Source organism: Pseudomonas sp. MYb327 (genome assembly GCF_040438925.1).
Lineage (GTDB): Bacteria > Pseudomonadota > Gammaproteobacteria > Pseudomonadales > Pseudomonadaceae > Aquipseudomonas.
On sequence record NZ_CP159258.1, the window covers coordinates 3,308,954 to 3,770,326 of the forward strand.

428 protein-coding genes, 6 tRNA genes, 1 pseudogene and 1 riboswitch (2 of these 436 only partly in view) are annotated in these 461,373 nt (G+C 58.0%); of the genes and pseudogenes, 161 read left to right on the top strand and 274 right to left on the bottom strand.

Translation table 11 applies throughout. The features are described from left to right. Positions 1-583: the 5' portion of a methylisocitrate lyase gene (prpB, locus tag ABVN21_RS14840; RefSeq protein ID WP_053157387.1), read on the bottom strand. 308 nt of this gene lie to the left of the window's left edge; 583 of the gene's 891 nt are visible here — the first part of the coding sequence; the start codon lies at positions 581-583; the stop codon falls past the left edge of the window. Further along, positions 580-1,296 carry a GntR family transcriptional regulator gene (locus tag ABVN21_RS14845; RefSeq protein ID WP_339552914.1) on the bottom strand — a complete coding sequence of 239 codons (717 nt, stop codon included), beginning with the start codon at positions 1,294-1,296 and terminating at the stop codon, positions 580-582. Before ABVN21_RS14845 ends, prpB begins: the two co-directional genes overlap by 4 nt. A 395-nt stretch (positions 1,297-1,691) precedes the next feature. Between ABVN21_RS14845 and ABVN21_RS14850 the strand changes: the two genes are divergently transcribed. The 4 genes from ABVN21_RS14850 to pabB all read left to right on the top strand — a co-directional run bounded on the left by ABVN21_RS14850 (position 1,692) and on the right by pabB (position 6,293). Next, positions 1,692-2,228, top strand: coding sequence for an ATP-dependent zinc protease (locus ABVN21_RS14850; RefSeq protein WP_339552893.1), 537 nt, complete (start codon positions 1,692-1,694; stop codon positions 2,226-2,228). A gap of 5 nt (positions 2,229-2,233) precedes the next feature. Next, positions 2,234-3,769: an inactive transglutaminase family protein gene (locus tag ABVN21_RS14855; protein WP_339552892.1), complete on the top strand. Its 1,536-nt coding sequence runs from the start codon at positions 2,234-2,236 to the stop codon at positions 3,767-3,769. Next, positions 3,769-4,755 carry an alpha-L-glutamate ligase-like protein gene (locus ABVN21_RS14860; RefSeq protein WP_339552891.1) on the top strand — a complete coding sequence of 329 codons (987 nt, stop codon included), beginning with the start codon at positions 3,769-3,771 and terminating at the stop codon, positions 4,753-4,755. Before ABVN21_RS14855 ends, ABVN21_RS14860 begins: the two co-directional genes overlap by 1 nt. Before the next feature lie 200 nt (positions 4,756-4,955). Next, entirely contained in the window at positions 4,956-6,293 is a 1,338-nt protein-coding gene (gene pabB / locus ABVN21_RS14865; protein WP_339552890.1) for an aminodeoxychorismate synthase component I, read from the top strand. Between the two features lie 43 nt (positions 6,294-6,336). Here the strand turns inward: pabB and thrH are convergent, their stop codons facing one another. Continuing rightward, on the bottom strand, positions 6,337-6,954 hold the full coding sequence (gene thrH, locus ABVN21_RS14870) for a bifunctional phosphoserine phosphatase/homoserine phosphotransferase ThrH (RefSeq protein ID WP_339552889.1): 618 nt from the start codon (positions 6,952-6,954) through the stop codon (positions 6,337-6,339). A gap of 163 nt (positions 6,955-7,117) precedes the next feature. Between thrH and ABVN21_RS14875 the strand changes: the two genes are divergently transcribed. Beyond that, complete coding sequence (locus ABVN21_RS14875) at positions 7,118-7,858, top strand: phosphoadenylyl-sulfate reductase (protein WP_339552888.1); 741 nt, start codon at positions 7,118-7,120, stop codon at positions 7,856-7,858. A gap of 189 nt (positions 7,859-8,047) precedes the next feature. Here ABVN21_RS14875 and ABVN21_RS14880 read toward each other — a convergent pair whose 3' ends face one another. From ABVN21_RS14880 to ABVN21_RS14890, 3 genes and pseudogenes are all read right to left on the bottom strand, one after another. After that, the gene (locus ABVN21_RS14880; protein ID WP_339552887.1) at positions 8,048-8,971 is read right to left on the bottom strand and encodes a LysR family transcriptional regulator; all 924 of its coding nucleotides are present in this window, start codon (positions 8,969-8,971) and stop codon (positions 8,048-8,050) included. 725 nt (positions 8,972-9,696) lie between these two features. Beyond that, the gene (panC, locus tag ABVN21_RS14885; RefSeq protein WP_339552885.1) at positions 9,697-10,554 is read right to left on the bottom strand and encodes a pantoate--beta-alanine ligase; all 858 of its coding nucleotides are present in this window, start codon (positions 10,552-10,554) and stop codon (positions 9,697-9,699) included. An 11-nt stretch (positions 10,555-10,565) separates the two neighbouring features. After that, positions 10,566-11,542: pseudogene (locus ABVN21_RS14890) on the bottom strand (NADPH:quinone oxidoreductase family protein). An 84-nt stretch (positions 11,543-11,626) separates the two neighbouring features. Between ABVN21_RS14890 and ABVN21_RS14895 the strand changes: the two are divergent. From ABVN21_RS14895 to ABVN21_RS14910, 4 genes are all read left to right on the top strand, one after another. Further along, a complete protein-coding gene (locus ABVN21_RS14895) occupies positions 11,627-12,403 on the top strand; it encodes an enoyl-CoA hydratase-related protein (RefSeq protein WP_339552883.1) in 777 nt (258 codons plus the stop codon). Between the two features lie 255 nt (positions 12,404-12,658). After that, positions 12,659-12,826 carry a rubredoxin gene (locus tag ABVN21_RS14900; protein ID WP_353637247.1) on the top strand — a complete coding sequence of 56 codons (168 nt, stop codon included), beginning with the start codon at positions 12,659-12,661 and terminating at the stop codon, positions 12,824-12,826. 110 nt (positions 12,827-12,936) lie between these two features. Continuing rightward, a complete protein-coding gene (locus ABVN21_RS14905; protein WP_339552880.1) occupies positions 12,937-14,586 on the top strand; it encodes a GMC family oxidoreductase N-terminal domain-containing protein in 1,650 nt (549 codons plus the stop codon). Positions 14,587-14,631: 45 nt separating this feature from the next. Beyond that, entirely contained in the window at positions 14,632-16,122 is a 1,491-nt protein-coding gene (locus tag ABVN21_RS14910; RefSeq protein WP_339552879.1) for an aldehyde dehydrogenase family protein, read from the top strand. A gap of 65 nt (positions 16,123-16,187) precedes the next feature. Here the strand turns inward: ABVN21_RS14910 and ABVN21_RS14915 are convergent, their stop codons facing one another. The 3 genes from ABVN21_RS14915 to ABVN21_RS14925 all read right to left on the bottom strand — a co-directional run bounded on the left by ABVN21_RS14915 (position 16,188) and on the right by ABVN21_RS14925 (position 18,865). After that, complete coding sequence (locus tag ABVN21_RS14915) at positions 16,188-17,387, bottom strand: CoA transferase (protein WP_339552877.1); 1,200 nt, start codon at positions 17,385-17,387, stop codon at positions 16,188-16,190. 72 nt (positions 17,388-17,459) lie between these two features. Next, positions 17,460-18,071 carry a TetR/AcrR family transcriptional regulator gene (locus ABVN21_RS14920; RefSeq protein WP_339552876.1) on the bottom strand — a complete coding sequence of 204 codons (612 nt, stop codon included), beginning with the start codon at positions 18,069-18,071 and terminating at the stop codon, positions 17,460-17,462. Between the two features lie 95 nt (positions 18,072-18,166). Beyond that, positions 18,167-18,865: an SDR family NAD(P)-dependent oxidoreductase gene (locus ABVN21_RS14925; RefSeq protein ID WP_339552874.1), complete on the bottom strand. Its 699-nt coding sequence runs from the start codon at positions 18,863-18,865 to the stop codon at positions 18,167-18,169. 253 nt (positions 18,866-19,118) lie between these two features. Between ABVN21_RS14925 and ABVN21_RS14930 the strand changes: the two genes are divergently transcribed. The 6 genes from ABVN21_RS14930 to ABVN21_RS14955 all read left to right on the top strand — a co-directional run bounded on the left by ABVN21_RS14930 (position 19,119) and on the right by ABVN21_RS14955 (position 25,406). Then, positions 19,119-19,526: an OB-fold domain-containing protein gene (locus ABVN21_RS14930; RefSeq protein ID WP_339552873.1), complete on the top strand. Its 408-nt coding sequence runs from the start codon at positions 19,119-19,121 to the stop codon at positions 19,524-19,526. Positions 19,527-19,536: 10 nt separating this feature from the next. Continuing rightward, positions 19,537-20,634 carry an acyl-CoA dehydrogenase family protein gene (locus ABVN21_RS14935; RefSeq protein ID WP_339552872.1) on the top strand — a complete coding sequence of 366 codons (1,098 nt, stop codon included), beginning with the start codon at positions 19,537-19,539 and terminating at the stop codon, positions 20,632-20,634. Positions 20,635-20,647: 13 nt separating this feature from the next. Continuing rightward, complete coding sequence (locus ABVN21_RS14940) at positions 20,648-21,847, top strand: acyl-CoA dehydrogenase family protein (RefSeq protein WP_339552871.1); 1,200 nt, start codon at positions 20,648-20,650, stop codon at positions 21,845-21,847. A gap of 45 nt (positions 21,848-21,892) precedes the next feature. Then, positions 21,893-23,092, top strand: a complete 1,200-nt coding sequence (locus ABVN21_RS14945; protein WP_339552870.1) for an acyl-CoA dehydrogenase family protein — start codon at positions 21,893-21,895, stop codon at positions 23,090-23,092. Between the two features lie 2 nt (positions 23,093-23,094). Then, positions 23,095-24,231 carry an acyl-CoA dehydrogenase family protein gene (locus tag ABVN21_RS14950; protein WP_339552869.1) on the top strand — a complete coding sequence of 379 codons (1,137 nt, stop codon included), beginning with the start codon at positions 23,095-23,097 and terminating at the stop codon, positions 24,229-24,231. A gap of 140 nt (positions 24,232-24,371) precedes the next feature. Next, complete coding sequence (locus ABVN21_RS14955) at positions 24,372-25,406, top strand: Rieske 2Fe-2S domain-containing protein (RefSeq protein ID WP_339552868.1); 1,035 nt, start codon at positions 24,372-24,374, stop codon at positions 25,404-25,406. Positions 25,407-25,441: 35 nt separating this feature from the next. Here the strand turns inward: ABVN21_RS14955 and ABVN21_RS14960 are convergent, their stop codons facing one another. The 3 genes from ABVN21_RS14960 to ABVN21_RS14970 all read right to left on the bottom strand — a co-directional run bounded on the left by ABVN21_RS14960 (position 25,442) and on the right by ABVN21_RS14970 (position 29,569). Beyond that, complete coding sequence (locus ABVN21_RS14960; RefSeq protein WP_339552867.1) at positions 25,442-25,897, bottom strand: hypothetical protein; 456 nt, start codon at positions 25,895-25,897, stop codon at positions 25,442-25,444. Positions 25,898-26,020: 123 nt separating this feature from the next. After that, entirely contained in the window at positions 26,021-27,208 is a 1,188-nt protein-coding gene (locus tag ABVN21_RS14965) for an acetyl-CoA C-acyltransferase (RefSeq protein WP_339552866.1), read from the bottom strand. A 33-nt stretch (positions 27,209-27,241) separates the two neighbouring features. Continuing rightward, positions 27,242-29,569 (bottom strand): acyl-CoA dehydrogenase, encoded by a 2,328-nt coding sequence (locus tag ABVN21_RS14970; protein WP_339552865.1) that lies wholly within the window; start codon positions 29,567-29,569, stop codon positions 27,242-27,244. A gap of 121 nt (positions 29,570-29,690) precedes the next feature. Between ABVN21_RS14970 and ABVN21_RS14975 the strand changes: the two genes are divergently transcribed. Next, positions 29,691-30,329, top strand: a complete 639-nt coding sequence (locus ABVN21_RS14975) for an isochorismatase family cysteine hydrolase (protein WP_339552864.1) — start codon at positions 29,691-29,693, stop codon at positions 30,327-30,329. Here the strand turns inward: ABVN21_RS14975 and ABVN21_RS14980 are convergent. The 6 genes from ABVN21_RS14980 to ABVN21_RS15005 all read right to left on the bottom strand — a co-directional run bounded on the left by ABVN21_RS14980 (position 30,295) and on the right by ABVN21_RS15005 (position 39,482). Further along, on the bottom strand, positions 30,295-31,830 hold the full coding sequence (locus ABVN21_RS14980; RefSeq protein ID WP_339552863.1) for an AMP-binding protein: 1,536 nt from the start codon (positions 31,828-31,830) through the stop codon (positions 30,295-30,297). The genes ABVN21_RS14975 and ABVN21_RS14980 overlap by 35 nt on opposite strands. Positions 31,831-31,850: 20 nt before the next feature. Next, positions 31,851-32,645, bottom strand: coding sequence for an SDR family oxidoreductase (locus ABVN21_RS14985; RefSeq protein ID WP_339552862.1), 795 nt, complete (start codon positions 32,643-32,645; stop codon positions 31,851-31,853). 84 nt (positions 32,646-32,729) lie between these two features. Continuing rightward, positions 32,730-35,234 (bottom strand): MMPL family transporter, encoded by a 2,505-nt coding sequence (locus tag ABVN21_RS14990; protein WP_339552861.1) that lies wholly within the window; start codon positions 35,232-35,234, stop codon positions 32,730-32,732. 33 nt (positions 35,235-35,267) lie between these two features. Continuing rightward, entirely contained in the window at positions 35,268-36,317 is a 1,050-nt protein-coding gene (locus ABVN21_RS14995; protein WP_353637206.1) for a YCF48-related protein, read from the bottom strand. A 91-nt stretch (positions 36,318-36,408) separates the two neighbouring features. Then, positions 36,409-37,788 carry a DUF1329 domain-containing protein gene (locus ABVN21_RS15000; RefSeq protein ID WP_339552859.1) on the bottom strand — a complete coding sequence of 460 codons (1,380 nt, stop codon included), beginning with the start codon at positions 37,786-37,788 and terminating at the stop codon, positions 36,409-36,411. 38 nt (positions 37,789-37,826) lie between these two features. After that, positions 37,827-39,482: a DUF1302 domain-containing protein gene (locus ABVN21_RS15005; protein ID WP_339552858.1), complete on the bottom strand. Its 1,656-nt coding sequence runs from the start codon at positions 39,480-39,482 to the stop codon at positions 37,827-37,829. Positions 39,483-40,107: 625 nt separating this feature from the next. On the opposite strand from ABVN21_RS15005, the gene ABVN21_RS15010 reads away from it, so the two are divergent. From ABVN21_RS15010 to ABVN21_RS15035, 6 genes are read left to right on the top strand one after another with little or no spacing between them, the layout of a single operon-like run. After that, positions 40,108-42,126 (top strand): FAD-dependent oxidoreductase, encoded by a 2,019-nt coding sequence (locus tag ABVN21_RS15010; protein WP_339552857.1) that lies wholly within the window; start codon positions 40,108-40,110, stop codon positions 42,124-42,126. A gap of 37 nt (positions 42,127-42,163) precedes the next feature. Beyond that, positions 42,164-43,366 carry an acyl-CoA dehydrogenase family protein gene (locus ABVN21_RS15015; RefSeq protein WP_339552856.1) on the top strand — a complete coding sequence of 401 codons (1,203 nt, stop codon included), beginning with the start codon at positions 42,164-42,166 and terminating at the stop codon, positions 43,364-43,366. Between the two features lie 2 nt (positions 43,367-43,368). Further along, positions 43,369-44,523 (top strand): acyl-CoA dehydrogenase, encoded by a 1,155-nt coding sequence (locus tag ABVN21_RS15020; RefSeq protein WP_339552855.1) that lies wholly within the window; start codon positions 43,369-43,371, stop codon positions 44,521-44,523. Beyond that, positions 44,516-46,072, top strand: a complete 1,557-nt coding sequence (locus ABVN21_RS15025; protein WP_339552854.1) for an AMP-binding protein — start codon at positions 44,516-44,518, stop codon at positions 46,070-46,072. Before ABVN21_RS15020 ends, ABVN21_RS15025 begins: the two co-directional genes overlap by 8 nt. Positions 46,073-46,089: 17 nt before the next feature. Beyond that, positions 46,090-48,309 carry an acyl-CoA dehydrogenase gene (locus ABVN21_RS15030; RefSeq protein ID WP_339552853.1) on the top strand — a complete coding sequence of 740 codons (2,220 nt, stop codon included), beginning with the start codon at positions 46,090-46,092 and terminating at the stop codon, positions 48,307-48,309. A 10-nt stretch (positions 48,310-48,319) separates the two neighbouring features. Further along, positions 48,320-48,778 (top strand): thioesterase family protein, encoded by a 459-nt coding sequence (locus ABVN21_RS15035; RefSeq protein WP_339552852.1) that lies wholly within the window; start codon positions 48,320-48,322, stop codon positions 48,776-48,778. A gap of 38 nt (positions 48,779-48,816) precedes the next feature. On the opposite strand, the gene ABVN21_RS15040 is transcribed toward ABVN21_RS15035, so the two are convergent. Genes ABVN21_RS15040 through ABVN21_RS15050 form a run of 3 tightly spaced genes read right to left on the bottom strand, consistent with a single transcriptional unit; the run spans position 48,817 to position 51,304 of the window. Continuing rightward, entirely contained in the window at positions 48,817-49,596 is a 780-nt protein-coding gene (locus tag ABVN21_RS15040; protein ID WP_339552851.1) for an enoyl-CoA hydratase-related protein, read from the bottom strand. After that, a complete protein-coding gene (locus ABVN21_RS15045; RefSeq protein ID WP_339552850.1) occupies positions 49,589-50,503 on the bottom strand; it encodes an alpha/beta hydrolase in 915 nt (304 codons plus the stop codon). Before ABVN21_RS15045 ends, ABVN21_RS15040 begins: the two co-directional genes overlap by 8 nt. A 6-nt stretch (positions 50,504-50,509) precedes the next feature. Then, complete coding sequence (locus ABVN21_RS15050; RefSeq protein WP_339552849.1) at positions 50,510-51,304, bottom strand: enoyl-CoA hydratase-related protein; 795 nt, start codon at positions 51,302-51,304, stop codon at positions 50,510-50,512. 158 nt (positions 51,305-51,462) lie between these two features. On the opposite strand from ABVN21_RS15050, the gene ABVN21_RS15055 reads away from it, so the two are divergent. After that, a complete protein-coding gene (locus ABVN21_RS15055; protein WP_339552848.1) occupies positions 51,463-52,539 on the top strand; it encodes a glycerol dehydrogenase in 1,077 nt (358 codons plus the stop codon). Positions 52,540-52,616: 77 nt separating this feature from the next. Here the strand turns inward: ABVN21_RS15055 and ABVN21_RS15060 are convergent, their stop codons facing one another. The 4 genes from ABVN21_RS15060 to ABVN21_RS15075 all read right to left on the bottom strand — a co-directional run bounded on the left by ABVN21_RS15060 (position 52,617) and on the right by ABVN21_RS15075 (position 56,699). After that, positions 52,617-53,423, bottom strand: coding sequence for a metal-dependent hydrolase (locus tag ABVN21_RS15060; protein ID WP_339552847.1), 807 nt, complete (start codon positions 53,421-53,423; stop codon positions 52,617-52,619). Positions 53,424-53,558: 135 nt separating this feature from the next. After that, entirely contained in the window at positions 53,559-54,707 is a 1,149-nt protein-coding gene (locus ABVN21_RS15065; protein ID WP_339552846.1) for an epoxide hydrolase family protein, read from the bottom strand. Between the two features lies 1 nt (position 54,708). Beyond that, positions 54,709-55,527 carry an enoyl-CoA hydratase-related protein gene (locus ABVN21_RS15070; RefSeq protein WP_339552845.1) on the bottom strand — a complete coding sequence of 273 codons (819 nt, stop codon included), beginning with the start codon at positions 55,525-55,527 and terminating at the stop codon, positions 54,709-54,711. A gap of 20 nt (positions 55,528-55,547) precedes the next feature. Continuing rightward, positions 55,548-56,699: a thiolase gene (locus tag ABVN21_RS15075; RefSeq protein ID WP_339552844.1), complete on the bottom strand. Its 1,152-nt coding sequence runs from the start codon at positions 56,697-56,699 to the stop codon at positions 55,548-55,550. 162 nt (positions 56,700-56,861) lie between these two features. On the opposite strand from ABVN21_RS15075, the gene ABVN21_RS15080 reads away from it, so the two are divergent. Genes ABVN21_RS15080 through ABVN21_RS15090 form a run of 3 tightly spaced genes read left to right on the top strand, consistent with a single transcriptional unit; the run spans position 56,862 to position 59,494 of the window. Next, positions 56,862-57,749, top strand: a complete 888-nt coding sequence (locus ABVN21_RS15080; RefSeq protein WP_339552843.1) for an alpha/beta hydrolase — start codon at positions 56,862-56,864, stop codon at positions 57,747-57,749. 33 nt (positions 57,750-57,782) lie between these two features. Beyond that, complete coding sequence (locus ABVN21_RS15085) at positions 57,783-58,643, top strand: MaoC/PaaZ C-terminal domain-containing protein (protein WP_339552842.1); 861 nt, start codon at positions 57,783-57,785, stop codon at positions 58,641-58,643. 26 nt (positions 58,644-58,669) lie between these two features. Further along, positions 58,670-59,494, top strand: coding sequence for an SDR family oxidoreductase (locus tag ABVN21_RS15090; protein WP_339552841.1), 825 nt, complete (start codon positions 58,670-58,672; stop codon positions 59,492-59,494). Positions 59,495-59,544: 50 nt separating this feature from the next. Here the strand turns inward: ABVN21_RS15090 and ABVN21_RS15095 are convergent, their stop codons facing one another. After that, on the bottom strand, positions 59,545-60,726 hold the full coding sequence (locus ABVN21_RS15095) for a thiolase family protein (RefSeq protein WP_339552840.1): 1,182 nt from the start codon (positions 60,724-60,726) through the stop codon (positions 59,545-59,547). 254 nt (positions 60,727-60,980) lie between these two features. Between ABVN21_RS15095 and ABVN21_RS15100 the strand changes: the two genes are divergently transcribed. Together ABVN21_RS15100 and ABVN21_RS15105 are read left to right on the top strand one after the other, a co-directional pair. After that, complete coding sequence (locus tag ABVN21_RS15100) at positions 60,981-62,606, top strand: AMP-binding protein (protein ID WP_339552839.1); 1,626 nt, start codon at positions 60,981-60,983, stop codon at positions 62,604-62,606. Positions 62,607-62,630: 24 nt separating this feature from the next. Continuing rightward, entirely contained in the window at positions 62,631-63,482 is an 852-nt protein-coding gene (locus ABVN21_RS15105) for an alpha/beta hydrolase (protein ID WP_339552838.1), read from the top strand. 52 nt (positions 63,483-63,534) lie between these two features. On the opposite strand, the gene ABVN21_RS15110 is transcribed toward ABVN21_RS15105, so the two are convergent. From ABVN21_RS15110 to ABVN21_RS15165, 12 genes are all read right to left on the bottom strand, one after another. Next, entirely contained in the window at positions 63,535-64,626 is a 1,092-nt protein-coding gene (locus ABVN21_RS15110; RefSeq protein WP_339552837.1) for a dihydrodipicolinate reductase, read from the bottom strand. A gap of 19 nt (positions 64,627-64,645) precedes the next feature. Continuing rightward, positions 64,646-65,518 (bottom strand): acyl-CoA thioesterase domain-containing protein, encoded by an 873-nt coding sequence (locus ABVN21_RS15115; RefSeq protein WP_339552836.1) that lies wholly within the window; start codon positions 65,516-65,518, stop codon positions 64,646-64,648. Between the two features lie 21 nt (positions 65,519-65,539). Next, complete coding sequence (locus tag ABVN21_RS15120) at positions 65,540-65,977, bottom strand: PaaI family thioesterase (protein ID WP_339552835.1); 438 nt, start codon at positions 65,975-65,977, stop codon at positions 65,540-65,542. A 15-nt stretch (positions 65,978-65,992) separates the two neighbouring features. Next, positions 65,993-67,330, bottom strand: a complete 1,338-nt coding sequence (locus ABVN21_RS15125; protein WP_339552834.1) for an MFS transporter — start codon at positions 67,328-67,330, stop codon at positions 65,993-65,995. Between the two features lie 145 nt (positions 67,331-67,475). Then, positions 67,476-69,128, bottom strand: a complete 1,653-nt coding sequence (locus tag ABVN21_RS15130) for an AMP-binding protein (protein ID WP_339552833.1) — start codon at positions 69,126-69,128, stop codon at positions 67,476-67,478. Next, positions 69,125-69,964, bottom strand: a complete 840-nt coding sequence (locus tag ABVN21_RS15135; RefSeq protein ID WP_339552832.1) for an SDR family NAD(P)-dependent oxidoreductase — start codon at positions 69,962-69,964, stop codon at positions 69,125-69,127. The genes ABVN21_RS15130 and ABVN21_RS15135 overlap by 4 nt, the downstream gene beginning before the upstream one ends. Positions 69,965-69,991: 27 nt before the next feature. Next, a complete protein-coding gene (locus ABVN21_RS15140; RefSeq protein ID WP_339552831.1) occupies positions 69,992-70,765 on the bottom strand; it encodes an SDR family NAD(P)-dependent oxidoreductase in 774 nt (257 codons plus the stop codon). Between the two features lie 53 nt (positions 70,766-70,818). Further along, the gene (locus ABVN21_RS15145) at positions 70,819-71,577 is read right to left on the bottom strand and encodes an SDR family oxidoreductase (RefSeq protein WP_096511924.1); all 759 of its coding nucleotides are present in this window, start codon (positions 71,575-71,577) and stop codon (positions 70,819-70,821) included. A gap of 15 nt (positions 71,578-71,592) precedes the next feature. Further along, positions 71,593-72,891: an acyl-CoA dehydrogenase family protein gene (locus tag ABVN21_RS15150; protein WP_339552830.1), complete on the bottom strand. Its 1,299-nt coding sequence runs from the start codon at positions 72,889-72,891 to the stop codon at positions 71,593-71,595. Positions 72,892-72,924: 33 nt separating this feature from the next. Next, on the bottom strand, positions 72,925-73,992 hold the full coding sequence (locus tag ABVN21_RS15155) for a phosphotransferase family protein (protein ID WP_339552829.1): 1,068 nt from the start codon (positions 73,990-73,992) through the stop codon (positions 72,925-72,927). A 104-nt stretch (positions 73,993-74,096) separates the two neighbouring features. Further along, a complete protein-coding gene (locus ABVN21_RS15160) occupies positions 74,097-74,618 on the bottom strand; it encodes a helix-turn-helix domain-containing protein (protein ID WP_339552828.1) in 522 nt (173 codons plus the stop codon). A gap of 151 nt (positions 74,619-74,769) precedes the next feature. After that, a complete protein-coding gene (locus tag ABVN21_RS15165; RefSeq protein ID WP_339552827.1) occupies positions 74,770-75,504 on the bottom strand; it encodes an SDR family oxidoreductase in 735 nt (244 codons plus the stop codon). 234 nt (positions 75,505-75,738) lie between these two features. On the opposite strand from ABVN21_RS15165, the gene ABVN21_RS15170 reads away from it, so the two are divergent. Next, a complete protein-coding gene (locus ABVN21_RS15170) occupies positions 75,739-76,929 on the top strand; it encodes an amidohydrolase family protein (protein ID WP_339552826.1) in 1,191 nt (396 codons plus the stop codon). A gap of 310 nt (positions 76,930-77,239) precedes the next feature. Here ABVN21_RS15170 and ABVN21_RS15175 read toward each other — a convergent pair whose 3' ends face one another. From ABVN21_RS15175 to ABVN21_RS15190, 4 genes are all read right to left on the bottom strand, one after another. Then, positions 77,240-78,397, bottom strand: coding sequence for a UvrD-helicase domain-containing protein (locus ABVN21_RS15175; RefSeq protein ID WP_339552825.1), 1,158 nt, complete (start codon positions 78,395-78,397; stop codon positions 77,240-77,242). Next, on the bottom strand, positions 78,390-80,051 hold the full coding sequence (locus ABVN21_RS15180; protein ID WP_339552824.1) for an AAA family ATPase: 1,662 nt from the start codon (positions 80,049-80,051) through the stop codon (positions 78,390-78,392). The genes ABVN21_RS15175 and ABVN21_RS15180 overlap by 8 nt, the downstream gene beginning before the upstream one ends. Before the next feature lie 223 nt (positions 80,052-80,274). Next, on the bottom strand, positions 80,275-82,287 hold the full coding sequence (locus ABVN21_RS15185; RefSeq protein ID WP_339552823.1) for a methyl-accepting chemotaxis protein: 2,013 nt from the start codon (positions 82,285-82,287) through the stop codon (positions 80,275-80,277). 32 nt (positions 82,288-82,319) lie between these two features. After that, positions 82,320-83,903, bottom strand: coding sequence for an MFS transporter (locus tag ABVN21_RS15190; RefSeq protein WP_339552822.1), 1,584 nt, complete (start codon positions 83,901-83,903; stop codon positions 82,320-82,322). Between the two features lie 181 nt (positions 83,904-84,084). Between ABVN21_RS15190 and ABVN21_RS15195 the strand changes: the two genes are divergently transcribed. From ABVN21_RS15195 to ABVN21_RS15215, 5 genes are read left to right on the top strand one after another with little or no spacing between them, the layout of a single operon-like run. Beyond that, positions 84,085-84,456: an OB-fold domain-containing protein gene (locus ABVN21_RS15195; protein WP_339552821.1), complete on the top strand. Its 372-nt coding sequence runs from the start codon at positions 84,085-84,087 to the stop codon at positions 84,454-84,456. A 10-nt stretch (positions 84,457-84,466) separates the two neighbouring features. Then, a complete protein-coding gene (locus tag ABVN21_RS15200; RefSeq protein ID WP_339552820.1) occupies positions 84,467-85,240 on the top strand; it encodes an SDR family NAD(P)-dependent oxidoreductase in 774 nt (257 codons plus the stop codon). Continuing rightward, positions 85,237-86,478 (top strand): CaiB/BaiF CoA-transferase family protein, encoded by a 1,242-nt coding sequence (locus tag ABVN21_RS15205; protein ID WP_339552819.1) that lies wholly within the window; start codon positions 85,237-85,239, stop codon positions 86,476-86,478. Before ABVN21_RS15200 ends, ABVN21_RS15205 begins: the two co-directional genes overlap by 4 nt. A 10-nt stretch (positions 86,479-86,488) precedes the next feature. Continuing rightward, on the top strand, positions 86,489-87,649 hold the full coding sequence (locus ABVN21_RS15210; protein ID WP_339552818.1) for an acyl-CoA dehydrogenase family protein: 1,161 nt from the start codon (positions 86,489-86,491) through the stop codon (positions 87,647-87,649). Positions 87,650-87,657: 8 nt separating this feature from the next. Then, the gene (locus ABVN21_RS15215; RefSeq protein WP_339552817.1) at positions 87,658-88,707 is read left to right on the top strand and encodes an acyl-CoA dehydrogenase; all 1,050 of its coding nucleotides are present in this window, start codon (positions 87,658-87,660) and stop codon (positions 88,705-88,707) included. Between the two features lie 56 nt (positions 88,708-88,763). Here the strand turns inward: ABVN21_RS15215 and folE are convergent, their stop codons facing one another. The 3 genes from folE to ABVN21_RS15230 form a co-directional block, all read right to left on the bottom strand. Further along, positions 88,764-89,324, bottom strand: a complete 561-nt coding sequence (gene folE / locus ABVN21_RS15220) for a GTP cyclohydrolase I FolE (protein WP_339552816.1) — start codon at positions 89,322-89,324, stop codon at positions 88,764-88,766. A 113-nt stretch (positions 89,325-89,437) separates the two neighbouring features. Then, positions 89,438-90,625: a lipid-transfer protein gene (locus ABVN21_RS15225; protein WP_096511937.1), complete on the bottom strand. Its 1,188-nt coding sequence runs from the start codon at positions 90,623-90,625 to the stop codon at positions 89,438-89,440. A gap of 51 nt (positions 90,626-90,676) precedes the next feature. Next, positions 90,677-91,540 (bottom strand): SDR family NAD(P)-dependent oxidoreductase, encoded by an 864-nt coding sequence (locus ABVN21_RS15230; protein ID WP_339552815.1) that lies wholly within the window; start codon positions 91,538-91,540, stop codon positions 90,677-90,679. A 193-nt stretch (positions 91,541-91,733) separates the two neighbouring features. On the opposite strand from ABVN21_RS15230, the gene ABVN21_RS15235 reads away from it, so the two are divergent. Genes ABVN21_RS15235 through ABVN21_RS15245 form a run of 3 tightly spaced genes read left to right on the top strand, consistent with a single transcriptional unit; the run spans position 91,734 to position 94,334 of the window. Further along, entirely contained in the window at positions 91,734-92,603 is an 870-nt protein-coding gene (locus ABVN21_RS15235; RefSeq protein WP_339552814.1) for a MaoC/PaaZ C-terminal domain-containing protein, read from the top strand. Between the two features lie 20 nt (positions 92,604-92,623). After that, positions 92,624-93,424 carry an enoyl-CoA hydratase gene (locus ABVN21_RS15240; protein WP_339552813.1) on the top strand — a complete coding sequence of 267 codons (801 nt, stop codon included), beginning with the start codon at positions 92,624-92,626 and terminating at the stop codon, positions 93,422-93,424. A 58-nt stretch (positions 93,425-93,482) separates the two neighbouring features. Further along, positions 93,483-94,334, top strand: coding sequence for a hypothetical protein (locus ABVN21_RS15245; RefSeq protein WP_339552812.1), 852 nt, complete (start codon positions 93,483-93,485; stop codon positions 94,332-94,334). Positions 94,335-94,336: 2 nt separating this feature from the next. On the opposite strand, the gene ABVN21_RS15250 is transcribed toward ABVN21_RS15245, so the two are convergent. Beyond that, the gene (locus tag ABVN21_RS15250; RefSeq protein WP_339552811.1) at positions 94,337-95,083 is read right to left on the bottom strand and encodes a TetR/AcrR family transcriptional regulator; all 747 of its coding nucleotides are present in this window, start codon (positions 95,081-95,083) and stop codon (positions 94,337-94,339) included. A gap of 313 nt (positions 95,084-95,396) precedes the next feature. Between ABVN21_RS15250 and ABVN21_RS15255 the strand changes: the two genes are divergently transcribed. From ABVN21_RS15255 to ABVN21_RS15275, 5 genes are read left to right on the top strand one after another with little or no spacing between them, the layout of a single operon-like run. Continuing rightward, positions 95,397-96,299, top strand: a complete 903-nt coding sequence (locus ABVN21_RS15255; RefSeq protein WP_339552810.1) for an SDR family NAD(P)-dependent oxidoreductase — start codon at positions 95,397-95,399, stop codon at positions 96,297-96,299. A gap of 41 nt (positions 96,300-96,340) precedes the next feature. Further along, positions 96,341-96,817: a MaoC family dehydratase gene (locus tag ABVN21_RS15260; protein ID WP_339552809.1), complete on the top strand. Its 477-nt coding sequence runs from the start codon at positions 96,341-96,343 to the stop codon at positions 96,815-96,817. 22 nt (positions 96,818-96,839) lie between these two features. Beyond that, positions 96,840-97,859, top strand: coding sequence for a zinc-binding dehydrogenase (locus ABVN21_RS15265; protein ID WP_339552808.1), 1,020 nt, complete (start codon positions 96,840-96,842; stop codon positions 97,857-97,859). Between the two features lie 52 nt (positions 97,860-97,911). Further along, a complete protein-coding gene (locus tag ABVN21_RS15270; protein WP_339552807.1) occupies positions 97,912-98,079 on the top strand; it encodes a rubredoxin in 168 nt (55 codons plus the stop codon). A gap of 26 nt (positions 98,080-98,105) precedes the next feature. Beyond that, positions 98,106-99,368 (top strand): FAD-dependent oxidoreductase, encoded by a 1,263-nt coding sequence (locus ABVN21_RS15275; RefSeq protein ID WP_339552806.1) that lies wholly within the window; start codon positions 98,106-98,108, stop codon positions 99,366-99,368. A gap of 47 nt (positions 99,369-99,415) precedes the next feature. On the opposite strand, the gene ABVN21_RS15280 is transcribed toward ABVN21_RS15275, so the two are convergent. Next, positions 99,416-100,222 carry a cache domain-containing protein gene (locus tag ABVN21_RS15280; RefSeq protein ID WP_339552805.1) on the bottom strand — a complete coding sequence of 269 codons (807 nt, stop codon included), beginning with the start codon at positions 100,220-100,222 and terminating at the stop codon, positions 99,416-99,418. 301 nt (positions 100,223-100,523) lie between these two features. Between ABVN21_RS15280 and ABVN21_RS15285 the strand changes: the two genes are divergently transcribed. Beyond that, the gene (locus tag ABVN21_RS15285) at positions 100,524-101,849 is read left to right on the top strand and encodes an amidohydrolase family protein (protein ID WP_339552804.1); all 1,326 of its coding nucleotides are present in this window, start codon (positions 100,524-100,526) and stop codon (positions 101,847-101,849) included. 44 nt (positions 101,850-101,893) lie between these two features. Here the strand turns inward: ABVN21_RS15285 and ABVN21_RS15290 are convergent, their stop codons facing one another. From ABVN21_RS15290 to ABVN21_RS15300, 3 genes are read right to left on the bottom strand one after another with little or no spacing between them, the layout of a single operon-like run. Next, complete coding sequence (locus ABVN21_RS15290) at positions 101,894-102,922, bottom strand: aldo/keto reductase (RefSeq protein ID WP_339552803.1); 1,029 nt, start codon at positions 102,920-102,922, stop codon at positions 101,894-101,896. Between the two features lie 57 nt (positions 102,923-102,979). After that, positions 102,980-103,909 carry an FAD-binding protein gene (locus ABVN21_RS15295; RefSeq protein WP_339552802.1) on the bottom strand — a complete coding sequence of 310 codons (930 nt, stop codon included), beginning with the start codon at positions 103,907-103,909 and terminating at the stop codon, positions 102,980-102,982. Then, a complete protein-coding gene (locus ABVN21_RS15300; protein ID WP_339552801.1) occupies positions 103,910-104,659 on the bottom strand; it encodes an electron transfer flavoprotein subunit beta/FixA family protein in 750 nt (249 codons plus the stop codon). It lies immediately after the preceding gene. 182 nt (positions 104,660-104,841) lie between these two features. Here ABVN21_RS15300 and ABVN21_RS15305 point away from each other — a divergent pair, with 182 nt between their 5' ends. The 7 genes from ABVN21_RS15305 to ABVN21_RS15335 are packed head-to-tail and all read left to right on the top strand — an operon-like array spanning position 104,842 to position 111,981. Continuing rightward, positions 104,842-105,141 carry a hypothetical protein gene (locus ABVN21_RS15305; RefSeq protein WP_339552800.1) on the top strand — a complete coding sequence of 100 codons (300 nt, stop codon included), beginning with the start codon at positions 104,842-104,844 and terminating at the stop codon, positions 105,139-105,141. An 11-nt stretch (positions 105,142-105,152) separates the two neighbouring features. After that, complete coding sequence (locus tag ABVN21_RS15310) at positions 105,153-105,605, top strand: MaoC/PaaZ C-terminal domain-containing protein (RefSeq protein ID WP_339552799.1); 453 nt, start codon at positions 105,153-105,155, stop codon at positions 105,603-105,605. Next, on the top strand, positions 105,602-107,101 hold the full coding sequence (gene glcD, locus ABVN21_RS15315; RefSeq protein WP_339552798.1) for a glycolate oxidase subunit GlcD: 1,500 nt from the start codon (positions 105,602-105,604) through the stop codon (positions 107,099-107,101). Before ABVN21_RS15310 ends, glcD begins: the two co-directional genes overlap by 4 nt. Next, a complete protein-coding gene (glcE, locus tag ABVN21_RS15320; protein ID WP_339552797.1) occupies positions 107,101-108,159 on the top strand; it encodes a glycolate oxidase subunit GlcE in 1,059 nt (352 codons plus the stop codon). The genes glcD and glcE overlap by 1 nt, the downstream gene beginning before the upstream one ends. Positions 108,160-108,161: 2 nt before the next feature. Further along, positions 108,162-109,394, top strand: a complete 1,233-nt coding sequence (glcF, locus tag ABVN21_RS15325; protein ID WP_339552796.1) for a glycolate oxidase subunit GlcF — start codon at positions 108,162-108,164, stop codon at positions 109,392-109,394. Then, a complete protein-coding gene (locus ABVN21_RS15330; protein WP_339552795.1) occupies positions 109,391-109,792 on the top strand; it encodes a heme-binding protein in 402 nt (133 codons plus the stop codon). Before glcF ends, ABVN21_RS15330 begins: the two co-directional genes overlap by 4 nt. 11 nt (positions 109,793-109,803) lie before the next feature. Further along, positions 109,804-111,981, top strand: coding sequence for a malate synthase G (locus tag ABVN21_RS15335; protein ID WP_339552794.1), 2,178 nt, complete (start codon positions 109,804-109,806; stop codon positions 111,979-111,981). Positions 111,982-112,239: 258 nt separating this feature from the next. On the opposite strand, the gene ABVN21_RS15340 is transcribed toward ABVN21_RS15335, so the two are convergent. The 3 genes from ABVN21_RS15340 to ABVN21_RS15350 form a co-directional block, all read right to left on the bottom strand. Then, entirely contained in the window at positions 112,240-112,458 is a 219-nt protein-coding gene (locus tag ABVN21_RS15340) for a BPSL0761 family protein (protein WP_339561658.1), read from the bottom strand. 334 nt (positions 112,459-112,792) lie between these two features. Then, the gene (locus tag ABVN21_RS15345; protein WP_339552793.1) at positions 112,793-113,236 is read right to left on the bottom strand and encodes a tyrosine-type recombinase/integrase; all 444 of its coding nucleotides are present in this window, start codon (positions 113,234-113,236) and stop codon (positions 112,793-112,795) included. 193 nt (positions 113,237-113,429) lie between these two features. Next, positions 113,430-114,335: a site-specific integrase gene (locus ABVN21_RS15350; protein ID WP_339552792.1), complete on the bottom strand. Its 906-nt coding sequence runs from the start codon at positions 114,333-114,335 to the stop codon at positions 113,430-113,432. Positions 114,336-114,631: 296 nt separating this feature from the next. On the opposite strand from ABVN21_RS15350, the gene ABVN21_RS15355 reads away from it, so the two are divergent. Next, complete coding sequence (locus tag ABVN21_RS15355) at positions 114,632-115,579, top strand: DNA-binding protein (RefSeq protein WP_339552791.1); 948 nt, start codon at positions 114,632-114,634, stop codon at positions 115,577-115,579. Positions 115,580-115,668: 89 nt separating this feature from the next. On the opposite strand, the gene ABVN21_RS15360 is transcribed toward ABVN21_RS15355, so the two are convergent. Then, positions 115,669-116,526 (bottom strand): hypothetical protein, encoded by an 858-nt coding sequence (locus ABVN21_RS15360; RefSeq protein WP_339552790.1) that lies wholly within the window; start codon positions 116,524-116,526, stop codon positions 115,669-115,671. A gap of 591 nt (positions 116,527-117,117) precedes the next feature. Here ABVN21_RS15360 and ABVN21_RS15365 point away from each other — a divergent pair. The 5 genes from ABVN21_RS15365 (at position 117,118) to ABVN21_RS15385 (ending at position 123,090) form a co-directional block, all read left to right on the top strand. Further along, positions 117,118-117,780: a TnsA endonuclease N-terminal domain-containing protein gene (locus ABVN21_RS15365; RefSeq protein WP_339552789.1), complete on the top strand. Its 663-nt coding sequence runs from the start codon at positions 117,118-117,120 to the stop codon at positions 117,778-117,780. Beyond that, entirely contained in the window at positions 117,773-119,662 is a 1,890-nt protein-coding gene (locus ABVN21_RS15370; RefSeq protein WP_339552788.1) for a hypothetical protein, read from the top strand. The genes ABVN21_RS15365 and ABVN21_RS15370 overlap by 8 nt, the downstream gene beginning before the upstream one ends. Beyond that, positions 119,659-120,633: a TniB family NTP-binding protein gene (locus ABVN21_RS15375; protein WP_339552787.1), complete on the top strand. Its 975-nt coding sequence runs from the start codon at positions 119,659-119,661 to the stop codon at positions 120,631-120,633. The genes ABVN21_RS15370 and ABVN21_RS15375 overlap by 4 nt, the downstream gene beginning before the upstream one ends. Beyond that, the gene (locus ABVN21_RS15380; RefSeq protein WP_339552786.1) at positions 120,630-121,649 is read left to right on the top strand and encodes a hypothetical protein; all 1,020 of its coding nucleotides are present in this window, start codon (positions 120,630-120,632) and stop codon (positions 121,647-121,649) included. Before ABVN21_RS15375 ends, ABVN21_RS15380 begins: the two co-directional genes overlap by 4 nt. Before the next feature lie 694 nt (positions 121,650-122,343). Continuing rightward, positions 122,344-123,090 carry a 3-oxoacyl-ACP reductase family protein gene (locus tag ABVN21_RS15385; RefSeq protein ID WP_339552785.1) on the top strand — a complete coding sequence of 249 codons (747 nt, stop codon included), beginning with the start codon at positions 122,344-122,346 and terminating at the stop codon, positions 123,088-123,090. A 48-nt stretch (positions 123,091-123,138) separates the two neighbouring features. Here the strand turns inward: ABVN21_RS15385 and ABVN21_RS15390 are convergent, their stop codons facing one another. Further along, entirely contained in the window at positions 123,139-123,834 is a 696-nt protein-coding gene (locus ABVN21_RS15390) for an HAD-IA family hydrolase (RefSeq protein ID WP_339552784.1), read from the bottom strand. Positions 123,835-124,069: 235 nt separating this feature from the next. On the opposite strand from ABVN21_RS15390, the gene ABVN21_RS15395 reads away from it, so the two are divergent. Continuing rightward, entirely contained in the window at positions 124,070-128,938 is a 4,869-nt protein-coding gene (locus ABVN21_RS15395; protein WP_353637207.1) for an RHS repeat-associated core domain-containing protein, read from the top strand. Between the two features lie 848 nt (positions 128,939-129,786). Here ABVN21_RS15395 and ABVN21_RS15400 read toward each other — a convergent pair. The 7 genes from ABVN21_RS15400 to ABVN21_RS15430 all read right to left on the bottom strand — a co-directional run bounded on the left by ABVN21_RS15400 (position 129,787) and on the right by ABVN21_RS15430 (position 132,909). Beyond that, complete coding sequence (locus ABVN21_RS15400) at positions 129,787-130,005, bottom strand: hypothetical protein (RefSeq protein ID WP_339552912.1); 219 nt, start codon at positions 130,003-130,005, stop codon at positions 129,787-129,789. 107 nt (positions 130,006-130,112) lie between these two features. Further along, entirely contained in the window at positions 130,113-130,295 is a 183-nt protein-coding gene (locus ABVN21_RS15405) for a hypothetical protein (RefSeq protein ID WP_339552782.1), read from the bottom strand. Between the two features lie 127 nt (positions 130,296-130,422). Then, complete coding sequence (locus ABVN21_RS15410; RefSeq protein WP_339552781.1) at positions 130,423-130,884, bottom strand: glycine zipper domain-containing protein; 462 nt, start codon at positions 130,882-130,884, stop codon at positions 130,423-130,425. Positions 130,885-130,997: 113 nt separating this feature from the next. Beyond that, a complete protein-coding gene (locus ABVN21_RS15415; RefSeq protein ID WP_339552780.1) occupies positions 130,998-131,366 on the bottom strand; it encodes a bacteriocin in 369 nt (122 codons plus the stop codon). 312 nt (positions 131,367-131,678) lie between these two features. Further along, a complete protein-coding gene (locus ABVN21_RS15420; RefSeq protein WP_339552779.1) occupies positions 131,679-131,867 on the bottom strand; it encodes a hypothetical protein in 189 nt (62 codons plus the stop codon). A gap of 145 nt (positions 131,868-132,012) precedes the next feature. Continuing rightward, a complete protein-coding gene (locus ABVN21_RS15425; RefSeq protein WP_339552778.1) occupies positions 132,013-132,333 on the bottom strand; it encodes a YbjQ family protein in 321 nt (106 codons plus the stop codon). Positions 132,334-132,819: 486 nt separating this feature from the next. After that, positions 132,820-132,909: transfer RNA gene (locus tag ABVN21_RS15430), tRNA-Ser, on the bottom strand. 307 nt (positions 132,910-133,216) lie between these two features. Here ABVN21_RS15430 and ABVN21_RS15435 point away from each other — a divergent pair. The 3 genes from ABVN21_RS15435 (at position 133,217) to ABVN21_RS15445 (ending at position 135,975) form a co-directional block, all read left to right on the top strand. Then, the gene (locus ABVN21_RS15435; RefSeq protein ID WP_339552777.1) at positions 133,217-133,906 is read left to right on the top strand and encodes a crotonase/enoyl-CoA hydratase family protein; all 690 of its coding nucleotides are present in this window, start codon (positions 133,217-133,219) and stop codon (positions 133,904-133,906) included. A 214-nt stretch (positions 133,907-134,120) separates the two neighbouring features. Continuing rightward, positions 134,121-134,843 carry a 1-acylglycerol-3-phosphate O-acyltransferase gene (locus tag ABVN21_RS15440; RefSeq protein WP_339552776.1) on the top strand — a complete coding sequence of 241 codons (723 nt, stop codon included), beginning with the start codon at positions 134,121-134,123 and terminating at the stop codon, positions 134,841-134,843. A 160-nt stretch (positions 134,844-135,003) separates the two neighbouring features. Beyond that, positions 135,004-135,975 (top strand): magnesium and cobalt transport protein CorA, encoded by a 972-nt coding sequence (locus tag ABVN21_RS15445; RefSeq protein ID WP_339552775.1) that lies wholly within the window; start codon positions 135,004-135,006, stop codon positions 135,973-135,975. 115 nt (positions 135,976-136,090) lie between these two features. Here ABVN21_RS15445 and ABVN21_RS15450 read toward each other — a convergent pair whose 3' ends face one another. From ABVN21_RS15450 to ABVN21_RS15460, 3 genes are all read right to left on the bottom strand, one after another. Continuing rightward, the gene (locus tag ABVN21_RS15450) at positions 136,091-136,819 is read right to left on the bottom strand and encodes an amidotransferase (protein WP_339552774.1); all 729 of its coding nucleotides are present in this window, start codon (positions 136,817-136,819) and stop codon (positions 136,091-136,093) included. A 94-nt stretch (positions 136,820-136,913) separates the two neighbouring features. Then, positions 136,914-139,058: a 3-hydroxyacyl-CoA dehydrogenase NAD-binding domain-containing protein gene (locus ABVN21_RS15455; RefSeq protein ID WP_339552773.1), complete on the bottom strand. Its 2,145-nt coding sequence runs from the start codon at positions 139,056-139,058 to the stop codon at positions 136,914-136,916. A gap of 24 nt (positions 139,059-139,082) precedes the next feature. Further along, positions 139,083-140,288, bottom strand: a complete 1,206-nt coding sequence (locus ABVN21_RS15460) for an acetyl-CoA C-acetyltransferase (RefSeq protein ID WP_339552772.1) — start codon at positions 140,286-140,288, stop codon at positions 139,083-139,085. A gap of 608 nt (positions 140,289-140,896) precedes the next feature. Here ABVN21_RS15460 and ABVN21_RS15465 point away from each other — a divergent pair. Next, entirely contained in the window at positions 140,897-141,718 is an 822-nt protein-coding gene (locus ABVN21_RS15465; protein WP_339552771.1) for a cytochrome c, read from the top strand. A 123-nt stretch (positions 141,719-141,841) separates the two neighbouring features. On the opposite strand, the gene ABVN21_RS15470 is transcribed toward ABVN21_RS15465, so the two are convergent. From ABVN21_RS15470 to ABVN21_RS15485, 4 genes are all read right to left on the bottom strand, one after another. Then, positions 141,842-142,651 (bottom strand): transglutaminase family protein, encoded by an 810-nt coding sequence (locus ABVN21_RS15470; RefSeq protein ID WP_339552770.1) that lies wholly within the window; start codon positions 142,649-142,651, stop codon positions 141,842-141,844. Next, entirely contained in the window at positions 142,648-143,598 is a 951-nt protein-coding gene (locus ABVN21_RS15475) for an alpha-E domain-containing protein (RefSeq protein WP_034150148.1), read from the bottom strand. The genes ABVN21_RS15470 and ABVN21_RS15475 overlap by 4 nt, the downstream gene beginning before the upstream one ends. Positions 143,599-143,610: 12 nt before the next feature. Then, a complete protein-coding gene (locus ABVN21_RS15480) occupies positions 143,611-145,020 on the bottom strand; it encodes a circularly permuted type 2 ATP-grasp protein (protein ID WP_339552769.1) in 1,410 nt (469 codons plus the stop codon). A 399-nt stretch (positions 145,021-145,419) separates the two neighbouring features. Further along, positions 145,420-147,093, bottom strand: coding sequence for a DEAD/DEAH box helicase (locus tag ABVN21_RS15485; RefSeq protein WP_034150150.1), 1,674 nt, complete (start codon positions 147,091-147,093; stop codon positions 145,420-145,422). A gap of 420 nt (positions 147,094-147,513) precedes the next feature. Here ABVN21_RS15485 and ABVN21_RS15490 point away from each other — a divergent pair, with 420 nt between their 5' ends. Next, positions 147,514-148,305, top strand: a complete 792-nt coding sequence (locus ABVN21_RS15490; RefSeq protein ID WP_339552768.1) for a crotonase/enoyl-CoA hydratase family protein — start codon at positions 147,514-147,516, stop codon at positions 148,303-148,305. Between the two features lie 110 nt (positions 148,306-148,415). Here the strand turns inward: ABVN21_RS15490 and ABVN21_RS15495 are convergent, their stop codons facing one another. After that, entirely contained in the window at positions 148,416-149,171 is a 756-nt protein-coding gene (locus tag ABVN21_RS15495; protein WP_339552767.1) for a spermidine synthase, read from the bottom strand. Positions 149,172-149,332: 161 nt separating this feature from the next. Between ABVN21_RS15495 and ABVN21_RS15500 the strand changes: the two genes are divergently transcribed. Next, positions 149,333-150,679 (top strand): class II 3-deoxy-7-phosphoheptulonate synthase, encoded by a 1,347-nt coding sequence (locus ABVN21_RS15500; protein WP_339552766.1) that lies wholly within the window; start codon positions 149,333-149,335, stop codon positions 150,677-150,679. Positions 150,680-150,791: 112 nt separating this feature from the next. Here ABVN21_RS15500 and ABVN21_RS15505 read toward each other — a convergent pair whose 3' ends face one another. Together ABVN21_RS15505 and ABVN21_RS15510 are read right to left on the bottom strand one after the other, a co-directional pair. Further along, the gene (locus tag ABVN21_RS15505; RefSeq protein ID WP_339552765.1) at positions 150,792-152,021 is read right to left on the bottom strand and encodes a winged helix-turn-helix domain-containing protein; all 1,230 of its coding nucleotides are present in this window, start codon (positions 152,019-152,021) and stop codon (positions 150,792-150,794) included. 64 nt (positions 152,022-152,085) lie between these two features. Continuing rightward, positions 152,086-152,301: a DUF1127 domain-containing protein gene (locus ABVN21_RS15510; protein ID WP_339552764.1), complete on the bottom strand. Its 216-nt coding sequence runs from the start codon at positions 152,299-152,301 to the stop codon at positions 152,086-152,088. Positions 152,302-152,396: 95 nt separating this feature from the next. On the opposite strand from ABVN21_RS15510, the gene ABVN21_RS15515 reads away from it, so the two are divergent. Then, positions 152,397-153,251, top strand: a complete 855-nt coding sequence (locus ABVN21_RS15515) for a LysR substrate-binding domain-containing protein (RefSeq protein ID WP_339552763.1) — start codon at positions 152,397-152,399, stop codon at positions 153,249-153,251. Here ABVN21_RS15515 and ABVN21_RS15520 read toward each other — a convergent pair. Then, on the bottom strand, positions 153,241-153,990 hold the full coding sequence (locus ABVN21_RS15520) for a sulfite exporter TauE/SafE family protein (RefSeq protein ID WP_339552762.1): 750 nt from the start codon (positions 153,988-153,990) through the stop codon (positions 153,241-153,243). The two genes, ABVN21_RS15515 and ABVN21_RS15520, sit on opposite strands and share 11 nt — an antisense overlap. Positions 153,991-154,100: 110 nt before the next feature. Here ABVN21_RS15520 and ABVN21_RS15525 point away from each other — a divergent pair, with 110 nt between their 5' ends. From ABVN21_RS15525 to ABVN21_RS15540, 4 genes are all read left to right on the top strand, one after another. Further along, on the top strand, positions 154,101-155,057 hold the full coding sequence (locus tag ABVN21_RS15525) for a LysR family transcriptional regulator (RefSeq protein ID WP_339552761.1): 957 nt from the start codon (positions 154,101-154,103) through the stop codon (positions 155,055-155,057). Positions 155,058-155,125: 68 nt separating this feature from the next. Then, positions 155,126-155,587: a MarR family transcriptional regulator gene (locus ABVN21_RS15530; protein WP_339552760.1), complete on the top strand. Its 462-nt coding sequence runs from the start codon at positions 155,126-155,128 to the stop codon at positions 155,585-155,587. 350 nt (positions 155,588-155,937) lie between these two features. After that, positions 155,938-156,357 (top strand): organic hydroperoxide resistance protein, encoded by a 420-nt coding sequence (locus tag ABVN21_RS15535; RefSeq protein WP_339552759.1) that lies wholly within the window; start codon positions 155,938-155,940, stop codon positions 156,355-156,357. A gap of 33 nt (positions 156,358-156,390) precedes the next feature. Then, a complete protein-coding gene (locus tag ABVN21_RS15540; RefSeq protein ID WP_339552758.1) occupies positions 156,391-157,404 on the top strand; it encodes an alpha/beta hydrolase in 1,014 nt (337 codons plus the stop codon). Positions 157,405-157,580: 176 nt separating this feature from the next. Here the strand turns inward: ABVN21_RS15540 and ABVN21_RS15545 are convergent, their stop codons facing one another. Both ABVN21_RS15545 and earP read right to left on the bottom strand, forming a co-directional pair. Beyond that, on the bottom strand, positions 157,581-158,150 hold the full coding sequence (locus ABVN21_RS15545; protein WP_007943632.1) for an elongation factor P: 570 nt from the start codon (positions 158,148-158,150) through the stop codon (positions 157,581-157,583). A 48-nt stretch (positions 158,151-158,198) separates the two neighbouring features. After that, complete coding sequence (earP, locus tag ABVN21_RS15550) at positions 158,199-159,341, bottom strand: elongation factor P maturation arginine rhamnosyltransferase EarP (RefSeq protein ID WP_339552757.1); 1,143 nt, start codon at positions 159,339-159,341, stop codon at positions 158,199-158,201. Positions 159,342-159,466: 125 nt separating this feature from the next. Here earP and ABVN21_RS15555 point away from each other — a divergent pair, with 125 nt between their 5' ends. Next, complete coding sequence (locus ABVN21_RS15555; RefSeq protein ID WP_339552756.1) at positions 159,467-159,877, top strand: hypothetical protein; 411 nt, start codon at positions 159,467-159,469, stop codon at positions 159,875-159,877. Positions 159,878-159,879: 2 nt separating this feature from the next. Next, positions 159,880-160,362: a transcription elongation factor GreAB gene (locus ABVN21_RS15560; RefSeq protein ID WP_339552755.1), complete on the top strand. Its 483-nt coding sequence runs from the start codon at positions 159,880-159,882 to the stop codon at positions 160,360-160,362. Between the two features lie 6 nt (positions 160,363-160,368). Here ABVN21_RS15560 and cysB read toward each other — a convergent pair whose 3' ends face one another. From cysB to ABVN21_RS15585, 5 genes are all read right to left on the bottom strand, one after another. After that, complete coding sequence (gene cysB / locus ABVN21_RS15565; protein ID WP_007899921.1) at positions 160,369-161,343, bottom strand: HTH-type transcriptional regulator CysB; 975 nt, start codon at positions 161,341-161,343, stop codon at positions 160,369-160,371. Positions 161,344-161,456: 113 nt separating this feature from the next. Beyond that, complete coding sequence (locus ABVN21_RS15570; RefSeq protein WP_339552754.1) at positions 161,457-161,960, bottom strand: universal stress protein; 504 nt, start codon at positions 161,958-161,960, stop codon at positions 161,457-161,459. 94 nt (positions 161,961-162,054) lie between these two features. Then, on the bottom strand, positions 162,055-162,960 hold the full coding sequence (locus ABVN21_RS15575) for a 5'-nucleotidase (protein WP_339552753.1): 906 nt from the start codon (positions 162,958-162,960) through the stop codon (positions 162,055-162,057). Between the two features lie 25 nt (positions 162,961-162,985). Further along, on the bottom strand, positions 162,986-163,939 hold the full coding sequence (locus ABVN21_RS15580) for a putative 2-dehydropantoate 2-reductase (protein ID WP_339552752.1): 954 nt from the start codon (positions 163,937-163,939) through the stop codon (positions 162,986-162,988). Then, a complete protein-coding gene (locus ABVN21_RS15585) occupies positions 163,936-164,322 on the bottom strand; it encodes a thioredoxin family protein (protein ID WP_339552751.1) in 387 nt (128 codons plus the stop codon). The genes ABVN21_RS15580 and ABVN21_RS15585 overlap by 4 nt, the downstream gene beginning before the upstream one ends. Here ABVN21_RS15585 and ABVN21_RS15590 point away from each other — a divergent pair. Next, positions 164,321-164,764, top strand: coding sequence for a PilZ domain-containing protein (locus ABVN21_RS15590; RefSeq protein ID WP_339552750.1), 444 nt, complete (start codon positions 164,321-164,323; stop codon positions 164,762-164,764). The two genes, ABVN21_RS15585 and ABVN21_RS15590, sit on opposite strands and share 2 nt — an antisense overlap. A gap of 128 nt (positions 164,765-164,892) precedes the next feature. Next, positions 164,893-165,969, top strand: coding sequence for a 3-deoxy-7-phosphoheptulonate synthase (locus tag ABVN21_RS15595; RefSeq protein WP_339552749.1), 1,077 nt, complete (start codon positions 164,893-164,895; stop codon positions 165,967-165,969). Between the two features lie 72 nt (positions 165,970-166,041). Here the strand turns inward: ABVN21_RS15595 and ABVN21_RS15600 are convergent, their stop codons facing one another. Further along, positions 166,042-166,329, bottom strand: a complete 288-nt coding sequence (locus tag ABVN21_RS15600) for a GNAT family N-acetyltransferase (protein WP_020800382.1) — start codon at positions 166,327-166,329, stop codon at positions 166,042-166,044. 639 nt (positions 166,330-166,968) lie between these two features. Here ABVN21_RS15600 and oprI point away from each other — a divergent pair. Beyond that, entirely contained in the window at positions 166,969-167,220 is a 252-nt protein-coding gene (gene oprI / locus ABVN21_RS15605; protein WP_003199355.1) for an outer membrane lipoprotei OprI, read from the top strand. Positions 167,221-167,344: 124 nt separating this feature from the next. Here oprI and ABVN21_RS15610 read toward each other — a convergent pair whose 3' ends face one another. The 3 genes from ABVN21_RS15610 to ABVN21_RS15620 all read right to left on the bottom strand — a co-directional run bounded on the left by ABVN21_RS15610 (position 167,345) and on the right by ABVN21_RS15620 (position 169,374). Beyond that, complete coding sequence (locus tag ABVN21_RS15610; RefSeq protein WP_339552748.1) at positions 167,345-168,316, bottom strand: L,D-transpeptidase family protein; 972 nt, start codon at positions 168,314-168,316, stop codon at positions 167,345-167,347. Positions 168,317-168,418: 102 nt separating this feature from the next. Next, positions 168,419-168,712 (bottom strand): hypothetical protein, encoded by a 294-nt coding sequence (locus ABVN21_RS15615; protein WP_003226812.1) that lies wholly within the window; start codon positions 168,710-168,712, stop codon positions 168,419-168,421. Positions 168,713-168,768: 56 nt separating this feature from the next. Further along, positions 168,769-169,374 carry an arylesterase gene (locus tag ABVN21_RS15620; RefSeq protein ID WP_339552747.1) on the bottom strand — a complete coding sequence of 202 codons (606 nt, stop codon included), beginning with the start codon at positions 169,372-169,374 and terminating at the stop codon, positions 168,769-168,771. A gap of 10 nt (positions 169,375-169,384) precedes the next feature. On the opposite strand from ABVN21_RS15620, the gene ABVN21_RS15625 reads away from it, so the two are divergent. The 3 genes from ABVN21_RS15625 to greB are packed head-to-tail and all read left to right on the top strand — an operon-like array spanning position 169,385 to position 173,104. After that, positions 169,385-170,068 (top strand): ABC transporter ATP-binding protein, encoded by a 684-nt coding sequence (locus ABVN21_RS15625; protein ID WP_201117894.1) that lies wholly within the window; start codon positions 169,385-169,387, stop codon positions 170,066-170,068. Then, the gene (locus tag ABVN21_RS15630; RefSeq protein WP_339552746.1) at positions 170,068-172,572 is read left to right on the top strand and encodes an ABC transporter permease; all 2,505 of its coding nucleotides are present in this window, start codon (positions 170,068-170,070) and stop codon (positions 172,570-172,572) included. Before ABVN21_RS15625 ends, ABVN21_RS15630 begins: the two co-directional genes overlap by 1 nt. A gap of 34 nt (positions 172,573-172,606) precedes the next feature. Further along, positions 172,607-173,104, top strand: coding sequence for a transcription elongation factor GreB (gene greB / locus ABVN21_RS15635; RefSeq protein WP_008031876.1), 498 nt, complete (start codon positions 172,607-172,609; stop codon positions 173,102-173,104). 3 nt (positions 173,105-173,107) lie between these two features. Here greB and ABVN21_RS15640 read toward each other — a convergent pair whose 3' ends face one another. From ABVN21_RS15640 to ABVN21_RS15650, 3 genes are all read right to left on the bottom strand, one after another. Next, positions 173,108-173,416 (bottom strand): class I SAM-dependent methyltransferase, encoded by a 309-nt coding sequence (locus ABVN21_RS15640; RefSeq protein ID WP_339552745.1) that lies wholly within the window; start codon positions 173,414-173,416, stop codon positions 173,108-173,110. Positions 173,417-173,665: 249 nt separating this feature from the next. Next, the gene (locus tag ABVN21_RS15645) at positions 173,666-174,100 is read right to left on the bottom strand and encodes a DoxX family protein (RefSeq protein ID WP_339552744.1); all 435 of its coding nucleotides are present in this window, start codon (positions 174,098-174,100) and stop codon (positions 173,666-173,668) included. A 105-nt stretch (positions 174,101-174,205) separates the two neighbouring features. Beyond that, positions 174,206-175,627: a transglycosylase SLT domain-containing protein gene (locus ABVN21_RS15650; protein ID WP_339552743.1), complete on the bottom strand. Its 1,422-nt coding sequence runs from the start codon at positions 175,625-175,627 to the stop codon at positions 174,206-174,208. A gap of 237 nt (positions 175,628-175,864) precedes the next feature. Between ABVN21_RS15650 and ABVN21_RS15655 the strand changes: the two genes are divergently transcribed. Next, entirely contained in the window at positions 175,865-176,674 is an 810-nt protein-coding gene (locus tag ABVN21_RS15655) for a TatD family hydrolase (RefSeq protein WP_339552742.1), read from the top strand. A 149-nt stretch (positions 176,675-176,823) separates the two neighbouring features. Continuing rightward, complete coding sequence (locus tag ABVN21_RS15660; RefSeq protein WP_339552741.1) at positions 176,824-177,189, top strand: terminase; 366 nt, start codon at positions 176,824-176,826, stop codon at positions 177,187-177,189. Here the strand turns inward: ABVN21_RS15660 and ABVN21_RS15665 are convergent, their stop codons facing one another. The 3 genes from ABVN21_RS15665 to ABVN21_RS15675 all read right to left on the bottom strand — a co-directional run bounded on the left by ABVN21_RS15665 (position 177,190) and on the right by ABVN21_RS15675 (position 179,244). Beyond that, a complete protein-coding gene (locus tag ABVN21_RS15665) occupies positions 177,190-177,987 on the bottom strand; it encodes a thioesterase family protein (RefSeq protein WP_339552740.1) in 798 nt (265 codons plus the stop codon). Positions 177,988-178,151: 164 nt separating this feature from the next. Further along, positions 178,152-178,919, bottom strand: a complete 768-nt coding sequence (locus ABVN21_RS15670) for a CHAD domain-containing protein (RefSeq protein WP_339552739.1) — start codon at positions 178,917-178,919, stop codon at positions 178,152-178,154. 46 nt (positions 178,920-178,965) lie between these two features. Further along, positions 178,966-179,244, bottom strand: a complete 279-nt coding sequence (locus tag ABVN21_RS15675; RefSeq protein WP_339552738.1) for a hypothetical protein — start codon at positions 179,242-179,244, stop codon at positions 178,966-178,968. 221 nt (positions 179,245-179,465) lie between these two features. On the opposite strand from ABVN21_RS15675, the gene ABVN21_RS15680 reads away from it, so the two are divergent. Beyond that, positions 179,466-180,506 carry a patatin-like phospholipase family protein gene (locus ABVN21_RS15680; RefSeq protein WP_339552737.1) on the top strand — a complete coding sequence of 347 codons (1,041 nt, stop codon included), beginning with the start codon at positions 179,466-179,468 and terminating at the stop codon, positions 180,504-180,506. A 131-nt stretch (positions 180,507-180,637) separates the two neighbouring features. Here the strand turns inward: ABVN21_RS15680 and ABVN21_RS15685 are convergent, their stop codons facing one another. The 6 genes from ABVN21_RS15685 to kdpF all read right to left on the bottom strand — a co-directional run bounded on the left by ABVN21_RS15685 (position 180,638) and on the right by kdpF (position 188,879). Further along, on the bottom strand, positions 180,638-181,336 hold the full coding sequence (locus ABVN21_RS15685) for a response regulator (RefSeq protein ID WP_339552911.1): 699 nt from the start codon (positions 181,334-181,336) through the stop codon (positions 180,638-180,640). A 191-nt stretch (positions 181,337-181,527) separates the two neighbouring features. Then, positions 181,528-184,173: a sensor histidine kinase KdpD gene (locus ABVN21_RS15690; RefSeq protein ID WP_339552736.1), complete on the bottom strand. Its 2,646-nt coding sequence runs from the start codon at positions 184,171-184,173 to the stop codon at positions 181,528-181,530. Between the two features lie 131 nt (positions 184,174-184,304). After that, positions 184,305-184,850 carry a potassium-transporting ATPase subunit KdpC gene (gene kdpC, locus ABVN21_RS15695; protein ID WP_339552735.1) on the bottom strand — a complete coding sequence of 182 codons (546 nt, stop codon included), beginning with the start codon at positions 184,848-184,850 and terminating at the stop codon, positions 184,305-184,307. 168 nt (positions 184,851-185,018) lie between these two features. Next, positions 185,019-187,076: a potassium-transporting ATPase subunit KdpB gene (gene kdpB, locus ABVN21_RS15700; RefSeq protein WP_339552734.1), complete on the bottom strand. Its 2,058-nt coding sequence runs from the start codon at positions 187,074-187,076 to the stop codon at positions 185,019-185,021. 10 nt (positions 187,077-187,086) lie between these two features. After that, on the bottom strand, positions 187,087-188,781 hold the full coding sequence (gene kdpA / locus ABVN21_RS15705) for a potassium-transporting ATPase subunit KdpA (RefSeq protein ID WP_339552733.1): 1,695 nt from the start codon (positions 188,779-188,781) through the stop codon (positions 187,087-187,089). Between the two features lie 8 nt (positions 188,782-188,789). Beyond that, entirely contained in the window at positions 188,790-188,879 is a 90-nt protein-coding gene (kdpF, locus tag ABVN21_RS15710) for a K(+)-transporting ATPase subunit F (protein WP_007899818.1), read from the bottom strand. A 415-nt stretch (positions 188,880-189,294) separates the two neighbouring features. On the opposite strand from kdpF, the gene eat reads away from it, so the two are divergent. From eat to ABVN21_RS15725, 3 genes are all read left to right on the top strand, one after another. Further along, positions 189,295-190,659, top strand: coding sequence for an ethanolamine permease (gene eat, locus ABVN21_RS15715; RefSeq protein ID WP_339552732.1), 1,365 nt, complete (start codon positions 189,295-189,297; stop codon positions 190,657-190,659). A 123-nt stretch (positions 190,660-190,782) separates the two neighbouring features. Then, positions 190,783-190,950 carry a DUF2897 family protein gene (locus ABVN21_RS15720; protein ID WP_080758146.1) on the top strand — a complete coding sequence of 56 codons (168 nt, stop codon included), beginning with the start codon at positions 190,783-190,785 and terminating at the stop codon, positions 190,948-190,950. A 257-nt stretch (positions 190,951-191,207) separates the two neighbouring features. Continuing rightward, positions 191,208-191,765 carry a TetR/AcrR family transcriptional regulator gene (locus tag ABVN21_RS15725; protein ID WP_339552731.1) on the top strand — a complete coding sequence of 186 codons (558 nt, stop codon included), beginning with the start codon at positions 191,208-191,210 and terminating at the stop codon, positions 191,763-191,765. Here the strand turns inward: ABVN21_RS15725 and fabF (ABVN21_RS15730) are convergent. The 5 genes from fabF (ABVN21_RS15730) to ABVN21_RS15750 form a co-directional block, all read right to left on the bottom strand. Further along, a complete protein-coding gene (gene fabF / locus ABVN21_RS15730) occupies positions 191,762-193,036 on the bottom strand; it encodes a beta-ketoacyl-ACP synthase II (protein WP_339552730.1) in 1,275 nt (424 codons plus the stop codon). The two genes, ABVN21_RS15725 and fabF (ABVN21_RS15730), sit on opposite strands and share 4 nt — an antisense overlap. Before the next feature lie 32 nt (positions 193,037-193,068). Then, positions 193,069-193,863, bottom strand: a complete 795-nt coding sequence (locus ABVN21_RS15735) for an SDR family oxidoreductase (protein WP_339552729.1) — start codon at positions 193,861-193,863, stop codon at positions 193,069-193,071. 201 nt (positions 193,864-194,064) lie between these two features. Continuing rightward, positions 194,065-194,400, bottom strand: a complete 336-nt coding sequence (locus ABVN21_RS15740; protein ID WP_339552728.1) for a helix-hairpin-helix domain-containing protein — start codon at positions 194,398-194,400, stop codon at positions 194,065-194,067. Positions 194,401-194,512: 112 nt separating this feature from the next. Continuing rightward, positions 194,513-196,507, bottom strand: a complete 1,995-nt coding sequence (locus ABVN21_RS15745) for a nucleoside-diphosphate sugar epimerase/dehydratase (RefSeq protein WP_339552910.1) — start codon at positions 196,505-196,507, stop codon at positions 194,513-194,515. Between the two features lie 108 nt (positions 196,508-196,615). Beyond that, positions 196,616-197,644 (bottom strand): glycosyltransferase family 4 protein, encoded by a 1,029-nt coding sequence (locus ABVN21_RS15750; protein WP_339552727.1) that lies wholly within the window; start codon positions 197,642-197,644, stop codon positions 196,616-196,618. Between the two features lie 722 nt (positions 197,645-198,366). Here ABVN21_RS15750 and ABVN21_RS15755 point away from each other — a divergent pair. Both ABVN21_RS15755 and ABVN21_RS15760 read left to right on the top strand, forming a co-directional pair. Further along, entirely contained in the window at positions 198,367-200,247 is a 1,881-nt protein-coding gene (locus tag ABVN21_RS15755) for an acyltransferase family protein (RefSeq protein ID WP_339552726.1), read from the top strand. A gap of 363 nt (positions 200,248-200,610) precedes the next feature. Then, positions 200,611-201,792 carry an acyltransferase gene (locus ABVN21_RS15760; RefSeq protein ID WP_339552725.1) on the top strand — a complete coding sequence of 394 codons (1,182 nt, stop codon included), beginning with the start codon at positions 200,611-200,613 and terminating at the stop codon, positions 201,790-201,792. Positions 201,793-201,920: 128 nt separating this feature from the next. On the opposite strand, the gene ABVN21_RS15765 is transcribed toward ABVN21_RS15760, so the two are convergent. The 14 genes from ABVN21_RS15765 to ABVN21_RS15830 form a co-directional block, all read right to left on the bottom strand. Beyond that, positions 201,921-203,030, bottom strand: a complete 1,110-nt coding sequence (locus ABVN21_RS15765; RefSeq protein WP_339552724.1) for a glycosyltransferase family 4 protein — start codon at positions 203,028-203,030, stop codon at positions 201,921-201,923. A gap of 13 nt (positions 203,031-203,043) precedes the next feature. After that, the gene (locus ABVN21_RS15770; RefSeq protein WP_339552723.1) at positions 203,044-203,787 is read right to left on the bottom strand and encodes a glycosyltransferase family 2 protein; all 744 of its coding nucleotides are present in this window, start codon (positions 203,785-203,787) and stop codon (positions 203,044-203,046) included. Then, positions 203,787-204,722, bottom strand: coding sequence for a GDP-L-fucose synthase (locus tag ABVN21_RS15775; protein ID WP_339552722.1), 936 nt, complete (start codon positions 204,720-204,722; stop codon positions 203,787-203,789). Before ABVN21_RS15775 ends, ABVN21_RS15770 begins: the two co-directional genes overlap by 1 nt. A 7-nt stretch (positions 204,723-204,729) precedes the next feature. Further along, complete coding sequence (gmd, locus tag ABVN21_RS15780) at positions 204,730-205,815, bottom strand: GDP-mannose 4,6-dehydratase (protein ID WP_339552721.1); 1,086 nt, start codon at positions 205,813-205,815, stop codon at positions 204,730-204,732. A 285-nt stretch (positions 205,816-206,100) separates the two neighbouring features. Further along, positions 206,101-208,575 (bottom strand): hypothetical protein, encoded by a 2,475-nt coding sequence (locus ABVN21_RS15785; protein ID WP_339552720.1) that lies wholly within the window; start codon positions 208,573-208,575, stop codon positions 206,101-206,103. Next, positions 208,572-208,985, bottom strand: a complete 414-nt coding sequence (locus tag ABVN21_RS15790) for a GtrA family protein (RefSeq protein ID WP_339552719.1) — start codon at positions 208,983-208,985, stop codon at positions 208,572-208,574. Before ABVN21_RS15790 ends, ABVN21_RS15785 begins: the two co-directional genes overlap by 4 nt. Then, positions 208,982-209,710 (bottom strand): class I SAM-dependent methyltransferase, encoded by a 729-nt coding sequence (locus ABVN21_RS15795; RefSeq protein WP_339552718.1) that lies wholly within the window; start codon positions 209,708-209,710, stop codon positions 208,982-208,984. The genes ABVN21_RS15790 and ABVN21_RS15795 overlap by 4 nt, the downstream gene beginning before the upstream one ends. Further along, positions 209,707-210,684 carry a glycosyltransferase family 2 protein gene (locus tag ABVN21_RS15800; RefSeq protein WP_339552717.1) on the bottom strand — a complete coding sequence of 326 codons (978 nt, stop codon included), beginning with the start codon at positions 210,682-210,684 and terminating at the stop codon, positions 209,707-209,709. Before ABVN21_RS15800 ends, ABVN21_RS15795 begins: the two co-directional genes overlap by 4 nt. Before the next feature lie 34 nt (positions 210,685-210,718). Continuing rightward, a complete protein-coding gene (gene galE, locus ABVN21_RS15805) occupies positions 210,719-211,645 on the bottom strand; it encodes a UDP-glucose 4-epimerase GalE (protein WP_353637248.1) in 927 nt (308 codons plus the stop codon). A gap of 118 nt (positions 211,646-211,763) precedes the next feature. Next, on the bottom strand, positions 211,764-212,771 hold the full coding sequence (locus ABVN21_RS15810) for an FkbM family methyltransferase (RefSeq protein ID WP_339552715.1): 1,008 nt from the start codon (positions 212,769-212,771) through the stop codon (positions 211,764-211,766). After that, positions 212,764-214,107 carry an ABC transporter ATP-binding protein gene (locus tag ABVN21_RS15815; RefSeq protein WP_339552714.1) on the bottom strand — a complete coding sequence of 448 codons (1,344 nt, stop codon included), beginning with the start codon at positions 214,105-214,107 and terminating at the stop codon, positions 212,764-212,766. The genes ABVN21_RS15810 and ABVN21_RS15815 overlap by 8 nt, the downstream gene beginning before the upstream one ends. Continuing rightward, on the bottom strand, positions 214,097-214,933 hold the full coding sequence (locus ABVN21_RS15820) for an ABC transporter permease (protein WP_339552713.1): 837 nt from the start codon (positions 214,931-214,933) through the stop codon (positions 214,097-214,099). Before ABVN21_RS15820 ends, ABVN21_RS15815 begins: the two co-directional genes overlap by 11 nt. After that, a complete protein-coding gene (locus ABVN21_RS15825; RefSeq protein WP_339552712.1) occupies positions 214,930-216,882 on the bottom strand; it encodes a glycosyltransferase family 1 protein in 1,953 nt (650 codons plus the stop codon). Before ABVN21_RS15825 ends, ABVN21_RS15820 begins: the two co-directional genes overlap by 4 nt. Before the next feature lie 78 nt (positions 216,883-216,960). After that, positions 216,961-217,962, bottom strand: a complete 1,002-nt coding sequence (locus ABVN21_RS15830) for a GDP-L-fucose synthase (RefSeq protein ID WP_339552711.1) — start codon at positions 217,960-217,962, stop codon at positions 216,961-216,963. Between the two features lie 643 nt (positions 217,963-218,605). Between ABVN21_RS15830 and ABVN21_RS15835 the strand changes: the two genes are divergently transcribed. After that, positions 218,606-219,580, top strand: coding sequence for an SDR family oxidoreductase (locus ABVN21_RS15835; RefSeq protein WP_339552710.1), 975 nt, complete (start codon positions 218,606-218,608; stop codon positions 219,578-219,580). Positions 219,581-219,696: 116 nt separating this feature from the next. Here the strand turns inward: ABVN21_RS15835 and ABVN21_RS15840 are convergent, their stop codons facing one another. The 15 genes from ABVN21_RS15840 to mtnA form a co-directional block, all read right to left on the bottom strand. After that, positions 219,697-221,139: a mannose-1-phosphate guanylyltransferase/mannose-6-phosphate isomerase gene (locus ABVN21_RS15840; protein ID WP_353637208.1), complete on the bottom strand. Its 1,443-nt coding sequence runs from the start codon at positions 221,137-221,139 to the stop codon at positions 219,697-219,699. 433 nt (positions 221,140-221,572) lie between these two features. Then, positions 221,573-222,463, bottom strand: coding sequence for a glucose-1-phosphate thymidylyltransferase RfbA (gene rfbA / locus ABVN21_RS15845; protein ID WP_339552708.1), 891 nt, complete (start codon positions 222,461-222,463; stop codon positions 221,573-221,575). Next, entirely contained in the window at positions 222,460-223,353 is an 894-nt protein-coding gene (rfbD, locus tag ABVN21_RS15850; RefSeq protein ID WP_339552707.1) for a dTDP-4-dehydrorhamnose reductase, read from the bottom strand. The genes rfbA and rfbD overlap by 4 nt, the downstream gene beginning before the upstream one ends. Further along, complete coding sequence (gene rfbB / locus ABVN21_RS15855; protein ID WP_339552706.1) at positions 223,350-224,426, bottom strand: dTDP-glucose 4,6-dehydratase; 1,077 nt, start codon at positions 224,424-224,426, stop codon at positions 223,350-223,352. The genes rfbD and rfbB overlap by 4 nt, the downstream gene beginning before the upstream one ends. A 209-nt stretch (positions 224,427-224,635) precedes the next feature. Further along, a complete protein-coding gene (locus ABVN21_RS15860) occupies positions 224,636-224,875 on the bottom strand; it encodes a lipopolysaccharide assembly protein LapA domain-containing protein (protein WP_339552705.1) in 240 nt (79 codons plus the stop codon). A 27-nt stretch (positions 224,876-224,902) separates the two neighbouring features. Beyond that, entirely contained in the window at positions 224,903-225,199 is a 297-nt protein-coding gene (gene ihfB / locus ABVN21_RS15865; protein WP_003369729.1) for an integration host factor subunit beta, read from the bottom strand. 152 nt (positions 225,200-225,351) lie between these two features. Beyond that, positions 225,352-225,630 carry a hypothetical protein gene (locus tag ABVN21_RS15870; protein ID WP_339552704.1) on the bottom strand — a complete coding sequence of 93 codons (279 nt, stop codon included), beginning with the start codon at positions 225,628-225,630 and terminating at the stop codon, positions 225,352-225,354. A 217-nt stretch (positions 225,631-225,847) separates the two neighbouring features. Continuing rightward, on the bottom strand, positions 225,848-227,539 hold the full coding sequence (gene rpsA / locus ABVN21_RS15875; RefSeq protein WP_034151020.1) for a 30S ribosomal protein S1: 1,692 nt from the start codon (positions 227,537-227,539) through the stop codon (positions 225,848-225,850). A gap of 119 nt (positions 227,540-227,658) precedes the next feature. Further along, a complete protein-coding gene (gene cmk / locus ABVN21_RS15880) occupies positions 227,659-228,348 on the bottom strand; it encodes a (d)CMP kinase (RefSeq protein ID WP_339552703.1) in 690 nt (229 codons plus the stop codon). Then, a complete protein-coding gene (locus ABVN21_RS15885; RefSeq protein WP_339552909.1) occupies positions 228,345-230,552 on the bottom strand; it encodes a bifunctional prephenate dehydrogenase/3-phosphoshikimate 1-carboxyvinyltransferase in 2,208 nt (735 codons plus the stop codon). The genes cmk and ABVN21_RS15885 overlap by 4 nt, the downstream gene beginning before the upstream one ends. A gap of 28 nt (positions 230,553-230,580) precedes the next feature. Beyond that, positions 230,581-231,693, bottom strand: coding sequence for a histidinol-phosphate transaminase (gene hisC, locus ABVN21_RS15890; RefSeq protein WP_339552702.1), 1,113 nt, complete (start codon positions 231,691-231,693; stop codon positions 230,581-230,583). A 12-nt stretch (positions 231,694-231,705) separates the two neighbouring features. Beyond that, entirely contained in the window at positions 231,706-232,800 is a 1,095-nt protein-coding gene (gene pheA, locus ABVN21_RS15895) for a prephenate dehydratase (protein WP_027620100.1), read from the bottom strand. Next, positions 232,800-233,885 carry a 3-phosphoserine/phosphohydroxythreonine transaminase gene (serC, locus tag ABVN21_RS15900; RefSeq protein WP_339552701.1) on the bottom strand — a complete coding sequence of 362 codons (1,086 nt, stop codon included), beginning with the start codon at positions 233,883-233,885 and terminating at the stop codon, positions 232,800-232,802. The genes pheA and serC overlap by 1 nt, the downstream gene beginning before the upstream one ends. Positions 233,886-234,134: 249 nt before the next feature. Beyond that, the gene (gene gyrA, locus ABVN21_RS15905; RefSeq protein WP_339552700.1) at positions 234,135-236,789 is read right to left on the bottom strand and encodes a DNA gyrase subunit A; all 2,655 of its coding nucleotides are present in this window, start codon (positions 236,787-236,789) and stop codon (positions 234,135-234,137) included. 426 nt (positions 236,790-237,215) lie between these two features. Continuing rightward, complete coding sequence (gene mtnA / locus ABVN21_RS15910) at positions 237,216-238,292, bottom strand: S-methyl-5-thioribose-1-phosphate isomerase (protein WP_034151025.1); 1,077 nt, start codon at positions 238,290-238,292, stop codon at positions 237,216-237,218. Between the two features lie 108 nt (positions 238,293-238,400). Here mtnA and ABVN21_RS15915 point away from each other — a divergent pair, with 108 nt between their 5' ends. The 5 genes from ABVN21_RS15915 (at position 238,401) to ABVN21_RS15935 (ending at position 243,381) form a co-directional block, all read left to right on the top strand. After that, the gene (locus tag ABVN21_RS15915; protein WP_339552699.1) at positions 238,401-239,732 is read left to right on the top strand and encodes a TRZ/ATZ family hydrolase; all 1,332 of its coding nucleotides are present in this window, start codon (positions 238,401-238,403) and stop codon (positions 239,730-239,732) included. Between the two features lie 59 nt (positions 239,733-239,791). Further along, positions 239,792-240,490 carry a bifunctional 2-polyprenyl-6-hydroxyphenol methylase/3-demethylubiquinol 3-O-methyltransferase UbiG gene (gene ubiG / locus ABVN21_RS15920; protein WP_034151027.1) on the top strand — a complete coding sequence of 233 codons (699 nt, stop codon included), beginning with the start codon at positions 239,792-239,794 and terminating at the stop codon, positions 240,488-240,490. A 4-nt stretch (positions 240,491-240,494) separates the two neighbouring features. After that, positions 240,495-241,166: an N-acetylmuramic acid 6-phosphate phosphatase MupP gene (gene mupP / locus ABVN21_RS15925; RefSeq protein ID WP_339552698.1), complete on the top strand. Its 672-nt coding sequence runs from the start codon at positions 240,495-240,497 to the stop codon at positions 241,164-241,166. A 186-nt stretch (positions 241,167-241,352) separates the two neighbouring features. Further along, positions 241,353-242,093, top strand: coding sequence for a YciK family oxidoreductase (locus ABVN21_RS15930; RefSeq protein ID WP_339552697.1), 741 nt, complete (start codon positions 241,353-241,355; stop codon positions 242,091-242,093). A gap of 361 nt (positions 242,094-242,454) precedes the next feature. Further along, the gene (locus ABVN21_RS15935; RefSeq protein ID WP_339552696.1) at positions 242,455-243,381 is read left to right on the top strand and encodes a GGDEF domain-containing protein; all 927 of its coding nucleotides are present in this window, start codon (positions 242,455-242,457) and stop codon (positions 243,379-243,381) included. Positions 243,382-243,515: 134 nt separating this feature from the next. Here ABVN21_RS15935 and ABVN21_RS15940 read toward each other — a convergent pair whose 3' ends face one another. The 7 genes from ABVN21_RS15940 to ABVN21_RS15970 form a co-directional block, all read right to left on the bottom strand. Next, a complete protein-coding gene (locus tag ABVN21_RS15940; protein ID WP_339552695.1) occupies positions 243,516-244,310 on the bottom strand; it encodes an iron-containing redox enzyme family protein in 795 nt (264 codons plus the stop codon). Between the two features lie 46 nt (positions 244,311-244,356). After that, a complete protein-coding gene (locus ABVN21_RS15945) occupies positions 244,357-246,816 on the bottom strand; it encodes an EAL domain-containing protein (RefSeq protein ID WP_339552694.1) in 2,460 nt (819 codons plus the stop codon). 150 nt (positions 246,817-246,966) lie between these two features. After that, positions 246,967-248,784, bottom strand: coding sequence for an ABC transporter ATP-binding protein (locus tag ABVN21_RS15950; protein WP_339552693.1), 1,818 nt, complete (start codon positions 248,782-248,784; stop codon positions 246,967-246,969). Further along, positions 248,777-249,415, bottom strand: coding sequence for a DsbA family protein (locus ABVN21_RS15955; protein WP_339552692.1), 639 nt, complete (start codon positions 249,413-249,415; stop codon positions 248,777-248,779). Before ABVN21_RS15955 ends, ABVN21_RS15950 begins: the two co-directional genes overlap by 8 nt. Before the next feature lie 3 nt (positions 249,416-249,418). Further along, on the bottom strand, positions 249,419-250,360 hold the full coding sequence (locus tag ABVN21_RS15960; RefSeq protein WP_339552691.1) for a rhodanese-related sulfurtransferase: 942 nt from the start codon (positions 250,358-250,360) through the stop codon (positions 249,419-249,421). Positions 250,361-250,563: 203 nt separating this feature from the next. Continuing rightward, positions 250,564-250,863: a BolA family protein gene (locus ABVN21_RS15965; RefSeq protein WP_339555680.1), complete on the bottom strand. Its 300-nt coding sequence runs from the start codon at positions 250,861-250,863 to the stop codon at positions 250,564-250,566. Positions 250,864-250,875: 12 nt separating this feature from the next. Further along, positions 250,876-251,400 (bottom strand): DUF2059 domain-containing protein, encoded by a 525-nt coding sequence (locus ABVN21_RS15970; RefSeq protein ID WP_339555679.1) that lies wholly within the window; start codon positions 251,398-251,400, stop codon positions 250,876-250,878. A gap of 192 nt (positions 251,401-251,592) precedes the next feature. Here ABVN21_RS15970 and ABVN21_RS15975 point away from each other — a divergent pair, with 192 nt between their 5' ends. Continuing rightward, complete coding sequence (locus ABVN21_RS15975; RefSeq protein WP_339555678.1) at positions 251,593-252,987, top strand: class II fumarate hydratase; 1,395 nt, start codon at positions 251,593-251,595, stop codon at positions 252,985-252,987. A 110-nt stretch (positions 252,988-253,097) separates the two neighbouring features. Here ABVN21_RS15975 and ABVN21_RS15980 read toward each other — a convergent pair whose 3' ends face one another. After that, on the bottom strand, positions 253,098-254,057 hold the full coding sequence (locus ABVN21_RS15980; RefSeq protein ID WP_339555677.1) for a DMT family transporter: 960 nt from the start codon (positions 254,055-254,057) through the stop codon (positions 253,098-253,100). Positions 254,058-254,268: 211 nt separating this feature from the next. Between ABVN21_RS15980 and ABVN21_RS15985 the strand changes: the two genes are divergently transcribed. Beyond that, positions 254,269-254,463: a DUF6316 family protein gene (locus ABVN21_RS15985; protein ID WP_339555676.1), complete on the top strand. Its 195-nt coding sequence runs from the start codon at positions 254,269-254,271 to the stop codon at positions 254,461-254,463. A gap of 138 nt (positions 254,464-254,601) precedes the next feature. On the opposite strand, the gene ABVN21_RS15990 is transcribed toward ABVN21_RS15985, so the two are convergent. Both ABVN21_RS15990 and pap read right to left on the bottom strand, forming a co-directional pair. Continuing rightward, positions 254,602-255,786, bottom strand: coding sequence for a thiolase family protein (locus ABVN21_RS15990; protein ID WP_339555675.1), 1,185 nt, complete (start codon positions 255,784-255,786; stop codon positions 254,602-254,604). A gap of 102 nt (positions 255,787-255,888) precedes the next feature. Further along, on the bottom strand, positions 255,889-257,403 hold the full coding sequence (gene pap, locus ABVN21_RS15995; protein WP_339555674.1) for a polyphosphate:AMP phosphotransferase: 1,515 nt from the start codon (positions 257,401-257,403) through the stop codon (positions 255,889-255,891). Between the two features lie 249 nt (positions 257,404-257,652). On the opposite strand from pap, the gene mnmC reads away from it, so the two are divergent. The 5 genes from mnmC (at position 257,653) to ABVN21_RS16020 (ending at position 265,218) form a co-directional block, all read left to right on the top strand. Continuing rightward, positions 257,653-259,638 (top strand): bifunctional tRNA (5-methylaminomethyl-2-thiouridine)(34)-methyltransferase MnmD/FAD-dependent 5-carboxymethylaminomethyl-2-thiouridine(34) oxidoreductase MnmC, encoded by a 1,986-nt coding sequence (mnmC, locus tag ABVN21_RS16000; protein ID WP_339555673.1) that lies wholly within the window; start codon positions 257,653-257,655, stop codon positions 259,636-259,638. Positions 259,639-259,909: 271 nt separating this feature from the next. Then, complete coding sequence (locus ABVN21_RS16005; RefSeq protein WP_339555672.1) at positions 259,910-261,682, top strand: N-acetylglutaminylglutamine amidotransferase; 1,773 nt, start codon at positions 259,910-259,912, stop codon at positions 261,680-261,682. A gap of 3 nt (positions 261,683-261,685) precedes the next feature. Continuing rightward, positions 261,686-263,434: an N-acetylglutaminylglutamine synthetase gene (ngg, locus tag ABVN21_RS16010; RefSeq protein ID WP_339555671.1), complete on the top strand. Its 1,749-nt coding sequence runs from the start codon at positions 261,686-261,688 to the stop codon at positions 263,432-263,434. Positions 263,435-263,592: 158 nt separating this feature from the next. Then, on the top strand, positions 263,593-264,783 hold the full coding sequence (locus ABVN21_RS16015) for an osmoprotectant NAGGN system M42 family peptidase (protein WP_339555670.1): 1,191 nt from the start codon (positions 263,593-263,595) through the stop codon (positions 264,781-264,783). A 207-nt stretch (positions 264,784-264,990) separates the two neighbouring features. Further along, a complete protein-coding gene (locus tag ABVN21_RS16020) occupies positions 264,991-265,218 on the top strand; it encodes a YheU family protein (RefSeq protein WP_003199186.1) in 228 nt (75 codons plus the stop codon). On the opposite strand, the gene csrA is transcribed toward ABVN21_RS16020, so the two are convergent. From csrA to ABVN21_RS16035, 3 genes are all read right to left on the bottom strand, one after another. After that, the gene (gene csrA / locus ABVN21_RS16025) at positions 265,207-265,398 is read right to left on the bottom strand and encodes a carbon storage regulator CsrA (protein ID WP_339555669.1); all 192 of its coding nucleotides are present in this window, start codon (positions 265,396-265,398) and stop codon (positions 265,207-265,209) included. The two genes, ABVN21_RS16020 and csrA, sit on opposite strands and share 12 nt — an antisense overlap. Positions 265,399-265,533: 135 nt before the next feature. Continuing rightward, entirely contained in the window at positions 265,534-265,866 is a 333-nt protein-coding gene (locus tag ABVN21_RS16030; protein WP_339555668.1) for a YnfA family protein, read from the bottom strand. Positions 265,867-265,930: 64 nt separating this feature from the next. Continuing rightward, the gene (locus ABVN21_RS16035; protein ID WP_339555667.1) at positions 265,931-266,746 is read right to left on the bottom strand and encodes an SDR family oxidoreductase; all 816 of its coding nucleotides are present in this window, start codon (positions 266,744-266,746) and stop codon (positions 265,931-265,933) included. Positions 266,747-267,026: 280 nt separating this feature from the next. On the opposite strand from ABVN21_RS16035, the gene ABVN21_RS16040 reads away from it, so the two are divergent. Beyond that, on the top strand, positions 267,027-267,185 hold the full coding sequence (locus ABVN21_RS16040; protein WP_170948722.1) for a DUF3309 family protein: 159 nt from the start codon (positions 267,027-267,029) through the stop codon (positions 267,183-267,185). Positions 267,186-267,260: 75 nt separating this feature from the next. On the opposite strand, the gene ABVN21_RS16045 is transcribed toward ABVN21_RS16040, so the two are convergent. From ABVN21_RS16045 to ABVN21_RS16090, 10 genes are all read right to left on the bottom strand, one after another. Next, the gene (locus ABVN21_RS16045) at positions 267,261-269,360 is read right to left on the bottom strand and encodes an LTA synthase family protein (RefSeq protein WP_339555666.1); all 2,100 of its coding nucleotides are present in this window, start codon (positions 269,358-269,360) and stop codon (positions 267,261-267,263) included. Positions 269,361-269,697: 337 nt separating this feature from the next. Further along, positions 269,698-270,303, bottom strand: a complete 606-nt coding sequence (locus ABVN21_RS16050) for an START domain-containing protein (protein ID WP_339555665.1) — start codon at positions 270,301-270,303, stop codon at positions 269,698-269,700. Positions 270,304-270,405: 102 nt separating this feature from the next. Then, complete coding sequence (locus tag ABVN21_RS16055) at positions 270,406-270,660, bottom strand: YkgJ family cysteine cluster protein (protein ID WP_339555664.1); 255 nt, start codon at positions 270,658-270,660, stop codon at positions 270,406-270,408. Positions 270,661-270,825: 165 nt separating this feature from the next. Further along, positions 270,826-271,296 (bottom strand): translation initiation factor 2, encoded by a 471-nt coding sequence (locus ABVN21_RS16060; RefSeq protein ID WP_339555681.1) that lies wholly within the window; start codon positions 271,294-271,296, stop codon positions 270,826-270,828. A 100-nt stretch (positions 271,297-271,396) separates the two neighbouring features. Further along, positions 271,397-272,836, bottom strand: a complete 1,440-nt coding sequence (locus tag ABVN21_RS16065) for a PLP-dependent aminotransferase family protein (protein WP_339555663.1) — start codon at positions 272,834-272,836, stop codon at positions 271,397-271,399. 202 nt (positions 272,837-273,038) lie between these two features. Further along, on the bottom strand, positions 273,039-273,851 hold the full coding sequence (locus ABVN21_RS16070; protein ID WP_339555662.1) for an OmpA family protein: 813 nt from the start codon (positions 273,849-273,851) through the stop codon (positions 273,039-273,041). Continuing rightward, positions 273,848-274,204, bottom strand: coding sequence for a DUF4398 domain-containing protein (locus ABVN21_RS16075; RefSeq protein WP_339555661.1), 357 nt, complete (start codon positions 274,202-274,204; stop codon positions 273,848-273,850). The genes ABVN21_RS16070 and ABVN21_RS16075 overlap by 4 nt, the downstream gene beginning before the upstream one ends. Before the next feature lie 9 nt (positions 274,205-274,213). Further along, a complete protein-coding gene (locus ABVN21_RS16080) occupies positions 274,214-275,038 on the bottom strand; it encodes a transporter substrate-binding domain-containing protein (protein WP_339555660.1) in 825 nt (274 codons plus the stop codon). Positions 275,039-275,167: 129 nt separating this feature from the next. Next, a complete protein-coding gene (locus ABVN21_RS16085) occupies positions 275,168-276,097 on the bottom strand; it encodes an FAD-binding protein (RefSeq protein ID WP_339555659.1) in 930 nt (309 codons plus the stop codon). Beyond that, positions 276,098-276,847: an electron transfer flavoprotein subunit beta/FixA family protein gene (locus ABVN21_RS16090; RefSeq protein WP_008017740.1), complete on the bottom strand. Its 750-nt coding sequence runs from the start codon at positions 276,845-276,847 to the stop codon at positions 276,098-276,100. Positions 276,848-277,395: 548 nt separating this feature from the next. Here ABVN21_RS16090 and ABVN21_RS16095 point away from each other — a divergent pair. Then, complete coding sequence (locus ABVN21_RS16095) at positions 277,396-279,060, top strand: electron transfer flavoprotein-ubiquinone oxidoreductase (RefSeq protein ID WP_339555658.1); 1,665 nt, start codon at positions 277,396-277,398, stop codon at positions 279,058-279,060. A gap of 169 nt (positions 279,061-279,229) precedes the next feature. On the opposite strand, the gene ABVN21_RS16100 is transcribed toward ABVN21_RS16095, so the two are convergent. From ABVN21_RS16100 to ABVN21_RS16125, 6 genes are all read right to left on the bottom strand, one after another. After that, positions 279,230-280,033, bottom strand: coding sequence for an IclR family transcriptional regulator (locus tag ABVN21_RS16100; protein ID WP_339555657.1), 804 nt, complete (start codon positions 280,031-280,033; stop codon positions 279,230-279,232). Between the two features lie 60 nt (positions 280,034-280,093). After that, positions 280,094-281,404 carry an MFS transporter gene (locus tag ABVN21_RS16105; protein ID WP_339555656.1) on the bottom strand — a complete coding sequence of 437 codons (1,311 nt, stop codon included), beginning with the start codon at positions 281,402-281,404 and terminating at the stop codon, positions 280,094-280,096. A gap of 170 nt (positions 281,405-281,574) precedes the next feature. Beyond that, positions 281,575-282,723 (bottom strand): galactonate dehydratase, encoded by a 1,149-nt coding sequence (dgoD, locus tag ABVN21_RS16110; protein WP_008085519.1) that lies wholly within the window; start codon positions 282,721-282,723, stop codon positions 281,575-281,577. 48 nt (positions 282,724-282,771) lie between these two features. Next, entirely contained in the window at positions 282,772-283,392 is a 621-nt protein-coding gene (locus ABVN21_RS16115) for a 2-dehydro-3-deoxy-6-phosphogalactonate aldolase (RefSeq protein ID WP_339555655.1), read from the bottom strand. A 19-nt stretch (positions 283,393-283,411) separates the two neighbouring features. Continuing rightward, positions 283,412-284,404, bottom strand: coding sequence for a 2-dehydro-3-deoxygalactonokinase (locus ABVN21_RS16120; RefSeq protein ID WP_339555654.1), 993 nt, complete (start codon positions 284,402-284,404; stop codon positions 283,412-283,414). 269 nt (positions 284,405-284,673) lie between these two features. Further along, complete coding sequence (locus ABVN21_RS16125; protein ID WP_150732357.1) at positions 284,674-285,156, bottom strand: GNAT family N-acetyltransferase; 483 nt, start codon at positions 285,154-285,156, stop codon at positions 284,674-284,676. A gap of 243 nt (positions 285,157-285,399) precedes the next feature. On the opposite strand from ABVN21_RS16125, the gene ABVN21_RS16130 reads away from it, so the two are divergent. From ABVN21_RS16130 to ABVN21_RS16140, 3 genes are all read left to right on the top strand, one after another. Next, complete coding sequence (locus tag ABVN21_RS16130) at positions 285,400-286,602, top strand: MFS transporter (RefSeq protein WP_339555653.1); 1,203 nt, start codon at positions 285,400-285,402, stop codon at positions 286,600-286,602. 84 nt (positions 286,603-286,686) lie between these two features. After that, positions 286,687-287,025 (top strand): hypothetical protein, encoded by a 339-nt coding sequence (locus ABVN21_RS16135; RefSeq protein ID WP_339555652.1) that lies wholly within the window; start codon positions 286,687-286,689, stop codon positions 287,023-287,025. 39 nt (positions 287,026-287,064) lie between these two features. Then, a complete protein-coding gene (locus ABVN21_RS16140) occupies positions 287,065-287,319 on the top strand; it encodes a hypothetical protein (RefSeq protein ID WP_339555651.1) in 255 nt (84 codons plus the stop codon). A 139-nt stretch (positions 287,320-287,458) separates the two neighbouring features. On the opposite strand, the gene ABVN21_RS16145 is transcribed toward ABVN21_RS16140, so the two are convergent. The 27 genes from ABVN21_RS16145 to ABVN21_RS16275 form a co-directional block, all read right to left on the bottom strand. Next, a complete protein-coding gene (locus tag ABVN21_RS16145; RefSeq protein ID WP_339555650.1) occupies positions 287,459-288,388 on the bottom strand; it encodes a PfkB family carbohydrate kinase in 930 nt (309 codons plus the stop codon). Further along, positions 288,381-289,847: a cytosine permease gene (locus ABVN21_RS16150; RefSeq protein ID WP_339555649.1), complete on the bottom strand. Its 1,467-nt coding sequence runs from the start codon at positions 289,845-289,847 to the stop codon at positions 288,381-288,383. Before ABVN21_RS16150 ends, ABVN21_RS16145 begins: the two co-directional genes overlap by 8 nt. A 197-nt stretch (positions 289,848-290,044) precedes the next feature. After that, entirely contained in the window at positions 290,045-291,052 is a 1,008-nt protein-coding gene (locus ABVN21_RS16155; protein ID WP_339555648.1) for an ADP-ribosylglycohydrolase family protein, read from the bottom strand. Next, complete coding sequence (locus tag ABVN21_RS16160; RefSeq protein WP_339555647.1) at positions 291,049-291,762, bottom strand: GntR family transcriptional regulator; 714 nt, start codon at positions 291,760-291,762, stop codon at positions 291,049-291,051. The genes ABVN21_RS16155 and ABVN21_RS16160 overlap by 4 nt, the downstream gene beginning before the upstream one ends. Before the next feature lie 186 nt (positions 291,763-291,948). Continuing rightward, positions 291,949-292,917, bottom strand: coding sequence for an L-arabinose ABC transporter permease AraH (gene araH / locus ABVN21_RS16165; RefSeq protein ID WP_339555646.1), 969 nt, complete (start codon positions 292,915-292,917; stop codon positions 291,949-291,951). A 12-nt stretch (positions 292,918-292,929) separates the two neighbouring features. Next, complete coding sequence (araG, locus tag ABVN21_RS16170; RefSeq protein ID WP_339555645.1) at positions 292,930-294,474, bottom strand: L-arabinose ABC transporter ATP-binding protein AraG; 1,545 nt, start codon at positions 294,472-294,474, stop codon at positions 292,930-292,932. A 64-nt stretch (positions 294,475-294,538) separates the two neighbouring features. Further along, the gene (locus ABVN21_RS16175; RefSeq protein ID WP_339555644.1) at positions 294,539-295,543 is read right to left on the bottom strand and encodes a substrate-binding domain-containing protein; all 1,005 of its coding nucleotides are present in this window, start codon (positions 295,541-295,543) and stop codon (positions 294,539-294,541) included. A 121-nt stretch (positions 295,544-295,664) separates the two neighbouring features. Then, positions 295,665-296,483: an SDR family oxidoreductase gene (locus tag ABVN21_RS16180; RefSeq protein WP_339555643.1), complete on the bottom strand. Its 819-nt coding sequence runs from the start codon at positions 296,481-296,483 to the stop codon at positions 295,665-295,667. 279 nt (positions 296,484-296,762) lie between these two features. Next, positions 296,763-297,638, bottom strand: a complete 876-nt coding sequence (locus tag ABVN21_RS16185) for an SMP-30/gluconolactonase/LRE family protein (RefSeq protein ID WP_339555642.1) — start codon at positions 297,636-297,638, stop codon at positions 296,763-296,765. A 70-nt stretch (positions 297,639-297,708) separates the two neighbouring features. Continuing rightward, positions 297,709-298,425: a FadR/GntR family transcriptional regulator gene (locus tag ABVN21_RS16190; protein WP_339555641.1), complete on the bottom strand. Its 717-nt coding sequence runs from the start codon at positions 298,423-298,425 to the stop codon at positions 297,709-297,711. A 140-nt stretch (positions 298,426-298,565) separates the two neighbouring features. Continuing rightward, a complete protein-coding gene (locus ABVN21_RS16195; RefSeq protein ID WP_339555640.1) occupies positions 298,566-299,126 on the bottom strand; it encodes a DUF1285 domain-containing protein in 561 nt (186 codons plus the stop codon). A gap of 18 nt (positions 299,127-299,144) precedes the next feature. Further along, entirely contained in the window at positions 299,145-299,750 is a 606-nt protein-coding gene (locus ABVN21_RS16200) for a DUF4823 domain-containing protein (RefSeq protein ID WP_339555639.1), read from the bottom strand. 233 nt (positions 299,751-299,983) lie between these two features. Beyond that, positions 299,984-300,952, bottom strand: a complete 969-nt coding sequence (locus tag ABVN21_RS16205) for a radical SAM protein (protein WP_339555638.1) — start codon at positions 300,950-300,952, stop codon at positions 299,984-299,986. Positions 300,953-301,090: 138 nt separating this feature from the next. Continuing rightward, positions 301,091-301,729, bottom strand: a complete 639-nt coding sequence (locus ABVN21_RS16210) for a TetR/AcrR family transcriptional regulator (RefSeq protein ID WP_175376089.1) — start codon at positions 301,727-301,729, stop codon at positions 301,091-301,093. Between the two features lie 342 nt (positions 301,730-302,071). Further along, positions 302,072-302,857 carry a TatD family hydrolase gene (locus ABVN21_RS16215; RefSeq protein WP_339555637.1) on the bottom strand — a complete coding sequence of 262 codons (786 nt, stop codon included), beginning with the start codon at positions 302,855-302,857 and terminating at the stop codon, positions 302,072-302,074. Positions 302,858-302,872: 15 nt separating this feature from the next. Beyond that, positions 302,873-303,229, bottom strand: coding sequence for a PilZ domain-containing protein (locus tag ABVN21_RS16220; RefSeq protein WP_339555636.1), 357 nt, complete (start codon positions 303,227-303,229; stop codon positions 302,873-302,875). A 41-nt stretch (positions 303,230-303,270) separates the two neighbouring features. Beyond that, positions 303,271-304,257, bottom strand: a complete 987-nt coding sequence (locus ABVN21_RS16225; RefSeq protein WP_339555635.1) for a DNA polymerase III subunit delta' — start codon at positions 304,255-304,257, stop codon at positions 303,271-303,273. Next, entirely contained in the window at positions 304,250-304,882 is a 633-nt protein-coding gene (tmk, locus tag ABVN21_RS16230; protein WP_339555634.1) for a dTMP kinase, read from the bottom strand. The genes ABVN21_RS16225 and tmk overlap by 8 nt, the downstream gene beginning before the upstream one ends. 19 nt (positions 304,883-304,901) lie before the next feature. Next, complete coding sequence (gene mltG, locus ABVN21_RS16235; protein ID WP_339555633.1) at positions 304,902-306,143, bottom strand: endolytic transglycosylase MltG; 1,242 nt, start codon at positions 306,141-306,143, stop codon at positions 304,902-304,904. Positions 306,144-306,146: 3 nt separating this feature from the next. Then, positions 306,147-306,962 carry an aminodeoxychorismate lyase gene (gene pabC / locus ABVN21_RS16240; RefSeq protein ID WP_339555632.1) on the bottom strand — a complete coding sequence of 272 codons (816 nt, stop codon included), beginning with the start codon at positions 306,960-306,962 and terminating at the stop codon, positions 306,147-306,149. Then, entirely contained in the window at positions 306,962-308,206 is a 1,245-nt protein-coding gene (gene fabF, locus ABVN21_RS16245) for a beta-ketoacyl-ACP synthase II (RefSeq protein ID WP_034149956.1), read from the bottom strand. Before fabF (ABVN21_RS16245) ends, pabC begins: the two co-directional genes overlap by 1 nt. Before the next feature lie 109 nt (positions 308,207-308,315). After that, positions 308,316-308,552 (bottom strand): acyl carrier protein, encoded by a 237-nt coding sequence (gene acpP, locus ABVN21_RS16250; RefSeq protein ID WP_077047035.1) that lies wholly within the window; start codon positions 308,550-308,552, stop codon positions 308,316-308,318. Between the two features lie 196 nt (positions 308,553-308,748). Further along, positions 308,749-309,489, bottom strand: coding sequence for a 3-oxoacyl-ACP reductase FabG (gene fabG, locus ABVN21_RS16255; protein WP_339555631.1), 741 nt, complete (start codon positions 309,487-309,489; stop codon positions 308,749-308,751). 16 nt (positions 309,490-309,505) lie between these two features. Next, positions 309,506-310,444 carry an ACP S-malonyltransferase gene (gene fabD, locus ABVN21_RS16260; protein WP_339555630.1) on the bottom strand — a complete coding sequence of 313 codons (939 nt, stop codon included), beginning with the start codon at positions 310,442-310,444 and terminating at the stop codon, positions 309,506-309,508. Between the two features lie 126 nt (positions 310,445-310,570). Further along, entirely contained in the window at positions 310,571-311,581 is a 1,011-nt protein-coding gene (gene plsX / locus ABVN21_RS16265) for a phosphate acyltransferase PlsX (RefSeq protein WP_339555629.1), read from the bottom strand. A 4-nt stretch (positions 311,582-311,585) separates the two neighbouring features. Next, positions 311,586-311,768, bottom strand: coding sequence for a 50S ribosomal protein L32 (gene rpmF / locus ABVN21_RS16270; protein ID WP_003179396.1), 183 nt, complete (start codon positions 311,766-311,768; stop codon positions 311,586-311,588). A 13-nt stretch (positions 311,769-311,781) separates the two neighbouring features. Beyond that, positions 311,782-312,309, bottom strand: coding sequence for a YceD family protein (locus ABVN21_RS16275; protein WP_007942001.1), 528 nt, complete (start codon positions 312,307-312,309; stop codon positions 311,782-311,784). A gap of 105 nt (positions 312,310-312,414) precedes the next feature. Between ABVN21_RS16275 and ABVN21_RS16280 the strand changes: the two genes are divergently transcribed. Continuing rightward, positions 312,415-312,993 carry a nucleoside triphosphate pyrophosphatase gene (locus ABVN21_RS16280; RefSeq protein ID WP_339555628.1) on the top strand — a complete coding sequence of 193 codons (579 nt, stop codon included), beginning with the start codon at positions 312,415-312,417 and terminating at the stop codon, positions 312,991-312,993. A 132-nt stretch (positions 312,994-313,125) separates the two neighbouring features. Here the strand turns inward: ABVN21_RS16280 and ABVN21_RS16285 are convergent, their stop codons facing one another. The 3 genes from ABVN21_RS16285 to rluC are packed head-to-tail and all read right to left on the bottom strand — an operon-like array spanning position 313,126 to position 315,751. Beyond that, positions 313,126-314,115: a S49 family peptidase gene (locus ABVN21_RS16285; RefSeq protein ID WP_339555627.1), complete on the bottom strand. Its 990-nt coding sequence runs from the start codon at positions 314,113-314,115 to the stop codon at positions 313,126-313,128. Positions 314,116-314,139: 24 nt separating this feature from the next. Next, entirely contained in the window at positions 314,140-314,802 is a 663-nt protein-coding gene (locus ABVN21_RS16290; RefSeq protein ID WP_339555626.1) for an HAD-IA family hydrolase, read from the bottom strand. Further along, positions 314,789-315,751 (bottom strand): 23S rRNA pseudouridine(955/2504/2580) synthase RluC, encoded by a 963-nt coding sequence (gene rluC, locus ABVN21_RS16295; RefSeq protein WP_150732332.1) that lies wholly within the window; start codon positions 315,749-315,751, stop codon positions 314,789-314,791. The genes ABVN21_RS16290 and rluC overlap by 14 nt, the downstream gene beginning before the upstream one ends. 702 nt (positions 315,752-316,453) lie before the next feature. Between rluC and rne the strand changes: the two genes are divergently transcribed. Then, on the top strand, positions 316,454-319,678 hold the full coding sequence (rne, locus tag ABVN21_RS16300) for a ribonuclease E (RefSeq protein WP_339555625.1): 3,225 nt from the start codon (positions 316,454-316,456) through the stop codon (positions 319,676-319,678). A 189-nt stretch (positions 319,679-319,867) separates the two neighbouring features. Here rne and ABVN21_RS16305 read toward each other — a convergent pair whose 3' ends face one another. From ABVN21_RS16305 to ABVN21_RS16360, 12 genes are all read right to left on the bottom strand, one after another. Further along, positions 319,868-320,458: a nucleotidyltransferase family protein gene (locus tag ABVN21_RS16305; RefSeq protein WP_339555624.1), complete on the bottom strand. Its 591-nt coding sequence runs from the start codon at positions 320,456-320,458 to the stop codon at positions 319,868-319,870. After that, on the bottom strand, positions 320,455-321,438 hold the full coding sequence (locus ABVN21_RS16310) for an XdhC family protein (RefSeq protein ID WP_339555623.1): 984 nt from the start codon (positions 321,436-321,438) through the stop codon (positions 320,455-320,457). Before ABVN21_RS16310 ends, ABVN21_RS16305 begins: the two co-directional genes overlap by 4 nt. After that, complete coding sequence (locus ABVN21_RS16315; protein ID WP_339555622.1) at positions 321,438-323,759, bottom strand: xanthine dehydrogenase family protein molybdopterin-binding subunit; 2,322 nt, start codon at positions 323,757-323,759, stop codon at positions 321,438-321,440. Before ABVN21_RS16315 ends, ABVN21_RS16310 begins: the two co-directional genes overlap by 1 nt. After that, positions 323,756-324,226 carry a (2Fe-2S)-binding protein gene (locus ABVN21_RS16320; protein WP_034149969.1) on the bottom strand — a complete coding sequence of 157 codons (471 nt, stop codon included), beginning with the start codon at positions 324,224-324,226 and terminating at the stop codon, positions 323,756-323,758. Before ABVN21_RS16320 ends, ABVN21_RS16315 begins: the two co-directional genes overlap by 4 nt. Before the next feature lie 248 nt (positions 324,227-324,474). Next, positions 324,475-325,494, bottom strand: coding sequence for a UDP-N-acetylmuramate dehydrogenase (gene murB / locus ABVN21_RS16325; protein WP_339555621.1), 1,020 nt, complete (start codon positions 325,492-325,494; stop codon positions 324,475-324,477). Continuing rightward, positions 325,491-325,955 (bottom strand): low molecular weight protein-tyrosine-phosphatase, encoded by a 465-nt coding sequence (locus ABVN21_RS16330; protein ID WP_339555620.1) that lies wholly within the window; start codon positions 325,953-325,955, stop codon positions 325,491-325,493. Before ABVN21_RS16330 ends, murB begins: the two co-directional genes overlap by 4 nt. Further along, positions 325,955-326,719, bottom strand: a complete 765-nt coding sequence (gene kdsB / locus ABVN21_RS16335; protein ID WP_339555619.1) for a 3-deoxy-manno-octulosonate cytidylyltransferase — start codon at positions 326,717-326,719, stop codon at positions 325,955-325,957. Before kdsB ends, ABVN21_RS16330 begins: the two co-directional genes overlap by 1 nt. Further along, positions 326,716-326,901, bottom strand: coding sequence for a Trm112 family protein (locus tag ABVN21_RS16340; protein ID WP_007945752.1), 186 nt, complete (start codon positions 326,899-326,901; stop codon positions 326,716-326,718). The genes kdsB and ABVN21_RS16340 overlap by 4 nt, the downstream gene beginning before the upstream one ends. Positions 326,902-326,926: 25 nt before the next feature. After that, entirely contained in the window at positions 326,927-327,937 is a 1,011-nt protein-coding gene (lpxK, locus tag ABVN21_RS16345) for a tetraacyldisaccharide 4'-kinase (RefSeq protein WP_339555618.1), read from the bottom strand. Further along, complete coding sequence (locus tag ABVN21_RS16350; RefSeq protein ID WP_339555617.1) at positions 327,937-328,365, bottom strand: biopolymer transporter ExbD; 429 nt, start codon at positions 328,363-328,365, stop codon at positions 327,937-327,939. The genes lpxK and ABVN21_RS16350 overlap by 1 nt, the downstream gene beginning before the upstream one ends. Continuing rightward, positions 328,362-328,997: a MotA/TolQ/ExbB proton channel family protein gene (locus ABVN21_RS16355; RefSeq protein ID WP_034149975.1), complete on the bottom strand. Its 636-nt coding sequence runs from the start codon at positions 328,995-328,997 to the stop codon at positions 328,362-328,364. The genes ABVN21_RS16350 and ABVN21_RS16355 overlap by 4 nt, the downstream gene beginning before the upstream one ends. A 98-nt stretch (positions 328,998-329,095) precedes the next feature. Continuing rightward, on the bottom strand, positions 329,096-331,330 hold the full coding sequence (locus ABVN21_RS16360; RefSeq protein WP_339555616.1) for a DNA internalization-related competence protein ComEC/Rec2: 2,235 nt from the start codon (positions 331,328-331,330) through the stop codon (positions 329,096-329,098). A 136-nt stretch (positions 331,331-331,466) separates the two neighbouring features. Here ABVN21_RS16360 and ABVN21_RS16365 point away from each other — a divergent pair, with 136 nt between their 5' ends. Beyond that, positions 331,467-331,982 (top strand): DUF2062 domain-containing protein, encoded by a 516-nt coding sequence (locus ABVN21_RS16365; RefSeq protein WP_339555615.1) that lies wholly within the window; start codon positions 331,467-331,469, stop codon positions 331,980-331,982. A gap of 223 nt (positions 331,983-332,205) precedes the next feature. Here the strand turns inward: ABVN21_RS16365 and ABVN21_RS16370 are convergent, their stop codons facing one another. The 4 genes from ABVN21_RS16370 to ABVN21_RS16385 all read right to left on the bottom strand — a co-directional run bounded on the left by ABVN21_RS16370 (position 332,206) and on the right by ABVN21_RS16385 (position 335,374). Then, positions 332,206-332,985, bottom strand: coding sequence for an ABC transporter permease (locus ABVN21_RS16370; protein ID WP_103406458.1), 780 nt, complete (start codon positions 332,983-332,985; stop codon positions 332,206-332,208). Beyond that, the gene (locus ABVN21_RS16375) at positions 332,982-333,914 is read right to left on the bottom strand and encodes an ABC transporter ATP-binding protein (RefSeq protein WP_339555614.1); all 933 of its coding nucleotides are present in this window, start codon (positions 333,912-333,914) and stop codon (positions 332,982-332,984) included. Before ABVN21_RS16375 ends, ABVN21_RS16370 begins: the two co-directional genes overlap by 4 nt. A 133-nt stretch (positions 333,915-334,047) precedes the next feature. Next, on the bottom strand, positions 334,048-334,671 hold the full coding sequence (locus ABVN21_RS16380; protein ID WP_339555613.1) for a glutathione S-transferase: 624 nt from the start codon (positions 334,669-334,671) through the stop codon (positions 334,048-334,050). Positions 334,672-334,714: 43 nt separating this feature from the next. After that, positions 334,715-335,374 (bottom strand): transglutaminase family protein, encoded by a 660-nt coding sequence (locus tag ABVN21_RS16385; RefSeq protein ID WP_339555612.1) that lies wholly within the window; start codon positions 335,372-335,374, stop codon positions 334,715-334,717. 263 nt (positions 335,375-335,637) lie between these two features. Here ABVN21_RS16385 and ABVN21_RS16390 point away from each other — a divergent pair, with 263 nt between their 5' ends. Next, positions 335,638-338,085, top strand: coding sequence for an acyl-CoA dehydrogenase (locus ABVN21_RS16390; protein WP_339555611.1), 2,448 nt, complete (start codon positions 335,638-335,640; stop codon positions 338,083-338,085). An 82-nt stretch (positions 338,086-338,167) separates the two neighbouring features. Beyond that, positions 338,168-338,575, top strand: coding sequence for a PA2817 family protein (locus ABVN21_RS16395; protein WP_056727242.1), 408 nt, complete (start codon positions 338,168-338,170; stop codon positions 338,573-338,575). Between the two features lie 153 nt (positions 338,576-338,728). Here the strand turns inward: ABVN21_RS16395 and ABVN21_RS16400 are convergent, their stop codons facing one another. Beyond that, positions 338,729-339,727, bottom strand: coding sequence for a LysR family transcriptional regulator (locus ABVN21_RS16400; protein WP_339555610.1), 999 nt, complete (start codon positions 339,725-339,727; stop codon positions 338,729-338,731). 91 nt (positions 339,728-339,818) lie between these two features. Here ABVN21_RS16400 and ABVN21_RS16405 point away from each other — a divergent pair, with 91 nt between their 5' ends. Next, positions 339,819-340,445, top strand: coding sequence for an alanyl-tRNA editing protein (locus ABVN21_RS16405; protein WP_339555609.1), 627 nt, complete (start codon positions 339,819-339,821; stop codon positions 340,443-340,445). Between the two features lie 90 nt (positions 340,446-340,535). Then, positions 340,536-341,174: a LysE family transporter gene (locus ABVN21_RS16410; RefSeq protein ID WP_339555608.1), complete on the top strand. Its 639-nt coding sequence runs from the start codon at positions 340,536-340,538 to the stop codon at positions 341,172-341,174. 225 nt (positions 341,175-341,399) lie between these two features. On the opposite strand, the gene ABVN21_RS16415 is transcribed toward ABVN21_RS16410, so the two are convergent. The 4 genes from ABVN21_RS16415 to ABVN21_RS16430 form a co-directional block, all read right to left on the bottom strand. Beyond that, positions 341,400-341,475: transfer RNA gene (locus tag ABVN21_RS16415), tRNA-Gly, on the bottom strand. A gap of 3 nt (positions 341,476-341,478) precedes the next feature. Beyond that, positions 341,479-341,554, bottom strand: a tRNA-Glu gene (locus ABVN21_RS16420). A gap of 104 nt (positions 341,555-341,658) precedes the next feature. Next, positions 341,659-341,734: transfer RNA gene (locus tag ABVN21_RS16425), tRNA-Gly, on the bottom strand. Positions 341,735-341,736: 2 nt separating this feature from the next. After that, positions 341,737-341,812: transfer RNA gene (locus tag ABVN21_RS16430), tRNA-Glu, on the bottom strand. A 385-nt stretch (positions 341,813-342,197) separates the two neighbouring features. Here ABVN21_RS16430 and ABVN21_RS16435 point away from each other — a divergent pair. Then, complete coding sequence (locus ABVN21_RS16435; protein ID WP_339555607.1) at positions 342,198-342,956, top strand: hypothetical protein; 759 nt, start codon at positions 342,198-342,200, stop codon at positions 342,954-342,956. Between the two features lie 198 nt (positions 342,957-343,154). On the opposite strand, the gene ABVN21_RS16440 is transcribed toward ABVN21_RS16435, so the two are convergent. The 3 genes from ABVN21_RS16440 to ABVN21_RS16450 all read right to left on the bottom strand — a co-directional run bounded on the left by ABVN21_RS16440 (position 343,155) and on the right by ABVN21_RS16450 (position 347,539). Continuing rightward, entirely contained in the window at positions 343,155-345,119 is a 1,965-nt protein-coding gene (locus tag ABVN21_RS16440; protein ID WP_339555606.1) for a methyl-accepting chemotaxis protein, read from the bottom strand. Positions 345,120-345,227: 108 nt separating this feature from the next. Continuing rightward, positions 345,228-346,610, bottom strand: coding sequence for a PLP-dependent aminotransferase family protein (locus ABVN21_RS16445; RefSeq protein ID WP_339555605.1), 1,383 nt, complete (start codon positions 346,608-346,610; stop codon positions 345,228-345,230). A gap of 167 nt (positions 346,611-346,777) precedes the next feature. Next, a complete protein-coding gene (locus ABVN21_RS16450; protein WP_339555604.1) occupies positions 346,778-347,539 on the bottom strand; it encodes an SDR family oxidoreductase in 762 nt (253 codons plus the stop codon). Between the two features lie 237 nt (positions 347,540-347,776). On the opposite strand from ABVN21_RS16450, the gene ABVN21_RS16455 reads away from it, so the two are divergent. Then, positions 347,777-348,781: an NADP-dependent oxidoreductase gene (locus tag ABVN21_RS16455; protein WP_339555603.1), complete on the top strand. Its 1,005-nt coding sequence runs from the start codon at positions 347,777-347,779 to the stop codon at positions 348,779-348,781. 102 nt (positions 348,782-348,883) lie between these two features. Here ABVN21_RS16455 and pyrF read toward each other — a convergent pair whose 3' ends face one another. Then, entirely contained in the window at positions 348,884-349,582 is a 699-nt protein-coding gene (gene pyrF, locus ABVN21_RS16460) for an orotidine-5'-phosphate decarboxylase (protein ID WP_172668695.1), read from the bottom strand. A gap of 293 nt (positions 349,583-349,875) precedes the next feature. Between pyrF and ABVN21_RS16465 the strand changes: the two genes are divergently transcribed. The 3 genes from ABVN21_RS16465 (at position 349,876) to xopAW (ending at position 352,483) form a co-directional block, all read left to right on the top strand. Continuing rightward, positions 349,876-350,634, top strand: a complete 759-nt coding sequence (locus tag ABVN21_RS16465) for a response regulator (protein WP_339555602.1) — start codon at positions 349,876-349,878, stop codon at positions 350,632-350,634. Then, positions 350,634-351,683, top strand: a complete 1,050-nt coding sequence (locus tag ABVN21_RS16470; RefSeq protein ID WP_339555601.1) for a HAMP domain-containing sensor histidine kinase — start codon at positions 350,634-350,636, stop codon at positions 351,681-351,683. Before ABVN21_RS16465 ends, ABVN21_RS16470 begins: the two co-directional genes overlap by 1 nt. Before the next feature lie 173 nt (positions 351,684-351,856). Continuing rightward, a complete protein-coding gene (xopAW, locus tag ABVN21_RS16475) occupies positions 351,857-352,483 on the top strand; it encodes a XopAW family type III secretion system calcium-binding effector (RefSeq protein WP_339555600.1) in 627 nt (208 codons plus the stop codon). 126 nt (positions 352,484-352,609) lie between these two features. Here the strand turns inward: xopAW and ABVN21_RS16480 are convergent, their stop codons facing one another. The 3 genes from ABVN21_RS16480 to aceK all read right to left on the bottom strand — a co-directional run bounded on the left by ABVN21_RS16480 (position 352,610) and on the right by aceK (position 359,858). Continuing rightward, entirely contained in the window at positions 352,610-353,731 is a 1,122-nt protein-coding gene (locus tag ABVN21_RS16480; RefSeq protein ID WP_339555599.1) for a beta-ketoacyl-ACP synthase III, read from the bottom strand. A gap of 321 nt (positions 353,732-354,052) precedes the next feature. Next, positions 354,053-357,964 carry an ATP-dependent RNA helicase HrpA gene (hrpA, locus tag ABVN21_RS16485; protein WP_339554207.1) on the bottom strand — a complete coding sequence of 1,304 codons (3,912 nt, stop codon included), beginning with the start codon at positions 357,962-357,964 and terminating at the stop codon, positions 354,053-354,055. A gap of 175 nt (positions 357,965-358,139) precedes the next feature. Next, positions 358,140-359,858, bottom strand: a complete 1,719-nt coding sequence (gene aceK / locus ABVN21_RS16490; RefSeq protein WP_339554206.1) for a bifunctional isocitrate dehydrogenase kinase/phosphatase — start codon at positions 359,856-359,858, stop codon at positions 358,140-358,142. 157 nt (positions 359,859-360,015) lie between these two features. On the opposite strand from aceK, the gene ABVN21_RS16495 reads away from it, so the two are divergent. After that, entirely contained in the window at positions 360,016-360,924 is a 909-nt protein-coding gene (locus ABVN21_RS16495) for a DMT family transporter (protein WP_339554205.1), read from the top strand. Positions 360,925-361,061: 137 nt separating this feature from the next. On the opposite strand, the gene ABVN21_RS16500 is transcribed toward ABVN21_RS16495, so the two are convergent. The 5 genes from ABVN21_RS16500 to ABVN21_RS16520 all read right to left on the bottom strand — a co-directional run bounded on the left by ABVN21_RS16500 (position 361,062) and on the right by ABVN21_RS16520 (position 367,264). Then, positions 361,062-362,642 (bottom strand): aldehyde dehydrogenase (NADP(+)), encoded by a 1,581-nt coding sequence (locus ABVN21_RS16500; protein ID WP_339554204.1) that lies wholly within the window; start codon positions 362,640-362,642, stop codon positions 361,062-361,064. Between the two features lie 126 nt (positions 362,643-362,768). Then, the gene (gene araD1 / locus ABVN21_RS16505) at positions 362,769-363,764 is read right to left on the bottom strand and encodes an AraD1 family protein (protein WP_339554203.1); all 996 of its coding nucleotides are present in this window, start codon (positions 363,762-363,764) and stop codon (positions 362,769-362,771) included. Positions 363,765-363,816: 52 nt separating this feature from the next. Then, the gene (locus ABVN21_RS16510; RefSeq protein ID WP_033045585.1) at positions 363,817-364,992 is read right to left on the bottom strand and encodes an L-rhamnonate dehydratase; all 1,176 of its coding nucleotides are present in this window, start codon (positions 364,990-364,992) and stop codon (positions 363,817-363,819) included. Between the two features lie 314 nt (positions 364,993-365,306). Continuing rightward, on the bottom strand, positions 365,307-366,311 hold the full coding sequence (locus ABVN21_RS16515; protein ID WP_339554202.1) for a 4-hydroxythreonine-4-phosphate dehydrogenase PdxA: 1,005 nt from the start codon (positions 366,309-366,311) through the stop codon (positions 365,307-365,309). Continuing rightward, positions 366,308-367,264: an amidohydrolase gene (locus ABVN21_RS16520; protein ID WP_339554201.1), complete on the bottom strand. Its 957-nt coding sequence runs from the start codon at positions 367,262-367,264 to the stop codon at positions 366,308-366,310. The genes ABVN21_RS16515 and ABVN21_RS16520 overlap by 4 nt, the downstream gene beginning before the upstream one ends. Before the next feature lie 475 nt (positions 367,265-367,739). Between ABVN21_RS16520 and ABVN21_RS16525 the strand changes: the two genes are divergently transcribed. From ABVN21_RS16525 to ABVN21_RS16540, 4 genes are all read left to right on the top strand, one after another. Further along, the gene (locus tag ABVN21_RS16525; protein ID WP_339554200.1) at positions 367,740-368,756 is read left to right on the top strand and encodes a tripartite tricarboxylate transporter substrate binding protein; all 1,017 of its coding nucleotides are present in this window, start codon (positions 367,740-367,742) and stop codon (positions 368,754-368,756) included. 53 nt (positions 368,757-368,809) lie between these two features. Beyond that, a complete protein-coding gene (locus ABVN21_RS16530; RefSeq protein WP_339554199.1) occupies positions 368,810-369,343 on the top strand; it encodes a tripartite tricarboxylate transporter TctB family protein in 534 nt (177 codons plus the stop codon). Then, positions 369,340-370,869, top strand: coding sequence for a tripartite tricarboxylate transporter permease (locus ABVN21_RS16535; protein ID WP_339554198.1), 1,530 nt, complete (start codon positions 369,340-369,342; stop codon positions 370,867-370,869). Before ABVN21_RS16530 ends, ABVN21_RS16535 begins: the two co-directional genes overlap by 4 nt. A gap of 69 nt (positions 370,870-370,938) precedes the next feature. Further along, entirely contained in the window at positions 370,939-371,880 is a 942-nt protein-coding gene (locus ABVN21_RS16540) for a LysR family transcriptional regulator (protein WP_339554197.1), read from the top strand. A 125-nt stretch (positions 371,881-372,005) separates the two neighbouring features. Here ABVN21_RS16540 and ABVN21_RS16545 read toward each other — a convergent pair whose 3' ends face one another. Further along, on the bottom strand, positions 372,006-372,944 hold the full coding sequence (locus tag ABVN21_RS16545; protein ID WP_339554196.1) for an aspartyl/asparaginyl beta-hydroxylase domain-containing protein: 939 nt from the start codon (positions 372,942-372,944) through the stop codon (positions 372,006-372,008). A gap of 231 nt (positions 372,945-373,175) precedes the next feature. Beyond that, positions 373,176-374,150 (bottom strand): cysteine synthase A, encoded by a 975-nt coding sequence (cysK, locus tag ABVN21_RS16550; protein ID WP_339554195.1) that lies wholly within the window; start codon positions 374,148-374,150, stop codon positions 373,176-373,178. 127 nt (positions 374,151-374,277) lie between these two features. Here cysK and ABVN21_RS16555 point away from each other — a divergent pair, with 127 nt between their 5' ends. Continuing rightward, positions 374,278-375,354: a DUF748 domain-containing protein gene (locus ABVN21_RS16555; RefSeq protein WP_339554194.1), complete on the top strand. Its 1,077-nt coding sequence runs from the start codon at positions 374,278-374,280 to the stop codon at positions 375,352-375,354. On the opposite strand, the gene ABVN21_RS16560 is transcribed toward ABVN21_RS16555, so the two are convergent. Together ABVN21_RS16560 and ABVN21_RS16565 are read right to left on the bottom strand one after the other, a co-directional pair. Continuing rightward, positions 375,351-375,851, bottom strand: a complete 501-nt coding sequence (locus ABVN21_RS16560; protein WP_339554193.1) for a DUF2442 domain-containing protein — start codon at positions 375,849-375,851, stop codon at positions 375,351-375,353. The genes ABVN21_RS16555 and ABVN21_RS16560 overlap by 4 nt on opposite strands. Further along, complete coding sequence (locus ABVN21_RS16565; protein WP_339554192.1) at positions 375,839-376,069, bottom strand: DUF4160 domain-containing protein; 231 nt, start codon at positions 376,067-376,069, stop codon at positions 375,839-375,841. Before ABVN21_RS16565 ends, ABVN21_RS16560 begins: the two co-directional genes overlap by 13 nt. Before the next feature lie 202 nt (positions 376,070-376,271). Between ABVN21_RS16565 and ABVN21_RS16570 the strand changes: the two genes are divergently transcribed. Both ABVN21_RS16570 and ABVN21_RS16575 read left to right on the top strand, forming a co-directional pair. Beyond that, a complete protein-coding gene (locus ABVN21_RS16570) occupies positions 376,272-377,117 on the top strand; it encodes a MoxR family ATPase (RefSeq protein WP_339554191.1) in 846 nt (281 codons plus the stop codon). 12 nt (positions 377,118-377,129) lie between these two features. Beyond that, the gene (locus ABVN21_RS16575) at positions 377,130-378,308 is read left to right on the top strand and encodes a VWA domain-containing protein (RefSeq protein WP_027925858.1); all 1,179 of its coding nucleotides are present in this window, start codon (positions 377,130-377,132) and stop codon (positions 378,306-378,308) included. A 120-nt stretch (positions 378,309-378,428) separates the two neighbouring features. Here ABVN21_RS16575 and ABVN21_RS16580 read toward each other — a convergent pair whose 3' ends face one another. From ABVN21_RS16580 to ABVN21_RS16595, 4 genes are all read right to left on the bottom strand, one after another. Continuing rightward, the gene (locus ABVN21_RS16580) at positions 378,429-379,355 is read right to left on the bottom strand and encodes a biotin-dependent carboxyltransferase family protein (RefSeq protein WP_339554190.1); all 927 of its coding nucleotides are present in this window, start codon (positions 379,353-379,355) and stop codon (positions 378,429-378,431) included. Then, positions 379,352-380,056, bottom strand: a complete 705-nt coding sequence (pxpB, locus tag ABVN21_RS16585) for a 5-oxoprolinase subunit PxpB (protein WP_339554189.1) — start codon at positions 380,054-380,056, stop codon at positions 379,352-379,354. Before pxpB ends, ABVN21_RS16580 begins: the two co-directional genes overlap by 4 nt. Further along, the gene (locus ABVN21_RS16590) at positions 380,053-380,805 is read right to left on the bottom strand and encodes a 5-oxoprolinase subunit PxpA (protein WP_339554188.1); all 753 of its coding nucleotides are present in this window, start codon (positions 380,803-380,805) and stop codon (positions 380,053-380,055) included. Before ABVN21_RS16590 ends, pxpB begins: the two co-directional genes overlap by 4 nt. 72 nt (positions 380,806-380,877) lie before the next feature. Further along, positions 380,878-382,164, bottom strand: coding sequence for an MFS transporter (locus ABVN21_RS16595; protein WP_339554187.1), 1,287 nt, complete (start codon positions 382,162-382,164; stop codon positions 380,878-380,880). Positions 382,165-382,310: 146 nt separating this feature from the next. On the opposite strand from ABVN21_RS16595, the gene ABVN21_RS16600 reads away from it, so the two are divergent. Beyond that, positions 382,311-383,225, top strand: a complete 915-nt coding sequence (locus ABVN21_RS16600) for a LysR family transcriptional regulator (protein ID WP_339554186.1) — start codon at positions 382,311-382,313, stop codon at positions 383,223-383,225. Positions 383,226-383,321: 96 nt separating this feature from the next. Here ABVN21_RS16600 and ABVN21_RS16605 read toward each other — a convergent pair whose 3' ends face one another. From ABVN21_RS16605 to ABVN21_RS16615, 3 genes are read right to left on the bottom strand one after another with little or no spacing between them, the layout of a single operon-like run. Next, positions 383,322-383,864, bottom strand: a complete 543-nt coding sequence (locus tag ABVN21_RS16605; protein ID WP_339554185.1) for a DUF2937 family protein — start codon at positions 383,862-383,864, stop codon at positions 383,322-383,324. Between the two features lie 12 nt (positions 383,865-383,876). After that, complete coding sequence (locus tag ABVN21_RS16610; protein ID WP_034150022.1) at positions 383,877-384,653, bottom strand: class II glutamine amidotransferase; 777 nt, start codon at positions 384,651-384,653, stop codon at positions 383,877-383,879. A 32-nt stretch (positions 384,654-384,685) separates the two neighbouring features. After that, on the bottom strand, positions 384,686-385,186 hold the full coding sequence (locus ABVN21_RS16615; protein ID WP_339554184.1) for an MFS transporter: 501 nt from the start codon (positions 385,184-385,186) through the stop codon (positions 384,686-384,688). Positions 385,187-385,355: 169 nt separating this feature from the next. Here ABVN21_RS16615 and ABVN21_RS16620 point away from each other — a divergent pair, with 169 nt between their 5' ends. Continuing rightward, complete coding sequence (locus tag ABVN21_RS16620; protein WP_339554183.1) at positions 385,356-387,410, top strand: S9 family peptidase; 2,055 nt, start codon at positions 385,356-385,358, stop codon at positions 387,408-387,410. A 121-nt stretch (positions 387,411-387,531) separates the two neighbouring features. Then, positions 387,532-388,005: a cyclic nucleotide-binding domain-containing protein gene (locus ABVN21_RS16625; protein WP_339554182.1), complete on the top strand. Its 474-nt coding sequence runs from the start codon at positions 387,532-387,534 to the stop codon at positions 388,003-388,005. Here the strand turns inward: ABVN21_RS16625 and ABVN21_RS16630 are convergent. After that, positions 388,002-388,292, bottom strand: coding sequence for a hypothetical protein (locus ABVN21_RS16630; protein ID WP_339554181.1), 291 nt, complete (start codon positions 388,290-388,292; stop codon positions 388,002-388,004). The two genes, ABVN21_RS16625 and ABVN21_RS16630, sit on opposite strands and share 4 nt — an antisense overlap. Positions 388,293-388,388: 96 nt before the next feature. Here ABVN21_RS16630 and ABVN21_RS16635 point away from each other — a divergent pair, with 96 nt between their 5' ends. The 5 genes from ABVN21_RS16635 (at position 388,389) to ABVN21_RS16655 (ending at position 391,706) form a co-directional block, all read left to right on the top strand. Further along, positions 388,389-389,075: a hypothetical protein gene (locus ABVN21_RS16635; RefSeq protein WP_339554180.1), complete on the top strand. Its 687-nt coding sequence runs from the start codon at positions 388,389-388,391 to the stop codon at positions 389,073-389,075. A gap of 49 nt (positions 389,076-389,124) precedes the next feature. Further along, positions 389,125-389,496: a YajD family HNH nuclease gene (locus ABVN21_RS16640; protein WP_007944009.1), complete on the top strand. Its 372-nt coding sequence runs from the start codon at positions 389,125-389,127 to the stop codon at positions 389,494-389,496. A gap of 339 nt (positions 389,497-389,835) precedes the next feature. After that, positions 389,836-390,693 (top strand): hypothetical protein, encoded by an 858-nt coding sequence (locus ABVN21_RS16645; RefSeq protein WP_339554179.1) that lies wholly within the window; start codon positions 389,836-389,838, stop codon positions 390,691-390,693. Between the two features lie 73 nt (positions 390,694-390,766). Beyond that, positions 390,767-391,237 carry an RNA methyltransferase gene (locus ABVN21_RS16650; protein ID WP_046816778.1) on the top strand — a complete coding sequence of 157 codons (471 nt, stop codon included), beginning with the start codon at positions 390,767-390,769 and terminating at the stop codon, positions 391,235-391,237. A gap of 91 nt (positions 391,238-391,328) precedes the next feature. After that, on the top strand, positions 391,329-391,706 hold the full coding sequence (locus ABVN21_RS16655) for a DUF2892 domain-containing protein (protein ID WP_339554178.1): 378 nt from the start codon (positions 391,329-391,331) through the stop codon (positions 391,704-391,706). 127 nt (positions 391,707-391,833) lie between these two features. On the opposite strand, the gene ABVN21_RS16660 is transcribed toward ABVN21_RS16655, so the two are convergent. Both ABVN21_RS16660 and ABVN21_RS16665 read right to left on the bottom strand, forming a co-directional pair. Next, entirely contained in the window at positions 391,834-393,063 is a 1,230-nt protein-coding gene (locus ABVN21_RS16660; RefSeq protein ID WP_339554177.1) for a hypothetical protein, read from the bottom strand. A gap of 144 nt (positions 393,064-393,207) precedes the next feature. Continuing rightward, the gene (locus tag ABVN21_RS16665; RefSeq protein ID WP_034150030.1) at positions 393,208-393,657 is read right to left on the bottom strand and encodes a YcgN family cysteine cluster protein; all 450 of its coding nucleotides are present in this window, start codon (positions 393,655-393,657) and stop codon (positions 393,208-393,210) included. 280 nt (positions 393,658-393,937) lie between these two features. Here ABVN21_RS16665 and ABVN21_RS16670 point away from each other — a divergent pair, with 280 nt between their 5' ends. Continuing rightward, on the top strand, positions 393,938-394,531 hold the full coding sequence (locus tag ABVN21_RS16670) for a nitroreductase family protein (protein ID WP_339554176.1): 594 nt from the start codon (positions 393,938-393,940) through the stop codon (positions 394,529-394,531). Between the two features lie 125 nt (positions 394,532-394,656). Here ABVN21_RS16670 and ABVN21_RS16675 read toward each other — a convergent pair whose 3' ends face one another. From ABVN21_RS16675 to dapA, 13 genes are all read right to left on the bottom strand, one after another. Then, entirely contained in the window at positions 394,657-395,589 is a 933-nt protein-coding gene (locus ABVN21_RS16675) for a D-2-hydroxyacid dehydrogenase (protein ID WP_339554175.1), read from the bottom strand. Positions 395,590-395,710: 121 nt separating this feature from the next. After that, positions 395,711-396,004, bottom strand: a complete 294-nt coding sequence (locus ABVN21_RS16680) for a YcgL domain-containing protein (protein ID WP_339554174.1) — start codon at positions 396,002-396,004, stop codon at positions 395,711-395,713. Next, entirely contained in the window at positions 396,001-397,134 is a 1,134-nt protein-coding gene (gene rnd, locus ABVN21_RS16685) for a ribonuclease D (RefSeq protein ID WP_339554173.1), read from the bottom strand. Before rnd ends, ABVN21_RS16680 begins: the two co-directional genes overlap by 4 nt. Before the next feature lie 123 nt (positions 397,135-397,257). After that, positions 397,258-397,920: a class I SAM-dependent methyltransferase gene (locus ABVN21_RS16690; protein ID WP_339554172.1), complete on the bottom strand. Its 663-nt coding sequence runs from the start codon at positions 397,918-397,920 to the stop codon at positions 397,258-397,260. Further along, entirely contained in the window at positions 397,917-399,566 is a 1,650-nt protein-coding gene (locus tag ABVN21_RS16695; protein WP_339554209.1) for a phosphoethanolamine--lipid A transferase, read from the bottom strand. Before ABVN21_RS16695 ends, ABVN21_RS16690 begins: the two co-directional genes overlap by 4 nt. Positions 399,567-399,788: 222 nt before the next feature. Beyond that, entirely contained in the window at positions 399,789-400,154 is a 366-nt protein-coding gene (locus tag ABVN21_RS16700; protein ID WP_339554171.1) for a 5-carboxymethyl-2-hydroxymuconate Delta-isomerase, read from the bottom strand. 40 nt (positions 400,155-400,194) lie between these two features. Continuing rightward, positions 400,195-401,121, bottom strand: coding sequence for a LysR substrate-binding domain-containing protein (locus ABVN21_RS16705; RefSeq protein ID WP_339554170.1), 927 nt, complete (start codon positions 401,119-401,121; stop codon positions 400,195-400,197). 148 nt (positions 401,122-401,269) lie between these two features. After that, entirely contained in the window at positions 401,270-401,461 is a 192-nt protein-coding gene (locus ABVN21_RS16710) for a DUF1508 domain-containing protein (protein WP_034150041.1), read from the bottom strand. Positions 401,462-401,759: 298 nt separating this feature from the next. Continuing rightward, a tRNA-Ser gene (locus ABVN21_RS16715) sits at positions 401,760-401,849 on the bottom strand. Between the two features lie 83 nt (positions 401,850-401,932). Then, a complete protein-coding gene (gene purC / locus ABVN21_RS16720) occupies positions 401,933-402,646 on the bottom strand; it encodes a phosphoribosylaminoimidazolesuccinocarboxamide synthase (RefSeq protein WP_034150052.1) in 714 nt (237 codons plus the stop codon). Positions 402,647-402,674: 28 nt separating this feature from the next. Then, positions 402,675-403,433, bottom strand: coding sequence for an MBL fold metallo-hydrolase (locus tag ABVN21_RS16725; protein WP_339554169.1), 759 nt, complete (start codon positions 403,431-403,433; stop codon positions 402,675-402,677). A gap of 4 nt (positions 403,434-403,437) precedes the next feature. Beyond that, positions 403,438-404,553 (bottom strand): outer membrane protein assembly factor BamC, encoded by a 1,116-nt coding sequence (gene bamC / locus ABVN21_RS16730; RefSeq protein WP_339554168.1) that lies wholly within the window; start codon positions 404,551-404,553, stop codon positions 403,438-403,440. A 17-nt stretch (positions 404,554-404,570) separates the two neighbouring features. Further along, a complete protein-coding gene (gene dapA, locus ABVN21_RS16735; RefSeq protein WP_339554167.1) occupies positions 404,571-405,449 on the bottom strand; it encodes a 4-hydroxy-tetrahydrodipicolinate synthase in 879 nt (292 codons plus the stop codon). 328 nt (positions 405,450-405,777) lie between these two features. Here dapA and ABVN21_RS16740 point away from each other — a divergent pair, with 328 nt between their 5' ends. Next, on the top strand, positions 405,778-406,338 hold the full coding sequence (locus ABVN21_RS16740) for a glycine cleavage system protein R (RefSeq protein ID WP_007979776.1): 561 nt from the start codon (positions 405,778-405,780) through the stop codon (positions 406,336-406,338). Positions 406,339-406,348: 10 nt separating this feature from the next. Then, entirely contained in the window at positions 406,349-406,822 is a 474-nt protein-coding gene (locus tag ABVN21_RS16745) for a peroxiredoxin (protein ID WP_339554166.1), read from the top strand. Between the two features lie 85 nt (positions 406,823-406,907). On the opposite strand, the gene ABVN21_RS16750 is transcribed toward ABVN21_RS16745, so the two are convergent. After that, positions 406,908-407,978: an AI-2E family transporter gene (locus ABVN21_RS16750; RefSeq protein WP_339554165.1), complete on the bottom strand. Its 1,071-nt coding sequence runs from the start codon at positions 407,976-407,978 to the stop codon at positions 406,908-406,910. Positions 407,979-408,009: 31 nt separating this feature from the next. After that, the gene (locus tag ABVN21_RS16755) at positions 408,010-408,249 is read right to left on the bottom strand and encodes a sulfurtransferase TusA family protein (RefSeq protein ID WP_339554164.1); all 240 of its coding nucleotides are present in this window, start codon (positions 408,247-408,249) and stop codon (positions 408,010-408,012) included. 98 nt (positions 408,250-408,347) lie between these two features. Between ABVN21_RS16755 and ABVN21_RS16760 the strand changes: the two genes are divergently transcribed. Next, on the top strand, positions 408,348-409,781 hold the full coding sequence (locus ABVN21_RS16760) for a M48 family metalloprotease (RefSeq protein WP_339554163.1): 1,434 nt from the start codon (positions 408,348-408,350) through the stop codon (positions 409,779-409,781). A 75-nt stretch (positions 409,782-409,856) separates the two neighbouring features. Here the strand turns inward: ABVN21_RS16760 and ABVN21_RS16765 are convergent, their stop codons facing one another. From ABVN21_RS16765 to rpoE, 4 genes are all read right to left on the bottom strand, one after another. Further along, positions 409,857-411,284: a DegQ family serine endoprotease gene (locus ABVN21_RS16765; protein WP_339554162.1), complete on the bottom strand. Its 1,428-nt coding sequence runs from the start codon at positions 411,282-411,284 to the stop codon at positions 409,857-409,859. 178 nt (positions 411,285-411,462) lie between these two features. Then, the gene (locus ABVN21_RS16770) at positions 411,463-412,422 is read right to left on the bottom strand and encodes a MucB/RseB C-terminal domain-containing protein (RefSeq protein WP_339554161.1); all 960 of its coding nucleotides are present in this window, start codon (positions 412,420-412,422) and stop codon (positions 411,463-411,465) included. 8 nt (positions 412,423-412,430) lie between these two features. Further along, positions 412,431-413,018 carry an RseA family anti-sigma factor gene (locus ABVN21_RS16775; protein WP_034150062.1) on the bottom strand — a complete coding sequence of 196 codons (588 nt, stop codon included), beginning with the start codon at positions 413,016-413,018 and terminating at the stop codon, positions 412,431-412,433. Between the two features lie 31 nt (positions 413,019-413,049). Then, a complete protein-coding gene (rpoE, locus tag ABVN21_RS16780; protein WP_003172477.1) occupies positions 413,050-413,631 on the bottom strand; it encodes an RNA polymerase sigma factor RpoE in 582 nt (193 codons plus the stop codon). A gap of 557 nt (positions 413,632-414,188) precedes the next feature. On the opposite strand from rpoE, the gene nadB reads away from it, so the two are divergent. Then, complete coding sequence (nadB, locus tag ABVN21_RS16785) at positions 414,189-415,805, top strand: L-aspartate oxidase (protein WP_339554160.1); 1,617 nt, start codon at positions 414,189-414,191, stop codon at positions 415,803-415,805. On the opposite strand, the gene ABVN21_RS16790 is transcribed toward nadB, so the two are convergent. Further along, positions 415,774-416,226 carry a protein YgfX gene (locus ABVN21_RS16790; protein ID WP_339554159.1) on the bottom strand — a complete coding sequence of 151 codons (453 nt, stop codon included), beginning with the start codon at positions 416,224-416,226 and terminating at the stop codon, positions 415,774-415,776. The two genes, nadB and ABVN21_RS16790, sit on opposite strands and share 32 nt — an antisense overlap. Then, positions 416,210-416,464, bottom strand: a complete 255-nt coding sequence (locus ABVN21_RS16795) for a succinate dehydrogenase assembly factor 2 (protein WP_007898624.1) — start codon at positions 416,462-416,464, stop codon at positions 416,210-416,212. Before ABVN21_RS16795 ends, ABVN21_RS16790 begins: the two co-directional genes overlap by 17 nt. Before the next feature lie 149 nt (positions 416,465-416,613). On the opposite strand from ABVN21_RS16795, the gene ABVN21_RS16800 reads away from it, so the two are divergent. Both ABVN21_RS16800 and ABVN21_RS16805 read left to right on the top strand, forming a co-directional pair. Further along, entirely contained in the window at positions 416,614-417,555 is a 942-nt protein-coding gene (locus ABVN21_RS16800; RefSeq protein WP_339554158.1) for a folate-binding protein YgfZ, read from the top strand. A gap of 37 nt (positions 417,556-417,592) precedes the next feature. Next, positions 417,593-418,414 carry an HDOD domain-containing protein gene (locus tag ABVN21_RS16805; RefSeq protein WP_339554157.1) on the top strand — a complete coding sequence of 274 codons (822 nt, stop codon included), beginning with the start codon at positions 417,593-417,595 and terminating at the stop codon, positions 418,412-418,414. A 170-nt stretch (positions 418,415-418,584) separates the two neighbouring features. Here ABVN21_RS16805 and ABVN21_RS16810 read toward each other — a convergent pair whose 3' ends face one another. Beyond that, positions 418,585-419,973, bottom strand: coding sequence for a sensor histidine kinase N-terminal domain-containing protein (locus tag ABVN21_RS16810; RefSeq protein ID WP_339554156.1), 1,389 nt, complete (start codon positions 419,971-419,973; stop codon positions 418,585-418,587). Then, positions 419,966-420,637 (bottom strand): response regulator, encoded by a 672-nt coding sequence (locus ABVN21_RS16815; protein WP_339554155.1) that lies wholly within the window; start codon positions 420,635-420,637, stop codon positions 419,966-419,968. The genes ABVN21_RS16810 and ABVN21_RS16815 overlap by 8 nt, the downstream gene beginning before the upstream one ends. Before the next feature lie 432 nt (positions 420,638-421,069). On the opposite strand from ABVN21_RS16815, the gene ABVN21_RS16820 reads away from it, so the two are divergent. From ABVN21_RS16820 to ABVN21_RS16835, 4 genes are read left to right on the top strand one after another with little or no spacing between them, the layout of a single operon-like run. Further along, positions 421,070-422,005: a tripartite tricarboxylate transporter substrate binding protein gene (locus ABVN21_RS16820; RefSeq protein ID WP_339554208.1), complete on the top strand. Its 936-nt coding sequence runs from the start codon at positions 421,070-421,072 to the stop codon at positions 422,003-422,005. Positions 422,006-422,063: 58 nt separating this feature from the next. Then, positions 422,064-422,522 (top strand): tripartite tricarboxylate transporter TctB family protein, encoded by a 459-nt coding sequence (locus ABVN21_RS16825; RefSeq protein ID WP_339554154.1) that lies wholly within the window; start codon positions 422,064-422,066, stop codon positions 422,520-422,522. A gap of 1 nt (position 422,523) precedes the next feature. Beyond that, complete coding sequence (locus ABVN21_RS16830; RefSeq protein WP_339554153.1) at positions 422,524-424,038, top strand: tripartite tricarboxylate transporter permease; 1,515 nt, start codon at positions 422,524-422,526, stop codon at positions 424,036-424,038. After that, positions 424,031-425,071 carry an AbrB family transcriptional regulator gene (locus tag ABVN21_RS16835; protein ID WP_339554152.1) on the top strand — a complete coding sequence of 347 codons (1,041 nt, stop codon included), beginning with the start codon at positions 424,031-424,033 and terminating at the stop codon, positions 425,069-425,071. Before ABVN21_RS16830 ends, ABVN21_RS16835 begins: the two co-directional genes overlap by 8 nt. A gap of 59 nt (positions 425,072-425,130) precedes the next feature. On the opposite strand, the gene ung is transcribed toward ABVN21_RS16835, so the two are convergent. Continuing rightward, the gene (gene ung / locus ABVN21_RS16840) at positions 425,131-425,823 is read right to left on the bottom strand and encodes a uracil-DNA glycosylase (RefSeq protein WP_339554151.1); all 693 of its coding nucleotides are present in this window, start codon (positions 425,821-425,823) and stop codon (positions 425,131-425,133) included. Between the two features lie 132 nt (positions 425,824-425,955). Here ung and ABVN21_RS16845 point away from each other — a divergent pair, with 132 nt between their 5' ends. Then, positions 425,956-427,068, top strand: coding sequence for an enoyl-CoA hydratase/isomerase family protein (locus ABVN21_RS16845; protein ID WP_339554150.1), 1,113 nt, complete (start codon positions 425,956-425,958; stop codon positions 427,066-427,068). 49 nt (positions 427,069-427,117) lie between these two features. On the opposite strand, the gene ABVN21_RS16850 is transcribed toward ABVN21_RS16845, so the two are convergent. Continuing rightward, positions 427,118-427,564: a hypothetical protein gene (locus ABVN21_RS16850; RefSeq protein ID WP_339554149.1), complete on the bottom strand. Its 447-nt coding sequence runs from the start codon at positions 427,562-427,564 to the stop codon at positions 427,118-427,120. 338 nt (positions 427,565-427,902) lie between these two features. Further along, a riboswitch (guanidine-I (ykkC/yxkD leader) is annotated at positions 427,903-428,002 on the top strand. Between the two features lie 61 nt (positions 428,003-428,063). Here ABVN21_RS16850 and ABVN21_RS16855 point away from each other — a divergent pair. The 9 genes from ABVN21_RS16855 to ABVN21_RS16895 all read left to right on the top strand — a co-directional run bounded on the left by ABVN21_RS16855 (position 428,064) and on the right by ABVN21_RS16895 (position 439,416). Then, positions 428,064-429,131 (top strand): putative urea ABC transporter substrate-binding protein, encoded by a 1,068-nt coding sequence (locus tag ABVN21_RS16855; RefSeq protein ID WP_339554148.1) that lies wholly within the window; start codon positions 428,064-428,066, stop codon positions 429,129-429,131. Positions 429,132-429,146: 15 nt separating this feature from the next. Next, the gene (locus tag ABVN21_RS16860) at positions 429,147-429,962 is read left to right on the top strand and encodes an ABC transporter permease (protein ID WP_218437287.1); all 816 of its coding nucleotides are present in this window, start codon (positions 429,147-429,149) and stop codon (positions 429,960-429,962) included. Continuing rightward, the gene (locus ABVN21_RS16865) at positions 429,959-430,747 is read left to right on the top strand and encodes an ABC transporter ATP-binding protein (RefSeq protein ID WP_339554147.1); all 789 of its coding nucleotides are present in this window, start codon (positions 429,959-429,961) and stop codon (positions 430,745-430,747) included. Before ABVN21_RS16860 ends, ABVN21_RS16865 begins: the two co-directional genes overlap by 4 nt. A 13-nt stretch (positions 430,748-430,760) precedes the next feature. Further along, entirely contained in the window at positions 430,761-431,486 is a 726-nt protein-coding gene (locus ABVN21_RS16870; RefSeq protein WP_339554146.1) for an urea amidolyase associated protein UAAP1, read from the top strand. An 11-nt stretch (positions 431,487-431,497) separates the two neighbouring features. Next, a complete protein-coding gene (locus tag ABVN21_RS16875) occupies positions 431,498-432,139 on the top strand; it encodes an urea amidolyase associated protein UAAP2 (protein ID WP_339554145.1) in 642 nt (213 codons plus the stop codon). Between the two features lie 273 nt (positions 432,140-432,412). After that, positions 432,413-436,027, top strand: coding sequence for an urea carboxylase (uca, locus tag ABVN21_RS16880; protein ID WP_339554144.1), 3,615 nt, complete (start codon positions 432,413-432,415; stop codon positions 436,025-436,027). A 25-nt stretch (positions 436,028-436,052) separates the two neighbouring features. Then, positions 436,053-437,831: an allophanate hydrolase gene (gene atzF, locus ABVN21_RS16885; RefSeq protein WP_339554143.1), complete on the top strand. Its 1,779-nt coding sequence runs from the start codon at positions 436,053-436,055 to the stop codon at positions 437,829-437,831. A gap of 267 nt (positions 437,832-438,098) precedes the next feature. Further along, positions 438,099-438,536 carry a GNAT family N-acetyltransferase gene (locus ABVN21_RS16890; protein ID WP_339554142.1) on the top strand — a complete coding sequence of 146 codons (438 nt, stop codon included), beginning with the start codon at positions 438,099-438,101 and terminating at the stop codon, positions 438,534-438,536. 61 nt (positions 438,537-438,597) lie between these two features. After that, on the top strand, positions 438,598-439,416 hold the full coding sequence (locus ABVN21_RS16895) for a methyltransferase (RefSeq protein ID WP_339554141.1): 819 nt from the start codon (positions 438,598-438,600) through the stop codon (positions 439,414-439,416). 24 nt (positions 439,417-439,440) lie between these two features. On the opposite strand, the gene def is transcribed toward ABVN21_RS16895, so the two are convergent. The 3 genes from def to ABVN21_RS16910 form a co-directional block, all read right to left on the bottom strand. Beyond that, positions 439,441-439,980, bottom strand: a complete 540-nt coding sequence (def, locus tag ABVN21_RS16900) for a peptide deformylase (protein WP_339554140.1) — start codon at positions 439,978-439,980, stop codon at positions 439,441-439,443. After that, complete coding sequence (locus ABVN21_RS16905; protein WP_339554139.1) at positions 439,977-440,939, bottom strand: YihY/virulence factor BrkB family protein; 963 nt, start codon at positions 440,937-440,939, stop codon at positions 439,977-439,979. The genes def and ABVN21_RS16905 overlap by 4 nt, the downstream gene beginning before the upstream one ends. A 176-nt stretch (positions 440,940-441,115) precedes the next feature. Further along, a complete protein-coding gene (locus ABVN21_RS16910) occupies positions 441,116-441,307 on the bottom strand; it encodes a CsbD family protein (protein ID WP_339554138.1) in 192 nt (63 codons plus the stop codon). A 199-nt stretch (positions 441,308-441,506) separates the two neighbouring features. Here ABVN21_RS16910 and ABVN21_RS16915 point away from each other — a divergent pair, with 199 nt between their 5' ends. Beyond that, on the top strand, positions 441,507-441,884 hold the full coding sequence (locus tag ABVN21_RS16915) for a hypothetical protein (protein ID WP_007990351.1): 378 nt from the start codon (positions 441,507-441,509) through the stop codon (positions 441,882-441,884). 205 nt (positions 441,885-442,089) lie between these two features. Here the strand turns inward: ABVN21_RS16915 and fadD1 are convergent, their stop codons facing one another. Continuing rightward, positions 442,090-443,787 carry a long-chain-fatty-acid--CoA ligase FadD1 gene (gene fadD1 / locus ABVN21_RS16920; protein WP_339554137.1) on the bottom strand — a complete coding sequence of 566 codons (1,698 nt, stop codon included), beginning with the start codon at positions 443,785-443,787 and terminating at the stop codon, positions 442,090-442,092. A 352-nt stretch (positions 443,788-444,139) separates the two neighbouring features. Then, complete coding sequence (gene fadD2 / locus ABVN21_RS16925) at positions 444,140-445,828, bottom strand: long-chain-fatty-acid--CoA ligase FadD2 (protein WP_339554136.1); 1,689 nt, start codon at positions 445,826-445,828, stop codon at positions 444,140-444,142. A 239-nt stretch (positions 445,829-446,067) separates the two neighbouring features. Between fadD2 and ABVN21_RS16930 the strand changes: the two genes are divergently transcribed. Further along, entirely contained in the window at positions 446,068-447,012 is a 945-nt protein-coding gene (locus ABVN21_RS16930) for an alpha/beta hydrolase (RefSeq protein WP_339554135.1), read from the top strand. 41 nt (positions 447,013-447,053) lie between these two features. Further along, positions 447,054-447,524 carry a MaoC family dehydratase gene (locus tag ABVN21_RS16935; RefSeq protein WP_034150092.1) on the top strand — a complete coding sequence of 157 codons (471 nt, stop codon included), beginning with the start codon at positions 447,054-447,056 and terminating at the stop codon, positions 447,522-447,524. Between the two features lie 112 nt (positions 447,525-447,636). Here the strand turns inward: ABVN21_RS16935 and ABVN21_RS16940 are convergent, their stop codons facing one another. The 4 genes from ABVN21_RS16940 to ABVN21_RS16955 form a co-directional block, all read right to left on the bottom strand. Further along, positions 447,637-448,497: an HlyD family secretion protein gene (locus tag ABVN21_RS16940; RefSeq protein ID WP_339554134.1), complete on the bottom strand. Its 861-nt coding sequence runs from the start codon at positions 448,495-448,497 to the stop codon at positions 447,637-447,639. A gap of 11 nt (positions 448,498-448,508) precedes the next feature. Then, positions 448,509-448,715: a DUF1656 domain-containing protein gene (locus ABVN21_RS16945; protein ID WP_020797026.1), complete on the bottom strand. Its 207-nt coding sequence runs from the start codon at positions 448,713-448,715 to the stop codon at positions 448,509-448,511. Continuing rightward, positions 448,702-450,690, bottom strand: coding sequence for an FUSC family protein (locus tag ABVN21_RS16950; protein WP_339554133.1), 1,989 nt, complete (start codon positions 450,688-450,690; stop codon positions 448,702-448,704). Before ABVN21_RS16950 ends, ABVN21_RS16945 begins: the two co-directional genes overlap by 14 nt. A gap of 157 nt (positions 450,691-450,847) precedes the next feature. Then, complete coding sequence (locus tag ABVN21_RS16955) at positions 450,848-451,315, bottom strand: PA2169 family four-helix-bundle protein (RefSeq protein ID WP_339554132.1); 468 nt, start codon at positions 451,313-451,315, stop codon at positions 450,848-450,850. A 204-nt stretch (positions 451,316-451,519) separates the two neighbouring features. On the opposite strand from ABVN21_RS16955, the gene ABVN21_RS16960 reads away from it, so the two are divergent. Together ABVN21_RS16960 and ABVN21_RS16965 are read left to right on the top strand one after the other, a co-directional pair. Then, a complete protein-coding gene (locus ABVN21_RS16960; RefSeq protein WP_008056784.1) occupies positions 451,520-451,756 on the top strand; it encodes a DUF3820 family protein in 237 nt (78 codons plus the stop codon). A gap of 24 nt (positions 451,757-451,780) precedes the next feature. Next, positions 451,781-452,962: an aminotransferase class V-fold PLP-dependent enzyme gene (locus ABVN21_RS16965; RefSeq protein WP_339554131.1), complete on the top strand. Its 1,182-nt coding sequence runs from the start codon at positions 451,781-451,783 to the stop codon at positions 452,960-452,962. A gap of 2 nt (positions 452,963-452,964) precedes the next feature. Here the strand turns inward: ABVN21_RS16965 and ABVN21_RS16970 are convergent, their stop codons facing one another. From ABVN21_RS16970 to zwf, 4 genes are all read right to left on the bottom strand, one after another. After that, on the bottom strand, positions 452,965-453,681 hold the full coding sequence (locus ABVN21_RS16970) for an intradiol ring-cleavage dioxygenase (RefSeq protein ID WP_339554130.1): 717 nt from the start codon (positions 453,679-453,681) through the stop codon (positions 452,965-452,967). A 272-nt stretch (positions 453,682-453,953) separates the two neighbouring features. Continuing rightward, positions 453,954-454,619 carry a bifunctional 4-hydroxy-2-oxoglutarate aldolase/2-dehydro-3-deoxy-phosphogluconate aldolase gene (locus tag ABVN21_RS16975; RefSeq protein ID WP_218439524.1) on the bottom strand — a complete coding sequence of 222 codons (666 nt, stop codon included), beginning with the start codon at positions 454,617-454,619 and terminating at the stop codon, positions 453,954-453,956. 17 nt (positions 454,620-454,636) lie between these two features. Further along, positions 454,637-455,350 (bottom strand): 6-phosphogluconolactonase, encoded by a 714-nt coding sequence (gene pgl, locus ABVN21_RS16980; protein ID WP_339554129.1) that lies wholly within the window; start codon positions 455,348-455,350, stop codon positions 454,637-454,639. Continuing rightward, the gene (gene zwf / locus ABVN21_RS16985) at positions 455,337-456,806 is read right to left on the bottom strand and encodes a glucose-6-phosphate dehydrogenase (protein WP_339554128.1); all 1,470 of its coding nucleotides are present in this window, start codon (positions 456,804-456,806) and stop codon (positions 455,337-455,339) included. The genes pgl and zwf overlap by 14 nt, the downstream gene beginning before the upstream one ends. Positions 456,807-457,034: 228 nt before the next feature. On the opposite strand from zwf, the gene ABVN21_RS16990 reads away from it, so the two are divergent. The 5 genes from ABVN21_RS16990 to ABVN21_RS17010 all read left to right on the top strand — a co-directional run. Continuing rightward, positions 457,035-457,895 (top strand): MurR/RpiR family transcriptional regulator, encoded by an 861-nt coding sequence (locus ABVN21_RS16990; RefSeq protein WP_170948639.1) that lies wholly within the window; start codon positions 457,035-457,037, stop codon positions 457,893-457,895. A gap of 122 nt (positions 457,896-458,017) precedes the next feature. Further along, complete coding sequence (locus ABVN21_RS16995) at positions 458,018-459,511, top strand: diguanylate cyclase (RefSeq protein ID WP_339554127.1); 1,494 nt, start codon at positions 458,018-458,020, stop codon at positions 459,509-459,511. Further along, on the top strand, positions 459,498-459,716 hold the full coding sequence (locus ABVN21_RS17000; RefSeq protein WP_339554126.1) for a cysteine-rich CWC family protein: 219 nt from the start codon (positions 459,498-459,500) through the stop codon (positions 459,714-459,716). The genes ABVN21_RS16995 and ABVN21_RS17000 overlap by 14 nt, the downstream gene beginning before the upstream one ends. Positions 459,717-459,750: 34 nt before the next feature. Continuing rightward, complete coding sequence (locus ABVN21_RS17005; RefSeq protein WP_339554125.1) at positions 459,751-460,443, top strand: pseudouridine synthase; 693 nt, start codon at positions 459,751-459,753, stop codon at positions 460,441-460,443. 310 nt (positions 460,444-460,753) lie between these two features. Further along, positions 460,754-461,373: the 5' portion of an alpha/beta hydrolase gene (locus ABVN21_RS17010; RefSeq protein WP_034150104.1), read on the top strand. The gene runs 265 nt beyond the window's last position; only the first 620 of its 885 coding nucleotides appear in the window; the start codon lies at positions 460,754-460,756; the stop codon falls past the right edge of the window.

Consider the following 461,373-nt stretch of genomic DNA (forward strand, 5'->3'; position numbering starts at 1 on the left):
GTTCAGTGATGGCTTCAGGGAAGATCATGTCGGCACCAGCCTCGATGCACGCTGCTGCGCGATCCAGGGCAGACTCCAGACCTTCCACCGCCAGGGCGTCGGTACGGGCCATGATGACGAAGCTGTCATCGGTGCGGGCATCGACTGCAGCCTTGATGCGGTCGACCATTTCCTGCTGGGTCACGATTTCCTTGTTAGGACGGTGACCGCAACGCTTGGCGCCGACCTGGTCTTCGATGTGAATCGCCGCCGCGCCGAACTTGATCATCGACTTTACGGTACGGGCCACGTTAAAGGCCGACGAACCGAAACCGGTGTCCACGTCCACCAGCAGCGGCAGGTCGCACACGTCGGTGATGCGGCGCACGTCGGTCAGCACGTCATCCAGGCCGGTGATGCCCAGGTCCGGCAGGCCGAGGGAGCCGGCAGCTACTCCGCCACCCGACAGGTAGATCGCCTTGAAACCGGCGCGCTTGGCCAGCAGCGCGTGGTTGGCATTGATCGCGCCAACCACTTGCAATGGATGCTCGCTGGCGACCGCATCGCGGAAACGCTGGCCTGGAGTGCTCTTGTTCAAACTCATGACTCACCTCGTTTGGCTGTCGGGTTGGCGCCGTCCTGGTAATGACGGGCGATATTGCGTTTGGAAGCGCCGATGTGGCGGCGCATCAACAACTCGGCCAGTTCACCGTCACGGTCGGCGATGGCATCGAGAATTCGGTGGTGCTCTGCGAACGCCTGGTGGGGGCGATTGGGCGTGCTGGCGAATTTCATCCGGTACATGCGCACCAATTGATACAACTCGCCGCAGAGCATTTGGGTCAGCGTACGGTTGCCGCTGCCCTGGATGATTCGGTAATGGAAGTCGAAATCGCCTTCCTGCTGGTAATAGCCTCGGCCGGCCTGGAACGCTTCATCGCGCTCGTGGGTTTCAAGGACGCGGCGCAGTTCATCGATCTCTTCGACGGTCATGCGCTCGGCAGCCAGACGACAGGCCATGCCTTCAAGGGATTCGCGGATTTCGTAGAGCTCGATCAACTCGGCATGGTCGAGCGACACCACCCGCGCCCCGACGTGCGGCACGCGCACCAGCAGGCGCTGGCCTTCCAGACGGTGGATGGCTTCGCGCAGCGGTCCACGGCTGATGCCGTAGGTCCGGGCCAGCTCCGGCTCGGAGATTTTGCTGCCGGGGGCGATATCACCCTTGACGATGGCCGCCTGAATGCGTCGGAAGACGTTTTCGGAAAGTGTTTCCGAGTCATCCTGAACGAGGAGTGGGGGATCCAATTGATCCAACATATTGTCGACACCTTGAAAGCTAGTGCGGCAAAAACTAACCAAAACCGCCGCATGAGTCAAAGGATAATTAGATATTGTCGACAATCGTCTAATAACCATAATCTTTGTAGGAGCCGGCTTGCTGGCGATGGCGCAGGGTCAGTCAATGAATTGGGCGGCTGGGTAGACGCTATCGCCAGCGAGCCGGCTCCGACGGAGACCTATCTGCCTCAGGCGCTCCTCATAGCAGCCGGCCAGCGCTGGCGCCATAAAACCACCGTGCTAGAATGCCGCCCGCATTTGTTTGTCACATCTGCACGGCTTGTCATAAATAACTGATAGGCCTACGAGGGAGCTTGCGCAGCGATGCCAGGGCCTTGAACCGAAATACGCACCGCTGCGCACCAGGATTTATGAGACTCAAGCCCTTCCCCACACTCCTTTCTTGTCTTTGCCTGCCCGTTTTTGCAGTGGCGGGGGAAAAGACCGTGTACGGCCTCAATGAGTACGCATCCCTGGGCGGCATCGATCTGGAAGTGGCCGCCAAACTCGACACCGGCGCCAAAACCGCATCCCTGAGCGCCCGTGACATCAAGCGCTTCAAACGCAATGGCGAATCCTGGGTACGTTTCTACCTGGCCATCGACGCCGCCCATTCGCATCCGATCGATCGACCGCTGGCCCGCGTCAGCAAGATCAAGCGCCGGGCCGGTGACTACGATCCGGAAGAGGGCAAGAAGTACACCGCCCGTCCGGTGATCGAACTGGATATCTGCATGGGTTCGGCTTTACGCAGCATCGAAGTGAACCTGACCGACCGAAGCGCGTTCCAATATCCGCTTTTGATCGGCTCCGAAGCGCTCAAGCGCTTCGATGCGCTGGTCGACCCCAGTCTTAAATACGCTGCCGGCAAACCCGCCTGCGCCACCGACGCTCATACCGCAGAGTAATTTCAATGCGCTCTCTTACCCTTCATCTGAAAATGCTGATCGCCATCCTCGTGGTGCTGGGCATTTCAGTCACGGCCTATCAGATTTTCGTGCTGGGCATTCCCGTGACCGAGGACGCCACCGACGACTTGTGGAACATCGACGCCAAAGTCGAGTTCGTCGCCAGTGCCAAAGACCCGGTCAAGATCCAGATGTTCGTGCCACCGCTGAGCCGAGACTACGTCAGCCTCAACGAAAGCTTCATTTCCAACAATTACGGCGTAGCGGTGAACCGGGTAGACGGCAACCGCAAGGTCACCTGGTCGGCACGTCGGGCCAAGGGCAACCAGACACTTTATTACCGCCTGGTGCTGACCAAGCGCTACAGCGCGGAAAAAGCCAAGGTCAAAGGCCCGACCTTCCGTGACAGTATCGCCATCGAAGGCCCGGAGAAAATCGCCGCCGAAGCTTTGCTCGCGCCAATCCGCCAGCATTCGGCCGACGTCGAGACCTTCATTGGCGAAGCGATCAAACGTGTCAACAATCTCAACGATGACAACGTGAAACTGCTGCTCGCGGGTGATCCGTCCACCGTGCAGAAAGCCAGGATTGTCGAACTGGTACTGGCCATCGCCCACGTACCGGTGGAAAAAGTCCACACCATCCGCCTGGTGGCCGATCAGCCGCAAACTCCTGAACTCTGGCTGCGCAGCTTCAACGGCACGGACTGGCTGTACTTCAACCCGGAAACCGGCGAACAGGGCCTGCCGACCGACCGCCTGCTGTGGTGGACCGGCGACGAAAACCTGATCACCGTCGATGGCGGCAAGAAAGCCACTGTCACTTTCAGCATGAATAACAGCGAAATGAACGCCATTCGCCTGGCCAAGCTGACCGACGAAAACACCGACGCCAACTTCCTCGAATACTCGCTGTACGGTTTACCGCTGCAAACCCAGCAGACCTTCATGATCATGGTGATGATCCCGATCGGCGTGCTGGTGATCCTGATCCTGCGCAACCTGATCGGCCTGCAGACCCTGGGTACCTTTACCCCGGTGCTGATCGCCCTGGCCTTCCGCGAAACCCAGCTCGGCTTCGGCATCGTGTTGTTTACGATCATCACAGCATTGGGGCTGTCGTTGCGCTCCTACCTTGAACACTTGAAGTTGCAAATGCTGCCGAGGTTGTCGGTGGTGCTGACCTTCGTGGTGGTATTGATCGCGGCCATTAGCCTGTTCAGCCACAAGCTCGGCCTGGAGCGCGGGTTGTCGGTGGCGCTGTTCCCGATGGTCATCCTGACCATGACCATCGAACGCCTGTCGATCACCTGGGAAGAACGCGGCGCCAGCCACGCCATGAAAGTAGCGATCGGTACCTTGTTTGCCGCTTCCCTGGCGCACCTGATCATGAGCGTGCCGGAACTGGTTTACTTCGTATTCACCTTCCCGGCGATCCTGCTGATCCTGGTGGGCTTCATGCTGGCGATGGGGCGCTATCGCGGTTATCGCCTGACCGAACTGGTGCGTTTCAAGGCTTTCCTGAAAAAGGCTGACGCTTGATGTTCGGCTTCTGGAAGACCTGGAAGGCCCTGGAAGCCCGGGGCATCATGGGGATCAATCGGCGCAACGCGGACTACGTGCTCAAGTACAACAAGCGCAGCCTGTACCCGATCGTTGATGACAAGATCCTCACCAAGGAGCGCGCCATCGCCGCCGGCATTCATGTGCCGGAACTGTATGGGGTGATTTCCACGGAGAAGGAAATCGACAAGCTCGACGAGATTATCGGCGGGCGCAACGACTTCGTGATCAAACCGGCACAGGGCGCCGGGGGCGACGGCATTATTGTCGTGGCCGACCGCTTCGAGGGTCGCTATCGCACGGTGTCCGGCAAAATCATCGCCCACGAAGAGATCGAGCATCATATTTCCAGCATCCTCACCGGCCTGTATTCGCTCGGCGGACACCGCGACCGCGCGCTGATCGAATATCGCGTGATCCCCGACCAGATCTTCAAGAGCATCAGCTACGAAGGCGTGCCGGACATCCGCATCATCGTACTGATGGGCTACCCGGTGATGGCCATGCTGCGCCTGCCGACGCGTCAGTCCGGCGGCAAGGCCAACCTGCACCAGGGCGCCATCGGCGTCGGTGTCGACCTCGCCACCGGCCTGACCCTGCGCGGCACCTGGCTGAACAACATCATCACCAAGCACCCGGACACCACCAACGCGGTGGACGGCGTGCAACTGCCCTACTGGGATGGTTTCATGAAACTCGCCGCCGGCTGCTATGAGCTGTGCGGGCTGGGTTACATCGGTGTCGACATGGTGCTGGACCAGGAAAAAGGCCCGTTGATTCTGGAGCTCAATGCCCGGCCGGGGTTGAATATCCAGATCGCCAACGATTGCGGGCTGACACTGCGCACCCATGCGGTCGAGGCGCGCCTGGAAGAATTGAAGGCGCGCGGCGTGACCGAAACCGTCGAAGAGCGTGTGGCGTTTGTTCAGGAGATGTTTGGGCATATTCCGCCGGTTGAGGGTTGATCCGAGACCAAGGTGCTGCCATCGCTGGCAAGCCAGCTCCTACAGGATATGCACAATTTTGCAGGAGCTGGCTTGCCAGCGATGGCGTTCTCATTGCCACCGAAGCCCCCAACCTGCCAATCCCCGACTTCCCCTCTAGGACCAAATCCCGCAGGGGACTACAATCGCCACCCCGCCTCGATGGCTGATCCAACCCGCCCATGCTGACCTGTTCCGTACACCCGCTACCCTATCGCGCCAACCCTGCCGAGTACTTCGCGGCCATTCGTCATGCCCCCGGCGCCGTGCTGCTCGACAGTGGCCGCCCCAGCGCCCAGCGCGGGCGGTTTGATCTGCTCAGCGCCTGGCCGCTGGAACAACTGACGGTTGCGCCTGACGAAAGTGGCGGCGATTTCCTGCAACGCCTTCGCGATAACCTGACGCGACTCGGTGAAGCGACTGTTCCCGTTGAGCTGCCGTTTGCCGGCGGTTTGATCGGCTATCTGAGCTACGACTTCGGCCGTCACCTGGAAAAACTGCCGAGTCAGGCGCAAGACGACTTGCAATTGCCGGACGCACGTTTCGGCCTGTACGACTGGGCACTGATCAGCGATCACCACCAGGCCACCAGCCAATTGGTGTTTCACCCGACGCTGATCGACAGCGAGCGTCAGCGCCTGATCCAATTGTTTAGCCAGCCTGCACTGGAAACGGTCGAGCCTTTCAAACTGCAAGCGCCGATGGCTGCTGACCTGAGTGCTGACGAGTATCGCCACGCGATCAAGTGCATTCAGCAATACATCCAGGCCGGTGACTGCTATCAGGTCAACTTTGCCCAGCGTTTCCGCGCTGAGTGCAAAGGTGATCCGTGGACCGCCTACATCGCGTTGCGAGCCGCATGCCCGACACCGTTTTCCGGGTTCCAGAGTTTGCCCGATGGCGACGCGGTGCTGAGTTTGTCGCCGGAACGCTTCATCAAAGTCAGCGAACGGCATGTGGAAACCCGGCCGATCAAAGGCACTCGCCCCCGTGGTTTGAGCACCGCCGAAGATGCCGCCAACGCCGCCGAACTGCTGGCCAGTCCCAAGGATCGTGCGGAAAACCTGATGATTGTCGACCTGCTGCGCAACGACCTTGGTCGCACTTGCCGCACCGGTTCGGTTCGGGTGCCGGAGCTGTTCAGCCTGGAAAGTTATCCGAACGTGCATCACCTGGTGAGCAGCGTGACCGGCGAACTGGCGGATAATCGGGATGCACTGGACCTGATCGCCGGCAGCTTTCCGGGCGGCTCGATTACCGGCGCGCCGAAGATTCGCGCGATGCAGATCATCGATGAACTGGAGCCGACCCGACGCGGGTTGTATTGCGGCTCGTTGTTATATCTGGACGTGCGCGGTGAGATGGACAGCTCCATCGCCATTCGAAGCTTGCTGGTCAAGGATGGACAGGTGTGTTGCTGGGGTGGCGGCGGAATCGTCGCGGATTCCGAGTGGCAGGCCGAGTATCAGGAATCGATCACCAAGGTGAAGGTGCTTCTCGATACTTTGCAGAGCCTTTAGCCTTTAGTGGCGAGGGAGCAAGCTCCCTCGCCACAGATCGGATTTACAAACTCAAAGCCCGATTCGAAGCCTTGATGAACTCCTGCTTCAGCGCTTCAAACGTGTGCACCGCCGGGAATTGCGGGAATTCGCGGATCACGTTGTCCGGCGCGTGGAACAGAATCCCCGCATCCGCCTCGCCCAGCATCGTGGTGTCGTTGTAGGAATCCCCCGCCGCAATCACCCGGTAGTAGAGGCTCTTGAAGGCCAATACCGACTGACGCTTGGGATCTTTCTGACGCAATTGATAGCTCGTCACCCGCCCGGCATCGTCGGTAATCAGACGATGGCAAAGCAAGGTTGGGAAGCCCAGCTGACGCATCAGTGGCTGGGAAAACTCATAGAAGGTGTCCGACAGAATCACCACCTGGAAGCGCTCACGCAGCCAGTTGACGAACTCGATGGCACCGTCCAGCGGCTTGAGCGTGGCAATCACTTCCTGGATATCGGCGAGTTTCAGGCCATGCTCGTCGAGGATTCGCAGGCGCTGCTTCATCAACACGTCGTAGTCGGGAATGTCCCGGGTGGTGGCCCTGAGGGATTCAATCCCGGTTTTTTCGGCGAAGGCGATCCAGATTTCCGGGACCAGCACACCTTCAAGATCCAGACAGGCAATTTCCACGAGACACTCCCATTGGTATTGTTTATTGAGTCAAGCGAGCCCGAACTCTAGCGACTCCTCCCCCACCGCGCAACGCATCGGACGCCCCGGCCGGCGCAGCTTTTTGTTACCATCAGCCCCATATAGAGCGCCCAGCGCCACCGACCTGTAGGAAGCCGCCCTGATGAGCCCAACGTTCGACGTCGTGGAACTCGCCACGACCTATGCCAAAAAATCCGCCCAAGACATTCTCAAACTCGCCTTTGCCGAGTTCGGCGATGACCTGTGGATCTCTTTCAGCGGCGCCGAGGATGTGGTGCTGGTGGACATGGCCTGGAAGCTGAACAAGAACGTAAAAGTGTTCAGCCTAGACACCGGCCGTTTGCATCCCGAGACCTACCGCTTCATCGATCAGGTGCGCGAGCACTACAAGATCGATATCGAACTGGTGTCGCCGGACTACACCAGGCTCGAACCATTCGTGAAGGAAAAAGGCCTGTTCAGCTTCTATAAGGACGGTCACGGCGAATGCTGCGGCATCCGCAAGATCGAACCACTGCGCCGCAAACTCTCAGGTGTAAAAGCCTGGGCCACCGGCCAGCGCCGCGACCAGAGTCCGGGCACTCGCAGCGCCGTCGCGGTGATGGAAATCGACACCGCGTTTTCGACCCCGGAACGCACCCTTTACAAATTCAACCCGCTGGCACAAATGACCAGCGAAGAGATTTGGGGCTACATCCGTATGCTGGAGCTGCCGTACAACAGCCTGCATGAGCGCGGCTTTATCAGCATCGGCTGCGAACCGTGCACCCGCCCGGTCCTGCCGAACCAGCACGAGCGTGAAGGTCGCTGGTGGTGGGAAGAAGCCACGCAGAAAGAATGCGGGCTGCATGCGGGGAATATCATCAGCAAGTCCAAAGCCTGATTCCACGCCTGGCGATATCCCCTGTTGGTTCCCGCTCGCTGGCGATAGCGATCTTCCTGCCACTAACGTGGGTGACCCGACCATCGCTATCGCCAGCAAGCCGGCTCCTACAAGGGATTTGTGAACGACGTAAATCCCCTGTGGGAGCTAGCCTGCTAGCGATGGCAACACCTCGGTCCCAAGCCAGCGTCAAACCGCACTGAACCGCTGCCCCAATCCCTGCTCCGCAAACTGCCCAATAATAAAATCCACAAACGCCCGGGTCTTGCCCGGCAACAGTTTGTGTTCAGCGTAATAGATAGAAATATTGCCATCGTCGACATACCAGTCCGGCAACACCCGCTGCAACGTCCCCGCCTCCAGGTAATCCACCGCGAACGGCATGCTCACCAAAGCGATGCCCAAGCCCTGCTCCGCCGTAGCACAAGCCGCGTCGGAATCGCTCATGGTCATTCGCGCCTTCAGCGTTAACGGACTGTGTTGCTGAGTGCGACTGGTCAACTGCCAGGAACGCACGCGACCGGTCTGCGGTGAACGGATCAGGATTCCATCGTGAAGCTTGAGATCGTCAGGCTCGGCGATGGCGCCGCGCGTGGCCAGATAATCGGCGGAGGCTACGAGCACCCGATGCGCCGGCGTCAGCTTGCGGGCCACCACGCCTTGAGGCAGGTCGAATCCGCCACCAATCGCCGCATCGAATCCCTGGCCGATCAGATCGACCTGACGATTATCGAAATGCCAGTCCGGACTGATCGCCGGATATCGCCGCAAAAACTCGCCGAGCAACGGCACCACATACAAACGCCCGAATACCGTGCCCATGCTGACCTTCAACGTTCCCGCCGGACGTCCTTCGGCGCTGGCGAGGTTGGCCACGGCATTCTGGATGGTGTGCAAACTGGCACTGACTTCACCAAGAAACAGCTGACCGGCCTCCGTGAGCGCCAGGCTGCGGGTGCTGCGCTGGAACAGCCGTACACCCAAACGTGCTTCGAGTTTGGCCACGCTTTTACCCACCGCCGCCGGGGTCAGGCTCAAGCGCCGCGCTGCTTCAGCAAAACTGCCGACCTCGGCACTGCGCACAAAGCATTCGATACTGCTGAAGGTCTCCATAAGCTCCACTATAAACTTTTGGTTTACACAGACTATCGCAACTACGGTCTACACAGCCTTCAGTGGTCATTAGAAAATAAAATGAAGTCATTAGATCTTAAAATGGAAACTGCCAAAGAGTGGTTACGCGAAATGCTGCATGCCCCTATGTCGAAATAGTTAACTATCTGGGCACTGACTAATTAGGAAGTGGCTTGACTGACCGAGCCGAGGTCAGGTCAAGCCGGTAGAGATAAATGGATGAAGGCAATGAACGACTGTAAAGTACTAGGACTACGATCAGAGTAGATCTACAGCTAGCGATCAGAGAAACGCCCAGGAGATCTTCTCCCCGCCAGTCATCCAAATGGATAAAAGGCGCGCCGTGGCATTCATGATCGAAACTGACAAACTATTGATCAAACTGCGCAGCGCCCCTTGGTAAGCGTCGGCATGTGCTCTGCCAAGAACGCAAACTGACATGAGTTTTCACTACGATTGGAATTCTTTTCATTAAGGATGGAATCAGTCAGCCATCTAATGCAAACGTTAATGGCCTGGATGCGCGCCGTGTGTGAAGGGCTTTATGTCGAGATGTCGGGCCAGCGCTAGAAGACTTTCTGCGGTGCGGCATTGCACAGCCGCACTGCGAGGTGCACCTCCAGCTTAGCGACCCTCTGGGCTCCACCGTTGATGCTCAAGATTAGGGGGCGTTTGCGAGTTGCCGGCAACGGCGCGGCAGTCCGTTACAACTCACTTACGTTGACCACAACATTATCAATAAGCCGAGTCTTCCCTAGACGCGCCGCGACGAGAATTACCAGATGGCCGGACGTTTCCGACGTAAGGCTCAAATCATGCGCGTTCCTTATTTCCAGATACTCCAACTGAAACCCAGAGGAGGTTATGCGCTTACATTGCTCATCCAGCAGTTGTTCAATGTCCGGACTTCCGCGCTGTAAAGACAGGGCAACGTCCTTGAGGCATCGATAAAGGATCGGAGCAGCGGCACGCTCCTGCTCATTGAGGTATCCATTACGGGACGAAAGCGCCAATCCATCAGAGGCCCGGACGGTAGGCGCACCCAAAATTGCGATCGGGATGTTCAAATTTCTAACCATCGCACGGATCACAGCCAACTGCTGATAATCCTTTTCTCCAAAGACGGCTATGTCTGGCTGGACGACGTTGAACATTTTACTGACGATCGTCGCCATTCCATTGAAATGTCCCGGCCGAGCTGCACCACAAAGACCGTCTGATACTCTCGGAACGCTGACAATTGGTTGGGCCTCAAACCCCTCGGGGTACATCTCAGCCACATCGGGTAAAAACAGCAAATCACAGCCAGCGTCCTTTAACTTGGACTGGTCGGCCTCTGGCGTCCGAGGATACTTTTCCAAATCCTCTGAAGGCCCGAATTGAAGAGGATTCACAAAGATAGTCGCCACTACGAAATCGGCATGTTGTTTAGCTACATCTATCAGTGCGATGTGGCCCTCATGCAAGTTGCCCATCGTAGCGACGAGCGCGATTTTTTTGTTTTCGCTCCGTGCGCGGGCCACAATTTTGCGAAGCGCTATAACCGTTTCCACAATAACCATCAGCAACTCCCCTAACGTATCTTAACCACAAGCTTGCCCACCGCCTTGCGCATGCGTAGCGCTTCGAGCGCATCGCCTGCGCTAGCCAATGCGTAGCACTGTGAAACCAATGGACGCAGCTTGCCTTCAGCGTGCCAGGCAAACAGCTTTCGATAGTTGGCCTGGTTTTCTTGCGGCTGGTGCTGGGTGAAAGCCCCCCAGAACACGCCCAGGACCGCCGCGCCCTTGAGCAAAGTGAGGTTGACCGGCAATTGTGGAATGCGCCCGCTGGCAAAACCGATCACTAACAAGCGGCCATTCCAGGCAATAGCTCGTATCGCTTGATCGAACAAATCGCCCCCACCGGATCGAAGATCACATCGGCACCACGGCCTTCGGTCAGCGCATTGACCTGCTCTTTGAGGCTGCCCTTTCCATAACAGATCAGCTCGTGGGCCCCTGCTGTCCGGGTAACTTCAAGTTTCTGCTTACTGCTGGCGGCCGCAATGACATGTGCCCCCATCGCCCAGCCGATCTCCACGGCAGCAAGGCCCACACCACCAGAAGCGCCCAGCACCAACAAAGTTTCGCCCTTTTGCAGCCTGGCACGCTGACACAGGGCATGCATCGACGTGCCATAGGTCACACCGAACCCTGCTGCGCCGGCAAAGTCCATGCTGGCCGGCATTGACATTACCTGTTTTGCCTGTACCACGACCTGCTCGGCGAAACTGCCCCAGCCGGTCAATGCCATGACTTTGTCACCCGGGTGAAGATGACTAACGCCGGCCCCCACCGCGGCCACTACACCAGCTGCCTCGCCTCCCGGGGCAAAGGGAAATGGCGGCTTGATCTGGTACTTGCCTTCAATCAGCAAGGTATCGGGAAAGTTAACGCCGGCCATGTGCACATCTATTAGAACTTCGTCGCTCCCGGGTACAGGGCTCGCGATATCTTCCAGAACCAGGCTGTCGGCGGTGCCGAATGCTTTGCACAGCAGCGCTTTCATAAGTATTCCATGTCGGTGTGGGTACTAGCCAGACAATAACTGTCATACCATCAGTTATACCCACCTACGACACTGGAAGCAATCATGACCGAAGAAGTCATCTATCAGCACCTGAATGGCGGTATTGCGCTGATCACACTCAATCGTCCGAATAAGCGCAATGCTATCAACGTCAGCGCTTCACAAACCCTCGCCCGCTTGGTCGAAGAGACTGAAGCCAACCCTGACATCCGCGTCGTGGTCCTGACAGGTACCGGGCCTCTGGCGTTTTGCGCAGGTGCCGACCTCGACGACATCGCCGCCGGTATCGGCGAACAGATCGCCGTCAACCAATCCGGCATGTGTGGCCTGATTCATGCCGAGCGACGCAAACCCTGGATTGCTGCCGTTCGTGGCGCGGCACTTGGCGGTGGTACTGAGCTGGCGCTGGCCTGTGACCTGATCATTGCGGGCAACAATGCCAACTTCACCTTGCCCGAGGTCAAGCGCGGGTTGATCGCCGGCGCTGGCGGTATCTATCGACTGATCCGGCGCATTGCACCGGCCGTTGCGATGGAGTTGCTATTGACCGGCAATCGACTTGAAGCCGAACGCGCAAAAGCACTCGGCCTGATCAACCAGTCAGTGGACGATGAACTCGTGCTGGAGGCTGCCCTTCAACTGGCACGGCAAATCGCTGCCAATGCACCACTGGCCGTTCAGGAGACTCTGATGGTAGCGCGCCAGGCACTGGCACTCGGAGAGTCGCAATTACGCCTTGATGTCGAAGCCGCGGGTTTGAGGTTACAGGCATCTGAGGATGTGCAGATTGGCGTGCGTGCATTTCATGAAAAACGTACGCCCGAATGGAAAGGCAGATAGTCATCGGTGGCACAGCGGCAAAGGGCTTCCACCACGCAACAACTGACTACATGATAGTTATTCAGAAATCCAGGCCCCTTCGGATTGCCCCGGAGAAATAGCATTGGCGTCATTGGCAACCCATAAAAACCAAAGTTATATTACTCAAAAGTAACGCATGAGAATCATCCCTCCTTTCACTCAAGGTGAAAAACTGACCAACAGTCAATACCACTTGTTCCGGCACGCCCAAAACATAACAAGAGGCTGATGGAAATGAAGAAATGGCAGTGCTTCTTCTGTGGCTTTACCTACGACGAAAACCTGGGCTTACCTGAGGAAGGCATCTTGCCCGGGACGTTCTGGCACGACATCCCCGAGACGTGGGTCTGCCCGGAGTGCGGAGCGGCCAAGCAAGATTTCGCGATGATCGAAGCAAGCTGACCGGCTCATGTCAGCCATAACCCTCACCGATTACCGACCCCGGCACCTGAGCCCGGTGGTCTGCCAGCGCCCAAACAGCAGAACAATAAAACGACCCCTGGGACAGCAAAATGAATGAGCAATACGACTACATCATAGTGGGAGCCGGCTCCGCAGGCTGCGTCTTGGCGAATCGCCTCTCGTCCCGGCACTCCGTGTCCGTACTGCTGATTGAAAGCGGCCCGGATGACACCAACGCATTGATTGCCATGCCCCGCGGCATAGGCAAATTGCTGACTCCGGGTAACCCGCATGTCTGGGATTACAAGGTTTCGCGAGCCCCCCAACAAGCTGAAGACATCTGGCTCAAAGGTCGCGCCATCGGTGGATCGAGCTCCATCAATGGCATGGTCTATGTGCGTGGTGCACCCGAAGACTATGACGCGTGGGAAGCCGCCGGTTGCACCGGTTGGGGCTGGGACAACATGGGACGGCATTTCGTCGAGCTCGAGGACCATGCACTGGGGGCCGCACCAGAGCGAGGTATCGGAGGGCCGCTCAAGATTTCAGTTCAATCTTCAGGCGACCCACTGTGCGAAGCCGTGCTGACTGCGGGCGTGCAAGCGGGAACACCTCGAGTGGATGATATCAACCTGGCCAACACCGCCGGGCCTGGCGGGCTGGGTTACCAAACCCAGAACATCTGGCATGGCCAGCGCTACAGTGCCGCGAAAGCCTTTCTTGATCCAGTGCGCAACCGCCCGAACCTGGACGTCCTGACACTGACCGATGTCCTGTGGATCAACTTTGAAGACAGGCGTGCAACCAGTGTGACTGTGCGTGACAGCCGGGGTGAACGCGCGATAGACGCGGGTAAGGAGATCATCGTCTGCGCCGGTGCCATTCAGTCGCCCAAATTGCTGCAGCTCTCCGGCATAGGGCCTGCCGCGCTGCTCGAGTCCCATGGCATTGCCGTGGTCAAGGATGCTCCCCAAGTGGGTCGTAACTTGCGCGAGCACTTCTTCCTTGCCATGCAGTACCGCGTGAAAAGCCACAGCCTGAATCATCGTTTTTTCGGCTTGGGCCTGCTGCGCTCCGTGTGGCAGTACTACACCGGCAGAAAAGGTCCGCTCACCCATAGCGCACATGAAATTGGCGGTTTCGTCAAAACCCGCCCCGAGCTCGACCGTCCCGACGCACAAATCGGTATTAGCCTGTACTCGCTGACTTACGGAGAAGATGAAGTCGTACCCGAAAAGCAACCCGGACTGACCTTGGGCGGCTATTTCATGCGCCCGCAAAGCCAGGGTGAGGTGTCGATTCGCTCTGCCAACCCCGATGTGCCGCCCTACATCTGCGCCAACTATCTGCAATCGGCAACCGATCGTGCGGCCGCCATTTCCATGTACCGCTGGATCCGCCAGCTTGCCTCACAACCGGCCTTGGCCCCCTATCTCGTCGGCGCGACTACACCGAGTGCCGATGCCCAAAGCGAGGAAGAAATCCTGGAAGCCTTCAAACAGTGGGGAGGCACCGCCTTCCACGTGTCCGGCACCTGCCGCATGGGCAGCGATACCGAATCAGTATTGGACCCAAGCCTGAAGGTTCGTGGGGTATCGGGGCTCAGGGTGGTGGACACATCGATCATGCCAGCATTGATCTCAGGCAATACCAACGCCCCTGCCATGGCTATCGCTTTGCGCGCCGCCGAAATCATCGCCGCGGAACTGGCCAATCCGCAAACCGCGACATCGGGGCACCTTACCGGGGTCGCAAACTGAATACAGCCGCCTTCCATTGCACAACAAATAGAAAGGATGACTGCAATGCCGACGCCCTTCACCGACATAAAAAAATTTTACATCGACGGCCAATGGGTTTCCCCTTCCGAGGGCTATGAAACCATTTGCAATCCAGCGACCGAGGAAATCATTGGCCAAGCCCCTCTAGGCGGCAAACCGGAAGTCGATCTTGCCATTGCGGCTGCCCGCAACGCTTTCGATAACGGCCCCTGGCCTGCCATGCAGATGCCCGAGCGCATTGAGGCCATAAAGCGTTTTCGTGCGTCCATTATCAGCCGTCAGGACCTGATCAAGCAGCTGCTGATCGAAGAAGTCGGGGCCGTGCACATGCTGATGAACAGTGCCCAGTTCAACGGTGCTATCGAAGCCATCGACTACGCGATCGCGCTGGCGCAAAAGATCGAACCTGAACCGATCGCGATAGAGTCAAAGCCCAACCCTTTCGACCCTTCAGCACCTGACTTGCTGGGGGCCGGCGTCACTCTGTTCGAACCTTACGGCGTAGTAGTGGGTATCACCCCGTATAATTACCCTTTTCTGCTCAACATCGTAAAAGCCGTACCGGCGTTGCTCACAGGGAACACGGTGGTGATCAAACCCTCGCAATTCACGCCTTTCTCCGGCTTGCTGCTGGCCGAAATCATCATCGAAGCGCAACTACCCAACGGCGTACTGAGTGTTGTTACCGGCGGCCCCGAAGTCGGGGCGATGCTGACCGAAGATCCGCGCGTTGACCTCATCAGCTTTACCGGCTCCGATACCGTCGGCTCGGTCATTTTGCGTCAGTCGGCCAGCACCCTGAAGAAGGTTCACCTGGAACTGGGCGGTAAATCGGCAATGATCGTCAGACATGACGCCGATGTGGTCAAAGCCGCGAGCCTGGCAGCCTTCAGTATTTCGCTACACGCCGGCCAGGGTTGCGCCCTGCTCACCCGCTTTCTGGTGCACAACTCCATTCGACCGGCATTCGCCGAGACCATGAAAGCGGTTCTAGCCCAGTTGAAGATCGGCGATCCACAAGATCCCAACGTGATCGTCGGTCCACTGATTCGCGAAAGTGCCCGCGCCAAGACCGAATACTATGTACAACTGGGGTTGGAGAGCGGCGCAACCCTGATCGCCGGTGGCAAGCGACCAGCCCATATTGATAAAGGCTTTTTCTACGAGCCGACCGTTTTTGACAACGTGGACAATGCATCTCGACTGGCGCAAGAGGAAGTCTTCGGGCCAATCGGCGTGATCATCGGTTTCGACACCGATGAACAGGCGATACACATAGCTAACGATTCAAAATTTGGTCTCAGTGGTGCCGTGATGTCATCTGATCGCTCTGCTGCGTTTCGCATTGCGCAAAAACTAAGATCAGGCGGAGTTGCCATCAACGGTGGTACCGGAGACCTTTACGTCAAGGCCCCCTTTGGTGGCTACAAACACTCGGGTATCGGACGGGAATTCGGCCCGCACTGGCTCAAAGAGTATCTGCTGGAAAAGGCCATTACCTATCCGATCGGTTAATAGCCCGAATTCGCCTGCCCCCGCACCACGCTTAGCGCGTCGATGCGGGGCATTCACATCGTTCGCTAGCGAATGGCGCCTGAATCGCGCAAAGCCCTCAACTGGGCATCGGTCAAACCGATCTCGCGTAGCACTTCATCGGTGTGTTCACCAAATCCAGGGCCAGCCATGAGTCTTCCAATCGGTTGCTCATCGAATTGCGCCGGCGATACACCCACCTGGTACTGGCTGTGTTCGTCGATATCTACCGAACTGATGAAGCCATTTTCCAACGCCTGTGGATCGGCCAGTACTTCAGCGGGGCTCTGAATCGGGGACCAGACACCTTCCAACGTCTTGAAGCGCTCGCACCACTCTGCGTAATTACGGGTAGCGAACACTTCGTTGAGTTCGCCCACCAGTGCGCGCGAGTTGGCATGCCGTGAAGCCGCATCCTTGAAGCGCGGATCGCTGAGCAGCGCCGGCCGTTCGATATGAGCGACAAAATCCGGCCACCACTTCTCCATCAACAGGCAGATAGTCAACCAGCGGCCGTCGCGTGTGCGGTAATTGTTGGCCAAGGCGAACGAACTGTCTTTCTGCCTCTCGATGGGAATAGTCGGTACGCCAATACTGGTAGCCAGCAGAGACTGTGACATCAAATACGTACCGACCATGTACAGCGCGTTATCGACCACTGCACCCTTGCCGGTGCGCTCGCGGCGAAACAGGGCTGCGGCAATGGCCCCTGCCAGGGTGACGCCCCCGGTAAGGTCGCCGATGGAGCCGGGTTGTTTGGGTGGTGGTTCATCCGGCAACGTCTGGTTGAACGCCGCACCGGCGCGGCACCAAGCCGTGGGGTAGTCGAACCCGCCATCGTTGGCCATGGCACCGTGCAAACCGTAGCCAGTACCGCGTGCGTAGATCAAACGCGGATTGCGCTTGAGCAAATCCTGCGGCTCGATACCCAGCTTTGCCCGCGCATCGGCACGCAAGTTGGTGAGGAACACATCGGCACCCTCGATCAATCGATACAACTGCTCTCGACCCGCCTCCTGGGTCAGGTCCAAGGCGATGCCGCGTTTACCGCGGTTGCCGGTTTCAAAGAATGGATTGACCCGCCCGTCCGCGCCCGGCAGACGCATATGCCGCGAAGCGTCTCCACCCTGAGCGCGCTCAACCTTGATGACATCCGCGCCCCAGTCCGCCAGCACCATCGCTGCAGCTGGCACATAGGTGTGTTCCGCAACTTCGATTACGCGTACACCGTTCATGACATCGTACATAGCCCCTCCCGTTGGTAGCTGACACTCATGATCACGTATGCCCCCCCGGCAGTGCCAAGACGCGGAGGCGATTCACCGCGGACGCGGTGCGTAGCCCGCAAGAAAAAAGCGCACGATTTCTCTTAAGTGAGGTTCCACCTGCTCTTGCGCCAGCTGCACCCCCATTAGTCGTTCATGGGTGCGGCCCGCAAGGGTCAAAAAGATAATCGCGGCGTCGAGTGTGTTCGACATTTGCACCACACCTTTTGCGTTGAGTTGGTCGAGCCAGCCTGTCAACTGCGCCATGAAACCGCTCATGACCTCTTCACGGAAATTGATAATCAGCTGAGGAAATCTGACGCTCTCATGCGCACCTAACCGAGACATGGCCATGACACGCGGGGTACCGAGTTTGTCGTAAAACAGCAGGGCCAACTCGTAGAGCAATTGCGCGACTGGCCGATCAACCAGCAAAAAACTTAAATCGAGTTCGAAATCCCTGGAGATGTGCTCGAGCACAGCCTCAAACAACAACTCCTTGCTGGGAAAACGCCTATACAGTGCCGGCTTTGTTGTCTTCCCGGCCTCCGCGATACGACCGAGATTGGCATCGGTGTAGCCGAACTCCAGAAATTCGTCGGCGGCTGCCTGGAGCAGCGCCTCGTCCAATTCACGACGAGGCCGCCCCTTGGGTTTTACTGACATGAAAGTCCTTCCACCATTTTGCTGTTCACCTACCCGATCAGTACCGGGCAGGTCGTTGTACGGCGCAAGGAAACTTAACATAACAGTCGGCTGTATCAGGACAGGCCTACTACTGGAATGACGGCGCCGTTGAGCGCGCTGGCAGCATCACTGGCCAGGAATTGGAAAACTGCTGCCAACTGCTGCGGCGAGACCCAAAGGCTCGGATCTACATCTGGCATCGCGGCACGGTTCGCAGCGCTGTCGATGATGCTCGGGGCGACGGCATTGACGTTAATGCCATGGCCACGCAGCTCCTGGGCCATGGATTCGGTGATCCGCGCCACGCTGCTTTTTGCTGCGCAATAGGCGCCCATCGAACCCTTGCCTGTGATGGCGGAAGCGGCCGATACGTTGATAATTTTGCCTGCGCCGGCTGCCAGCATTCCCGGCACGGTAGCGCGACAGGTGTTGAGCACGGTCGCGACGTTCAGGTCCATCATTTGCTGCCAAACAGTGCCGTCAGCGTCATGCACGTCACTTCCCATAGCAAATCCACCGGCAATGTTGCACAGCACGCCGGCCGGCCCTTTTTCCTGGAATACCTTGCCCAGCGCTGTCTGAGTCGCTGCGGTGTCGGTCAGGTCGACGACCACGAAATGCTTGTCGCCAGAGACACCCTCATAAACCGCTTGCAGCGCTTGCTCACTGCAATCGACCAACACAACCGGGCGGCCCTGCGCCAGAAAGGTTTGCGCGACAACACGGCCCACTGCACCCGCAGCGCCGGTGACCACTACTAATGCGTCCGACATCTAGACTCTCCTCTTTTCTTGTTAATAACTGACCATGTATCAGCTTATACAACAGAAAAAGCGTGTTCGGCAACATCCTTACGCCACATATCGATGAAGATCAAACATCTTATAGACGGCCTATTGCATCTTTGTTTGAGATGCTCTAAAAATAACAACATGTTAGTTTTGAGCGATAAATGACTAGCGGTGGAAGCACTATGCAGGCTCAAGCATGATGTTCACTTCCTCCCCGTCAACGCTGGAGATTCTTATGAGCACTGCCTACAAACGCGTATTGCCACAGCTGGATGATCTCAACCGGTTTTTCTGGACCAGTGGCGCCGACGGCAAATTGCGCTTTCTGCGCTGCAACGACTGCGACCATTGGCTGCATCCGCCGGGAATCATCTGCCCGCAGTGCCTGAGCCGAAACCTCGCGCCGCAGGCGGTTTCGGGCCTGGGCACTATCGAGGCACTGACGATCAATCATCAGCCGTGGTCGCCTGACCAGCCTGTGCCTTATGCCGTCGCCATCGTTTCACTCGACGACCACAAAAGCCTGCAACTGACGACCAACATCGTCGGCTGCGCGCCCGAATCGTCCTTCATTGGTCAGCGGGTACGTGTGGTCTTCGAAGCTATCGAGGATGTTCACTTACCTCTGTTCACGCCTGTCTGAGAGAGCCCGCATGCAAGAAGAACACGCCGAAAGTCTCGCTTCGATCCGCGAACAGGCCAGGCGCCTGCTAAAGGATCAAGCCACCCCGGAACACTTGAAGTCGCTCCTGGATACACCCGCCAGTTTCGATCGACACTTGTGGAGTCATGCCGTCGACCAGGGCTGGCCAAGTGTCGCGGTAACCGAGCAATCGGGTGGTTTGGGTCTAGGCTGGAGCGGCCTTGGCGTGCTTTGCGAAGAAACCGGGCGCCTGACCACGTCATTACCGCTGATTGGCAACGCCGTGGCTGCTCATGCCCTGCAGTTCGCCAAAGGCAATTGGAGCACCTTGATCGAAGCATTGGCCAACGGAGGCAAGATCGCCTGCCTGGCCTTGGCGGATCCAGAGGACAGTGGCTTGGCGACAAGCCCGTCATTGTTGGCAAGCAACGGCATATTGCAGGGCGAAAAGGCCCTGGCAGCCTTTGCCAGCGTTGCCGACATTGCACTGGTCCAGGCACAAGGCGAACAAGGCAACGGGCTCTATCTGGTCGACCTAGCACACCCCGGTGTCACCCGCCGAACCTTCAATACCCTCGACAACGCCCGTGCCGCTGCTGTCCTGCAGTTCAAGCAGGTCCCGGCCACACCACTGGGCGGTGTCGACTTGATTCTGGATATCGCCAACCTGGCGGCCCTCGCCTGCGCCAGCGAGCAGATCGGCGGCGCCCGGGCCAGCCTGGATCTGGCCTGTGATTATGCCCGCGAGCGTCGTGCCTTCGGTCAACAGATTGGTAGCTTCCAGGGGATCAAGCACAAGCTCGCCGAAGCTTACTGCTTGCTGGAAATCGCCAAGGGTTGCACCAATGACGCGCTCAATGCCTGGGAAAACAGCTTGGTAGAGAGTCGCCAATTGAGCGCAGCAGCACGTATCGCAGCAACCAAAGCCTACGACTACATCGCCCAGGAAGGACTGCATATCCACGGCGGCATGGGTATGACATGGGAAGCCATGCCTCATCACCACTACCGCCGCTCACGCACGCTCGCCCTGGAACTGGGCAGCATCCACTACTGGCGTGAATGTCTGCTGAACGAAATCGGGCTGGAAACGGCGAATCATGGATAACGGCGGACCCATCATGAGCAATACACTCGAACGCTATCGCGAACGCGCCAGATCCTGGCTGGCAGAGCACGCCCCCCTTTACGCTGGACAAGCACGGCGAGGGCTGAGCTTCAAAGAGGACCTGGACCTGGCTCGCGCCTGGCAAGCCCTCAAGGCAGAACACGGCTACGCCTGCATCACCCTGCCAACGGAGTTTGATGGTGCGGGTGGCAGCGAGCTGGAAAAAGTCGTCTTCAGCGAAGAAGAGATGCGTTATGACCTGCCACTGGTCTACTTCAGCATCAGCCTGAACAACCCCCTACCGATTTTCTTGCGCTACGCCCCGTCCTATTGGACCGAGCGCCTGGCCAGGCCCACTGTCCGTGGCGAGTTGATCTGGTGTCAGCTGTTTTCTGAGCCTTCGGCTGGCTCCGACCTGGCGTCACTACGTTTGAAGGCTGTTGCAGTGGAAGGTGGCTGGCGCCTGAGCGGGCAAAAGGTCTGGACCAGCTGGGCACAAATCGCCGATTGGGGTGTGATCGTTGCCCGCACCGATCCGAGTCTGCCCAAGCACGCCGGGCTGACCTACTTCTTTGTCGATATGAAATCCCCTGGTGTGAGTGTTGTGCCGATCCGCCGTCTGGGCGAGGAAAGCGACCTCAACGAAGTGTTCTTCGATGATGTTTTCGTTCCCGACGATCAACGCTTGGGTGAGATCAATGGTGGTTTCAAGGTCGCGGTGGAAACGCTGATGATCGAACGCTATTCGGTCACCGACGAATCCGGCTACGCCCCCAGCCTGGAGAAATTCATCGCATTGGCCGGACAGTCGAAAATCAATGGCAAGCGCGCGCTTGATGACGCTGAGATCCGCGCCAGCATCGTCGATGTATTCGTCCAGCGCCAAGGCCTGCGCGCCATCCATCGCCAAGCCCTGGAGGCATTTGCCAAGGGCCAGGCTCCGGGCCCTGAAGGCGCCATGCGCAAATTGCTGTTGGGTCGCACCCGCCAGTCTTTAAGTCGGATGGCGATGAACATCCAGGGCCCGAACAGCCTGGTCCTGAATGAAGATTCTCAGGCCAAGACCAACTTCACCAGCGCCTGGCTCGACCCCAGTTTGCGTATTGCCGGTGGTACCGACGAGTTACTGCTTAACACCTTGGCCGAGCGTGTGCTTGGCCTGCCGCAGGATTCACGGCCAGACAAGGGCCAGCCTTTTAACGCCAACAAATAAACGCCCCGGGCGGCCTTGGTCGCCCGCCATCGAAGGATCTCGCTCATGCATTTCACTCTCGATCAGGAAGACGAGCGCTTCCGTCAGGAAGTCCGTGCCTTCCTCAAGGCCAAACTGCCCCAGGATCTGGCTGAACGCAATCGCCGGGGTTACCACCCCTTGCGTGAAGACACCCGCCAGTGGACCAAGATCCTTCGCGCCCAGGGCTGGTCCGGCGCCAATTGGCCGACATCCTGGGGCGGCACCGGATGGTCGCCCGTGCGTCAGTTCATTTTCGAAGAGGAAAGCATCCTGGCCGGTGCGCCGGCGGTCGATACCGCTGGATTCAAGATGATCGGCCCGGTAATCATGACCTTCGCCAACGACACCATGAAGGCACAGTACGGCCCACGCATCCTCAGCGGGGATGTCTTTTGGGGCCAGGGTTTTTCCGAACCCAATGCCGGATCGGACTTGGGCTCTTTGACGACGCGTGCCGAACGCGACGGCGATGAATATGTCATCAACGGGCAGAAAATCTGGACCTCGTTCGTTGAAACCGCGGACATGATTTTCATCCTCGCCAAGACCGATCCGCAGGCACGTCAGCGTGGTATTTCGATGATTCTTGTCGACCGCCAGGCGCCGGGCGTGACTATTCGCCCGATTTATGACATCGGTGAAAGTCACAGCCTCAACGAAGTCTTCTTCGATGATGTGCGGGTTCCGGTCAGCAATCTGGTCGGTGAGGAAGGCATGGGTTGGACCTACGCTAAATTCCTGCTGGAAAACGAGCGGGCGTTCAGTGCCGAATGGCCACGCAACAATGCCCACCTCGCCCGCCTACGGACTTTGCTTAATACACCGCAGCACGATGGTCGGCGATTGATCGATCGGCCTGGCTTTGCTAGTCGCCTGGCACAACTCAATACTGACTTGCTGGCATTGCGCTGGCTGAGTCTGCGCGCCCTGCACGAAAAAGCAGGAGGCCATGTCCGTTTGCCGGTGGGCTCGCTGCTGAAAATCCGCGGTTCGGAACTCCTGCAAAAAATTGGCGAGTTGCAAGTCGAAGCCCTCGGCAGCCACGCCAGCTATGTCTACCCCGACCCATTGGGCGACGCCCAACGCCAGCGAACCTGGCCACCGGGCCCAAACACGGCGCCCGGCATCATGGCGGATTATTTCTACCGTCGCGCCACCACTATTTACGGTGGTGCAAATGAAGTTCAACGCACGATTATCGCCCGTTCGTTCCTGGAGCTCTGAGCATGGATTTTCAACTCAATGAAGAGCAAAACATGCTCAAAGACAGCGTTCGCCGGTTCATGGAGGACAATTGCTCCTTCGAACAGCGCGGTGCAACCGTCGATAACGGCGCCTTCGATGGCGGTCATTGGCTTCAGATGGCCGAACTCGGGCTCCTGGCCCTGGGCCTGCCGGAAGATCTGGGGGGAATGAACTGCTCAGCCATCGAAAGTGCCTTGGTGATGGAAGAGCTCGGCCGTGTGCTTTGCGTCGAACCCTATTGGGCCGTGGCCATCCAGGCGGCGCAAACCCTGCTAGCCAGCAACGACCCCAAAGCTCGTGCGGTGCTGCAGGCCATGGGCGAAGGTATGGCACTGCCCGTGCTGGCCCACGAAGAAGCACCGGCGCGTGGAGAGTTGGCATTCGTCCAGACCCGCGCCTTCGAGACAGCGCAGGGTCGCTGGCGCTTGAATGGGGAAAAGGTCGCCGTGGTCGGTGGCAATATCGCCGAGCTGTTCATCGTTTCAGTACGTACCTCCGGTGCGGCCGGGGACCGCGACGGCATCACTCTGTTCTTGCTCGACGCCAAAACGGTTGGCATCGACAAACGCAATGTCCGCCTGATCGATAATCGTTGGGCCAGCCACTTGGTGTTCACTAACGTCGAGGTGACTGAGGCCCAGGTTTTGGGCAAGGTCGGCGACGGCTATGCCGCGCTGAGCCACGCCAACGCCCACGCCATGGTCGGACTGTTCGCCGAAGCCGTGGGTGTCATGGAACAGTCGCTGTGGATCACCCGCGACTACCTGAAGATTCGCAAACAGTTCGGGCAGACTCTCTCCAACTTCCAAAGCCTGCAGCACCGAATGAGCGAAATGCTCATCGAGCTGGAACTCTCGCGCAGCATGCTGCACCTGGCATTGGCCAGCCTCGATCTCGATGCAGCGCAGCGCGACCGGGCACTGTCGGCAGTCAAGGCGCATATCGGCAAAAGCGGACAATTCGTGTGCGGCCAGGCCATTCAGCTGCATGGCGGCATCGGCGTGACCGAGGAGTACGTCATCGGTCACTACTTCAAACGCATGACACTGATCAACGCAGCGCTTGGCACCAGCATGCATCACTACGAGTTGTTGGCAGAAGCAGAGCGCGCGGCCTGAGGGTTTTTTGCCCTTCCCCGTTCGCCATAAAAATCCGGACGCTGCATAAGGCTCCGGATTTTTCAACGCTGCTCCACACGCCCCACGGGGCACCCATGACAACAAACACACCGCTATAACAAAACCAAGAGGACCGTGTGATGTTGAACCTTTCCATGAAACCGACCGGTTGGTTCCAGATCGGCTGGAGCGATGAACTGGCTCCAGGCTCGGTCAAACCAATGAAATACCTTGGGCATGATCTGGTGGCATTCCGTAGCGAAACAGGCGAGCTTGCCGTACTCGATGCCCACTGCCACCACATGGGTGCGCATTTGGGTTATGGCGGCAAAGTGAAAGGCGACTGCATCGCCTGCCCTTACCATGGCTGGCAGTGGAACACCCAGGGTGAAAACGCCCTGATTCCCTATCAGGACCATCCCATTCGCAAGAAGCTACGCAAGTGGGACGTCGTCGAGCAGCACGGCATCATGTTCCTGTGGCACGACCCCGCCGGTGGTCCACCCCGCGATGGCTGGTTGCCCGACGCATTCAATCACCCCGAACACCCGGCAGATCCCGCCGATTATTACCCGTGCTATCCCCATGCTGTGGTCTTTGCGCCTGAGGAGCCCATCCATCCGCAACTGATTACCGAAAACGCTGCCGATACCATGCACTTCCGCTTTGCCCACAATGCCCCGGAAGACCCACTCCTGCTGGCCTTCGATACCAGCACGGCGATCTGGAAGTCGACCATGGGGTTTCGCTCGAAGGTCACCAAGGAAGTCGCGATGCTGTTGCATGCTCGCAATGCCGGGGTCGGTCTGAACTTCTCGATATTCGATCATCCGGTCCTGGCGCGCCGTCTGGTGCTGTCATGCACGCCCATCGACGATGAAAAATCAGACCTGCGAGTAAGCTACTACTTCCGGCGCGATCCAAAGTCTCCTGAGCACATGCCTGAATCCGTTCGACAAATGGCACGACATACCCGCGTTCTTTTCGAAGAGGACGCGGTGATCTGGAGACACCAGAAGTTTGTGCAAAGGCCGATCTATGCCAGACAGGACGTCGCGGGCTATACCGCGCTGCGGACCTGGTGCGAGCAGTTCTATGAGGCGACAGGCAGTACCCAGGGACCGCTAAAAGTCCTGGAAGACACGGGCGAACCGGTCAACTGCAGTCTGCTGTGACATCGCGCAAGGCGTTGCTCTGAGTCCTGGCGAAATCAGTTGTTTCGCCGGGTTCCTTGCGGGATTTCCCCGCAGAAAATATCGACGTTGCCATCGGACGGCGCGGTTCTAACAACGATCGAGTATTCGCCTGAGAGTAGTTCTGACAGGGCGACAGGCACGCTTCTTGAGTAGGTCCAGCCGCGTACTGCGGCACGTTCAGTATTGACCTGATCATTCATCGAGAATGCGATAGGCCCCGGCTGCTGGCAGCTGCCCTTATAGATGAAGGTGTAGAGTCGCAAGGGCAGAGAAACGCCACCTGGAATGCCACTGATGATAAAGCTGAACCCCGTTTGAGTACCGCGGCTTGCCAGTGTCACATTGGCAATCTGACCGGCGTTGCGTTGAGTGGCCAGTAAAGAAACGATCATCACTTGCTCGGTTGATGTGGTGCAAGCACAGAGGGAGGCGGCGATCATGAAGACTGCCAATGGGTTTGTGACGTTCATCATCCACTCCGTCGACCCTATCAATGGTGCCGCTGGCCAATGGTCGCCTTTGAGCCTGGGCAGGACGCAAAAGCCTGGAATCCAGCGCGGGTTCCAGGCTTTCCTTTCAAGTCGCGTTAGGGGTCAAGGGTAGACTTCAAACAGCCCTGCCGCGCCCATACCGCCACCCACGCACATACTCACCACGACGAAGCGTACGCCGCGTCGACGCCCCTCCAGCAAGGCACTGCCCACCAGACGCGAACCGGTCATGCCAAACGGATGACCAAGGCCGATGCCACCGCCATTGACGTTGAATATTTCCGGATCGATACCCAAGTGGTCACGGCAATACAAGGCCTGACAGGCAAATGCTTCATTCAATTCCCAGAGACCGACATCGCCGATGGTCAAACCATGTTTGCCCAGCAGCTTCGGAATCGCTGTTACTGGGCCAATACCCATTTCTTCCGGTGCACAGCCAGTGACGATCAATCCCCGGTAGGCGCCCAGCGGATTCAACCCGCGTTGTTCAGCAACACGCGCTTCCATCAGCAGGCAGGCCGAGGCACCGTCGGACAGCTGACTGGCGTTGCCAGCGGTAATACTGCCACCCTCCATGACTGGCTTGAGTGCCGCCAGACCTTCGGCGGTTGTGCTTGCACGCAGGCACTCGTCTTCGCTGAACAGGAAACGTTTGTAACTGATCTCCCCGCTCTGTTTGTCGACCAGCTTTTGCGAGACCTGCATTGGTGCGATTTCTTCGGCGAAGACACCCCTGGCCTGGGCCGCGACGGCGCGCTGCATGGCCTGCAGGGAAAATTCATCTTGGGTCTGACGCGAAATACCGTACTGCCGAGCGACGTATTCGGCGGTCTCGATCATCGGCATGTAGGCAGAGGGTACCCGCTCCACCAGATCCATATCCTTGTCGCGTATGGCCCACTCAAGGTAGCTGGGAGTCAATGCGCTGACATTCTCTGAGCCGCCGCCAATGACGATGTCCATGCCATCGACCAGGATTTGCTTGGCGGCCATGCCGATAGCCATCAATCCCGAGGCACACTGTCGATCGACGGTGGCGCCGGCGACACCGACGCCAAAGCCGGCCCGCAACGCCGCTGCGCGAGCCAGGTTGCGCCCTGCTGTTCCGGCTCCCATCGCGGCGCCAATGATCACATCCTCGACTTCAGAAGGATCAACAGCGGCACGCAAGGTGCTGTGCAACAAGGCATGCGCTGTCAGGCTCGGCGACTTGATGTCGTTCAGAGCACCTCGATGGGCCTTGCCGATCGGTGTGCGCGCAGTGGAAACAATAACCGCTTCTCTCATGATGTTATCCGGTTGTTCACGGTGGCTCGGGCCTCAGGTGCGAGGAGCACTGGGCAGTTTCAGGACAGCCTTGGCCAGAATGTCGCGCTGGACCTCATTGGCGCCGGCATAGATCGATACGGGCCGCGCCATCATCAACGGCCAGTGCAAGTCGGTCAGCAGCGAGCCGATCCGTACGTCTCCAACGATGCCGCCAAAGTCACCGGCGATTTCCGCGCAAAATTCGGTGATGCGTTGCAACAGCTCCGAGATGTAAACCTTGAGCATCGAAACTTCCGGCCCCGGTTGTTCATCTGCTTCGGCGATGCGATCACAGATTTGTGCGTAGAAAAGTCGGTAGTCATGCAGGTCTGCTTGCAAACAAGCCAGTCGATCGAGCACGCCACGGTCATTGGCCAGGCTCAGTTCCGTCACAAGCCGCCCGGCCAGTTCCAGCGCACTGCCAGCCATTGCCGCGCTGCCCAGCCAGATCCGCTCATGGCCCAACAACGCTTTGGCCAGGCTCCAGCCCTGATGCAGTTCACCCAACAGGTTGCTGGCCGGAACGCGAACGTTGTCGAAGAACACTTCGCAGAACTCGTCTTCGCCTGCAATGTTGGCGATCGGACGGACGCTGACGCCCGGAGCACTCAGGTCGATCAACAGAAAACTGATGCCCTGCTGTTTTTTCTCAAACTTGCCGGTACGCACCAACGCATAGATATGGCTGCACTCAGCGGCGTGAGTGGTCCAGATTTTCTGTCCATTGACGACGAACTCATCGCCGTCAAGATCTGCGCGGGTACGCAGGCTGGCCAGGTCGGAACCCGCGCCTGGCTCGGAGTAGCCCTGACACCACATATCGTCGCAGGCCAGGATCCTTGGCAGGATGCGCGCACGTTGCTCCTCGGTGCCACCTTTGATGATGGTCGGACCGAGTTGGGTTTCACCGTTGTCGATAATCCGCCCGACGCCAGCGCGTTCCATCTCCTCTTGGTAAATCAGCTGCTTACGAAAGGAAATACCCATGCCACCGTATTCACGAGGCCAGGCGGGAGCACGCCAGCCGTGATCGTTGAGCAAGCGTAGCCAGCCGGTCAGGTCATCGCCGCGCAGGCGCAGGAATGGGCGGCGATCGTTCTGCCGCAAATGCTCGGGGTAAAACTCCGTCAGCCAGACACGCAGGCGCGCCCGGAACTCCTCGTCGCTCCACTCACGAGGATCACTGGTGCTCGACGCTTCGAAGGGTTCTAGCGCCGCTACAATAGGGTTTTCGCCAGTGAGCTTCGCAAATTGACGGCGGTGATCCCAGACCGACCCTAACCAGGCCGATCCGAACATCGCCGCCCGCAAGTACAGGCCGATGTCCACTTCCTCGGCAAAACCCATTGCGCCATGCAGTTGCACTGCTTGCTTGCCGGTCAGGATGGCGGCTTGAGCACATCGCGCCTTGGCGGCACTGATAGCGGCCTGACTGGCCTGCGTCAGAGGTGCCTGCTCATGGCAGGTCAGCGCATGCTGCAAACTGGCCTTCGCCAGCGTCTGTTCGATGCTCAGGTCAACGCAGCGATGTTGAATGCTCTGGAAGGTGCCCAGCGGACGCTCGAACTGCACCCGTTGGCTGACGAAATCCAGAGTCTGTTGCAGGCAACCCGCTGCCTGCCCCGCCAATTCCGCCGACAGGGCGATACGCCCGCCTGCCAGGCTGAGTTGCAAGGCATTGAGCCCCGGCTGGCCCCTGAGCAGTGCCTGTTCAAAAAGCACGGGAGCCTGATCGAAGTCGACATGGTACTGAGCCCCGATGCCTGCCGCGAAGGCTTCAACCCGTACGCCTGGCGCATTCGCAGCGACAGCGACGACCACCGGTTGTCCGTGTTCGAGGGCAGATACAAGCAAGACAGACTGATGTTCAGCGCCCAGCACAAAGACTTTGCGCCCGCTGAGCCGGCCTTGATCTACCTTGCACTCGATCAGCTCCGGATCCATCTGCCCGGCCTGTTCTTGCCAGGCCAAGGCCAGCAGGCGTTCGCCGCTGACCTGCCACGCTGCCAATTGCTCGGTGGCGGGGCCATTTTCCGCCTGCGTGAGCAACAACGATGGCATCACGCAACATCCTACAAAGGGTTCGGCGAACAAACGCTCCCCCATCACCTCGCACAGGACTGTCGCCTCACGCAAGCCCAAGCCGCTGCCACCCAATGCTTCCGGAAGCAGCAACCCAGTCCAGCCTAACGCTGCGATGTCGTGCCATAGCGATGATTCCACCGGTCGCGCCTGGCCTATCCAGCCCCGCAAGCGCGATGGGCTGTGCGATCCTGTCAGAAAGTCATCGGCCGATTGGCGCAGCATGGCTGACAGCGATTGATCTGCAATTACTCCCATCAGAGACTCCTGAACGTTTAAATCAATTAACTAACGTTATGTCAGTTTTCATTCTATACTCAGCCGGTGTCAACCACTATTTCAAACTGCCCGTCGTGGCCAATCTGTCAGAGAGAAATTCATGCCTAGAGGATTTGAAGCTGGAAAACGCCCTGCACTGCTCATCAGCGAATGCCAGCGGGGTGTCGTCGACCCGGAACTGTCTGATTTTCCAGGGCTTGCAGAGCAGGTTCAGCAACGCGGCGTGCTGCCGCGCATCGCTCGCTTGGCGGAAGCGTTCAGGGCCGCCGGACTGCCGGTATTGCACCTTCACGTAGCGCATCGTCCGGGTTATGTCGACCTGCCGCGCACCAGCGTGATCATTGCCCGCTCGACCAAGCAAAACCGAATGATTGTTGGTTCAGAGGATGTGAAGTCAGTTCCGGAAGTGGCACCTCACGACACGGACATCGTGCATGCACGCAGCTTCAGCCTGGTGGGTTTCCACGGTACCGACCTGGATTCGATCTTGCGTAACATGGGGGTGACGACCATTGTGCCGGTCGGTGTTTCGACCAACGTGGCTATTTCGGGCCTGTCATTGTGCGGATCAGACTTGGGTTATCAGGTCGTAGTACCCGAGGACTGCATCGCCGGTGCCACACCGCAAAGCCACGACTTTATCGTCAGCAACCTGCTGCCGCTTTACAGCACGTTGAGCGACAGCGAGTCGGTCATTGCGGCGCTCAGTGAGCGTATTGCTCACGCAGGACGTGCTTGAGAATTTTGTTCAAGGTTTGATTGCGCGGCAGTTGCTCAACGATTTCCAGTTGCTCGGGAATCTTCTGCCGCATCACCTGGGCCTGCATGAAGAAATCGACCATCTCCTCGAACTGCAATGCCGGAACGCCCGGTTTCAGTTCGACGACGGCGCAGACTCGCTCGCCCCGCAGCTCATCCGGCAAGCCGATGACCGCTACGGCTGCCACCTTGGGATGGGTGAACAGCAGGTCTTCGATTTCCTTGGCCGAAATGTTCTCGCCCTTGCGAATAATCACATCCTTGAGCCGGCCGGTCAGAACGATACGACCATCGGCCCGGCGCATGCCCAGGTCGCCGGTGCGAAAAAAACCGTCGTCATCGAATGACACCACGTTCAATGCAGGGTCGGTATAGCCCTTGAACACCGCCTTACCGCGCACCCGGACTTCGCCCGACTCCCCCTCCCCTGCCAGGCTGCCGTCAGAGCGGATTATCCGTAATTCGATGTCCTGCATGGGTATGCCGTCGGCATTGGCCAACTGCTCGTCCGTATCGGACTCAAAGCCTGCGCAAATCAACGGGACTTCAGTCATACCGTAGTTATGAATCAGACCGCACCCTATCTCATCACGGACCTGGTAATAGAGTTCTGGCGGTTTGGGAGCGCCCCCACCGCAGAGCACGCGCATCCCGGGCAATAAAGGCGTTTGAGCATTGCGCCTTTGTTCAGCAAGCAATAGCTGGTAATGGGCTGTGCTGCCGCCAGCGAGTGTCACGGCATATCGGCGATAGATTTCAGCAACTTCCTCGGCTTGGAAGCGGTCGAGCAACACAACGCTCATGCCTGAGGCCAGCAGCATAGTGGTGTACATCGCACCGCCAATGTGGGCGTACGGAAAAGCGACGCTGCCGACATCGGCGGCACTGACGCTCATTGATCTCGCCAGGTTCCGCCCGCCGATCATCAAGCTTTCGTCAGTGTGACAAGCGCCCTTGGGTTGCGAGGTAGTACCCGAGGTGTAATAGACCCAGCGCACCGCCTGACCGTCGCTAGGTGGTGGCGGTAAACTTGACGCCCGCCCACGTGGCAATTGATTACCCATGACAATCACCTGCGGCGGCCACTCGAGCTGCTGGCACAGGCGTTCGGCCATCGCCGGAAAATCACGCTCCCCGTTATCGGGAACCAGCAAGAACTCCGAACCATTTCCCTCGAGAACGCCGTGAACCTCGCGCTCACCGTACAACGAGATAATCGGGTTTTGCAGAGCGCCTAGGCGCGCCAGGGCCAAGGCTGTCATCACTGCCGGCAAGCCCGTGGGCAACATCCAGGTGACCTGACTGCCGGCACTGATACCGAGCTCGTAAAAGCCCGCGGCCAAGCGCTCGGCAATATCCAGTGCCTGGACAAAGGTCATGTGCAGGTGTTTGCGGCCATCGATCAGCATGGGGGCTTGCGGCGTCAATTCCGCGCGCCGTTCCAGCAATTGCCACAGGGTCTGGGCGTGCAACAGGGTCATGGGCATTCAACTCCAGCTAATTACCAGGCACTGCGATGGCTGCCGCCATCGACAGGGATAAGGCAACCATTCATGTAACCCGCCCGAGCGGAGCACAAGTACACCGCCAACGAGGCGATCTCTTGAGGATCGCCCGCGCGGCCAACGGGAATGCTCTTGGTCAAGCGCTGGAGCAGCGCGTCGGTGGCCAAACCGCGCTCCTTGGCCATGCGCCCCACTTCTTCGAGCATGGTTGTGGTTGCGATCCAGCCCGTGGCGAGCGTGTTGACGGTGATGCCATCGACGGCGAACTCATCGGCCAGGGATTTGTTCAGCGTGACTACCGCCGCACGTGCGGTGGTTGCAGCCATCAGATTCAAGCCTGGCGCCGGCTCCTTGGCCGCGGCGGTACCGATGGTCAACAGACGCCCCCAGCGCTGCTCGCGCATATGCGGCAGGGTTGCTCGCGCCAGGTGCACTACACTCATTACCAGGTTTTGAAAGGCATTGAGAAACGCATCAGGATCCCCATCAAGAAAATCGCTTGGCTCTCCCCCGTGAACATTGGTGATGACAATGTCTGGCGAGCCAAAGGTCTGCCGTGCTGCTCCCACTGCTCGTTGCACATCGCCAGGCTGGGTCAGGTCAGCAATCACGCCACTGGCAATACCACCGGCATCACGCAACGCTGCCACCGTTAGCTCGATTGCATCACTATTGCGTGCGGCAACCATGACCTTGCATCCTTCAGCGGCAAGCAGTTCAGAGCAGGCGCGTCCTATGCCTTTACTGCCTCCGGAAACAAACGCAACTTTTCCTTCCAGACCAAGATTCATCAGTAGGCTCCAGCTCATCCGCAGGTTGTCAAAAGGTGCACGCGAGCACGGAGCAGATAAATCTGCCCCGTGCATCACTGGGTTTCAGGCTGTGGTGCGGAGTTTAATGGCGAGTTTGTCGGCGCCGTCCGGCGATTCCAGAACCGCCATCGGGTCATCGATCTTTGCGCTTTTTTCTACTTTTTCACGGTCGGTATCGTCCGCCGGTGTACGCAACAGGAAGTAGGACAGTGCCGGGATCAATACCAATGCACCGACCATGTTCCAGAGGAACATGAAGCTGAGCAGAATCCCCATGTCCGCCTGGAACTTGATCGGAGACCAGATCCACGGAATCACCCCGGCGGCCATTGTCAGGCCGACCAGTCCCACGATCCGCCCGACGAAATCCAGCGATCCCTCATACGAGCGCGCGAGTGTCATGCCGTGCCGTTGCAAGCCCAGTTGTACGCTGAGCAGGTACAACGCGTAGTCGACACCGACGCCCACCCCAACCGCGATGACCGGCAAGGTCGCCACCTTGATGCCGATGTTCAGCATCACCATAAGCGCCTCACAGAGGATAGAGGTGATGATCAACGGGATCAGTGCCACAACGACCGCTCGCCAGTTGCGGAAAGTGATGAAACACAGCAATGCCACGGCACCGTAAAGCACCAGGTGCAAGGTCCAGAAACTGCGCTTGACCACAATGTTGGTTGTCGCCTCAATGCCTGCGCTACCCGCTGCCAGCAGAAATGTGCGCGACTCGGTGCTGTACTGGGCGCTGTAGGCTTCCACTTCCTTGACCACACGCTCCAGCGTCGCCGCCTTGTGGTCTGACAGGTAGGCAATCACTGGAGTGATCACGCAGAAGCGATCGACCAACTCCGGGCGGTCGGTGGCAAACATGTTGAACGCCTGTGTGCGGTTACTGGCGTTACGTGGGATGGTCTGCCATTTGGGGTTGCCCTCGAACAGCCCGGAGGTCGTCAGGCGAATACCATCGGCCGGTGAAAACGTGGTCTGCACACCAGGCAACTCGCGCAAGCGGGCGCTCAATCGATCAGCCTCAGTGAGCGATGCAAATTCGGTGCATCCATTCGCCGGAGTTTTCAGCATGACCACGAACTGGTCGGTGGACAGGCCATAATTCTGCGTCACGAAAGCCACATCGCGGTTATAGCGCGACTCGGGACGCAACTCCGGCGCTCCGGGGTTGAGATCACCAAACTGCACATGGTGCCCGATCATCAGCCCTCCCCCCGCCAACACGACCGCTCCCGCAACAGCGAACATGGCGGGACGGCGCTCCGTCAAACGAATCAGACCCGCACGCACTCGTTGCATCGAGCTATGGCCTGACTCCACCTGTTCAGACGTCTGAATACTGCGTTTGGCTGCCTGATCACTGACACCAAAATACGATAGCAACACAGGGATCAGAAACAGTTTGGTGAAAATCAGGATCGCCACGCCCAAACTGGTGGTCAGGGCCATGTCACGAATCACAGGAATGTCGATAATGATCAATACGGCAAAGCCGACGATATTGACCAGCAACGCTGTCAAGCCAGCCATGAACAGCCGACGGAATGTATAGCGGGCAGCCACGTACTTGTGAGTCCCGCGCCCTACATCCTGCATGATGCCGTTCATCTTCTGCGCACCATGGGACAGGCCGATGGCAAAAATCAGGAAGGGTACCAGGATCGAATAAGGGTCCAGCACATAGCCCAGAACGCTGAGCAGCCCCAATAGCCAAACCACGCCAAGCAAGGCGCAAAATACCAGCAACAGAGTGCTGCGCAGGCATCGGGTATAGAAGAGCACCAGAGCGGTAGCAATCAATACCGAGAAACCGAAGTACGCCATGACCGAATACAGCCCGTCGATCAAGTCGCCGACGATCTTGGCGAAACCGATGATGTGAACCTTGATCGTATCGGTTTCCAGGGAGCGCACCTGCGCTTCCAGCTGCCGGGATAACTGCGCGTAATCGAGTGGCTTGCCGGTTTCGGGATTGATGTCGAGCAAGGGCACGAAAATCATCGACGACTTGAGGTTGTTGGCCACATAGCTGCCGACAATACCCGCGCGGTTAATGTTCTCACGCAAGCGGTCCATCGATTTCGGACTGCCGTCCCAGCGGTCGGGAATGACCGGGCCGCCGCGGTAGCCCTCCTCGGTGACTTCAGTCCAGCGCAGGCTGCTGGTCCACAAGCTGCGCATCCAGCCCTGGTCAACCCCCGACATCAGGTAGACGGCGTCGTTGACCTTCTGCAAGGCGAGCAGGTAATCCTTGTCGAAGATATCGCCCTGAGTGTTTTCGACCACAATACGGGTCGCATTGCCCATGCCTCGCAGCGCATCCCGGTGTTCCAGATAATTCTGGATATAGGGGTGGGACTGCGGAATCATTTTTTCGAAACTGGTGTTGACCGGAAGCTTGAGCGCACTCCAGCCAAAGAACAGCGTCAGCAGCCCGCAAAACAGGATCACGCTGATGCGATGATTGAATACGAGCCGTTCGAGCCAATTGCCGCTGTTCTTGTCGAATTCGGCAGGGTCCGCGATGACGGGCATTTGCAGCGCTTTCAAATCAACCATATTTGCCTCTGAAAAGACTGGAGTCGTCGGCACCTATTGCACAGTGACTTCCCGTACCCCGGAAAAACCAACGCTAACGGCTTTGCCATTCTTGAGCCCGGTCAGACTGGTAAACCGTCCGGGACGCGACACCGTCAAGGGTTTGAAGCTGCTCACCGCGATATCACTGATAACGACTTTGCCATCGACCCCGGCCAACAGAAAACGGCCGTCAGGCAGACTCTGCACATCGCTGAGCGCCACATTGATTCCAGTGGGCAAGGGTTGCCACGTGGTGCCGCCATCCATGGATTTGAATGCCGTGCCCCGCAGACCTGCGGCAACGAGCGTTGTCGGTGTCACCTTGATGCTGAAAAAACTGCCTGTGTAGCCGGTTTCCAGACGCTCGAAGCGTTGCGCCCGAGGATCCAGCTTAAAGACGACACCGCGTTCAGAAGCGATAAACAGCTGCTCACCGCTCCCGGAAATCGCCATGTAATGCAGGAACTCGGGATTGTCGGAGCGCTCCATCCAGGACTCCCACGTGTTGCCTCCATCGTGGGTGGCGAGCAAGGTTCCAAATGTCCCAACGACAACGCCGTTGTTCTCGTCGGAGAACCAGATTCCCATCAGCGCCTGTTCCGGACCGTCCTGATAATTGAGCTTGACCCCTTCCTGAAAGCTGACAGCTGATTCGTCACCGGCAGCCGCCAACTTGTCAAAGTGCTCGGTCAACATCTTGCTCGCCGCCACGCCATCGAATTGCTTGACCCAATTACTTCCGCCATCACTGCTATGCAGGATCACGCCATCATGGCCGACTGCCCAGCCTTGCTTTGCCGTTGGAAAATGAACGCTCAACAGATCGCTTGAGACGGGTGAAGAGGCCTGGGTCCAGCTGGCACCGGCATCGTCGGAAACAATGATCAGGCCGCGCGCTCCCACCGCGATCAATCGCTCGCCCGCCGTGGTCACACTATTGAGATGAGCGCCGACCAAATTGCCTACAGACGATGCCGGGCGCTCCAGGGGATCGGTGAAGTCGGTTTGGGCATTCACCGGATTCGACAACCCTGTGACTAGGGCTGCCGCCAGCACGAACATATAACGCACAGTTGCCATTTCATCCTCACAGCACTACTGAGCCAGGTGGGTTCGAAGAGCCAAGCACCAGGTGCTCGACTCTTCCCGGGTTTCAGCGTACGCCGGAGCCGGACAATGCCCCCGATGAGAAGTAGTTGGCTGGGTAAGGATCGACCTTGTAGAAACCGGTCATTTTCGGTGCACCCATCAGCGAGCCGTTGGAGTACACGTTCTTGGTCATGTCATAGAGCACGTACTGACCATTGCGATAACCAGGCTTCTCGTACTGTTGAACCGCAGGCTGGTACATCAAGTGGTGAACTTTGCCGGCCTGATCCTCAGCAACGTAAGTCAGGATGCTCCAGCTGTCTTCGTCCAGATAGAAGCGCTTGACCTTCTGTACATGGCGCTCGCCAGGTTTGAGAGTCGCCTCCACTTCCCACACACGGTGCAGCTCCCAGCGCAGGTAGTCGGGGTTCAAGTGCTTGGGCGTGTTGATCGCTACAGGATCGGCCGCCCAGGTTCTGTAGGCGTTGTACGGTACGTACATCTCGCGCCGGCCCACCAGCTTGAAGTCGAACTTGTCCATCTTGCCGTCGAAGCCGTTGATCTCATCGAACAACAGCACGCCACCGCTGGAAGTACTGACCGTGTCGTACTTGAACTCAGGAGCCAGGCGTACACGACGCTGCCCAGGCACATAGCTCCATGCCATGTTGTCCCGTTCGGAAGTGTTCAGGAAGGCATGACGCATCTGTTTGACGCCCGCAGATGCGGCCGGTGACATGGTACTGGCGATCAATGCCCAGAACGGTTGATTGTCCGGGACCTTGTCGATGGTGTTATCCCAGAAAAGGTTACGGTTCTCGATCTTCTGCACGTTGGTCAGCGTTACGCCACCATTGTTATCGATCAGGTAAGCCGCCTGGGTACCTTCGGAATAGGGCAGCTCAAACTTGACGCTGGCATTCCACATGGCCTCGTAACCGTTCTTGGGAATCGGGAACGGGTACTGGGCATGGGCGTTGATCAAGCCAGGTGCGGAGCCGGCCAGTTGCGGATTCTTCACCCGCGAAATGGTGTTGTCGTAGACCCATTTTGGATAACAGGCCGTTCGATGAGTCGGGTAAATATCCAAGCGGTAGCTGTCTGGATAGCGTTTGAACAGCTCTTGTGTACCCACGTCGAGCTTGTCTTTGTATTGCGCCATGTTGGCTGCCGTGATGCTCAACACCGGCTTTTCATTGGCGAACGGATCGACATACGGCGAGCCGCCCTTGTCACCCATGATCGGCTTGTAGCCGGCGGGGGCCGTGCACAAGCCACCTTCCCAGGAGGGAATGGTGCCATTGGCGTTGCCGGCCTTGACTGCGCCCAGCGGCGTAAGGCTGGTCCCCAGTTGTTTGATCTCTTCATCGGTGGGTGCGGCCAGAACCTGGCCTGCAAACAGAAGGCTTGCCGCCCCCCATACCATCATATTCTTGTAATTCATTGATGAACCCTCACATCAGGCAGGTAAAGGGAAGCCAATCAAAAGGTCGTCTTGTAAGTGAACGACAGCCAGCCATGGTCGTTCTGCACCGCCGCGCCGTTCGTGTAGTCACTGGTGACGTAGCCGCGAGCCGGATTGTTTTTGTAATCGGCATGCGAGTCTATCCATTTGAGGGTGAAGTTGTGCAAGTTCATCCACTTGCCATTGATACCCACAGAGTAGTTGTAGGCACCTTCGCTAGTACCACCCAGCGTCGGGCTATTGCCGTCAATGCCGTAGGCCCAGGTCACCGGCATCGACACGTCCCAGCCCGGGAACAATTGCGGCCACTCAGGAGTGAAGCCAACTTGCGTACCGACCGAGTGGTCATCTGCGCAGTTCTTGCTGTAAGCCGTCACGCAGCCATGGCCACGCCCGTTATAACGCGCCTCATTTTCAGTAATCTTGTCCAGCTTGTTATAGGTCAACTCAGCTTGAAGAGTGCCTCCCTCCCAAAGGGCGGTGCGAGGTAGCAGATAAATACCGTTAATCAATGCATGGAAACTGTCGCCGCGTGCACCCTCGGCCTGGGAGTAGCTGGCGTCCCCCGTGGAAATCACGGTGTAACCCGCCACCGAGTTCAACGCTGTGTTCTTACGGTAAGAAACTTCACCCGCAACGCTGACCGTACCGAGGTTTTTGGTGAGACTCAGGCCGTACAGCTCGGTGTCTCGAGCATAGTTATAGCGAATGGCGTTGGGCACACCGGCGAAGCGGCCAGGCGCCACTTGTACGATACCGACCTGGGTAAAACTCCAAGGCAGTTTCTCACCGAACTTGCGGTAGTAGACCCCGGCCGTACCTTCCAGCCAGTAGGGGCTCCAGCGCAGGTTCACGCCGAAGTCACCGTGGCTGTCCGGCTCGATGTCGTCGCCATTCGGAATTCGGAAGATCGCAGCTGGCGAACCAAGATCGGAGCGAGCTCCGTCAGCATTCGAGAAGTAGGTACCACCTGGAACCAGGCGAAACGGCTTCCAATCCAGCAGGTATTGCGCACCGAACGAAAGTTCGTCAGTAAGCTGGACATCCGTGGATATTTGCTTGAGCGGCAGGAACAACTCTTTGGCTTCCGCACCAGGGCTGGTGGCAGCCTTGATGGTGTCAACCGGACCTTGGGAGTAAGCGATAGAGTTACCGAGGGTAAACAGCGATTCACCCCAGTAGACGTTGTGCTGACCGGCCTTCAGGTTGACGCCTACGCTACCGAGTTGAAACCCGGTGAACGCAAAGGCATCAAGAAATTCACCGGATGGCCCGGCGATGTAGCGATTGGCATAGCCGTTGTAGTGATTGTTGGTGTAGTTGCCACTGCCTACCAGATTCGGATTGGGCTCTGCACTGTCCTGATAAGCATCGTCATACCAGCCAGCAGCACTGACGCGGAAACCATGCTTCTGCTTCCACGCGACATCCAGTTCGGTGATGAGGTCAACACGATTGGTGACCATGTCGCCTTTATCGAACTTGTGTTCCGTATCGTCGTAGAACGGCGAGTTATCAAAATCGTCGTTGCGCCCTTCCATCCGCCAGCCGGCATTGTAGCGAACGGTATTGTCCCAACGAACGCTAACATCAGGGTTGCCCGTTTCGACTTCAAACGCCAACGCTTCGTTGCCAACAGCCGCCCCCAGCAGCAACGCAATTGAACAAGACACATAGACCGGTTTAATGGAACTGACACTTCGACCGCTAACGCTGCGTTTTGTGGTTGTTTTCACTGCCTGCCTCTCCGATTCGAATCGGTTTCTTATTTTCGGCTATGACCCTCTGCAACCGAGGGCCTAGACACTGGGCACGAAGACCAAATGACTGCAGCAAGGACGAGCGCAAATAGAGCATTTGGCCTTGACGCTGTCAATGACGATCCTTCAGAACCGCTAAGTCACAAGCTAACAGATCGTCAGCTATTGGCAAGACGTTTTCTCCTGATTTTTTTTGCTTTCTATTTTTTTACTTATTTATCAATCTGTTAATGAGAAAAAAGACCTCCACCCAAGAACCAGTTCATTACTGAGTGACAGTTAAACACCCGTGCAGCACCGCCTGTCATGTGAGTGAACCGCCACGAAATCGTCCAAACGAACGACTGATTTTTCCCGGATTCACGCGCTCTCCTCCCCCAGAGGTCAGATGCAACACAATAACCACTGGCATTCAAAAAATAACTGATATATCGTCAGCTTTACTGCATAACAATAAACCAGCCGCTTTTTCATGCGACCACGCCAAGCCCCCCTCCGGGCAGGTGTGCGGCAAGCAAAAAAAGCCAGGAGCCAGCTGATGTCCACCGTGCCCTACCCGCATCTTTTCGAACCCATACGCTTGCGTAATCTATACATTCCCAACCGCACGGTGATGGCGCCGATGTCGACTAATCTGGCCGGGCATGACGGCCAGGTAACGCCACAGCAAATCGCCTTCTATCGCGAGCGCGCTGAAGGCGGCACGGGCATGATCGTGGTGGAGTTCTGCTGTGTGGATGCAGCCAGTGGCCGCTCCGAGCACCGCCAGCTGACGCTGGAAACACCGGCGTTTGTTGCCGGTCATCAGCGCCTGGTGGAAGCCATCACCGGCGCCGGTTCCGTGGCGTGCCTGCAATTGCAGCATGGCGGCCAGGGTGCCAAACGCGAGCTGGTGACCGATGGCATGCCTTGGGCACCCAGCAATATCGCCTCGCGATCCGACCCTTCACGCCTGGTCGCCCGCGGCATGACCGAAGAGCAAATCGAACACCTGATCGAATGCTTCGGTCGCAGTGCGGAACTGGGCGTACTGGCCGGCTATCAAGCCTTTGAACTGCACGGCGCCCATGGCTATTTGCTGACGTCGTTCCTCTCGCCTTACAGCAACCACCGCGACGACGGCTGGGGTGGCGATGAAGAGCGTCGCCTGAACTTTCCACGCCGGGTAATCGAACGAGTACGCCAGAGCATCGGCGACCGCCCGTTGATTTATCGACTCTCGGCAGACGAGTTCACCCCCAAGGGCCTCAATATCGATGACATGGTGCGCATAGCACCCAAGCTGGTGGCTGCCGGCGTCGACGCGCTGCATGTGTCAATGGGATTGGGCTGGACGAGTTTTGACAAGGTCATCGAACCCATGTCGACCCCCGAAGGCTGGCGCCTGCCCTATTCGCGGCGCATCCGCGAAGCGGTCAATGTACCGGTCATCAGCGTCGGGCAGATTCGCTGGCCGCAAACGGCGGAAAACGCCATACGTGACGGTGATGCCGACATGATCGCCCTGGGCCGTCCGCTGCTGGCCGATCCCGAGTGGGCCAATAAAGCACAGCGGGATGCTGCTTTGGATATACGCCCCTGCACCTCCTGCAACTATTGCGTCGCCATCAGTTCCGGCGCCCACGGCACTATCGGTTGCGCCGAGAACCCGCGCAGTGGTCATGAACTCGACCGTTTGCCTGACGCTGGCAACCTTCGCGGCCAACGCGCAGTTGTCGTCGGCGGTGGCCCTGGCGGCATGGCCGCGGCATTGATGCTGCAGCAAGCCGGTTTCGCCACCGAGCTCCATGAGAGCCGTGACGAACTCGGCGGCGGCCTGATCGCCTCGGCCGCACCGCCGTTCAAGGACAAGCTGACCTGGTACTTGAATTACCTGATTCGCCAGCTCGATAAAAGCGCCGTGAAGGTACACCTGAACAGTCATGTCGATGCCAGCACCCTGTCCGGACCGGGCGCACCAGCCATCGTGTTGCTGGCAATCGGCGGCAGAGCCTTGCGCCTGCCGATCGAGGGCATCGACTCAAGCCATGTACGCGACGCCTATGAGTTGCTGATGGGACACACGCAAAACTTCCCCGCTGTCGACGAAACCTTGCCATTGCTGGTCTATGGCGGCGGCGAGACGGGGTGCGAAACTGCCGAGCTTCTAAGTGAAAAAGGCTATGCCGTGGTACTGGTCAGCCGTTCGCCGGCCAAACAACTCGCGCGTTCGGCCGAGGTGATCTATCGCGGCGTGCTCAATACCCGTCTGGCCAGCAACCCACGTATCCGCATCATCGATAACAGCAGCATTGTCGCCATTGCCGAAGACGGCCGCGTGCAATTGCAACACAACGACGGTGAACACAGTGAATTGCAAACCCTCGGCGTACTGATTGCCCAGGGACGCAGACCCGATGACACCTTGCTCAATAACTTGCTCGAGGCGGGTCTCGCCGTAGCGACCATCGGCGATGCGCGCAAGGGCGGACGCATCGGCGATGCCGTCCACGATGCCTATCAGACCGTACTCGGGCTGTGCGCCAGCGATGCGCCGCTGCGTCCGCTGGCGTGCTGATGCTCAACCGAACTGGATCTTGCCCAAGGAAACCATCATGCAACTGACGCTCTCCCCCGAGGATCTGGCCTTTCGCGAGTCGGTCCGGGCCTTTCTCAAGGATAAACTGACCGATGACGTCATTCGTCGCAGCCGCACCGGTATGCATCCGCCGAACGAAGATGACCGACGCTGGTGGAACCGGGTGCTCAACGAGCAAGGTTGGGCCGCACCACATTGGCCGGTCGAATACGGTGGAACCGGCTGGAGCCATCTGCAGACGCACATCTTCGAGTACGAATGCAAACTGGCCGGCGCCCCGGAGCTGCGCTGGCAAGGCCTGCGCCTGCTCGCCCCGGTGTTGTACACCTATGGCAGCGAGCAACAAAAGGCTCGCTACCTGCCACCGATTCTCAATGGCGATGAAATGTGGGCGCAGGGCTTCTCCGAGCCCGGTGCCGGGTCTGACCTCGCCGCACTCAAGACCAAGGGCGTGCTTGACGGCGATCACTACGTAGTCAACGGCCAAAAGCTCTGGACCACCGAAGGTCAGTACTGCGAGCAAGGCTTCTTTCTTGTACGTACGGAAAACAGTGATCGCCCGCAAAAGGGAATTTCGATGATGATCATCGACATGAAGTCACCTGGCGTCACGGTGCGGCAGATCCCGATGATCAACGGTGAAGGCTCGACCTGCGAAGTGTTCCTCGACAACGTCCGGGTCCCGAGGGAAAACATTATCGGTGAAGTCAATCAGGCGTGGTCCCAGGCCAAGTTCCTGCTGTCCAACGAGCGCACCTCCAGCGCCGACATCTATAAGGCCCGCGCTGACCTTGAGCGCATCCGCCTGATTGCCGGCGCAGAGCACAAGAATGGCTTGCCGCTGCTTCAGGATTCCGAATTCGTGAGGCGTTTCACCGGTGTGCGCCTGGAGGTTGAAGCGCTGGAATGGTCAGTGCTGCGCGTGCTGCATGAGGCCCCCAGCCACCACCCCATTGCCGCCTGCGCGTCGGTACTGAAAGTGCGCGGTTCATCCCTGCAACAGAAACTCACCGAGCTGATGAGCGACGCGTTGGGTCAGCGCAGCCTGCGGGTCTACAGCCGCGATGAGGCGTTTGCCGACCCGACGGGCGATCCGCTGTGGCCGGACCATGTTCCCGGCGTCACCGCAGACCTCATGTACTTGCGCGCCTGCACCATTTTTGGCGGCGCCATGGAAGTACAAAAGAACATCATTGCCAAACTGGCTTTCGGGTTTTGACCATGAATTTCGAACTCACTGATGAACACAAGCTGCTGGCCGAAAGTGCCGAGCGCTACATGCGCGAACGTTATGTATTCGAAGAGCGTCGCCACACCGTTACCAACGGTGCGCATTTCTCGCGCAAACACTGGCAGCACTTCGCCGAAATGGGCTGGCTGGCGCTGGACATCCCCGAAGCGGACGGTGGCGTGGGCGCCAGCAGTTTCGAGCTGACGCAGTTGATGGAACCCTTGGGACATGGCTTGGTGCTCGAACCTGTGGTCGACACAGCTGTGCTCTGTGCAAGCATCCTGGGCACAAGTGACAATACCGGCGAGCGCCAGCGCCTGCTTGAATCGATTGCCACCGGTGAAACCGTGATGGCCCTCGCCCATCAGGAACAAGACTCTCGCAATGAATACCAGGTGCAACTGCGCAGCAGCGCTCGCCGCGTAGCCGATGGCTGGGCCTTGAATGGCCAAAAGCACCGCGTATTCCATGGCGGTGTAGCGGAAAGCTATCTGGTGAGCGCCATCCTTGAAGACAGCAACGAAGCGGCTCTCTTCGTGGTCGCGCGTGCGGCTGTGGGGATGACGGCCAACACCTACGAGCTGATCGACGGCAGTCGCGCCGCGGATCTGCATTTGCAAGACGTACAGGTCACTGACGCAAACCTGTTATTGCGCGGCGAAGCCGTGCAGCAAGCCATTGAAGCCGGGCTCGACCGCGCCATCCTGGCGTTGTGTGCTGCCAGCGTTGGCTCCATGGAAGCGGTCATGGCCATGACCGCTGACTACCTCAAGACACGCGTGCAATACGGCAAGCCTCTTGCGCAATTCCAGGCCCTGCAACATCGCATGGCGGAGATGTTCGTGGAAACCGACCAGGCCAGGTCCATGTTGTTCAGCGCGATCAATGCGTTTGACTCAGGGGTAGTCGAGACCCAGCGCCAGGCACTGTCCGGCGCCAAGGTATTTATCGCCCGCGCCCACTATTTCGTTGCCAGCCAAGGCATTCAGTTACACGGCGGCATCGGCACCACCGATGAGTATGCGGTCGGCCATCACTACAAGGCAGCCGTACTGTTTGAAAAGCGTTTTGGCGACAGCGATTTCCACCTGACTCGCGCCGCCGGCAACCTGCAACAACCCGTCGGAGGAGCTTTGTATGCGTGATTATCTGCCACTGTCTTTCGCCGATGACCTTGAACAACGCGCACGTTTTTATCGCAATGACCCGGCTTATATTCTGGGTGAGAAACGCATCAGCCACGACGAGCTGCTGTCCAGCGCAAAACTAATCGGCTCGGCCTTGCATAATGCCGGGTTGCAGCATCAGGATCGGGTCGGGATCCTCTCGATGAATTCGATTGAGTTCGGCGAAATCATGGCTGCCACCCAGTGGGCCGGCTATATCCTCGCACCCGTCAATTTCCGGTTAGCCCCGGCCGAGATCGCCAGCATTGTCCGTGATGGCTCGCCTCGGCTGTTCTTTTTCGAAGCGCAGTATTTGCCGATCATGGAGCAATTGCGCCATGAAATGCCTTCAGTGGAGACCTTTGTCTGCATCGATGGCGAGAGCGACTGGGCAATCGGCTATGAAGACTTCATCGCCACTGGCGATCCGCTCGGCCCACCGATCCGCGCCACCGAAGAAGACATCTGCTGCCTGATCTACACCAGCGGTACCACCGGAAAACCCAAAGGCGTGATATGGGGCCACCGCGAGTATCGGCAGTTGGTCCAGGTCGATACCTGGTTGATCGACATGCAGCAACCGGACGTCACCCTGATCGTCATGCCCATGTTCCATTTGGGCGGCATGGTCATCAGTCTGTCCCAGCACGTTCGTGGCGGCGCAGCCTTTCTTCAGCGTCAGTTCGAGCCTCTGGATGTGCTCAGGGCCATCGAAAAGGAGCGCTTGAGCATCCTGCTGCTGGCACCGACCATGGTACAGATGGTGCTCGAGCATCCGTACGTGAGCCAGGCCGACCTCTCAAGCGTACGCACCATCATTTACTCCGCAGCCCCCATGCCGGTGCCGGTACTGAAAAAAGCCATCGATGTGTTCAACGGCTGCAACTTCGTCAACCTGTTCGGCCAGAGTGAAATCTGCATGTTCTCGCTGTCGTCGTCCCAACATCGACCCGATGGCACTGAGCAGGAGCGCAAGCGCCTGGGCTCGGTGGGCAAGCCCTACCCCAACCTGCTGGCCAAGGTGGTCGATGAGGACGGTAACGAATGCCTGCCAAACCAACCGGGGGAAATCCTCGCCAAGAGCAGCGCGATGTTCCGTGGTTACTGGAACAACAATGCCGCCACCCTGCAAACCCTGCGTGATGGCTGGTGCCATACCGGTGACATGGGTCGCTTCGATGACGATGGTTTCCTGTACCTGGTCGATCGCAAGAAAGACATGATCATTACCGGTGGCGAAAACGTCTATTCACGGGAAGTCGAAGAAGCCCTGCTGCAACACGCTGCAGTATCCGAATGTGCCGTGATTGGCATTCCCGATGCCAAATGGGGTGAAAGCGTCTGCGCGGTCATCACCTTCAAACAGGGAGAAAGCACCAGCGAAGACGCCCTTATCGAGCACACGCGGGCACTGATTGCCAGTTACAAGAAACCGAAAAAAATCATTGTGGTCGATGCGCTGCCCAAGCTAGTCACCGGCAAGGTCAACAAGATCGAACTGCGCAAGCTCTACGCACAACCGAACTGAACCCAGGCGAGGTTGCCATGAACTTGAATTTATCCGAAGAGCAGCAAATGTTGCTCAACTCCGTCACCCGCCTTTTCAGCGTTGAGTCCAGCCCTGCACGCGTGCGCGCAGCAGAAGCCCGTGGGTTCGACGCTGACTTGTGGCAGCAACTGGTGGATTTCGGTATCACAACCATGCGCATACCGGCATCCGCCGGTGGTTCAAACTTGGGACTGCTGGAAGCACTGCTGGTTGCCGAGGAAGCGGGACGCCATCTGGTATCGGTGCCCCTGGCCGAATCGCTGCCGGCAGCCCGCCTGCTGGCACAACTCGACAGCCCGGCCGCAACAGCGCTGCTCGATCAAGCCAAACAGGGCGAACTGATCACGCTCGCCCCCCAGCCCTACTGCGCGGGGCGATCAATTGCCCTGCCGGGTGCCGGAGCCGCGGTTGCGGTGCTTGTTCGTCGGGGCGATGCCATTCTGGCCCTGACAGGGCTGGCGGCAAAACCGCCAAGCGCCAATCTTGGCGCCGATAGTGTGCAGATACTGGCCGCCGATGACGACACGGTCGAGAGCCACCTGGTCGCCAGCGGTATTGAGTCCTGCCGCGCATTCGAGCAAGCGGTGGAGGAGTGGAAACTGCTCAAGGCAGCCATGCTGACGGGCCTTGCCCATCAGGCATTGAAGCTAGCCGCTGCTTATTCATGCGAGCGCCAGCAGTTCGGTCGGGCTATCGGTGGTTTTCAGGGTATCGCCCATCCACTGGCCGACGCCCTGACCGAAATCGAGGGCGGCCAACTGCTGGTACGACATGCGGTCTGGAGCATCGCGCGGCAGCAACCCGATGCGGCCGCATTGGTCTCCATGGCCTGGTGGTGGGCAACGCAATCTGCCGGGCGTGCGGTGGCCCGTGCGCTGCATACTTTCGGTGGCTACGGCGTTTCACTGGAATACGATGTGCAACTGTACTACCGCCGGGCAAAAGCCTGGGGGATGCTCAATGGCGACCCGCAGCTTGAGCTGGACAGGCTTGCCGCACGCTTGTGGGGTGACGGCCACGCCGTCGCCCTGCCAGACGTCGGTGAGGTCAATCTGGAATTCGGCTACGGGCCGCAGGCTGCACTGTTCGCCGAAGAGGTTCGCGCGTTTTTCCGCAAACATCTGACCGAAGAATTGAAAGCCCACGCCCATCATTCGGTCGATGGCTACCATGCCGGCTTTAACCGCATGCTGGCCGACGCAGGCCTGCTGTTTCCTCATTGGCCTGCCGAATTCGGCGGACGGGGCAAGAACGCATTTGACATGGCCGCCTTGCAGGAAGTGTTCGAAGCGCACAGCTGGCAACGCATCACCACCCCGATCACCAATCAGGTGGCGCAGATCGTCATGCGTTTCGCCAGCGACGAAGTCAAAACAGAAGCCCTGCCCCGCTTTGCCAGCGGCGAGGCATTGGCTTGCCTGGGCTTCAGTGAGCCCTCGTGCGGCTCCGACGTTTTTGCTGCGAAGACGCGTGCCACGCGCACCTTTGATGGCAACTGGGTCATCAACGGGCAGAAGATGTTCACTACCGCCGCCAACCTTGCGGACTATGTTTTCCTGCTGGTGCGGACCAACCCCGATGTGCCCAAGCATGCTGGCCTGACGCTGTTCCTGGTACCGATGGACTTGCCGGGCATCGAAGTCCACCCGGTGCATACCCTGCAGGATGAGCGCACCAACATCACCTACTTGAGCGAAGTTGTCGTCGCCGATCGCTATCGGATCGGTGAAATCGACGGTGGCACCGCTGTCATGGCCGCAACCCTGGAGCTGGAGCACGGCGGTGATCAGTACCGCATCAGTTTCGAAAACATGTACAAGCATGCGCTGCAATGGGCGCAATCCACTCGGCGCGATGGCCACCCCATGTTGGCAAATGCCGATGTACAACGCCGACTGGCACGTGTGGCAGTACACACGACCATTGCCCGCGACCTGTGCTACCGGACCATTTGGGGAGTACAGGAGCAAGTGCCTGGCCGCGCCGCCTTCGGACCGATGTCGAAACTGTTTTCCACCGAACAGTACCAGCGTGATGCCCTCGACTTGATGGACCTTTGCGCGCCCGACACCTTACTGCAATCAAACACCGGGCTGGGGCATGTGGAGCTTGGCTATCGGCAGTCGATCGGCATGACGATCTACGGCGGTACCAGCGAGATCCATCGCAGCCTTATTGCCGAACAGGCACTCGGCATGCCGCGCTCCAGGACTTGAGGAACCACAGATGCCGCGCTTGCAACTTGAGCTCCCGGAAGAATCTTTCTGCTTCAGCACAACGTTCAGGGTGCGGATGAGCGAAATCAATGCTGGAAATCACCTGGGCAACGACACGCTGATTTCCTTGATTTCGGATGCACGCACGCTGTTCCTGTGCCATTACGGCATGCCACCTGACGATGTCGCCAACAGCCGCAGCAGTACACTGATCACCGACCTGGCAACGCTCTACAAGGCCCCGGCCTTTTTGAATGATCAATTGCTGATAGAAGTGGGGGTGACGGACCTGAATAGGTATGGAGGAGATTTTATCTACCGTATTACCCGTCAATGCGATAACAGCGTGATCGCCCTGGCAAAAAATGGCTTCGTGTTCTTCGATTTTGTCGCATCGAAAGTCGTGGAAATACCTGCTGAGTTCAAAGAACGCTTCAGTGCATCTGCAGAAAGTTGCCTCATCCAATAGCGAAGTCGCCTGCTTTAGGCAGGCGACTTTGTTGTTCTTCAAACGCCTCTGAAATGAGGAGCCCGCTTGGCCATGAACGCCTCGACCGCTTCACGATGATCCTGAGTCAGGTACAACGCTGCCTGGTTATCCATCTCGTAACCCAGCGCCTCGTCCAGAGTACCCATGCCCCGGGACAACGCCGATCGCACCAGCGCTACCGACAGTGGCGCATGGGCGGTGAAGCTGTGTGCCAGGGTGAGTGCCGTCGACAGCAAATCGTCAGCATCAGCGACCAACATATCGATGATGCCCAACCGCAACCCCTCTTCCGCTTCGACAACCGCTGCGCTGTAGAACAACCGTCGTGCCTGAGCGACACCGATACGCTGAGGAAGGCTCCAGAGCAATCCAAGGTCCGGAACCAACCCTACCTTGGCAAAGGATGAAACGAACTTGGCGCTGGGCGCTGCCACGACATAGTCGGCGGCGGCCGCCAATGAAAACCCGGCGCCGGCGGCATAACCTTGCACAGCGGCGATCACCGGTTTGTTTCCAGAAACCATCGCCTTGACCACCCGATGGCCGAGTACCATCCGTCCACGTCCGACGGGTAGTGGACGCTCGGCCGACATGCCAGAAACATCGCCACCGGAACAAAAATGCCCATTGGCACCATTGAGCACAATGGCCCGGCACTCCACATCGTCGTTCAGTGCCTCGAGACAATCTGCGAGAACGGTGAGTAAATCACGGGACAAAGCGTTTCGAGTCTTGGCATTGTTCAACGTCACAACCGCCACGGCACCGTGGCGTTCCAGCAAAACCAGGTCATTCATATTTGGCTCCATTGGCGAGTAGACCGCGTATTAACGCGATCAATGCAAGAGGCTGATCAATCATCATGTGATGGTAGGCGCCCGGTATGCCGAACGGTCCTCGCCCATCAGGCAACCCGGCGACAACGCGTTCGGCCATAGCTCTGGAAACGATGGCGCTGTGCTCGCCGTAGACGAAATCTACCGGTCGCTGGACCCTCGGCAGCAAACTGGCAGCGGTCTCCTCATAGGCAACTCCGGAGGGCAGCATCGGGTCGAACTTCCAACAAAAGCCTTGCTTATGCTCGGCCAGTGAATGCCTGGCGATATGGTCGACGATGAACGGCAGTGCGCCTGGCTGTTCCGGCAACAGGCGATAACGCCCCAAGGCAGCTTCACGGTCCGGGTAATAGCGCCTTGGCGAAGGCTTTACCGGATCGAAGGGTGGAATGTCCTCGGGGTAAACCACCAGGGCATCGAGAATGATCAGCCGCTGGAACAGATCGGGGCGATCGGCACAGGCACGCAGCACCCGCGCTCCCCCGTAGCTGTGGCCTACGGCAATGACCGGCCCCAGACCAGCCTGTTCAATAAAGCCGACGATATCGGCAGCCGCGATCTGAAACGGATAATCCGAACGATGACTGCTGTCACCCATCCCGGACAGATCGAGGGCGACAACCCGGTAGTGTTCGGCGAAGAACGGCGCTATGCAGTCCCACCAATGCGCATGCGCACGCAGGCCATGCACAAACAGCAACACCGGCTTGTCAGAATTGAGTGGCGACCAGCTCAGGTAATGAAGCTCGATACCCTCGACGCTGACGCGATGTGATTGTCCCGCCTGGGCGATAGCCCAGCTAAACCAGCTGGGCACCTCCTGGGCGCGGCGGCCTAAGGCAGCCTGGGCGAAAGAGGCGCTCAGCATGATCGATCAACGCTGATTGAATTTAGGTGCGCGCTTCTCACGGAAGGCCGCGATGGCCTCGACATGATCCTTGCTCGCCGACGAAACGTTTTCGTAAGCCATACCTACGTCCATCATGCTCGCCGCCATCTGGCGCAGCGGTACGTTTATAGTCGATTTGCTCCAACGCAGCGACTGGACCGGCATGGCGCCCAGTTTGTCGGCGTACGCATCGACGTAGGCATCCAATTCAGCAGCCGGTAAGGCGGCGTTGACCATACCAAACTCGACGCCTTGTTTAGCGGTGAACTTCTCGCCAGTGAACAGGTAATGCTTGGCACGGGCGTAGCCCATCAGGTATGGCCACATGATCTGCCCACCGTCGCCGCTGATCAGACCGACGTTGTTGTGAGGATCGCCAAAGCGTGCGGTCTCGGAGGCGAAGACCACATCGCAGAACACCGCGACAGTGGCGCCCAGACCAATCGCATCGCCGTTGACCTTGGCAATGATCGGCTTATCGCACTCAAGCATGCCATTGACGATGCGCTTGGCTTCGCGAACGCAGCGATAAAACTCGGTCGGGTTGTCATGAAGCCATTGCATGTACTCGATATCACCACCGGCACTGAAGGCTCGGCCAGCACCGGAGACAACAATGATGTCGCTTTCCGTATCTTCGACCAAGTCGTAGAACAGCCAGGACAGCTCGGTGTGAGACTGACCGGCAAAGCTGTTGAGCTTCTCTGGCTGGTTGAAAGTCACGTTCAGGACACGGCCACGACGTTCGAAAGCAATCGTCTTATAGTCAGCGAAATTCATCATCACACTCCACGGGGTCTTATTGTTAAACTCACTTGAAAGCTGACATTCGGTCAGTTATGTGTAGAATGTATAGCACCGTAAACGGGGACGCAAGCCAAAAAAAGCCAAAGAAAAAATTACAATAACCAACTGACATTCATTTTTAGGAGCTTCCCATGCGGATATTTGCGGCAACCTCGCGCTATGTTCAGGGCGACGCGGCACTCGATGAATTGGGCCTCCATTGCAAAGTTCTGGGCAGGAGCGCCCTGGTGATCACCGACGCCGACATGGCCCGTCTGCTGGGTGACCGCGTGCTGGCGAGTTTCAAGGCAGCCGACGTTGCCTGTGCACTTGAAGTCTTCCCGGGGGAAATCACCCATGCCGCCATTACCGCTCTGGCTCAGGACAGTTTGCGGTTCGGTGCCGACATGGTGGTGGGTCTGGGTGGCGGTAAGGCGCTGGACACTGCCAAGGGTGTCGCCTTGAAGCTGGGCTTGCGTAGCGTGAGCGTGCCGACCATCGCATCGAACGATGGTCCTGCCAGTGCCGCCATTGCCGTGTACGACGATGAACACATCATGCAGGACATCCTCCATTTGCCACGCAACCCGGACCTGGTGCTGGTCGACACTGGTGTCATTGCCAATGCCCCGGCACGTTTTCTGCGCGCCGGTATTGGCGATGCCATTTCAAAGAAATTCGAAGCCCAGGCTTGCGCCTCCGCCGGTGCCCTTACCCTGCTGGGCACCCCGGCATCGCTTACTGGCCTGATGGCCGCCGATGCCTGCTACAGCATCATTCGCAAACACGCCGCCGCGGCGTTGCGCGCCGTCGAAGCCAAGCAGGTCAACGATGACCTGGAGGCACTGGTCGAAGCCACGGTGCTGCTCAGCACGATCAGTTTCGAAAACGGTGGCTTGTCAGTTTCCCACGCCATTGCTCGCGGCTTCTCTTATTTGCAGCGAGCCAAGGGCACACTGCATGGCGATCACGTTGCCTACGGCTTGCTCGTTCAATTGGTGCTGGAAAATCGCCCACTGGCGTTCATAGAAGAGCTGATCGGTTTCTATCATGAGATTGGACTGCCGACGCTGTTGCAAGACTTTGGCCTGCTGCAGCCAAGCGATAAAGAGATTCGCGAGCTGGCCGAGAAGTCCATGGTCAGTCCGAGTGCCGCGCGATTCTCCCCCCCAGTCGATTCCAATCAATTGGAGGCGGCCATCAAGCGCGTAGAACAACTGGGCGGATAATTCCCTGAGTGCCAGACAGCAGAAAGGGGAGACTGGGCTCCCCTTTCTGCTGCCGAGAACTTTCTGCTGCCTGGAACTCAGGAAAAACGCGCGAGCAATTCAGCCATGCCCGGGGACGGAATCATTTTTGCCGGGTTGTAGAACGGCGACAGCACCTTGACCAAGCGCTTCTTGCTGGCCTTGGAAATTTTTGCCTTCAGCAGCTTCTGGCGCTCGATGGATGCGGAGCGTTGTTCCTCAGTCATGCCTTCGCGATCTTTGTCAGTCAAGTAAGCCGCCACCCGCGCCGTGTGCGAACCGATGTGCTTGACCGCATAACCGAAGGCCCAGACCCGATACAACCAGGCGAACAGGCCGTTGCCATACAGCGCCTTATAGGCCTGGAAGCACACTTCCCGGTGTTCGAACTCTTCTGCCAAGTGCCACTTCCACAAGTCCACCGCTTCTTGGTCGGCGCCTTCGAGGTACTCGCCAAGTTCCTCGAAAAAGACCTGTCCGGCCGACGAACCCATGGCCTCGAAACCTTCGCAATAGGCGACATTGAAGCGCAGCGATTTTGTGTCGAGGAAACGCTGGTAATCCTCCTTGTAAGGTTTCTCCAGGGCCTGCATGCCTTCATAACCAGACTTGTACAGCATCTTGTTGAAAGCCACGTGCTGCTTGCAGTGCTGCACTTCCTGCTTGTTGAAAATCTCGATGCTTTCGCGCAGTTTTGGATGGCTTTCGCCCAGGGCATCCTTGACGCGCATCATGACTTTGACCAGAAACGGCTCGATATGCGCAGGTACCGTGGAAAACGCATTGTAGCTCTGGGCAAATTCATGGACCGGTGCCCAATGGGGTCGAATACTGGAAAAATCGAAGTTGGGTAGACGGACTTTCATCGCCACGGTTCCTCTTATTGTTATTGATCGTGCTCAAGTCGGGCCGCAGGAGCCCAACTGCAAGAATAATAAATGACTGTTTGTCAGTTGTATTCCGATCCAGGCTCCGCGTCAATCGTCACGGAACCCCTCGGACTAACGGCGGGTCACCACGGATGCGCCCCAGCGGCGGATGTCATTAACGAAAAGCTCTGGCACCTCCATCGCCGCAAAATGTCCGCCTTCAGGCAATGACGTCATGTCAGCCAGGTTGTAGACCAACTCGATCCGGCTGCGTGGAGCCACAGGCGTAAGCGCATCACCCGAGTACTCGGCGAACGTCGTCGGGGTTTCACAACGAACACCGGCAGGCAGTAGCGTAAAACCATCCTTGACCACGCCGGGGTAATACCAGAGCGCACTGGTGAAGCTGCCGGTCATCACATACAGCACGATGTTGCTCAGCAGAGTGTCCAGGTCGAAGACCTGTTCGAAGCTGCGCTGGCGCAAATCCGCCCAGTCATGAAAGCGCTCCAGTATCCATGCTGCCTGGCCCATTGGGTTATCCGCTGCAGCCCAGGCAATCGACTGTGGCTTGCTCATCTGTACCGCTGCATAACCGCTGTAGGCCCGCTGGGCGGCTTCGGCCTGGCGCTGCCAATTGAGCTCAGCGTCGTCTCGCGGTGGTGTCAGCGAGCGAAAGCCCAGCATGTTCAAATGAATCGCTTCGACATGCTCGCCATGGTCCAGGCCAAGCCAGGACGTGACGATGGAGCCCCAATCGCCGCCCTGAGCCCAATAGCGCGGGTAGCCAAGTACCTCAGTCATCAACTTGTTCCACAGGATCGCCGTCTGACGCTGGCTGAAGACCCCTGGTGGTTTGCCGCTGAAACCGAAGCCCGGCAAGCTTGGGATGATGAGATCGAAGGCCTGATCGGCACTGCCACCATGGCGTGACGGAAAGGCCAGCGGTTCGATGACGTCCCAAAATTCCAGATGCGAGCCCGGCCAGCCATGGGTCAACAGCAATGGCCGACGACCTTCGGCTTCGCCTTTGACATGGACGAAATGCACCTCCAGGCCGTCGATCTCGGCGATGAATTGCGGGTAACGATTAAGCCGGTCCTGGCAGGCCTGCCAATCGAACGACTCAAGCCAGTGGCGTTGCAGTCGATGCAAAAATTCACTGTCACAGCCCAGTGTCCAACCAGTACCGGCTGGAGCCGGGGGTAACCGACAGTCCTCGACCTTGCGCATCACCCGCGCGATGTCGGCATCGGTCCATTGCACTTCGAAGGCGTTCATATCAGCTCCAGGTCCAGTTCGGATCGCGCTTTTCCATTTGGGCACGCCGCGCTTCAGTCGAATCGTTGTAGCGCGTCACGCGGCCGGTGTAATCCTGTTCGATACGATAACCTTCCTTGAGCCCCAGGTCCTCGACCCGTGTCAGCGATTCCTTGGCCAGGCGCAGGCCGATTGGACTGTTGCGGGCGATACTGGTGGCCAGACCGAGGGCTGCGTCCATCAATTTCTCCGGTGCAACGACCTCCTCGACAGCACCCAATCGATAGAACTCTTGCGCCGGAACCGCCTCGCCCGTGAAAAACATCTTGCGCGTCTTGAAAGGCCCGACCAGCCGCTGCAAGTGGCGAGCACCACCCAGCACACCGACCTTGATTTCCGGAACGGAGAAGGTGGCGTTCTCGGATGCAATTATCAGATCGCAGCACGCCACCAGCACCAGCCCGGCACCAATAGCCTTGCCATTGACTGCCGCGATGACCGGCAGCGGACAATCGAGAATGGACCAGAAGCATTCGCGTACTACCGCACCCGGATCGAGCAGATCGATGGTGGTGTCGCCTTCGGCTGGTGTTCGGGCATGCCGGCGCGCCGAGTCATTGAGGTCGATCCCGGCACAAAACAGCCGGTCGCCGGGTGCAGTCAACACAATCACACTGGCTTCGGTGGACCGTGCCAAGGCATTGAAAGTGGCGGTTATCTCCCGGATGGCTACCGAATCGAGCGCATTGACCGGCGCACGGTCAAGGGTCACGACAGCAACTCGATCGCGAATTTCGGTGTGCACATGCTGCATTGGCGTGCCTGTGACAGTCGTGCTCATGAAGGGCAATCTCCAGTGGATCAAAGAGTTTCAGCTGTGCCGAGGATCAACGTGGCCTGGCTGGAAAGCGTGCCGCCGTTGGCGTGTGCCAGCGCTAAACGGGCATTGGCGACCTGACGCTGGCCAGACTCACCCCGTAGCTGCATGCAGGATTCGACAATGGTGAACAGCCCGTACATGCCGGGATGGCAGCACGACAAACCACCGCCATTGGTGTTGACCGGCAATGAACCACCCGGGGCGATGTTGCCTCCCGACACGAAGTGACCGCCCTCGCCTTTCGGGCAAAACCCGAGGTCTTCGAGAAACAGCAGGGTATTGATGGTGAAGGCGTCATACAGTTGCACAACGTCGATATCCGCCGGGGTGACACCGGCCAGTGCGTAAGCACGCTGGCCAGATTCACGCGCAGCCGTCACGGTAAGGTCCTGCGACTGGTCAACACCCGAATACCAGGTCGCCGCTGCACCACCGAGCAGGTACACCGGACGCGCCTGCAGGTCACGGGCGCGGTCGGAGCGAGTCAGCACAATCGCCGCCGCACCGTCGGTGACCAGGCAGCAGTCACGCACGCTTAACGGATCGGAAACCATCCGCGCTTTCAAGCAGTCTTCGATGGTCAATTCATCCCTGACAAACGCATCCGGGTTGAGTTGGGCCCACTTGCGCGCCGCCACGGCGACCTCGGCCAAATGCTCACGGGTCGTGCCGTACTGGTGCATGTGGCGCGCGGCAGCCAGTGCATAGGACGAAAGTGGGGTCAGCGGCTTGTATGGCTTCTCGTAAGGTGAAGGCAAGCGCATTGAAACGAGCCCGCCAGACGCCGTGCGTTGGTTACTGCCGTAAATGATCAGTGCCGTGTCGCAATAGCCGCTTTCGAGCATCAAGGTGGCCGCGATCACATGGGAGTGAAAGGCCGAGCCCCCGGTGCGGTTGTTTTCTGTAAAGCGAGGCTGAATGCCGAGGTATTCCGCTGCGCTCAAACCTGACAATGCGTCATCTGGTGTACAGACGAACAGTGCATCGACTTCCTGCAGGCTGACGTTGGCATCCTTGAGTGCCAAGACGGCGGCCTTGGCTGCCAGGTCCAGCGATCGCATGCCCGGAGACTCGCCCATGCCGTAGGTGGCAGCGCCGACGATTGCCACCTGCCCTCGAGGAAAACGCTCCATTGCTGCACTCCGTTTCGGTCCGGTCGTTACCGGCGATTGGTCTGGACTTCGAATTAATAACTAACATAGTATCAGCTATGAAGACAAATTAGCCTAAGCAAACGCACGCTGCAATAGCGTCATGGCTAATGCGTAAACAGGCCATAAAAAGGACCGGTACCCATGAGCGAGATCCCAGAGCAAAAAACCGATGAATCCCAGGCGCCCCCCGCCTGGTTCGAATGGGCGCTGGAACACCCTGGTCGTTCGCACTACATCGAAGCCAACGGCAGCCGCCTGCACCTGTTGTCCTGGAACTTCGAGGCACGCGACAAGCCTGTTCTGTTGTTCGTCCACGGCTTCCGCGGACATGCCCATTGGTGGGATTTCATCGCACCGTTCTTCGCCGAGCGGTACCGGGTCATCGCCCTGGACCTGTCGGGGATGGGCGACAGCGCCCAACGTGCCAGTTACGGCCCACATACCCTGGCCGACGATGTCATTGCCGTTGCCGAATGGCTGGACACTCCGCGCTTGATCGCCATCGGCCATAGCTATGGCGGATCCCGAGTACTGCGCGCCTGTGCCGATCGTCCGGAGCTGTTCGAGCGGCTGATCATTATTGACAGCTACGTGGTGTTTTCCGATCAGGAAGCGGTCAGAGAGCCTGCGAAAATTCGCGGTGACCGTGAATACCCGGACATTGAAAGCGCCGTTGCACGATTCCGGCTGCTACCGCAGCAGCCCGACGCAATACCCTGCCTGGTCGAACATGTGGCCAGGCATTCAGTGCGCGCGACGGCCACCGGTGTGCGCTGGAAGTTCGACGTCAATCTGCCGCCCGGTGGTGCACGCGAAGCCGACGGCGAACAACTCCTGGCCAGGATCAAACGCCCCGTCGCGTACGTGTTCGGTGAACGCAGCGTCGTCGTTACCCCAGCCATGGCCCACCGCATCGTCAACCACCTCACGGATGCCCGCGGCCCCATCGCCATACCCGATGGGCACCACCACTTGATGTTCGACCAGCCCATCGCATTGATCAGCACGCTGCGCGCGCTGCTTGCCTAACCCCTGCTTTTTGTCCGCCCGAGGAACCGAACCATGGCCATCGATTACCACAAGCTGCTTGATCTGCAGATCCCCGATACACAGCAGAGTTACACCCACAAGGACAGCATTCTTTACGCCCTGAGCCTGGGCTACGGCAGCGATCCGCTGGACACCCACCAGTTACCCCTGGTGTACGAGGCCGAGTTGCGGGCGGTACCGACCATGGGTGTGGTGCTCGCTCACCCCGGCTATTGGCCGCGCACCCTGGACACAGGCCTTGATTGGGTGCGCATCGTGCATGCCGAGCAAGGTCTGGTCTTGCACAAACCATTGCCCGCCGAAGCCCGGGTTATCGGCAAATCCCGGGTCGTCGACATCATCGACAAGGGTGCGGACAAGGGCGCGCTGATCACCTACGAGCGACGGATTCTGGAGGCCGACGGTGGCGAGCCGCTTTGCACCATCAGCCAGACCATGCTGGCACGCGGCGACGGCGGTTTCGGTGGTCCGCAACGCAGTGCCCCAGCGCCCCTCACCGTGCCCGAACGCGCCCCCGAACACATCATCGATCTGGTGACTGCCGAAAACATGGCGCTGCTCTATCGCTTGAATGGCGACTGGAACCCTTTGCACGCCGATCCGCAGGTGGCTGCCAAAGCCGGTTTTCAAAGGCCGATCTTGCACGGACTGGCGACCTGGGGTCTGGCGGGGCGCGCGATCATGCAAGCAGTGTGTGCATTCGATGGTCGACAGATTGCGTCCATCTTCGGGCGCTTCACCGCCCCGGCCTACCCTGGTGAAACCTTCCGCACGGAGATCTGGGTCGATGGCCCGGTCATCTCTTTCCGGGTTCTCAGTGTTGAACGCGATGTAGTGGTCATCAATAACGGTCGAGCCGAACTCAGAGGCTGAGGCCAATAACAACAAAGGAGCACGTCATGACACCCCAAGACATTCGTCTGGACGGCAAAGTCGCCCTGATTACCGCTGGCGCCAATGGTATCGGCGCCGGCATTGCCCTGAACCTGGCCCGCTTCGGAGCCCGCGTGGCCATCGCCGACATCGACCAGGTCAGCGGCGAACAGTTGGTGCGCACCATCGAGGCAGCAGGCGGCCAGGCGCTGTTCCTGGAAACCGACGTCAACCACACGGAGCAGATCACTGCCACCGTGGCACGGACCGCCGAGCATTTCGGCCGCCTCGATATCCTGGTCAATAACGCCGGAGGCGTGCGCAACGGCAGTTTTCTGGAGCAAAGCGAGCGCAGCTGGCGGCGTCATATCGACTTCAATTTCATCAGCATGCTGACAGCCACCCAGGCAGCCGCGAAGGTGATGGTTGAAGCCGGTCAGGGCGGCACCATCATCAATATCGCGAGTAGCGAAGGCTTGCGCGCGGCGCCGGGCTTTGCCGTGTATGCCGCTTGCAAAGCCGGAATGATCAGTTTCAGCCGTTCGATGGCGCTGGAGCTTTCAGGGCATGGCATTCGCGTGCATGCATTGGCGCCGGACATGATCATGACCGATGGTTTGAGGCCGTATATGGAAGCCGGCGGCGAAGCGGGCAAAGCCGCTCGTGATCGTTATATCCCTCTTGGGCGCACCGGATCGACTGATGAATTGGCTGGCGTTGTGGTGTTTCTGGTGTCGAACATGTCGTCCTATGTCACCGGGTTGACCGTGCCGGTGGATGGCGGTGCCATCGCTTCCAGTGGCTGGACGCGTTCGCCCACCACTGGCGAATGGAACCTCTACCACGCTTGAGCAGCACCCGAAGGCTAGCGGCATTCAATCCGCAAGCCTTCGGGCACCGGTTACTCGCTGGACAGCAGCACGGCTCCGGCCAAAGGGCCGCCGCCATTGCTCGCCACCGCTAGACGCGGCTCACCCGGTACTTGCCGCGCCCCGCCTTCGCCGCGCAGCTGGACCACGGCCTCGTGCACATGACCGAGCCCATGAAGGCGTCCGGCCGACAATTGACCGCCATGAGTGGCCATCGGCAACTGACCGTCCAAGGCAATACGCTGGCCGCCCTCGACGAACGCCGCCGCTTCACCGCGCCCACAGAATCCCAGCCCCTCCAGCCAAAGAAGGCTCAGGAAACTGAAGCCGTCATACAGCGCGGCAACCTTCACATCGGCAGGCTTGTAATCGGTACGCTGCCAAAGTCGCCGGCCTGCCTCTTCGGCGCAATAGCGCGTCAGGTCGCCCATCTGATCCCAGGCGTCGCGACCGGTGAACGGACCGCAGATCGATTCGATGTTGACCGGTCGCGAGCGCAAGTCCGGTGCCGTATCACGGTGAGAAACGATCAGCACCGTCGAACCATCGACCGGCACGTCGCAGTCGTACAAACACAGCGGTGTCGAAATCATCCGCGAATCCAGGTACTGCTCCATGCTCAATGGGTCGCGATAGACAGCCTTGGGGTTGAGCGCAGCATTGCGTCGGGCGTTGATGGCAACTGCCGCCAGTTGCTCTCGGGTCGCACCAAACTCATGGAAATAACGGCTGGCAACCAGTCCCACCCAGTTGGCGGCCGAGGCAGCCTGAAACGGCACCTGGAACTCGCCGAAGCCCGACACACGGCCCTCTCCTCCTACGGAACTTGAGCGTACGCCCGTGGCCAGCGCGCTGGACTCGGTCACTGTACGAAAACAGATGACGTGCCTGGCCTGGCCAGAGGCGACAGCCATACAGGCATTAATCAAGGCGCTCATCTGCGTGGCTTCGTTACCCGCGCTGTACCAACTCAATTCCAGGCCCAGCGATTCCTTGACCTGGCCGATGGACACCGGGGAAAACGCCGGCATATCGGCACGGTAACCAGGCCAGCTGGCAACACCGTCGATTTCCTTCCGATCCAGGCCGGCATCCTCAAGGGCCGCCAAAATGGCCTCCAGCGTCAGGTCCAGGCCACTACGTCCCAGCCTGCGACCCACTGCCGATTGCCCGATACCGGAGATGATCGCTTGGCGCTCTGGAGCCATGGTCATGAAAATTCCTCTTGTTTTTTGATCTGGAGTCGTCGCCTGTCTTCACTTCGGACCGGCATATATGCAATTGCCAGGGTCTTGAGTATTGACCCATCTGCAACACTGCGGCAGACTCTAAAAAATGTCAAACAGTCAGTTATTTGAAATTGCGGGTGTTACGCAGCTCTGGAACTGGCGCTAAGATAGCGGGAAATCTCTGCTCTCGTCCCGAGCGTGGAGAGGCACCTACAAAAACAAAATCGAGGTGAAGATCCATGGCAGCACGTGAACCCGGCTGGAGCACTGACCAGCTAGACACCATCAATGCCGTCTTGCAGCGCGCTACCGAGAAATATGGCGACCGCCAGTTCATGGATTTTCTTGGTGACACCTACAGCTTTGCCGATATCAACCAGGCCGCCTGTCGCCTGGCCAATGGCTTGAGCAAACTGGGGGTCAAGAAAGGCCAGACCGTGGTGACGCTGCTGGATAACTCCGCCGACGCTGTCTTTATCTGGTTTGCCATCAATAAGCTCGGTGCCGTCAGCGTACCGGTCAACACTGCGCTTAAGGGGGAGTTCCTGCGCCATCAGGTGGGCGACGCCGCCGCCGCCGTCGTCATTGCCGAAAGCGATTACGCCGATCGGGTCGCGGCCATTTCCGACAAACTGCCTGAACTGACCACCCTGGTACACCGCGGCGCCGTCCCGACCATCAGCATCAAGCAGACACTGCTGGCCTGGAGTGACCTGCTCAGCGACGACGCCAGCGAGCCGGACGTGCAGGTCATGCCCCATGACCTCGCGATGCTGATCTACACCGGCGGCACTACTGGCCCTTCCAAGGGCTGCATGGTCAGCCACAATTATACTTGCAGCCTGGCGCGGCAAATGCTGGTGATTACCAATCGCCAGGAAGACACCATTACCTGGTCGCCGCTACCACTTTTCCACCTCAATGCGGTGGCCACCACGGTCGTTGCCAACATGATGGTCGGTGCCCGGATCGCCATTTACCCTCGTTTCTCGGTGTCCAATTTCTGGCCGCAGATCGAACGTACCGGCGCCAACGATGTGCAATTGCTCGCTGCGATGATGCCCATGTTGGCGGGCGCACCGGACAACGAATCCAGCCTCCGCTGCCGCGGCCAGGTCAAGGCAGTCTGGGGTGCACCGTTCCCCGAGGCCGTGCAGAAACAGTGGAAAGAACGATTCGGTGTCACCCATACCGTCTGCGGCGGCTTTGGCCTCACTGAGTGCTCGCTGCCGAGCATTCTGCCTTTCGGTACGGTTGGCAAACCGGGCAGTTCCGGCCTGCGCAATACCGAAGACTTCGACGTACGCATCGTCGACGACAACGATGTCGAGCTGCCACCCAACACACCCGGCGAGATCATCGTTCGCCCACGCAAACCCAACGTCATGTTCGATGGCTACTGGAAGCGTCCGGAAGACACGCTCAAAGTTATGCGTAACATGTGGTTCCACACCGGCGATATCGGCAAATTCGACGAGGATGACTTCTTCTATTTCGTCGATCGCAAGAAAGACTATCTGCGTCGTCGCGGCGAGAACATCTCCAGCTTCGAAGTGGAAAGTGCATTCCTTCAGCATGAAACGGTCGACGAGGTGGCCGCTCACGCTGTGCTCTCAGATCTGGGTGAGGATGAACTGAAGGTCACCATTACCCTCAAGCCAGGCAATGCCCTCAGCGAGGAAGATCTGTGCCGCTGGGCCGCCGACCAGATGCCCTACTACGCGGTACCCCGCTACATTGAATACCGCTCGGCGTTGCCGAAAAGCCCGCTGGGACGCATCTACAAGTTCCAGCTGCGCGATGAAGGCGTGACCGCTACCACTTGGGATCGGGAAAAATCCGGCCTGAAACTGGCCAAACGCTGAATGACGACGGCCAAGGAATTTGCCATGAAAAGTACAGCTGTCTGGTTCACTGGCGGTATCGGCAATCGCTTGGCCGCAGATGTTTCTGGCCCGCAGGATGGCCCGCCGGTCTTATTGCTGCACGGTGGTGGTCAAACCCGCCACTCCTGGTCTCGGGCGCACCGGACTCTGGCCGAAGCAGGCTACCGGGTGATATCACTGGACGCTCGGGGCCATGGGGAATCGGACTGGATAGAAAACGGCGATTACGGCCCGCAATCCCAGGTCGAAGATCTGTTGGCCGTTATTGATACTTTGGGAGCGGCGCCTGCATTGGTAGGAGCGTCGATGGGTGGGGTCAACTCATTGCTGGCCTGTGCGGCTGACCCGCGGTTGGCTTCTTGCCTGATTCTGGTCGATGTCACCCCACGCCTGGAGCTTAAGGGCGTGGATCACATTCTCGAGTTCATGACAGGAAATGCCGACGGATTTGCTTCACTTGAGCAGGCAGCCCAGGTCGTCAGTGCTTACAACCCTCACCGCCAGCAAACGACCGATACGCGTGGACTGGAGAAAAACCTCAGGCAACGTGACAACGGACGCTGGTACTGGCACTGGGATCCGCGTTTCATTGCCGGAGATCACCGGCAAAAGGTTGCCCGCATCGCACAACGGATGCAGGACGCTGCTGGCAAGATCGACATTCCGACCTTGCTGGTTCGCGGCAAGCAGAGCGACGTGGTCAGCCCCGAGGGTGCGCAAGAATTGCAGGCGATGATTCCTCATATGACCTTCGTCGACGTGGAAGGCGCCGGTCATATGGTTGCTGGCGACAAGAACGACCTGTTCAATGCCGCCATTATCGAGTTCCTCCAACGCCACTACCCGGCACACTAGAAGAGGGCAACGCGGATCATTTCAAGGGCCGTCGCGGGCCCTTTTTTTTTGATCAGGAAAACGCAAAGTGCGTAGCGTGTGGCGCCGGCAGATCGAGGATGGAACGACAGCCCGGCGACGCGGCCACGACACCCGGTACAAAGTTGACCGCCCGCGCTGCGTTCAGCGCTGCTGCGTGATCCACCCCATCTTCACCCGGTTGCGCCCAAAGCTCACAGCAGATTCGTGGCGAGCCGTCTATCTCGACCCGCCAATTGGGTTCGTCTGCCCGCTGCCGCCAGTCAGGACCGAGTGCCAACCGAGCTGTTTGCTCGTTCACGATCTGAAGAAACGGACGACCGCTGGAATAGGCGGTGAAGGTCCATCGCACGCCAGCCGGGGTTCCGACCGGGATGTGCAGGCCGCTTGCTTCGAGCACCATGTCTTCCGGCGCCAGCGCGTACTCCTTGTTGGTAATTTTCACATCGCCCAACTCCAACCCCAGGCCGTCGGCTACCATGCGAGCGGATTGACGCATGCCCCACAGCCATAGGTTGTCCACCATCGCTCCGCTCGTTTGCTGATGCACCGGAATGCCAAATCCGCAACCCTGGCTCAATTGCACGGCGGACGGATAGTGAGCGTTATAACCGCGTTGCCAGGCCCGGATCGACGTGACCTGGCCGGCATAGCCGGAAACGAACAGAGGCAGCACATCACTGATCAATCCGGGGATATTGCCCCCTGCGACCAGCGTGGCATTGCCCGCCTCGCAGGCCTCTTCCAGTGCCGCAAGTTCCGCCTCCCCCTGCAGATACCAGCCGCCAATGCCGGAATACACGTTGGTGCCGCGGCGCAGGAAGCGCTCCACTATCCCTGCGTTCCACGATGTACCGTGCCACAACGCGCAATCGGCAGGCACGGCGAGCAGCTTTTCCAGATCGCGCGTCGCCGCAATACCCATGGCCCCAATGCCGCTCAGGATGCCTGCATCAACGCCATCCTTCTTTTCGTCATGGACGAGTACACCGGCAAGCTCCATCCCGGGGTGACCATCGAGAAGGCGGATGATTTGGCGGCCCACACCGCCGGTATAACAGACGATAACCCGAAGTTTTTTCACCGCGATACTCTCCAGAGCCGTCAGGCGGAAGGTGACATGCAAGGGGGGTGAACAGCCTGACTCAATCGCGCTCTCCGATCAGGCAATCCTGCGCAATCGACGCCAATAATTGTCGGTGCTGGTCATAGATCCGCACATTGGACAAGGCACGCCCAGATTGGAGGCTGGGGCTGTCACAGACGAACAGCAACCATTGATCAGCACGGCAGGGACGATGAAACCAGAGGGAATGGTTGAGGCTGGCGATAAATAGACGGTCGCGCGCCTCGATCAGGGCGACATGGTGCAGAATCGCCGCGCTGTTGATCCAAAAGTCACTGAGATAGGCCAGGCCAGCGGCTTGCACCGCGTCATCTTCGGGCAAGCGTTCATGCAACTTTACCCAAAAGACGAGATTCGGCTGGCTCGAAGACTCGCATAGATAGCGCTGTGGATCGACGATACGTAACTGCGCGCAGCTTTTCTCGAAACGCCCCCAGTCTGCCCGCCCACCGTGACGTAACTGACTCATTGCAGGCAGCTCTTCAGGGTCTGGCACCGCTGGCGCCGCCTCAACATGAAAGAAACCTTCGATAGGTACCTGAAAGCTGACTTGAGCGTCGAGCACCCGACGTTCTTGCTGCAATCCACTGACATGAAAGCTGGCAAAGCGCTTGCCCTCCTGCAGCGGCGTCACCTGATAGGTAATGGGCAGCGTCGGCAACGCGCCTTGCAAAAACAGGCAATGCAGCGTCGCTGGCTGCTTGTCCGGGCAACAGTGCCGGGCAGCCAGAAAAGCCTGCGCCAACAGTTGCCCACCGAAGACCCGGCCATTGAGATTGGCATCGTGAACATCGCCGGTAAAAACCAACGAATCCTGCGGGATAACGTTCAGCAGTTCAGCCAGTCGCTCCTGGTCCCAGAACCGGGCTTGCGCAGCATCAGAAAGACTCATAACGCATCCCGGGCAAAATCGTCAGAGAACAGAAACCGGACGTTTGATGTATTTGAACGTACCGGAGGCGGTGGCTAGCAACTCACCCGCTTCATTGCGCACCTCAGCATCGCAGAACGCCAGCGAGCGGCTGCTCGAACGCAGAAAGCCCTGCGCATTCAGAACGTCTCCGGCCTGCCCCCCAGGGCGCATGAAACTGCTCTTCATCTCCACGGTGACGCAATGCTGGTCGCGCCCGGAAGCGAAAGTGCTGCAGGCCATGACTACATCCATCAGGGTCATGATCAGCCCACCATGGGCGCTACCACCGCCGTTCATATGGAAATCCTTGAGTCGGACCTGAAGCCGCGCCCCCTCCTCGTACATCTGCGGCGCCCCAAGAATTTCCAGGTGCTGCATCAGGGGATCGATACCCTGGTCCGCCATGAGATTGGCCAGAAAAGCTGCACCGTCTGCCATAGGTTTATCCTGTATTCAAAGCGAGGTTCGAGAAACGGGTTGGCCCATGGCCAATGGTTCGCCTGCAGGTGAGCGCTCCGGCGTCGATGCCCCGTCGAAGCGCGGATAGCGACCTAGCGTCAGCAACAGCACCGAACACAACGGGAAAGCCAGGACGCAATAGGTCAGCATCGAGTCGTAGGTGCCGGTGCGGGCAAACAGAATCGCGAACCCAAAGGGTGCGAGGGTGCTGCCCAGGCCAATGACGCCCATATGCAGGCTATAGACCCTGGCGTAATCGCGCATACCGAAATAACGCGCCATCAGGAAAGCCGCGATGTCCATTTCCGCGCCAGCCCCTAGGCCAACCAGAATCGAACCGAGCATTAGAATGTGCATGTCGCTCTGCGTCATGAAGATCAGACAGCCAAAGGCCGGGGTCAGCAACACCACAAAGGCAACGCCCGGTGCCCAGAGCCGATCAATCAAGTAACCGACCACGACCCGGCCAAGCACCAGGGAAACGCCATAAATACTGAAGACACTGGCTGCTTCCGCCGCCGATAGCCCTTTGTCGCGCAGCATTGGCACGGTATTGATTACCATGCCGATCATGGCCGTTACGGCCAGCAGCAGCGCAAAGTTACAGACCCAGAAGCGTCGTGACCGTGCGGCTTGACGCAAGTCCATACCCGGCAACTTGACCGCTTCGACATCAGCCCCGGCTGCCACAGCTATTTGCTTGACCAGTGGTGCCGCTGTGGACAACCAGAATAATGACAACGGCAAAGTCACCAATAGCGGCAACAGACCCAGCACCCAGTAACCTGCGCGCCAGCCCCATTGCCCGATCGCCCAACTCAACACCGGCGGCAGTACCAATGCAGCGAGCCCAGTGCCGGAGAGAATGATCGCCAAGGCCAGGCCCCGGTTAAGGTCAAACCACAGGTTGACCAACTGCGTCCAGGTCACCTGCATGGTGCCAAGACCAGCAAATGCCAACAGCGCGTAACCTCCGTACAACTGCCAGATGGAGCCGGTGTTGAATGTCATCAGCGCGTAGGCCAGTGCCAACGCCACCAGGGAACACAAGGTCACCAGGCGAATTCCGTAGCGTTTGAACAACCAACCGGTGATCTGGATGGAGATCACCGAGCTTGCAAATAAAAAGGAAATGGCCGGTTGTATCTCGCCTCGGGTCCAGCCAAAGGCTTCCTGTAAGGGCACAATCATGGAGCCGAATGCATAAAGCGGAGCAACGCTGACGGAAGTGCCAATCCCGATCAGAGCGAGGATGAGCACCCTCCACCCCAAGCGAAACTCGGTGAAATTGATGGCCAGGGACGTTCCTGGCTTTTCAGATGAGCGAGACATACAGACACTCCATCAGCTTTTTTCAGTTTTCAGCTAGCAAGCGCTCAAAGATTGAGAAATCGACAGCGAATGTCGCGCTGCCCATTTCAACCACCAAAGCCCAATAACTGACTTATTGTTATTTTTACTGATCATCGCCTTGCCTTCAGCGCTTGTCAAACGTCACGTTCGCCTTGACCCGATCCCATGTCGCAGCAGTGACGCCTTCATCACGCAGTTCATACTTGAGAATCCGCCCAACCGGACTGCGCGGCACCTCGGTGCGAAACTCGATGTAGCGCGGTACCGCATAGTAGGGCACTCGATCGATGGCCCAGCGACATAGCTCCTCCTCGGTCACGTTACTGCCTGGTCGTAATACCGCTGTGACCTTGACTTCATCCTCGGACAGCTCGGAGAACACGGCATGCACCGCGACATCTTCGATCTGCGGATGAGCTGCAAAGGTTTTTTCCATCTCATAACTGGAGATATTTTCCCCGCCACGGCGCATGTAATCCTTCTTGCGGTCGAGGAAAAAGAAGAAGCCTTCCTCGTCGATCATGCCGATGTCGCCAGTGTGGAACCACATGTTGCGCATGACTTTCAAGGTGTCGGCGGGGCGATTCCAGTAACCCTCGAACATCACATGGGGCTTGAGCGGACGCACAATCAGCTCACCTGGTGTGCCATAGGGCAGCTCGACGTCATTGTCGTCCACCACGCGAATATCGAAGGAGTCGCAGCGTTTGCCGGCGCAATTGGGTTTATAAGGGTCGCCGAACGGCAACATGGTCACGATGGCGCATTCGGTCAGGCCAAAACCTGCGCCACCCACGGCATGCCGCACGCCAAAGCGCTCACGCCAGCGTTGCTGCAACTCGGGCGCAAATGGCGCGCCGTAGACCTTGTCCAGTTGCCCGTAGCAACGCTTCATCGCGTCGTTGTCTGGCCCACCTGCCAGTAGCGGCACCATCGAAGCCAGCAGGTTCGCCTCATTGGCGCCGCTGCGCTCGATATCCGGCCAGAAACCCGACACCGAGAAACGCGGATAAACCACTGCACGTGCGCCAATCATCAGGTTGCACAGCACCGTTGTCACGGTGGCATTGAGGTGAAACAGCGGCAACGGCGTCCAAGTGATCGACTCTCGCGTGCGACCAAGGCAGATGATCATCTGCCGCGCTTCGTTGCACGCATAGTTGTGACTGATCATGCAGCCCTTGGACGGCCCGGTGGTCCCCCCGGTGTAGATCAGCATGGTCAGATCGCCCGGTGAGACCTTGACGTCAGGATCGTGATCATCATCACTGCGCAGACATTCCAGGTCGACGATCTCAATATTGCCAAGGCATTCAGTGGGCGCATCACCGCGGTGAATCAGGTAGCACAGGTCTGGCAACTGATCGGCGATCTGGCCGACACGCTCGGCATAAACGGTTTCGGCGATGACCAACGCCGCATTCGCATCAGCAATCTGATGACGAAGAAATTCACCCTTGAACGCGGTGTTCACCGGCACGCTGATGGCACCCAGTTTGTTCAGGGCGAACCACATCAACACCGCATCGCAGTTGTTGTCGAGTATGGTCACGACCGTCTGGCCCTTGACCACGCCCAGCGTAGCCAGGCCATTGGCAAGACGACAGGCCTCACGCTGGATGTCGTTGAAGGTCAGCACCTGCCCCAGAACATCGAGGAACGGTTTGTCACCGAATTCGCGGGCTGCACGACGGACCACATCGTTGACCGTATCGGACTCGCCCGCAGACCACCCTGGCAGTGCTTGCGGATTCTGGATTGAAGGTAAAAGGGTCATGCTTGTGAGCTCCGGTAATGGGGTGAGCAATCGCGTGTCAGCCGCTGCAAGCGCTGGCCGGCAAGCTCGAGAGAGTGTTCGTGGGTCAGCACGTAAAAGCGTTTTTCATGAATGGCGATCAACAATTGCATCGCCACCTGCTCGGCCGTCACTGATGCGCTGTGCACGGCTTTCTGCGCGTGTTCATGAAAGGCTGTCGCTGTTGCGCCGGGAGGCGCTGCCCGGGAATCGACATGGTCACCACCGGGCCCGGTCAATCCCGTGGGCACCAGCCCCGGGCACAGCACTGAAACGGCAATATCGGCACCCAAACTCTTGAGTTCCAGATCCAGGGATTCCGAGAGTGCAACCAGCGCCGCCTTGGCTGCGGCGTAGGGGCTGATGAAAGGCAAGGCCATCAAGCCACCCATGGAAGCGGTATTGACGATATGCCCCTCCCTGCCCTGCTCCAGCATCATCGGCACAAAACTGTGCAATCCGTTGACTACCCCAAGCAAGTTGACGTCCAGCACCCGCCGCCAATTCGCCAGGTCATGTTCCCAACTGCAGCGAGGTAAGTCCCCGGTTATACCTGCGTTATTGCACAGCAGATCAACGCCACCTTCAGCCCTGACCCGCTCAGCCAACTGAGCCATCGATCCCGGATCGCTGACATCGGTGGGCACTGCCGTTACCTGCCCTGCATCGAAGCTTTGAACGGCAGCATCGAGCCTCTCTCCCGGTAAATCCGCGAGTACAACATGCATGCCTTCGGCCACAAATAAACGCGCCATGGCCAAACCCAGGCCACTGGCAGCCCCCGTCACTACGGCCCTTTTGTTAGCAAGTTCCAACATGAAGCTCACTCCATATCGAGCCAGTTCTCAGCGTACGGGCACCGTTCCGCCGTCCACACTCAGGGTTTGCCCCGTGATGAACCGGGCGCCGTCACTGGCGAGAAAAACCATGACAGGTGCCAGATCGCGATCTGCATTTCCCAGCTTGCCGCCCAGCGGAATGATCGACGCCAGATGCCGGTCATGGCTGACCAGCTCTTCGGGCGTCATCTTGGCGCGATGGGCGTCGTACATCGGCGTCCAGATCATCGGCGCCACCGCATTGACCGTGATCCCGTAACGCGCCCACTCCTGCGCCACAGTGCGGGTCCAGGCGAGTACTGCGCCTTTGGAGGCCGCATAGTGAGCCGCCCCAGACATGCCGGTAAGGCCGGCGGCCGAACCAAAGTTGATGATGCGCCCGCCACGCTCGCGCATATGTTCGAAGGCCGACTGGTTGGTGTGGAGGGTGCCGCGCACATTGACGTCGAAGATCAGGTCCCAATGTTCCTGGGCGATATCCTCAGCCGGTGCAGTGCGTTCGACACCGGCAATGTTGGCCATGGCATCGAGCCCACCCATGAGGCCAACGGCAGCCTCGAATACCGCGGCGACCTCGCCGCGATTGGCGATGTCGCAATGATAAAAGGTGACGGCGCCCGGAAATTGCGCATTGACCTCATCGGCGGCTTGCTCGCCTTCGGCGTCCAGTATATCCAGGGACGCGACCTTTGCACCTTGCGCGGCATAGGCGCGCACGACGCTGGCAGCAATGCCCCGCGCGCCACCGGTGACGATGATTTTCTTACCTTGGAGCTGCATGTTCCTGCCTCTTGTTGTTATTCAGGTGTTATGCGCAGTTGCCAGCGGACCGCCTATGGCAGTCCGCCGTCCACCTTGATCAAAGAGCCTGTCGTATAACTGGAGTAAGGGCTTGCCAGGTAAAGCGCCGTGGTGATGATTTCTTCCGGTTTGCCCGGTCGGCCGAGGGCATTGGCGCAGGTTTCGCGCATCTCTTCAGTCCAGGCCTTGGAAATGTCAGTGAGGAACGGTCCCGCCGAAATGGTGTTGACCCGTACCTTGGGACCATATTCCTGCGCCAGCCCTACGGTCATGGCGTTCAGCGCAGCCTTGGCCCCTGCGTAGGGCACTATCTGTGGTGATGGACGCAGTCCACCGGTGCTGCTGACGTTGATGATCGAACCGCCCTTGCCCGCGGCCATACGCTGGGCAACCAATGCACCGAGGCGGAAGGGTCCCTTGAAGTTCAGGCTGACGACCTTGTCGAAAAGCTCCTCGGTGACCTCATGTGAAGGCACGGCCGGCGACATGCCGGCATTGTTGACCAGCACGTCGAGGTAACCGAATTCGGCGTAGGCCACGTCGACCAGGCGCTCGACTTCCTGCCATTTGCCAACATGACAAGCCACCGCCAGCGCGCGCCGGCCCAGCGCCCGCACTTGCTCGGCAACGGCCTCGCAGGCATCGAGCTTGCGACTGGCAATGATCACATCGGCGCCCGCCCTGGCGAAGGCTAGGACCATCTGGTAACCCAGGCCTCGGCTACCACCCGTGACCAGCACGACTTTGCCGGTCAGGTCGAACAACGACTCGTGGTTAGTTGAATCGGTCATTGCAAATTCACCGTTTTAATTGTCCAGGATGTGCGCGTACCGGGCCCGTGCTGCCGCGATCTTCGGCGGCAGATGTTCGCTGGGGAACATGCCTTCAGCGGGTTTGTAGCGACGCAGCAGCTCGCGGGCCACGGTCACCCGGTGGACCTCGGTGGGGCCGTCAGCCAGACCGAATGTCGGCACATTCATCCACATGTAGGCCAGAGGTGTTTCGAAGGTCGCGCCCAAGGAGCCATGCAGGTGCAGCGCGCGCTGCACGATGTCGTGATAGATCTTGGCCATGCCGACCTTGACCATGGCGATGTGAGCGCGGGCCTGACGCGGATCGCCATGGCTGCGATCGATGATCCAGGCGGTCTTCATGACCAGCAGGCGAAACTGCTCAAGCTCGATCTGGCTGTCGGCAATCATCGTCTGCACGGTCCCCATGTCGGCCAACAGCGTGCCTTGGGTACGCCGACTGAGCGCCCGTTCGCACATCATGTCCAAGGCCCGCTGGCACTGCCCGACGATCCGCATGGCGTGATGCACCCGACCACCACCGAGGCGCGCCTGAGCCACTGCAAACCCACCGCCTTGCTCACCCAGCATGTGATCAAGCGGGACACGCACGTTGTTGTAGTGCAGATAGCCCTCAGTCGCCTCGTCCATTTCCAGGCGCTCGCCCATGTACGGCGCATTACGGATGATCTCCAGGCCTGCGGTCTCCCGCGGCACGATGAACATCGACATGCGCTTCTGGATCGGTGCCTCGGGGTCGGTAACCGCCAGCACCAGCACGAATTCGGCATATCGTGCGTTGGAGGAGAACCATTTCTCACCGTTGATGACCCAATGGCCACCCTCACGCACAGCCGTGGTGGTGAACACTCGTGGATCGGCACCACCCTGCGGCTCGGTCATGGAAAAGCAGGAAACGATATCGCCATCGAGCAGCGGTTGCAGGTAGCGTTCCTTTTGCTGCGGGGTACCGAACATGGCAAGAATTTCAGCGTTGCCGGTGTCCGGTGCGGCCGTGCCGAACACGGTTGGCGCCCACAAAGAGCGCCCCAGACGCTCGTTCATCAAGGCCAGAGCGACCTGGCCGTAGCCTTCTCCACCCAACTCCTCACCAAGGTGGCAGGCCCAAAGTTTCTGGCGTTTAACCTCATCCTGGAGCGGCTTGAGGATGGCCCGTGAGGCTTCGTGGCGAGTGTTGTAAACCACACTCACTGATGGAAACAGCACGTCCAGCGGTTCCACTTCCTCGACCAGAAAACGGTCGATCCAGTCCAGCTTTTTTTGGAACTCAGGGTCGGTCGAAAAATCCCACATGGTATTTCCCCAAACAGCGTTGCAATGGACCGCTCAGGCGGCAGAGATGAGTTGCCGAGCCTTGGCCATCAGCCAGGTGGCATAGTTGTGCAGGTATTCGCCCATTTCCTTGGGCGCCTTGCCGACCAGGGAGCGCGCGTAGGTGCCTTCGAGCAGGCAGGCGAGCTTGTAGCAGGCCAACACGAAGAACCACGGCAGGCTGGACAGATCACGTCCGGTCAGTTCGCCATACAGTGCAATCAGTTCACTGCGGGACATGAAACCATCCCAAGGCTCAACCACCGGCTTGCTGCCAGCGCCCGGGATCTGTGGGTCGCCCGGTTCACGCCAGGATGTCAACACCCAGGCAAGATCCAGCAGCGGGTCGCCAAGGGTCGACAGTTCCCAGTCGATCAGGCCGCTGATGCGCGGTGACTCAAGAGAAAACATCACGTTGGGCCACTGATAGTCGCCGTGGATAATGCCGATGCGGCCATCTTCCGGGACGTTGTCAGCGAGCCAGCGTCCAACTGCATCGACGCTGGGCAAGTCACTCTGCTGATAGCCTGGGGTATCGCGATAACCATCCAGCTGCGAGCGCCAGCGATCGACTTGACGACCGTGCCAATTCTCGGGCCGACCGAAGTCTGCAAGCCCCGCTTTTTGGTGATCCACCTGGCTCAACGACGCCGCCGCACGAACGAAAGACTCACCCATCTGTCGGCGCCAACTCGCCTCGGTGGCATAGCGTCCATGTAACTGGCCTGCTGGGGAGAAGCCTTCAAGCGGCTCCATGAGGAAGAAATTCACGCCCATCATCGAACGGTCGGTACACACCGCCAGCAGTGCCGGATGAGGTACTTCGCTGCCTGCCAGCGCCTTGAGCACCCGCGCTTCGCGCAACATGGTTTCATTACTGTTGGCACGCAGATGTCGGGGCGGACGCCTCAGCACCATTTGCCTGGCACCACGATTGAGCATGAACAGGTTGTTTTGCGAACCACCGGTAAGCTGGTGGACTTCGGTGATCGGGCCATCGCCGGGCAGGTCGGCAGCATCGAGCCACGGTTGCAGCACCGACCAATCCAGCAATCCTTCGAAATCGGGAAGTATCGGCTTCATACTTGGCAACCTCCCCCTTTACGGTTCGGTTTAGCCCTGTGCAAACACCGATTGTGTCGGCCCGGCACGCGTATCGAAGTTCCCATAATCCGATTTCCCCATCGTTATTGTTGTTCGGTCCCTCCTTGCACGGAGGCACTCTTGTCCTGCTCAAGGTTGTGGCGCACTTGCCTCAACACTTCCAGCGTCTGGTCCAGGGCTGCAACATCCAGTCCCTGAGAAATACGCTCGGTCCACTCAGCACTTTCCTGGTTCACCTGTGCATACACCTGCCGTCCCAATGCGGTGGCAACCAACTGCTTGGACGTTTTGTGATGCGGGTTGTCCTCGTAACTCACATAGCCTTGCGCAGCTAGAACATCGGCCAGCCGTTGAATCGCCTGACGCGTGTAACCCAGGCTGCGAGCAATTCGCGCTACGGTCGGCGGCTCGGCTGCCAGTACTACCGAGGCCAGCACAAAGGTCTGACCAGGGCCACCCAGCACTGATGGCCGCTTCACGCTCATTACCCGGCCATGCAGACGCAAGACCTCATCCACCAATTCACCGAGACGACCACCTAACTCGCTATGAACTGAATGATCAAAGGTCGGCACCGATCGTTCTTCGGCCTTCTTGCTAGCCATACTGACACCTCACTTCCATATTGACAACATGCTGTCATTTTATTTTATGCGAATTTTCCGGAATGCAGCATCGTTTGTGAGCCGCATCCTCAGTGGGCGACTCTACAGACACAACGAGGGGGAGCAAGCTCCCCCTCGGTAAATCTTAAACTCAGACCCCGCAGGCCGTGTAGCCGCCGTCAATCGGCAGCAACGCTCCACTGATGAACGAAGCAGCTGGCGAACAGAGGAACACAATGCCCTGCGCGATTTCATCTGGCTGTCCCCAACGACCCAAGGGGGTACGCCCCAGTACCCGGGTATTGCGCTCGACATCAGCCGACATGCCACGTGTCATCGGAGTGTCGGTCCAGCCTGGCGCTACCGCATTGACGCGGATGCCTTCCTTGCCCCACGCCACAGCCAGGCTCTTGCTCAACTGCACTACGCCGCCTTTGCTCGAGGCATAGGCGGGTGCCGTCGGGCTACCGAAGGTGCTCATCACAGACCCCAGATTAACAATACAACCAGCATTGGCTGCCAGCAGTTCGCGCGCTGCGTAACAGCAACGCATGGTACCGACAAGATTGATTTCCAGCGTGCGCAGGAAACCCTCCTCGGTGAACTCACTGGCGCCGCGGCCAATGCCCGCGGAGTTCACCAGTATGTCGAGCCGGGACAGCGCGGCGAAATACCCAGTGACAGCTGCGGAGTCGCCCACATCGAGCACGGTGAAATCGACAGCAGCCAACTCGCTGTCATCCTGACAAGACTGCACTTCCGCCAGCGATACACCGGTCGCCTTAACCGCACACCCGACTTCCAGCAATCTGCGAACGGTTGCCAGGCCAATACCGCTGGTACCGCCAACAACCAAGGCCGTTTTATTGCGCAAATCAGTCGTCATAACCTCTCCTACTCAATTTCCCTGGGTATCCCGCTGACACCCTAACAGCCACAAGATGACATAGAGTCAGTTTATTTCGCTATATCCGCATCAACTAAAAATCACAGCGACACCCTAGAAAAACTCTTGGACTGCTTTGATAAAAAGCACTTTTTGAGAGGAGACTTGACGCAGAAAAATAACTGACATATGGTCATCTTTACCAAAACAACACGCCTGCAACCCGAGGTCAGCATGCCAGCCGTCAACTACCCGATCTATGACGTAGACCGTCACTTTTACGAGCCACCGGAAGCATTCCTGCGCCATTTGCCCAAGCAGTTCCGCAAAGAGTTCCAGTACGTGCAGATCAATGGCCGCACCAAGCTGGCGGTTGGCGGTGTATTGAGCGATTACATTCCTAACCCAACGTTCGACGTGGTTGCCGCGCCCGGCTCCCATGAAATGTGGTATCGCGGTGAAAACCCGGAAGGCCTGTCACTGCGTGAGTTCGGTGGTGATCCGGTGCCCTCCCATCCAGCCTTCTTCAACGGAGAAGCGCATCTGAAGGTCATGGATGAGCAGGGAATTCATGCCGGCTTGTTTATTCCGACACTCGGCTCGGTCATTGAAGAACGCCTTTCGCACAAACCGGACGCCATTGCCGCCCTGTTTCATTCGTCTAACCAGTGGCTGGCCGAGGAATGCGGTTTTGCCCGTGATAACCGCTTGTTTCCGGTACCGATGATCAACCTCATCGATGTCGATAAAGCCGTACAGGAACTGGAATTCGTCCTTGCTGCCGGGGCGCGGGTCGTAGGCGTTCGTCCTGCACCTGTCGCCGGTTTGACTGGTGGCCGGTCAATGGGCTTCACCGAGTTCGACCCCTTCTGGGCTCGCGTCAACGAAGCAAAGATTTTTGTCATGCTGCACGTTTCCGACTCCGGCTACGACAAGATCAACAGCTGGTGGACGGCGGGTGGCAAGGGTGAATTCAGGCCGTTCGAGAAAGAGCCATTCGGCGAAGTTTTGGACTGGATGGGTCGTGCCATTTCGGACACCTTGGCGGCACTGATCTGCCATGGCGTCTTCGATCGTTTCCCTGATGTGCGCGTGGCTTCGCTGGAAAACGGCACGTCCTGGCTGGAGCCGCTACTGGGACGCCTGGCACACATCTACAAGAAGATGCCGAAGTCGTTCAAACGCGATCCAGTGGAAACCTTCCGCCGTCATGTGTTCGTTTCACCGTTCTATGAAGATCCAGTGGACAAGCTCATCGATTTGATCGGCGTCGAACGCGTACTGTTCGGCAGCGACTGGCCGCACCCGGAAGGCCTCACCCACCCGCGGGACTTCTTCAAAGACATCGACATGCTTGATGAAGCACAGACCCAACGCGTCATGAGCACCAACCTCAAGGGCCTGCTTGAGGGTGTTCGGGACTGATACCGAATGCGGAAAACAAAAAAGGCATGAGCATCACTCATGCCTTTTTTATTGAGCAGAGGAAGCCTTGGCGACTTTCCCTTTAGCTTTGCCGCAATCTGAAGCCCCACCGGTTGTATCGGTGTTTTCCAGCACGCCTCATCACCATGATTGGTAAAAGCGGGCGGCCAAACGTTCGCTGATGCTTGGGGAAAGTGCAGATGTGATGCCCCCATTCCTCAGATAGTACGTGAGCCCTACCCAAAAATTGAGACATTAATCAGAAACGCTATCAGCTGAAGTCATCACTGCGTGGATTCATTAACTTCCTTCAAACAGGAGCATTCGTCCAGATCGGGAACCGTAAGCCAGCGGCCTTCTTGTCTGGCACGATGAATCCCAGACTGTATCGCGCGCGCGTGATGGCGACGTACAGCTTGTTCTGAGCTGTTTCGTCTTTCGCGGGAAACGGCTTTCGCCCATCCAAGACGAAATGCAACTGGTTTTCTGTGGGGAGCACCAACACCCGATCAAAACCCAGCCCTTTGCTCCCGCCAAAGTTATAGCAGCGCGCCTCGGTGGGAAGAAGCTTCGCTCCTGACGTTACGCTCCAGCGCAGCACCATAGGGTCAAACACCTTGATGTATTCGGTGACGTCCGACTCCCTGACGATGAAGGTGCCGAGGTGGTGAGCAAATTCAGGTGGAACCCTCTTCACCGCCGACTCCGTCGCTTCATATGCACCGTTGTGTACAGCATCGGCGACGTCACAAATCGGTTGAATGCATCGCCGATTTAGCGTCAGTGACTCATCCTCAAAGCCCATGGACTTGAAGGCTGCGAGCTTCTCAGCGGCCGTTTTAGGTGCTTTTTGGCCAAACGTCGTCTCGTATACCGTCTGCCGGAAATCTCCCACGCACGTGATGGGTGTCGGCATCACTTTGTTCAGCCCCTTGAGCACTTCGTAGTCCCACCCAACCAGATCTTGAACCTCATCAAAGAACACCCGGGTATAAATCTCCCCTAGTCGTACTGCAGCAGAGTTTTTCGTGGCCTTCATGATCCGGCTCGCCAGTTTTGCGAGAAAGCCGGTGTGAGCCTTGGTCTTGCATGAAGTCAGAAAATGTTTTGGGTTGTAGCTCTTATCGTCCAACTGCTCCGCGCACCCCGGGAGCATAAACGTTGAATCAGGCTTCATATGAGGATTGCGCTGGTTGAAACAGATGCCATCGATCCGCCGCGGGAACAATGCCTGCTGATACGGCCTCACCATGTCTTCCAGGTAAAATGAGAACAGACCTTTGACCACGAACCGATCACTGTGCGTACCAAAGATCTCCAGAAATCGACGTCTGAGTTCCTGCTGATTACTGGTCGTGTAGGTCACCACCAGAACCTTTCCTCCGCGCTCGATTTCGGCGATTGATTCGGTAATGACCTTGTGAGTCTTGCCTGAGCCGGCACCCGCCATGCAGAGTTTATTAGGCAAAATTCAGCACCTCTGTGAGGAAGGCTGGATATTTGAACGGCTCATCAGTTTCGAAAATTCGAATCGCGGTGTCGACCTTCTTCTTGCCTTTGCCGTCGCCGTCACCGCTTCTGAACCACTCCACGATAAATTCGAGCTTTTCAGCAAAGGTAGGTTTGGCATTGAACAGCTTGATGGTTTTGGTTGAGAGGACAATTTCTGCAAATGCCTGCAACTCTTTTTCCGAATCCGCGTTGGCCAGAATCATCGCTGGCTCTAGCGAAAACTCGTTGTTGTTCGTTGAAGAGACCAGCTTTATGTTTGGGAAATCTGTGTAATCCTTGCGTGCTTCAACGACGTTCTTTTCGTAATTTCCATCGTTATCTCGCAAGACATTAATCGCGGTACCGATTTCTTTGCCGATCGCAATGAACGTCTTGAACCCGACGCCGCGCACCACAATGATATCAATCCCGTCCTGCTCTGGCAGACGCTCCTTGTGGGTGTCTTTGTAGATCTTTTTGAGAATCAACTCATCAGAGGGGCCTTCGACCAACACCACCTTCCTGGAGAGTGCGACACGCAGCGTGTCGTAGCCTGGCAGCCGCTTCAGCGTCTTTACCACCCCCTTGTCCAGGAGATGCAGTCGCTTATATGTGTCATGCAGCAAGCAAATTTTATCAATGCTCAGTTTGTTCAGCACATAAGAACTGTGGGTAGTCAGGAATAGCTGCTTGCCGTCTCGCTGGTCCTCAATGTCTTGCACCAACTTGCTCAGCTCGACATGCGAAAGGTGATTTTCCGGCTCCTCCATCATTACCAGGTCGATGTCTTTTGACTTGTTGTGCAGGGCCAGCTTGATTTGCACCTTGCTCTGCTCTCCTTTGCCGATCATGTGGAACGGCACGGCATTTACTTCAAGTTGCAGACCGTTCTGGATAGCGCCCGCGGGCATAGTGTTGGCGGCGATGGTCAGCTTCTTTTCCGTGATCCTGTTATCGGAATCCAAATCCTTGTTGACGGTGGTGACCTCATCAGTGTTGTTGAAGGATTGAAGGGTCTCACGGTAGTGCAAGCTCAGACGGTACTCTTCGTCCTTTCTGAGGGCGGTACTCAGCACATTCGAGATGTACTGATTTTTGCCGAAGGTGGGATGAATACGAGTGGGGTCGATGTAGAGCGCTCTGAATTGCTTGGTCATCGGCTTGATAACATTCCAAGCAAAATCCATCCATTCGACTTGGTAGAACTCCACTGGGATGCTGGTTATCGCGGCACCGGAAGCTAGGTAATCGTTATAGGCATCAGTAAAATCTGGATCAAAGCTGACTTTGATCTGAACCCCCTGAGCATCTTTCTTCAGGCTGTTGTTCGCACCGCGGTAGTCGGGCACGTTCTTCATATACGCCTCGATCACGAGGATCGGTAAGTCTGCAGGCGATTTTGGCGAGGCGCGAAACGCGGCGACTATCTCTGCGTTGAACAGATCCGGGGAAAACTCGCTATTGAATGGCCGACCGCGATACTGAAAATTGAGCACGATCTCCAAAGCCTCCAGAATCGTACTTTTGCCTGCGTTATTATCACCTACGAAAATATTCACATCTTCGTTGAAGTCAAAAGTCTGATCTTTGAACTTTTTGAAGTTGATCAGGCGTAGCGATTCTATGAGCACGTTTCAAATCCTTATGAAGTAGCGGCGAACGGTGTGGCCTAAGGCCATTGTGGTTCACGCTATAGGGGCGTGGGATCCCTGTCCAGTAAGAAGACAAGCAGCGACGTGGGCTTTGCGGAGATAGAGTAGATGGGCCCCTTCAGCACGTGCAGCTGGAGCTGACACAGACAATTAGTCCTGAGCTTGGGCCTTATCCGATAGCCCCACTACTCACGTTGGCCTCTCATATCCGAAACGCACCAATCTCCTTACGTAAAGCATTCACCAACCCATGTAAATCCTGACTTGCCTGCTCCGCCCGGATGACGCCTTTGGAGGTCTGCTCGCCCACCTGACTGATGTCGACAAGGCTCTTGTCGATCTCCATCGACACCTGGGTCTGTTGCTCCGCCGCAACGGCTATAAGCTGACTCTGCTCAACGATCAGCCCTGTAGCCCGGACGATGTTCTCCAGCGTCTGTTGCACTTCATCAGCCTGGCTAACCGTAGTTCCGGCGGTCTTGTGGCTGTTGCTCATGGCTTTGACTGTCTCGGCTACCCGGCTGTGCAAGTTGCCGATCATCTGTTCGATCTCCAGTGTCGATTGCTGCGTGCGTCGTGCCAGTGTGCGCACTTCGTCGGCGACTACGGCAAACCCCCGGCCCTGCTCACCGGCACGGGCGGCTTCAATGGCCGCATTGAGTGCGAGCAGATTGGTTTGTTCAGCGATATTGCGGATCACCTCCAGGACCCGGCCTATCGCTTCGCTGTCGGCCGCCAATTGATGAATCAAGTGCATCGACCCATCGATTTCTCCCGCCAATCGCTGGATTGCACCGACCTGCTCTCGCACCCTGAGACGACCCTGCTCGGTTTCCCGGTTTACCTCTCGGGCGCTGCTGACCGCACTTTCCGCATTGCGTGCGACTTGGCGTGCAGTCACTGCAAGCTGGTTCATCGCTGTCGCTACGATTTCCAGCTGCTCACGTTGCCCCGTTACCTCACGCGCACTGGAACGAGCAACCGATTGCACCAGATCGGTCTGTTGACCGACCTGCAACACCACGCCATCGACTTGCCTGATCAGATGCTGGATCTGTCCAACCGTACCGTTGAACACTGTACCGAGCGCCGCCAACTCATCCTTGCCCAGCACCTCGAAACTCACGGTCATGTCGCCTTTGGCAACCTTGCCCATCACCCGACTCAAGTCATCCAGGATTCCGCGAGTCGCCAAATAAAAAGCACCGTACAAGTAGGTGATCAACAACAGAATGGCGAGTGACGCCACCAACAACAGGATCATCTCGACGTGGGCCTGCCCAAGCCGCTGTTGCAATGACTGGGTGAGCGATGCCAGCGCCGCTTCGTTCAGCCCTTGAACCTTGTCATTCAAGCCGGTCATCTGATCGAAATAGGCAGGCCACTGCGGCACCGGCTCCGCCGCATTGAGGATTTGCTCATCGAGTAGCTGCTTGCCTCTTTCGATGCTTTGCAACCCGACCTGCAGCGCAGGTGCAAGCGAACGTGCAATGTGCGCGTCAAAGATTTGGAATTTCTGCGCATTGTCAGCACCGACTCGATCCATCCCCACCATCAATTGCTCCAGGGCAACGCTGTCGGCGGCACTTGGGTAGCCTTGGCCCAAGGTAATCGAGCCCAGTGTTCGGGCACTGTTCAGCAGTGCCGATAGCCGTGGCACTTGAACCGCGATCAGGGTACTGAGCTGACGCACTCGCGACTCATCGTTCTGGCTCAGCCCCGCCTGCTCGACAATACTTTCCAGGAGAAGCGCACCTTGCGCCGACAACTGGCCGCTCAACTCCGACCGGGGTGCTGCGCCTTCGGTTTTGCGCAAGGTTTGCAGCCCTTGGATCAACGCCGTGCGCTGCCGCTCAATCGTCTGCGAATCAAGGCCTGAAATGTCCAACCGGCTAATCGTGGAGACGGCAGCTTCTTCAGCCAGTTTGATTCGCTGGCTGATATCACTTTTCTTTTCCACTTGGCTCACCCGTTGCCGGATCAGGGCCAGATCCTTGAGCAGGTCAAGCTGTTGCTGCAACTGCAGAGACTCCCGCACCACCGCCAGGCTGCCGAGTACAGCTGCACTGACCCGCCACTGGTGATAGGCAATGCCGACCAGGTATGTATTGGCCCCCAACAACGGCACGAAGAATAAAACACTGATCAGGCTGAATTTCATGGCGAACCCCAGACGGTTCATTAGCCAGATTCCCGGATAGAACAAAGCCTTCATGACGCACCCCTTCCCTTATTGTTTTTATGAGTTCAACGCACTAGGCGCTCACCGATGAAATGTGAAACCTTCGGCGGGCCATCGCCACAGTGAAACGCTCTGACCTTCGCCTCAGCTTGCTGGTCCGCAAGGGTGGTTCGGGCTTGCTGGCGCAGATAATCCGACCATGAATCGACAATGAATCGCTCAAGGTAGTGATCCGGATGGTCCAGTTCCCGGTAGATCCGCCAAAAGCTGGCGCCGTCGCGGCGACGCTGGGCACCAATACGGTTGATCTGGCGAAGGAATTCTTCGCGACTCTGCGGACTGACCTGATAGGCGATCTGCACCGCCACCGGCCCCTCGCCAGGCTCGAGGCCGGCAAAGTTGAAAGCCGGCAGCTCTGGGCTCGATGGGGTTACTTCGTCGTCGTCACCGAGCCACGCCGGGTAGCGCCACATCACCAGCATCGACAGTGCCACCGCCCCGGCTGCGAGCATCAACGCTGTGCGACTGTCGAAGTGACTGGCCGCAGCCCCCCACAACGCACCGCCGATGGCCAGGGAGCCCTGAAACACCAGCATGTAGATCGCCACTGCGCGAGCGCGAATCCACGGTGCAACTGAAGACTGGATGGCGACTAGGTTGCTGGTACCCACAGCGAGCCAGCCGATGCCAGCGAAAAACAGCGCCACACACTGCACTGCCGTGCTGGACGCCAACGCCACAAACAGACAATTGAGCGCATACAACAATGCTGCCAGCGCCAGCATCAGGTTAAGCGACATTCGGGCGCGAACCATGGGCATCAGAAACGCTCCCACCATGGTGCCCACGCCGAGACTGCCCAACAGCACGCCATAGTTCCCGGCGCCACCCGACTCGCTGGCGACCACTGGCAACAACGCCCACAGGCCACTGGCTGCACCGACAAAGGCAAAGGTGCGCAAGCATTGCTCACGCATGACGGCTGAGTGCCGCACATAGCGCAAAGTGCCGCGCAATCCGGCCCACAGCGTTTCGGGTGGCAGGCTGGTATCACGGGCCGGTACTTTCATGCGGATCACCACCAGCAACGACCCCAGCAGCAACAGCCCACAAATGGCAAACACACTGACCACATTCGACATCGCGACCACGCTGCCAGCCAGCGCTGGGCCAACAGCACGCGCCGAACTGTAGGACAACGACGAAAGCGCCAAAGCCGAGGCCATGAAGGGTCGTGGCACAGACTCCGCTTGTGTGGTGTACCAAGCCGGCCCTTGCAGCGCAAAACCAATACCGAAGCAAAACGTCAGCCCCAGCAACAGCCAGGGCGTGACCAGGCCCAGGGCACTGCAGGTGATCAAGGTGGCAGCCGTGCAAAACATCCCTAGCTGGGTGACCAGCAGATAACGACGTCGATTGAAAATATCGGCGAACACACCACCTGGCAGCCCAAAGAAAAACGCTGGCAGGCTGATTGCCGTCTGCACCAGCGCCACCAACATCGGTGAGCTGGTCAGCGACACCATCAGCCAGGCAGCGCCTACGTTCTGCATCCAGATCGCCAGGTTCATCGCCAACGCGCCCAGCCACAAGGCGCGGAACGAGGCAAATCGCAGCGGCGCCCATAACGAATTCGAACTGTCTGTCATCGAAGCCTCGCCCTTTCTGATGCAGTCCCTGCGCTTGACTGGCGAAAGGAATGACCGCATATTAAAAACTAACTGTTTGACAGTTTTATATCAGATAGGACAATAAGAATCGACAATCCAGTGCCATACACCGTCAATTACTGACACTGTGGCAGTTTAGTGATCATGGAGCAGGCTTTCGATGACGACTATTCGCCCCGACGCCGACTTTCAGGAATTTCTGAAGCAAGGCCAATTCATGCTCCAGCGCAGCCGCTCGAGCCAACGCTGCTTTTTTTATCCTCGGGTGCTTGAACCGCGAACCGGCAATACCGACCTGGAATGGGTGCAAGCCAGCGGGCTTGGCACCGTTTACTCAGCGACGGTCATCCGCCCCAAGCCCCCCGCGCAGCCCTACAACGTGTCTCTGGTCGACCTTGATGAAGGTCCGCGAATGATGACGCGCATTGAAGGCATGCCCGCCGACATGGTCACGATTGGCCTGCGTGTCAAGGCGCGCATAGTCGAGGAAGTTGACCAGTTCTTTGTCGTTTTCGACCCACACCACCACTAGGCGATAGATCATGAAAAATCCGATGTCACTTGCCGGTCGCACAATTGTCGTGACCGGTGCCGGTCAGGGAATCGGCCTGGGCATTGCCCGCCTGGCTATCGAATTGGGTGCCAACGTCGCGGCTGTCGACCTCAACGCCGATGCCCTGCACAGCGCCGCCCATGAGCTGGGCGAACACTACCTGCCACTGGCTGGCAGTGTCAGTAACCAGCCCTTCGTACAGTCGGCCGTGGAAAAGGCAGTCAGTCACTTCGGGGCCGTCCATGGATTGGTCAATAACGCTGGTATTGGTCGGCCGGCCATGATCGAAAAGATGACGCTGGAGCAGTGGCAACAGGTGATCGATGTGCACCTTACCGGCTCGTTTTTCTTCACCCAGGCAGTCGGTCAGCATCTGCTGCAACGTGCCCGGGCAGGCGACAGCGCTCCAGGTTCGATCGTGTTTATCTCGTCCGACGCCGGCCGCCGGGGCAGCCTCGGCCAGATCAACTATTCGGCGGCCAAGTCCGGCATGTTCGGCATGGCCATGACGGCTGCACGTGAATGGGCAAAACACGGCATCCGCGCAAACGCCGTGTGTTTCGGCATGGTGGAAACTGCCATGACCGAGAAGGTGCGTACCGATCCGAAATTTCTCGAAACCTACCTGGCGCAGATTGCGTTGGGTCGCTTCGCCTCTCCTGAAGAAGTTTCAGTCCCTGTCTGCTTCCTGCTGTCCGAAGCGGCTTCCTATATCACCGGCCAGGTCCTTTCGGTCAATGGCGGGTACACCATAGCGGTATGACTATGCACAATATTGCCAAAGAAGCACTTGCAGGCCTGCGCGTACTCGACATGACCCGGGTCATTGCCGGCCCTTATGCCGGGCAGATACTCGCCGACCTCGGCGCCGACGTCCTCAAGGTCGAACGCCAGGGCGAAGGCGATGACATCCGCCGCATCGGCCCGCCATGGATCACAGGGACTGAGAACGAACCCCACCAGGAGTCCACCTACAGCCAATCGGTCAACCGCAACAAGCGCTCGATCAGCGTCAATTTCGCTGAGCCCGAAGGCGCCGAGCTGTTGCGCCAGCTGGCGGCGAAATCGGACATCCTGCTGGAGAATTACCGGACTGGCACCCTGGCCAAGTATGGCCTGAGCTATGAAGAGCTACGCGAGATCAATCCGCGCCTGATCTATTGCTCCATCACCGGTTTCGGCCAGACCGGCCCCTACGCTAACCGCTCAGGTTATGACTACCTGATCCAGGCCATGGCGGGGGTAATGTCCGTGACCGGTCACCGCGACGAACATGCCGGCGATGGTCCAATGCGAGTCGGTGTTCCCGTGGCTGATATCTGTGCCGGCCTTTACGCCGCCATCGGCGTGCTCGCCGCGGTCAATCATCGCCATGAGAGTGGTGAGGGCCAGCACATCGATGTATCACTGTTCGACTCCCAGGTCGCAGCGTTGCTCAACACCTTTTCCGCCTGGTTCAATGGCGGCAAGGAACTGGGACGCACCGGCAACGATCACCCAAGCGCTTCGCCTTATGGCGTTTACGCGGTGGATGACGGATTCATCCTGGTCGCTACCTTCAATGATCGCGAATTCGCCCGGTTGGCCGCCGCCGTCGACCGCGCCGAGTGGATCGAAGACCCTCGCTTTGCCCGCAATGGCGCGCGTGTCGCCAATCGCCAGGAACTGTCGACGCTGCTCACCGAAGCATTACGTGGCCGCAGCAAGGATGAGTGGATCGCCCACCTCAATGCCGCCACCGTATCCTGCGGCCCGATCAACAGCATGGCCGACCTGGAGCGCGACCCACATGCCATCGAGCGCGAAATGATCGTACCGCTGGAACACCCGGTCAATGGCACGATTCGTACTGCGGCAAGCCCAATGCGGTTTTCCTCGACGCCAGTTCAATACAAGTCGGCGCCACCGACCATTGGCGAACACACAAATGAAATTCTCGGTGACTGGTTGGGCATGAACCCAGCGCACATCGCAGAACTGCGTCAACGCAACGTAATCTGAGGGATCTGCCGTGACATCAACCTTCAGCTTCAAACCCTTGCTGCTGCCTGCCGCCCTGGAGCCATTACGCCAGGAAGTCCGGTCTTTCCTTCAAGACAGCGCCAGCCAATGGTCCGGCTGGAAGATCGGGCACTCCTGGACGGGTTTCGACCGCGAATTCAGCCTTGAAGTCGGTCGCCGCGGCTGGATCGGCATGACCTGGCCGAAAGCCTATGGCGGCCACGAGCGCTCCGGCCTCGAACGATACGTAGTCGTCGAGGAAATGCTCGCCGCCGGAGCGCCGCTGGGTGCGCACTGGTTCGGCGACCGACAGAGCGGCCCCCTGCTCTTGCGCCTGGGCAGTGAAGAACAGCGACGCCGCTTTATTCCACTCATCGTCAAAGGCCAGGCTTCGTTTTGCATTGGCCTGAGCGAACCCGACTCGGGCTCCGACCTGGCCTCGCTGCGTTCGCGCGCTACCCGCGTCGATGGTGGCTGGCGACTCAATGGCCGCAAGGTCTGGACTACCAACGCACACCTCTGCGACTTCATGATCGGGCTGTTCCGCACGGGTGCCAGTGCTGACTCGGAGCGCCACAAAGGGCTCTCGCAGTTTTTGATCGACATGCGTTCATCCGGCATCGAAGTACGCCCCATTCACGATCTGACAGGCGAAGCGCACTTCAATGAAGTCGTCTTCGACGATGTATTCGTCCCTGACGATATGCTGGTGGGGCAAGAAGGCGACGGATGGAGCCAGGCCACTGCGGAGCTTGCTTTCGAACGCAGCCAACCGGACCGTTATATGAGCAGCTTTCCTCTGCTGCCCTTGACCATCGAGGCCCTGCATGGCGACCACAAGGCGGACCGCCTGGCGGCGCGCAAACTGGGAGAGGCCTTCGCGGAACTGACGGTGTTGCGCGAAATGTCGCTGTCCATCCTTGGCCAACTTCAGGATGGCCACTCCCCTGCCAAGGAAGCCGCCCTGGTCAAGGATCTGGGCAATACCCATGAACAACGAATCCCGGAGCTCGTGCGCGAATTGCTCGACACGCCATCCACCCTTGTCAGTGGCAACAAGTTGAGTGAATTGCAGGGTTTCCTCGTACAGAACGTGCCGAGCTTCTCCCTGCGCGGCGGAACACGCGAGATTTTGCGCGGCATCATTGCCAAGGGGCTTGGACTGCGATGAATGAAGACATGAACATCAGCGAAATGCTCGCAGAACAAGTGAACCGACTCTTCACTGATCGTATCGATCGCCAGACCTGGGTCGATGCTGAAGATGGCCGCCCGGCGACAGCCCTCTGGGCAGAGATCGAGCAGTTGGGCATCCCACTTGCCATGTGTCAGGAACAGCATGGCGGTGCAGGACTGAGTTGGACCGAGAGCGAACCGATGTTGCGCCTGTGCGGTGCCCATGCGGTTCCTTTACCCGTTGGAGAAACCGCCATCGCGGCGTGGGCGCTTTCCTGTGCCGGGTTGCAAGTGCCTGAAGGCCCCATCACGGTATCCACCAGCTTGTATCAAATGGATGGGCAAGATCGCTTGCAGGGTCGTGACACGCAGTTGAGCTGGTTGCCGCTTGTTGAGCATGTCGTATTGCTCGCTGAGCGCGATGGCGGTTTATACCTCTGCTTAGTTCGCGCCAGCGAAGGTGAGCACCAAATAGTCGAAACGCTCGATCGCCTTCCCTGCGCACAATGGTGCCTGTACGGTGCGCGGCCCGAACAGTTTGCAGCCGCACCGCCATCGCTTGGAACAAGTTCGCTGCAACCGCTGATCGCTGTACTCAGAAGCATTCAGATGGCCGGTGCTCTGGCTAAAGTACTGGAGTTCTGTGTCGACTATGCCAACACCCGTGTGCAGTTCGGTAAACCGATCGGTAAGTTCCAGGCCATTCAGCACATGATTGCCGAGCTCGCCTCCCAGGCAGCCGCCGCCCAGGTTGCCGGCCTCTACGCGGCACGCATGATCGATGCAGGCAACCCGTTTCAGGCGGCGGCCGTGGCTAAAGCATTGGTTGGAAAGGCCGCGGGACGCGCTGCCGCCATGGCCCACCAGGTCTTTGGTGCCATTGGCGTGACCGACGAGCATAGCCTTCACTACTACACCCGACGCCTGTGGCAATGGCGTGCGGATGCCGGCAGCGAACACTACTGGGCAGAACGCTTGGGCCAACAGATTTTGGCCCGCGACGGTGCCGCCTTGTGGAGTATGCTGACCCAACCGATGGAACAGCCCGTCTAGCATCAAGATGCTGTCGGCCTTGATTTCAGGGCCGACAAGCTATCAGTCACTACGTATCACTTCTGGCTTCTGATCAACTGCAAAAACTCTTGGCGAGTGTTCGCACATTCGCGCAATTGTCCGAGCATGACCGAGGTCGTCATCATCGAGTTCTGCTTTTCCACGCCGCGCATCATCATGCAAAGATGCTTGGCTTCAATCACCACGGCGACACCGACGGCATTGGTAACTTGCTGGACCGCATCGGCAATTTGCCGAGTCAGGTTCTCCTGAATCTGCAGACGGCGCGCAAACATATCGACGATGCGGGCAATCTTCGACAAGCCCAATACCTTGCCTGACGGAATGTAGGCCACATGCGCCTTGCCAATGAACGGCAGTAGATGGTGCTCGCACAACGAGTACAGCTCGATATCCTTGACGATCACCATTTCATCGTTGTCCGACTCGAACAGAGCACCGTTGACGAGTTCTTCGATGGTTTTCTGGTAGCCATTACACAAATACTGCATAGCCTTGGCCGCACGTTTTGGGGTGTCCAGCAACCCTTCACGTTCGACATTTTCACCAAGCCCCTGAAGGATGGCCTGATAGTGCTGCGACAATTGCTCGCTCATATCGCCCTCACGAAACCGCGCCGGCTAACACCTGCGCAGACAAATCAATCGACTGGAAGAAAGCGGGCTCGTTTAGCAAAACAAACGAGCCCTTGGGCCTGGAGCGCTGCAGATCAGATCTTTTTCAGAATGGTGACGACGCAGGCGCCACCCAACCCGACGTTGTGCTGCAGCCCCAGTCGTGCGCCAGGTACCTGGCGATCACCCGCCAACCCGCGCAAATGCCAGGACACTTCAGCAATCTGCGCCAGACCAGTCGCCCCCAATGGATGTCCCTTGGACAACAGTCCGCCGGATGGATTGGTAACCACCTTACCGCCATAGGTGTTGTCGCCATCGAGAACGAAACGTTCGCTGCCGCCCTCGGCGCACAAGCCCAAGGCTTCGTAGCTGATGATCTCATTGGATGAGAAGCAGTCATGCAGCTCGACCAGATCTAGGTCCTGCGGACCGACACCCGCTTGCGCATAGGCTTGCTGAGCAGCCCGCGAGGTCATGCCGGCACCAACCACTTGAATCATACTGCCGGACTCGTAGCTTTGCGGTCCGTCGGTGGTCAGGCTCATGCCTGCGATTTCTACGCAATTGGCCAGGCCATGTTTGCGTGCATAGGCTTCGGACACCACCACTGTCGCTGCGGCGCCGCAGGTCGGCGGACAGCACATCAGACGAGTCAAGGGCCCGAAAATAGCCGGGGAGCCCATCACCTGCTCCAGAGTCAGCGGGTCGGTGAACAGAGCGTAGGGATTACGCCCGGCGTGGCTGCGGGCCTTGACCGAAACCCGCCCGAACAGCTCGGCACCGACGTTGTATTTCTCCATGTATTCGGCACCCGCTCCACCGAAGTACTGGGGTCCCGAAGGCGCCAGTTCGTCCCAACCACGGATGCGCCGAGTGGCCTCATCGATACGCACTGTGATTGGCGTGCGGGCAGCCGCATCACTGCCAGCCAGAGCACCGGGATTCATTTGTTCGAAGCCAACGGCCAAGGCTACATCGACAACGCCACTCATGACCGCCTGACGCGCCAGAAACAAGGCCGAAGACCCACTCGCGCAGGCATTGTTTACGTTGATGACCGGAATCTGTGTCAAGCCTGCGTGGTAAAGCGCCGTCTGACCGGAACAGGTGTCACCGGAAACGAAGCCGGCATACGCCTGTTGCACCTGACCATATTCAATACCGGCATCCTTGAGGGCACTGGCAATCGCCTGTGCGCCCATGACGTCATACATTTCACTCTTGCCTGGCTTGGTGAACTTGACCATGCCAACACCGGCGACCAGAACTTTATTGCTCATGCTGTTCTCCATAGGACAATGCGCGTCCGAGATGAGTTGATCGCCGCCTGCTTAGCGGGCGAAATCCATAATGGTCAATGCGGTTTCCGAACGAAAAACCTTGTCCTCCTCAGCAGCCAGTCGCTGAGCACTGAATTGCGGATCGACGCCACCGCCGCGAATACCCTCGGCGGACACCAGCTTGAGCTCCCGCACGCTCTGACCGGAGGCAAACAAGCAATGCCCGGTGCGCTGGCCGGATAGCTCACTGACCATGTACAGCACCACTTGGGCCACATGCTCGGGCGCCAACTGAGCCTTGCTGATTTCGTCCATCAATGGCGCGGTCAGCGCGGAAACCGCGGCCGGTGCAAGAGTCCAGACACGCACGCCGAACTTGGCAGCCTCGATCGCCAGCACATTGGAGAAGCCCCAGGCACCACATTTGGAAGCTGCGTAGTTGGTCTGGCCAAAATTGCCAACCAGCCCGGACGTGGAAGAGGTGTTGACGATGACCCCGCCACCGTTCTCCTTCATCCAGCCAAATACCGGTTGAGTGACGGCGTACATGCTCTTGAGGTTGACCGCGATGACCGCATCCCAATCCGCCTCGCTCAACTTGAGGAACGATTTGTCGCGAAGGATCCCGGCGTTGTTAATCAGGATATCTGCACGACCGAAATGCTCCAGCGCGGTTGCGCATAAGGTCTGACCGCCTTCGACCGTCGAGATGTCCTGGGTGTGGGCAACTGCCTGGCCACCGCTATCGCGAATCCCCTGAGCCACTGACTCGGCAATATAGGCACCGTTTTCGTCGCGACCCAGGTCATTGACCACAATGGCCGCGCCCTCGGCGGCCAGCAACGTTGCATAGGCAGCACCCAGCCCGCGCCCAGCACCGGTGATGATTGCGACTTTCCCACTCAATAAAGCCATTGTCTGTCTCCAAAACGTTCTTGTTATGAGCGAGGCCTCGGACATCCAACTGAACCTCAGTCATTAATTTATGACGACCGGCCTGTTTTTAGCGGCCTCACATGAATACTACACCGCATAACTGACTATTTGACAGTTTTAATGTTAAAGGCAATGCTATGGCTCAGCAACCACCCTGGCCGAGGAATAAAACGTGTCTCTCGATTACCAACGTATAAAAAACTGGCCCATACCAGAGGCCAGGCAAACCTACAGCGAACGCGACACCATCCTTTATGCATTGGGTGTCGGTGCCGCCACCTGCAACCCTCTCGCCGCCGAAGACCTGCAGTACGTCTACGAGCCTGGCTTGAAGGCGTTGCCGACCATGGCCAGCATCCTGGCCGGCGGCGCATCGTGGCTGGCCGACCCGGAAACCGGAATTGACCTGAGCAAGGTCCTGCATGGCGAACAGTTCCTGACCCTGCATCAGCCCCTTCCCGCCTACGGCGAAGTCATCGGCCGTGACCAGGTCGACGAAATTTTCGATAAAGGTGCCGACAAGGGTGCGGTGATGTACATGTCGCGGCGCATCTACTGCGCACGCACCGAAACGCTGCTGGCGACCTCGAAGTGGTCGACCTTCATGCGCGGCAACGGCGGCTTCGGTGGCTCGGCCGAAGGCCAGCCCAAACCACATCCAATCCCTACGGACCGGCCTTGCGATTTGAGCATCGAGCTGGAAAGCCGTCCTGAGCAGGCCGTGATTTATCGCCTGTCTGGAGATTTGAATCCCTTGCACATCGACCCGACCTTTTCCGCCCTCGCCGGATTCGACAAGCCGATCCTGCACGGCATGAGCAGCTACGGAATGGCTGGCAGGGCATTGATCAAGCTGCTTTGCGACAACGACCCCGCTCGACTTCGGGTGCTGAACCTGCGCTTCGCCGCACCCATGTATCCCGGTGAAACGTTGCGTATCGAAGCCTGGCGCGAAGGCCCCGGCCACGCCTCCTTCAGAGTTACCGCTACACAGCGCGACATCACCATCCTCAACAACGGTTACGTTGAGTTCGACGCATGACTGACAACAGGAAAACCATCATGGAATACCAAGACATCAGCTACGAAATCATCGGCCACGTGGCCCGCATCAGTCATAACCGGCCAGGCAACGCCAACGCCGAATCGGAAAACCTGCTCGCCGAACTCGATCATGCACTGGATCTGGCGAAAAAGGACGACAATGTCCGCGTGCTTATCATCGGCGCCATAGGCAAGCACTTTTCGGCCGGGCACGACTTGATGGATGGCATGGAAAAACGTGGCGAATTCTCGCCCGAGCAGCACTGGCTTTGGGAAAGCGAACACTACCTGGGCAACGCTTTGCGCATCTGGGACTTTCCAAAACCAACGATCGCTCAGGTACAAGGTGCCTGCATCGCCGGTGGTTTCATGGTCGCTAACATGTGCGACATCATGATCGCTGCCGAAGACGCCTTCTTCAGCGACCCGGTCGCCCATAGCCTGGCTGCGGCCTCGGTGGAAACACTGGTCCACCCTTGGGTGATGGGCATTCGCAAAGCCAAGGAGTTTCTGTTCACCGGGCAGAGAATCAGCGCAACCGAAGCCAAGGAATGGGGCATGGTCAACCATGTGGTGCCGCGCGCGGAACTTGAGCAATACACCATGAACATGGCCGAGCATATCGCCAAGGCTCCGCCCATTGGCTTGCGCATGCTCAAGCGTTCGATCAATCGCTCGGCTGACATCATGGGTTTCCGCAATTCGATCATGGCGCACTTCGACACTCACATCCTCAGCACCTCGACCAACGAGCACTACGCCGTAGCCGCCGCTGGCATGCGCGCCTCGCTGGAAGCCGCCAAGAAAGCCCAATCCTGAGCCCGAACGGGCAGGCCTGTGGGCCTGCCCATCCGTGTCATCGCCTGGAGCAACCGTAGTGTCCCTTGATTATCAAACGCTAATGAACTGGCCGTTTGCGGCCTCCACTCGCACCTACGGCAGAGCTGACAGCATTCGCTTCGCCAAAGGCTTCGGTGCGGGCGTCGCCCCCAGCTGGCAGCACATTGATAGCCGCTTTATCGATGACAACCCGGCATTGACCGGCCTGCCAATGAGTGCCGTAGCCTTGGCTGATGGTGATTTCTGGCAGCAAGATCCGCGCAGCGGGATCGTCTGGCAGCAGATGGTGCATGCCCAGGAGAGCTTGCGTGTGCATCGCCCCCTGCCGCTAGAAGGAAGCGTGGTACTGACCCAGAAGATCAAAGACGTGTTCGATCGAGGGGACAAAGGTGCCTTGATGGTGCAGGAGCAACTGCTTAGCGATGAGCAGGGTAATCCGCTGGTGAGCATCGAAGTGACCACGGTATTGCGTGGTAACGGCGGTTTTGGCGGCCAGCCGCAACCCTCACAGCGCCCGGAAGCGATTCCTGATCGCAGCCCTGATTGCACGCTGGAAGTCCGCACCCCCGAGGGCGCCGACACCTTGTTCCGGTTATCAGCCGACATAGCGGTCGCCGCGCAGGCGCAAGCGGACACGCAGCAATACATGCTGCGCGGATTGGGCTGTTTTGGTTTGGCCGGGCGAGGTGCTTTGCTAATGGCCTGCGACAATGAACCCGATCGCCTGCGCGCCATTGGCGTGCGCTATGCCGGGCCGATGCTGACAAGTGAAACCATGCGCATCGACTTGTGGCACGTGCGCTCGGGTTTTGCGCTGTTCAAGATGCACGCCTGCGAACGCGATGCGCCGGTGCTGAGCCACGGCTTCATCGAGTTCGACCCAGCCTGAAATCAAGGCTGGGGTTCAGTCTCCTCCGAGGCCGCAGCGTCTTCAGCTGTGGCTTTGGAAGCGCCATTTTTGGGTTTGCTAAGAGCTGCCGCCCTCATGCTGGCACTGTCGGTGGGTTGCCCGATCAGGGTCTGTACGACTATTCGAGCAATGGCCGCATTGACACGCTTGGCACCAAGCCCTCGCTCCATGACCACCGGGTCCAACGCCGCCAAACGCTCCATTGCCGCATGCAATACAGTGGCCTCGGCATATGCGTCGCTTTTTTTGCGTCCGCCCATAGGTGGATTGACCGCAAGGATCAGCTTGGCAAAGCGTTCGATGAACGGGATATAGGTGTTCATACGCAGCTCTTCGAAACGAGGGTCGCCACGGTCGGCTTCCAGGTTTCGATAACGCAACACCTCGCGATGACGGCTCCAGACCATGTTCAATGATTCGATAATACCCAGCGCTTCTTCCTCGTAACGCGCAGGGTTCCAAGGCTTTTCAAGCAAGCGTGCTACTTCAGCCATCTCCTCGCCTGCATCAAGACTCAGCGCATACAGCACATCCTGCACATCATCGAAATACATATAAAAGCTTGCCGATGACGTACTCGCCGCCTTGGCAATGGCCACTGCGGTGATATCCGGCAGCGGGTGCGTATAGAGCAATCGGCGTGTGGCGGACATCAGCCGCTGCCGGGTTTCCAAGCCTTTGCGTCCGAGCGTCTGGCCCTGCTTGTTCATCGTGACGTCGTTTGCCATGGGTTGAGTCTCGCTCCATCAAATCGAAAAAATGCGGGTATCGCTAATCCGAAAACAAAAAAGCTGCACCAACCGGTTCTTGGCTCCAATCGGCTCCAAAAACAACAATCGAACAGCTATTGGTGAAAACTATACAAACTGGCCTGCGCACGCAACTGTTGTTTCCCTATCGATTCTCTAGCTAAGCGGCGAAACGACGGCTTGCCGCATGAAATCGACAACTGACATAATGTCAGTTATTGTGATAGCATCACCAAGCCAAGCAGATACACAACCCAAATCGGAAACCGCACTCAATACGCAGGAGACGGGCATGCCATCCATGGTTCAAGACAAAGTCGTCGTTATCACCGGGGCCGGTAGTGGGATTGGCCGCGAATATGCACTCGCTTTTGCCGCCGAGGGCGCGCGGGTGGTCGTCAATGACCTGGGGCACACACCGGATGGCGGCAGCGCTGCCGAGGCAGTCGCCGAAGAAATACGCCAGGCTGGCGGTGAAGCCGTGGCCAGCATTGAGAGCGTAGCCCAGTGGGACTCCGCGCATCGCATTGTCGAATGCGCACTGGATCAGTTCGGTCGAATCGATACGGTCATCAACAACGCCGGCATTGTGCGTGACCGCTTCTTCTTCAAGATGAGCCTTGAGGAGTGGCAGGCGGTGGTCGACGTGCACCTCAATGGCTCGTTCTACGTAGCCCGTGCCGCCGCCCCCTATTTCAAGGAGCAGGCCAGCGGTAGCTACATCCATATGACCTCCACCAGTGGCCTGATCGGCAACCCCGGACAAGCCAACTACGCCGCAGCCAAAATGGCCGTGGTCGGGCTCTCCAAAAGCATCGCACTGGACATGAAGCGCTACAACGTGCGTTCGAACTGCATCGCCCCTTGGGCATGGACCGCCATGACCGCTTCAGTGCCGACCGACACCCCCGAAGCCGCTGCGCGCATGGAAAAACTCAAACTCATGGAGCCGCGCAAGATTGCCCCGTTGGCCGTGTGCCTGGCGAGCGACGCGGGGGCTGGTGTTTCCGGGCAGATCTTCGGTGTGCGCGCTAACGAGATCTATCTGTTCTCACAATCCCGGGTCATCCGCTCGGTGCATCGCAGCGAGGGCTGGACCGCAGAAACCATCGCCGAACACGCGATACCGGCCATGTTGACCTCCTTTTATGCGAACACGCCATCACCAGAGCTGACTACCTGGGATCCGATCTGATCACTTGTTCCCGACCTTGCAACCAGACACGAGATAACCAGATGAGCGAACTAGAAACCATTGGCATTGGCTTTCCCTGGGAAGACCTCCCGGTAGGGCGCACTTTCAAAACACTCGGGCGTACCGTGACCGAGGCCGACATTATCAACTTCATTTCTGCGACCGGGATGCTCGAAGTGTTGTTCACCAACGTCGAGTTCCTCAAGGAGGCCGGATTCAATGGGCGCCTGGTACCGGGTGGGCAAGTGTTCTGCTTCGCGGAGGGGCTTCTCTTCCAGACCGCCCTGCAAGGCGTTGGCGTGGCTTTTCTGCACACTGAGCTGGATATCAAAGGGCCGACCTTTGCCGGCGACACTCTGCATGTTGAGGTCGAAGTCATTGAATCCCGGGCAAGTAAAGGCAAGCCTGGCATGGGGCTGGTGCGCACCCGCAACCAAGTAGTCAAACAGGACGGCACCGTAGTGATGGTCTATACGCCGCTACGCCTGGTAAAGGGCCGCGCCAATCTGGCCGGCTGAACCCACTCAAGGAGGCCACCCGATGAAACAAGTACGCCTGTATGGCATTCAAGATCTGCGAATCGTCGACGTGCCGATGCCTGAGGCAGGGCCGCTCGATGTGATTGTAAAGGTCGCCATGTTTGGCATCTGCGGCAGCGATCTTGGCTTTGCCCGCGACGGTTACATTGGTCGACCGGGTGGTCAGCCACTACCGTTGGGACATGAGCTGGTTGGCACCATTCACGCTGTGGGCAGTGATGTAAAAAATATCCAGCCAGGCCTGCGAGTGGTGGTAGACCCCATGACGGGCTCGAGCCGCATTGGTACAGGGGACCCTGACCACGGCGGCTTTGCCGAGTACTTGCTGGTGCGAAATGCACGACTGGGCGAAACGCTGTTCCCCTTGACCGACTCGCTGGACTTCCAGCGTGCCGTACTGACCGAACCCATTGCCGTGGGTATGCATGGCCTGAACCAGGCTGGCGTTACCACTCAAGACCGTGCCGTTGTCTTTGGTGCAGGTCCTATCGGCCTGGGTGTGATAGCCGCATTGAAGTACCGCGGAGTTTCCAAAGTGGTTGCCGTGGACTTGACCGACGAGCGACTGGAGCGCGCCCGTCAACTCGGCGCGGACCACGTCATCAACCCCGGACGTGCAGATTTGCAGTCGACACTCCAGGAATACCTGGGCATGCGAACCGCCAAGCTCACCGGGCTACCCGTAGTCGATGCCTCGTTGTACATCGACTGTGCCGGGCATGGTCCGCTGCTGGAGCAAATGGTGGACATGGCCGGGGAAAAATCGCGGATTGTGGTACTGGCGACGCACAAAAAGCCGGTTCAACTGAACATGATCCAAGTGATGATCAAGGAGCTCGTACTGATCGGCTCCCTCTCCTATCCAGATGAGTTTCCGGAAGTCATCGAGATGCTCAGCGATGCGCAACTCGATATCACCCCAATGCTCAGCCACTCGTTTGATTTCGCTCAGTTCGCCGAAGCCTTTGCCATGGCCCAGGTCCCCGAACTGTCCGCCAAAGTTGTAGTAAGGGTGGAATGAAACCTACACGACGACTCACCATTTCCATGCATTAAGAAGGTGCACGACGATCATGAAAAAGTGGCAATGTTTTTTTTGCAGTTACATCTACGACGAAGCACTCGGCGCGCCGGCCGAGGGCATTCCCGCCGGCACGCGCTGGGAGGATGTCTCCGACGAGTGGATTTGCCCGGAATGCGGCGCCACCAAAGAAGACTTCGCCATGCTGGAAATCGCCTGAAAGAGCCAGTCGCCGGGAGACTGTAAATGAGCCAACCTGAATCCAGCTGCACACTGATTGTCGGCAGCGGCCATGCCGGCTGCGAAGCTGCCTTTTCGCTGCGCCAGAACGGTTACACCGGACGCGTCGTACTGATTGGCAATGAAGTCAGCCTGCCCTATCAGCGCCCTCCCCTCTCCAAAGGCTTTCTGGCGGGTACGGTCGATGATCAGGCTTTGCTAATTCGTCCCGCCGATGCGTATGAAAAGGCCAACATCGAGACGCGTCTCGGCGTTCAGGTGGTGGGCCTGGACGCTGCGCGAAAGACCATTGAGTTGTCCGATGGCAGCAGTCTGGGCTACAGCCATTTGATTCTCGCCACCGGCAGCCGGCCGAGACAACTTGCCATCCTGGACTCAGAGCGCCCCCCGGCAAACGTGCATTATTTGCGTACCCTCGCTCAGGCGCGGCAGATGCGCGAGCAAATGCTCGAAGGCAAACGTCTGGTCATAATTGGTGGGGGTTACATTGGCCTGGAAGTCGCTGCCATGGCGCTCAAGCGAGGACTCAAAGTCAGCTTGATAGAAAGCATGGACCGGATTCTGGCACGTGTAACAGCCCCGGATGTCTCCAGTTTCTATCAGCAAGTTCATCAGGCTGAAGGGGCAAAGCTGCATCTCAATGCCCAACTCGATCGTTTCAATCTGGATAGTAAGGGAGAACGGGTTGAATCGCTTCAACTCAGCGATGGCAGTGTGTTCCCGACCGACCTGGTTTTGGTCGGGATCGGTGCCATTGCCAATACCGAGCTGGCGGAGCAAGCGGGGCTTGAAATCGACAATGGCATTGTGGTCGATGAGAACACTCACACCAGCGACCCATTCATTCACGCCATTGGTGATTGTTGCAGTCATCCAAGCGAGCTCTACAGTCGCCGGCTGCGCCTGGAGTCTATTCCCAACGCCATAGAGCAAGCCCGTACGGCGGCACTGGCGATCTGCGCCAAGCCCTTGCCCTATCGTTCCGTACCTTGGTTCTGGTCCGATCAGTACGACCTGAAACTGCAAACTGTCGGCTTGTCACTGGGTCACGACCAGACCTGCCTGCGCGGCTCGCAGACTTTGCGTTCGTTTGTTGTGTTCTACCTGCGCGAAGGCATGGTGATTGCCGCAGACTGCATCAATCGCCAATCGGAATTCGCCTTGATCAAGAAGCTCGTTCAGGGACGACAAAAACCCGACATCCCAAGCCTTGTCGACGATTCAATGTCACTCAAGGACATCCTCGCTCAAATGACTACCCCCGCCTGAGTAATGCAGGCCGCAGCGCCGGTTATCCGGCGCCGCTCTCTCATACCTTACGGCTTGTCCTGGTAGTAACCGACAGCGACCAGATACGAACCTACCCGGCGGAAAAACGCATGCTTGTTCTCGACCCGGTTGGTCAATGGATTTGTCCAAAGGTATTGATACTCTCCTGTCCCCTTGCGCTGAGATATGCGCAGAATGGGTGCCCCTAATGGCTGACCATGGGCGTCCTTGAGGGTACTGAAATCCACGCCCAGCAAACGCTTATTGAGGCCATGAGCAACAAAGCGCCGACTGTTCAGATCAATCACGTAAGGGTACAGATCATCCTGACGAAACGCCGGGTTCGCCTGATTGATGGCATCCAGCGTCGAAGCAGGGTTGGATGCGATGGCATCCGCAACCTTGTCGAGCATCAACCGGGCATTTTCCGCAGACTCCCGTGAAATGAAGTAGCCCACGGCGAAGAGTTTGTCATCGACGCGACGGTAGTAGACGACCTTGTTCTCGTCGCGGTCGCCACTCCAGCTTTTCCAGTGGTATTGAGCCTTCCGCACGCCCTGGCCTGACTCTGTCTTCAGGGCCTCGGAGAAAGCCGTCTTCAATTCTTTTGGCAAGACCTCACCGACGTTCTTCCCGATCAGGTAACTGGAGGGACCGCCACTTGCCAGCATTACGCCACTAGCATTAAGCACCAACACATAACAGTTGTTATCAACAAAATCCCCCTGACGACTGAAAGCCGCCATGGCACTTTCGTGGTGCTCCTGATAATAAAGAACTGCACGCTCAAGCAGAGCCCTTGCCCCCTGACCATCGTCCTGAGGCTCTGCGGCCCCGGCCTGAGCGGTGATCAACAAAAATATCCAGCACGCCACCTGCCTGCCCCTTGAAACAGTTTCATACCCTGCACCGTTAGATAAAGTTACAAATTAACTGACATAGTATCATTTGCCCTGAGCAACCATTCAACTTCCATGCTGCACGGTGGTGCACTCTGTAAGCGAAAAAGCCATTAACTAACAATGTGTCTGTTATTGCTTGCCGAGACACGGCAAAAGCCTTAATGTTCTCCCAGCTAAAAACAAAAACCTGAAGCAGCCCGTGATGCTGGCCCTGCCTGGCCAGCGGCAGCATACGAAATGGAGACAGCAGCCAATGAAAGTCGATGACTTGATCCTGATTAGCGTTGACGACCACATCGTAGAGCCTCCCACCATGTTCGATCAGCACCTGACAGTGGAGCAAAAAGCCTTCGCTCCCAAAGTGCTCAAAGACAAGAATGGTGCGGACTACTGGCTCTTCGAAGGGCGTCGCGCTGGCAATATCGGATTGAATGCCGTGGTCGGGCGCAACCGCGAAGAATATGGCTGCGAGCCCATTTCATTCGAGCAAATGCGCAGAGGCGCATGGGATATCAAGGCGCGCATCGATGACATGAACGCCAACGGCCTGCTGGCTTCGTTGAACTTCCCTAGCGTCGTGACCTTCGATGGCAGTCTGTTCCACCAGTTCGATAACAAGAAAAACGCATTGACCCTGCTCAAGGCCTACAACGACTGGCATATCGACGAATGGTGCGGCAGCTTCCCGGGACGCAACATTCCCAATGCCATTGTTCCGTACTGGGACATCAACGCTACCGTCGAGGAAATCAAGCGCGTGGTTGCCAAGGGCTGCCACGCCATCAGCTTCACCGACAACCCGTCACTCAAAGGCCAGCCGAGCCTGCACGACGCCCACTGGGAGCCGCTGTGGAAGGTCTGCGCGGAAAACAAGGTAGTCATCAACATTCATATCGGTTCCGGCGCCCAGGCCCCGCACGCCTCGATGGACACTCCGATCGACGCATGGATCATCACCATGCCGATTTCCATCGTCAATTCGGCGGCCGACTGGCTCCACCTCAAGGCCTTGCATCGTTATCCAGACCTGAAGATCGCCTTGTCCGAAGGCGGCATTGGCTGGATTCCGTACTTCCTGGAGCGCGCAGACTTCGTGCACGACCACCACCGCGCCTGGACCTATGCCGATTTCGCTGGCAAGAAGCCAAGCGAAGTGTTCCGCGAGCATTTCCTCACATGCTTTATCGATGACAAGTTCGGCCTGAAGAACCTCGAAGACATCGGCGAAGACAACGTTGCCTACGAGTGCGATTACCCGCACTCCGATACCGTCTGGCCAGAGTGTCCCGATCGCCTGATCGAAACAGTCTCCCACCTGCCGGCCAGCACCATCGACAAGATCACCCATGGCAACGCCATGCGTCTCTACAACTTCGATGCGTTCAGCCTGATGGGAGGTCGCAATAATTGCACCGCGGGCGCGCTGCGCGCTCAGGCAACCCACATTGATACCCGCCCGCAATCGTTCGGTGGCCCGGCGCCGCTGGCTGAAGGCGAAACCCGTCGCTGTGTGACCTCGGGCGACATCATCAAGATGTTCACCCAGGTATCCAAGGAAGACGGCAAAATCGAAGCGTGAAGCAAAACCCCTCTCACAGCTGAGCCGTGAGAGGGGCATCCATCTTAACAATCGGCATTGATCTGCGAATGAAAACCTGCGTTGATCAGGTTCTGATACTTGTTCAAATAATCGTAAGGGTAATGGGCAACCGGCTTGCCCAATGCACCCAGTTCGGCCAGACACGCCGAATCCAGATCAAACTCAAGACACCCCATATTGTCCACTAACTGAGCATGGGTCCTCACGCCCAGCAGCGGTATGACTCCCGCCTGCGCACGCAACCAGTTCAAAGCAACTTGCGCAGGAGTCCTGCCAATTTGCTTGGCGACTTTGCCTACTGCGTCAGCCATGACCAGCCCCCGCTCGTCCAGTGATTTCATTGCCGCGACATCCAGGCGCTTTCTCTCACCCCCTGCTACTTCGGTGCTGTACTTGCCGCTCAGGATCCCGCTCGCCAGTGGAGACCAGGCAGCCAGACTCAGCCCTTCGCTGCGGCACATCGGCAACACTTCGTGTTCGATCGAACGCTCGAGCAAGTTGTACTCGGCCTGCAAGGCGATAAAGGGCGTCCAGCCGTTGGCACGCGCCAATGTATTGCATTTGGCCACAACCCAGGCCGGGGTGTTGGAAATGCCGAGGTAAAGCACCTTGCCCTGTCTGACCAGGTCATCCAGAGCTCGCAGCATTTCCTCGATCGGCGTCAATGCGTCCCAAGCGTGAACCCAGAGCAAATCGATATAGTCGGTACCCAGGCGTCGTAAGCTTGCTTCAACCGAGCGGTGCAGGCTTTTACGATGATTGCCGCCGGCGTTGATATCCTTGCCACCAGGAAGTGCCAGGGCGTATTTGGTGGTCACCACCATTTGATCGCGATGGCCCTGCAGCAATCGCCCCAGCATCTCCTCACTGGCACCGCCTGCATAGATTTCATTGGCGGTATCGAGGAAGTTGCCGCCTTGATCGCGATAGTGCGAATAAAGCCTCGCGGCTTCGGCTTCCTCCGTGCCCCATCCTTGGTTGCCGAATGTCATGGTGCCCAGGCACAGCTCCGATACCCGCAGGCCGGATCTTCCCAAAAGCTTGTAACGCATGATGCCTCCTTCGACTGTCAGCAAGGCGAGCTGACGCCCGCCTCGCTGCAAGATGGATCAGAGCAGTTGTTCAAATTCCGGCACAGCTTCGAACAGATCTGCCACCAGGCCGTAATCGGCTACCTGGAAGATCGGCGCTTCTTCGTCCTTGTTGATCGCAACGATCACTTTGGAGTCTTTCATGCCGGCCAGGTGCTGGATCGCGCCGGAGATACCTACGGCGATGTACAGCTGAGGCGCAACGATCTTGCCGGTCTGACCGACCTGCATGTCGTTGGGTACAAAACCTGCGTCGACCGCGGCGCGCGAAGCACCCACGCCAGCGCCCAGCTTGTCGGCCAGGGCGTACAGGTGTTTGAAGTTGTCACCGTTCTGCATGCCACGGCCGCCGGAAACGACGATCTTGGCAGCGGTCAGTTCCGGACGGTCGGACTTGGCCAGCGACTCAAAGACGAAGCTGGAGATGCCAGCGTCGTGAGCAGCGCCAACGGACTCAACCGAAGCGGAACCACCAACAGCTGCAACCGGGTCGAAACCGGTGGCACGCACGGTGATCACTTTCACGGCAGCGTTCGATTGCACGGTAGCGATGGCGTTACCGGCATAAATCGGGCGCTTGAAGGTATCAGCGCTTTCAACCGAGATGATCTCGGAGATCTGGTCAACGTCCAGCTGAGCGGCAACACGCGGCAGGATGTTTTTGCCGTTGGAAGTGGCGGCGGCCAGGATGTGGCTGTAGCCCTTGCCCAATTCAGCAACCAGAGGAGCAACGTTTTCCGGCAGTTGGTGAGCGTAGGCAGCGTTGTCAGCTACCAGGACTTTGCTCACGCCAGCCACTTGCGCTGCAGCTTCAGCCACGGCGCCAGCGCCCTGGCCTGCAACCAGAACGTGGATGTCACCACCGATTTTGGCGGCAGCAGCCACGGTGTTCAGCGTGGCCGGGGCCAGCACTTTGTTGTCGTGTTCAGCAATAACCAAGATAGTCATTTAGATTACCTTCGCTTCGTTTTTCAGTTTCTCGACCAGTTCAGCCACCGACTTGACCTTGATACCCGCGCTGCGTGCAGCAGGCGCTTCGACTTTGACGGTCTTGTTGGTGGAGGCGGTGGAAACGCCCAAAGCGTCCGGAGTCAGCACTTCGAGAGGCTTCTTCTTGGCTTTCATGATGTTTGGCAGGGACGCGTAGCGCGGCTCGTTCAAACGCAGGTCGGTGGTAACGATGGCCGGCAGTTTCAGGGAAACGGTCTGCGCGCCGCCGTCGATTTCGCGGGTTACAGCAACGCTGTCGCCGCTGATTTCGACGTTGGAGGCAAAGGTGCCCTGGCCGTAACCGCTCAAGGCAGCGAGCATCTGGCCAGTCTGGTTGTTGTCGCTGTCGATAGCCTGCTTGCCAAGAATCACCAACCGGGGCTGTTCCTTGTCGACAACAGCTTTCAACAGTTTGGCCACGGCCAGGGAAGTCAGATCTTCGGCGGATTCGACGAGGATGGCGCGGTCGGCACCCAGAGCCAGCGCGGTGCGCAGCTGCTCCTGAGCGGTGGACGGGCCTACGGAAACGACGACGACTTCAGTCGCGACGCCCTTCTCTTTCAGGCGTACGGCTTCTTCCACTGCGATTTCGCAGAATGGGTTCATCGACATCTTGACGTTGGCGAGGTCGACGCCGGAATTGTCCGCCTTGACGCGAACCTTGACGTTGTAATCGACCACCCGTTTGAGAGGGACCAGGATTTTCATGTGCATTCTCTATTTGGCGATAACAGGAAAAAAAGGCCGAAATGACCTGTCACTCCACTCTTGTTCCCGCCTGAAAAAATGTCAACATCTAAGGCACCAATAACTGACATTTTGTTATTTTTTTGATAAAAAGCCAGCTATAGTATGAACGTCACCCTTCGACTGAATCCTGGAGGTACCCCATGCTTTACGCCTATCAACAATATTTGATGGCCTGTGAAAAAGCAGGCATGGCACCGAGATTCCTGAATGCAGAGCAAACAAATGGCCTGATTGAGCTGCTTCAGAACCCACCACCATTTGAAGAGGCTGTTCTGGTAGACCTCTTTACCCATAGTGTTTCGAGTGAAACGAAAGCCATGAAGCTGAAAAAGAGTTATCTCGAGGCAATTATCTCTGGCGAAATCTACTGCCCAATCATTGGAAAGCAACGGGCCAGCGAGATGCTAGAGCAATCGCCGGACGATGCCGAACTCATGTAAGGGATTTTCCAATGCCTCGCTTCAGACAGCGTGCCTCGGAGGCGCTTCAGGCTGGGGACAGCTTCACAGCTTCCCGCCGCTTTAACCTTGAAGACATCCAGATTTTCACGAGAATTTCTCGGGACTATCAACCTGCATTTTTCGATGCGTGTTGTGCCGAGGCCGCTGTTTTTAAAGCACGTGTTTCCCATGAGTTGTTGACGGCCAGCCTGGTCACCGAAATCGGCAGGAAAATTGGCTGGGTAGGTGACAGCATCACCTTCCACTTCACGCAGCCGGCCTATACCGGGGACATGATCACCTGCCACTGGGTCATCAAGACTTTGGGCAATCAAGGCCGTGCAATCGCCAAAATCACGATGACCAACGAAGCGGGAATGACAGTAATGGACGCCGAAGCCTGCGGGGTTGTTTCGTCGTTGGCCGGTCACAACAATAAGAAAGGGTTGTCTGCCCCAATATGAATATCCTTTACGACGAACGCGTTGATGGGGTTCTCCCCGCCACCGATAAACACGCGCTTTTGCAGGCATTGGGTGAGCAAATACCAGACCTGGAAATCCTTCACAGCCGTGAAGAACTCAAACCATACGAGTGCGACGGTTTATCCGCCTATCGCACGACGCCAATGCTGGTGGTGTTGCCCCGCGAAATCGAACAGGTCGAAAAACTGCTGAAGATCTGCCATCAGCAGCGTGTTCCGGTGGTTCCTCGCGGAGCCGGCACAGGCCTGTCGGGCGGTGCACTGCCACTGGAAAAAGGCGTGTTGCTGGTGATGGCGCGCTTCAACAAAATTCTTGAAATCGATCCTGCCGGGCGGTTTGCCCGCGTACAACCGGGAGTGCGCAACCTGGCGATCTCTCAGGCTGCCGCCCCCCATGGTTTGTATTACGCCCCAGACCCCTCCTCGCAAATCGCCTGTTCCATCGGCGGTAACGTCGCGGAAAACGCTGGCGGTGTGCACTGCCTGAAATACGGCCTGACGGTGCACAACCTGCTCAAAGTGGACATGCTCACGGTGGACGGCGAACGCCTGACCCTGGGCAGCGATGCCCTCGACTCGCCAGGTTTTGATCTGCTGGCACTGTTCACCGGCTCCGAAGGCATGCTCGGGGTGATCACCGAGGTGACCGTCAAGCTGCTACCCAAACCACAATCAGCCAAGGTGTTGCTTGCAGCATTTGACTCCGTTGAAAAAGCCGGTCGTGCAGTAGGCGATATCATTGCTGCCGGAATCATCCCCGGTGGCCTTGAGATGATGGACAACCTGGCCATTCGCGCCGCCGAGGACTTCATCCACGCGGGTTATCCAGTCGAAGCCGAAGCCATCCTGCTGTGCGAACTTGACGGCGTCCAAGCCGATGTCGACGACGACTGCGAGCGTGTCCGACGAGTGCTGGAGCAAGCAGGTGCCACCGAAGTGCGCCAGGCCAAAGACGAAGCCGAACGCGTGCGATTTTGGGCCGGACGCAAGAATGCCTTTCCCGCTGTTGGGCGCCTCTCGCCGGATTATTACTGCATGGATGGCACCATCCCACGCCGCGAACTGCCCGGTGTTCTACGAGCAATCGCCGAGTTGTCCGCCGAATACAATTTGCGCGTCGCCAACGTGTTCCACGCCGGCGACGGCAACATGCATCCGCTGATTCTGTTCGATGCCAACACGCCCGGAGAACTGGATCGCGCCGAAGCCCTGGGCGGAAAGATCCTCGAACTGTGCGTGAAGGTCGGTGGCAGCATCACCGGCGAACACGGTGTGGGCCGGGAGAAAATCAACCAGATGTGTGCCCAGTTCAGCAGTGACGAATTGACTCTGTTCCACGCGGTCAAGGCTGCCTTCGACCCCAGCGGCCTGCTCAACCCCGGAAAGAACATTCCCACCCTGCATCGATGCGCCGAGTTCGGCGCCATGCATGTGCACATGGGGCAGTTACCCTTCCCTGAACTGGAGCGTTTCTAATGCCTGGCCAACATTCCAACGACGCTGGCGCAGAGCTTTTGCAACAGGTTGAGTATGCCCTGCGCAGCCATGTTCCATTGCGCATTCAGGGAGGTAACAGCAAGGCTCATCTGGGTCGCGAGGTGCGCGGTCAACTGCTCGATACTCGTGCGCATCGCGGCATTGTTACCTACGACCCTACGGAATTGGTGATCACGGCACGCGCCGGCACGCCGCTGGCCGAATTGAACGCAACGCTGGACGCCGCCGGGCAAATGCTGCCGTGCGAACCACCCCACAGCGATGACGGTGCCACCCTTGGTGGCATGGTAGCGGCCGGCCTGTCGGGGCCACGCAGACCGTGGGCCGGCTCGGTTCGCGACTACGTACTGGGAACCCGCGTCATTACCGGTCATGGCAAGCATCTGCGCTTCGGTGGCGAAGTGATGAAGAACGTGGCGGGCTACGATTTGTCGCGCTTGATGGCAGGCAGTTTTGGCTGCCTGGGGCTGCTGACCGAAGTGTCCCTCAAGGTCCTGCCAAAGCCGCGACACAGCCTCAGTATAGCCCTGGAAATGAGCAGCAAGCAGGCCCTGTTGAAACTGGCGGAGTGGGGGCAACAACCCATCCCTATCAGCGCTGCCAGTCATGACGGACAACGCTTGCATCTGCGCCTGGAGGGCGGCGAAGGCTCGGTAACGGCCGCCCATGATCGTTTGGGTGGCGAACTGCTCGATGCCAGTTACTGGAGTGAGCTGAATGCCCATCGCCTGGCGTTTTTTGCCGATGCTCGCCCGCTCTGGCGCCTGTCACTGCCGACCCACACCGGTCCATTAAGCCTGCCCGGCGAGCAATTGATTGATTGGGGCGGTGCTCAGCGCTGGCTGAAATCCACCGCCGATGCCAAAACCATCCGAACCATCGCCAGGCAATTCAAAGGACATGCCACCTGCCATGCAAATGCCGAGCAGCCATTCCAGCCACTGGCGGCACCGCTGCTGCGCTACCAGCAATCGCTAAAGTCACAACTGGACCCACAAGGGATTTTCAATCCAGGCCGAATGTACGCAGAGATCTGATCATGCAAACCACCTTGAGCGAAAAAGCCCAGCGTCTGGAGCGCGCCGAAGAAGCGGAAAGCATCCTGCGCAGTTGCGTACATTGCGGTTTCTGCAATGCCACCTGCCCGACCTACCAACTGCTGGGTGATGAATTGGATGGCCCGCGCGGGCGCATCTACCTGATCAAGCAAGTGCTGGAAGGCAACGAGGTCACAGCCAAGACGCAACAACATCTGGACCGTTGCCTGTCATGCAGAAACTGCGAAACCACCTGCCCTTCCGGTGTCAATTATCACAACCTGCTGGACATCGGTCGTGCCGTGGTTGATCAGGCGGTGCCGCGCAGCACGGGTCAGCGCATGTTGCGCCAAGGCTTACGGTCCTTGTTGCCCAACCCGATCCTGTTCAAGCCCTTACTGAAAATCGGCAAAAGCTTGCGCCCCTTACTGCCGCAAACCGTACGACTGAAACTGCCGCGGCACATTACCCAAGCGAAGCCCAGGCCGACGCGAAAGCTTGCAAGAAAAATGTTGATGCTCGAAGGCTGCGTGCAGCCAAGCTTGTCCCCGAACACCAATGCTGCCACCGCGAGGGTGCTGGATCGCTTGGGCATCAGTATCACGCCGATCAGCCAAGCTGGATGCTGCGGCGCCGTTGACTACCACCTCGACGCCCAGCAAGCAGGACTGGAGCGAGCCCGGCGCAATATTGACGCCTGGTGGCCGGCCATCGAGAGCGGTGCCGAGGCGATCGTGCAAACCGCCAGTGGCTGTGGTGCTTTCGTCAAGGAATATGGCCACTTGCTCAAGCATGATCCTGCGTACGCCCAGAAGGCTGCCCGGATCAGTGTCATGAGCAAAGATCTGGTCGAGATCCTGCAAGCAGAGCCTTTGGAACAGCTCGGTGCCTGCAGCGAGCAACGCCTGGCGTTCCATTGTCCGTGCACACTGCAACACGCCCTAAAACTCGGCGGCGCAGTCGAGAGCGTGTTGACGCGCTTGGGATTTCATCTCACCACCGTGCCCGACAGCCATCTTTGCTGCGGCTCTGCGGGCACCTACTCAATCACTCAACCCACACTTTCGCGTCAGCTGCGCGACAACAAGATGAAGGCATTGGAGAGCGGCTCACCCGCCGTTATTGCCACCGCCAACATCGGCTGCCAAACCCACCTCGACAGTGCCGCCCGCACCCCGGTACGGCACTGGATCGAAGTGATCGAAGATGCCATTCACTCACAGGAGAACCCATGAACAGCAAAGCCGTATTGAGCCTGAAAGAAGTCGGCCTGATCCTCGCTGCCGCGCGCCGTGAAGCCCAGCTCAATCAATGGAATGTCTGCATTGCAGTGGTGGATGATGGCGGTCATCCGCTGGCCCTTGAGCGCTTGGACGGTTGCGCGCCAATCGGTGCTTATATCGCCACGGAAAAGGCCCGGACTTCGGCCCTCGGTCGACGCGAGTCGAAAGGTTATGAAGATATGGTCAACGGTGGGCGCAGCGCATTCCTTTCGGCGCCGCTGGTGACCTCCCTCGAAGGTGGCGTACCCATTGTTGTCGAGGGTCAGGTAGTGGGCGCGGTCGGAGTTTCCGGCGTCAAGGCCGACCAGGATGCACAGATTGCCGCAGCCGGCGTCCGAGCTTTGGATTGAGAGAAGAACCCATGACTGATTACGCAAAAATTCACGGACTGCAGGTCGCGCCTGTCTTGCAGGCATTTATCGACGAAGAAGTCCTACCCGGTGCCGGCGTCGACGCAGACGCCTTTTGGAGCGGATTCTCCGATCTGGTCCTGGAACTGGCACCGGTCAACCGTGCCTTATTAGCTGAACGCGAGCGTCTGCAGCTGGAATTGGATATCTGGCATAAAGCCAATCCCGGGCCCATTATCGACATGCCCGCTTACCGCGGGTTCCTGGCCTCCATCGGCTACCTGCAACCGCAACCCACTCAGGTTCAGGCGAGCACCACCCGGGTGGATAGCGAAATCAGCGAACAGGCTGGCCCGCAGCTGGTCGTGCCCGCTATCAACGCACGGTACGCCTTGAATGCGGCCAATGCGCGTTGGGGCTCCTTGTATGACGCCCTGTACGGTAGTGACGTGATCAGCAGCGACAACGGTGCCGAATCCGGTATGGGATACAACCCGGTGCGTGGCGCCAAAGTAGTGTCCTTTGCTAAAGCCTTCCTGGATGAAGCCTTACCATTGCAATCAGGTTCACACGCCGACGCCACTTCGTACCGCATCTTAGGTGGTGCGTTGGCTGTCATGCTCAAAGACGATCAGCACACCACGCTACGTCAGCCCGAAAAATTGGTGGGTTACCAAGGTACGGCCACCGCACCGACGGCCATCGTTCTGCGCAACAATGGCTTGCACATCGAGATCCAGATCGATCCGGACAGTCAGATCGGTCGCGGCGACGCCGCTTCGGTGAAAGACCTGCTGATCGAATCTGCATTGTCGACCATCATCGACTGCGAAGACTCCGTCGCGGCCGTCGATGCCGACGACAAGGTACGGGTGTATCGCAATTGGCTGGGCTTGATGAAGGGCGATCTTTCGGAGACGCTGGAGAAGAACGGCAAAACCTTGACCCGTCGGCTCAACATGGACCGTGAATACACTGACATTGATGGCGTCGCATTCAAACTGCATGGCCGCGCCCTGCTGCTCGTGCGCAATGTTGGCCATCTGATGACAAACCCGGCCATACTCTATGGCAATGACCGAGAAATTCCCGAGGGCATCCTTGATGGCATGGTCACCAGCCTAATCGCCTTGCACGATCTAAAACGCCAAGGCAACTCGCGCACCGGCAGCGTCTACATCGTCAAACCGAAAATGCACGGGCCAGCGGAAGTCGCCTTCGCCGAGCGCTTGTTCAGCTGTATCGAAGACGTGCTGCAGATTGAACGCCACACGCTGAAGATGGGCATCATGGACGAGGAGCGCCGCACCAGCGTCAACCTCAAAGCCTGTATCGCCGCGGCGGCGCCACGCGTCGCCTTTATCAATACGGGCTTTCTAGATCGCACTGGCGACGAAATACATACAGCCATGGAAGCTGGCGCAATGCTTCGCAAAGGCGACATGAAAAGCACCGCCTGGATACAAGCCTATGAGCGCAACAATGTACTGGTCGGCTTGAACTGCGGATTACGCGGCCGAGCACAAATCGGCAAAGGCATGTGGGCCATGCCCGACTTGATGGCTGCCATGGTTGAGCAGAAAATCGCGCACCCGAAGGCAGGCGCCAACACCGCTTGGGTGCCATCCCCTACCGCTGCGACTTTGCACGCCTTGCATTACCACAAGGTCGACGTAGCGGCGATTCAACAAGAGCTCGAGGGAATTGACCTGGCAGCAGTTCGCGACGACCTGCTCGATGGCTTGCTGACCGTGCCAGTTGCTGTCGACGCCAAATGGACGGCAGAGCAAATCCGCGAAGAAGTGGAAAACAACGCTCAGGGACTGCTTGGCTACGTCGTACGCTGGGTCGAGCAAGGCGTGGGTTGCTCAAAAGTGCCGGATATTCATGATGTCGGCCTGATGGAAGACCGCGCCACATTGCGGATCTCCAGTCAGCACATCGCCAACTGGCTTCGCCATGGTGTGATCGACCAACAGCAGACGCTGAAAATTCTGCAGCGTATGGCGCATGTGGTGGATCAGCAAAATGCTGGTGACCCGCTGTATCGACCGATGGCTTCCGACTTCGAAGGCTCGGTAGCATTCCAGGCAGCTTGTGCTCTTGTGTTTGAAGGGGGGCACCAACCAAGTGGTTACACTGAGCCGCTACTGCATCGCTTCCGTGCCGTATTTAAACAACAGAATTAAATGTTGATCGAATTCCCTAACCTGGTTTAAGAGAAAAAACAAAGCCCCGGAGGTTCGCGGCTCCAGGGCTTCTATTTTCGCCTCCATCCCTTAATGGTTTGACGAACGTAGCCAAAACATTACCAGCGTCGTTTTGATATTTCACTACGACTTAGGTTAAACGTGTTGGTAAGGAAGCATCGGAGAGAACTGCTTAACCCTTACCTATCAATGGTTCGGGATCAGCGACTCTAGGCCGATCATGGTTAGCCAAGACGGTTAATCGATACTGGAGCTCAGGAAGGGCTCGGTCAGTCGGTCGACCCGTCGCTCTTCGAGCTGCCCTGCCTTTAGTATCTCGTTTGCATGGGGATAATGACGTAACAGCTGGCGGGCCTGACGTCGAATGGACTCTGACAGCGCGGGATCTTGCCCAAGTTCAACCAGAAACTTTTGAGTCTGAATTAGCGCTCGTGTGCGCTCGCTCGGCATCGTCATGTTGTCCTCCTCTCCAGAACCGTGCCCAGTCTAACCGCGCTGAGCTTGATGGCTGCCGACGAAGTTTTTCCACCGTCAATCGTCTCAAGCCTACACCGAAAATCAGATTGCACTGGGGCCGCAATCGCCACGATCGGTCGGGGTCTGTCGTAAATCACGTCCCTCGTCACCTCGGCGTACCGTCGATCGAGCCAATGCCCATCAAAAACAGCCTGGGGTTTGAGAATCTTGCTTTCTCAAACCTGTTAAATCGCTCAGTTCAAGGCTGAATTGGCCTGGTTGTACGGCTGTAATAACGTAGGCCGTAGCGCAGTACGAAATCGGCGCGACGCAGTCATTTTGACTCATCGGGATGACGCCTCCAGTCACCGAACGGCGCGTCGGCCTCCACGTAGCGCATGGCGCTGCGCACATCACGCCAGCCGACATACTCCTTCAAGGCTTTCGGGCTCCATTGGTTACGGCTGGCCCAGGTGGCAAAACCACGGCGCAATGAGTGACCGCTGTAGCGCGAGCCGGCGACGCCGCCGCGCGTCAAGGCTCGGCGCAACACCCGTGCCACGCTGTAGGGGTGAAAGGCGGCTGGGGCGAGATGGGCCCAGCTATCAATACTGCAAAACACCGGCCCCGCCTGCAGTTGACTGAGTGCCAGCCTCTCCTCATACGCTTGCACCGGACACAGCCGTTTCAACGCCGGCACACTGACGCTGCGGCCTTTATGTTCACGGTCGGATTGGCTGCTGGAGAGAAACAGGGTTAGCCCTTCGCCCTTTAGCAACTGGTTGCTTTCAATGCGCAGGATCTACTCTGTTCTTTTCCAAGGAGGATTCGCGATGTCCAACTTGGATTTACTCCGCCCAAGGCAAATTATGAATTTTTGCATAATTGCGCATAAAACCGATTTTCTAGATTTTCTTGCCAGTTAGTACACGCGAATGGAAAAAAAACCTCACTGGGCGCCGTCGGATCGCTCAACGGGCCCAATCGCCAAACGGCACATCCGCCTCGATGTACCGCATCGCCGACTGCACATCGCGCCAACCGACATATTCCATCAACGCCTTACTGCTCCACTTGTTGCGACTGGCCCAGGTAGCAAAACCGCGGCGCAGTGAATGCACGGTGTATTCCTCGCCAGCAACGCCGCTGCGCATGAACGCCAGACGCAAAATACGCGAGAGGCTATTCGGATTGACCCGCTCCTCCCCTAAATGGCCCCAACGGTCGATGGCGCGAAACACTGGCCCGTGGTGGAGGCCACTGACCAAGAGCCACTGCTGGTAGGCGTCCACTGGGCACAATCGCTTCAGTGCCGGGAGCTCCAGGGTACGGCCGCGATGGTCTCGATCGGTCTTGCTGCTGGTGAGGAAAATCTCCAGCGCTTGCCCCTCACGCAACTGGATATGCTCGATACGTAGTCGGCACAACTCGTCACCCCGCAGTGCACGCCAAAAACCCATCAGGATCAACGCCTGGTCCCGCGCCGCACGCAGCCGCACCGCCCCTTGGTCAGAGGTCAACTGCAGGTCCAAGCCCTGAATGCACGCTTCTAGCCTCTGTAACTGCAGCGCTTCGGCCTGCTTGATCAGTTGCGGATGCAGCGCTTGAATGCCACGCAGCACATCACGCACCAGTGACGCCTTGGTCGGGTCATCGAAGCCGTACTGCTGGTGCCATTGGGCCAAGGCCGCCAAATGCGTGCGCAAGGTGTTGCTGGATAACTGGGCACCATAGGCCGCCAGGTAGCGCACGACGCTTTCAATGGATGCAGGCAAAATCCCGCCCCACTCCACTTCAAAGTGTTCAATGGCTTGTGCATAGCGCCGATGCGTACTGTCGCGTCGCGCCGCTTGCAGGTACCGCTCCGAATCGCCCATCTCACCTCCCGCATACCACGATTTCGGGGCCTGACCTCGAAAAAGGCTTGTCACGTTCAGTAAACCACTCCAGTCGGTCTCGTAACGCGCCAAGACCTGGTGGTAGCGCCGCGTCATACTTTCCCGGCTCGCCGCTGCAGTTAGCACTCTACGGTCGTGCTCATATCCATTCCCTTCTCACCAGGCTTATCCGGGGTTGGACCGATCCTTCAGCCGCTCACGGCTTGAGACCAAGCAGGTCATCCGGTATGCGCCATACTGCCTAACTACCGGAAATCCCTACAGGAGCTCCTGCCATGGCCCGTGGCGGTATCAATAAAGCCCTAGTCCGCGCCGCGCGTGACGCCTTGCTGGCCCGTGGGCTGCACCCGAGTATCGACTTGGTGCGGGTCGAGCTGGGTAATACAGGGTCGAAGAGTACGATCCAGCGCTACCTCAAAGAACTAAACGGCACTGCCCTTGACGACACGCAGCCTCTGACTGTCAGTGAAGAGATGTTGTCGCTGGTATCGAGTTTAGCCGAGCGTTTAACCCAACACGCACAGGAGGCGGTAGCCGAAGAGCGCGAGCAACTAGGACAGCAGCAAGCCAACTATGCTTGCGAACGCGCGCAATTGCGTGAACGCCTTGAACAAGCACTGGCCACCATCAGCCACCTGACGGACGATCTGGAACAACAGCGTCAGTGCGAACGGGAACTTCGCGAGCGGTTGCAAGACAGTGAGGGTGAACACCAACGACTGCGACAGCTAGTGTCAGGTCAGCAACAAATGCTGGAAGAACGGGCATGTCAAGTTCAATCATTGGAGGAAAAACATCAACATGCTCGAGAGGGCCTTGAGCATTATCGGCAGGAGCAACTGGCCCAACGCGGGCAGGAATTGCGTCGGCACGACGAGCAAACCAATCAGTTACGTCAAGAATTACGGTCATTACAAAACGCTCAACTGACCAAACAAGAGGAATTGGTCAATGTGTACCGCGAACAGGAACGTTTGCTTAACGAATACCGAGCCCAGCAGGCGAACTCACGTCAACACACCCAGACCCTTATCAAAACTCAGCGCGACTACAACACGTTAAACGCGCAACTGCAAAAGCTGATGACCGAGCACACCCTATTACGTGAGCGAGTCAAACCGTACCTGCTTCAGTACCGCCATGATCGACGGCAGTTGCGCGAGCAGGCCCGTCAAATTGAGGCACTACAAGCCCTACTTCGTCAAATGGCGCCTTCTACATAGCCAACACTGGATCAAAGTTGGTCGCCGCTCGAAAGTAAAATTCGGTTGGTTAGAGCAGCGCTAGAAAATTTTCCAAGCGTCCCACAGTGCTAATCAATTAAGTTGATCAGCGTGTTAGCTTGAGTGGAAAGAGTTGTGTGCACACGCTGCAATATCCCTGGTGGACAGTCATATTCTTCTTGGGCGAATCGCGGCAATAGCAACGGATGGGCTGCCGCCACGCACCATAGCATCGTGACGCTGAAGGTATCCATTTCATGGAACCAATTCATTTTTGCAAGCGTAGCCCACAGTGCCTCCTGCCCCTCCAAGGCAATGAAAAAGGAATGGGGATCCTGCGGCCAGTGATCTACTGCGCCTAATTCGCCAAGCAAATAGAGCGCATTCAAGTGTCGATGGAGTTCTGAGCAACAGGCGCAGAAGGGTACCGTCAGACATACGAGTTCCACGTAGCAGGCAAAGTTCTTTTGCAGCCATAACCGGTGGAAGAGATATTGCGTCGAGCGTGTGCGCAGCAGTGCAACCAGGAAAGCCAATCGTCTCCAGTCGGGACAACCGCACAGGGTCTCCATCACCTTATTACTGAACGGAAGCAGCGGAGCGTCATTGATGCGAACGCGGCGAATGAACCCTATGGCCAAATCAGCCGCGTTACCCTCCCAGTCGAGCACGGTCCACAGCGGATCATCCAGAACTTGTGCCAAGAGGGGAAAATCTTCGATCAATTCAGAAGCGCACGGCTCGCGTGGCCACGCCCCCCTTAACAGGCCGAACCACTTCGCATTGGGTTTGGACCGCTTGGGCGTGTACGGATGACGTGTCAGCCACCAGTGATCGCACCATAGTGCAAAATCGTTTCTCGATTGGAATCCACCTCTGAAAAGAAGGGAATAGCCAAAAACTATCGTTCGAAATTTATGAATTGCGGGATGACGCAAATAGTCCATCGCTGCCTCCAGCCGTGCCTCAGAAAAAAGACGAGATCAGCGGCAAAACGGGAGCTAGAAATCATTTCCCCCTAAATACAGTAAGACTTTTGCAAGCATTGGGAATTTTTTCAAGATACTTAGCATGATTCTAGAGCGCTCTTGAGATTTTTTTAAGGGTTCAAAGCAAAGCCACAAAAAAATTAAAACAAGCTCAATATATTGAACACGCTGCGGCATTAAGTAGGTAATTACTACATCGAAGCAATCCTATAGCCATTCGCTCTACTTCTGTTCAGGGGTAGAGGGAAAACCTGTATATCGAGCGAGCCAGCACCTCTTGGTGGAGAGGCTCCTCGTGCATATCAGAGAGATATTGCATCGGACCGACCCTGCTCAACGTCCGTGTTCGCTTTGCCCCTACCAACACTGTGCAATCTGTTCAAAAAGTGGTTGAAACTCTGTCCGCAACGGCACCATTAAGGTATGGCAGCTCCTGATGAAGCCCGCCCCCCATTAAAGCTATTCCGTGTTCCTCATGCAGTCAGTGTCAAGGTAAGGACAAGCAAACTCTTCGGCAGAACAATCCGTAGCCTGGCAGGAGGGAGCAAAATGATCATCACGTCCAAGAAAATGAACCTCGACGATGGGCCCGCGAGGCAATCCTCGCGGCGGCGCCGTCAAAATTTCATCGTAGACTTTCCCTCCCTAAAAAATGGCCGTTCGATGGTGTGCGACGCGGTGCTGGAGTCCGCATATTGCATCTGGTTGGAGCACGATCCACAGGTCGCGAAGTACTACACACAACCTCATACGTTTACTTGGGTGGACGACGGTCAGCATTATCGCTACACCCCGGATTTCCTGGTGGTACTGGCCCATGGCGCCAGTTACTTCACTGAGGTCAAACAGGATTTCAGCAAACAACGGCCCGAGCGTCTGGCCAAACTCGAAAGCTTCAATGCCCTTTGCATTAGGGAAGGCTGGTCCTTTCGGCGTCGGGACCAGTTGAGCATCACTGGGCCAACCACATACCAGACCTTGAAAGCACTATATAGCCGACTGAGGCCTTATAACGAACAGCAGCAAATGTTCTTTTATCACTACGTGCATCAACGCGAATGGCCCACCACGCTCGGTGATTTGGTGCAAGACAGCAGCGCGCCGAACATTGCAACCATCTGCTACAACTTATTCACGGGACACCTGATGGCTGATTTAAGCCAACGCTTGACGTTAGACCTCTTGGTCAATCGAGCACCGTCTCATGAGTGAGAAACCGGTGAATCCAACGGTAGGAGCCCAATACATCATCAGTAACCGGACGATGGCGGTCATTCACGTCGACGAGGAATTGGTGACGCTGAGGGACCTGGACCGACCACACACCTTATCCCTCACTATCGATGCACTAACTACGGAGGTTGTTCAAAAAACGATAGTGCAATTCGCGCGTTCGCCAGGAGAGGGGTCAAAGGCCCTGGCGTACCTTGACCCAGAATCCCCTCAAGTCATCGCAGCGGAACGTAAATTCAGTTACACATATGCCTTGTACAAGCAATTTGGCGGATCATTGCCAGAGCCAGCGACCACAGCACTCGTTGCCAAACTCGCCATAGAGATGAACGACCCTTCCCCGCCCTGCTACAACTCAGTGTACAAATGGTTGAAAAAATACAAGGAGCATAACTGCGATCGTTTCTGTCTATTGAAGGAGCAAAGTTTTGCCCCGCGAGGTAAACACCTGGATCCAAACGTCGAATCTATTATCCAGGAAATGATTGAGCAAGAGTATTTAAAGACACCTCCCGTTAAAGTCAAAACGATACACAGATTCATTCATGCCCAGATCATCCTGATGAATCGTCGCCGCGAGGGGTACTCAACACTGTTTTTGAAGACCCCATCACTGTCAACTATCCAGCGAAAGATTAGAAAGTTGTGCCACTTGACTAGCGATAAAGTGCGGCAGGGTAAAGGTTATGTAAAAAAACACCATCACTCCAGCAAACTGAGCGACGAACCGCTTGAGTTATTAGATCTCGCTGAGATCGACAACCATCTTCTCGATATCAATATTATTGATGAAAACGGAAACTTGCTGGGAAAAATTCTCTGGTGGACTCTCATTTTAGAGATCAAGACTCGGAGCGTAATCGGTTGGGAGCTTTCCGCTACATACCCCTGTGCAGAAAAAACCATCCGTGCATTAACGAAGGCATTGCAAGCAGTGCCCGGCGAGGAGTGTCGCCGTGGTAAACCCATCCATCTACATAGTGACAATGGTTCCGAATTTTATAATGTAATAATACGCTATTTCCTGGACCGTCTGAATATTCTGTTTGACCGTGGCCCTCCATGCATTCCAAACGCTCGAGCGCGAATAGAGCGTTTTTTCGAAACATTCGAATTGTGGCTCCATGAGCAGCCAGGAACCACGATGTCTAATCCCATCGAATGCCAATACTACGATTCGAAAGGCGAAGCGGCATTTACCGCGGCGAGCATGAAGATGCATGCAGAGTATTGGATAGAAAATATCTACCATCAAAGAAAGCATCGCACATTGAATATGCCGCCAGCTGTTGCGTGGGATCGAGCAATGAGGAATCGATTGCCACCGGAAAAATTTACAGCAAAAGATCTGAGTACACTGTGCAGAGTCGTCACCCAATCAAGCATAAGCGAAGCGGGGCGAGTGCATTTTTTATGTTTAAGCTGGTATGGCCCGGGCCTCAATGAAATGCGATTAAAAATGAGACCCGGGCAAAAAGCGAAATGTTATTACAACCCCCTAGATTTAGGTGAGATTTGGGTTGCTCACCCGGATAACTTACGCCACCCTGAGTCCGCATATGCCACTCGTCCGGAGTATCAAAACGGTCTTACTCTGACGGAGCATAATTTATTACATCAACAGTTTTTGGCAGAAGGTCGAGAGTTTGATGACAGCGAAGCGGATTTAGCCTTATTTCTGCTTCGACAACGCATGAACGAAGAGTACGAAAGCTCTCGACATTTTCACCCGCATGCGAAATCAAAGCATGCAGCCAACTCCCCGCCCCCCAGCCCGAAGAATATAACAATCTCTGTAACACCGGGAGAAGTGCCACAGGGAGACGATGATATTCCTATATTCGAGGTAGAACGGCTATGACTACTTTGGTAAATGCTATCAACGTTCAGCAGGCCCTTGAATCACTGGCCGCCTGTACTGTCTGGTACCCAGGTTACAAAGAAGCCATGAGGCTTGTTAGCAAATGCATCGACACCACGCGTGACCGTAAAGACCCTTCCTCTGCCATGCTGATTGGCCCTACAGGCGTTGGAAAAACCAGACTATGCCAGATGATAGAAAAACAAATGAACCCTATCAACCCCATTCAAAAGAGCGATAAATGTGTGAGACAGATACGTCATTGCGTTTATATCGAACTGCCTGAATCTGCCACCATAAAAAGCTTGTCGTTAGTAATGGCCAAAGCTCTTAACGAGGAGCCGAGAGACTACCAAAGCATAACCACTTTAGAAACCCTAATCATGCAAAGGCTAATTACGATGGAGGTTCAACTGGTGATTTTTGATGACTTCCATCATATCGCCGAGAAAGGCAGAACAAAAACTAAAAGTTCGCTATGCAATTGGTTAATCAAGCTTATGAACAACTCCGGCATACCCTTTGTAGTATCAGGTTCGACTGGAGCGGAAGCCACCATTAATATAGTTCAAGAGTTAAGTGATCGCTTCCCCTATCGTGCTCGTCTAAAGATCTTGCCTTTAGCCGAGGACCATTCTAAACCGGTCCTTCTTGGCATTCTTGCAGGTTTACAACTGGAAATGATCAGATTGGGTGAGTTGAAAAATCATATAAGCCTCACAGAGCCTTATCATTACAAAGCCATATATTTGGCCACCCAGGGAAACTTTAGAAGGCTAAGTATTTTACTGCATGACAGCTTTAAAATCGCCCTCATTCGAGGAGACCACACCTTGACGATATCCGATTTCGCGAATGCCGCTGACGACCTAGAGTTTTGTTGCAGCCCAAACTATTTTCGCATGACCTCCCATCAAGTTAATAATGCATTGAAAGCCAGAGCCAGCAGACTGATAGAGTCTAAAAAATGAAAAAAATCTGCTACGTGGCAAAACCTCAGAACTGGGAGAGCCCTAAAGGCGTTATAATGCGCACAGCACTTCACAATGGCTATGGCAATGTAGCTCTTATGTGTAAATCGCTACAGGTTCCTTGCAGCGGTGATGGACTTGATTTGTTAACCGAGCAATCACCGATTATAAAAATACTGACTATAGCTGCGCCAGAGATAGAGCAACCACTCATCGAAAACACTTATTCGGTGAAAAATATAGAGGCCTCACTCTGGATCATTGATGAGATTTTCGTCTACCGCTCCTTTTTTTCACACCATTTCGTGTACTGTCCAAAATGCTTACGCGATGAGTTAATTACTGTATTCCAAGATATCCGTAGCTTAACTATCTGCCCTTTCCATCAAACGCGAATAATCACCAAATGCCCGAACTGCCATCAAACCGAACATTGGACGACAGCAAATTTACTATTTTGTAAATGCGGATCAGATCGGCGAAAATCCACATATCAAAAAGGTGCACTATTCAATGAAAAAAACATAGAGACATTTGGGCCAAACACTTACATACCCCGACTTTCGCGCTTAACTGATATAGCACTACTATGTGAAAATATTTGGAACTCAAGAATGCCAGCAGAAGAAAAAAAGACGTACTCATTTTTAGATGAAGTTCGAAAATACGCATCAAAAATGATCGCAACACAACTCAAAAAATACCCTGGATTTACGTGCTCAATGCACTTATCACCTTGGGCTTACAGTCGACCTCTGTTAGCAGAAATCGCTCACAGCATGATTGACAAAAAAATTGAATGCAATAAAATTTGCCATATCGGACAATGCTGCACGGAAGTAAACTTTACAATAAATCAAATTATGTACTCCATGAACGACTGGAAAACATGGCAAAAAGAACGATCATTTCTCCATAAAAATTTCCAGATAGTCCCTCACGTTACAGGCATGCGATTTTATCATAGCTACATTCCTATATGCCACCTTATAAGACTTTTACGCGACGCCCTTTAACACAGTAATAAAACAATGTTGAAACCAGTTATAAAATGGACTACTTACAGATATCGAGAAGTTCAAAAACAGGGCAACGAACATCCACCAAACCACCAGCCGACTAATTTTTTATCGTCGCTGGTATTTTTTATATCATCGAAAAAAAGCCGCCTTCGAATAACCCCCCCTAAAATAAAATGATGATCCTGCGAACCATTATAAACCCGCCACTATATTCATATAAAATTATCTGTACCGCTAATATAAATCAAAGAAGACACAACCCCCCCCATACAGCTTTGCGCAACATTCCTGGCCCCAAATAAACCGGCACAACACTTTTCAATTCAACTATTTCAAGTAAAGGGCTCAGCTATTACTCTTAAACACAGCCAAATCAAATAATTGTTCTATGCCGCCCCGTAACATACTGTGAACATCCTTGTTAAAATCTGCTGCACAATTACGTTCGACATTCAATAATCCGACTCGACCATCGCATCGCGATTTTATTTTCTAATGGCTACGTTTTTTCCTCCGGTACAAACTAATGCATTTTTTCTTTACCTTTATATGATTATTTTCTTGTAAACCACTGATCTGAAAGACAGCGATTTTACTTTCTGATGGGTACGGAAGACAGCCTGTAATCCTGATTCAATACTAGTCTCCATCAACCGGGACATTTCGCCTCGGGACTTTGGAGATCGATATGACTACTCAGAACCTCGGCGGCAAAGTGGCTTTGATTCAAGGCGGCTCCCGCGGCATCGGCGCCGCCATCGTCAAACGCCTGGCCGCTGAAGGCGCGGCGGTCGCCTTTACCTACGTCAGCTCCACGGCGAAGGCCGAAGAATTGCAAAACAGCATCACCAGCGCCGGCGGAAAAGCCCTGGCCATCAAGGCTGACAGCGCTGACGCCGAGGCCGTTCGCGGCGCCGTAAACGCTACCGTGGAAGCGTTCGGTCAGCTGGATATCCTGGTCAACAACGCCGGCGTATTGGCCGTTGCACCGCTGGAAGATTTCAAACTGGAAGATTTCGATCAGACCCTGGCCATCAACGTGCGCAGTGTATTCATCGCCACCCAGGCTGCCGCCAAACACATGACCGAAGGCGGCCGCATCATCAACATTGGCAGCACCAACGCTGATCGCATGCCCTTCGCCGGTGGTGGCCCGTACGCCATGAGCAAATCGGCGCTGGTTGGCCTGACCAAGGGTCTGGCCCGCGATCTCGGTCCAAAAGGCATTACCATCAACAACGTACAACCGGGCCCGGTCGACACCGACATGAACCCGGCCAGCGGTGACTTCGCCGACAGCCTGATCCCGTTGATGGCCGTCGGGCGCTACGGCAAGGCAGAAGAAATCGCCAGTTTCGTCGCGTATCTTGTCAGCCCTGAGGCCGGCTACATCACCGGCGCGAGCCTGACTATCGACGGTGGTTTTGGCGCGTGATGGGTTAAATACAAACCGAATGTGGGAGTGAGCTTGCTCCCACATTTTTCAGGTCCACTCAAGCGCTGGCAATCCACAAGCACTCGGCCTGAATGCCTTCAACGTACGAAGAATCCCATCAGCGTGTGCGTATTTTTCATCAGCCATCGCAGCATCCGGAATTGCAATAGCCGTCATTCCCGCCGCTTTCGCCGCCGTCACACCAAAGGGTGAATCCTCGAACACCAAACAATCCTCGGGCGCCACACCCAGCCGACGCGCAGCAGTCAGGAAAATATCCGGCGCTGGCTTGGCCGCGCCGACTTCCGGATCATCAGCAGTGACAATGATGTCGAATAACTCGAACCAGTCGCGGTGCAAGGTGGTTTTCTGGCCGAACGACTGGCTCGAGGAACTGGTGCCCACGGCAATTGGAATGTTGTTGGCCTTCAGATGCCTTACCAGCTCCTGTGCGCCAGGCATTGCCTGCGCTGTAGGAAAACGCTCGCGCATCAAGGGTTCGCGGATCACTAGAAACTCTTCAGCGGTAATTGGCAGATCCAGCGCCTCGACCACGTATCGCGCCAGATCACCCGCACCACGACCAATGATGTTCTGCTTGATGCTCCAGTCGAAGGTGCGCCCGTAACGCCCGGCAATGAGCGACGTGACCTCGGTGTAAATGCCTTCGGTGTCCAGCAGCAAGCCGTCCATATCGAAAATCACGGCCTTGATCGGGCCGAACTCTTTCAGCGGTGCATTCATCGCGTCTGATCCGTTGTTGATGACATCCCAGGCGGCTCAGCAGCGGCCGGATCCGTGATTGATTAAAGGGTTCAGCAGCATAGCGAGCACGGTTGGCATAGAGCAACGGACAAATCCCGATGCGGCCGAGCATTTAGCGATTCGCCCTACATCAAACGCCTCCTTTCCCGACATCTTTCTTCCGTGATCCCCAGCAGAGTTCGCGCTCCCTCTTCACCCGAGTGAAAGACCGCGAATGTTCCATCCTGACAAGCTGCTGGCTCTCAACAACACCATCGGCTTGCTGGTGGTCGCCGCCATGCCCCCCGAGCAGCCGGACGTTGAGGCCCTGGTCGGGGACTTCCGCCTCTGCCTGAACAACTACGAGGCGTGGGCGGAAAACTACTGGACCGGTGGGGCGCTGGAAGTTGAGCAGGTGTTCAAGATCGGTAACGACGTTCGCCTCACAACGCCAAAGAGTTCAACCACCCCAGTCAGTTCTACCGTCGCTATGTGCCCCGCCAGCGGGCCGCTAACCCTGGTACATATGTTTGAAGCCGCGCGCTTCGTGCCGATTGGCAACACACCGGTGATGCTCGAACCGCTGTTATCTGAAGGGCCGAATGGGCCGACGTTCGGCGCACCGATTCACGAAACCATCGGCCCCAGCGGCATCCTCGAAATCCCCGAATGCTGGCGCGGCAACCGTTACCGCATCACCTTCTTTCCCGACGTTTCCACTGCTCACATCAAGGCGCTCTACGACTCCTATCGAGGTGTCATCAGCGAGTTGGAAGGCTGGTTGCGCAACGAATGGACGGCCGAGTTTGAGCCGCAGTGGGCCGGGTTTTCCGAAGCAGGCTTCACCGAACGCTACGGCATGCTGCAACGAGCCGACTGGCGAGGATTTGAGGATTCGCTGCATGGTTTGTGGGATGACGTGAAGCAGCTATTCGCGCTGATTTCCGACCTGCAAACAAACAGCACAAAACTCCTTGAATATCTGAGTCAAGCCGAGCTTGAGGCGCTGCTGGACGCGTCGTCAGAGGCTATCGCCAATGTGTTGCTGGTGTTGAGTGATGAGCCGTTGGTGTTCATTCATCTCGCTGCGTTCACCAGTTGGCTGAGGATGTTGCCGCCGCAGTACATCGCCGAAGTCGTGGCGGAAATTCGTACAGAGCTATTGGTCAGTTTCCTGCTAGTGCGCTTAACCGGGCCTACAGGTCTGAAGCTTGGCATGAGTGCCAAGGTGCTGAACAAGATCAAGTCTGAGCGCACCCGACGCTGGCTCGCAGCGGCGGGTTTACGACTGAGCGAGCTCACCGCCCGCTCTGATCTGACCGCTCATGCAGGCGTGCTCAAGCCGCTGATGGTCAATGCCCGAAACGGGCCGGTGAGACCGACTCCTGCGGTTCCGTTGCAAATCAGCGCGGCGGGGTCGGCGGATGCACTCGTAAACAATCCGCTTGCCATTGCTCGTAACAAGTCGAAAGCCATGACCCGCCTGGGCCGGCAGGAACATCGGGAGGATGTTCCAAGCCAGGCGAAAAACCCCAACGGCGACAGCGCCGATTCGGCGGATCTCACAGCTACCCACGGCTGCCCGGTGTCGATGGTCACCGGCGAGGAACTGCTGACCCTGACCGACGCTGTTCTCGACGGGGTTTTGCCCTTCGAATTCACCCGGCTCTATCGCACCAGTGCCGTAGAACTCGACAGCGGCCTGGGTTTTGGCTGGAGTCATTCGCTGGCCCATCGCCTGGAGCTTTCTGGCGACACGGTCACCTGGGTCGACCATGAGAACCGCCGCACAGCGTTTCCGTTGCCAAGCCTGACCCGCCCGGTCATCCACAACAGCCTGTCGCGGGCGGCGATCTACCTCGGTGATCAGCCCGAAGAGTTGATCGTGGCGCTGGCCGGTGAGTCGGCGCGGTTCTTTCACTTTCTCGATGGGCGTCTGAGCGCGATCAGCGATGCCTATGGCAATCGTCTGACGCTGCAGCGCGATCTCTCCGACCGCGTGCTGCGCCTCGACAACGGCGCAGGTCGTTCCCTGTTGTTGCGTTATGAGCGGCAGCATTTGATCGCCGTCGACTACCAGCGCTTTCACCTCGCCGACGAGCAGGCACCGGCTTGGCGCACCGAGCAGACGCTGGTGAGTTATGCCTACGACGCCCGCGGACGGCTGATCGCCGCAACCAACGCTGCGAATGAAAGTGAGCGCTACGACTATGACGAACAGCACGTCATCTTGCAGCGGCAACTGGCCGGTGGCGCGAGTTTTTACTGGGAGTGGGAACGCTCCGGCAAGACGGCGCGCTGCATCCGCCACTGGGCGTCGTTTGCGCAGATGGACACGCGCTACAGCTGGGAGGACACCGGCGGCGTGCGGCTCAAACACGCCGACGGCAGCGAAGAAGTCTACGTCCACGATGAGCACGCTCGGCTGGTGCACCGGGTCGAGGCCGACGGGGGCGAACGGCGCAAGGCCTATGACGCCGAGGGGCGGCTGATCGCCGAGCAGGACCCGCTCGGCGCGGTGACCGAATACCGCTACGACGAAGTCGGACGGCTGGTGGCGCTGATTCCACCGGAAGATGAGCCGACGTCCTACGAGTACCGCAAAGGTTTCCTGCATGCGCGGTATCGCGGAAACGCCAAGTGGACCTACCGGCGCAATGCCCAGGGCGACATCACCTGGCTGATCGACCCGGACGGCCAGAGCACCTACCACGAGTACGACGCGCAAGGGCGGCTGCGGGCGATCCGCTATCCGGATCACAGTCAGCATCTGTTGAAGTGGAACAGTCTCGGGCAACTGCTGGAAGAAACCCTGCCCGACGGTGGGCGGCGGCAGTTTGCCTACGATGCGCTGGGGCGGCGAACTACGGCGCAGGACGAATTCGGCGGCGTTACCCGTTACCAGTGGGACGCGGTGGGTCGGCTGTTGCAAACCACGTTGCCGAACGGCGCCCGCCGCTGCTTCAGCTACAACGCCTATGGCCGGATCACCGCCGAGCGCGACGAACTGGACCGCGTCACCCGCTATGAATACGCCGACGACCTGCACCTGGTCAGTCGACGGATCAACCCCGACGGCAGCGAGCTGAAGTACCGCTACGAACATGCGCAGCTGTTGCTCACCGAGATTGAAAACGAAGCCGGTGACACCTATCACCTGGACTACACGCCCGGTGGTTTGATCCGACAGGAAACCGGCTTCGACGGTCGCCGCACGGCGTATGCCTACGACCTCAACGGCCAGTTGTTGGAGAAAACCGAGTTTGGCGATGACGGCTCGCAACTCGTCACCGGTTACCAACGCGACAGCGCCGGACGCCTGCTGGTCAAGACCTTGCCCGACGGCAGCAAGGTCGACTACCGCTACGACAGCCTCGGTCGTTTGGTCAGCGTCGACGACGGCCAGGACCATCCGCTGGAGTTCGAATACGACGTTCACGACCGCCTGATCAGCGAACATCAGGGCTGGGGCACCTTGCGCTACGGCTATGACGTCAGTGGTCAACTGCAGCACCTGCGCCTGCCGGACAACAGCCGCCTGCACTACCACCGCGCCGAGGGCGGGGCGCTGACCGCCATCGACCTCAACGGTTCGCGGTTGACCACGCACAGCTTCGTCGGTGGTCGCGAACAAACCCGTCAACAAGGTTTGTTGCTGAGCGACTACGCCTACGACGAACAGGGCCGTTTGCAGGCCCATGCCGTCAGCCAAAACCAGCGTCCGCTGTATCGCCGCGACTATGCCTACGGCGCCAACGGCAACCTCCTGCAAATCAGCGACACCCGCCACGGCCAACGCCGCTACCAGTACGACCCACTCGACCGCCTGACCCACGTGCGCCACGCCCGTGACCAGGACCCGGAACACTTCAGCCACGACCCGGCTGGCAACCTGCTGATCCACGACCGCCCCGGCCCCTGGCACCTCAAGGGCAACCGCCTGCGACGCCACGGCGACCGCCATTACGACTACGACGCCTACGGCAACCTGATCCGCGAACGCCGCGGCCAACACGTCACCGAGTACCGCTACGACAGCCAGCACCGCCTCATCGGCATCAACCTGCCGGACGGTCGCGAAACGTCCTACCGCTACGACGCCTTCGGCCGACGCATCGACAAGACCGTCGACGGCCAGACCACCACCTTCTTCTGGCAAGGCGACCAGCTCGTCGCCGAAAGCAGCCCGACGCACTACCGCAGCTACCTCTACGAACCCGGCAGCTTCCGCCCGTTGGCCCTGCTCGACGGCAAAGGCCCGAAAAAAGCCTGCCCGTTCTACTACCAACTCGACCACCTCGGCACGCCGCAGGAACTCACCGACTACAGCGGCGAGATCGTCTGGTCGGCCAAATACACCGCCTACGGCAAGCTCAGCCACCTAAGCCATGGCGGTGGCGAACAGCTGGACCAACCGCTGCGCTTTCAGGGCCAGTACTTCGATACGGAAAGCGGTTTGCACTACAACCGCCATCGTTATTACCAGCCGGACAGCGGGCGGTATCTGACGCCGGATCCGGTGAAGCTGGCCGGCGGACTCAACCCGTATCGCTATACGCCGAATCCGACGGGGTGGGTGGATCCGTTGGGGTTGAGTGATTGCCCGGGTGGAGATGGCTGTAAGAAGCCGACTATTGCGAAGCGGGATCCGACAGGGACGGTGAAGGTTGATGAGGGGGCACCCATCCTACCGAAACCCAAGCGGGAAGAAGATTACCTATATCGCGGCGATGTAATGGAACCAGATGACGTATTTGAAAATGGATTCAAAAGTAAAGGAAAAAGTAATGACTTATTTCTACATTCGATTGACAGCGACAACCCCCCGAGCAATTTCATTAGTACCTCTACCTCCCGAGATGTAGGAAAACTTTTTGCTACGGGTTTTAATACGAGAATTGGCTATCTCTTCACACTTCAAAAAATTCCGGGACATGATTTGAAGAAAGAGCTTGGTGCGATGTATCAGTTTGGAGAGGAAAAGGAGATTGCCATACGCGGCCGCGTAAGTAACGAAGATGTTCTCGGAGCGACATTAATTATTGATGACGGCCGAGAGTTCGGCTACTCGATACCAAATCCAAACAGGAAAATAAAAAAATGATATCCAATGTTGAAATCATAATTTTTAGCAACGGAATAAAGGAAACAGCTCAATTGATCTGTGATAACAGAGCTATTTCTATAACTTTAGTGCTGAAAAAAAACAATATTAGAAAAACCTATACAGACAGTGACTTCTACCGATGCTTTGGGAGGGTAAGGGAAGATAACACTAACATACAGTTTCTTTGCAAGGGCTCAAAAATCAACGTTCATACATCTAGCATGTCATCGCAGATGTCTCTAGGGTTAAAGGCATACGAACTGACGCTGGGAAAAGCATCATCAACAAACGATGTTATTTATATATTTGACTATGACGAAAACAATCTGACGAACAATCCAAGTGAGCAACGAGATTTTTATATGAAATGGATTAAATCAGAAAAAATTAGGTAACTTATTCCCTGCAAACTAATAGGCCCGGATGATTCCGGGCCTGCAATATTTACTTATCTTTAACTCCCGCCTCCCGCTCCCTCATGACCATTCTTACCACCCGAATTCCCCCCACTTCCCCCAAAACTACCTGCCCCTCCAGACCCGCTCCCAGAACCACTCCCCATAGAATTCCCACCACTCATAGCTCCACTCCCCGTCTCTCGGCTAGTACTACTCCCATTCGCATCACCACCATTCCCTCCACCAATAGTGCCAGGAGGTAGAGCATTTTCCGGCCCGGAACCGGCGTTCATTTCAGTTGAAGGCGGCATCCCGCCCTTATCCACTGGCGCACCGCTGCTGCCGGCAAATGCCGACAATGCACTGAGCGATAACAACATGGTCACTGTCATAGCCGTGAGTTTTGACCTGTTCATGGTCCACTCCTTTTAAAGTTTCTGGACCGCCTCAGCTAGGTTCGCCCGAGCTATCTTGACCAGCTATATCAGGATCATCAGGTAAGGCCTCGACATCAGAGTCCGTACCTTTAACGTCATCGTTGGGAACCTGCTCCACACCCGCATCATCGTCGGGCGGACGCTGATCGCGGCTCAGGGGATCAGTCGGTGAGGGCAATGGATACTCAGGCGTTTCGTCGATACCGGTATCATTCGGATCATTGTTCATCATGCACCTCTCAAAGAGCCTGAAATGCAGGCCCTGAAGTTTCGAGAAGAATGTGTCGCTCGCGTTCGATTCGGGAGACAACCGGTCAACTCAACCGCAAACTCCGATTAATCGACATCTTCGTCCTCATCCTCAAAATCGACGTTACCCACATCACCTGCATCATCGGAATCATTAAGCGGCACTGTTGCATCGTCCATCAATGAGCCCGGATCTTCATTGCCAGGATCGTTAATGAACGGCAGTCCGCTCGGGCCTTTCTCTTCTTTGCCTTCAGTTTCCGGGGTCATCGCAAGCCTCACATTGTTCAGGGGTGTATGAAGTTCGAGGGTTCACCGAAGGCAAATGTTCCTGGGCAAAGCACAGACACGAAAAACCCGGCGCTTGGCCGGGTTTCTGCTGTAAGGGGATGATGAATCAGTGGTGTTTGTTTTTATGCTTATGCTTGTGTTTATGGCCACCACCGGAATGGGAGCTGTCGTTATCGCTCCCCAGATTGTTGCCGACCGCACCACCCGCAGCCCCTCCAAGGCCTGCGCCAATGGTCGAGCCGGTTGAGCCGCCGAGGCTGTTACCAATCACTGAGCCACCCGCCGAGCCCAAGCCACCGCCGACCGCTGCTTCTGTGCGACTGCCTTTAGGGGCGCCGACCGCACTGCCTGCCGCACCACCCACACCCGCACCTATCGCTGCGCCCGTGCTGCCGCCCATTTGGCCACCAACTACGTTGCCAAGCGCGCCGCCAAGGCCACCACCAACGGCAGCAGTGCCGTCACCGGCCGCCATCGCCAAAGGCGTGATTAGCAGTCCAAAAAACAACACAGACAACGTTAAACGTACGGAGCTGTTTACTTCCTTGCCTTTAATAATCGCTGTCATAGCCTGCCTCGTATTCTTCGATGGGCCTATGACTTTGAGCCGCCACCGCAAGAAACGTTCATAAACAAAAAAGCCCGGCATTGAGCCGGGCTTTTTAAGTTGATCGATCAGGATCAGTGACGCTTGTGACCTTTGGCCAGGTTGCTGCCCACGCCGCCGCCCAATGCACCACCCAGGCCTGCGCCGATGGTGGAACCGGTCTTGCCGCCCAGGCTGTTACCGATCACCGAACCACCGGCAGCGCCCACGCCACCGCCGATAGCGGCACTAGTACGGTGGCCTTTTTTGGCGGCAACCGCACTGCCTGCTGCGCCTGCTACACCGGCACCAATGGCTGCGCCAGTGCTGCCGCCCATGCTCTGGCCTACGACGTTACCCAGCGCACCGCCCAAACCGCCACCCACTGCAGCGGTGCCATCGCCAGCCATTGCACCTTGAGCAACCAGAAGACCCAGAACCAGAGCAGGCACAGTAAAACGCATGACGAAACCTCAAAAATAGGGGGGTGAAAAACGAAGGGGCGAGATTGAATGCTTTAGCGCAAATAAAGTCCAGTCATACGCGCGCTCAACCTCGCTGTTAGCGACGGTTGGACAGCTTTTATGGAAAAGGTTTTATGACAGGCAAAAAAAAGCCCGCTGGGGAACGGGCAGGGTGTTGCTTTCTAACGGATGAGTTGAGCCTACGTAGACCCTTGTGAAAACTTTGTGAAAAATACCGAGGTTAAACAATCGTTCACACATTCCTCAGGCACAAAAAACCCCGCTCAAAGACGGGGTCTGCCTGTGGGGCCTTTATTTCCTGACCCGAGCCGCCACCTTAGGGAGAAATTTCCCTTTCTGAACTCGACACGCCCTGTTCTTTATCTTGTCGACCTCAGTCTGGTCTTCGCCGAAGCTGGCAACGTATGCGGTCTGCCCACACTGCACACAGTTATTGATCGGAAACTCTGCACCGTCGTCTTCGATATACGGATCAGCCATCTCTTCACCCCTCTTCAAAAGCGGGATCGACACCGGCAAGCCCTTTTGCCTGAATAAATATCGACCACCAAGGTTTTTGAGACTAGCCGGTCACGACTGGACTTGTAATTCACTTATCAAATGCCCGACGAAAGGCCCTACCTCATCACCTTAATTTGACCGCCGTACCGGTCACAAATACCACCACCATCCCGCCTTTGCCGGCCGGCATACTGATTTCAAAATCGAGCCCCACCACCGCATCAGCCTGGAGTGCCCGCGCCCGCTCCTTGATCTCATCAGTAGCCTGAACACGCGCCTCCTTCAATGCGCGCTCCAACGTCTGGGAGCGGCCACCGAAAACATCGCGCATGCCCGCGAACATATCGCGAATAACGTTGACGCCCTGCACCGACTCGGCGCTGACAATGTCCAGATAAGCAGTAATTTGTCGGCCTTCGATGGTGTGGGTCGTGGTAGTGATCATTGGACTTCCTGCTTGTTCAGAGGGTGAGCCAGCGCCTAACGTCATCTCGAAAATTTCCTCGACGGTTGCGAGGGTTAAACCCACCCAAACCCTTTCGCCACTATCGCGGCCAAACCAACCGTCGCGCTAATCAGCACACTGAAGAGAATACGAAAGTCAGACCGGATTTCATTACGATGCTCCAGAACATCCATACGAATGCCATCAAGGTCACGCCGAATACATTCAACAGGCGTTTCAAGCTTGACTAGTCGCGACTCCATCCCGGGTTCTACTTTTGAGGCTAATAACGTTGTCATTGGCGCAAGCGTACCCCGGCTCAGCTTCAGATGCGTCCCTATCCAAAGTAAGAAACTTCAACCCTCAATGGGCTAGCCTAAAGCGCTGTAGAAAATATGGGGAGCGCTGAACATTCCAAAATCCAACACCAGAAAACACAAAACCCCCGGCTTCTTTCGAAACCGGGGGTTCTGTCTTTATCGAATTTGGCGGTGAAGGAGAGATTCGAACTCTCGATACAGTTTCCTGTATACACACTTTCCAGGCGTGCTCCTTAAGCCACTCGGACACTTCACCGTATCTCTTCAAACATGTTCTGTCTGTCGAGGCGCGCTAATGTAGTCGAAAGCTTTTCTGATGGCAAATATTTTTTTCAGAATTTTCATGTGGTTAACGCGATTAGCCGTTTCTGTGGCTTAAGGGCATGGCAAACCGGCCAATCTTCGGCTTCGCGCTCCCATCTATATAAGGGGCTATTCGCGGCTGGCGTGGCTGGATGCGTTCGACGAGCGGGAAAAGGGTGACTGGCAAGTCAGTCACGGCGCTTTACCTGGCCTGTGGCGGTGGGTAACGTCTGCCCAACTTTACTGAAAGGAATAGCGTCATGAGTGAGTTGATTTCCTACCATCTCGAAGACGGTATCGCGACCCTTACCCTGAGCAACGGCAAGGTCAATGCCATCTCTCCGGACGTGATTACTGCGTTCAACGCTGCGCTGGATCAGGCGGTGACTGATCGTGCGGTGGTGATCATTACCGGTACGCCGGGGATTCTCTCGGGCGGTTACGACTTGAAGGTGATGACGTCCGGCCCTAAAGAAGCCGTGGCGCTGGTGACTGCAGGCTCGACGCTGGCCCGTCGCCTATTGTCGCACCCGTTCCCGGTGATCGTGGCTTGTACTGGGCATGCGGTGGCAAAAGGCGCGTTCCTGCTGCTGTCGGCGGATTACCGCATCGGTGTCGACGGCCCGTTCAGCATTGGCCTGAATGAAGTGCAGATCGGCATGACCATGCACCACGCCGGTATCGAACTGGCCCGTGATCGTCTGCGCAAGTCCGCGTTCCATCGTTCGGTGATCAACGGCGAAATGTTCAATCCGCAGACTGCCGTGGATGCCGGCTTCCTCGATGTCGTGGTGTCAGCCGAGGAATTGCAAGGTGCAGCGCTAGCAGCAGCGCGTCAGTTGAAGAAGATCAATATGACGGCGCACAAGAACACCAAGTTGAAAGTGCGCAAGGCACTGTTGGAAACCCTGGACAATGCAATTATCCAGGACCAGGAACATTTGGTTTAAGCCGAATCCTGTTCCACCGAAAAGCCCGACCATCGTGTCGGGCTTTTTCTTACGCCTGAAGCTAAAAAGCCTACAACCGCTCTAAACCGCGCCTGACCCATAAGTCGGAAACATGCGTACAAACATCGCCTATCTCCTACCTCTATAGCGGCAATTGCCGAAAACAGTGCACATCCGTACACTGCGCCACCTTTTGTCCCGGTGGGGCCTGAAAATGCTGTTTGTTTTACGTATGTCATTGATGGGTCTGCACTTTATTGTGGCGGGTGTGCTGGGTGTCATTCTTGGCCTGTGCCGCCCTTTCAATCCGGACAACAGTCGTTTGTGCGCCCGCCTGTATGCGTGGCCGGCGATGTGTATTTTACGTTTGCGGGTGAAGGCCGAAGTCGGTCCGTTGATGGATAAACCCGACAGCTGCGTCATCGTTGCCAACCACCAGTCAAACTACGATCTGTTTGTATTCGGCAACGTCGTTCCCCGTCGGACCGTGTGCATCGGCAAAAAGAGTCTCAAGTGGGTGCCGTTGTTCGGTCAGTTATTCTGGCTGGCCGGGAATGTATTGATCGACCGCGGTAACGCGCACAAAGCTCGCCAGTCGATGTTGACCACCACCCACACCCTGCAAAACGAGGACACCTCGATTTGGGTGTTCCCCGAGGGCACGCGTAACCTCGGTGAAGAACTACTGCCGTTCAAGAAGGGCGCTTTCCAGATGGCCATCGCTGCCGGGGTGCCGATCGTGCCGGTGTGTGTCAGCAGTTACGTCAAGCACATGCGATTGAACCGCTGGCGCAGTGGGAAAATTCTGATCCGCTCGTTGCCTGCCATTCCTACTGCTGGTTTAAGCCTGGATGACATGCCGATGCTGATTGCCCAATGCCGTGAGCAGATGCGCGAATGCATAGACGCGATGGACCGGCAACTGCAAGCCGCGTGAAAGAAACCCGCCTGATGCGGGTTTTCTTTTGCCTGGAACCTTTTGCCTGCGAACTCAGCAGATTTCACTGACTCTCAAGTAGCAGACAAGGCTAAGCTGGGCACTGCCTGCCACGGCCATCTTTGCTAATAGAAAGCTGCCAACAAGAAGTGAATCAACCATGGGTAGAGTTGTTGCTGCTGCGGTTTATAGCGCTGGTAAGAAAGTCACCAATATCACCCTAGACGAAGGCGCGGCCTGGGCCGCAAAGCCTGGTCACTTCGTCTGGATCGGTCTCGAAGAGCCGAACGAAGAGGAACTGTATAACTTGCAACGTCAGTTCAACCTGCACGAACTGGCCATCGAAGATGCACTGGAGAAGCACAGTCGCCCTAAGTTGGAAACCTTCGGCGATGCGCTGTTCATCGTCACGTATTCCCCGATTATGGAAGACGGCAAACTTCAGTTTATCGAGACGCATATCTTTGCCGGCAATGGCTACATCATTACCGCACGCAACGGCCATTCGGCGTCCTATGCCTATGTCCGACAGCGCTGTGAGGCGCGGCCGCTATTGCTCGAGCACGGGGAAGATTTTGTGCTCTATGCCATCCTCGATTTCGTGATCGAAAACTACCAGCCGATGGGCGAAGCCATTCATGCCCAGATTGATGAGCTGGAACGCAACGTCATGTGTGGCTCGCTGAATGAACGCGACATCCAGAACCTGCACAGTCTGCGTCGCGATGTATTGCGCCTGCGCCGTTACGCGGCGCCGATGGTGGAGATTGGCGAGGAGTTGCAAAAGCTGAACTTCCCGTTCATTGACAAGAACATGCGCCCGTATTTTCGCGATGTGCAGATTCATGTCACACGACAGATGGAAGATCTGACGACGCTGGCGGACATCGCTAGCCAGACCATCGAGGTTGGGGTGTTGCTGGAGGCGTCACGCCAGAGCGTGGTACAGCGCAAATTTGCAGCGTGGGCGGCAATTCTGGCGTTCCCGACGGCCGTGGCCGGGATTTACGGGATGAACTTCCAGAACATGCCGGAGTTGACGTGGCATTACGGGTATTTCGGGGTGCTGGGATTTATTGCGGTGGGATGTGTGGGGTTGTGGGCGAGTTTCAAGAAGTCGGGATGGCTTTGACCCACTGTCGTGGCGAGGGAGCTTGCCCCCGCTGGACTACGTAGCAGACCCGTTTTTTAAGGCCGCTTCGCTGCCCAGCGGGAGCAAGCTCCCTCGCCACAGTGACGCCTCGTCCTTATACCGACTGCGTTTCAGGTCTGTGCGCCACAAACCGCATCATCCACTCGGCAACTGTGGTGCCGTGGTGCTCTTGCTCAAGGCTCGCAATCCCTTTCGAGAAAACCTGTTCGCCCAATGCTTGCTGGCGAATCTCCAATAAGGCACGCGAATAGTCGTGAATGAATTCAGGATGCCCCTGGAAGCACAGCACCTGATCATTGATATGGTACGCGGCAAATGGGCAGAACTCGCTGGAGGCGATTACCGTGGCGTTTTCCGGTAGGGCCGTGACCTGATCCTGGTGACTGATCAACAAGGTCAGCTCTTCCTTCACCGGGCTCATCCACGGCGCCTTGGCCGCAAGTTTGTATTGATGGGTGCCAACGCCCCAGCCTTGCGTCGCACGCTCGCTCTTGCCACCCAACAACAGCGCCAGCAACTGATGGCCGAAGCACACGCCCAATAACTTGTCGCCACGTTCGTAGCGGGTCAGCAGGTAAGTCTTGAGGGTTTCGATCCACGGGTCGGTGCCAAAGGAATCGGCCTTGCTACCGGTCACCAGGTAGGCGTCAAACGTCAGGTCATCGCTGGGATACTCGCCCTGCATCACGTTGTAGACGGTGAACTCGGCGGCGATGGGTTGCTGCGAAAACAGGTGTTTGAACATCTGCCCGTAGCCCTGATATTGGTCAACCAACTCCGGACGCAGGATGTCGGTTTCCAGAATGCAGATGCGTAACGACATAAAAAATACCTGACACGTGATGGGAATAATGCACACCCCAGAGCCTGCCTTGAAACACGCTATCAAGGCAAGTCCCGGAATGTGTCACTGATCCCTAAAACGCCTCCCCTTTGGCCGCTTTCTCCAGCAGCAACGCAGGCGGCGCGAAACGTTCGCCATATTGCCCGGCCAGATACTGGGCGCGGGCGACAAAGTCTTTGATCCCGTATTGATTGATGAACTGCAGCGCACCACCGGTCCACGCGGCAAATCCGATGCCGAAGATCGAACCGACGTTGGCATCGGCCGTCGAGGTCAGCACGCCCTCCTCCACACAACGTACGGTTTCGATGGCTTGCACAAACAATAGGCGATCACGCACATCCTTCGGTGAAATCTGCCCGTCAGCCTTTTCAAAACGGCTCTTCAGTTCCGGCCACAGATGCTTTTGGCCGCCGGCCGGATACTCATAGAAACCACCGCCAGCCGCCTTGCCCGGTCGCTTGTACTCGTTAAGCAGCAAGTCAATCACGGCGAATGCCGGGTGCTCAATCAGCGGTTTCCCTTCTGCCTGAAGGTCTTTGGCTGTTTGTTGGCGGATATGGCTCATGAGGCTGAGAGAAACTTCGTCAGAAATCGCCAGCGGTCCTACAGGCATGCCCGCCTTGCGCGCTTCGGTCTCGATCATCGACGCACTGATGCCTTCGCCGAGCATGGCGATGCCTTCATTGGTAAACGTACCGAACACCCGCGAGGTGAAAAAGCCACGGCTATCGTTGACCACAATCGGGGTTTTCTTGATTTGCAGTACGAAATCGAAACCGCGAGCCAGGGTTTCGTCGCTGGTGTTGGCGCCCTTGATGATTTCCACCAGCGGCATTTTCTCCACGGGGCTGAAGAAATGCAGGCCGATGAATTTGCCTTGATCCGGCACCGCTGTCGCCAGTCCGCTGATCGGCAGGGTTGAGGTGTTGGATGCGATCACTGCGTCCGGACCGACAATACGTTGCGCGGCCAATGACACTTGGGCTTTCAGCTCACGGTCTTCGAACACCGCTTCAATGATCAGATCGCAGCCGGCCAGATCGGCATCGCTTTCTGTCGTTTGAATGCGCGCAAGAACGGCTTCACGCTGTTCGGCATTCATTTGGCCTCGCGCGACCTTCTTGTCCAGCAATGATGCGGAGTGCGCTTTGCCTTTCTCCGCTGCCGCGAGGTTGATGTCCTTGAGCACCACATCGATACCCGCCGATGCGCTGACAAAAGCAATGCCCGCGCCCATCATCCCGGCACCGAGCACACCGACTTTCCGGCTGACGTACGGGGCGAATCCCTGCGGCCTGGAACCACCGGCGTTGATTTCGTTGAGCTGGAACCAGAAGGTGCCGATCAGGTTTTTCGAGACCTGGCCGGTGGTCAGTTCGGTGAAGTAGCGGGTTTCGATCAGGTGCGCGGTTTCGAAATCCACTTGGGCGCCTTCTACGGCCGCGCAGAGGATTTTCTCCGGGGCAGGCATGCAGCCCTGGGTTTTACTGCGCAAAATCGACGGCGCGATGGCCAGCATCTGTGCGACTTTAGGATGCGACGGCGTGCCACCCGGAATCTGATAACCCTTTACGTCCCAGCGCTGCACCGCTGTTGAATTAGCATGAATCCACGCTCGGGCCTTGGCCAGAAGCTCGTCATGATCCGTCGCCAGCTCATCAATCAATCCCGCCTGCAACGCCTGCTGCGGTCGCACCTTTTTGCCTTCGAGCAGGTACGGCAGGGCTTTTTCCAGGCCGAGCATACGCACCATGCGCACTACCCCGCCGCCGCCCGGCAGCAAGCCGAGCGTCACCTCCGGAAGGCCGAGCTGCACCGACGGATTGTCCAGCGCCACGCGGTAATGACATGCCAGGCAGATTTCCCAGCCGCCGCCGAGCGCCGCGCCATTGATCGCCGCCACCACCGGTTTGCCGAGTGTTTCCAGGGTGCGCAGCTGCCTTTTGAGGGTCAGCACCATATCGTAGAAAGCCTTGGCTTCGGGCTTGCCGACTTTTATCAGCTCGTTGAGGTCGCCGCCGGCGAAGAAGGTTTTCTTGGCCGAGGTGATGATGACGCCGGCGATGGCATCCTTGTCGGCCACCAGGCGAGCGATGCACTCTGCCATGGCCTCGCGGTAAACCGAGTTCATGGTGTTGGCGCTTTGGCCCGGCATGTCGATGGTCAGGACGACGATTTGGTCCTGGCCTTTTTCGTAACGTATGGCTTGGGTCATGTCACTTGTCCTTGAATTCGGGGCTCAGAGGCGTTCGATGATGGTGGCGATGCCCATGCCGCCGCCGACACACAGGGTCGCGAGGCCATAGCGAAGGCGCCGGGTTTCCAGTTCATCGAGCAAGGTGCCGAGGATCGCGCAACCGGTCGCACCCAGCGGGTGGCCCATGGCGATGGAGCCGCCGTTGACGTTGACCTTGTCCGGGTCGACCGCCATGTCCTTGATGAACTTCAACACCACCGAGGCAAAGGCCTCGTTGACCTCGAACAGGTCGATGTCCTCGACCCGCAGCCCGGCCTTGGCCAGTGCTTTGCGGGTGGCCGGCGCGGGGCCGGTGAGCATGATGGTCGGATCGGTGCTGGTGACCGCTGTAGCGACAATCCGAGCCCGTGGCTGCAAGCCCAGCACCCGCCCCTTGGCCTCGGAGCCGATCAGCATCAACGCGGCGCCGTCAACGATTCCGGAGCTGTTGCCGGGGGTGTGGACGTGATTGATCCGCTCCACATGGCTGTAGACCCGCAGTGCGGTGGCGTCGAAGCCTATTTGCCCCATCATTTCGAAACTCGGCTTCAGCTGGCCCAGGCCTTCCAGGGTTGTTTCGGCGCGAATGAATTCATCGTGGTCGAGCAGGATGATGCCGTTTTGGTCCTGCACCGGTACCAGCGACTTGTTGAACAAACCATCGGCCCGTGCCCGAGCGGCTTTCTGTTGCGAATGCAGTGCATAGGCATCGACGTCCTGACGACTGAAGCCTTCCAGCGTGGCGATCAAATCGGCTCCCACGCCTTGCGGAGTGAAATGGCTGTGCAGATTGGTTTGCGGATCCAGCGCCCAGGCCCCGCCGTCGCTGCCCATCGGCACCCGCGACATCGACTCGACGCCACCAACCACCACCAGATCCTCGAACCCGGAACGGACTTTCATCGCCCCAAGGTTCACCGCTTCCAGCCCCGAGGCGCAGAAACGATTGATCTGCACTCCAGCCACGCTGACATCCCAATCAGCCACTAGAGCAGCGATTTTTGCGATGTCGGAGCCTTGATCGCCAATGGGCGTCACGCAGCCGAGCACCACGTCATCGACCTGACTGGTATCGAGGGCAGTTCGCTGCTGCAGAGCCGTCAGCAACCCGGCTACCAGGTTCACCGGTTTGACACTGTGCAAGGCACCATCAGCCTTGCCTTTGCCACGGGGCGTGCGCAACGCGTCGAAAATCAAAGCTTGGGTCATGGCTTCCTCGATCTTGTTGTTGTCGATCTTTTGATCTTTTGAAGGAGCCCCCACCATATTCCGAGCCGACAGGGATTCAATGACCGCAACGCTCAGCAACGTTGACGCACACGCTCAGACGGACGGTAGTCGGCTATCGGAAATACCGGGGAATGACTCGCAGGTGTCTAGCAAAAGGCCGCACAAGAAGCTGGCAATAGGCCTCATACCTTTTTAATAGCAAATATTAAGACAACCATACTAAATGGATCTAAACCACGGGTGACGCGGGCTCTAAGGTGAACATGTACGAAGTTGTCGTCGGGTTTTGCCGAGGCGCTCGTCCAACAGGAAGTGCAACGTTTGCCGTCATGGAGATATGTAGGCAAGCATCAGGAAATAACAAAAAGAAGGCGGTCAGCCATGTTCAAACAATCGAAAGTACGTCAAGCCGGACTCATTCTTTTCGCCACCACGCTGTTGTTGATTTTGCCGAACCTGACCAAGGTGATCGGCTAGTCGTTCGTCAAAAAATACGGCGCAAGAGTTATAAATCGCCACTCAAAAATGTGACTGGCTCGCTACCCGGGCCAGCGTGGCTGTGCCACCCTTTGCGGCACTTCCACGACATGGACGGCGATACTTTGAAAACGCTCATTCTGTTCGGGGCCTTGCTGCTCAACACGCCCTTGTATGCCGCACAGCTGAACCTGGAGCTGGGCGCGAGCAGTCGCACCTGGCAGACCGAGGAGCTGCTCAAGCACCCTCAAGTGCAGACCATCACGATCTCCAACGACGTTTCGTACAAGCGGGACATGAACTATCGCGCCGTGCCCGTGGCCGCGTTGCTGACCGGCATCAAACCTGAAGATCACTTACAAGCCGTTGCGCTCGATGGCTTTGCTGCGGAATTGTCAGCAGCGCCACTACTCAAGACCCTGGGCGCACGCGCCTGGCTGGCGATCGAAGACCCGGCCAACCCTTGGCCACCGCTGTCCGAAGGCAAGCACAGTGCCGGGCCGTTTTACCTGGTCTGGACCGACCCGAAGGCGGGCAATATCAGCCCGGAGCAATGGCCATTCGAAGTGGCCAGCATCAAACGCATGGCGCCCGTCGCGGAGCGCTTCCCTGCCCTGCTGCCCGATCCTGCATTGAAGGCGGACGATCCGGTGAACAAGGGCTTTGCGCTGTTTCAGAAGAATTGCCTGGCCTGCCATCGATTGAACGGTGCCGGGGATGCGCAGTTCGGGCCTGACCTGAATATTCCGTACAACCCGACCGAATACTTCGGCGCGGACTTCCTCAAGCGCTACATCCGCGACCCGCAGAGTTTGCGCCAGTGGCCACAGGCGAAGATGCCAGGGTTCTCGGCCGAGGTATTGCCGGATGGGGATCTGGAGATGTTGGTGGGGTATTTGAAGCATATGGCGGGGCGCAAGGTTAAGCCCTGATCGCATCTGACTTGTAGGAGCTGGCTTGCCAGCGAAAACGGTCTCACATTCAACAGTAATGTTTTTTGTGGTGACCTCATCGCTGGCAAGCCAGCTCCTACAAGGGATGCGCGGTGAGTTTGATTACTGTTGCTGGACGGAGATCACCGGTTTCGGCGTCGGAGTTACAAATACCTTCGCATGCATCTGCTCACATCCACCGCCCCGGCGCATCCCGCGCACCGGACAGGCATCCAGGTAATCCAGGCCCACCGCCAATTTAAGGTGACGTTCCGGTCGCGCCAGTTCATTGGTCACGTCGAAGCTGTACCAGGCGTCATCGAGCCAGGCTTCGGCCCAGGCGTGGCTGGCCAAATGCTCGCTGTTTTCGCTGTACAAATAGCCCGAAACGTACCGCGCCGGAATGCCCAGGCTGCGGGTGCAGGCGAGGAACGCGTGAGTGTGGTCCTGACACACGCCCGAACGCCCGGCGAAAGCCTGGGCGGCGCTGGTATCCACTTCGGTGGAACCCGGCGTGTAGGTCATGTGCTGATTCAGACCATGCATCAAGTCAATCAACGCCGTGCGGTCCCGGCGTTGCTTGCATTCCTTTTCGGCAAATGCGCGCAGGGCATGGTCAGCCTCGGTCAGACGGGTGAAACGCAAAAACGGCAGCGCTGACTGGCTCTCGTGTTCGGCTTCGCGCAGTTCGTCGATATCAACCTGGCCACGGGCGCCGATGATGATCGCTTCGTGCGGCTCGTCCATGGTCAGCACATGCAAGATGTTGCCAAACGGATCGAGTTGCGCACGCACCGGCCGCGGCAGGTCGAGCTGCCAACTGAGCACGTGCTGGCGCTCGCTGTCGTGGGGAGTCAGGCGCAAGTACTGGATGCTCGCCCGCACCTGATCTTCGTAGTGATAGGTGGTCTCGTGGCTAATGGACAGTCTCATGCAGCCTCCAGGTAGGAACTGTGAATCGCGTTGCCCAACTGGCGCACCAGCGGGATGAACTCGGTGAGCCAGGCGTGCAAGCCTTCGTCGAGAATTTCGGTGATGCCGGTGTAACGCAGTCGCGCATCGATTTCCGCCGCGAGGCGTTGTGCAGGGCGTCCGTTGGCCCCCGGCAACTGTGCGAGGATCTGGTCGATTTCTTCGGTGCAGGCGCGCAGGGAGCGTGGCACGTCCGCCCGCAGCAATAGCAACTCAGCAACATGCCGGGCACCGGGGGCGTCGCGATAGATCTCGGTGTACGCCTCGAAAGAGGACAAGGCCCGTAGCAAAGCACTCCACTGGTAATACGCGTGGGCCGTGCCATCACTGACGGCTTCGGCCTGATCGCCGGCCATTTCGTAACGGGCGTCGAGCAGGCGTAAAGTGTTGTCGGCCCTTTCGATGAACGTCCCCAGACGAATGAAGCGGAACGCATCGTTACGCATGATCGTGCCGTAGGACGCGCCACGGAACAGGTGAGAACGTTCCTTGATCCACTCGCAGAAACGGCTCATGCCGTATCGGCTAAGGCCTTGCTCGGCAATCCCGCGAATTTCCAGCCAGGTCGCGTTGATGTTTTCCCACATGTCAGCGGTGATTCGCCCACGTACCGCGTGGGCACTGGCGCGCGCCGCGCCGAGGCAGCTGTAGATGCTGGCCGGGTTGGCCGCGTCCAGGGCGAAAAAATGCAGCAGTCGTTCGGCATGCAACTCGCCGTGGCGTTCCAGGTAATCATCCAGGGTGCCGGTGATCAACAATGGCATGGCCAATTCGTGCAGGCCATCACCGCGACCATCCTGTGGCATCAGCGACAGCGAGTAACTGATGTCGAGCATCCGTGCGAGGTTTTCCGCCCGCTCCAGGTAACGCGACATCCAATACAAATCCGAGGCAGTTCTACTTAACATGGCAGGCTTCCTTCAATCCTCGACCACCCAGGTGTCCTTTGTTCCGCCACCCTGGGAGGAATTCACCACCAGGGAACCTTCGCGCAGCGCGACACGGGTCAAACCGCCGGGCACAACCCGGGTTTCGCGGCCAGACAATACAAACGGACGCAGGTCGATGTGGCGTGGCGCGATGCCGTTTTCGACAAAGGTCGGACAGGTCGACAGCGACAGCGTCGGTTGCGCAATGTAGGCATGGGGCTTGGCGATGATTCGCGCGCGGAAGGCTTCGATTTCCGCTGCAGTCGCCGCTGGCCCCACCAGCATTCCGTAACCGCCGGAGCCTTGGGTTTCCTTGACCACCAGTTCTGGAAGATTGGCCAGTACGTGGGAAAGTTCAGAGGGATTACGACACTGCCATGTAGGCACGTTCTTCAGGATCGGCTCTTCATCCAGATAAAAGCGGATCATGTCCGTGACGAACGGATACACCGACTTGTCGTCTGCCACGCCCGTGCCGATGGCATTGGCCAAGACGACATTGCCGGAGCGATAAGACGAAAGCAGCCCTGGCACACCGAGCATCGAATCCGGATTGAACGCCAGCGGGTCGAGGAACGCATCGTCGAGGCGGCGGTAAATCACATCCACCGCTTTTGGCCCGTCGGTGGTGCGCATGAACACCTTGTCATCACGCACGAACAGGTCCGCGCCCTCCACCAGTTCCACGCCCATTTCCCGCGCCAGAAAAGCATGTTCGAAGAACGCACTGTTGAAGCGTCCCGGCGTCAGCACCACCACGCTCGGGTTATCGATAGGGCTGGAGCTTTTCAGGGTATCGAGCAGCAGGTTCGGATAGTGATCAATGGGCGCGATACGTTGCGCCGCGAACAGCTCCGGGAACAACCGCATCATCATCTTGCGGTCTTCGAGCATGTAGCTCACGCCACTCGGTGTACGAAGATTGTCTTCGAGCACGTAGTACGTGCCGTCGCCATCGCGCACCAAATCGACGCCAGAAATGTGCGAATAGATATCCCGGTGCAGATCCAGGCCCTGCATCGCCAACTGATACTGCTCGTTAGCCAGCACTTGCTCGGCCGGAATGATGCCGGCCTTGATGATGCGCTGCTCGTGATAAAGGTCGGCGAGGAACATATTCAACGCCTTGACCCGCTGGATGCAGCCGCGCTCGACCACCCGCCATTCGCTGGCAGGAATGCTGCGAGGAATGGTGTCGAAGGGAATCAAGCGCTCTGTCCCCTGCTCATCCCCGTAGAGCGTGAACGTAATCCCGGCGCGATGAAATAGCAGATCGGCCTCACGTCGCCGTTGTGCCAAAAGCTCGTCAGGCGTTTCGGCCAGCCAACGGGCAAACTCCCGATAATGCGGGCGGACTTGACCGCCGGCGTCGTACATTTCATCAAAATAGGTGCGGATCATGCCGTACTCCTTGTCACCCGGACATCTAGGCATCGCAAGGCCCGTGCCATCGGCAGAAACGCTTTGATATCAATCGGTTGGATAACCAATACGGAAGCACCGCACCAATCCTGTGCAGTAATCGCCCCAAACCGATCGCCCCCGCTTCATTGCAAGGCGCAGTTGTCGCCTATCACCAGCATAGCCAGAGTTGATTTCACTGCCCGTTGGTTGGTGCGGATAATCCGTTTACTCACTGATTCAGTGATCCCTCTTCCCTTTTAGCCGCCTGTTTTGGGCGGTTTTTTTTGTCCTTTGGAAATGTTGTGAAATAAAAGCAGGAATAAAAAATCGCAGGCAAAAAAAATCCCCGAACCAGTCGGGGATTTTTTATGTTCGATCAATCAGCCCGGAGGCGGATCAATCTTCGCGATAGCGACGCAGCTTCAACTGCTTACCGGCAACGCGAGTGTCCTTCAGCTTGGTCAGCAACTTCTCCAGACCATCTTCCGGCAGCTCAACGAGGCTGAAGCTGTCACGCACCTGGATGCGACCGATCGCTTCACGCGCCAGACCACCTTCGTTGAGGATTGCGCCCAACAGGTTCTTGGCAGCGATACCGTCACGCGCGCCCAGCGCGGTACGGCAACGAGCACGGCCTTCGCCCAGTGGCATTGGTGCGCGACGCTCGCGGTCACCACGCTCAGGACGATCACCGGAACGCTCTGGACGATCGCCACGCGGTGCGTTGTTCGGCACCAGTGGACGTTCTTTCTCGATAGCGGCCAGGTTCAGCGCTTGACCGTTGGTAGCTTTGCGCAGCAGGGCTGCGGCCAGGGCACGCGGGCTGCAACCGATGTCGGCGGTCAGGCGATCGAGCAGATCACCGTGGGTCGACTCAGCTTCAGCCACCAGCGGCGACAGGCTGTTGGTCAGTTTTTTGATGCGCGCATCCAGAACAGCTTGAGCGTCTGGCAGACGAACTTCAGCAACCTTCTGACCGGTAACACGCTCGATCACTTGCAGCATGCGGCGCTCACGTGGAGTCACCAGCAGCAGCGCACGACCTTCGCGACCGGCACGGCCGGTACGGCCGATACGGTGAACGTAGGATTCCGGGTCGTACGGCATATCCACGTTGAACACGTGAGTGATGCGCGGAACGTCCAGGCCACGAGCGGCAACGTCGGTCGCAACAACGATGTCCAGACGGCCATCCTTGAGGGAATCGATCACGCGCTCACGCTGGTTCTGGGCAATGTCACCGTTCAGCGCAGCGGCTTTGTAGCCTTTGGCTTCCAGGGCGCTGGCCAGGTCCAGGGTCGCTTGCTTGGTACGCACGAACATGATCAGCGCGTCGAAATCCTCCACTTCCAGCAAGCTGAGAACGGCAGAAGTCTTCTGGTCAGCGTGAACCAACAGGTGAGCCTGTTCGATCGCGGTAACGGTCTGGGTCTTGGTCTGGATCTTCACGTGTTGCGGATCGCGCAGGTGGCGTTCGGCAATGGCACGGATCGACTGCGGCAGGGTGGCCGAGAACAATACGGTCTGACGGGTTGCAGGCAGAGCCTTGAAGATAACTTCCAGGTCGTCCATGAAGCCCAGTTTGAGCATTTCGTCGGCTTCGTCGAGAACCAGGTGGTTCACGGTCGCCAGTACTTTTTCGTCACGACGCAGGTGGTCGCACAGACGGCCCGGAGTGGCGACAACGATTTGTGCGCCATTACGGATTGCTTTCAATTGTGGGCCCATCGGCGCGCCGCCGTAGACAGCCACAACAGTTACGCCCGGCATTTGCTTGGCGTAGGTTTCGAAAGCGGTTGCAACTTGTAGCGCCAACTCACGAGTTGGGGCCAGGATCAGGGCTTGCGGTTCGCGCTTTGCAGGATCGATGCGATGCAGGATCGGCAGGGCGAACGCAGCGGTTTTACCCGTACCGGTTTGCGCCTGACCAATCATGTCGTGACCGGCCATGATGATCGGGATCGATTGCTGCTGAATAGCCGATGGCTCTTCGTAGCCAGTCGCGGTGACGGCTGCAAGAATATTCGGATTAAGATTAAAAGCGGCGAAGCCGCCGGTTTCCTGGGTCATGGGTCTGCCTCTAAGTGCATCCGCAAAGACCCATGCTCCAAAGCTGCGCGTGCCGTGTTGAGACTCAAGAGTCGCCCTGGCAGCTTTGTCGGCGGGGATTTGCGAAAACGAATGAATGAAAAGAATCGTCAAGGGAGAGTCCGCAGTACGGACGTGCAGCCGAAGCTGACTTCGGGGAATTGCTCTACCTAAACGCGGCCCGGCTAAAGGCCGGCGCGCACTATACCGGAATTTGCCGAAAAAGGGAGCTTTTTTTATCGCAAAACTCCTGCGTACGGCGTTCTGTCACAGGCTTTGCGGATAATCGTGCAAGCGTCTATTTTTCAAAGGCCCGGCCCTGCGGGCGAAGGCGCTAAAACGGTTCACCTTCAAGACACAGACCTTTGGTCTGATCGCCCTTTCCCGCCCGAGGAATGCACCATGAAAGAGCTCGACACCTGTCGCGTGAGCCGTGAAAAACGTGGTCATGTGGTGTTGATCGGCCTGGACCGGGTCGCCAAACGCAACGCCTTCGATCTGGACATGCTCAATGAATTGAGCCTGGCATACGGCGATTTCGAAGCCGACAGCGACGCTCGAGTGGCGGTGGTGTTCGGCCACGGCGAACACTTCACTGCCGGGCTGGACCTGGTCAACGCAAGCGCCGCGCTGACCGAAGGTTGGCAGGCGCCGCCCGGCGGCTGCGATCCATGGGGTGTGTTCGTCGGGCCGAGGGTCAGCAAACCGGTGATCGTCGCCGCGCAAGGCTATTGCCTGACCATCGGCATCGAATTGATGCTGGCAGCCGATATCAACCTGTGCGCCAGCAACACTCGATTCGCGCAGATGGAAGTGCAGCGGGGCATCTTTCCCTTCGGTGGCGCCACCCTGCGCCTGCATCAGGTGGCCGGTTGGGGCAACGCCATGCGCTGGATGCTGACCGGAGACGAATTTGATGCGCATGATGCCTTGCACTTGGGCCTGGTGCAGGAAGTCATGGCCAGCGAGGATTTGCTACCTCGGGCGTTAGAACTGGCCGAGCGAATCGCCCGGCAGGCGCCGCTGGGGGTTCAGGCGACGCTGAAGTCTGCGCGACAGGCTCGATATGAAGGGGAAACGGCGGCGGCGCAAGGGTTGCCGGAGCTGGTGAAGAAGTTGCTGACCAGCGAGGATGCGCAGGAGGGTGTGCGGTCGCTGGTGGAGCGGCGGCCCGGAATCTTCAAAGGCATTTGAGATTTGCATCGGATTTGATGGCCTCATCGCGGGCAAGCCCGCTCCCACAGGTTTTGTGAGCACCGCAATTACTGTGGGAGCGGGCTTGCCCGCGATGAGGCCGGAACAGTTTACGTCGCGGGGCGAATTGCCTTGATCAATGTCTGCAACGAATACCCCAACCGCGGCGCCAACGCTTCAGCCCGGGCAATTAGGCCTTCTATATCCAGCTCCTGATCCAGTTCCGAAGGCACGATCAAAATCACATTGCCCTCCTTCACCGGCAACTCCCAGTAATGCCGATGGTAGAGCCCGCGCAGCAACGCGGCGCCCAATGGCTTGCCATCATCGGTAGCCCACTGATTGATCACCAGCCAGCCACCCGGGTTCAGGCGTTTCTGACAGTTTTCCAGGAATGTCCAGGCCAGATGCCCGACACCCGGACCGACGTCGGTATAGAGGTCGACGAAGATCAGGTCTGCGGGTTCGGCGGTATCAAGCAAGTCCAGCGCATCGCCCACGCGGATGTACAGACGCGGATCGTCGTCCAGCCCCAGATACTCGATGGCCAGGCGCGGTACGTCTGGGCGTAGCTCGATGGCTTCGACATCTTCCAGCGGCAGGAACTTGAGGCAGGCCTGCGTCAGCGTGCCGGCGCCGAGGCCAAGGAACAGCGCGCTTTCCGGCTGTTCGTGGCACAACGCGCCGATCAGCATTGCCCGTGTGTAATCGTACTCGAGCCAGCTCGGATCGGCGGTGAATACGCAGCTCTGTTCAATGGCGTCACCGAACTCGAGAAAACGGTAATCAGCCACTTCCAGCACACGAATCACGCCGAACTCGTCCTGCACCTCGGCGAGCAAATGCTCGACGCGCTCCTCAGTCATTTCGTCTCCTGATCGTTGCCGGGCCTTCTTGGGCAAACAGCAACGCGATACACCGCAACATGAAGCGGCAAAGGCGCGATTGTCCGCGAAGCAACGGGAACAGGTCACGCACTAATTTGCTGATAACATGAACGCCCGAGCGTAAAACAACAGAGACCGTGATGAGCCAACCCTGGAGCCCTGACAGCTGGCGCGCCCTGCCGATCCAGCAGCAACCCCAATACCCTGACGCAGCGCATTTGCTGCACGTCGAGCAAACGCTGGCCAGCTATCCGCCGCTGGTGTTTGCCGGTGAAGCCCGGGAATTGCGCCGTCAGTTTGCCGAAGTGACCCAGGGTCGAGCGTTTTTGCTGCAGGGCGGCGACTGCGCCGAAAGCTTCGCCGAGTTCTCCGCCGCGAAGATCCGTGACACCTTCAAAGTGTTGCTGCAAATGGCGATTGTCATGACCTTCGCGGCCGGTTGCCCGGTGGTCAAGGTCGGGCGCATGGCCGGGCAATTCGCCAAGCCGCGCTCGGCCAACGACGAAACCATCGACGGCGTGACCCTGCCGGCCTACCGTGGCGACATCGTCAACGGCATCGGTTTCGACGAAAAAAGCCGCGTGCCGGATCCGGAACGTTTGCTCCAGTCCTACCACCAGTCCACCGCGACCCTTAACCTGCTGCGTGCCTTTGCCCAGGGCGGGTTTGCCGACCTGCATCAAGTGCACAAGTGGAACCTGGACTTCATCGCCAACTCGGCCCTGGCGGAAAAATACAGCCACCTGGCTGACCGCATCGATGAAACCCTGGCCTTCATGCGCGCCTGCGGCATGGACAGTTCGCCACAACTGCGCGAGACCAGTTTCTTCACCGCACACGAAGCGCTGCTGCTGAACTACGAAGAAGCGTTCGTGCGTCGCGACAGCCTGACCAATGACTATTACGACTGTTCGGCGCACATGCTCTGGATCGGCGACCGCACCCGTCAACTGGACGGTGCCCACGTCGAGTTCCTGCGCGGGGTGAACAACCCGATCGGGGTCAAGGTCGGCCCGAGCATGAACACCGATGACCTGATCCGCCTGATCGACATTCTCAACCCTGACAACGATCCGGGTCGCCTGAACCTGATTGCGCGGATGGGCGCAAACAAGGTCGGCGATCACCTGCCGCAACTGATCCGCGCGGTGCAGCGTGAAGGCAAGCAAGTGCTCTGGAGTTCCGACCCGATGCACGGCAACACCATCAAGGCCAGCAGCGGCTACAAGACCCGCGATTTCGCGCAGATTCTGGGTGAGGTGAAGCAGTTCTTCCAGGTTCACGAAGCCGAAGGCACCTATGCCGGCGGTATTCACATCGAGATGACCGGGCAGAATGTGACCGAGTGCATTGGGGGCGCGCGACCGATTACTGAAGATGGTTTATCGGACCGTTATCACACCCATTGTGATCCGCGGATGAATGCCGATCAGTCGCTGGAACTGGCGTTTTTGATTGCTGAAACCTTGAAACAGGTTCGACGTTAAGTTGCGTCGCCTCTATCGCTGGCAAGCCAGCCCCTACAGGATTTACGTTGTGCGGCGCTAGTGCGTACGGCACAACATCCGTAGGAGCTGGCTTGCCAGCGATGGCGTCAGGTCAGTCGATACCGGCTTGGGTGAAGGCCACCCGCAACCGATCCGCACTGGCCCGTTGGCAATTCAACTGAACCTGCGCCAGCCCCAGCCAATCCGCCATCCGCCGCAGATTCACCGCCAACGCCAACATCCCCTCTTCGTCCAGCCCCGGCTCTTCCTCGTGCACCGCATGCACCGCCAACCGCCCCGCTGCCCGCTCGGCTCGCAGATCAACCCGCGCAGCAATCCGCTCATTGTGCAAAAACGGCAAGACGTAATAGCCATAGACCCGCTTGTCCTGTGGCGTGTAAATCTCCAGTCGATAGCGAAAGTCGAACAACCGCTCGGTGCGGCTGCGCTCCCAGATCAGCGAGTCGAAGGGTGAAAGCAATGCGCTGGCTTCGACCTTGCGCGGCACCTTGCACTCAGGCAGGCGATACGCCGGTTGCCGCCAGCCCTGGACTTCGCATGTGAGCAACTGACCCGCCTCGACCAGTTCCGCCAGACGCGGGCGACTGTCGGCCGGGTTCAAGCGAAAATAGTCCCGCAAGTCTTTCTCGGTGGCCAAGCCCAAGGCTGCTGCCGCGTGCAGCAACAGACCACGCTGGGCCTCAGCCTCGCTGAGCAAGGACTGCGTCAGAATGGCCGAGGGAATCACCCGCTCCGGCAAGTCATAGAGCCGTTCAAATCCGCGCCGCCCGGCCACGGTCACTTCACCGGCGGCGAACAACCATTCCAGCGCATGCTTTTCCGCGCTCCAGTCCCACCAAGGCCCCGCCCGTTCCTGGCGGGTAGACAAGCTGCCGGCGCCCAATGCGCCCCGCTCCTCAACCGAAGCCAGCACCTGACGAATGGTGTCCTGCTGCTCTCGGCCAAAACGTGCCAATTGCTGATAGATGTCTTCGCCGCGTGTTGCGCGCTGCATGCGCCAGCGCATCAATGGGTACATGGACAAGGGCAGCAATGAAGCTTCGTGGCCCCAGTATTCAAACAGCGTGCGACGTCGCCCCGAACTCCAGGCAGCCTGGTCGAGCAAGTCAGAAGAATAGGAACCTAATCGGGAAAACAACGGAAGGTAGTGCGAACGCACCAATGCATTGACGGAATCGATCTGCAAAATGCCCAGCCGTTCGATCAGACGGTTGATCTGAACCGGTTTGATCGTCGCTGGCGACTGGCGCCCGTTGAACCCTTGGGCGACCAGTGCCAGACGCCGAGCCTGTTTGAGGGTAAAGGACAACGTTGCGGGCATGGGCATCTCCTTGTCTGCTCGCAACCTACCTCACCGGTAAGTGGTTTGTGTAGCGATGCCATCATCATTTATGCATCGGGTCGTTCCAGAACGGCTTGATCGACTCGTGCTCTACATCCGCACGGCTCATGCCGATGTCTTTCAGTGCTTCATCGCTCAAGCTTGCCAGCAGTTCGCGCTCGCGATGCAGCTCGTACCAGCGGCTGATCTTGTGCAGCAGATCGGATATCAAGTGAACCGAATGGTGCTCTGCGCCGTGAAACTCATGTTGACCTTTCATCTTGTTGCCCTCCGTTTGGATGGCTTCAGTCTCGCCCCAGGTCTAAGATCAATCCAACGAATGTTTCTGATGTTACACATCTCGGAGATTGATGAATGTCTGCCTACCCGAGTATCGACACCGAAGTGCTGCGCACCTTTGTCGCCATCGCCGACCAGGGTGGCTTTACCCGCGCAGGCGAGCAGGTCAATCGAACCCAGTCGGCCGTCAGCATGCAGATGAAGCGTCTGGAAGAGGACGTGCTACAGCGCCAATTGTTCCAGCGTGACGGCCGGCAAGTGAGACTGACCGCGGAAGGCCAGGTGCTGCTGGGTTATGCCCGGCGCATCCTCAAGTTGCACAGCGAAGTGTTCAACACTCTGCGCGAGCCACACATGGTCGGCATGGTGCGCATCGGCACGCCGGATGATTACGTGATGCGGTTTCTGCCAGGGATTTTGCGACGGTTTGCCCAGTCGTATCCGCTGATCCAGATTGAAGTCCACTGCGAATCATCAAAACAATTGCTGTTGCGCCAGGATCTTGACCTGACCATCGTCACCCGCGAACCGGGCAACGAGATTGGTCAGTTGTTGCGCAAAGAGCGATTTGTCTGGGCCGAGGCGCAATGCTTCAACGCCCACGAGCAAACCCCGCTGCCGCTGGCAATGTTCAACAGCGATTGCTTCTGCCGCTTGTGGGCCTGCAACGCCCTCGATGCGATGGGGCGCGATTATCGCGTGGCGTATAACAGCGACAGTCTGTCGGCGATCATGGCGGTGGTCAGTGCCGGCCTGGCGGTGACCGCGCAACTGGAAAGCCTGGTCACTTCGGACATGCGCATTCTGGGTGAAGCCGAAGATCTGCCGGTGTTGCCCGAGGCCAGCATCATGCTGTTGCGCAACCTGCACAATCCGTCGCCGATTACCGAGTGTCTGGCCGAACACATCGTTGAAGGCTTCAAACTTTAAAGGCGAGCATCACCGCGCAGAGCACCAGAAAGCCGCAGAATAACGAACGCAGTAAGTGTTCCGGCATGGCGTGGGCGACTTTCACACCCCAACTGATGCTCATCAGACCGCCAATTGCCAAAGGCACACCGATCATCCAGTCCACTTGATGGTGCACGGCATAAGTGACCAGGGTGACGCCCGTGCTCGGCAACGCCAGCGCCAGCGACAAGCCCTGCGCCACCACTTGAGTGGTGCCAAACACACTGGTCAGCACCGGTGTCGCCACAACCGCCCCGCCCACACCAAACAACCCGCCCATGGTGCCGGATGCCGCGCCCAGCACACCGAGCCACGGCCACGAATAGTTCATCTGCGCAGAAGCGGGCGCACTGGCAAAGAACATTCGCACCAGGTTGTAGGCTGATAGCGCGATCAGGAACGCCACAAATCCTACGCGCATGGTTTGCGCATCAATGCCCACGGCCCAGATTGACCCCAGCCAGGCAAAACAGAATCCCATCGAGGCCAGTGGCAATGCGTGGCGCAACTCGATGCGGACGCGTTGGTGATAGCGCCACAGCGCCAGCATCACATTCGGCACCACCATCACCAGTGCCGTGCCTTGGGCAATCTGCTGGTCAAGACCAAACAGTACACCCAGCAGCGGAATGGCGATCAACCCGCCGCCAATGCCGAAAATGCCCCCAAGGGTTCCCAGCGCCGCACCAAAGACCAGATACAACAAAAACTCAATCACAGCGATTCCCCTACGTTGTAGGCTTTTCATCCTACGCAGATGGTTCTGGCAGGGAAACGCACAGCAACGCACAATGGCTGTGCCAATCTCGCACAAGCGTTGAAGTCCATATGAATCCGAATCAACTGACCGACCAACTGGGCTTGTTTCTGGACGTGCTGGAAACCGGCAGTTTTTCTGCCGCATCGCGCCGTCATCCGCTGACGCCTTCGGCAGTGGCTCGGCGCATCGACAGCCTGGAACATGCCGTGGGCAGCAAGTTGTTCATTCGCAGCACTCACGCCGTGCGCGCAACGCCTGCGGGACAGGCGTTTGCTGAGCGGGCACGACGGATCGTTGCCGAATTGCGCTTGGCCAGAGCGGAGGCCGTATCCCTCAGCAGCGCGCCAGAAGGTTTGATTCGGGTCGATGCACCGGCAGCCTTCGGCCGAAGGCATTTGGCACCCGTGATAGCCGACTTTCTGACGCTCTATCCGGGCCTCGACGTGCAACTGCACCTGATCGACAGTTTTGTCGACATGCAAGGCTTGAACCTGGGCAAGGTCGATCTGGTGCTACGCGCCGGGCAACTGGCCGACACCCGGCTGGTCGCCACGCCTTTGGCAAGCATAGTGCGCATTGCCTGCGCCAGCCCCGATTATTTGCAGAGACGCGGTATACCAACCGATCAGGCGCAGTTGGTAGAACATGACGGACTGGACTGGGACGGTCTCGCCCCGCCCTTCGCCTGGCGCTTCGAACGGGACGGCCAGATGCAGATGCACCGTCCTTCGCGCATCCGCATGAGCGCCAACAATGCCGAGGCACTGGCCTGCGGTGCATTGGCGGGTTTGGGCATCGCGCACCTACCGACCTGGCTGGCCAGCGAATACTTGTTGCGAGGCGAACTGTTGCCCTTGTTCTGCGAAAACGGCCTGCCCAAACCAGAAAGCGCCGGCATCTATGCCCTGCGTCTAGAGCAACAACCTAACTCCCGTAGCCGCTTACTCCTCGAATATTTGAAAACCCGCTTCAGCCCGATCCCGCCGTGGGACCTGGTGCTGCAAACCCATCTGGGCCGCCACTGATCCAGAATTGTCTGGCGCCTTAAAGATTTGCCCGCTAGATTCTGAAGATCACTGATCAAGGCTTCGAAATGACCACCAAGCGCAACCCCCCGGACACCTGCGATGACCTGCTGCTGGACAATCAGGCCTGCTTCGCCCTGCACTCCACTTCGCTGATGATGACCAAGGTCTACAAACCTTTGCTGCAGGCGCTGGGCCTGACCTATCCGCAGTACTTGGCGATGATGGTGCTGTGGGAACAGGATGGCTTGACTGTAGGCGAAATCAGCGCGCGCCTGTTGACCGATCCCGGCTCGCTGACGCCGTTACTCAAACGCCTGGAAGTAGAAGGCTTGCTCAGCCGCACCCGCAGCCGTGAAGACGAGCGCGTGGTAATCGTCGAACTCACCGAACAGGGCCGCGCACTGCGCGACAGAGCACGGGACATTCCCCAATGCATCCTCGGCGCCAGCGGCATGACCCTGGAGCGATTGCAGAAGCTACAGGCGGAGCTGCAAGAGCTGCGTCGTCACCTGCAAGACAACGTCTGATCTTCAATCCACTGAAGATCCCCGTGTGGGAGCGAGCCTGCTCGCGATAGCAGTGTCACATTCGGCATCTGTACTGACTGACACGCCTCCATCGCGATCAGGCTCGCTCCTACATTTGTCCTGCGTTAAAGCACAACACCAGGGTCGCTCCCTCCTGCTGTAAAAAAATCCCTCATCGATAGCTCTAACTCAAGCCTTCCAAGCGAACACCATCATCGCGCTTCTATTTTTTTCAATCTTCTTCAAGAATTTATCTTGCGCACTAAACATTAGCGCGATACATTCATCTCGCACTTACTTAGCGCGCAAACATTTAGCGCAAACAAATCAAATCGAACGAGGCTTTCACCATGCAAACTCTCTACACCGCAGTTGCAACTTCCACCGGTGGCCGTGACGGTCGTGCGATTTCCAGTGACAACATTCTCGACGTCAAACTCGCCACGCCGAAAGAACTCGGCGGTGCTGGCGGCGCGGCAACCAACCCTGAGCAACTGTTCGCCGCCGGCTACTCCGCCTGCTTCATCGGCGCGCTGAAATTCGTCGCGAGCCAGACAAAACGCAACATCCCGGACGACGCCTCGATCACCGCCCATGTCGGCATCGGCCAGATCCCCGGCGGTTTCGGTCTGGACATCGACCTGCACATCAGCCTGCCCGGCCTCGAACAAGCCGACGCACAAAGCCTGGTCGACGCAGCCCACCAAGTCTGCCCGTACTCCAACGCCACCCGTGGCAACGTTGATGTGCGTCTGCACGTTACCGTCTAACCGCTGACTTCCAGGCCCGAACAGGAAATGAACATGCACACTTTCAGCAAAGTCTTGACCGGTACCCTTCTCGCCCTGTCCATCCACAGCGCATTCGCCGGCGACGTTGAATACAACACCCAGGCGTTTCTTGATGTGCTGAATGCCGGCACCGGTAAACCGATGGAGCAAATGACGCCTGCCGATGCGCGCGCCGTGCTGGTGGGCGCGCAGGCCGGGGTCAAGCTGACGCTGCCAAAAGCCGACGTCAGCGAGAAGACCATTCAAGTCGACGGCCAACCGCTGAGCCTGACCATCGTCCGGCCGGCCGGGGTCAAGAGTGAGCTGCCGGTGTTCATGTTCTTCCACGGCGGTGGTTGGGTCCTGGGGGATTTTCCGACCCACGAGCGACTGGTTCGCGACTTAGTAGTGGGTTCAGGTGCGGCGGCGGTTTTCGTCAACTACACCCCATCGCCGGAAGCCCATTACCCGGTGGCGATCAACCAGGCTTACGCCGCGACTAAATGGGTGGCCGAGCACGGCAAAGAGATCAACGTCGATGGCAAACGCCTGGCCGTGGCCGGCAACAGCGTCGGCGGCAACATGGCAGCCGTCGTCGCACTGATGGCAAAAGACAAGGGCACGCCAGCCATCAAGTTCCAGGTTCTGCTGTGGCCGGTGACCGATGCCAACTTTGAAACCGCCTCCTACAACCAGTTTGCCGAGGGCCACTTCCTTACCAAGAACATGATGAAGTGGTTCTGGGACAACTACACCACCGACGCCAAGCAGCGTAACGAGATCTACGCCTCGCCGTTGCGGGCCACCACCGCACAACTCAAGGGCCTGCCACCCGCCCTGGTGCAAACGGCCGGCGCCGATGTGCTGCGAGATGAAGGTGAAGCCTATGCGCGCAAACTCGACGAAGCCGGCGTGCCGGTGACCTCGGTCCGCTACAACGGCATGATCCACGATTATGGGTTGCTGAACGTGGTGAGTCAGGTGCCGGCAGTGCGTTCGGCGATGTTGCAGGCGTCCGAAGAGTTGAAACAACACCTGAAGAAATAACACCCTTGCCTGTAGGAGCCCGGCTTGCCGGCGATGGCGCCCTTGAGACCGCCATCGCCGGTAAGTCGGGCCTACAGGTTTCGCGTTGTGCCGTAGTTAATGTCCGCACCACACATTTAAACAGGTACAAAAAAGCCCGACTCAATGGTCGGGCTTTTTCATTCCTGAAGCAGTGCTTATTTAGCACGGCCTTTGTAGGAACCGCCTTCGCGGGTATCGATCTCGATCATGTCGCCGATTTCGATGAAGTCAGCAACCGACAGTTCGGTACCGTTCTTCAGTTTGGCAGGCTTCATTACCTTGCCGGAAGTGTCGCCGCGAGCGGAACCTTCGGTGTAGTCAACCTGACGCACGATGGTGGTCGGCAGTTCTACGGAAACCAGACGCTCTTCGAAGAAGATCGCTTCGCAAACATCGGTCATGCCTTCTTCAACGAAAGGCAGAACGGCTTCGATGTCTTCAGCGTTCAGCTCGTACATGGTGTAGTCGGTGGTGTCCATGAACGTGTAGGTGTCGCCGCTGATGAAGGACAGGGTCGCTTCTTTGCGGTCGAGGATTACGTCGTCCAGTTTGTCGTCGGCGCTGTAAACGATCTCGGTCTTGTAACCGGTCAGCAGGTTTTTCAGCTTGGTCTTCATGATCGCGCTGTTACGACCCGACTTGGTGAATTCAGCTTTCTGAACCAGCCAAGGATCGTTTTCGAGACGGATCACGGTACCGGGTTTCAGTTCTTTACCAGTTTTCATTGCGAATATCCGAATTTGGATGGGATTTACAAAAATCTAGGCCGCGTATCATATCCAATTTACATAAAACTGTACCAGCGCTGCGGCAAGATCGGCCTGCAAGGCCTGTTCCAGACACCACGAATCAGCGTGTTTTTGCAGCTCTGGCCAGTGTTTGCGGGTCGATTGCCAGTGATCGGACATTTTCTCACCGGCATTCCACGCCCGCCAGAGACCGCTCATCGCCTCGCGAGCCTGAGGGGAAAGCGCTTGCGTATAGATCGCAAGGAAGGCTTCCAGCTTTTCCAGATGGACATCTTCTTCCTGCTGATAGATATGCCAGAGCAACGGCCGGCCGGCCCACTGGGCGCGGACAAATGAATCCTCACCACGCACGGCATTGAAATCGCAGCACCACAGCAAGTGGTCGTACTGGTCCTGTCGGACGAACGGCAGCACTTGCACGGTCAAGCTATCGCGCACGTGCAGCGCACCGGCCGCCAGCCCCTGCAACCCTAGCCAACGCTCGACATCTCCGAGAATCCGCCCTTCCGGCACCAATAGATGAGTGGGCGTCGAATCGCCGGCCAACGTATCCAGCCAACTGGTCAGTCCGGTGTTTTCGTAGGCAAACAGTGAGATCAGTTGCGCGCCTTTGGCGCGATCAATCCCCAAGCTCTGCAGGAAGATTCCTTGCGCCTCGGGATCTTGCTGAAATGCCCTGCGACGCTCGAGCAAGCCGCTTTCACGCAGCAAGCCACCGGTGCCTTTGCAAAACCCCGGGAAGAAAAAGAACTTCTGTACATTCTTGTACTTCACCGACGGCAAGCCATGGCAGCCGACCACCCAGTCCTCGGCACTCAGGTAATCGAGGTTCATCCACAGCGGCGGTTTTTCCCGCTCAGCCATGGCGTCCATATAGGCACTCGGCAGTTGACAGGCAAACGCGGCGATCACCACATCAGCCGCATCGGCAGGCTGCCAGTCGGCCGGCCACTGCCGCACTTCAACACCTTGCTGCCATTGCTGCGATGCGTGGGGATCGATTTCCGGGCAGAGGCGTTCGAACGCGCGCAAATCATCGACCCACAAACGTACCGCCAGCGAATGCTCGGCCACCAGTTGCCGGGCCAGGCGCCAGGTCACGCCGATGTCGCCAAAGTTGTCGACCACAGTGCAAAAAATATCCCAGCGGGTTTTCGTTTCAGGCATTCCAGGCTCCCGTTGGCAAAGGCAACGATTGTCCGCATAAATTACTCCGCGCAGAAGAGCCGACGACGATTAATCTTCGTGCGACAATCGCCCAACGCCCGCGACCCCACCGCCAGGAGGCAGCCATGCCCTACCGCTCAACCCCGCGCCGTTCTTTGCCGATTCAACTCAACGCTCTGCAACTGACCGGCAGCATCGCCCTCGGTTTATGGCTGGGGTTCATCGCAATCGCGCTGACCTGCTGGCTGGCTTCACGCTTTCTGTTCAATGAACAAATGGCCCCCGTGGCCCACGCCATCGAGCATCTGGCCACTCCGCCCGTGGTGGCGCAACCGGTGCCGGATATCCCGCCACAAAGTCCTATTTTTGAACAGTACGAAGAAAACCTGCGCAAGAACGAGCAGGCACAACGACTCGATCAAGCGCGCAGCAGCAACCGCAATCTGTCGAACCCCAAATGCCAGTTCTGGCTGCAACAGGACCAGACGGCACCGAGCGAAAAAAGCCGCGCCAACGTCCTGCAATTCTGCGATTGATCATGAACAAACAAACTGTCCACCAACTGATTCTCGACAAACTGCGGATCGATCTCGACATCGCCGAGCGCGCTGCGCAAACGGCCTACGAGACCGCGACCCACGAAGAAAACATCGCCGAAAACAAGTACGACACGTTGGGACTGGAAGCGTCTTATCTGGCCGCCGGGCAGGCCAAGCGCGTCGAGGAAATTCGCCAGTCATTGGCGCTTTGCCAGAACCTTGCGCTGCGCCCTTACGACAAACAGCGCGGTATTGAAGTCGGCGCGCTGCTTGGCCTGGAAGATGAAAAGGGTCGCGAGCAGTGGCTGTTTCTGGCGCCTGATGCGGCAGGCTTGAAGGTCGATCTGGTGGGGCAGTTGATTACCGTCATCACCCCGCGCTCGCCGCTGGGCAAAAGCCTTCTGGGCAAGTTCGAAGGTGATGAGGTGGAGATTCTGGTGGCGGGTGCTCGGCAACAGTTTGCTGTCACCGAGGTTGTTTAAACGGGCTTAGTGGACAGGCAGTTCAACGCCGTCGAACAGCTCTTCCAGTTCCTGCTTGTTGTGGCACTGGATGGCTTTGGCCATGACTTCGCGAGTCAGGTGCGGGGCAAACTTCTCGATGAAGTCGCACATGAAGCCACGCAAGAAAGTGCCGCGACGGAAACCGATCTTGGTGATGCTGGATTCGAACAACTCGCTGGCATCGAGTACCACCAGGTCGCTGTCAAGTTTGGTGTCGACCGCCATTTTCGCCACGATGCCCACGCCCAGTCCCAGGCGAACATAAGTCTTGATGACGTCGGCGTCGGCTGCGGTGAACACTACTTTCGGCGTCAGGCCGCGATGGCTGAAGGCTTCGTCGAGTTTCGAACGGCCGGTGAAACCGAACACGTAAGTCACGATCGGGTATTCGGCCAGGGCTTCGAGGGTCAGCTTCGACAGCTTGGTCAGCGGGTGACCCTGGGGCACGACCACGCATCGGTTCCAGCGGTAGCACGGCATCATTACCAAATCGCCGAACAACTCCAGCGCTTCGGTGGCAATGGCGAAATCCACGGTGCCGTCAGCGGCCATTTCCGCGATCTGCATCGGCGACCCCTGGTGCATGTGCAGGGCAACGTCCGGGTATTGCTTGATGAAATTGCTGATCACCGGTGGCAACGCATAACGCGCCTGGGTGTGGGTGGTAGCGATCGACAGGGTGCCTTTCTTCTCGTTGGAGAATTCCTGGGCGATCTGCTTGATGCTTTCAACCTTGCGCAGGATCTCGCCAGCGGTGGTGATGATGCGTTCGCCGGCCGGGGTAACGCGAGTCAGGTGCTTGCCGCTGCGGGCGAAGACTTCAACCCCTAACTCGTCTTCCAATAGACGGATCTGCTTGCTGATGCCTGGCTGCGACGTATAGAGGCTTTGGGCTGTAGCGGAAACGTTGAGGTCGTGGTGCGCCACTTCCCAGATGTAGCGCAATTGTTGAAGCTTCATATGAATCCCTCAAAGCAGATAGACGCCACGGGCATCAGCGACGGTATATAACTATATTAATGGTTTGAAGAATAAATCTAGAACTTTTTTAGCAGATTGCCACTATTCGCGTTCTAGCGATCCCCTTGGCGACGACGTTGCACCAGCGGCACGAGGTAAACCGGCACTTTGGACAACTGCAGTACCCGCGCGGCGGTCCTCCCCAAAGGCGTTTCTGCTCCGGCACCATGGCTGTGACTACCTACGATCAGTAAATCCACGGAGAGTTTCTGTGCCTGGTCGAGAATCACCTGCGACGGATCGCCCTGCAGCACGCGTACTGCCTGAATTCGTTCCAGATCATGCTCGCCCTCCTCCCCCAACTCTTCGCGAAAACTGTCGAGCACCCGCTGCTCGATATTGGCGATGACCGTGTTCAGGCCCTGACTGTGAAACTCGTTCAGCGCCTGCTCGTCCAGGTAACTCTGCAACACCGATTCGGCAAACAAACCCATGGGTTCTACTGCGTGTACCACGTACAGGTCAGCATTGAATGTCCGGGCCAGTTCCAGGGCGTGCTGCATCACCACAGGCGCGTACAGGCCGAGGTCAGTGGCATACAGCATCGAACGAATCATATGACCTCCCTTGTGCCGACGTGACGGAGATTTGATTCAGCTTAGCAGTGCCTTGGCGAGTACGACGGCCCGCGTAACGCGTTGAACCGTGGGCTTAAACCTTTAGCTCGTTGCTTATGCCATGGGGCACATGGCCGGTAGCGACAACTTCCCGGGCCAACTCGCAATGACCGGCCTGGTCATCGAAAAACACGTCGGCGGCGAAGGCTTCGAGGAACGCCGACTTGGTCAACCCCCCGAGGAACAGCGATTCATCCAGACGGATGTCCCACTCGCGCAAGGTACGGATTACCCGTTCATGGGCGGGCGCCGAACGCGCCGTCACCAGTGCGGTGCGGATCGGGCAGGCGTCATCCGGGAATTCGCGCTGCAACAGATTGAGCGCGGCGAGGAAGCCCTTGAATGGCCCGCCGCGCAAGGGCTCGCGCGCTGCTTCCCGTTCGCTGGCCTGGAACGCTTCCAGACCACCAGCCTGATAGACGCGCTCCGATTCGTCGGAAAACAGCACCGCATCACCGTCGAAGGCAATGCGCAGTTCATCGCTGGCCGCGCGGCTGGCCCCACCCGAGAGAATGGTCGCGGCAGCGAACCCGGCGTCGAGTGCACTGCGCACGTCTTCGGCATGGGTCGACAGAAACAGGTCGCAACCGAAGGCCTTGAGGTACGGATATGGACTGCGCCCGCCGACAAACGCCGCGCGGGAAATCGCCAGCCCGTAGTGATGGATCGAGTTGAATACCCGCAAACCGGTGTCGGCACTGTTGCGCGACACCAGGACCACCTCGACTCGGGCGCGGCCCAGGCTGGTATTGAGGTTGAGGAGTTTTTGCACTAATGGAAAGGCATCGCCGGGTTCGAGGATTTCATCTTCGTGTTCTATCTGATATTGCCGGTAAGCCTCGACGCCACTCGACAGATACACTTTGTGGCTTTCACTCAAATCGAACAGTGCGCGCGAAGAAATCGCCAGCACCAGCTTGTCGTCGATAGTCTTTGCCATGCCCTTCTCCCTCAGGTAAATCGACCTACCGATTGCGTCGATCGATAAAACTCAAACTGCGATACAACGCCTCGATACGCGGCATTTCACACCCTGCCGCTTTGGCCGCCGCCAGTGGACGGGCGTAAATGGCCGCCAGTTCCAACGGTCGCTTTTGCAGGAAATCGTGGTACATGCTCGGCCAGTAGTCGGGCATTTTTTCGGTCACCATAAACAGGTGTTCGGCATATCCAGCCGGAATCTCGTGACCGCAAGCGATGGCGCCCTGAACCACTTCGGCCATCAGTGCCTTGACCATTTCCCGGCTATCCGCGTCGGCCATCAGCGGCGTGGTGCTTGCCCCCAGTAAAACCGACAGACCGTTATAAGGAATATTCCAGACCAGTTTTTGCCAGCGCGCCTGATGCAGGTTTGCCATGCCCTGGGAGTCGATGCCCGCAGCGCGGAATAGCCCGACGCCCTCTTCGACTATCGCCGTGCGTCCCAAGATATCTGCGGGACCGCTGTGGTAACCGACATGCACCGCGCCGAGTGCCTGATGGGTGATGATGCCGGGGCCTTCACGATGCACGCAGATATAGCAGAGCCCGCCGAGCACATGCAGGGAATCAGGAAGAAACTCGCGCAAGGTGTCTTCTACGTCCAGGCCATTCTGCAACAACAGCACTTTGGCATTCGGCGCGGCAGCTTGGAGAATCGCGGGGGCCAGGTCCGCATTGCTGGTGGTTTTCGCCCCTACCAGCAGCCAGTCGCACGGCGGCATGTCTTCGGCTGCCGAATAGGCCTGGACCGGATTCAATGTCATGGCACCGTGAGGTGCACTGTCGACTTGAAGCCCTCGCTCGGCCACGGCGGAAAACTCACTGCGCAACAGGAAATGCACATCAAAACCGGCACGCGCCAGCATTACCCCGTAAAAACCGCCGATTGCACCGGTCCCGATAATACCGATAGTCGGTTTGGCACCTGCCCCCATCATGGCAACTCCTCTGCTGTTCGACCCAGCGCCTGACGTATCGCCCGATTGAGCTCGGTGGCCGTCAGGCGCGAATGCAATGCCCCGAAGAACTCGCCGTCGCGCACAACAAACAGCGCCGGCAAATGAAAGACCTGATAACGCTCGACCACCCCACCGTTGTTTCCGGCATCGATCCAACACAGTCGATCGACGGCCAGATCGAGCGCCGGCAACCGCTCGCGGGCAAAACGGCAACTGGAACAGCCAACGCTGGTGAAAATCACCAGCGATACACCGCCCATCGTTAGCAGCCGTTGGTCGGCGTCGAAATCGGTCAGTTCCAATTCGACCACTATACTGCGGGAAACAATGTCAGATGGCCGACACAGGGAGTCCGTGTTCATGGGACGTTTTATTCCTCATCCTGACGATGTGCCCGTCGAATTAACGTTGCTGTCACCTGAGTGTATTTCACGGCAACAACTGCACACTACCAGCCTCGGGGGCATGGCTTGCAACTATCACCGCGCCTGGCGCCACGGCACGGCACTCGAAGTGCGCATGCCGACCTTGAATCCCGATTTACGCATCCTGGGCTATGTCGCCTGGTGTCTGCGACGCAAGCATGGCTATCTGGTGGGCATCGCTTTCGTCGATGAGCAGACGCTGTTCAGCGCCCGAATGGGCGAGCAGGTGTGCCAGATCGAGCGCTACTGCCGCCAACATGACGCACATAACGACCTTCAGGAGATTCAGGCCCTGGCGCTTGAATGGGTCCAGGAACATGCCGACGAGTTCTCCCACGACTCGGTCCACAGGCAATTTGCGCAGTCAATGCTGGATTAAAGCGCCGCTTGCCCATTGTCGAGCCACGGTGTAACGCGCTAAGGTTCGGCTCCCCGACGCGCTTAATTTGCTGTGCTCCGCCGCGCGGGTTCGCTGGCGGCCGGCACCCGTGACCTGACGAGTAAACGATGGCTGATTTACCGATCAACGACCTAAACGTCGCCTCCAACGAGACGCTGATCACTCCCGATCAGCTCAAGCGCGATATCCCGCTGAGCGACGCTGCCCTGCGCACCGTCACCAAGGGCCGCGAAGTCATTCGCAACATTCTCGATGGCACCGACCATCGCCTGTTCGTGGTCATCGGGCCTTGCTCGATCCACGACATCAAGGCAGCGCATGAATATGCCGAGCGCCTGAAGGTTCTCGCCGCGGAAGTGTCCGATACCTTGTATCTGGTCATGCGCGTGTATTTTGAAAAACCACGCACCACCGTCGGCTGGAAAGGCTTGATCAACGACCCGTACCTGGACGACTCGTTCAAGATCCAGGACGGTCTGCACATCGGTCGTCAATTGCTGCTGGACCTGGCCGAAATGGGCCTGCCAACCGCCACCGAAGCGCTCGACCCGATTTCTCCGCAATATCTGCAGGACCTGATCAGTTGGTCGGCCATTGGCGCGCGCACCACCGAATCCCAGACTCACCGTGAAATGGCGTCCGGCCTGTCCTCGGCGGTCGGCTTCAAGAACGGCACCGACGGCGGCCTCACCGTCGCGATCAACGCCCTGCAATCGGTTTCCAGCCCGCACCGCTTCCTCGGTATCAACCAGGAAGGTGGCGTGTCGATCGTGACCACCAAGGGCAATGCCTACGGTCACGTCGTGCTGCGCGGCGGCAACGGCAAACCGAACTACGATTCGGTCAGCGTCGCCCTTTGCGAGCAGGCGCTGGACAAAGCGAAGATCAAGCCCAACATCATGGTCGATTGCAGCCACGCCAACTCCAACAAGGACCCGGCCCTGCAACCTCTGGTGATGGAAAACGTCGCCAACCAGATCCTCGAGGGCAACCAGTCGATCATCGGCCTGATGGTTGAAAGTCACCTGAACTGGGGCTGCCAGGCGATCCCGAAAGACCTCGCCGACCTGCAATACGGCGTGTCGATCACCGATGCCTGCATCGACTGGACCGCTACAGAGAACACCTTGCGCAGCATGCATGCCAAGCTCAAGGAAGTGCTGCCGAAACGCGCTCGCACCTGATCGCGCTTTTCGCCAGACAAAAAAACGCCGGGCTCAACCCGGCGTTTTTTTATGCGTTCGTTTTGTTGAAGCTTATTGGCTCAGCTTGGCGGCGTGCCGCTGGTGACGCTCCATGTAGCGCTCGACGTAGGAGCACGATGGAATGACGGTGTAGCCCATTTCCTCGGCGTACTGCAGCGCCTGCTCGGTCAGTGCTGCCGCAATGCCGCGACCACGCAGTGCGTTAGGCACAAACGTGCGATAGATATCCAGGGTCTGTTTTCCCAGATCCATATAAGTCAGGTAGGCACGATGACCGTCCACATTGGTCTCGAACTGATGACCAGCCTGGTCATGGTGGATGGACAACGCCTCGCTCATCACTACTCCTCGCGGGTCTTGGATTCCGACCCCTACCTTACCGATGTTTTTCCGGCGAAGGAACATCTACGCCACCCCGTGCCTGAATCGACACCGAGAAGAGCTGCACCAATCTCGCGCAACCGAGCACGTACAAATAGTAGGCACCATTGGCAAAAATGCTCAAGGTACGCTCGTCATCACGCAGGTTGGCGGGTGCTGCTCCGGGTCACGCAGGAAAGGCTTCGACCAAAGATTCCCCGAGGTCGATAGCCTGAACATTGCCGGATGTTGAGACTTAAGACGAGCGCTCTATCTTAAAGTCACCAGAACATGGAGAAAGATATGAGAGGCATCGCGCAAAATCCGAACAAAAGTGTAGACGAATCCATCTAGACAGACTTTAGCCAAGGCTGGAAAAAAGAGCTTTTAGCGCGGGGAACTTTTCCTTGGCGGCTCGCTCAGATCGGGCCTTGCAGCTGGATATTTTTTAAACAACGCAGTTAAAAGTTGCTCGAAAAAGAATCAACGCCTACAATTTTTTTTGCTTCTTGCTTTACGTCAGTTTACTTACGACAAGTAATGGGTAGTATGTACGCCGGCTAATTCCTCACTCTGAGGAGATAGCTAATTAATGGAAAGTCCTTGAAGGGGAACACGATGAACAACGTTCTGAAATTCTCTGCTCTGGCTCTGGCCGCAGTTCTGGCTACCGGTTGCAGCAGCGCATCGAAAGAAACCGAAGCACGTCTGACCGCTACTGAAGACGCAGCAGCTCGCTCCCAAGCTCGTGCAGACGAAGCTTACCGTAAAGCTGATGAAGCTCTGGCTGCTGCTCAAAAAGCACAACAGACTGCTGACGAAGCTAACGAGCGTGCTCTGCGCATGCTGGACAAAGCTAGCCGCAAGTAATAATCCTTCGGGATTGTTATCAAGCCGACCCATTTTTTGGGTCGGCTTTTTTATTGCCTGGCGCTTTGTCCCGGCAATAAAAAACCCGCCGGGGCGGTCAGCCTCGGCGGGTTCTTTTCAAGCATTACTGCAGCGGGTCGATCGGCGCACTCGTGACCATCGACGTCGAAGTATTCGGCACGGCGATTTCCACCGGCAAGCCGTCTTCAGCAGCGACAACGTCACGCACCACATCCCAGTTCATGCGCAGGTTGTTGGTGATGTCTTCACGCTTGAGCATCGCGTTGATGACGGCGGTGTGCTTGTCGACCACTGACGGGTTGCCATTGTCATCCAGCGGCGTGTGCGCTTCGAGGTAGACCTTGCCACCACTCACCCCGAATTTGTACGGATCGTTGATGATCCGCACCGACGTACCGACCGGCACCATGCTCGCCATTTCCAGCACGTTGTTGTTGAACATACGGAAGCAGCCGTGGCTGGTACGCATGCCAATACCGAACTTCTTGTTCGAGCCGTGAATCAGGTAGCCAGGCGTGCCCAGATTGAATTTGAACGGCCCCAACGGGTTATCCGGGCCAGCCGGCACCACATTCGGCAACGGATCACCATCGGCGAGGTGCTCAGCCTTGATCGACGCTGGAGGCGTCCAGGTCGGGTTAGGCGTTTTTGCAGTAATGGTGGTGTGCGCGATCGGCGAGCCCCAGCCCTCACGACCGATACCCAGCGGGAACGTGTACACCACATTCTTGCCTTTCGGGTAGTAGTAGAGACGGTATTCAGCCAGGTTGATCACGATGCCTTCACGCGGCCCTGGCGGCAGGATGAAACGGGTCGGCAAAATGATTTCGGTACCGGCGCCCGGCAACCAGGCGTCGACGCCCGGGTTGGCCGCGACCATTTCCGTATAGCCCAGATCGTAGGTGGTACCAAGGTCGGCGAAGGTATCTTCGTACTTGGCCTTGACGACTTGCACCTGGCCGACGATGTCTTCACCGGGCGGTGGCAGGGGCAGCTCCAATGCTGCGGCAGGACCTGCTACACAGAGGGCGGCAAGTGTCAGGCAGCGGGTGACGGCAGGAAAGCGCGGCAACATCCGGAAAATCCTTCGCATGATCAACAGAGGGTATAGGCGCCGGATTGTACACCGCCGCTCGTATATTCGGGGAGTTGGCCGATAGCTAGCTATCTTTGACCCTTAAAGCTCGAACCGCAGTTCTGGCCAGATCGGCGATGTGCCGCGCTTTTGCGACTCGAGAATGGCCCGGCACAGGGAGCACAGGCGCTGATCCTGGAACACCCGGCGATCGACGCTCGACCAGCGTGGTTGTGCCGGCAACAGGCTGCCGCACAAGGTCCGGTCGGCCGAGCCGCCCAGTTCCAGCTGACGAGTCACCAGATGTACCCGCACTTCCTGGCAGGCGAACAGATCCAGCTGTTCGTCAGGCTCGATCAGTTGATAGGCAAAAAGTGACCAGGCGGGACGCGGCATCGGGGGCTCCAAATCGGGGGCGCCACCTTAGCCGAAAGCCCGCGCCTAGAAAAGAGTCATAACAGCGGTTTTAAGGTAGGCCAGACATTATCCAGCAACTTGTCCTGAGCCCCGGCTGCCGGGTGTATGCCATCGGCCTGCATCAAGTCCGGATGACCACCCACGCCTTCGAGAAAAAACGGCACCAGCGGGATTTTCTTGTCGCTCGCCAGGTTGCTGTAAACATCAGCGAAGGCCTTGGTGTATCGCGCGCCATAATTAGGCGGCAACTGCATGCCGAGCAGGAGCACTTTGGCGCCACTGGCGCGGGAGCTGTCGATCATCGAAGCAAGATTTTGTTGCAATTGCGTTGGCAGCAGTCCGCGCAGTCCATCGTTGCCACCCAACTCAAGGATAACCAGCTCCGGCTTATGCTCTGCAAGCAGCGCCGGCAGCCGCACCTGGCCTCCGGCACTGGTGTCGCCGCTGATGGACGCATTGACCACCTTATCGTCGAAACCTTCGTGCTTGAGCCGTTGTTCGAGCAACGACACCCACCCCAAGCGGGTATCCAGGCCGAAACCGGCGCTGATACTATCGCCAACGATCAGGACTGTACCCGCCGCTGCGTTCTGGGCCATGCACATCAAGGCCAGGCCAGCACTCAAAAACCACACACGCATCGGATTCTCCATGGGCGCAAGCATTCTCACCGCGAAGAACCTCAGCAAAGTGGTCCCCAGCGCGGAAGGTGAACTGACTATCCTGCACGAACTCAGCCTGGAACTGAACAAGGGCGATAGCCTGGCCATCGTCGGCGCGTCCGGTTCGGGAAAATCCACACTCCTCGGCTTGCTCGCCGGCCTTGACCTGCCGAGCAGCGGCGAAGTCACCCTCGCCGGGCAAGGGCTGAGCAACCTCGACGAAGACCAGCGCGCCCGCATTCGCGCCGAGCATGTGGGTTTCGTCTTTCAATCATTCCAGTTGCTCGACAGTCTCAACGCCCTGGAAAACGTCATGCTGCCGCTGGAACTCGACGGTCGCAAAGACGCTCGCGAGCGTGCCACCGAATTACTGCAACGGGTCGGCCTGGGCCAACGCCTGACCCATTCGCCACGCCAGCTCTCCGGCGGCGAACAGCAGCGTGTGGCGATTGCCCGCGCGTTCGCCGCCGAACCCGACGTACTGTTCGCTGACGAACCCACCGGCAACCTCGACAGCCACACCGGCGAGCGCATCAGTGACCTTCTGTTTGAGCTCAACCAGGAACGCGGCACGACATTGGTGCTGGTGACTCACGACGAACGCCTGGCACATCGCTGCCGGCGCCTGATCCGCCTTGAAGCCGGCCTGCTGGTCGCCCCTCTGGAGCCTTGATGGCACGCCTGCCGCTGTTGCGCCTGTTCAGCCTAGCCATACGCCAACTGCTGCGCGACGCCCGCGCCGGCGAGTTGCGCGTATTGTTTTTCGCCTTGTTGGTCGCCGTGGCCGCGAGTACGGCCATCGGCTACTTCGGTGCTCGACTGAACGGCGCCATGATGCTGCGCGCCACCGAGTTTCTCGGCGCTGACCTGCTGCTTGAAGGCAGTTCGCCGGCGCGTCCCGAACAGATCAAAAGCGGCACGGAGCTCGGCCTCGAACACGCTCAAGTGGTGGAGTTCTCCAGTGTCATCGCCACCGACAACGGCATCCAGCTGTCCAGCATCAAGGCGGCCGATGACGCCTACCCACTGCGTGGCGAACTGAAAAGCGCCCCTGCCGCTTTCGCTACGGAAGTGTCTGGTGGCGGGCCGAAATCCGGCGAAGCCTGGGTGGAAGCACGCTTGCTGACGGCGCTGAACCTGAAGATCGGCGACAGCATCGATGTCGGCATGAAAACCCTGACACTGGCGCGGGTCCTGACCTACGAACCCGATCGCGCCGGCAACTTTTACAGCCTGACGCCACGGGTGCTGATCAACCTCGACGACCTCGCAGCGACTGGCGTGGTGCAACCCGGCAGTCGCGTCAGTTATCGCGAACTCTGGCGCGGCAACGCCGAGGCGCTGGAAACCTATCGCCAGCTGATCAAACCCGGCCTCGCCGCCAACCAGCGCATCCAGGACGCCCGCGATGGCAACCGGCAGATTGGCGGCGCGCTGGGCAAGGCCGAACGCTACTTGAACATGGCCAGTCTGGTGGCGGTGCTACTGGCCGGTGTTGCGGTGGCGCTGTCGGCGACGCGCTTTGCCACTCGTCGCTTCGACGCGAGCGCACTATTGCGCTGCCTGGGTCTGTCCCGCCGGGAAACCCTGGTGCTGTTCAGTTTGCAACTGACCGTGCTCGGCCTGCTCGCCAGCCTCAGCGGCGCCGTCATCGGCTGGTTGGCACAGCTTGGGTTGTTTGCCTTGCTTCACGATTTGCTGCCGACCGATGTTCCACCGGGTGGACTGTTCCCAGCCATCGCCGGGATCGGTACCGGGCTGGTGGCATTGGCCGGTTTTGCCTTGCCGCCACTGGCGGCGCTGGGTCGGGTTCCGCCATTGCGCGTATTGCGCCGCGACATGCTGCCGATTCCGTCCAGTACCTGGGTGGTCTACGGCGCGGCGCTCGGCGCCCTCGGGCTGATCATGTGGCGCCTGAGCCTGGACCTGCTGCTGACCTTCGCCCTGCTCGGTGGCGGCGTGATCGCGGCGCTGGTGCTCGGCGGTTTGCTGTTGCTGCTGTTGAAAAGCCTGCGGCGCATGCTCGCCCGCGCCTCCCTGCCGTGGCGTCTGGGGCTGGGTCAACTGCTGCGCCATCCATTGGCCGCCGCGGGACAATCCCTGGCGTTCGGCCTGATCCTGTTGTCGATGGCGTTGATCGCCCTGCTGCGCGGTGAGTTACTGGACACTTGGCAAAACCAGCTACCGAAGAACGCACCGAACTATTTCGCGCTGAACATCCTTCCGGCGGACAAACAGGCCTTCGCAGATCGCCTGATGGAGCTGTCGGCGCAATCGGCTCCACTGTACCCGGTGGTACCGGGACGGTTGATCAGCATTAACGGCGAGCCGGTGCAGCAAATCGTCACCAAAGAGTCGGCGGGTGATCGGGCAATCCAGCGCGATCTGAGCCTGACCTGGGCAGCGGACCTTCCCGCCGGCAACAAAATCACAGAGGGCAACTGGTGGCCGCAGCAGCCGCCGGATGAAATCCCTGGTGTGTCGGTAGAAGGAAAAGTCGCCGAAAGCCTGAAACTCAAACTGGGCGACCACCTGGTGTTTACCGTCGGCGGAGTCAATCGCGAGGCGAAAGTTACCAGTCTGCGGGAGATCAACTGGGACAACTTCCAGCCGAATTTCTTTATGATTTTCCAGCCCGGCACCCTGAAAGATTTGCCAGCGACTTACCTCACCAGCTTCTATCTGGCGGCGGGCCATGATCAGCAGATCGTCGATCTGTCCCGGTCGTTCCCGGCGGTGACCATTCTGCAAGTCGAGGCATTGCTGGAGCAGCTGCGCAGCATCCTCGCCCAGGTCACCCTGGCGGTGGAGTATGTATTGCTGTTTGTGTTGGCGGCGGGGATGGCGGTGTTGTTCTCCGGCCTGCAATCGACGCTCGATGAGCGCATTCGTCAGGGTGCGCTGCTGCGTGCGTTGGGAGCGGAGCGGCAATTGCTGGTCAAGGCGCGGCGGATCGAGTTCGGTTTGCTTGGCGCGGTCAGTGGTTTGTTGGCGGCGCTGGGCTCGGAGGTGGTGAGTCTGGTGCTCTATCGCTACGCCTTTGACCTGCCTTGGCATCCGCATCCGTGGCTGTTGGTGCTGCCACTGATCGGTGCGGTGCTGATCGGTGGCGCCGGTGTGTTCGGCACCCGTCGTGCATTGAATGCCAGCCCGCTGACAGTGTTGCGCGAGGGTTGATAGACTCAACCCTTCTCAATCCCAAGAAGTTGCCATGAGCCGTTATCGCCCTCCCCGCACCGCCGGTACCGCGCTGATCACCCCCGAAGGTGAAGCGCGGATGCGCGCCGAATTTCACGAGCTCTGGCATGTTCGCCGCCCGCAAGTGACACAGTCGGTTAGCGAAGCGGCAGCTCAGGGTGATCGCTCGGAAAACGCCGAGTACACCTACGGCAAAAAAATGCTGCGCGAGATCGACAGCCGCGTGCGTTTTCTCACCAAACGCCTGGAAGCCCTCAAGGTCGTCAGCGAAAAACCCAGCGATCCGAACAAAGTGTATTTCGGCGCCTGGGTCACCATCGAGGACGAAGACGGCAAAGAGTCGCGCTATCGCATCGTCGGCCCGGATGAACTGGATTTGAAACTGGGCCTGATCAGCATCGATTCACCGCTGGCGCGCGCCTTGATCGGCAAGGCACTGGACGCCGAAGTTCGGGTCCAGACGCCTACCGGCGAGCAATGTGTGTATATCGTGGCAATCGACTACCCGTGAGCCTCAACGGCGGGTAATCAGCCCTTGGCGGGCAACGCGAGTCAGTTGCCTGATCATCTCGGGGGCATCTTCGAAGCTGGGCGATTGAATCACCGCCAGATCGAAACTGTTGCCGGCGAAGCGCGCCAGTGATTCACCATCTTCGACAAACTGGATCAGGAAGGCTGCCGGCCCACCGGTACGACGTGGCCAGCCATCGAGGTAACGCAGGAGCGTCGGCTGGTGTTTGCCACCAAGCAGGATTTTTGGATTGCGCTGGGTGAGATGTGCCGTGATCGGCGCGGGACGTACAACGGGGCTTAGTGCATTCATCGTGTCGTGTCTCTGCCTCAAAAGTCTGCATGGCAGGTGAGAGGCAACACCGAACCAGCGCTTTAGCGGTATTTCGAAGCCTGTAACCAAGCTTCTATCGGCAACTGGATGAGTCACCTGGCGCCCCGCAAGTAGCTGTTTAAATCGGCGCATGGGCAGCATCCTAGAGAAGCTGACCGGACAGTGTCAAGAATGACGCGCAACAAAAAAGGCCCGCGTTATGCGGGCCTTTTCGTTGAGCCAGAGCGGTCAGCCAGCGATGGCGCGGTCGGCCGACAGCTTGCCGGCGCCTTCGATCAGTACCGCGATGCTGCCACCCAGCAGCGCCAGGGCGAATTCATAACCATTGTTGGCCATGAACAAACCGTTACTGATGTGCACCGAGAAAATCGCCACCAGCGAAAGGAAGGTCAGGCCCAATGCCGCGGGACGAACCAGCAAGCCGATGATCAATGCCAGGCCAGCAAAAAACTCGGTGCCGCCCGCCAGCGTCGCCATCAGGTAACCCGGCGCCAGGCCGATGCTTTCCATGTACTGCGCGGTGCCCGCCAGACCGTAGCCACCGAACGCCCCGAAGAGTTTCTGCGAGCCGTGCGCCGCGAATATGATGCCGACGAGGATTCGCAGAACTGTCAGGCCGTAGCCAGCGCGGGTAAACAGAACCTTGTTGATCAGTGAGCTCATGCTGTGTCATCCATTGTGAGAGTGTGTGTGGGTTGGTCGCCATATTAATCAGTAAACATAATATTTAAAGCGCAAAAAACCGCTAGAACACTTCAGTTTATTCGATCATTTCTGCAGGGCAACCTTTTGCCCCTGAGGCTCCAACGACTCTCGCTCCCGATCGAACGCCATGTAATACTTGTTCACGCTATTAACATAGCTGACAGGTCCCATTCCCACCTGCTCCATGGCAATGCGCTCGACCTGAAAAAACCACTGATTGGGATTCAAGCCCCGCCGCCGTGCCTCGGCACGCATGCCCTGAACACGCTCCGGCCCAATGTTGTAGGCCGCCAGTACGAACGCCATGCGCTCGCGCTCGTTGAGCTTGGGGCTGGCGAAGAACTTGCGGCGAATCATCGAAAGGTACTTGGCGCCGGCCTGCACGTTGGCGTCCAGCTCCTGAATGTTGTTGACCCCGACTCGCTGAGCGGCCGATGGGGTGATTTGCATCAGGCCGGTCGGTCCGCCATTACCGCGGGCCGTGGGTTGCAACGCGGATTCCTTGAACGCCAGCGCCGCCAAGTTCAGCCAATCCATACCTTGGGCGTCTGCATGTTTCTGCAGCACCGGCCGAAGCTTTTCCAAGCGCTGCCGGTCAGCCTTGGCCAAGGGATAGTGCACTTGATAGAGGCGCCGGTAGATCCGCAAGAATGCGACGTCCTGATCCGACGGCTTTTTGTAGGTGGTTAGAAACCGGTCAATACTGGCGCGCAACATCGATGCATCGCGGCGCACGAACCAGAATTCCTCGCCCGGGTCACTGATGTGTACCTGCCGATCGATACGCAACTTGGGCAGGATCTTGCCCCAGCGCTCGGCGATCGGTTGTTCGACGATGGTCAGGTGGAAAATCCCACCCTGCACCATCTCCAGCACGTCTTCGACCGCCAGGCTTGGGTCAACCCACTCCACCGTCACGGGCGGCAGTTTGTGCAGCGCGAGTTTTTGATTGATCTGGCTGACGGCATCCCCGGCGGCACTGCCGGTGGGCAGCGCCAGGGTTTTGCCCGACAGCTGTTCGAGACGGGTATAGCGTCGCTCGCCTTTGATGCCCACCAGTACTAGCGGAATGTCGCTGGCGATCGGTTCACTGGTGCTGACGGCGTAGCCCGCTCGAAGATCGAGCAATTCCCCTGGCGCGACCAGATCACCCTCGCCACGTTGCAATGCACCGAGCAATTGGTCCTTGGCTTTGGGAATGATCTTGAGGGTGATTTCCTGACCGCCACGGGCGTGACCGTTGAGGTATTGCTCGAAGGCGCGCAAGCGGTGGTACTCGACACCGATGGCCTGGCCCTGGACTTCGCCGGAACTGTTACGGCTCTGGTTGACCAACACCCGCAGCACGCGACTGCTGCGGATTTCCGTCAGGTCGCGCACCTTGCTCGCCGGCACGGCTTGCAGCGGACCGGGCAGACGTGCAACCGCCGACATCGGCAGCAGCAGCGAACAACACAGCAGTAGCAAAACCGAGGGACGAATCATCCACTCTCCGGAAAGAATTCGGGCCGATCACATCAATTGCCTTGATGAAATCAAACGACAGAAACAGGGCGTGTGAAGCGCCTGCAAAGTGCGAAAGACTGGCACAGTGATGGCACTTTAACCACCCTGCCCTGTCTCGCGGCCTCAAGAGACAGCTATAACTCGTTGTAGTTCTTAGTTTTTCTTATAAATCTACAGCTCTGATATGCTTTCCGGCCTTTGGTCCGAGGTAGCACCATGCAACTCATCGATATCGGCGTCAACCTGACCAACCCCAGTTTTGACGACAAGCACCGGGCGGTACTCGACCGTGCGTACGCTGCCGGAGTCTGCCAATTGGTGCTCACCGGCACGAACGTCGAGAGCAGCGAACAGGCGCTGGAGCTCTGCCAGCAACTGGATGAAAGCGCTCAACGGCTGTTCTCGACTGCCGGTATCCACCCCCACGCGGCCAGCGACTGGGGCGCCGACAGTGCACGACGTCTGCGCGATTTGCTGAAGGAACCGAACGTGGTGGCCGTCGGTGAATGCGGGCTGGATTTCAATCGCGATTTCTCGCCGCGCCCGCAGCAGGAAAAAGTCCTCGAAGAACATTTGGCACTGGCAGTCGAGTTGCAAATGCCAGTGTTCCTGCACGAGCGTGATGCCAGTCAGCGCTTGCTGGAAATCCTCCGTGACTTCCGCGACCAGTTGCCCGCTGCGGTGGTGCACTGCTTCACCGGTGAACAGAAAGCATTGTTCAACTACCTCGACATGGATTTGCACATCGGCATTACCGGCTGGATCTGTGACGAGCGTCGGGGCACCCATTTGCATCCACTGGTCAAAGAGATCAAACGCGGCCGGCTGATGCTGGAAAGCGATGCGCCGTACCTGCTGCCGCGCAGCCTGCGGCCCAAGCCGAAGAATGGTCGTAACGAGCCGGCGTTTTTGACCGAAGTATTGCGCGAAGTGGCGTTGCATCGTGGGGAAAGCGAGGAAGATCTGGCGGCGCACACTACCGCTTGTGCACGGGCGTTTTACAGAATGCCCACAATTCCTCAGTAACCATAAATCCCTGTGGGATGCTTATTGAGGGTCAACATCAATCCTGACCATGACATCTATCACTTCCATAGCCAACCTTGATTCGCCGCCCGCCTCGGCCGGGCCTATTCTTCAGTCAATGTGTTCAACATGGATCGAGGATTAGCATCATGGGTAAACGTCACCCCAACCTTCCCGCCTGGCAATGGCGTGCTTACCCGAACAATCACCAACATCCGACCAATCTGGTGTTGCACCTGATTGCCGTGCCGCTGTTCATCGTGGCGTTTCTGTTGATTGTTACCGGTGTGTTCGGCCTGAAGTTTGCCAGTATCGCCATCGGTGTGATCGGCGTGCTGGCGGCGCTGGGCCTGCAACGGCATGGTCACAGCCTGGAAACGCAAGCTTCGGAACCGTTCAGTGATCGCAAAGACGCGGTATCGCGTTTGCTCGTCGAGCAGTTCCTGACCTTCCCACGGTTCTTTCTCAGCGGCGGCTGGTGGCGTGCCTGGCGTGAACGCCACCGCCGTCATTGATCAGGCGAACACGGTCACCGTCTGCCGGCTCATGGCAATCAGGCGCCCTTGAGCATCCCACAACTTTGCCGCCGCGTGGCCGTAGCCGTCCGCGGCGTGCTCGGTTTCAACGAGGTATTTGCACCAGTCCAGCGTGCTCAGTTCGAGCAACGGCTGGACGAATTCGATGGTCCAGGTCAGCGTACTGCCCATCGCCGGTTTCTTCAGAAACGGCATCAGCGCCGGTGGCCAGGCGTCCACCAATGCCAGGATGTGCGACTCGCTGAGCGTCTCTTCCTTCACATCACCGCGCAAACGCACCCAGCCCCCCATCTGCCGTGATGTGTTGCCGCTGAACGGCAAACCACCGACGCTCCAGCGCATCGCCAGATGCCGCATGAATTCCGGCGTCACCTGTTTGATATAAGGCAATTCCTGGCAGTCGTCCCAGTGCTTCATTTCCGGGGCCGGCTCAGCGGTCACGGCCACTTCCGAAGGACGCGAGGCGCCAAAGCTGCCCTGAATCAACGTCACTACCTGCCCCTTCTGCATCGCCCGGCCCAGCACTTGGCTGACAGCCTTGCCTTCGCGCAACACATCGACTTCAAAACTGACTGGCACTTCAGGCTCGACCGGCCCCACGAAGGTGATCGCCAGCGAGCGCACCGGACGATCCGCCGGCACCTTCGCGCGCATGGCTTCGTACTGCAAGGCGGCCACCAAACCACCAAAACTGGCGCGCCCCTGCGCCCATCCGGCCGGGATAGACAGTTCCAGCGGCTGGCGGCGGACGGCATCGAGCAGATCGGAAAAACGCATGAAGACCTCAAGGGCAACAAAATGGATGAACGGATCTTAACCAGCTCGCAAGGTTGGCACAGTGGTTATTCCGGTCAAATTGACTGACAGATGAGCCGTGTAGAGCTGCGGCGAAGATCAAAAGATCGCAGCCTTCGGCAGCTCCTACACGGATCGCGATGGGTTCAGGATTTGAAGCTGGCCTTGCTGAGTTTGTCGAGAACGCGGTCGGCGCGCTGTTCGGCCTCGGCCATGGTGGTTTTCCAGACGGCGACGCAGGGCTGCAAATCCGCTTCGTGCTCGGCGATGGCCAGCCATTGCCAGCAATCGTGCCAATCGCCCAAAGCGCCTTGGGCTGATTTCAGTCGTGGCAGCGCCGGTTTCGGCAGGCGATCAAGCTCGGGGTAGGCCTCGATGCCGTAGCGCACACGCTTGATCAGCAGGCGTAAACGATGACGGTCATGGGCCGGGTCGTGCAGGGCCTTGTCGAGTTTCTTCCATTGCTTGGCCAGGCGTTTCTCGATTTGCCTGCGCAGGCCCTTGAGCAATCCCTGACGCTGAGCGGCGCGAAGGAAACGCGGAAAGGCGTCGCAGATCAGCAATAACTGCGCAAGCTCGGTGCTCGCCGCCACCGCCGGATAAGCCTCGGCCATCTGCGCCATGCGCCGTTGTGCCGCTTCGGTTTGATTGTGCTGGAGCAAGTACGCCGCCAGCACTTCGCGATCACGCAACGGCGTGGTCAGATCACCGACATGGGACGCCGCCGCTTCCAACTGTTCAACGCCGGGCAAGCCGCGCAATGGCCGTAACAAGCTGCGCATACGGCGAACCGTTGTACGCAGGTCATGCAATGCCTCAGGGTCGGTACGGGCGTTCAAACGCGCCTGACAGGCCAACAGACGTACTTCCAGGCCCAGGATATGAGCCACCAACCGGTCAATCAAGGCAGACATTGCTTTCTCCCTGAAACGGATTACCCCCACCAATTGCCATCATGCCTCAACGGCCGGCGCGAGACTCACGAATATAGAAACGTGCCTTCTCGGCTTTACTGGCGCAGCCTTCGAATCCTTCAAACTGCTGCTGGGTTTTGGCCGCGGTCAACAGCGACAGGGCTTTGGAGTAGCTGACAGTCCCGGCAAAACCTTCCGCCTTGGCCAGATCCAGTTCATGCCACGCGGCGTCCAGGTTGCTGCCGCAGCTGTCACGGTAAGCGGTTTTACCGGCGCAACCGGCAAGTGCCAGGGCAATCAATGACACACAGATCCAGGCTTTCATCACTCACACCTCAAAGATAGGTCAAACATTTGTGCAGGTAGGACGGTCTGGCGCGGGAAAAGTGCCGTCCATCGCCTGCGCAACTATAGCGCCCGCGAGAATATTTCTCTGCCGCCATGGAGTATCGAAAAAACGACGCGACCCACTCGCCGAACGACCTTAGCGATTGAAGCACGCCCCTCGATGGGTGCATTGTTGAATCATTCGATCGAGGGCGATTCATGAATAAGCGTGTCGCACTGGTGCTGGGCTCAGGTGGAGCCCGCGGTTATGCCCATATCGGAGTGATTGAGGAGATCGAGCGGCGTGGCTATGACATCGCCTGCATCGCCGGTTGTTCCATGGGTGCGGTGGTTGGCGGGATCTATGCCGCTGGCAAACTCAACGATTATCGCGACTGGATCGAGAGCCTGGACTATCTCGACGTGTTGCGCCTGGTGGACGTCAGTTTTCGCCTGGGGGCGATTCGCGGGGAAAAAGTCTTCGGGCAGATCCGCAAGATCGTCGGCGAAATCAATATCGAAGACCTGCGCATCCCTTACACGGCGGTTGCCACCGACCTGACAAACCAGCAGGAAATCTGGTTCCAGGAAGGTTGCCTGCATCAGGCCATGCGCGCCTCGGCGGCGATCCCCAGCCTGTTTACCCCGGTGATGCAGGGCAATCGCATGCTGGTAGACGGCGGCATTCTCAACCCGTTGCCGATCGTGCCGGTAGTGTCGAGCCATTGCGATTTGATCATCGCGGTCAACCTCAACTCCACCAACCAGCGTCACTACCAGTTACCGGTGATCCAGCGCCCCGCTGCGTTCAAGAGCCGTTTCAACAGCCTGATCAATTCCCTCGGCTCGAAAATGCCATTCCGGCGCACGCAGGCCGAGCAGTTGCTGCGGATGGAAAAGGAAGCGTTGATGGCGGAAGCCGCCGAGATCAACCCCTGGATCGAATCCGCCGAACCCGAAGCGCAACAACCGGCCGCCGCCCCTGAACGGGAAGGCGCGCCGAAATCTGCCACCGGTTCGTTCATCATCGACAACGTCGGGCCGGCGTCTTTGCTGGACTTGATCAACCAGAGTTTCGAAGTGATGCAGACATCGTTGGCGCAGTACAAGATTGCCGGGTACCCGCCGGACATCCTGATCAACGTGCCGAAGCGGGTGTGCCGCTTTTTCGAGTTCTACAAGGCGCCGGAATTGATCGCGCTGGGACGGGAGATTGCGCGGGATACACTGGACCGGTATGAAAGTGAACGGGATTCCTGAGGTTCTCGGGTGAATCCCAGGGCCTCATCGCTGGCAAGCCAGCTCCTACAAGGGGTTGGCGCCGTCCAGACAATTGCGATCACTGTAGGAGTTGGCTTGCCAGCGATGGCGTCCGAACGGACAACACAAACCTAAACCCCAGCCTCACTCAACAACCGATACCCAACCCCCGCCTCGGTCACGATGAACCGTGGCGCGGTCGGGTCGTCCGCCAGTTTTTGCCGCAAATGCCCGACCACAATCCGCAGGTAATGACTGTCCTCGGTATGCGTCGGTCCCCAAATATCCTTGAGCAATTGCTGTTGGGTGATGACCCGGCCCGGATGCCGTGCCAGCTGTGCCAGCACCGCATATTCCTTGCGGGTCAGCGCGACTTCGGTGTCATCGAGCAACACCCGGCGATAGGCCAGGTCCACGGTCAACGGGCCGAAGGTCAGTGCCGCTTGTTGCGCCTCACCCACCGGTGCCTGACGCAGCAGCGCGCGGATCCGCGCCAGAAACTCCTGAATGCCGAACGGCTTGGTCACATAGTCGTTGGCGCCGCCATCCAGGGCTTCGACTTTCTGCCCTTCCGCGGCGCGTACCGACAGCACCAGCACCGGCACCGTCGACCACTCGCGAAATTCACGCAGCACTTGCTGGCCGTCCATGTCCGGCAAACCGAGGTCGAGCACCAGCAGGTCCGGTTTGTTCAACGCGGCCTGTGCCAGACCTTCAGTGCCGGTGCCAGCCTCCAGCACTTTGTAGCCTTGGGAAGCGAGGCTGATGCGCAGGAATTTGCGGATTTGCGGCTCATCGTCGATGACCAAAATGGTCGCGGTCTGGCTCATGGTTTCCGGTCGCAACAAGGAAAAATCCAAAGGGTATCAGGCTTCACTTTCAACGCTCAATTTTGGTTCGCAAATGGTCCGTAGGAGCCGGCTTGCTGGCGATGGATGCGCCGCGTTTATCCAGACCCTACGCGTCATCGTTAACGGCCATCGCCAGCAAGCCGGCTCCTACATGGGATGTATGGAGAACCTTAATTTTCAAAGGCAGGCTGTTCGTGCAACGGTAGGTGCAAGGTGATACGGGTGCCGCGCCCCTCGATGCCGTCGGCAACGCTGATCCGCCCGCCATGGGCGCCCACCATGCCCTGACAGATCGCCAGCCCCAGGCCGGTGCCCTGCCCGCCACGATCGCCTCGGGCGGCGGTGTAGAACATGTCGAAAATCTTCGCCCGCTCCGTTTCAGGAATTCCCGGCCCTTCGTCACTCACCGAAAAAAACAGTTCTTTGTCATCGGCACCAGCGCGCAACTGTAGACGCCCGTGGGGTGGCGAGAAACGCGCGGCGTTTTCCAGCACGTTGATCAGCGCCTGTTCGATCAGTGCCGCGTGAACGTAAAGCAGCGGCAACTCAGCCGGTACTTCAGTGCTGACTTGCAACGATGACAGCACCGCGCGCAGGCGATTGAGCGCGCTACCGACGATGTCGGCCGGCGATACCCAGTCCCGTGACAGCTTGAGTGCGCCGTGACCGAGGCGAGTCATGTCCAGCAGGTTTTGAATGTAACGGTCGAGGCGCTCGGCTTCATCGCGGGTGCCTTCGAGCAGTTCGCGACGATCCTCCAACGGGATCGCTTCGCCGAGCGCCAGCAGACTGTCGATGCTGCCACGCATCGAGGTCAGCGGTGTGCGCAAATCGTGGGACACCGAGGCCAGCAAGGCGCTGCGCAGTTGTTCGGTTTCGCCGTGCAGGCGTGCTGCTTCCAGGTCATCCGCCAGTTGCGCCCGGGCCAGGGCTTGGGCCAGCGGTTGGCTCAACGCAGTCAACAAACGTCGACGCTGACCACTCAAGGTCTGGCCTTCCTTGGCACACACACCGAGCAACGCCAGCGGCCCGTCCTCCACCGACAACGGCCACCACCACCAGCGCCCGAACGGCAGCGTACCGGTGCCGGCGCCTGCCGGTTGATCGTGTTGCCAGGCCCAAGCGGCGGCGGCACGTTCGGCTTCGGTAAACTCCAGCGGGCCACCGGTTTCTACTTTCCAACCGCCCTGTCCATCGCGGTTGAGCAGGCACAGTTGCAGATCGTTCCAGCCTTCGAGGTGCTGGGCAGCAGCGCTGATCACCGCCTGACGGTCAGTGGCGGCGGTAAGTTTGCGCGACAGGTCGAGCAGTTCAGTGGTTTCTTCCTGGGTGTCGCGCAGCGCCTGCAATTGCCGGCGCTGACGTGCCGCGAGGTTGCCGGTGAGGGTGGCCATCAACAGGAAGAACAACAACGTCAGCACGTCTTCTTCACGCTGGATGCTGAAGGAGAAATTCGGCGGAATGAACAAAAAATCGTAAGTCAGGAAAGACAGCGCGGCACAGGCCAGCGCCGGGCCGATGCTGCTGCGTACCGCCACCAGAAGCACGGCGGCGAGGAACACCAGCGAGATATTCGGTAGCGGCAATACACTTCCCACCGCCTTGGCCAAAACACTGGCCAAAATTGTTGCGACCACCGCGAGCGCGTAGTCGAACCACACCAGTGAATGTGCCGGGCGTTGGCGCGGCTGATGCTGCTCGTGGTCACTGTCGAGGACGTTGATTTCCAGCCCGCGCGCATCCCTTAACAAACGTGACGCCAGGCCGCCGCCGAACAGGCGGCGGCGCAACCGTTGCCGCGACTGGCCGACCAACACCAGGGTGGCGCGTCGTTCGGCTGCGTGCTGGATCAAGGTTTTCGCCACCTCGCCGGCCCGCAGCAGCACCACTTCCCCGCCCAGGCGTTCGGCCAGTTGCTGGGCGCTTTGCAGACGCAGTCGCGACTGCTCGTCGCCCACACTGCCGTTATCGACGTGCACCAGGCTCCACGGCAGGTGCCGACGCTGGGCGACGCGGCTGGCGTGCCGCACCAGACGCTCAGCCTGGGCATCGCCATCGACACCCACCAGTAACCGACCGCGAACCGCTGGCGCGGCCTGACCGAGTTGACGATAACCCTGGGCCAGATCGTTATCGACCTGGGCTGCGGCGGTTTGCATCGCCAGTTCCCGCAGTGCGGTGAGGTTGGTCTGGGTGAAAAACGCATCGATCGCCGCCCGCGCCTGCTCTGGCACATAGACTTTGCCGTCGCGTAGACGCTCGAGCAGTTCGCGCGGTGGCAGGTCGATCAGCAGCAGTTCGTAGGCTTCCTGCAACACCCAGTCCGGCAGGGTTTCGCGCACTTGCACGCCAGTGATGCCGCGCACTTGATCGTTGAGGCTTTCCAGGTGCTGGACGTTGACGGTAGTGAACACGTCAATGCCGGCGGCGAGCAGTTCCTGAATATCTTGCCAGCGTTTGGCGTGGCGACTGCCGGGGGCGTTGCTGTGGGCCAGCTCGTCTACCAGCACCAGTTTCGGTTTGGCGGCGAGCAAGCCGTCGAGGTCCATTTCTTCGAGCATCACGCCACGGTATTCCGAACGCACCAACGGTTGCTGCGGCAAGCCGCCGAGCAGGGCTTCGGTTTCGGCCCGACCGTGGGTCTCGACGACACCGGCGATGACTTTCGCGCCTTGGCGCAGTTGGGTGTGTGCCGCTTGCAGCATGGCGTAGGTCTTGCCGACACCGGGGGCGGCGCCGAGGAAAACCTTGAGCCGGCCACGGCCATCGCGGGGCAGGTCTGCTAATAGCGCGTCGGCGCGGCCGGAATTGCTCATGCTTGGGAATCTCTGTTTTCAGATGTTGATGGAGTGAATGTCATGGCGCCATCGCGAGCAGGCTCGCTCCCACCGGGAAATGCATTTCAACTGTGGGAGCGAGCCTGCTCGCGATTGGGATCGCCACCGATCTACAGCTTTTCGAGTGCCAGATTCAACTCAAGCACATTCACCACCGGCGGCCCCACCAGCGGCTGCTCAACGTGTGCATCCAACAGGTTCTGTAGCGTCGCCACCGGCACATTACGCGCCGCCGCAACACGCGCCAGTTGATAGGCAATCGCGGCCGGTGGCAAGTGTGGATCGAGGCCGCTGCCGGAGGTGGTGATCAATGCCAATGGCACCGGCCCCTGACCGGGCACCAGCAGTTTGTTGGCGTCGTCGATCACCCGAGTTGCCAGCGCCGGGTTGCTCGGTGACAGGTTGCTCGCCCCGCTCGACACCGTGGCAAATGCACCGGCCGATGGCCGTGGATGGAACCAGGCATCACCGACGAAATCCTGGGCAATCAGCGACGAGCCACGGACCTTGCCTTCGGCATCGTGGACCAGGCTGCCATTCGCTTGATCGGGGAACGCAATTTGAGCCACGCCGGTGACCACCAAGGGGTAGGCCACGCCGGTGATCAGGGTCATCAGGAACAACAGGCTCAAGGCCGGACGTATCATTGTGGACATTTCATCATCCTCGAATTCGGTAAAAAACTGCATTCGGTCAGGTAGACCGTGGTGCATTCATCGCGAGCAAGCTTGCTCCTACGGGGCGGTGTCGTTCGCGGGATTCGCGTACACCTCAAACCTTGTAGGAGCCGGCTTGCTGGCGATCGAGTGCGAAGCTCGCCAGGATCAAACCAGATGCAATGCCGTCAACAGCATGTCGATCGCCTTGATACCCACGAACGGCACCAAAATCCCGCCCACCCCATAGATCAACAGGTTGCGTCGCAACAACGCCGCCGCACTCGCCGCTTGCACCCGCACACCGCGCAATGCCAATGGAATCAACACCACGATGATCAAGGCGTTGAACACGATGGCCGAGAGAATCGCGCTCTGCGGACTGCTCAGGTGCATGACGTTCAGCACACCCAACTGCGGATAGATCGCGGCAAACAGCGCCGGCAGAATCGCGAAGTACTTGGCAACGTCGTTGGCGATGGAAAACGTGGTCAGCGCGCCACGGGTCACCAGCAATTCCTTGCCGATCTGCACCACGTCCAGCAATTTGGTCGGGTCGCTGTCGAGGTCGACCATGTTTGCCGCTTCGCGAGCGGCTTGCGTGCCGTCGTTCATCGCCATGCCGACGTCAGCCTGGGCCAGGGCCGGGGCGTCGTTGGCACCGTCGCCGCACATGGCGACCAGGCGACCGTCGTTCTGCTCGTGACGAATGCGCGCCAGTTTTTTCTCCGGCGTGGCTTCGGCCAGCACGTCGTCCACCCCCGCCTCGGCGGCGATCGCCGCTGCGGTCAGCGGGTTGTCGCCGGTGACCATGACCGTGCGAATCCCCAGTTTGCGCAGTTCGGCGAAACGCTCGCGGATGCCGGGCTTGACCACGTCCTTGAGGTGAATCGCACCGAGCAGTTTGCCGTCGGCACAGACCAGCAACGGAGTGCCGCCGCTCTGGGCGATCTTGTCGATTTCACGGGACAGCGCCGCAGCCAGATCAGCCCGTTCGAGGCCAACGAAAGCCAGCAACGAATCCACTGCACCCTTGCGATACACGCGGCCCTGGTAGTCGACTCCGGACAGCCGGGTTTCGGCGCTGAACGGTACGGCTGTCAGCAGTTCAGCGGACGGCTCGGACTGAGGATGAATACCGCGCAGGAACTCAACGATGGACTTGCCTTCAGCGGTTTCGTCGGCCAGGGAGGCGAACAGCGCGCCTTCCGCCAATTCCTTGCTGCTCACACCTGGCGCGGCATACACCGCGGTGCAACGGCGGTTACCGAAAGTGATGGTGCCGGTCTTGTCGAGCAACAGGACGTGCACGTCCCCCGCCGCTTCCACGGCGCGACCGGACTTGGCGATCACGTTCAAGCGCACCAGACGATCCATCCCGGCGATACCGATGGCCGACAACAGGCCACCGATGGTGGTCGGGATCAGCGTGACCAATAACGCCACCAGGAACACCAGCGGCAGGCTGCCGTTGGCGAAGTGGGCGAACGGTTGCAGGGTCACGACCACCAGCAGGAAGATCAAAGTCAGGCCGATCAACAGGATGTCGAGCGCCACTTCGTTCGGGGTTTTCTGGCGCTTGGCGCCTTCGACCAGAGCGATCATGCGATCGAGGGTTGATTCACCAGGGTTGGCGGTGATCTTCACCAGCAGCCAGTCGGACACCAGTCGCGTGTTGCCGGTGACGGCCGAGCGGTCGCCGCCGGATTCGCGGATCACCGGTGCGGACTCACCGGTAATCGCCGCTTCGTTGACTGCCGCGATGCCTTCGATCACCTCGCCGTCGCCAGGAATCATCTCCCCCGCTTCGACGCGCACCACATCGCCCTTGCGCAGGCTGGTGGCCGGTACGACTTGAAAAGTACCGTTGCTGGTTTTGCGCCGGGCACTCAAACCTTCGCTGCCGGCCTTGAGGCTGTCGGCGCGGGCCTTGCCGCGACCTTCGGCCAGTGCTTCGGCGAAGTTGGCGAACAGCACGGTGAACCACAGCCACAGGGCGATTTGCGCGGCAACGAAGGTTGGCACCGTCGTGTCGGGAATGAAGCACAGCACGGTGGTCAGGATTGCGGTCAGCTCGACCACCAGCATCACCGGCGCACGTTGCAATTGCCGTGGGTCGAGCTTGACGAAGGCTTGCACCAACGCCGGGCGCCACAGGGCCGAAATTGCGGTTTTCGGTTGTTCCGGCGCCTTGACGACGGCGGCTTTAGTTGCGGGCATATTCATCATCAGCTCCTTAGAAGCCCAAACTCAGATGTTCAGCAATCGGACCCAGCGCCAGCGTCGGCAGGAAGGTCAAACCGCCCACCAGCAAAATGGTCACGGTCAGCAAGGTCACGAACAGCGGGCCGTGGGTCGGGAAGCTGTTCTGGCCGATCGGTGCGGTTTTCTTCATCGCCAGGCTGCCGGCCAGGGCCAGTACCGGGAGGATGTAGCCGAAGCGACCGATCAACATGCCCAGGCCCAGCATCAGGTTGTGAAACGGCGTATTGGCGCCGAATCCACCGAACGCGGAACCGTTGTTGGCACCGGCCGAGGTGTAGGCGTAAAGCAACTGACTGAATCCGTGGGCGCCGGGGTTGCTCACCGAGGCCACCGGACCTGGCAGGCTCGCGGCAATCGCGCCGAGCACCAGCACACCCACCGGCATCACCAGCAACGTCACCACCAGCAATTGCACTTCCCTGGCCTGTAGTTTTTTGCCGAGGTATTCCGGGGTGCGGCCGATCATCAGGCCGGCGAGGAATACGGCGATCAACACGTTGAGCAACATCCCGTAGAGCCCGGCACCGACGCCGCCGAAAATCACTTCGCCGACCATCATGTTGACCAGCGCGACCATGCCGCTCAGCGGGTTGAGGCTGTCATGCATGCCGTTGACCGAGCCGTTGGACGCCGCCGTGGTGGTCACCGACCACAACACCGTGGCCGTGGTGCCGAAGCGTGCTTCCTTGCCTTCCAGCGGTGCAGTCTGTTCGACGGCGGCGTTGTTCAGGGTCGGGTTCGGTTGGTATTCAGCCCATAGCGACGTAGCACCGCCGATCAGGAACAGCGCCAGCATGCAGGCGATGATCGCGCGGCTCTGACGCAGGTCCTTGACGTAGTGGCCGAAGGTGAACACCAGTGCCACCGGGATCAGGATGATTGACGACACTTCGAACAGATTGCTCCATGCCGTCGGGTTTTCGAACGGGTGCGCCGAATTGACACCAAAGAAGCCCCCACCGTTGGTGCCCAGTTGCTTGATCGCAATCTGGCTGGCGGCCGGGCCGAGCGGGATCACCTGATCGACGCCTTGCAGGGTCACGGCATTCACGTATTGCGCGAAGGTTTGCGGCACGCCCTGCCACACCAGATACAGCGCCAGCAGCAGGCATAGCGGCAGCAGGCCGTAGAGGGTGGCGCGGGTCATGTCGACCCAGAAGTTGCCCAGGGATTGAGTGGACTTGCGACCGATGCCACGGCACAGCGCAACCAGTACAGCGAGGCCGGTGGCGGCGCTGACGAAGTTCTGCACGGTGAGGCCGACCATCTGGCTCAGGTAGCTCAGCGACGCTTCGCCGCTGTAGGCCTGCCAGTTGGTGTTGGTCATGAAACTGATGGCGGTGTTGAACGCCAGTGTCCACTCCTGGCCCGGCAGGTTTTGCGGGTTGAGGGGCAAGTGGTCCTGGAAGAGCAAAATCGCAAACAACAACAAAAAACCCGCGAGGTTAAAGGCGAGCAAAGCCAGGGTGTATTTCTGCCAGCTCTGCTCAGCCTGCGGATCAACGCCGGCCACCCGATAACAGCCTCGCTCCACCGGACCAAGGATCGGCGTCAACCAGGTGCGCTGACCTTCCATGACCTTGTAGTAGAAGCGCCCAAGGAGCGGCGCCGGGACCAATACCAGCGCAAAAAATGCGAGGATCAGCCAATAGTCATAACTGTGCATAGCCGCTCCTAGTTCCGGTCCGCGCGCAACAGCGCAACCAACAGATAAATGAACAGCCCCACTGCCAACAGCAGTGACACCCCGTCCAGAACGCTCATGGAAGTTCTCCGTGTTACGGCGTATTTGCCGCGTGTGCAGCCATTGTCGGGAGGGAGGCTGTAAAGGAACGAGATCGAGGGCTGTGGCGGGGCATAAAGAAAGCGTAAAGAGTGGGTTTATGCGGGCGTTACAGCGGTTTCCGGACGGGCCTCATCGCGGCCAAGCCCGGCTCCCACAAGTTCAGCGGTGGAATCAGATTCTGCGGCTGGCTCAAATCCTGTGGGAGCTGGCTTGCCAGCGATGGCGGCATTGCAGGCGACAACGCTCTCTACTGGTGCGCTAAAAGATAGCCATCACGCTACGAACATCCCCGAAACGACACCATTTCACGCTTTACGACTGCCATCACAACACTGGCACGCCCACTGCACACGCCCTCCCCCGAGCTTTCCAAACCGTTCAGGGAGCAAACGCATGAACACACAACTCAAACCCACGCTGGGCACGCTGCACCTGTGGGGCATTGCGGTCGGACTGGTGATTTCCGGGGAGTACTTCGGCTGGAGTTACGGCTGGGGCGTGGCCGGGACGTTGGGGTTTCTGGTGACCTCGTTCATGGTCGCTACCATGTACACCTGTTTCATTTTCAGTTTTACCGAACTGACCACCGCGATTCCCCATGCCGGCGGTCCCTTCGCCTACAGCCGCCGCGCCTTCGGCGAGAAAGGCGGATTGATCGCCGGACTGGCGACACTGATCGAATTCGTCTTCGCCCCGCCGGCCATTGCCTTGGCCATTGGTGCCTACCTCAACGTGCAATTCCCGGCCCTTGATCCGAAACACGCGGCGGTCGGCGCCTACATCGTGTTCATGGGCTTGAACATCCTCGGCGTGAAACTCGCGGCGACGTTCGAACTGGTGGTCTGCGTGCTGGCCGTGGCGGAATTGCTGGTGTTCATGGGCGTGGTCGCCCCCGCCTTCAGCTTCAGCAACTTCGCCCTTAATGGCTGGGCCGGTTCCGATGTGTTCGGCGCACCGGCGATTGCCGGGATGTTTGCTGCAATTCCTTTCGCCATCTGGTTCTTCCTCGCCATCGAAGGTGCCGCCATGGCGGCTGAAGAAGCCAAGGACCCAAAACGCACGATTCCCAAGGCGTACATCAGCGGTATCCTGACGTTGGTGTTGCTGGCGATGGGCGTGATGTTCTTTGCCGGCGGCGTCGGCGACTGGCGCACCCTGTCGAACATCAACGACCCGCTGCCACAAGCGATGAAAACCGTGGTCGGCGAAAGCTCCGGCTGGTTGCATATGTTGGTGTGGATTGGTCTGTTCGGGCTGGTGGCGAGTTTCCACGGGATCATTCTTGGTTATTCGCGGCAATTTTTCGCCCTGGCACGCGCCGGTTACCTGCCGGCGTCCCTGGCCAAGTTGTCGCGATTCCAGACTCCACACCGGGCGATCATTGCCGGTGGCGTGATCGGCATCGCCGCGATTTACAGCGATGGCTTGATCAACCTCGGCGGCATGACGCTGACAGCGGCGATGATCACCATGGCGGTGTTCGGCGCCATCGTCATGTACATCATGAGCATGCTCAGCCTGTTCAAACTGCGCAAAACCGAACCGAACCTGGAGCGGACCTTCCGCGCGCCGTGCTACCCGCTGGTGCCTTTCATTGCACTAGCGTTGGCGGTGGTGTGCCTGATCGCGATGGCGTGGTTCAACCTGCTGATCGGGCTGATCTTCATCGGCTTCATGGCGGCGGGTTTCGTGTACTTCATGCTCACCGCGCAGTTGCGTGCCGATGCGCCGGCGGATGCGATGCTGACCGGGCTCTAAACAGTCGCGGTGCTGCTGTCATATCAGGCATAGAATGGAACCACTGCGAAAATTAATCGCTCGAAGTGGTATGCACGATCGATTGGCGAATCCGCCAATCGGCCTGCCCTTAAGGAGAGCCCTATGCCCTGGTATGCCTGGTTGATTTTGATCGTTGCGATCGGCTCCATCGTTGGCGGTTTGATGATGCTGCGCGACACTGCCACCAAGGTTGATCTGACCGAGGAACAACGTCGACGCGTAGCCGAGCGCAACGCGGAAGCGGATGCCAAGGATGCGCAGGACCGCTAGTCACACAAGATCAAAAGATCGCAGCCTTCGGCAGCGCCTACGTTGTTGTATTTCGACTCTGTAGGCGCTGCCGAAGGCTGTGATCTTTTAACTGTTACTGCTTTCCAATCCGACTTGTCCATGAGCAAGCCATTCAGCACCAGGCTTTACAGACGTTTCAAACAGGTTCGACGCATCTGCATGCTTTTTAGAAGTAGAAGTACAGTCACCATCCAATTTTCATTGGTTAATATGGCGCATTGATGTGGAGATATCAGATGCGTTACTCGCAGGACCATAAAGCCCAGACCCACCAACGCATTATCAAGGAAGCTTCGGAACGCTTTCGCCGTGACGGTATCGGTGCGACCGGCCTGCAACCTTTGATGAAAGCACTGGGCTTGACTCACGGTGGCTTTTACTCGCACTTCAAGTCCAAGGATGAGCTGGTCGAAAAAGCCTTGCAGGCCGCAGGCGATCAAGTCGCCAGCGTTTGCGCCGAGCTGTTCGCTCAGGATCGCCCACTGGAAGCGTTCATCAATGCCTATTTGTCTGAATGGCATCAGACCTCGCCCCATGAAGGCTGCCCACTGCTGACCATGTCATCGGAACTCGGCATGCGCGGGCAGCCGAGCCCTACCTCTGACGAAGTGCTCAACGCGCGACTTCAACAAATACAAAGTGCACTCGAAGGTGAAAACACTGTGGACCGCAGCATCGTCATCATGTCGACGCTGGTCGGGGCATTGTTGCTTTCACGCAGCGTCGAGAACCCCGAACTGGCCCGGCAGATTCTCGACGTCACGCGCGACCACCTGAACCAGTCTCAGGGCTAGCCCTTCCACCGCTTGAACAGCACGCTGGCATTGACACCACCAAACCCGAAGCCGTTTGACAGTGCGTATTCGATGGCCATCGGTCGAGCCTGGCCGTGAACGATGTCTACGCCTTGGGCAGCAGGGTCCGGGTTTTCGAAGTTGAGGGTCGCCGGGACGATTTGATCCCTGATTGCCAGCAGCGTGAAGATCGCTTCGATCCCACCAGCTGCACCGAGCAAATGCCCGGTCGCGGATTTGGTCGATGTCACCGCAATCTTGTTTTCCGCACCAAACAACGACTTGATCGCCGCCAGCTCCCCCAGGTCACCGACCGGCGTCGAAGTCGCATGCGCATTCAGATGCTGAACCTGTTCCGGCGAGATTCCCGCCTGAGCCAATGCCAGGGACATTGCGCGGCGAGCACCGCTGCCATCCTCCGGCCCTGCGGTGAGGTGATAGGCATCTGCGCTGGTGCCGTAACCGACCAGTTCCGCCAGTGGCTGAGCGCCTCGGGCCAAGGCATGCTCCAGTGACTCGATTACCAGCAGCCCCGACCCCTCGCCCATGACAAAGCCATCACGATCACGGTCGAACGGCCGCGAGGCGCGCTCCGGAGTGTCGTTGTAACCGCTGGACAAAGCACGCGCCGCCGCAAACCCGGCAAGGCTGACCCGATCGATCGCGGCTTCTGCACCACCACACACCGCAATGTCCGCTTCGCCGGAACGAATCAAACGCGCCGCATCGCCAATCGCCTGAACCCCGGCCGCACAGGCTGTCACCGGTGCACCGAGCGGGCCTTTGAAACCGTGCTGGATCGACACATGCCCCGCCGCCAGGTTGACCAGGAACGACGGGATGGTGAACGGCGACAAACGCCGCGGACCACGACTGTCAGTGGTGCGCACCGCATCGGCAATTGCCCCGAATCCACCAACGCCAGATCCGATAATGGTTGCCGTGCGTTCCTGGTCTTCGGCGCTTTGTGCTTGCCAACCGGCTTGCTCCAGCGCCTGGCGCGCCGCTTCCATGGCAAACAGAATGAAGCGATCCATCTTCTTCTGTTCTTTAGGCGGCGTCGCCCGGTCCGGATCGAAACCAGCCTCCGAGTCATCGATTATTGTCGGAACCGCTCCGCCAACCTTGGCCGGTAGATCAGCGACCACTTCCTCCGGCAAATTGCGCAACCCTGAACGCCCGGCCAACAGCCGCGCCCAGACAGCTTCGACCCCGCTACCCAGCGGAGAGACCAGCCCCATACCCGTTACAACCACTCGACGATCACTCATACCGCAACTTCCTCGTTCCGATGCCTGGCGCTTTACTTGTAACGCGCGGCGGCTTTGCTTTTCGAAAGGTTGGGTGCCAGGACATGACGCGCTGCCACGAAGGCATCCCAGTCGGCGGCATCCGGCAACGAAGGAATGGTGATCAACTCACCCTGATCCAGCCCCGACAGCGATGCATCAACCATCTCCCCCGCTTCCATGACCATATCAGCAGGGATCTGTGAAGGGTCGATACCGGATCGCTCCCAGATTTCAGTACGTGTTACACCTGGCAAAACAGCCTGGACCTTGACCCCGGTGCCGTCGAGCTCGGCGTTCATCGATTGGGTCAAGCTCAATACGTAAGCCTTACTGGCGCTGTAGGTTGCATTGAAACGCTCAGGAAACAACGCCACCACCGATGCAATGTTGATGATCGTCCCACGGCCTGCCTTGGCAAAACTGGCCGCTGCAGCAGCTGCCAATCGCGTGACCGCTGTGACGTTCAACTGAATCATTTGCTCCAGCTGATCGGTATCGGCATTGCCTAACAAGCCATCTGCCGCCACACCGGCATTGTTAAGCAACAGGCTGATGCTTGAGTCGCTGCGCAGACGCTGCTCAAGCTTGAGCACATCGTCCTTCTTTGTCAGATCCGCCTTGAGCACTTCGACCTGAACGCCATGCTCAGTGCGCAATTTGCTAGCCGCCTCCTCCAACCGCTGTTGATCGCGGGCAACCAACAACAGATCGAAACCCCGCGCCGCCAGACGCTGCGCGTAAATCGCCCCGATACCGGAGGAAGCTCCGGTAACGAGGGCAGTGCCTTGGGACTTGTGAGAATTCATGGCTGTGCTCCTGAAAGATACGGGGAAATAAACATGCGACTGAGTTTCAAAACGCTGCACGTGAATTTATTATAGGCATAATTTAAACAGCGTATGATAGCCGTAATTTTTAAAAGCCCGACGGAATGCACTACCGCGCGACGTTCGCCGGAATAAAAAAAGGCCGGTCAATGACCGGCCCCTTGGCGTTGAATAATCAGCTTAGTTCACTTCCAGCTTCTCGCGATTGCGATCCAGGATCGCCTTGCCAATCCCCTTCACTTCCAGCAACTCATCCACCGAAGCGAACGGCCCGTTGGTTTCACGATATGCAACAATCGCTTTGGCTTTCGCTTCGCCAATTCCCGACAACTCTTTTTGCAGCGTGGAAGCATCGGCACCGTTGAGATCAACTTTGCCCGATGGCGCAGTCACAGAAGCGTGCTCTGCCACAGTTACATTGCTGGACTCCGACTTAACCGCAGGAGCCGAAACAGCGGCAATTGAGACGCTAGTAAGCAGGGCAAAAACCAGGGAGTTGAAAAAGCCAGTACGCATAAATGACGCTCCATGACATCGATTGAGAAAGCAGCTTTTCCGAAGCTGCCCCCCAAACTTAGGCGATGTCTGGAGCCTGTCAAAAATGTGTCCGTTACAGGATGTGAAACAATCAGGGTTCGAGACGGCGTTGCTGGTAGATCCAGTCAACGATGTCGCCGTCAGGGGTATAGCCACTGACGGTGTCACGCAGTAATTGACGCACGCGAGCGTAATCATCTTGCTCGACGGCAACCAGCAACTCAGATAAACGCCCCTTGAGTACATCCCAGGGCAGGTGATCCTCGCTGGCGCTCATGATCATCGGGTGCTGAGTTGCCGATACGTTATCGCCAATCAATAACTCTTCGTAAAGCTTCTCGCCGGGTCGAAGTCCGGTGAATTCGATGGAAATGTCACCCTGCAGGTTTTTCTCGGAACGAATGCTCAAACCGGACAGATGAATCATCTTCTCTGCCAGTTCAACGATCTTCACCGGCTCGCCCATGTCGAGCACAAACACATCGCCGCCCAGCCCCATGGAACCTGCCTGAATCACCAACTGCGCGGCTTCGGGGATGGTCATGAAATAACGGGTGATTTTCGGGTGCGTTACCGTCAACGGGCCGCCGGACTTGATCTGGCTGTGAAACAGCGGAATGACCGAACCGGAAGAACCCAGTACGTTGCCGAAGCGAACCATAGTGAAGCGCGTCTTGTTGACTCGGGAAACTTTGGCGTTGTCGCCGAACAACACCGGGGCGATCTCTCGACTGAGCGCTTGAAGCGTCAACTCTGCCAAACGCTTGGTACTGCCCATGATATTAGTTGGACGAACCGCCTTGTCGGTGGAGATCAACACAAAGTTGGAAACACCCGATTGCAACGCAGCCTGAGCAGTGTTGAGCGTGCCGATGACGTTGTTGAGCACGCCTTCAGCGATATTGTGCTCAACCATGGGCACGTGTTTATAGGCCGCCGCATGATAGACCGTGTCCACGCCCCAGGTTTTCATGACATCCAGCAGTTTGTCCTGATGCCGAATGGAACCCAGAATTGGAAGCAACCGCACAGGCACCGACATTCGACTTGCGCGCTGCTCAAGCTCCGAAAGAATGCTGTAGAGATTGAATTCACTGTGGTCAAACAGCAAAAGCGTAATTGGGCCAAGCGCGAAAATCTGGCGGCACAGTTCCGAACCAATCGATCCGCCTGCGCCAGTGACCATGACCGTCTTGCCTTTGATACAGCGTTCGAGCAAGTCCGGTTGTGCGGGCACGGAATCACGTCCAAGCAAATCCGCGATATCCACTTCTTGAATGTCATCGACCTTTACCCGGCCGCTGGCAAGGTCGGTGAAATTCGGGACGCTTCGAATGTGTAGAGGGTAACGCTCCAGAAGCGTGAGAATCTCTCTGCGTCGCGCCCGCGTAGATGACGGAAGAGCCAGGAGAATTTCCTGCGCACCTGTTTCATCGATCATCTGTTGAATGTGTTTGGGTTTGTAGACTTGCAGGCCGGCAATCGAACGGTCCGCAATACTCGGATCATCATCCATGAAAGCCACCGGACGCATAACCCGGCCCATCCGCAACGCTGCAACAAGCTGATTACCCGCCACACCCGCGCCGTAGATAGCGACCTTGGTCAACCCGTCATCGCGGCTGGAGAACGGCATATGTGGCGTGCCGTTGAACCAGTCGCCCATAAAATACTGGCGCATACACAGGCGCAGGCCACCGACAATGACGAGGCTAAGCCACCAATAGTTGAAGACGATAGAGCGCGGCACCACTGATTCGTGATTGCTGTACCAGTAGACGACAAGCGCAAGAATAAGCGCCGAGAGGCTAACGGCTTTAATAATGGCAACAAGTGCATCGTTTCCAAAATAGCGCATGACCGCGCGGTACATGCCGAAACGTATGAACAAGGGAATCGCGATAACAGGCGCGCAAATGAAGAGCCAAAGATGGGCCTTCAAGGGGTTATACATATCCTCCAGTCCGAGACGCACAATAAATGCCAGCCACAGAGCGACCCAGACCAACAGGACATCCGTAGTGACCTGAATCAACCTCTTCCGGCGCCGAGGGAGCCCTACCAGGTACCCTCTGATTTTACCCATGGACGCTTCGAACACCTTTTTCCCCTCCTGGTGGCGGCCTGTTCATCGAGATGAACTTTCAAAGACGCCTGGCGATCACTCTAAACCTAATGACACAGTAGTATTTGCTTAGTTCTTTAGCACGGGGACTTCGAGATCTCCGGCCCGGAACTTTATGGCCAGCGCGATCAATGGCGAGTAAGCCAAGACGACACCCAGCGCGCCATCCAGACCGAATTGCGTCACGCACAACGCTATCGGCAGCAACCAGAAGATATTGATCACACCAACCGCAATGGTGACGGGCAAGTGTTTGCCAAATCGACGGGAAGCAAACTGATAGGCGTGGCTACGATGTGCTTCATAGACTTTGTCGCCTCTCAACAGGCGGCGCAACAGCGTGAACGTAGCATCGACGATGAATACTCCTAGCAAAATCAACCAAGCCCAAAGCATGTGGGTACTCGCCCATGCTGCCTGGAGAGAAAGGCCGCCCAGCACGATACCCAGAAAGCCGCTACCGGCATCGCCCATGAAAATTCTCGCGGGGGGAAAGTTCCAGTAAAGAAAACCTGCCACGGAAGCCGCAAGTAACAGAGGGCCCCCGATCAGACTATCTAACCCGGCCAGCCAATAAAGCAGGCAGGCACTCAGGCAAACACAAATCGCTTCGACGCTGGCAATGCCATCGATGCCGTCCATGAAGTTGTAGAGATTGAGTAGCCACACCAGATAGAAAACCCCGAGTAGATACCCGAACCAGGAAAGCTCCAGATTGACACCAAACACCACTATCGTTGGCAAACCTCCCAGCCAGAACAACGCCCAGGCGGCTCCCGAGAAATGCCCAAGCAACCGCCAGCGTGCAGCAATATGACCATGATCATCCATAAAGCCAATAAAAGCGACGAGAGCGCCCGCGCCTGCAATGCCAAAAAAATGCGGAAATGAAAGACTTCCACTAATCCAATGCATCGTCAGGGCCAACAGAAAGGCACCGACTATCGCCACACCACCACCTCGCGGGGTGGAAATGCAGTGGGAACTGCGCTCGTTGGGGATATCCATCAGACTGCGAGACAGCGCGTAGCGGCGAAGCACTGCGGTAAGAAAAAGAGAAACGCCGAAAATAGCCGGTATAAACCACCAGTAACTCATGCTGTGTGATGTTCCAAAAAGTGTTGTGCTGTCGTGCGCAGGGCATCATCCATTTTGACAGGAGGCGTTTAGTCCAACAGTCTGGATTTTCTGCTGATATCTGCCTGAAGTGCTCGAGGTAGGCCTGATGAAGTAAAGCTTCGCCCATCATAACGACCACGCTTTGCAGAGTCCAACCGGGTCCCTGAGCGTTCCGCAATACGACGAAATAATACGAAGATTCGTGGGTGTTCATCCTGCGTAATTCCCACAAGCCGGTTGTATGCTGTGGTTACCACCAAGGAGACAATCATGGCCGTGTCTACCTGCATAAGCTGCGCGAGCACCCAATTTGAAGCTAATACAACCACCGTCCACGGTACGAAATCCAAAGTGATTTTTATCCAGTGCGCACAATGTGGGGGCGTCGTCGGGGTTTTGGATTGCAGCAAATTTGGAGCTGTTGTATCCAGAATCGCGACACTCTTTCGGCAAAAACCTCCAAATGCAGTCGCCCCCACAAAAACCTGAACGCAGCCATATCCGCATCAGCACCAACCCTGGTGTCTTATACAAGCAGTCGGCGGGGCCTATGTCGCGATCTCGGCGATGAATTTGCCAAAAAATCTGGTCCGCGAGAGTGCGACATCAACATGATTTTCTAAGCGAAAAACAGACCCAAAAAATCAGATTCACGGTTAAAATCTCCGCGAATTGAGCACAGACCAGGACCCTTCCATACCATGAAGTACCGTTCAGATATCGATGGACTCCGAGCGATAGCCGTTCTGAGCGTGGTGATCTTTCACTTGAATGTTGGTTTGCTTCCTGGAGGTTTTGTCGGGGTCGACATATTTTTCGTAATCTCCGGTTACCTCATCTCCAAAATTATCTACTCGGAGGTTGCTGATGGATCATTCTCCATCGCTAATTTCTATGTCAGGCGAGCACGCCGTATTCTCCCGGCGTTTCTGTCCATAATAATCGCGACGTCTATTGCCGCGTATTTCTTGCTGTACCCTAGCGAGTTGGCAAACTATGCGAAATCAGCAATTGCCTCAGCACTCTTTTCGGCGAACATCTATTTCTACGCCACACTTAATTATTTTTCGCCTTCCGCTGATGAGATTCCTCTACTGCACCTGTGGTCGCTCGGTATCGAGGAACAGTTCTACATTTTTTTCCCGGTAATCCTCATCGGGTTATCAAAAATATCCAAACGACTGATACCAGCCGCTATCTTCGTCATGCTTGCGGCCTCGTTGTTTTTCTCGCAAAAACTGCTTTCCAGTAATCCGCTCGAGTCATTCTATCTCCTACCGTTCCGTGCATTTGAGCTTCTTATTGGCAGCCTGATCGCATTACCAGCGCTGCACTTTAGGAAAACCAAAGCAGTTTCGGCCGCTGCCTTCCTACTTGGCCTGGCCGCCTTGATCTATCCAATCTGCTTTTACAGCAGCAATACCCCGTTCCCAGGCTTGGCGGCGGCGCTTCCGTGTCTTGGCGCCGCCCTGATCATCATGGCTGGCGAGCAAGGCGGAAAGATGTCGATGCTTCTGGGATCGCGTCCGATGGTGTTCGTGGGGAAAATATCGTACTCGCTGTATCTGGTTCATTGGCCCTTGGTTGTATTCGCCAAACGCGCTTTTCCAGAAACAAATAAAGAAACGGCCGCCCTGATAATTTTTGTCATGGCAATACTTCTTGCATGGGCAAATTACAAGTTTGTAGAGCAAACCTTTCGTTACGCAAGGAAACAATGGCAGCCGGCGCGAATTCTGTCAGCCGCGTCGATGTCACTTTGCTTAGTCGTGGCCGCAGGATGGTACGTTTCGCATAAACACGGCTTTGCTTCCTCGTCGCAGAGTCGAATTGATAAAGTGCTCGCCACGATGTCCTATAACTCATCCAAGGATTATCAGGCAGGGGAATGCTTTTTAGATCCGGACCAAGACCCAACAAAAACAAGCCTGGAGCACTGTATACCTTCCCGAAGCAGCAAAAATGCGCTTCTTTGGGGTGACAGTCATGCAGCGCAACTGTACATGGGTCTCAGCAAAACACTGGATGAACATAACATCTCGCTAGGGCAGATGACCGCCTCTGCATGCCCGCCCATATTAGGCATGGACATACCAGCTCGCCCGTATTGCAAGAATGCAAATGCACTCTTTCTTGAGAAAATCTCGGCTATCAGGCCAGATATTTTAATCATCACCGCTGCCTGGCCAATTACACCTGAATTCATGGCCGCTTTCGATAAGACTCTGGATCAGGTAGACAGACTGCATTTGGACAAAGTTGTTGTTATCGGCGAAGCGCCGGTCTTTAAGCGCCGAGTTCCCTTAATCATTATCGACAGAATGAAAAACAAAATATTCAACTTTGATTCTTCTGAAGATGTTGAGATGGATGCGATGAAAAGGTCTGAGTCATACATCAGTGAGACGGTGTCACGTCACAAAGGGATTACTTACGTATCACTGATACAGGCAATTTGTCCAAAAGGCACTTGTCCAATGGCATCACCAGATGAAAAACCGCTGATCTATGACATCGTCCACCTGACCCCTGAAGGCTCTGCACTCTATGCCAAGGAGATAACCCCTTCGATAGTGAACTAGTGCTTCCATTAGTGGTTAGCGCAAGACCCCGGGGCCCGATCCGACACGTACACAGCTCTGCCCCCACGTGCAGCCGGCCCCTGACCGCGATCCACTCACTCACATTTCAAGATTAGCGCTCCAGTCTTCGCGAACTTTTTTGAATCGAATCTAGGCTCGGCAGTTTTGACCAGCAATTAGGCGTAACTCCCCCCCCTCCATAATCGCGGAAAACGACTTTAGGTGATAATCTCCCCGGCGATTCTAGGAGCAATCCATGAATAGGTCGGACGGTGATCCGGTTTTTACCAATACCCAACACGAAGAGTCCCGGCTCTATGCTTGGGGTTAGATGCTTGCGCCGAAAACAGTGGAACAATAAAAATGACCCGCCACATCAGTGAGACTGGAAAAAGAATCGTTTTTTTAGACTCTTTACGAGCAATCGCTGTTTTGTTAGTCCTTTGGGGGCATGTATTTATGCTCGGAATCAGCGAAGCAAGTACTGTCAGCATCTGGGTTCCAGATGTAAAAGAGATGATTTTCGGTCCAACCACACTAACAGACAACATCCACTGGAAACTAGGGAACTGGATAGGATCAAAGTTTGGGCTAAATCCCGGCTCACTTGGCGTTTCGTTATTCTTCCTGATTAGCGGCTTTGTCATCCTGAGAACGATAGACAGGACTCCGCCATTACAATTTATGATCCAACGGCTTTTCAGGATTATTCCAGTTTGCTTTTTTTGCGTCACGCTTGTAGCTGCCATAACATACGCATATTGCAATAGTAGAGGACTACAGCAACCCAATACTATTACGAGCATTCTTACATCATCAGTAGCCGCCAACTATTTTAATGGAGCTTTCTCTACGGTTCCTGTTCTATGGACACTTGAAATAGAGATGATTTTCTACGTTGTCATGGCGGTCGGCGTAACTGTTTTAGGCCGACTGGATTATAAAGCCCTATGTTTGATATCGCTCCTTTGCCTGACGGTCGTTGCTGGCTATACCCTGCCTTATGCAACCGCCCCCTTCAAACCGGACGTGTACCGTCACTTCAGCACTATATTCGTTTTCATCAGCTATATGCTGATCGGTGCCTTTATCTATCGCGCTTATGAGGACGAGAAAGCATCACGCGGCCTGGTTTTCTCCGCATTATCTGTGACGATATATCTCGTATGCTTCCACCTGCACGGAAAAGCAACTGACTTCCAAAACATCGGAAGTAATCTTCACTCTTCCATAGTTGCGCTGATCATCTTCGTTTTTGGCTTGTTTGCGGGTTTGCGGGGGAAGGTATTTGCACCGTTACGGTGGGTAGCGTCAATTAGCTATCCGTTGTATTTGCTACATGTGCCACTGGCGTGGGGGATGATTTATATACTTGCGTCGATGGGCGTTGGAATGTATTGGAGTGCTACGATTTCTTCAGTGGCGGTGATTGTCCTTGCTTGGGCGACACATTGGCTAATCGAGCTTCCTTCGCAGGCTGCTGGAAAAAAAATCAGTAAGCTTCTCTCGCCACCGACACCAGTTATCAAAAGCGGTATTGCCTGATTGCTAACACTCTGGATCGTGCTCATCTAGTGTTGAGCACGAACAGGTGCTTGTATTTCCTGCAATTTGAGTTTCAACATCCCCCTGATATCAGTTGAAGTCATCCTTCTACAGGGCAAGCTTTGAGATCAGCGAAGCACGTCTCTATAAACGTCCACGTATGCACTAACCATTTTCTCGGACGTGAAGTGCTGCTGAAACCGTTGCTGTGCCTTCAACCCCATCTCACTTGCCCTCATCGGATTTTCCCAAATGAGCCGCATTGCTTTTCGAAGCGCGATAGCGTCATTGGGAGGGACAACCAAACCTGTTTCATCCGCAATATTAATATAGGTAGTGCCCGTACCTATTTCGCATGAGATCAGAGGCTTGCCAAACATCGCACCTTCAAGCAGCGTGATTCCAAATGCTTCTGATCGGAGATGAGAAGGAAATACAACGCAACCAGACAAACTAAGCAGTGCAACTTTATCTTCGTCGGGAAGCGCACCCAGAAAAAAAACATTACTGAGCCCTAAGCGAATGGCCTGCGCTTTAAGCTCAGACTCTTTAGGTCCGCTTCCGACAATGACAATCGGAAAGTTTGTTTGGTGAGCTGCATCCAGCAACGTGTGTAGACCTTTATAATAACGCAACACGCCCACAAAAAGAAAAAAACCTTTTCCGACGATGTTTTTCCAATGTTCAATACGTTCCGCTGCTGGCTCTGGAAAACTTTTTTCATCCAGGCCAATTGGAATGATATCAACCTTGTCTGCAAAGGGGGCTAATACTGTGCTGGACTTAAGGTAATTGGGCGACGATGCGACTATCCGATCCACGCTTTTCAGAAATTTAGATTGGAGTGGTTGATAAAGCTTTAAGAGATTTTGCTGATTCACAATGTCCGAGTGATATGAAACCAACGTCGGTTTTTTTACTTGACAGGCGAAATGCAGCACATCCATGAATGGCCACGGAAAGTGGTAATGGATAATATCAGCATCTTTTGCCAAACGCCTGAACATCGAAATCGCGGAAAATGAAAACCCGGTAGACGCAACTTGAAAATTTAGCTTGGCCTGATAGGCCAAATACCCACCCATTTCAATCGCATTCGGTGCAGGATTAGCTGAAAGTGAAAGTACATCACTAGTAGCTCCATAGTTACTGGAACTGCGCGCTATTTGATGTATGACCTGCTCTACGCCCCCCATTGTTTCGGGAAGCGCAGTTTTGAAGAAGTGAAGTATCCGCATGACGCCCCGCTATTTATGGAAAGATTGATTTAAACCATACGGAGTATGGTTGAAATAACCACCACTTGAGGGGTACTTTTCCATGATACTTACGAACCACCTTCATTGCTTCACTGTAGTGGCGTCGACGCAATGTCTTGGTTTTTGTGGCTTCATGTTCGCGATTGACCGCGACAAACTGATCAACAAATTGCAGCGGAGCAACATTTTTGTATAACCGCCACCACAAGTCATAATCCATGGCCATATGTAAACTGCCATCTACGCCATTGATACACTCCCAAGCAGAGCGTCTAATTAACGTAGCCGGTTGAGAAATGATACAGCGCAAGGCGAGTCGCTTTTCGCTGAATGGCTCTACCCAGATAGGTGCCTTTTTTCCATTCTTTTCGATGATATTCCAGGCCCGACCATAAACAGCGGGAGCATCTGGCGCATTCTCCAGGGCACGAACCAAATTTTTCAGACCGTCAGGAAGAAACCAGTCATCACTGTTCAACCAGCACACATAAGGGGCTGAGCCTTTGGCTATGCCTTCGTTAATGGCAGCTGCCTGACCAGAATCAGGGCCACTTCTCCAACCACTGAGGCGACTTTCCCACTTTTTTATAACATCAACAGATTCGTCAGTTGATCCCCCGTCAAGTACAAACACTTCAACAGGTAGATCTTGTTCAAAAATTGACGTTAGCGCTGCGTCGAGAAACCTGCCTTGATTATACGACGGGACAGCAATAGTTATGAGAGGGGTAGACATTAACGTCGCCCTCCATTAGCAAGAAAATCGCTATAGGTAAGAGTGATACCTTCCAGCAGTGGTGTTTTCGCGCTCCACCCCAGAGATTTCAGCTTATCGATATTTAGCACTTTACGTGGTGTTCCATCCGGCTGCTGAATGTCATTAACGATAACACCCTCAAAACCAACGACATCGATCACCGTTTGTGCCAACTCCTGAATCTGGATATCACTTCCGACGCCAACGTTGTATAGGTTTTCGTCAGGGCGCGCTTCCATGAGGTGAACACAAGCATCTGCCATGTCATCGACGTACAAAAACTCACGCCTCGGTTTACCCGAGCCCCAAACAACAAATTCCTTGTCGCCGTTTATCTTCGCCTCGTGGGCCTTGCGTATCAACGCAGGAAGAACATGGCAACTTTCGAGATTATAATTGTCATTGGGCCCATACAAATTTGTCGGCATGACCGAGGTATAGCGGGTACCGTATTGACGGTTGTAACTCTCGCACAGCTTCACCCCCAAGATCTTCGCCAAGGCGTAGGGTTCATTGGTTTGCTCTAGTGACCCAGTCAGCAAATATTCTTCTCGAATGGGTTGCGGGCAATCGCGCGGATAAATACAACTGGAACCCAGGAACAACAATTCCTGCACCCCCGCCTGCCAAGCGGCGTGAATGACATTGGCTTCGATCATCAGGTTTTGATAGATAAAATCTGCTCGAAACTTGTTATTCGCTTTAATGCCTCCAACTTTTCCCGCTGCCAGGAAAATAAAATCCGGCTTTTCAGTGCACAAATAATGAGTCACATCAGCTTGGCAAGTAAGATCTAACTCATCGTGAGTTTGATAGATCAAGTTGGTGTATCCAGCGGCGATAAGCCGCCGCTGAATAGCCGAGCCGGCCATACCTGAATGGCCGGCAATATAAATTTTGGCGCTTTTATCCACCTAAATATTACTCGTGATAATCGTAAACAGAATAGCCATGAGTCTTTACGAGTTCATCGCGCTGAGCGGACTTAAGGTCCTCACTCATCATTTCTGATACCAATTCTTCAAAGGTAATTTTAGGAGTCCAACCTAGTTTTTGTTTCGCTTTGGTCGGGTCACCCAACAGTGTTTCTACTTCGGTAGGTCGGAAGTAACGCTCATCCACCGCGACAACGCACTTGCCATTGGCGTCGTAGCCTTTTTCGTCAACACCAGTACCTTTCCAAGTGATCTCGATTTCCGCGTGGGCAGCTGCAGCATTTACAAAATCACGAACGCTGTATTGTTTCCCTGTCGCGATAACGAAATCTTCAGGATTTTCTTGCTGCAGCATCAGCCACTGCATTTCCACATAATCTTTCGCGTGACCCCAGTCACGAAGAGCATCGAGATTACCCAGATATAAGCAGTCTTGAAGACCCAACTTGATTCGTGCCAATGCACGTGTAATTTTACGAGTAACAAAGGTCTCACCGCGAACGGGGCTCTCATGGTTGAAGAGAATCCCGTTGCATGCATATATGCCGTACGCTTCGCGATAGTTCACGGTGATCCAGTAAGCGTAGAGTTTGGCTACTGCATACGGAGACCGCGGATAAAAAGGTGTGGTCTCTTTCTGAGGGGTTTCTTGAACCAAACCATAAAGCTCAGAAGTTGAGGCTTGATAGAACCGAGTTTTCTTTTCCAAACCAAGGATGCGGATCGCTTCGAGAATCCGCAACGCGCCGAGCGCATCGGAGTTAGCCGTGTATTCAGGCTCTTCGAAGGACACCGCTACGTGGGATTGTGCTGCCAAATTGTAGATTTCGTCAGGCTGGACTTGTTTGATCACCCGGATGAGACCGGTGGAATCGGTCATGTCGCCATAGTGGAGGACGAGACGACGGTCGGACTCGTGAGGATCCTGATACAGGTGGTCAATTCGATCGGTGTTGAAAGAGGAGGCGCGACGCTTGATGCCATGGACCTCATACCCTTTGTCCAGAAGCAGCTCGGCCAAATAGGATCCGTCTTGACCTGTTACTCCAGTAATAAGCGCAACTTTTTTCATATGCTTCTCTTTCAGTTGTATGTCACCGAGTCGATTGGGTGACCGTGGTAAATATGCACCTGTGAATGATGCCATTATCTGGTGGATGCGGAAAGCACGAAATGCCCCAGTTCCAGCAGTTCCCAGTGGGGCATGCCTACAAAAAAATCTCGTGAAGGCCGCCGTTTTGACAGCCTATTATGGACCGACGAAATCTGACTCTCAGCCACCCAGCTTATTTCGCGAGCGCGTCTTAAAATCAGACCAAAGGCAACAAAAATTGTCGCCTAATACGTCAGGTTCCGATTAATTTTTCACGACGCAGCTGATTTCTGCGAACCAAGCACTACCGTCCTGCACCAAAGCAAATCGAAGATGCTGGTCATTGGTAAGGGGTTTATCACCAGGCATGTGAATCGATTGGAAAGGAACTTTAACTGTCTTGCTTTCACCTGGATTCATATCACCGTTAAGTGACACACGGTAGCCGTTGTCCCATACGACTAATGCGCCATCAGCGGATTCTGTGTGATAACCAATTTTGATAGGGTACGATCCTGAGCCTAGAGTCCAGCGGAAAAAGCTCCTATTGGTAAGCGTTAAGCTTAACGTTTTTGCCGTATTAGTATCAACTTCGGGGTTAAGCTCACATTCCAAGCTACCCTTCATATCAGAATACGGGGCAACTGGCGTATCACCAGTTCCTTTAAATAGAGTGACACTATCTACAAATAACTCGAGATGTTCATTCCGAGTTATTGTTATCGGAAGCTCACCTTCATACCCATCAATGAAAGCCTTTACCTTATCTGCATCAAGCAAAGTTGGAAAGGAAGTCCGGCCCACCACATCTTTCGAGGTAACGTATAACGACTCTATATTTGTAAATTGCTTGTCGTAGGTAATCCGATATCCGGGATCTTGTAATGCAACAACCGAAAATCCGCTCGGCTTATCCTCGGTTACCGTATACCCTAAATCATGAAGCTGATTGTATATTCTAGAATATTCATCATCTTTGACTACGGTCCTATCAATCACAACCGATTTAAAACCAACGGCTTGAACTTCTGTTAACAACTGGGTAAAAGGTAACTTTGAAATTCGGTTATTCCAGTTATCCGCAGGACTATTTTTTGCTCCACCATTACTCCAACGAATAGAATTAGAGTGCAGATAGGTTCTGACATGAGCAAAGGAACCCCAACCATAGTATTTATTTTCGCGGAGGTATTGCGAGTAAGGGTACTGGTAAACCATTGCACCTGATGGTAAAGCTGACTCTAAATTGTGAACGAAATTTCTTTCCGCTAGAAATTTGGCGGCTGCCGGTTCCTTACCTTTAAACGAATCTGTTGGAGTTTGATCATATAAAGCTAGGCACGTAATCAATACAACAACAACTTTTATAATCATTTTTTTCGTCCTACCACTAGCATCCATTGCGATCGTAGCGACGAATCCGGCCCCCAAATAAAGCACAAACAGGAGAAAAATCGGAAAGCGATCATAAGCCCTTATCGTAGGGAACACCAAGGCAATCAGAGTTCCGACACCGCCGAAGATAGAACATATAAAAATGAATGATGAAATGGATAGAATGCTATCACTCAGAGCTTGACGATCCCTAGAGAATGTTGACAAGCGGGAATCAATAACCTTCTTGAAAGACGGTATGGCGACAATGATCAAGCTGAACGCAAGCAAGAGACTTCCCAGAGAACCGAGCGGCACCACTGCCTGATAGCTTTTAAAAGCCCTCGCCTCGTCGCTGGATTTAATCATTGTCTGACCAGCATCGTTCATAGCCTGAATACGATGCTGTCCGATAGGCGCAATCATCATTTTTAAGCTAGTCGAATAGACCTCCGCTTCGAAGGGCTGCTTAATTAGAGATGAGTCAATGACTCCATTCGGATAAAACTCATCATAGTGGCTCTTCTTGTAGTTCGTCAGTGGCAACTGGAGCATTAGCGATGTTAACAAAAGAGCCAAAATTAACGTGAGTCCAGGAATCAATTTTATAGGGTGGCGCCATCCCCCCAAAAGAGTTCGACTCCCAACAGCGAACCCTAGCAGCAGTAAAGTAAAGAAAGCATAGTACCCATCAGAAAGCGCGGTAAGGACCACAAACAGAATACATAATAAAAAAAACCTGTCTCGAAACAACGAAAAAATTTTACTTTTCGCACTCAACCTTTCAGATTGAAAACTAGATTCAAAACGCCCCGTAAAAATGAATACTATCGAAACAATAGATAACGGAATCACAAAGTAATCAGTTATAAACACCCAAAACATGTAATTAATACGGAAAGATGTAAACGCAAATAGAACCCCCATACAGAACGACGACAACCTATTTATCCCTAGCAGCCGTCCCGCGACGTATGAGCAAACGCTAATTAATGCAAAGTTTAAAAAATAATAGGTTTGCTGGAGTCTTACAGCATCATCAATCATTGGCGAAAGAGCGAGCATTAATATTGAGTGCAAAGCGCTAGTTTGAGCCGCCGCATTATGGTGCCAGCTAGCAATATCGGGCGCCCCCAAATATGGGTTATATAGAACCCAACCTGTGTCCTTCAATACTTTCGTAAGGACGAGCTGCCAAATCTCATCATGATCACCATATATAAGCGGAACAGACATATCCCAATGATTTAGACCCAAAAGATAGTATGCCAAAAGCAACGGAATACCGACAATAAAAACCGCCCGCAAGGATCTACCGATAAAAGCACTAGACATTTCAAGCCTGCTGTTTTTTAAATTCATCATAGGTGCGATGCACCATTCCCTGTTTTCGCTGGCGAATGAAATACAAAAAACCTGCATCCAAAAAACATGGAAATAGTGTAGAAAAAGATACCCGCCAACTGCGCAACGTATGGATTAGCGCCGACAACATCGATAACACACAAAACAATAGCCAGGTTTATTGCATAAGCAACAGCCGCCACAACTACAAACTTCGCAATGGAGTAAGGTGTAGATCTATCACTACGAAAAGTCCACATCCTATTCAAAAGATAACTAACTATCAGACCAAGAATATAACCAAAGGAGTTTGCTGCTATTGGACTTGCATCAAAAAAATACATCAATGCATAGATTGCGAACAATCCGATAGCAGTATTTACCAAGCCTACAGCACCGAACTTGATCGCTTGGACTATAAGTTTATTCATTGTTGTTTAAGCGCCGACATTCTGTACTGTGCGCCTAAAGCTAACCAACCTAGATATTTCTCTGCAGGCCTTAGCACACGAAACATCGACGGAAAAAACATTCGGTAGGTAACTTTTGCGTCGTTCCAACCCGCCAACTCTGCACGCTTACCCATTGTTCGGCCAATAATAAGCTTGGCATTAACATCAAGCGGGCAAGTATTGACTGCTCTAACAGTTAGTGGGTTAAACGGATTGTGCTCGTAAATTACCAGCAAGCCTCCAGGTCGGGTAACCCGATGTAACTCCTGTAGCCAATGCTGGTGATCCTCATGAGGTATATGGTGAAAAACGCATGCTGAGAACACGATATCTTGGCTACCAGAATCAAGTGGTATCCTATCGCCGATCAGTGCGTATTGTTCATTACCTGGAAATCGCGTTTTGGCAATCTCAATACTGCGACCAGATACATCACCACAATTAAGTACTGCATCCGGAAAATATTTTCGAAAGTAAGGCAATGAATTGCCAATCCCGCTTCCAAAGTCAAGAATAGAGTTCGCAGGTAGTTTTCTAAGTTTGATAAGCGCTGCTAAGTCGGAAATTTTATACTCTGAGAAAAACTCAGGCCCTTCACCGGTGATAGCAATATTTTCTTTATGCTGATCATGATATTCATCAGCCAACGAATCAAACTCCGCACGCATGCGCTGATCATTGGTAGGGGGGATTTTGTCGTTCATTTTGACTCCACCTCATCAGGACGGGCTTTCACGGAATTTTTTGGAGATGAAACCACTTCCTGAATTATAAATAATGGTCGACCTTTCGCTTCAACATATAACCGACCAAGGTATTCCCCCATGACACCCGCAACAAATAATTGAATACTGCCCAAAGCGAGCATTATTACAGCCAAGGATGTCCAGCCATCGACGCTATTCCCAGTGAAATAGTGAATTAGGACATACACCAATAACAGCAATGTGGCCGCACCAAAGCAAATGCCGAAATAAGAAGCCAACCTTAACGGTCGTACTGAAAAGCCAGTAATTGCATCGATCGCAAATCGAATCATCTTGGACAGTGGGTATTTTGTCTCGCCAGCAAATCTAGCGGAGCGCTCATAAGGCAGCGCTTCTTGATCCAAGCCAATCCAGCTTACCATCCCGCGAATGAAGCGATGATGCTCCGGCATGCTATTCAACAGATCAACAGCCCTGCGGCTCATCAGGCGGAAGTCGCCGGTATCCGCAGGTATGTCGATATCTACCATTCGGTCCAGAATGCGATAGAAATAGTGGGCAGAGGCTTTTTTGAACAATGTCTCGCCTTCGCGCTTGATACGTTGACCGTACACAACGTCACGGCCAGCATCCATGCGCTCCATCATTTTAGCCAACAACTCAGGTGGATCCTGTAGGTCGGCATCAAGGATGAAAACACGCTCGCCTCGACACATCTGCAAGCCCGCAGACAACGCAAGTTGATGTCCGTGGTTGCGGGAAAGATTGATCGCCACTACGTGGCTGTCGGCTTCCGACAACTCTCGCATGAGCCTCCAGGTTGCATCCTTGGACCCATCATTTATCAGGACGAGTTCGTAATCTTCGCCAAGCTGTTCTCGACAGACCGCAGTTACCCGCCGGTGCAGCTCTAGGACACCCTCCTCTTCGTTATAACAAGGAACGACAACTGATAATTTTGGCCCCAACATTGATCCATCCTTTGTATATAAATGCAATTTTTCTTCAGCGGGACGAGTGCCACGCAAGGGCGTGAGCAATAATATCGTCAAGTGCCGGAAAGCGTGGAGTCCAGTTCAAAACGGATTTTGCATTCTCAGCATCTGCCACCAACACCGCTGGATCTCCTTCCCGGCGAGCGACAAATTCGTAGGGAACCGCTTTGCCCGCTAGGCGGCCTACGCTTTCGAGCACTTCTCTTACGCTGTAGCCTTCCCCGTTTCCAAGATTAAGCTTCAGAGATGGGCCTTGCTTACGTAAATGAGCCAATGCTGAAAGGTGCGCCGCCGCAATGTCACAGACATGAACGTAGTCGCGGATGCATGTCCCGTCAGCAGTAGGGTAATCATTGCCGTAAACTTTCAGCGATGGTCCACGCCCCAATGCAGCATTGATCGCCAGCGGGATGAGGTGAGTCTCTGGCTCATGGCACTCACCAATTGACCCGTCGGGTTGCGCCCCGGCAGCGTTAAAGTACCTGAGGCAAACATGCCGGATACCGTAGGCTGCCTCATAGTCAGGTAAAACCTGTTCAACCAGAAACTTGGATCTCCCGTAAGGATTGATCGGCATTGTCGGATGAGACTCGTTAATACGAGTTACTACAGGATTTCCAAATATGGCTGCGGTAGAAGAAAAGATGAAGTTCTTGACTCCGTGTCGGGCCATGCAGCCAAGCAGTGACAACGTACTACTTACGTTATTGTCAAAATACTTGGCCGGTAGCTGTATCGACTCCCCGACCTGTATGAAAGACGCAAAGTGCATAACAGCGTCTACTGAGTATTTCTCGAAAATTTGCTCAAGCAGATTTTGATCGCCGGCATCCCCGATAATCAGCGGCACTTCTGGATGGACAGAATCCGCCGATCCGGAGCTCATATCATCCAATATGACCGTAGGCAATCCGGCGTCGACCAGCATCCGAACCATATGGGAGCCTATGTAGCCCGCCCCTCCAATTACCAGGACGCATTTGTCGGCGCTCACACCATAACTCCTGAGTTACAGGAAGCGCGACGTTGTAGAACGCCTTTATAGTGACAGGTCGTCATACGGCCACCCAACTCTCATCTGGAACAACCCAGAAATCTTCGCTTATAGAAGAAAAGACGGGATGCGACTCATACGCTTCGGAGGCAGAAAGCGTTTCAAGCCTGCCTTCGGCTACATCAGCCCTCACAAAGAATGCATTGTAACTACATGTGCCCACCGTACACAGTCGATACCCTTTCAAGTCAAACAGTTTAATCCATGCATTCAGACTGGTTGCACCTGATTGCTGCCAGCGCTTGCTGAATTCATTACGATCTGGTTGTACGACGCTGTATCGATCACGAAAACGCTTCTCGAATTCAACTACCACTACTCGTGGCCGAATTGCGGTCACTTTTTCCATTACCGCATAGTCGCCACCGTCGATATCCAGGATAAGCAAATCCGGTTCGAGTTGAGGATTCGCAGCGATCAGGACTTCGTTGATATTCTCTGGAGACACCATCTGTTGGACAATATTGGGTGAGTAGTAAGTGTTGACTCCCTCTCTCTCCCAATGATAGTGCTGAGTGGCATGCGCGCGCGCAAAGAAATACCTCATTCGGCTGCATTCGATTTCTTCGAGTTCGATAACTGAAGCATGCCAGCCGTGATTTATAATCAAATTGGTCGTCAGGTTTTCAGGAATACCAATATCTGAATGGTTGCAATTACTCCCAATTTCAATGGCATAACAATTGGTAGTGCCTATTTGAGCAAACAGACGAAGAAGGATTCCATCTTCATCATTTTGGGAGAAAGCTCGAAAACCATATTTCACCAAGTCGCGATGAGCCAAAACCGTGGGTGGCGAAGCCTCCCATGAGGCAATAAGTTGCTTCTGGACCGCGGCATCATTGGCGATGGTATTTCGACGAAGCAAAGGATTAACTTTTACTAAATCATCAGCAGAAAGTGTCTTTTGATGTATTAAATTTTCCAGTTTCTGTTGACGCTCGCCAAGATTTCTCAGTGCGTCAAGGGCAGCATCCAGCTTCTGGAACAGGGTCAAATTCTTACGCATGGCTCTTATCTTCCAATATCGCTACTGAGGCTATCGGGTGCATGTTGAATATGCCGCCAAAGGCTGCAGCAGTTTGTGACTCCATAACGTTTATTTGTTCAACGTCATGCATCAATAGACTATATTCTTCGAATTCACTTTTTGCGTAACCCCGATTGGCCACACCTACAGAAAACGAGTATTGACCAGCTTTAAGATTGAAAGTTATATGAAAACGAACGACGACCTGTTTACCGCAGGCGATCGGAGACTCATCCATTCGTAGCCCATACGTCGTAGTTTCAAAAATTGAGCGACCCACTTTATCCCGAATGATCAGCCCAAATGCGGGGCGATCGAAATCCTTTTTCAAAGCAACAACGTATTGAACGACTAATTCATCCTCACTTTCAATGACAGTGGTTGATTGATTTTTTGAAGTGAGCAATTTGAAGTCAAGAAGAACCGCATCACCGTTACTGCTAATCGTCGTTGCCTTTTGCCAGAGCTGTTCTGGGTTCATTTCTCCGACTATAGATGCGTCACTTGTATTGGATTGATCAATGATGACTTCGCTGGTACCCATATCGGATTTTTTAGAAATCAACCCTTGATACAAATCGATAACATCTCGTGGCTTACCGAAACTCAATGAACGGCCATGACTAATGAGCAGCGCTTTGTCACATATCTGCTTAACCGTATTGGCGTCGTGAGATACAAACAAAAGGGTGCCACCCCGTGCCTTGAATTGTTCAAGTCGATGAAAACACTTTTGCTGGAAGTAAGAATCCCCTACAGCCAGCGCCTCATCGATAATTAATATATCAGGCTCGAAGGATGTGTTGACGGCGAAAGCCACTCTCATCTGCATGCCGCTGGAGTAGGTAGATAGTGGCTGATCAAAATGCTCACCTATATCGGCAAACGCTTGGATATCAGCCAGTCGCAGTTCGACCTGTTTGCGATCAAACCCCAGTAGAGCCCCAAGCATATAAATATTTTCACGACCGCTAAACTCAGGATTGAACCCTGAGCCAAGTTCCAGCAAGGCAGCAACTCTGCCTTGAACTGTCACCGTACCCTCGGTAGGTGACAAAGTTCCGGTTATGATCTGCAACAACGTGCTTTTGCCACTACCATTAAGTCCGACTATCCCGCAGGATTCACCTTTTCGGACCAGTAATGACACATCTTTTAGCGCCCAAAACTCTTTAAAATATTGGCGCGGCTGACGCTTGAGCATTCGTTGAAGCCGAGGATAAACAAACTGCTTAAGCTGATCTCGGGGATGCTCAAATATTTCGAACTGTTTTGAAACGTTTTCCACCCGAATGGCTAACTCGTCAAAGGACATTCGCAAATCCTTTTCTAGTCTTTTGGAACCAGGCGTATCCGATCCAGGCAATTAATAATGCAATTAATGTATATAGAATCAAGCCCGGAAAATAAGGCGGCTGGCCAAATATCAAGACGTTCCTCGTTTGCTCAATAATAAATGTCAACGGATTAAGCATAAGCCAGGGGCGGATGTTCTCGGGGAGTGCAGATATGGGATAAAAAACAGGCGATGCGAAAAGCAACACTGTCATCAGCAAGCCAATAGGGTGAGCAACGTCTCGCAAAAATACCCCAAGTGAGGCGAGGATCCAGGCAATCCCAAGGGAAAGCAGAATCATCGGCGCCAATATCAAGGGCAACATTATCGTAGTCCACGGTATATAACCGTTGATCACCCCTTGGGCACACGTAAGCACTGCAATACTGACAACTGCATGAAACAACGATGTGCCCATGGCTACGACGGGAAGTACCTCCAGAGGAAAGACTATTTTTTTCACATAACTTACGTTGCTCAATATTAATGTCGGTGCGCGTAACAGTGTTTCCGAAAATAAACTATGAACAATCATTCCGGCGAATAGCAACACTGCAAATTGACTTTTACTCTCTGGCTGCTCCATACCGGTGCCCCAGCGCGCTTTAAACACTACAGAAAAAACCAGTGTGTAAATGAGCAGCAGCAGTATGGGGTTCGCAAATGACCACAGAATTCCAAGAAACGAGCCCTTGTATCGACCTATCACATCTCGACGGGTCATTTGATTGATTAAGCCTTTGTGCCGCCACAAACTGCGAACAAGGGAAACCGGCGATGCGGGTAACGGAGCATGCGGATTCATCGAGCCAGCTTCCGTTTTAGCACCGCTAGCCTTGTCATTACACCGTGTACCCGGACGGCATGAATCTGAGCCCTGATCCACGCGGGATTCAGGAGCAGACGTCCAAGGCTTGTGTTCTGCAATGTCGCCACTGCTGATCCTGGATTAGGCAACTGGAAAGCGGCCCGTGCTGAAATTCCCAACGCAGATGGACTGAAATCCCGAATGACTTCATTTTCCAAAACCTCATCCCAACCTTTCTCTGGAAAAACTTCCTGAGTATTTATAGTAATGGTCGCAGGGAGTAGATGATTTATCTTATTTTCACCAATAAGAGCCGCCAACGGTCGACCGTCCAGATAAGGGAGGGCTATATTAATATCTGCGGGAATGGAAGCTTTTCGGAACATAAAGCGGCCGTAGCCCGGAGGGGCATTAGTATCAACATGGCCAAAGTCTAATATCTCATGGACAGTATGAATCGGGGCATCTCGATTCAACAAGACAGCAGCAGACGCTGTGCAGTTAATTGAAGGGTTTTGTTGAAGCGGACCGACTAGTACTTTCAAATGATTTGAGAACAACTGCTCATTTGAGGCGACAAAAGTTATGGCATCGAAATCTTCCGCTTCCTCAATTAGCTCGGCAAGGATCTCACCCAGCCTTCTCTTCGCGTTGATCTCCGGGTGAATCCCCGTCTTATAGAACTCTACTTCGGCGATCTCAATATGGGTGGAGCATTTAGCAAGAGCCGTTGCAATCTCATCCCGACATTGGCTAGCGATTTTATCATCGATAACGATGATCGCTTGAAAGTTACTATACTCTTGTACACAAACACTTTGGATGTAACTATCCAACACTTCAGCGGAATATTTCGGCATCAAAAGATACAAACCGACCTTCAATGCGGTCTGGCTGGTTGGCAGATGATGATTGTCCAGTTCTGCCTTGCGCTCTGCAAATCCCTGATATAGATCCGTCAGATTTTTTATAAGCGTGAATCGATCTTTGAAGATAGCCTGAGCTTTCTCTATTTTAGCTAATGCCTGCTCAGGGTTCGACTTTATCCAATCCAGATGTTTGAGGATGTCGGCGTAGATCTGCTCCATTGATGAGCGACCGTCAATGTAAAGCACCGAATCGCCTAAAAATTTTCTGGCGAACGGGTTTTCATCGCAAATTGCCAAGGTCCCCGCCGCGATAGTCTCGAAGAGTCGATTCGACATCATTTCCGAGTCTTTATGAGCCTGAGACGATAGGACTAGGGCAGCGCCGGCTTTCGATATTTCATCAATCATGGAAATCCCATCAAACGGAATTTCGCGAACGTAGCTTTGATAGTCCGCCCAAACTTTCACGCCCTGGAATATAGTAGGCCCATAAATCCGTAGCAACCCCGTATTATCTAGACGCTTCAACACTTCTTGTTGACGCGATTTGCGACTACTAACGATGGCTTCCCAATTAATTCCCGCATAAAAAAGCTTACCGTCACCCAACGACGGCGGGTGTATCGGTGCAGGAGTTGAGTGATACAACTTGAACTTGGCTGGAAGATGAGTGGTACTGGATCGAATCATGCGCGCGACATGATCGTCCGCGGCATTCGAACTACAACTGATAAAATCGTCGTGCGTAGTGAGGTTTCTCGAGCAGCGCTGATATCCCCACTCATGATAAAACTTTAGGGGATTCCAAAGAGCAACAAAGGAGAATGCGTCATACCGTTTGGGAGTGTCATAGTGAAGGTGGATGACAAAGTCAACATTCTGCTTTGACACTTTAATATCTGGTGTAGAAATGAAGCTTCCATCAGCATAGATTTCGACACACTCTACACCGATGGCTTGCGCCGCAAGTTTCAGGCGAGCAATGCACTCGTCTTCAGCTGTTTTTATTTCTGGCCACAACTTGACTACGGCGAAGCGTCCCAGCGTGCCTTGGGGCAGAATAAAATCTACACTCATCTATGAAATTCCGGTGAATTCAAATAATAACATTCCATCTCGCGCATCCGCAGAGTGGGCGAAACAGCGGTTTCGATGTCAGAGGTCTATTCGCGCGCCAGGGGCAGGCGCAGCCAAAAGATTCAGGAAATCCTCATAAGCACTCTTCAGGCCTGTTTTCTCGTCGATTTTTGGAGCCCAACCCAATGCTTGAATTCGGGAACTGTCGAGAAGCTTTCGCATCGTACCGTTTGGCTTGCTGGCGTCGTACACGATTTTCCCCTTGAAGCCGACGACGTCTGCAATCAGAGTAGCGAGTTCGGATATAGCAAGGTCGTGATTGCAGCCGATATTATAAATGTCATGATCGGTTGAGGTTTCCATTACACACTTCATCGCATCAGCGAGATCATCTACATGAAGTAATTCACGACGAGGTGTACCGTCACCCCATACTACAAACTCAGATTTCTCAGCAAGCTTGGCTTCATGAGTTCGTCTCAGAATGCCAGCTACAACATGACTGTGAATGGAGTGATAATTGTCACCCGGGCCGTATAGATTAGGCGGTATTATCGAAACGAAATCGCACCCATATTGCTTTCGATAGGCCCTGCACATTTCAATGCCCGCAATCTTACTTACCGCATAAGCGCGGATACTGTCATCCAGAGGACCAGTCAACAACGAATCTTCTGTAATTGGTTGCACAGCATTTTTTGGGTAAGTGCAATTCGTTGCTACAAAAACCAGTTTCTTTACGCCAACTAAGTGAGCACCTTCAATGACGTTTGTCTGGATAAGAATATTGTCACGAATAAAGTCTGCGGGTAATGTTGAGTTCGCGTGAATTCCGCCGACTTTTGCACCGACGTGAAAAATATAATCAGGACGATTGCGTTCCATCCACGCCAATGTGGCCGCTTGATTGGTCAGATCCAGATCCGAACGCGAGGTTAACAGGAGCTGAGCTTTTTCCTCCGCGAACCGACGGACGACCGCTGACCCAAGCATGCCCTTATGACCTGTGATCCATATTTTTTTGCCGGCGAAAATCGATTCGGAGCCCTTGGCAGATGCGGTGGTATTAGTCTCAGACATTTCATCATCCTAAAAAAACTTAAAAACTTGCGATCTGTTGCTGCCGGCCCATGTTTCGCGTGCTTCCGTTGATCATTTTGCCGCGAAACATCAATCAAGCGCGAGCGCGAAGCCTAGTGTAGCCTGTGTTCGCACTGTGCTGGCAAGACAAAGCACCATGATTCCGCCCAAGCGGTCCGTGACGTTTCAATTGACGGTACGTTTGAGCCTGCCATTCCAAAACGCCAGGTCGCAACTCTCCAAAACTGGCTTCGCAATGCCATCATTTCGCCTTGATCTGCAGGAACCGGATCATTCCTTCTGATGACTGCCAGGAAGCTGAATCGCTTCTGCTCGGAATTTTATCTCATTGAAAATTATCAGCTTTCAATTTAATTTAAAAGCGCACCCACGCCCTATCCCATGAGTTGGCTCAATGCCTGGAGCTGTGAAAGCAAGCTCAGGTCCAGAGACAGTTATGTGCCGAGGGAGTTTTACGGATACTTTGAACTAGCATCCATGCATTTTAAAACACTCCAAGGATCTGGCCGATTATTTCGCCCACAGTTCCTTTCGACGTGGCATGGTTTGAATTCGCCCCCCCCCTGCTCCTGTCTCTCGCTGTTTCTAGCTAAAATACATTTTTTACCAAGTGAGCATCACGATGAGCGTTACGTCCATTCTGGTTACCGGCGCTTCTGGATTTATCGGGACGTCATTAGTCAGGCATTTATCGCAATCTCAACACTATGCTCTTACTGCCGCGGCGAGGAGTCGTATCCCCTTGCCCTCTGGTGTTCGCCTTGCTCCTATCGAAGGTATTGATGGCACCACTGATTGGACCTGCGCGCTCGCACAGGCTCAGGTCGTCGTGCACCTTGCAGCACGTGTACATGTAATGGCCGAAGAGTCTGATGATCCACTTCGCGAGTACCGATTAGTTAATGTAGAAGGCACCTTGAACCTTGCTCGACAAGCGAGTAGATCAGGAGTAAAGCGATTCATTTTTATTAGTTCAATCAAAGTCAACGGCGAAAAGACGTTGCCAGGTCAAATCTTTAGGGCGAATGACACTCCTGCCCCGCTCGATCCATATGGAGTATCCAAGCTTGAGGCTGAGCAAGGTCTTCTGGAACTTGCAAAAAACAGCACTATGGAAATTGTCATTATCCGACCTGTGCTCATCTATGGTCCTGGGGTCAAGGCGAATTTTTTAAACATGATGCGCTGGATTCGAGCCGGATACCCTTTACCGCTAGGGGCAGTCAAAAACAAGCGTAGCTTAGTGGCGATGGACAATCTGGTTGACTTTATCGAGACTTGCATTACTCATCCGAACGCAGCCAACCAAACATTCCTTGTCAGTGACGGAGAAGATCTCTCCATTGCGGAGTTACTTGAAAAATTAGGGAACTCTCTGGATCGCCCCGCGAGATTGATACCAATACCTCTCTGGGTGTTATGGAGTGGCGCGGTAATATTTCGAAAGAAAAATATCGCACAACGACTATTCGAATCGTTACGGGTAGATATCGACAAGAACAATCGTGTACTAGGATGGCAGCCACCCGTGAACGTGACTACAGCCCTGGAAGCGACTGCAAAAAACTTTCTCCGCGACAATCGCAATAGGGATTGACCCCGGATAGGTGGAGGTCAGTTCGGAGAATGCCCCTGTTCCATCGGGGCGACAATAGAACAGACCAAAAAATACCGGGTCGGTTAAATCCGCCCCGGTCTTCCGATTCAAAGATATTATTTATCTACGCGACCGTAGTTGTCTTCAAAACGCACGATGTCATCTTCGCCCAAATAGTCACCGCTCTGCACTTCGATCAATACCAGGTCAATGACCCCAGGGTTCATCAAGCGGTGCTGGTGGCCAGCACGGATGAATGTAGACTCGTTGGTGTTCAACATCAGTTCTTTATGGTCGTTAACGACCACTGCCATGCCGCTAACCACGATCCAGTGCTCGCTTCTGTGATGATGCATCTGCAGAGATAGAGAAGCCTTGGGTTTCACCACAATCCGCTTGATCTTGAAGCGCTCGCCATTTTCCAACGTTGTGTAGGTACCCCAAGGTCGATGGACCGTACGGTGGAGCAAATGAACTGTATGACTACAGGCCTTTAGCTGATTGACGATATGTTTTACGTCTTGGGCATGATCCTTGTGAGCAATCATCACCGCGTCCGGGGTGTCAATCACTAACAAATCCTCGACTCCCACCAGGGCAGTGAGTCGGCCTTCACTGTTTACATAGTTGTTGCGGGATGCGTGGGACAGCACTTCACCTTCAAAGCGGTTGCCATTTTCATCCGGCTCGGTCAATTCACTCACCGCGTTCCAGGAACCAATGTCGCTCCAGCCAATGTCACAAGGAACAGTGGCAACTTTTGAGGAGCGCTCCATCAAAGCGTAATCGATGGAAATGTCCGGAACTTCAGCAAAGGCATCAGCATTAAGCGTCAAGCAGCGGTACTTGGCGGATGAAGTAAGTCGAGAGCATTCAATTGTTTTACTGACAGCTTCCACAACATCCGGAGCATGCAGACGAAGCTCGTCCAGGACGGTACCTACCCGGAAGCAGAACATTCCGGAGTTCCAATAATAGTTACCTGCGCTGACGTAATCCTGTGCGGTCTCAAGATTAGGCTTCTCGACAAAGCGCGTGACCTTTAGGCCACCCTTCAGCGGAGCACTTTTTTGTGCCTCGATGTAACCAAAACCTGTTTCAGGGTATGTTGGCTGAATCCCGAAAGTCACCAGCCAACCTTCAGCGGCAAGTGTCATGGCGTTCGCCACAGCTGTGGCGAACGCCGTCTCGTCCTTGATCAGGTGATCAGCGGCCAGCACCAACATCTGGGCGTCAGGACCGTGTGTGGTTTCCAGCTGAAGAGCAGCAGCGGCAACCGCTGCTGCTGTATTACGCCCGAAAGGTTCCAGGATGAAGCCTTGAGCGTGCTTGGCTTTGTTGACTGCGCCATATTCATCTTCGGTCTTGAACAGGAGTTCCCGGTTGGTCACCGTAAGAACTTCCACGACACCTTCCAAACGCGAGGCACGAAGAAAAGTTTTCTGGATTAGATTCTGGCCACCTGGCAGATCCATGAACGGCTTTGGGTGGGCTTCTCGAGAGACCGGCCACAACCGGCTGCCCACTCCGCCGGACAAAATTACGGGAATCAGTTCCATGCTCTAAATCCTTAGTCCCCCTCCTGGCTGACACGTCCAGTGAGCGGGGCTCAGTTATATTCCGGTTATTCCTGCATCGTTATGATGCGTTTTTGTTGTCTGAACCACTTGCAAGAGCAACATCTCGACTGCAACCCAAACTTCTCGGCTCCATGCCGAAGCGCGCAACTAATGACTTGGATGCCATTTATCTGATTTACCCGGATACATCTTTATTTGGGAGTTGACATCGACAAGTGGTGGTCCTCCTTAGAATGCATTTCTACCTGGATGATTCAAGGCATGCAACGCTGAAAGGATCAGATAATTCTAGCGAATATTCTACCTACAGATAGTACCGGGAATTATTACCTCATGCGAAAAGCCGGTGATAAAAAACCGCTCGAAAACAAACAAGTGTTTTAATCGGGAGCTAATTAACATCGATCGAATTTCATCGACCTGTCGTAACCAGAAGTTTTTCCAGATACCGACCATAGCCCGTTTTTCCAAGCCGCAAAGCTTGAGCCGACAGCTCTGCTGCCGAAATCCAACCGCTGTTGTAGGCAATCTCTTCCAGGCACGCGACTTTCAAGCCCTGGCGTTTCTCGATGGTATGCACGAAGTGGCTTGCCTCCAGAAGCGAGTCATGCGTGCCGGTGTCCAGCCAAGCGAAGCCTCGACCAAGAATTTCAACGTTCAGCGCATTTTGCTCAAGATAAGCGCGGTTGACGTCGGTGATTTCCAGTTCTCCGCGCTCTGAAGGCCGGATGCTTTTAGCAATTTCAACGACCTGATTGTCGTAAAAATACAGACCTGTAACCACATAATTCGACTTAGGTTTCTGCGGCTTTTCTTCAATGCTCAGCGCACGACCGTTAGCATCGAACTCCACGACACCGAAACGCTCTGGATCAGAGACGTGATACCCGAATACTGTCGCCCCCTGCTCTTGAACGCTGGCGGAGCGCAGGTTTTCAGAAAAGCTTTGGCCATAAAAAATGTTGTCGCCCAAGATCAAACAGCAAGGATCATTGCCGATGAACTCTTCGCCGATTATGAAGGCTTGCGCCAGACCATCCGGGCTGGGCTGCACGGCGTAAGTCAGCTTGATACCGTACAGACTGCCGTCACCCAGCAGTTTGCGAAAGCATGGTAGATCTTCAGGCGTGGAAATAATCAGGATTTCACGCATTCCGGCAAGCATCAGCACCGACAACGGGTAAAAGATCATCGGTTTGTCGTATATCGGTAGCATCTGCTTGGAAACGCCAAGGGTCAACGGATGCAATCGGGTGCCTGAACCGCCGGCGAGGATGATGCCTTTACGATTTTTTATGGTCATTTATTCAGGACTTCCCTAAGCATTCGAGTCACTCCACTTTGCCAATTCGGCAAGTGTAGATAAAAATTTTCACATAGCTTGCGAGTGTTCAAACGAGAGTTCAAAGGGCGGCACGCAGGAGTAGGATACGCAGACGTTTCGATCGGGTTGATCGCGGTTACGGCAAGGGATTCACCATGGGTCCGGGCGAATTCGATCACATGGGTAGCGTACCCGTGCCAAGACACCTCGCCACTGGCAGCCAGGTGATAAATACCCGCCAACTCGGGACGCCTCATGACTTGCGAAATAACCAGTGCTGTCACATCAGCGATCAAATCGGCGCCGGTCGGAGCGCCGACCTGATCCGCGATTACACTGAGCGTTTCTCGCTCCTTGGCTAGACGCAGCATAGTCTTGGCGAAATTGTTACCGCGCGCGGCGTAAACCCAGCTCGTGCGGAAGATAAGATACTGGCAACCCGAGGCGACAATGGCCTGCTCTCCGGCTAGCTTACTCACCCCGTAGTGATTCACCGGGGCGACTGCGTCTGTCTCTTGCCATGGCGATGAACCTTGGCCGCTGAAAACATAGTCGGTCGAATAGTAAATCAACCAAGCGCCGAGAGATGCAGCCTCCTCCGCCAGGACCTGGGTTGCCTGACCGTTTACCCGATCGGCCAGTTCAGTCTCGGACTCTGCCTTATCGACGGAGGTATAGGCCGCAGCATTGACGATTACATCAGGTGCGACTTGACGAATTGTCGCGCGCATCGCTTCTAAATCAGTCAGATCACCGCACAAGCCATTAGCTGAATTCCGATCCAGGGCGATCAACTCACCAAGTGGAGCCAGAGAGCGTTGAAGCTCCCACCCCACCTGCCCATTTTTTCCTAGCAGGAGGATTTTCATGCCTTGCCCGAACGACCAGCGTAGTTCTGGTCGATCCATTGCTGGTAGCTGCCGCTCTTCACGTGAGCCACCCACTCAGTGTTGCTGAGGTACCACTCGACAGTCTTGCGGATGCCGGACTCAAAGGATTCAGCCGGTGTCCAGCCAAGCTCTTGCTGGATCTTGCTGGCGTCAATCGCGTAACGCTGATCATGACCCGGTCGATCTTGAACATATTTAATCAGGCTGGCGTGCGGGCGGTGAGGCGAGTCGGGGCGTAACTCATCAAGTAGCGCACACAGGGTATGCACCACTTCAATATTTTGCTTTTCGTTATGACCACCGATGTTGTATGTCTCGCCGATTACACCCTCCGTCACGACCTTATATAACGCACGAGCGTGATCCTCGACATACAGCCAATCACGAACCTGATTACCTTTGCCATACACCGGTAGTGACTTGCCTTCCAATGCATTGAGAATGATCAGCGGGATCAACTTTTCAGGGAAATGGCATGGCCCGTAATTGTTCGAGCAATTGGTAACCAGGGTCGGCAACCCGTAAGTACGAGTCCAGGCACGAACCAGGTGATCGGAGCTTGCCTTGCTTGCAGAGTACGGTGAGCTCGGCTGATACGGAGTTGTTTCGGTGAAGAGATCTTCCGGCCCCTCGAGATCTCCGTAAACCTCGTCAGTCGAAATATGATGGAAGCGGAAGTTGGCTCTGCGCGCATCATCCATTGCAGCCCAATAGTGGCGCGCAGCCTCCAGCAAGGTATAGGTACCGATGATGTTGGTCTGGATGAATTCAGATGGCCCGGAGATCGAACGATCAACGTGAGACTCTGCGGCCAGATGCATGATTGCGTCCGGTTGATGGTCACGCAAAACACGGTCGATCTGGTTACGGTCGCAGATATCAACACGCTCGAATTTATAGCGCGGACTCTGACTAACTTCGGCCAGTGACTCGAGATTTCCCGCGTAGGTAAGCTTATCGACGTTAACGACGGAGTCATCAGTGCTGGAGATGATATGTCGAATGACCGCCGAGCCAATAAATCCCGCACCACCGGTTACTAGAATTTTCACGCGAATTCATACCCTTGAGGTGCTGACAGGGCCGCCAACCGAGCACTGCCTAATCCATGAATACAAAAATCTTTCAGAGCTATTCCGAATCGATACGGGTATTTGCCACTATCGAACGATGGCCGCAGTTTACAGCTTAATGAACGTTTTACTAATGGATGCAGACAGCTGACGGCGCAAATTCGATACTTGCCCCTTAACCGTCACCACTAGATAAGACGTCTGCGTGAAGCCCTGGACGAGCGCCCCAGAAACCATCCAAGTATCGGTCCGATTACCATACCAATCAACAGCGCGAGGACCATCACCAGGGAGACTGGCAATTGCGGCCCGGCCCAACCGAAAAACAACAGAGATACCGATTGCTGGTTTTCTAGAACAAACGCAAGAACCGCTAGCACCAGGACGAGTATGAACACCCCAAGAAGCACTCGCTTGAGATTACGCATGAGCTACTCCGTGATGATCGGCAATAGTCAAAGCCCTTCCTCCTCGTCCTCGTTCACGCGATCACGCAGTTCTTTTCCCGGCTTGAAGTGCGGAACGAATTTACCGTCGAGGCTGACAGACTGACCGGTTTTTGGATTGCGGCCGACGCGCGGTGCGCGATAGTGCAGGGAGAAGCTGCCAAAACCACGGATCTCGATACGATCACCGGTGGCCAGACATTGGGACATTTGCTCGAGCATGGTCTTGATGGCCAGCTCCACATCTTTTGATGAGAGCAGCCCTTGATGGGTGACAATTCGTTCGATCAACTCCGACTTCGTCATATTTTTCCCTTCTTTTTCAAGCAGCTAGATCAGCGCTTCAAAGGTTTTAGCACGCCCGGAAGATTTTGAACAGTCTGAGTTTTGACATCCTTCTCGCCACTACGAAAAGCCCTGCTAAAGGGCGTGGAGACAAATCCACCGCCATTCACATCTCACTTACAAATAACCAGCATCGTGCGCGTCAGATAGCCTGCCGGGTTGAACCCAAAGGGAAATTCATCCTCTTCTTTGGCATCATCAGACCTTGCTAAGACCTTGTAGCCTGAAGCCTTGCATTCCTTGGCCGCTCGTTTCTGGCACTTCTCCCAGCCAGAGCCAATCCCTGAACAGTCGATTTCAATACCACTGACACCTCGCACCGCATGGGTCTTGGCACTAGTGGCACAACCCGCCAATGTCAGTATTGCTAATACGACAATAAGCTTGTTCATTCACCTCCCTATGCCGGGCACCCTGCCCGTCGATCATTCACTTCAGACTAAGATTAGCTACAAATAAACGATTGATCCTATTAAAGAAAGAGACCGCCTTGAGAAGGATTTGGTTTCACCGACGAGCAGTGACATCAGCACTGCTCTTCTCACCCACTAAATCCCAGGCACAAAAAAGGGCGACCGAAGTCGCCCTTTTTCTATGGTCGGACAGAACTTAGTTCTGTTTTTCCATTTGTGCACGCAGCAGGTCGCCCAGAGTGGTAGGACCAGCAGCGATGTCAGCAGCAGGCTTGTCTTTCAAGCTCTGGATTGCTTCTTTCTCTTCAGCATCGTCTTTCGACTTGATGGAGAGCTGGATTACACGGCTCTTGCGGTCAACGCTGATGATCTTGGCTTCTACTTCCTGGCCTTCTTTCAGAACGTTGCGCGCGTCTTCAACGCGGTCACGGCTGATTTCGGAGGCTTTCAGAGTCGCTTCGATATCGTCGGCCAGAGTGATGATGGCGCCTTTAGCGTCAACTTCTTTCACGATGCCCTTAACGATTGCGCCTTTGTCGTTCTCTTGAACGTACTCGGAGAACGGATCGCTTTCCAGTTGCTTGATGCCCAGGGAGATGCGCTCACGCTCTGGGTCAACCGACAGGATAACGGTGTCCAGCTCGTCGCCCTTCTTGAAGCGGCGTACGGCTTCTTCGCCCACTTCGTTCCAGGAGATGTCGGACAGGTGAACCAGACCGTCGATGCCGCCGTCCAGACCAATGAAGATACCGAAATCGGTGATCGACTTGATGGTGCCGGAGATTTTATCGCCCTTGTTGAACTGGCCAGAGAAATCTTCCCATGGGTTAGATTTGCACTGCTTGATGCCGAGGGAGATACGACGACGCTCTTCGTCGATGTCCAGAACCATAACTTCCACTTCGTCGCCGACTTGTACGACTTTCGAAGGGTGGATGTTCTTGTTGGTCCAGTCCATTTCGGAAACGTGTACCAGGCCTTCAACGCCTTCTTCCAGCTCAGCGAAGCAGCCGTAGTCGGTCAGGTTGGTTACACGAGCGGTAACGCGAGTGCTTTCTGGGTAGCGGGCTTTGATAGCAACCCATGGATCTTCGCCCAGTTGCTTCAGGCCCAGGGAAACACGATTGCGCTCGCGATCGTACTTCAGAACCTTGACATCGATCTCGTCGCCAACGTTGACGATTTCGGAAGGATGCTTGATACGCTTCCAAGCCATGTCGGTAATGTGCAGCAGGCCATCGACGCCACCCAGATCGACGAATGCGCCGTAATCGGTGAGGTTCTTGACGATACCTTTGACTTGCTGGCCTTCCTGCAGGGATTCCAACAGAGCTTCGCGCTCGGCGGAGTTCTCGGCTTCCAGGACGCTGCGGCGGGAAACGACAACGTTGTTGCGCTTCTGGTCCAGCTTGATGACCTTGAATTCCAGCTCTTTGCCTTCCAGGTGCGTGGTGTCGCGCACTGGACGGACGTCAACCAGAGAACCTGGCAGGAACGCACGGATGCCGTTAACGTCGACAGTGAAGCCGCCTTTAACCTTACCGTTGATAACGCCCTTGACCACTTCTTCGGCTGCGAAGGCTGCTTCCAGAACAATCCAGCATTCAGCGCGCTTGGCTTTTTCACGGGACAGCTTGGTTTCACCAAAGCCGTCTTCAACCGAGTCCAGAGCAACGTGAACTTCGTCACCGACATTGATAGTCAGATCGCCAGCGTCGTTGTAGAACTGCTCAAGCGGGATGAGTGCTTCAGACTTCAGGCCAGCGTGAACGGTTACCCAGCGAGCTTGGTAATCGATATCAACGATAACACCGGTGATGATGGAGCCTGCCTGAAGGTTCAGGGTTTTTAGGCTTTCTTCAAAGAGTTCCGCAAAGCTTTCGCTCATTTTAATTCCTGTTGATGAGGGCGAAGAATACGCCCATCTCCACACCCCAGACGGTGTGGGTTAGTTTCATTTAAAAGAAGCGCCCCAGGACTATGACTGGTCCCCTGTGGCCTTCTTGGTCACCCGGCGATATCGCGAATGGCGATCTCGCTCATGATGCGTTCCAACACCTGGTCGATGGACAATTCCGTGGAATCCAGCTGTATGGCGTCAGCCGCCGGCTTGAGCGGGGCTACCGCTCGCTGGGTGTCACGCTCATCGCGTGCACGTATCTCATCTAGCAGACTCGACAGACTAACACCATCGACTTTGCCCTTCAACTGCAAGTATCGACGGCGCGCACGCTCCTCGGCACTGGCAGTGAGAAAAATCTTCAGCGGCGCGTCCGGAAAAACCACCGTGCCCATGTCGCGACCATCGGCCACCAGGCCCGGCGCTTCCTGGAATGCACGCTGGCGCTGTAGCAGCGCTTCGCGTACGGCGGGCAATGCAGCCACTTGGGAGGCGCCGGAGCCGACGCTTTCCGTACGAATGACATCGCTGACTTCGTCACCTTCCAGAATGATTCGTTGCAGCTGGCCTTCCGTTGCTGCAATGAATTGCACATCCAGATGAGCGGCAAGTTTTTTCAGCAACTCTTCATTGGTCAGGTCGACGCCATGGTTATGCGCAGCAAACGCCAACAAGCGGTACAGCGCACCGGAATCCAGCAGACTCCAGCCCAGACGCTTGGCCAGAATCCCGGCGACGGTGCCTTTGCCGGAGCCGCTTGGCCCATCGATGGTGATGACCGGTGCAATGTTTTTCACGACTGAGCCTCTTGGGCGACGCGGATGCCGACCTGCGCGCACAGCGCGAGGAAGTTAGGGAACGACGTCGCAACGTTGGCGCAATCATGGATGCGGATTGGCGCCGCGGCACGCAGCGATGCAACGCTGAAGGCCATGGAAATCCGGTGATCGCCGTGGCCGTGCACTTCGCCGCCACCGATCTGGCCGCCATCAATAATGATGCCGTCCGGAGTCGGTTCGCATTTGACGCCCAGCGCCAGCAAGCCATCAGCCATGACCTGAATACGGTCCGATTCTTTGACCCGCAGCTCTTCGGCTCCGCGCAGCACGGTACGCCCTTCGGCGCAGGCGGCGGCGACGAAGAGCACCGGGAATTCGTCGATGGCCAGTGGAACCAGCTCTTCGGGAATCTCGATACCTTTGAGTTTAGCCGCACGCACTCGCAGGTCCGCTACCGGCTCGCCGCCCACTTCACGCTGGTTTTCCAGGGTGATGTCGGCGCCCATCAGGCGCAGGATGTCGATCACGCCGGTACGGGTCGGATTGATGCCGACGTGCTCAAGCACCAGCTCGGAGCCTTCGGCGATCGAGGCTGCCACGAGGAAGAACGCCGACGATGAGATATCGCCCGGTACTTCGATGTGCGTCGCAGTCAATTTGTTGCCGGACTCGACCGACGCGGTTGCACCGATGACGGTGACCGGGTAGCCGAAGCCGCGCAGCATGCGTTCAGTGTGGTCACGGGTTGGCGCAGGTTCGGTGACGGTGGTCTTGCCTTCGGCATACAGTCCCGCCAGCAACAGGCAGGACTTAACCTGAGCACTGGCCATCGGCATGGTGTAGGTCAAACCTCTGAGCTTGTTGCCACCCCGAATGATCATCGGCGGGCGGCCTTCAGCAGCGGTCTCGATCACGGCACCCATTTCACGCAGCGGATTGGCTACACGATTCATCGGGCGTTTGGACAGCGAAGCGTCGCCGGTCAGGGTGCTGTCGAAGCTCTGCGCAGCCAGCAGGCCGGACAGCAGACGCATCGAAGTGCCGGAGTTGCCCAGGTAGATCGGACCCGGCGCAGGCTTGAGGCCATGCAGGCCGACGCCGTGAATGGTCACGCGACCGTGATGCGGACCTTCGATCACCACGCCCATGTCACGGAAGGCCTGCAAGGTCGCCAGGGCATCTTCGCCCTCGAGGAAACCTTCCACTTCGGTAACGCCTTCAGCCAGGGAGCCAAGCATGATCGAACGGTGGGAAATCGATTTGTCACCTGGTACGCGAATCCGACCGGACAGGCGGCCACCAGGTTGAGCCAGGAAAATCAGATCGTTGGAATTCATAGCGTCCACATAGGCCCGACGGGCCAGGATTTTACTGAAATGCTCGCGGGCAACCCGGGCGCGAGTGAAAACGCCCAATAATTGGTGCCCATCCCCTGCATCGACCGCGTCGCGCAAGGCGTCGAGGTCGCTGCGAAATGTATCGAGTGTGCGCAGGACAGCTTCGCGGTTCGCGAGGAAGATGTCGTGCCACATGACCGGGTCGCTCCCGGCGATTCTTGTGAAATCGCGGAAACCGCCCGCAGCGTAACGGAAGATCTCAAGATTTTCATTGCGCTTGGCCAACGAATCGACCAAACCGAACGCCAACAGGTGCGGCAGATGACTGGTCGCCGCCAACACTTCGTCGTGACGCTCGACCTGCATGTGCTCGACATCGGCGCCCAATTCGCGCCACAAACGGTCGACCACCGCCAAGGCAGCCGGATCGGTTTGATCCAGCGGCGTCAGAATCACTTTATGGCGACGGAACAGCTCGGCATTGGAGGCTTCCACCCCGCTCTGCTCGGAACCGGCAATCGGATGCCCCGGCACAAAACGCGACGGCATGCCGCCAAACGCTTCGGTCGCGGCACGTACCACATTACCTTTGGCGCTGCCGACGTCGGTCAGGATCGCCGCCCCCAAATCCATGCCAGCCAAACGGGCAAGCATTTTTTCCATGGCGAGGATTGGAATCGCGAGCTGAATCACGTCGGCGCCCTGGCAAGCAGCCGCCAGGTCTTCTTCGCAGCGATCCACTACACCCAATTCAACAGCCAGTTTGCGCGATTGCGGATCGAGATCAACGCCAACCACTTCGCGGCACAGACCACTTTCACGCAAACCCTTGGCAAACGAACCGCCGATCAAACCCAGACCGACCACCACCAGGCGCCCGATCACAGGTTCAGCAGATTGCAGTGCGGTGACATCAACCACGGGCCAGAACCTTGGTCAACGCCTCAAGGAAGCGGTTGTTTTCCGCCGGCAAACCGATAGTGATGCGCAGGTGGTTCGGCATGCCGTAGTTGGCTACCGGACGCACGATCACACCTTCGCGCAGCAAGCCCTGGAAGATCGGTGCCGCTTCGCGACCCACATCAACACAGATGAAATTACCTTTGGACGGAATCCAGGTCAGCCCCAGCTCACGAAAACCCGCTTCCAGTTGCTGCATGCCGGCTTCGTTCAGGCGACGGCTTTCCGCCAGGTACTCGGCATCTTGCAACGCTGCACAGGCAGCAGCCAGGGCCAGGCTGTTGACGTTGAAAGGCTGACGGACGCGATTCAGTACATCGGCAACCACAGCGGTGGACAAGCCATAACCGACCCGCAGCGCCGCCAGGCCATAGGCCTTGGAGAACGTGCGCGAAACCAGCAGGTTCGGGTAAGCCGCGAGGAAATCCAGACCGTCCGGCAAGTCGCTGCCTTCTGCGTATTCGATGTAAGCCTCGTCCAGCACAACCAGCACGTGTTCGGGCACATCCTGGAGGAATTCGTCCAGCGCCTCGGTATCGAACCAGGTCCCGGTCGGATTGTTCGGATTGGCGATGAACACCACGCGGGTATCAGCATCGATCGCCGCCAGCATGGCCGGAAGGTCATGACCCCAGTTCTTGGCCGGGATCACTTTTGCCGTGGCACCAACGGCCTGGGTCACGATCGGATAGACCGCAAACGCATGCTCGCTGAACACCGCATTCAAGCCTGGAGCCAGATAGGCGCGGGCGACCAGCTCCAGAATGTCGTTGGAGCCATTGCCCAGCGTCACTTGATTCAGCTCGACGCGGCACTGTTCGGCGAGCAGGGTTTTGAGCGCAAAACCGTTGCCGTCCGGATAGCGGGTCAGTTCAGCCAATTCTTCACGAATGGCGGCGAGTGCCTTCGGGCTGGCCCCCAACGGATTTTCGTTGCTCGCCAGTTTGACGATGCTGGCAGGATCGATATCCAGCTCGCGCGCCAATTCGTCCACAGGCTTGCCCGGAACGTAAGGCGAAAGTTGTTGCACGCCCGGCTGTGCCAGAGCGAGGAAATTGCCACTCATTTGCTACCGCCCTTAGAGAACTGCTTTCGGGTAGGAACCCAGCACTTTGAGTGCTACTGCTTCCTGACTGATCTTTTCCAGCACACCTTTTACCAGCGGATCGCGGTGGTGGCCGACAAAATCGATGAAGAACACGTAGGTCCATTTGCCACTGCGCGACGGACGGGTCTCGATGCGCGTCAAGTCGATGCCATTGTCATGGAACGGCACCAGCAACTCGTGAAGTGCACCAGGCTTGTTGCTCATGGAGACGATAATCGAGGTCTTGTCGTCGCCGGTTGGCGGCACTTCCTGGTTACCGATCATGAGGAAGCGCGTGGAGTTGTCCGGGCGATCCTCGATTTTTTCGGCCAGACGGGTCAAACCGTAAAGGCCAGCCGCCATATCGCCGGCAATTGCCGCCGAGTTCCACTCACCTTTAACCCGCTTGGCCGCTTCGGCGTTGCTGGAAACCGCCACACGCTCGACATTCGGGTAATGCGCGTCCAGCCACTTGCGGCACTGGGCCAGGGACTGGGCGTGGGAATAGATGCGGCTGATGCTGTCGGTCTTGGTGTTTTCACCGACCAACAGGTGATGGTGGATTCGCAGCTCGACTTCGCCACAGATCACCATGTCGTGCTCGAGGAAGCTGTCGAGGGTGTGGTTGACCGCGCCCTCGGTGGAGTTTTCCACCGGCACCACGCCAAAGTTGACCGCACCGGCCGCCACTTCACGGAACACTTCATCGATCGCTGCCATCGGCTTGCTAATCACGGCGTGGCCGAAATGTTTCATGGCGGCAGCCTGGGTGAAGGTGCCTTCCGGGCCGAGGTAAGCCACTTTCAGCGGCTGCTCAAGGGCCAGGCACGAAGACATGATTTCGCGGAACAGCCGCGCCATTTCTTCGTTGCCCAAAGGCCCCTGGTTGCGCTCCATCACACGTTTGAGCACCTGAGCTTCTCGCTCAGGACGATAGAACACCGGCACTTCGCCTTCGGCCAGCGAGGCCATCTTTACTCGCGCGACTTCCTGGGCGCAACGCGCACGCTCACTGATCAGTTCCAGGACTTTAGTGTCCAGGGCATCAATGCGAACGCGCAGTGCCTTGAGTTCTTGCTCAGACATTAGCCGTGTTCCTTCTCGAACTCTGCCATGTACGAAATCAGCGCATTGATCGCGTTGATGTCCACGGCGTTATAGATGGAGGCGCGCATGCCGCCCACGGAACGGTGACCCTTGAGGTTGAGCAGGCCACGTTCGTCGGCGCCAGCCAGGAACGGCTTGTCGAGACGGTCGTCTGCCAGGCGGAACGGCACGTTCATCCACGAGCGGTCCGACTTGTTGATCGGGTTGCTGTAGAGGCCGCTGGCGTCGATGAAGTCGTACAGCGTGCGCTGTTTCACTTCATTGAGCTTGCCGATGGCTTCGACACCGCCCTGCTCTTTCAGCCACTCGAACACCAGGCCGGACAGGTACCAGGCCAGGGTGGGCGGCGTGTTGTACATCGAGCCGTTATCGGCCGCGACCTTGTAATTGAGCATGGTCGGGCATAGGGAACGGGCCTTGCCCAACAGGTCTTCGCGCACGATGTTGACCACGATGCCGCTCGGGCCGATGTTTTTCTGGGCGCCGGCGTAGATCATGCCGAAGCGCGAAATGTCCACCGGGCGCGAAAGAATGTCCGAGGACATGTCGGCCACCAGTGGCACATCACCGGTTTCCGGGATCCACTGGAATTCCAGGCCGCCGATGGTTTCGTTCGGCGCGTAGTGAACGTAGGCGGCGTCTTTCGACAGCTTCCATTCGTTCTGGCCGGGAATGGCGAAATAGTCGTAAGGCTTGGCGGTGGCAGCAACGTTGACGTGGCCGTAGCGCGAGGCTTCTTCGATGGCTTTCTGCGACCAGATACCGGTGTCGATATAGTCGGCCGAGCCGTTTTCCGGCAACAGGTTCAGAGGAATCTGAGCAAATTGCTGGCTGGCACCGCCTTGCAGAAACAGCACTTTATAGTTCGAGGGGATATTCAGCAGATCACGCAGATCCTGCTCGGCCTTGGTGGCGATGGACACGAACTCATCACTGCGATGGCTCATTTCCATGACGGACAGACCCTTGCCATGCCAATCAAGCAGTTCGCCCTGGGCGCGTTTCAGGACAGCTTCAGGAAGCGCCGCAGGACCGGCACAGAAGTTATAGGCTCTCTTGCTCACATCCAATCTCGCTCTGATTTGGTGGTATCACGCAATAAATCGCATTATCAGCCGACACCGGGCCCCTGCTGAAACAGGGATTTGTGGGAGCGAGCCTGCTCGCGATTGCATCACCGCGATACTTCAGACGTACCGTGGCGCCTGCATCGCGAGCAGGCTCGCTCCCACAAGGGATCTCCAGAGGTGTCGATATTTCTTTACGGACAAATAACAAGGGGGCGAATTTTCATCCGCCCCCTGTTTGCCCGCTTATTCCTGTGGTTCTTCGTCGGCGGCGGCGTCGAGTTGCTGGTCTTCGACAACGTCGTCAATCACGACCTCACCGTCGAACTCTACACCCTCTTCACCTTCGAGCTCTTCACCCTCGACTTCCGAAGGCTCCTGGACCCGCTCAAGGCCGACCAGGGTTTCATCCTTGGCCAATTTGATCAGGGTCACGCCCTGGGTGTTACGACCCAGGCTGGAGACTTCATCGACACGAGTACGCACCAGGGTGCCCTGGTCGGAAATCAGCATGATTTCCTCACCATCAAGCACCTGGACCGCGCCGACCAGGCGGCCGTTACGCTCGTTGCTGACCATGGCGATAACGCCCTGGCCGCCACGCTTGTACTCAGGGAACTCGGTGATCGCCGTACGCTTGCCGAAACCACGCTCGGAAGCAGTAAGGATCTCGCTGCCTTCTTCCGGGATCAGCATGGAAATCAGCTTCTGGCCTTCCGGCAGACGCATGCCGCGTACGCCGCGAGCCGTACGGCCCATGGCGCGAACATCGGACTCTTTGAAGCGCGTTACCTTGCCGCCGTCGGAGAACAGCATCACTTCACGCTCGCCATCGGTGATGGCTGCGGAGATCAGCACGTCGCCTTCGTCCAGCTCCAGCGCGATCAGGCCGACGCTGCGTTGACGGCTGAAGGATTCCAGCGGCGTCTTCTTAACGGTGCCTTTGGCAGTCGCCATGAAGATGAAATGACCTTCGGTGTATTCCTCGACCGGCAGCATGGTGGTGATGTATTCATCACTGTCCAGCGGCAGCAGGTTGACCAGTGGGCGACCACGGGCAGCGCGGGACGCTTCAGGGATTTCGTAGGTTTTCAGCCAGTACACCTTGCCCTTGCTGGAGAACAGCAGCAGCGTAGTGTGGCTGTTGGCAACCAGCAGGTGAGCGATGTAATCCTCATCCTTGACGCCGGTCGCCGACTTGCCTTTGCCGCCACGACGCTGGGCCTGGTACGCAGCCAATGGCTGGGTCTTGGCGTAGCCACCGTGGGAAATGGTCACGACGCGCTCTTCTTCCGGGATCATGTCACCCAGGGTCAGGTCGAGACGGGCATCGAGGATCTCGGTGCGACGCACATCGCCGTATTCGGCGCGGATCACTTCCAGCTCTTCGCGGATCACTTCCATCAGGCGCGTGGCGCTGTTGAGGATGCGGATCAGCTCGCCGATCTGGTTGAGGATCTCTTGATACTCGGCCAGCAGTTTTTCGTGTTCCAGACCGGTGAGGCGGTGCAGACGCAGCTCCAGAATGGCTTGCGCCTGTTCTGGCGACAGGAAGTACTTGCCGTCGCGCAGGCCGTATTGCGGATCGAGGTTTTCCGGACGGCACGAATCGGCACCGGCACGTTCCACCATTGCTACCACGGCGGAGGATTCCCAAGGGGTGCTGACCAGCGCTTCCTTGGCTTCCGACGGGGTTGGCGAGGCCTTGATCAGGGCGATGACCGGGTCGATGTTCGACAGGGCAACCGCTTGACCTTCAAGGATGTGTCCACGTTCGCGCGCCTTGCGCAGTTCGAACACGGTACGGCGGGTAACCACTTCGCGACGGTGACGGACGAAGGCTTCCAGCAGGTCCTTGAGGTTCAGGATCCGTGGACGGCCGTCGATCAGTGCAACGATGTTGATACCAAATACGGCTTGCAGTTGGGTCTGAGCGTAGAGGTTGTTGAGGATCACCTCAGGCACTTCGCCACGACGCAGCTCGATCACGACGCGCATACCGTCCTTGTCGGACTCGTCGCGCAGTTCGGTGATGCCTTCAAGCTTCTTCTCTTTAACCAGCTCGGCGATCTTCTCGATCAGACGCGCCTTGTTCAGCTGGTAAGGGAGTTCGGTGATGACGATCTGTTGACGGCCACCGACCTTGTCGATGTCTTCGATCATCGAGCGGGCGCGCATGTAAATGCGCCCGCGACCGGTGCGGTAGGCTTCGATGATGCCGGCGCGACCGTTGATGATCGCGGCGGTCGGGAAGTCCGGGCCGGGGATGTATTGCATCAATTCATCGACGGTCAGCTCGGGATTGTCGATGAGCGCCAGGCAACCGTCGATGACTTCACCGAGGTTGTGCGGCGGAATGTTGGTCGCCATGCCCACGGCGATACCGCTGGAGCCGTTGACCAACAGGTTGGGAATACGGGTCGGCATGACCGCCGGGATCATTTCGGTGCCGTCGTAGTTCGGCACCCAGTCCACGGTTTCTTTATGCAGGTCAGCCAGCAGCTCGTGCGCCAGCTTGGTCATGCGCACTTCGGTGTATCGCATGGCCGCGGCGTTGTCGCCGTCCACCGAACCGAAGTTACCCTGGCCGTCTACCAGCAGGTAGCGCAGGGAGAATGGCTGCGCCATCCGAACGATGGTGTCGTACACCGCGGTATCACCGTGCGGGTGATATTTACCGATCACGTCACCGACAACACGGGCAGATTTCTTGTACGGCTTGTTGAAGTCGTTGCCCAGCTCGCTCATCGCGAACAGCACGCGCCGGTGCACGGGCTTCAAGCCATCGCGCGCATCCGGCAGTGCCCGCCCGACAATTACGCTCATTGCGTAGTCGAGGTAGGACTGCTTCAGCTCGTCTTCGATATTGACCGGGAGGATTTCTTTGGCCAGTTCGCCCATGAGAAGCCTGATTCCTTTTTCTGGTGAAACTTCGTCATATCCATATGGGACCAACGAAGCTCGCCGATACAGGCTGAGTGCCATGCACCGACTTACGACAAATCAACGAGTTATTCCATGGATCTGCGCAGTACGGGTCGCCACTTCTGGCAACCCTGGAAACCGCCGGATGTTATCACAAGAGCCGCCACGCACCTATCCCCCAGATGCGCATGGAGAGTAGTTAGTTGACCGATGACAGGCTTGAAGGGGACGAGAGAGGCTTAGAGCCGCTGCGAATGCAGAATTCGGGGACGAATTACGGATGTTTATTGACTTTTAAGCCCTAATCGCCGGCAGGCTGGCTCCCACATTGATCTATGTCGATCACAATACCTGTGGGAGCCAGCCTGCTGACGATGACGTCCTAACGAACGCCACAGCCAATCAATGCAGACGCTTGCGGCACATCAACTGCGCCATTTTCGCGGTATCCGGACGTTCGACGATGCCTTTTTCGGTGACGATCGCATCGATCAGATCAGCCGGAGTCACGTCGAACACCGGGTTGAACGCCTCGACATCCGCCCCGACGCGCTTGCCACCCACTTCCAGCAACTCGCGACCATCACGTTCTTCAATCGGAATGTCGTCGCCACTCGCCAGGTTCATGTCGATGGTCGAACTCGGCGCCACCACCATGAAGCGCACGCCGTGGTGCATGGCGTTCACCGCCAGTTGATAAGTGCCGATTTTGTTTGCCACATCGCCATTGGCGGTGATCCGGTCCGCGCCGACGATGACCCAGGTAGGGCCCTTGGTCTTCATGATGTGCGCCGCGGCGGAGTCAACATTGAGGGTAACGGGGATGCCTTCGTTGGCGAGCTCCCACGCGGTCAGTCGCGAGCCCTGCAGCCATGGACGGGTTTCGTCGACATAAACTCGCTCGACCATACCCTCGATGAATGCGCCACGAATCACACCCAGCGCCGTGCCGAAACCGCCGGTGGCCAGCGCGCCGGTGTTGCAGTGGGTCAGGATCGCCTGGGCGTTGCCCTGGTGCTTGCGGATTAAGTCCACACCCAACTGCGCCATGGTCAGGTTGGCTTCGCGATCACTCTCATGAATGGCGATCGCCTCGGCTTCCAGCGCGACCAGCGGGTCGGCATTTTCTTTCAGCCGATCAAGCCTGTCGTGCATTCGGCCCAGCGCCCAGAACAGGTTGACCGCAGTGGGACGGGAGTCGGCGAGCAGCATGAAATCCTCTTCCAGCGCCGCGTACCAGTCACCACCTTCGGCCAACCGGGCGCGGGCAGCCAGGACGATGCCATAGGCCGCACTGATCCCGATTGCCGGCGCACCGCGCACCACCATCGAACGAATGGCCTCCGCCACGCCAGCCGCGCTGGTATAAGCGATCCAGGTTTCCTCGAACGGCAAAATACGCTGATCCAGCAGGTAAAGGGCGCCATCACGCCAATCGATGGCCTTCACTTTCTCCGCAGCCAACAGTCGATCGCGCATCCCACACCCCGCACTCATGAACAAAAGCCGCCGATTATAGCGATCCCCCCGCGAAGACGCTCGGGTATACTTCGCCATCCTTTACAAAAGCACTGGAACCCACCCTCGATGCCGAACACTGCCGCTGCGCTCGACCTGTTATTGCTGCCAACCTGGCTGGTACCCGTCGAACCCGCTGGCGTTGTCCTCAAAGATCATGCATTGGGCATCCGCGACGGGCGCATCGCATTCGTCGGCCCACGTTCCGCCGCCCTGAAGCTTAACGCAACCAAAGTCTGTGAACTGCCGGACATGCTGCTCAGCCCGGGCCTGATCAACGCCCATGGGCATGCGGCAATGACTCTTTTCCGCGGGCTGGCCGATGACTTGCCCCTGATGACCTGGCTGGAAAACCACATCTGGCCAGCCGAAGCCAAGTGGGTCGACGAGGATTTCGTCCGCGACGGCACCGATCTGGCCATCGCCGAACAACTCAAAGGCGGCATCACCTGCTTCTCTGACATGTATTTCTTCCCGAAGGTTGCCAGCGAACGCGTGCACAACAGCGGCATTCGCGCGCAAATCGCGATTCCGATCCTCGACTTCCCGATTCCGGGTGCCGCCACGGCAGACGAAGCCATTCGTCAGGGCGTCGAGTTGTTTGGCGATCTCAAGCACCACGAACGCATCAAAGTTACTTTCGGCCCTCACGCGCCCTACACCGTGGGCGATGAAAACCTGGAAAAAATCCGGGTGATCGCCGAAGAGCTGGACGCCTCGATCCACATGCACGTGCATGAAACGGCCTTTGAAGTGCAGCAGTCGGTCGAACAACGTGGCGAGCGGCCGCTGGCCCGACTCGCGCGCCTGGGCCTGCTGGGACCGCGCTTCCAGGCCGTTCACATGACCCAGATCAGCGAGGAAGACCTCGCGCTGCTGGTAGAAAGCAACACCAGTGTGATTCATTGCCCGGAGTCGAACCTGAAGCTGGCCAGTGGTTTCTGCCCGGTGGAGCGCTTGTGGCAGGCCGGCGTGAATGTCGCCGTCGGCACCGATGGCGCCGCCAGCAACAATGACCTGGACCTGCTGGGCGAAACCCGCACCGCCGCCCTGCTGGCCAAAGCTGTCGCGGGCTCGGCCACCGCGCTGGATGCCCATCGCGCCCTGCGCATGGCCACCCTCAATGGTGCCCGCGCGCTGGGAATCGAAGCTGAAGTAGGTTCGCTGGAAGTCGGCAAAGCCGCCGATATCGTGGCGTTCGACCTCTCCGGCCTGGCTCAGCAACCGGTCTACGACCCGGTTTCGCAGCTTATCTATGCAACCGGTCGAGACTGCGTGAAGCACCTGTGGGTCGCCGGCAAACAACTGCTCGACGACCGGCGCCTGACGCGCCTGGATGAAGAACAATTGGTCACCACCGCCAAGGCGTGGGGCCAACGCATCAGCGGCCGTACCGAATAGTTAGCCCCCCGGACTCAACGCCGGGGCAACAGGATTTTTCAAGTTTTAGAGGACTGAACATGAGCAACGTCGACTACGCCGAAATCGCTAAATTCGAAGCCCTGGCCCATCGCTGGTGGGACCGTGAAAGCGAGTTCAAACCGCTGCACGACATCAACCCGCTGCGCGTCAACTGGATTGACGAACGGGTCAATCTGGCCGGCAAGAAAGTCCTCGACGTCGGTTGCGGCGGCGGCATCCTCAGCGAAGCCATGGCCCAACGCGGCGCCACAGTAACCGGCATCGACATGGGCGAAGCGCCACTGGCGGTCGCGCAATTGCATCAGCTGGAATCAGGCGTAAATGTTGAATACCGGCAGATCACGGCCGAAGCTCTGGCCGAAGAAATGCCCGAGCAATTCGACGTGGTCACCTGCCTGGAAATGCTCGAACACGTGCCGGATCCGTCCTCGGTGATCCGCGCCTGCTTCAAAATGGTCAAGCCCGGCGGCCAGGTGTTTTTCTCCACCATCAACCGCAACCCGAAGGCGTACCTGTTCGCCATCGTCGGCGCCGAATACATCATGAAGCTGCTGCCACGCGGCACCCACGACTTCAAGAAATTCATCCGCCCTTCCGAGCTCGGTGCCTGGAGCCGCATGGCCGGCCTGACCGTCAAGGACATCATCGGCCTGACCTACAACCCGCTGACCAAACACTACAAACTGGCGTCCGACGTGGACGTCAACTACATGATCCAGACCCTGCGCGAGGAGTAAGCCGATGCGTATCAGAGCAGTTCTTTTCGACATGGACGGCACCCTGCTCGACACCGCGCCGGACTTCATCGCGATCTGTCAGGCGATGCGTGCCGACCGCGGCTTGCCACCGATCAACGACAAACACATTCGCGACGAGATCTCCGGCGGCGCCAAGGCGATGGTCGCGGTGACCTTCTCCATGGACCCGGAATCGCCAGGCTTCGAGGAGCTGCGACTGGAGTTTCTCGAGCGGTATCTGGTGGGTTGCGCTGTCCACAGCAAGCTGTTCGATGGCATGGCTGAATTGCTGGCCGACATCGAGAAGGCCAACCTGATCTGGGGCGTGGTCACCAACAAACCGCTGCGCTTCGCCGAGCCGATCATGCAACAACTAGGGCTGGCCGAGCGGTCGGCGCTGCTGATCTGTCCGGACCACGTGAAGAACAGCAAACCGGACCCGGAGCCGTTGATCCTCGCGTGCAAGATGCTCGACCTCGACCCGGCCAGCGTGCTGTTCGTGGGTGATGACCTGCGCGATATCGAATCGGGCCGCGATGCCGGCACCAAGACTGCGGCGGTGACCTTCGGCTACATCCACCCGGACGATAACCCGCGGCACTGGGGTGCTGACGCGGTGGTCGATCATCCACTGGAGTTGCGCAAGGTCCTTGATAGCGCGCTCTGCAGCTGCTGATCGCGAAGGCTTTTGTGGTGAGGGAGCTTGCTCCCGCCGGGCTGCGAAGCGGCCCCTTTGCGATACGCCTGCAATCTGACAGGCACACCGCATTTGCAGGCTTCACGGCTGCTGCGCAGTCGAGCGGGAGCAAGCTCCCTCGCCACAAATGCGATGCCTGCCTACTGAATTGTTGTGAGGTTTCTTATGTTTGATTATTCCGCCCGCCCTGATCTGCTCAAGGACCGGGTCATCCTGATCACCGGTGCCGGCCGTGGCATCGGTGCTGCCGCCGCGAAAACCTACGCCGCCCACGGTGCCACCGTGCTGTTGCTGGGAAAGACCGAAGCCAACCTGACCCAGGTCTACGACGAGATCGAAGCCGCCGGCCACCCGCAACCGGCCGTGATCCCGTTCAATCTGGAAACCGCCCTGCCCCATCAATACGATGAACTGGCGGCAATGATCGAAACCGAATTCGGCCATCTCGACGGTTTGCTTCACAACGCCTCGATCATTGGCCCGCGCACGCCGATCGAGCAGTTGTCCGGCGAAAACTTCATGCGCGTCATGCAAGTCAACGTCAACGCCATGTTCATGCTTACCAGCACCTTGCTGCCGCTGCTCAAGCTGTCTCAGGACGCCTCGGTAGTGTTCACCTCCAGCAGCGTGGGCCGCAAGGGCCGTGCGTATTGGGGCGCCTATGGGGTCTCCAAATTCGCCACCGAAGGCCTGATGCAAACCCTCGCCGACGAAGTCGACACCGTGGCGCCAGTGCGCTCCAACAGCATCAACCCGGGGGCAACCCGTACCAGCATGCGTGCCCAGGCGTATCCGGGTGAAAACCCGCTGAACAACCCGACGCCGGAGGAGATCATGCCGGTCTATCTTTACCTGATGGGCCCGGACAGCACCGGCATCAACGGCCAGGCCTTAAACGCTCAGTAATACCGTGCGTCGCTTATGTGCCGCGCCGATGTCCCGTCGCGGCACATCCAACGCCCTTGGTTTTCAGTCAAACAAATGTCGCAATAATTCGAAAACCCCTCCAGCAGTCCTCCACTACGTTGATTTATAAGCGTTTTATTTAAATTGAGTCGATTGGCACGACTTTCGCTCTACATGTATTCAGAACATGCAGGGCGAAAGCAGCAGCGGCAGGAATGAACTGGGCAGTTACAAAACTTGTACAAAGCAGATTAAACTTGTACGAAATGTCCTACGGGACTGACGGATCAGTACGACGCGCTGCCCAAAGCCGCTCTCACCCAGCTTGTAAGACAGCTTTCTGTTCAAGGGCGCACGCCATATGAAATCACCTTCCCAGACCAACGCAATTGACTTCGATAGTGCCAAATTGCAACGCCTGGGCTTTGGTCAGCAGCAAACCACTCTGGAAAGGCCGATCAGTCTCGCGCAACTGCGCCAGCAACTCGGCATGCAGCTGCAAACCAGTCTTGAGCCACAACGCATTCTCGGTTTGTTCTTCCGCGAAATTCAGCGACTTGTTCCCCTCGATGCCTTGAGCTACCAACACACGAGCAGTGACTTGCGCCTGGAGTTCGGGCACCGAGGCCACCACTCGATCAGCTACAGCCTCAGCCACGAAGGCGAACACTTGGGCGAATTGGAATTCCGCCGCAACCAGCGTTTCAGTGAGCAAGAGCAGGGTTACCTCGAATCGCTGCTGGCCTCGCTGCTTTACCCGATGCGCAACACCCTGCTCTACCGCGCAGCCACCCAAAGCGCATTGCGCGACCCGCTGACCGACACCGGCAACCGCATCGCCATGGACCAGACGTTGACGCGGGAAATCGAGCTGTCTCGGCGTCACCTGCAACCCCTGTCGCTGCTGATGCTGGACATCGACCATTTCAAACAGATCAATGACACCCACGGACACAGTGCCGGCGACGACGTTCTCAGGGCCGTTGCCGCCACGATCAAAAGCCAATTGCGCAATGTGGATATGGTGTTTCGCTTCGGGGGCGAAGAGTTTTTGATCCTGCTGTCCAACACCAGCCGGGAAGCGGCGGCCCTGGTCGGTGAGCGACTGCGGATTGCTGCGCAAGCCGAGGAATATGTTGCGGATGGCCGCTCGATCGAACTGACCGTCAGCCTGGGCTGTTCGACACTGCTACCCGGTGAGTCGGTGGAGAGCTTGTTGCGACGGGCCGACAATGCGCTGTATGTCGCCAAGCGCGAGGGGCGTAACCGGTTGGCGATGGCAGGCTGAGATTTCGGTAGCACTGAAATCCAGTGGGAGCGAGCCTGCTCGCGATAGCGGTTCATCATTCAACATGGATGTTGTCTGACACTCCGCTTTCGCGAGCAAACTCGCTCCCACAGTTGTATTGCGTTTGCCCTAGATCAACTTTCCGCCAGTGCCAACCGCTCACGGGCTACTGGCGCTCTTTCAGCGTTTTCCAGTTGCATGCAGCGTTCCAGGAACAGGAACATGTAGTCATAGCTTTTGCACACCGCCGAACGCAATTCGTCCTGAAGGGACTTGCTCGGATTCATGCCCGCCAGCGTGCAGATGATTTCCAGCGCTTCCCATGGATGGGCATCGTCATACTGGGCGTGCATCTTCAGCCACTTCATCGCGCGCTTGCGATCTTCTTCCGGGAATGACGCTGCGTATACGCCGTTGGAACAGACCACCGCCGACCATTCTCCGGTCGCACCTTCAATGGCGTAGTTGGTGGCAGCAATGGCCACAATCAGCGAATCCGCCGAACTGGTATGCCAGCACCAATGGCTCAAGGCGTGAAGCTCAGGGGCCACCTGTTGCGCTTGCAGATCTTCCAGGGTGACGCCGTGTGCACGGCTCCAGTTCACCCAATAATCGGCATGGTTCAATTCGACTCGAATATTGCGCATCAGCCAGCGACGCGCCATGTCTTCGCCCGGATGCCGGGCAAAACGGGTCTTGGTCAGGTTTTGTGCCATGTATAACGCGAACTGTTCGACCACCGGCCAGCCACCGATGAGGTACTGGCGCATGGTCTTTGCACTGAGCTTGTTGTCACGCATGCGCTGATACAGTTCGTGTTCGACAACCCGGCGCTTGCTCTCGCTGCAATCCTGAATCAGGCGCTGGGCCCATGCGGGATAACTTGCGGCTTCCATGAGTGGTCCGGTTCGGTTGAATGTGTCGATCACTGTCGGGCTCCTTTTGATTGTGATTGTTTTGGATCAGCGAGAGATTTCAACGGAACGTGCCAGGCGCCTTGAACAACAAAGGCTGAGGCCTGGCAGGACGACTTTGCAAACTATCGCAGGTAAACAGTTGCGGGCGTTCTATAACATACCCTTGAGCGTAATCCACCCCGATCTCCAGCAATGCCTGCTCGATCTGGGGCGTCTCTACAAACTCGGCAATCGTACGCTTACCCATGACATGGCCGATGTGATTAATCACCTCGACCATGGCGCGGTTAATCGGGTCGTCCAGCATATCCTTGACAAAACTCCCGTCGATCTTCAGGAAGTCTACAGGCAAATGTTTCAGATAAGCGAATGAGGACATACCGGCGCAAAAGTCGTCCAGCGAAAAGTGACAGCCTAAGCCTTTGAGCTCATTAATAAATCTGATTGCGCTGCCCAAATTGGAAATTGCACTGGTTTCCGTGATTTCAAAACAAATCATTTCAGGCGGGATCGAATAAGTAACGAATTGTTCACGCAAGAAGTCCAGAAACGCCTCATCCCCAATGGTCGTGCCTGACAGATTGATCGCACACATGGCCAACGGCTCTTTGTGTTTCTCGTCGCGGCATTGAGCAATGATCTTGAAAACATTCTGCACAACCCAGCGATCAAGCGAGGTCATCAGGCCATAACGCTCGGCCGCCGGAATAAAGCTGTCGGGCAAGATCATGCGCCCTGCTTCGTCGTGCAGGCGCAGGAGTATTTCGATATGCCCGCTGCCCGGATCGGTATGGCCCAGGGGTGCGATTTCCTGGGCGTACAGACAAAAACGGTCTTCTTCCAGCGCCATGTGCAAGCGTTGCACCCAGGCCATTTCACCGAAGCGCAAGGACAGTTCCGAATCGTCGGGATGATAGACCTGAACACGGTTGCGACCTTTTTCCTTGGCCATGTAGCAGGCCATGTCGGCAGCGCGCAACGAGGCTTCGAGGGTGGTCGGATTATGGGCGACGTGCACCAGCCCGATACTGACGGTCGTCACGAAAGGTCGTCCTTTCCAGACAAAATGCAGGTTTTGCACGGTTTGGCGCAAGCTCTCGGCAATTTTCTCAGCGGAATCAACGGTGCAGTTTTCCAGCAGGATGCCGAACTCGTCGCCGCCGAGCCGGGCCAAGGTATCGCTCTCACGCAAACCGGATTGCAACAGCGCGCAGATGTGCCGCAGTAATTCGTCACCCGCCGCATGGCCGCAGGTATCGTTGACCAGTTTGAACTGATCAAGATCGAGGAACATCAAGGCATGTCGCCCCGACTGCCGCGTCAGGGTATGCAGCGCCTGCTCCAGGCGATATTCGAACTCGCGGCGATTGGCGAGCCCGGTCAGCGCGTCATGGGTAGCCTGCCAGGACAGATTGGCAATGTATTGCCGCTCCTGAGTCATGTCGTGCAACACCAGTACGGCACCGCTGACTTTGCCAGCGTTGCGGATCGGCGCGCCGACCAGCGTTACCGAAACGGTGCTGCCGTCCACCCGTTGAATCAGTTTTGAATGCTCACTGCCACCGCTGAGCTGACCACTCAGAATGCGCTCGATCAAGGTAAAACCATCGGACTGAGCGTTCTCGTCCAGCAAATTGAACAACGCTGCCAGCGGCAATCCCGCCGCGTGCTCGGCTTTCCAGTGGGTCAATGCTTCAGCCGCCGGATTCATGTAGGCGATGGCGCCTTCGACATCCGTAGTGATCACCCCGTCGCCAATCGATTGCAGGGTGATCTGCGCCCGGTCTTTCTCCAACTGCAAGGCGTCGGCGAAGGCATGGCGTTGTTTAAGCAGTTTATGGGTGCGCATCAGGGCCAATGCGATCAAGCCCAGGGCCGTGGCGATGTTCGTCACCAGCAGTAGGCGAAGAATGACCCGCGAGCCCTCGCCCAGGGCATCACTGAAGGCTTTCGCTGCGGGAGTCACCTCATCATTGATCGCAAAAATCTGTGATTTCCAGCGCTGGATATCGGCGTCGGAAGCCGGAGTCGCGGTGATGTGCTGATGCATGTCCTGCGCAACGTCATCGAGCTTGACCAGATAGGCGTCACCCACCGTCCAGAGATCGATGGCTTTTTCGAGGTAACTGAAGTGGCGGAAATTGAGGTACAGCCAGATCAGGCTGGAAACGTCATCCGGATGGTTACCGCCCTTGAGAATCGCCAGCCGTGCGGCCTCGATATTCGGCGGTTGATGATCGAGTGCCACACGCAACTCGTGGCCGCCCTGAGGCACGGCGATCGCCGCCTGGTACTTCTGAAAAATCGCTTCGTCGCGGTTGTCCGCGTAAAGGTTGAGGTAATAGATGGCGTCTTTCTGGCCCTTGGACCAGAGGCTTTCGCCGGCGACATAGCCGCGAACCGCCGACAGTACGTAGAGGCTGACTCCACCCAACAGGGCCTGAAACACCACAACGGCGATAAATGGCCAGACTATGCCCAATAGCCGAGGCGTTCCGAGTGTCCGCGTTTGATTCATGAGGTCCCTTGCATTAGCACTACTTGATCGTCTTCCGGACGAAATCGCTACAGCTAGACTAGGAGGCGTTCGCATTCCCGGCAAGTGTCAAGCCTGCGCCATTCAGGCACAGCATACTGGAGGTGAACCAGAAACAAACGCTTACAGACATCAGTGCTGTTGTAAATGCCCATACAACTTGGCGTACAAACCACCATCGGCAATCAACTGCTGATGGTCGCCGTCCTCGGCAATTTGCCCGCCGTCGAACACCAGCACCCGGTCGGCCTGTTTCACGGCCGAAAGTCGGTGGGCAATGATCAATGTAGTGCGATTGCTCAGGAACCGCGCCATTGCCTGATGCAGGTTGTATTCGGTGGCGGCGTCGAGCGCCGAGGTGGCTTCATCGAGAATCACCACTTTCGGTTCCGCCAGGACCATTCGCGCAATCGCCAGGCGTTGCCGCTGCCCGCCGGACAGGCGCACGCCGGAACGCCCGACGATACTGTCCAGACCATTGGGCAACTCGCGAATCGTGGCGTGCAGTTGCGCGATTTCCAGCGCCTGCCAGCAAGCCTCGTCGCTGCGTTCGCGGCCCATGGTCAAGTTGGCGCGCACGGTGTCGTTGAACAACGCCGGATGTTGCAGAACCACGGCGACGTTTTCCCGCACGGTTTCCAGGCCGATCTCTTGTTGGGTCGAACCACCAAAACGGATGGTTCCGGCCAGCGGCGTGTACAGGCCCAGCAGCAATTGCACCAGCGTGCTCTTGCCGCCGCCGCTGGCTCCGACGATCGCGACTTTTTCACCGGGGGCGATGGACAGGTTCATCTGGTTCAACACCAGTTCGTCGCCGTAGCCGAAACTCAGGCCCTGAACCTCGATACCCACGGTCTCGCGACCGTTGAACGGGTCGACGCCTTTCGGGTATTGCGGCTCATCAGCGCGGGACAACAACTCGTTGATTCGCGACAGCGCACCACCGGCGGCGTAATAGGCGTACTGCAAGTTCAGCAATTGCTCCACCGGACCGATCATGAACCACAGGTAGCTGAACACCGCGAGCATCTGGCCGATGGACAGGTCGGAAAACAGCACCGTGAGCATCGCGGCGGCGCGGAAAATATCAATGCCGAACTGGAACAGCAAACCGCTGGCCCGGTTCGAGGCGTCGGTTTTCCATTGCGAATTCACCGCGTAATCCCGCACTTCCTTGGCGCGCAGGCCCAAACGGCCGAGGAAAAACCCCTGACGGTTGCCGGCGCGAACCTCCTGGATGGCATCCAGGGTTTCGGTCAACGCCTGGGTGAACCGTGAAGTGCTGTCGTTCTCGAGTTTCTTCAGGTGCTTGACCCGCTTGCCCAACTGCACCGTGGCGTAGATCACCAGCGGGTTGAACAGCAGAATCAGGAGCGCCAGCTTCCAATGCATCCACATCAGAATGCCCGCCGTGCCGACGAGCGTCAGCATGGCGACGAGGAAACGGCTGAGAGTTTCGCCGACGAATTTATCCAGGGTGTCGAGGTCGGTCACCAAATGCGTGGTCACCGTGCCGCTGCCCAGGCTTTCGTATTCACCCAGAGAAATGCGTTTGAGCCGTTCGATCAGGCGGATGCGAATGCGATACACGATGTCCTTGGCCAGCCCCGCGAACAATCGCGCCTGCACGACGTTGAACAGCAATGCGGCACAGCGTAGGGCCAGGGTTACCAGCAGCATCAGGCCGATGTAGCCTGCAGCTTTTTGCCAGACCGCCGGCAGCGCGTGGTTCATGACTTTCAGTGCAGCGTCGCCATGGCCCAGCAGCACCTCGTCCACCAGCAACGGCAACAGCAACGGAATGGGTACGCTGCACAGGGTCGCCAGTACGGCAACGCCATTGGCGATCCACAGGGATTTCTTGTGATGAAGGGCAAGACGACGGATTTCTGCCCAGCTTAATCGGTCGACACGTTTAACAACCGGAGTGTCGTCGGGCAGATCATGCACAGGCAGCGCGCTCCAGCCAGCGACTGAGCAGCGGTGACAGCACACTGAACGGTTGATAGCCATTGGTCAGCAGCGCCAATTGACCATCTCGCTCAGCCAACAAGGTAGGGAAACCGGCAATGCCCAGGTCCTGTACCCAGGTAAAATCAGCATTCGTCGCGGCGTGTGTATCGGCGCGATCGAAGGCAGCGGCGAACTCGATGCGCGGCAGGCCCGCGCGCTCCGCCAACTCAACCAGTACGCTGGCGTGGGTCACGTCGCGCCCTTCGGCATAAAACGCACTCTGAATCAGCCCGAGCAGTTTCCACGCACAATCCGGCGCCAGGCCGCGTGCCGTCACCAGCGCGCGGCAGGCGGGTTCGGTGTCGTAGACGAATCCATCAGGCAAGGCGCCTTCGCGTTTGAACGGCTGGCCGGTGGCCTCGTTGACCGCTTGCCAGTGCTCAAGGATGTAGCGCCGGGTGGTCGGTTCAAGCGCCGAACCGCTGCCGGTGCGCAAGCCGCCCACCACCAGATGTACATCCACGCCCGCGGCCGCTGCCTGCTCGACCAATGCGTTTGCAACCGGGGCAAAGCCCCAGCACCAGGAGCACATCGGATCCATCACATAGAGCAGGCGGCACGCAGACATGGTTCAGGCCTCGGAGGATGCTTGCTTGTAGTTGTAGCCGATCGGGTGCGGCATGTTGCGAGCCTTGGCCAGTTCGATCTGCTTTTGCCGATCGATGGCGCTGCGACGGGTTTTCTCGCTCAGTTTGTCCCAGCAATGCGGGCAACTGATACCGGCTACGTAATGTTCGGATGCACGGTCTTCGACGCTGACCGGCGTGCGACAAGCGTGACATTGATCGTAATCGCCTTCGCTCAGGTCGTGGCGGACCGTCACGCGGTTATCGAACACGAAGCAGTCACCCTGCCATTTGGTTTCTTCCTGCGGCACCTCTTCGAGGTACTTCAGAATGCCGCCCTTGAGGTGATAGACCTCATCGAAGCCTTCGCTGAGCATGTAGCTCGAAGCCTTTTCGCAACGAATGCCGCCGGTGCAGAACATCGCGACTTTCTTGTGCACGGTCGGGTCGAAGTTGGCTTTGATGTAGTCGGGAAATTCACGAAAACTGGTGGTTTTCGGATCGATCGCGCCTTCGAAGGTGCCAATCGACACCTCATAGTCGTTGCGGGTGTCGATCAGCAGCACTTCCGGATCGCTGATCAGCGCGTTCCAGTCCTGCGGATCCACGTAGGTGCCGACCTTTTTGTTCGGGTCCACGCCATCAACGCCAAGGGTGACGATTTCTTTCTTGAGTTTGACTTTGGTGCGGTAGAACGGCTGCTCGTCGCAGTACGACTCCTTATGATCGATGTCGTCCATGCGCGGATCGTTCTTCAGCCAGGCCATCAGCCCGTCGATGCCTTCACGGCTGCCGGACACGGTGCCGTTGATGCCCTCTTCGGCGATCAGCAGCGTGCCTTTGATGCCGTTGTCGACCATGGCCTGGAGCAGTGGCTCGCGCAGGTCAACGTAATCTTCCAGGGTGACGAACTTATACAGTGCCGCCACGACAATCTGTTGTGTCATGGGTAAATCTCCAGGTGGCTACCCTCGTAAGGGGTGAACCGGATGCGAAAAAAAACGCGCCGGGTGAGCGGCGCGTCGCGGATTCTAACAAAAAAGCCAACCCTGTAGGAGCCGGCTTGCTGGCGATGGTGTGTCAGTGGACTGCAATGTAGCTGACACTCCATCGCCAGCAAGCCGGCTCCTACAGGTGAGCGTGCAGCTTATTAATGCTTGCTGCCGCCCGCACAGGTCGGCGAGGCCGGGGCCGCTTCGATCTGCGCCCATTCCTGCGGCGTATAAGTATGCAGCGCCAACGCATGAAACTCGCCCATCAGCTCGCCGAGCGTGCCGTAGACTTTCTGGTGGCGCTTGACCCGGTTCAGGCCTTCGAACTGCTCACTGACCACCACAGCCTTGTAGTGGGTCTGCAACCCGCGGCTGTGCATGTGGCTTTCATCCAGCACCTGCAGATGCTGGGGCTGAAGCAAGCCCAGCGTCGATTCGATGCGTTGCTGCATGGTCATACCGAACTCCGCTTAAGGCTTTTTCTTGGCTGCTGCGGCGGCGCCTTTCGGATCCAGCTCAGCAGTCATGTCAGCCAGCAATTTGTTGACAACAGGCACCGCGCTTTCCAGCTTGGCTTGCGTCATCTGGGCCGATTGCTGGGTCAGCTGCGGCATTTTTTCCAGGACTTTCTTGCCCAGTGGCGACTGGTAGAACGCAACCAGGTCCTTGAGCTCGGATTCGGTGAAATTGGTGGTGTAGAGCTTGACCATGTCCGGTTTCAGCTTGTTCCAGCCAATGGCCTGGTCCAGAGCGGCGTTGGCCTTGGCCTGGTAGGTTTCCAGTACGGCTTTCTTCGATTCCGGGGCTTTGGTTTGCTGGAAGCGCTGAGCGAACATCTGCTGCACTTGCATGTACACCGGGGTGCCCAATTTGTCAGCATGTGCCAGGGTCAGGAAAGCTTCGGCACTGGCGTTGTGGCTGGCGGTATCGGCAAAAACCTGGCCGCTGGCGCAAACCAGTGCAACCGCGGTACAGATGGCACGAAGACGAGTCATCGAGTTTCCTTTTCTAGCAGGCGAGGTAAAACCCCAAGGACGTCCATTCTGCGCCTAAAAAAGTGTGTCGCTCAACCCCAAGCCTTGTCGCGCCTGATTTAGAGGGGTTGAATGGACGCAATTGAGACTGATGGAACCACGGCCGGCGATCACGGCCTAAACTGCGCAATCAGACCAACAGGAGTGTGCACGATGAGCCGTATCGAAACCGACAGCCTCGGCCAGGTTGAAGTCCCGGATGAAGCCTACTGGGGCGCTCAGACGCAACGCTCGCTGATTAACTTCGCCATTGGCAGCGAACGCATGCCGCTGGCGGTGCTGCACGGCCTGGCGCTGATCAAGAAAGCCGCGGCACGGGTCAACGACCGTAACGGCGACCTGCCCGCCGACATCGCCCGGTTGATCGAGCAAGCGGCTGATGAAGTGCTCGACGGCCAACATGACGATCAGTTTCCGCTGGTGGTCTGGCAAACCGGCAGCGGCACCCAGAGCAACATGAACGTCAACGAAGTGATCGCCGGGCGCGCCAACGAACTGGCCGGCAACCCCCGCGGCGGCAAGTCTCCGGTCCACCCTAACGATCACGTCAATCGCTCACAGAGCTCCAACGATTGCTTCCCCACCGCCATGCACATCGCCACGGTGCAGGCCGTGCAACACCATTTGCTGCCGGCAATCAGTGAATTGTCTGGTGGGTTGGCCGAGCTTTCGGCGCGACACATGAAACTGGTCAAGACCGGTCGCACGCACATGATGGACGCGACACCGATCACGTTCGGCCAGGAAGTTTCGGCGTTCATAGCGCAACTGGATTACGCCGAACGGGCGATTCGCAGCGCTCTACCAGCAGTTTGTGAACTGGCCCAGGGTGGCACTGCTGTCGGCACGGGGCTCAATTCGCCCCACGGCTTCGGTGAAGCCATCGCCGCCGAACTGGCCGCGCTTTCCGGCTTGCCGTTCATCACCGCCCCCAACAAATTCGCCGCCCTCGCCGGGCACGAGCCACTGACGACGCTGTCTGGCGCACTGAAGACCCTGGTCGTGACGCTGATGAAAATCGCCAATGACTTGCGCTTGCTGGGCTCCGGTCCCCGCGCCGGTTTCGCCGAGGTGAAGCTGCCGGCCAACGAACCGGGCAGCTCGATCATGCCAGGCAAGGTCAACCCGACCCAATGCGAAGCGCTGTCGATGCTGGCCTGTCAGGTGTTGGGCAACGACGTCGCCATCGGTTTCGCCGCGAGCCAGGGTCACTTGCAATTGAACGTGTTCAAACCAGTGATCATCCACAACCTGCTGCAGTCGATCCGCCTGCTGGCCGATGGCTGCAGCAACTTCCAGCAGCATTGCATTGCCGGCCTGGAACCGGATGCAGGGAAAATGGCTGAACACCTTGAGCAAGGATTGATGCTGGTGACAGCGCTGAACCCGCACATCGGCTATGACAAATCGGCGGAGATTGCCAAGAAGGCCTACGCCGAAGGGCTGACCCTGCGTGAAGCTGCGCTTGAGTTGGGGTATCTGACTGACGAAGAGTTTGATGCGTGGGTGCGGCCGGAGAATATGCTGGAGGCCGGCGCCAAGGGCTGAGATTTGTAGCTTCTGTTATGCCGCCATCGCGAGCAGGCTCACTCCCACATTCGACCGCATACGGTTCAATGTGGGAGTGAGCCTGCTCGCGATGGCAGCGCTGAAGATCTTCAGCCGATCGCCATTCTGGCCTTCCGCGCCTTGAGCCCGGCAATCAACGAAGGCCCCAACGCCACCAGCGCCGACCCCAACACCACCAATATCGCCCCGCCATACCCCAGGCCATTGATGGTCTCGGCATGCACATATTCCGGCCACCACCAGGCGGCCAAGGCAACGGCGCCGAACGTCACCAACGGCGTGATCGCCAGCGTCGCACTCACCCGCGACGCTTCCCAATGGGCCAGCGCCTCGGCAAACGCGCCATAGGCAATCAGAGTGTTCATGCAGCACGCCAGCAACAGCCAGCCTTGCAAAGGATTCAATTGCAGCGCTTCCAGCGGGTGCACCCACGGTGTCAGCAACAACCCACAGAACAGGTAGATCACCATCATCACCTGCAACGAATTCCACACCGTCAGCAGTTGCTTCTGCCCCAACGCATAAAAGGTCCAGACCGTGGATGCCAACAACACCAGCAGTACGCCGGCGGTGTAGTCGCTCAGCGAGGTCAGCAGTTCACTCAGGCGTTGATTGAAAAATAGGGCGAATCCGACCAACAGCACCAACAGACCAATGCCCTGCCCCAGACTGAAGCGTTCCTTGAACACAAAGACACTGGCGATCAGCAACATGATCGGCCCCATCTGCACCACCAGTTGAGCGGTGCCGGGACTGAGCAGGTTGAGGCCCATCAGATACAGCACGTAGTTGCCCACCAGTCCGAGCACCGCCATCAGCACCAGCCAGCCTCCGCGCGGACCGAGCACTTGGCGACTGGGCAGGCGTTTGGTCGCCGCCAGATAAATGAACAGACAGCCACCAGAGACCATCAGGCGAAACCAGGTCACCGTGACCGGGTCCATCACCAGCAACACCTGCTTGAGTTTGATCGGCAGAATTCCCCACAACAACGCGGTCAACAACGCCAGCAACAGACCGTACACCCAGCGACCCGACGAAACGTGCATGTGAACCCCAAAAGCCAACGTTCAAGAACCGCCATTCTAGGCGCACCACCTTGAAGCACACAGGGACAGTTAGCGTCAGGACGCGAATGAAACTGTGCAGGTCGCACCATTAATTTGGCGAATTGCCGTCGATCGGATGGCAAGGCACGGTAAGTGGTTCATGGATAAGCTGATTGGATCCACAAATAAGAACATCCATCAGGAGATCTCCATGTTCGGCATGCGCGCACAGGACAGCGGCCCCGCCACGCACTTTCGCAGTGACCGGTTATGTCGGGTGAATGGAATGCTGTACTTCATTACACGGGAAAATACCCATGAAGGGCCGTTCCAGAGTCGGGATGAGGCGTTGCGGGAGATTCAGGCGTATATCGAGCGGGTGCAGGTTTTGCAGTTGAGCCAGTAAACCGAGGCGCCTGCATCGCGGGCAAGCCCGCTCCCACAGTGTCTGGCGATGCTCACATAAATTGCGAACGCCACCAAACCTGTAGGAGCGGGCTTGCCCGCGATAGCTATCTAACAATCAATACAAAATTCAGGGTGTTTAGCGAACAGCCTCAAACAACCCGGTAGCCCCCATCCCGCCCCCCACGCACATGGTGACGATGCCATAACGCAAATCACGTCGCTGCAACTCACGCACGAGATGCCCGACCTGACGCGAACCGGTCATGCCGAACGGGTGACCGATGGAAATCGAACCGCCATTGACGTTGTACTTGGCGTTATCGATTTCCAGTCGATTACGCGCGTACAGGCACTGCGAGGCGAAGGCTTCGTTGAGCTCCCACAAATCGATATCGGCCACCTGCAAGCCCTTGGCCTTGAGCAACTTTGGCACCGAGAATACCGGGCCGATGCCCATCTCGTCGGGCTCACAACCGGCCACGGTGAAACCACGGAAGAACGCCTTGGGCTTAAGCCCCAGTTCCAGCGCTTTTTCCAGGCTCATCACCAGCGTCATCGAGGCGCCATCGGACAGCTGCGAAGAATTGCCCGCCGTCACCGAGCCATCTTCGGCAAACACCGGTTTCAACCCGGCCAGGCTTTCCAGCGTAGTGTCCGGACGGTTGCAGTCGTCACGATCAACGACGCAGTCGAGAATCTGCACCTGGCCGGTGGCCTTGTCTTCAACACGGTACTTCACGGCCATCGGCACGATTTCGTCGTCAAACAGCCCGGCGGCCTGCGCCTGGGCGGTGCGTTGCTGACTTTGCAGGGCGTACAGATCCTGCTCTTCGCGGCTGACGTTGTAACGGCGAGCGACGATTTCGGCGGTCTGGCCCATCGGGAAGTAAATGCCCGGTACCTGCTCCTTGAGCAGCGGGTTGATCAGGTTGTCGGTGTTGACACTCTTCATGGTCAGGCTGATCGACTCGACGCCACCGGCGACGATGATGTCGCTGCAACCCGAGGCGATCTGGTTGGCAGCAATGGCAATCGCCTGTAAGCCGGACGAACAGAACCGATTGAGGGTCATCCCCGCAGTGCCGGTGCCCAGTCGCGACAGCACCGCGACATTGCGACCGATGTTGTAGCCCTGTGCGCCCTCATTGGAGCCGGCACCGACGATGCAGTCCTCGACGCTGGCCGGGTCAATACCAGAGCGTTCCAACAAGGCGTTGACGCAATGAGCCGCCATGTCGTCCGGACGGGTCATGTTGAATTTGCCGCGAAAGGATTTGGCCAGGCCGGTCCGCACGCTGTCGACGATCACCACTTCACGCATGGCATACCTCATTGTTGTTGTAGGTTGAGAGTGGATTGAGCATATGCCCACCCCGTCACCGACCGCGACAATCATTCATCCCGCGTATGCGCAGCCATCGGCTCACTTCTTGTGTTTGCGCGCCTGCTTGTCGGACTTTTCGAACGCCTTTTCAATGGCCAGGTTGATGGTGCGCAATACCTTCACCCGCGCCCAGCGTTTGTCATTGGCCTCTACCAGGGTCCACTGCGAAATCTCGGTGCTGGTGCGGTCAACCATGTCGCCGATGGCGGCGCGATAGGCATCCCATTTATCGCGATTACGCCAGTCGTCTTCGGTGATTTTGAAACGCTTGAACGGAATGTTTTCGCGCGCCTGGAATCGCTCCAGTTGCGTCTGTTTGTCGATGGCCAGCCAGAACTTGACCACGATCACCCCGGCATCGGTGACCTGCTCTTCAAAGTCGTTTATTTCACTGTAGGCCCGCAACCAGTCCGCCGGGCTGCAAAAGCCTTCAATGCGCTCCACCAGCACCCGGCCATACCAGGAGCGATCAAACACCGTAAACTTTCCGCGCGCGGGAAGATGGCGCCAGAAACGCCAGAGATACGGCTGTGCCCGCTCCTCTTCTGTCGGTGCGGCAATCGGCACGATGTTGTATTGACGCGGGTCCAGTGCCGCGGCGACCCGACGAATCGCCCCACCCTTGCCCGCCGCGTCGTTGCCTTCGAACACCGCCACCAGCGCGTGGCGCCGCATGCGCTTGTCGCGCAGCAGCCCGGAAAGCCGTGCCTGTTCGCTAATCAGTTGTTCTTCGTAATCGTCCTTGGTCAGGCGCAAGTTCAAGTCGAGGCTATCGAGCAGATTGACCTGATCGACACTGGGAAAAACCGGCGCAGCGCTGACTTTTTCTGGATGAATTTGCGGTCGTTTCAGTGCGGTTTGCAGGCCCTCGAGCAAAATCTTGCCCACCGCCAGGCTTCGATAACGCGGATCCATTCCGGCGATCACGTGCCACGGCGCGTAGTCTCGGCTGGTACGACGCAGAACCCGTTCGCCGAACTTCACAAAGCGGTCGTAGGTTTGCGATTGCTGCCAGTCCAGCGGGCTGATGCGCCAGCTGTGCAACGGGTCGTCAGCCAACGCCTTGAGGCGCGCCTTCATTTGTTTCTTTGAAAGGTGAAACCAGAACTTGAAGATCAGCGCGCCTTCATCGCAGAGCATTTTTTCCAGGCGTTCAGCGCCATTGATACTTTGATCGAGCCGCGGATCCTTGAACTCGCCATGGACCCGCGCCTGAAGCATCTGGCTGTACCAGTTGCCAAAGAAAACCCCCATGCGCCCCTTGGCCGGGAGCATCCGCCAATAGCGCCAGGCCGGCGGTCGCGCCAGTTCTTCGTCGGTTTGCTGATCGAAAGTACGGACCTCGATCAAGCGCGGATCCATCCATTCGTTGAGCAACTTGACCGTCTCGCCCTTGCCGGCGCCTTCAATGCCGTTGATCAAAATGATCACCGGAAAACGCTTTTGCTGCTGAAGTTCGAACTGCGCTTCAAGCAAGGCTTCACGCAGGGCTGGCACTTCGGCGTCGTAGGTTTCTTTGTCGATGGCGTGATCGATTTCGGCAGATTCGAACATGAATGACTCCCTTTCAGATGTGAGCAAGACTAGCGGATTGACCTCCGCATCGTTGGAGAAATCCAACTTTTGGAGCCGCCGAGAATTCGTGGCGAGGGAGCTTGCTCCCGCTGGACAGCGGAGCGGTCCCCAAATTCGCCTGCCGCTGCTTCGCCCCCGAGCGGGAGCAAGCTCCGTCGCCACACATGCGGACCAAGCACCGCCCCCGTGATCGGCTAGAATGGCCGCCTTGCCGTTGCCGAGCCTGCCATGAAACCTGTAATGCCCCACGCCCAGCTCGACTGGGACGATCAGGGTCGACCGCATTCGCGTGTGTTCGACGATGTGTATTTCTCCGATAAATCGGGCCTGGACGAAACCCGCTACGTATTCATCGAGCAAAACCGTCTGGCCGAACGTTTTGCCGCGTTGCCCGAGGGTGGGCGCCTGGTCATCGGCGAAACCGGCTTCGGCACGGGGCTGAATTTCTTATGTGCCTGGCAGGTGTTCGAGCAACATGCGGCGGCCGGTGCGCGAATGCACTTTGTCAGTGTCGAAAAATACCCATTGAGTCCTGCCGACCTGCAGCGTGCCTTGGCGCTGTGGCCGGAACTCAAAGTGTTTGCCGATCAGTTGCTGGCGCAATACGTGGCGATCCATCAAGGTTTCCAGCGCCTGACGCTGGCCAACGGTCGGGTCACCCTGACGCTGCTGATCGGCGATGCACTGGAGCAATTGCCGCAACTGGACGCGCAGATCGACGCCTGGTTTCTCGACGGTTTCGCCCCGGCGAAAAACCCCGACATGTGGACCGCCGAACTGTTTGCCGAACTGGCACGATTGGCCGCGCCCGGCTCCACCATCAGCACCTTTACCAGCACCGGTTGGGTTCGGCGCCTGCTGAATGCCGCTGGCTTCAAGATGAAACGCACTCCAGGCATCGGCCATAAATGGGAAATCCTGCGCGGCGAATTCCTTGGCTGGCCATCAGACGTTCCGCGCCCCGCGCCAGACAAACCCTGGTTCGCCCGACCTGCGCCATTGCCCGGTGAGCGCCGCGCGCTGGTGATCGGTGCCGGTCTCGCCGGTTGCGCCAGCGCCGCCAGCCTCGCAGCGCGGGGCTGGCGGGTGAGTGTGCTGGAGCGACACTCGGCCATCGCCCAGGAAGCCTCGGGCAATCCGCAAGGCGTGCTCTACCTCAAGTTATCAGCCCATGGGACGGCGCTATCGCAGATGATCGTCAGCGGTTTCGGCTACACCCGACGCCAGCTCGAACACTTGCAACGGGGCACCGATTGGGATGACTGCGGCGTGCTGCAACTGGCGTTCAACGCCAAGGAAGCCGAACGCCAGTTGCAATTGGCGGCGGCGTTTCCCGAAGACTTGCTGCACCTGCTGGATCAACCCCAGGCGCAGGCCCGGGCCGGCATCGGACTGGCTCACGGCGGCCTGTATTTCCCGGAAGGTGGCTGGGTCCATCCGCCGGCGCTGTGCCAATGGCAGGCTGCACATCCGCAGGTTCAATTGCTCGCGCACCACGATGTTCTGGAACTGCGCCAGACCGATGGACAATGGCAAGCCTGGGACGGCAAACGCTTGCTCGCCAGTGCACCGGTCGTGGTACTGGCCGGTGCCGCCGAGATCCAGCGTTTCCCCGAAAGCGCCGAGCTGCCGCTCAAGCGCATACGCGGGCAAATCACGCGCTTGGCGCAAACCCCGCAGAGCCAGAGTTTGAGTACAGTGGTGTGTGCAGAAGGTTACGTCGCCCCGGCACGTTTGGGTGAACACACTCTGGGCGCCAGTTTCGATTTCAAGAGCGACGACCTGACCCCGACCACCGCCGAACACCTGGGCAATCTGGCCATGCTTGAGGAGATTTCCCACGATCTGGTGGTGCGCCTGCGGGCGGATGAATTTGAACCGGAACACCTTGAAGGACGCGCCGCCTTTCGCTGCACCAGCCCCGACTATCTGCCCATCGTCGGCCCCTTGGCTGACAATCAGGCCTTCGCCCAAGCCTATGCCGCGTTGAGCAAGGACGCCCGACAGGTGCCAGACGCCGAGTGCCCCTGGCTTGACGGTTTGTACGTCAACAGTGGCCACGGCTCTCGCGGCTTGATTACCGCGCCGCTGTCCGGAGAATTGCTGGCAGCCTGGCTGGATAACGAGCCCCTGCCCCTGCCCAGAAGCGTGGCCGAAGCCTGTCACCCCAACCGGTTTGCCTTGCGGCGTTTGATCCGCCGAACCAACGCATAAATCCGCCCCGCCCGATCGCAGGACTAACGCCTTGCCCCAACCCGGTAGGAGCCGGCTGCCGGCGATGGGGCCCTCGAACCTTGTATCGAATCGACTGCCCCCCTTCGCCAGCAAGCCGGCTCCTACAGCGGGCTGCTGTGGGAGGGCTAACGCATCTTTATAACTTATCGGTCTAAAACTCCGGGGATTCAGCCGGGTCAGTTTCTGAGTACCCGCCGTTTTGGCGTGTAATCGATTGACCCTCCCCAACGGAAAAACCGGTAAGGAATTTATGTGCGGATTAGCTGGCGAGTTACGTTTTGACAATCAACCTGCAGATCTTGCAGCCATTGAACGAATCACCCATCACTTGGCGCCGCGTGGCCCTGATGCCTGGGGTTTCCATAGCCAGGGGCCGATTGCCCTGGGCCATCGACGCCTGAAAATCATGGACCTGTCGGACGGCTCGGCGCAGCCGATGATCGACCAGCAATTGGGCTTGTCCCTGGCCTTCAACGGCGCGATCTACAACTTCCCTGAATTGCGCAGCGAACTGGAAAGCCTGGGTTATGCGTTCTATTCCGGTGGCGACACCGAAGTGCTGCTCAAAGGTTTTCATGCCTGGGGTGAAGCGCTGCTGCCAAAACTCAACGGCATGTTCGCCTTCGCCATTTGGCAGCGCGACACACAAAGCCTGTTTATCGCCCGCGACCGTCTAGGCGTGAAGCCGCTGTACCTGTCGCGCACCGGCCAGCGCCTGCGCTTCGCCTCAGCCCTGCCGGCGTTGCTCAAGGGCGGTGACATCAATCCGATCCTCGACCCGGTGGCGCTTAATCATTACCTGAACTTCCACGCGGTGGTTCCGGCACCGCGCACCTTGCTGGCGGGCATTGAAAAACTGCCGCCAGCCACCTGGATGCGCATCGACGCGGATGGGCGCACCGAGCAGAAAACCTGGTGGACCCTGCCCTACGGCCCACACGCCGACGAGAAGAATCTGACACTCGAAGACTGGCGTGACCGCGTACTCGACAGCACTCGCGATGCAGTGGCGATCCGTCAACGTGCGGCAGTCGATGTGGGTGTGCTGCTCTCCGGCGGTGTCGATTCGAGCATGCTGGTGGGACTGTTGCGCGAAGTCGGCGTGGAAAACCTGTCGACCTTCTCCATCGGTTTCCAGGATGCCGGCGGCGAGCGCGGTGACGAGTTCCAGTACTCGGACCTGATCGCCAAACATTACGGCACCCAGCATCATCAACTGCGCATCGACGAAAAGGAGATCATCGAGCAACTGCCTGCGGCGTTCCGTGCCATGAGCGAGCCGATGGTTAGCCATGACTGCATTGCTTTCTATCTGCTATCCCGTGAAGTGGCCAAGCACTGCAAGGTTGTGCAAAGCGGCCAGGGTGCCGACGAGCTGTTTGCCGGTTACCACTGGTATCCACAGGTGGACGGGGCGAGCGATCCGTACGCGGCCTATCGCCAGGCGTTTTTCGATCGCAGCTATGACGACTACGCCGCCACTGTGCAGCCGAAATGGCTGACCGCGAATGACGCCGCCGGCGACTTCGTAAAGGAACATTTCGCACAACCCGGCGCCGACGCGGCGGTGGACAAAGCCCTGCGCCTGGACAGCACGGTGATGCTGGTGGACGACCCGGTCAAACGCGTCGACAACATGACCATGGCTTGGGGTCTGGAGGCGCGTACGCCGTTTCTCGATTATCGACTGGTGGAACTGTCGGCGCGCATTCCGGGCAAATTCAAACTGCCAGATGGCGGCAAGCAAGTCTTGAAAGAAGCGGCGCGGCTGGTCATTCCAAGTGAAGTGATCGACCGCAAGAAGGGCTACTTCCCGGTGCCGGGCCTCAAGCATTTGCAAGGCGAAACGCTGAACTGGGTGCGTGAACTGTTGCTTGATCCGAGTCAGGATCGCGGCCTGTTCAACCCGGCCATGCTCGACCGCCTGCTGACCGATCCGCAAGGACAGTTGACCCCATTGCGCGGCTCCAAGCTGTGGCAATTGGCAGCCCTGAACCTGTGGCTCAGTGAACAAGGAATCTGATCGATGAAACCTCACGCCACGGCGATCAATCAACGCTTGCTGCGCGGTCAGACGCCCTCTTATGAACGTTTGCAGGCGCGCCTGGCCGAAGACGGCAGCACGTTAGGCACAGCGCCGATTGCAGTGCATTGCGGCTGGGGCCGGTTGCTGATCGGCCACACCTTTGCCGATGCGTCCAGCCTTGCCCAGGAATTGCTCAACGAACAACCCGGCGAACGCGATATCGCCCTGTATGTCGCCGCGCCCCAGCAAGTGCTGGGGCTGGAGCCGACCCAGTTGTTCCTCGACCCGTCGGACACCTTGCGACTGTGGTTCAGCGATTATCGCCAGGCCACTCGCGTGTTTCGTGGCTTTCGCATTCGTCGCGCCCAAAGCGACGCCGACTGGAACGCAATTAATCAGCTGTACCAGACGCGCGGCATGCTCCCCATCGATGCCACGTTACTGACGCCGCGACACTCGGGCGGCCCGGTGTACTGGCTGGCCGAAGACGAGGACAGCGGCGCGGTGATTGGCAGCGTCATGGGGCTCAATCATCGCAAGGCTTTTAATGATCCGGAGAACGGCAGCAGCCTGTGGTGCCTGGCGGTCGATCCGCATTGCTCGCGACCGGGCGTCGGTGAGGTGCTGGTGCGGCATCTGATCGAGCACTTCATGAGTCGCGGCCTGAGTTACCTTGACCTGTCGGTGTTGCACGACAACCGCCAGGCAAAAAACCTCTACGCCAAGCTCGGTTTTCGCAACCTTTCGACCTTCGCCATCAAGCGCAAGAACGGTATCAATCAGCCGCTGTTTCTCGGCCCCGGGCCCGAAGCCGAGTTCAATCCCTATGCGCGAATCATCGTCGAGGAAGCGCTGCGTCGTGGCATCGACGTACAGGTCGACGACGCCGATGCCGGGATGTTTACCCTCAGCCATGGTGGGCGTCGTGTCCGCTGCCGCGAATCCCTCAGCGACCTGACCAGCGCCATCAGCATGAGCCTGTGCCAGGATAAAAGCCTGACCCACAAAGTGCTCAAGGCCGCCGGTTTGAACTTGCCGTCGCAACAAGTGGCGGGCAATGCCGATGACAACCTGGCGTTCCTCGACGAGCACCAACGCGTCGTGGTCAAACCGCTGGACGGCGAACAGGGGCAAGGCGTGGCGGTGGATCTGCAAACCATTGAAGACGTTCAGCAAGCCATCGAATCCGCGCGCCAGTTTGACAGTCACGTGCTCCTGGAAAGCTTCCATGAAGGCCTCGACCTGCGGATTCTGGTGATTGGTTTTGAAGTGGTCGCCGCTGCGATTCGCCGCCCGGCAGAAGTCATTGGCGATGGTCAGCATTCGATTGGCGCACTAATCGAAGCCCAGAGCCGACGGCGGCAAGCGGCCACGGGCGGTGAAAGCAAAATCCCGCTAGACCACGAAACCCAACGCACCTTGCACGCCGCCGGTTATGACTACAGCAGCATTCTACCGGCCGGCGAGCATCTGTTCGTGCGGCGTACGGCGAATCTGCACACCGGCGGAATTCTCGAAGATGTCACCGCAATCCTTCATCCGGCGCTGGTGGATGCTGCCGTGCGCGCGGCGCGGGCGCTGGATATTCCCGTGGTCGGGCTCGATCTGATGGTGCCCGCCGCCGATCAGCCGGAGTACGTGTTTATCGAAGCCAACGAGCGCGCCGGACTGGCCAACCATGAACCGCAACCGACGGCTGAGCGCTTTGTGGATTTGTTGTTTCCGCACAGTCAGCCGGCAGTTTCCTAGTGGTGTAGTGCCTGGACGACCGCCATCGCTGGCAAGCCAGCTCCTACAAAGGTCAGCGCAATACCTGTAGGAGCTGGCTTGCCAGCGAGACGGACCGACAGGCATCCGCAAAATTCTCATCGAAACCATCGATGGCCTTTAAATCATCAGGAGTTTCCATGACCATCAAATACCCAGAACCGGACCTGACTTACCTGCAAAAAGTCCTGCTGGAAATGCTCGCCATTCCCAGCCCCACCGGGTTCACCGACACTATCGTGCGTTACGTCGCCGAACGCCTTGAAGAGCTGGGCATCCCCTTCGAGATGACCCGCCGCGGAACGATTCGCGCGACCCTCAAGGGCAAGAAAAACAGCCCCGACCGCGCCGTTTCCGCGCACCTCGACACCATTGGCGCCGCCGTGCGCGCCGTGAAAGATAACGGCCGACTGACCCTGGCGCCGGTGGGTTGCTGGTCCAGCCGTTTCGCCGAGGGCAGCCGCGTTAGCCTGTTCACCGACAACGGCGTGATCCGTGGCAGCGTGTTGCCGTTGATGGCCTCCGGGCATGCGTTCAACACCGCCGTGGATGAAATGCCGATCAGTTGGGACCACGTTGAACTGCGCCTGGACGCCTACTGCGCCACCCGTGCCGATTGCGATTCGCTGGGGATCAGCGTCGGTGACTTCGTCGCCTTCGACCCGCTGCCGGAATTCACCGACAGCGGCCACATCAGCGCCCGTCACCTCGACGATAAGGCCGGTGTCGCGGCGCTATTGGCGGCGTTGAAAGCCATCGTCGACAGCGGTGAAGAACTGCTGATCGACTGCCATCCGCTGTTCACCATCACCGAGGAAACCGGCAGCGGCGCAGCGGCAGCGCTGCCCTGGGATGTCAGCGAGTTCGTCGGCATCGACATCGCACCGGTCGCACCCGGCCAGCACTCCAGCGAGCACGCCGTGAGCATTGCCATGCAGGACTCCGGCGGACCGTATGACTATCACTTGTCGCGACACCTGTTGCGCCTGGCTAGTGACAATGACTTACCCGTACGCCGCGACCTGTTCCGTTACTACTTCAGCGATGCGCACTCGGCGGTCACCGCCGGGCACGACATCCGCACCGCCCTGCTCGCCTTCGGCTGCGACGCCACCCACGGGTACGAACGTACCCACATCGACAGCCTCGCCGCCCTCAGTCGCCTGCTCGGTGCCTACATCCTCAGCCCGCCGGTATTCGCCAGCGATGCGCAACCGGCCAAAGGTTCGCTCGACCGCTTCAGTCACCAGATCGAACATGACACCCAGATGGAAAGCGATACGCGGGTGCCTTCGGTGGATAGTCTTGTAGGTCAGCGCAACGACAACTGATCCTGAATTTTCATTGGCTGGTCTGACGCCATCGCGGGCAAGCCCGCTCCTACAGGGTACCTGTCGATCAGGAATTTTGTGATCGGCGCAAAATCTGTGGGAGCGGGCTCGCCCGCGATGGCGTCAGATCAAACAACATAGAAACCCAGGCTAGCCGCAACCAACCATTCGCCGTAGCATCGCGCCATTGATTGATCCGAGGTGCCTATGCTGATTCCCCACGACCAACTTGAAGTCGACACCCTCACCCGCCTGATCGAAGATTTCGTCACCCGTGACGGCACCGACAATGGTGATGACACGCCGCTGGAAACCCGTGTCCTGCGCGTGCGCCAGGCTTTGACCAAGGGACAGGCATTGATTGTCTTCGACCCGGAAAGCGAGCAATGCCAGTTGATGCTCAAGCACGATGTGCCCAAACATCTATTCGACTGATTTGTTCTTCCGGGCCAGTTTGCGCTGGATACGCTCGTAGATCTCGGAGCGGTGCACATAGACACTCTTCGGCGCTTCGACGCCAAAGCGCACGTTTCCACCGTTGACGCCAACAACGCGGATGGAAATGTCGTCACCGATGGAGATTAATTCGCCCACGACGCGGCTGAGTACAAGCATGGCTTCTATCCTTCAGGGTTACCGGACCTTGAAGATGCCCGGCACTCAACGGCCCTTCAAGATAGCAACGATAATCCAGACCGGTCTGACAACCCGGGATCATCACTGCTGACAGAAACGTCTGACAGCCGTCCCTCAGGAAGCGGAAAAACGCGGACCAAACAGGATGACGCTTGCTCCGATTACACACAGGGCTACGCCGAACCAGTCCGAACCCAGGGGTCGAATCCGCTCGACCACCGCCAGCCAGCCAATCGAAGCAATGATGTAGATGCCACCGTAGGCGGCATAGGCGCGGCCGGCATAACTCGCTTCGACGCGTGTCAGCAACAGCGCGAACACCGTCAGGCTGAGCAGCGCCGGCACCACCCACCAGGCACTTTTGCCTTGGCGCAGCCACATCCAGAAGGCGAAGCAACCGGCGATTTCAAATAGCGCAGCGAGGAAAAACCAGAGGTAATTGAGCATGCAAACGTCTCGCGAGGATGGCCAGTTGCGGCCACCCTAACGACGGCGTTGCGTGCGGGCAAGTTCAGCCCGCGGTTTGTTTGGCCTTGGCGCGCATTTTGTCGGCCATCAGGGTCATTTCGTTGTAGAGCAGTTGCGGGTTCTTCTGCTTCAGTGCCCAGGCCACGCGGCCCTGTTCGTGCGGCAAGATCATGAACTCGCCGGCAGCAACCTGCTGATAGATGTAATCAGCGATATCGGCTGCACTGATCGGCGAGCTTTCCAGCAACTTGCCGACCTGGGCTTTCATGGCCGGGGTCGGACCACGGAATGAGTCGAGCAGATTGGTCTGGAAGAACGACGGGCAAACCACATGCACGCCAACTTCCTGTTGCGCCAGTTCGATCAGCAGGCTTTCCGACAGTGCCACCACGCCAGCCTTGGCCACGTTGTAGTTGCTCATGGCCGGACCTTGCATCAACGCGGCCATCGACGCGATGTTGATGATCTTGCCTTTGCTTTTTTCCAGCAGCGGCAGGAAGGCCTTGCAGCCCTTGACCACGCCCATCAGGTTGATCGCGATTTGCCAGTCCCAGTCTTCCAGGGACAGTTCGCTGAAGAACCCGCCGGAAGCCACGCCGGCATTGTTGACGATGACATCGATGCCGCCGAGTTTGACTTCGCACGCCTGGGCGAATGCTGTCAGTTGGCTGTAGTCGCGCACGTCGCAGCGCTGGATGAAACCGTCGCCGCCGGCCTCGCGCACCAGTTTCAAGGTTTCTTGCAGGCCGGGTTCGCTGACGTCCGACAAAGCCAGTTGCCAGCCTTCACGCGCCCAGCGCAGCGCGATTTCGCGACCCAGGCCAGAGCCCGCACCAGTGATCATCATGCGATTTTGCATAGCAAACAGCCTTGTTGTTCCGGGGAAGATGCGTCGAGTGTAGCGAAGGATATTGCCCGACCCACGCTCCATCAGATTGCTGAATGGGACGAGCAAACCCTGGAAGCGTCGCCCTTAACTAATGCCAGTCGAAACGAAATAAAGCTTTGTTCGAAAAACATTAAAAAAACTTGGAATTTTCTTCCCTGCGCAGCAGTCGGAAGTTTTAAGCAGCTCGAATTAATTGGATTCCCGCTGACCGATAAAGACTGGGTCATTCCTGAATTCTTACAGCAAGGAAATAGACATGGGCACAATTCTACTCATCATTTTGATCCTGTTACTGATCGGTGGTTTACCGGTCTTCCCGCACTCCAGAAGTTGGGGTTATGGCCCGTCCGGTATTATCGGCGTGGTGTTGGTGGTGATACTGATTCTGTTGTTACTCGGCAAGATATGAAGATCCGAGCGTAAAAAAAGAGGCCCTTCGAGGGCCTCTTTTTTATTGCGTTGCTATTGGCTCGGTCTTGCTCGTTTAGTCCGGCTTGCCATCGACTACACCGGCAGTGTTGTCGATCAGGCTCTTGGTCGCCGTTTGCAGGAACGATTCGAGCTTGGTCTTCAACTCGGCGGTGCGCGGTGCATCCGGAACGACCACGGCGCGAGGTGTAGCACCCAGTTCATACTGATACATCTTCGGAGCCATGTCCTTGTCTTTCGGCAAGACCAGAATCTGGTCAGCCGTGATGATCGCCGTAGTCTGCTCACTACCCGACGGCTTGATCACACCGAAACCGGTGTCACCTTCAGGCAAGTTGAGCAGGTCGCGCCCCCAGCACTGATGGCGTACTTCACCACCGATCCGGCCCATGATGGTCGGAACGATATCGACTTGAGTGCCGACAGTGTGGTCAAGCGTGCCGAACTTCTCCTGAATGCCCGGGGCGATCATCAGCATCGGAACGTTGAAGCGACCAAGGTCCATTTCAGTGATTTGACGCTCATTGCCGAAGCCATGGTCGCCGACAATTACAAACAGGGTTTCCTTGAAGTACGGTTCCTTGCGCGCCTGTTCAAAGAACTGACCCAACGCCCAGTCCGAATAACGCATGGCGGTCAAATGTTCGTTGAGGCTGCCACGGTCGGTCACGCGCTCGACCGGCAACGGGCTCGGCAAGGCGTATGGGGTGTGGTTGGACAAGGTCTGCAGCAAGGCATAGAACGGTTTCTTGTCTTTGCCGTCGCGGGCTTTCAACTCTTCCAGGCCACGGTTGAACATGTCCTGGTCGGACACGCCCCACGTTGGGTCGGAGAACACCGGGTTAACGAAGTCGTTACGCCCGATGAAGTTGGTCATGCCCTGGTTGCTGAAGAAACCCGACTGGTTGTCCCAGGCGAAATCGCCGTTGTAGACATACACGTCGTCGTAATCCCGGGCGCTGAGCAACTGCGGCAGGCCGGACAGTTTGTGGCTGCCTTCCGGCGTCTGCATCAGGTATTCGAAACCCGGCAGATTCGGGAAGCAGGCCATGGTCGCGAACATGCCCTGGTGGGTGTGGGTCCCGTTGGAGAAGAAGCGATCGAACAGCAGGCCTTCCTTCGACAGTTTGTCGAGGTACGGCGTGATGTTGCCCGGTGCGCCCAGCGCACCCACCGAGTGACCGGCCATGCTTTCCATGAGGATCACGACGACGTTCTTGATCGGCAGGGTCTTATCCGCCGGCGGCATGTAGTCGCGACGCACCGCGGCGGTCTCGCCATCCACCAGTTTGTCGTCCTTCATCACCAGCATCTCGCGCACGGTCTGTTGCGCCATCGGTTGTGGCAACGTGGCTTTCCAGATGTTGTCGCGATCTTCGGACATCCGGCTCTTGGCCGCTGCCACCAGGGACAGGGTGCCGTTCAGACCCAACTGGTTGGCGAAGTTGGAATCGGTGGTATAGACGTCACCCCAACGCATTGGCGGGCCTTGACGCAACGTGCCACGGGCGGCGACCACGCAGATCAGCAAGCAGACCACGAACACCGCGGCGCGCGTGTACCACGGGGCTACCTGACGGGTGCTGATGCTGCCGCCGCTGAATGGGCCGCGAGGACGTGTGGCACGGTCGGCACCTTTGAATGCCAGGCTCAGGAGCCAGGTGCCTACCGCCCATGCCAACAGGTAACGGACCACCGGAAAACCGTACCAGAGCATGCTCATCACGGTTTTCGGGTCTTCTTTCACGTACTGGAACACCAGACCGTTGAGGCGCTGGTGGAACTCGCGATAGAAGTCCATTTCCATGAGGCCGAGGAACAGCGCAACGCTCGAGGCAAGGGTCAGCCAGAAGCGGAAGAACCCGCGCGCCGCCATGGCCCGGACACTGAACAGCGCCAGAATCAACGGGACGCTCAGGTAGACCACCAGGCGCAGGTCGAAACGCAGACCGTTGGCGAATGCCTCGATGAACGTCGAGGCCGGTGTATCGAGGATCATTTCGCGGTTGTAGACCAGCAGCGCGACGCGCAGCACGGAAAACATCACCATCATGACCAGTGCGCAAAGCAGCGTGTAGGCCAGATGCGATTTGACGGTCGGTTGCAGCAGGCGACTCGAAGCTCGCTGCTGACTCAGGGCGTCCGGGATTGCCATGTCGTTTTAGGACCCATTGGAAGTTGAAGTTTCAAAAATACAGCAGCGCCCTGCCCTCTGTTGGCCAGTACTTGGCCCCGGGGTTCGCGCGGTGCGCAAATGTTGCACGATCAACCGCAGCATTGCCATTGATAACTGTTCGTCGATGCCGACGCGGGCGAATTGTCTTGGAGGTCTTGTGAAAATTTCGTGCAACGCATATCTGGAAACAAAAGAAAGCCTCTGGTTTTTGTCGATGCCTCACGCATCAAAATCAAAAGATCTGCTTTCACCCCATAGCAAAACGCCCCGAACAAGTCAGGGCGCAGTACAACCAGGAATCAAAAGAACAGCGCCATTACTTCTCGGCGCGAGCCTTCAGATTTTTTAGCGTATTAAACGGTGCATCAACCACAAACTTGTTGGCCACCATCGAAGGAACACTGCCGCCCGGCTCGGTGTGCACCTGATAAGTCACTTCGACCTGATCACCCTTGGGTACGAACTTCCAGAAGCCATCGACCTTGGCGACACGGACAAAGCCTTTTTCTTCAGAAAGGTAAGTCGGCACGCCTTCGAGCTTGCGCGTCAGGCTGCCGTCGGCGCCCTGGACCGTGGTGATATGCAGCACCGAATCACGCGGAGTGACTGGCCATGGCGTATTGAACTGGGTGTAGGTCCAGCTCTGATCACCTTCGTGTTTGAGCAATTTCTGGGTTTTGCATTCGTGAATCCAGGCGCAGGCACCAGAGACGTCGTCCTGCAACGCGCGGAGTTTGGCCATGGTGGTCTTTATCAGGGTGACGCCCTGGTAGGCCTTGTAGTCGGAGCCGGCCACTTCACTCAGCGAGACCTTGATGCCGTCTTCGTTCTTGGCAACTTTCCAGTCTTCGGCCTGGGCGACCGATGTTGCCAATACAGCCGTCAAACCACACAGAACAGCAATACGATGCAGCGAACCCATAATGTTATTCCTTATTGTTGAAGTTCCGTTCTTTGGGCTTGCACCTCCGGTCACCTTCAGGTTTTTCGGAGGTGATCGGAGGTGCAAGCCCACACATCGCGCTCACGCAGCCGTCATTTGCTCCCACCAGCCGATCAATCTGATGGCTTCTTCACTGCTGGAGCCACACACCTCGGAGTCAGCCTCGAATGCCGAGCAAACCGCCGGACGTTCCGGTTTGCCGAAAATAGAGCACAGGTTTTCGGCAGACAATTGCAGACAACGTTCCCCGGCGGCTTTGCCGTTTGGCATGCCGGGAATCGGTGAACTGATGGAAGGGGCTATGCAACAGGCGCCACAGCCTTCACGGCATTTCAAGACGACGAGCTCCTCGCGACGAGCGTTGTATTAAAGGACGGGGCACAGAGTAACCGCTAAAACAGTTGTTTTAAATTACCGGACCTCGGGTTTTTAGCTTCAGGCGTGTGTGACTGGCCAGTCTCCGACAAAGCGTCTGGCTGGCGGGCCACGTAGTCGCGGGAGTTATCGCTTGAACTCGAATTCCAACGCTGCACCTTCAACTTCTCGGCGCTCTTCTTTGCGCAGCTGCAGCTGCATTTCGTTGTTGATCAGTCGGCCATTGAGCTGGAACTGGCTGCTTTTGTCCCCGAACATCTCCGGCAACACCGGTTCGCGCTTGGGCAATGGCACGGTGCCGACCGGTTTCAGCTCGTCGACCATGTCTTTGGGCAGACTCAAATCCAGGTTGGCTGAAGGTACTGGGGTTTTCACCACTTCGCTGGCCGGTTTTGACTTGGATGCAATCGGCGCACGTTTCTTCACCGCTGGCGCTTTCTTTTTTGCAGGTGCAGTTTTTTTGGCGGGAGCCGTTTTTGTCGAGGTCGTTGCACTTGCTGCCGGACTTTCCTGAGCGGATGCGGCCATCACGGATACCGGCTGGACGCTAAATAACAGGCAAATCATCAGCCAGGCGGCGGGAAAAATCGGTTTCATGGACCCAACGGCGCGAACAGCGCGAACGACAGAGGGGACATATGCTCGCCTGTTGTCGTCATCATGACAAGCACGGGCAGGAATAACCTGCCCGCCCACGTTACAGACCGCTCGCCATTTCCTGGCAGAGCTGGGTGGCCAACATGCCCAGGGTCATCAACGCACGTTCGGCTTCACGGTTCCACGGGATCCCGCAGTTCAGCCGGATACAGTGATTGAATTGCTCGGTGTTACTGAAAATCAGCCCTGGCGCAATACTGATGCCTTGCTGCAATGCACGCACATGCAGCTCTTGGGTGTTGACCCGCCCTGGCAAACTCACCCACAAGATGAAACCGCCCGTAGGCCGAGTCATCTGGGTGCCTTCCGGGAAATATTGCTGCACCGCCAGCTGGAAAGCGCTGAGGTTCTTGCGGTACTCCTGACGGATGTAGCGCAAATGCCGGTCGTATCCACCGTTTTCCAGATAGGCGGCGATGCCCATTTGCGTGACGCTGCAGGCCGAATGGGTACTGAAGGTCTGCAAACGCTGAATTTCCTGCTGATACTTGCCCGCAATCATCCAGCCAATCCGCACGCCCGGCGACAGGGTTTTGGAGAAGCTTGAGCAATAGATCACCCGATCCAGCCGATCGTAGGCCTTGAGCGATTTGGTACGTCCCTGCTCGAACATCAACTCGCCGTAGATATCGTCCTCGACAATCTGGATATCGAAGTCCGACGCCAGGCGCAGCAAATGTTTCTGGCGCTCTTCAGGCATAGTGCCGCCCAATGGATTGCTCAGACGAGTGGTCAGCACCAATGCCTTGATCGACCACTGGTTGGCAGCCAGTTGCAGAGCTTCGAGGCTCATGCCGGTGGATGGATCGCTGGGGATTTCAATGACCTTGAGGCCCAGAAGATCGGCCAATTGCAGAAGGCCGTAGTACGTCGGCGACTCGGCCGCGATCAGATCGCCCGGCCGGGTCAGTACCCGCAAGGACATCTGCAAGGCATCGACGCAGCCGTGGGTGATCACCACTTCAGAGGGGTCGACGACAACACCGGCATCGCGCATGCGGATTGCCACTTGCCGGCGCAACGGTTCGAAACCGGGGCTGAACATGTAGCTGAACGCACGCGGGCTATGAAAGCGGGTGACTTTGGCCAGTTGCTGATGCAGCGCCCGCACCGGCAGATAGTCGACGCTCGGCACCGCTGCGCCCAAAGGGAATACACCTTCGCGGCGAGATTCGACCAGTACCTGCTGGATGATGCTGCTGCGGGTGACCAGCCCCGGGCGTTCAACCCGGGCGATGTCCGGTGTGGGCGCGGTCAGGGCCGGTGTCTGGTGCACGTAGTATCCCGATTGCGGGCGGGCACGGATCAGTCCCTGATCTTCGAGGTTGGCGTACGCCTGCAACACCGTTGCATGGCTGACATTGAGCTGCGAACTCATCTTGCGCACCGAAGGTACGCGCTCCCCTGGTTGATAGACACCGCGGCGGATGTCTTCGGCCAGTTGTTGAGCAATACGTTGGTAGAGCAAGAGATTGGTCATGACGCAGCACTCGATTTCACGGGCATTTTATTCTTGTGGGGAACAATACCGGAACAGTTTAGAAGTGTACTGGGACAGTTGCCACAATAGTCGACAGTACAGTGCAGTGTCAGCAAGAACTGTACTGTTTTGTGAGTCATTTGGCAGGCGAAAAAAAACCCGGCGCTGCATGGCAGGCCGGGCTTTCCAATGACGCAACCCTTTAGCGGGCGGCGCCCAATTGGCCTTTTTCGTCGGAGAACACGATTTCCACTCGTCGGTTCTGGGCGCGACCCCGCTCGGAAGCGTTCACATCCACGGGGTATTCATCGCCGTAGCCTTCAACTTGGATGCGTTTGTCGTCTATACCCAGGTCCACCAAGACGTCAGCCACCGATTGCGCACGGTCACGCGACAGCTTCAGGTTGTCCTGCTTGCCACCGGTGCTGTCGGTGTAGCCTTCGATCCGTACCACGCGCTTGGGGTTGAGCTGCAGGAATTGCACGATCTTCAGCACCACGCGATTGGCCGAGTTTTTCAATTCCGCTTCACCGGTATCGAACAGCACATCGCCCAAGGTCATCACCAAACCACGATCAGTCTGAGTGGTGGCCAACGCAACAATCTGCTCTTCGAGCAACTTGCCCTGCTGCTGCACGCTGAACAGTTTGGATTCGCGCAGCGCCAGTTGCAGGCGTTGACGCTCAAGTTCGAGCTTCGCGGCCCGCTCTTCATTGAGTGCCTGATTGGTGTGCTCGCGGGCGATTTCGCTGTAACGCTGGCTCAGGTAGGCGTATTGCACCACGTCCGAACCGCTGCCCCAGTAGCTGGACAAACGATCGGCGCGAGCCAGGGACTCCCCGGCGCGAATCACGTCCTTGGGCGCGATGCGCAACACGTTGGAGTCTTCCTTGACCTTCTGGAAATCGGCACTGGCCTGCTGCAACGCTGCTTCACTGTGCTGACCGGCGCAGCCATAAAGGCTCGCGCAACCGATGAGGATCAAACCGCCGAGAGCTTTGGACTTGAGGCTCATTGGGCATCTCCCAATTGCTTGCGCACACGGGCGATGCGGGTATTGAGCATGTCCAACTGCTCTTCGCTCTTGAGGGTCAGCACCTTGGCTTCAGCCAAACGCGCATCGAGTTCGGCCTGTTCAGCCCGCATGCGCGCATTTCGGAAAGATTGGTCGGCCATGCTGCCCTTGGCGCGGTTGAACTTGTCTTCGGCCAGTTTCATTTCCGGCACTTCGTCGGCAGTGGCGCCAACGGCCTTGGCTTGTTCGAGTGCCTGTTCGGTCAAACGCATTTGTTCATTCGGCGCCGGATCGGCTGCACAACCCGCCAGAGCCAAAAGGGCCAGGGCAGCGAAAAGAGGTCGAATACTCACTAAAAATCCCTACTGTTTTGGGGTACTGACGGGTTGCTTCTGCTGGGCGTTCCAACGCTCGATATTGCGTTGCAGAACAGCCTCCGTCAGTCCGGACGCGGGCAATTCTGTCATCTTTTTGGCCAACTGTCCGCGCAACCAAGGATCGTTGCAGGCGGAGTTGTGGGAAACTGCCAGAAACAGCCCCGGTTGGTCGACCGGTTGCGGGCGGGCCATCAGATCATTGGCCATGCCCAGTGTCTGCGCCATCGCCATGCCGGAGTAACGCCCGGCGAGGACAAATTCCACCTCGCCCAAGAGCAATTTCTGAAAGGCCTGGGTAAGGTTTGGCGTACGGGTGAGGGTCAATTGCTGCTCGGCGAAAGTGCCGAATGCCGAGGTCAATCGAGACTTTTCCGACAAAGCACCGGAATGACCATGCAGGTCCTGAATCTGGTTGTAGGTCAGCGACGAATCCTTACGGGTCCAGACCAGGTAATCGTTTTCCAGCAATGGCGGGTGAATGTAGTCCAGGGATTCGAGCTCGGTGACCGTCAGTGACGCATCGGCCAGCATGTCCATGCGCCCGCTGCGCACTTCGTCCAGGGCCTGGGAGCGTTTGCCGGCGTAGAGTATTTCGACCTTGATGCCCAACTGCCCCGCCACTTGCTGCAACAAATCGGCACTGGCGCCAATCAGGCGCTTGGGGTCTTGCGGATCTTGCCACAGGTATGGCGGCGCATCAGGGCTGCCGGTCACGACAAGGCGCTCGCACTTGCCTGCGGCGATCGACAGTGTCGAAAACATCGTCAGGCCCAGCAACATTAACCAACCGAACACACGCTGCAAATCCATAGCAATACACTCCACTCAAACCCCGTTATATCCCAGTTTGAAGCCATCGACAGCAAGCTGGCTCCTACAGGAAAGGCAAAAAAAAAGCCCGACCAAATGGCCGGGCTCTTTATAAGTGAAGCAGCCGGATTAGACCAGCTTCTCCAGCTCAGGGATGGCTTCGAACAGGTCCGCCACCAGGCCGTAATCGGCCACCTGGAAGATCGGCGCTTCTTCGTCCTTGTTGATCGCAACGATCACTTTGGAGTCTTTCATGCCGGCCAGGTGCTGGATCGCGCCGGAGATACCTACGGCGATGTACAGCTGTGGAGCAACGATCTTGCCGGTCTGACCGACCTGCATGTCGTTCGGTACGAAACCTGCGTCGACCGCGGCGCGGGAAGCACCAACGGCAGCGCCCAGCTTGTCGGCCAGGGCGTACAGGTGTTTGAAGTTGTCGCCGTTCTGCATGCCGCGGCCGCCGGAAACGACGATCTTGGCAGCGGTCAGTTCCGGACGATCGGACTTGGCCAGTTCTTCGCCGACGAAGCTGGAGATACCAGCGTCGTGAGCAGCGCCAACGGCTTCAACAGCAGCCGAACCACCTTCAGCGGCAACCGGATCGAAACCGGTAGCACGCACGGTGATCACTTTCACGACAGCGTTCGACTGAACGGTAGCGATGGCGTTACCGGCGTAGATCGGGCGCTTGAAGGTGTCAGCGCTTTCTACCGAGATGATCTCGGAGATCTGGTCAACGTCCAGGGCAGCGGCAACGCGCGGCAGGATGTTTTTGCCGTTGGAAGTGGCGGCAGCCAGGATATGGCTGTAGCCCTTGCCCAACTCTGCAACCAGAGGAGCGACGTTTTCCGGCAGTTGGTGAGCGTAGGCAGCATTATCAGCTACCAGCACTTTAGCCACGCCAGCGACTTTCGCAGCGGCTTCAGCCACGGCGCCAGCGCCCTGGCCTGCAACCAGAACGTGGATGTCACCACCGATTTTGGCGGCGGCAGCGACGGTGTTCAGCGTGGCCGGGGCCAGCACTTTGTTGTCGTGTTCAGCAATAACCAAGATAGTCATTTAGATTACCTTCGCTTCGTTTTTCAGTTTCTCGACCAGTTCAGCCACCGACTTGACCTTGATACCCGCGCTGCGTGCAGCAGGCGCTTCGACTTTTACGGTCTTGTTGGTGGAGGCGGTGGAAACGCCCAAAGCGTCCGGAGTCAGCGTCTCGAGAGGCTTCTTCTTGGCTTTCATGATGTTTGGCAGAGACGCGTAGCGCGGCTCGTTCAAACGCAGGTCAGTGGTGACGATGGCCGGCAGTTTCAGGGAAACTGTCTGCGCGCCGCCGTCGATTTCGCGGGTGACAGCAACGCTGTCGCCGCTGATTTCGACTTTCGAAGCGAACGTGCCCTGACCGTAGCCGCTCAATGCAGCGAGCATCTGGCCAGTCTGGTTGTTGTCGCTGTCGATGGCCTGTTTGCCGAGGATCACCAGCTGAGGCTGTTCCTTGTCGACAACAGCTTTCAACAGCTTGGCAACGGCCAGGGAAGTCAGATCTTCGGCGGATTCGACGAGGATGGCGCGGTCGGCACCCAGAGCCAGCGCGGTGCGCAGTTGCTCTTGAGCAGTGGACGGGCCGACGGAAACGACGACGATTTCAGTCGCAACGCCTTTCTCTTTCAGGCGTACGGCTTCTTCCACTGCGATTTCGCAGAACGGGTTCATCGACATCTTGACGTTGGCAAGATCGACGCCGGAATTGTCCGCCTTGACGCGGACCTTGACGTTGTAATCCACAACGCGTTTGACAGCTACAAGAACCTTCATGGATTCCTCGTTACTCTCCGGTGAAAAGAAAGTCGCCTAGGCGAACCTGGCGGTTGATGCTCATCGGGCGCAAGGGCACCTCTAAAAACGCCGGCATACGTGTCAAGTGACCACTGCTCATGATGTTGATGACCGTTCGTCAGTAGTGACCAACGAGTCATTCAATACCGCGGCGTGTAAACTGCGCCTCAAACCCGCGCTGCGTATCACTCTGTACGGCCGTCGCCCTGTCTTTAGAGGTGCTCTTGAAACCTATAGTCAGCCTACGGCGAGCGCAAAACCGCCCGTATCTTGACCGGAACACCTATTCCGGTCAATACGCCAAAATAGCCGTTCATAAGCCGGGTGACTTTGATTTATCTGGCCTGGAGCCATTTCAAACAAACGTTTGTATTGGACGCTGAGAGTGGTGTAGATATAATGCGCCACCCAAAGAGAAAGGTGGTCACTCGATTGTCCTCTCCCGACGTTGTGCCGGGATTCAAGGATGCGACACCCAACCTCCAAAATTAGAAAAAAACTGTTGAGCCTTGAGTAGGAGATAGCCTGTGGAACGCGAATACATGGAATTCGACGTGGTCATCGTCGGTGCCGGCCCCGCTGGTCTTTCCGCCGCCTGCCGATTGAAGCAGAAGGCCGCCGAAGCCGGTAAGGAAATCAGCGTCTGCGTGGTCGAAAAAGGCTCCGAAGTCGGTGCTCACATCTTGTCCGGTGCCGTGTTCGAACCACGGGCCCTGAACGAATTGTTCCCAGACTGGAAAGAACTCGGCGCGCCGCTGAACACACCGGTCACCCGCGATGACATCTTCGTGCTGAAAAACGCCGAAAGCGCGCAGAAAATTCCTGACTTCTTTGTGCCCAAGACCATGCACAACGAAGGCAACTACATCATCTCCCTGGGCAACCTGTGCCGCTGGCTGGCCCAACAGGCCGAGAACCTGGGTGTGGAAATCTACCCGGGCTTCGCCGCCCAGGAAGCGCTGTTCGACGAAAACGGCGTTGTGCGCGGGATCATCACCGGTGACCTGGGCGTTGACCGCGAAGGTCATCCGAAAGAAGGCCTCTACACCCCAGGCATGGAACTGCGTGGCAAATACACGCTGTTCGCCGAAGGCTGCCGTGGCCACATCGGCAAGCAACTGATCAAGCGCTTCAACCTGGACACTGACGCTGATGCCCAGCACTACGGCATCGGCCTGAAAGAAATCTGGGAAGTCGACCCGGCCAAACATCAACCAGGCCTGGTGGTGCACACCGCCGGTTGGCCGATGGACATCATGGGCACCGAGAACACCGGGGGCTCGTTCCTCTATCACCTGGAAAACAACCAGGTTGTAGTGGGCCTGATCGTCGATCTGTCCTACAGCAACACGTATCTCTCGCCGTTCGACGAGTTCCAGCGCCTCAAGCATCACCCGGTGCTCAAGCAATACCTGGAAGGCGGCAAGCGCATCAGCTACGGCGCCCGCGCCATCTGCAAGGGCGGCCTGAACTCGCTGCCGAAAATGGTCTTCAAGGGCGGCGCGCTGATCGGTTGCGACCTCGGCACCCTGAACTTTGCCAAGATCAAAGGCAGCCACACCGCGATGAAGTCCGGCATGCTGGCTGCTGAATCAGTGGCTGACGCACTGTTCGCCGACAAGGACGGCACCGAAGAGTTGACCTCTTACGTCGACGCCTTCAAGAACAGCTGGCTCCACGAAGAACTGTTCGCCAGCCGTAACTTCGGTCCGGCGATCCACAAGTTCGGCGCGATCGTTGGTGGTGGTTTCAACTGGCTCGACCAGAACATCTTCGGCGGCAAACTGCCGTTCACCCTGCACGACACCAAGCCGGATTACGCGTGCCTGAAACTGGCGGCCGACTGCAAGAAGATTGACTACCCGAAACCGGACGGCAAGATCAGCTTCGACAAACTCAGCTCGGTGTTCATCTCTGGTACCAACCATGAAGAAGAGCAACCGTGCCACCTGAAGCTGACCGACCCGAGCATCCCGATCAGCAAGAACCTGCCACTGTACGATGAGCCTGCCCAGCGTTACTGCCCGGCCGGCGTATACGAAGTGATCACCAAGGAAGACGGTGAGAAGCGCTTCCAGATCAACGCCCAGAACTGCGTTCACTGCAAGACCTGCGACATCAAGGACCCTGCACAAAACATTACCTGGGTGACGCCGGAAGGCGCTGGCGGCCCGACTTACCCGAACATGTAAGCCGAACGCCTGAACAACGAGGCTCCCGAATGGGGGCCTTTTTGTTGCCTGCAATTCAGGGCATCACATCGGCACCCGGTAGGAGCTGGCTTGCCAGCGATGACGGTTTATCACCCAACATTGACGTCGACTGACACACCGCGATCGCCAGCAAACCGGCTCCTACGTGTCAGACCTTCAGGCCCAACTCCGCCGACAACCGCGCTGTCACGCCTTTGATCAGGGGAATCAGCTCGGCCATTTTTTCCAGCGGCATATAGGGCACGGTGCTGGCGATACTGATGCCGGCAACGATGCGTTTACTGGCATCGCGAATCGGCGCCGCCACGCAGCGGATCGACGGTTCGTTGTCTTCCAGGTCGAAGGCATAACCGCCGGCCACGTACTCGATCATGCGCTGCTGAAATTGCTCCCAGGATTGCTCCGGGTGCTGCGGCCAGAACAGATTTTTCCCACCCGCCGGCAGGCTGACTTCGTACAGCCGCTGCCACTCTTGCGGCGTGTCATCGAGCATCAGCGCCTTGCCGATCCCGGTGCGCGCCAACGGCATGCGATGGCCGACCCGCGAACGCATTTCCGGGCCATTGCGCCCCGGGTTCTTGTGCAGGTACAGCACTTCGTCGCCTTCACGGATCGCCAGGTGAATGGTGTCGCCGGTCAACGCCGACAACTCGTCCAGATACGGCCCGGCCAGGGTCACCAGCGGCAATTCCTCGCGCGCTTGAAATCCCAACTCGATCAGCTTCGGCCCCAACAGATAACCGACTTGCGGCACCACCCGTAGATAACGCTCATCTACCAGGCAACTGGCCAGACGATGGGTGGTGCTGCGTGTGGTACCGATCAACCGGGCGATTTCCTTGAGATCGCGGGCGCCACTGGCGACGGCCTGAACCACACCCAGGCCACGAAGCAGTGTCTGGGTGCCGGTGGGCGCGGCGTCCTTGGCGTTTTTTGGGGCGTCTTCCTGCATATCCAGCCTTTACCGTTGTGCGAGTGAACGGGCGGCATTATGGTCGCCCGCATGCCGCGACTACAACTTGATACGCTCGACCTTGCCGACCAGCAAGATGTAGGAAAGCGCACCGATCAACGCCAGAACCGAGATATAGGTAATCGCCGGGGCAAACGAATCACCGCTGGCGAGGAAACCGATGACGATGGGCGTGGCGATAGCCGACAGGTTGCCGATGAAATTGAACACACCGCCAGTCAGTCCCAGCAAACGTGCCGGTGCCAGCGTGGAAACCAGCGACCACGTGATCGACGCCAAGCCGTTGCCGAAGAAGGCCAATGCGAGGAAGGCAATCACCAGCGGCGTCGACTCGACAAAGTTGGCGCCAATGATCGAGGTGGAAATCAGCAAACCGCTGATGATCGGCAACTTGCGGGCGAAACCGACGGTGTAGCCGCGACGGATCAGGAAGTCCGAAAAGAACCCGGAGCACAGTACGCCGACGAACGCCGCGAGAAATGGCAGCGACGCCAGCAAACCGGACTTGATGAAGTCCATGCCGCGATATTTCACCAGGTACGTCGGGAACCACGTCAGGAAAAACCACAGCGTCGAGTTGAGGCAAAACTGGCCGAGGTAGATGCCCCAGAGTTTGCGTTTGGTCAGGACAATCCCGAGGTCAGTCCAGCTGAATTTGGCTTTGACCTTGGCTTGTTCGGCCTGGATATCCACCAGCCCGCCGCCTTCGCGGATCAGCTCGATTTCAGCTTCGTTGGCGCCTTTGAAATCACGCGGTTCGCGATACACCGCGTACCAGATCGCCGCCCAGAGAATGCCCACCGCGCCAGTCGCGACGAACACCATGTGCCAGCCGAATTCATGCTGGAGCCAGGCCAATACCGGCGTCAGGAACGCCAGGCCGACAAATTGCCCGGAAGTGTAGAAACCGATGGCGGTGGCTCGCTCGCGCTCGGGGAACCAGGTTGTCACTACGCGGCTGTTGATCGGATAGGCCGGTGCTTCGAGGGCACCGACCGCCATGCGCAGGACGAACAACGCGATGAAACTGCCGGCGAAGCCGAGCATCACCGTGGCTATCGACCACAGCAACAGCGCAGCGGTGTAGAGGATGCGCGGCGGAACGCGGTCCACCAGCCAGCCGCCGGGGATTTGCATGGCGGCGTAGGTCCAGCCGAACGCGGAAAAAATCAGGCCGACGTGGATCGGGTCGATGCCCAGCTCACTCGTGAGCGCCGGGGCGGCAATCGACAGGTTGCTGCGGTCCAGGTAGTTGATCACCACGGTGATGAACAACAGGACCATGATGAAAAACCGCTTACGGCTGGGCGTCACCAACGATGCCTGCCCGGTGAGGGTTTGCGGTTGCATGAGGAGTGCCTCTTTTTATGTTTATTGAGGTCGTTTTTAAGGTTGACGCTCCCCTGTAGGAGCCGGCTTGCTGGCGATGGCGGCATCACATCCGGCATTGATGTGACTGACAGGACGCTATCGCTGGCAAGCCAGCTCCTACAGGGGATTTGTCGTGGGTCAGAGATCACTCACCACTCGGCGAAACTGCCATCGGCATGGCGCCAGATCGGGTTACGCCAGCGGTGGCCGACGGCGGCGCGTTCGATCACGTATTCCTCGTTGATCTCGATGCCCAGGCCCGGCCCGTTCGGGATTTTCACGAAGCCTTTGTCGTAGTCGAATACGCGTGGGTCCTTCACGTAGTCGAGCAGATCGTTGCTCTCGTTGTAATGGATGCCCAGGCTCTGCTCCTGGATGAACGCGTTGTAGCAAACCGCGTCGAGTTGCAGGCACGCCGCCAAGGCAATCGGGCCCAACGGGCAGTGCAGCGCGAGTGCCACGTCGTAGGCTTCGGCCATGTTGGCGATCTTGCGGGTCTCGGTGATGCCGCCGGCGTGGGAGGCATCGGGCTGGATGATGTCGACATAGCCTTCGCTGAGCACGCGCTTGAAATCCCAGCGCGAGAACAAACGCTCGCCCAAGGCAATCGGCGTGCTGGTCAGCGGTGCCAGTTCCTTCAGCGCTTCGTAGTTTTCGCTGAGCACCGGCTCTTCGATGAACATCAGTTTGTACGGGTCGAGTTCCTTCATCAGAACCTTGGCCATCGGCTTGTGCACCCGACCGTGGAAGTCAACGCCGATGCCGACGTTCGGGCCGACCGCGTCACGCACGGCGGCGACGTTGGCCAGGGCCAGGTCGACTTTCTCGAAGGTGTCGAGAAACTGCAGCTCTTCGGTGCCGTTCATTTTCACGGCTGTGAAACCACGGCTTACAGCCTCTTTCGCTGCGCGCGCGGTGTCTGCCGGGCGGTCGCCGCCAATCCATGAATACACGCGGATCTTGTCGCGCACCTGACCACCGAGCAGGTCGCTGACCGAGACGCCCAGCGCCTTGCCCTTGATGTCCCACAACGCCTGGTCGATACCGGCCAGGGCGCTCATGTGGATCGCGCCGCCACGGTAGAAGCCGCCGCGATACAGCACGGTCCAGATGTCTTCGATGTTGCGTGGGTCTTTGCCGATCAGGTAGTCGGACAATTCTTCAACGGCAGCAGCCACGGTATGAGCACGACCTTCGACCACAGGCTCGCCCCAACCGGTGACGCCCTCGTCGGTTTCTACCTTGAGGAAGCACCAGCGCGGCGGAACGATGAAGGTGGTCAGTTTGGTGATTTTCATCTGATTGTCTCTCTTGTTAGATGCAGCGCTCGCAGCGCCAAAAAAGTCTTAGCGGAGGGCTTTCCAGGCAGCGACGTAGGCCTTGGCTTTGGCCGCCACTTGCTCCGGGGTCATGCCCGGTTTGAACAGACCGGAACCGAGGCCGAAACCTTTGACGCCAGCATCGATAAATACCTGCATGTTTTCCGGCGTGATCCCGCCGACCGGCGCCAGGATCGTTCCCGCCGGCAGTACCGCGAGCCAGGCTTTAACGACGGCCGGGCCCATCTGCTCGGCCGGGAACATCTTCAGTACATCCGCGCCTTCGGCCAGGGCCGCGAAGGCTTCGGTCGGCGTGGCGACACCCGGCGACAGGAACAGCCCGGCAGCCTTCGCCGCGCGCAATACCTTGGGATCGCTGTGGGGCATGACAATCACCTGACCGCCCGCCGCTTTCACCTGTTCAACCTGCTGCGGCGTCAGCACCGTGCCGGCACCGATCAGGCAATCGGCGGGCAAGGTACTGCGCAGGATGCGGATACTTTCGTACGGCTCAGGGGAATTGAGCGGTACTTCGATGACGCGAAATCCGGCGGCGTACAGGACTTCGCCGATAGCCGCTGCTTCTTGCGGACGCAGGCCGCGCAGGATCGCGATCAGACCGTTTTGCGCCAGTGCTTGTTTGAGCATGTCAGGACTCCAGTCAGGTTTAACGGGATGGGTTGGGCGTAATCAGGCCGGCGGCTAGTGCCAGTTGCCACAACCCGCGTTCGGTGGCCTGCTCGGCCAGGGTTATCTGCGCAAAACCACAGGCATCGAGGGCGCGGCTATAACGCGAACAGAGTTGGGAGTTGCCGATCAGGATGATCGACGGCAGATGCACACTGTTGCGTCGACGGCGCTGATCGCTGGCCAGGGCCGACAGTTCGTGGCCGATCATCAGGCCGGATAGATAATCCGGTTGCGCCGTGGCGCTCAGTTCACCGGTCAGGCCCAGGCTGCGGGCACTGAACAAGGTCGACAACACGCCGATCTCGCCGTCCGCCGACAAAGCCACTTGCACGCCGCGATCGAAGGCTTCGCCATCGAACGATCCGCCGCGCTGCTGGGTACGACCCAAAATACTGTGTTCGCTGAGCACGGCGAAGACTTCGCCGGTCATGAAGGTTTCGAAATGGACGATGCAGCCGTCGGTCACTTCCACCCATTTCGAATGGCTGCCCGGCAGACCGATCAATACGTCAGCACCCGCCTCGCTCGATAGACTTTGCAGCACACCGAGCACTTGGGTTTCTTCGCCGCGCATTACGTTTGGCAGGCGCGAGCGTTGAATCACGCCCGGCACGATGTGCACGTCGACACCGCGAAGACTGCGAACGGTTTGTAGGGAATTTCCGAGATTGGCGACGTTTGCCGGTGTATCGCAGTAGGCGGCTTCGCGCCAGCCTTGGGCGCTGCCGACCATGCCGCAGGCAATCACCGGCAAGTCGGGTTGTTCATCGAGCCAATCGCCGCAGGCTTCATCGAAGGCCAGTTCAAATCCGTCGATGCATTCCCGACCCGCGATGATTCGTGGCGCCTTGGGCAGCTGCATGATCCCCGACGACAGCGAACGCTGTTCGAGCACCTGGCCACCTTCGGCAAGTTTATAAGCACGTAATGAGGTTGTCCCCCAATCCAGCGCGATCAATTGCGCCCGCATCGCTTCACCTGTTCTGTTTTTTGGCAGTGAGTGAGCGGGACTATAAACCCTGGCGCGAGAAAATCTCAATATATAAATATCACTCCCATATATTGGGATGAATTGATAGCAGGCAAAAAAAATCGCAGACGTCGATCTCTGCGATATTTAAAAACAACGGTAGGAGCCGGCTTGCTGGCGATCGGCCCTCAAGCACTGCGTTGCGCTTGAGTCAGCCATCGCTGGCAAGCCAGCTCCTACAGTACGGGTTTACGCCGAAACATCAGGGTTTAATTACCGTCGGCGAACTCGCGAAGTACCTTGCCGTCCATGCGATAACGGACCCACTCTTCCTGCGGCTGCGCCCCCAGAGATTTATAGAAATCGATGGCCGGCGTGTTCCACTCAAGGACGCTCCACTCAAACCGCCCGCAATCATTGGCGCAGGCGATTTTCGCCAAGTGCCGCAGCAGGGTTTTACCCGCACCGCCGCCGCGCTGTTCCGGGGTGATGTAGAGGTCTTCGAGGTACAGGCAGTTGCTGCCCAGCCAAGTGGAGTAGCTGAAAAAGAACACCGCGAAGCCGATCGGCAGGCCCTCGCGCAGACAGATCAGACCGTGGGCGGTAGCGCCTTCGCTGAACAGGCTGCGTTCGATGTCGGTGACACTGGCGATGACTTCATGGCGAGCACGTTCGTAGTCGGCCAGTTCGGTGATGAACGCAAGAATTTGCGGGGCATCACTGGGGGTCGCCGGGCGGATTTCGATCGTCATGGACATGCCTTGTCAAAAGTTGAAAACGCCATACTAAGTCCCCGCGCGCTTGATATCTATTGGGACTGCTTCGCAGTCCAGCGGGAGCAGGCTCTCTCGCCACAAAAGCCCTTTAACAGCAGGAGTTACCTGGCCTTTACTCCGCCCGGCGCTAACCCTGGCATCGCGAACCTCGGACCTAACATAGACGCTTTGCATGTTAGATAGATGACCTGCGTATTTATCGGGTCAAGGAACCGCGTCATGTCCTCTGCAACACCAGTCTCCAGCAAACTGTTCGGCCTGTTCTGTCTCGCCAGCTACTTGCTCTCGTTGTCCTACGGTTCGACCTTTTTGCTGTCGCTGTTGATTGGCTCGCGTGGCGGCAATGAACACGATGCCGGCAGTGTGATTTCGGCAGCGATGCTCAGCACTTTTGCGGCAGTAATTGTATCCGGGCACTTGTCCGATTTGCTTGGTGCCGCGCGCTCGGTGGCGCTGTTCGGCACCTTGCTGGTGATAGCCAGCCTGGGCTTCGCCTTGACCCCGGGCTTCGGCCATTTGTTGCTTTTTTTCGGGCTGTTGCTCGGGCTAGGTTGGGGTGTTTTCTATACCCTCGGGCCGATCATCGTCGCGAGCCTGGTGACGCCTGCGCAACGGGCCAAATACTTCGCGTTGCTGTCGGGCAGCATGATGACCGGGATCGGCAGCGGCCCCTTGCTCGGTCGTGCCGCAAGCGCCCTTGGTTATCCGCTGACGGCGGCGTTTTATCTTGCTGCGCTGGCCAGCCTGGTTGGGGTGCTGCTGTTCTGGCGCCTTGATCGACAGCTGAAAAACGCTTCACTGCAATCGACTGCCATGTCGAGGATTTCATGGCGTGCAACGGCCCAAGTGCTGTCGTCCAAAGCGGTGTTTCCGATCATCATGGTCGGCCTCGGCGGTTGCGTTTTCGGTGGCCTGTCGAGTTTCCAGACCAGTTACGCAGCGGCGCGCTCGCTCGATTATTCGCTGTTCTTCCTGGGCTTCATGAGCGCGGCGATCAGCAGTCGTATGTTGATCGCCGGCTTCGTGGTCAAGCGCGATCCGTTGCGTGCGTCCTGCCTGCTGTCGGGATTGATGCTGGGTTCGATCCTGATGTTCAGCTTCGTGGTCGATGATGGCTTCAGCTACGTGATCGCGGCGGTGCTGCTCGGGATCGGCTACGGCCTGACATACTCCGTGATCAACGGTCTCGCCGCCAATGAAGCGCCGCACGGCACCACCGCGCAATCCTTGTTGCTGTTCAGCCTGTCGTACTTTATCGGCGTGTTTGGCTTTCCATTGCTCGCCGGAAAAATCATCGTAGAACAAGGCATGGCGACGCTGCTGCTCACCGTAATCGCTGTCGCGCTGTTCAACTGGCTGATCACGGTGGGCCGGTTGATCTGGCGCCGGGTCAGCACAACCAAGGCTCCGCAACGGGCCTGAACCGTTCGTCGTTGATCAGGCACCAATTCGAAACCGGGGCGGACCAACATCAGGTAAGGACTCTAAATCAATGGAGACACCACCATGATCTCGTCCCGGTTGACCGCCCTCGCCCTCGCCGCCCTGCTGTCCCCGCTCGCATTCGCTGCAACCACCGCCTCCGGCACCGGCCCGACCAACCCGGTCGAAAGCCCAAAAGCCCCTGCCATCCAAAGTGCCCCTGGCATAAACACTGATGGTGAGGGCGTCGACAACAGCCTGCCGCCGTCCACCGGCACCGACCCACGGACTCAGGGCAACGACACTGGCCGTCAGGGTGGTTTGAATCTGCCGGACACCAAGACACCCGATAACGCCGGCCCCGGCATGGGCTCGAAAACCACAACGGGTGGTTCGGGCTCAGAAGGCGGTGCCAGCCAGTAATTCGCCGCAATACCTATCCATCGCCATGAAGAGGTAACCATGAACGTCGATAAAAACCTGGAAAAAGAAATCCTGACCCGTCTGCTGCACGCCCACCCCAGCGGCCTGGGCAAGGAGGTCCTGGACAATTACCGGGGGGAGAAAGTCGTGGCCAGCACCCTCGCCACTTTGCAGGAACGCGGGCTGATCCAACATGGGCACGTGGTATGCAACGAAGCGGGCGAGCACACGCTGAACCTGCCGATCAAGCTCAGCGCTGCCGGGGTTGAAGCGGCGCGCAAGCTGGATGCCTGACGGCGATAGACATTGCCGGGCATGAGTCCGCGATTGTGTTGAAGCTGATGGACCTATCGCGAGCAGGCTCGCTCCTACAAGGGATTTGTGTCGTACACAGAACCTCTGAAGGAGCTGGCTTGCTAGCGATAACGATGGTTCAGGCGCCGCTCGTCTTGCGGATCAACTGATCCACCTCAGCAGTCCCGGGCGAAGTCGCCGGCCCCCACCGGGTCACCGCCAACGCCGCAGCCGCATTGGCCCGTTGCGCCGCGTCAAACGCCGACAAGCCCTGCGCCAATCCTGCGACAAACACCCCGGCATGGGCATCACCGGCACCGTTACTGTCCACGGCCTCAACCTTGAATCCCGGCACATGCCTGCGCTCTGAACCCTGACTGATCCAGCAGCCCTGCGGCCCGTCACGCACCACCATGAGCACGTTGCGCGGCAGGTACCCGACCAGCCGATCCAGCGCCTGATTGATGTCCGGCGCGCCGGTGATCTTCAGCGCTTCGACGCTGTTGCTGGTCCACACGTCGATGCGCGGCAACAACGCCTGCAACAGCGGCGCATCCGGCGAATCCACCAGCGGTCCGGGATCGAACACCACGTTGATCCCGCTCGGCAAAGCCAACACCCAATCCACCAGCGCCTGTGCCTTGCCCACCTGCAACAGGCTGTAGCCGCTGACGTAGACATAATCCCCCGCCTCGGCCGGCACACTGGCCAGATCTTTAGCAGACAACTCGCCTTCTGCACCGATGTAGGACACGAAGCTGCGCTCGGCCGATGCGTCGGTGATGGCGACGCACAGCCCGGTATCGCGCTCGGCCTGGTTGGCGACGCCGATCTGGATGCCCTCCGCTTTCATTGCCTCACGGGCCAAGTCACCGAAACGGCCAGTGCCGTGGCGACCGAGGTAAACCACCGGCAACCCGTTACGCTGCGCAGCGGCCATCACATTGAACCCGCCGCCGGCTTCGAAACTGGCGGATTGCGCCAGCACGTCGCCACCCGCTTGCGGCAGTTTATCCACGGCCATGACCAGGTCGATGATGACCTGGCCGGTGTGCAACATCTTAGGCATGAGCATTCTCGGTCAGCGCAGCGCGACGATCCTTCGCCCCGCCGAGTACAAAATAAATGCCACCGGCGACCACAAAGGTCACGATCCAGCCAAGGCCGTTATGGCCCAGCCACGAGTCGGACAGGAAGCCCTTGAACCAGACGTTTTCTGCCGTGGTGCCGATGGTGGTGAAGCTGAAGCCAAGTACGATCGCCACCGCCCAGGCACCGAACGCGCGCCATTCGACGCCGCCGCGATACCAGTAGGCGCTGCTCGGGCTGACGTCCAGCAGATCCTTGGGGCTGTAGTAGTGACGGTGAATCAGGTCGACCACGAAGATGCCGACCCACGCGGTGATCGGCACCGCCAGCAAGGAAATGAACGTGATGAACGGGCCGTAGAAGCTGTCGGCAATCAGCATGAAATAGATCGAGCCGGCGAAGATCGCCACGATGTCGACCACCACGGCGTAGACGCGCTTGACCTTCAAACCGAGGGTCAGCGTGGTCAGCCCGGCAGAATACACCGACAGGTTGTTCGACAGCAGCAAGCCGCCGAATGCGGTAATCAGGTACGGCACGGCCATCCAGGTCGGCAGCATGTCGCGAATGTCAATGATCGGGTCAGTGGCTTGGGCCAGGTCGTTGTTGCCCACCGACAGCAAGCCGCCAAGGGTGATCAGCAGTACCAGCGGTATCCCCGCACCGAACGCTGCGGACGCCACCAGGCGCACGGCTTTGACGCTGCGATGTTGATAGCGCGACATGTCCGCGCCGGCGTTGGCCCATCCGATCCCGGTGCCGGCCGCCATGGTGCCGACGCCGATGATCATCGCGCTCAATGGCGCAGGCGTGGCGTTGAACACTGCGCTCCAGTCGATGGTGGCGCAGAGGAAGCCACCAACCAGGATGTTCAGCGCGCCGAACACGTAGGTTGCCCACTTCTGGATCACCAACAAGGTGGCGTGCCCGAGGCCAGATACTGACAAGGTCAGCAGTACGAAAATCGCGATGAACACCAGGGTCAGCAGCGGCGCGCTCTTGGCTTCCACCGGCGAGCCGAACAGGATCGAGCACAACGACAGCAAGACGAACGCAGCTGTGGTGGTGTTAACAGTTTCCCAGCCCAGGCGCGACATCAGCGAGACCAGCGTCGGGCCGATGTTGCCACGTACACCGAAGATCGCCCGCGACAGGGTCAGGCTCGGCGCGCGGCCACGGCGACCGGCGATGGAGATGATCCCGACCACTGCAAAAGAACCGGCGGCGCCGAGGATGGCGACGATGATCGCCTGCCAGATCGCCAAGCCGCGAAACGCCACGAGTGTTGCGCCCAACGGCAGGCCGAGGATGGAAATATTGGCGGCGAACCAGACCCAGAACAGCTGCAATGGGTGACCGTTACACTCGGCCTCCGGCACCGGTTCGATGCCGCGGGTTTCCAGTTGCCCGGCACTCTGCCCGGCGTTCGATGGACTCATGAAAAATGCTCCTGTTGCCATTTTTGTGGTTGTGGGCAAATACGGAAGTCGACACAACAGCCCGGCGTCCTGGCCGTGTTTGAGCGCTCCATTGCGAGTGATCAATTCAAATCCGAGGTGTGCCTATCGCCAGCAGGCTGGCTCCCACAGGAGAAGTGAACACCGCACCTGTAGGAGCAAGCTTGCTCGCGTTGGCGTCAATCCAATAAACGCAAAGCCAAGAGCCCCTGCACCAACGGCTCCAGCTCCAGTTCATTGACAGCCTTGACCGTGTCGAGCATCTCCACCGGCCAACTCTCAAGACCCAGGCAAGCCCCGAGCATCGCACCGAGAATCGCCGCGATGGTGTCAGTGTCGCCACCCAGGCTCGCTGCCATGCACAGCGCCTCGAAGGCGTTCATCTCGCCGATGGCCACTTGCTGGGCCAAGGCAAACGACACCACCACCGACTCTTGCGAAGCCACCGATGTGCCGATCACGTCGTACATCAAGTCGGCGAGCAACGCTTTGTCGCTGTCGACGCTGATGCTGCGCGCCCAACTGATGCGCGAAGCAATGCGGCCGCCAGCGACCCAGTGGCCATGGCTCTCGGCTTGCTGGGCGATTAGCTGGCCGAGGTTCAACGCTTCGCCGAGGTCCATGCCATTGATCCCGGCCGAGACGACCGCCGCCACCGCCGCCGCGCTGGAGATCCCCAACGTAGTGTTGTGAGTGACCTGACAGGCCTGCACGACCGCTGCAATGAAACGCTGCGGATCGGAGACATTCGCCGCAATCCCCACCGGCGTAATGCGCATCGCCGCGCCGTTGGTGGTGCCGTAGCGCCCCGCTTCCTCCGGCGAATGACCAGCGAGGATCATTTCGATAGCGCGTTTGGTCGAAGGCCCGAGTAGATCTTGCGAGCCCTTGGCCTGCATCACCGCTTCCCATTCGATCAGCCGTTGAGCGAGCAGCGCCGGTTCGATCCAGCCCTTGCCATCGATCAACAACTGGCCGACCAGGATCGCCTGCTCGGTGTCGTCGGTGATCGAGCCTTTGGGCATGTTGGCGGCGATCGGTTGATCGGGACCGGCCTCTTGCAGATCGGTGATTTCGCCAAAGCGCGCCTTGATCTCGGCGCGGCTCAGGGATTGGGTCGGCATGCCCAGCGCATCGCCGAGCGCCAGGCCGTAGAACGCGCCCAGGGCACGGTTGAGCGTGGTCATTTTGAAGTTCCAAATTGCAGGTGCAGACGGAAATGCACAGGGTCGAGCAAACTTTCCACTTGCTCCATGAAGCGGTTTTGCCGGTCGTAGGTTGTACGCAAGGCTTTGAGGAACACCGTTCCGACCGGACGCCCCAAGAGCTCGGCGTCTTCGGCGTTCAACGGTTCGGCGCCGATCCATTGATCGCCGCGCTCACCGATATAGCCGTACGCGGCCAGGGTGATGGTCAGGGAATTGTCGATCAGGCCGACACGCGGCAGGCTTTCCAGGCCTCCGCTGGCGGGCATCAGTGAGCGCTCGAGGGACACCAGCGTGCCGTCATTGGAGCGGCGGCGACGGTCGAGCGTAATGAATTGATCGGTGCCGAAGCGCGACAGCAAGTCCGGGCGGGTCACCGCCTCCAGCCGCAGCACTTCGGTATTGACCAGTGCCCCGCTGTCGGCCAGGGCCTGGGCCCAGCCGCTGCGCTGGTCGAGCGCCACACCGTCGAAGGTGACGATGGACCCGACCCCGCTTTGCGTCGCGATGTAGTTGCGCCGCTTCAACTCGGCCAGGGCTTCACGCAAAGTGCCTCGGCTGACTTTGAATTCTTCAGCCAACTGATGCTCGCCCGGCAAATGAAAGCCGTCCTCCATGAGGCCACTTTCGATGCGCCGGATAAGCTCGTCGACCACCCGTTGTTTCTTGTCAAATCGTACCTGTCTAATCATGTACAAATTGATACCCGAAACGGGCTGGGACGGGCAAGGAATATTTATGGAAAGGTGACGGAAGGAGCGGGATTGAAAATCACCCTGTGGGAGCGAGCCTGCTCGCGAAAGCGGTGTTGCTGACACGTTGATGCTGGATGTGCCAATGCCTTCGCGAGCAGGCTCGCTCCCACACTTAATGAGCTGTCAGCGCTGTTTCAGACGGTCAATCACCACCGCCAGCAACAAGATCGAACCACGAATCACGTACTGATAAAACGTATCGATGTTCTTCAGGTTCATCGCATTCTCGATGATCGCCAGAATCAACACCCCGGCAATCACATGCCGAATCATGCCGATCCCGCCGCTCAGCGAAACGCCACCCAACACACAAGCCGAAATTACTGTCAGCTCGAAACCCTGGCCGATCATTGGCTGGCCCGACGTCATGCGCGACGCCAGGATCACACCCGCCAACGCGCCGATCACGCCATGCACGGCGAAGATGATGATCTTGGTCCGGTCAACGTTAACGCCCGCCAGCAGTGCCGCTTCCTGGTTGCCGCCGATGGCCATGGTATTGCGCCCGTAGGTGGTGTAGTTGAGCAGCCAGCCGAAGAACAGGAAGCAGACGATGGTGATCAGGATCGGCACCGGCACGCCAAACAACTGGCCATTGCCGAAGACGAAGAACGATTCCTGGGACACACCCACCGCTTTGCCGTTGGCAAAAATGTAAGCCAGGCCGCGCACGATCTGCATGGTTGCCAGCGTGGTGATCAACGCGTTGACCCGCAGCTTGGCAATCACGATCCCGTTGATCAGCCCGACGATCAAGCCCATCACCAGCGCCGCGCTGACGCCGAGAAACACGCTGTCGGTGTCGCGCATCACCACCGCCGCGACCACCCCGGCACAGGCAATCACCGAACCCACCGACAAGTCGAAATGCCCGGACGCCAGGCAATACAACATGGTGCACGCGGCAATCCCGGTGGTGGAAATCGCCAGGCCCAGACCACGCATGTTCAACGGTGAGAGGAAGTTGTCGATGAGCAAGGTGCAGAGCACGAAGATCCCGACAGCGGCGAGCAGCATGACCCAGTCATCAAGAAAGCGCCGCAGGTCCAGGGGTTTGCGCACAGTCGGCAGGGTTTCGTTTTGGGTTGTCATCATAGTCACCTCTCAGTTCGCCACGCCGTCAGCGCGGTGGCGCGGCAAAGCCAGTTGCAGCAGGTTGGATTCATTGGCCTGTTCGCGGCTCAGTTCGCCGCGCATGGCGCCTTCACAGAGCACCAGGATGCGGTCGGAAATGCCCATCACTTCCATCAGGTCGCTGGACACCACGATCACCGCAATACCGTCAGCCGCGAGGTTATGGATGATCTGGTAAATCTCGGCCTTGGCGCCGATGTCGATGCCTCGGGTGGGTTCGTCGAGCAGCAGGACTTTCATCGGCATCGACAGCCAACGACCGAGGATCGCCTTCTGCTGATTGCCGCCGGACAGGTACATGATTTTTTGCGCCGCGTTGGGCGTCTTCACTTTCAGCGCCTTGATCTGCTTGTCGGCGTTGCCCTTTTCCCACAGGCCGCGCAACAGGCAACCGAAGGTGGAATGGGCGCCACGGGCGCTGATGTTGATGTTCTCGGCGACGCTGGAGAGCGGCATGATGCCCTCCTTCTTGCGGTCCTCCGGGCACAGCAAAATGCCGGCGGCGATCGCGTCGCGCGTTGAGCGCAGTTTCAGCTCATGGCCACGCAGCTCAAGGCGTCCGGCGGTGTTGCGCTCCAGGCCGCTGAGCATGCGAAACAGCTCGGTACGACCGGCACCCACAAGGCCGAACAAGCCGAGAATCTCGCCTTTGTGCGCCTCGAAACTTACCGGTTCGCGCAGGCCTGGCCCAAGCAGGCCGTCGACCTTCAACGCCACCGCGCCACGGGGGCGCGAGCGATAATCGTAGATGTCCTGGATGTCGCGGCCGACCATGCAGGTGACCAGTTGGTCGTGGGTCAGCTCGCTCATGTCCTCGAAGGTGCGCACGTAGCGGCCGTCCTTGAACACGGTCACCGCGTTGCAGATACGGAACACTTCTTCCATGCGATGGGAAACGTACAACACCACTTTGCCCTCATCGCGCAGGCGACCGATGATCGCCATCAAGCGATCGATCTCCCGCGCCGACAGGCTGCTGGTGGGCTCGTCGAAGGCGATCACATGGGCACCTCGGGACAAGGCTTTGGCGATTTCCACCAATTGCCGCTGACCGAGGGACAGGCGCCCGACTTTCTCTTGCGGGTCGATTTCGTCGGCCAGGCCCTTCAGGCAGGCCAGGGCTTGCTGACGCAGGGTGCCGCGATTGATCAGGCCGAAACTGGCGGGCAAGTGACCGAGAAACAGGTTTTCCGCCACGGTCATTTCCGGCACCAGGTGCAGTTCCTGGTGGATCACCGCGACGCCGCTGCCGATGCTGTCGGCCGTGGACTTGAAGACCTTCGTTTGCTCGCCGATCTGCAAATCGCCGCTACTGGGGGTGTAGGCACCACCAAGGATTTTCAGCAGGGTCGACTTGCCGGCGCCGTTCTCGCCCATCAAGGCATGAACCTGGCCCGGATGGGCGACGAAGCTGATGCCATCCAGCGCCTTCACCCCGGGGAACGTCTTGCCGATGCCGTTGAAGCGCAGGCTGCCACCGGCAGTGTGTTGTTGTACTTGTGTTTGCGCGTGCATAACCACCTCATCACACCGATCAGGCAACCCCGTTGCCGGGGCTGCCGATGAAATCAATCGAGCCTCAGTTCCACAGGCCGATCTTTTCCAGTTCCTGCTTGAAGTTGTCGCGGGTGATCAGCGTCACGTCGTCCATCGCGGTGTACTTCGCTGGCTCTTTGCCGGTCGTAACCCAGTCGTAGATCATCGCGGCCGTGTTGTAGCCCTCGATGTGCGGGCTTGGCAGCATCGAACCATAGAAGCCGCTGTTGGGTTTCTTCAGTTCGCCGATGGCGTCGGTGCCGTTGATGCCGATGCCGATCACGTTCGCCGCAGCGAAGCCTGCAGCCTCGGTGGCGCGCACGCCGCCCAGTACGGTGTTGTCGTTCATCCCGCCGATGATCAGGTTTTTCGCCGCACCCGGCAGTTTCACCAAGGCCGAGTTGGTGGCGTCCATGCTGCCCGGCACGTCGAGGGTTTTCAGGGCCGAGAACAGAATGTGGTCTTTCGGCATGCCGGCATCTTCCAGCGCCTTGACCGAACCGTCGGTGCGTTTCTTGCCGGTGTCGAGTTCGTTGTAGGTGTTGATCACCGCGTAGGTGTCTTTCCAGTCCCAGCCGCGTTTTTTCGCTTCAGTGGCCATGGCGGTGCCTTGTTTCTGGCCGACTTCGAACGCCGCCATGCCGAGGTACGGCACGTCTTCCATGAACTTGCCGCTGGCATCGACGAAACGGTCATCGACGGCAATCACTTTCAAGCCGTTGAGCTTGGCCTTGGCCATGATCGCCGGGCCCAGGGACACGTCTGGCGGGCAAATCACGAAGCCCTTGGCGCCGTTAGCGGCGAGGCTGTCGATGGCCGAGAGGGTTTTCTCGCCATCAGGCACGGCGATCTTGATCAGGGTGAAGCCCTTCTCTTTCCCGGCCTTTTCGGCGAACGCCCATTCGGTCTGGAACCAAGGCTCTTCCGCTTGCTTGACCAGAAAACCGATTTTCACTTCCTCGGCCGCCACCAGCGTGCTGCTCAGGCTGACCGCAGTGACCGCCAAAGCGGCACAGCACAGGGAACGGATTGCATGACGACGATTCATAAGCTGACTCCTTGTTATTTTTTTTGAGCGTTATTTGAAAGCGGTGAAACCGTATTGCCAATAGTCATATCGTATGATGATTGGATTTCAAGCGTAGTTGTACGCCTGAAATCCCGTTCACTCAGTCGTGGTACATCACCGAGCGCCCGCCATCGATGGTGATGCACGAGGCATTGATGAACGGCGCTTCATCACTGGCCAGAAATACAGCGGTCATGGCCACTTCAACAGGCTGGCCGATACGCTTGGGTGGATGCAGATCGAAGGCGCGCTGACGTTCGGCGTGGGGGTCGGCAAACCCGTTCCAGTAGTCGACGTTCAGTTGCGTTTCAATGTAGCCCGGCGCAATGGCGTTGACGCGAATGCCCTTGGGTGCGTATTCAATGCCCAAGGCGCGGGTCAGGCCGAGCAAGCCGTGCTTGGCCACCGGGTACGGGAAGCAGCCTGGAATGATGTGGCTGGAATGGGTCGAGGCAATGTTGATGATGCTGCCGATGCCCTGCTCGATCATCTGCGGCAACACAGCCTTGCAGCCGAACCAGGCGCCATCGAGGTCGATGGCAAAGCAGCGGCGCCAGTCCTCTTCGGTCATTTGCAGCGGATCGAGGAAGACATTGACCCCGGCGCAGTTGACCAGCACGTCGATCCGACCGTGACGCTCGACCGCTAATCTGGCCATGGCGTGCAGATCCTGCTGCTGCGAAACGTCGGCCTTGAGCGCCACGACATCGGCACCCTGGTTCCGCCAGTGCGCCGCGACTGCTTCGACTTTTTCGCCCTGGATATCGCTGATGACCAACCTGGCTTGCTGGGAGGCGAACGTCGCGACAATCGCCTCACCAATGCCCTGAGCGGCGCCGGTCAGCAGCACGACTTTGTTTTTCAGGCGCTCGCCTTTCGGCGGCTCGGGCACTGGGGGCAAGGACAGAGGTTCAGACATGGATCAAGACTCCGGTTCCACAGCACGACGAAAACCGGGCATCCAAGGATGTCCGGTCAAAAGGCGTTGAACGCTGGAAAGAAACAGGCGAACGCAAAAACGTTTCAGCGAGGAGACGTTCTGAAGCACTGATTCCGCAAGGGAATGCGGTGGAATATCGCTGCATCACTTCACCTGTTTTGTTTTTTTAAGTGTGAGTGCGTGTAACTGATGGCGCCGACTATAAACCCGACCGCCAAATAATCTCAATATATAATTTAACATCCCATATTTTGGGATCTAACCAGCAAATCGAGTGCATCGCTTCCCGGGCATATCGAGGCGAATTGACAACATCGCCCCATCCAGCGGATGCCCAAGCGGGCTCGCGGCGCTGGTGATGTACAGCGTTTTCAAGTCGTCGCCACCGAACACGCAACTGGTCGGTCGGCTGACAGGCAGCTCAATCAGCTGATCAACCTTGCCTTCCGGGCTCAGCCGTAACAGGCAACTACCGTCCCAACGGGCGTTCCAGATGAACCCTTCGGCATCCATCGCCGAGCCGTCCGGACCGCCGCGCCCATGAGGACCGAACCAGGGCTGAGCCGGCTCGAGGCTGCCGTCGGTACGAATGAAATGCTGATACAGCGTGCCGTCGAGGCTGTCGCCGAAACACACGGTCGTAGCGTCATCGCTCCACAGCAGCGTGTTGGGAATGCCTAGGCCACGCAGCAGCGGCGTCACCCGCGCATCGCGATCAATGCGGAACAGACCGCCGGAACGCCGTTCAATGGGCAAGTCTTCGCCCTGCTCACCGATGTTGTTTTGCATGGTGCCTAGCCACAGCCGGCCTTGGGCATCGCAGCGAGCTTCATTGGCGCGGTTGCCCGGTTGCGGATCGGCGACGCAGAGTAATGTCAGCCGTGGCTCCAGACCCGGCGAATCCAGATCGAGGCGATAGATGCCACTGCTCAAGGTCACGAGCGCGTCGCCGCTTTCGCAGGGAATGAACGCCGAAACGTGCTCCGGCATCTGCCAGATCTGTACGTTGGCGCCGATCAGCCGCAGCGCTTGCTTGCCGGCGATGTCCACCCAATACAACGCCCGGGTTGGCACATCCCAAAACGGGCCTTCGCCAAGCTGCGCCCGGTGTTCGGTAACCGCAGTCCACTCCATGAAACCTCCTGCTTTCTTATTGTTTTTCGTGTGGGAGCCTGGCTTGCCGGCTCCTACAGGCTCTTCATTCTCAACTGGCTTTTTTGTCGGCCATGAATTGCGGGTAATAGCGCTTGATGGCGAGGTCGGCGTTGTCGATCAGGGTCATGCAGGCCCAGACACCCCGTGCGGCATCCCGCGCGGCGATGGCATCGGCCATGTCTTTGTGAATCGGCAAGGTACGGCGCAGTTCATCGGGGTCGGCGGCGGACACCTCAAAACACACCGCCAGCAGCGCGCCAAGGGCCGGGACCATTTGTTCGATGAATTGATTGTGGCTGGCGGCGAGAATGCACTCGTGGAAGAACTGGTCGGCGCGGTTGTAATCGACGCCGCTGTCCACTGCGCGCTCGAGTGCGTTGTAGGCCAGTAAAACGGCCTCCACCTGCTCGGCAGTCGCTCGTTCGCAAGCCCAGCGCACGGCCATCGGTTCGATGGTACGGCGCAGGTCGAGTAAGTCATCGACGAAGTTTTCCGGCAAACCGCTGCGTGAAAGCCAACCGACGACTTGCGGATCGAACAGATTCCAGCGCCGAACCGGCAACACCCGCGTACCAACTTTCGGCCCGACTTCGAGCATCCCTTTGGCGACCAGGGTCTTGATGGCTTCGCGGATGACCGTGCGGCTGACGCCGAGTTGTTCGCCAAGGTCGGCTTCGACCTTGAGGGTTTCGCCGGGTTTTACTTGCCCGGTAGCAATCCAGCAACCCAGCCAGTCGACGGTCGTAGCATGAAAGCTGCTGGACATGGACACCTCAAAGCCGTTCGCGATGGGTGCCCACGCTAATCATCATATGATTGACTGTCAAATAAAAAAGATCGCAGCCTGCGGCAACTCCTACCGGAGTTTACATTCCTCTGAAGGAACTGCCGCAGGCTGCGATCTTTTCATGGCTCAAGACCGATGCGGAAAAACTCGCCGCCACTCCACACACCCAACCAACGCTCTCCGTCGAACTCACGACTTACCGCCAGCTCCACCAGTTGATAGAACACATTGCGATGGATTAACGCTTCAAGGTTGGTGCGCACATGCACGTACGGCGCCGGCTCTTGGGTGACAGGATCAATCACCACGCGAATCGGATGCTCGGCACCGGCGTCAGTGATTTCGTCGACGTTGGTGGTGAAGCGCAAGATCTGCGCCTCACCCTCACCTTCCACGTCCACGGCAATCGCCACGAAGGGCACGTCATCGACCTTGATGCCGACCTTCTCGACCGGGGTGATGAGGAAGTAATCGTCACCATCGCGACGAATGATGGTGGAGAACAGCTTGACCATCGGCTTGCGACCGATCGGCGTACCCAGGTAATACCACGTACCGTCGCGGGCAATGCGCATGTCGATGTCGCCGCAGAAGTCGGGATTCCACAAGTGGACCGGCGGCAAGCCTTTGGTTTTGGGGATTTGCCCCAACAGGTCGTTGGCTTTTTGCGGGCCACTCATGGCGATCTCCTTGGATTACTAGTCGCTGAGCCCCAGCAAGCTGCGAGCGTACTGCTCCAGCGGCGGGCCCATCAGGTCTTCTGGCTTCTTGTCGTGGAACGTCAGCAAACCGCCACGACTCTTGATACGTGCAGTATCAATCAAATACTGGGTGCTGGTCTCGATCAACATGATCTGAATAACACCGCTGTCGACACCGAGGCGGTCCAGCGCTTCCTGATCCAGCCATTCATCCGAGTTGCCGATGCGGTCGTCAGACTTGGCGAACCGGGTATAGAGCAGGTAATGGGCGCCGACGGAGCGAGCATCGCTCATGGCCTGGTCAAGGCCTTCCGGTGCGCGGGCGCGTCGGACCATCGGGAAGTAATCGACAAAGCCGTCGAACGCCACTTCGGCAATGACGTTAGGTCGTGGATAAACGGCGCTGCCCGGCGGCAGGAATGCGCCCTGGGCGATGTAGACGAACGAGTCCGGCTGAATGCGCAGGTTGTTCACGCGGCGGCTGTCGCTATGGTCCAACAGTCCCGCGTCACTCATGTGGTAGCGAGTCCCTTCGGCCATATCGCTGACATTCATGCAGCCACCAAGCGCCAAAACGGCCAGCAGCAAAACCAGGCTACGCATCCTATCCTCCAGAAGCCGGTGACGGAAAACCGGCGAATGGCGGTGGGATGCAGATTTTGCGCCACTCCTTGCGATCACGGATATTTCCAGATTTATCGTGCTTACCTGTGGCGAGGGAGCTTGCTCCCGCTCGGCTGCGCAGCAGTCGTTAATAGTGAGGAATACTGTGTACTTGAGAATTCAGGGTTGCTTCGCACCTCTGCGGGAGCAAGCTCCCTCGCCACAGGTCCGCTTTAGCCGCCGATAATCTTCATGACCGTCGCCCCGCCGGAAAACGCCACTTCCTGCTTATCGCCCAACGCCTTGACCAGCAACCGCTGCAAGGCCGGCAACGCTTGGTGACGCGGCTTGTCCAGCAAATCACCGACATAGTGACGATTACTCGACGACAGACAGCCATGCAACCATCCCGTAGACGAGAGCCGCAGGCGAGAACAGGTCCGGCAGAACGGCACGCTTTCGTTGGCAATCACACCGAAATGGCCCATGCCCGGAATTTCGTAGCGTACCGCCGTCGCATCAACCGGGGCGTCGGCCTGGAGATACTCGTAGCGATCACCGATCAGGTTCAGTAATTGCTGAAGGCTGACAAACTGCTGCAAGAAGGCGTTGGAGTCGCTGGCCAGGTGGCCCATGCGCATCAGCTCAATGAAGCGCAGCTCATAGCCGCGGTCCAGGCAATAATCGAGCAGTGGCATCACCTGATCGAGGTTCTGCCCGCGCAACGGCACCATGTTGACCTTGATCTTGATGCCAGCGGCGTTCGCCTGGTCCATGCCATCAAGCACCGTCGCCAGATCTCCGCCACGGGCGATAGAGCGGAATGCGCTGGCATCCAGCGTATCGAGGGAAACGTTGATCCGCCGAATACCGGCATCAACCAGCAGCGGCAGCTTCTTCGCCAGCAATTGACCGTTAGTGGTCAGGCTGATGTCTTCCAGGCCCATCTTCCCGACAGCGGTCATGAAGGCTTCGAGTTTCGGGCTGACCAGCGGCTCGCCACCGGTGATGCGTAAACGCTCGATGCCTGCTGCTTCAATCAAATAGGCCACGCCGCGAGCCATGGCCTCGGCCGACAATTCATCCTGCGCAGCCACCAGCCGCTTGCCGTTGGGCACGCAGTAGGTACAAGCGTAATTGCAGGCTGAGGTCAGGCTGATGCGCAAATTGCGAAAACGCCTGCCTTGACGGTCAACGATCATGGATCACTCCGGCGAAAGAAAATCGAACCGCTAAAACTTGACTCACAAATCAAGTTTTAGCAAGTCCCATGCCTGAGTATATTCCTGCGGCATTGCGCCATGTAGGGAAATCACGGCGCAATAAGGCGGCTGAATGGCTCAGCTGCTCGAGGTGTCGGTGTCGCGCTTGCGCTTGTTGCCCATGCGCACGCCGATGTCCATCAAGAACTGGAAAAAACCCTCCTGATCTTCCAGCACATTGCTCCAGAACGGCGAGTGATACAGCGCTACGGCACCGTGCACCAGCGCCCAGGACGCGCAATAGTGGAAATAAGGCGGAACGTCTTCGAGCTTGCCTTCGCTGATGCGGCCCTTGATCAACAAGGTCAGGCGTTCGAAGTTGGAGGCGCGGATCTTGTGCAGCTCCTCGATCATCTCCGGAACCTGGTTGCCCTTGACCACTTTTTCTTCCAGGCGATCGAACAAGCGATAACGCTGTGGATCACGCATGCGGAATTCGAAATAAGCGCGGGACAGGGCTTCCTTGTCCTTGTCGACGTCGGCGGAATGCAGCAGCTCGTTCAAATCGCGCTCGTAGTCGAGCATCAGGCGCAGATAAATCTCGGCTTTGGATTTGAAGTGCTTGTAGATCGTGCCTTTGCCGATACCGACGGCATCAGCAATCATCTCGACGGTGACACTGTCTTCACCTTGTTCGAGGAACAGCTTGAGCGCGGTATCGAGAATTTCTTGCTCGCGGCGACGAAACTCACGGACCTTACGAGGTTCTTTATGCATAAGAAAAGGTCTGTAGGGGTCAAAATTCGAAGCCGCGTATTATGCCTAAATTACGCAAAAATGCACGGATCATCGGACCATATCAGTGTTTCTTGATCATTTCGCACAGGGTCTTCAGTTGATGAGAACTCTTCTGAAGCGGGCGTATTCCAAAATTGTTTAAAAACCGGGGTCAGTAAACTGGCAACGGCGCAATACTGATCAATACTTGAACTGTCGGCGGGGCATCTCCCCCAAGTGTCGCGCCGATATTGGTACCAACGGACCGCGTGCCATTGTTTTACTCCTAATGGTCTTAACCCGGATTCACCCCCCAGAACCCGGGTTTTTTTTGCCTGCGATTTAACCTTTCACGTGCGCCAGCGGAAACAAACGCTTGAAGTTCTCGGTGGTCTGCTCGGCAAATCGCTCGTATGACTCGCCGCGCAGCATTGCCAGAAACTCTGCCACTTCCCGCACATACTGCGGCAAGTTCGGCTTGCCGCGATGGGGGATCGGCGCCAGGTACGGTGAGTCGGTTTCCACCAGCAAACGGTCAGCAGGGACTTTGCTGGCCACATCCCGCAATGCGTCGGCATTGCGGAAAGTGACAATACCGGACAGCGAGATGTAATAGCCCATATCAAGGGCAGCCTTGGCCATGTCCCAGTCTTCGGTGAAGCAATGCAGGACACCCGCCTGGGGCAGCGCCGCTCCCCGCAGCAAATTCAGTGTGTCTTCACGGGCGCCACGGGTGTGGATGATCACTGGCTTGCCGGTTTGCTGCGCGGCTTGCAGGTGCAGGCGGAAAGACTCTTGCTGCAGCTCTGCCGCTTCAGGCTCGTAGTGATAATCCAGACCGGTTTCACCGATCGCCACCACACGCGGATGCTCGAGTTCCTGCAGCAACCAGTCCAGCGCCGGAGCTGCTCCTGGCTGCACGTCCAGCGGATGTACGCCAACCGAGCAGTCGACGTCGTCATACTTTTCTGCAAGGGCTTTGACATCAGCAGCGTTGTCGACGCTGACACCAATACACAGAAAGTGCCCTACCCCGCGCTGACGGGCCGCCTCAAGGGCAGCATCCAGGGAGCCGTCATGGGCGGTGAGGTCGAGGCGATCAAGGTGACAATGGGAATCTACGAGCATAAAAAGGGCTGCTACTTACATCGTATGAGTGGGACGGTCGGATTTGATGGCTCCGGCCAAATGGGTTTCGATTCGACTGCGCGCGGCGTGATCGCCCTCATTGAACTGCACGCCAACCCCGGCTGCGCGGTTACCCTGCGCGCCTTTGGGGGTGACCCAGGCGACCTTGCCGGCCACGGGGATCTTTTCCAGCTCATCCATCAAGTGCAGCAGCATGAACACCTCATCGCCCAACGTGTAGCTCTTGTTGGTCGGAATAAACAGGCCGCCGTTCTTGATGAAGGGCATGTAAGCCGCGTAAAGCACCGACTTGTCCTTGATGGTCAGGGACAAGATACCGTTACGCGGCCCCGGGCTGACAGGTTCTTTCATGCTGACCTCCACTGCGGATGTTCAGAGTCTAGGCCTGACGATCATCTCTGGGTAGGCAAGGACGCCCATTGCACCAGCAGCGCCTCCAGCAGCAACACCCGATTGAGGTTGGCCTTGCTCAACACTTTCTGACGCTGGGCGAGGATCCAGTCCTGAATATTGAGGACTTTCTCCTGTCCGGCTTTTTGCGCCAGGTATTGAATGACCTTGCGCATATCCGTCAGTCCCAACCCGGATTCATCCTGGGTCAGTTGATAACGCAGGATCAAACTCGACCAATCGCAGAACCAGTCGAACAGCAGCAACAACGGAATCGCATTCCAGCCTTCGGCCAGTTGTGTCGGCGATTGTTGCTGCTTGAGCAGTTTCTTCACGCCATCGACCACTTGCGCGCGCTGATCGCGCACGCCCTGGGCCTGAAGGTTGACGGCTGCCAGTGGTGACCCGGCGGCCAGGGTCAGCAATTCAATGCGTTCCTCTTCCGAACAGTCCGGCAGTGCCTTGGCCAACCATTCCCGACTCATGGCTTCACTTGGCAGTGGGCAGGCCTGCTGCACACAGCGGCTCTTGATGGTCGGCAGCAAACGACTCGGCTGGTGGCTGACCAACAGCAACACGGTATCGCCGGACGGCTCTTCCAGGCTTTTGAGCAGGGCGTTGGCGGCATTGATGTTCATCGACTCGACCGGCTCGATCAGCACCACTTTGCGCCCGCCCAATTGTGCAGTCTGGACCACAAAGCTGACCAGATCCCGGACCTGATCGACCTTGATTGCCTTGTCAGCCTCTTCCGGCTCGAGAATGTAATTGTCGGGATGACTGCCGGCCTTGAGCAACAGACAGGATTTGCATTCGCTGCAGGCGCCCTGTGCGGTAGGACGCTGGCACAGCAGGCTCGCCATCAAGCGTTCGGCCAGCGCACGTTTGCCGATCCCGGCCGGACCATGCAGCAAGTAAGCGTGGGCGTGCTGCGTACGACCGGCCAGCTGCTGCCAGAGACTGTCCTGCCACGGATAGGCTTCAGCCACGGGTCAACTCCAACAGACGTGGCAGCAAGGTATCCAGTGATTGCTGGACCTGTGCCAGCGGTTGCGCGGCGTCGACCAGCACGTAGCGCGTGGGCTCCGCGGCGGCACGCTTGAGGAAGGCACTGCGCACGGCGTCAAAAAATGTCCGGCCTTCCAGCTCGAAGCGGTCTAGGCGACCACGAGCGCTGGCGCGGGCCAGCCCCACTTCCACCGGCAGATCGAAGATCAGCGTCAGATCAGGGCGCAGATCGCCTTGAACAAAGGTTTCCAGGGTAGCGATACGCTCCAGTGACAAGCCGCGGCCACCACCCTGATACGCGTAGGTCGAATCGGTAAAACGATCACACAACACCACGGCACCACGGGCCAATGCCGGACGAATCACTTCGGCCAAGTGTTGGGCCCGCGCAGCGAATACCAGCAGCAACTCGGTGTCCGGGTTCATGACTTCGTCGACGGGCGCCAACAGCACTTCGCGGATGCGCTCCGCCAACGGCGTGCCGCCCGGTTCACGGGTCAGCACAACCTCGATACCGGCGGCGCGCAGGCGCTCTGCCAGGTATTCGCGATTGGTGCTTTTTCCGGCACCTTCCGGGCCTTCCAGAGTAATAAACAAGCCAGTCACAGGCAGTCCTTAGTCAGAGTCATTGCGGGCTTTGCGGTGCTGCTGCATCCGGCTCGGACGCGGAGGCGGGTGCAGGTTCAGGCGCGGGTTCTTGCGGCGGAACTGGCGGCAGAGCCTCGGGATCAGTGTCGGGTGAAGCGGCAGGAATCGGTTCCTGTTCTTGCTCGACGTGACCGGGCTCAACCTGAGACTCCACAGCCGGGGCCTGAGTCGTCTCGGGAGAGGCAACCGGCGCCGGGCTGGAACGGTAATCGGCGCGGCGCTTGAGCTGGAACTCCCGAACCGCATTGTTGTGCGCATCCAGATCATCGGAGAACACATGGCTGCCATCACCGCGCGCCACAAAGTAAAGGCTATTTCCCGCCACCGGATTCAGCGCGGCGTGAATCGCTTCGCGACCGACCATGGCAATCGGGGTTGGCGGCAGGCCGGCAATCACATAGGTGTTGTAAGGCGTCGGCTCCTTGAGATGGGCGCGGGTCAACTTGCCGCTGTAACGGTCACCGAGGCCATAGATTACGGTTGGATCGGTTTGCAACAGCATGCCGATCGCCATGCGCCGCACAAAGACTCCGGCAATCTGCCCGCGCTCCTGTGGCACACCGGTTTCCTTCTCCACCAGTGAGGCCATGATCAGCGCCTGATAGGGTTCGGTGTATGGCACATCGGCAGCACGCTGATTCCATTCCTTGGCCAGCACCTCGTCAAGACGGTCATAGGCCGTTTTCAGCAGCTCGACATCGGTCATGCCGCGCACGAACCGGTAGGTATCGGGGAAGAAACGCCCTTCCGGAAATAGCCCGGCATGACCGAGTTTTTCCATCACCTGGCTATCGCTCAATCCTTCCAGGGTGTGATCGAGCTTTTCCTCTTTAGCCAGGGCTGCGCGGACCTGATGGAAATTCCAGCCCTCCACCAGCGTCACGCTGTATTGCACCATTTCCCCACGCTTCCACAAGTCGATCAGACCTTCGACGGTCATGCCGGGAAGCATGCGGTACTCGCCGCTGTGCAGTGGTTGCTTGGGGAGATTGAAGCGCCAATATACGCGCAGCCAGAAAGCGTCCTTGATGAGACCATCGGCTTCAAGTCGCAGGAAGGTTCGGTTCGGTGTGGTGCCCTTCGGCACCTCCAGAAGTTCTTCCTGAGCGATATTCAGCGGCTGCACCAGCGCCGAATGAATTTTCCAGGCAGAAGCACCCAACATCAGCCCCGCCAGAACCAGTCCGGTTTCCAGCAGCAGCAAGAATTTACGTCTCACGTATCAAGCATCCAGTAGCGCGCGGGCAATGGTTTGGAGTTTACGGGTGAGCGGCCCAACCGGCCAGCTCAGAGCTGCATAGGCATGCACCGGCCAAACGCCATACACGCTGTTGCAGACAAAGACTTCGTCAGCCCACTGCAGCTGGTCGAGGCTTATATCGGTGATTTGCGTGGGAATACCCAACGACTCGGCTTGAAACAATAATTCGGCACGCATCACGCCTGCCACACCGCAGCGGTTCAGATCGGCAGTAATCAAGACCCCATCACGCACGAGGAACAGGTTACTGAACACACCTTCGATGACGCGACCCGCCTGATCGAGCATCAGGCCTTCGGCGTGTTCGGTGTCTTGCCATTCAGAGCGGGCTATGACTTGTTCAAGGCGGTTCAAGTGCTTGAGACCGGCTAACAGTGGTTGCCGGGAAAGCCTTGTCGCACACGGAAACAGGCGGATACCCTTCTCGCCATAAACGGCAGGATACGCCACAGGGGGATTGCCTTGCAGAATACGTCGGGCCTGGGCCGCTGGATCGGCAGCATAACCCCGCAAACTGTCGCCGCGGGTCAGGATGAGCTTGAGCACTCCGTCACCCAACGCGGTGGCGTAGGCGAGCAGCTCGTTGTAGATCAGCTCGTGATCGGCCGCAATGGCCAGGCGCGAGCAACCATCTGCGAGACGCGACAAGTGCCGCTCCAGCAGCAGCGCCTGCCCGCCACGCACGGCGATGGTCTCAAACAGACCATCGCCGTAAGCCAGGCCGCGATCCTTCAGCGACAGAGCGTCAGCCGGCTGACCGTCGACCCAGCTGTCCATCAGCCTGCGAACCGGCGGAACACCAGCGAGCCGTTGGTGCCGCCAAACCCGAAGGAGTTGGACAGGACCACATCGATATCCATGTTGCGCGCTGTGTGCGGCACGAAATCGAGATCGCAGCCTTCGTCCGGCTCATCGAGGTTGATGGTCGGAGGCGCCACCTGACTGTTGATCGCCAGCACGCTGAAAATCGCCTCGACCGCGCCCGCAGCCCCCAATAGGTGACCGGTCATGGACTTGGTCGAACTGACGGCCAGCTTGTAGGCGTGATCGCCGAACACCGACTTGATCGCATTGGCTTCCGCGAGATCACCTGCCGGGGTCGAGGTGCCGTGGGCGTTGACGTACTGCACCTGATCGCCATTGATTTTCGCGTCGCGCAGGGCATTGGTGATGCAACGCGCAGCACCCGCACCATCGGCTGGCGGTGAAGTCATGTGGTAGGCATCACCGCTGGTACCAAAGCCGATCAGCTCGGCATAAATGGTCGCGCCGCGCGCCTTGGCGTGCTCCAGCTCTTCGAGCACCAACGCACCGGCACCGTCAGACAGAACGAAGCCATCTCGGCCTTTGTCCCATGGACGACTGGCACGGGTCGGCTCATCGTTTCGGGTCGATAGCGCGCGAGAGGCACCGAAGCCGCCCATGCCCAGACCACAGGCCGCCATCTCGGCGCCGCCAGCGATCATCACATCGGCTTCGTCGTACATGATATTGCGAGCCGCCATGCCGATACAGTGGGTACCGGTCGTGCAAGCAGTGGCGATGGCGTAGTTTGGCCCCTGTGCACCCAAGTGGATGGACAGGAAGCCGGAAATCATATTGATGATCGAGCCAGGCACGAAGAAAGGAGAAATCCGTCGTGGACCGGTCTCGTGCAAAGTGCGGCTGGTTTCTTCGATATTGGTCAGTCCGCCAATACCCGAACCCATGGCCACGCCGATGCGTTCACGGTTGGCGTCGGTGACTTCCAGGCCAGCATTGCGTACTGCCTGAAAACCTGCGGCCAGACCGTACTGAATGAACAGGTCGAGTTTGCGAGCTTCCTTGACCGAAAGGTATTCCTCGACGTTGAAGCCCTTTACCGAGCCGCCAAAACGAGTGGAATAGGCAGAAAGGTCGGTGTGTTCGATCAGACCAATGCCACTGCGGCCAGCCAGAATGCCCTGCCAGCTGCTTGGCACATCCGTGCCCAGTGGCGACAACATACCCATACCGGTGACTACGACGCGTCTACGCGACACAGCACTCTCCTTTTTTCAAATGACGACTTTGCATCAGGCCTAAAGAAAAAACCGCACGCCATGATGGCAGTGCGGTTTTTCCATGACAGCGAGCAACGATTACAAACTATTACGCCTGGTGCGTAGTAACGTAGTCGATTGCAGCTTGTACAGTAGTGATCTTCTCAGCTTCTTCGTCAGGGATTTCGGTCTCGAATTCCTCTTCCAGAGCCATCACCAGCTCAACGGTGTCAAGGGAGTCAGCGCCCAGGTCTTCAACGAAGGAAGCAGTGTTGACCACTTCTTCTTCTTTAACGCCCAGTTGCTCGGCAACGATTTTCTTGACGCGCTCTTCGATGGTGCTCATACCTTGTTTTCACTCCTAATGGACAAATTCAGGCAGCTGGCCAGTGGGTAAGTGTATAGAAAGACTTTTCAGCTTTTCAACTGAAAGCTTCACTCCTCAAACCCTGCGACCCGCTGCCTATAAATAGATTGCAGCTTTATAACGGATTTTAGACAGCTCGTATGACATTTTTTTGAAGCAATCCGTCACATTTGAATTACATGTACATCCCGCCGTTCACCGGGATTGTAGCCCCAGTAACGTAAGCCGCACCGTCGGATGCAAGAAAAGCGACCACAGACGCGATCTCTTGAGCTTGCCCCAGACGACCCAGCGGAATCTGCGTCTGCAAGGCTTCACGCTGTGCCTCGGGCAGTTCGCGGGTCATATCGGTGTCGATGAACCCTGGGGCCACCGAGTTTACCGTAATCGAACGCGAACCGACTTCACGCGCCAGCGCACGGCTGAAACCTTCCAGACCGGCCTTGGCGGCTGCGTAGTTTACTTGGCCTGCGTTGCCCATGGCACCCACAACCGAGCCAATACTGATAATTCGTCCCCAACGCGCCTTGGTCATGCCGCGCAAAACGCCCTTGGACAGGCGGAACAGACTGTTCAGATTGGTATCGACAACGTCGTGCCATTCGTCGTCTTTCATGCGCATCATCAGGTTATCGCGGGTGATGCCGGCATTGTTGACCAGGATCGCCGGTGCACCGAACTGCTCCTGAATGGCCGCCAGGACAGCCGCAACGGACTCGTCGCTGGTGACATTGAGTTCCAGGCCCGTGCCTTGAATACCGTTTTCCTTCAGGGTGGCGGCAATGCGCTCGGCACCCGAGGCGGAAGTCGCGGTGCCAACGACAATGGCACCCTGACGACCCAACTCCAGGGCGATAGCCTGGCCGATACCGCGGCTCGCACCGGTGACCAGTGCAACTTTACCTTGCAGACTCATGCAAGCTTCTCCTGATTCAGGCCAACGCTGCGCGGGCGGCAGCGAAAGCGTCTGGGGTATTGAGATTGGAAGTCGATACGCCTTCGGCGCAACGTTTGTTCAGACCGGCCAGCACTTTGCCTGGACCGCACTCGACCAGATTGGTCGCGCCCTTGGCAGCCAGCGCCTGGACCGATTCAACCCAACGTACTGGCTTGTAGAGCTGCTCGAGAAGATCGCGCTTGAGGGTTTCCAGATCGGCTGGCACATCGGCGCTGACGTTTTGCACAACAGGAATCTGCGGCGCTTGCCAGTCGATTGCGGCAATGGCTTCAGCGAAGCGCTCGGCGGCCGGGCGCATCAGCTCGCAATGGGACGGCACGCTGACTGGCAGCGGCATGGCGCGCTTGGCACCACGAGCCTTGCAACCTTCGATGGCGCGTTCGACCGCAGCCTTGGCACCGGCGATAACCACCTGACCCGGGGAGTTGAAGTTCACCGCGCTGACCACTTCGCCTTGCGCCGCTTCGGCACAGGCAGCCAGCACATCGGCGTCTTCCAGACCTAGGATGGCAGCCATGCCACCCTGCCCGGCTGGTACCGCTTCCTGCATCAGTTGGCCACGACGCTCGACCAACTTCACCGCGGCACCCAGACTCAGACTGCCCGCCGCGACCAGTGCGCTGTATTCACCCAGGCTGTGACCAGCAACATAAGCCGGACTCGCACCACCTTCAGCCAGCCACAAACGCCACAAGGCGATCGAGGCGGTCAGAATGGCCGGTTGGGTTTTATCGGTTTGATTGAGTTGCTCTTCCGGCCCTTGCTGGGTCAGTGCCCACAGGTCGTAACCCAGAGCATCGGAAGCTTCTTTGAATGTTTCGAGGACAACCGGATGTTGCGCGCCCAACTCGGCCAGCATGCCGAGGGACTGCGAACCCTGTCCTGGAAAGACAAATGCGAGGGAAGCAGACATGTAACAAGCCCCTAATGATCTTGTCGTCGGAGAATTGACGTCCCGCTTTGGGGGACGCAAGAAACTGACAGTTGGATGGCCAATTGAACTGAGCAGTCACATTTAAGCATTGTCCGACGAAAACGCCTAAAGCAACAAATCCTCCAGACGGCCGTGAATCCGTTCCGGCAGGTTTTCCTGGATCTCTATCAGGGCACGGGAAATGGCACTTTGAAAACCCTGAACGCCAGCAGAACCATGGCTCTTCACCACAATCCCCTGCAAACCAAGGAAACTCGCACCGTTATGCCTTGCAGGTGCCAGGTCTGCTTGCAGACGCTTCATCAGCGGCAACGCCAAAGCACCCACCATGCGCGATGGCAGGCTTTTCTTGAACAACGCGTCGATGCGTCCGGCGATCATGGTCGCCAGGCCTTCGCTGGACTTGAGCAGGATATTGCCGACAAATCCGTCGCACACCACCACGTCCGCTTCGCCGCGATACAAACCGTCGCCCTCGACAAAGCCGATGTAATTGATGCCACGCGCAGCCTGCAACAAGGTTGCGGCCAGCTTGACCTGCTGATTACCCTTGATGTCTTCGGTGCCGATATTCAGTAACGCTACACGCGGACGCACGATGCCCAGGGTCTCCGCAGCAACCGACCCCATCACTGCAAACTGCAAAAGATGCTCGGCACTGCAATCGACATTGGCGCCCAGATCGAGCAACTGGCAGTAACCTTTCTGCGTCGGAATCGCCGCGACCATGGCCGGCCGATCAATACCCGGCAAAGTCTTGAGCACAAACCGCGACAACGCCATCAGCGCACCGGTGTTGCCGGCACTGACACAGGCCTGGACCTTGCCGTCACGCAGCAACTCAAGCGCCACTCGCATCGACGAGTCAGGCTTGCCACGCAGGGCCTGGGCGGGCTTTTCGTCCATGGTAATGACTTCGGACGCCGGAGCAATCGACAGGCGTGCGCGATCCATAGCCGATTGGCCAGCGATCAATTCTTCAAGAAGGGAGGGTTGACCGACAAGGGTCAGGTGCAGCGAGGGAGTAGCAGACAGGCAAGCAAGGCTGGCCTGGACAATGCTGCGGGGACCGAAGTCCCCGCCCATTGCGTCAATCGCGATGACTTGAGCAGACAAGTGATTACTCGTCAGCGCCCTTGTCGATCACTTTACGACCACGGTATACGCCTTCTGGCGATACGTGGTGACGCAGGTGAACTTCACCGGTGGTTTTTTCTACAGACAGGGTGCTAGCCTCGAGAGCGTCGTGCGAACGGCGCATGTCACGGGCAGAGCGGGATTTTTTGTTCTGCTGAACAGCCATAATTGATTAACTCCTAAACGTTTGGGTCACGCTTTAACTGCGCCAATACACTGAACGGGTTGGACCGCGTTACCTCGTCCTCGCTCGGTTCGGGCTCATCTGCTCCCGCCGGCTGCTGGCATTCTTCCGGATGATGAGCAGGCACAATGGGCAAGGCGAGCAGAAGCTCCTCCTCGATCAGTGACTGCAGATCCAATGGATCTTCGCCCAGTTCCAGCACGTCATAACCTTTCGGCAACGACTGGGTATTCGCACCCTCCTTCACCACAGCGTAACTGCATTCGCTATGGATCGGCAGGGTGACCAGCTCAAGACAACGCTGGCAAACCATTTTGACTTCAGTGTCGATAAAACTGTGGATAACCACAGATTTACGTTCATCTCGTTCAAAAACGAATTTAGCCTGCACCGTACCGACATTGTCGGAAAGCGGGTCGCAGAGTCTCTCCAAATCGGCCAGCAGCATTTCACCTTGAAGGGTGGTGCCACGATCAGCCAATTTGCGCGGGTCAACGTGAGGTGGAATCGGGTCATTCAACATAGGCGCAGCATTATAGGGATGCACCCGCCCATGTCAAAGGAAATTCAGCCCTGTCCGTCACTTGGAAGCCCCGCTAGAATTCGAGCCTGCCATCTGGAGACACGCATGCTGCCTTTATTACTCGCTTCCAGCTCGGTTTATCGCCGGGAATTGCTGGCCCGCTTGCAGCTGCCGTTCACTTGCAGCTCACCGGATATCGACGAAAGCCATCGGCCGGGCGAGCTTGCCATTGATCTGGTAAAACGCCTCGCCGAAGAAAAAGCACGGGTGCTGGCCGGCACTCACCCAGCCCATCTGATCATCGGCTCCGATCAGGTTGCCGTGCTGGGCGACAGGATTATCGGCAAGCCTCACACCTTTGAAAAGGCCCGCGAACAACTGCTGGCCTCCAGCGGCGCCAGCGTAACCTTCCTGACCGGCCTGGCAGTGCTCAATAGCGAGTCGGGCGACTGCCAGGTCGACTGCGTGCCTTTCACCGTCCACATGCGCGCACTGGACGCTGAACGCATCGAGCGCTATCTGCACGCGGAACAGCCCTACGACTGCGCGGGCAGCTTCAAGGCCGAGGGCTTGGGAGTGAGCCTGTTTCATAGCACGGAAGGCCCTGACGCCACCAGTCTTGTCGGCCTGCCGTTGATTCGCTTGATCGACATGCTATTGGCTGAAGGCGTGCAAATCCCGTAGGAGCCGGCTTGCTGGCGAACCAGGCGACGCGATGCATCAGACATACCGCCATCGCTGGCAAGCCAGCTCCTACAGGTCATGCGCAGGCACGAAAAAACCGGCCATACAGGCCGGTTTTGAGTTGGCAGAAAATCAGCGCAGTGAAGGACCGTTAAAACCCATCCACATCGCCAGATGCTCAGCCACGCTGGCACCCAGTTTTTTCGAGAAGCGGTCGAACGGCGATTCCTGAACAGTGAAATCCACCAGTTCTTTTTCGCCGATCACATCTCGCGCAACCGAACTGGCATTACCCAGACCATCGATCAATCCCAGCGGCAATGCCTGCTCACCATTCCAGACCAGCCCGGAGAACAACTCCGGATGCTCCTTGTCCTTCAAGCGATCGCCACGCCCCTGCTTGACGCTATTAATGAACTGCTTGTGCGTGGTATCGAGCACACCCTGCCAGAACGCCGTCTCTTCAGGTTTTTGCGGCTGAAACGGATCGAGGAACGATTTGTGCTCGCCAGAGGTATAGGTGCGTCGTTCGACACCCAACTTCTCCATGGTGCCGACAAACCCGTAACCGGCCGCGGTCACACCGATAGAGCCCACCAGACTCGCCTTGTCGGCATAGATCTGATCAGCAGCGCTAGCGATGTAGTAGGCACCGGAGGCACCGAGATCGGAGATCACTGCGTACAGCTTGGTATCAGGGTGCAGACCGCGCAAACGGCGAATCTCGTCATAGACGTAGCCTGACTGCACCGGACTGCCGCCCGGACTGTTGATACGCAGGATGACGCCCTTGACCTTGTCGTCCTCGAAGGCTGCACGCAGACTGCCAACGATATTGTCGGCGCTGGCCGGCTCCTTGTCGGCAATCATGCCGGTGATGTCGATCAGCGCGGTGTAGTTACCACTGCGAGTGGCGGCTTTTTCCATATCCATCAATGGCGAGAACAAAGCCAATGCAACGAACAAATACACAAAGGTCAGCAGCTTGAAGAAAATCCCCCAGCGACGGGAACGACGCTGTTCCTGCACACTGGCCAGCAACGTCTTCTCCAGCAGCTTCCAGCTTTTTTCGTCACCGTTTTCTGCGCTCGCCTTGGCGGGCGCTTTCCATTCGTCAGCCATGCCATCTACCCCAGCAAAAACGTATTAAGCCTGCTGACTCAGCCAGGCATGCAATTCGGAAAACCGATCGATCGACAGATGCGGCTCATAGAGCTTCAACGCTTCGATGGATTGGGCACCATAGCTGACCGCCACTGAATCCATGCCGGCGTTGCGTGCCATCAACAAGTCAAAGGACGAATCCCCCACCATCAGCGCCTGTTCCGGACGCACCTCGCAATGGGCGAGGATCTGCTCAAGCATAAGCGGATGCGGCTTGCTGGCGGTTTCGTCGGCGGCACGGGTGATATCGAAATAATCTTCCCAGCCGTGAGACTTAAGTACCCGATCCAGCCCGCGACGCGCCTTGCCAGTCGCCACGGCCAGATGATAACCCTCGGCACGAAACGCCTCCATCGACTCGACCACCCCCTCGAACAACGGCGAAGGCACCGCCTCGGAGGCGATGTAGTGATCCGCATAGTGCTGACGAAATGCAATCAGCTCGGCATCGCCGACTTCCGGATACAAGGTGCGGATGGCTTCCGGCAGGCCCAGTCCGATGATGCCCTTTACGGCAAAATCATCACGCAATTGAAACCCGGATCGCTCCGACGCCACGTGCATCGCCTCGACAATCCGACCAATGGAATCAGCCAGCGTGCCATCCCAATCGAAAATCAGCAGCTTGTAATCAGATGGGCGCACTCAATCGCTCCACGGTCTTGGCCCACATCTCGTCGACCGGCGCCTGCAACTTGAGTTCACCGCCATCGGGCAGGGGCACGGTCAGCATGTAGGCGTGCAGAAACAGGCGCTTGCCGCCCAGATCACGGATTTCCTTACTGAAATCGTCATCGCCGTACTTGGTGTCGCCAGCAATGCAGTGCCCGGCGTGCAAGGTGTGGACGCGAATCTGGTGAGTGCGGCCGGTGATCGGCTTGGCTTCGATCAGGGTGGCAAAGTCGCCAAAGCGACGCAGAACCTTGAACACGGTCACCGATTCCTTGCCCTCCTCCTCATCGACCTCGACCATCCGCTCGCCGGAGCGCAGATTGCTCTTGCCGAGCGCCGCCCGGACTTGCTTGATCGAGGACGCCCAGTTCCCGCGAACCAGCGCCATATAGCGCTTGTCGACGCCATCGCCGCGCAACGCCGTGTGCAAGTGACGCAGCATGCTGCGTTTCTTGGCGATCATCAGCAGGCCGGAGGTGTCACGGTCGAGACGGTGAACCAGCTCGAGCTCCTTGCAATCGGGGCGCAACTGACGAAAGGCTTCGATGACCCCGTAATTCAAGCCGCTGCCGCCGTGAACAGCGATGCCACAAGGCTTGTTGATCACGAGCAGCGCTTTGTCTTCGTAGACAATCGAGGCTTCGAGTCGCTGCAGCAGGCCTTGGGCCAGCGGCACGGGCTCGTCGCGCTCAGGCACGCGAACCGGCGGTACGCGCACGATATCGCCCGCTTGCAGCTTGTATTCGGGCTTGATCCGACCTTTATTCACACGCACTTCGCCTTTGCGCAAAATGCGGTAAATCAAGGTCTTGGGCACGCCTTTGAGCCGAGCGAGGAGGAAGTTATCAATACGTTGGCCGGCATATTCCGGCGAGACCTCAAGCAGTTGTACGCCTGGGGTCGAAGGGGCAGTAGTCGTCATGGCGCGGATGATAACAATTTTTTATGGAATTGAAGCACTTAATCATTGCTGCTATAGTCGCGAACGCCGCCAAAAGCGGCCTGGACAGCGGACCAACGGTCAAAAACCGGCCCTGACCAACGCAATTCACCAGGACGCGAGGCCGTCCTACGGGGCTTTCGCTACGTAACGGTGGAGTTTGCAGGTGTAACGAGCGCAGGTGACATGAGGCCTGAATCAAGCCGCAAAGCAGAGTTCTCACTCGCTTTTCGAGCCAATATTCATGGCCAGTTCACAAAGTGCAGTCAGCTGCGAATGACCCCGAGCGAGCGCTTCGGAAACATCGCCTAAATTAGCCATGATGCGTGAGCCTCCCCTTTCGGAGCTCACGGTAAATGCCAACCCGCTGCGGATTCTGCGCGCGGCAGCACCCGAATTATCAGGGATACGTGTAGGGTGGAGATGCACAACCGCTGGACTGTGTAGCAATAGGCTTTATCAAGACGCTTCATCTCGTCCACAGCCGCCGGTTGATTCCTCCTCCTGACTGAGTGCTTAAGTAGCCACAGCAAGCAGGACGCGTACGTCGCGATGAAGGCCCACATTGGCCGGACTTCGCTGGACACGGGAATGGCCAACCACTCCCGACGCACCTGACACCGACCATGAGAAGTCGTGTGTGCCGAACGCCGTTTCCGGCAGCCCGGAAACCGACGGTACTACATGAAAAGAATGCTGATTAACGCAACTCAACCCGAAGAGTTGCGTGTTGCACTGGTAGATGGTCAACGCCTCTACGACCTGGACATCGAATCCGGTGCACGCGAGCAGAAGAAGGCCAACATCTATAAAGGCCGGATTACTCGCATCGAACCAAGCCTCGAGGCTGCCTTTGTCGATTTCGGCTCTGAGCGCCACGGCTTCCTGCCCCTCAAAGAAATCTCCCGCGAATACTTCAAGAAAGCCCCCGAAGGCCGCGTCAACATCAAGGACGTCCTGAGCGAAGGCCAGGAAGTTATCGTTCAGGTCGAAAAAGAAGAACGTGGCAACAAGGGCGCAGCCCTGACCACCTTCATCAGCCTGGCCGGTCGTTACCTGGTACTGATGCCGAACAACCCGCGTGCCGGCGGTATCTCCCGTCGTATCGAAGGTGAAGAGCGCAATGAACTGCGTGAAGCCCTGAACGGCCTGGTTGCACCGGCCGACATGGGCCTGATCGTGCGCACTGCCGGCCTGGGCCGCAGCAGCGAAGAAATGCAGTGGGACCTCGACTACCTGCTGCAACTCTGGACCGCCATCAAAGAAGCGTCGCTGGATCGTTCCGCGCCATTCCTGATCTATCAGGAAAGCAACGTGATCATCCGCGCCATCCGCGATTACCTGCGCCAGGACATCGGCGAAGTGCTGATCGACAGCGTTGAAGCCCAGGACGAAGCCCTGACCTTCATCCGCCAGGTGATGCCGCAGTACGCCAGCAAGATCAAGCTATACGAAGACAGCGTTCCGCTGTTCAACCGTTTCCAGATCGAAAGCCAGATCGAAACCGCCTTCCAGCGCGTCGTCGAACTGCCTTCCGGCGGCTCCATCGTTATCGATCCGACCGAAGCCCTGGTGTCCATCGACATCAACTCGGCGCGCGCCACTAAAGGCAGCGACATCGAAGAAACCGCCCTGCAGACCAACCTTGAAGCCGCCGAAGAAATCGCCCGTCAGTTGCGCCTGCGCGACATCGGCGGCCTGATCGTCATCGACTTCATCGACATGACACCTGCCAAGAACCAGCGCGCCGTGGAAGAAAAAGTCCGCGAATGCCTGGAAGCCGACCGCGCCCGTGTGCAAGTCGGTCGCATCTCGCGCTTCGGCCTGCTGGAAATGTCCCGTCAGCGCCTGCGTCCATCCCTGGGCGAAAGCAGCGGCATCGTTTGCCCGCGTTGCAACGGCACCGGCATCATCCGCGACGTTGAATCGCTGTCCCTGGCGATCCTGCGCCTGATCGAAGAAGAAGCCCTGAAAGACCGCACCGCCGAAGTTCGCGCCCAAGTGCCGATCCCGGTTGCTGCGTTCCTGCTCAACGAAAAACGCAACTCGATCACCAAGATCGAACTGCGCACCCGTGCCCGCATTGTCATCCTGCCGAACGATCACCTCGAAACGCCGCACTTCGAGGTTCAGCGTCTGCGTGATGACAGCCCGGAAGCAGCGATCAACCAATCCAGCTACGAAATCGCCGCTGCCGCTGCCGAAGTGGAAGAAGTCCAGCCAGCCGCTGCGACCCGCACCCTGGTTCGCCAGGAAGCCGCGGTCAAGACTGCTCCAGCCCGCGCCAACGCTCCGGTCCCGACTGAAGTCGTTGCTGCTCCGGTTGCCGCACCGGCCACCGCGCCAGAGCCGAGCCTGTTCAAAGGCCTGGTGAAGTCGCTGGTCAGCCTGTTCGCCAGCAAGGAAGAGCCTGCTGCTCCGGTTGTGGTTGAGAAACCAGCGACTACCGAGCGTCCGGCCCGTAACGAAGAGCGTCGTAACGGTCGTCAACAAAGCCGTAACCGTAACGGTCGCCGCGATGAAGAACGTAAGCCTCGTGAAGAGCGTGCACCGCGTGAAGAACGCGCACCACGTGAGCCACGCGAAGAGCGCGCACCACGCGAAGCCCGCGAGGAGACTCCAGCGGTAGCCCGTGAAGAACGCGCGCCACGCGCTCCACGTGAAGAACGTGCACCGCGCGCCCCGCGTGAAGATCGTAAGCCACGTGGCGAGCGTGAAGAACGCGTCCGCGAACTGCGTGAGCCTCTGGATGCTGCCCCGGCCGCTGCTGCTGTCACTACTGAAGAGCGCCCAGCCCGTCAGCCACGTGAAGAACGTGCTCCACGCCCTCCGCGTGAAGAACGTCAACCACGTGCCGAGCAAGCCGCTGCTGCCGTTGCCGAAGAAGAGCTGACCACCAACGAAGAGCAACTGCAGGAAGACGGTCAGGACGGCGCCGAAGGCGATCGCCCACGCCGCCGTTCCCGTGGCCAGCGTCGTCGCAGCAACCGTCGTGAGCGTCAACGCGATGCCAACGGCAATGTGATCGAAGGTTCGGAAGAATCCGAAGCCGGCGAAAGCAATGACGCGCCAAGCACCGCCGATCTGGCCGCTGGCCTGGCTGTTACCGCCGCCGTTGCCAGCACCGTGATCAGCGCTCCGGCCGAAGCACAGGCCAACGAGCAAGCCGAACGCGCCACTGCCGCCACCCTGGAAACCGCTCCAGTCGAAGCGCCAGTCGTTGAAGCGACTACCCCGGTCGAAGCCATCGCATCGCCGGAAATCGAAGTGGCTCCGGTTCGTGAAGCACAGCCTGAAGTCGAAGCTGCCGCCGAGCCTGCTGTAGTCGCCGAAGCGCCTGCCGTGGTTGCAGAATCGGTTGCTGAAACCGCTTCTGAATCCGTGACTGAAACGGTTCGTGAAGTTCGCGAAGAGCAAACCGCGTTCAACTGGGTTGCCGAGCCAGCCGTTGCTGAAACGACTGCACCCGCGCCGGTCGCTGAAGTCGAAGTCGCTGACGTGATGGTTTCCGAGCCAGTGGTCGCTGCTGCCGAGCCTGCTCCGGTGGTTGAAGCACCGGTTGTTGCCGAAGCGCCTGCACCCGTGGTCGAAGCCGCTCCAGTCAACGCCCTGACGCCAAGCGGCCGTGCGCCGAACGACCCGCGTGAAGTGCGTCGTCGCAAGCGTGAAGAAGAGCGTCTGCAGAAGGAAGCCGAACTGGCTGCCGCTGCTGCTCCGGCTGAAGTGGTTGCCGCTGAACCCGCGCCGGTTGTTGCTGAAGTGGTCGAGGCAGCTCCTGCCCCGGCTGCCGAAGTCACCGCCGAGCCGGTTGAATCGGTGATCCACGAAGCGCCACGCTCCGTTCAGGAAGCGGTAGAGCAACACGAGCAAGCCCTGGAAAAAGAGCACGAGCCTAAACCTCTCGTCTGATTCCATCGGCCACTAAAAAGCCCCGCCTGGTGATCCCGGGCGGGGCTTTTTTATTACGGTGGCGAAGCAGATAAACCGAGTTATCGTTCATCGCGGGCAAGCCACGCGCCTACAGGTATTGCGTCGTTTATATATTTAACGAATGACAGAATACCTGTAGGAGCGTGGCTTGCCCGCGATGACGGTGTCTCAGGCGAAATCCAGCTTCTCAGGCACATCCACATCCCACAACACACCGGGATCGTCCACAACCACCTCGACCACCCGCCCCTGGGCGAACAACGGCTTGGCCCCGCGATCACCCGACCACGCCATCAACCCCGGCCCGAAACTGCGCCCAAAACCCACCGGATGCCCGTATTCACCGTCCTGAACCGGCACGCAAATGCAATCATCGGCCATTTGCGCCACAACGCTTTCGATGCTCGACGGCAAGATGAACGGCATATCCCCCAGCACCATCAACCAGCCATCAAGCTGCGCACACGCCTTCACGCCAGCCGCAATGCTGTCACCCATTCCGGTCGACTCGATCAGCACAATCTCGAAGCCATAGGCCTTGGCCATGCGACTTACCTGAGGACGATCGTCGGTCGTCACCAACACCCGCTTTTCCAACGTGGCCGGCAGATTTGCCAGGACTTGCTCAATGACGGACCGAACAGCGCCATCACGCCCCGTGCAGTCCGCCAGCAACTTGTCCCTCTCATCACCCGCGACCTGTCGAAAGCGACTGCCCTGCCCCGCTGCAAGAACGATGACACCAATGGCTTTGCTCATGCGCCCTCCTGCACTGGCTTCTTTTGTTTCAGCTCGACGCCATTTTTGATCGCGACAATTTCGGCCATCAGCGACAAGGCGATTTCCGCCGGGCTATGACTGCCAATGTGCAAGCCGATCGGACCGTGCAGTCGGTCGATAGCCTCTTGCGACAAACCTAACTGAGCCAAATCTACCCGACGCTTCTGACTATTCACCCGCGACCCCAGTGCCCCGACATAGAAGGCCCGAGAATCGAGCGCGGTCAGCAACGCCATGTCATCCAGTCGCGGATCATGGGTCAGGGCGACAATCGCCGTGCGTTCGTCAGTCTGGATGTTCAGCACAGCCTCGTCGGGCATGCCCGAGACGAAGCGACCGTGCTGCTCTTCCCAACCATAGACGAACTCGCTGCGCGGATCGCAGATCAGCACTTCGAAATCCAGCAGCCGCGCCATCTCGGCCACATACCGCGACAACTGCCCCGCACCGATCAGCAACAAACGCCAACGTGGGCCGTAGATCGCCCGCAACGTCGTGCCATCGAACGCCAGCACATCGGTTTTGTCAGCCGGTTGTAACGCCACTTCACCGCTCGCGATATCCAGCGAGCGAGCGACGATTTCATGAGCTTCGCAACGCGCCAGCAACTCGGCAACCCAGGTCGGGTCGCCGACACGTTCCTCAGTCAAACGCAACGTGCCGCCGCACGGCAAACCGAAGCGCGCCGCCTCGTCGCGGGTCACGCCGTAGGTGATCAGTTGCACCGGCGGCCCGTCGGTCGGGATACGCCCATCGTGCAGACGGGCAATCAGGTCGTCCTCGACACAACCGCCAGACACCGAACCAATCACCACTCCATCCTCACGCAAGGCCAGCATGGCGCCGGGTGCCCGGGGCGCAGTGCCCCAAGTCTGCACGACGCTGTACAACACAACCCGCTGACCGGCGCGGCGCCACTCCAGCACGCTGCGCAGGACGTTCAGATCGACGCTGTCCATCAGGCCTTGGCCTTCTGCCAACCCTGCAACTGATAACGAACCGGCAGATCGCGGATGCGCTTGCCGGTAGCGGCGAAGATCGCATTGCACAGCGCCGGTGCAATCGGCGGAACGCCCGGCTCGCCGACGCCGCCCAACGGCACGGTGCCCGGCGGCGTGACCAGATGCACGGCGACTTCCTTCGGCGCCAGGGACATGCGTGCCACTTCGTACATGTGGAAGTTGTCCTGCTGCACCTTGCCGTCCTTGAAGCTGATCTCGCCGAGTACAGCGTTGCCCAAGCCCATGACGCAAGCGCCTTCGAATTGCGCGCGAATGCGTTCGGGGTTGATTTGCGGCCCGCAATCCACGGCGATGTCGGCCTTATGCACGATCAACGTGCCATCGTCTTTGACTTCGACTTCAATCACCGCCGCCACGTAGGTCACGAAGCTGTAATGCACCGCCAGGCCCAAGCCTCGCCCCTTCGGCAACTCGCGCCCCCAGCCGGCGGCTTTGGCGGCGGTTTCCAGCACCGTGCGCAAGCGTGCGGTGTCAATCGGATAACGCTCCGGCGATTCGCCGTAGTTCCACTCTTCACTCAAGGTGCGCGGATCAATCTGACGGTCCGGGCCGAGCAATTTAATCTGATACTTGAGCGGATCTTCGCCGGCCTTGTGCGCCAGCTCATCAATAAAGCTCTGGATCGCGAAACCGTGGGGAATGTTCGACACCGAGCGATACCAGCCGACCCGAGCGTGGACGGCGGCCTCGGGGTTCTCCAGACGAATATTGGGAATCGCGTAAGCCATGTTGGTGAAACCCATGCCCAACTCGAACGCCGCCTCGTGGTTCATGCCCGGGGCGAAGAGCGCGGTGATACTCGGCGCCACCGTGCGGTGCAACCAGCCGGACGGCAGACCGTCCTTGTTCAAACTGGCCTTAAGGTATTCAGCGGACACCGTGTGGAAATAGGAACAATGGATGTCATCTTCACGGGTCCATTGCACCCGCACGGCTTTGCCGGGGAATTCCTTGGCGAGGATGGCCGCTTCAATGATGAAGTCGGGCTTGGACTTGCGACCGAAACCGCCGCCCAGCAACGTGACATTGAACGTGACGTTATCGAATGGCAGGCCCAGACGCTCACCAATCCGCTCGCGAGTGACTTGCGGCGCCTGGCTCGGGCCCCACGCTTCGCACACACCATCCTTGAAGCGGGCGATGGCGACCATCGGCTCCATCGGCGATTGCGACAGATGCGGCAGGTAATAGGAGGCTTCCAAGGTACTGTCGGCGCTGCCCATGGCCTCGTCGATGTTGCCGGTGTTGCGCACCACTTTGCCGGGCTTGAGCGAAGCGGCTTCCAGTTCCTTGCGGTAGGCAATCGAATCGTAGCTAGCGTTGGCGCCGTCATCCCACTCGATTTTCAGCGCCTCACGCCCCTTGATCGCCGCCCAGGTATTGTTCGCCACAACGGCCACACCGCCCAGCGGTTGAAACTCCGAAGGCAGCGGGCGGCTTTCGATCTGGATGACTTTGACCACGCCCGGGACTTTCATCGCGGCGCTGCCATCGAAGCTTTTGACCTTGCCGCCGTACACCGCCGGCCGGGCTATGGTGGCGAACAGCATGCCGTCGAAATGCACGTCGGCGCCGTAAACCGCGCGACCGTTGACGATGTCTTCACCGTCGATGGCTTTGGTGCCCTCCTTGCCGATGTAACGGAATTCGGATGGCTGCTTGAGCTTCAGGCTGTCACGCGCCGGCACGGCCAAGGCTCCGGCGGCAGCGGCCAGGGCACCATAGCCCAGTTCGCGGCCCGAGGGTTGGTGGATAACTTTATGCAGTTGCGCATGGCATTCGCTGACCGGGACTTTCCACTGGTCGGCGGCGGCCTGTTCGAGCATGGTCCGCGCGGCGGCACCACAGCGGCGCATCGGTTCGTACCAGTGGCGCATGCTGCGCGACCCGTCGGTGTCCTGGTTGCCGAAGCGCAGTTCATCGCCCGGCGCCTGTCGCACCTTGACCATCGCCCAGTCGGCTTCCAGCTCATCGGCCACCACCATGGTCAGGCTGGTGCGCACGCCCTGGCCCATTTCCGAACGGTTACACACCACGGTCACCGTGCCATCAGCGGCGATGCTGACGTAAACCTTGGGATCATCAACCCAGCCGTGAGGCATGCCGTCGGCGCCGAATTTCTTTTCTTTCTCTTCGGCAAATGCGTCCTGCCAACCCCAACTCGCCGCGACCACCAGCGCACCGGCAGCGCCCACGCCCTTGAGGAAACCGCGCCGACTGAGGTTGCTCAGGGCGAAATCATTCGGTAACTGGTTCATGCCTTGGCCTCCTTCAAATGAGTGGATGCCTGGCGAATGGCGGTCTTGATGCGGTTGTAAGTGCCGCAGCGGCAGATGTTGCCGACCATCGCCTCTTCGATCTGCTCGTCGCTCGGGTTCGGATTGGTCTTGAGCAGTGCGGTGGCCGACATGATTTGCCCGCCCTGGCAGTAACCGCACTGAGCGACGGCGGTATCCAGCCAGGCTTGCTGCACGACTTTGCCCACCGGGTCGGCGTGCAGATTGTCGATAGTGGTGACGTTCTGCCCCACCACCGAGCCAATCGGCGTGATGCAACTGCGCGCTGGAGCGCCTTCGATATGAATGGTGCAAGCACCGCAGAGGCCCATGCCGCAGCCAAACTTGGTGCCGTTGTAACCGGCCACATCGCGGATTGCCCAGAGCAGCGGCATGTCCTCGGTGACGTCGAGTTGATGGTCTTGACCATTGAGCTTCAGGGTAATCATGGGCACGCCCGCATAGTTGAACAGGTTATGGGGTCGAGCAATCTGCCGCCGGAAAGTCGGCGGGTGAGCATCACGCAGATCGACTCAGGCTAAAGGGGCTCTCTTATGCTGACGCAGACGTCTGCACCGGGCCTTTGGTGGAACAAATGCATTGCATCGTTAGCTCGCTAAGTTAACGCAGCATTAACAAAAAAGCCCTGCACTTTTCATCAGTGCAGGGCTTTGGATTCATCCTGGAAAGCGTAGCTTCAATAACGGTTCGGTTCCATTTCCAGCTCGACATGGAAACGCTCTGAAATGTCTTTCTGGATGCGCTGTGCCAGATCCAGCAATTGCAGCCCCGTCGCACTGCCGTAGTTGACCAGCACCAGTGCCTGCAATTTATGCACACCCGCGTCGGCTTCGCGGAAACCTTTCCAGCCTGCCCGCTCGATCAACCAACCGGCGGCCAGTTTCATCTGCCCGTCGGGTTGCGCGTAGGCCACCAGATCCGGATGTTCGCCCTTGAGTCGGGCAACCAGCGCCGCCGAGACCAATGGGTTCTTGAAGAAGCTGCCGGCATTGCCGAGCACGGCCGGGTCCGGCAGTTTTTCGTTGCGGATGCTGCAAATGGCCTGACTGACATCGGAGGCGGTCGGATGATCGATGCCTTGTTCGGTCAAGCGCTGGCGCACCGGGCCGTATTCCAGGTGCAGGTGCGCGGTGCGGTCGAGAGCGAAACGCACACGCAGGATCAGCCAGCGTCCCGGTTCCTGTTTGAACAGGCTGTCGCGGTAAGCGAAGTTGCATTCTTCCAGCGTGAAGTTGCGCAGCTCGCCGCTTTGACGATCAAGCGCGGTCAGGCCGGCAAACACGTCCTTGATCTCCACCCCATAGGCGCCGATGTTCTGCATCGGTGCCGCGCCGACTGTGCCGGGAATCAGGCTGAGGTTTTCCAGGCCAGACAAGCCGTGCAGCAGAGTGTGTTGAACAAACGGATGCCACGGCTCGCCAGCCTCTGCTTCAATCACCACTTTGCTGCCGTCGTCGCTCACCACTCGAATGCCTCGGGTCGCCATGCGCAGCACCAGCGAATCGATATCGGCTGTCAGCAGCAAATTGCTGCCACCGCCGATCACCAGCAGCGGCACATCGTGTTCCTGCGCATAGGCCAGCGCTTCGCACACATCGGCGTCGCTATGGGCCTCGGCAAACAGGCGTGCCTGAACATCCACACCAAAGCTGTTGAACGGCTTGAGTGAAACCTGCGAACGCACCTGCAAACTCATAACCGTCCCTTCAATTCGATCACCAGCAAATCACTGGCACGCTCGATCAAATCCAACACTTGCTCAAAGCCTTGATCACCGTCGTAGTACGGGTCAGGCACTTCATCGACATCCGATTGATAGCGCCGCAGGAACAGATCCAGTTCAGCCTTGCCCTTGGCCGGTTGCAGGGCCTTGAGGTTGCGCAAGTTGCTGTTGTCCATCGCGAGGATCAGATCGTACGTGGCGAAATCGGCACGGGTCACTTGCTGGGCGCGCTGGGAGGACAGGTCGTAACCTCGCAGTTTCGCCGCTGCCTGGCTGCGTTTGTCCGGCGCCTTGCCGACGTGCCAGTCACCGGTTCCTGCCGAGGCGACTTCGATTTGATCGGCCAGCCCCGCCTCGCGCAGTTTATGCCGCAGCACACCTTCAGCCGTCGGTGAACGACAGATGTTGCCCAGGCACACAAACAAAACCCGCATCAGACCTCCAGCAGGCGACGAACCCGCTCAAGGTCTTCAACGGTATCGACACCGGGCGGCGGCGCGATCAGTGCATCGGCAACGTGAATCCGTACGCCGTGCCACAGTGCGCGCAGCTGTTCCAGACTCTCGGTGTTTTCCAGCCAGCACGGACCCCAGTTGACGAAGTCCTGCAGGAAACCGGTGCGGTAGGCATAGATGCCGATGTGGCGACGATACGGCACGCCTTGCGGCAGTCGGTCGCGGCTCTGGACGAAGGCATCCCGCGCCCACGGCAACGTGGCGCGACTGAAGGTCAGCGCCAGGCCATTGAGATCACTGACGACTTTGACCACGTTGGGATTGAAAAGGGTTTCGACGTCTTCGATCGGCTCGGCCAGGGTGGCCATGCGCGCTTCGGGGTGGGCTGCCAGATTAGCGGCAACCTGATCGATCACGCTCGGCGGGATCAACGGTTCGTCGCCCTGGACGTTGACGACGATGGCGTCTGGCGCCAGGCCCAGTTTCGCCGCGACTTCCGCCAGGCGATCGGTGCCGGAGTTGTGATCCTCGCGGGTCAGCACCACTTCGGCGCCAAACCCTTTGCAGGCCTCGACAATGCGCGCGTCGTCAGTGGCAACCACCACACGCTGGGCGCTGCTTTTGCTCGCCTGTTCCCAGACGTGCTGGATCATCGGCTTGCCGCCGATCAACAGCAACGGTTTGCCCGGCAAACGGGTGGAGGCGTAACGCGATGGAATGACGACGGTGAAGGCTGTGGTCATTTATCCAGGCGCTCGTCGGTGGTCAGGGTGCGGGCTTCGGTTTCGAGCATCACCGGGATGCCGTCGCGAATCGGGTACGCCAGGCCGGCGCCCTTGCTGATCAGCTCGGTCTTGTCGGCGCTGAGCTTGAGCGGGCCTTTGCAGACCGGGCAAGCGAGGATGTCGAGCAATTTGGTGTCCATGAGCATTCCCTGGATAAAAACGGATTTAAGGCAGCAGACGAGCCGGTAACAGACGCATCAACTGCGTATCGAACCAGGCCACGAAGGCCGGCGACGGCTCAGCATCGACCGCCAGGTACCACCAATCGGCGGCAGCGAAGGCACGGCACTTCACCGCGTCCTTTTCGGTCATCACCACTGGCAATGACGGGGTGAAATTCAAGGCCTGCACGCTGTATTCGGCGTGATCGGCGAACGCATGCGGAACAGGCTGCCAGTGTAGCGTTTCGAGGGTGTTGAAGAAACGCTGCGGATTGCCGATCCCGGCCACGGCATGCATGGCCTGACCCGGCGCGAAGTGATCAAGGGGACGACGCTCGCCGCTTTGCAGATTGATCAGCGCAGTCGGTTTTAACTGGAAGGCGAAACCGCCGTCGCGATCCGCCGTGGCACCGTTGTAGAGCACCGCGTCGACGCTTTGCAGGCGCTCAATCGGCTCACGCAACGGGCCGGCCGGCAGGCAACGTTGATTACCCAGACCTCGGGCGTTGTCGATCAGCACCAGCTCCAGGTCGCGAGCCAAACGGTAATGCTGCATGCCGTCATCGGACAGGACCAGGTCCAGTGGCTCACTCGCCAGCAGGGCTTTGACCGCGGCGCTACGGTTCGGGTCGATCATCAACGGCACGCCGGTGCGCTGCACGATCAGCAGCGGTTCGTCGCCGGCAACGTCCGCGCTTTGATCGGCCTCGACCCGCCACGGCAATTGTGGCGGCTTGGCGCCGTAACCACGGCTGACTACGCCGACCCGCAAGCCGCTGCGCTGGCAATGCTCGATCATCCACAGTATCAACGGCGTCTTGCCGGTGCCGCCGACAGTGATGTTTCCAACGACGATCAGCGGCACGGGCGGCTGGTAGATCTCACCCTCGCCGGCCAGGAAGCGCTTGCGCTTGTTAATGACCACGCGCCGGTACAACCACTCCAGTGGCTGCAACAGCTTGAGGGCCGGATGACCTTGATACCACGCGGCGAGCAGGCGATCGGACATGGCCATCAGGGCGCGGGCGGCGCCGCCTCGACTGTGGTCATGCGCAGGTGGCTGAAGCCGAGCTTGCCGGCGGCGTCCATGGCCGTGATGACCGATTGATGCTGGGACTTGCCATCGGCGCTGATGGACAGCGGCCGATTGGTGTCGCCATTGGATTCTTTCTGCAACGCGTCCATCAGGCTCGCCAGGTCGCTTTTTGGCAGGATCTGGTTATTCACCGAGAACACGCCGTCGGCACTGATGGCGATGTCCAGTTGCTTGGTCTGATCTTCGGCGGGCGAACCGCTGACGGCTTCGGGCAGTTCGACGCGCAGTTGGGTTTCACGGGTAAAAGTCGTCGTCACGACGAAAAACAGCAGCAGGATAAACACCACGTCGATCAGCGACGCGAGGTTGATATCCACATTCTCCCGTTGCTTGCGGCGGAATTTCACGCTTTGCCCCCAGCCAGGTCTACGTCACGGTCACCCTGGACGACTTCGACCAGCTTGATCGCTTCCTGCTCCATGCCCACCACCAGTTCATCGATCCGGCGCTGCAGGAATCGGTGGAAAAACACCGACGGGATACCGACCATCAGGCCCGCAGCCGTAGTAATCAGCGCTTTCGAGATACCACCGGCCAGCACCGCGGCGTTGGTGGTCATGCCCGAACCCATGAACGCGCTGAAAATATCGATCATACCCAGCACCGTACCCAGCAGGCCCAGCAACGGCGCCATCGCCGCGATAGTACCGAGGGCGTTGATGTAGCGCTCAAGTTCATGGATGACGCGCGCGGCGGCCTCTTCGATGCACTCCTTCATGATCTCGCGACCATGCTTGGAGTTGGCCAGGCCAGCCGCCAGGATTTCGCCAAGCGGCGAGTTGGCGCGCAGTTCCTTGAGTTTTTCCTTGTTGAGTTGTTTGTCCTTGATCCAGACCCAGACCTGCCCGAGCAGATGCTCCGGGGTCACACGACTGGCTCGCAGGGTCCAGAGACGCTCGGCAACAATCGCCATGGCCGCAATGGAACTCAGGATGATCGGCAGCATCATCCAGCCGCCGGATTTGACCAATTCCCACACAGTGACAATCCCCTCGAAAAAGTGCGCCACTCTAACATAGGGGGTCGGCGCACCGAAGACCGTGATGTCGCATCCGGTCGGGCTGTCATAACTCGTGGTTATTGATTCAAGGGTGGAGGACCGCGCCAGAAGCGCCGTTCCAGACGCATTGAGCGCGGCGATTCAAAACGCCCCAGCTGCAGATGAATGGCCCCCTGCTCCGCACTGTCGTAAATCGCCATGCCGCGCTTTCGATAGCGCGCCAGCACCGTCGGGTGAGGGTGACCGAACGAATTGCCCTGACCACGGGAAATCAGCACGGCTTTGGGTTGCAAGCCATTGAGCAGCGCCATCGACGACGAACTGCGACTGCCATGGTGCGGCGCTTGCAGCCAGTCGGTGGTGACGGCCAATGGGCTGTCGAGCAGCGCTCTTTCGGCGGCAATGTCGATGTCGCCGGTCAACAACATTCGCTCGCCGTTAGCTTCGATCTGCAAAACGCAGGACTTTTGATTGCTGTCCTTGGCTGCCGGCCATTGCCAGAGCCGGAACTTCACCCCATCCCACATCCACTGGCGATCATTCTCACAGGCCTCGGCCTGCAACTCGGCAGGCAAGCCCGGTGGATCGCCACTCAGCACCCTTTTCACTGGCAACCCATTGGCAACGGCCCGTGCGCCACCGGCATGATCGGCGTCGGCGTGGCTGATCAGCATCAAATCGAGTTGTTTTACGCCCAGCTTGCGCAATGACGGCAGCACGACTCGCTCACCAAGATCAAAATCACCAAAACGCGGGCCGGTGTCATACAGCAGCGTGTGATGGCGAGTGCGCACCAGGATAGCCAAGCCCTGTCCGACATCCAGTTGCCAGACGTCGGCGACGCCTTGCGGCACCATCGGGCGCGGCGCAAGAACCAGCAACAGCAGCATGGGCCAGCCTAACGGGCGCATTGGTACGCCGGGGGGCAGCAACAGTAAAACGGCGCCCAAGGCACCGATGCACCAGACCCACAGTGGAATCGCTGTCGGCACCCATGCTGGAATCTGTCCGGCCATCAAGGCCAGCATTCGAAACAACCCATCGATCAAACCACCCGCCAGCCACAGCAACCCCTCGCCCACGTAGGGCACCGCCAACAACAGCGTCCCGAGCAACGCCGGTGGCAGCACCACCAGACTGATCCACGGCACTGCTAACAGGTTGACCAACGGTCCACTGACACTGATCGGCAAGCCCAGCACCAGCAATAAAGGGCACAGGCCGATTGCGATCAGCCATTGGGCGCGTGTCCAGGTTTGCCACCAACGCCAAGGCCCCAAGCGACCGCCGAAGGTGAAAATCAAAACTCCCACCGCGGCGAACGACAACCAGAACCCCGGTTGCAGACTGGCCAGCGGGTCCATCAACAAAACGCCATTTAATGCCAGCAACAGCGGCCACCAGGCGCCGAGGTGTCGAAAGCGCAGCCGCCAGAGCAACACCAGACCGATCATCAGACAGGCTCTACGCACCGGCACCTCGAAGCCGGCCAACAGCCCATATGCGAGCGCCGCCGCGAATCCCAGGCCACAGGCCCAAGGCAGCCAAGGCAGACGGTTTGGCCACAGGCCATAACGAGCCAGTCCGGCAATCAGCAGATACACCACCCCCGCCAGCAAACCGATGTGCTGCCCGGAGATCACCAACAGATGTACGGTGCCAGTGTCTTGCAACACTTGCCAGTCATCGCGGCCGAGCCCGCTGCCGTCTCCGAGCACCAGCGCGGCCAGTGCCCCGGCTCTGCCTTGGGCATCCACCGCCAGGAGTTTCTGGCGTATGCCGTCGCGCCAGGCTCCGCGCGACTCGGCGAGTCGCTCGCCATCCTTGACCGTGCCGGTCGCGCCGATGCGTTGCGCGAGCAACCAGGCGTCGAAATCGAAAGCATGGGGATTGAGCAGCCCGGCAGGACGTTTCAACTTGACCGCCAGTCGCCAACGTTCGCCGCTGTACACCGGTGGTCCGTCATACCAGGCCAGGCGCATCAGTGGCGGTACATCGCCGTGTCGCGAGCGCGCGTCCGCCAACTCGAAACGCACCACGCCTTCGTTGTTCTGGGGCAATCCCACCACCCGCCCTTCGACCCAGCGCGTTTGGCCGTCAAGGTTTGCGGACAAGCGATCATCCAGTGCCCATTGCGCCTGCATGCAGGCCCAGCTCAAACCGAACAGGAAAAACGCCGCTGGAAAGGTCCTGAACGGCAACAACATCAAACCCACGACCGGCATCAACAACCACAACCCGACCGGCGGCAATGCCGGTAAAAAACGCAAGGCCAGCAGACCCAACGCCAGCGCCATCATCCCTGTGCGCATAAGTCCGTCCTTGAGAGTCCCCTCCCTAGGCATAGCTTTGCGATCGCACGGTCGTCGTTATTAATTGTCACAAAGTCTGAATGGGCGGCCCACAGAATCCAGACATACTTGCCGCCTTAACCGACCGAGAAGCCTTATGCCCCGGCGCTTATTCAAACGATACATGCCAGACCCGACCAGCATCAGGGAACACAAATCCTTACGCTTTCTCGGCACTCTGCTGCATGACCCGAACCTCTGGCACCTCAACCGCCATTCCGTCGCCCGGGCCATGGCGGTCGGTCTGTTCGCGGCATTCCTGCCGATTCCGTTACAGATGCTGGTTGCTGCAATTCTCGCGATCATCGTGCGCGGCAACATGCCAATTGCGGTCAGCCTGGTCTGGCTGACCAACCCGATCACCATGCCGGCGATATTTTTTTGCACGTACCAGACCGGTGCCTGGCTGCTGGACGTTCCCGCTCGCCATCTGCCGGATGAGTTGACCTGGGAATGGATCAGCGGCGAGTTATCGACTTTGTGGCAGCCGTTCTTGTTGGGCTCTGTGGTGACGGGGCTGGTGCTGGGGGCGTTGGCTTATTGCGTGGTGATGATGTACTGGCGCTGGTGGGTGGCCCGGCAGTGGCGGCGGCGCAAGCAGCGGAGGATGTAAAAATGAAAAACGGGCTCCCATTGGGAGGCCGGTGTCTTAATTGGGGCTATTTCCTTTGCGGCGACAATGGCAACAGCACTTGCAAACGCGGTAATCGGTCAAGACACCAATCTGTAGGAGCCGGGTTGCTGGCGATGGTGGTGTTTCAGGCGCGGCGATGTCGACTGAATTGCCGTCATCGCCAGCAAGCCGGCTCCTACAGGGGAATTTGTGCACTGAGATCTTAAGTACGCATCCCGCGCCCACTCACCAGCAATCGGGCACAACCGATGTACAGCACGACCGTCGCCACCAGCATGAACGTAATCGCAATGCTGATCCGGATATCGGAAACCCCAAGGATGCCGTAACGGAATGCGTTAACCATGTGCAGCACCGGGTTGGCCAACGACACCGTCTGCCAGAACGGCGGCAGCAGCGAGATCGAGTAGAACACCCCGCCCAGGTAGGTCAACGGCGTCAGCACAAACGTCGGGATGATCGAGATGTCGTCGAAGTTGCGCGCAAACACGGCGTTAATGAAGCCCAGCAGCGAGAAGATCGTTGCCGTCAGCACCACCACCAGAATGGTCACACCCAGGTGATGCACCTGCAAATCGGTGAAGAACAGCGACAGCAGCGTCACGATGACCCCGACCATCAATCCGCGCAGCACGCCCCCAAGGGTAAAGCCGATCAGAATGGTGTGTGGCGAGACCGGCGAGACCATCAATTCCTCGATGGAACGCTGAAACTTGCTGCCGAAGAAACTCGACACCACGTTGCCGTACGAGTTGGTGATCACCGACATCATGATCAGCCCCGGCACGATGTATTCCATATAGGTGAAACCACCCATATCGCCGATTTGCCGACCGATCAAATTGCCGAAGATCACGAAGTACAGAACCATGGTGATCGCTGGCGGCAGCAACGTCTGCGGCCAGATCCGGGTAAAGCGCCGGACCTCGCGGTAAACGATGGTGTTGAGGGCAACGAGGTTGGGTTGCAGCTCGGAACTCATACCGCCACCTTCGACAGATTTTTCTCCACCAGGGACACGAACAACTCCTCGAGGCGATTGGTTTTGTTACGCAGGCTCAGCACTTCGATGTTCTGCTGCGCTAGCTGAGTGAACAGCGCGGTGATGCCCATGCTCTTGTCGACCTGGACTTCCAGGGTGTGACCATCGAGCAAGCGTGACGGATAACCGATCAGTTGCGGCGGCGCGCTCACAGCGTTCTTCAAGTCCAGCAGGAAAGTCTCGACATGCAGCTGACCGAGCAACTGCTTCATGCTGGTGTTTTCAACGATGACGCCGTGGTCGATGATGCCGATGTTGCGGCACAACTGCTCAGCCTCTTCCAGATAGTGCGTGGTGAGGATGATGGTGATGCCTTTCTGGTTCAGCTCGGTGAGGAAGGTCCACATCGAGCGACGCAGTTCGATATCCACGCCAGCAGTCGGTTCGTCGAGGATCAACAGGCGCGGTTCATGAACCAGTGCACGGGCGATCATCAGGCGACGCTTCATGCCGCCGGACAGCGAACGCGACGGCACATCGCGCTTGTCCCACAAGCCAAGTTGAGTCAGGTACTGCTCGGCGCGTTCCTTGGCGACTTTCGACGGGATACCGTAGTAACCGGCCTGGGTCACAACGATGTCGAAGGTCTTTTCGAACTGGTTGAAGTTGAATTCCTGGGGCACGACGCCGATAGAGCGCTTGAGCGCCGCCGGGTTCTTGTCCAGGTCGTGACCGAAGATATTCACCGTGCCGCTGGTCTTGTTCACCAGGGTCGAAAGAATGCCGATGGTCGTGGATTTGCCGGCACCGTTGGGGCCGAGCAAGGCGAAGAAGTCACCTTCGGCGACATCCAGATCGATACCACTCAAGGCCTGGAAACCGTTGCCGTAGGTTTTGGTTAGCTGCCGGATGGACAGAGCGGAACTCATATCGGATTTACGCACCAAGAAGGGGAGAAAAGGATAAATAAGGGCGGGCGGCGAGCAATGCAACCGCCGCGCATGAGCGCAATGGTGCTTGTCGCCGCCACACAAGTACAGTCAAGTGTGTCGATAGTAGGTATTAAGTCAACGCGGTCATAACGGCCTTGCGATACGCCGGACGCTCTTTCAACCGCGCATACCAGGCCTCCAGATGAGGCTGTGGCACGCGCTCGATCGGCATCTCGAACCAGGCATAAATAAAACTGCCGAGGGGAATGTCACCCATGCCGATCTCGTCGCCGGACAGGTACGGCTGGTTAGCCAGCGCCTGGTCGGCCATCGCCAACAGCGCTTCGCATTCCTTGATCGCAGCCCTGATCGCGGGCCAGTCCTGCTGATCGGCCGGGGTGCGCAACACGCCCCAGAAAACCGTGCGGAACGGCCCGGTCAAATTGGAAGTGGTCCAGTCCATCCACTTGTCAGCGGTGGCCCGCGCTTGCAGATCCGTTGGATACCACGGGGTATTCGCAGCATGTTTGGCCAGCAGGTAACGGACGATGGCGTTGGATTCCCACAACACGAATCCATCATCCTCAATCACCGGCACGCGGCCATTGGGGTTCATGGCGCGGTACTCGGGCGTATCGACGACCCCAAAGGCGCCGCCCGCATCGACGGCCTCATAGGCCAGGCCCAACTCCTCGGCGGCCCACAAAGGTTTTCTGACATTCGACGAATTTTTCCGACCCCAGATCTTCAGCATGACCGCCTCTTAATGGATGAATGCGCACGCAGCATACGCCGGATCAGGCGCGACTCAAATCGCTCTGCATATCCCCCAACAGTGGTTGCAGTTGCTCGCCAAACAAGTGCGGATAACACTTTTCAAGGTGTGCGAAGAAAAACGTTTCCGGCACGTCGGTGAACTGGCCGTGATCGATCAGGTACTCCATCAACTTCTCGCCGTCGCGATTGAAGGGATGGAAAACGCTGTCGTTAATCCCGTCGAATTCCAGCGGCGCCACATTGAACAGCTTGCACAAACCCTGGTTGAAGGCAGGTGTAGCCTTGACCCAGCGTCCATTCAAATACAGCTCGGTGTAGCCGTGCATGGCGAACACGTCGCTCTTGAGCAGTTCGAGCAGACGCGGCGTCGACAGATGATTGCGTACGTCCGCCAGACCGATCCGCGCGGGTATCCCGCAATGCCGCGCTGCACCGGCCAGCAACGTGGCTTTGGGTACGCAATAGCTTTCGCCGCTCGCCAGCGCATAACTGCCGCGCAAGGTCTGCGGATCACGGCTGAAGGTATACGGGTTGTAACGCACGGCCTCACGCACGGCGTAATAGAGATTGATCGCTTGCTCGACCGGGTCGCGACTACTGCCACGATGTTTTTCGGCGAACTCCACCACCGAGGGATGGTCACTATCGATGAAGCGGCCGGGGCTTAGGTACTCGTGCATGCGGGCAACCTCCATGCTGGTAATGTCCAGGGCAAGCCCCGAGTCTAGCGAGAGGTTCAGCACAGAGATAACGACGTTTCGGCCAAACATGGGCGCTTTGCCGTCCGCTCAATGAACGATCTTTCACGGTCTGTCGCGGATAAGGCCTACACAATCATCCAGGGTTTCCCACGATTTCAATCACATCGCTCTGATCACCCCGTTTCGCGGATGCCGTCTAAGCTCTGTGGGTTGGTTCGCCCTGGGTTCACGGAGGATTAAATATGCTGCTGTTGTGGATACTGGTTCTGGTTGTCGGGATAGCTTATTTAGCCCACCGTCGCGTCGCGCCGCTGCCTGCCCTGGGCATCGTGGCTGTCTATCTACTGGCAATGGGCGCGTTCAGCCGCGCACCAGGTTGGCTACTTTTGATTTTCTGGGTGCTGACCGCCGCCGTGGCGGCCCCGCTGCTATTGCCTGATCTGCGCCGCAAATTCTTCAGCGCACCGATGTTCGACTGGTTTCAGAAAACCCTGCCGCCGATGTCGGAAACCGAACGCGACGCCATCGAAGCCGGCACCGTGTGGTGGGACGGCGAACTCTTCAGCGGTCGCCCGGACTGGAACAAACTGTTGTCCTATCCCAAAGTGCAACTGAGCGAAGAGGAACAGGCTTTCATTGACGGACCGACCGAAGAGCTTTGCGGCATGGTCAGCGACTGGCAGCTCGGGCAAACCATGGATTTGCCGGCTGAAGCCTGGACTTACATCAAGGACAACGGCTTCTTTGCCCTGATCATTCCCAAGGAGTTTGGCGGCAAGGGTTTCTCGGCCTATGCCCACTCGCAAGTGGCGATGAAACTGGCGAGCCACAGCGGCGACCTCGCCTCCACCGTGATGGTCCCCAACTCCCTCGGCCCGGCCGAACTGTTGCTGCATTACGGCACTGACGAACAACGCAACCATTACCTGCCTCGCCTGGCGCGCGGCGACGATATCCCGTGCTTCGCCCTGACCGGTCCACTGGCCGGTTCCGACGCGGGCGGCATGCCCGACACCGGGGTGATTTGCAAAGGTGAATGGGAAGGCAAGGAAACCCTTGGCCTGCGCCTGAACTGGGAAAAGCGCTACATCACCCTGGGCCCCGTGGCCACCCTGCTCGGCTTGGCATTCAAGGCTTACGACCCGGACCACTTGCTGGGGGACGAGGAAGACCTGGGCATCAGTCTGGCGTTGATTCCAACCGATCTCCCTGGCGTGGAAATCGGTCGTCGTCACCTGCCCTTGGGTGCAGCGTTCATGAACGGCCCTAACTCCGGCAAAGACGTTTTCGTGCCTTTGGAGTTCTTGATCGGCGGCCAGGAAATGCTCGGCAAGGGTTGGATGATGTTGATGAACTGCCTGTCGGTCGGGCGTTCGATCTCCCTGCCGGCGGTGGGTACCGGCATGGCTAAGTTCACCAGCCTGGTGACCGGCCAATACGCGCAGATTCGCGAGCAGTTCAACGTTCCGATCTCTGCCTTCGAAGGCATTCAGGAAGCCATGGCGCGCATCGGCGGCAACGCCTGGATGATGGATGCGGCCCGGATGCTGACCGCGAACGCGGTGGACCTCGGCGAGAAACCGTCGGTGCTGTCGGCGATTCTCAAGTACCACCTCACTGAACGCGGTCGCGAGTGCATCAGCCATGCGATGGATGTGCACGGCGGCAAGGCAATCATCATGGGACCGAACAACTACCTCGGGCGCAAATGGAACGGTGCGCCGATCTTCATCACCGTGGAAGGCGCGAACATTCTCTCGCGCAACCTGATGATCTTCGGCCAGGGCGCGATTCGCTGCCATCCATTCGTGCTTAAGGAAATGGCTCTCGCCACTCGAGAGGACAAGGATCAGGCACTGATCGAGTTCGATGGCCTGCTGCTCAAGCACATCGGTTTTGCCGTGGGCAACGCGGCCAGCACGCTGGTGCTGAACCTCGGCTTCGGGCATCTGGAACACATGCCGGGCGACAAACTCAGTCAAGGCTATTTCCGCGCGCTCAACCGTCAGGCCGCTGCGTTCGCCCTGCTGGCCGACCTCAGCATGATGTTGCTCGGCGGCGAACTGAAACGTCGCGAACGCCTGTCGGCACGACTGGGCGATGTACTGAGCAACATGTACCTGGCCAGCGCCGCGCTCAAACGCTACAACGACCTCGACGCACCGGAGTACATGACGCCCCTGTTTACCTGGGCCATGGAAGAAAGCCTCGGTCATGGCGAGCGAGCCATGGATGAACTGCTGAGCAACTTCCCGAACAAGGTGTTGGGCTGCCTGTTGCGGGTGATCGTATTCCCGTTCGGTCGTCGTCATAAAGGGCCATCGGACAAGCTCGGTGCCGAAGTTGCGGCAGTGATCGGTCGTGCCAAGGGCGATCCGGCGCTCGAAGAATTGTTGCTGGGCTGCTATCGCCCGCAATCGAATGAAGACCCGGTTGGTGTCCTGCAGCATGCTTACGATCAGTTGAACGCGGCACAACCGTTGCGAAAAAAACTGCATGTCGCGCTCAAGAACGGCCAGGTCAAACCGGTCGCTGGCGAGCACGTCATCGATGCCGCATTGGAGGCCGGCGTGTTGCAACCGGTGGAAGCGCACACCCTGCGTGAGGCCGAGGCGGCGCGACGCAAAGTGATTGATGTCGATGATTTCGACAAAGAGGAAATAGCACTGACCGATGGCAAGGTCCGCTGATCCATCCGGACTCTCTGTCATGGGAAAATGTGCGCGGGAGCTTTATACTCCCGCGCCCGTTTTGCTCTTGAGGACTTATCTCGTGTCCAACATCGTTGCCGACCATCTCGTTTTGCTCGACCACCTGCGCAGCATCCTGGTCGCCGTGGGTGAGGCCGAACAGGTTCCCGAAGAAAGCCATGCCTTGTTCCTGGAGCGCTTCGACGAATTGTTGGCGTCTCTGCCGATCGAGCCGATCGAAAGCCAATACCTGGGCCAGGACATCCTGACTCAAGTCATTTCCCGCTATCCGCAAATCGCCCACCTGATTCCACGGGATCTGCTGTGGTATTTCGCCGGCGACTGCCTGCACTACTTGTCCGATGAAGAAATCGACCTGTATCAGGCGCTGGAAGAACGTCGGTTCGAAGCTGAACAGAATGACGAACCTTTCGACTGGAACCAGGAAAAACAGCTGCTGGCTCTGTCGAACCAGGACAGCAAGCACTGATCATGGATCAGCAATGAAAAAGGCCCGCATGATTATTCATGCGGGCCTTTTTTGTTTGCCGGGTAGCTCAAAAGATCGCAGCTTTCGGCAGCCCCTACATGGGAATTGCGTTCAGCCTGTAGGGCTACCGAAGGTTGCGATCTTTGCTTTGAATCAAAACAACCCTTCACTCTCGGGGAGTTCATATTCCGAAACGGCCATATTCAGGTTTCCCGGCTTGCCTGGTTTGCCCAAGGTCGGCTCTTTCTCCATGCACTCCACCAGGTAATCGATCAGCACCCGTAGCTTGGGAGGCAGGTAGCGAGTGGGCGAATGCAGCAACCAGGCGCCACCGTGGTAAGACGCCAGAAAAGTCCAGTCCGGCAGCACCTGCACCATCAAGCCCTTCTCCAACGCACGGCGCGCCGTAAAGTACGGCAGGCTGCCAATACCGATGTGCTGCAATACCGCACCAAAACGTATTCCCGTGTGGTTGGCGGCATAGCGCCCGCGCACGCCGACAGTCACGGACTTGTTGCCCTTCTTGAATTTCCAGCGTGCATCGCTTGGCGTTTCACCGAGGTAGATGCAACTGTGGTTGAGCAAATCATGGGGATGAGTCGGCGTTCCGTGTTCAGCCAGATACTGCGGCGTTGCACAGAGCAAATGGTCAATCGTCAGTAACTGCCGCCCCACGAGACCCGCTGGAGGTCGATCGGTGATGCGAATCGCCAGGTCAACGTGATCGTCGATCAGATCCACCTGACGATCCTCAAGCAACAGTTCCACATCCACTTTGGGATAACGCCGCAAAAATTCCGGCATATGCGGGTGAATCACGATCCGGCCCACCGCCTTCGGCACACTGAGTCGCACCACCCCCTCGGGTTCATCCGTGAACTGACCACTGATCTCCATTACTGAACGGGCGGCATTGACCATTTCCTGGCAGCGTTTGAAGACCTCCTCGCCACCATCGCTCAACCGCAGCTTACGCGTGGTCCGTTGCAGCAGCCGCGTAGCGAGCGCCTTCTCCAGCCGCGAAATGCTGCGACTGACCGCCGACGGTGAAGAACCCAATTGGCGTGCCGCCTCGGAGAAACTGCCGGTCTCGACGACCTTGACGAAAATCGCCATTTCACCCAGCAGTGGCAGTGGAAGATTTATGCTCACAACGCAACAGTCCTTTGATGTTTGAACGGATTATCACGCTATTTCACGCTCAATATAATAAAAAATGGAAACATTCATACGAGCATGGAACATGACGCTTCGCCTCTTTTTCCATAGTGATGACCTCAAGGCCAATGTGGAAGTCCTGGAATGCACACCTCTCGAGTACGAATTCGCCGTGGTGTTGCGCGCAACATTGTTTCACCCCCAGGGTGGCGGACAACCCTGTGACACCGGGTGGATTGGCGAAAGCCAGGTCACAAGAGTCGTCCAGGATCCGGACCGGATCATTCACTTTGTCGACCGACCGGTAAAAGTCGGCATGACCCAGATTCGTATCGACGAGCAGCGGCGCCGGCTCAACACGCGCATGCACTCCGCCGGCCATCTGATTGGTCACTTCGTCCAGGCCGTGGGCTGGATGCCGATCAAGGCGCATCACTGGCCTGGGGAAGGTCGCGTGCAGTTCAAGCCTGTTGAATCGGCACAAGATGTCGACATCCCGACCATTCAGCACGGCATCGAGCTGTGGATCACCCATGACCTGCCGCGCCTGACGTCGCTGCGCGAAGGCGCCCGGGAAATCGGATTCGGTGAACTGCCCGCCTACGGTTGTGGCGGCACCCATGTACGTAGCCTGAAGGATTTGGGCACGGTCACGATCGAATCCGTTTCGCAAAAGAAAGGCACGTTATCCGTCCACTACCACGTGGACTGAGCGTTTGGGCGATGTCGCCACCGATATCGCCAGACGCTGCCGGCGTCTGCATTCGCAGGCGTCGTTGATACTCTGATAGATGGAGTTGAGATGCTGTCGAATTACCTGGGCGAGTTTCTGGCGCTGGCGACGATTCACTTTCTGGCCGTGGTCGCTCCTGGACCGGATTTCGCGGTGACGATTCGCCAGAGTGTGCGTTTCGGCCGCGTAGTTGGCATCTGCACGGCACTGGGAATCGGCGCGGGGATTTCAGTGCACGTGCTGTATACCTTGCTCGGCGTTGGTGCGCTGATGCACACCATTCCCTGGTTGTTGACGGTGGCCAAGGTCGTGGGCGGTGCCTACATTCTTTATCTGGGTGTGAGCCTGCTGCGCAGTCGTCCGAAGTCAGTTTTGGAAGGCGATGAGCCGACTGATAAACCCTTCATCGAGCAAACGTTGCTGAAAGCATTTACTACAGGCTTTTTGACCAACGCCACCAACCCCAAAGCCACGCTGTTCTTTTTGGCGATCTTCACCACCATTATCAGCAGCAGCACGCCGTTGAAGATTCAGGCGCTGTACGGCGTATGGATGTGCTTTGTTAACGCTCTGTGGTTTGTGATCGTTGCGCTGTTCTTTTCAAGTAACAGGGTGAGGATGCTGTTCATGCGGATGGGGCACTGGTTCGAACGCACGATGGGCGTGATCCTGATTCTTTTTGCAGGTCGGTTGATTCTGTCGATGTAAATCGCCGCGCAATGAAAAAGGTTCGCCAAGTCAGACTGGCGGGCCTTTTTATTTGGTGCCGAGCGGCAGCGATTGCGGGACGCCTAAAGGCGCGCGGCATATTCGGTTCAGTTCTCTGCGCTCCCGCGACCGCGCTCAATCGCTTATTAAGCTACTGTTAGGACAGATACAAATCGCGCACAAACAAAAACGCCGCTCATTGCTGAGCGGCGTTTTTGTTAAATATGGAGCGGGAAACGAGACTCGAACTCGCGACCCCGACCTTGGCAAGGTCGTGCTCTACCAACTGAGCTATTCCCGCAAATGGCGTCCCCTAGGGGACTCGAACCCCTGTTACCGCCGTGAAAGGGCGGTGTCCTAGGCCACTAGACGAAGGGGACACGCTGCCCGGAACACATGGTGTGTGTTTCGGTGCCCAGATCCGCATCCGAAGACTTGGTTCTGGTTTCACTCAGCCCTGCCCGAAAGCAACGCTGCTTAAAATTGGAGCGGGAAACGAGACTCGAACTCGCGACCCCGACCTTGGCAAGGTCGTGCTCTACCAACTGAGCTATTCCCGCAATGGCGTCCCCTAGGGGACTCGAACCCCTGTTACCGCCGTGAAAGGGCGGTGTCCTAGGCCACTAGACGAAGGGGACACACGTACAACATTCACTCCCTGCTTCGTTTCGCTGTGTGCTTTACGCTGCAAGTGGCGCGCATTCTATGGATGGATTGAGAGGTCGTCAACCCCCAGTTATAAATTTATTTAAATCAATGACTTCGCCCTGCTTTTAGGCGGCATTCCGGTTTTTCCGCCGTCCGGCGTTTGGCGCCTATATTCTGACACTCGCCAAGACGTTATAGTCCACGCACGAGTGATGGCAATCTGCTCCGCGAGTGCCAGCATTTATATAAGCAGGGCCAGGCCGATAAAGGTTGAGCCCGCTAAACCAACTCGTCGAACGGCCCTAGGCGCTTATATGCCAAGCCACTACACTCGGGCACAAACCCAATAAAGAGGTCTTACCGGTGACACCACTCATGATCACCCTGCTCGTCGTAGTCGGGATCGCACTTTTGATCGCCATTGGCTACATCAACCATGTGGTGGAAAACAATAAGGTGGAAAGGGCCCGTACCAAGATTGAACTCAACGATCGCCTGCGTCGTTGCGGGGAGATCACCGAGACCTTCCCCGGCCAATTGATGACACCGGCGCTCAAGCTGCTGATAACCCGCCTGGAACTGAACGTCTGCCAACGCCTGCTGAACCTGGAAAAGACCAGCTCCAACCTTAAAGCACGAATTGCCGAATTAGAGATCCTGGTTGCCCAAGGCGAGTCGATCCCGGTCAACAACCCGCCGGCACCGATCCAGACCGAAGCCAAGGCAAAAGACGTGCGCTTCCTCCTCGAAGCCTTGCACGGGCAAATCACCCGCGCCGCCCAGGACGGTTTCCTGCCACCCAATGAAGCCAAGCGCTGGATCCGCGAAGTGCGCCATATCCTGGTGCTGCTGCACATCGAATTCTTCAATAACCTTGGCCAGCATTCACTGCAGCAGAACCAGCCCGGCCAGGCACGCCTGGCATTCGAACGCGGCGTGCAATACCTGCGCAAACAACAGGAACCGCAGGTCTACGCCGAACAGCTGGAATACCTGGAAAAACTCCTGGCCCGCGCCAACGCACAAGTTATGGACCGCATCGCCCCGGTCGAAGGTGAAGTCAACCAATTGACCGAAGGCCTCAAAGACGTCGAGGCGGATGCGGACTGGAAGAAGAAAGTGATCTACGACTGATCATTGAGCGAACGTAAAAAAGCCACCGGAAGGTGGCTTTTTTTTTGGTTCACGGAATCCCCGGGAAAATATGAACTGTAGGAGCCGGCTTGCTGGCGATGAATACCACCGCGGTTAACCAGTCCCTAGGTGTAAACGTTGAAGACCATCGCCAGCATGCCGACTCCTACAGCAGTACGCACTGCTTTCAGGCGACCTTCAAAGCCTGAAATGCCCAACCATCCCCTTCAGCTCAACACCCAGATGCGCCAGCTCGATACTCGACGCCGCGTTCCCCTGCATCGCCAACGAAGACTGATCCGCGCTGGCACGAATGCTCGTGACACTGCGATTGATCTCCTCGGCCACTGAACTCTGCTCCTCGGCAGCGGCAGCGATCTGCTGATTCATCTGCTGGATCAACGACACCGCCGTCGCGATGCTCCCCAGCGCACTTTCGGTCTGCAATGCGTCACTGACCGCCAGTTTCACCAACTCACCACTGCTCTGAATCTGCCGCACTGACGTGTGCGCCGCCAAGCGCAAGGCGCTGACCAATCGCTCGATTTCCTCGGTCGATTGTTGAGTCCGCTTAGCCAGTGCACGCACCTCATCGGCCACAACCGCAAAGCCCCTGCCCTGCTCGCCAGCCCGAGCCGCCTCGATAGCGGCGTTGAGCGCCAGCAGGTTGGTCTGCTCGGCCACACTCTTGATCACACTGAGCACCGCGCCGATGTTCTGGATCTCCGCACTCAGGCTTTCGATGCTCGAACTGGCCGAGTTGGCCGAATCCGCCAGTTGTTCGATCCGCGCCATGCTCTGGCGCACCACGTGCTGGCCACTTTCAACCTTGTCATCCGCGGTTTGCGCAGCCTGGGCAGCCTCCTCCGCGTTCCGCGCGACGTCATGCACGGTAGCGGTCATCTGGTTCATGGCCGTGGCGACCTGTTCGGTTTCTTCCTTCTGGCTGCTGACTTCGAGGTTGGTTTGCTCGGTCACCGTCGACAGCGATTGCGCTGAAGTGGCCAGTTGCTCGATTCCCGCCTGCAAACCGCTGACGATATGGCTCAAACCCGCGCCCATCTGCTGCATGGCCTGCATCAACTGGCCGATTTCATCACGACGAGTCACCTCAATCGTCCCGCTCAAATCCCCCGAAGCAATCTGCTGCGCTACTCGAATCACGCTGCGCAACGGTCCAACGATCAGCCGGGTAATCACCCATGCCGCAATCAATCCGACCAGCAAGGCCAATGCGGAAGACCCGATGATCAGCAACGAATTCTTTTTCAGCTCCGCCTGCATCGACTGATCTTCGGCGATATAGGCCTGATCTACCCGCTCCATCACTTGGGCAGCGCGTTGATGCAGTTGTTGGTAGACGGTCTTTTCCTGCTCCAGCAGGCCGGTGTACTCGGCAAGCTTGTCGCTGAAACTTGCGATATGACCGGTCACTTCATTAAGGACCGTCTGATATCCCTCATCCTTGACCGTGGTTTTCAGTTGCTCGGCCTGGGTCAGCGCCTGACTGGCCTGCTCGATCTTGCCCTGCCCGGCGCTGTCGTCACCCTTGCGGCTCTGGTCCAGGCGCACACGCGCTTCGTTCATCGCTTGCAACATCAACCGGGACACCTGGCTGACCTGACTGGCTTGTTCGATGAATTGCGCACCGTCCTTACCGTCGGAATCCTTCAAGGTATACGCGCCATCGTCGGCGAGCCCGGCCTGCAATACATCGAGATTATTGGCGACACTGGACACAGACCAACTGGCCATTTCCAGGGCAAGGTCTTTGGCCTGACTAAGCGAGACAAACTCATCAAACGCCTTGCGATAAGCGCCAAGGGACTGCTCGACGTCATTCATCACCGGTACGTTGACCGCTGATTGCGCCTTGAGCTGGTTCGCCAGGGCGATCAGGGCGTCAACGCCTTCGTGCAGGCTATCGACCGTTTTAGGATTCGCGTGCAAGGCATATTCCTGCTCGAGCAGGCGCACCTTCAGCAAACCGCTGTTGAGCGACGACATCTGCTTGAGCCCGTTGAAACGCTGGCTGATGGTTTGCAGGGACCAGACGCCGATTGCCGCCACCACGGCGGTCATTAACAGCACCAGCACGAACCCGATACCCAGTTTTTTCGCCATACCGAGGTTGGCAAAACGTCCTTGCACGGCCGAAATCATTGCACTTAGTCCCCTGCCATAATCAATAGACGCAGATTCGCAACGGGTCTGTAGCAACACAAGTCTCTGGCGTCGGAATAATGGCAAAAAGCTACGCCAGCGTCGCTTTCAGGACGCTTGAGGTCGATCCTGAGCGGTGGCCTGGAAAAATGCGCGGGCGCGCGGATCACAGGCATAAGCCACATTGATGCGCTGCCAGTCATTGGCCTCACCGTCGGGACTGAAGGCTGTCCTCGACGACAGTAAGATGCCAAAGCGTCGAGCCTGTATCCGCACATGAACATCATCGGATATCCGTGATCGCGCCCAGATGAACAAGCCTCCAGCAGGCTTGCCGAAAACCTCCCATTCGGCATCTTCCAGCAGCTGCAACGTCGCCAGTCTGTCACTGTTCAGGCGCTGGCGTTGACGCTGTACCAACTTGCGGTAGGCACCGTTGGCCAGCAGGCAGGCCAATACCGCCTCACAAAATCGTGAAGCGCCCAGGCTGCTGATCATTTTGACTTCGGCCAATCGCGCAATGATCTCGGCATTCGCCAGCACGAAGCCGACACGCAAGGAACTGCTGAGGGTTTTGGAGAAGCTGCCGACGTAAATTACGCTGTTATCCAAGGCAGCGAGACGTTTACCAGCGCCGCTGTGCAGATCGGCATAAACGTCGTCTTCGATCACCAGCACACTGTATGTTTTCGCCAACTGAAGCACCCGCTGTGCCACGGCCGGTGTCAGGCAGCAACCCGTCGGGTTGTGATGGAAGCTGTTGATGAACAGTCCGCGAGGACGGTGTTCCTGCAAGAGCAATTCCAGCGCGGCGAGGTCCGGCCCGCGCGGAGTGCGCGTCACTTCATGCATGCTGACTCCGTGCAGCCGCAGCAAATCGAACAGCATCGGATAACCCGGGCTCTCGACCACCACGCAATCACCTGGCTTGAACAATGTCCGAACGATCAAATCCAGCGCCTGAGTGGCGCCCGTGCTAGTCAGGATGCGATCGTCGTCGATAGCGATATCCAGCTGTTTCAGGCGCTTGCCAATTTGCTGGCGTAACGCGGGCAAGCCCAGCGGCGTGCTGTAATTGAACAGACCAGCCATGTCGGTGCGACTGACCTGACGGATCGCGTAGGCCAGATCATCCGTTTCACGCCAGCTCTCGGGTAGTCCGCCACCGCCCAGTTGCACCTCGCAGAACGCCGACCGCTGAGTGGCGTCTGTGCCTTCAAACCACACTTCCTGGGACACCTGAGCGAACGCAGCCGAGGCAGCGACGACAAAACCGGCACCATGCCGTGACTCCAACAGCCCTTGTGCGACCAGACGTTCACAGGCCTCGACGACGCTGGACTGACTGAGCAAATTGATTCGGGCGATTTGCCGCACCGAAGGCAAACGCGCTCCCGGCATTAGCTCGTTACGACGGAGCCAACAGACCAGCGCGTCGACGATTTGCTGTACGACCGGCACCATGGCCTGTCGATCGATTCTCAATTCCATGAGCAAGCAAACTCCTGTTTGTTTTGCGGGAAACAGTTAATCACAGGAGTGCTTGCCAAGATGTACGCCAACGCCGCCAAAACCGTTGGTTCTAACCATTTGAAACACATTGCCCGGCTTATTCGCGGAAACTAAAAAACCTGTGGGCCATAGATTAATATTTGGCTTCAGAACGCCGTAACGCCACCATCCACCGCCAACGAATGCCCAGTGGTGAATGCCGCGCCGTCGCTGCACAGATACAGCACTGCACTGGCGATCTCCTCAACCTTGCCGATGCGGCCGACCGGGTGCATGGCGTTGGCGAACTCGCCTTTTTTCGGGTCTGCTTCATAGGCGCGGCGGAACATGTCGGTGTCGATCACCGCCGGGCACACCGCATTGACCCGAATCTTCTTTTTCGCGTATTCGATGGCCGCTGATTTGGTCAGGCCGATCACCGCGTGTTTCGAGGCCGCATAAATGCTCATTTTCGGCGCAGCACCAAGGCCAGCCACCGACGCCGTGTTAACGATCGCGCCGCCACCCTGGGCCAGCAGCAACGGCAACTGGTACTTCATGCACAACCACACGCCTTTGACGTTGACGCCCATGATCGCGTCGAACTCATCAACGGTGCCTTCGGCCAGTTTGCCTTTCTCGATCTCAATACCGGCATTGTTGAAGGCATAGTCGAGACGGCCGTAGGTATTGATCACCTCATCCATCAGATTTTTCACTTCGCTTTCCACGGTGACGTTGCAGCGCACGAAGGTCGCTTCGCCGCCCGCCGTGCGAATCAACGCCACGGTGCCCTCGCCCCCTGCCGTGTCCATATCGGCGACCACTACTTTCAGGCCTTCAGCGGCGAATGCCTGGGCAGTTGCCCGGCCAATTCCATTGGCGGCGCCGGTGACTACGGCGACCTGGCCGGAAAACGTCATGCTCATTGTTGTGTCCTCGTAGAGAGATGGATGCGGGGATCGCGTGTTTTCAGTCTAGCTATAGCGTCCACTGGCACGGCAGCACTATCAGAAGGCCGGTTGGGGGCCCATGAGTTGCAGTGATGAAACTGCCGTAACAACTATCACTGCACTGGATCAGCCTGCATTCGCCGCATCAGCCAAACTTGCGGCATCGCCGATGAAGGGCTATCAACAAGGCTTCATTCATCTTGAGTGCCAGTCATGACTAACCAGGCCAATCGCCAATTCCTGCTCGCCAAACGTCCCGTGGGCGCAGCAACCCGCGAGACATTCACTTATCAGGAAGTGCCGGTCGGCGAGCCGGCGGCGAATCAGATTCTGGTCAAAAACGAATACCTGTCCCTGGACCCGGCCATGCGTGGCTGGATGAACGAGGGCAAGTCCTACATCCCGCCGGTCGGCCTCGGCGAGGTGATGCGCGCGTTAGGTGTAGGAAAAGTCGTGGCTTCCAACAATCCTGGTTTTGCGGTCGGGGACTACGTCAACGGTGCGCTGGGTGTGCAAGATTATTTCCTCGGCGAGCCGCGCGGTTTCTACAAGGTCGATCCGAATCTGGCACCGCTGCCGCGTTATCTGTCCGCACTGGGCATGACTGGCATGACCGCTTATTTCGCCCTGCTCGACGTCGGCGCCCCCAAGGCCGGTGAGACCGTGGTGTTGTCGGGTGCGGCAGGCGCGGTGGGCAGCATTGCCGGGCAAATCGCCAAGATCAAGGGCTGCCGGGTGGTTGGCATCGCGGGCGGCGCGGACAAGTGCAAGTTCCTGATCGATGAACTGGGCTTCGACGGCGTCATCGACTACAAGAACGAAGACGTGATTGCCGGCCTCAAGCGTGAATGCCCGAAAGGCGTTGACGTGTATTTCGATAACGTCGGTGGCGATATTCTCGACGCGGTGCTGAGCCGCTTGAACATGAAGGCGCGGGTGGTGATCTGCGGCGCCATCAGCCAGTACAACAACAAGGAAGCGGTCAAAGGCCCGGCCAACTACCTGTCGCTGCTGGTCAACCGCGCGCGCATGGAAGGCTTCGTGGTGATGGACTACGCCGCTCAGTTCGCCGCCGCCGGGCAGGAGATGGCCGGCTGGATGGCCAAGGGTCAGCTCAAGAGCAAGGAAGACATTGTCGAAGGGCTGGAGACGTTCCCGGAGACGCTGATGAAGTTGTTCAGCGGGGAGAATTTCGGCAAGTTGGTGTTGAAGGTTTAACCCCAACCTGTAGGAGCCGGCTTGCTGGCGATGGCATCACCGCGGTGGTTCAGGTGAACCGTGGTGAGGCTATCGCCAGCAAGCCGGCTCCTACAAAATATCTCAGGCCAGTTCGGCGACTACGGAAGCCAACGCCTTGGCCGGATCAGCCGCCTGGCTGATCGGACGACCGATCACCAGGTAGTCGGAACCGGCATCCAGCGCCTGACGCGGGGTCAGGATGCGGCGCTGATCGTCCTGGGCGCTGCCCGCCGGACGAATCCCCGGGGTGACCAATTGCAGCGACGGGTGCGCCGATTTCAGGGCCTGGGCTTCCAGGGCCGAGCACACCAGACCGTCCATCCCGGCCTTTTCCGCCAGTGCGGCCAAGCGCAATACCTGCTCTTGCGGCTCGATATCCAGACCAATACCCGCCAGGTCTTCTCGCTCCATGCTGGTCAGCACGGTCACGCCGATCAACAGCGGTTGCGGACCACTGCGCTTGTCCAGCACTTCACGGCACGCCGCCATCATGCGCAGACCACCGGAGCAGTGCACGTTGACCATCCACACGCCCATCTCTGCAGCTGCCTTCACGGCCATGGCGGTGGTGTTCGGGATGTCGTGGAACTTGAGGTCCAGGAATACTTCGAACCCCTTGTCACGCAGGGTGCCGACGATTTCCGAGGCGCAGCTGGTGAACAGTTCTTTACCGACTTTGACCCGGCACAGCTTCGGGTCCAACTGATCGGCCAGCTTCAGTGCGGCGTCACGGGTGGGGAAATCCAGGGCGACGATGATAGGAGTCTGGCAGGCGGACATGAGTGGGCTCTCAGGCAAGTCGAAATCGGCGCGCATTGTAGCGGAACCAGCGCGGCTGCGGGACCCGATGATCGGTAAATCGTCGAGAATGCCCAGGCAAGACTAGCCGCTGGCGCAATTGTGTCGAGTTCGGTACAGACCCGACACGCCCACAACACCCTTTCCCGCTACCCTCGGCAGCCGCAACACGTCCTTACAGCACTTCCCGCCTCCGGGCCGGACGCCTATGCTGAAGCCACAACCTCGCAGCCTATCTTTGTGGTTGGCAGCCTACCTGGCAGATGAACGCACGCATGCACAACACCCTCGCTCCTGTGAACGACGATCAAAAAGCGCCCGGCGACGACAAGCGCTGGAGCATTCGCGCCTTGATCGTCGACGATGACGTCCCGATCCGCGAACTGATGATCGACTACCTGGCCCGCTTCAACATTCACGCCAGCGGCGTCACCGATGGCGCCGCCATGCGCGTTGCCCTGCAAGCCGAGCACTTCGATGTGGTGGTACTCGACCTGATGCTGCCCGGCGAAGACGGTCTGTCGCTGTGCCGCTGGCTGCGCGCCGAGTCGGACATCCCGATCCTGATGCTCACCGCCCGCTGCGAACCCACCGACCGGATCATCGGCCTGGAGCTGGGCGCCGACGACTATATGGCCAAGCCGTTCGAGCCACGCGAACTGGTGGCGCGCATCCAGACCATCCTGCGTCGGGTCCGTGATGACCGCACCGAACAACGGGCGAACATCCGTTTCGACAACTGGCGTCTGAACAGCGTGTTGCGCCAGTTGATCGCCGCCGATGGCCTGGTGGTGCCGCTGTCCAACGCCGAATTCCGTCTGCTTTGGGTGTTTATCGAACGTCCGCGCCGGGTGCTGAGCCGCGAACAGTTGCTGGATGCTGCCCGCGGTCGTTCGATCGAAGCCTTCGATCGCAGCATCGATCTGCTGGTCTCTCGTCTGAGGCAAAAACTCGGTGATGACCCGAAAGCCCCGCAGTTGATCAAAACCGTGCGCGGCGAGGGTTACCTGTTCGACGCCCGAGACATCGGCTGATGCGCGGGCGCTTCGATACGCTGTTCGGCCGCCTGTTTGGCGTGTTGTTGGTGGCGATTATCCTGGCGCACGTGTTGGCATTTGCCTGGTTTCACTATTACGGCCCGCCACCGCCTCCTCCGCCGCCGGAGTTTTCCGAGGACTTTGACGGAGAGCGCCCGGCACCCGATCCGCGCTTTGAAAACCGCCCACCACGGCCATGGTTCGGCGGGCCGTTGGTGCCGCTGACCTTTCAACTGATCTCGCTGATCATTGCTGCCTGGTACGGCGCCAAACTGCTGAGCCGGCCGATCCAGCGCCTGAGTGACGCCGCCGAGCGCCTGAGCGAAAACCTCGACAGCCCACCGCTGGAAGAGTCCGGCCCGCGTGAGGCGCGACAAGCCGCGCACACGTTCAACAAGATGCAGCGGCGCATCATCGAGCAGGTGCAGCAACGTTCGCGGATGCTCGGCGCGGTCTCCCATGACCTGCGCACGCCGCTGTCGCGGCTTAAGCTGCGGCTGGAGCAGATCGACGACGACAAGTTGCAGGGCCAGATGCGCCAGGATCTGGATGACATGATCAGCATGCTCGACGCCACCTTGACCTATCTGCACGAGCAGCGCACCAGCGAGCAACCGCAGTGGATGGATGTGCAGGCGCTGGTTGAGTCCTTGAGCGAAAACGCCCAGGACCAGGGTGCCGACGTGCAGGCCACCGGCCATTGCGCGCCGCTGCAAGTGCAGCCGATGGCGTTGCGGTCGTGCGTCAACAACTTGCTGGATAACGCACTGCGTTATGCCGGGCAGGCGCTGATTACTCTGGAAGACCATCGCGAACAACTGATCATCCGGGTCATCGACCACGGCCCGGGGATTGCGGCTGAGCAGCGTGAAGCGGTGTTTGAACCGTTCTTTCGCCTTGAGGGTTCGCGTAATCGCAATTCAGGTGGCGTCGGTCTGGGCATGACCATCGCCCGCGAAGCGGCGGAGCGAATGGACGGGCGATTGAGCCTGGAAGAAACGCCGGGCGGCGGGTTAACGGCGGTCATCCGCCTCCCGCGCACTTGAAGACTCCGCGTCCCCCTGTGGGAGCAAGCTCGCTCCCACAGGGCTAAGCGTTGGTCTGACCTTTGTGCATGTGTACCACTCGGTACAAACCCCACATACCCACGACAACTTACCCCTTGAGGCTGCATAAGCCGGTGCACCCACCGGTTTTCCATTCCAAGGAGTGAGCCCAAATGATTGGTAGCGTCAGCAATTACACGAGCTATACCGGCACCAGCAGCACCTCAACCAGCGGCGCCCGCTCGCAACAGTTCCAGAAAGAACTGCTAGCCAAACTGGATACCAACACCGACGGTTCGGTGGATCAGGATGAACTCAAGAGTGCGCTGTCGCAGAAGAGCGATGACGGCCTGCTGGTCAGCCTGAGCAAAAACTTCGACGACCTCGACAGCGACGACAGTGGCGACCTGAGCAGCGAAGAGATGGCCGCCATGGCTCCCCCGCCACCGCCACCGCCACAACAGGTGTCCAGCGACGAATTGTTCAGCAGCCTCGACGCCGACAGTGACGGCAGCGTCAGCGCCACCGAGCTGAGCAGCGCATTGCAGGCCAGCGATTCATCGACCAGCAGCGACACCAGCGCTGCCTTACTCGAGGTACTCGATAGCGACAGCAGCGGCGGTGTCAGCAGCGATGAACTCAAGGCCGCCCTGCAAGCCGGACGCGAGCAAAACAGCGACAGCGCTACCGCTCAGTCAACCACCAGCGAGGCCCTGAACAGAATGATCGCCAACCTGATTAAGCAATATTCGCTCGACAACGTGGCGAGCGTGGGCAAGTACCTGAACGTGGCGACCTGAATTTCTACCTGAAACAAACGTGGGAGCTGTCTGCTGGCGTTAGCGGTGGGTCAACCAACAACAATGTTGAATGACGCACTGCTATCGCCAGGCTAGCTCCCACAGGTTTTCGGCTGGGCCGCTAACTCAGCGCTTGCGCAGAATCACGCTACCAATCGAGTAACCGGCACCGAACGAACTGAGCACCGCCAGCGAACCGGCTGGCAGGTCGTCCTGGTTCTTGTGAAATGCAATCACCGAACCGGCGGAACTGGTGTTGGCGTAGGTGTCGAGAATCACCGGCGCTTCCTGTTCGGTGGCGTCGCGGCCCAGCAGTTTCTTGACGATCAGATGGTTCATGCTGAGGTTGGCCTGATGCAGCCAGAAACGCTTCACGTCGCCAACGTTGAGCTGGTTCTCTTCCAGGTGCGTCGCGACCAGTTCGGCCACCATCGGGCACACGTCACGGAACACCTTGCGGCCTTCCTGGACGAACAGTTTGTCCTTGGTACCGATGCCCTCTTCCGCCGCGCGGTTGAGGAAGCCGAAGTTGTTGCGGATGTTGTTGGAGAACTTGGTCAGCAGCTTGGTGCTGACGATGCCGAACTGGTACTTGGACGTCGCCAGGTCGGCACGTTCGATGATCACCGCAGTCGCGGCGTCGCCGAAGATGAAGTGGCTGTCGCGGTCGCGGAAGTTCAGGTGACCGGTGCAGACTTCCGGGTTGACCATCAGGATCGCCCTGGCCTGGCCCAGTTGAATGCTGTTGGCGGCAGTCTGAATGCCGAAGGTCGCCGAAGAGCACGCCACGTTCATGTCAAAACCGAAACCCTGGATGCCCAGCGCTTCCTGGACTTCGATGGCAATGGCCGGGTAGGCGCGTTGCAGGTTGGAGCAGGCGACGATAACGCCGTCGATGTCGGCGGCGGTCTTGCCCGCGCGTTGCAAGGCTTGTTCAGCTGCGCCGATCGCCATCTGGCAAAGTACCGACCATTCGTCGTTCGAGCGCTCCGGTAGGCGTGGCGCCATGCGTTGCGGGTCGAGGATGCCGTCCTTGTCCATGACAAAACGGCTCTTGATGCCAGAGGCTTTTTCGATAAACGCTGCGCTGGACTCGGTCAATGCTTCGACTTCGCCGCGCGCGATGGCGTCTGCGTTGTCAGCGTTGAATTGCGCCACATAGGTATTGAAAGACTGCACCAGCTCTTCGTTGGAGATGCTGTTGGCCGGGGTGTACAGGCCGGTGCCGCTGATGACGACGTTATGCATGGTCGTGTCTCTAATCTGTTCAGGCAGAAAGCATTGGCACCGACGTACCAATACACAAAGGGTTCGTTCCCGTGACGGGAAAGCCAACCTGGCATCGCTTTATTCCGTACCGCCCGAACCGTGAGAGGCTCAAAACCGCGGGGCCGGCGTTTATAGGCGCGAAGTTTGCCATAAACCTTGGGTTTTGGCCCCTATTTGCGAGATGACACGACCTGAAACAGCGTTTCGGAATGCGGATGAAGGACCTGTAGGAGCCGGCTTGCTGGCGATAGCGCCCTTAAGAACGCCATCGCCAGCAAGCCGGCTCCTACAGGGGCTATGTCAGGGTTCGACCTGGCTCCACTGCTTGCTCAAACGCTTATCAGAGATCGGCACCTTGGTCCCCAATTGCTGGGCGAATAGCGACACCCGGTATTCCTCCAGCCACCAGCGATACAACTCCAGCTGCGGATCGCGCTTGCCTTCCTGGGCGTGTTTATTGGCGCGGGTCTGGTATTGCGTCCAGAGGCCCGACAACTCGCCGCTCCAGACCCGATCCCGCTGCACCTGAGCGCCGATTTTCTCGAAACGTTGCTCGACCGCTTTGAGATAGCGCGGCAACTCCTTGAGCCACTGCATCGGCGTTTCCCGGACAAACCCCGGATAGACCAAGTGGCTGAGCTGCTGCTTGATGTCGTTGAGCGCCACGGCTTGCGCCAGGTCGATCTTGCCCTTGAAGCGCTTTTGCAGACCGTGCCAGAGCTTGAGGATGTCCAGGGTCAGCCTTGCCAGACGCTCGGCGTGTTCGGTCCAGGCGCCGCGTTTGCGCTCGGCCAGGGACGCCAATGCGGCGCCGTCACGGGGCAACGGGTCTTCGCCGTCGAGAATGCAGCTGTCGAGGCTGGCCAGCAGAATGTCTTCCACCAGCGCATCGACGCGCCCAAGGTCGCGGTACAGCAGACCGAGTTCGGTCAGGCCCGGCAACTTGCCGCGCAGGAATTTCGCCGGTTCCGCCAGTTGTTGCATCAACAAGCGTTGCAAGGCGCGGCGGTGCTGGAATTCGGCTTCGGCCGGGGTCGAGAAACGCCCTTCCTTGACTGTGCCGGCCTCTTCCACCAGCGCCGGGTAAACCGTCATCGACAGCCCGGCGATCTTCTGCTGGGTTTTCTCAGCCACGGCGGCGAACACTTTCGGCTCGACCGGTTGCTGGCTCTTCGCGGTTTGCGGTACGGCCAATGCGGCTTGGCTCGCTTCAGCGAACCGCGCCGTCAGTTCCGCCAGATCGCGACCTTCGCCTAGAAACTTGCCCTGGGCGTCGACGATTTCCAGGTTCATGCGCAAATGGCTTTCGACCTGTTGGGCTGCTTCGGCCCAAGCTTCATCGCTGACGCGGGCGCCAGTCATACGCAGCAGCTCGCGGCCCAACGCCTGAGGCAACGAGCCTTCGGCGAAGGTCATCCGCTGCAACGCGGCTTTGACGAAGTCCGGTACTGGCACGAAATTCTTGCGCAAGGCCTTGGGCAGGTTGCGCACCAAGGCAATGCACTTGGCTTCGATGACGCCCGGCACCAGCCATTCCAGACGCTCCGGAGGCAGCATCGGCAACAACGGTGCCGGCACGCGCAGGGTGACGCCGTCGCGCGGATGGTTCGGCTCGAAGTGGTAACTCAGGGCCAATTCCAGATCGCCGATGTGCAAGGTGTCCGGGTAATGCTGGGCGGTGACTTCACTGGCTTCGCGGGCCAGCACGTCTTCTTCGCGCATGATCAGCAGCTGTGGATCCTTCTGGCTGTTGATTCGATACCAACTGTCGAAGGTGGCAGTCTGGTGAATCTCCGCCGGCAGGCGCGCATCGTAGAAGGCGTAAAGGGTTTCTTCGTCGGCAAGAATGTCGCGGCGACGGGCCTTGGCTTCCAGTTCGTCGAGTTGTTCCAGCAGCTGTTTGTTGGCCGTCAGGCACTTGGCCTTGGACTGGATTTCCCCCCGCACCAATGCTTCGCGGATGAACAATTCGCGAGAGACCACCAGGTCGACCGGGCCGTAATGCACCGGTCGGCGCCCAACCACGATCAGCCCGAACAAAGTGATCTGCTCAAACGCCACAACCTGCCCGCGCTTCTTCTCCCAATGGGGTTCGAAGTGGTTTTTCTTGATCAGGTGCCCGGCGAGCGGTTCGATCCAGTCGGCATCGATCTTCGCCACCATGCGCGCGTAGAGCTTGGTGGTTTCCACCAGTTCGGCGGTCATCAGCCACTGCGGGCGCTTTTTACCGATGCCTGACGACGGGTGAATCCAGAAGCGCCGCTGCCGCGCGCCGAGGTAGTCGCCGTCCTCGGTTTTCTGGCCGATCTGGCTGAGCAAGCCCACCAGCACCGCTTTGTGCAGTTTTGGATAATCCGCCGGTTCTTTGTTAAGGCTCAGCTGCATGTCGCGGCAGATCAGGCTCAACTGACGGTGGGAATCGCGCCACTCGCGCAGGCGCAGGTAATTGAGGAAATTCTTGCGGCACCAGTTACGCAATGGACTGGCCGTCAGCGCCTGGCGCTGCTCTTCGAAACCTCGCCACAGATTGACCAGCCCGGCGAAATCCGAGTCGACGTCTTTCCATTGGGCGTGTGCCTGATCTGCCGCTTGCTGACGCTCCGGCGGACGCTCGCGCGGGTCCTGGATCGACATGGCGCTGGCGACGATCAGCACTTCCTGCAAGCTGCCGAGCTTGGCCGCTTCGAGCAGCATGCGACCCATGCGCGGGTCCACCGGCAGGCGCGCCAACTGACGACCGAGCGGTGTCAGCTGACTGTTGCGGTCCACCGCCGAGAGTTCTTGCAACAGGTTGTAGCCGTCGCTGATCGCTTTGCCGTCAGGCGGTTCGATGAACGGGAACGCGGTGACTTCACCGAGGCGCAGATGCAGCATTTGCAAAATAACGGCGGCGAGGTTGGTACGGAGGATTTCCGGATCGGTAAATTCCGGGCGCCCAAGAAAATCTTCTTCGCTGTACAGGCGTACACAAATGCCCGGCTCGACCCGACCACATCGACCCTTACGCTGGTTGGCGCTGGCCTGGGAAATCGCTTCGATGGGCAGGCGCTGGACCTTGGCGCGGTAGCTGTAGCGGCTGATGCGCGCGGTACCGCTGTCGATCACGTAGCGGATGCCCGGCACGGTCAGCGAGGTTTCCGCGACGTTGGTTGCCAGCACCACACGACGGCCAGGGTGCGACTGGAAAATCCGCTGCTGTTCGGCCGGCGACAAACGCGCGTACAGCGGCAGGATTTCGGTATGTTTGAGCTGGGCCTTGCGTAGCATGTCGGCGGCGTCGCGAATCTCGCGCTCGCCCGGCAAAAACACCAGCACATCGCCGGGACTGCGACGCTCGCTGCGCTCATAGGCGGCGATTTCGTCGAGGGTAGCGAGGATCGCCTGATCCACGGTCAAGTCGTCCTCGACACGGTTGCCCTCTTCGTCCTGCTCAAGCGTCAGCGGGCGATACCAGGTGTCCACCGGGAAGGTACGGCCGGAGACTTCGACAATCGGTGCATCGTCGAAGTGCTTCGAGAAACGTTCAAGATCGATGGTTGCCGACGTGATGATGACTTTCAGGTCCGGACGGCGCGGCAGCAGGGTTTTCAGGTAACCCAACAGGAAGTCGATGTTTAGGCTGCGTTCGTGAGCTTCGTCAACGATGATCGTGTCGTAGCGTTCCAGATACCGGTCGTTCTGGGTTTCCGCCAGCAGGATGCCGTCGGTCATCAGTTTGATCAGCGTGTTGGAATCGCTCTGATCCTCGAACCGCACCTGATAACCGACCAGCGCGCCCAACGGCGTGCCGAGCTCTTCGGCGACCCGGGCGGCCACGCTGCGTGCGGCGATTCGGCGGGGCTGGGTGTGGCCGATCAAACCGTGCTGGCCGCGCCCGATTTCCAGGCAGATTTTCGGCAACTGGGTGGTTTTACCTGAGCCGGTTTCGCCGGCGATGATCAGCACCTGATGCTTGAGCAGTGCGTCTTTGATTTCGTCGCGCTTGGCAGCGATTGGCAGGCTGTCGTCGTAACGAATCACCGGCAGGCTGGCCTTGCGCGCCAGCACCTGATCACAAGACGCCTGCATGCGCGCCACCCATTGGGCCAGTTTGGCCTCGTCAGGTTTCTTGCGCAGCTCAAGCAACTGCCGCCGCAGCCGGTGGCGGTCGGCGAGCATGGCGTGATCGAGGTTTTTCAGCAGTTTGTCGATGGAGGGCGATTCGTCGGTCATCGGGTACGCAATTCAGTCGTCTAGTGGCGCAGGGTACGGATTGTCGCAGATTTGAACGACGAACGAGATCCCTTGTAGGAGCCGGCTTGCTGGCGATAGCAGTGTCACAGTCAGCTCATGGGTGGCTGACAGACCGTCATCGCTGGCAAGCCAGCTCCTACAAGGGGTTGAGACGTTACTCGTTATCCAGGCCTTTGCGGCGATAGGGAAACACATCAATCACCTTCCCCGCCCGAATCGCTTCCTGCAGGCTTTTCCAGTAATCGGCGTTGTACAACTCGCCATGCAGTTGATCGAACAATTTGCGCTGCCCCGAATCGGCAAACAGGAACGGTGGGAACTCTTCGGGAAACACATCCAGCGGCCCGATCGAATACCACGGCTCCGACGCCATCTCGTCTTCCGGCGTGCGCGGTTGCGGGATGTGGCGGAAGTTGGCTTCGGTGAGGAAGCAGATTTCGTCGTAGTCGTAAAACACCACGCGCCCGTGACGGGTCACGCCGAAATTCTTCAGCAGCATGTCGCCGGGAAAGATGTTCGCCGCCGCCAGTTGCTTGATCGCCAGCCCATAATCTTCCAGTGCTTCGCGGACCTGCGCCTCGTTGGCGTTTTCCAGGTACAGGTTCAGCGGCGTCATGCGGCGTTCGGTCCAGCAGTGACGGATCAGCACGGTGTCGCCTTCCACCGACACCGTGGACGGCGCGACCTCCAGCAGTTCTTCCAGGCACGCCGGGTCGAACTTGCTCAGCGGGAAACGGAAGTCGGCGAACTCCTGCGTATCGGCCATGCGCCCGACGCGGTCGACGCTTTTCACCAGGCGATACTTCTCGATCACCGTGGCGCGGTCGACGTTTTTCGACGGTGAGAAGCGGTCCTTGATGATCTTGAATACGGTGTTGAACCCCGGCAGGGTGAACACGCTCATCACCATGCCGCGCACGCCGGGGGCCATGATGAATTGATCGTCGGTGTTGGCCAGGTGATTGATCAACGCCCGGTAGAACTCGGACTTGCCGTGTTTGTAGAAGCCGATCGAGGTGTACAGCTCGGCGATGTGCTTGCCCGGCAGGATGCGTTTGAGGAAGCCGATGAACTCCGCCGGCACCGGTACATCGACCATGAAATACGAACGGGTGAACGAGAAGATGATCGACACGTCCGCCTCGTCGGTGATCAGCGCATCGATCTGAATGCCGTGGCCTTCGCGGTGCAGCAGCGGAATTGCCAGTGGCCATTGTTCATCGGCGGTGTAGATGCGCCCCACCAAATACGCGCCTTTGTTGCGGTAGAGCACCGAGGAAAACAGTTCGACACTCAGCTCCGGGTCCTTGCAGACCCAGTCCGGCAGGTTCTCGCGCAATTGCGCTTCGAGGCGACGCAGGTCGCCGGGCAGGTCGGCGAACTCCTCGCTGAACCGGTAGTCGGCAAAAATGCTCGCCAGCATGCTGGACAACTGGCCCTGGGGTTTATAGGTGCGGGTTTGCGCGGCGCGGGCCCGGCGCAGGCTCGGCCGGGTGGTGTGGATGAACATGCAGCCATCGCTGATCAGGTCATGGCTGAACAGCCCGCAGAAAATCGAGTTGTACCAGGTCTCGGACAATTCATCGTCGAAGCGCAGGTCGATCAGGCTGATGTAGGCGTTTTTCACCAGCGGCCAGCAACTGACGTCCAGGGTGTCAGCGTCAAATGCAGTGCGCAGTCGCCCCACGGTTTCGCTGACTTTCTCTTCGTAAAGGTTGATCCGTGCCGCCGACGCCGATTGCGTCTCCTGCCACAGTGCCTGCTCGAAACGGGCCCGGGCACCGTCGGTGATCTGGCGGAAATGCTCGCGGTAATCGTCAAAGCCATCGAGGATCAAGCGGGCGATGTCGGCGGCTGGCCATTGCTGCGGCATGGTGAGACCTCTACGGGAATTCGTGAGCCCTGAGCTTAGCCAGTGAAGCGGGTGCAGGAGAAGTGTAATTTTCGAGCTGAATTAATTGCCCTTTTTCCGGTTGCCATCGATCAGGCGCTCGGCAACACTCTCGCCCTCATCAAGGAAGGAACGCGCTGTGAACCCCGTCGATATTTTCCGTTTACTGTCCCTGGCGGCCATTTGGGGTGCGAGTTTCCTGTTCATGCGCATCATCGCCCCGGTGATTGGCAGCATTCCCACCGCTTTTTTCCGCGTATCGATCGCCGCCGCCGGGTTGCTGGTGATTCTCGGCCTGATGCGCATTAGCTGGGATTTCAAGGGCAAACTCAAAACCGTGATGCTGCTCGGGGTAATCAACTCCGGGATTCCGGCGACGCTCTATTCGGTGGCCGCGCAGGTGCTGCCCGCCGGTTATTCGTCGATTTTCAATGCCACGACCCCCTTGATGGGCGTGTTGATCGGTGGCCTGTTTTTCCATGAAAGGCTCACTGGCGCCAAGCTCGGCGGCGTGTTCCTCGGGCTGTTCGGCGTGGGCGTGCTGACCCGTGCCGGGCCGGTGGCGTTCGATATGCAACTGCTGATGGGCGCCGTCGCCTGTCTGCTCGCGACTACTTGCTACGGATTTGCCGGATTTCTGGCCCGGCGCTGGCTTGATCAGGCCGGAGGTCTCGACAGCCGTTTGTCGGCACTGGGCAGCATGCTCGGCGCGACGTTGTTTTTGCTGCCGCTGTTCGGCTATAGCGTGATCAGCCAACCACCTGCAAGCTGGGGCGGCTGGAGTGTCTGGCTATCGTTGCTGGGGTTGGGTCTGGGATGCACGGCATTTGCGTACATCATTTACTTCCGCCTCCTGAGCTCGGTTGGCCCGGTGAAATCGATGACCACGACCTTCCTGATCCCGCTCTTCGGCGTGTTGTGGGGAGCGCTGTTTCTTGATGAGCCGCTATCGATGGCGCATATCTACGGCGGGCTGTTGATTGCCGTGGCGTTGTGGCTGGTGCTGAAACCGGCGCTGGTGAAGGTGGCTGGGGTAGCAGCCAAATAGATTTGTGGTGCCGCTGATGACGCCATCGCTGGCAAGCCAGCTCCTACAAGGGATCGGTGTTGCGCACGTAATTTACGTCCCCCCCATCACTGTAGGAGCTGGCTTGCCAGCGATAGCGGTCGGTCAGGCACCCACAACTAAAGGGCTAGAGCACTCACCTCCCCATCCACCAACCGCCGAATCCCCAGCGGATTACCGTTCTGCAACGCCTCGGGCAGCAACGCATCCGGATAATTCTGGAAGCACACCGGCCGCAGGAAACGATCGATGGCCAACGTACCGACCGACGTCCCACGCGAATCGGACGTCGCCGGATACGGCCCGCCATGCACCATCGCCTCACACACCTCTACGCCAGTCGGATAGCCATTGAGCAGAATCCGCCCGACCTTTTCCTGCAGCATCTCCGCCAGCCAGCGGTACTCCAGCAACTCTCCGCCCTCGCCAATCAGCGTCGCCGTCAATTGCCCGCGTAATCCCTGCAGCGCCGCCGCGAGCTGGGCCCGATCCACGACTTCGATGACGATGGTGGTCGGCCCGAACACTTCTTCCTGAAGCAATTCATCGCCCTTGAGCAGCAGGCTGACATCGGCCTGAAACACTTGCGGCTGCGCTTGATTACCCTGTTGAGGTTTTCCCGCCAGATGCGTCAGCCCCGGATGCTCATGCAACTCGCCAAGTCCTCGGCTGTAACTGGCGAGGGCGCCGGCATTGAGCATGGTCTGCGCCGGTTGCTGGTTCATGCTGGCGCAGAAGGTCTCCAGAAACAGGCTGAACTGCGGCGAACGCAAGCCGATGACCAGGCCTGGATTGGTGCAGAACTGACCGCAGCCCAGTGTCACCGAGCCGGCCAGTTGCGACGCGATCTGCTCACCGCGCACTGCCAGCGCTTCGGGCAAGAGAAACACGGGATTGATGCTCGACATCTCGGCGAACACCGGAATCGGTTGTGGCCGAGTCGCGGCCATGTGGCTCAGGGCATTGCCGCCCTTGAGCGACCCGGTGAAGCCCACGGCCTGGATCGCCGGGTGCTTGACCAGCCACTCACCGACGCCACCGCCATAAATCATGTTGAAGACCCCGGCCGGCATTTCCGTGCGTTCGGCAGCGCGGATGATCGCGTCCGCCACCCACTCGGCAGTTGCCATGTGCCCGCCGTGGGCCTTGAACACCACCGGACAACCGGCGGCCAGCGCTGATGCGGTATCGCCGCCGGCGGTGGAAAACGCCAACGGGAAATTGCTGGCGCCGAACACCGCGACTGGCCCCAACGCAATACGGTACTGACGCAGATCCGGACGCGGCAGTGGCTGGCGATCGGGCAAAGCGCGGTCGATGCGCGCACCATAGAAATCACCGCGACGCAGGACTTTGGCGAACAAACGCAACTGGCCGCTGGTGCGACCACGTTCACCCTGGATACGCCCCGCCGGCAAGGCTGTTTCACGGCAAACTGTGGCAACGAAGTCATCGCCCAGCGCATCGATTTCATCGGCGATCGCGTCGAGGAACTGTGCGCGTTTTTCTGCGCTCAGGTTGCGGTAGACCGGATATGCCGCAGCGGCGGCTTTGGCGGCAGCATCTACCTCACCTTCGCAGGCCTGGAAAAATGTACCGGGCAATGGCTCACCCGTAGTCGCATCGAGGCTTTGCAGTTGCAACGTGCCATTGGCGCTGCGTCGACCGCCGATGTAGTTGTGTCCAAGTGGCGTGGTCATGGGGGTGTTTCCTGATCGATTGTATTGAATCGGGTTTACGAACTGTAGGAGCCGGCTTGCTGGCGATAGCGTCCACAAAATCGCTGGCAAGCCAGCTCCTACAGGTTTGTCGGGGTTCCCGATTTTTTAAAGTGTGCGCACCTGACCGATTGCCAACGGCTGGGCACTTTCACCAATGCCGTTCACCAGCGGTGCACCGAACTCATCGAGGCTGATCTGGAAGCGATCCCCCGGCTGGGTTTTCACGCCATCGGCAAACGACAACGTGGCTGTGCCGAAGTAATGCACGTGGACATCGCCGGGGCGCAAAAACTGCGCGTACTTGAAATGGTGGAATTCGAGGTTGGCGAGGCTGTGGCACATGTTGTCTTCGCCGCTGAGAAACTCCTTCTCCCAGATCGTTTCGCCATTGCGCTTGATGCGGCTGGTGCCGACCAGGTGCTTGGGCAACTCACCGACGCGCAGTTCCGGACCGTAGGAGCAATAGCGCAGTTTCGAATGCGCCAGGTACAGGTAATTGCGGCGCTCCATGACATGGTCGGAGAACTCGTTACCCAGTGCATAACCGACGCGATACGGCTGGCCGTCGTCGCCGATCACGTAGAGCCCGGTCAGCTCCGGCTCTTCACCGGCGTCTTCGGCAAACGGCGGCACTGGGAAGTCGGCGCCTGGACGCACGACGATGCTGCCGTCGCCCTTGTAGAACCATTCCGGTTGCGCACCAATCTGCCCCGCCGCAGGTTTGCCACCCTCCAAACCCCATTTGAAGATGCGCATGGTGTCGGTCATGGCGGTTTCGACGGCGCCTTGCTGCTGGTGCATTTTGTCCCGCGCCGAGGCACTGCCCAGATGCGTCAGGCCGGTGCCGCTGATCAGGCAATGGGCCGGGTCTTCGTGGTCCAGCGGTGGCAGGACTCTGCCCTGCTGCAACAGCTGCGCATAATCCGGGCCGGGCTCGGTGCCGCGCAAGGCGACTTCTTCGTGCAGGCTGCGTTTGCCACGAATTGCCGCGAGTGCCAGCTCACGGGTGGTGCGAGTGCCCTGGAGCACTTGGACCTGTGCCCCGTCGACAAGCCCGACCTGGCGTTCACCAGCAGTGTTTTCGAATTGAATCAGGCGCATGTCGGCCTCCGGAAAGTCATGGACGGCGCCGCCGTTTTGCGGCGCCTCAAGGTCACTCGATGATGTTGAAGTCGCTCAAGTATTCATCGGAGATTTCCAGGCCCAGGCCCGGCTTGTTGTCGTCGAGCTGGATGTAGCCATTGACCGGTTGCGGCTCACCCTTGAACACGTAGTAGAAGAGTTCGTTGCCGACTTCGACGTCGAACACCGGGAAGAACTCGGCCATCGGCGAGGCGGTGGTAGACATGGTCAGGTGATAGTTGTGCATCTGCCCGGCGTGCGGAATCACCGGCACCGACCAGGCCTCCGCCATCGCGTTGATCTTGCGCGCCGCAGTGATGCCGCCGACGCGGTTGGTGTCGTACTGGATCACGTCGACGGCGCGGCGTTCCAGCAGGTCTTTGAAGCCATAGGAAGTGAATTCGTGCTCGCCGCCGGAGATCGGCATGATCCCCATTTTCTTCAGCTCGATGTAGCCCTCGATGTCGTCGGCGATCACCGGCTCTTCGAGCCAGCGCGGTTCGAATTCGGCCAGTTTCGGCAACATGCGACGGGCGTATTCCAGGGTCCAGCCCATGTAGCATTCGAGCATGATGTCGACGTCAGGGCCGGCCAGGTTACGCAGGGCGCGCACTTGTTCGATGTTCTTGCGCATGCCTGCCGGGCCGTCTTTCGGGCCGTAGCCGAAACGCATTTTCAGCGCAGTGAAGCCTTGATTCAGATAACCCTGGGCTTCTTCGAGGAACAGGTCGAGGTTGTCGTTGGCGTAGAGCTTGGAGGCGTAGGTCCAGATCTTTTCCTTGGTGCGGCCGCCGAGCAGTTTGAACACAGGCTTGTTCACCGCTTTGCCCATGATGTCCCAGATCGCAATGTCGATCGCCGAAATCGCCGCCATGCCGATGCCTTTGCGGCCCCAGGCGTGGCTCTGGCGGTACATTTTCTGCCAGATGTATTCGTTGTCGAACGGGTCTTCGCCGATCGCGATCGGTGCCAGGTAGGTGTCGATGATTTCCTTGGCTACACGCGGCGCCAGGGCGCAGTTACCGATGCCGACGAGGCCAGTGTCGGTCTCGACTTCCACCACCAGCCAGCCGTGGAATCGGAACGAGCCCATGGCGTCGCCGCGTTCGAACAGGATGTCGCTGGCGTTGGTGCAGAAGTGCGCTTGAGGTGGAACCACTTTGCCTTTCCACTCGAATACGCGGGTACGGATCGCTTTGATTTTCATGAATACAGTTTCCTTGCGCTGCCGGCTTCTTGTCATTGTTGTGTCGCTGCGCGGAGCCGCTCCGGTGACCGGTTCCAGGCATTCGATGGAGCGACTTTAGCCAGCGCCAAGGGGCGGCGGATAATCACTTATGCGTATCCGCCGATAACCTGGGGTGATAGGAAAAAGCAGTTATCAGGTAGATCGAGTTATCGGGCATTACATAAAACTGTAGGAGCTGGCTTGCCAGCGATAGCGGCCCGACAGTCACTTCAAAGGTGTCTGTCAGGCCCTCATCGCTGGCAAGCCAGCTCCTACAGGGGTATTGCGTTGTGTCAGTAGCTGTTGCCACCCATTCGGCAGGCAATTTCGAATGCCTGGCGCGTTGCTCCGACGTTGGCCTTGCCCTGCCCCGCGATATCGAACGCGGTGCCGTGGGCCGGCGTAGTGATAGGGATCGGCAAGCCGCCCTGCACCGTGACGCCTCGGGAGAAGCCCATCAACTTGATCGCGATCTGCCCTTGGTCGTGATACATGGTGACGACGGCGTCAAAGGCACTGGCATCGCCCTGGACCTTGAGGAAAATCGTGTCCCCCGGATACGGCCCTTCTGCCGCGATCCCCAGCGCCTGCGCCTTACGCACGGCCGGGCCGATGATGTCCAGTTCTTCGCGGCCGAACGAGCCGTTGTCGCCATTGTGCGGGTTGAGTCCGCACACACCGATGCGCGGCTTTTCCAGACCATTGCGCTTGAGCGCGGTGTCGATCAGTTGAATCGCTTCCACCACTCGCTGCTCACTGAGCAGACCCGACACCTCGGACAAGGCCACATGAGAGGTCACCCGCGACGTCCAGAGATTGTCGAGCACGTTGAATTCGCAGAATGGCCCATGGAAATCCAGCAGCTCGGCGAACCAGTGCAGCTCATCGTTGTGGGCCATGCCGGCCATGTGCAGCGAGGTCTTGTTCAGCGGTCCGAACAGAATCGCATCGGTGGTCCCGGCCTCGGTCAGGCGTAGCGCCACTTCCAGCGTATCGAGGCTGTAGCGACCACCGATCACACTGGCCTCGCTGCGCGGAAATTCACCGACGGTGTCGCCGCGGAAATCGTAGAACAGCGGCGTGTCATCCGTGAATGACAGCTGCTCCAGCGACTCCACCCGACGGTATGGAAACTCCACCCCCGCGATGCGCATGCCGCGCCGCATTTCCGCCTCGTCGGCAATCAAAATCACATTGGCTTGGCTGCGCACTTCAGGCTCGGCGAGCAAGCGTGCGATCAGTTCCGGGCCGATGCCCGCCGGGTCACCCAGGACCATCGCGATGGTTGTCTTGTTCATGCTTCACTCCTCAAGGATTCAGGCCGCGCCCGGTCAATGGCGCAAGGTTCGCAGCGATAGATGCGCTGCGCGTTGCTGTAGAAGAGTCGCTCCTGATCGGCTGTTGGCAGATCGGCGACGATGGATTTGAAACCGCTGTAGATGTCATCGAACGAACCGCACAGGCTGTCTACTGGAAAGTTGCTGGCGAACATCGCGCGTTTGGTGCCGAACATGGCGATGATTTCGCGCACGATCCAGGCGTTGTCGATGGCGCGCCACGTCCGGCCTGCCTGGCCGAGCCCGGAAATTTTCACCTGCACGTTCGGCCATTCCGCCAGCCGGGCCATTGCTGCGCGCCATCCGGCCAGACCTTCAGCACTGCGATCATTGGGCAACCCCGCGTGGTTGAGAATCAGGGTGATGCCGGGAAAGTCCCGGGCCAGGCGTTCGGCTTCGGGCAGGTTCCACCAGGGTGTCTGCAAATCGAAGTGCAGACCCAAACCTTCCAGCGCAGCGTAACTGCGTCGCCAATGCTCGTTGCTCATCAGGCTGCGCACACGGCCGAATTGCTGCGGCGACGTCGGCCCGCCGGGTTTGTGCCGAACACTGCGCACGCACTTGTAAGTGGCTTGCTCGTGAAGCACCGAGACGGCGTCCGGATGATCGAGCCAGGCTTGCGCGACGATCGCATTCGGTACGCCATAACGGGCGGCCAGTTGCTCGATGAAACGGGTTTCGCCAATCGGGTCTTGCGGGTTCCATTCGGTCTCGACGTACACCGTTTGCACCACCCGATGCTCGCCGGCATCGGCGAAATAATCCTCGGGAAAATAGCGGCGCTTGATCGAACTGTAGTCACCGTAGCGGAATGGAATATTGGCTTCGGGCGCCAGCCACGGATGGTCATTGATCGATGGGTCCCAGAAATGATGATGGGCATCGATGATCGGTCCATTCCAGCGCTCACCCATGACGCACCTCGTCGAGAGCCTTGACGATGGAAGCTTGCGGCGTTGCCGTGACTGCGGGCAGATGCAGAGATGCACTGGGACGAGCCATGGTGCCTACCTCGGTTTATTATTCTTGTGGATGGAGCACGTCACTTAATAGCGACATTTGTCAGCACTATCGAAGGCTCACTGATAACCGTCTAATCAAAACTTGAAATCAGGTGATAGCTTCGGGTTATGGCACACACCGCTTTCAATGGGCTTTCAGCCTTTTCTTACTATTTCGACTTGTTTCGAAAAAAGCTCTAGCACAACACTCTGAGCCATATCCGTGGCTTTTCGGATTGAGAGCTATAACCCCAGGCTATCGGTGTATGTATTGTTTTGACTAGACGCGGAGGCGGCGGCTTCCCACACTCAGTCCAAGGCTTGCGGCTTAACCGCTCAAACAAGTCGCTCATAACAATTACAAAAACACAGATACGAGGCCCTTCCCATGCGAAATGCATTCGTCCGTCGCACTTCCCGTCTGTTTCTTGGCTGCACGCTGATCGCCGCCGCAGCCCTTCCCGCTCTCGCTCAGGCCGCCTGGCAACCGGACAAGAATGTCGAAATCGTTGTCGCCGGTGGCCCCGGTGGCGGTACTGACCAACTCGGTCGCCTGATCCAGTCGATCATCACCACGCACAAGCTGCTCGACGTCAATACCATCGTCCTCAACAAGGGCGGCGGCAACGGCGCCGAAGCGTTCCTCGACATGAAAATGAACAAGGGCGATGCCGAGAAACTGGTGATCGGCACCAACAACATCTACCTGTTGCCGCTGGTGTCCAAGCTCGGCTACCAATGGCAGGAACTGACGCCGATCGCCGCCGTGGCCGAGGATGACTTCATTCTCTGGAGCTACAAGGATGCGCCATGGAAAGACGCAAAAGGCTTCTACGAAGCGGCCAAGGCCGACCCCTCGAAGCTGCGCATGGGCGGCAGCCAGTCCAAGGATGTCGACCAGACCCTGACCCTGCTGCTGAACCAGACCAACAACAGCAAACTGGTGTACATCCCGTTCAAGAGCGGCAGCGAAGCCGCGACTCAATTGGCCGGCAAACACATCGCCGCCAACGTCAACAACCCCAGCGAAAGCATCAGCCAATGGCGCGGCGACCAGGTCGAACCACTCTGCGTATTCAGTAAAGAACGCATGAGCTATACCGAAAAAGTCGCCGGCGATAAATCCTGGGCCGACGTCCCGACCTGCCATGAACAAGGCCTGGGCATTGATCAGTATCGCTTCCCGCGCACCGTGTTCATGCCCGGCGACATCAGCGCCGAGCAGCGTGCGTTCTATGTCGAGCTGATGCGCAAAGTCACGCAGACCGATGAGTTCAAGGCCTACGTGAAGCAAAACGCTCTGGTGCCCACCTTCCTCGAAGGCGAACCGCTGACCGCCTACATCGAAAAAGACACCGCCCGCGTCACGCCGGTATTTAAAGAAGCCGGCTGGCTGAAAAACTGAGGTTGTCACGGCCGCTCGCCTGCGGGCGGCCGTCATCTGCTGGAGGTGTCTTCATGTCCCATTCTTCGGATTCACCCGCGCTGGTCGGCACCCGTTGGGTCGAACTCGGCCTGGCGGTCTTCACGGCGCTGATTGGCGTGGTGGTGATGTTCGGCAGTGTCGAACAAGGTATCGGCTGGGGCGATGCCGGCCCCGAGCCGGGTTACTTCCCCTTCTACATCGGCCTGATGTTGAGCGCCGCCAGCGTCGCCAACGGCGTGCTGACCGTGGTGCGCTGGCACGCGCTGAGCATTTCGTTCGTCAGCCGCAGTGCGTTCAAGCAAGTGCTGTCGGTGTTTATCCCGATTGCGCTGTTCGTCGGTGCCATGCCACTCACCGGCATCTACGTCGCATCGGCGTGCTTCATCGCCTGGTTCATGTGGCGTGACAAGGTCCGCGCCAAGCCGTACGGCAAATTAATGATCGGCACGGTATCCCTCGGCGCGGTACTTGCCAGCTACCTGATTTTCGCGCTGTGGTTCAAGGTCCCGCTGGATGCCGGTCCGATGGGCGACTGGATTGCCCTGGCCGGGAGACATTTCAAATGAGCGAATTCGATTCCCTGTTGCAAGGCATGAACCTGATCCTGACCCCGGGCCACATCGGCCTGATGGTGATCGGCGTGCTGCTGGGCATTCTGGTCGGCGTACTGCCCGGCCTTGGCGCCCCCAACGGCGTAGCGCTGTTGCTGCCGCTGACGTTCACCATGTCGCCGGTGTCGGCGATCATTCTGCTGTCGTGCATGTATTGGGGCGCGCTGTTTGGCGGCTCGATCACCTCGATCCTGTTCAACATCCCCGGTGAGCCCTCATCGGTGGCAACGACCTTTGACGGCTACCCGATGGCGCGCGAAGGTCGCGCCGCCGAAGCCCTGACCGCTGCGTTCAGTTCGGCACTGCTCGGCGCGTTGGCCGGGGTGTTGTTGCTGACCTTCCTCTCGACAAAAATTGCCGCGTTCGCCATGTCGTTCAGTTCGCCGGAGTTTTTCGCGGTGTACCTGTTGGCGTTCTGCACCTTCATCGGCATGAGCAAGAATCCGCCACTGAAAACCGTGGTGGCGATGATGATCGGTTTCGCCATGGCGGCGGTCGGCATGGACACCGTGTCCGGCAACCTGCGCCTGACCTTTGACCAGCCGATCCTGATGACCGGCATCAGCTTCGAAGTGGCGGTGATTGGTCTGTTCGGTATCGGCGAAATTCTCTGCACCGTGGAGGAAGGCCTGGTGTTCCGTGGCGAACATGCGCGCATCACGCCGATGGTGATCCTGCGCACCTGGGCCAAGTTGCCGCGTTACTGGTGGACGATTGTGCGCAGCACCCTGGTCGGTTGCTGGATGGGCATTACGCCGGGCGGGCCGACCGCCGCGTCGTTCATGAGCTACAGCCTGGCGAGACGTTTTTCGAAGAACCGCGACAACTTCGGCAAAGGCGAACTGGAAGGCGTAATCGCCCCGGAAACTGCCGACCACGCCGCTGGCACCAGCGCCCTGCTGCCGATGCTGACCCTGGGCATTCCCGGTTCGGCCACCGCAGCCGTAATGCTCGGCGGTTTGATGATCTGGGGCTTGCACCCCGGCCCGACGCTGTTCGTCGAGCAGCATGATTTTGTCTGGGGCCTGATCGCCAGCATGTACCTTGGCAACGTGGTGAGTCTGATCGTGGTGTTGGCCACCGTGCCGCTGTTCGCCTCGATCCTGCGCATTCCGTTCTCGATCATCGCGCCGATCATCATCATGGTCTGCGCCATCGGTGCCTACTCGGTGCACAACTCGTTCTTCGACGTGGTGCTGATGCTGGGCTTCGGCGCGCTGGGTTATCTGTTCAAGAAACTCGGTTATCCGATTGCGCCACTGGTATTGGCTGCTGTGCTGGGCGACAAGGCTGAAGATGCGTTCCGTCAGTCGATGCTGTTCTCCGACGGACACCTGGGGATCTTCTGGTCCAACCCATTGGTGGGCAGCCTGACCACCGCAGCGCTACTGATGCTGTTCTGGCCGCTGATTTCCAAGGCCCTGGCGACCCTGATGGGCCTGCGCAAACCTCAGGTCGCCAAGCCTAAATCGGTGCTGTGACACAGCAATGCTGGCAACGCCTGGCATTTGTTGTCAGGCTTGCCGCAGTCCCTTTTGCGAGCACGGCCCATGTCCCGAATTCCTGATGCTAACGTGATCCACAGTCGACTGCGTCTGCGCCAATTGCGGCTGATGCTGGCGCTTCAGGAATTCGGTTCATTGCGCCGCGCCGCCGACCACATCGGCATGACTCAGCCAGCCGCCACCAAAATGCTGCACGAAGCCGAGGATTTGCTCGGTGTCGAGCTCTTCGAACGCCTGCCTCGCGGCATGCGCTCTACCCCGTTCGGGGAAACCGTCATTTACTACGCACGCATGGTCTTCGCCGAACTCAGTGGCATGCGCGAAGAACTGGTGGCGCTTCAATCGGGCAACCTCGGCCGAGTCGCCGTCGGAGCCATCCCGGCACTGGCCTCAGGGCTGTTGACCCGCACCATCGCGACCTTGAAGCAAAGCCATCCACGCTTGTCCATGAGCATCCAGGTCGATACCAGCGACGTGCTGGTGCAAGCGCTATTGCAGGATCAACTGGACATTGTGCTGGGGCGGATTCCACCCGGTGCACGGGCCGAAGAACTGCTTTTCGACAGCCTTGGCGAAGAAGAACTGTGCGTGATTGCCGGTGCGCAAAATCCGTTGGCGCAGGAGAAGCAACTGGGTTGGGCCGAACTGCAGAACATGACCTGGGTCCTGCAACAGCAGCCAAGCCCGATGCGCGCGATCATCAATCAGGTGTTCCACAATGCGCGGGTCGACATTCCCAACAGCATCGTCGAAACCACCTCGATCATGACCTTGCTCTCGTTGATTCAGCAGACCGACATGCTCGGTGTGACGCCGGTGTCGGTGGTCGAGGATTATCCCGGTCGTGATCTGCTGGCGGTGTTGCCGATCAAGTTCGAAGCACGACTGCCGCCGTACGGGCTGATCACCCGCCGCCATCGCATTCAATCCTCGGCGATGCAAGCGTTCATGAACTCGGTGCGGGCCGAGCATGCACTAAGCAAATAAAACGGTTCTTCCTGGATAGAGCAAAACCCGTAGGAGCCGGCTTGCTGGCGATAGCGCCGTGTCAGCAATTCAATGACTACGGATCGGCCGCGATCGCTGGCAAGCCAGCTCCTACAGGTTTGCTTTCAACCAAACAACCAACAGCCCAACAACGTCAACACCAGCACCGCCAGCACCGGCCGTAATACCCGGTAGGCCTTGGGGTTGCGACGCTTCCACTGCTTGACCACACCGCTGACCTTGTCACTGGACTTCTTGCTCCAGGCGTACGCCTGATTGATCCCGCCAACGGGTTCATCATCGAGATTTTGCGGCGCCGTGGCGCGGCCCAGAAGATTGCTGATCCAGCGGTTGATGCGCGTCATCAAGCGATTGCTCAGTGGTCGTTCGACGTCGCAGAACAGGATGACCCGGGTCTGGTCGGTTTCGTTCTTGACCCAGTGCACGTAGGTTTCATCGAACATCACATCTTCACCGTCGTGCCAGGCGTAAACCTGACCGTCGACAAAAATTCGGCAATCGTCGGAATTGGGTGTCGACAAGCCGAGGTGATAACGCAGGGAACCGGCGAACGGATCGCGATGGGGATTGAGGTGACTGCCGCCCGGCAGCAGCGCAAACATGGCGCCTCGGACATTGGGAATACGGCTGAGCAAAGCCACGGTGTTCGGGCAGAGGAGTTCTGCCGAAGGCAGCGGTTTGTCATACCACTTGAGGTAAAAACGCTTCCAGCCTTTCTTGAAGAAAGAACCAAAACCGGCATCATTGTTTTTTTCGGCGGCGCGGATGTAACCCTCGTCGAACAGATGCATCGCTTCATCGCGGATGCTCTGCCAGTTGTCCTTGAGCACGTCCAGTTCCGGGAACTTGCTGCGATCCAGAAAGGGTTTCGAAGGTACGCCGGAGAACAGGTACATCAAGGCGTTATAGGGTGCGAACAGCGCCGAGTGGTTAACGAATTGACGCAATACCGGCAAGCGCGCCCTGCCGCGTAAATGCACATAGAGGGTGCTGCCCAGAAACAGCAGCAACAACGACGCCTTGACGGCGAATGAAAAGGTCATCAACAACTCCTTGGCAGTAGACACTCTTGCACAACGCCATTTACCCGACGTCGCAGTTGGCATGATAAGTACTGCCAACCCGTGGAAAAACCGCCTGTCTCAACATTCATTATTAACGGTTGTGCAATAAAGCACTGATAACACGCTGGTCCTGAACGCCTGCTGACCTGAATCAAACTCGCCGTGGAGGGAGGATTTAACCCCCCGCCACACTCCGTTTGAATGAAGCTGTTACTGCTGATTCTCCTGGTCAGTAAACAGATCGCTGAACAGCATGCTCGACAGGTAACGCTCACCGGAATCCGGCAAAATCACCACAATGGTCTTGCCCTGCATTTCCGGGGTTTCCGCGAGGCGTACGGCCACCGCCATCGCCGCGCCACAGGAAATGCCGCACAGAATCCCTTCTTCCTGCATCAAGCGCAGGGCCATGGACTTGGACTCCTCGTCGCTGACCAACTCCACGCGGTCGACGATCGACAGATCAAGATTCTTCGGCACAAATCCGGCGCCAATACCCTGGATCTTGTGCGGGCTCGGTTTGATCTCTTCACCCGCCAACGCCTGAGTGATGACCGGCGACACCACCGGCTCCACCGCCACCGAGAGAATCGGTTTGCCCTGGGTATTCTTGATATACCGCGAAACACCGGTAATGGTTCCGCCTGTTCCGACGCCTGCCACCAAAACGTCGACCGCACCATCGGTGTCGTTCCAGATTTCCGGCCCAGTTGTTTTTTCGTGTATTGCCGGGTTGGCAGGGTTATCGAACTGCGCGGGCATGAAATATTTCGACGGATCGCTGGCAACAATTTCACCGGCCTTCTCGATTGCGCCTTTCATGCCCTTGGCCGGTTCAGTCAGCACCAATTCGGCACCCAGCGCCTTCAGCACCTTACGGCGTTCGATGCTCATGGATGCCGGCATGGTCAGCATCAATTTGTAGCCACGCGCGGCGGCAACGAACGCCAGGCCAATGCCGGTATTGCCGGAGGTGGGTTCGACGATGGTCATGCCAGGCTTGAGTTTGCCGGTGCTTTCGGCGTCCCAGATCATGTTTGCGCCGATTCGGCACTTGACGGAATAACCCGGGTTGCGACCTTCGATCTTGGCCAGGATGGTCACGCCGCGCGGCGCGATACGGTTGATCTGCACCAGCGGTGTATTGCCGATGGAATGGGCGTTGTCAGCGTAAATGCGGCTCATGGCTGGGTCCTTACTACAGCATTTAATAAGCGCACAAAGGTATGCCTGTTACCGGTAGGCGTCCAGTCAGTCGAACGTCCAGTGCCCCTTGCAGTCAATGGCTTTAGATCGCTAGAGAATTGCCACTATGAAACGTCGATACAGTTGGCCCCTATGGACCTTCGCCGGCCTGCTTGTGCTGTTGATTGCCCTGCACTTCGCCCTGCCCTATCTGGTGCGCGATTACCTCAATGATCGCTTGGCGGACATGGGTGACTATCGCGGCCAGATCACCGACGTGGACCTGGCCCTCTGGCGGGGAGCCTACAAAATCAACGGTCTGAAAATCGTCAAGGTCGAAGGCAAAGTTCCGGTGCCGTTCGTTGACGCGCCTTTGATCGATTTGTCAGTCAGTTGGCACTCGCTCTGGTACGACCATGCGGTGGTGGCCGAGGTACGGTTCGTCAATCCCGAAGTGAACTTCGTCGACGGTGGCGCCAACAAGCAGAACTCCCAAACCGGTCAAGGCACCGACTGGCGTGCCCAGTTGGGCAAATTGCTGCCGATCACGCTCAACGAAGTAAAAATCGATGATGGCAAGATCAGCTTTCGAAACTTCAACTCGAAACCGCCCGTTAACATGAATGCCACCAAGGTCAATGCGAGCATCTACAACTTGACCAACGTGGTCGACACCGAAGGCAAACGCGACGCGCGCTTCGAAGGCAAAGCCCTGTTGCTTGGGCATGCGCCCCTCGAAACCACAGCCACGTTCGATCCGCTGAGCAATTTCGAAGACTTCGAATTCCGCCTGCGAGCCAGGGACATCGAGCTAAAACGCATGAACGATTTCGCCTCGGCCTACGGCAAGTTCGACTTCAATGCCGGCCACGGCGATGTGGTCATTGAAGCGCAGGCCAAGAAGGCGAAATTAACCGGCTACATCAAACCTCTGCTCAAAGATGTCGACGTGTTCAACTGGCAGCAGGACGTGGAAAACAAGGACAAAGGGATTTTCCGTTCGATTTGGGAGGCCATTGTCGGTGGCTCCGAAACCGTGCTGAAAAACCAGGGCAAGAACCAGTTCGCCACCCGCGTCGAACTGAGCGGCAATGTACATCGGCAAGATATCAACGCGTTCCAGGCGTTTTTGCAGATTTTACGTAACGGATTCATTCAAGCCTTCAATGCGCGCTACGAACGACCCAAGCCGGATGCCGGTTAACGCTTGCGGGCTACGGTGTAGCGGCCGGTGTCTTCGGCCGCTTGTGGCGGTTTTGTTTGCTGTTGCAGGAAATCCCAGCCAAGGCAGGCAAGGGCAAGAGATCGCGGCACCGCTTCGCGACCGTTGCTGTAACGGCTGATGCTTCGAGCACTAACCCCCAGCGCTTCGGCTGCTTGATTGAGTGGCAAACCGGTACGAGCACGCCAGTCAATGAAGATGCGGGTGTTTTCGTCCGATGCATTTTGCGCAAGTGCATCCAGATACAACGTGTCGGCACCAATTTGAATGTCCTGCTCAGGCCACTCCACGCACCATCCATCGTCGCCCAGGGTTGCCTCGTCGAAGGCGCGTCCCTGTAATGGCTGCAACCCCGCAAAGGCCTGAAGATCGCGGCTGAGGTCGAGCGTCAGTTGCTGACCATCGATAAAAGTCAGCGCGAGGCGATGATCCGGCAAGGCCCGCACCGCCGTAAGTCGTGGTCGTTTCATGGGTAACATCGTTTCCAATCCTCCAGCAATTGCGCCTGGTGGGCCCTGACCCAATCCAGCGCTTCCTTGATAATCAGCGGCGGTGCCTTGCCTACCATCACTTCGACGGTTTCCAGGCTCAGCATGACGTCCAGCCCGCCACCGGTCAGATGCACGTGGGGCGGTGGATGATCCTTCTCGCGCAACGAAATGCGGTATGTATCTCGAAATCGATATTTAGTAGACATGCCCGGCAAGCTATCGCCATTATGGCGATAGCTCAATACTGGCCAGCCATCGAAACCAAGTCAAGATGTGACGCTCCATTCAGAGACTGAATAAGCCGTCTGCGTTCACAGTCGACCGGGCACCGCGTTATAGTCGGGTACTACAATTATTGCGCCCCGCCCTGCCTCGTTCAGGTCGGCGTTACCGTTCGAGGATTAGCAGATGAAGTTCGAAGGCACCCAGGCCTACGTCGCCACCGATGACCTGAAGCTGGCAGTCAACGCCGCCATCACCCTGGAACGGCCATTGCTGGTCAAGGGCGAACCGGGCACCGGCAAGACCATGCTCGCCGAGCAACTGGCCGAATCCTTTGGCGCCAAGCTGATTACCTGGCACATCAAGTCCACCACCAAGGCGCATCAGGGCCTCTACGAGTACGACGCGGTCAGCCGCCTGCGTGATTCGCAGTTGGGCACGGAGAAGGTCCACGACGTTCGCAACTACCTGAAAAAGGGCAAGCTCTGGGAAGCCTTTGAATCCGAAGAGCGGGTGATCCTGCTGATCGACGAAATCGACAAGGCCGACATCGAATTCCCGAACGACTTGCTGCAAGAACTCGACAAGATGGAGTTCTACGTTTACGAGATCGACGAGACCATCAAGGCCAAGAAGCGTCCGATCATCATCATTACCTCCAACAACGAGAAAGAGCTGCCGGACGCCTTCCTGCGCCGTTGCTTCTTCCACTACATCGCCTTCCCTGATCGCCCTACCCTGCAAAAAATCGTCGACGTGCACTACCCGGACATCAAGAAAGACCTGGTCAGCGAAGCGCTGGACGTGTTCTTCGATGTGCGCAAGGTGCCGGGCTTGAAGAAAAAGCCTTCGACTTCCGAGCTGGTGGACTGGCTGAAACTGTTGATGGCCGACAACATCGGCGAAGCGGTGCTGCGCGAACGCGATCCGACCAAAGCCATTCCACCTCTGGCCGGGGCGCTGGTTAAAAACGAACAGGACGTGCAACTGCTTGAGCGCCTGGCGTTCATGAGCCGTCGCGGCACCCGCTAAGAGGCTGATGCCATGCTGCTCAACCTGTTCAATGAAATGCGCGCAGCCAAGGTGCCGGTCTCGGTGCGCGAGCTGCTGGACCTGATCAACGCGCTGAAACAGCGTGTGACCTTCGCCGACATGGACGAGTTTTATTACTTGTCCCGGGCAATCCTGGTGAAGGACGAAAAGCATTTCGACAAGTTCGACCGGGCTTTCGGTGCCTACTTCAACGGTCTTGAAAAGCTTGACGACCACTTGCAGGCGTTGATCCCTGAAGACTGGCTGCGCAAGGAGTTCGAACGTTCCCTGACCGATGAAGAGCGGGCGGCGATCCAGTCGCTCGGCGGTCTGGACAAGCTGATCGAAGAGTTCAAGAAACGCCTGGAAGAACAAAAGGAGCGCCACGCCGGTGGCAACAAGTGGATCGGCACCGGTGGCACCAGCCCGTTTGGTTCCGGCGGCTTCAACCCGGAAGGCATACGGGTCGGCGATGCCGGCAAGCGCCAGGGCAAAGCGGTCAAGGTCTGGGACCAGCGTGAGTACAAGAACCTGGACGATTCGGTGGAACTGGGCACGCGCAACATCAAGGTTGCCCTGCGCCGACTGCGCAAATTCGCCCGCCAGGGTGCGGCTGAAGAGCTGGACATCGACGGCACCATCGACCACACCGCCAAAGACGCCGGGCTGCTGAACATCCAGATGCGTCCGGAGCGGCGCAACACCGTGAAGCTGTTGCTGTTGTTCGACATCGGCGGTTCGATGGACGCCCACGTGAAAATCTGCGAAGAGCTGTTCTCGGCCTGCAAGACCGAGTTCAAGCATCTGGAGTACTTCTATTTCCACAACTTCATTTATGAATCGGTGTGGAAGAACAACATGCGCCGTACCTCCGAGCGCACCTCGACCCAGGACCTGCTGCACAAGTACGGCGCCGATTACAAAGTGATCTTCATCGGTGACGCCGCCATGGCCCCTTACGAAATCACCCAGGCGGGCGGCAGCGTCGAGCACTGGAACGAAGAAGCCGGTTATGTGTGGATGCAGCGGTTCAAGGAGAAGTACAAGAAGCTCATCTGGATCAATCCGTATCCGAAGGACACGTGGGGCTATACCTCGTCGACCAATATTGTGCGGGACTTGATCGATGACCAGATGTACCCGCTGACCTTGCGCGGGTTGGAGGAAGGGATGCGGTTTCTTTCCAAGTAATCCTGGTAGCCTTTCAGGCCGCCATCGCTGGCAAGCCAGGCTCCTACAGGGATTGAGGTGGTTCACAAATTATGTGAGCAGCCTCAATTTCTGTAGGAGCCTGGCTTGCCAGCGATGCTTTTATCGGTTCGAAAAACGCTGCAAAAACTCGACCTGTTCACGATGGGCGACATCCTGCACCACCGGTTTCAACCGCACCTGAGTACCCGGCAAACACTGCGCCAGCCGCGCCAGCGCCAAAGGCGTCAACGCCCCCAAACGCGGATACCCGCCAATGGTCTGCCGATCATTGAGCAACACAATCGGCTGCCCGTCCGGCGGCACCTGCACCGCGCCCAGCGGAATGCCTTCGGAAATCATCGGGTTGCCCTGGTACTGCAAGGGCGTGCCCAACAAGCGAATGCCCATACGGTCGGCGCGGCTGTCCAGACTCCAGACGCTATTGAACGCGTCAAACAGGCTTTGGCCGCTGAACTCGCCGATCTGCGCACCGAGGACCAGGTCCAACGGCGCATCAAGATTCAGATTTGGTCGCTGGTCTGCGGTCAGCTCCCGCAGCAACATCACCGAATTGCCCGAATAGCTCAAACTCGCACCTTTGCTTAGCGCCCGGCCCATGCCATCCAGCCCTCCGAGTTCCTCGCGAACCACCGTCGCGCTACTGCCCAACACCTTCGGCGCATCGAAGCCACCCGGCGCGGCCAGGTAGGCCCGGGCGCCGAGCAATGGCTGAGTGAATTGCAAACGATGGCCCTTGTGCAGCCTGAAACTACGCCACGGAGTCAGTGGCTCGCCGTTCACCTGTGCGCCAAGATCCGCCCCGGCCAGCGCCAGCACGCAATCATCTTCGGCAATGACACTGAATCCGCCAAGGGTGATTTCGATCACCGGCGCATCCAGACCGTTACCCAGCAACCAATTGGCCCAGGACATCGAACGCCAATCAGCCGCTCCGCCCTGAGTCACGCCCAGATGCCGCACACCGAAACGACCTGCGTCTTGCAACAGGCACAACGGCGTACTCGCTTCAATGGTCAGACGGCTCATACCTGGGCCTCCAATGGCGTGTCATCTCCGCCCAGATTGATGAATTCGGCATGGCCGACCGGTTCGAAACGCACGGTATCGCCGGGTTGCATCAAGCTATAGCCGTCACGGTTGCGGTCGAACAATTTGGCCGGGGTGCGTCCGATCAGGTTCCAGCCACCCGGCGATACCACGGGATAAGCTGCGGTCTGCCGTTCGGCTATGCCGACACTGCCAGCGGCGACTTTTTTGCGCGGCGTGTTCAGGCGCGGTGCGGCCAGCACTTCTTCCACCAGCCCCATGAAAGCAAAACCCGGAGCAAAACCCAGGGCGAACACCTGATATTCACGCTCACTGTGGCGGCGGATCACCTCCTCCACCGCCAAGCCGCCGCGCTGCGCCAACAGGCTCAACTCCGGGCCGACGCTCAAGTCGTACCAGACCGGCAGCACATGACAGGTGCCGCGAGTGCGTGCGTTGGGCGACAGATCAATCAAGGCTTCGGCGATCACTTCCCGAGCCTGGACCGGGCTCAACGCGGTCATGTCGTAATGCACCATCAAAGTCGTGTAGGACGGCACCAAATCGATCAGATGATCACCGAATGCCGCCCGCAGACTTTCACTCGCGGCGAGCATCCACGGCATGTTGGCTTCGGCGATTTCATCGAACAAGCGCACCATCAGGCAATCGAGCGCGACCACTTCTACCCGCAGTTTCATGACGCGCTCTGCTGGTTCAAGGCCTCACGAATGCGCCGCACGGCGGCCACTGAACTGGCGTTGTCGCCGTGCACGCAGAGGGTGTTGGCCTGCAAATGCAAGGCACTGCCGTCATTGGCGGTGAGGTGATCGCCACGGGCAATGATCAGCGCCTGATCGATGATTTTTTCCGGATCGTGATGCACCGCCCCCGGCAGTTGCCGCGAGACCAGCATACCCGCGCGGTCGTAGGCACGATCAGCGAAGGCTTCGAACCACAGGGTCACCCCGTACTCTTCACCCAACTGTCGAGCGGCGCTGTTGTCGCGCGTGGCCATCAGCATCAACGGCAGGCTACGGTCATAGGACGCCACGGCTTGCAGCACCGCACGCAATTGCGCCGGGTTGGCCATCATGTCGTTGTACATCGCGCCGTGGGGTTTGACGTAACTGACCCGCCCGCCCTGGGCCCGGCAGATGCCGTCGAGGGCGCCGATCTGGTAATGCAGAATGTCCTGCAGTTCCTGGGTGGCATACGCCATGGAACGACGGCCGAAACCGACCAGATCCTGATACGCCGGATGCGCGCCAATCTGCACGCCGTGGCTGAGGGCCAGGCTGACGGTCTTGCGCATGATGCTCGGATCGCCGGCATGGAAGCCGCAAGCGATGTTGGCGCAATCGATGAAGGGCATGACCTCCGCGTCCAGACCCATGGTCCAGCTGCCGAAACTCTCGCCGATGTCGCAGTTCAATAGCAGGCGGCTCACGATGAACACTCCTGTAGGCTTTATTCTTTATGCTGCGGGACAGATCCGTAGGACATGCCCGCAGGTTATCAGTTACTGGGCGTCGAGTTGCTTGCCACGGGTTTCCGGCAAACTCAGGGCCGCCAGGATCACCACGCCGTAGGAAACTGCCGCAAAGGCTCCGATCCCCACACTCAGCGGCACTGTCTGGCTGAGCAAGCCGATCAGCAGCGGGAACAACGCCGCCAGCGCCCGACCGATGTTGTAGCAGAACCCCTGGCCCGAACCGCGGATTCGCGTAGGGAACAATTCGGTCAGAAAAGCACCCATGCCGCTGAAGATGCCCGAAGCGAAGAAGCCCAGCGGAAAGCCCAGCCACAACATCACGCCGTTACTGACCGGCAGTTGGGTGTACAGCAAGACAATGGTGAAAGAGCCCACCGCGAACAGGACGAAGTTCTTTTTGCGCCCGAGGATATCGGTCAAATAAGCGCTGATGACATAGCCGACGTAGGAACCGATGATCACCATCGCCAGATAACCGCCGGTGCCGAGTACGCTCAAACCGCGTTCGTTCTTCAGAAAAGTCGGTAGCCAGGACGTGATTGCGTAGTAGCCGCCCAATGCGCCGGTGGTCAGCAATGAAGCGCGAATCGTGGTGAAGAGCATGCCGGGGGCGAAGATCTCGTAGAACTTCGATGGGTTGCTCGGTTCCTGTTTGGCTTTGGCTTCGCGGTAGATTTCCGGGTCTTTCACCAGGCGGCGAACAAAGATCACGAAAATCGCCGGCACGATGCCGAGGATGAACAGCGCACGCCAGGCGTCTTCTGGCGGCATGATCGAAAACAGCAGCGCATACAGAATCGCGGTCAGGCCCCAGCCCAGCGCCCAGCCCGATTGCACCATACCGACGGCCTTGCCACGATCCTGAGCGCGGATGACTTCGCCGATCAACACCGCGCCCGCCGTCCACTCACCGCCGAAACCGAAGCCCATCAGGGTGCGCGCGATCAACAGTTGTTCGTAGCTCTGCGCGAAGCCGCAAAGAAAGGTGAAGAAGGCAAACCACAACACGGTCAGTTGCAAAGTGCGAACGCGACCGATGCGGTCGGAGAGAATCCCCGCCACCCAACCACCGATGGCCGAAGCGATCAGCGTACTGGTGTGGATCAGCCCGGCCTGGCCGGTGGTGATGCCCCACATGGCAATCAGGGTCGGCACCACGAAGCTGAGCATCTGAGTGTCCATGCCGTCCAGGCCATAGCCGATCTTGCAGCTCCAGAAGGTGCGACGTTCCTGCTGATTGATGTTGCGATACCAGTCGAAAGGTCCCGGGCGAGCCGCGGCTTTCGGGATGAAGGGGGTGTCGGGCGCACTCATGGCAAATCTCCGCGCTGATTTTATTGGTATTGTTCTGAGCCCCGACGACGCCTATCGTGGGAACCGGATGGCCTGATTCTTGGGCGCCTGCCCCTGCTGCGTCCAACTAATAAAAACCCGCCTTAGGCATAAGAAATCTTTATCCCATGAACCTGAAGTTTCTCGAGACCTTCGTCTGGGTCGCCCGACTCAAGAGTTTTCGCCTCACTGCCGACAAGCTCTTCACCACCCAGGCGTCGATTTCCAGCCGTATCGCCGTGCTCGAAGGCGAGCTCGGGGTGAAGCTATTCCTGCGTGATTCACGCGGTGTGAGCCTGACGCCAGAAGGCTTGAAAGTGCTCGATTACGCCGAGCAGATGATGGACACCATGCAGGCGCTCAAGCAGTCGATCGAGACCCGTTCGAGCAAGGCCGGACGGGTACGAATCGGCGTGATGGACACGGTGATCCACACCTGGCTGAGCCCATTGGTGGCGCAGATGACCGATCACTATCCGCTGGTGGAAATCGAACTGGTGGCCGATACCTCACTGAACCTCTGCGATCAGCTGCAAAAAGGCTTTCTCGATGTGATCCTGCAAACCGACCTGCTCCGTCAGGAAAGTGTGCGCAGCCTGGAACTGGCCAGCCACCCGATGGGCTGGATCGTTGCCAGCAATTCCCTCTACAACCGTGAATATTCCGGCATCGCCGATCTGGCCAATGAGCGGATCATCACTTACTCGAAAAACTCTCATCCCCACCAGGAAGTGCTCGCCCTGATGCAGGCCAACGGCGTCATGGCGCCCAGGCTGAACTGCGTGAACTCGGTGTCGGCGATTACCCGATTGCTGCGCGACGGCTTCGGTATCGGCGCGCTGCCACCGGTGCTGGTGGCCGAGGAACTGGCGCGGGGCGAATTGACCTTGTTGGACATCGAGCAACGGCCACCGAATTTGCAGGTTGTGGTGTCGTGGCGGGTGGGTGCGGAATGGGTCGAGGAGATTGTGGCGTTGTGTCAGCAGGTGCTGGAGGAATATGCGTTGAAGGTGGGCGAACACTACATCACCCTGAATCGCTGAAGCCCCCTGTAGGAGCTGGCTTGCCAGCGATGGCGTCCTGTCTGACCCACCGCATCGCCCTGGATCGCTGGCAAGCCAGCTCCTACAGGTTGATTTTTACAACCCGCGCAAATCCCGCTCTTCTATTGGCCGGCTCTGGCGCAGGCGCTTGCCGCCCAGCACCACCCAGTCGATCAATCGGAACAGGCATTCAATGCCGAGCGACAGCAGCAACGCCCCGCTCATCCCCCAGATCATCGCTTCCGGCGTCAACAGGATCTGGTAGCTGTAGCCGTTCCAGGTTTCCTTGCGAATCTCCGGATCAGCGGCCAAAACCACCTGCAGCAAGCGGATGTACCACGGGCCTTGCATCGCCTGGAACTGCTTGTCCAACGCCAACTGGCGAGTCAGCAGGTTGCTCAGGCTGTCGGCGTCGCTACGGAAAATCGGGTCTTCGCTGGCGCGATAATGCGCCACCAGTGCCTGCATATCACCTTTGAAGAACTGATTGGCCGTGCCCTGAAAACCGCTGAGGCTGGTTTGCGCCTCGATCAGATGCGCCTCGACGCGCTTGGCGTAATCGCTGATAAAACCCGGCACCTGGACACCGATCAACAGGCCCGCCGCGAACAACACCAGCCGTAGATAACTGAGCAACATGGGGGAGAATCCTTATTCGGTCTTGCCCTGGCTGACGCATTCGCCGCGTCGCCACAGGCTCCATTGGCCCGGCTCGTAGCGGGTCCAGGTTTCGTTTTCGGTCAGGGGTTCGGTGGCGATCACCGTGACCACGTCATTGGGCGTGGTTTCGGCCTGGAAGTCGACGATCACATCGACGTCTTTCAAGCGCGCCGGGCCGAACGGGGCGCGGCGAGTGATCTGCGCCAGTTTGGTCGAGCAATAGCAGAACAGCCAATCGCCGTCGCTGAGCAGGCAGTTGAACACGCCTTTGCTGCGGTACTCGGCGCAGGCGGCAACCAGATCCGGCAGCAGCTCTTCGACTTCCACCGGTTCGGGAAACGCTGCACGCACCCGGTTGAGCAAATCACAGAACGCCGCTTCGCTGTCGGTATCGCCAACCGGGCGATAAAAACTGGCGGTCGGTTGAAAGTCCGCCAATTGGCCGTTATGGGCGAAACACCAGTTACGACCCCACAACTCGCGCACGAACGGATGGGTGTTGGAGAGACAGACTTTGCCGACGTTGGCTTGGCGAATATGCCCGATCACCACTTCGCTTTTGATCGGGTAGCGCTGCACCAGGTTGGCGACTTCCGACTCACAGCTCGCCGCCGGGTCCTGGAACAGTCGCAGGCCACGGCCTTCATAGAAGGCGATGCCCCAGCCGTCACGGTGCGGACCGGTTCGGCCGCCGCGCTGCATCAGCCCGGTGAAGCTGAACACGATATCGGTCGGCACATTGGCGCTCATGCCCAATAACTCACACATGCTCGGAATCTCGCTTCAAGCCAGGGGCAACGTTACAGACGCGGTTCGACGCGCATACGCTGGGGGTTGCTCGGCACAGGGGGACGACCGTAACGATCATCACCGGCCCCACCGAAAAGATGTTCATCTTCCTCTTCTACTTCGGCACGGGCGGCGGCTTTTGCGGCGGCAGCCTGTTCCTTGCGCGCATTGGTTTTGCGCTCGATAGGGAAGCGAATCGCCACGAACACCAGGTAAATGCCGAAAGCGATCATGCCGTACATGAACAGATCGGAAATTGCCCGCCACGCGTTGTTGCCGACCTTGAACAACAGGTCGAGGGCCGTGATGGCAATGGCCGGGGCGACCTTTTCCTTCACCGGGTCAATGATGGTCGGCGAAAACAACAGCACCGCCACCAGCAACCGCAGCGGCTCACGCAGCCAACGCCACATCCAGCGGGTGATCCGCATCCACACCAACAGGCAGCCCAAAGCGGCAAAGGCGTAGAGGCCCCAAGCGATCAGATAGTCGTTCTCGGTCATGGTGTCCATGGCAAGGCAGGCAAAGAGGCGCTTATAGTAACGACTTTTCGCACGTCAGGCTTGCCCCAATGGCATCGGTCAAGATGCAGCCCTGTAGGAGCAAGCTCGCTTCTACAGGCTCTGCACAGGCCTGCGGTCTGCGAAGCCCCCTATTCAGTACATCGTTCGAGAGCCATCCATGTCCCTATCCGCCAACGTTTCCGACGCCCCGATTGCCCGAAAGGCCGAAGGCTCCGACCCGTATGCCTGGCTCCAGGAGCGCGACACCGACGCGGTGCTCGACTACCTGAAGGCTGAAAACAGCTATCAGGAAGCGCAAACCGCCGATCAGGCCGAATTGCGCGAAACCCTGTTCGAAGAGATCAAGGGCCGGATTCTTGAAACCGACTTGTCCCTGCCCTCGCCGTGGGGTCCCTATCTGTATTACACGCGGACCACGGCGGGCGACGAATACGCTCGCCATTACCGGTGCCCGCGCCCGGCTGACGATGGCCTGCAACTCGATGAAAGCCGCGAACAATTGCTGCTGGACCCGAACGCTCTGGCCAACGGCGGTTTCTTCTCCCTTGGTGCGTTCAGTATCAGCCCGGACCATCAGCGCCTGGCCTACAGTATCGATTCATCGGGCGATGAGATTTACACGCTGTTCGTGAAGGAATTGTCCGACGGACGTGTCAGCGAACTGGAATTCCAGGACTGTGACGGCAGCATGACCTGGGCCAATGACAGCCTGACCCTGTTTTTCGGCGAACTGGACGACACCCATCGCCCGCACAAGCTGTACCGCTATCGCCTCGACGGCACGGCGGCCGAAGAAGTGTTCCATGAGACCGACGGTCGCTTCTTCATGCATTGCTACCGCTCGAGTTCCGAGGAGCAATTGCTGCTGTCCCTGGGCAGCAAGACCACCAGCGAAGTCTGGGTGCTGGACGCCAACCAGCCACAACAAGCCTTTACCTGCATCGCGCCTCGGGTCGAGGACCATGAGTACGACGTCGACCACGGCGCGCTCGACGGTCAGTGGACGTGGTTCATTCGTACCAATCGCGACGGCATCAACTTTGCCCTGTACACGGCAGTCGATACCGGCGTGGCGCCCACCGAAGCCGACTGGAAAAACCTGATTCCCCACAGCGACACCGTGATGATCGAAGGCATGAGCCTGAACGCCGGCGCCATGACCCTGAGTCTGCGCGAGGGTGGCTTGCCGATCATCGAAGTCCACCCGCAAGATCTGCCGAGCTACCGCGTACAACTGCCGGATGCGGCCTACAGCCTGCACGTGCAGAACAGTCTGGAGTTCATCAGCGACAGGATTCGCCTGCGCTATGAAGCGCTGAACCGTCCGGCGCAGATCCGCCAACTGCAACTGACCAACGGTGAACAGAAAGTCCTCAAGGAAACCCCGGTGCTCGGCCCGTTCGACGCCGACGCCTATGTCAGCCAGCGCCTGTGGGCGACCGCACCCGACGGCACGCAAGTGCCGATCAGCCTTGTCGTCAAACGCGAAGCACTTGGTAAGCCGACGCCACTTTATCTGTACGGTTATGGCGCCTATGGCGAAAGCCTTGACCCGTGGTTTTCCCATGCACGCCTGAGCCTGCTTGATCGCGGCATGGCATTCGCCATCGCGCACGTGCGGGGTGGCGGCGAACTGGGCGAAGCCTGGTATCGCGCCGGCAAGCAGGAGCACAAACACAACACCTTCAGCGATTTCATCGCCTGTGCCGAGCACCTGATTGCCAATGGCTTCACCACCGCCAAGCAATTGGCAATTAGCGGCGGTAGCGCCGGTGGCTTGCTGATCGGCGCGGTGCTTAACCTGCGGCCGGAGCTGTTCGGCGCGGCGATTGCCGAAGTGCCGTTCGTCGACGCACTCAACACCATGCTCGATCCGGACCTGCCACTGACCGTTACCGAATACGACGAGTGGGGCAATCCAGAAGAACCGGACGTCTATGATCGGATTAAGGCCTACGCGCCGTACGAAAACGTCACAGCACAAGCGTATCCGCCGACCCTGGTGATCGCCGGCTACAACGACAGCCGCGTGCAGTATTGGGAAGCGGCCAAGTGGGTGGCCAAGTTACGCGCGACCAAGACCGACACCAATCCCCTGCTGCTCAAGACCGAACTCGGTGCCGGGCATGGCGGTATGAGCGGTCGTTATCAGGGATTGCGTGACGTAGCACTCGAATATGCATTTTTGTTCAAGGTTTTGGGTGTTGCCTGAGGAACTTGGCCCGACGAACCGGTCTTAATTCCGGACGCCTCGGGCCGATACAACACTGCCCCCCCCTACAGGGTTTGCGGTAAATCCGGAATAGAACCAGACAACAAAAAGACCGCACGACATGTCAGAACCGACCTTCCTGAACAACGAAATCCGCGATTGGCTAATGGACTGCGGCCTGTTCAATCAGCTGCTGCCGGCCGACTTTGCCGCGGCTTCGGGTTACTTCAGCATCAGCTCCATTGCCCAGGGCGAAGAGATTTTTCATGAGGGTGATGCCGGCAGCTTCATGTGCATCATCCACACCGGCCAAGTGGCGGTGCAGAAGACCACCGGCGACGGGCAACTGGTAACCATCGCCACTTTGCGCAGCGGCCGCTCGTTCGGCGAAATGGCCGTGCTCGACGGCGAACGCCGCTCGGCCAGTTGCGTGGCCGCGAGCAACTGCCAACTGCTCAACCTGGGCAAAGATTCGCTGGAAAAGATGCTTAACGACGCACCGAAAATCGCCGCGAAGATCATCCGCGCGCTCGCCGTCTCCCTATCCAAACGCCTGCGCATGGCCGACGGGCAACTGCTCGCGCAGCAGGTCTAACCGCCCGGCGATTTCCCCTTCGGCGGATTCTGTTCAATTCCCGGCACCGTTTGATCCTTGGTGGGCGGGCTGGGCCTCTCGATCGGCACCAACGGCGGGCCGCCGCTTCCGGGACCGACTCTGGGCATCGGGGCCGGGCTTATTTGCGGATACGGCGTTGGCGTCGCGGTACCCGGCGAACCGGGCGTCAGCGCGGGGCTCACTGGAATGCTTTGTAACTGTTGGGCCTGCGCTGCAGTTATCGAGAGCGCGGCCCAGGCAATGACCGTTAGAATGGTGCGCTTCATCAATGGCTCCGTTGGCCTTGTTGTCTGTTGCAGGCTACTCCCAACTGCGTCCGTTTGCCTTCCCCTCTGCTGCCAATTTTTCCTCAAGTGAGTCCCATGAAACGTTTCGTTCTGCTCGACACCGCCCCTATTCCCGAGAACGGCGGTGCCCTGTGCCTGTTCGAATACGGTGAGGATTTCGTGATCAAGATTCAGGGCGGTGACGGCGGGCAATTGATGAACACACGGATGCACGGCTCCGAGGATGCGCTGGCCGAAATCCCCTGCCGCAAGGTCGCCGGCCGCCCGAATTCACGGGTGTTGATCGGTGGCCTGGGCATGGGTTTCACCCTCGCCTCGGCGCTCAAGCATCTGGGCAAGTCCGCGGAAGTGGTGGTCGCCGAACTGGTGCCCGGCGTGGTGGAGTGGAACCGTGGACCGTTGGGCGAAAAGGCCGGCAAGCCGCTGCTCGACCCGCGTACCGTGATTCGCATGGAAGACGTGGCCAAGGTGTTGCAAGCCGAGCCACAGGGCTTTGATGCGATCATGCTCGACGTCGACAACGGCCCCGAAGGCCTGACTCAGCGGGCCAACAGCTGGCTCTACTCCGCCGGTGGCCTGAGTGCCTGCGCCAAAGCCCTGCGACCGAAAGGCGTGCTGGCGGTCTGGTCGGCCAGCGCGGACCGGCAGTTTTCCGACAAACTGAAAAAAGCCGGGTTCAAGGCCGAGGAAGTGCAAGTCTTCGCCCACGGCAACAAGGGCACCCGCCACACCATCTGGATTGCCGAGAAGCTCAAGGGCTGAGCTAAACTCACTGCATAACCGCCATTAGTCTTTTTACAAAGGTGAACCCATGAGTTCGTCCACCCCTACCAACACGTCGAAGCTGGACCGCATCCTCGCCGACAACCAGCGCGACAAGGAAATGGGCTACCGCGACAAAGCCCTGAAGATGTACCCGCACGTATGCGGCCGCTGCGCCCGTGAATTCTCCGGCAAGCGCCTCAGCGAACTGACCGTGCACCACCGCGATCACAATCACGACAACAACCCCCAGGACGGTTCGAACTGGGAACTGTTGTGCCTGTATTGCCACGACAACGAACACTCGCGTTACACCGACCAGCAATATTTCGGCGAAGGCTCGCTGAGCACGCCGAAAATCGCCAAGGCGACGCATAACCCGTTTGCCGCGTTGGCCGGGTTGATGAAAAAAGAAGACTGAACCCCCACCAAACCTGTAGGAACAAGCTTGCTCGCGATAGCGATTGCACAGGCAACATCTGTGTTGTCTGACAGGCCGCATCGCGAGCAAGCTTGCTCCTACAGCATTTGGTGCGGCAAATCCTGACACCGGACGGCGATAATCTGCCGTCATCGGCAATGACTTCACTTTCTTCCTGCCTTTAAACGTGTCCTGACCGTTACAAAGTCACGCCGCGCCTGCCACCATCCCTGATGGCACTGTTCTTGCCATGTATCAGCTTCCATACATTGAGCCAGTCAAAGTCTTGACCGCTCATGGCGTCCTCTAAATCACATCACATATGGACAGGCCTGATTCATGAACGTCAATTCAACCTTCAACAGCGCCGCCATCTTGGCCTATTACCATTCGGCCGAGGCCAAGACTAAACCCGCTGCCAGCGATACGGATCAGACGGCCGCGAAAAGTAAAAATGACGATTCGCTCAGCCTCTCCAAAACAGCCGCTGACTACAGCGGCACGATTGCCAGCAACGCACCGTTTTTCCCGGTGCGCCCAGGCATGAACGCCGATGCACTGGTGCTGGGTGTCACCCAACCGGGCGCGGTCTCCAGTTCAGCGGGCAAAACCTTTGCGGAAGTGGCCACGGATGCGCGCAAACGGATGGATGAAAAATACGCGCAGATGAAGGCTGGCGATAAGCCTTACAGCGGCAGCGTCGAAGACCGTAACGCGTTGATGGGTGATTTGGATCGACGTTCGCTCAACGCCGTCGCGACCAACGAAGGCGGCCTGTTTTCGAAGGACGAACAGGACGCGGCAAAAGCACTGATGCAACAGCAGGCCCGGCTGGCGTCGGGTTACTACAGTGGCCCCGACGATCAGAAAAAGAACTGGAAAGACCCGTTCGCCAATGACCCGATCGGTCGGGCCAAGGCGGCGATGAACTTCCTCGAAAACATGAGCCCGGAGGAAAAGAACACTCCGCAGTGGCTGTCCCAGCACATGACGCTGCAAGACGCGCTGGATCAGTTCGCCAATGGCAGCAAGGATTCCACCGAAAAGAAATCCGGTCATTTCCATAACCTGGCTGAAATTCTGGCTGGCATCGAAACCGATCCGCAAGCCAGCAAAAACCCGGAGAACGACAAGATCAACAATGCCGGGACCGCCCTGATGGACAGGATCAACGCCCTCATGCCGGCGACGAAGTGACCTTGTCGCTGAATCTGCGGCCCGCCCGTAAACCCCGTATAATCGCGCTTTTTTCCTGAAAGGCGCTTCGCTCGTGGCAGACAAACGGTACAGCTGCATTGGTTTGTATAACCCCAAATCACCGGAGAACGTCGGTTCGGTGATGCGCGCCGCTGGCTGTTATGGCGTGGCGTCGGTGTTCTACACCGGCAAGCGCTATGAGCGTGCCGCCGACTTCGTCACCGACACCAAGCGCGTCCACTACGACATCCCGCTGATCGGCATCGACGACCTGAAGAAAATCCTGCCGCTCAATTGCGTGCCTGTCGCCGTCGAACTGGTTGACGGCGCCCGCCCGCTGCCCGAGTACACGCATCCGGACCGCGCGCTGTACATCTTCGGCCCGGAAGACGGTTCGCTGGATAAAGAGATTCGCGACTGGTGCGAAGATGTGGTCTACATCCCGACCACCGGCTGCATGAACCTGGCCGCCACGGTCAACGTCGTGCTGTACGACCGCATGGCCAAGGGCCTGAACACCCGCTCGGGGCCGAAATTCCGCTGAATCGCCGCACATCCGACGGAACAAGCCGGCCGCCCCGACAGTCAGCTTAACTATCGACACTGAAGCAGCCCTTCCTGCCTGGAGACAGATCATGAGCGAACTCAAACGCGTAGAGCGCATCGAATCCACCCCGTTCCAGACCCATAGCGACCATAACGTTCAGGGCTGGGAGCGCATTGGCTCCCTGGCCGGTGGCGTGGTGATGGTGGGTAAAGGCCTGCGTCGCGGCGGCATTTTCGGTTTGATTCAAGTCGCGATCGGCGGTGTCGCCCTCGCCCGTGGCATTACCGGGCATAGCTCGGCGAAAAGCCTGTTGGAGAAAAGCCGTCAGGACATGGACAACGTGCGGGCGAAGATTCAGCGGGCAGGTGAAGAACTGAAGACGCTGAAGGCCAATGCAGAGGCAGCGACCAAAACGGCGACAGTCACCGGTAATGATTCGTTGAAATCGCCAAAATCCGGGGTTTGATCCAGGATTTGCGGTGACACTTATAGCCTCATCGCTGGCAAGCCAGCTCCTACAGTTGATCGGTGTGTTTCACCATGGGTGTGCCTGATAAATTTCTGTAGGAGCTGGCTTGCCAGCGATAGCGGTATCACTGAAGTAACCCCGTATCCATTACCTTGGAAGACTCGCCGATAACGCTCTCGGCCAATTGAACGAACGCCTTGGTATCAACGCTCCCAAGATGCATCGCCCCTCGCAGCACATCATCCAGAGAACGCTTGTTGCGCGTCTTCAAACGAATCTCGCGATCCAGCTCTTGCAACAACACCACCGCTTTCGAAACCTGCGCCGGGCTGACCTGCTCACCGCGCAGGGTCGTGACTTTCTGACTGTCCGTCACCATTCGGCTCTGCAAACCCTCATAGCGCTCGTCGCTCATGCCACCGGCACGGCGCACCAGTTCGATGGCGTAATACTCGGCAAAGCCTTCGCTGATCCAGTCGCTTCGATGGGTATCGTTGATTCGCCCGAACACCTGCGCCAATTCCCGCACCAGTGCACTGGTGCCACTTTCGCTGACCAGCGGCAGGCGGGTGTTCAAGTAAATCGACTCGTGCGCCGCCAGGCTGCCGCGCCACATCGGATCGTTGGCACCTACAACCAGCAACTTGGTCGGGTGACGAGGAAATACCGCTTGTACCTGCGGCCAGACAAACGTCAGCAGCGTCAGTACGTCCATGCGCCGCATGCCCTGACCGCGCGGGGATGCGACAGTCACTTCGGTCTCTCCCAAGCGCGTTCGACGACTGCCAAGGTGCCCGGCGAGCATCCAGCCCGTGGGCCGATCGAACAGCCGGGAAACGTTGTCGATGCGGAACTTGTTCTTGCCGATCCGCGGCCAGGCGGTTTCGACGCTCTTCCAGCCGCTGGGCAACTCAAACTCAAGGCGCGATACCAGTTCAATGCCGTCTTGCTGATCGAGTTTGGCCGGCGGTACCAGATCCTCGCCGCGCATCAGCGCCCAACTCGAGGTCATACGTGTGTCGAAACTGCCGCTCTTGCGCCCGTGGCTGATGTGCACACGGTAGGTCAGGCTGGCCTTGTCGGCGGCAGGTCGCCATACGCCGCGGGCTGGTTTGCCCGGTGCCAGTTGCCAATCGCCATCGGCCTTGAAATCGCTGTAATGGCTGCCGTCCCCAAGGTCGAAGTCCAGGCTGCGGACTGCCGAGCCTTGGGCCAGGGTCAGGCGAACCTCAGCCTGATCGCTTTGCGGCAACAGGCGCACGTGGTAATCCAGATCGACCTTCTTCGCCGCCCATCCGGGCGAACTTAAGGCCAACAGCCCAACAACCAACGCCAGCCGCCATCCCACAGCCATACACACTCCTAGTGTGGCGAGCGAGCCTGCTCGCGCTGGGCTGCGAAGCAACCCCAAATTCTTGTAAGCAACTTCCAATCTTGTGAGTACTGCGCACTCAAGCGGGAGCAAGCTCCCTCGCCACTTAATAAATAGCGTTGGAAATTAACCCGCCCGGAAAATCAGATGATCTTCCCAATCATCTTCCGGCACACTGCCTTCGGCGAGCATGCGCCCGGACTGGGAAATGCGTTCGTGATGCACCGCGTCGCGGTCACCGCAGACCAGGTGATGCCACAGCGGCAAATCCTTGCCCTCGCTGACCAGGCGATAACCGCAGGTCGGCGGCAGCCATTTGAACTCGTCAGCCTTGCCCGGCGTGAGCTGGATGCAATCCGGTACGAAGTCGCGTCGATTGGGGTAATCGGTGCACTGACAGGTTTTCAGGTCCAGCAGTTTGCAGGCGATACGCGTGTAATAGACGCTGTTGTCGTCTTCGTCCTCGAGCTTTTGCAGGCAGCACAGGCCACAACCGTCGCACAGCGATTCCCATTCCTCTGGATCGAGTTGATCGAGGGTTTTGCGTATCCAGAACGGTTCGACTTTGGCGGCCATGGCTCAAGCATCAACATCAGGTGGTGAAAAGGCCGCCAGTCTAGTGCGCCAGGCCCCGTGGGCCAAGCATTGGCGACTGTCGGTAGAGCAAGACTTGTCAGTTGGAGCGCCGCCAAGTAGTTTTGCCAGTCGCCAGGAGCCAGACCTGCGTGCCATTAACGCTCAACCGCGTTGCATTCCGGTGAACCGCCTCGGCTCTCGACAGACCTCACCGCCCAGCACAACTGCGCCCGCAGGTTTCTGATATCCCTCACTTTCATACGTAGCAAGGAATCTCTTGATGAGTGCAAACCCACGCGTTGCCGAATACGCCATCCATCCTCAGTTCACCGATCGCTGGTCGCCCCGCGCTTTCACCGGCGAAGCCATTCCGGTCGAGACCTTGCTGAGCTTTTTCGAAGCCGCGCGCTGGGCGCCGTCGGCGTACAACTCGCAACCTTGGCGTTTTCTTTACGCGCGTCGCGATACACCGAACTGGGAGCGTTACCTGGGCCTGTTGAACGAATTCAACCGCAGTTGGGCGCAACACGCTTCGGCCTTGGTGATCGTGGTCTCGAAAACCACTTTCGCGGTGCCTGGCGCTACCGAGGAAACCCCGGCCCTTTGGCACACCTTCGACACCGGTTCGGCCTGGGGCCATCTCGCGCTGCAAGCGAGCATCAGCGGCTGGCACACCCACGGCATGGCCGGTTTCGATCAGGAGCTGACCCGCAAGGAGCTGAACATTCCTGAAGGCTATGCGCTGCACGCCGCCGTGGCGATCGGCAAACTGGGCGACAAGTCGACACTGGCGGACTACCTGCAAGCCCGTGAAGAACCGAGCCCGCGCCGGCCGTTGAGCGAACTCGCTGCTGAAGGCGACTTCACCCTCTAGGCCACCGTGCAAAAAACAATGTGGGAGCGAGCCTGCTCGCGATGAGGCCGTGTCAATCAAAGCGGTATTGAATGACACAACGCTATCGCGAGCAGGCTTGCTCCCACATTTTGATTGAGCCGTCTTTAGTACCCGCGATCGAAATCCACTTCCCCGCGCAACGCTTCACCCGCCTGATACGCCCGCAGGTTCTCGACAAACAGCTTCACCATCAGCGAAGGCGAGGTCGGTGCCGAACTGTGGCCGGTCAACAACAGCCCCCAGGCCGTCCAGAATGGATGACGTTGCGGCAGTGGCTCCTGGCGGCAGACATCGATTACCGCGCCCACCAGATGCCCTTCCTTCAAGGCTTCAACCAGGTCCGCATCGACCACGGCAACGCCGCGACCGACATTGATAAACAAGCCGGTCGGCTTGAATTGCTTGAACAACGCCGCATCGTAGATATCGTGAGTGTTCGGCGTATTTGGCAGCAGATTGACCACGTAATCCACTTCACCCACCAAGCGAGGCAAATCCGCCAACGAGCCGACTTCGACAAACGGCGCCTGCTCCCGGGCCGAACTGGCGATGCCGTACAACTCGACGCCGAACGGCAGCAGGAATTGCGCGACGGTCTGCCCGATATCACCGGTGCCGACGATCAACACCTTGCGCCCCGCCAGGCTTTGGCCATGGCGACTGTCCCACTTGCGCTCGACCTGGCTGACCAGCCGCGCAAGCACTTCCCGCTCGTGACCGAGCATATAGGTGAGTATGAATTCGGCCATGACCTGACCGAAAATCCCCACCGCGCGGGTCAAGCGATAATGCCGGGGCAAGCCGTCGGCCAGCAGCGGCGTGATACCCGCCCAGGTCGATTGCAGCCACTGCGGCTGGTGGCCCTGACGCAGCAAGGTCGCCAGCAGGTCGGGCTGACCCAGCCAGACCGGGCAATCAGCGGCCTGACGGGCCAGTTCAGCGGAGTCACCGCTGGTCAGCACTTCCAGATCCGGCGCTGCTTCGCGCAACAGTTGGGCGTACACAGGGTGGTCGTGCTCAGCAATCAGAACGCGCATGCTACAAACCTTTCGAAAAACAGTGCAGACGGCCACCGGCAGAGTATCGCTCTGTCGTCGCGGCCATCGCCAAAATCATTCCAGTGTTTCACAAAGGCTCTGAACAGAGCCTGTACGGCGACTACATCGGATCGTTGCGTCGCAGCAACTCTTCCGGCAAGTGTTCGATGTACTCGTCTTCGGCCGGTGGCATTTGCAGGTGGTAGCCCTGCTTCTCGAGGTTTTCCAGCACCACGGTGATGTCCTCGCGCGACAGTTTGCGCTCGGGGGACAGCACCAGGTCGAAGGCGTGGATGGCTTTGCCGAAGGCAAGCATCAACGGCTCGGGTACTCGCTCCAGAGCATCGCTCTTGAGCACATACAGGTACATTTCGTTTCGCTTCGAGCTGCGGTAGATGGAGCAAATACGTTTCAAGGCTGTTCTCCGGCGGCGGCCAGGCTGTCGAGCAGCGCCTGGCCCATCAATTCGCGGCGCCAGCCACGCAACGAATCAGGCAATTGGTAGGGACCATTGGGGAAGCCGCTCTTTAGCAGCGCTTCCAGGGTTTTCTTGCGCAGCATCAGTTCGGGCACGATGTCCAGGCGCTCGGCTTCGGCCTGACCGATGGCTTTCATCTGTTTGAGCAGTACGGCGGCATCCACCGGCAATGGCTCCGGCACGGCTGGCGGCCATTGATCCGGCGACACACTGCCAGAGCGCTTGATCAGATCAAGCAGAAACTCGCCGTCCTGACGCACGGTACGTGGGTGCATGTCTTCGATTTTTGCCAACGCACCGAGGTTGTCCGGCTGAGTACGCGCCAGCGGCCACAGCGAGTGCTCGCGGATGATACGGTTGCGCGGCAGGTCACGGGCGCGGGCCTCGATTTCGCGCCAGGCGCAGAGTTCACGCAGCACGGCGAGTTGCGCGCGGGATAGCTTCCAGGCCAGCTTGGCGTCGCGGTAGACCTCGTACGGATCGATCTCGCGGCGCAGGTTGGCCACCAGTTCGGCACCGTCTTCCAGGACCCAGGCGTATTTGTCGTCAGACAGCTTCGGACGAAGCTTCACGAACACTTCCGCCAGGTGCACGGCATCTTCGGCGGCGTAGCTGATCTGGGTCTCGGAAAGCGGACGCTGCAACCAGTCGGAACGGGTTTCGCCCTTGGGCAGGTCGATGCCGAGCACTTCTTGCACCAGACGCGAATAGCCCATGGAGAACCCGAGATTCAGGTAAGCGGCGGCCAATTGCGTGTCGAACAGCGGCGCTGGCAGGCTCCCGGTCAGGCGAAGCAGGACTTCGAGGTCTTCGCTGCAGGCATGCACGACTTTGACCACCGCCGTGTTCTCCAGCAACGCGGCCAAGGGTTGCCAGTTGTCGATGGTCAGCGGATCAATCAGGTAAGCACGTACGCCATCGCCCACTTGCAGCAGGCCGGCAATCGGATAGAAGGTGTCGACCCGCATGAATTCGGTGTCGAGGGCAACGTAGGGCAGCTGCTGCCACTCGGCGCAAAACCGGCCGAGGCTATCGTTGTCGCGAATCCAGTGAATATCGATGGCCACACGGCTCTCCCTTGAAGAATGGCGCGCAGTATATATCGCCCCCGGCGAATTCCGCGCATCCACTGAACAAGAGCATTAGCGAAAATTCCTGCCTACTGCAAAGAATAGTCCGACAAAACCGGGCTAACTGACCTTACGCAACACGTAAACACGCATCGGTGCACAGCCGGGGAAAAAATCCTGATGGCTGAGCACGCAAAAACCGGCACGCTTGAACTCCCTCTCCACCTCGACTTTGCTGGCCAGCGGTCTGGCTGCAAGCCCCGGCACGTCGGTGGGCCGTCGCATGAATCGGCCGCCGACCCGTACCGCCACAATCACCGTATCGCGGCTGACCCGGTGAAATTCGCCCAGCATCGCCAAACGATGCTCGGGGCTGGTCATGTGCTGAAACAGTTGCATGCAAAAAATGCAGTCCACCGCATTCTCTGACAAGCCAATGTTGAAGGCTGAACTTTGAAAGGTCCGGATGCGCTTCATCAGGTCTTGCGGATGGTGGGTGCGGGAATGATCGAGAATATCCTGCGAAGGGTCGGTCGCCAGGATCACCCGGTTAGCGTGCTTGGCCAGCACCGGCCAGTATCGCCCTACGCCGCAGGCCACATCGAGGATCAGCCCCGGCTCGCCGGCGACATTGAGCGCAGTGCGCACCAGTTGCTCGTCACGCCAGAATCCCAGGCGTCCGGTCAGACCTTGCGCGCGCGGCTGCAAACAGACGCGCGCGTGTTCCTGGTCGTAGCGCCTGGCGAACTCAAGTTCGATGGCGGATGGGGGTTGGGCACTCATTCTTTGGCCAGTACACCGTCGATAACAGCGCCACGGCAGCCGGCAAACATATCCAGATCCTGGTTGTAGACCTTGCTGCTGACCTCCAGCAACCCCAACATCGAATGGAACAGGTTGTCCTGGCTCAAGGGTTTTTCACGGCTCAGTTGCAGGCAATGAGTGTCCACCGAGAACGACTTTTGATAGCTGTCGGAAAACCACGCCAGCATCGCAACATGCTTCTGTTGTTCCGGCGCCAGCATGTAAGGCGTGCCATGGAGGAACAAGTTGTATTCGCCCAGAGACTCGCCGTGATCCGACAGATACAGCATTGCCGTGTCGACTTTGTCCTGATTGCTGCGCAACACATCGATCAGGGTCGACAACACATGATCGGTATACACCAGCGTGTTGTCGTAGCCATTGACGATACTTTCGCGACTGCAGTTGTTCAGTGCATTGCTTTTACAGACCGGGGTAAAGCGTTCGTATTCTTTCGGATACCGCTTGTAATACTCGGGACCGTGGCTGCCCATCTGGTGCAACACCAGAACCGTGTCTTTATCCAGCGTATCGATGAAGTGCTGCAAACCTTGCAGGAGGATTTCATCACGGCACTCACTGTTGGCGCACAGCACCGGGTCTTTCAGGTTGCTGACATCCTGGAGCGTGACGCGGTCGCAAGTACCTTTACAACCCGACTGGTTGTCACGCCAGACGACATCGAGACCGGCACGCTTGAGCACGTCCAACAGCCCCTCTTCGTTCTTCGCCTTGCTGGCGCTGTAATCCTTGCGGCCCATATTGGAGAACATGCAGGGCACCGACACGGCGGTTTCCGTGCCGCAGGAGTGCACATCCGTAAATGCGATCAGACCGGGCTGTTTATCGAGGTTTGGCGTGGTGTCGCGGTCATAACCGAGGATGCCGAAGTTTTCAGCCCGGGCACTTTCGCCCACTACCAGGACGGTCAGGGATTTACGGCCGTGTGCCTGCCAGACCGGGTTTCTCTCGGCATCTGCACCGACTTCGACAAAGGGCTGACGTGCCGACGCGACTTGCTCGCGCAGATATCCGAACGAAGCACCGATGTAGTTGCTCGGCACTACCATAAGACGCAACTCATGGTGATTGCGAAACAGAGAAGACAAGCCTTGATAATTAACCATCGCAACGCCGCCAAGGACTGCTACCGATGCAACACTCACCAGCAGTTTGCTTAACAACTCACGATGCCAGCGACGATAATTAATCGGGGCTTTCCATAACATCAACGACGGCAAAATACCGAGAGCCACAATATAAACAAGCAACTTTAATGACAATAAGTCACGCACTTCCGTGGCATTGGTTTCTGCGAAGTTACGCAACATGCCCGCGTCAATCAAAACACCATACTGGCTCATGAAGTACGCCACACCCGCACTGATCATGAACAGCAATATCAAGACAGGCTTCAGAACAGACCGGAACGCCAGCAGAGTCAGCACAACGTTGAAGGCCGCAAGGATCATTACCCCGAATGCCACGCGTATGACAACGCCTTTGCCGTCACCCGCCGTGATGTCAAACAGGTGTTGCCATAGCACTAAATTGAAAGCGATCAATAAAAAGGCACTGGCAATCAATGTCACCCACTCGGGGCGCACGGCTTTAATCTTCAACATGATGAGTGGCTGTTCCTGAAAAGAAGTGCCGTCGGTAAATGTGAAAATTTCATTTACCGCGACAGCATTAACTCTAGGCAGCCAACCATCAATTTTTCGTGAAAAAGAAGCCAACAATTAGTTGGCCTCTTATATCAACATGAAACTATAAACTTATTTGAGAATGATTCAGCTCGGGTTCAGATTGCAGGCTAATACCCGCTCGCTTGTCGTCGCCGTAGATTATTTGCTGATCGCGATCTTGCTGTAGGACTCACGATCAATGTCGAGGATCTCGACACACAACTGGACTTCAACGCCTGCCGGCCATGCACAGAGATCCTGCACCACCGCCAGCAAGCTTTCCGACAGCTGCTTTTTGATTTGCGCCGAACGCCCGCTCAACACGGCCAGCTTCACATGCACAAATCCTCGCTCCGCCAATGCGGTACCGACCTTGAACGTCTCGACCTTTACCGCGCGACCCTTGATGTCGGATTCGGCACCGAACTGGCCGGAGCCCACCAGCGCATTGTTGAGCCGTAGCAACGCCACATCGGCATTCAGATCAGGCAGGTTGGCGGTGTATTCCATGTGCAGGTGTGGCATGGCGTAACTCCTATAGGTCGGCGGAAAGTTCGTACATACATTATTGGGACAGCGACAACAGATTGCGCTCGCCCATGAACGTTTCAATTCGTGAACGCAACCAGCGTTCGGCGGGGTCGCTGTCGGCATGGCTGAGCCAGACCATCGACAGTTCCAGTGTCTGGGTTTTGAACGGAAACGGCTCCGTGAATAGCTGACCCGATGCCGCCATCGCCTGGGCGGTGTAATCCGGCAGGCTGGCAATCAGATCTGTCCCGGCAAGCAACGCCGGCAGCGAACTGTACTGCGGCACCGAGAGCACTACCTGACGTGAACGACCAATCTGTGCCAGCCACTCATCGGCGAAACCACTGACGTTGGCGATGTGAGACACCAGCACATGCGGGCGCGAGCAATATTCATCAACCGTCAACGGCGTATCGGAGGCATCGGCTCGCAACACACTGGGGTAAATGTGCCGCAGCAACTTGCGCTTGGCATTGGCCGGCAGACCGCGAGTCTGGCTGATACCGACCGTTATGTCGCCAGACGCCAGCAAATCGGGAATCCGCCAATAATCGACGTTCTGCACCACGAATACCACTTTCGGCGCTTCCTGGCGCAGCGCGCGCAGCAGTGGTGGCAACAATCCGTATTCGACGTCGTCCGACATGCCGATACGAAAGGTCATGGTGCTGTTGCTCGGGTCGAAATCGTGGGTCAGGCTCAAGGCCACCGACAACGAATCCAGCGCCGGCGACAGGTAGCGAAAAATCTCTTCGGCCCTTGCGGTCGGCTCCATGCGATGACCAACACGAATGAACAGCGGATCGTCAAACATCGTGCGCAAACGGTTGAGCGCCGAGCTGATGGTCGGCTGGCCAAGAAACAACTTCTTCGCCACCTTGGTGACGTTGCGCTCAAGCATCAGCGTTTCAAACACCACCATCAGGTTGATGTCAGCCTTGCGTAATTCGTTGCGATTCATCCACCGATCCCAATCCCCAATCCTGCTGACAGTTTAGGGAGGTGTTCCAATCGGCGTCTATGCAACCCGAGCGAATAGCCGCAACACTTCGCAATAAACCGCCCGATTGGAACAAAGCTGCTGACAAAGCAACTTCGCCATCCGAAAGCTAGATCTCCTTGACCGGGGTTTGATCGCAAGTCCCCTTGATCAGACTGATCGCATGTACGCAATCTGACTTGTTGACGTATGCCTCTCCGCTGGCAACCGTTTCATGATTCCCCGCGCGCAAACGCCACCGCCATTGGCCTTTGCCGGTTAGAACGGTGCCGCGGGTTTGCCTGTAAATCTCAAAATACATTGCTCGCTCCTTGCGATTGCTGGTGACGGCAGATCAGTGACCTGCGATAGCCAGAGTAGATGAGGTTCTTTTGGGAAGAAGTAAACGAGTGTCAGGGGATATTTCGCAGAAAAGGCCTTGAATCACGGGCGGACCAATGGAATCAGGGCGAGGTAATTTGAGCGACCGGGATGGGTAACTTTTCTTCTGAACAGGCAAACATTTCTCACCCGGAGCCGCGGCTAAATCTGACGCACTGAAAATCACGCACAACAAAAAGCCCCGTAGCTTATTCGGCTACGGGGCTTTTTCTATGTAATGGCGGAGAGATAGGGATTCGAACCCTAGGTACCGGTGAAGGTACAACGGATTTCGAATCCGTCCCATTCGGCCACTCTGGCATCTCTCCAACGGCGCGCATCATAACAACACTTTTGCCGGAAGCGAACCCCCTAAGCGAAATTTTTCCGTGCTATCAGATGCTTGCGTCGATTAAAGCGGTACGCCCAGACGATTGGCGACTTCTTCGTAGGCCTCAATGACGTCACCGAGGCCCTGACGGAAGCGGTCCTTGTCCATTTTCTTCTTGGTGGCCTTGTCCCACAGACGGCAGCCGTCCGGGCTGAATTCGTCGCCCAGGACGATGGAGCCGTCGTGGAACACGCCGAATTCCAGTTTGAAGTCGACCAGCAGCAGGCCCGCGTCGTCGAACAGTTTGCTCAACACTTCGTTGACCTTGAGCGACAGTTCTTTCATGCGAACCAGTTGCTCGGCGGTGCCCCAACCGAATGCCACGACGTGGGATTCGTTGATGAACGGGTCGCCCTTGGCGTCGTCCTTCAGGAACAGTTCGAAGGTGTAAGGGTTGAGCTTCATGCCTTCTTCAACGCCCAGACGCTTGACCAGGCTGCCGGCGGCGTAGTTACGCACGACGCATTCGACCGGGATCATGTCCAGCTTCTTGACCAGGCACTCGTTGTCGCCCAGCAGCTTGTCGAACTGGGTCGGCACGCCGGCCGCTTCGAGTTTCTGCATGATGAAGGCGTTGAACTTGTTGTTCACCATGCCTTTGCGGTCGAGCTGCTCGATGCGCTTGCCGTCGAACGCCGAAGTGTCGTTGCGAAACAGCAGGATCAGACGGTTAGCGTCGTCGGTCTTGTAAACCGACTTGGCTTTGCCGCGGTAGAGTTCTTCACGTTTTTCCATGATGGGCTCCGCTTGCTAAGTAGATGGGCTAGGCGATGTGTCGCCAGTCGAGCCCTGAATCTTGATCGGCCAGTTGCAGCCAGTCCGGGTCGCACCCGAGGGTGTCGACAAAACATTGCCGGGCCAGCTGCGGCAGGTTGTTCTTGCTGCTCAGATGGGCCAGGACCAAATGTTGCAGGCCTTGCCAGCCCAACTCGGCCACCAGGAATGCCGCCTGATGGTTGTTCAAATGTCCCAGTTCACCGCCCACCCGCTGCTTCAGGAAGTACGGGTAGTGACCGCGAGCCAGCATGTCACGGCAATGATTGGCTTCGATCATCAGAGCATCGAGATCCCGATAGCCATCCAGCACCTTGTTGCAATACGAACCCAGGTCGGTCAACAGGCCAAAACGCCGTTCACCGTCACTGAAGACATATTGCGTCGGCTCCTGCGCATCGTGGGCCACGGCAATGACACCGATGCTCAAGTTGCCGACTTGCAGTTGCTCGCCGCCGGCCAGGAAGCCCGCGGGTTCAATCGGTTTGCGCATCCCGCGCAGGGTGCCGCGACTGAGGTAGACAGGCAGATTGTAGCGCCGAGACAGCAAACCCACGCCATGCACGTGGTCGGCATGTTCGTGGGTCACGAGTATCGCGCTCAACTGCGCAGGGTTCACACCCAGGCGCAGCAGGCGTTTTTCGGTTTCTCTCAAAGAGAAACCACAATCCACCAGCACATACGTATCAGCACTGGCTATCAGCGTGCCGTTCCCTTGGCTACCGCTGCCGAGAACGGCAAAACGCATGTGATCAGCCCAGGTTGTCCTGAATCACGCTCAACACTTTGCGCGCCACGTCAGCCGGCGCCACGGTATTGATGTTTTTCTCGACGGTGACCTGAACGCTCTCGCCTACCTTGCTCAGGCGAACCTGATAACGCTCGGCACGGGCTTCAACTTCTTCCTTGTTCGGCGTACTGCCAAACAGGCTGCTGAAGAAACCTGGCTTGTCGTCCTTCTTCTCGGCTTTTTCCGCCAGGTTGATGTAGTACAGGCCCAGGCTACGGTTGATGTCTTCAACGCGCCATTCGCCCTGTTCCAGCGCACGACCGACGCTCGACCAGGCACGATCCAGGTCCGAACCGACGTTCAGCACGGGGTTGCCGCTGCCGTCTTCGCTCAGGCTGACACGGTTAGGCGTATCGAAATCACGGGAGGCCAGCATGGAGACCGAACCGCCCTTCTCCGAGATACGGCTCATGCTCGCGAGCATGTCGTCGACCAGTGCCGCGTCCAGGCCAGTGTTGACCGAACGGTTGGTGAAGGCCACGTCGGCGGTGCTACCGGCAGGACGCTCGGCGGTGACTACGTAGATTTCACTGGTATTGCGCTGCACGCCCGGCTCGATACGCACTCGAGCACGGATTTCGCCGTCAGACGCGACACCGGCTGCGTCCAGGCGCTTGGCCATCGCTGCAGACAGTTCGTCGGAGTGCTGCCAGGTCGTGGTGAATTCGCCGGTTTGCGGGCGTTGCTCGTCCAGACGGAAACCGTTGTCCTGGAAGAACTGAACGGCCACTGGCCAGGCTTCCGCCGGTGGGTTCTGCGCCAGGATCCAGCGCGAATCACCGCTCTTCTGCATGGTGTAGGCGCTGGCATCGGCAGCGGCCGTCAACGGCTGCGGACGAGGAACGACGTATTCACCCTTGGCGGTGTCATCGGCCACATTGCGCGGAATTGGCAACAGTGGATCCAGACGCTTGGCGGTGGTGATATCCGGTGGCAGTTGCATCGGTGCAGTTTGTTGCGCTTCCAGGTAATCGCTACCACGGTCACGGAAATAACCTTCCGGGCCCCAGATCCATCCGCAGCCACTGGTGCTGGAGATAATCAAGGCAAGTGCGGAAAGTCCGGCCAATCGCTTCATGCGTAGTACTTCCTCAATTAAACCAGGACGCCGGACTGGCGCATGGCCTGTCGCAGCGGTTCGTGACATTCGGCGCTGAGCCAGGTGAGCGGCAGACGGATACCGTCCGGCATCAAGCCCATTTCATGCAGCGCCCATTTCACGGGAATAGGGTTGGATTCGATAAACAGGGTTTTATTGAGCGGCATCAGCTTTTCGTGAATGGCGCGGGCCTTGTCGGCTTCACCATTCAGCGCGGCGATGCACAGGTCTGCCATTTCGCGCGGAGCGACGTTGGCAGTGACCGAAATGTTGCCTTTGCCGCCAAGCAGGATCAGCTCGACAGCAGTGGCGTCGTCACCGGAAAGCACCAGGAAATCCTTGCTGACGCCGTCGATGATGGCCTTCGCGCGGCTCAGGTCGCCAGTGGCTTCCTTGATGCCGATGATGTTTTTAACTGTCGACAGACGGATCACGGTCTCGGTCTGCATGTCGCAAGCAGTGCGACCTGGCACGTTGTAGAGGATCTGCGGGATGTCGACAGCTTCGGCGATTGCCTTGAAGTGCTGGTACAGGCCTTCCTGGGTCGGCTTGTTGTAATACGGCGTGACCAGCAGGCAAGCATCGGCGCCGGCAGTCTTCGCGTTGGTGGTCAGTTCGATGGCTTCGCGAGTCGAGTTGGCGCCGGTACCGGCGATCACCGGAATGCGGCCATTGACCTGCTTCACTACGCGACGGATGACTTCAATGTGTTCGCTCACATCAAGAGTCGCCGATTCACCTGTAGTGCCGACCGCCACGATGGCGTGGGTGCCGTTTTGCAGGTGAAAGTCCACCAGTTTGCTCAGGCTGTCCCAGTCGAGACGACCCTGTGCATCCATAGGTGTGACCAGTGCCACCATACTGCCCGCAATCATGCAACCGCTCCTGCCGGAAAAAGAGAGCCGTAATGGTACTGGCGCCAAGATGCTTGTACAAGCGAAGTACTGCGCTGCCGCCATTCCCCTTGGCGCCGCTTTTCGCTACCCTTCAGACTTTGATCGGTACTGACAAGCTCGTACGTCGGGTTTCAGCCTCCATTTTCGGCATCACAAGCCCCGATCCAGCGTTGCCACCCCTCGCTCCTGCCATTGTGGAGCACGTTGCAACCTGCGCCTCGGGTTTTCTGAATTCGCATCCGCAGGCTCGCCCCCGGCTAAACTGGCCGATAGAAGTATCGACCGCTCATCGCTTTAGGAATGCTGCATGTCCACCCCCACAGTTCGCGAACAATTCCTTGTCATCAGTGCCCTCGGCGCCAACCCCATGGAGCTGACTAACGTCCTGTGCCGCGCCAGCCATGAAAATCGCTGCGCCGTGGTTACTTCTCGCCTGACGCGTCATGGCGAGTGCAGTGCGCTGGTCCTCGAAATCTCCGGCAGCTGGGACGCCCTGGCGCGCCTCGAAGGCAGCCTGCCGGTATTGGCAAAGCGGCACGCGTTCACCGTCAACGTGGTGCGCAGCGCCGCCCTGGAGAACCGTCCACAGGCCCTGCCTTATGTGGCCTATGTCAGCTCGGCCTACCGTTCGGACATCATCAACGAACTGTGCCAGTTCTTCATGGACCACAACGTCGAGCTGGAGAACCTGACCTGCGATACCTATCAGGCTCCGCAAACCGGCGGCACTATGCTCAATGCCACGTTTACCGTGACCTTGCCTGCCGGTGTGCAAATCAGCTGGTTGCGCGATCAGTTCCTGGACTTCGCCGACGCGCTGAACCTGGACGCCCTGATTGAACCCTGGCGCCCACAGAACCCAATGTAAGGAAGCTTTCATGGCCGTTGCCATCGACCAACCGGTTGCCGATTTCGAAGCACCCGCCACCAGCGGGCAGACCGTCAGCCTCGCGAGCCTCAAAGGCAAGCAAGTGGTGATCTATTTCTATCCGAAGGACAGCACGCCGGGCTGCACTACACAGGGTCAGGGCTTTCGCGATCAATTGGACGCTTTTAAGGCAGCCAACACCGAGGTTTTCGGTGTGTCGCGTGACAGCCTGAAATCCCACGAGAACTTCAAGGCCAAGCAGGCGTTCACCTTCGAGCTGATCAGCGACAAGGAAGAAGCACTTTGCCACCTGTTCGATGTGATCAAGCTGAAGAAGCTTTATGGCAAGGAATACATGGGCGTGGATCGCAGCACCTTCCTGATCGACAAGGATGGCGTATTGCGCCAGGAATGGCGTGGCGTGAAAGTGCCGGGGCATGTTGATGCTGTTTTGGCGGCGGCCCAGGCCTTGAATAAAGCTTAAGCCTTAAAAGATCACAGCCTTCGGCAGCTCCTACAGAGTTTACGAAATCCTGTAGGAGCTGCCGAAAGCTGCGATTTTTTACAATCTAAAGCAACGGCGCCACCATCGGTTCCTTGCGCGGCCACGCATCAAGCACAGCCTTGAACAGAGTCGCCAGGGGAATCGCAAAAAACACCCCCCAGAAACCCCACAACCCGCCAAACAACAGCACCGCACAAATGATCGCCACCGGGTGCAGGTTGACTGCTTCCGAGAACAGCAACGGCACCAGCACGTTACCGTCCAGCGTCTGAATGATCCCGTAGACCGCCATCAAATAGATGAACTGATCGCTCCAGCCCCACTGGAATAGCGCAATCAGGAACACCGGCACGGTCACCACCACCGCCCCGACGTAGGGCACCACCACCGACACGCCGACTAGCAACGCCAGCAGCGCCGCGTAGTTGAGCTCCAACACGACGAATGCGATATACGTCACGCCACCGCAGATGAAAATCTCGATGACCTTGCCGCGGATGTAATTGGCGATCTGCCGGTTCATTTCATGGGCAACACGGGTGATCAAGGCGCGCTCCCGGGGCAAATAACCGCGCACCCACTGCCCGATCATTTGCCGATCCTTGAGGAAGAAAAACACCAGGATCGGCACCAGCACCAGATAAATCATGATGTTCACCAGCAGCGGCAAACTCGACAGCGAGAACGTCAGCGCCCATTGGCCGAACTTGCCGATCTCGCCTCGCGCCACTTCGATGGCCTGCAGAACCTGCTCATCGGAAACCAGATGCGGATAGCGTTCAGGCAGTAACAGCAGCAGCGACTGCCATTTAGCGAGCATGCCTGGCAACTCGTTGAATAACGTAATCAGTTGATGCCAGAGCAACGGCACCACGACCACGATGAACACCAGCAACAGCCCCATGAACAAGGCAAAGACCAACCCCACCGCCACTCCGCCAGGCACCCGCAGTCGTTCGAGGGTCACCACCAGCCCCTGCATCAGGTACGCCAGCACCATCCCCGCCAACACTGGCGCCAGCATGCCGCCCAGCGTAAGCACGGCTGTGAACGCTAGGAACAGCAGGACTGCCAGAACCACGGCTTCTTCATCAGAGAAGTAGCGCTGAATCCAGTCGCGTAAAACTTTGAACATCAATAATCCTTATGAACAAACGCAGCAGGTTTCAGGCTTTTTTCAACCAGTAACGGTAAATGCCCGCCTCATCTTCTTCGCGAAGCAGCGTATGACCGGCCAATCGGGCAAAGGTGCGGAAGTCACGCTGCGAACCAGCGTCCGTAGCGATGACCTTGAGCACCGCGCCACTGGCCAGCCGATTGAGTTCCATCTTCGCCTTGAGCAACGGCAACGGACAATTCAGGCCACTGGCGTCCAATTCAACGTCATGGGCTACGGCGTCGGTCATTGCATAACTCCGGGTCGGGTGTTTGAGTTGCTTAGAATATCTGGTCGCAAGGCTGGTGTCCGGCTACAGTAAGGTCTTTGTCGACTAAGGCTTTGTGCATGACTTTTTTGCGCCCTACCCTGCTGACGCTCGCTTGCCTGCTCGCCTCACCGGGCTTTGCCGACGACCTGCCGTCACTCGGCGACGCCAGCTCTGCCATCGTCTCGCCGCAACAGGAATACCAATTGGGCCGCGCGTGGCTGGCGCTGTTGCGCAGCCAGGTACCGCAGCTCAACGATCCGCAGCTCAAGGATTATGTCGAATCCAGCGTCTACCGACTGGTCGAGACCAGCCAGGTCAATGACCGACGCCTGGAGTTCATCCTGATCAACAGCCCACAGCTCAACGCCTTTGCGGCACCGGGCGGGATTGTCGGGGTAAACGGCGGCCTGTTTCTTAACGCCCAGACCGAAGGAGAATATGCCTCGGTACTGGCTCACGAATTGGCTCACTTGTCGCAACGTCACTTCGCCCGAGGCGTCGAAGCCCAACAGCGTATGCAAGTACCGATGATGGCCGCCTTGCTGGCCGGGATCGTGATTGCAGCAGCCGGTGCCGGCGATGCCGGGATCGCCGCCATTGCAGGCACGCAAGCAGCGGCCATTCAGGAACAGCGACGGTTCTCCCGCCAGAACGAACAGGAAGCCGACCGCATAGGCATCGTCAATCTGGAAAAGGCCGGTTACGACCCGCGCTCGATGCCCACCATGTTCGAGCGTCTGGGGCGTCAGTACCGCTTCGATGCCAAGCCACCGGAATTCCTGCTGACTCACCCGGTCACCGAATCGCGTATCGCCGATACCCGCAATCGCGCCGAACAAGCTCCCCAGGGCGGTATCGAAGATACCCTGCGCTATCAGCTGATTCGTGCACGGGTCCAACTGATTTATGAAGAAACCCCAGGGTTGGGCGCCAAGCGTTTCCGCGCGCTACTGGATGAAAACCCGAAAAGCGATGTTGCTCGCTACGGCCTGGCGATCGCGCAAATCAAGGGCGGTCAACTAAACGAAGCAAGGGAAAACCTCAAGTTGCTGTTGGCCAAGGCGCCGAACGAGATCATCTACAACCTCGCGCAGGTCGATCTCGACATTACCAACAATCGACTCCCGGACGCACAATCCCGGGTTGACCGGATGCTGACCCAGTACCCCGGCAACTACCCGCTGAACCAGGTACGTGTCGACCTGCTGCTCAAACAGAACCGCGCCGCCGATGCGGAAAAAGCCCTCGAAGGTCTGCTCAAATCGCGCCCGGATGATCCGGACGTTTGGTATCAGGTTGCCGAGACTCGCGGCTTGTCCGGCAACATCATCGGCCTGCATCAGGCGCGCGCCGAGTATTTCGCGCTGGTGGGCGACTATCGCCAGGCCATCCAGCAACTGGATTTCGCCAAGCGCAAGGCAGGCAGCAACTTCCCATTGTCGTCGCGTATAGATGCCCGCCAGCGAGAGCTGATGGAGCAGGAGCGCATGATCAAGGACATGATGGGCTGACCTGCCTCTCAGCCAAAAAGCAGACACAAAAAAACCGCCTCTTACGAGGCGGTTTTTATTTAGCCAACAACCGGACTATTCGGCCAGTTTGAACGTGATGAAGCTGGCACGGCCCTGGCGCAACACTCTCATCGACACCGATCGATTCTTCGGCAGCGACTTGGCGATGTCCGTGAATTGCTTACTGGACTCGATCGCCTGATTGTTCAGGTGAGTGATCACATCACCAGGCTGCAAACCGATCATCGAAGCAGGACCGTCCTGAACCTCCTTGATCACCACGCCGCCTTTGAGGTCGTAGGTTTTCTTTTGCTCTTCGGTCAGTTCCGCCACGGCGACACCCAGGCGATTGCTGCTGCGCTCGGTGCTGGATTTTGGCAAGGAGTCCAGTTCTTTGCCTTCTTCCGGAATAGCACCAACCGTCAGCTCTACATTTTGACGCTTACCTTCACGGATCACTTCCAGATTGGCTTTCGAGCCAGCCTTCAGCGCCCCTACAAGGTGCGGCAGGTCAGCGGACATAACGATCGGTTGACCGTTCATGGTTAGAATCACGTCGCCGACTTGCAATCCACCTTTGGCAGCCGGGCCATCATCCTGGATCTGAGCGACCAGCGCACCGGCCGGCTTCTCCAGACCGAACGACTCGGCCAGATCCTTGTTAACTTCCTGGATCACCACACCCAACCAGCCACGGCTGACTTTGCCACCGCTTTTCAACTGATTGGAAACGTCCATGGCCACGTCGATAGGAATCGCGAACGAGACGCCCATGAAACCACCGGAGCGGGTGTAGATCTGCGAGTTGATCCCCACCACTTCACCATTCAGGTTAAACAGCGGACCGCCGGAATTACCCGGATTGATCGGCACGTCGGTCTGGATGAATGGCACATAATTTTCGTTCGGCAGGCTGCGACCGACGGCGCTGACGATGCCTTGGGTCACTGTGTGATCAAAGCCGAATGGCGAACCAATTGCGACTACCCACTGGCCGGCTTTCAGATCCTGGGATTTGCCGAGTTTCAAAACCGGCAGATCCTTGCCTTCGATCTTCAGCAGCGCGACGTCGGAACGCGGGTCGGTGCCAACCAGTTTGGCCTTCATTTCGCTGCGATCGGCCAGACGTACGAGAATTTCGTCGGCGTCGGCGATCACATGGTTGTTGGTCAGGATGTAGCCATCAGACGAGATGATAAAACCGGAACCCAGGGATGTTGCTTCACGCTGACGATCACCGCGAGGCGAGCGTTGTTGCGGCGGCATGCCGCGTTCGAAGAATTCGCGCAGCATCGGCGGCAAACCTTCGAGGTCAGGCATTTGCTCACTGACTTTGCGGTCCGGCAGTTTTTGCGTGGTGCTGATGTTGACCACCGCAGGCGAGGCCTGCTCGACCAGTTGAGTGAAGTCAGGCAACTCGACCGCTTGAACAGCGACCGCCTGACCGAGCATGAACACGGTGGCAAAAATGGAAAGGTAAGATTTCAAGCGTGGTATCGACATACGGCTCCCGTTACGACGAGCATGGTTAAGCGATATGGATCAAGGAACACCGGGAAAGATACGCCGGTATTTTTGTTCCGGAAACAACAAACAAGGCCAGAGCCGAGGGGCTCTGACCTATAAAAAATTTTGAGGGTATTTGCAAACTGAAATGCTCACGAAACATTTCGATTTGAGCTCACTGCGTGGTTGCAGCAGCGTTATTGCGCATGGAAAGTGCAATCCGCTCAGCGGTGCCGGCCGGAATTTCACCAACCACGGTCACCATCATCTCGCCTTGCGGTGTGATCAAGCGTCGGGAGACAGCAACGGTTGGGCCCAACTGAGTGCGGGTATCGGTGACAGCAGCGCCGTTCAATGGCTCCAGGAAGACCGAAAATCGAGCCAGACCATCGTCATACATCAAGCTGTTGACCTGGGTTTTGGTTTCGGGATCCTTATGCGCCGTACTGCTGGTCAATTCGAAACCGGGTGGTAGCCAGTCCGAACGCCAAACTTGAGCAGTTTTAACTGCAGAAGCCTTGTCGCTTTCAAGATTCACTACCTTGCAATCGGCACCAGGCTGCAAGTTGGCCTCAGAAGGAACGTTTGCGGTATCCAGTTGCGTGAACTGGAATCTCTCCAGCAATTGCCCTTTGTCATTTAGCAGCAACGACTTGAGAGGTAGGCCGGTTTCTTTATCCAGATGCAGCTCAAATCCATAGCGGTGTTGGTCGCGAGGGGTTAGCGAAACGATCACTGCCGGTCGACCAGCCACACGCGACTTGCCTATAACGGCAAGGTCATACCAATTCTTGAGCTTTTGCGGATCGAGTGCACGCGCCGAGGAGTTGGGAGAATCCCCCAGCCCCGCGATCAAAATGCCGCTTACGCATTGAGTATGTCCATCAACGCGCACGACTTCCTGTGCTGAGCCGTCGAGCTGGAGTAACCGCTCGCGAACTTTGCCATCCTGGACACGGTGCCAGATGTTGTGGGTAGAGAAACTACCGTTACGCTCGTAGACGAAAGTACCGAAAAAGCTTTGCTGTTGCTCGGCCTGACCCAGACGGCTCAACCAATCCTGGGCTTCATCGGCGTGGGCTGGAACAACGAACCAGCCACTGAGCAAAAGCGAAAGTAGAGGTATGGCGCGCATGATCCTCCTTAACGGTTTTCCAAGCTTGCTGCACGAGCGTAAGGCAGAGCACTCTCAGTACCTTTCAGTGCAGCCTGTTGAGCATGTTGGCGCAGATAGCCTGGCAAACGCTGATCGTGCCAGCCTGGCTGACCTTGCAACACGCCGTTGGCCATAGGACCAGTGGCTTCTGAACTTTCATTGTAGCCTGCCAAAACAGCCGGGCCTTTAACTTGAGGAGCAGCCAGATTTTGTTGGCTGGATTGCTGTGCCAATTCGACACCAGCGATCTCGTCTTGATTATAAAGACGAACACCTGCCAGTACGGCAACCGTTACCGAAGCAGCCACCGCCAGACGACCCAGGCTGCGCCATGGACCACGGGAGACTTTTGCCGGTACAGCTTCGTCAGCCAGAGCCGCAGAGACTGCCGCTGCGATATCCAGACGTGGAAGCAACAGATCCTTGTGCATCACTGCCCGAGCGATTTGATAACGAGCCCAGGTTTCACGGGTTTCAACATCGTCACAGGCACTCAGTACCCGACGCAATTCCAGTTCGTCCGCTTCGTTATCCATCACTGCGGACAGCGATTCCTGCAGGGCTTCACGACTCATGGCGTTCCTCTCTTGGCTGTCGCCGCTGTCTTTAGTTTTCCTGCAACAACGGCTGCAGGGCTTTATCGATGGCCTCCCGGGCGCGGAAGATCCGAGAGCGCACGGTGCCTACCGGACATTGCATGACGCTCGCAATGTCCTCGTAACTCAGACCATCGAATTCACGTAAAGTTAAAGCCGTACGCAAATCTTCTGGCAGTTGCTGAATGGTTCGATGGACGGTGCCTTCGATCTCATCCCGCAGCAAAGCTCGTTCTGGTGATTCGAGATCCTTGAGGCCATGATCGCCATCGTAGAACTCTGCATCCTCGGAACTGACATCGCTATCCGGCGGCCGACGACCGCGTGAAACCAGATAGTTTTTCGCCGTGTTGATGGCGATGCGGTAAAGCCACGTATAAAACGCGCTGTCTCCGCGAAAATTTCCAAGCGCTCGATACGCCTTGATGAAGGCTTCCTGCGCCACGTCCTGGGCTTCATGGGTGTCGTGCACGAAACGCACGATCAACCCGAGAATTTTGTGCTGGTATTTCAGCACTAGCAGATCGAATGCACGCTTGTCGCCGCGCTGTACGCGTTCGACCAGTTGCTGATCCTCTTCCTGGGTTAGCATGAACACTCCTCGATAAGCTTGGAGGAGGTTTGCATAACTAAACGACCGGACTTGCAAACATAGACTCGGGCTTTTCGCAAAAGTTCTCCCCCTCCAGGCAAGTTTCCTGCGGGCTCTGATTCGGCACGCACGAAAAACGCAGCGCGAGATGACCCGGCTGCGCGAATAATCTTGTCATCGGACTCGTCGATCAGGATCCAACCGCGACCCTGCACTGAACCCGACACTGTTCCTTGACTCAGGCAACCGTCTATTGATCTTGGGCCTTTGGCAAAAGTTCCAAATATTTATAGCTGCCTGAAACCGACATTGTGCAACCTTGAATAGAAAAAGACTGTTAAATCCACGATACAGTCTCTTGGTCACCGAAACCGCCGAAAAAACATCCGACGAAGCGTCAGGTGTTTTCTGTCACGGTAGTTTCACATTGCCATATGGGCTCGGGTATTGTGCCGCTCCCCCCCTCTATATACTAGTGGGCTGTGCGGCCGCCTGACTCTCCTGTCCAGATGTCTGGCGCCTACCCCGACCCGGGTCGCTTTGAGCGGAATCCTGAAATGAGCCAACAGTTTCAACACGATGTTCTGGTAATTGGCAGCGGCGCTGCCGGCTTGAGCCTTGCGCTGACCTTGCCCAGTGATTTGCGTATTGCCGTATTGAGCAAAGGCGACCTCGCCAATGGCTCGACTTTCTGGGCGCAAGGGGGCGTCGCTGCCGTACTGGATGATACCGACACTGTCGAATCCCACGTCGATGACACCCTCAATGCCGGAGGCGGCCTGTGCCACGCAGACGCCGTGCGTTTTACCGTAGAACACAGTAAAGAGGCGATTCAGTGGCTGATTGACCAGGGAGTGCCATTTACCCGCGATGAACAGTCCGGCACCGAAGACGGTGGATTCGAGTTTCACCTGACCCGCGAAGGCGGTCACAGTCACCGACGCATCATCCATGCTGCAGATGCCACCGGAGCTGCGATTTTCAGGACGCTGCTGGACCAGGCCAAGCAAAGGCCGAACATCGAGCTGCTGGAACAGCGAGTTGCTGTCGATTTGATCACCGAAAAACGCTTGGGTCTGGAAGGCGATCGTTGCCTCGGCGCCTATGTGCTCAATCGCGGTACCGGCGAAGTGGATACTTACGGCGCCCGTTTTGTGATTCTCGCGTCCGGCGGCGCGGCCAAGGTCTACCTCTATACCAGCAACCCCGATGGAGCCTGCGGTGACGGCATCGCCATGGCCTGGCGTTCGGGTTGCCGGGTGGCGAATCTGGAGTTCAACCAGTTTCACCCCACCTGCCTATATCACCCGCAAGCCAAGAGTTTCCTGATCACCGAGGCCCTTCGCGGTGAAGGTGCACACCTGAAGCTACCCAACGGCGAGCGCTTCATGCAACGCTTCGACCCACGAGCGGAACTGGCCCCACGGGACATCGTCGCCCGCGCCATCGACCATGAAATGAAGCGACTGGGCGTCGATTGCGTCTATCTGGACATCAGCCACAAATCCGAAGAGTTCATCAAGACACACTTTCCGACGGTGTATGAACGCTGCCTCGAATTTTCCATCGATATCACAAAGCAGCCGATTCCGGTGGTGCCGGCGGCGCACTACACCTGCGGCGGTGTCATGGTGGATCAACAGGGTCGCACGGATGTGCCAGGTCTTTACGCAATTGGCGAAACCAGCTTCACCGGCCTGCATGGCGCCAACCGCATGGCCAGCAACTCATTGCTGGAGTGCTTTGTTTACGCGCGCTCGGCGGCGGCGGACATCGTGGAGCAGTTGCCACAGGTTTCAGCGCCTGTCGCTCTGCCCGTGTGGGATGCGAGCCAGGTGACCGACTCCGATGAAGACGTGATCATTGCGCACAACTGGGATGAACTGCGGCGATTCATGTGGGACTACGTGGGTATCGTGCGCACCAACAAGCGTCTGCAACGGGCCCAGCACCGAGTGCGCCTGCTGCTCGACGAAATCGACGAGTTCTACAGTAACTACAAAGTCAGCCGGGATTTGATCGAGCTACGCAACCTGGCTCAAGTGGCCGAGTTGATGATTCGCTCAGCGATGGAGCGCAAGGAGAGTCGTGGCCTGCATTACACCCTCGATTATCCGAAAATGCTGCCGGTAGCCCTGGACACTATTCTGGTGCCATCCACCTACGCCGACTGAACTTGAGCCGGACTCGCAGGCGTCGGTGAACATCCGCCGCCTGCGAATCCCGGGGCACGCAAATGGCCCTTACCCGGCGCTCGTCGCGCAAACGAAAACGCAACACCACGATCAACGGCAGCGCCAGGCTGTCAGGACGCAACTGCACCGGCTGCCATCCCCCCGCCCGACTCCACAACTGCCAGCCATCAGCATCGCGGCGCAAACCGCAAAACGCCTGCGGGTGCGTCAGCATGATCTGACGAGGCAATGCCCAAGCGCCATGCAGCAGGCAGCAAAAAGTGCCGAGCAAACTGGACCAAAGGGGTATGGAGAGTAGAAACAGCGCTCCCAGCGCGAACAACTGGGCCAACAGATACGCCGCCAGCAACTGCCGTGAGGCATGCCAGCGGCATTCGAAACCATTACTTGGGCTGGACACGATCCAGAATCATGCGAACCATGCGCTGAAGCTCCGGATCTTCCGATTCGGCACGTTCCATGAACCAGCCGAACATGTCCTGATCCTCGCACTCGAGCAACCTGACGTAGCAGGCGCGATCGACCTCGTTCAAGTGCGGGTAGACCTCTTTCACAAACGGCACCAGCAACACGTCAAGCTCAAGCATGCCGCGGCGGCTGTGCCAGTAGAGGCGATTCAGTTCAACATCTTCGACCATGGAGCGCTCCTCAAATAGGCCGCAAGTATACAGCCCCGCGCCTCGTCGAACAGTCGGCTTTGGTCGGGCACATGTGATCCTTTGTGAACTACCCATTTCAAGGGCGCACCCTTATCATGTCCGCCAGACTCTTTACCCTGCGATGACCCATGGCCGATTCTGCTTTTTTCTGCACGCTGTCTCATGAAGGTGTTCTTGCGGTCCGCGGTGCGGACGCCGGCAAGTTCCTGCAAGGCCAATTGACCTGCAACCTCAATTACTTGAGCGACACCCAGGCCAGCCTCGGCGCGCGCTGCACGCAGAAAGGCCGGATGCAGTCGAGCTTCCGCATTCTGCTCGAAGGCGACGGCGTGCTCTTGGCCATGGCTAGCGAGCTGCTGGAACCGCAACTGGCAGACCTGAAAAAGTACGCGGTGTTCTCCAAGTCCAAACTGACCGATGAAAGCTCGGCCTGGGTCCGTTTCGGCATCGACCATGGCGACGCCGCGCTGATCAGCCTCGGCCTGGTACTGCCCGCAGAAACTGACAGCGTAGTGCGCAATGACGGGCTGATCGCCATTCGCGTGTCGCCCGATCGCGCCGAACTCTGGGTCGCTGCCGACAAGGCGGCAGACATAAAGGGCAAGCTGTCCGCCCTGCTGGCTGAAGGCGATCTGGATCAATGGCTGCTCGGCCAGGTCCGCGCCGGGATTGGTCAAGTGATGCCTAATACTCGCGAGCTGTTCATCCCGCAGATGCTCAACCTGCAAGCCGTGGGTGGCGTGAGTTTCAAAAAAGGCTGTTACACCGGCCAGGAAATCGTCGCGCGTATGCAGTACCTGGGCAAACTCAAACGTCGTTTGTATCGCCTGCAACTGGATGCCAACGAACTGCCTGAGCCCGGCACCCAGCTGTTTTCCCCGAGCCACGGCAGTTCGATCGGCGAAGTGGTGCTAGCTGCACATGCCGGGCAAAACATTGAACTGCTGGCCGTGTTGCAAGCCGAAGCTGCAGAGGGTGGCGACATACACGTCGGTGCGCTCGACGGCCCTGCCCTGCACTTGCTCGACCTGCCTTACCAACTGGACCGCGACCGCGAGATCCAGCGCTGACAGCAGTACATTTTTTTGCGACACCTAGAGAAATGAAATGAGTGAGCTGGCGGAAAAGGTCCAACAGGATTTGGTTGAGGCCATCGATAACGATGACCTGGTTCTGCCAACATTGCCGGAAGTGGCTTTGCAGATTCGCAAGGCAGCTGAAGATCCGGACATCAGCATCAGCACCCTGAGCAAAGTGATCGGCCGCGACGCCGCGCTGTCGGCGCGCCTGATCAAAGTTGTTAACAGTCCGTTGCTGCGCGCGACTCAGGAAGTCACCGAACTGCACACTGCGATCACTCGCCTGGGCATCAACTACAGCAGCAACCTGGCAATCGGCCTGGTCATGGAACAGATCTTTCATGCCCGTTCCGAAGCGGTTGAACAGAAAATGCGCGAAGTCTGGCGCAAAAGCCTGGAAATCGCCGGCGTCAGTTACGCACTCTGCCGCAACTACACTCAACTCAAGCCCGATCAAGCAGCCCTTGGCGGGTTGGTGCATCAGATCGGCATACTGCCGATCCTGACCTACGCCGAAGACCACTATGAGCTGCTGTCCGACCCGGTCAGTCTCAATCACGTAATCGATCAGATTCACCCGATCCTCGGCGACAAATTGCTCAGGGTCTGGGAGTTTCCGGAAATGCTGGTGCAGGTACCGAAGCTATACCTGAACTTTAAGCGACAGTCCGCAAAGGTTGACTATGTTGATCTGGTGCAAGTGGCCAGCCTGTATTGCCATAAAGACACCGACCACCCGATTTCACGCATTGACGCCTTCAGCGTGCCATCCTTCAAAAAGCTCGGAATCGATCCTGATAACAAGGCAATGTGTGCCGATCTGGAAGAAACCCGGTCGATGTTTTATTGAATCTAAACCGTCACTTATGACGAGGGAGCTTGCTCCCGCCGGGCTGCGAAGCGGCCCCAAACCGTACTCCACGGGGATTCAGATAAACCGCATTTATCGACTTTCGACTGCTGCGCAGCCGAGCGTGACGGTGCGGCGATCCGACAAGCTTCCTCGCCACAAAGCGGTGCTTACTCCCCCGCAGTAAAACTCACCCGCACCTTCAACCCTGCCTGCTCGCCATCATGCAGGCTGATCTGCGCCAAATGCGCGCGGCAGATTTCGCCGACAATGGCCAGCCCCAGGCCTGTTCCAGCCACTTGCTGGTTGCGACGGTAAAAGCGTTCGAACACACGATCACGCTCATCCAGCGGAATTCCCGGACCATCATCCTCGACCTCCAGCACTGCAGGCGCCGAGACCCGCAGAATGACGTTACCGCCCGGTGGCGTGTGGGCCAGTGCGTTGTCCACCAGATTGCTCAACAGTTCGTTCAGCAAGGTCGGCTCGCCGCGCATCCACACCGGCTCGTCGGCTTCCAACGCCAGCGCCACACCCCGCTTATGGGCCAGCGGCGCCATGGCCATGCCAAGCTCACGCGCCAATTGGCTCAGATCGAGCAATTGAGCGCCGCCTTCGGCAATCGCCCGCGCGCCATTTTCAACACGGGCCAGCGAGAGCAATTGATTGGCCAGATGGGTCAGGCGATCGGTGCCTTGAGCGGCGGTTTCCAGCGTCTCGCGCCAGGTCTGTGGCTCGGTTGAACGCAGACCCAATTCCAGGCGCGCCTTGAGCGCCGCCAACGGGGTGCGCAATTCGTGAGCCGCATCGGCGATGAATTGCGCCTGACGCTCGAACTGCCCGCGCAAGCGTTCGGTAAAGTGGTTGAGCGCGCGTACCAATGGCCATAATTCGTGCTGGACTTCGACCAACGGCAACGGCCGCAGATCATCCGGCTGACGCTCCTCCACCGCCGAACGCAAGCGCTCCAATGGACGCAGTGCCGCGCTGACCGCAAACCACACCATCATCAGTGCCCCGATCGCCAGCATGCCCAGACGCAACAACGTATCCGCCGCCAGGCTGCGGGCCATGCTGACGCGTGCCTCATCGGTCTCCGCCACGCGAATTTCCGCCATGCCGTTCATGTTCGGTTCGCTGACCGCTTTGAGCAGGCTGACCACACGTACGTTCTGCCCCCGATAAGTCGCGTTGTAGAACCGCGCCAGCGCCGGATAATCATCAGTGCGCGGCGTCCCGGGGGGCGGGCCCGGCAGGTTTTCGTAGCCGGAAATCAGCTTTTGGTTGATGTCATTGACCAGGTAAAAAATTCGCCCGGCGCTGTCGTAGGCGAAGGTATCGAGGGCCACGTAAGGCACGTCGAGGCTGAGGCTGCCGTCGCGTTCGGAGAGGCCCGCCGCAATCGTTCGCGCCGAAGCAAGTAAAGTGCGGTCATAAGCCGTGTCGGCCGCTTCGCGACCGTTCCAGTACGCGCTCAAACCGCTGGCCAGCATCAGCACCACCAGCAACAGCGCGAGGTTCCACAGCAACCGCCAGCGCAGGCTGCTGGGCTTATGCATCGCGGCTTTCCAGCAAATAGCCGAGGCCGCGAAAGGTCACGATGGCGACGGGTTGACCGTCGAGTTTCTTGCGCAAGCGGTGCACGTAGATTTCGATGGCGTCGGGGCTGGCCTCTTCGTCGAGCCCGAACACCTGGGAAGCCAGTTGCTCCTTGCTCATCACCCGACCGGGACGGGCAATCAGCGCTTCGAGCACGGCCTGTTCGCGGGAAGTCAGGGACAGCAACTCTTCACCGAGGGTAAAGCGCCGAGTGTCCAGGTCATAGGCCAGCACGCCGCAGCGCTGCATCCGTTCACCGCCCAACACACTACGCCGCAGCAAGGCTTTGACCCGGGCTTCGAGTTCGGTGAGTTCGAACGGTTTGGCCAGGTAATCGTCAGCGCCGAGGTTGAGGCCATGGACCCGATCCTTGACGTCACTGCGCGCGGTCAACATCAATACCGGCAGGTTCTTGCCCCGTGCGCGCAATCGCGCCAGCACTTCGAAACCATCCATGCGCGGCAGGCCGACATCGAGAATCGCCATCGCGTATTCCTCGCTGCCGAGCGCCAGGTCGGCCGCCACGCCATCGTGCAGCACATCCACGGTCAGGCCGGTGCTCTTGAGCGCCTGGGCGACACTTTCGGCGAGCTGCAGATGGTCTTCGACGAGCAGAACACGCATTGATCTTTACCTCATTCAGGGATGGTCGACGCCATTCTTTGGCGCGGAGTTTACAGCGGCATCCGCCGCTGTGAAGCCCGAAAAACCGCGAAAGCCCGATGAAAGGTTAGCGAAAGGTTCGACCATTAGAGTCAAGCCACAGATGGTTTCAATCGCAGCCATCGATCCTGCTTTGAAATGTAGCTCCCGAAAAACGTCTCGATGCGTTTTCGCCAATAAGAACAATAACGAGGTACTTCGCCATGCTGCCCACCCAGCTCCAGCTTTGTCCGCCCCGCCCCTTTTCCCGCTCCCCATCGTTTACGCTTGCCGGCGCCGTTGTCGACTGCGCGAAGCGAAACCGCCGCATCTGAAACATCCCCTATAACAACAACTCCCGTGGAGAAAAAAATGAATCGATCATTGCGCCGTTTCGCCCTCGCCGCCAGTTGCATGCTGTTTGCCAGCCAACTGATGGCCGAGCCCAAGCGCCCGGAATGCATCGCCCCGGCCTCACCGGGTGGTGGTTTCGACCTGACCTGCAAACTGGCGCAAAGCGCGCTGGTCAACGAAAAACTGCTGACCAAACCGATGCGCGTGACCTACATGCCCGGTGGTGTTGGCGCGGTGGCCTACAACGCGGTGGTCGCCCAGCGTCCGGCCGACGCCGGCACGCTGGTGGCTTGGTCTAGCGGTTCGCTGCTGAATCTGGCCCAAGGCAAGTTCGGCCGTTTCGATGAAACCAATGTGCGCTGGCTGGCGGCCGTTGGCACCAGCTACGGCGCCATCGCGGTGAAAAGCGATTCGCCCTACAAGACCCTGGATGATCTGGTAAAGGCGCTGAAGAAAGATCCGAGCAAAGTGGTGATCGGTTCCGGCGGCACCGTCGGCAGCCAGGACTGGATGCAAACCGCGCTGATCGCCAAGGCCGCCGGGATCAACCCGCGTGACCTGCGATACGTCGCCCTCGAAGGCGGCGGCGAAATCGCCACCGCCCTGCTCGGAGGCCATATCCAGGTTGGCAGCACCGACATTTCCGACTCCATGCCGCACATCCAGAGCGGCGACATGCGCCTGTTGGCGGTGTTCTCTGAGAAGCGCCTGGACGAGCCGGAAATGAAAGACATCCCGACCGCCAAAGAGCAAGGCTACGACATCGTCTGGCCGGTGGTTCGCGGTTTCTACCTCGGGCCAAAAGTCAGCGATGAAGATTACGCCTGGTGGAAAGACTCCTTCGACAAGCTGCTGGCCTCGCCTGAGTTCGCCAAGCTGCGCGATCAGCGTGAACTGTTCCCGTTCGCCATGACCGGACCGGAACTGGACACCTACGTGAAGAAGCAAGTCGCGGACTACAAAGTGCTGGCCAAAGAGTTCGGCCTGATCCAGTGATCGCCTCTGTCTAGCGGCTGCGGCTCCGTTTGGCGGGGTCGCGGCGCAGGAGTTCCTCATGCTTCTACAACGCATTTTTGCTTCCGTGCTGTTGCTCGTCTGCCTTGGGCTGGCACTGATGGCATGGCCGTACCAAGCGGATTTTTCCTACGAACCAGTCGGCCCCCGGGCGTTTCCACTGCTGATGCTCGGCCTGATGGGCTGCGCTCTGCTGTACATGGCGTTTCGCCCGACGCTGATCGTGCACAGCGAAGAAGACCCGGAGCTGGACCGTGAAACCCTGATCAAGATTGGCATCTGCGTCGTGCTGTTGCTGATCTTTGCCGGGTTGTTCGAACCCCTGGGCTTCATTCTCAGCAGCATCCTGATCGGCATTCCGATGGCGCGCCTCTACGGCGGTCGCTGGCTGCCCAGCGTGGTCGTCACCACGCTGATGGCCATTGGTCTTTACCTGCTGTTCGACAAGTTGATGGACGTGCCGCTGCCCTTGGGCCTGCTCGACGTTCTGGAGAACTGATATGGATACGCTTGGCTATTTGGGTCAGGGGTTTGGCGTCGCGCTGAGTCCGTACAACCTGGTGACCGCGCTCTGCGGCACCCTGATCGGCACCGTCGTTGGCCTGCTTCCGGGCCTGGGCCCGATCAACGGTGTGGCACTGTTGATCCCGATCGCATTCGCCCTCGGCCTGCCACCGGAGTCGGCACTGATCCTGCTGGCAGCGGTGTACCTGGGATGCGAATACGGCGGCCGGATCAGCTCGATCCTGTTGAACATCCCGGGCGAAGCTTCCACCGTGATGACCACGCTCGACGGCTACCCGATGGCCCGCAAGGGCCTGGCCGGTGTGGCCTTGTCGTTGTCGGCATGGAGCTCGTTCATTGGTGCGTTCATCGCCACTTGCGGCATGGTGCTGTTCGCCCCGCTACTGGCGAAATGGGCGATTGCCTTCGGACCGGCGGAATATTTCGTACTGATGGTGTTCGCGATTGTCTGTCTTGGCGGAATGGCCGGTGACCGGCCGCTGAAGACCTTCATCGCTGCACTGATCGGGCTGTTTCTATCCACGGTCGGCATAGACGCCAACAGCGGCGTTTATCGCTTCACGGGGGACAACATCCACCTGACTGACGGTATTCAATTCGTCGTGTTAGTGCTAGGCCTGTTCTCCATCAGCGAAATCCTCCTGCTGCTAGAAAAAACCCATCGTGGCCAGGAAGCCGTCAAGGCCACTGGCCGCATGATGTTCAACTTTAAGGAGGCTTCGGCAGTCTTCGTGGTGAACATTCGTTGCGGAGTGTTCGGTTTCATCATGGGGGTATTACCGGGTGCCGGCGCGACCCTGGCCAGCGCCGTGGCCTACATGACTGAAAAACGTATTGCCGGCGCCAAGGGTACCTTCGGCCAGGGCGACATGCGCGGCCTGGCTGCGCCGGAAACCGCCATCGGTGCTTCCGCCTGTGGCGCGCTGGTGCCGATGTTGACGCTCGGTGTTCCGGGCTCGGGCACCACCGCCGTGATGATCGGCGCCCTGTCGCTGTACAACATCACGCCGGGTCCACTGCTGTTCCAACAGCAACCGGACATCGTCTGGGGCCTGATTGCCTCGTTGTTTATCGCCAACATCATGCTGGTGATCCTCAACATTCCGATGATCCGCATCTTCACCCGCATCCTCGCTGTGCCGAACTGGGCACTGGTGCCGGTGATCGCAATCATTACCGGGATCGGCGTCTATGCGGTGCATGCCACAACCTTCGACCTGTTCTTGATGGTCGGCATCGGTATCTTCGGCTACATCCTGCGTAAACTGGATTTCCCGCTGTCCCCGGTTTTGCTGGGGTTCATCCTCGGAGGTTTGATGGAGCAGAACCTGCGTCGTGCACTGTCGATTTCCAACGGTGCGCTGGAGATCCTCTGGTCGAGCCCGATCACTTTCGGTGTCTGGGTCCTGACCGTGTTCATGCTGCTGGTGCCGCTGCTGCGGATCTGGCGCAAACGTTCGGTTGCGCGGCGCGTTATTGCCGATGTCTGATCGAACACCTTTCAAAGCCTGGTGGGGAACCCCGCTGGTCGGCCTGCTGGGCGGTTTCCTCGCCAGCCAGGTCGGCTGGCCTTTGCCATGGATGGTCGGCTCGTTGCTGGCGATCATCCTGGTTCGTTGCCTGACGCCCTGGCAACTGGCGGAAATCCCTGGCGGGCGAAAGTGCGGCCAGTGGATCGTCGGCATCGGCATTGGCCTGCACTTCACCCCGATGGTGATGGAGCAGGTGCTGAGTCATTTCGGTTTGATCTTCTTCGGTGCGTTGGTCACCAGCCTGTCCGCTGTGGTCGGGGTCTGGTTGATGCGCCGCACCGGGGAGGATCGCGCCACCGCGTTTTTCTCAAGCATGCCCGGCGGCTCCGGGGAAATGGTCAACCTCGGAGCGCGCAACGGCGCGGTGCTCAGCCGAGTGGCGGCGGGACAAAGTTTGCGGGTGTTGGTGGTGGTGCTATGTGTGCCGGCAGCGTTCAAGTATTGGTTGGGCGACGGTGCACCGGTATTGCACGCCACCGCTGTGGACTGGCGCTGGCTGGCCCTGCTATTCCCCGCCGGTGCTTTGGCCGCATGGATCTGGGAGCGCCTGCGTCAACCCAACCCCTGGCTGTTCGGGCCATTGCTGCTCAGTGCGGCGGTCAGTATCGGTTGGGACCTGCATATCGGTTTGCCTAACGGTGGCAGCCAGATTGGCCAATGGTTGATCGGCAGCGGCCTGGGCTGTCACTTCAACCGGCAGTTTTTCCGGCGTGCGCCTTCGTTCATGGGGCGGACGTTGATTGGTACGGTGTTGACCATGTTGATCGCCACGGCAGCAGCGCTGGGATTGAGCGCCCTGACCCATCTGGATCTGCGTTCGTTGACGTTGGGCATGATGCCTGGCGGGATTGCGGAGATGAGCCTGACGGCGGAAACCCTGCAATTGTCAGTGCCGCTGGTGACGGCGATGCAGGTGATGCGGTTGTTGTTTGTGTTGTTTCTGGCGGAGCCGTTGTTCAAGTACTGGAACCGGGCCCCGGAGCAATCCTGACCCCCTTCACCGTGGCGAGGTAGCTTGCTCCCTCGCCACAAAAGCTCAACCAATTCCCATCAAATCGGCGGCAACCGCCACTCGATGGGCGTCTCGCCATTCTGTTCCAGAAACTTGTTGGTCCGGCTGAAGTGTCCGCAACCGAGGAAGCCGCGATAGGCCGACAACGGTGACGGATGCACCGACGTCAGCACCAGATGTTTGGTCGCATCAATCAGCTTCTGCTTGCTCTGTGCATGGGCGCCCCACAGCATGAACACCAGATGCGGCTGCTGCTCGCTGACCACTTCAATAATCCGATCGGTAAAGAACTGCCAGCCTTTGTCCTTGTGCGCATTGGCATTGGCACGCTCGACCGTCATGGTGGTGTTGAGCATCAACACGCCCTGATCGGCCCAGCTCTGCAAGTAACCGTGGTTGGGGATGTCGATGTTCAGATCGCGCTTGAGCTCTTTATAGATGTTCACCAGCGACGGCGGTGCCGGCACGCCCGGTTGCACCGAGAAGCACAAGCCATGGGCCTGGCCCGGGCCGTGATAGGGATCCTGACCGAGAATGACGACCTTGACCTTGTCCAGCGGCGTCGAGTTGAGTGCGTTGAAGATCATCGGGCCTGGTGGATAGATTTCCTTGCCGGCCGCCCGCTCCTCTTGCAGGAAATTTCGCAACTCTGCCATGTAGGGCTGGTCGAATTCGGCACGCAGTGCCTCCTTCCAGCTCGGTTCGAGTTTGATACGGTCGTCAGCAGTCATGGTCATACCCGGAAAAATCAATGGGGCGAACCCTAGGAAAGCCCACAACGCTTGTCAATTGATCTGACGCAGATCCGGCACTTTCCCACACAGCGATCATACTTAACCCTCAAATTCCCGATCGAGGTCACGATGAATCTGCACTTCGAAGAACTCACCGGCACCGACGGCGCCCGCATTGGCGTCGCCACACTGGATGCCGAAAAGTCACTGAATGCCCTGTCCTTGCCGATGATCAGCGCCCTGCGCGATCAACTGGACGCCTGGGCCAGGGAACCGCAAATCGTCTGCGTATTATTGCGCGGCAATGGCGCCAAAGCCTTTTGTGCTGGCGGTGAAGTACGCCGCCTGGTGGAGGCCTGCCGAGAGCATCCCGGCGAAGTGCCGCCCTTGGCCGCGCACTTCTTCGCGGCGGAATATCGACTGGACTTCAGCCTGCACACTTATCCCAAACCGCTTATCTGCTGGGGCCATGGCTATGTGCTCGGCGGTGGCATGGGCCTGCTGCAAGGCGCGAGCATTCGGATTGTCATGCCGAGCAGTCGGCTGGCGATGCCGGAGATCAGCATTGGGCTGTATCCGGATGTCGGCGCCAGTTGGTTTCTGTCGCGGCTGCCGGGCAAGCTCGGGTTATTTCTTGGCTTGACCGGTGCCCATATGAACGGTCGCGACGCGATTGATCTGGACCTGGCTGACCGTTTTCTGCTCGATGGACAACAGGAAGATCTCATTGAAGGCCTGCTGCAGTTGAACTGGCAGGAACAGACGCCGATGCAGCTCAACAGTCTGCTCAAGGCCTTGCAGCAGGAAGCGGTCGCACAGATGCCACCAGCACAATGGCTGCCTCGGCGCCAGCAGATCGACGAATTGCTGGATGTCAGTGATGTGAGCTGTGCCTGGAAAGCCATCAGCCTGCAACGTGACAGCACCGATATGCTGCTCAGTCGTGCGGCAAAAACCATGAGCGAAGGCTCGCCACTGACCGCGCATCTGGTCTGGGAACAAATAGTTCGGGCCCGGCACATGTCTCTCGCTGAGGTTTTTCAGATGGAGTACACCCTGAGCCTCAACTGCTGCCGTCATCCGGAATTCAGCGAAGGGGTGCGGGCACGGTTGATTGATAAGGACCAGAAACCACACTGGCATTGGCCGGACATCAACAATGTGCCGGATGCCGTGATCGAGGCGCATTTCCACAAGGTTTGGGAAGGCCGTCATCCACTGGCGGATTTATCGGACTATTAAAATCCGGGCACAAAAAAACGGCGCTTGATGCGCCGTTTTTTATGGGTGATTAACGGTGGTTGCCACGGCCGTTGTTGTCACCTCGTCCGCCGTGATTGTTGTTGCGCCCGCCGCGGTGATCGTTGTCCCAGCCGCCGCGATTACGGCCGTCCCAACCTTGATTCTGATGCGCCCGGTAATCGGGGCGCGCCTGATAATGGCGTGGCGATGGCTGGTAATAACGCGGCGCCGGTTGATAGACCCGCGGCTGGTGGTAATAGCGCGGCGTAGGCTGGTAATACCGCGCTGGCGGCGCGTAGTAGCGGCGCTGTGGCGTGTAGTAACCGCCGCCATTGGAATAATAAGAACTGCCCCCCGCGTAATAAGGCGCTGGCGAGGTGTAGACCTCTGAACTGTAGTAGCTGGCTCCTCCATCGGAATACGGCACGCACCCACCAAGGGACAATCCCAATGCAGCAATCATGAGAATTCGGCGCAGCGTTTTTTGATAGAGCATGGCGGCCTCCTGGACCGCGAGTGAGCCACACCAGCGACGCTGGTGGGCGACAGTCAATTATTCGGTGACTGTCGATAGATCAGACATCGGTTTCAATTTCTGGTGCGGTCTTGCAACAAGTTGAAACATCTCGCCGATGAAAGGTTTTTCATCTGCCCCATCGTGGCAACACGATCCATTGCGGTGCATCGACGCACCATCAGAAGGCGGCCCATCTTATCCCTCGCCTCACGACAATCGCCCGAAGCCCGGGCCAGAGCGCCTGAGCAGACTTGGCACGGCTCTCGCTTTACCAAATGTGTGCAGGAGTCATCACAAGGTTCGCGGCACCACAATTTGCAATGGCTGACTAGGGTTCCGGCTCGCTTCGCGAGTGACTGGTCCGAGAGTTGGCGACCTCCAGTTGAGGTTACACGGCGGGACAAAAGCCCGGGAGACAAGCCACCGTTCGCGGTGCCGCGTTGCCTTCTGCCCGCCCTTGATCAACTGGAGAACCACCATGTCCCAGCTTCGTTTACCCGCCCTGCTCGCCGCTGCTTTCGCAGCCTTCTTGAGCTTCTCTGCCCAAGCCGCACAAAAAGACCACTTCAGCGTCTGCTGGACGATCTATGCCGGCTGGATGCCCTGGGAATACGCCGGCAGCCAAGGCATCGTCGACAAATGGGCGAAGAAGTACGGCATCAAGATTGATGTGGTGCAGCTCAATGACTACGTCGAATCGATCAATCAGTACACCGCCGGCCAATTCGACGGTTGCACCATGACCAACATGGATGCGCTGACCATTCCGGCGGCCGGTGGCGTCGACAGCACGGCGCTGATCGTCAGCGACTTCTCCAACGGCAACGACGGCATCGTGCTCAAGGGCGAAGGCAAACAAGTCACAGACCTCAAGGGCATGGACGTCAACCTGGTCGAGCTCTCGGTTTCCCACTACCTGCTGGCCCGGGCCCTGGATTCGGTCGACCTCACCGAGAAAGACCTGAAAGTGGTCAACACCTCCGACGCCGATATCTCGGCCGCTTTCAACACCGATCAGGTCAACGCCGTCACCACCTGGAACCCGATGCTCTCGGACATCAAGGCCAAGCCTGCGGTGACCGAAGTCTTCAACTCCAGCCAGATCCCCGGCGAAATCATGGACATGATGGTCGTCAACTCCCAGACCCTCAAAGACAACCCGGCCCTCGGTAAAGCGCTGACCGGTGCCTGGTTCGAAGTGGTCGAGTTGATGAACGCGAAAAACGCCGCGAGCAAGGTCGCACTCGAACACATGGCCAAAGCCTCGGGCACCGACCTCGCCGGATTCCAGGCGCAACTGGACACCACCAAACTGTTCGCCACGCCTCAAGAAGCCCTGGCGTTCAGCACCAGCAAGCAACTGCCGGAAACCATGCGCAAGGTCGCCGAGTTCTCGTTCCAGCACGGCTTGCTGGGTGAAGGCGCCAAGGACACCAGCGCAGTCGGCATGGCCTTCGCCAACGGTGTGACCAGCGGCGACAAGGGCAACCTCAAGCTGCGCTTCGATCCGAGTTACGTGCAGATGGCCGCTGACGCCAAGCTGTAAGAAGAGGACCTGGCCATGCGCCTGATCAATCGCCATCCGGATCGCCCGAGTCGCCTGTTGTTGGTGATCCTGCCATTCGCCCTGGTGCTGTTCGCCTATTTCATGGGCTCGGCCGAACGGCTGACGGACAACCCCAACGACAAGCTCCTGCCGAGCGCCGTGCAAATGACCGACGCGGTCAAACGCCTGGCCTTCGTCGCCGATAGCCGCACCGGTGAATACGTGCTCTGGCAAGACACCGCGTCCAGCCTGCGTCGCCTGGCCATCGGCCTTGGCATCAGCGCCTTGGCCGGGCTGTGCCTGGGCATGGCCGCTGGCACCCTGCCGCTGTTCGGCGCGCCGTTGTCGCCGTTGCTGACGGTGCTGTCGATGGTGCCGCCGCTGGCCATCCTGCCGATCCTGTTCATCGTTTTCGGTCTTGGGGAATTGTCGAAGGTGATGCTGATCGTCATCGGCATCACCCCGGCCCTGGCCCGTGACCTGGAACAGCGCGCCCGGGAAATTCCCGTGGAGTTGCTGATCAAGGCTCAGACCCTCGGCGCTTCGACCTGGACCCTGATGCTGCGCGTGGTGCTGCCGCAACTACTGCCACGCTTGTTGATCTCGCTGAGGCTGATGCTCGGCTCGGCGTGGTTGTTCCTGATCGCCGCCGAAGCCATCGCCTCCACCGACGGCCTCGGCTACCGGATTTTTCTGGTGCGCCGCTACCTGGCGATGGACGTGATCCTGCCCTACGTGGTGTGGATCACCTTGCTCGCCTGGCTGATGGATTGGGGCCTCAAGCGCCTGACCCAACGTGCGTTCCCTTGGTACGAAGGAGCGCGGGCATGAGCTTTATCACGGTGAAAAACGTCTGGCAGCAATACGCCGATCAGGTGGTGCTCGAAGGGCTGAATTTGAACGTCAACGAGGGTGAATTCTGCACGTTGGTCGGCGCGTCCGGTTGCGGTAAATCGACCTTCCTGCGATTGCTGCTGGGCCAGGAGCGCGCCAGTCGCGGCGAGATCCTGCTTGATGGCCAGCCCTTGGCCGGTGAGCCGGACTCCAGCCGTGGCGTGGTGTTCCAGCGTTACTCGGTGTTCCCGCATCTGAGCGTGCTGGACAACGTTGCCCTCGGCCTCGAATTGCCACGCTCGCCGTTGCTGGGACGCTTGTTCGGCAGCGCCAAACGCGACGCTCGCGAACAGGCGTCGGTGCTGTTGAAAAAAGTCGGGCTCGGCCACTCGCTGGACAAATACCCGGCGCAGCTCTCCGGCGGCATGCAGCAACGGCTGGCCATCGCCCAAGCGCTGATCATGAAGCCGCGGGTGTTGTTGCTTGACGAACCGTTCGGCGCCCTTGATCCGGGCATCCGCAAAGACATGCACGCGTTGCTGCTGGAGCTGTGGCGCGAAACGCAACTGACGGTGTTCATGGTCACCCACGACCTGTCCGAAGGTTTCAGCCTCGGCACCCGCCTGCTGGTGTTCGACAAGGTCCGCGTCGACCCGCACGCCCCCGGTGCCTTTGGCGCGCGCATTACCTACGACATCCCTTTGAACAGCGACCGCCGCGCTCAACGCGCCGCCGTCGACGCCCTGCCGGTGCAACTGGCAGGCACGCTTCGTATCGCTTAGAGGAATTATGACAATGACTGATTCGACTCAACTGTTCCCGCCCTTCGCCGAAGAAATGCTCCCCGGCGGCGGCCATCGCTCCTTCGTGCTGAAACGCGGCCAATTGCTGCGCCTGACGGATATCCGTGGTGGCGCCAACGTCAGCCTGACGCTGCTCAACGCCAACGAAAAAACCGAACGCCTGAACTTGCCCGACAGCCTCAAATGCCAACACACGGCCAAGCTCACCACCGGCCATTGCCTGTACTCGGACATGGGCCGCGTGCTGGCCGCGATCACCGCCGACACCTGCGGCTGGAGCGACAGCCTCGGCGGCGTGCTCTGCGCTGAAGAAGTCGCGGAAAAATACGGCAACGGACGCTATCAGGAACTGCGCAACGGCTTCTTCCGCAATGGCACCGACAACCTATTGGTGGAACTGGGCAAGTGGGGTCTGGGCCTGTCGGATCTGCTGATGACCCTCAACCTGTTCAGCCGCGTGAACGTCGACGACGCCGGGCGTTTCCACTTTGTCGAGGGCAACTCCAAGGCTGGTGACTACATCGAGTTGTACGCACCGATGGACACACTGGTGGTGCTCACCGCCCTGCAACACCCGATGGACCCGTCGCCGGAATACGCGCCGAAACCACTGAAGCTCAGCTGGATGAACGCCGACGCCAGCGTCGCCGAACACTGCCGCACCTCGCGCCCGGAAAACGAGCGCGGCTTCATCAACACCGACCGCCTGTTCGCCTGAGGATCGCTGCCATGTCACTCGCTCTCATCAATACTGAAAAGCAGCCAGAAACCGCGGTCTACCGCGCCACCATCCCCGCCGGCGAACCCTGGCTGATGGAGGTCAAGGCTGGCCAGACTTTGCGCATCCTCGATCTGGAAGGCAATCAAGCCGTCGATACGCTGTTTTACAGCGTGGCCAATCCGAAGGAACGCTACGACGTACAACGCACCTTGCGCCGGCAGAACAGCGTCTACCTGAGCACCGGCAGCGTGCTCTATTCCAACCTCGGCAAGCCGATGCTGACCATCGTCGCCGACACTTGCGGCCGCCACGACACCCTCGGCGGCGCTTGCGCGCAAGAGAGCAACACCGTGCGTTACGCCCTGGAAAAACGCTACATGCACAGCTGCCGCGACAACTACCTGCGCGCCTGTGTGCACGACGGACGCCTGGGCAAGGGTGACATCGGGCCGAACATCAATTTCTTCATGAAAGTTCCGGTCACCGCTGACGGCGGCCTGACTTTCGAAGACGGGATTTCCGCGCCGGGCAAGTACGTCGACCTGCGCGCCGAGATGGACGTGATCGTGCTGATCTCCAACTGCCCGCAACTGAACAACCCGTGCAACGCCTACAACCCGACACCTGCGGAGCTATTGGTATGGAACTGAAACTTTCGCGGTTGCGCCGTTGGTTGTTTGCCTTGTGTCAGGCCCGCTCAGGCCAGTGCATCAAGTAACCCCTCGTCCCTGTAGGAGCTGGCTTGCCAGCGATTGGGCCAGTGCATTCAGCAATGATGTCGACTGACACACCGCTATCGCTGGCAAGCCAGCTCCTGCAGTGGTCCAGGGTGGTTTGAAGAAATCTGATTCTGCCGTCAGGGACGACCCTGGCGCTCATCGAAAAACTGCGGGACGGCCCGCATCCCCTTCAGGGGTTATGCCATGTTCGAAAAAGTCCTGATTGCCAACCGTGGCGCCATTGCCTGCCGAATCCTGCGCACCTTGCGTGAACTGCATGTTGTCGGCGTCGCCGTGTATTCCGAAGCCGATGCCGCAAGCCTGCACATCCTGCAAGCCGATGAAGCCCACAGCCTCGGCGAAGGCGCGGCGGCCGGCACGTATCTGGCGGTCGACAAGATCCTCGCCATCGCCAAAGCCACTGGCGCCACAGCGATCCATCCCGGCTACGGTTTCCTCTCGGAAAACGCTGCGTTCGCCGAAGCCTGCGAAGCGGCCGATATCGCTTTCATCGGCCCGACGCCAGAGCAATTGCGCGTGTTCGGCCTCAAGCACACCGCACGTGCCCTGGCCAAGCAACACGGCGTGCCGATGCTTGAAGGCACCGAGTTGCTCGACAGTCTTGAAGCAGCCTTGATTGCCGGCGAACAGGTCGGCTACCCAGTCATGCTCAAGAGCACCGCCGGCGGTGGCGGTATCGGCATGCGCGTGTGCCGCAGCGCCGCTGAACTGAGCGAATCCTTCGAAGCGGTCAAACGCCTTGGCCAGAACAATTTCAGCGACGCTGGCGTGTTCATCGAAAAGTACATCCAGCGCGCCCGGCATTTGGAAGTGCAGGTGTTTGGCGATGGCCGTGGCGAGGTTATCGCCCTCGGTGTACGGGATTGCTCAGTGCAACGGCGTAACCAGAAAGTCCTTGAGGAAACCCCGGCGCCTAACCTGCCAGACGGCATGGCCGATGAACTGTGCGCGGCGGCGATCAAACTGGCCAAAGCCGTGAATTACCGCAGCGCGGGCACCGTCGAGTTCGTATTCGACAGCGATGCCCAGCGTTTCTATTTCCTCGAAGTGAACACCCGTTTGCAGGTGGAGCACGGCGTCACCGAACAGGTGTGGGGCGTTGATCTGGTGCGCTGGATGGTGCAACTGGCGGCCGGTGATCTGCCGCCGTTGAGCGAATTGAGCCAAGGCTTGAAACCACAGGGCCACGCGATTCAGGCGCGATTGTATGCGGAAGATCCAGGGCGGGACTTCCAGCCAAGTCCGGGCTTGTTGACCGCGGTGAATTTCCCAGCCGCCAACGGCAAACAACTGCGCATCGACACTTGGGTCGAGGCCGGTTGCGAGATTCCGCCCTACTTCGATCCGATGATCGCCAAGGTCATCAGTTGGGCATCGACCCGCGAGCAAGCAGCTGCCGATCTGCATCAAGCACTGGGCGACAGCCTGCTTTATGGCGTTGAAACCAACCGCGATTACCTGCGGCAGATTCTGCTCGATGCACCTTTCGCCAGCGGTCAGCCGTGGACCCGTTGCCTGGAAGGTCTGGTGTATCAGGCCAACACCTTCGAAGTGCTCAGCGCCGGCACCCAGACCAGCGTTCAGGACTATCCGGGGCGCCTTGGTTACTGGGCGGTGGGCGTGCCGCCGTCGGGGCCGATGGACAGTCGCGCGTTGCGCCTGGGCAACCTGTTGCTGGGTAACGAGGAAGGTGCCGCCGCACTGGAAATCACCATGAGCGGGCCTTTGCTGCGCTTCAATTGCGACGCCGTGGTTGCGGTCACGGGCGCGGTGATTCCGCTGACCCTGAACGGTGAAAACGTGCCGATGAACTGCGCATTGCTGGTTCCGGCAGGTGCGACGTTGAGCCTCGGCACAATCGCCGGTGCCGGCGCTCGCAGCTATTTGTGCCTGCGCGGCGGCCTGCAAGTGCCGGATTATCTGGGCAGCAAAAGCACCTTCACCCTCGGCCAGTTCGGCGGGCATGGCGGTCGCGCTTTGCGGGCCGGGGATGTGTTGCACGTACCGGCCTTGAGTGACCGCAGTGTCAATGCGCAGCTGCCTGAACATCAGGTCAGCGAGTTGCCTGCTGTACGGCAGATTCGGGTGATCTACGGCCCACACGGCGCACCGGAATATTTCACCGAGAACTACATCGGCACCTTCTTCGCCACCCAGTGGGAAGTGCATTTCAACTCCAGTCGCACCGGCGTACGCCTGATCGGGCCGAAGCCGGAATGGGTGCGTGCCGATGGGGGCGAGGCTGGCCTGCATCCGTCGAACATTCACGACAATCCGTACGCGATTGGTGCGGTGGACTTCACAGGCGACATGCCGGTGATTCTCGGGCCGGATGGCCCGAGCCTGGGCGGGTTTGTCTGCCCGGTGACGGTGATCGAGGCGGATCTTTGGCAGTTGGGGCAATTAAAGGCTGGGGATAAAATCCAGTTCGTACCCGTGAATCTTGAAGACGCACGAAAACTCTGTAGGAGCTGGCTTGCCAGCGATGTGGCCCCTACAGACACCGCGTCGACTTCATCGCTGGCAAGCCAGCTCCTACAGGGGGTTGTGTCGCCTGTGGTGTTGGATATCGGTCAGGGGGATACGCGGCTGGTCGCGAGGCTGTCGGGCGATACGCATTTACTCCTGGAAATCGGCGCGCCAGAGCTCGATCTGGTCTTGCGCTTCCGCGCCCACGCCCTGATGCAAGCGCTGGAAAGTAAAACCCTGCACGGCGTGATCGACCTGACGCCGGGTATCCGCTCGCTGCAAGTCCACTACCAACCCGAGCAACTGCCGCTGGCCGATTTGCTCGGTATCGTCGCCGGCGAATGGGACGCGGTGTGCGCCGCCAAGGACCTGCAAGTACCGTCACGCATCGTTCATCTGCCGCTGTCCTGGGACGACCCGGCCTGTCAGTTGGCGATCGAGAAATACATGACCACCGTGCGCAAAGATGCCCCGTGGTGCCCAAGCAACCTGGAGTTCATCCGCCGCATCAACGACCTGCCAAACCTCGACGAAGTGCAGCGCACCGTCTTCGACGCCAGCTACCTGGTGATGGGCCTGGGCGACGTTTACCTCGGCGCACCGGTGGCCACGCCGCTCGACCCGCGCCATCGCCTGGTGACCACCAAATACAACCCGGCCCGCACCTGGACCGCGGAAAATTCGGTGGGTATCGGTGGCGCTTACATGTGCGTGTACGGCATGGAAGGCCCCGGCGGTTACCAGTTCGTGGGGCGAACCTTGCAGATGTGGAACCGCTACCGCGACGTCGCAGCGTTCGATGGCAAACCCTGGCTGTTGCGCTTCTTCGACCAGATCCGTTTCTACCCGGTGAGTGCCGATGAACTGCTGCGCATTCGCCGGGATTTCCCCCTCGGGCGCTTCGATCTGAACATCGAGCACAGTCAGCTGAACCTGGCGGATTACCAGGCGTTTCTGGCGAAAGAAGCCGAGACCATTGCCGCGTTTCGTGATCAGCAGAAAGGTGCGTTCAACGCCGAGCGCGAGCGCTGGATTGCCAGTGGCCAGGCGCATTTCGACAGTGAAGAACGGGTACCCGAAGCGAGTGAGGACACACCGTTGGTCAGCGGTCAACAGAGCGTCGACAGCCATATCGCCGGCAACCTCTGGCAGGTTCAGGTCGAGGCCGGCAGCCGGGTCGAGGCCGGTGATGTGCTGGTGATTCTGGAGTCGATGAAGATGGAAATCCCGCTGCTCGCGCCGATGGCCGGCGTGGTCCGGGAGATCCGCGTGCAGCCGGGCTCGGCGGTGCGCGCCGGACAGCGCGTCGTGGTGCTGGAACTCGACTGAACCTATTTTGAAAAGGACGAACACCATGAACATCGATTTGCAACTCGACGCCCTGCGCAACGCTTACCGCGACGGCAGCACCACGCCACGGCAACTGCTTTTGAGCCTGCGCGATAAAGCCGCGGCGCTGAACCCGGACTATCACCTGTTCATCCATTTGCTCAGTGTCGAAGAACTGGAACCGTACCTCGCCGCCCTCGACGGCCGCGACCTCGACAGCCTGCCGCTGTACGGCGTGCCGTTCGCGATCAAGGACAACATCGACCTGGCGGGCATACCGACCACGGCGGCGTGCCCGGCGTATGCCTATGTGCCGGAGCGTTCGGCGACCATCGTCGAGCAATTACTGGCGCTGGGGGCGATTCCGTTGGGCAAGACCAACCTCGACCAATTCGCTACTGGCCTCAACGGCAGTCGCTCGCCGTACGGCGTGTGCCCAAACAGCGTGCTGCCGGAGTATCCGTCGGGCGGTTCCAGCGCCGGGTCGTCACTGGCGGTTGCCCTCGGCGTGGCGAGTTTTTCGCTAGGCACCGACACCGCCGGCTCCGGCCGAGTGCCGGCGGCGTTGAACAACCTGGTGGGAATGAAAGCCAGCAAAGGCTTGATCTCCACAGCGGGCGTAGTACCGGCCTGTCGCACGCTGGACTGCGTCACCACCTTTACCGCGACCGCCCGTGAGGCCAGTCAGTTGCTGGCGCTCACCGCGCACCTCGACCCACGGGACGCTTACAGCCGCAGCAACCCGTTGTGGAATGACGGCTCGGCGTTCGGTGTGCCGCGCCCGTTCCGTTTTGGTGTACCGCGTGCGCAAGACCTGGAGTTTTTCGGCTGCGCTGAAGGCCCATTGTTGTTCACGGATGCCATCGACCAACTCAAGGCCTTGGGCGGTGAAGCGGTGGAGCTGGATCTGTCACCGTTCCTGGAAGCGGCGCGCTTGTTGTACGAAGGCCCGTGGGTCGCCGAGCGCTACAGTGTCGCCGGTGAGTTGATGGAGAAAAACCCGGAAGCCGTATTGCCGGTGATCCGCGCCGTGCTGGCCAAAGCCCCGGCTGTCAACGGCGTGCAGACCTTCCGTGCCCAATATCGACTGCAAGCGCTGAAAGCCTTGTGTGACCAGGCGCTGCAAGATCTTGATTGCGTGGTCACGCCCACCATCGGCCGACCCGTCACACTGGCGGAGCTTGAAGCCGAACCGGTGCTGCGCAATTCCGAACTGGGTTACTACACCAACTTCATGAACCTGCTCGACTACGCCGCCATCGCAGTGCCCAGCGGCTTTATGGACAATGGCCTGCCATGGGGCGTGACGCTGTTTGGGCGGGCATTTACCGATCAATATTTGTTGAGCGTGGCGGATGGCTTGCAGCGCCACCAAGGTTCGGCCGTGCCTGCGCCGACGACGGCGGCACGCAATGATCGCGCGCGACTGGTGGTGTGCGGCGCGCACCTGGATGGCCTGGCACTGAACTGGCAATTGAAGCGACGCGGCGCACGGCTGGTCGAAACCACCCAGAGTTCTTCGGACTATCAACTGTATGCATTGGCCGGCGGCCCGCCGTTTCGCCCGGGCATGGTTCGGGTGAAAGAAGGTGGCGTGGCAATTGCGGTGGAAGTGTGGGAGTTGCCGAGCAGCGAGTTGGGTTCGTTCCTGACCGCAATTCCCGCGCCACTGGGGCTGGGCAAGGTACAGCTGGCGGATGGTCGCTGGGAAAGCGGATTTATCTGTGAGGCTTATGGCTTGGAAGGGGCCGTGAATATCAGTCATCTTGGCGGCTGGCGCGCCTACCTGAAAACCCTCGGCTGAGCAGCCGTTCCCACGCGTGCGTGGGAACGACTTTCAATCATCGCGCGGCAGGTTCAATGACCGAACACATCCACCTTCTTGGCCTTCTTGTCCGCGCGTTTTTCAATGGCGGTTTTCGCCGGTTTTTTCTTCGCTGCTTTCTTTGAATCCATACCTTTGGACATGATCTGTGCTCCACACTGACGGGATGTGAGATCAGGTATACACCTATCCTTGAGTGCGCGTTCTTTTATAATCGCCCGCCTTGCACCCCAACAGTCCGGTCCCATGCCCAGCACCCAATACACACGGCTCGACGAGCCGTTATGGCCGTTGATGAACAAGTTTTATCGCGCCCACCAATCATCGATGAAAGCGGTCCGTGACGCACAATTGTGGGTGGCCAGGCGCGACGAAATCGTCGCTGCGTTGTGCTTGCGTCCGGTGTCCGGAGGGCATTGGCTGACAGGCTTGTTTGTCGATCCGGCCTGCCGAGAACAAGGGGTCGCCGCTGCATTGATTGCCGAAGCGGTGAAAGACCTCGAACTGCCGGTCTGGCTGTTCTGCCATCCCGATTTGCGTGGCTTTTACGAGCGTCGCGGCTTTACCTTCGATCCGCAAATGCCCTACGCCATGGTTGAACGACTGAGCCGTTATGCGCGCAGCAAACCGATGATCGCCATGGGCTTAGAACCGTTGGTTAGGACCACCGTCAATAATGTGTGATCGACCCAAGACTGGCGCGTGCTAGCCTCGCAGTCGACTTTGATTCCGCTCAGGACGCCCCATGAAACCCGCCCTTCTGGCTTTGACGCTGACTGCCCTGCTCACTCCGATCCTCAGCCACGCCGGCACGCCGACGGTGTCCGCCGAGCAATACGCCAAGGTGTTGGCCGGCGATTGGCGCGCACCGGAAAACGTCGCGCGCGATGGCTATCGTCATCCGCAACAGAGTTTGCAATTTTTTGGTTTAGGTCCGAATCAGACCGTGATCGAAATCACCCCGGGCAATGGCTGGTACAGCGAGTTGCTGGCGCCGCTACTCCAGGACGAGGGGCATTACATTGCGGCAGTTCAGGCGCCGACCGTCAGTGACTATGCACGCAAGAATGAAGAGAAGCTGAAGAGCAAGTTCGCCGCCGCGCCTGCGCAGTACGCCAAGGCTCAGGTACTGGAGTTCGATCCGAAAGCCCCGGCATTCGGCCAGCCCGGCTCGGCGGACACGGTGCTGACCTTTCGTAACGTGCACAACTGGGTACTGGCGGACACGGCGCCGCAGATGTTCGAAGCGTTTTTCAAGGTGCTCAAGCCTGGCGGCGTGCTCGGCGTTGTGGATCACCGGGCCAAGGATGGCGCCTCTCTGGAAGACATCAAGCACAGCGGCTACTTGACCACCGACTTCGTGGTCAAACTGGCTACCGATGCCGGGTTCAAGCTAGAGCAGCAGAGTGAAATCAATGCCAATCCGAAGGACACCAAGGATTACCCGGAAGGCGTGTGGACACTCCCACCGGCGTTGACGCTGGGCGACAAGGATCGGGCGAAGTACATGGCGATCGGGGAGTCGGACCGGATGACGTTGCGGTTTGTCAAACCGGTCAAATAACGCCGAAAATCAAATGTGATGGACTCAATCATCCGCATTCGGATCAAGGTCCGGGAACATCACCTCGGTAAAGCCGAACTTGCTGAAATCGCTAATGCGCGACGGGTATAACCGGCCGATCAGGTGATCGCATTCATGCTGCACCACCCGCGCATGGAATCCCGAGGCCATGCGCACGATCGGCTCGCCCTTGGGATCGAAGCCCTCGTAACGGATGTGTTGATAGCGCTCCACCGCGCCGCGCAGTCCGGGCACCGACAAGCAACCTTCGAAACCCTCCTCCAGTGTCGGGCTCAGCGGTGTGATCAGCGGATTGATCAGAATCGTCTGCGGCACCGCTTCAGCGTCCGGATAACGCTCGCTGTGCTCGAAGCCGAAGATCACCAGTTGCAAATCAACGCCGATCTGCGGCGCGGCGAGGCCGACGCCGCCGACGCTTTCCATGGTCTGGAACATGTCGTCGATCAGCTGCCACAACTCGGGGCTGTCGAACATCTCGGCGGGCACAGGCGGGGCAATGCGCAGCAAGCGCTCATCACCCATTTTCAGAATTTCACGGATCATTTGATGACTTCGTCAGTGGTCGGTTTGATCGAGTGGTCCCGGCCCAGCCCCGATACGTGTTGTTTTGGCTCAACCACCGGGCCGTTGTCGCCGGGGACTTTTTCGCCTGGGTCCTTGCCCTCTTTGGACATGTGCTCGATCACTGCATTCATCTCGGCGCCGAGCAACAGCACGGCGGCAGAAATATAGAAGTACAGCAACAGCACGATGATCGCGCCGATACTGCCATACATGGCGTTGTAGTTGGCGAACTCCTTGACGTACAAACCGAAACCCAGCGAGGCGATGATCCACACCACCACCGCCAGCACCGAACCGGGCGTGATAAAGCGAAATTCCTGTTTGACGTCGGGCATCACGTAATAGATCAGCGCCACGGCGATCATCAGCAGAATCACGATCACCGGCCAGCGCGCGATGGTCCAGAGCGTGACGATAAAGTATTCGAGGCCGACTTGTGCGGCGATCCAGCTCATGACTTGCGGCCCGAGCACCATCAGCGCGGCGGCGATCAGCAACATGCCGGCGATGCCGACGGTGTAGATGATCGACAGCGGAAAACGCTTCCAGGCCGGGCGGCCTTCGACCACATCGTAGGCGGCGTTCATCGCGCTCATCATCAGCCGCACACCGGCAGAAGCGGTCCACAGGGCAATCACGATACCCACCGACAGCAGGCCACCCTTGGACTGCTGAAGCTGATCAATCACCGGATTCACTTGCTCCAGGGCCTGGGGCGGCAGCACCAGTTCCGACTGCAGGCGCAGCCAGGAGAAGAAGTCTGGCAGGTGCAGAAAGCCGATCAAGGCGATCAGAAAAAGAATGAAGGGGAACAGCGAAAACAGCATTTGATAGGCCAGCGCCGAAGCATAGGTCGACATCTCGTCGTCGACGAACTCGGTGACCGTGCGCACCATCACACGGTGGATGGGCAGACCTTTCATGTCCGGAAAAATCATTAGCGTCTCCATTCGCCGCAATCAAAATGGGGTTGAAGTCGTGGCGACTCAGGGGCTGTTTTCTACATCAAAGTAGTCTACTTGGCGACTTTGAAACAATTTCCGAGCTCAAGTTCAGGCTGACACAAAAACGGCCATCCGTGGATGGCCGTCGCTTACGCTGATCCAAGGCCGGATCAGGCCTTGTCGACGCCTTTTTTAACTGCGTCCTTGGCTTTGCCCACTGCCTGCTGAGCTTCGCCTTTCTTTTCCTGCACCACGCCTTCGGCGCGCATTTTGTCGTTACCGGTGACCTTGCCAACGCCCTGTTTGACGTTACCAGCGGCTTCGTTGGCCATGCCTTTTACTTTATCGCCTGTGCTGCCCATGGTGTTTCTCCTGTGAACATGTCGATTAATAAAGTGGTTACAGAAGGTTGACCGAGGGTATTTACGTGGAGTTTCATTTATTTTTACCGCGACATTTCATCGATCAAAGCAGGTGGGGCTTTATGTTTGCCCGGCAACCCCCGAGAATGCGCAACGTATTCAGGCTCTGGTGCTGAAGATCCAATCCCGTAGGAATGTTATGAAACTCGATAAAAAGCAGGCCATTGCCCGCAGAAATCAGGAACTCGGCGGTGCTGTGCTTGGCGTCAACAACTGCCACTTCACCGAACTGAACCGCAATCGCAACATCTGGTGGTTCGATATTCCGGTGGCGCGCCTGGCCGTTGGTCAGTACGAGTGGATTCACTTGCTGATGCACACGCCGGACACCGACGAACTGCTGCACCTGAAGGTGCCGACGGTGTTCCTGCGCGAGAAGCTCGAAGGCCTGGTGGTGCGCAATCAAGGTAAACGCAAGGCGGCCCTGAGCCTGGAACTGAGCGCCGACAAGGACTCTTACCTGCAGGACATGCGTCCGGCGGGTACCAACGTCAATTTCGCGCCGTTCCGTCAATAAACCCGATGCCCTGTGGCGAGGGAGCTTGTCGGAACGCCGCACCGTCCCGCTGGGCTGCGAAGCGGCCCCAAATCCAGTAATCGCGTTTCGTCAGGAGTTCCGGGTTGGCGACTGCTGCGCAGTCGAGTGCGGGAGCAAGCTCCCTCGCCACAAAAAAGCTCCGCATAGTCCAACAAAAAGCCCCGCATTTGCGGGGCTTTTTGTTTTATGCGGCGCTCTTCGCCTTGATCTTCTTCAACTCTTCATCCCGCAATTCCCGACGCAGGATCTTGCCGACGTTGGTGGTCGGCAGTGCATCGCGAAACTCCACGGAGCGCGGGACCTTGTAGCCGGTAACGTTCGCACGCATGTGCTCCATCACCTGTTCCTTGGTCAGGGTCACGCCCGGTTTGGCGACGATGAAAATCTTGATCGCCTCGCCCGATTTCTCGTCCGGCACGCCAATGGCCGCGCATTGCAGCACGCCGGGCAGGGTCGCCAGCACGTCTTCGAGCTCGTTCGGGTACACGTTGAAACCGGAAACCAGGATCATGTCTTTCTTGCGATCGACGATGCGCATGTAGCCATCCGGCTGGATCAGCGCGATGTCACCCGTCTTCAACCAGCCTTCGCTGTCGAGGATTTCATCGGTGGCTTCCTGACGCTGCCAGTAGCCCTTCATCACCTGCGGGCCTTTCACACACAGTTCGCCGATTTCGCCCATTGGTTGCTCAATGCCAGCATCGTCGACGATTTTGCACAGGGTCGATGGGACCGGAATACCGATGGTGCCGATCTGGATGTTCTGGATCGGGTTGACCGTGGCCACCGGGCTGGTTTCGGTCATGCCGTAGCCTTCGCAGATGGCGCAACCGGTGACCGCTTTCCAACGCTCGGCCGCGGCCAATTGCAGGGCCATGCCGCCGGACAGGGTGACTTTCAGCGCCGAGAAATCCAGCTTGCGGAACCCTTCGTTGTTGCACAGGGCGACGAACAAGGTGTTGAGGCCGACGAAGCCGCTGAACTTCCACTTCGACAGTTCCTTGACCATCGCCGGCAGGTCGCGCGGGTTGCTGATCAAGATGTTGTGGTTGCCGATCAGCATCATCGCCATGCAATGAAAGGTGAAGGCATAGATGTGGTACAGCGGCAGCGGCGTGATCAGGATCTCGCAACCTTCATTGAGGTTGGAACCCATCAGCGCCTTGCACTGCAGCATGTTCGCGACGAGGTTGCGGTGGGTCAACATCGCGCCCTTGGCTACGCCAGTCGTGCCGCCGGTGTATTGCAGCACGGCGACTTCGCTGCTGGCCGGGCTGGCTTCCGTGACTGGCTGGCCGTGGCCCTTGCTCAACACGTCGTTGAACTTGACGGCTTTAGGCAAGTGATACGACGGCACCATCTTCTTCACGTACTTGATGACGCTGTTGATCAGCAGACGCTTGAGCGGTGGCAACAGGTCGGCCACTTCGGTGACGATCACGTGCTTGACGCCGGTTTTCGGCACGACGGTCTCGGCCAGATGCGCCATGTTGGCCAGGCAGACCAGTGCCTTGGCCCCGGAATCGTTGAACTGGTGCTCCATTTCCCGCGCGGTGTACAGCGGGTTGGTGTTGACCACGATCAAACCGGCGCGGATGGCCCCGAAGACGGCAACCGGGTACTGCAACACGTTAGGCAGTTGCACGGCGATTCGATCGCCCGGCTGCAAATCGGTATGCTGTTGCAGGTACGCGGCAAAGGCACCGGACAATTCGTACAGTTCACCGTAGGTGATTGTCTTGCCCAGGTTGCTGAAAGCCGGTTTGTTGGCGAAGCGTTGGCAGGACTGCTTCAACACCGCCTGAATATTCGGATACTCATCTGGATTGATGTCGGCAGCAATTCCAGCTGGGTACTTATCCTTCCAAAAGTCTTCGATCATGGAAGCCCACTCCTCAGCAACGCGAATTCAATACCGCATTTGATGCGATTATTATTGGTGTTTGTCTATTGGTGAATCTGGCTTTTATGAAGGCCGAGAAGTCACAAAGCGCGCCGAGAGTAGCAGCTTTGCCAAGGGTCGACTAGAGCCAAAAGCGGCCTCTACGGTCACATTTGTGACTCAAGAATAGCAGCCGGTCATTTTAGAGCAAAAATTCTATAGCGCTCTGAAAGCCCCGAAAATCGGGGCTTTCCACAAAAAAAATCGCGAGCAGGCTCGCTACCACAGATCACCGAGATCCCTGTGGGAGCGAGCCTGCTCGCGATCCGCGCGAAGCGCGGCCATTCATCGATCAAGCGATATCACGCAACTCCCGCCGCAAAATCTTGCCCACCGGCGTCATTGGCAACGACTCGCGCAAGACGATGTGCTTCGGCACCTTGTACGCCGTGAAGTTCTCCTTGCAGTACGCCTTGAGCTCTTCAAGGCTGACGCCCGCCTCCCGCGCCACCACAAACAACTTCACCGCCTCGCCGGAACGCTCGTCGGGTACGCCAATCACCGCACAGTTGGCGACCTTCGGGTGGGCCATCACCACGTCTTCGATTTCATTCGGGTACACGTTGAAACCCGAGACGATGATCATGTCCTTCTTGCGATCGACGATGCGCACAAAACCGTCGGGATCGATCACCGCGATGTCACCGGACTTGAACCAGCCCTCGGCATCCAGCACTTCATTGGTTGCTTCGGGTTTCTGCCAATAGCCCTTCATGATCTGCGGGCCTTTGATACACAGTTCACCGCGCTCGCCCAGCGGTTGCTCGACGCCTTCATCGTTGATGACCTTCAGCGATGTGCCCGGCACCGGTAGGCCAACCGTGCCGAGGCGCGACTGGTCACCATAGGGGTTGGTGCAGGCCACCGGCGAGGTTTCGGTCAGGCCGTAACCTTCGGTGATGCGGCAACCGGTCAGTTGCTCCCAACGCTCGGCGGTGGCCTTGACCAACGCAGTCCCACCGGAGTTGGTGAGCTTGAGGCTGGAGAAATCCAGGGTCTTGAAATCGGGATGATCCATCAGCGCGACAAACAGTGTGTTGAGCCCCAGCAACGCCGAAAACCGCCAGTTCTTCAGTTCCTTGATGAAGCCCCCGATGTCCCGTGGGTTGGTGATCAACACGTTGTGATTGCCGGACACCATCATGCACATGCAATTCGCCGTGAACGCATAGATGTGGTACAGCGGCAGCGGCGCGATCATTACCTCCTGCCCTTCACGCAACAGCGGCTGACCGTCACCACCGAGTTGCTCCAGGCAGGCCCGCACTTGCTGCATGTTCGCCACCAGATTGCCGTGGGTCAGCATTGCACCCTTGGCCAGGCCGGTGGTGCCGCCGGTGTATTGCAAGACGGCGATATCGCCGAGGCCGACTTTCAGCGGTTTTATGCCCAGGCCGCGGCCCATGCGCAAGGTGCTCTTGAAGGAAATCGCCTGGGGCAAGGAATAGGCCGGGACCATTTTCTTCACCTTGCTCACCAGGGTATTGACCAGCCAGCCCTTGGCCGTGGGCATCAGGTCGCCCATCTTCGCTTCGATCAGGTACTGGATATCGGTATCGGGCAGGACTTCCTGGACCTTGGATCCGAACACATTCAGGTACACCAGCGCCCGTGCACCGGAATCCTTGAACTGATGACGCATCTCCCGCGCGGTGTACATCGGGTTGGTGTTGACCACGATAAGCCCCGCGCGCAAGGCGCCGAACACCGCGATCGGGTAATGCAGGACGTTGGGCATCTGCACCGCGATGCGATCCCCAGGCACCAGGTCAGTGTGGGCTTGCAGGTAACCGGCGAACGCGGCGCTGTAGCGTTCCAGTTCGGCGTAGGTCAGGGTGACACCCATGTTGCTGAACGCAGGGCGATCAGCAAACTTCTTGCAGGAACGCTCGAACACCTCGATAACCGACTTGAAGGCGCCCGCGTCAATTTCCAGGGGCACGCCGGCCGGGCGCTTGTCATTCCAGAAATCAGGTTGCATTGTTCTTGTCCTCTTTACCTGAGCCTATCCGGGCCGCTTTTCCATTTCTGTCATTTCTTGAACGCAGAAAGCAAAAAGCGGAGCTTCACGGACACTAGCAGCTATGGCGAATCAGGCAAATATGCGCATGGCCGTCATTGACCGTGTGAATCTTCCTGCCGTGGCGTGGGCTGATGCCTACGACGCAATGCGCTATACAATGCAACCACCTCGTGCCCCCTGCATGGAAAGAAATCGCCATGATCCACGACACGTTCTGGCTGACCACCAGTGACCGTAGCCGCCTGTTCGTCAACCAGTGGCTGCCCGCCGACGCGCCCAAGGCAGTGATTTTGCTGGCTCACGGCATGGCAGAACACAGCGGCCGCTACGCGCGTCTGGCGGAAAAATTCTGCGATCAGGGCTATGGCGTGTACGCGCCGGATTTGCGCGGACATGGCAAAACTGCCGAAAACGGGACCCTCGGACATTTCGCCGATACGGACGGTTGGGGCAAAGTAGTCGGCGACCTGGCATGCCTCAATCAGCACCTTGGCCAGCAACATCCCGGTGCACCTATCGTGCTGCTCGGTCACAGCATGGGCAGCTACATTGCCCAGGCTTATTTGCTGCATCACAGCGCCAGTCTGCACGGCGCGATTCTCAGCGGTTCGAATTTCCAGCCCGTCGCGCTTTATCGTGCGGCGCGGCAAATTGCCCGGCTCGAGCGGCTACGCCAAGGCCCTAAGGGACGCAGTGCGCTGATCGAATGGTTGTCGTTTGGCTCGTTCAACAAGAAATTCAAGCCAGCGCGCACCCGTTTCGACTGGCTCAGCCGCGATCCGACGGAAGTCGATTTGTACGCCAACGACCCGCTCTGCGGCTTTCGCTGCACAAATCAGCTATGGATCGATTTGCTCGGCGGCTTGCAGCAAATCAGCAAAGCGTCCAATCTCGCCCAGATAGATCCGGGCCTGCCGTTGCTGGTGATCGGCGGCGAATGTGATCCGGTGAGTGAAGGCAAACGTCTGAAAGATCTGGCCGACGCCTTGCGCGAGGCCGGTAGCCAGAGCCTGCAACTGACTATTTACCCGCAGGCGCGGCACGAACTGTTCAACGAGAGCAACCGCGACGAAGTGACCGCCGACGTACTGGCCTGGATCGCCCAGGCCCTGAGCAATCGCCGGCCACACCGAACCGAATAGTTTTTTTGTGTATTTTTTATTCGTGACAGGAATTGAGACAGATGACCCAGGTTACCAACACCCCTTACGAAGCCCTCGAAATTGGCCAGACAGCCAGCTTCAGCAAGACCGTCGAAGAGCGCGACATCCAGTTGTTCGCCGCGATGTCGGGCGACCACAACCCGGTGCACCTGGATGCTGACTACGCCGCCAGCACCATGTTCAAGGAACGTATTGCCCATGGCATGTTCAGCGGTGCGCTGATCAGCGCCGCGGTAGCCTGCGAATTGCCTGGGCCGGGCACTATTTATATCGGTCAGCAAATGAGCTTTCAGAAGCCGGTGAAGATCGGCGACACCCTGACGGTGCGTCTGGAAATCCTCGAAAAACTGCCGAAGTTCCGCGTACGCATTGCCACTCGCGTGTTCAACCAGCGTGATGAACTGGTGGTGGATGGCGAGGCGGAGATTCTGGCGCCGCGCAAGCAGCAGACCGTGACCCTGACTGAATTGCCGCCGATCAGCATCGGTTGAATATGTAGGAGCCGGCTTGCTGGCGATCCAGACGACGCGGTGTGTCAGGCATGCCGCCATCGCTGGCAAGCCAGCTCCTACAAGGCTACCCGAAGGCTGCGATCTTCTGATCTCAAGGCGCCTCCTGCACCTGCACGCTCGCCGTCATACCCGCACTCAAATTTAGCCCTTCCGGCACGTTGTCGAATTTGATCCGCACCGGAATCCGCTGCGCCAGCCTCACCCAATTGAACGTCGGCTCCACTTCCGCCAACAACTGGCCATCCGGCGTGGTGTTGCGATCGGTAATCCCGCGGCTGATGCTTTCCACGTGTCCTTGCAACGCATCCCCGGCACTCATCAACCAGACCTTCACCGGATCGCCGACGCGAATCCGCGGCAGTTTGGTTTCTTCGAAATACGCCTGCACATAGAAAGTTGAATCATCGATCAAGGCCATCACCGATTGCCCGGCGTTCACGTAGTTGCCTTGGGCCAGGCGCAGGTTGGTGATGTGTCCGTTGCGCGGCGCGTGGACCTGGCTGCGGGCCAGGTTGATCTCCGCCGCCTTCACTTCAGCCTGGGCCTCGCGCAATTCGCCGCGGGCGATGCCGGCGTTGATCTGCGCATTTTCCCTTAGCTCGGCACTGATTGCTTGCGGCCCGAGGCTAGCGCGCCGACTGGCTTCGCGCTCGCGCAGATTGAGTTGCTGCTGGCGGGTTTGCACCACCGCCTGGGCCTTTTCCAGTGCAGCTTCGAAACGGTCGCGGTCAATGCTCAGCAACAAATCGCCAGCCTTGACCTCTTGGTTGTCGTAAACCTTGAGCTCACGCACCCAACCCGACACATCCGGGGATATCACCACCACATCGGCGCGGATGCGCGCGTCGCGGGTCCAGGGGGTCAGCATGTAGTACTGCCACAAACGGAAGCCGGCAAAAATCGCCACCGCCACCAGGCACAGGGTTACCGCGACACGTACGGGAGTACGCATGTTCAACTCCTTTATAAAGGTCCGAGGACGACGGTGATCACGGTCAATACACAGACGTACAAGGCGCAATCAAATAACGCTTCATGCCAGATCCAGCGGCTCACCGGCGTCAGGCGCAACAACAGGCGCAAGGCGCCAGTTACCAGCAGCGCCAGCACCACATAAATCAGGAACGGGCTGAGCAGCACGCCGCCCACCGACCACTCACGCAAGCCCATGCACTTCCTCCTGCTGGCGGCACCAGGCGCGCCAACTGTTTTGCAATTGCAACACCGCACCCTGAGCCAGCTTCACTGCGTCGCTGGGGGGCAAGGCGTACAAGGTTTTCAGCAACGCTTCGCTCGGTTCGGCCAAGGCCTCGGCACGACTACCGGCCGGGCCTTGGCGCAGGACGTTTTCCAGGTCGTCGAGATAACGCTGTTGCTGCGCGGTGACCGGTGCTTGCGCCACCGCCAGACTCAAGCGCAGGTGCAGCAACTCATCACCGATGTCGAGGCCGAGCAAGCCGTCGTCCCAACGACTGCGTGCCGGCTCCGGCAACTCCGGATAGTGCCGCGCCAGTTGCAGCAACCGGTCGGCCATGCGCCCGCCGAACCAGCTTTCGGCGCCGGCCAGATTGCGCCGGGTCAGGCGCACCAGATCGTCGAGGGTCGCCGCCAACAGACGTCGGCCATGCCAGGCAGGGTTGCGCAGGATCAGCAAATGGAACGCCAGCACCGCTGCACCTACACCGATAACCATGGCTTGCGCGCTGTTGAAAAATGTCGCGACATCGAACTGCATCTGGTTCAACGGTGCGACCAACACAATGAAATGCAGACAGAACGACGTGGCCGTGGCGCCGATCTGCGGTTTGGCCATGCCCAATGCGCCGAAAAACAACGGCACGCCCATCCCCATACAGAGCATCGCGAAACCGCTCCATTGCGGCAGCAGAATCTGCCCGACAATAAATGCCGCTGGAATGGCCAGGAAAATACCGCGCATAAAACTCATGCCGATTTGCGCGCCGTTCTCACGGCTGGCAAACAGGCTGCACACCACGCAGGTCAACACCAGTGCACCCGCTGCGGCGGGCCAAGCCGTTGCCAGCCAAAAGCACGACACCACCAGGAAGGCCAGCGCGCTACGGGCGCCAAAAACCATGGCCAAAGACAGGTCACGGTGCGGTGTCAGGCTTCTCGGGGGGACCACTGCATCATGGCCCTCCTCCACCGCTTTTAATGCCGCGTTCGCCGCCATGGCGGTGTCCATCAACAAGGTGAAACGGACCAGGCAATAACTCTGCGCAGAACTGATCTTCGGGTCATGGGAGGCGCTGAGCAAACGCGGGCGCAATGCTTGCAGGGTCGCGGCATCGGCACTGCTCAAAGCCTCCTGGACCTCGTTCATCCATGGCATTAGTTGCTCGGACTCCTGCGGTTCCAACTGCTTCCACTGGCGACGCACCGAGCGGGCAATACGCAGCAACATCAACAGTTTCTGGCTCAGGCCGCTGATAGCCCGCGCTCGCTGCCGGCCACGCCCCCCTTCGAACCAGGCGTGTTCACGCTGGGCGTCCACCGCGACGATCCTGCCGAGGATTTCCAACAGGCCTTTGCGAGCCTGACCATCGCCGGCCAGGGTCGCCCGCGCTGCGTTGAACCCGCTTTGCCAGGCAGCCTTGGCCTGATCCGCCAATTGCCTTTCGACCCGCAGCGGCCAGAGCAAGGCACTGCTGGCTGTGGCGCAAATAATCCCCAGAGAAATTTCCGTGCACCGCGCCACGGCCTGATCAAACACCGTCAACGGATGGTTGATGGCCGGCAAGGCAATGATCGCCACCGTGTAACCGGCCAGCACAAATGAATAGGACCAGGCGCTGCGCAGCAGGGTCGAGCTGGCCGTGCACAACCCTAGCCACAACGCCAGAGCCAACAGAAACAACCAGGGTGTCTGGGCGAATATGCCCATGAACACCACTGACATGATCGTCCCGACCAATGTCCCCAGCAGCCGCGCCAGCCCCTTTTGCAGCACCATTCCGGACAAGGGCTGAGCAACGATAAATGCTGTCATCAGCGCCCACGCCGGTTGCTCCAGGCCCCAGCGCAATGCCAGCCACAGCGCAACGCCTCCGCCGATCAGGGTCTTGATCGCGAATTGCACGGCGCGGCGGTCAGGCACGAACAAAGCCTGCAGGGTGATAGGCACGAAATGGACTCTTGAGAGGACGGTTTAACGATAGACGGCTTCGGTCGAGCAACTTGAAAAACAAATTATTAGCTAGCTATCTATAACCCGTCCAGCGTTTAATCCCGAGCACAAAAAAACGCCAGACAGGCTGGCGTTTTTGACAGGTTACGAACGCTTACGAACGTGCGCGAGCCTGATTACGCAGGGCTTTTACCTGATCGTGATTGCGTTGCACGCCGTGGTATTGGCGTTCAACGAGGTCACGAATGCCCACCAGGTTGTGCTTGTTGATTTTTTCCATCGCTTCACGGTAAGCCTTCAGCGCATGGTCTTCACCGCGCTCGGCTTCGTTCAGCACAGCCTCTTCGTCCTTGCCGGTGAACATCGACTTCACGTCGACCCAGCGACGGTGCAAATCACCGCTGACGCTGGTGGAAGTTTCCGGATCGCCACCCATCGAACGAACGGCACTCTGCAATTCGGCAGCCGCAGCGGCGCAATCGGCCGAGCGTTGTACGAACAGGGTTTTGAGTTCAGGGTGTTTGATGTCTTCAGCGCAAGTCTTAAACCCTTCCTGACCGTCCTTGCTGGTTTCAATCAGGTCGTTGAGTACAGAGATTGCTTCTTTATTCATGTCGGTCATTTTTCAATTCCTTGCGGGTTGATGAAAGATGCAATAGGTATTGCACTCGTCATGCCAGCCTTGAACCTATTAATAACTCGTTATTTTTCAACAGCTTAGTTTTTACCGGAAAATCTGTATCCGTTTTATTTGCATGATCTGTCATTTGGCCTGCATGCAGAATGCCTGTATTTTCCAGACTGACTGAATCAAGACGACCGATTGATGAACCCTGAAAAGCTCGAACTGCTGATTACTCGCCAAATGCCCTTCGGCAAATACAAAGGCCGAATCATCGCCGACCTGCCCGGCCCTTACCTCAATTGGTTCGCCCGTGAAGGATTTCCGCACGGCGAATTGGGCGGTCTATTGGCCTTGATGCAGGAAATCGATCACAACGGCTTGTCGGAACTGCTTGAACCCTTGCGCGCCAAACACGGCAAACCCGCGCCCCGTCACTAAACCCGTACGCTCATCGAGTACCCCATGCCCGATAACACCCGCCGCGCCCGTGATGAAGCTTTTTGGCAAACCTTTGCCGACCGCTATGATGTCCAACCGGGCCCGATCAACCTGGAAAACGGTTACTTTGGGCGCATGTCGCGCACGGTGATCGAGGAATATCAACGCAACATCGAACTGATCAACCGCAGCAATTCGGTCTATGTGCGCCAGCATTTCGAACAGGGCGAGAGCCAGAAGATCAGCGAGCAGGTGGCCGGGCTGATTGGTGCAGCCGCAGAAAGCGTAGCCCTCACTGGCAACGCAACCGACGGCTTGCAAGCGTTAATCCGCAACTACAACCGCTTGCAGCCCGGCGACCAAGTGCTGTTCTGCGATCTTGACTACGACACGGTAAAGGGCGCCATGCGTTGGCTGGGGCGTAACCGCGGCGTTGAAGTGATCGAGATCGAGCATCAACATCCCGCCAGTTTCGACAGTTTGCTGAACACCTATCGCGAAGCCTTCACGCGTTACCCGCGACTCAAATTGATGGCTCTGACCCACGTCACCCACCGGACTGGCCTGGTGATGCCGGTCCAGGCAATTGCGGCCGTCGCCAAGGAACACGGAATCGACGTCATCCTCGACGGCGCCCATGCGCTGGGCCAGATCGAATTCGATCTCAAAGAGCTGGGGATTGACTTCGCCGCCTACAACCTGCACAAGTGGATCGGCGCGCCGCTGACGCTGGGTTTCATGTATATCGCCCCTGAGCGCCTGGCCGATATCGACCCGGACATGGGCGAGCTGCATTTCCCGATCACAGATATCCGTGCCCGCATGCCGCACAGCACACCCAACATTCCGGCCCTGCTGACCCTGCCGCTGGTTATCGAGGAACATCACGCCATGGGCGGTTCAGCCGCCAAGGGTGCGCGACTCAACTACTTGCGCAACCTGTGGGTTCGGTCCGCACGCGAACTGCCGGGTATCGAAGTCATGACCCCGGATGACCCACGGCTGTATTGCGGCATCACGTCGCTGCGCTTCACAGCTCATGCCGACCAACAGCCGATGGTCGAACGGTTGCTCAACGACTTCAACCTGTTCACCGTGGTGCGCAGCGGTGCGGCATCCGGGCCGTGCATCCGCATCACGCCGGGGCTGACCACCACAGCGGCCGACATGATGCAGTTGACCAAGGCGCTGAGCGAACTGCGCTGAGGTCACACGGTGTACTTGTCGAAGTCCTCGGGCTTGATCTGCGTCGACACTGCAAAGGTGTCGATGCCGATCGTGAGGTGCCCGAAGAAGCCGTCTTCGTTCGAGTCGCGGCCAAGTGTATGGACGTTCAGGGTCGACGCTTCGCCGCCCATGTTCTGATAGAAAAAATCTTGATCGTTGCTCAGTGGCGCGATGGCCCGACGGCAATACTCCGGGGCATTGAGCACTGATCGCGCCGCCACGTCGGGAAAATACAACTGGCCGACCCACGCCACGTGGCGCTCCTGCAGATAGTTGTTGCCGCTGGTGATGCGAACGGCGACATGAATATGCAAGGCTCGTCCGGCGTAGAACCCGGGGCAAATCGTGGTAAACCGGACGACGCCATTTCTATCGGTGAATTGCCCGCCGCGCAGATAGGTGTCGTCATCGGTACGCGGGATCGCGCCAATATCTCCAGTGTCGGCTTCCAGGTCCGGGTTGACCTTGCTCCAGCCCGAATACGCCCCGCGTGCATTGCAGTGCCAGATGTCCACCAGCGCATCGGTGACTGGTTCAGCGGTCATCGCGTCGACGATTTTCAGACGCAGCACCAGCGGCATGCCGTCGACACCTTCGCTGATGTTTCTCCTGATGAGTTTAGGATTGCGAAAATACGGGCCGGCGACTTGTTCGGGTGACAGCAAATAAAGAGGTGTTGCCGAGGTGTTGTCGTCCATGACGTTCTCTCTTCCATAAGATGAACGCAGGCTAGCACTGGGCGATCGTCGGAATGCGGTAACTATGTATCGCGTGATGTATCGCGTGATGTCTTTTTGGGAGCGTGGCTGTTCGCGACTCAGGCGCCGCGGTAAAACAGGCGAACCGCGTTATCGTTCATCGCGAGCAGGCTCGCTCCCACACGTTTTTTTGCGGGCAAAAAAAAACGGTGCACCGACCAAGCGCACCGTAAAGCCGTAGAACACACAACGAAGTGTCAGGTTAAAGCAGATCAGTCCAGCAGCGCCAAGGCCTCGGCGGTGCATTCCTGAATGCGGGCCCAGTCGCCGTTCTTGATCCACTCCGGATCAAGCATCCAGCTACCGCCCACGCACATGACGTTTTTCAGCGCCATGTAGCTCTTGATATTGGCCGGGCCGACGCCGCCGGTCGGGCAGAATTTCACTTCGCCGAACGGACCGCCCAAGGCCTTGATGGCCGCAACACCGCCGCTGACTTCAGCCGGGAACAGCTTGAAGCGGCGGTAACCCAGACCGTAGCCTTCCATGATGCCCGAGGCATTGCTGATCCCCGGCAACAACGGAATCGGGCTGGCGACGCTGGCTTCCAGCAGGTCACGGGTGATGCCCGGCGTGACGATGAACTGCGAACCTGCGGCTTCCGCAGCGGCGAGCATCTGGCGATCGAGCACGGTGCCAGCACCGGTCATCAGTTCTGGACGCTGCTCGCGCAGGATCTGGATGGCCTTGAGGCCGAACTGCGAACGCAGGGTCACTTCCAGGGCGGTCAGGCCACCGGCAGCGAGGGCATCGGCCAGCGGCAGAACATCCTGCTCACGAGCGATGGTGATCACCGGCAGGATCCGCGCCTTGGCGCAGAGACTGTCGATCAGGGCAACTTTATCCGCCATGGAAACGGTCGGGGATGGGTTTGTCATAGCGGTTGTTCCTTGGCTCATGGGCACCAGTAAATCTCTAACGTGGGTTGCAAAAACGCGCGAATCGGCAGTGCGGCGACGTCGTCACCGGCCAGTGCGGTATCAAGGGTGGTCAGCTTGGACTGACCGGAAATCGACAGAACTTTGTGTTTGGCCGAAGCCAGCAGCGCACGACTCATGGTCAGGCGCTGATGCGGCACGGTCGGTGCCAGCATCGGATAGCAGCGACGGCTACCGTCGGCCTTCAAGGCTTCAGCCAGGTTCGGGCTGCCGGGGAACAACGACGCGGTGTGGCCGTCGTCACCCATGCCCAGCACCAGCACGTCGATCACCGGCAGCTCGGACAGCAAACGGTCGGCGTGCTCGGCGGCTTGTTCAAGGTTGGCGGTGGCGCTATACAAACTCAGGAATTGAGCCTTGGCCGCCGGGCCTTGCAACAGATATTTCTTCAGCAAGCCGGCATTGCTGTCGGCGTGCTCGACCGGCACCCAGCGCTCATCAGCCAGGCTGATCACCACGTTCGACCAGTCCAGCGGCTGCTTGGCCAAGTGCTGGAAAAACGCCACTGGACTACGACCACCGGAAACCACCAGGGTCGCGGTGCCTTGGGCGTCAATCGCATCGCTCAGGTGCTTGGCCACATTCAGTGCCAGGCTCTCGGCCAGCAGCACCGGGCTTTTGAACGCATGGGCGCGGACGCCCTGCGGCAGTTTCAAATCAGATATCGCCATACCACGACCTCCCGTCCCGCGTGATCAGAGCAATGGAGCTCATCGGTCCCCAGGACCCGGCCGCGTACGGCTTGGGCGCGTCACCGGATTTTTTCCACCCGGCGATCAACTGGTCACACCACATCCACGCGGCTTCGATTTCATCTTTACGGACAAACAGGTTCTGATTGCCGCGCATCACTTCCAGCAACAACCGCTCGTAGGCATCGGGAATCCGTGCGCTGCTCCAGGTGTCGGAAAAATTCAGCTGCAACGGACCGCTGCGCAGCTGCATTCCTTTGTCCAGGCCTTGATCTTTGGTCATCACGCGCAAGGAAATGCCTTCGTCCGGCTGCAGGCGGATAATCAGCTTGTTGCTGATTTGCAGGCGCTGCTCGGGGGCGAAGATGTAGTGCGACGGCTCCTTGAAGTGAATGACAATCTGCGACAGCTTCTGCGGCATGCGCTTGCCGGTACGCAGGTAAAACGGCACACCGGCCCAACGCCAGTTGCGGATATCGGCACGCAGGGCGACGAAGGTTTCGGTGTCGCTCTGGGTGTTGGAATTCGGTTCCTCCAGGTAACCCGGCACCGGTTTACCTTCGCTGTAGCCAGCGATGTATTGGCCGCGTACCACCTGAGTGGTCAGGCCTTCCGGGCTGATCGGCGCCAGAGCCTTGAGGACTTTGACTTTCTCGTCGCGGATGCTGTCGGCGGACAAGTCGGCCGGCGGGTCCATGGCGATCAGGCAGAGCAGTTGCAGCAGGTGATTCTGGATCATGTCGCGCAGCTGACCGGCCTTGTCAAAGTAGCCCCAGCGGCCTTCGATCCCGACTTTCTCGGCGACGGTGATTTCCACGTGGGAAATATAATTCTGGTTCCACTGGGTCTCGAACAGGCTGTTGGCGAAACGCAGGGCGATCAGGTTCTGGACGGTTTCCTTGCCCAGATAATGGTCGATGCGATAGGTGCGGTTTTCCGGGAAGAACTGCGCCACGGCGTCATTCACTTTGCGCGAGGACTCCAGATCGGAACCAATCGGCTTTTCCAGAACTACGCGGGTATTTTCCGCCAGGCCAACCTTCGCCAGGTTCTCGCAGATTGCGCCGTAGACCGCTGCCGGCGTGGCGAAATAAGCGATGACGCGCTGCGCACTGCCGGCTGCTTCGGCCAGCGCTACATAATCGTCGCCGTTGAGGAAATCGACGTGCAGGTAGCTCAGGCGGGCCAGGAAACGATTGACCACAGCTTCGTCCAGCTCTTTGGCACCGACGTAGCGGCGCAGCTCTTCGGCGATGAACGCCAGGTGCTGCTGCTCGCTGCCAGGCTCACGGGCCAGCGCGATGATCCGCGTGTCCTCGTGCAAAAGGCCTGCGCCATCGAGTTGATAAAGGGCAGGAAACAGTTTGCGCAGGGCCAGATCGCCAAGGGCGCCGAACAAGGCGAAGGTGCACGGTTCAACCGTAATCGAAGGCATGATGTTTGTTCTTTTATCAAGTTAAGCTACAAATACCTTTTTTCAAGGCATCACTCAAGGGAAAATGTAGTAATAACCACAACATTTTCGCAAAATACAGATTCCGAGTGGTGGTCAGTCGGAGCCATCAGTAGGATAGGCCACCGTTATGGGCCGCACCAAAGGCCCTTTTTGCATTAGCCGCGCGCTTATCGGCGCCGGTGAATCAAGGAAACTCATATGGACCGCGTGCGAAATTTACTGGAACAGATCCAGAATCGCCTTGAAGAGCTGAACAAGGCCGAACGCAAAGTCGCCGAGGTGATCCTGCTCAACCCACAGCAGGCCACCCGGTTCAGTATCGCCGCCCTCGCCCAGGCCGCTTCGGTCAGCGAACCGACGGTCAACCGTTTCTGCCGTTCGTTCGGCGTCAGCGGCTACCCCGAACTCAAGCTGCAACTGGCGCAAAGCCTGGCCAGCGGCGCGGCGTACGTCAGCCGCGCGGTAGAAGCCGACGACAATCCCGAGGCCTACACCCAGAAAATCTTCGGCAGCGCCATCGCTTCCCTGGACAGCGCTTGCCAGGCTCTCGATCCGAACCTGATCAGCCGCGCCGTCGACTTGCTGATCCAGGCTCGGCAGATCCACTTCTTCGGCCTCGGCGCCTCGGCGCCAGTGGCGCTGGATGCGCAGCACAAGTTCTTCCGTTTCAACCTGGCCGTGACCGCCCATGCCGACGTGCTGATGCAGCGCATGATCGCCTCGGTGGCGCACACGGGCGAGTTGTTCGTGATCATTTCCTACACCGGCCGTACGCGCGAACTGGTGGAAGTGGCGCGCATTGCCCGGGAAAACGGCGCATCGGTGCTGGGCTTGACCGCCGAGAACTCACCGCTGGCCAAGGCCAGCACCCTCAGCCTGAACATTCCGCTGCCGGAAGACACCGACATCTATATGCCGATGACCTCGCGGATCATTCAATTGACCGTGCTGGACGTGCTTGCCACCGGCATGACCCTGCGCCGCGGCGTGGATTTCCAACCGCATTTGCGCAAGATCAAAGAAAGCTTGAATGCCAGTCGCTATCCGGTTGGCGATGAGTTCAACTGATCGAGCCTCAGACTTGGTCGTTCCTGCGCGAAGGAGCGACCATTCGCGGCGCACATAGCGCAGTTTTTTCCCGGCAGTGCCACTAGAATGCTCGCCATCGGATTATTGCCAATGGAATTGTCATGCCGCTTCGCTCGCCGCTGTATTCTCAACGCTCGTTGGTACTCACGCTGGTCGCATTGCTGGGCGCAGGCTTCCTGGCCACTTCCTTCCTCAGTTACTACGCCTCGCGGGCGTCGATCCGCGACAACATCGTCAACACCGAACTGCCGCTGACATCGGACACGGTCTACTCGGAAATCCAGAAAGACCTTGTCAGACCCATCCTGATTTCCTCGATGATGTCCCGCGACACCTTCATGCGCGATTGGGTGGTCAACGGCGAACCCGACACCGAGCAGATGACCCGCTACCTCAACGAGGTCATGACCCACTACGGTGCCTACACCGCGTTTTTCGTCTCCGACGCCAGCCTGACCTACTACCACGCCAAGGGTGTGCTGAAGCAGGTCAAGGCCACGGAACCCCGCGACGCCTGGTACTTTCGCGTGCGCGACATGAAGGATCCGTACGAGATCAACGTCGATCCAGACCTCGCCAACAAGGACAACCTGACGGTCTTCATCAACTACAAGGTCTATGACTACAACAACCGTTTCATCGGTGCCGCGGGTGTCGGCCTGACCGTAGATGCGGTGATCAAACTGATCGACAAGTACCAACAGCGTTATCAGCGCAGCGTGTACTTCGTCGACACATTCGGCCGACTGGTACTGACCGGCGCCGAGGGCGGCCCGGAAGGCGCACTGGCAGGGCAAACCCTGAGCGAACTCGACAGCATGGAAAACCTGGTCAGCCAATTGCCCAAACCCCATAGCGGCAGCTACGAATATTCCGGCCAAGGCCAGGGACATTTCCTCAACGTTCGGTTTATCCCGGAACTCAACTGGTACTTGTTCGTCGACAAACGTGAAGACGGCGACCTCAGCGACATCCGCCGCTCGCTGTATCTCAACCTGCTGATATGCCTGGTGGTCACCCTGACTGTGCTGGCGCTGCTCAACCGGGTGATCAAACGCTTTCAGGGCAAGATCCAGGCTCAGGCCACACTCGACAGCCTGACTGAACTGCCCAACCGCCGCGGCTTCGACCTATTGGCCGCACAAGCCATGCACGAAGCCCAGCGCGAACCAAAACCGCTGACCGCGTTGCTGCTGGACCTCGACCATTTCAAGGCCTTGAATGACACCTACGGTCACTTGGCCGGCGATCAGGTGCTGATCGGCTTCGCCCGGGACCTGGAAAGCTGCCTGCGCCACTCCGACATCGTTTGCCGTTGGGGCGGCGAAGAGTTCATCGTACTGCTCAAGGACACCGACGGTGAGACCGGTCTGATGATCGCCGAGAAAATTCGTCATCATGTCGAACACCAGCGCTACACCTACAACAGCAGCAGCTTGCAACTGACAGTCAGCATCGGCCTGACCACCCTGCAACCCGACGACACCTTGCACACCCTGCTCTCGCGGGCCGATCATGCGATGTATCGGGCCAAACAATCCGGCCGCAACCGAACCTGCGTGGAAAAACCTCACTCCAGCTATGAACCCGCCTGACCTCTGCCCGGCCTGCGGCGCCCCTAACGACTGCGCCCTGGCCGACCCGCGAACCGCCGACCGGGCGTGCTGGTGCTACAGCGTCAGCATCGACCCGGCGGTACTCGAAGCACTGCCAGCCGAACTGCGCAATGCCTCCTGCCTGTGCCCGCGCTGCGCTGAAGTCGAAGCGCAGCTGCAAGCAGCAGTCCGGCCGATCAAGTAAGATGCGCGCCCGCTTATTTCACTGATCCTTAGTCATGCGCATCGACCGTTTCCTCAGCAACCTGCCTCGTTTCAACCGTAAGCAGGTACGCCTGTTGCTGGTGGAAAAACGCGTCAGGATTGACGGAAAAATCGTCAGCGACCCGCATGCCGAGGTTCGTGACTTCAGCCGCGTCGAAGTCGACGACGAGGTGCTTCAAACCGGTAAACCGCTGCGTCACTTCATGCTGCACAAGCCCGCCGGTTGCGTAAGTGCCACCCGCGATCCGCAACATCCGACCGTTCTCGACCTGATCCACGAGTCCGACAAGGAAGACCTGCACATCGCCGGACGGCTGGATTTCAACACCACTGGCCTGATGCTGATCACCAACGATGGCAGCTGGTCACGACGCCTGACCCAACCGCAAACCAAATTGCCCAAGGTCTATTACGTCGAAACCGAACAGGACATCGGCCCCGAATACGCGATCAAATTCAATGAAGGCCTGTACTTCGCCTTCGAAGACCTCACCACGCAACCGGCCGTACTAGAGTTGCTCGGCCCCAGATCGGCACGCCTGAGCATCATCGAGGGTCGTTATCATCAGGTGAAGCGGATGTTCGGCCACTTCGACAACAAAGTGATGCGCCTGCACCGCGAACGCATGGGCCCATTGGTGCTTGATGAGTCGCTGAAACCGGGCGAATACCGTCCGCTAAGCGTTGAAGAGATCGAATCGATCTAAGCAGCCTACCGCTCAGCAGAAGTTGTCGAACAATTTACCAACGGCACTTGCGCAATGATGTGACCCCTGCTTGAATCAGGACGTCGGCCGAAATGTGACCGATGAGTCACAACATACTTCCAAGAAACTTTTTGCCGGTAGAGAGCCTTAAGGTTCCGCGTTGCACCGGCAAACTGCCCGCCAATAACAATACCCGTCGACCGGACTGCAATGGATCGACATGGGCCTCCAAATTCCAGGCGTATGCCTACCTGTCATAAAGCTCGTGCAATCTCATTTGCGCGCATACCCGCTTGCCAGGAGTTATGACATGAGGCCAGAAATCGCTGTGCTGGATATACAGGGTCAGTATCGGGTTTACACGGAGTTCTATCGCGCAGACGCCGCAGAGAAGACCATTATCTTGGTCAACGGCTCGATGGCCACGACTGCGTCGTTTGCACAAACCGTGAAAAACCTTCACCCGCAATTCAATGTGGTCTGCTACGACCAGCCCTACGCGGGCAAGTCCAAAGCCCACAACCTGCATGAAAAATTGCTGACCAAGGAAGTCGAAGGGCAGATCCTCCTGGAGCTGATCGACCACTTCGCCGCCGAACACGTGCTGTCGTTTTCCTGGGGTGGCGCCGCGACACTGGTCGCCCTCGCCCAACGGCCACGACGCATCGAAAGAGCCGTGATCAGTTCGTTCTCCCCGGAGATCAACGCGCACATGCTCGACTACCTTGAGCGCGGAGTGGATTACCTCGGCAGCCGCGATGGCGACCGGGTCGGCAACCTGGTCAATAGCACCATCGGTAAACACCTGCCGACGCTGTTCAAGCGCTTCAACTATCGCCACGTCAGCAGCCTGGCCGATCACGAATACGGGCAGATGCACTTCCACATCAGCGACCTGCTGCACAGCGACCGCCAGTGCTTCTTGAAAGC

Bases quoted from the DNA above. Each gene is read 5' to 3' on its own strand.
- ABVN21_RS15120 (WP_339552835.1), bottom strand. From the start codon at position 65,977: ATGGCAGACGGTGCAGCTTTTCTGGCCAATCTCATGGCGGACCAGGGT.
- oprI (WP_003199355.1), top strand. From the start codon at position 166,969: ATGAACAACGTTCTGAAATTCTCTGCTCTGGCTCTGGCCGCAGTTCTG.
- ABVN21_RS16530 (WP_339554199.1), top strand. From the start codon at position 368,810: ATGTCCCATTCTTCGGATTCACCCGCGCTGGTCGGCACCCGTTGGGTC.
- kdpB (WP_339552734.1), bottom strand. From the start codon at position 187,076: ATGAATATGCCCGCAACTAAAGCCGCCGTCGTCAAGGCGCCGGAACAA.
- ABVN21_RS15350 (WP_339552792.1), bottom strand. From the start codon at position 114,335: ATGGGCGATTCGGAGCGGTACCTGCAAGCGGCGCGACGCGACAGTACG.
- dgoD (WP_008085519.1), bottom strand. From the start codon at position 282,723: ATGAAAATCACCAAACTGACCACCTTCATCGTTCCGCCGCGCTGGTGC.
- ABVN21_RS16595 (WP_339554187.1), bottom strand. From the start codon at position 382,164: ATGAGTGCGCCCGACACCCCCTTCATCCCGAAAGCCGCGGCTCGCCCG.
- ABVN21_RS15185 (WP_339552823.1), bottom strand. From the start codon at position 82,287: ATGAAGGCTTTGTTCTATCCGGGAATCTGGCTAATGAACCGTCTGGGG.
- ABVN21_RS15800 (WP_339552717.1), bottom strand. From the start codon at position 210,684: ATGTTGGGGCCAAAATTATCAGTTGTCGTTCCTTGTTATAACGAAGAG.
- pyrF (WP_172668695.1), bottom strand. From the start codon at position 349,582: ATGTCCGCCTGCCAGACTCCTATCATCGTCGCCCTGGATTTCCCCACC.
- ABVN21_RS15045 (WP_339552850.1), bottom strand. From the start codon at position 50,503: ATGCTGAGCGCCTCTTTCGCCCAGGCTGCCTTAGGCCGCCGCGCCCAG.
- ABVN21_RS15625 (WP_201117894.1), top strand. From the start codon at position 169,385: ATGGGCGCAAGCATTCTCACCGCGAAGAACCTCAGCAAAGTGGTCCCC.
- ABVN21_RS15050 (WP_339552849.1), bottom strand. From the start codon at position 51,304: ATGAATTTCGCTGACTATAAGACGATTGCTTTCGAACGTCGTGGCCGT.
- ABVN21_RS15405 (WP_339552782.1), bottom strand. From the start codon at position 130,295: ATGACCCCGGAAACTGAAGGCAAAGAAGAGAAAGGCCCGAGCGGACTG.
- ABVN21_RS15370 (WP_339552788.1), top strand. From the start codon at position 117,773: ATGAGTGAGAAACCGGTGAATCCAACGGTAGGAGCCCAATACATCATC.
- ABVN21_RS15190 (WP_339552822.1), bottom strand. From the start codon at position 83,903: ATGACAGACAGTTCGAATTCGTTATGGGCGCCGCTGCGATTTGCCTCG.
- ABVN21_RS15475 (WP_034150148.1), bottom strand. From the start codon at position 143,598: ATGTTAAGTAGAACTGCCTCGGATTTGTATTGGATGTCGCGTTACCTG.
- ABVN21_RS16805 (WP_339554157.1), top strand. From the start codon at position 417,593: ATGAGTGAGCTGGCGGAAAAGGTCCAACAGGATTTGGTTGAGGCCATC.
- ABVN21_RS15965 (WP_339555680.1), bottom strand. From the start codon at position 250,863: ATGACCATGCAGCAACGCATCGAATCGACGCTGGGCTTGCTTCAGCCC.
- purC (WP_034150052.1), bottom strand. From the start codon at position 402,646: ATGGAAAAACGTGAAGAACTCTACCGCGGCAAAGCCAAGTCGGTTTAC.
- ABVN21_RS15945 (WP_339552694.1), bottom strand. From the start codon at position 246,816: ATGAATCAAACGCGGACACTCGGAACGCCTCGGCTATTGGGCATAGTC.
- hrpA (WP_339554207.1), bottom strand. From the start codon at position 357,964: ATGACCGACGAATCGCCCTCCATCGACAAACTGCTGAAAAACCTCGAT.
- ABVN21_RS16445 (WP_339555605.1), bottom strand. From the start codon at position 346,610: ATGGAATTGAGAATCGATCGACAGGCCATGGTGCCGGTCGTACAGCAA.
- ABVN21_RS16850 (WP_339554149.1), bottom strand. From the start codon at position 427,564: ATGCTCTATCAAAAAACGCTGCGCCGAATTCTCATGATTGCTGCATTG.
- ABVN21_RS16830 (WP_339554153.1), top strand. From the start codon at position 422,524: ATGGATACGCTTGGCTATTTGGGTCAGGGGTTTGGCGTCGCGCTGAGT.
- hisC (WP_339552702.1), bottom strand. From the start codon at position 231,693: ATGAGTGGCAATTTCCTCGCTCTGGCACAGCCGGGCGTGCAACAACTT.
- ABVN21_RS15340 (WP_339561658.1), bottom strand. From the start codon at position 112,458: ATGACGATGCCGAGCGAGCGCACACGAGCGCTAATTCAGACTCAAAAG.
- ABVN21_RS16195 (WP_339555640.1), bottom strand. From the start codon at position 299,126: ATGAGTGGCCCGCAAAAAGCCAACGACCTGTTGGGGCAAATCCCCAAA.
- ABVN21_RS15015 (WP_339552856.1), top strand. From the start codon at position 42,164: ATGCAACTGACGCTCTCCCCCGAGGATCTGGCCTTTCGCGAGTCGGTC.
- kdpC (WP_339552735.1), bottom strand. From the start codon at position 184,850: ATGTCCACAATGATACGTCCGGCCTTGAGCCTGTTGTTCCTGATGACC.
- ABVN21_RS15955 (WP_339552692.1), bottom strand. From the start codon at position 249,415: ATGTCTGCGTGCCGCCTGCTCTATGTGATGGATCCGATGTGCTCCTGG.
- mtnA (WP_034151025.1), bottom strand. From the start codon at position 238,292: ATGCGCGATCGACTGTTGGCTGCGGAGAAAGTGAAGGCCATCGATTGG.
- ABVN21_RS15675 (WP_339552738.1), bottom strand. From the start codon at position 179,244: ATGAAAGCCTGGATCTGTGTGTCATTGATTGCCCTGGCACTTGCCGGT.
- ABVN21_RS16860 (WP_218437287.1), top strand. From the start codon at position 429,147: ATGCGCCTGATCAATCGCCATCCGGATCGCCCGAGTCGCCTGTTGTTG.
- ABVN21_RS16070 (WP_339555662.1), bottom strand. From the start codon at position 273,851: ATGAGCCTCAAGTCCAAAGCTCTCGGCGGTTTGATCCTCATCGGTTGC.
- rfbD (WP_339552707.1), bottom strand. From the start codon at position 223,353: ATGAAAATCCTCCTGCTAGGAAAAAATGGGCAGGTGGGGTGGGAGCTT.
- ABVN21_RS16895 (WP_339554141.1), top strand. From the start codon at position 438,598: ATGAAACCCGCCCTTCTGGCTTTGACGCTGACTGCCCTGCTCACTCCG.
- ABVN21_RS16385 (WP_339555612.1), bottom strand. From the start codon at position 335,374: ATGCACGAGTACCTAAGCCCCGGCCGCTTCATCGATAGTGACCATCCC.
- ABVN21_RS16455 (WP_339555603.1), top strand. From the start codon at position 347,777: ATGACTAACCAGGCCAATCGCCAATTCCTGCTCGCCAAACGTCCCGTG.
- ABVN21_RS15090 (WP_339552841.1), top strand. From the start codon at position 58,670: ATGACACCCCAAGACATTCGTCTGGACGGCAAAGTCGCCCTGATTACC.
- ABVN21_RS16855 (WP_339554148.1), top strand. From the start codon at position 428,064: ATGTCCCAGCTTCGTTTACCCGCCCTGCTCGCCGCTGCTTTCGCAGCC.
- ABVN21_RS16100 (WP_339555657.1), bottom strand. From the start codon at position 280,033: ATGCAGGAAGACGCCCCAAAAAACGCCAAGGACGCCGCGCCCACCGGC.
- xopAW (WP_339555600.1), top strand. From the start codon at position 351,857: ATGATTGGTAGCGTCAGCAATTACACGAGCTATACCGGCACCAGCAGC.
- ABVN21_RS15270 (WP_339552807.1), top strand. From the start codon at position 97,912: ATGAAAAAGTGGCAATGTTTTTTTTGCAGTTACATCTACGACGAAGCA.
- ABVN21_RS15505 (WP_339552765.1), bottom strand. From the start codon at position 152,021: ATGCCCGCAACGTTGTCCTTTACCCTCAAACAGGCTCGGCGTCTGGCA.
- ABVN21_RS14990 (WP_339552861.1), bottom strand. From the start codon at position 35,234: ATGGTTGATTTGAAAGCGCTGCAAATGCCCGTCATCGCGGACCCTGCC.
- ABVN21_RS15080 (WP_339552843.1), top strand. From the start codon at position 56,862: ATGAGCGAGATCCCAGAGCAAAAAACCGATGAATCCCAGGCGCCCCCC.
- ABVN21_RS16800 (WP_339554158.1), top strand. From the start codon at position 416,614: ATGGCCGATTCTGCTTTTTTCTGCACGCTGTCTCATGAAGGTGTTCTT.
- ABVN21_RS16975 (WP_218439524.1), bottom strand. From the start codon at position 454,619: ATGACAAACCCATCCCCGACCGTTTCCATGGCGGATAAAGTTGCCCTG.
- ABVN21_RS15255 (WP_339552810.1), top strand. From the start codon at position 95,397: ATGCCATCCATGGTTCAAGACAAAGTCGTCGTTATCACCGGGGCCGGT.
- ABVN21_RS15435 (WP_339552777.1), top strand. From the start codon at position 133,217: ATGAGTGAGTTGATTTCCTACCATCTCGAAGACGGTATCGCGACCCTT.
- ABVN21_RS16825 (WP_339554154.1), top strand. From the start codon at position 422,064: ATGCTTCTACAACGCATTTTTGCTTCCGTGCTGTTGCTCGTCTGCCTT.
- ABVN21_RS15010 (WP_339552857.1), top strand. From the start codon at position 40,108: ATGTCCACCGTGCCCTACCCGCATCTTTTCGAACCCATACGCTTGCGT.
- ABVN21_RS16130 (WP_339555653.1), top strand. From the start codon at position 285,400: ATGTCCTCTGCAACACCAGTCTCCAGCAAACTGTTCGGCCTGTTCTGT.
- ABVN21_RS14910 (WP_339552879.1), top strand. From the start codon at position 14,632: ATGCCGACGCCCTTCACCGACATAAAAAAATTTTACATCGACGGCCAA.
- ABVN21_RS15590 (WP_339552750.1), top strand. From the start codon at position 164,321: ATGGGACGTTTTATTCCTCATCCTGACGATGTGCCCGTCGAATTAACG.
- ABVN21_RS15595 (WP_339552749.1), top strand. From the start codon at position 164,893: ATGGCTGATTTACCGATCAACGACCTAAACGTCGCCTCCAACGAGACG.
- aceK (WP_339554206.1), bottom strand. From the start codon at position 359,858: ATGCCGCAGCAATGGCCAGCCGCCGACATCGCCCGCTTGATCCTCGAT.
- earP (WP_339552757.1), bottom strand. From the start codon at position 159,341: ATGCCTGAAACGAAAACCCGCTGGGATATTTTTTGCACTGTGGTCGAC.
- glcE (WP_339552797.1), top strand. From the start codon at position 107,101: ATGCCTGGCCAACATTCCAACGACGCTGGCGCAGAGCTTTTGCAACAG.
- ABVN21_RS16810 (WP_339554156.1), bottom strand. From the start codon at position 419,973: ATGCATAAGCCCAGCAGCCTGCGCTGGCGGTTGCTGTGGAACCTCGCG.
- ABVN21_RS15095 (WP_339552840.1), bottom strand. From the start codon at position 60,726: ATGACCATGGCTCCAGAGCGCCAAGCGATCATCTCCGGTATCGGGCAA.
- ABVN21_RS16315 (WP_339555622.1), bottom strand. From the start codon at position 323,759: ATGAACCAGTTACCGAATGATTTCGCCCTGAGCAACCTCAGTCGGCGC.
- ABVN21_RS15655 (WP_339552742.1), top strand. From the start codon at position 175,865: ATGCAACTCATCGATATCGGCGTCAACCTGACCAACCCCAGTTTTGAC.
- ABVN21_RS16560 (WP_339554193.1), bottom strand. From the start codon at position 375,851: ATGTTACCCATGAAACGACCACGACTTACGGCGGTGCGGGCCTTGCCG.
- ABVN21_RS16995 (WP_339554127.1), top strand. From the start codon at position 458,018: ATGCCGCTTCGCTCGCCGCTGTATTCTCAACGCTCGTTGGTACTCACG.
- ABVN21_RS16210 (WP_175376089.1), bottom strand. From the start codon at position 301,729: ATGCATAAAGAACCTCGTAAGGTCCGTGAGTTTCGTCGCCGCGAGCAA.
- ABVN21_RS16710 (WP_034150041.1), bottom strand. From the start codon at position 401,461: ATGTATTTTGAGATTTACAGGCAAACCCGCGGCACCGTTCTAACCGGC.
- ubiG (WP_034151027.1), top strand. From the start codon at position 239,792: ATGAGCAACGTCGACTACGCCGAAATCGCTAAATTCGAAGCCCTGGCC.
- ABVN21_RS15815 (WP_339552714.1), bottom strand. From the start codon at position 214,107: ATGTCCTTTGACGAGTTAGCCATTCGGGTGGAAAACGTTTCAAAACAG.
- ABVN21_RS15440 (WP_339552776.1), top strand. From the start codon at position 134,121: ATGCTGTTTGTTTTACGTATGTCATTGATGGGTCTGCACTTTATTGTG.
- ABVN21_RS16845 (WP_339554150.1), top strand. From the start codon at position 425,956: ATGAATCTGCACTTCGAAGAACTCACCGGCACCGACGGCGCCCGCATT.
- ABVN21_RS16440 (WP_339555606.1), bottom strand. From the start codon at position 345,119: ATGATTTCGGCCGTGCAAGGACGTTTTGCCAACCTCGGTATGGCGAAA.
- ABVN21_RS14950 (WP_339552869.1), top strand. From the start codon at position 23,095: ATGGATTTTCAACTCAATGAAGAGCAAAACATGCTCAAAGACAGCGTT.
- ABVN21_RS15385 (WP_339552785.1), top strand. From the start codon at position 122,344: ATGACTACTCAGAACCTCGGCGGCAAAGTGGCTTTGATTCAAGGCGGC.
- ABVN21_RS15420 (WP_339552779.1), bottom strand. From the start codon at position 131,867: ATGGCTGATCCGTATATCGAAGACGACGGTGCAGAGTTTCCGATCAAT.
- ABVN21_RS16360 (WP_339555616.1), bottom strand. From the start codon at position 331,330: ATGCGCACAGGGATGATGGCGCTGGCGTTGGGTCTGCTGGCCTTGCGT.
- ABVN21_RS15745 (WP_339552910.1), bottom strand. From the start codon at position 196,507: ATGGGTAAAATCAGAGGGTACCTGGTAGGGCTCCCTCGGCGCCGGAAG.
- ABVN21_RS17000 (WP_339554126.1), top strand. From the start codon at position 459,498: ATGAACCCGCCTGACCTCTGCCCGGCCTGCGGCGCCCCTAACGACTGC.
- ABVN21_RS14925 (WP_339552874.1), bottom strand. From the start codon at position 18,865: ATGTCGGACGCATTAGTAGTGGTCACCGGCGCTGCGGGTGCAGTGGGC.
- pgl (WP_339554129.1), bottom strand. From the start codon at position 455,350: ATGGCGATATCTGATTTGAAACTGCCGCAGGGCGTCCGCGCCCATGCG.
- ABVN21_RS14970 (WP_339552865.1), bottom strand. From the start codon at position 29,569: ATGGGAGTAATTGCAGATCAATCGCTGTCAGCCATGCTGCGCCAATCG.
- ABVN21_RS15410 (WP_339552781.1), bottom strand. From the start codon at position 130,884: ATGACAGCGATTATTAAAGGCAAGGAAGTAAACAGCTCCGTACGTTTA.
- ABVN21_RS16125 (WP_150732357.1), bottom strand. From the start codon at position 285,156: ATGACGATCGAAATCCGCCCGGCGACCCCCAGTGATGCCCCGCAAATT.
- ABVN21_RS15240 (WP_339552813.1), top strand. From the start codon at position 92,624: ATGGAATACCAAGACATCAGCTACGAAATCATCGGCCACGTGGCCCGC.
- greB (WP_008031876.1), top strand. From the start codon at position 172,607: ATGAGCCGTTATCGCCCTCCCCGCACCGCCGGTACCGCGCTGATCACC.
- ABVN21_RS16625 (WP_339554182.1), top strand. From the start codon at position 387,532: ATGTCAGAACCGACCTTCCTGAACAACGAAATCCGCGATTGGCTAATG.
- ABVN21_RS16620 (WP_339554183.1), top strand. From the start codon at position 385,356: ATGTCCCTATCCGCCAACGTTTCCGACGCCCCGATTGCCCGAAAGGCC.
- ABVN21_RS16765 (WP_339554162.1), bottom strand. From the start codon at position 411,284: ATGTCGATACCACGCTTGAAATCTTACCTTTCCATTTTTGCCACCGTG.
- ABVN21_RS15825 (WP_339552712.1), bottom strand. From the start codon at position 216,882: ATGAGTGTAGATTTTATTCTGCCCCAAGGCACGCTGGGACGCTTCGCC.
- ABVN21_RS16120 (WP_339555654.1), bottom strand. From the start codon at position 284,404: ATGCGGGCGCAATTGATCGCGCTGGATTGGGGGACAACCTCATTACGT.
- ABVN21_RS16820 (WP_339554208.1), top strand. From the start codon at position 421,070: ATGCTGTTTGCCAGCCAACTGATGGCCGAGCCCAAGCGCCCGGAATGC.
- ABVN21_RS16890 (WP_339554142.1), top strand. From the start codon at position 438,099: ATGCCCAGCACCCAATACACACGGCTCGACGAGCCGTTATGGCCGTTG.
- ABVN21_RS16660 (WP_339554177.1), bottom strand. From the start codon at position 393,063: ATGGCTGTGGGATGGCGGCTGGCGTTGGTTGTTGGGCTGTTGGCCTTA.
- murB (WP_339555621.1), bottom strand. From the start codon at position 325,494: ATGAGTTTGCAGGTGCGTTCGCAGGTTTCACTCAAGCCGTTCAACAGC.
- ABVN21_RS15290 (WP_339552803.1), bottom strand. From the start codon at position 102,922: ATGCGTTACAAGCTTTTGGGAAGATCCGGCCTGCGGGTATCGGAGCTG.
- ABVN21_RS14905 (WP_339552880.1), top strand. From the start codon at position 12,937: ATGAATGAGCAATACGACTACATCATAGTGGGAGCCGGCTCCGCAGGC.
- ABVN21_RS15740 (WP_339552728.1), bottom strand. From the start codon at position 194,400: ATGCGTACTGGCTTTTTCAACTCCCTGGTTTTTGCCCTGCTTACTAGC.
- ABVN21_RS16135 (WP_339555652.1), top strand. From the start codon at position 286,687: ATGATCTCGTCCCGGTTGACCGCCCTCGCCCTCGCCGCCCTGCTGTCC.
- ABVN21_RS16085 (WP_339555659.1), bottom strand. From the start codon at position 276,097: ATGACTATCTTGGTTATTGCTGAACACGACAACAAAGTGCTGGCCCCG.
- csrA (WP_339555669.1), bottom strand. From the start codon at position 265,398: ATGCTTGTACTCAGCCGCGTCGTGGGCGAATTAATCTCCATCGGTGAC.
- ABVN21_RS15600 (WP_020800382.1), bottom strand. From the start codon at position 166,329: ATGAGCGAGGCGTTGTCCATCCACCATGACCAGGCTGGTCATCAGTTC.
- ABVN21_RS16575 (WP_027925858.1), top strand. From the start codon at position 377,130: ATGCTGCTCAACCTGTTCAATGAAATGCGCGCAGCCAAGGTGCCGGTC.
- ABVN21_RS15455 (WP_339552773.1), bottom strand. From the start codon at position 139,058: ATGACCCAAGCCATACGTTACGAAAAAGGCCAGGACCAAATCGTCGTC.
- ABVN21_RS15645 (WP_339552744.1), bottom strand. From the start codon at position 174,100: ATGAGCTCACTGATCAACAAGGTTCTGTTTACCCGCGCTGGCTACGGC.
- ABVN21_RS16760 (WP_339554163.1), top strand. From the start codon at position 408,348: ATGACTTTTTTGCGCCCTACCCTGCTGACGCTCGCTTGCCTGCTCGCC.
- ABVN21_RS15170 (WP_339552826.1), top strand. From the start codon at position 75,739: ATGCCAGCCGTCAACTACCCGATCTATGACGTAGACCGTCACTTTTAC.
- ABVN21_RS15990 (WP_339555675.1), bottom strand. From the start codon at position 255,786: ATGCGTGAAGTGGTGATCGTCGACAGCGTGCGGACCGGCCTGGCCAAA.
- ABVN21_RS14965 (WP_339552866.1), bottom strand. From the start codon at position 27,208: ATGAGAGAAGCGGTTATTGTTTCCACTGCGCGCACACCGATCGGCAAG.
- ABVN21_RS15390 (WP_339552784.1), bottom strand. From the start codon at position 123,834: ATGAATGCACCGCTGAAAGAGTTCGGCCCGATCAAGGCCGTGATTTTC.
- rpoE (WP_003172477.1), bottom strand. From the start codon at position 413,631: ATGCTAACCCAGGAAGAGGATCAGCAACTGGTCGAACGCGTACAGCGC.
- ABVN21_RS16155 (WP_339555648.1), bottom strand. From the start codon at position 291,052: ATGACCACGCTCAACCGTGCCCTGGGCGCGTTCTACGGCCTGGCGCTC.
- bamC (WP_339554168.1), bottom strand. From the start codon at position 404,553: ATGAAGCGATTGGCCGGACTTTCCGCACTTGCCTTGATTATCTCCAGC.
- pxpB (WP_339554189.1), bottom strand. From the start codon at position 380,056: ATGAAACTGCGGGTAGAAGTGGTCGCGCTCGATTGCCTGATGGTGCGC.
- ABVN21_RS16795 (WP_007898624.1), bottom strand. From the start codon at position 416,464: ATGGTCGAAGATGTTGAACTGAATCGCCTCTACTGGCACAGCCGCCGC.
- ABVN21_RS16510 (WP_033045585.1), bottom strand. From the start codon at position 364,992: ATGAAAATCAAAGCGATCCGTACCCGCGTATTCGAGTGGAAAGGCAAA.
- ABVN21_RS16700 (WP_339554171.1), bottom strand. From the start codon at position 400,154: ATGCCACACCTGCACATGGAATACACCGCCAACCTGCCTGATCTGAAT.
- ABVN21_RS15840 (WP_353637208.1), bottom strand. From the start codon at position 221,139: ATGGAACTGATTCCCGTAATTTTGTCCGGCGGAGTGGGCAGCCGGTTG.
- ABVN21_RS15445 (WP_339552775.1), top strand. From the start codon at position 135,004: ATGGGTAGAGTTGTTGCTGCTGCGGTTTATAGCGCTGGTAAGAAAGTC.
- ABVN21_RS16675 (WP_339554175.1), bottom strand. From the start codon at position 395,589: ATGCGCGTTCTGATTGCTGAGCACGACCACCCTGTGTACGCCCAACTG.
- ABVN21_RS16935 (WP_034150092.1), top strand. From the start codon at position 447,054: ATGACCCAGGTTACCAACACCCCTTACGAAGCCCTCGAAATTGGCCAG.
- ABVN21_RS16775 (WP_034150062.1), bottom strand. From the start codon at position 413,018: ATGAGTCGTGAAGCCCTGCAGGAATCGCTGTCCGCAGTGATGGATAAC.
- ABVN21_RS16180 (WP_339555643.1), bottom strand. From the start codon at position 296,483: ATGTCTGAACCTCTGTCCTTGCCCCCAGTGCCCGAGCCGCCGAAAGGC.
- ABVN21_RS16005 (WP_339555672.1), top strand. From the start codon at position 259,910: ATGTGCGGATTAGCTGGCGAGTTACGTTTTGACAATCAACCTGCAGAT.
- rne (WP_339555625.1), top strand. From the start codon at position 316,454: ATGAAAAGAATGCTGATTAACGCAACTCAACCCGAAGAGTTGCGTGTT.
- rpmF (WP_003179396.1), bottom strand. From the start codon at position 311,768: ATGGCTGTTCAGCAGAACAAAAAATCCCGCTCTGCCCGTGACATGCGC.
- ABVN21_RS15495 (WP_339552767.1), bottom strand. From the start codon at position 149,171: ATGACTGAGGAGCGCGTCGAGCATTTGCTCGCCGAGGTGCAGGACGAG.
- ABVN21_RS15820 (WP_339552713.1), bottom strand. From the start codon at position 214,933: ATGAATCCGCATGCTCCGTTACCCGCATCGCCGGTTTCCCTTGTTCGC.
- ABVN21_RS14855 (WP_339552892.1), top strand. From the start codon at position 2,234: ATGCGCTCTCTTACCCTTCATCTGAAAATGCTGATCGCCATCCTCGTG.
- galE (WP_353637248.1), bottom strand. From the start codon at position 211,645: ATGGTTCGGATGCTGGTCGACGCCGGATTGCCTACGGTCATATTGGAT.
- ABVN21_RS15215 (WP_339552817.1), top strand. From the start codon at position 87,658: ATGAACATCAGCGAAATGCTCGCAGAACAAGTGAACCGACTCTTCACT.
- ABVN21_RS16500 (WP_339554204.1), bottom strand. From the start codon at position 362,642: ATGACCACGCCACTTGGACACAACTACATCGGCGGTCGACGCAGCGCC.
- ABVN21_RS16185 (WP_339555642.1), bottom strand. From the start codon at position 297,638: ATGGAGTGGACTGCGGTTACCGAACACCGGGCGCAGCTTGGCGAAGGC.
- ABVN21_RS15400 (WP_339552912.1), bottom strand. From the start codon at position 130,005: ATGAACAATGATCCGAATGATACCGGTATCGACGAAACGCCTGAGTAT.
- ABVN21_RS16540 (WP_339554197.1), top strand. From the start codon at position 370,939: ATGTCCCGAATTCCTGATGCTAACGTGATCCACAGTCGACTGCGTCTG.
- ABVN21_RS15670 (WP_339552739.1), bottom strand. From the start codon at position 178,919: ATGTCTGCCTTGATTGACCGGTTGGTGGCTCATATCCTGGGCCTGGAA.
- ABVN21_RS16600 (WP_339554186.1), top strand. From the start codon at position 382,311: ATGAACCTGAAGTTTCTCGAGACCTTCGTCTGGGTCGCCCGACTCAAG.
- ABVN21_RS16305 (WP_339555624.1), bottom strand. From the start codon at position 320,458: ATGAGCAAAGCCATTGGTGTCATCGTTCTTGCAGCGGGGCAGGGCAGT.
- ABVN21_RS16870 (WP_339554146.1), top strand. From the start codon at position 430,761: ATGACTGATTCGACTCAACTGTTCCCGCCCTTCGCCGAAGAAATGCTC.
- ABVN21_RS15720 (WP_080758146.1), top strand. From the start codon at position 190,783: ATGCCCTGGTATGCCTGGTTGATTTTGATCGTTGCGATCGGCTCCATC.
- uca (WP_339554144.1), top strand. From the start codon at position 432,413: ATGTTCGAAAAAGTCCTGATTGCCAACCGTGGCGCCATTGCCTGCCGA.
- ABVN21_RS15275 (WP_339552806.1), top strand. From the start codon at position 98,106: ATGAGCCAACCTGAATCCAGCTGCACACTGATTGTCGGCAGCGGCCAT.
- ABVN21_RS16645 (WP_339554179.1), top strand. From the start codon at position 389,836: ATGAACGTCAATTCAACCTTCAACAGCGCCGCCATCTTGGCCTATTAC.
- ABVN21_RS15685 (WP_339552911.1), bottom strand. From the start codon at position 181,336: ATGAGCCAGACCGCGACCATTTTGGTCATCGACGATGAGCCGCAAATC.
- ABVN21_RS16190 (WP_339555641.1), bottom strand. From the start codon at position 298,425: ATGTCCAGCAGCTTTCATGCTACGACCGTCGACTGGCTGGGTTGCTGG.
- ABVN21_RS16145 (WP_339555650.1), bottom strand. From the start codon at position 288,388: ATGCCTAAGATGTTGCACACCGGCCAGGTCATCATCGACCTGGTCATG.
- ABVN21_RS16910 (WP_339554138.1), bottom strand. From the start codon at position 441,307: ATGGGCAGCACAGGCGATAAAGTAAAAGGCATGGCCAACGAAGCCGCT.
- ABVN21_RS15980 (WP_339555677.1), bottom strand. From the start codon at position 254,057: ATGCACGTTTCGTCGGGTCGCTGGGTGTACGGTCTGTTGCTGGCGTTG.
- ABVN21_RS15000 (WP_339552859.1), bottom strand. From the start codon at position 37,788: ATGAATTACAAGAATATGATGGTATGGGGGGCGGCAAGCCTTCTGTTT.
- ABVN21_RS16370 (WP_103406458.1), bottom strand. From the start codon at position 332,985: ATGAGTTCCGAGCTGCAACCCAACCTCGTTGCCCTCAACACCATCGTT.
- rluC (WP_150732332.1), bottom strand. From the start codon at position 315,751: ATGACGACTACTGCCCCTTCGACCCCAGGCGTACAACTGCTTGAGGTC.
- ABVN21_RS16090 (WP_008017740.1), bottom strand. From the start codon at position 276,847: ATGAAGGTTCTTGTAGCTGTCAAACGCGTTGTGGATTACAACGTCAAG.
- ABVN21_RS15510 (WP_339552764.1), bottom strand. From the start codon at position 152,301: ATGAAAGGTCAACATGAGTTTCACGGCGCAGAGCACCATTCGGTTCAC.
- ABVN21_RS15125 (WP_339552834.1), bottom strand. From the start codon at position 67,330: ATGTCTCGCTCATCTGAAAAGCCAGGAACGTCCCTGGCCATCAATTTC.
- ABVN21_RS16750 (WP_339554165.1), bottom strand. From the start codon at position 407,978: ATGTTCAAAGTTTTACGCGACTGGATTCAGCGCTACTTCTCTGATGAA.
- rfbA (WP_339552708.1), bottom strand. From the start codon at position 222,463: ATGACCATAAAAAATCGTAAAGGCATCATCCTCGCCGGCGGTTCAGGC.
- ABVN21_RS15160 (WP_339552828.1), bottom strand. From the start codon at position 74,618: ATGGCTAGCAAGAAGGCCGAAGAACGATCGGTGCCGACCTTTGATCAT.
- ABVN21_RS14920 (WP_339552876.1), bottom strand. From the start codon at position 18,071: ATGTCAGTAAAACCCAAGGGGCGGCCTCGTCGTGAATTGGACGAGGCG.
- ABVN21_RS15250 (WP_339552811.1), bottom strand. From the start codon at position 95,083: ATGGCAAACGACGTCACGATGAACAAGCAGGGCCAGACGCTCGGACGC.
- ABVN21_RS15960 (WP_339552691.1), bottom strand. From the start codon at position 250,360: ATGACACAACAGATTGTCGTGGCGGCACTGTATAAGTTCGTCACCCTG.
- ABVN21_RS15230 (WP_339552815.1), bottom strand. From the start codon at position 91,540: ATGGCTTTATTGAGTGGGAAAGTCGCAATCATCACCGGTGCTGGGCGC.
- kdpF (WP_007899818.1), bottom strand. From the start codon at position 188,879: ATGAGCGTTCTGGACGGGGTGTCACTGCTGTTGGCAGTGGGGCTGTTC.
- fadD1 (WP_339554137.1), bottom strand. From the start codon at position 443,787: ATGATCGAAGACTTTTGGAAGGATAAGTACCCAGCTGGAATTGCTGCC.
- ABVN21_RS16705 (WP_339554170.1), bottom strand. From the start codon at position 401,121: ATGAATCGCAACGAATTACGCAAGGCTGACATCAACCTGATGGTGGTG.
- ABVN21_RS15640 (WP_339552745.1), bottom strand. From the start codon at position 173,416: ATGAATGCACTAAGCCCCGTTGTACGTCCCGCGCCGATCACGGCACAT.
- ABVN21_RS15620 (WP_339552747.1), bottom strand. From the start codon at position 169,374: ATGCGTGTGTGGTTTTTGAGTGCTGGCCTGGCCTTGATGTGCATGGCC.
- ABVN21_RS16520 (WP_339554201.1), bottom strand. From the start codon at position 367,264: ATGGGTGAGCGCTGGAATGGACCGATCATCGATGCCCATCATCATTTC.
- ABVN21_RS15200 (WP_339552820.1), top strand. From the start codon at position 84,467: ATGAAAAATCCGATGTCACTTGCCGGTCGCACAATTGTCGTGACCGGT.
- ABVN21_RS16965 (WP_339554131.1), top strand. From the start codon at position 451,781: ATGCCCGATAACACCCGCCGCGCCCGTGATGAAGCTTTTTGGCAAACC.
- ABVN21_RS15975 (WP_339555678.1), top strand. From the start codon at position 251,593: ATGAGCCGTATCGAAACCGACAGCCTCGGCCAGGTTGAAGTCCCGGAT.
- ABVN21_RS16930 (WP_339554135.1), top strand. From the start codon at position 446,068: ATGATCCACGACACGTTCTGGCTGACCACCAGTGACCGTAGCCGCCTG.
- ABVN21_RS15870 (WP_339552704.1), bottom strand. From the start codon at position 225,630: ATGAACAAGCTTATTGTCGTATTAGCAATACTGACATTGGCGGGTTGT.
- def (WP_339554140.1), bottom strand. From the start codon at position 439,980: ATGATCCGTGAAATTCTGAAAATGGGTGATGAGCGCTTGCTGCGCATT.
- ABVN21_RS16655 (WP_339554178.1), top strand. From the start codon at position 391,329: ATGAGCGAACTCAAACGCGTAGAGCGCATCGAATCCACCCCGTTCCAG.
- ABVN21_RS15135 (WP_339552832.1), bottom strand. From the start codon at position 69,964: ATGTTGGAACTTGCTAACAAAAGGGCCGTAGTGACGGGGGCTGCCAGT.
- ABVN21_RS15770 (WP_339552723.1), bottom strand. From the start codon at position 203,787: ATGTCTACCCCTCTCATAACTATTGCTGTCCCGTCGTATAATCAAGGC.
- ABVN21_RS16015 (WP_339555670.1), top strand. From the start codon at position 263,593: ATGACCATCAAATACCCAGAACCGGACCTGACTTACCTGCAAAAAGTC.
- ABVN21_RS16065 (WP_339555663.1), bottom strand. From the start codon at position 272,836: ATGACCAATCTCTTGCTCTACCAACGTATTGCTCAACAACTGGCCGAA.
- ABVN21_RS16970 (WP_339554130.1), bottom strand. From the start codon at position 453,681: ATGGACGACAACACCTCGGCAACACCTCTTTATTTGCTGTCACCCGAA.
- ABVN21_RS15460 (WP_339552772.1), bottom strand. From the start codon at position 140,288: ATGACCCAAGCTTTGATTTTCGACGCGTTGCGCACGCCCCGTGGCAAA.
- ABVN21_RS15630 (WP_339552746.1), top strand. From the start codon at position 170,068: ATGGCACGCCTGCCGCTGTTGCGCCTGTTCAGCCTAGCCATACGCCAA.
- ABVN21_RS16940 (WP_339554134.1), bottom strand. From the start codon at position 448,497: ATGCGTACTCCCGTACGTGTCGCGGTAACCCTGTGCCTGGTGGCGGTG.
- ABVN21_RS15585 (WP_339552751.1), bottom strand. From the start codon at position 164,322: ATGAACACGGACTCCCTGTGTCGGCCATCTGACATTGTTTCCCGCAGT.
- ABVN21_RS16725 (WP_339554169.1), bottom strand. From the start codon at position 403,433: ATGCGTTTTGCCGTTCTCGGCAGCGGTAGCCAAGGGAACGGCACGCTG.
- ABVN21_RS15660 (WP_339552741.1), top strand. From the start codon at position 176,824: ATGGGTAAACGTCACCCCAACCTTCCCGCCTGGCAATGGCGTGCTTAC.
- ABVN21_RS15265 (WP_339552808.1), top strand. From the start codon at position 96,840: ATGAAACAAGTACGCCTGTATGGCATTCAAGATCTGCGAATCGTCGAC.
- ABVN21_RS15395 (WP_353637207.1), top strand. From the start codon at position 124,070: ATGTTCCATCCTGACAAGCTGCTGGCTCTCAACAACACCATCGGCTTG.
- ABVN21_RS15425 (WP_339552778.1), bottom strand. From the start codon at position 132,333: ATGATCACTACCACGACCCACACCATCGAAGGCCGACAAATTACTGCT.
- ABVN21_RS16310 (WP_339555623.1), bottom strand. From the start codon at position 321,438: ATGGACAGCGTCGATCTGAACGTCCTGCGCAGCGTGCTGGAGTGGCGC.
- ABVN21_RS15075 (WP_339552844.1), bottom strand. From the start codon at position 56,699: ATGGAGCGTTTTCCTCGAGGGCAGGTGGCAATCGTCGGCGCTGCCACC.
- ABVN21_RS15545 (WP_007943632.1), bottom strand. From the start codon at position 158,150: ATGAAAACTGGTAAAGAACTGAAACCCGGTACCGTGATCCGTCTCGAA.
- ABVN21_RS15055 (WP_339552848.1), top strand. From the start codon at position 51,463: ATGCGGATATTTGCGGCAACCTCGCGCTATGTTCAGGGCGACGCGGCA.
- ABVN21_RS15060 (WP_339552847.1), bottom strand. From the start codon at position 53,423: ATGAAAGTCCGTCTACCCAACTTCGATTTTTCCAGTATTCGACCCCAT.
- ABVN21_RS16480 (WP_339555599.1), bottom strand. From the start codon at position 353,731: ATGCATAACGTCGTCATCAGCGGCACCGGCCTGTACACCCCGGCCAAC.
- ABVN21_RS16690 (WP_339554172.1), bottom strand. From the start codon at position 397,920: ATGAGTGCCCAACCCCCATCCGCCATCGAACTTGAGTTCGCCAGGCGC.
- ABVN21_RS15575 (WP_339552753.1), bottom strand. From the start codon at position 162,960: ATGGCAAAGACTATCGACGACAAGCTGGTGCTGGCGATTTCTTCGCGC.
- ABVN21_RS16435 (WP_339555607.1), top strand. From the start codon at position 342,198: ATGATCACCCTGCTCGTCGTAGTCGGGATCGCACTTTTGATCGCCATT.
- ABVN21_RS16375 (WP_339555614.1), bottom strand. From the start codon at position 333,914: ATGAGTTCCGCTCTGTCCATCCGGCAGCTAACCAAAACCTACGGCAAC.
- cysB (WP_007899921.1), bottom strand. From the start codon at position 161,343: ATGAAGCTTCAACAATTGCGCTACATCTGGGAAGTGGCGCACCACGAC.
- ABVN21_RS14880 (WP_339552887.1), bottom strand. From the start codon at position 8,971: ATGGAGACCTTCAGCAGTATCGAATGCTTTGTGCGCAGTGCCGAGGTC.
- ABVN21_RS15145 (WP_096511924.1), bottom strand. From the start codon at position 71,577: ATGACCGATTCAACTAACCACGAGTCGTTGTTCGACCTGACCGGCAAA.
- ABVN21_RS15260 (WP_339552809.1), top strand. From the start codon at position 96,341: ATGAGCGAACTAGAAACCATTGGCATTGGCTTTCCCTGGGAAGACCTC.
- kdsB (WP_339555619.1), bottom strand. From the start codon at position 326,719: ATGACCACAGCCTTCACCGTCGTCATTCCATCGCGTTACGCCTCCACC.
- ABVN21_RS15225 (WP_096511937.1), bottom strand. From the start codon at position 90,625: ATGAGCAATAAAGTTCTGGTCGCCGGTGTTGGCATGGTCAAGTTCACC.
- ABVN21_RS15300 (WP_339552801.1), bottom strand. From the start codon at position 104,659: ATGAAAATCCTGGTCCCTCTCAAACGGGTGGTCGATTACAACGTCAAG.
- ABVN21_RS15380 (WP_339552786.1), top strand. From the start codon at position 120,630: ATGAAAAAAATCTGCTACGTGGCAAAACCTCAGAACTGGGAGAGCCCT.
- atzF (WP_339554143.1), top strand. From the start codon at position 436,053: ATGAACATCGATTTGCAACTCGACGCCCTGCGCAACGCTTACCGCGAC.
- ABVN21_RS14930 (WP_339552873.1), top strand. From the start codon at position 19,119: ATGAGCACTGCCTACAAACGCGTATTGCCACAGCTGGATGATCTCAAC.
- ABVN21_RS15530 (WP_339552760.1), top strand. From the start codon at position 155,126: ATGACCACCAAGCGCAACCCCCCGGACACCTGCGATGACCTGCTGCTG.
- rpsA (WP_034151020.1), bottom strand. From the start codon at position 227,539: ATGAGCGAAAGCTTTGCGGAACTCTTTGAAGAAAGCCTAAAAACCCTG.
- ABVN21_RS16535 (WP_339554198.1), top strand. From the start codon at position 369,340: ATGAGCGAATTCGATTCCCTGTTGCAAGGCATGAACCTGATCCTGACC.
- ABVN21_RS15835 (WP_339552710.1), top strand. From the start codon at position 218,606: ATGAGCGTTACGTCCATTCTGGTTACCGGCGCTTCTGGATTTATCGGG.
- ABVN21_RS16060 (WP_339555681.1), bottom strand. From the start codon at position 271,296: ATGAAACCGATTTTTCCCGCCGCCTGGCTGATGATTTGCCTGTTATTT.
- ABVN21_RS16280 (WP_339555628.1), top strand. From the start codon at position 312,415: ATGCTGCCTTTATTACTCGCTTCCAGCTCGGTTTATCGCCGGGAATTG.
- ABVN21_RS16670 (WP_339554176.1), top strand. From the start codon at position 393,938: ATGAGTGCAAACCCACGCGTTGCCGAATACGCCATCCATCCTCAGTTC.
- ABVN21_RS15030 (WP_339552853.1), top strand. From the start codon at position 46,090: ATGAACTTGAATTTATCCGAAGAGCAGCAAATGTTGCTCAACTCCGTC.
- ABVN21_RS16635 (WP_339554180.1), top strand. From the start codon at position 388,389: ATGAAACGTTTCGTTCTGCTCGACACCGCCCCTATTCCCGAGAACGGC.
- ABVN21_RS14900 (WP_353637247.1), top strand. From the start codon at position 12,659: ATGAAGAAATGGCAGTGCTTCTTCTGTGGCTTTACCTACGACGAAAAC.
- ABVN21_RS16140 (WP_339555651.1), top strand. From the start codon at position 287,065: ATGAACGTCGATAAAAACCTGGAAAAAGAAATCCTGACCCGTCTGCTG.
- ABVN21_RS15810 (WP_339552715.1), bottom strand. From the start codon at position 212,771: ATGCGTAAGAATTTGACCCTGTTCCAGAAGCTGGATGCTGCCCTTGAC.
- ABVN21_RS15785 (WP_339552720.1), bottom strand. From the start codon at position 208,575: ATGATGAATTTAAAAAACAGCAGGCTTGAAATGTCTAGTGCTTTTATC.
- ABVN21_RS15470 (WP_339552770.1), bottom strand. From the start codon at position 142,651: ATGAGACTGTCCATTAGCCACGAGACCACCTATCACTACGAAGATCAG.
- ABVN21_RS16030 (WP_339555668.1), bottom strand. From the start codon at position 265,866: ATGCTCAATTACCTCTGGTTTTTCCTCGCTGCGCTATTTGAAATCGCC.
- ngg (WP_339555671.1), top strand. From the start codon at position 261,686: ATGAAACCTCACGCCACGGCGATCAATCAACGCTTGCTGCGCGGTCAG.
- ABVN21_RS16160 (WP_339555647.1), bottom strand. From the start codon at position 291,762: ATGATTAGACAGGTACGATTTGACAAGAAACAACGGGTGGTCGACGAG.
- ABVN21_RS16050 (WP_339555665.1), bottom strand. From the start codon at position 270,303: ATGGGTTCGCTGCATCGTATTGCTGTTCTGTGTGGTTTGACGGCTGTA.
- ABVN21_RS15105 (WP_339552838.1), top strand. From the start codon at position 62,631: ATGAAAAGTACAGCTGTCTGGTTCACTGGCGGTATCGGCAATCGCTTG.
- ABVN21_RS15085 (WP_339552842.1), top strand. From the start codon at position 57,783: ATGGCCATCGATTACCACAAGCTGCTTGATCTGCAGATCCCCGATACA.
- lpxK (WP_339555618.1), bottom strand. From the start codon at position 327,937: ATGGCCATGTCCGATCGCCTGCTCGCCGCGTGGTATCAAGGTCATCCG.
- ABVN21_RS14960 (WP_339552867.1), bottom strand. From the start codon at position 25,897: ATGAACGTCACAAACCCATTGGCAGTCTTCATGATCGCCGCCTCCCTC.
- ABVN21_RS15130 (WP_339552833.1), bottom strand. From the start codon at position 69,128: ATGACCCTTTTACCTTCAATCCAGAATCCGCAAGCACTGCCAGGGTGG.
- ABVN21_RS15115 (WP_339552836.1), bottom strand. From the start codon at position 65,518: ATGAGTCTTTCTGATGCTGCGCAAGCCCGGTTCTGGGACCAGGAGCGA.
- ABVN21_RS15860 (WP_339552705.1), bottom strand. From the start codon at position 224,875: ATGCGTAATCTCAAGCGAGTGCTTCTTGGGGTGTTCATACTCGTCCTG.
- zwf (WP_339554128.1), bottom strand. From the start codon at position 456,806: ATGCCTTCGATTACGGTTGAACCGTGCACCTTCGCCTTGTTCGGCGCC.
- ABVN21_RS15525 (WP_339552761.1), top strand. From the start codon at position 154,101: ATGAATCCGAATCAACTGACCGACCAACTGGGCTTGTTTCTGGACGTG.
- ABVN21_RS16640 (WP_007944009.1), top strand. From the start codon at position 389,125: ATGAGTTCGTCCACCCCTACCAACACGTCGAAGCTGGACCGCATCCTC.
- fadD2 (WP_339554136.1), bottom strand. From the start codon at position 445,828: ATGCAACCTGATTTCTGGAATGACAAGCGCCCGGCCGGCGTGCCCCTG.
- ABVN21_RS15610 (WP_339552748.1), bottom strand. From the start codon at position 168,316: ATGTTGCCGCGCTTTCCTGCCGTCACCCGCTGCCTGACACTTGCCGCC.
- ABVN21_RS16960 (WP_008056784.1), top strand. From the start codon at position 451,520: ATGAACCCTGAAAAGCTCGAACTGCTGATTACTCGCCAAATGCCCTTC.
- ABVN21_RS16365 (WP_339555615.1), top strand. From the start codon at position 331,467: ATGCCCCGGCGCTTATTCAAACGATACATGCCAGACCCGACCAGCATC.
- ABVN21_RS15555 (WP_339552756.1), top strand. From the start codon at position 159,467: ATGCCCTACCGCTCAACCCCGCGCCGTTCTTTGCCGATTCAACTCAAC.
- araH (WP_339555646.1), bottom strand. From the start codon at position 292,917: ATGACAACCCAAAACGAAACCCTGCCGACTGTGCGCAAACCCCTGGAC.
- ABVN21_RS15680 (WP_339552737.1), top strand. From the start codon at position 179,466: ATGAATAAGCGTGTCGCACTGGTGCTGGGCTCAGGTGGAGCCCGCGGT.
- ABVN21_RS15065 (WP_339552846.1), bottom strand. From the start codon at position 54,707: ATGAACGCCTTCGAAGTGCAATGGACCGATGCCGACATCGCGCGGGTG.
- ABVN21_RS15915 (WP_339552699.1), top strand. From the start codon at position 238,401: ATGCCGAACACTGCCGCTGCGCTCGACCTGTTATTGCTGCCAACCTGG.
- ABVN21_RS15665 (WP_339552740.1), bottom strand. From the start codon at position 177,987: ATGCGTTTTTCCGATCTGCTCGATGCCGTCCGCCGCCAGCCGCTGGAA.
- glcF (WP_339552796.1), top strand. From the start codon at position 108,162: ATGCAAACCACCTTGAGCGAAAAAGCCCAGCGTCTGGAGCGCGCCGAA.
- ABVN21_RS15150 (WP_339552830.1), bottom strand. From the start codon at position 72,891: ATGTGGGATTTTTCGACCGACCCTGAGTTCCAAAAAAAGCTGGACTGG.
- ABVN21_RS15650 (WP_339552743.1), bottom strand. From the start codon at position 175,627: ATGATTCGTCCCTCGGTTTTGCTACTGCTGTGTTGTTCGCTGCTGCTG.
- ABVN21_RS15025 (WP_339552854.1), top strand. From the start codon at position 44,516: ATGCGTGATTATCTGCCACTGTCTTTCGCCGATGACCTTGAACAACGC.
- ABVN21_RS16320 (WP_034149969.1), bottom strand. From the start codon at position 324,226: ATGATTACCCTGAAGCTCAATGGTCAAGACCATCAACTCGACGTCACC.
- ABVN21_RS16525 (WP_339554200.1), top strand. From the start codon at position 367,740: ATGCGAAATGCATTCGTCCGTCGCACTTCCCGTCTGTTTCTTGGCTGC.
- ABVN21_RS15195 (WP_339552821.1), top strand. From the start codon at position 84,085: ATGACGACTATTCGCCCCGACGCCGACTTTCAGGAATTTCTGAAGCAA.
- cysK (WP_339554195.1), bottom strand. From the start codon at position 374,150: ATGAGCCGCATTTACGCTGACAACGCCCATTCCATCGGCAATACACCG.
- ABVN21_RS15295 (WP_339552802.1), bottom strand. From the start codon at position 103,909: ATGACTATCTTGGTTATTGCTGAACACGACAACAAAGTGCTGGCCCCG.
- ABVN21_RS16115 (WP_339555655.1), bottom strand. From the start codon at position 283,392: ATGCTCAAACAAGCACTGGCGCAAAACGGTCTGATCGCGATCCTGCGC.
- ABVN21_RS15040 (WP_339552851.1), bottom strand. From the start codon at position 49,596: ATGAATGACCTGGTTTTGCTGGAACGCCACGGTGCCGTGGCGGTTGTG.
- ABVN21_RS14850 (WP_339552893.1), top strand. From the start codon at position 1,692: ATGAGACTCAAGCCCTTCCCCACACTCCTTTCTTGTCTTTGCCTGCCC.
- ABVN21_RS16665 (WP_034150030.1), bottom strand. From the start codon at position 393,657: ATGGCCGCCAAAGTCGAACCGTTCTGGATACGCAAAACCCTCGATCAA.
- ABVN21_RS16610 (WP_034150022.1), bottom strand. From the start codon at position 384,653: ATGTGTGAGTTATTGGGCATGAGCGCCAATGTGCCGACCGATATCGTG.
- ABVN21_RS16215 (WP_339555637.1), bottom strand. From the start codon at position 302,857: ATGCTCGTAGATTCCCATTGTCACCTTGATCGCCTCGACCTCACCGCC.
- ABVN21_RS15335 (WP_339552794.1), top strand. From the start codon at position 109,804: ATGACTGATTACGCAAAAATTCACGGACTGCAGGTCGCGCCTGTCTTG.
- ABVN21_RS16915 (WP_007990351.1), top strand. From the start codon at position 441,507: ATGAAACTCGATAAAAAGCAGGCCATTGCCCGCAGAAATCAGGAACTC.
- ABVN21_RS16470 (WP_339555601.1), top strand. From the start codon at position 350,634: ATGCGCGGGCGCTTCGATACGCTGTTCGGCCGCCTGTTTGGCGTGTTG.
- ABVN21_RS15790 (WP_339552719.1), bottom strand. From the start codon at position 208,985: ATGAATAAACTTATAGTCCAAGCGATCAAGTTCGGTGCTGTAGGCTTG.
- ABVN21_RS16080 (WP_339555660.1), bottom strand. From the start codon at position 275,038: ATGGATTTGCAGCGTGTGTTCGGTTGGTTAATGTTGCTGGGCCTGACG.
- ABVN21_RS15100 (WP_339552839.1), top strand. From the start codon at position 60,981: ATGGCAGCACGTGAACCCGGCTGGAGCACTGACCAGCTAGACACCATC.
- panC (WP_339552885.1), bottom strand. From the start codon at position 10,554: ATGGTTATTGTGGAAACGGTTATAGCGCTTCGCAAAATTGTGGCCCGC.
- ABVN21_RS16570 (WP_339554191.1), top strand. From the start codon at position 376,272: ATGAAGTTCGAAGGCACCCAGGCCTACGTCGCCACCGATGACCTGAAG.
- ABVN21_RS16875 (WP_339554145.1), top strand. From the start codon at position 431,498: ATGTCACTCGCTCTCATCAATACTGAAAAGCAGCCAGAAACCGCGGTC.
- ABVN21_RS16410 (WP_339555608.1), top strand. From the start codon at position 340,536: ATGCTGTCGAATTACCTGGGCGAGTTTCTGGCGCTGGCGACGATTCAC.
- ABVN21_RS15765 (WP_339552724.1), bottom strand. From the start codon at position 203,030: ATGCGGATACTTCACTTCTTCAAAACTGCGCTTCCCGAAACAATGGGG.
- nadB (WP_339554160.1), top strand. From the start codon at position 414,189: ATGAGCCAACAGTTTCAACACGATGTTCTGGTAATTGGCAGCGGCGCT.
- ABVN21_RS15540 (WP_339552758.1), top strand. From the start codon at position 156,391: ATGCACACTTTCAGCAAAGTCTTGACCGGTACCCTTCTCGCCCTGTCC.
- araD1 (WP_339554203.1), bottom strand. From the start codon at position 363,764: ATGCGCCTGATTCAATTCGAAAACACTGCTGGTGAACGCCAGGTCGGG.
- fabG (WP_339555631.1), bottom strand. From the start codon at position 309,489: ATGAGTCTGCAAGGTAAAGTTGCACTGGTCACCGGTGCGAGCCGCGGT.
- ung (WP_339554151.1), bottom strand. From the start codon at position 425,823: ATGACTGCTGACGACCGTATCAAACTCGAACCGAGCTGGAAGGAGGCA.
- ABVN21_RS15365 (WP_339552789.1), top strand. From the start codon at position 117,118: ATGATCATCACGTCCAAGAAAATGAACCTCGACGATGGGCCCGCGAGG.
- ABVN21_RS15500 (WP_339552766.1), top strand. From the start codon at position 149,333: ATGAGCCAACCCTGGAGCCCTGACAGCTGGCGCGCCCTGCCGATCCAG.
- ABVN21_RS15755 (WP_339552726.1), top strand. From the start codon at position 198,367: ATGAAGTACCGTTCAGATATCGATGGACTCCGAGCGATAGCCGTTCTG.
- ABVN21_RS16330 (WP_339555620.1), bottom strand. From the start codon at position 325,955: ATGCGGGTTTTGTTTGTGTGCCTGGGCAACATCTGTCGTTCACCGACG.
- ABVN21_RS15305 (WP_339552800.1), top strand. From the start codon at position 104,842: ATGCTTTACGCCTATCAACAATATTTGATGGCCTGTGAAAAAGCAGGC.
- ABVN21_RS17005 (WP_339554125.1), top strand. From the start codon at position 459,751: ATGCGCATCGACCGTTTCCTCAGCAACCTGCCTCGTTTCAACCGTAAG.
- eat (WP_339552732.1), top strand. From the start codon at position 189,295: ATGAACACACAACTCAAACCCACGCTGGGCACGCTGCACCTGTGGGGC.
- ABVN21_RS16605 (WP_339554185.1), bottom strand. From the start codon at position 383,864: ATGTTGCTCAGTTATCTACGGCTGGTGTTGTTCGCGGCGGGCCTGTTG.
- ABVN21_RS15735 (WP_339552729.1), bottom strand. From the start codon at position 193,863: ATGAATTCTCACAAGTCCCAAGGCACTGCCCTCGTTACCGGAGCTTCC.
- ABVN21_RS14860 (WP_339552891.1), top strand. From the start codon at position 3,769: ATGTTCGGCTTCTGGAAGACCTGGAAGGCCCTGGAAGCCCGGGGCATC.
- ABVN21_RS16580 (WP_339554190.1), bottom strand. From the start codon at position 379,355: ATGAGCCGTCTGACCATTGAAGCGAGTACGCCGTTGTGCCTGTTGCAA.
- kdpA (WP_339552733.1), bottom strand. From the start codon at position 188,781: ATGCACAGTTATGACTATTGGCTGATCCTCGCATTTTTTGCGCTGGTA.
- ABVN21_RS15020 (WP_339552855.1), top strand. From the start codon at position 43,369: ATGAATTTCGAACTCACTGATGAACACAAGCTGCTGGCCGAAAGTGCC.
- ABVN21_RS16220 (WP_339555636.1), bottom strand. From the start codon at position 303,229: ATGAAAGAACCTGTCAGCCCGGGGCCGCGTAACGGTATCTTGTCCCTG.
- ABVN21_RS15795 (WP_339552718.1), bottom strand. From the start codon at position 209,710: ATGAACGACAAAATCCCCCCTACCAATGATCAGCGCATGCGTGCGGAG.
- ABVN21_RS16275 (WP_007942001.1), bottom strand. From the start codon at position 312,309: ATGTTGAATGACCCGATTCCACCTCACGTTGACCCGCGCAAATTGGCT.
- ABVN21_RS14915 (WP_339552877.1), bottom strand. From the start codon at position 17,387: ATGTACGATGTCATGAACGGTGTACGCGTAATCGAAGTTGCGGAACAC.
- pabB (WP_339552890.1), top strand. From the start codon at position 4,956: ATGCTGACCTGTTCCGTACACCCGCTACCCTATCGCGCCAACCCTGCC.
- ABVN21_RS16405 (WP_339555609.1), top strand. From the start codon at position 339,819: ATGACGCTTCGCCTCTTTTTCCATAGTGATGACCTCAAGGCCAATGTG.
- ABVN21_RS16865 (WP_339554147.1), top strand. From the start codon at position 429,959: ATGAGCTTTATCACGGTGAAAAACGTCTGGCAGCAATACGCCGATCAG.
- ABVN21_RS15480 (WP_339552769.1), bottom strand. From the start codon at position 145,020: ATGATCCGCACCTATTTTGATGAAATGTACGACGCCGGCGGTCAAGTC.
- ABVN21_RS15570 (WP_339552754.1), bottom strand. From the start codon at position 161,960: ATGATTCGTTCGATGCTGTATGCCACTGACCTCGGCCTGTACGCGCCT.
- ABVN21_RS14955 (WP_339552868.1), top strand. From the start codon at position 24,372: ATGTTGAACCTTTCCATGAAACCGACCGGTTGGTTCCAGATCGGCTGG.
- ABVN21_RS14895 (WP_339552883.1), top strand. From the start codon at position 11,627: ATGACCGAAGAAGTCATCTATCAGCACCTGAATGGCGGTATTGCGCTG.
- glcD (WP_339552798.1), top strand. From the start codon at position 105,602: ATGAATATCCTTTACGACGAACGCGTTGATGGGGTTCTCCCCGCCACC.
- ABVN21_RS16465 (WP_339555602.1), top strand. From the start codon at position 349,876: ATGCACAACACCCTCGCTCCTGTGAACGACGATCAAAAAGCGCCCGGC.
- ABVN21_RS15415 (WP_339552780.1), bottom strand. From the start codon at position 131,366: ATGCGTTTTACTGTGCCTGCTCTGGTTCTGGGTCTTCTGGTTGCTCAA.
- dapA (WP_339554167.1), bottom strand. From the start codon at position 405,449: ATGATTGCGGGCAGTATGGTGGCACTGGTCACACCTATGGATGCACAG.
- ABVN21_RS16815 (WP_339554155.1), bottom strand. From the start codon at position 420,637: ATGCGTGTTCTGCTCGTCGAAGACCATCTGCAGCTCGCCGAAAGTGTC.
- ihfB (WP_003369729.1), bottom strand. From the start codon at position 225,199: ATGACGAAGTCGGAGTTGATCGAACGAATTGTCACCCATCAAGGGCTG.
- ABVN21_RS14875 (WP_339552888.1), top strand. From the start codon at position 7,118: ATGAGCCCAACGTTCGACGTCGTGGAACTCGCCACGACCTATGCCAAA.
- ABVN21_RS15985 (WP_339555676.1), top strand. From the start codon at position 254,269: ATGTTCGGCATGCGCGCACAGGACAGCGGCCCCGCCACGCACTTTCGC.
- gyrA (WP_339552700.1), bottom strand. From the start codon at position 236,789: ATGGGCGAACTGGCCAAAGAAATCCTCCCGGTCAATATCGAAGACGAG.
- ABVN21_RS14935 (WP_339552872.1), top strand. From the start codon at position 19,537: ATGCAAGAAGAACACGCCGAAAGTCTCGCTTCGATCCGCGAACAGGCC.
- ABVN21_RS16150 (WP_339555649.1), bottom strand. From the start codon at position 289,847: ATGAGTCCATCGAACGCCGGGCAGAGTGCCGGGCAACTGGAAACCCGC.
- ABVN21_RS15690 (WP_339552736.1), bottom strand. From the start codon at position 184,173: ATGAGCAATTCCGGCCGCGCCGACGCGCTATTAGCAGACCTGCCCCGC.
- ABVN21_RS16450 (WP_339555604.1), bottom strand. From the start codon at position 347,539: ATGAGCATGACGTTTTCCGGCCAGGTCGCCGTAGTCACCGGCGCCGCC.
- ABVN21_RS14945 (WP_339552870.1), top strand. From the start codon at position 21,893: ATGCATTTCACTCTCGATCAGGAAGACGAGCGCTTCCGTCAGGAAGTC.
- pheA (WP_027620100.1), bottom strand. From the start codon at position 232,800: ATGTCTGAGCAAGAACTCAAGGCACTGCGCGTTCGCATTGATGCCCTG.
- ABVN21_RS16770 (WP_339554161.1), bottom strand. From the start codon at position 412,422: ATGCGCGCCATACCTCTACTTTCGCTTTTGCTCAGTGGCTGGTTCGTT.
- ABVN21_RS16105 (WP_339555656.1), bottom strand. From the start codon at position 281,404: ATGCAACCGCAAACCCTCACCGGGCAGGCATCGTTGGTGACGCCCAGC.
- ABVN21_RS16175 (WP_339555644.1), bottom strand. From the start codon at position 295,543: ATGAATCGTCGTCATGCAATCCGTTCCCTGTGCTGTGCCGCTTTGGCG.
- ABVN21_RS16285 (WP_339555627.1), bottom strand. From the start codon at position 314,115: ATGGCTGACGAATGGAAAGCGCCCGCCAAGGCGAGCGCAGAAAACGGT.
- ABVN21_RS15760 (WP_339552725.1), top strand. From the start codon at position 200,611: ATGACCCGCCACATCAGTGAGACTGGAAAAAGAATCGTTTTTTTAGAC.
- ABVN21_RS16380 (WP_339555613.1), bottom strand. From the start codon at position 334,671: ATGCTGAAGATCTGGGGTCGGAAAAATTCGTCGAATGTCAGAAAACCT.
- ABVN21_RS16045 (WP_339555666.1), bottom strand. From the start codon at position 269,360: ATGGCAATCCCGGACGCCCTGAGTCAGCAGCGAGCTTCGAGTCGCCTG.
- ABVN21_RS15330 (WP_339552795.1), top strand. From the start codon at position 109,391: ATGAACAGCAAAGCCGTATTGAGCCTGAAAGAAGTCGGCCTGATCCTC.
- ABVN21_RS16545 (WP_339554196.1), bottom strand. From the start codon at position 372,944: ATGACCTTTTCATTCGCCGTCAAGGCGTCGTTGTTGCTGCTGTTTCTG.
- ABVN21_RS14985 (WP_339552862.1), bottom strand. From the start codon at position 32,645: ATGAATCTTGGTCTGGAAGGAAAAGTTGCGTTTGTTTCCGGAGGCAGT.
- ABVN21_RS14995 (WP_353637206.1), bottom strand. From the start codon at position 36,317: ATGTTCGTGCTGGCGGCAGCCCTAGTCACAGGGTTGTCGAATCCGGTG.
- ABVN21_RS16745 (WP_339554166.1), top strand. From the start codon at position 406,349: ATGGCCGTTGCCATCGACCAACCGGTTGCCGATTTCGAAGCACCCGCC.
- ABVN21_RS16695 (WP_339554209.1), bottom strand. From the start codon at position 399,566: ATGTTGAAGATTAAAGCCGTGCGCCCCGAGTGGGTGACATTGATTGCC.
- ABVN21_RS16020 (WP_003199186.1), top strand. From the start codon at position 264,991: ATGCTGATTCCCCACGACCAACTTGAAGTCGACACCCTCACCCGCCTG.
- ABVN21_RS16945 (WP_020797026.1), bottom strand. From the start codon at position 448,715: ATGGGCTTGCGTGAGTGGTCGGTGGGCGGCGTGCTGCTCAGCCCGTTC.
- ABVN21_RS15140 (WP_339552831.1), bottom strand. From the start codon at position 70,765: ATGCAGCTCCAAGGTAAGAAAATCATCGTCACCGGTGGCGCGCGGGGC.
- fabF (WP_339552730.1), bottom strand. From the start codon at position 193,036: ATGAGTGATCGTCGAGTGGTTGTAACGGGTATGGGGCTGGTCTCTCCG.
- ABVN21_RS16615 (WP_339554184.1), bottom strand. From the start codon at position 385,186: ATGGACACCATGACCGAGAACGACTATCTGATCGCTTGGGGCCTCTAC.
- ABVN21_RS15310 (WP_339552799.1), top strand. From the start codon at position 105,153: ATGCCTCGCTTCAGACAGCGTGCCTCGGAGGCGCTTCAGGCTGGGGAC.
- ABVN21_RS14980 (WP_339552863.1), bottom strand. From the start codon at position 31,830: ATGACCCTGTTGCACGCCCAGACCCTGTGGCAATTGCTGGAACGGCGC.
- ABVN21_RS15490 (WP_339552768.1), top strand. From the start codon at position 147,514: ATGAAAGAGCTCGACACCTGTCGCGTGAGCCGTGAAAAACGTGGTCAT.
- ABVN21_RS16630 (WP_339554181.1), bottom strand. From the start codon at position 388,292: ATGAAGCGCACCATTCTAACGGTCATTGCCTGGGCCGCGCTCTCGATA.
- ABVN21_RS16835 (WP_339554152.1), top strand. From the start codon at position 424,031: ATGTCTGATCGAACACCTTTCAAAGCCTGGTGGGGAACCCCGCTGGTC.
- ABVN21_RS15515 (WP_339552763.1), top strand. From the start codon at position 152,397: ATGTCTGCCTACCCGAGTATCGACACCGAAGTGCTGCGCACCTTTGTC.
- ABVN21_RS16205 (WP_339555638.1), bottom strand. From the start codon at position 300,952: ATGATCGTTGACCGTCAAGGCAGGCGTTTTCGCAATTTGCGCATCAGC.
- ABVN21_RS15285 (WP_339552804.1), top strand. From the start codon at position 100,524: ATGAAAGTCGATGACTTGATCCTGATTAGCGTTGACGACCACATCGTA.
- ABVN21_RS15615 (WP_003226812.1), bottom strand. From the start codon at position 168,712: ATGCCGCGTCCCGCCTGGTCACTTTTTGCCTATCAACTGATCGAGCCT.
- acpP (WP_077047035.1), bottom strand. From the start codon at position 308,552: ATGAGCACCATCGAAGAGCGCGTCAAGAAAATCGTTGCCGAGCAACTG.
- ABVN21_RS15560 (WP_339552755.1), top strand. From the start codon at position 159,880: ATGAACAAACAAACTGTCCACCAACTGATTCTCGACAAACTGCGGATC.
- ABVN21_RS16200 (WP_339555639.1), bottom strand. From the start codon at position 299,750: ATGCGTAGCCTGGTTTTGCTGCTGGCCGTTTTGGCGCTTGGTGGCTGC.
- ABVN21_RS16340 (WP_007945752.1), bottom strand. From the start codon at position 326,901: ATGGACACCAAATTGCTCGACATCCTCGCTTGCCCGGTCTGCAAAGGC.
- folE (WP_339552816.1), bottom strand. From the start codon at position 89,324: ATGAGCGAGCAATTGTCGCAGCACTATCAGGCCATCCTTCAGGGGCTT.
- ABVN21_RS15750 (WP_339552727.1), bottom strand. From the start codon at position 197,644: ATGAGTTACTGGTGGTTTATACCGGCTATTTTCGGCGTTTCTCTTTTT.
- ABVN21_RS15485 (WP_034150150.1), bottom strand. From the start codon at position 147,093: ATGACCCAGGAAACCGGCGGCTTCGCCGCTTTTAATCTTAATCCGAAT.
- ABVN21_RS16955 (WP_339554132.1), bottom strand. From the start codon at position 451,315: ATGACCGACATGAATAAAGAAGCAATCTCTGTACTCAACGACCTGATT.
- ABVN21_RS15165 (WP_339552827.1), bottom strand. From the start codon at position 75,504: ATGACGACTGATTTGCGCAATAAAACGGCCTTGGTTGTTGGCGGTACC.
- ABVN21_RS15155 (WP_339552829.1), bottom strand. From the start codon at position 73,992: ATGAAGCCGATACTTCCCGATTTCGAAGGATTGCTGGATTGGTCGGTG.
- gmd (WP_339552721.1), bottom strand. From the start codon at position 205,815: ATGAAAAAAGTTGCGCTTATTACTGGAGTAACAGGTCAAGACGGATCC.
- ABVN21_RS15580 (WP_339552752.1), bottom strand. From the start codon at position 163,939: ATGATGGGGGCAGGTGCCAAACCGACTATCGGTATTATCGGGACCGGT.
- ABVN21_RS15360 (WP_339552790.1), bottom strand. From the start codon at position 116,526: ATGGACTATTTGCGTCATCCCGCAATTCATAAATTTCGAACGATAGTT.
- ABVN21_RS16755 (WP_339554164.1), bottom strand. From the start codon at position 408,249: ATGACCGACGCCGTAGCCCATGACGTTGAATTGGACGCCAGTGGCCTG.
- ABVN21_RS14940 (WP_339552871.1), top strand. From the start codon at position 20,648: ATGAGCAATACACTCGAACGCTATCGCGAACGCGCCAGATCCTGGCTG.
- ABVN21_RS15930 (WP_339552697.1), top strand. From the start codon at position 241,353: ATGTTTGATTATTCCGCCCGCCCTGATCTGCTCAAGGACCGGGTCATC.
- pap (WP_339555674.1), bottom strand. From the start codon at position 257,403: ATGTTCGAATCTGCCGAAATCGATCACGCCATCGACAAAGAAACCTAC.
- ABVN21_RS15830 (WP_339552711.1), bottom strand. From the start codon at position 217,962: ATGTCTGAGACTAATACCACCGCATCTGCCAAGGGCTCCGAATCGATT.
- mupP (WP_339552698.1), top strand. From the start codon at position 240,495: ATGCGTATCAGAGCAGTTCTTTTCGACATGGACGGCACCCTGCTCGAC.
- ABVN21_RS15935 (WP_339552696.1), top strand. From the start codon at position 242,455: ATGAAATCACCTTCCCAGACCAACGCAATTGACTTCGATAGTGCCAAA.
- ABVN21_RS16740 (WP_007979776.1), top strand. From the start codon at position 405,778: ATGTCCACCCCCACAGTTCGCGAACAATTCCTTGTCATCAGTGCCCTC.
- ABVN21_RS15375 (WP_339552787.1), top strand. From the start codon at position 119,659: ATGACTACTTTGGTAAATGCTATCAACGTTCAGCAGGCCCTTGAATCA.
- araG (WP_339555645.1), bottom strand. From the start codon at position 294,474: ATGCACGCGCAAACACAAGTACAACAACACACTGCCGGTGGCAGCCTG.
- ABVN21_RS16565 (WP_339554192.1), bottom strand. From the start codon at position 376,069: ATGTCTACTAAATATCGATTTCGAGATACATACCGCATTTCGTTGCGC.
- ABVN21_RS15355 (WP_339552791.1), top strand. From the start codon at position 114,632: ATGGCCCGTGGCGGTATCAATAAAGCCCTAGTCCGCGCCGCGCGTGAC.
- pabC (WP_339555632.1), bottom strand. From the start codon at position 306,962: ATGGACAGCTGGGTCGACGGTCAGCCGGCTGACGCTCTGTCGCTGAAG.
- ABVN21_RS16515 (WP_339554202.1), bottom strand. From the start codon at position 366,311: ATGAACAAGACAACCATCGCGATGGTCCTGGGTGACCCGGCGGGCATC.
- ABVN21_RS15725 (WP_339552731.1), top strand. From the start codon at position 191,208: ATGCGTTACTCGCAGGACCATAAAGCCCAGACCCACCAACGCATTATC.
- ABVN21_RS15205 (WP_339552819.1), top strand. From the start codon at position 85,237: ATGACTATGCACAATATTGCCAAAGAAGCACTTGCAGGCCTGCGCGTA.
- ABVN21_RS16035 (WP_339555667.1), bottom strand. From the start codon at position 266,746: ATGCAAAATCGCATGATGATCACTGGTGCGGGCTCTGGCCTGGGTCGC.
- ABVN21_RS16555 (WP_339554194.1), top strand. From the start codon at position 374,278: ATGAAACGTCGATACAGTTGGCCCCTATGGACCTTCGCCGGCCTGCTT.
- ABVN21_RS15035 (WP_339552852.1), top strand. From the start codon at position 48,320: ATGCCGCGCTTGCAACTTGAGCTCCCGGAAGAATCTTTCTGCTTCAGC.
- mnmC (WP_339555673.1), top strand. From the start codon at position 257,653: ATGAAACCTGTAATGCCCCACGCCCAGCTCGACTGGGACGATCAGGGT.
- ABVN21_RS16390 (WP_339555611.1), top strand. From the start codon at position 335,638: ATGCTGCTGTTGTGGATACTGGTTCTGGTTGTCGGGATAGCTTATTTA.
- fabD (WP_339555630.1), bottom strand. From the start codon at position 310,444: ATGTCTGCTTCCCTCGCATTTGTCTTTCCAGGACAGGGTTCGCAGTCC.
- ABVN21_RS14975 (WP_339552864.1), top strand. From the start codon at position 29,691: ATGCCTAGAGGATTTGAAGCTGGAAAACGCCCTGCACTGCTCATCAGC.
- ABVN21_RS15465 (WP_339552771.1), top strand. From the start codon at position 140,897: ATGGACGGCGATACTTTGAAAACGCTCATTCTGTTCGGGGCCTTGCTG.
- ABVN21_RS15450 (WP_339552774.1), bottom strand. From the start codon at position 136,819: ATGTCGTTACGCATCTGCATTCTGGAAACCGACATCCTGCGTCCGGAG.
- ABVN21_RS16905 (WP_339554139.1), bottom strand. From the start codon at position 440,939: ATGATTTTTCCGGACATGAAAGGTCTGCCCATCCACCGTGTGATGGTG.
- ABVN21_RS15535 (WP_339552759.1), top strand. From the start codon at position 155,938: ATGCAAACTCTCTACACCGCAGTTGCAACTTCCACCGGTGGCCGTGAC.
- ABVN21_RS15070 (WP_339552845.1), bottom strand. From the start codon at position 55,527: ATGAGCACGACTGTCACAGGCACGCCAATGCAGCATGTGCACACCGAA.
- ABVN21_RS15970 (WP_339555679.1), bottom strand. From the start codon at position 251,400: ATGACTCGTCTTCGTGCCATCTGTACCGCGGTTGCACTGGTTTGCGCC.